Annotated in this window: 423 protein-coding genes, 7 tRNA genes, 19 pseudogenes and 2 riboswitches (2 of these 451 cut by a window edge); of the genes and pseudogenes, 172 read left to right on the top strand and 277 right to left on the bottom strand. The window is 68.8% G+C overall.

The features are described 5' to 3' along the window. The 6 genes from AX769_RS09865 to AX769_RS09840 all read right to left on the bottom strand — a co-directional run. On the bottom strand, nt 1-602 hold the 5' portion of the coding sequence (locus AX769_RS09865) for an acyltransferase (RefSeq protein ID WP_066278697.1). It extends 670 nt beyond the left edge of the window; only the first 602 of its 1,272 coding nucleotides appear in the window; it begins with the start codon at nt 600-602; the stop codon falls past the left edge of the window. A 91-nt stretch (nt 603-693) separates the two neighbouring features. After that, entirely contained in the window at nt 694-2,205 is a 1,512-nt protein-coding gene (locus tag AX769_RS09860; protein ID WP_066278694.1) for an amidohydrolase, read from the bottom strand. Beyond that, a complete protein-coding gene (locus AX769_RS09855; protein WP_066278691.1) occupies nt 2,202-2,819 on the bottom strand; it encodes an FMN-binding negative transcriptional regulator in 618 nt (205 codons plus the stop codon). The genes AX769_RS09860 and AX769_RS09855 overlap by 4 nt, the downstream gene beginning before the upstream one ends. 4 nt (nt 2,820-2,823) lie before the next feature. Then, nucleotides 2,824-3,864 carry an Fpg/Nei family DNA glycosylase gene (locus AX769_RS09850; RefSeq protein WP_066278689.1) on the bottom strand — a complete coding sequence of 347 codons (1,041 nt, stop codon included), beginning with the start codon at nt 3,862-3,864 and terminating at the stop codon, nt 2,824-2,826. A 35-nt stretch (nt 3,865-3,899) separates the two neighbouring features. Continuing rightward, nucleotides 3,900-4,385, bottom strand: a complete 486-nt coding sequence (locus AX769_RS09845; protein WP_066278686.1) for a ribose-5-phosphate isomerase — start codon at nt 4,383-4,385, stop codon at nt 3,900-3,902. Between the two features lie 36 nt (nt 4,386-4,421). Then, nucleotides 4,422-5,066: a DsbA family protein gene (locus AX769_RS09840; RefSeq protein ID WP_066278684.1), complete on the bottom strand. Its 645-nt coding sequence runs from the start codon at nt 5,064-5,066 to the stop codon at nt 4,422-4,424. A 54-nt stretch (nt 5,067-5,120) separates the two neighbouring features. Between AX769_RS09840 and AX769_RS09835 the strand changes: the two genes are divergently transcribed. Both AX769_RS09835 and AX769_RS09830 read left to right on the top strand, forming a co-directional pair. Continuing rightward, on the top strand, nt 5,121-6,602 hold the full coding sequence (locus tag AX769_RS09835) for a cytosine permease (RefSeq protein ID WP_066278680.1): 1,482 nt from the start codon (nt 5,121-5,123) through the stop codon (nt 6,600-6,602). Beyond that, nucleotides 6,599-7,228, top strand: coding sequence for a cysteine hydrolase family protein (locus AX769_RS09830; protein WP_239452000.1), 630 nt, complete (start codon nt 6,599-6,601; stop codon nt 7,226-7,228). Before AX769_RS09835 ends, AX769_RS09830 begins: the two co-directional genes overlap by 4 nt. Nucleotides 7,229-7,302: 74 nt before the next feature. On the opposite strand, the gene AX769_RS09825 is transcribed toward AX769_RS09830, so the two are convergent. After that, complete coding sequence (locus AX769_RS09825; RefSeq protein ID WP_066278676.1) at nt 7,303-7,728, bottom strand: hypothetical protein; 426 nt, start codon at nt 7,726-7,728, stop codon at nt 7,303-7,305. A 129-nt stretch (nt 7,729-7,857) separates the two neighbouring features. Between AX769_RS09825 and pepN the strand changes: the two genes are divergently transcribed. The 3 genes from pepN (at nt 7,858) to AX769_RS09810 (ending at nt 12,398) form a co-directional block, all read left to right on the top strand. Beyond that, entirely contained in the window at nt 7,858-10,410 is a 2,553-nt protein-coding gene (pepN, locus tag AX769_RS09820) for an aminopeptidase N (protein ID WP_066278674.1), read from the top strand. Nucleotides 10,411-10,590: 180 nt separating this feature from the next. Further along, a complete protein-coding gene (locus tag AX769_RS09815) occupies nt 10,591-11,907 on the top strand; it encodes a mechanosensitive ion channel family protein (RefSeq protein ID WP_066278671.1) in 1,317 nt (438 codons plus the stop codon). Continuing rightward, on the top strand, nt 11,904-12,398 hold the full coding sequence (locus AX769_RS09810) for a globin (protein WP_082763662.1): 495 nt from the start codon (nt 11,904-11,906) through the stop codon (nt 12,396-12,398). The genes AX769_RS09815 and AX769_RS09810 overlap by 4 nt, the downstream gene beginning before the upstream one ends. Before the next feature lie 18 nt (nt 12,399-12,416). Here the strand turns inward: AX769_RS09810 and AX769_RS09805 are convergent, their stop codons facing one another. Beyond that, the gene (locus AX769_RS09805; protein ID WP_066278669.1) at nt 12,417-13,274 is read right to left on the bottom strand and encodes an NAD-dependent epimerase/dehydratase family protein; all 858 of its coding nucleotides are present in this window, start codon (nt 13,272-13,274) and stop codon (nt 12,417-12,419) included. A gap of 39 nt (nt 13,275-13,313) precedes the next feature. Beyond that, entirely contained in the window at nt 13,314-13,958 is a 645-nt protein-coding gene (locus AX769_RS09800; protein ID WP_369824084.1) for a hypothetical protein, read from the bottom strand. A 110-nt stretch (nt 13,959-14,068) separates the two neighbouring features. Here AX769_RS09800 and AX769_RS09795 point away from each other — a divergent pair, with 110 nt between their 5' ends. Beyond that, the gene (locus AX769_RS09795) at nt 14,069-14,962 is read left to right on the top strand and encodes an acyl-CoA thioesterase II (protein ID WP_066278666.1); all 894 of its coding nucleotides are present in this window, start codon (nt 14,069-14,071) and stop codon (nt 14,960-14,962) included. Nucleotides 14,963-15,035: 73 nt separating this feature from the next. On the opposite strand, the gene AX769_RS09790 is transcribed toward AX769_RS09795, so the two are convergent. The 7 genes and pseudogenes from AX769_RS09790 to AX769_RS09765 form a co-directional block, all read right to left on the bottom strand. Further along, nucleotides 15,036-15,512, bottom strand: coding sequence for a thioesterase family protein (locus tag AX769_RS09790; protein ID WP_082763661.1), 477 nt, complete (start codon nt 15,510-15,512; stop codon nt 15,036-15,038). A gap of 2 nt (nt 15,513-15,514) precedes the next feature. Then, a complete protein-coding gene (gene ettA / locus AX769_RS09785; protein WP_066278663.1) occupies nt 15,515-17,197 on the bottom strand; it encodes an energy-dependent translational throttle protein EttA in 1,683 nt (560 codons plus the stop codon). Nucleotides 17,198-17,373: 176 nt separating this feature from the next. Further along, a complete protein-coding gene (locus AX769_RS25170; protein ID WP_239451999.1) occupies nt 17,374-17,868 on the bottom strand; it encodes a hypothetical protein in 495 nt (164 codons plus the stop codon). 509 nt (nt 17,869-18,377) lie between these two features. Continuing rightward, nucleotides 18,378-18,575 (bottom strand): annotated as a pseudogene (locus AX769_RS25985) (single-stranded DNA-binding protein); the annotation flags it as partial. Between the two features lie 207 nt (nt 18,576-18,782). Further along, a complete protein-coding gene (locus tag AX769_RS09775) occupies nt 18,783-19,046 on the bottom strand; it encodes a methyltransferase (protein ID WP_239451998.1) in 264 nt (87 codons plus the stop codon). A gap of 53 nt (nt 19,047-19,099) precedes the next feature. Next, on the bottom strand, nt 19,100-19,627 hold the full coding sequence (msrA, locus tag AX769_RS09770; RefSeq protein ID WP_066278661.1) for a peptide-methionine (S)-S-oxide reductase MsrA: 528 nt from the start codon (nt 19,625-19,627) through the stop codon (nt 19,100-19,102). Nucleotides 19,628-19,733: 106 nt separating this feature from the next. After that, nucleotides 19,734-21,446, bottom strand: coding sequence for an alpha-keto acid decarboxylase family protein (locus tag AX769_RS09765; RefSeq protein WP_066278657.1), 1,713 nt, complete (start codon nt 21,444-21,446; stop codon nt 19,734-19,736). Nucleotides 21,447-21,552: 106 nt separating this feature from the next. Between AX769_RS09765 and AX769_RS09760 the strand changes: the two genes are divergently transcribed. From AX769_RS09760 to AX769_RS09745, 4 genes are all read left to right on the top strand, one after another. Further along, nucleotides 21,553-21,999 (top strand): Lrp/AsnC family transcriptional regulator, encoded by a 447-nt coding sequence (locus AX769_RS09760; RefSeq protein ID WP_066278654.1) that lies wholly within the window; start codon nt 21,553-21,555, stop codon nt 21,997-21,999. 78 nt (nt 22,000-22,077) lie between these two features. Then, nucleotides 22,078-22,446, top strand: coding sequence for a hypothetical protein (locus tag AX769_RS25165; RefSeq protein ID WP_239451997.1), 369 nt, complete (start codon nt 22,078-22,080; stop codon nt 22,444-22,446). A 46-nt stretch (nt 22,447-22,492) separates the two neighbouring features. Next, entirely contained in the window at nt 22,493-23,647 is a 1,155-nt protein-coding gene (locus tag AX769_RS09750; protein ID WP_066278650.1) for a hypothetical protein, read from the top strand. A gap of 61 nt (nt 23,648-23,708) precedes the next feature. After that, nucleotides 23,709-23,780: transfer RNA gene (locus AX769_RS09745), tRNA-Arg, on the top strand. 184 nt (nt 23,781-23,964) lie between these two features. Here the strand turns inward: AX769_RS09745 and AX769_RS25160 are convergent. From AX769_RS25160 to AX769_RS09725, 4 genes are all read right to left on the bottom strand, one after another. Further along, nucleotides 23,965-26,538 carry a glycosyltransferase family 39 protein gene (locus AX769_RS25160; RefSeq protein WP_066278644.1) on the bottom strand — a complete coding sequence of 858 codons (2,574 nt, stop codon included), beginning with the start codon at nt 26,536-26,538 and terminating at the stop codon, nt 23,965-23,967. Then, on the bottom strand, nt 26,535-27,866 hold the full coding sequence (locus tag AX769_RS09735) for a bifunctional glycosyltransferase family 2/GtrA family protein (protein ID WP_082763658.1): 1,332 nt from the start codon (nt 27,864-27,866) through the stop codon (nt 26,535-26,537). The genes AX769_RS25160 and AX769_RS09735 overlap by 4 nt, the downstream gene beginning before the upstream one ends. Nucleotides 27,867-27,942: 76 nt before the next feature. Continuing rightward, nucleotides 27,943-28,212, bottom strand: a complete 270-nt coding sequence (locus AX769_RS09730) for a co-chaperone YbbN (protein WP_066278641.1) — start codon at nt 28,210-28,212, stop codon at nt 27,943-27,945. Nucleotides 28,213-28,297: 85 nt separating this feature from the next. Beyond that, nucleotides 28,298-28,579 carry an oligoribonuclease gene (locus AX769_RS09725; RefSeq protein ID WP_157887547.1) on the bottom strand — a complete coding sequence of 94 codons (282 nt, stop codon included), beginning with the start codon at nt 28,577-28,579 and terminating at the stop codon, nt 28,298-28,300. A 113-nt stretch (nt 28,580-28,692) separates the two neighbouring features. Here AX769_RS09725 and AX769_RS09720 point away from each other — a divergent pair, with 113 nt between their 5' ends. The 4 genes from AX769_RS09720 to AX769_RS09705 all read left to right on the top strand — a co-directional run bounded on the left by AX769_RS09720 (nt 28,693) and on the right by AX769_RS09705 (nt 30,444). Then, nucleotides 28,693-29,130: a MarR family winged helix-turn-helix transcriptional regulator gene (locus AX769_RS09720; RefSeq protein ID WP_066278633.1), complete on the top strand. Its 438-nt coding sequence runs from the start codon at nt 28,693-28,695 to the stop codon at nt 29,128-29,130. A 35-nt stretch (nt 29,131-29,165) separates the two neighbouring features. Next, on the top strand, nt 29,166-29,789 hold the full coding sequence (gene orn, locus AX769_RS09715; protein ID WP_066278630.1) for an oligoribonuclease: 624 nt from the start codon (nt 29,166-29,168) through the stop codon (nt 29,787-29,789). A 58-nt stretch (nt 29,790-29,847) separates the two neighbouring features. After that, a tRNA-His gene (locus tag AX769_RS09710) sits at nt 29,848-29,920 on the top strand. Nucleotides 29,921-30,096: 176 nt separating this feature from the next. Beyond that, nucleotides 30,097-30,444, top strand: coding sequence for a metallopeptidase family protein (locus AX769_RS09705; protein ID WP_066278628.1), 348 nt, complete (start codon nt 30,097-30,099; stop codon nt 30,442-30,444). A 79-nt stretch (nt 30,445-30,523) separates the two neighbouring features. Here AX769_RS09705 and AX769_RS09700 read toward each other — a convergent pair whose 3' ends face one another. The 4 genes from AX769_RS09700 to AX769_RS09685 form a co-directional block, all read right to left on the bottom strand. Continuing rightward, nucleotides 30,524-31,060: an ATP-binding protein gene (locus tag AX769_RS09700; protein WP_239451996.1), complete on the bottom strand. Its 537-nt coding sequence runs from the start codon at nt 31,058-31,060 to the stop codon at nt 30,524-30,526. Next, nucleotides 31,053-31,847 carry an energy-coupling factor transporter transmembrane protein EcfT gene (locus AX769_RS09695; protein ID WP_066278625.1) on the bottom strand — a complete coding sequence of 265 codons (795 nt, stop codon included), beginning with the start codon at nt 31,845-31,847 and terminating at the stop codon, nt 31,053-31,055. Before AX769_RS09695 ends, AX769_RS09700 begins: the two co-directional genes overlap by 8 nt. Next, nucleotides 31,844-33,328, bottom strand: coding sequence for an ABC transporter ATP-binding protein (locus AX769_RS09690; RefSeq protein ID WP_369824095.1), 1,485 nt, complete (start codon nt 33,326-33,328; stop codon nt 31,844-31,846). The genes AX769_RS09695 and AX769_RS09690 overlap by 4 nt, the downstream gene beginning before the upstream one ends. A gap of 25 nt (nt 33,329-33,353) precedes the next feature. Continuing rightward, nucleotides 33,354-33,977: an ECF transporter S component gene (locus AX769_RS09685; RefSeq protein WP_066283449.1), complete on the bottom strand. Its 624-nt coding sequence runs from the start codon at nt 33,975-33,977 to the stop codon at nt 33,354-33,356. Beyond that, a riboswitch (TPP riboswitch) is annotated at nt 33,971-34,079 on the bottom strand. (Overlaps the previous gene by 7 nt.) Before the next feature lie 113 nt (nt 34,080-34,192). Between AX769_RS09685 and AX769_RS09680 the strand changes: the two genes are divergently transcribed. Next, nucleotides 34,193-35,302: a hypothetical protein gene (locus AX769_RS09680; protein WP_204249357.1), complete on the top strand. Its 1,110-nt coding sequence runs from the start codon at nt 34,193-34,195 to the stop codon at nt 35,300-35,302. A gap of 127 nt (nt 35,303-35,429) precedes the next feature. Then, nucleotides 35,430-36,677: a hypothetical protein gene (locus AX769_RS09675; protein ID WP_066278619.1), complete on the top strand. Its 1,248-nt coding sequence runs from the start codon at nt 35,430-35,432 to the stop codon at nt 36,675-36,677. 6 nt (nt 36,678-36,683) lie between these two features. On the opposite strand, the gene AX769_RS09670 is transcribed toward AX769_RS09675, so the two are convergent. Together AX769_RS09670 and AX769_RS09665 are read right to left on the bottom strand one after the other, a co-directional pair. Then, nucleotides 36,684-37,643 (bottom strand): NAD(P)-dependent oxidoreductase, encoded by a 960-nt coding sequence (locus tag AX769_RS09670; RefSeq protein ID WP_066278616.1) that lies wholly within the window; start codon nt 37,641-37,643, stop codon nt 36,684-36,686. Between the two features lie 7 nt (nt 37,644-37,650). Continuing rightward, on the bottom strand, nt 37,651-37,989 hold the full coding sequence (locus AX769_RS09665) for a hypothetical protein (RefSeq protein WP_066278614.1): 339 nt from the start codon (nt 37,987-37,989) through the stop codon (nt 37,651-37,653). A gap of 126 nt (nt 37,990-38,115) precedes the next feature. Between AX769_RS09665 and glgX the strand changes: the two genes are divergently transcribed. Genes glgX through treZ form a run of 3 tightly spaced genes read left to right on the top strand, consistent with a single transcriptional unit; the run spans nt 38,116 to nt 44,418 of the window. Next, nucleotides 38,116-40,230, top strand: coding sequence for a glycogen debranching protein GlgX (glgX, locus tag AX769_RS09660; RefSeq protein ID WP_066278612.1), 2,115 nt, complete (start codon nt 38,116-38,118; stop codon nt 40,228-40,230). Nucleotides 40,231-40,246: 16 nt separating this feature from the next. Beyond that, nucleotides 40,247-42,601: a malto-oligosyltrehalose synthase gene (treY, locus tag AX769_RS09655; protein ID WP_066278610.1), complete on the top strand. Its 2,355-nt coding sequence runs from the start codon at nt 40,247-40,249 to the stop codon at nt 42,599-42,601. Further along, a complete protein-coding gene (gene treZ, locus AX769_RS09650; protein ID WP_066278609.1) occupies nt 42,601-44,418 on the top strand; it encodes a malto-oligosyltrehalose trehalohydrolase in 1,818 nt (605 codons plus the stop codon). Before treY ends, treZ begins: the two co-directional genes overlap by 1 nt. A 14-nt stretch (nt 44,419-44,432) precedes the next feature. Here the strand turns inward: treZ and AX769_RS09645 are convergent, their stop codons facing one another. The 7 genes and pseudogenes from AX769_RS09645 to AX769_RS09615 form a co-directional block, all read right to left on the bottom strand. After that, complete coding sequence (locus AX769_RS09645; RefSeq protein ID WP_157887546.1) at nt 44,433-45,095, bottom strand: 1-acyl-sn-glycerol-3-phosphate acyltransferase; 663 nt, start codon at nt 45,093-45,095, stop codon at nt 44,433-44,435. Nucleotides 45,096-45,239: 144 nt separating this feature from the next. Continuing rightward, nucleotides 45,240-46,042: pseudogene (locus AX769_RS09640) on the bottom strand (polyprenol monophosphomannose synthase). A gap of 15 nt (nt 46,043-46,057) precedes the next feature. Beyond that, nucleotides 46,058-46,741 carry a class F sortase gene (locus AX769_RS09635; protein ID WP_066278602.1) on the bottom strand — a complete coding sequence of 228 codons (684 nt, stop codon included), beginning with the start codon at nt 46,739-46,741 and terminating at the stop codon, nt 46,058-46,060. Continuing rightward, the gene (locus AX769_RS09630; RefSeq protein ID WP_082763657.1) at nt 46,741-47,931 is read right to left on the bottom strand and encodes a glycosyl hydrolase family 8; all 1,191 of its coding nucleotides are present in this window, start codon (nt 47,929-47,931) and stop codon (nt 46,741-46,743) included. The genes AX769_RS09635 and AX769_RS09630 overlap by 1 nt, the downstream gene beginning before the upstream one ends. 12 nt (nt 47,932-47,943) lie before the next feature. After that, on the bottom strand, nt 47,944-48,813 hold the full coding sequence (locus AX769_RS09625; protein WP_066278597.1) for a DUF4397 domain-containing protein: 870 nt from the start codon (nt 48,811-48,813) through the stop codon (nt 47,944-47,946). Nucleotides 48,814-48,887: 74 nt separating this feature from the next. Continuing rightward, nucleotides 48,888-50,885: a glycosyltransferase family 39 protein gene (locus AX769_RS09620; protein ID WP_066278593.1), complete on the bottom strand. Its 1,998-nt coding sequence runs from the start codon at nt 50,883-50,885 to the stop codon at nt 48,888-48,890. Beyond that, nucleotides 50,882-52,384, bottom strand: coding sequence for a glycosyltransferase (locus tag AX769_RS09615; protein WP_239451994.1), 1,503 nt, complete (start codon nt 52,382-52,384; stop codon nt 50,882-50,884). The genes AX769_RS09620 and AX769_RS09615 overlap by 4 nt, the downstream gene beginning before the upstream one ends. A 269-nt stretch (nt 52,385-52,653) precedes the next feature. Between AX769_RS09615 and AX769_RS09610 the strand changes: the two genes are divergently transcribed. Next, nucleotides 52,654-53,658, top strand: a complete 1,005-nt coding sequence (locus AX769_RS09610) for an aldo/keto reductase family protein (protein WP_066278589.1) — start codon at nt 52,654-52,656, stop codon at nt 53,656-53,658. 163 nt (nt 53,659-53,821) lie between these two features. Next, nucleotides 53,822-54,379, top strand: coding sequence for a YceI family protein (locus AX769_RS09605; protein ID WP_066278586.1), 558 nt, complete (start codon nt 53,822-53,824; stop codon nt 54,377-54,379). 134 nt (nt 54,380-54,513) lie between these two features. Here the strand turns inward: AX769_RS09605 and AX769_RS09600 are convergent, their stop codons facing one another. Beyond that, nucleotides 54,514-55,137 (bottom strand): hypothetical protein, encoded by a 624-nt coding sequence (locus AX769_RS09600; protein WP_157887545.1) that lies wholly within the window; start codon nt 55,135-55,137, stop codon nt 54,514-54,516. A gap of 98 nt (nt 55,138-55,235) precedes the next feature. On the opposite strand from AX769_RS09600, the gene AX769_RS09595 reads away from it, so the two are divergent. Then, nucleotides 55,236-55,790, top strand: coding sequence for a TIGR03086 family metal-binding protein (locus AX769_RS09595; RefSeq protein ID WP_066278582.1), 555 nt, complete (start codon nt 55,236-55,238; stop codon nt 55,788-55,790). 22 nt (nt 55,791-55,812) lie between these two features. Here AX769_RS09595 and AX769_RS09590 read toward each other — a convergent pair whose 3' ends face one another. Further along, the gene (locus AX769_RS09590; protein ID WP_066278580.1) at nt 55,813-56,856 is read right to left on the bottom strand and encodes a zinc-dependent alcohol dehydrogenase family protein; all 1,044 of its coding nucleotides are present in this window, start codon (nt 56,854-56,856) and stop codon (nt 55,813-55,815) included. On the opposite strand from AX769_RS09590, the gene AX769_RS25980 reads away from it, so the two are divergent. After that, nucleotides 56,856-57,431, top strand: coding sequence for a hypothetical protein (locus AX769_RS25980; RefSeq protein ID WP_066278579.1), 576 nt, complete (start codon nt 56,856-56,858; stop codon nt 57,429-57,431). The two genes, AX769_RS09590 and AX769_RS25980, sit on opposite strands and share 1 nt — an antisense overlap. Before the next feature lie 186 nt (nt 57,432-57,617). Here AX769_RS25980 and AX769_RS09580 read toward each other — a convergent pair whose 3' ends face one another. Together AX769_RS09580 and AX769_RS09575 are read right to left on the bottom strand one after the other, a co-directional pair. Next, nucleotides 57,618-58,535 carry an oxygenase MpaB family protein gene (locus AX769_RS09580; RefSeq protein WP_066278576.1) on the bottom strand — a complete coding sequence of 306 codons (918 nt, stop codon included), beginning with the start codon at nt 58,533-58,535 and terminating at the stop codon, nt 57,618-57,620. 49 nt (nt 58,536-58,584) lie between these two features. Beyond that, the gene (locus tag AX769_RS09575) at nt 58,585-59,400 is read right to left on the bottom strand and encodes an SDR family oxidoreductase (RefSeq protein WP_204249356.1); all 816 of its coding nucleotides are present in this window, start codon (nt 59,398-59,400) and stop codon (nt 58,585-58,587) included. 100 nt (nt 59,401-59,500) lie between these two features. Between AX769_RS09575 and AX769_RS09570 the strand changes: the two are divergent. Beyond that, nucleotides 59,501-61,182 (top strand): annotated as a pseudogene (locus AX769_RS09570) (long-chain-fatty-acid--CoA ligase). 17 nt (nt 61,183-61,199) lie between these two features. On the opposite strand, the gene uxaC reads toward AX769_RS09570, so the two are convergent. Together uxaC and AX769_RS09560 are read right to left on the bottom strand one after the other, a co-directional pair. Then, on the bottom strand, nt 61,200-62,618 hold the full coding sequence (gene uxaC, locus AX769_RS09565) for a glucuronate isomerase (RefSeq protein WP_066278575.1): 1,419 nt from the start codon (nt 62,616-62,618) through the stop codon (nt 61,200-61,202). After that, nucleotides 62,615-63,640 carry a LacI family DNA-binding transcriptional regulator gene (locus tag AX769_RS09560; protein ID WP_066278573.1) on the bottom strand — a complete coding sequence of 342 codons (1,026 nt, stop codon included), beginning with the start codon at nt 63,638-63,640 and terminating at the stop codon, nt 62,615-62,617. The genes uxaC and AX769_RS09560 overlap by 4 nt, the downstream gene beginning before the upstream one ends. 97 nt (nt 63,641-63,737) lie before the next feature. Here AX769_RS09560 and AX769_RS25145 point away from each other — a divergent pair, with 97 nt between their 5' ends. The 8 genes from AX769_RS25145 to AX769_RS09525 are packed head-to-tail and all read left to right on the top strand — an operon-like array spanning nt 63,738 to nt 71,227. After that, nucleotides 63,738-63,968, top strand: a complete 231-nt coding sequence (locus tag AX769_RS25145) for a hypothetical protein (RefSeq protein ID WP_239451993.1) — start codon at nt 63,738-63,740, stop codon at nt 63,966-63,968. Continuing rightward, the gene (locus tag AX769_RS09555; RefSeq protein WP_239451992.1) at nt 63,929-65,092 is read left to right on the top strand and encodes an ABC transporter substrate-binding protein; all 1,164 of its coding nucleotides are present in this window, start codon (nt 63,929-63,931) and stop codon (nt 65,090-65,092) included. Before AX769_RS25145 ends, AX769_RS09555 begins: the two co-directional genes overlap by 40 nt. A 9-nt stretch (nt 65,093-65,101) precedes the next feature. Beyond that, nucleotides 65,102-66,064, top strand: a complete 963-nt coding sequence (locus AX769_RS09550) for a carbohydrate ABC transporter permease (protein WP_082763656.1) — start codon at nt 65,102-65,104, stop codon at nt 66,062-66,064. After that, a complete protein-coding gene (locus tag AX769_RS09545) occupies nt 66,061-66,942 on the top strand; it encodes a carbohydrate ABC transporter permease (RefSeq protein WP_066278570.1) in 882 nt (293 codons plus the stop codon). Before AX769_RS09550 ends, AX769_RS09545 begins: the two co-directional genes overlap by 4 nt. Beyond that, the gene (locus tag AX769_RS09540; RefSeq protein ID WP_066278567.1) at nt 66,939-67,790 is read left to right on the top strand and encodes a sugar phosphate isomerase/epimerase; all 852 of its coding nucleotides are present in this window, start codon (nt 66,939-66,941) and stop codon (nt 67,788-67,790) included. Before AX769_RS09545 ends, AX769_RS09540 begins: the two co-directional genes overlap by 4 nt. After that, nucleotides 67,787-68,941 carry a Gfo/Idh/MocA family protein gene (locus AX769_RS09535; RefSeq protein WP_066278564.1) on the top strand — a complete coding sequence of 385 codons (1,155 nt, stop codon included), beginning with the start codon at nt 67,787-67,789 and terminating at the stop codon, nt 68,939-68,941. Before AX769_RS09540 ends, AX769_RS09535 begins: the two co-directional genes overlap by 4 nt. Further along, nucleotides 68,938-69,798, top strand: coding sequence for a sugar phosphate isomerase/epimerase (locus AX769_RS09530; RefSeq protein WP_066278560.1), 861 nt, complete (start codon nt 68,938-68,940; stop codon nt 69,796-69,798). The genes AX769_RS09535 and AX769_RS09530 overlap by 4 nt, the downstream gene beginning before the upstream one ends. Then, nucleotides 69,791-71,227, top strand: a complete 1,437-nt coding sequence (locus AX769_RS09525) for a mannitol dehydrogenase family protein (RefSeq protein WP_082763655.1) — start codon at nt 69,791-69,793, stop codon at nt 71,225-71,227. The genes AX769_RS09530 and AX769_RS09525 overlap by 8 nt, the downstream gene beginning before the upstream one ends. Before the next feature lie 17 nt (nt 71,228-71,244). Here AX769_RS09525 and AX769_RS09520 read toward each other — a convergent pair whose 3' ends face one another. Next, nucleotides 71,245-71,808: an alpha/beta hydrolase gene (locus AX769_RS09520; RefSeq protein WP_066278557.1), complete on the bottom strand. Its 564-nt coding sequence runs from the start codon at nt 71,806-71,808 to the stop codon at nt 71,245-71,247. A gap of 367 nt (nt 71,809-72,175) precedes the next feature. On the opposite strand from AX769_RS09520, the gene AX769_RS09515 reads away from it, so the two are divergent. Further along, nucleotides 72,176-73,024 (top strand): NAD(P)-dependent oxidoreductase, encoded by an 849-nt coding sequence (locus AX769_RS09515; RefSeq protein ID WP_066278554.1) that lies wholly within the window; start codon nt 72,176-72,178, stop codon nt 73,022-73,024. A 68-nt stretch (nt 73,025-73,092) separates the two neighbouring features. Here the strand turns inward: AX769_RS09515 and AX769_RS09510 are convergent, their stop codons facing one another. Next, a complete protein-coding gene (locus AX769_RS09510; RefSeq protein ID WP_066278552.1) occupies nt 73,093-74,562 on the bottom strand; it encodes an NAD(P)/FAD-dependent oxidoreductase in 1,470 nt (489 codons plus the stop codon). A 163-nt stretch (nt 74,563-74,725) separates the two neighbouring features. On the opposite strand from AX769_RS09510, the gene AX769_RS09505 reads away from it, so the two are divergent. After that, the gene (locus AX769_RS09505; protein WP_066278550.1) at nt 74,726-75,046 is read left to right on the top strand and encodes an ATP-dependent DNA ligase; all 321 of its coding nucleotides are present in this window, start codon (nt 74,726-74,728) and stop codon (nt 75,044-75,046) included. Nucleotides 75,047-75,063: 17 nt separating this feature from the next. Here AX769_RS09505 and AX769_RS09500 read toward each other — a convergent pair whose 3' ends face one another. The 3 genes from AX769_RS09500 to AX769_RS09490 form a co-directional block, all read right to left on the bottom strand. Continuing rightward, nucleotides 75,064-75,456 (bottom strand): DUF3054 domain-containing protein, encoded by a 393-nt coding sequence (locus AX769_RS09500; RefSeq protein ID WP_066278547.1) that lies wholly within the window; start codon nt 75,454-75,456, stop codon nt 75,064-75,066. Then, on the bottom strand, nt 75,453-76,118 hold the full coding sequence (locus AX769_RS09495) for a spermidine/putrescine ABC transporter substrate-binding protein (RefSeq protein ID WP_066278538.1): 666 nt from the start codon (nt 76,116-76,118) through the stop codon (nt 75,453-75,455). The genes AX769_RS09500 and AX769_RS09495 overlap by 4 nt, the downstream gene beginning before the upstream one ends. A 115-nt stretch (nt 76,119-76,233) precedes the next feature. Continuing rightward, nucleotides 76,234-76,746 carry a nucleoside deaminase gene (locus AX769_RS09490; RefSeq protein WP_082763653.1) on the bottom strand — a complete coding sequence of 171 codons (513 nt, stop codon included), beginning with the start codon at nt 76,744-76,746 and terminating at the stop codon, nt 76,234-76,236. 77 nt (nt 76,747-76,823) lie between these two features. Between AX769_RS09490 and AX769_RS09485 the strand changes: the two genes are divergently transcribed. Beyond that, nucleotides 76,824-78,014 carry an SGNH/GDSL hydrolase family protein gene (locus AX769_RS09485; RefSeq protein WP_066278535.1) on the top strand — a complete coding sequence of 397 codons (1,191 nt, stop codon included), beginning with the start codon at nt 76,824-76,826 and terminating at the stop codon, nt 78,012-78,014. Between the two features lie 126 nt (nt 78,015-78,140). Here AX769_RS09485 and AX769_RS09480 read toward each other — a convergent pair whose 3' ends face one another. Continuing rightward, complete coding sequence (locus AX769_RS09480) at nt 78,141-78,410, bottom strand: hypothetical protein (protein WP_157887544.1); 270 nt, start codon at nt 78,408-78,410, stop codon at nt 78,141-78,143. A 427-nt stretch (nt 78,411-78,837) separates the two neighbouring features. On the opposite strand from AX769_RS09480, the gene AX769_RS09475 reads away from it, so the two are divergent. The 5 genes from AX769_RS09475 (at nt 78,838) to AX769_RS09455 (ending at nt 82,696) form a co-directional block, all read left to right on the top strand. Beyond that, complete coding sequence (locus AX769_RS09475) at nt 78,838-79,551, top strand: DedA family protein (protein WP_082763650.1); 714 nt, start codon at nt 78,838-78,840, stop codon at nt 79,549-79,551. Continuing rightward, nucleotides 79,548-80,870: a sensor histidine kinase gene (locus tag AX769_RS09470; protein ID WP_066278531.1), complete on the top strand. Its 1,323-nt coding sequence runs from the start codon at nt 79,548-79,550 to the stop codon at nt 80,868-80,870. The genes AX769_RS09475 and AX769_RS09470 overlap by 4 nt, the downstream gene beginning before the upstream one ends. 4 nt (nt 80,871-80,874) lie before the next feature. After that, nucleotides 80,875-81,558, top strand: coding sequence for a response regulator transcription factor (locus AX769_RS09465; RefSeq protein ID WP_066278528.1), 684 nt, complete (start codon nt 80,875-80,877; stop codon nt 81,556-81,558). A 34-nt stretch (nt 81,559-81,592) separates the two neighbouring features. Continuing rightward, nucleotides 81,593-82,330, top strand: coding sequence for a cysteine hydrolase family protein (locus AX769_RS09460; protein WP_066278527.1), 738 nt, complete (start codon nt 81,593-81,595; stop codon nt 82,328-82,330). 96 nt (nt 82,331-82,426) lie between these two features. Continuing rightward, nucleotides 82,427-82,696 (top strand): sigma factor-like helix-turn-helix DNA-binding protein, encoded by a 270-nt coding sequence (locus AX769_RS09455; protein WP_066278526.1) that lies wholly within the window; start codon nt 82,427-82,429, stop codon nt 82,694-82,696. Nucleotides 82,697-82,710: 14 nt separating this feature from the next. Here the strand turns inward: AX769_RS09455 and AX769_RS09450 are convergent, their stop codons facing one another. The 8 genes and pseudogenes from AX769_RS09450 to mnmA all read right to left on the bottom strand — a co-directional run bounded on the left by AX769_RS09450 (nt 82,711) and on the right by mnmA (nt 92,804). Next, a complete protein-coding gene (locus AX769_RS09450) occupies nt 82,711-83,577 on the bottom strand; it encodes a DUF3097 domain-containing protein (protein WP_066283435.1) in 867 nt (288 codons plus the stop codon). After that, nucleotides 83,570-84,061 (bottom strand): hypothetical protein, encoded by a 492-nt coding sequence (locus AX769_RS09445; RefSeq protein ID WP_066278523.1) that lies wholly within the window; start codon nt 84,059-84,061, stop codon nt 83,570-83,572. Before AX769_RS09445 ends, AX769_RS09450 begins: the two co-directional genes overlap by 8 nt. Before the next feature lie 79 nt (nt 84,062-84,140). After that, nucleotides 84,141-85,648: pseudogene (gene gatB, locus AX769_RS09440) on the bottom strand (Asp-tRNA(Asn)/Glu-tRNA(Gln) amidotransferase subunit GatB). After that, a complete protein-coding gene (gene gatA, locus AX769_RS09435; protein ID WP_239451991.1) occupies nt 85,648-87,207 on the bottom strand; it encodes an Asp-tRNA(Asn)/Glu-tRNA(Gln) amidotransferase subunit GatA in 1,560 nt (519 codons plus the stop codon). Before gatA ends, gatB begins: the two are co-directional and overlap by 1 nt. Before the next feature lie 61 nt (nt 87,208-87,268). Continuing rightward, complete coding sequence (gene gatC, locus AX769_RS09430; RefSeq protein ID WP_066278520.1) at nt 87,269-87,568, bottom strand: Asp-tRNA(Asn)/Glu-tRNA(Gln) amidotransferase subunit GatC; 300 nt, start codon at nt 87,566-87,568, stop codon at nt 87,269-87,271. 104 nt (nt 87,569-87,672) lie between these two features. Further along, nucleotides 87,673-89,130 (bottom strand): alpha/beta hydrolase, encoded by a 1,458-nt coding sequence (locus AX769_RS09425; RefSeq protein ID WP_157887543.1) that lies wholly within the window; start codon nt 89,128-89,130, stop codon nt 87,673-87,675. A 222-nt stretch (nt 89,131-89,352) separates the two neighbouring features. Continuing rightward, nucleotides 89,353-91,652 (bottom strand): annotated as a pseudogene (gene ligA / locus AX769_RS09420) (NAD-dependent DNA ligase LigA). A gap of 9 nt (nt 91,653-91,661) precedes the next feature. Next, nucleotides 91,662-92,804, bottom strand: a complete 1,143-nt coding sequence (gene mnmA / locus AX769_RS09415) for a tRNA 2-thiouridine(34) synthase MnmA (RefSeq protein WP_157887542.1) — start codon at nt 92,802-92,804, stop codon at nt 91,662-91,664. A 46-nt stretch (nt 92,805-92,850) separates the two neighbouring features. Here mnmA and AX769_RS09410 point away from each other — a divergent pair. Together AX769_RS09410 and AX769_RS09405 are read left to right on the top strand one after the other, a co-directional pair. After that, nucleotides 92,851-92,932 (top strand) — tRNA-Leu (locus tag AX769_RS09410). Between the two features lie 317 nt (nt 92,933-93,249). Beyond that, on the top strand, nt 93,250-94,053 hold the full coding sequence (locus AX769_RS09405; RefSeq protein ID WP_082763649.1) for a DedA family protein: 804 nt from the start codon (nt 93,250-93,252) through the stop codon (nt 94,051-94,053). Nucleotides 94,054-94,288: 235 nt separating this feature from the next. Here the strand turns inward: AX769_RS09405 and AX769_RS09400 are convergent, their stop codons facing one another. Genes AX769_RS09400 through murI form a run of 3 tightly spaced genes read right to left on the bottom strand, consistent with a single transcriptional unit; the run spans nt 94,289 to nt 96,539 of the window. Continuing rightward, a complete protein-coding gene (locus tag AX769_RS09400; protein WP_066278515.1) occupies nt 94,289-94,912 on the bottom strand; it encodes a non-canonical purine NTP pyrophosphatase in 624 nt (207 codons plus the stop codon). Beyond that, the gene (gene rph / locus AX769_RS09395; protein ID WP_066283428.1) at nt 94,912-95,640 is read right to left on the bottom strand and encodes a ribonuclease PH; all 729 of its coding nucleotides are present in this window, start codon (nt 95,638-95,640) and stop codon (nt 94,912-94,914) included. Before rph ends, AX769_RS09400 begins: the two co-directional genes overlap by 1 nt. Nucleotides 95,641-95,663: 23 nt before the next feature. Further along, on the bottom strand, nt 95,664-96,539 hold the full coding sequence (murI, locus tag AX769_RS09390) for a glutamate racemase (protein WP_066283426.1): 876 nt from the start codon (nt 96,537-96,539) through the stop codon (nt 95,664-95,666). 96 nt (nt 96,540-96,635) lie between these two features. Between murI and AX769_RS09385 the strand changes: the two genes are divergently transcribed. Next, a complete protein-coding gene (locus AX769_RS09385; RefSeq protein WP_066283425.1) occupies nt 96,636-97,886 on the top strand; it encodes a nicotinate phosphoribosyltransferase in 1,251 nt (416 codons plus the stop codon). Nucleotides 97,887-97,905: 19 nt separating this feature from the next. On the opposite strand, the gene AX769_RS09380 is transcribed toward AX769_RS09385, so the two are convergent. From AX769_RS09380 to AX769_RS25975, 3 genes are all read right to left on the bottom strand, one after another. After that, nucleotides 97,906-98,193, bottom strand: a complete 288-nt coding sequence (locus AX769_RS09380; protein WP_066278513.1) for a DUF3039 domain-containing protein — start codon at nt 98,191-98,193, stop codon at nt 97,906-97,908. A 128-nt stretch (nt 98,194-98,321) separates the two neighbouring features. Further along, nucleotides 98,322-99,857, bottom strand: coding sequence for a hypothetical protein (locus AX769_RS09375; protein ID WP_066278510.1), 1,536 nt, complete (start codon nt 99,855-99,857; stop codon nt 98,322-98,324). Nucleotides 99,858-99,862: 5 nt separating this feature from the next. After that, nucleotides 99,863-102,274 carry an ATP-binding cassette domain-containing protein gene (locus AX769_RS25975; RefSeq protein WP_369824083.1) on the bottom strand — a complete coding sequence of 804 codons (2,412 nt, stop codon included), beginning with the start codon at nt 102,272-102,274 and terminating at the stop codon, nt 99,863-99,865. Nucleotides 102,275-102,638: 364 nt separating this feature from the next. On the opposite strand from AX769_RS25975, the gene AX769_RS09365 reads away from it, so the two are divergent. The 5 genes from AX769_RS09365 (at nt 102,639) to AX769_RS09345 (ending at nt 106,338) form a co-directional block, all read left to right on the top strand. After that, nucleotides 102,639-103,331, top strand: coding sequence for an NTP transferase domain-containing protein (locus AX769_RS09365; RefSeq protein ID WP_066278507.1), 693 nt, complete (start codon nt 102,639-102,641; stop codon nt 103,329-103,331). Nucleotides 103,332-103,390: 59 nt separating this feature from the next. Next, entirely contained in the window at nt 103,391-104,203 is an 813-nt protein-coding gene (locus AX769_RS09360; protein WP_369824082.1) for an ABC transporter permease, read from the top strand. Continuing rightward, a complete protein-coding gene (locus AX769_RS09355) occupies nt 104,203-105,057 on the top strand; it encodes an ABC transporter ATP-binding protein (protein WP_082763647.1) in 855 nt (284 codons plus the stop codon). Before AX769_RS09360 ends, AX769_RS09355 begins: the two co-directional genes overlap by 1 nt. A 10-nt stretch (nt 105,058-105,067) precedes the next feature. Continuing rightward, nucleotides 105,068-105,949: a hypothetical protein gene (locus AX769_RS09350; protein ID WP_066278505.1), complete on the top strand. Its 882-nt coding sequence runs from the start codon at nt 105,068-105,070 to the stop codon at nt 105,947-105,949. 107 nt (nt 105,950-106,056) lie between these two features. Continuing rightward, entirely contained in the window at nt 106,057-106,338 is a 282-nt protein-coding gene (locus AX769_RS09345; protein WP_157887541.1) for a hypothetical protein, read from the top strand. Here AX769_RS09345 and AX769_RS09340 read toward each other — a convergent pair. From AX769_RS09340 to AX769_RS09315, 6 genes are all read right to left on the bottom strand, one after another. Next, nucleotides 106,335-106,643 carry a helix-turn-helix domain-containing protein gene (locus AX769_RS09340; RefSeq protein WP_082763646.1) on the bottom strand — a complete coding sequence of 103 codons (309 nt, stop codon included), beginning with the start codon at nt 106,641-106,643 and terminating at the stop codon, nt 106,335-106,337. The genes AX769_RS09345 and AX769_RS09340 overlap by 4 nt on opposite strands. Before the next feature lie 85 nt (nt 106,644-106,728). Beyond that, complete coding sequence (locus AX769_RS09335; RefSeq protein ID WP_066278502.1) at nt 106,729-107,985, bottom strand: CDP-glycerol glycerophosphotransferase family protein; 1,257 nt, start codon at nt 107,983-107,985, stop codon at nt 106,729-106,731. 17 nt (nt 107,986-108,002) lie between these two features. Continuing rightward, nucleotides 108,003-108,917 (bottom strand): glycosyltransferase family 2 protein, encoded by a 915-nt coding sequence (locus AX769_RS09330; RefSeq protein WP_066283415.1) that lies wholly within the window; start codon nt 108,915-108,917, stop codon nt 108,003-108,005. Beyond that, nucleotides 108,914-109,723 (bottom strand): CDP-alcohol phosphatidyltransferase family protein, encoded by an 810-nt coding sequence (locus tag AX769_RS09325; RefSeq protein ID WP_066278499.1) that lies wholly within the window; start codon nt 109,721-109,723, stop codon nt 108,914-108,916. The genes AX769_RS09330 and AX769_RS09325 overlap by 4 nt, the downstream gene beginning before the upstream one ends. Nucleotides 109,724-109,725: 2 nt before the next feature. Continuing rightward, nucleotides 109,726-110,793 (bottom strand): glycosyltransferase family 2 protein, encoded by a 1,068-nt coding sequence (locus AX769_RS09320; RefSeq protein ID WP_066278497.1) that lies wholly within the window; start codon nt 110,791-110,793, stop codon nt 109,726-109,728. A gap of 73 nt (nt 110,794-110,866) precedes the next feature. Further along, nucleotides 110,867-112,486, bottom strand: a complete 1,620-nt coding sequence (locus AX769_RS09315; RefSeq protein ID WP_157887540.1) for a S1C family serine protease — start codon at nt 112,484-112,486, stop codon at nt 110,867-110,869. Nucleotides 112,487-112,589: 103 nt separating this feature from the next. On the opposite strand from AX769_RS09315, the gene AX769_RS09310 reads away from it, so the two are divergent. Then, the gene (locus tag AX769_RS09310; RefSeq protein WP_066283413.1) at nt 112,590-113,750 is read left to right on the top strand and encodes an aminotransferase class I/II-fold pyridoxal phosphate-dependent enzyme; all 1,161 of its coding nucleotides are present in this window, start codon (nt 112,590-112,592) and stop codon (nt 113,748-113,750) included. Here AX769_RS09310 and AX769_RS25970 read toward each other — a convergent pair. The 3 genes from AX769_RS25970 to AX769_RS09300 form a co-directional block, all read right to left on the bottom strand. Then, the gene (locus AX769_RS25970) at nt 113,747-113,875 is read right to left on the bottom strand and encodes a hypothetical protein (protein ID WP_369824081.1); all 129 of its coding nucleotides are present in this window, start codon (nt 113,873-113,875) and stop codon (nt 113,747-113,749) included. The genes AX769_RS09310 and AX769_RS25970 overlap by 4 nt on opposite strands. Continuing rightward, nucleotides 113,872-114,549, bottom strand: coding sequence for a carbon-nitrogen hydrolase family protein (locus AX769_RS09305; protein ID WP_369824080.1), 678 nt, complete (start codon nt 114,547-114,549; stop codon nt 113,872-113,874). The genes AX769_RS25970 and AX769_RS09305 overlap by 4 nt, the downstream gene beginning before the upstream one ends. A gap of 291 nt (nt 114,550-114,840) precedes the next feature. Further along, nucleotides 114,841-115,752: an AraC family transcriptional regulator gene (locus AX769_RS09300; RefSeq protein ID WP_162269015.1), complete on the bottom strand. Its 912-nt coding sequence runs from the start codon at nt 115,750-115,752 to the stop codon at nt 114,841-114,843. Between the two features lie 23 nt (nt 115,753-115,775). Between AX769_RS09300 and AX769_RS09295 the strand changes: the two genes are divergently transcribed. Together AX769_RS09295 and AX769_RS09290 are read left to right on the top strand one after the other, a co-directional pair. Then, on the top strand, nt 115,776-116,594 hold the full coding sequence (locus AX769_RS09295) for a phytanoyl-CoA dioxygenase family protein (RefSeq protein ID WP_066278493.1): 819 nt from the start codon (nt 115,776-115,778) through the stop codon (nt 116,592-116,594). An 81-nt stretch (nt 116,595-116,675) separates the two neighbouring features. Further along, complete coding sequence (locus tag AX769_RS09290) at nt 116,676-117,626, top strand: hypothetical protein (RefSeq protein ID WP_066278490.1); 951 nt, start codon at nt 116,676-116,678, stop codon at nt 117,624-117,626. 63 nt (nt 117,627-117,689) lie between these two features. Here the strand turns inward: AX769_RS09290 and AX769_RS09285 are convergent, their stop codons facing one another. From AX769_RS09285 to AX769_RS09240, 10 genes and pseudogenes are all read right to left on the bottom strand, one after another. After that, entirely contained in the window at nt 117,690-118,514 is an 825-nt protein-coding gene (locus AX769_RS09285; RefSeq protein WP_066278488.1) for a carbohydrate ABC transporter permease, read from the bottom strand. Then, on the bottom strand, nt 118,511-119,308 hold the full coding sequence (locus tag AX769_RS09280; protein WP_157887539.1) for a carbohydrate ABC transporter permease: 798 nt from the start codon (nt 119,306-119,308) through the stop codon (nt 118,511-118,513). Before AX769_RS09280 ends, AX769_RS09285 begins: the two co-directional genes overlap by 4 nt. A gap of 144 nt (nt 119,309-119,452) precedes the next feature. After that, nucleotides 119,453-120,712 (bottom strand): ABC transporter substrate-binding protein, encoded by a 1,260-nt coding sequence (locus AX769_RS09275; protein WP_066278484.1) that lies wholly within the window; start codon nt 120,710-120,712, stop codon nt 119,453-119,455. Nucleotides 120,713-120,819: 107 nt separating this feature from the next. Next, nucleotides 120,820-122,174, bottom strand: a pseudogene (locus AX769_RS09270) (FAD-dependent oxidoreductase). After that, complete coding sequence (locus tag AX769_RS09265; protein WP_066278482.1) at nt 122,171-123,130, bottom strand: phosphotriesterase; 960 nt, start codon at nt 123,128-123,130, stop codon at nt 122,171-122,173. The pseudogene AX769_RS09270 and the gene AX769_RS09265 overlap by 4 nt, the downstream one beginning before the upstream one ends. Further along, nucleotides 123,127-123,822: an SDR family NAD(P)-dependent oxidoreductase gene (locus AX769_RS09260; RefSeq protein WP_066278479.1), complete on the bottom strand. Its 696-nt coding sequence runs from the start codon at nt 123,820-123,822 to the stop codon at nt 123,127-123,129. The genes AX769_RS09265 and AX769_RS09260 overlap by 4 nt, the downstream gene beginning before the upstream one ends. Further along, the gene (locus tag AX769_RS09255; RefSeq protein WP_204249353.1) at nt 123,819-124,586 is read right to left on the bottom strand and encodes a sugar isomerase domain-containing protein; all 768 of its coding nucleotides are present in this window, start codon (nt 124,584-124,586) and stop codon (nt 123,819-123,821) included. Before AX769_RS09255 ends, AX769_RS09260 begins: the two co-directional genes overlap by 4 nt. Nucleotides 124,587-124,591: 5 nt before the next feature. Further along, nucleotides 124,592-125,563: an ROK family protein gene (locus AX769_RS09250; RefSeq protein ID WP_066278474.1), complete on the bottom strand. Its 972-nt coding sequence runs from the start codon at nt 125,561-125,563 to the stop codon at nt 124,592-124,594. After that, the gene (locus AX769_RS09245; protein ID WP_066278472.1) at nt 125,560-126,639 is read right to left on the bottom strand and encodes a Gfo/Idh/MocA family protein; all 1,080 of its coding nucleotides are present in this window, start codon (nt 126,637-126,639) and stop codon (nt 125,560-125,562) included. Before AX769_RS09245 ends, AX769_RS09250 begins: the two co-directional genes overlap by 4 nt. 3 nt (nt 126,640-126,642) lie before the next feature. Next, nucleotides 126,643-127,743 (bottom strand): Gfo/Idh/MocA family protein, encoded by a 1,101-nt coding sequence (locus tag AX769_RS09240; RefSeq protein ID WP_204249352.1) that lies wholly within the window; start codon nt 127,741-127,743, stop codon nt 126,643-126,645. Between the two features lie 279 nt (nt 127,744-128,022). On the opposite strand from AX769_RS09240, the gene AX769_RS09235 reads away from it, so the two are divergent. From AX769_RS09235 to AX769_RS23860, 3 genes are all read left to right on the top strand, one after another. After that, nucleotides 128,023-129,027: a sugar-binding transcriptional regulator gene (locus AX769_RS09235; protein ID WP_066278468.1), complete on the top strand. Its 1,005-nt coding sequence runs from the start codon at nt 128,023-128,025 to the stop codon at nt 129,025-129,027. Continuing rightward, the gene (gene eda / locus AX769_RS09230; RefSeq protein ID WP_066278462.1) at nt 129,024-129,650 is read left to right on the top strand and encodes a bifunctional 4-hydroxy-2-oxoglutarate aldolase/2-dehydro-3-deoxy-phosphogluconate aldolase; all 627 of its coding nucleotides are present in this window, start codon (nt 129,024-129,026) and stop codon (nt 129,648-129,650) included. Before AX769_RS09235 ends, eda begins: the two co-directional genes overlap by 4 nt. Nucleotides 129,651-129,820: 170 nt before the next feature. After that, complete coding sequence (locus AX769_RS23860; protein WP_157887538.1) at nt 129,821-130,105, top strand: hypothetical protein; 285 nt, start codon at nt 129,821-129,823, stop codon at nt 130,103-130,105. Nucleotides 130,106-130,329: 224 nt separating this feature from the next. Here AX769_RS23860 and AX769_RS09225 read toward each other — a convergent pair. The 3 genes from AX769_RS09225 to AX769_RS09215 form a co-directional block, all read right to left on the bottom strand. Beyond that, nucleotides 130,330-130,403 (bottom strand) — tRNA-Met (locus AX769_RS09225). Between the two features lie 75 nt (nt 130,404-130,478). After that, nucleotides 130,479-133,475 (bottom strand): UPF0182 family protein, encoded by a 2,997-nt coding sequence (locus AX769_RS09220; protein ID WP_369824079.1) that lies wholly within the window; start codon nt 133,473-133,475, stop codon nt 130,479-130,481. 67 nt (nt 133,476-133,542) lie between these two features. Further along, nucleotides 133,543-134,655, bottom strand: a complete 1,113-nt coding sequence (locus tag AX769_RS09215; RefSeq protein ID WP_066278459.1) for a PDZ domain-containing protein — start codon at nt 134,653-134,655, stop codon at nt 133,543-133,545. 128 nt (nt 134,656-134,783) lie between these two features. Between AX769_RS09215 and AX769_RS09210 the strand changes: the two genes are divergently transcribed. Further along, a complete protein-coding gene (locus AX769_RS09210; protein WP_066278457.1) occupies nt 134,784-136,148 on the top strand; it encodes a zinc-dependent metalloprotease in 1,365 nt (454 codons plus the stop codon). A gap of 905 nt (nt 136,149-137,053) precedes the next feature. Here the strand turns inward: AX769_RS09210 and AX769_RS09205 are convergent. After that, nucleotides 137,054-138,766, bottom strand: a complete 1,713-nt coding sequence (locus AX769_RS09205; RefSeq protein ID WP_066278455.1) for an ATP-dependent helicase — start codon at nt 138,764-138,766, stop codon at nt 137,054-137,056. 20 nt (nt 138,767-138,786) lie between these two features. Continuing rightward, entirely contained in the window at nt 138,787-139,758 is a 972-nt protein-coding gene (gene nudC / locus AX769_RS09200; RefSeq protein ID WP_082763642.1) for an NAD(+) diphosphatase, read from the bottom strand. A gap of 88 nt (nt 139,759-139,846) precedes the next feature. Between nudC and AX769_RS09195 the strand changes: the two genes are divergently transcribed. Further along, nucleotides 139,847-140,848: a phosphotransferase gene (locus AX769_RS09195; RefSeq protein ID WP_066278453.1), complete on the top strand. Its 1,002-nt coding sequence runs from the start codon at nt 139,847-139,849 to the stop codon at nt 140,846-140,848. Nucleotides 140,849-140,873: 25 nt separating this feature from the next. On the opposite strand, the gene AX769_RS09190 is transcribed toward AX769_RS09195, so the two are convergent. Both AX769_RS09190 and AX769_RS09185 read right to left on the bottom strand, forming a co-directional pair. Beyond that, a complete protein-coding gene (locus AX769_RS09190; protein WP_082763641.1) occupies nt 140,874-144,083 on the bottom strand; it encodes an ATP-dependent DNA helicase in 3,210 nt (1,069 codons plus the stop codon). After that, a complete protein-coding gene (locus AX769_RS09185) occupies nt 144,080-147,235 on the bottom strand; it encodes an ATP-dependent DNA helicase (RefSeq protein ID WP_066278448.1) in 3,156 nt (1,051 codons plus the stop codon). The genes AX769_RS09190 and AX769_RS09185 overlap by 4 nt, the downstream gene beginning before the upstream one ends. Before the next feature lie 189 nt (nt 147,236-147,424). Between AX769_RS09185 and AX769_RS09180 the strand changes: the two genes are divergently transcribed. Both AX769_RS09180 and AX769_RS09175 read left to right on the top strand, forming a co-directional pair. After that, nucleotides 147,425-147,649: a DUF3107 domain-containing protein gene (locus AX769_RS09180; RefSeq protein ID WP_066278446.1), complete on the top strand. Its 225-nt coding sequence runs from the start codon at nt 147,425-147,427 to the stop codon at nt 147,647-147,649. An 8-nt stretch (nt 147,650-147,657) separates the two neighbouring features. Then, complete coding sequence (locus AX769_RS09175) at nt 147,658-147,957, top strand: hypothetical protein (protein WP_066278444.1); 300 nt, start codon at nt 147,658-147,660, stop codon at nt 147,955-147,957. Nucleotides 147,958-148,034: 77 nt separating this feature from the next. Here the strand turns inward: AX769_RS09175 and AX769_RS09170 are convergent, their stop codons facing one another. Continuing rightward, nucleotides 148,035-148,760 (bottom strand): ferritin-like fold-containing protein, encoded by a 726-nt coding sequence (locus AX769_RS09170; protein WP_066278441.1) that lies wholly within the window; start codon nt 148,758-148,760, stop codon nt 148,035-148,037. A 98-nt stretch (nt 148,761-148,858) separates the two neighbouring features. Here AX769_RS09170 and AX769_RS09165 point away from each other — a divergent pair, with 98 nt between their 5' ends. Further along, nucleotides 148,859-150,334 (top strand): DEAD/DEAH box helicase, encoded by a 1,476-nt coding sequence (locus AX769_RS09165; RefSeq protein ID WP_066278439.1) that lies wholly within the window; start codon nt 148,859-148,861, stop codon nt 150,332-150,334. Between the two features lie 56 nt (nt 150,335-150,390). Here the strand turns inward: AX769_RS09165 and AX769_RS09160 are convergent, their stop codons facing one another. Beyond that, complete coding sequence (locus AX769_RS09160; protein ID WP_066278436.1) at nt 150,391-151,245, bottom strand: PHP domain-containing protein; 855 nt, start codon at nt 151,243-151,245, stop codon at nt 150,391-150,393. A 91-nt stretch (nt 151,246-151,336) separates the two neighbouring features. Between AX769_RS09160 and AX769_RS09155 the strand changes: the two genes are divergently transcribed. From AX769_RS09155 to AX769_RS09135, 5 genes are read left to right on the top strand one after another with little or no spacing between them, the layout of a single operon-like run. Beyond that, complete coding sequence (locus tag AX769_RS09155) at nt 151,337-152,362, top strand: endonuclease/exonuclease/phosphatase family protein (protein ID WP_066278434.1); 1,026 nt, start codon at nt 151,337-151,339, stop codon at nt 152,360-152,362. Between the two features lie 43 nt (nt 152,363-152,405). After that, on the top strand, nt 152,406-153,899 hold the full coding sequence (locus AX769_RS09150; RefSeq protein ID WP_066278427.1) for an aminopeptidase P family protein: 1,494 nt from the start codon (nt 152,406-152,408) through the stop codon (nt 153,897-153,899). A 9-nt stretch (nt 153,900-153,908) separates the two neighbouring features. After that, nucleotides 153,909-155,228, top strand: a complete 1,320-nt coding sequence (locus AX769_RS09145) for a magnesium transporter MgtE N-terminal domain-containing protein (protein ID WP_066278424.1) — start codon at nt 153,909-153,911, stop codon at nt 155,226-155,228. Further along, the gene (locus AX769_RS09140) at nt 155,215-155,760 is read left to right on the top strand and encodes a DUF1003 domain-containing protein (RefSeq protein WP_066278422.1); all 546 of its coding nucleotides are present in this window, start codon (nt 155,215-155,217) and stop codon (nt 155,758-155,760) included. The genes AX769_RS09145 and AX769_RS09140 overlap by 14 nt, the downstream gene beginning before the upstream one ends. Before the next feature lie 23 nt (nt 155,761-155,783). Continuing rightward, on the top strand, nt 155,784-156,908 hold the full coding sequence (locus AX769_RS09135) for an Mrp/NBP35 family ATP-binding protein (RefSeq protein WP_066283403.1): 1,125 nt from the start codon (nt 155,784-155,786) through the stop codon (nt 156,906-156,908). A gap of 113 nt (nt 156,909-157,021) precedes the next feature. On the opposite strand, the gene AX769_RS09130 is transcribed toward AX769_RS09135, so the two are convergent. Then, nucleotides 157,022-157,411: a translocase gene (locus AX769_RS09130; protein WP_066278420.1), complete on the bottom strand. Its 390-nt coding sequence runs from the start codon at nt 157,409-157,411 to the stop codon at nt 157,022-157,024. A gap of 62 nt (nt 157,412-157,473) precedes the next feature. On the opposite strand from AX769_RS09130, the gene AX769_RS09125 reads away from it, so the two are divergent. Beyond that, on the top strand, nt 157,474-158,100 hold the full coding sequence (locus tag AX769_RS09125) for an O-methyltransferase (protein ID WP_066278418.1): 627 nt from the start codon (nt 157,474-157,476) through the stop codon (nt 158,098-158,100). Nucleotides 158,101-158,186: 86 nt separating this feature from the next. On the opposite strand, the gene AX769_RS23000 is transcribed toward AX769_RS09125, so the two are convergent. From AX769_RS23000 to dapE, 3 genes and pseudogenes are all read right to left on the bottom strand, one after another. Beyond that, nucleotides 158,187-158,363, bottom strand: coding sequence for a DUF3117 domain-containing protein (locus AX769_RS23000; protein ID WP_082763640.1), 177 nt, complete (start codon nt 158,361-158,363; stop codon nt 158,187-158,189). Between the two features lie 81 nt (nt 158,364-158,444). Beyond that, a complete protein-coding gene (locus tag AX769_RS09115) occupies nt 158,445-159,692 on the bottom strand; it encodes a hypothetical protein (protein ID WP_239451990.1) in 1,248 nt (415 codons plus the stop codon). Next, nucleotides 159,677-160,746 (bottom strand): annotated as a pseudogene (gene dapE, locus AX769_RS09110) (succinyl-diaminopimelate desuccinylase). The gene AX769_RS09115 and the pseudogene dapE overlap by 16 nt, the downstream one beginning before the upstream one ends. 44 nt (nt 160,747-160,790) lie before the next feature. Here dapE and dapD point away from each other — a divergent pair. Beyond that, nucleotides 160,791-161,767, top strand: a pseudogene (dapD, locus tag AX769_RS09105) (2,3,4,5-tetrahydropyridine-2,6-dicarboxylate N-succinyltransferase). Between the two features lie 156 nt (nt 161,768-161,923). Here the strand turns inward: dapD and AX769_RS09100 are convergent. The 10 genes from AX769_RS09100 to AX769_RS09055 form a co-directional block, all read right to left on the bottom strand. Then, the gene (locus AX769_RS09100; protein ID WP_082763639.1) at nt 161,924-163,219 is read right to left on the bottom strand and encodes a citrate synthase; all 1,296 of its coding nucleotides are present in this window, start codon (nt 163,217-163,219) and stop codon (nt 161,924-161,926) included. A 62-nt stretch (nt 163,220-163,281) separates the two neighbouring features. Continuing rightward, on the bottom strand, nt 163,282-164,391 hold the full coding sequence (dapC, locus tag AX769_RS09095; protein WP_066278413.1) for a succinyldiaminopimelate transaminase: 1,110 nt from the start codon (nt 164,389-164,391) through the stop codon (nt 163,282-163,284). 18 nt (nt 164,392-164,409) lie between these two features. Next, nucleotides 164,410-164,736, bottom strand: a complete 327-nt coding sequence (fdxA, locus tag AX769_RS09090) for a ferredoxin (RefSeq protein WP_066278411.1) — start codon at nt 164,734-164,736, stop codon at nt 164,410-164,412. Beyond that, the gene (locus AX769_RS09085; RefSeq protein ID WP_066278409.1) at nt 164,736-166,079 is read right to left on the bottom strand and encodes a PIG-L family deacetylase; all 1,344 of its coding nucleotides are present in this window, start codon (nt 166,077-166,079) and stop codon (nt 164,736-164,738) included. The genes fdxA and AX769_RS09085 overlap by 1 nt, the downstream gene beginning before the upstream one ends. Before the next feature lie 115 nt (nt 166,080-166,194). Next, nucleotides 166,195-168,102 carry a translational GTPase TypA gene (gene typA, locus AX769_RS09080; protein ID WP_066278404.1) on the bottom strand — a complete coding sequence of 636 codons (1,908 nt, stop codon included), beginning with the start codon at nt 168,100-168,102 and terminating at the stop codon, nt 166,195-166,197. Nucleotides 168,103-168,278: 176 nt separating this feature from the next. Further along, entirely contained in the window at nt 168,279-169,286 is a 1,008-nt protein-coding gene (locus AX769_RS09075; protein WP_066278400.1) for an ABC transporter permease, read from the bottom strand. Further along, the gene (locus tag AX769_RS09070) at nt 169,286-170,407 is read right to left on the bottom strand and encodes an ABC transporter ATP-binding protein (protein ID WP_082763637.1); all 1,122 of its coding nucleotides are present in this window, start codon (nt 170,405-170,407) and stop codon (nt 169,286-169,288) included. Before AX769_RS09070 ends, AX769_RS09075 begins: the two co-directional genes overlap by 1 nt. Before the next feature lie 31 nt (nt 170,408-170,438). Further along, nucleotides 170,439-171,506, bottom strand: a complete 1,068-nt coding sequence (locus tag AX769_RS09065; protein ID WP_066278397.1) for an ABC transporter ATP-binding protein — start codon at nt 171,504-171,506, stop codon at nt 170,439-170,441. A gap of 15 nt (nt 171,507-171,521) precedes the next feature. Continuing rightward, on the bottom strand, nt 171,522-172,532 hold the full coding sequence (locus AX769_RS09060) for an ABC transporter permease (RefSeq protein WP_066278395.1): 1,011 nt from the start codon (nt 172,530-172,532) through the stop codon (nt 171,522-171,524). Nucleotides 172,533-172,639: 107 nt separating this feature from the next. Next, nucleotides 172,640-174,391, bottom strand: a complete 1,752-nt coding sequence (locus tag AX769_RS09055; protein WP_066278391.1) for an ABC transporter substrate-binding protein — start codon at nt 174,389-174,391, stop codon at nt 172,640-172,642. Between the two features lie 347 nt (nt 174,392-174,738). Between AX769_RS09055 and AX769_RS09050 the strand changes: the two genes are divergently transcribed. After that, nucleotides 174,739-175,536, top strand: coding sequence for a CPBP family intramembrane glutamic endopeptidase (locus AX769_RS09050; RefSeq protein ID WP_066278389.1), 798 nt, complete (start codon nt 174,739-174,741; stop codon nt 175,534-175,536). 94 nt (nt 175,537-175,630) lie between these two features. Next, entirely contained in the window at nt 175,631-176,110 is a 480-nt protein-coding gene (locus AX769_RS09045) for a redoxin domain-containing protein (RefSeq protein ID WP_066278388.1), read from the top strand. A 215-nt stretch (nt 176,111-176,325) separates the two neighbouring features. On the opposite strand, the gene AX769_RS25965 is transcribed toward AX769_RS09045, so the two are convergent. The 4 genes from AX769_RS25965 to gcvT are packed head-to-tail and all read right to left on the bottom strand — an operon-like array spanning nt 176,326 to nt 180,754. Beyond that, nucleotides 176,326-177,144 carry a hypothetical protein gene (locus tag AX769_RS25965; protein ID WP_369824078.1) on the bottom strand — a complete coding sequence of 273 codons (819 nt, stop codon included), beginning with the start codon at nt 177,142-177,144 and terminating at the stop codon, nt 176,326-176,328. Next, nucleotides 177,132-179,240: an aminomethyl-transferring glycine dehydrogenase gene (gcvP, locus tag AX769_RS09040; protein ID WP_369824077.1), complete on the bottom strand. Its 2,109-nt coding sequence runs from the start codon at nt 179,238-179,240 to the stop codon at nt 177,132-177,134. The genes AX769_RS25965 and gcvP overlap by 13 nt, the downstream gene beginning before the upstream one ends. Continuing rightward, a complete protein-coding gene (gene gcvH / locus AX769_RS09035; RefSeq protein ID WP_066278385.1) occupies nt 179,237-179,611 on the bottom strand; it encodes a glycine cleavage system protein GcvH in 375 nt (124 codons plus the stop codon). The genes gcvP and gcvH overlap by 4 nt, the downstream gene beginning before the upstream one ends. Before the next feature lie 21 nt (nt 179,612-179,632). Beyond that, nucleotides 179,633-180,754: a glycine cleavage system aminomethyltransferase GcvT gene (gene gcvT, locus AX769_RS09030; protein ID WP_066278383.1), complete on the bottom strand. Its 1,122-nt coding sequence runs from the start codon at nt 180,752-180,754 to the stop codon at nt 179,633-179,635. Between the two features lie 155 nt (nt 180,755-180,909). Further along, nucleotides 180,910-181,004, bottom strand: a riboswitch (glycine riboswitch). Between the two features lie 131 nt (nt 181,005-181,135). Here gcvT and AX769_RS09025 point away from each other — a divergent pair. Continuing rightward, the gene (locus tag AX769_RS09025) at nt 181,136-182,035 is read left to right on the top strand and encodes a beta-1,6-N-acetylglucosaminyltransferase (RefSeq protein ID WP_157887537.1); all 900 of its coding nucleotides are present in this window, start codon (nt 181,136-181,138) and stop codon (nt 182,033-182,035) included. A 31-nt stretch (nt 182,036-182,066) separates the two neighbouring features. Here the strand turns inward: AX769_RS09025 and AX769_RS09020 are convergent, their stop codons facing one another. Both AX769_RS09020 and AX769_RS09015 read right to left on the bottom strand, forming a co-directional pair. Beyond that, entirely contained in the window at nt 182,067-182,573 is a 507-nt protein-coding gene (locus AX769_RS09020; RefSeq protein ID WP_082763634.1) for an SseB family protein, read from the bottom strand. Nucleotides 182,574-182,721: 148 nt separating this feature from the next. After that, the gene (locus AX769_RS09015) at nt 182,722-183,900 is read right to left on the bottom strand and encodes a Gfo/Idh/MocA family protein (protein WP_066278378.1); all 1,179 of its coding nucleotides are present in this window, start codon (nt 183,898-183,900) and stop codon (nt 182,722-182,724) included. A 211-nt stretch (nt 183,901-184,111) separates the two neighbouring features. Between AX769_RS09015 and AX769_RS09010 the strand changes: the two genes are divergently transcribed. Together AX769_RS09010 and AX769_RS09005 are read left to right on the top strand one after the other, a co-directional pair. Beyond that, nucleotides 184,112-185,185, top strand: a complete 1,074-nt coding sequence (locus tag AX769_RS09010; protein WP_066278375.1) for an alkene reductase — start codon at nt 184,112-184,114, stop codon at nt 185,183-185,185. 33 nt (nt 185,186-185,218) lie between these two features. Beyond that, the gene (locus tag AX769_RS09005; RefSeq protein WP_066278372.1) at nt 185,219-185,701 is read left to right on the top strand and encodes an FBP domain-containing protein; all 483 of its coding nucleotides are present in this window, start codon (nt 185,219-185,221) and stop codon (nt 185,699-185,701) included. A gap of 7 nt (nt 185,702-185,708) precedes the next feature. Here the strand turns inward: AX769_RS09005 and AX769_RS09000 are convergent, their stop codons facing one another. Beyond that, the gene (locus AX769_RS09000; RefSeq protein WP_082763631.1) at nt 185,709-186,389 is read right to left on the bottom strand and encodes an SDR family oxidoreductase; all 681 of its coding nucleotides are present in this window, start codon (nt 186,387-186,389) and stop codon (nt 185,709-185,711) included. A gap of 165 nt (nt 186,390-186,554) precedes the next feature. Here AX769_RS09000 and AX769_RS08995 point away from each other — a divergent pair, with 165 nt between their 5' ends. Genes AX769_RS08995 through AX769_RS08985 form a run of 3 tightly spaced genes read left to right on the top strand, consistent with a single transcriptional unit; the run spans nt 186,555 to nt 189,563 of the window. Then, nucleotides 186,555-187,739, top strand: coding sequence for a DUF2092 domain-containing protein (locus AX769_RS08995; protein ID WP_066278371.1), 1,185 nt, complete (start codon nt 186,555-186,557; stop codon nt 187,737-187,739). Further along, on the top strand, nt 187,736-188,725 hold the full coding sequence (locus tag AX769_RS08990) for an ABC transporter ATP-binding protein (RefSeq protein ID WP_066278369.1): 990 nt from the start codon (nt 187,736-187,738) through the stop codon (nt 188,723-188,725). The genes AX769_RS08995 and AX769_RS08990 overlap by 4 nt, the downstream gene beginning before the upstream one ends. Beyond that, nucleotides 188,712-189,563 carry an ABC transporter permease gene (locus AX769_RS08985; RefSeq protein ID WP_066278366.1) on the top strand — a complete coding sequence of 284 codons (852 nt, stop codon included), beginning with the start codon at nt 188,712-188,714 and terminating at the stop codon, nt 189,561-189,563. The genes AX769_RS08990 and AX769_RS08985 overlap by 14 nt, the downstream gene beginning before the upstream one ends. A gap of 24 nt (nt 189,564-189,587) precedes the next feature. Here the strand turns inward: AX769_RS08985 and deoC are convergent, their stop codons facing one another. Together deoC and AX769_RS08975 are read right to left on the bottom strand one after the other, a co-directional pair. After that, the gene (gene deoC / locus AX769_RS08980; protein WP_066278365.1) at nt 189,588-190,307 is read right to left on the bottom strand and encodes a deoxyribose-phosphate aldolase; all 720 of its coding nucleotides are present in this window, start codon (nt 190,305-190,307) and stop codon (nt 189,588-189,590) included. Beyond that, nucleotides 190,304-190,552: a glutaredoxin domain-containing protein gene (locus tag AX769_RS08975; protein ID WP_066278362.1), complete on the bottom strand. Its 249-nt coding sequence runs from the start codon at nt 190,550-190,552 to the stop codon at nt 190,304-190,306. The genes deoC and AX769_RS08975 overlap by 4 nt, the downstream gene beginning before the upstream one ends. A 135-nt stretch (nt 190,553-190,687) precedes the next feature. Here AX769_RS08975 and AX769_RS08970 point away from each other — a divergent pair, with 135 nt between their 5' ends. Both AX769_RS08970 and AX769_RS08965 read left to right on the top strand, forming a co-directional pair. Next, nucleotides 190,688-191,473, top strand: coding sequence for a hypothetical protein (locus AX769_RS08970; protein WP_157887535.1), 786 nt, complete (start codon nt 190,688-190,690; stop codon nt 191,471-191,473). 161 nt (nt 191,474-191,634) lie between these two features. After that, nucleotides 191,635-192,480 carry an NAD(P)-dependent oxidoreductase gene (locus AX769_RS08965; protein WP_066278357.1) on the top strand — a complete coding sequence of 282 codons (846 nt, stop codon included), beginning with the start codon at nt 191,635-191,637 and terminating at the stop codon, nt 192,478-192,480. Here the strand turns inward: AX769_RS08965 and AX769_RS25140 are convergent. The 7 genes and pseudogenes from AX769_RS25140 to AX769_RS08935 form a co-directional block, all read right to left on the bottom strand. Further along, a complete protein-coding gene (locus AX769_RS25140) occupies nt 192,477-192,659 on the bottom strand; it encodes a hypothetical protein (RefSeq protein WP_369824113.1) in 183 nt (60 codons plus the stop codon). The genes AX769_RS08965 and AX769_RS25140 overlap by 4 nt on opposite strands. A 33-nt stretch (nt 192,660-192,692) precedes the next feature. Next, nucleotides 192,693-194,059, bottom strand: a pseudogene (locus tag AX769_RS08960) (ABC-F family ATP-binding cassette domain-containing protein); the annotation flags it as partial. 12 nt (nt 194,060-194,071) lie between these two features. Continuing rightward, nucleotides 194,072-194,944, bottom strand: a complete 873-nt coding sequence (locus tag AX769_RS08955; RefSeq protein ID WP_066278355.1) for an NAD(P)-dependent oxidoreductase — start codon at nt 194,942-194,944, stop codon at nt 194,072-194,074. 89 nt (nt 194,945-195,033) lie between these two features. After that, on the bottom strand, nt 195,034-195,465 hold the full coding sequence (locus tag AX769_RS08950; RefSeq protein ID WP_157887534.1) for a hypothetical protein: 432 nt from the start codon (nt 195,463-195,465) through the stop codon (nt 195,034-195,036). A gap of 37 nt (nt 195,466-195,502) precedes the next feature. Beyond that, nucleotides 195,503-197,083: a hypothetical protein gene (locus AX769_RS08945; RefSeq protein ID WP_066278350.1), complete on the bottom strand. Its 1,581-nt coding sequence runs from the start codon at nt 197,081-197,083 to the stop codon at nt 195,503-195,505. 2 nt (nt 197,084-197,085) lie between these two features. Continuing rightward, nucleotides 197,086-197,373, bottom strand: coding sequence for a WXG100 family type VII secretion target (locus tag AX769_RS08940; protein ID WP_066278348.1), 288 nt, complete (start codon nt 197,371-197,373; stop codon nt 197,086-197,088). Continuing rightward, entirely contained in the window at nt 197,370-197,699 is a 330-nt protein-coding gene (locus AX769_RS08935; RefSeq protein ID WP_082763628.1) for a WXG100 family type VII secretion target, read from the bottom strand. Before AX769_RS08935 ends, AX769_RS08940 begins: the two co-directional genes overlap by 4 nt. Before the next feature lie 124 nt (nt 197,700-197,823). Between AX769_RS08935 and msrB the strand changes: the two genes are divergently transcribed. Continuing rightward, a complete protein-coding gene (gene msrB / locus AX769_RS08930) occupies nt 197,824-198,273 on the top strand; it encodes a peptide-methionine (R)-S-oxide reductase MsrB (RefSeq protein WP_066278345.1) in 450 nt (149 codons plus the stop codon). 40 nt (nt 198,274-198,313) lie between these two features. On the opposite strand, the gene AX769_RS08925 is transcribed toward msrB, so the two are convergent. The 4 genes from AX769_RS08925 to AX769_RS08910 all read right to left on the bottom strand — a co-directional run bounded on the left by AX769_RS08925 (nt 198,314) and on the right by AX769_RS08910 (nt 203,320). Then, complete coding sequence (locus AX769_RS08925) at nt 198,314-200,839, bottom strand: MMPL family transporter (RefSeq protein WP_066278343.1); 2,526 nt, start codon at nt 200,837-200,839, stop codon at nt 198,314-198,316. A 92-nt stretch (nt 200,840-200,931) separates the two neighbouring features. After that, nucleotides 200,932-201,585, bottom strand: a complete 654-nt coding sequence (locus AX769_RS08920) for a TetR/AcrR family transcriptional regulator (RefSeq protein ID WP_082763626.1) — start codon at nt 201,583-201,585, stop codon at nt 200,932-200,934. Between the two features lie 93 nt (nt 201,586-201,678). Beyond that, complete coding sequence (locus tag AX769_RS08915) at nt 201,679-201,966, bottom strand: hypothetical protein (RefSeq protein WP_066278341.1); 288 nt, start codon at nt 201,964-201,966, stop codon at nt 201,679-201,681. Between the two features lie 46 nt (nt 201,967-202,012). After that, nucleotides 202,013-203,320, bottom strand: coding sequence for an NtaA/DmoA family FMN-dependent monooxygenase (locus tag AX769_RS08910; RefSeq protein WP_066278338.1), 1,308 nt, complete (start codon nt 203,318-203,320; stop codon nt 202,013-202,015). A 214-nt stretch (nt 203,321-203,534) separates the two neighbouring features. Between AX769_RS08910 and AX769_RS08905 the strand changes: the two genes are divergently transcribed. Further along, nucleotides 203,535-204,041 (top strand): DUF1877 family protein, encoded by a 507-nt coding sequence (locus tag AX769_RS08905; RefSeq protein ID WP_157887533.1) that lies wholly within the window; start codon nt 203,535-203,537, stop codon nt 204,039-204,041. Between the two features lie 378 nt (nt 204,042-204,419). Here AX769_RS08905 and AX769_RS08900 read toward each other — a convergent pair whose 3' ends face one another. Then, complete coding sequence (locus AX769_RS08900) at nt 204,420-204,884, bottom strand: phage tail protein (RefSeq protein WP_066278336.1); 465 nt, start codon at nt 204,882-204,884, stop codon at nt 204,420-204,422. A 108-nt stretch (nt 204,885-204,992) separates the two neighbouring features. Here AX769_RS08900 and AX769_RS08895 point away from each other — a divergent pair, with 108 nt between their 5' ends. After that, on the top strand, nt 204,993-205,466 hold the full coding sequence (locus AX769_RS08895) for a VOC family protein (RefSeq protein WP_066283387.1): 474 nt from the start codon (nt 204,993-204,995) through the stop codon (nt 205,464-205,466). A gap of 25 nt (nt 205,467-205,491) precedes the next feature. Here AX769_RS08895 and AX769_RS08890 read toward each other — a convergent pair whose 3' ends face one another. From AX769_RS08890 to AX769_RS08875, 4 genes are all read right to left on the bottom strand, one after another. Further along, nucleotides 205,492-206,010, bottom strand: coding sequence for a GNAT family N-acetyltransferase (locus AX769_RS08890; RefSeq protein ID WP_239451987.1), 519 nt, complete (start codon nt 206,008-206,010; stop codon nt 205,492-205,494). Continuing rightward, complete coding sequence (locus AX769_RS08885) at nt 206,007-206,282, bottom strand: DUF1778 domain-containing protein (protein ID WP_239451986.1); 276 nt, start codon at nt 206,280-206,282, stop codon at nt 206,007-206,009. Before AX769_RS08885 ends, AX769_RS08890 begins: the two co-directional genes overlap by 4 nt. 56 nt (nt 206,283-206,338) lie before the next feature. Then, a complete protein-coding gene (locus AX769_RS08880; protein ID WP_066278328.1) occupies nt 206,339-206,557 on the bottom strand; it encodes a hypothetical protein in 219 nt (72 codons plus the stop codon). Between the two features lie 284 nt (nt 206,558-206,841). Continuing rightward, complete coding sequence (locus AX769_RS08875; RefSeq protein WP_066278325.1) at nt 206,842-207,444, bottom strand: LON peptidase substrate-binding domain-containing protein; 603 nt, start codon at nt 207,442-207,444, stop codon at nt 206,842-206,844. 460 nt (nt 207,445-207,904) lie between these two features. Between AX769_RS08875 and AX769_RS08870 the strand changes: the two genes are divergently transcribed. Further along, nucleotides 207,905-208,723 carry an Abi family protein gene (locus AX769_RS08870; RefSeq protein ID WP_082763623.1) on the top strand — a complete coding sequence of 273 codons (819 nt, stop codon included), beginning with the start codon at nt 207,905-207,907 and terminating at the stop codon, nt 208,721-208,723. A 16-nt stretch (nt 208,724-208,739) separates the two neighbouring features. On the opposite strand, the gene AX769_RS08865 is transcribed toward AX769_RS08870, so the two are convergent. Continuing rightward, the gene (locus AX769_RS08865) at nt 208,740-209,573 is read right to left on the bottom strand and encodes an IS5 family transposase (RefSeq protein WP_066278321.1); all 834 of its coding nucleotides are present in this window, start codon (nt 209,571-209,573) and stop codon (nt 208,740-208,742) included. A 118-nt stretch (nt 209,574-209,691) separates the two neighbouring features. Here AX769_RS08865 and AX769_RS23855 point away from each other — a divergent pair, with 118 nt between their 5' ends. Next, on the top strand, nt 209,692-209,847 hold the full coding sequence (locus tag AX769_RS23855) for a hypothetical protein (RefSeq protein WP_157887532.1): 156 nt from the start codon (nt 209,692-209,694) through the stop codon (nt 209,845-209,847). Between the two features lie 155 nt (nt 209,848-210,002). Here the strand turns inward: AX769_RS23855 and ychF are convergent. Further along, nucleotides 210,003-211,075: pseudogene (gene ychF / locus AX769_RS08860) on the bottom strand (redox-regulated ATPase YchF). A 100-nt stretch (nt 211,076-211,175) separates the two neighbouring features. On the opposite strand from ychF, the gene AX769_RS08855 reads away from it, so the two are divergent. From AX769_RS08855 to AX769_RS08845, 3 genes are all read left to right on the top strand, one after another. Next, entirely contained in the window at nt 211,176-211,760 is a 585-nt protein-coding gene (locus AX769_RS08855) for an exonuclease domain-containing protein (RefSeq protein ID WP_066278316.1), read from the top strand. Nucleotides 211,761-211,896: 136 nt separating this feature from the next. Beyond that, nucleotides 211,897-212,103, top strand: coding sequence for a hypothetical protein (locus AX769_RS08850; RefSeq protein ID WP_066278315.1), 207 nt, complete (start codon nt 211,897-211,899; stop codon nt 212,101-212,103). Nucleotides 212,104-212,144: 41 nt separating this feature from the next. Then, complete coding sequence (locus AX769_RS08845) at nt 212,145-213,368, top strand: DNA recombination protein RmuC (RefSeq protein WP_066278314.1); 1,224 nt, start codon at nt 212,145-212,147, stop codon at nt 213,366-213,368. A 39-nt stretch (nt 213,369-213,407) separates the two neighbouring features. Here the strand turns inward: AX769_RS08845 and glpX are convergent, their stop codons facing one another. Further along, nucleotides 213,408-214,403, bottom strand: coding sequence for a class II fructose-bisphosphatase (gene glpX, locus AX769_RS08840; protein ID WP_066278313.1), 996 nt, complete (start codon nt 214,401-214,403; stop codon nt 213,408-213,410). 128 nt (nt 214,404-214,531) lie between these two features. Here glpX and AX769_RS08835 point away from each other — a divergent pair, with 128 nt between their 5' ends. The 3 genes from AX769_RS08835 (at nt 214,532) to fbaA (ending at nt 219,018) form a co-directional block, all read left to right on the top strand. Beyond that, nucleotides 214,532-214,978, top strand: coding sequence for a hypothetical protein (locus AX769_RS08835; protein WP_157887531.1), 447 nt, complete (start codon nt 214,532-214,534; stop codon nt 214,976-214,978). Between the two features lie 68 nt (nt 214,979-215,046). Beyond that, nucleotides 215,047-217,857, top strand: a complete 2,811-nt coding sequence (locus AX769_RS08830; protein WP_066278309.1) for an SdrD B-like domain-containing protein — start codon at nt 215,047-215,049, stop codon at nt 217,855-217,857. Nucleotides 217,858-217,989: 132 nt separating this feature from the next. After that, nucleotides 217,990-219,018: a class II fructose-bisphosphate aldolase gene (gene fbaA, locus AX769_RS08825; RefSeq protein ID WP_066278306.1), complete on the top strand. Its 1,029-nt coding sequence runs from the start codon at nt 217,990-217,992 to the stop codon at nt 219,016-219,018. 60 nt (nt 219,019-219,078) lie between these two features. Here the strand turns inward: fbaA and AX769_RS08820 are convergent, their stop codons facing one another. Both AX769_RS08820 and AX769_RS08815 read right to left on the bottom strand, forming a co-directional pair. Continuing rightward, on the bottom strand, nt 219,079-219,753 hold the full coding sequence (locus tag AX769_RS08820) for a DUF6264 family protein (RefSeq protein WP_066278303.1): 675 nt from the start codon (nt 219,751-219,753) through the stop codon (nt 219,079-219,081). Continuing rightward, on the bottom strand, nt 219,750-220,823 hold the full coding sequence (locus AX769_RS08815) for a 4-hydroxy-3-methylbut-2-enyl diphosphate reductase (protein ID WP_082763622.1): 1,074 nt from the start codon (nt 220,821-220,823) through the stop codon (nt 219,750-219,752). Before AX769_RS08815 ends, AX769_RS08820 begins: the two co-directional genes overlap by 4 nt. 73 nt (nt 220,824-220,896) lie before the next feature. Here AX769_RS08815 and xseA point away from each other — a divergent pair, with 73 nt between their 5' ends. From xseA to AX769_RS08790, 5 genes and pseudogenes are all read left to right on the top strand, one after another. Next, on the top strand, nt 220,897-222,165 hold the full coding sequence (gene xseA / locus AX769_RS08810) for an exodeoxyribonuclease VII large subunit (RefSeq protein WP_066278299.1): 1,269 nt from the start codon (nt 220,897-220,899) through the stop codon (nt 222,163-222,165). Nucleotides 222,166-222,175: 10 nt separating this feature from the next. Continuing rightward, nucleotides 222,176-222,400, top strand: a complete 225-nt coding sequence (locus tag AX769_RS08805) for an exodeoxyribonuclease VII small subunit (RefSeq protein WP_157887530.1) — start codon at nt 222,176-222,178, stop codon at nt 222,398-222,400. Next, nucleotides 222,397-223,056, top strand: coding sequence for a DUF4245 domain-containing protein (locus tag AX769_RS08800; protein ID WP_066278294.1), 660 nt, complete (start codon nt 222,397-222,399; stop codon nt 223,054-223,056). The genes AX769_RS08805 and AX769_RS08800 overlap by 4 nt, the downstream gene beginning before the upstream one ends. 53 nt (nt 223,057-223,109) lie before the next feature. Next, nucleotides 223,110-223,775, top strand: coding sequence for a carbonic anhydrase (locus tag AX769_RS08795; protein ID WP_369824076.1), 666 nt, complete (start codon nt 223,110-223,112; stop codon nt 223,773-223,775). A 124-nt stretch (nt 223,776-223,899) separates the two neighbouring features. Continuing rightward, nucleotides 223,900-225,257: pseudogene (locus AX769_RS08790) on the top strand (class II fumarate hydratase). Nucleotides 225,258-225,364: 107 nt separating this feature from the next. On the opposite strand, the gene AX769_RS08785 reads toward AX769_RS08790, so the two are convergent. From AX769_RS08785 to AX769_RS08770, 4 genes are all read right to left on the bottom strand, one after another. Beyond that, nucleotides 225,365-225,895 (bottom strand): prepilin peptidase, encoded by a 531-nt coding sequence (locus tag AX769_RS08785; RefSeq protein WP_066278289.1) that lies wholly within the window; start codon nt 225,893-225,895, stop codon nt 225,365-225,367. Nucleotides 225,896-225,984: 89 nt separating this feature from the next. Next, complete coding sequence (locus AX769_RS08780) at nt 225,985-227,355, bottom strand: PhoH family protein (RefSeq protein WP_066278286.1); 1,371 nt, start codon at nt 227,353-227,355, stop codon at nt 225,985-225,987. Nucleotides 227,356-227,561: 206 nt separating this feature from the next. Continuing rightward, nucleotides 227,562-228,689: an aminotransferase class V-fold PLP-dependent enzyme gene (locus AX769_RS08775; protein ID WP_066278285.1), complete on the bottom strand. Its 1,128-nt coding sequence runs from the start codon at nt 228,687-228,689 to the stop codon at nt 227,562-227,564. 104 nt (nt 228,690-228,793) lie between these two features. Then, on the bottom strand, nt 228,794-229,570 hold the full coding sequence (locus AX769_RS08770; protein ID WP_066283369.1) for an isoprenyl transferase: 777 nt from the start codon (nt 229,568-229,570) through the stop codon (nt 228,794-228,796). Nucleotides 229,571-229,722: 152 nt separating this feature from the next. On the opposite strand from AX769_RS08770, the gene AX769_RS08765 reads away from it, so the two are divergent. Further along, the gene (locus AX769_RS08765) at nt 229,723-230,370 is read left to right on the top strand and encodes a hemolysin III family protein (RefSeq protein WP_066278284.1); all 648 of its coding nucleotides are present in this window, start codon (nt 229,723-229,725) and stop codon (nt 230,368-230,370) included. A 27-nt stretch (nt 230,371-230,397) separates the two neighbouring features. Here the strand turns inward: AX769_RS08765 and AX769_RS08760 are convergent, their stop codons facing one another. Together AX769_RS08760 and mca are read right to left on the bottom strand one after the other, a co-directional pair. After that, nucleotides 230,398-230,721 (bottom strand): hypothetical protein, encoded by a 324-nt coding sequence (locus AX769_RS08760; protein WP_157887529.1) that lies wholly within the window; start codon nt 230,719-230,721, stop codon nt 230,398-230,400. Further along, nucleotides 230,718-231,593, bottom strand: a complete 876-nt coding sequence (gene mca, locus AX769_RS08755; RefSeq protein ID WP_204249351.1) for a mycothiol conjugate amidase Mca — start codon at nt 231,591-231,593, stop codon at nt 230,718-230,720. Before mca ends, AX769_RS08760 begins: the two co-directional genes overlap by 4 nt. A 73-nt stretch (nt 231,594-231,666) precedes the next feature. Here mca and AX769_RS08750 point away from each other — a divergent pair, with 73 nt between their 5' ends. Both AX769_RS08750 and greA read left to right on the top strand, forming a co-directional pair. Further along, entirely contained in the window at nt 231,667-232,128 is a 462-nt protein-coding gene (locus AX769_RS08750) for a DUF4307 domain-containing protein (RefSeq protein ID WP_066278281.1), read from the top strand. Between the two features lie 67 nt (nt 232,129-232,195). Next, complete coding sequence (gene greA / locus AX769_RS08745) at nt 232,196-232,687, top strand: transcription elongation factor GreA (RefSeq protein ID WP_066278277.1); 492 nt, start codon at nt 232,196-232,198, stop codon at nt 232,685-232,687. Between the two features lie 15 nt (nt 232,688-232,702). Here the strand turns inward: greA and ilvA are convergent, their stop codons facing one another. Further along, nucleotides 232,703-233,944, bottom strand: coding sequence for a threonine ammonia-lyase (gene ilvA / locus AX769_RS08740; RefSeq protein ID WP_066278274.1), 1,242 nt, complete (start codon nt 233,942-233,944; stop codon nt 232,703-232,705). Continuing rightward, nucleotides 233,937-235,064 (bottom strand): AI-2E family transporter, encoded by a 1,128-nt coding sequence (locus tag AX769_RS08735; RefSeq protein WP_239451985.1) that lies wholly within the window; start codon nt 235,062-235,064, stop codon nt 233,937-233,939. Before AX769_RS08735 ends, ilvA begins: the two co-directional genes overlap by 8 nt. 60 nt (nt 235,065-235,124) lie before the next feature. Between AX769_RS08735 and AX769_RS08730 the strand changes: the two genes are divergently transcribed. After that, complete coding sequence (locus tag AX769_RS08730; protein WP_239451984.1) at nt 235,125-236,342, top strand: winged helix-turn-helix domain-containing protein; 1,218 nt, start codon at nt 235,125-235,127, stop codon at nt 236,340-236,342. Between the two features lie 302 nt (nt 236,343-236,644). Here the strand turns inward: AX769_RS08730 and AX769_RS25960 are convergent, their stop codons facing one another. The 3 genes and pseudogenes from AX769_RS25960 to AX769_RS08720 form a co-directional block, all read right to left on the bottom strand. Then, complete coding sequence (locus AX769_RS25960) at nt 236,645-237,004, bottom strand: sensor histidine kinase (protein ID WP_369824094.1); 360 nt, start codon at nt 237,002-237,004, stop codon at nt 236,645-236,647. 203 nt (nt 237,005-237,207) lie between these two features. Beyond that, a pseudogene (locus AX769_RS25955) lies at nt 237,208-237,405 on the bottom strand (histidine kinase dimerization/phospho-acceptor domain-containing protein); the annotation flags it as partial. 640 nt (nt 237,406-238,045) lie between these two features. Beyond that, entirely contained in the window at nt 238,046-238,738 is a 693-nt protein-coding gene (locus AX769_RS08720) for a response regulator transcription factor (RefSeq protein ID WP_066278265.1), read from the bottom strand. Here AX769_RS08720 and AX769_RS08715 point away from each other — a divergent pair. Further along, nucleotides 238,737-239,477: a hypothetical protein gene (locus AX769_RS08715; RefSeq protein ID WP_157887528.1), complete on the top strand. Its 741-nt coding sequence runs from the start codon at nt 238,737-238,739 to the stop codon at nt 239,475-239,477. The genes AX769_RS08720 and AX769_RS08715 overlap by 2 nt on opposite strands. Before the next feature lie 86 nt (nt 239,478-239,563). Here the strand turns inward: AX769_RS08715 and AX769_RS08710 are convergent, their stop codons facing one another. Then, a complete protein-coding gene (locus tag AX769_RS08710; protein WP_066278262.1) occupies nt 239,564-241,843 on the bottom strand; it encodes a hypothetical protein in 2,280 nt (759 codons plus the stop codon). A 201-nt stretch (nt 241,844-242,044) separates the two neighbouring features. Here AX769_RS08710 and AX769_RS08705 point away from each other — a divergent pair, with 201 nt between their 5' ends. Both AX769_RS08705 and AX769_RS08700 read left to right on the top strand, forming a co-directional pair. Beyond that, nucleotides 242,045-242,626, top strand: a complete 582-nt coding sequence (locus AX769_RS08705; protein ID WP_066278260.1) for a LemA family protein — start codon at nt 242,045-242,047, stop codon at nt 242,624-242,626. A 30-nt stretch (nt 242,627-242,656) separates the two neighbouring features. Next, on the top strand, nt 242,657-243,565 hold the full coding sequence (locus tag AX769_RS08700) for a M48 family metalloprotease (RefSeq protein WP_066278257.1): 909 nt from the start codon (nt 242,657-242,659) through the stop codon (nt 243,563-243,565). A gap of 36 nt (nt 243,566-243,601) precedes the next feature. On the opposite strand, the gene AX769_RS08695 is transcribed toward AX769_RS08700, so the two are convergent. From AX769_RS08695 to AX769_RS08660, 8 genes and pseudogenes are all read right to left on the bottom strand, one after another. Continuing rightward, a tRNA-Leu gene (locus tag AX769_RS08695) sits at nt 243,602-243,675 on the bottom strand. A gap of 328 nt (nt 243,676-244,003) precedes the next feature. Beyond that, entirely contained in the window at nt 244,004-245,587 is a 1,584-nt protein-coding gene (locus AX769_RS08690) for an NAD(P)/FAD-dependent oxidoreductase (protein WP_066278254.1), read from the bottom strand. A gap of 38 nt (nt 245,588-245,625) precedes the next feature. After that, a complete protein-coding gene (locus tag AX769_RS08685; protein ID WP_157887527.1) occupies nt 245,626-246,885 on the bottom strand; it encodes a S8 family serine peptidase in 1,260 nt (419 codons plus the stop codon). Between the two features lie 5 nt (nt 246,886-246,890). Further along, entirely contained in the window at nt 246,891-247,451 is a 561-nt protein-coding gene (locus tag AX769_RS08680) for a DUF501 domain-containing protein (protein ID WP_066278253.1), read from the bottom strand. 35 nt (nt 247,452-247,486) lie between these two features. Beyond that, complete coding sequence (locus tag AX769_RS08675) at nt 247,487-248,089, bottom strand: septum formation initiator family protein (protein ID WP_066278252.1); 603 nt, start codon at nt 248,087-248,089, stop codon at nt 247,487-247,489. 254 nt (nt 248,090-248,343) lie between these two features. Further along, complete coding sequence (eno, locus tag AX769_RS08670; protein WP_066278249.1) at nt 248,344-249,624, bottom strand: phosphopyruvate hydratase; 1,281 nt, start codon at nt 249,622-249,624, stop codon at nt 248,344-248,346. Between the two features lie 116 nt (nt 249,625-249,740). Further along, nucleotides 249,741-250,993 (bottom strand): annotated as a pseudogene (gene hisS / locus AX769_RS08665) (histidine--tRNA ligase). Nucleotides 250,994-251,650: 657 nt separating this feature from the next. Beyond that, the gene (locus AX769_RS08660) at nt 251,651-252,403 is read right to left on the bottom strand and encodes a MazG nucleotide pyrophosphohydrolase domain-containing protein (protein ID WP_066278245.1); all 753 of its coding nucleotides are present in this window, start codon (nt 252,401-252,403) and stop codon (nt 251,651-251,653) included. Nucleotides 252,404-252,507: 104 nt separating this feature from the next. Between AX769_RS08660 and AX769_RS08655 the strand changes: the two genes are divergently transcribed. Then, nucleotides 252,508-253,716, top strand: a complete 1,209-nt coding sequence (locus AX769_RS08655; protein WP_066278244.1) for a Na+/H+ antiporter NhaA — start codon at nt 252,508-252,510, stop codon at nt 253,714-253,716. 40 nt (nt 253,717-253,756) lie between these two features. Here AX769_RS08655 and mfd read toward each other — a convergent pair whose 3' ends face one another. The 3 genes from mfd to AX769_RS08640 form a co-directional block, all read right to left on the bottom strand. Next, nucleotides 253,757-257,410, bottom strand: a complete 3,654-nt coding sequence (gene mfd, locus AX769_RS08650; protein WP_066278241.1) for a transcription-repair coupling factor — start codon at nt 257,408-257,410, stop codon at nt 253,757-253,759. 66 nt (nt 257,411-257,476) lie between these two features. Further along, the gene (pth, locus tag AX769_RS08645; RefSeq protein WP_082763618.1) at nt 257,477-258,061 is read right to left on the bottom strand and encodes an aminoacyl-tRNA hydrolase; all 585 of its coding nucleotides are present in this window, start codon (nt 258,059-258,061) and stop codon (nt 257,477-257,479) included. Between the two features lie 54 nt (nt 258,062-258,115). Continuing rightward, nucleotides 258,116-258,736 carry a 50S ribosomal protein L25/general stress protein Ctc gene (locus AX769_RS08640; RefSeq protein WP_066278235.1) on the bottom strand — a complete coding sequence of 207 codons (621 nt, stop codon included), beginning with the start codon at nt 258,734-258,736 and terminating at the stop codon, nt 258,116-258,118. Nucleotides 258,737-259,037: 301 nt separating this feature from the next. Here AX769_RS08640 and gndA point away from each other — a divergent pair, with 301 nt between their 5' ends. Next, on the top strand, nt 259,038-260,441 hold the full coding sequence (gene gndA, locus AX769_RS08635; protein WP_066283356.1) for an NADP-dependent phosphogluconate dehydrogenase: 1,404 nt from the start codon (nt 259,038-259,040) through the stop codon (nt 260,439-260,441). A 161-nt stretch (nt 260,442-260,602) separates the two neighbouring features. On the opposite strand, the gene AX769_RS08630 is transcribed toward gndA, so the two are convergent. The 6 genes from AX769_RS08630 to AX769_RS08605 are packed head-to-tail and all read right to left on the bottom strand — an operon-like array spanning nt 260,603 to nt 266,782. Beyond that, entirely contained in the window at nt 260,603-262,006 is a 1,404-nt protein-coding gene (locus tag AX769_RS08630; RefSeq protein ID WP_066278233.1) for an 8-oxoguanine deaminase, read from the bottom strand. Beyond that, nucleotides 262,006-263,019 (bottom strand): adenosine deaminase, encoded by a 1,014-nt coding sequence (add, locus tag AX769_RS08625; RefSeq protein ID WP_204249349.1) that lies wholly within the window; start codon nt 263,017-263,019, stop codon nt 262,006-262,008. The genes AX769_RS08630 and add overlap by 1 nt, the downstream gene beginning before the upstream one ends. Then, the gene (locus tag AX769_RS08620; protein WP_066278230.1) at nt 263,016-263,897 is read right to left on the bottom strand and encodes an ABC transporter permease; all 882 of its coding nucleotides are present in this window, start codon (nt 263,895-263,897) and stop codon (nt 263,016-263,018) included. Before AX769_RS08620 ends, add begins: the two co-directional genes overlap by 4 nt. Continuing rightward, a complete protein-coding gene (locus tag AX769_RS08615; protein ID WP_082763615.1) occupies nt 263,897-264,808 on the bottom strand; it encodes an ABC transporter permease in 912 nt (303 codons plus the stop codon). Before AX769_RS08615 ends, AX769_RS08620 begins: the two co-directional genes overlap by 1 nt. Further along, a complete protein-coding gene (locus AX769_RS08610) occupies nt 264,801-265,643 on the bottom strand; it encodes an ABC transporter ATP-binding protein (RefSeq protein WP_066278224.1) in 843 nt (280 codons plus the stop codon). The genes AX769_RS08615 and AX769_RS08610 overlap by 8 nt, the downstream gene beginning before the upstream one ends. 8 nt (nt 265,644-265,651) lie before the next feature. Further along, nucleotides 265,652-266,782, bottom strand: coding sequence for an ABC transporter substrate-binding protein (locus tag AX769_RS08605; protein ID WP_066278222.1), 1,131 nt, complete (start codon nt 266,780-266,782; stop codon nt 265,652-265,654). Nucleotides 266,783-266,986: 204 nt separating this feature from the next. Here AX769_RS08605 and AX769_RS08600 point away from each other — a divergent pair, with 204 nt between their 5' ends. Continuing rightward, nucleotides 266,987-267,595: a TetR/AcrR family transcriptional regulator gene (locus tag AX769_RS08600; RefSeq protein WP_066278215.1), complete on the top strand. Its 609-nt coding sequence runs from the start codon at nt 266,987-266,989 to the stop codon at nt 267,593-267,595. A gap of 90 nt (nt 267,596-267,685) precedes the next feature. Beyond that, on the top strand, nt 267,686-269,104 hold the full coding sequence (locus AX769_RS08595; RefSeq protein WP_066278212.1) for an NtaA/DmoA family FMN-dependent monooxygenase: 1,419 nt from the start codon (nt 267,686-267,688) through the stop codon (nt 269,102-269,104). 110 nt (nt 269,105-269,214) lie between these two features. Here the strand turns inward: AX769_RS08595 and AX769_RS08590 are convergent, their stop codons facing one another. The 4 genes from AX769_RS08590 to AX769_RS08575 form a co-directional block, all read right to left on the bottom strand. Further along, on the bottom strand, nt 269,215-269,961 hold the full coding sequence (locus tag AX769_RS08590) for an HAD family hydrolase (protein ID WP_066278210.1): 747 nt from the start codon (nt 269,959-269,961) through the stop codon (nt 269,215-269,217). Continuing rightward, nucleotides 269,958-270,935, bottom strand: coding sequence for a ribose-phosphate diphosphokinase (locus tag AX769_RS08585; RefSeq protein WP_066278206.1), 978 nt, complete (start codon nt 270,933-270,935; stop codon nt 269,958-269,960). The genes AX769_RS08590 and AX769_RS08585 overlap by 4 nt, the downstream gene beginning before the upstream one ends. 1 nt (nt 270,936) lies before the next feature. Continuing rightward, nucleotides 270,937-272,373, bottom strand: coding sequence for a bifunctional UDP-N-acetylglucosamine diphosphorylase/glucosamine-1-phosphate N-acetyltransferase GlmU (gene glmU, locus AX769_RS08580; RefSeq protein WP_066278203.1), 1,437 nt, complete (start codon nt 272,371-272,373; stop codon nt 270,937-270,939). Nucleotides 272,374-272,458: 85 nt separating this feature from the next. After that, nucleotides 272,459-272,899, bottom strand: coding sequence for a MarR family winged helix-turn-helix transcriptional regulator (locus AX769_RS08575; protein ID WP_066278200.1), 441 nt, complete (start codon nt 272,897-272,899; stop codon nt 272,459-272,461). A 31-nt stretch (nt 272,900-272,930) separates the two neighbouring features. On the opposite strand from AX769_RS08575, the gene AX769_RS08570 reads away from it, so the two are divergent. From AX769_RS08570 to AX769_RS08555, 4 genes are read left to right on the top strand one after another with little or no spacing between them, the layout of a single operon-like run. After that, on the top strand, nt 272,931-273,164 hold the full coding sequence (locus AX769_RS08570; protein WP_239451983.1) for a hypothetical protein: 234 nt from the start codon (nt 272,931-272,933) through the stop codon (nt 273,162-273,164). A gap of 29 nt (nt 273,165-273,193) precedes the next feature. Next, nucleotides 273,194-274,048, top strand: a complete 855-nt coding sequence (locus AX769_RS08565; protein WP_066278195.1) for an MFS transporter — start codon at nt 273,194-273,196, stop codon at nt 274,046-274,048. An 11-nt stretch (nt 274,049-274,059) separates the two neighbouring features. Next, nucleotides 274,060-274,383 (top strand): hypothetical protein, encoded by a 324-nt coding sequence (locus tag AX769_RS08560; protein WP_162269014.1) that lies wholly within the window; start codon nt 274,060-274,062, stop codon nt 274,381-274,383. A 26-nt stretch (nt 274,384-274,409) separates the two neighbouring features. Further along, entirely contained in the window at nt 274,410-275,087 is a 678-nt protein-coding gene (locus tag AX769_RS08555) for a hypothetical protein (RefSeq protein ID WP_066278191.1), read from the top strand. A 15-nt stretch (nt 275,088-275,102) separates the two neighbouring features. Here the strand turns inward: AX769_RS08555 and AX769_RS08550 are convergent, their stop codons facing one another. After that, a complete protein-coding gene (locus tag AX769_RS08550) occupies nt 275,103-276,431 on the bottom strand; it encodes a M20/M25/M40 family metallo-hydrolase (protein WP_066278188.1) in 1,329 nt (442 codons plus the stop codon). Nucleotides 276,432-276,617: 186 nt separating this feature from the next. On the opposite strand from AX769_RS08550, the gene AX769_RS08545 reads away from it, so the two are divergent. Next, nucleotides 276,618-277,553, top strand: a complete 936-nt coding sequence (locus tag AX769_RS08545; RefSeq protein ID WP_082764038.1) for a GNAT family N-acetyltransferase — start codon at nt 276,618-276,620, stop codon at nt 277,551-277,553. 35 nt (nt 277,554-277,588) lie between these two features. Here AX769_RS08545 and AX769_RS08540 read toward each other — a convergent pair whose 3' ends face one another. The 3 genes from AX769_RS08540 to AX769_RS08530 all read right to left on the bottom strand — a co-directional run bounded on the left by AX769_RS08540 (nt 277,589) and on the right by AX769_RS08530 (nt 280,139). Next, a complete protein-coding gene (locus AX769_RS08540) occupies nt 277,589-278,797 on the bottom strand; it encodes a HipA domain-containing protein (protein ID WP_066278185.1) in 1,209 nt (402 codons plus the stop codon). Next, nucleotides 278,794-279,435 (bottom strand): helix-turn-helix transcriptional regulator, encoded by a 642-nt coding sequence (locus AX769_RS08535; protein WP_066278182.1) that lies wholly within the window; start codon nt 279,433-279,435, stop codon nt 278,794-278,796. The genes AX769_RS08540 and AX769_RS08535 overlap by 4 nt, the downstream gene beginning before the upstream one ends. An 89-nt stretch (nt 279,436-279,524) precedes the next feature. Beyond that, nucleotides 279,525-280,139, bottom strand: a complete 615-nt coding sequence (locus AX769_RS08530) for a TetR family transcriptional regulator (RefSeq protein ID WP_066278180.1) — start codon at nt 280,137-280,139, stop codon at nt 279,525-279,527. A gap of 124 nt (nt 280,140-280,263) precedes the next feature. Between AX769_RS08530 and AX769_RS08525 the strand changes: the two genes are divergently transcribed. Both AX769_RS08525 and AX769_RS23850 read left to right on the top strand, forming a co-directional pair. Beyond that, on the top strand, nt 280,264-282,000 hold the full coding sequence (locus tag AX769_RS08525) for a CocE/NonD family hydrolase (protein ID WP_066278179.1): 1,737 nt from the start codon (nt 280,264-280,266) through the stop codon (nt 281,998-282,000). Between the two features lie 18 nt (nt 282,001-282,018). Then, entirely contained in the window at nt 282,019-282,192 is a 174-nt protein-coding gene (locus AX769_RS23850; protein WP_157887526.1) for a hypothetical protein, read from the top strand. Here AX769_RS23850 and AX769_RS08520 read toward each other — a convergent pair. After that, nucleotides 282,164-283,387 (bottom strand): MFS transporter, encoded by a 1,224-nt coding sequence (locus AX769_RS08520; protein ID WP_066278176.1) that lies wholly within the window; start codon nt 283,385-283,387, stop codon nt 282,164-282,166. The two genes, AX769_RS23850 and AX769_RS08520, sit on opposite strands and share 29 nt — an antisense overlap. Before the next feature lie 89 nt (nt 283,388-283,476). On the opposite strand from AX769_RS08520, the gene AX769_RS08515 reads away from it, so the two are divergent. Continuing rightward, nucleotides 283,477-284,040 carry a TetR/AcrR family transcriptional regulator gene (locus AX769_RS08515; RefSeq protein WP_066278174.1) on the top strand — a complete coding sequence of 188 codons (564 nt, stop codon included), beginning with the start codon at nt 283,477-283,479 and terminating at the stop codon, nt 284,038-284,040. Between the two features lie 3 nt (nt 284,041-284,043). On the opposite strand, the gene AX769_RS08510 is transcribed toward AX769_RS08515, so the two are convergent. The 7 genes from AX769_RS08510 to AX769_RS08485 all read right to left on the bottom strand — a co-directional run bounded on the left by AX769_RS08510 (nt 284,044) and on the right by AX769_RS08485 (nt 293,225). Further along, a complete protein-coding gene (locus AX769_RS08510) occupies nt 284,044-285,066 on the bottom strand; it encodes a hypothetical protein (RefSeq protein WP_066278173.1) in 1,023 nt (340 codons plus the stop codon). Then, nucleotides 285,063-286,148, bottom strand: a complete 1,086-nt coding sequence (locus tag AX769_RS08505) for a zinc-binding dehydrogenase (protein WP_066278167.1) — start codon at nt 286,146-286,148, stop codon at nt 285,063-285,065. Before AX769_RS08505 ends, AX769_RS08510 begins: the two co-directional genes overlap by 4 nt. A 97-nt stretch (nt 286,149-286,245) precedes the next feature. Beyond that, nucleotides 286,246-289,551, bottom strand: coding sequence for a DUF5107 domain-containing protein (locus AX769_RS08500; RefSeq protein WP_066278165.1), 3,306 nt, complete (start codon nt 289,549-289,551; stop codon nt 286,246-286,248). 81 nt (nt 289,552-289,632) lie between these two features. After that, nucleotides 289,633-290,649: an ABC transporter permease gene (locus AX769_RS08495; protein WP_066278160.1), complete on the bottom strand. Its 1,017-nt coding sequence runs from the start codon at nt 290,647-290,649 to the stop codon at nt 289,633-289,635. A gap of 28 nt (nt 290,650-290,677) precedes the next feature. Continuing rightward, nucleotides 290,678-292,219: a sugar ABC transporter ATP-binding protein gene (locus tag AX769_RS08490; RefSeq protein WP_204249348.1), complete on the bottom strand. Its 1,542-nt coding sequence runs from the start codon at nt 292,217-292,219 to the stop codon at nt 290,678-290,680. After that, entirely contained in the window at nt 292,216-292,488 is a 273-nt protein-coding gene (locus AX769_RS24685) for a hypothetical protein (protein ID WP_204249347.1), read from the bottom strand. Before AX769_RS24685 ends, AX769_RS08490 begins: the two co-directional genes overlap by 4 nt. Then, nucleotides 292,437-293,225, bottom strand: a complete 789-nt coding sequence (locus AX769_RS08485; protein ID WP_204249346.1) for a substrate-binding domain-containing protein — start codon at nt 293,223-293,225, stop codon at nt 292,437-292,439. The genes AX769_RS24685 and AX769_RS08485 overlap by 52 nt, the downstream gene beginning before the upstream one ends. 153 nt (nt 293,226-293,378) lie before the next feature. On the opposite strand from AX769_RS08485, the gene AX769_RS08480 reads away from it, so the two are divergent. Then, nucleotides 293,379-294,257, top strand: a complete 879-nt coding sequence (locus AX769_RS08480) for an AraC family transcriptional regulator (protein WP_157887525.1) — start codon at nt 293,379-293,381, stop codon at nt 294,255-294,257. Here AX769_RS08480 and AX769_RS08475 read toward each other — a convergent pair. From AX769_RS08475 to AX769_RS08465, 3 genes are all read right to left on the bottom strand, one after another. Further along, the gene (locus AX769_RS08475) at nt 294,247-295,605 is read right to left on the bottom strand and encodes an MFS transporter (protein ID WP_066278155.1); all 1,359 of its coding nucleotides are present in this window, start codon (nt 295,603-295,605) and stop codon (nt 294,247-294,249) included. The genes AX769_RS08480 and AX769_RS08475 overlap by 11 nt on opposite strands. A 100-nt stretch (nt 295,606-295,705) precedes the next feature. Continuing rightward, nucleotides 295,706-297,193: a mannitol dehydrogenase family protein gene (locus AX769_RS08470; RefSeq protein ID WP_066278153.1), complete on the bottom strand. Its 1,488-nt coding sequence runs from the start codon at nt 297,191-297,193 to the stop codon at nt 295,706-295,708. Nucleotides 297,194-297,420: 227 nt separating this feature from the next. Beyond that, nucleotides 297,421-298,209: a DeoR/GlpR family DNA-binding transcription regulator gene (locus tag AX769_RS08465; RefSeq protein ID WP_066278148.1), complete on the bottom strand. Its 789-nt coding sequence runs from the start codon at nt 298,207-298,209 to the stop codon at nt 297,421-297,423. 153 nt (nt 298,210-298,362) lie between these two features. Here AX769_RS08465 and AX769_RS08460 point away from each other — a divergent pair, with 153 nt between their 5' ends. Beyond that, nucleotides 298,363-299,709: an LLM class flavin-dependent oxidoreductase gene (locus AX769_RS08460; RefSeq protein WP_066283347.1), complete on the top strand. Its 1,347-nt coding sequence runs from the start codon at nt 298,363-298,365 to the stop codon at nt 299,707-299,709. Between the two features lie 78 nt (nt 299,710-299,787). On the opposite strand, the gene AX769_RS08455 is transcribed toward AX769_RS08460, so the two are convergent. The 8 genes from AX769_RS08455 to AX769_RS08425 form a co-directional block, all read right to left on the bottom strand. Then, nucleotides 299,788-300,342, bottom strand: a complete 555-nt coding sequence (locus tag AX769_RS08455) for a hypothetical protein (RefSeq protein WP_066278146.1) — start codon at nt 300,340-300,342, stop codon at nt 299,788-299,790. Beyond that, a complete protein-coding gene (locus tag AX769_RS08450; RefSeq protein WP_066278144.1) occupies nt 300,339-300,671 on the bottom strand; it encodes a PadR family transcriptional regulator in 333 nt (110 codons plus the stop codon). The genes AX769_RS08455 and AX769_RS08450 overlap by 4 nt, the downstream gene beginning before the upstream one ends. Nucleotides 300,672-301,117: 446 nt before the next feature. Continuing rightward, nucleotides 301,118-303,088, bottom strand: coding sequence for an exo-alpha-sialidase (locus tag AX769_RS08445; protein ID WP_082763610.1), 1,971 nt, complete (start codon nt 303,086-303,088; stop codon nt 301,118-301,120). 39 nt (nt 303,089-303,127) lie between these two features. Continuing rightward, on the bottom strand, nt 303,128-304,111 hold the full coding sequence (locus AX769_RS08440) for an ABC transporter ATP-binding protein (RefSeq protein WP_066278142.1): 984 nt from the start codon (nt 304,109-304,111) through the stop codon (nt 303,128-303,130). Beyond that, complete coding sequence (locus AX769_RS08435; protein ID WP_066278137.1) at nt 304,108-306,078, bottom strand: dipeptide/oligopeptide/nickel ABC transporter permease/ATP-binding protein; 1,971 nt, start codon at nt 306,076-306,078, stop codon at nt 304,108-304,110. Before AX769_RS08435 ends, AX769_RS08440 begins: the two co-directional genes overlap by 4 nt. Beyond that, entirely contained in the window at nt 306,078-306,512 is a 435-nt protein-coding gene (locus AX769_RS25135; protein WP_239451982.1) for an ABC transporter permease, read from the bottom strand. Before AX769_RS25135 ends, AX769_RS08435 begins: the two co-directional genes overlap by 1 nt. Before the next feature lie 8 nt (nt 306,513-306,520). Next, complete coding sequence (locus tag AX769_RS25130; protein WP_239451981.1) at nt 306,521-307,036, bottom strand: ABC transporter permease; 516 nt, start codon at nt 307,034-307,036, stop codon at nt 306,521-306,523. A 4-nt stretch (nt 307,037-307,040) separates the two neighbouring features. Continuing rightward, on the bottom strand, nt 307,041-308,678 hold the full coding sequence (locus AX769_RS08425; protein WP_066278131.1) for an ABC transporter substrate-binding protein: 1,638 nt from the start codon (nt 308,676-308,678) through the stop codon (nt 307,041-307,043). A gap of 280 nt (nt 308,679-308,958) precedes the next feature. On the opposite strand from AX769_RS08425, the gene AX769_RS08420 reads away from it, so the two are divergent. After that, nucleotides 308,959-309,774: a FadR/GntR family transcriptional regulator gene (locus AX769_RS08420; protein ID WP_066278125.1), complete on the top strand. Its 816-nt coding sequence runs from the start codon at nt 308,959-308,961 to the stop codon at nt 309,772-309,774. 24 nt (nt 309,775-309,798) lie between these two features. Here AX769_RS08420 and AX769_RS08415 read toward each other — a convergent pair whose 3' ends face one another. From AX769_RS08415 to AX769_RS08375, 9 genes are all read right to left on the bottom strand, one after another. After that, nucleotides 309,799-310,365: an alpha/beta hydrolase fold domain-containing protein gene (locus tag AX769_RS08415; RefSeq protein ID WP_066278124.1), complete on the bottom strand. Its 567-nt coding sequence runs from the start codon at nt 310,363-310,365 to the stop codon at nt 309,799-309,801. After that, the gene (locus AX769_RS24680; RefSeq protein WP_066278121.1) at nt 310,323-310,730 is read right to left on the bottom strand and encodes an alpha/beta hydrolase fold domain-containing protein; all 408 of its coding nucleotides are present in this window, start codon (nt 310,728-310,730) and stop codon (nt 310,323-310,325) included. The genes AX769_RS08415 and AX769_RS24680 overlap by 43 nt, the downstream gene beginning before the upstream one ends. A 13-nt stretch (nt 310,731-310,743) precedes the next feature. Next, nucleotides 310,744-311,691 (bottom strand): dihydrodipicolinate synthase family protein, encoded by a 948-nt coding sequence (locus AX769_RS08405; RefSeq protein WP_066278115.1) that lies wholly within the window; start codon nt 311,689-311,691, stop codon nt 310,744-310,746. Between the two features lie 67 nt (nt 311,692-311,758). Beyond that, entirely contained in the window at nt 311,759-312,541 is a 783-nt protein-coding gene (gene nagB, locus AX769_RS08400; protein WP_204249345.1) for a glucosamine-6-phosphate deaminase, read from the bottom strand. Continuing rightward, a complete protein-coding gene (locus AX769_RS08395) occupies nt 312,541-313,227 on the bottom strand; it encodes an N-acetylmannosamine-6-phosphate 2-epimerase (protein WP_066278112.1) in 687 nt (228 codons plus the stop codon). The genes nagB and AX769_RS08395 overlap by 1 nt, the downstream gene beginning before the upstream one ends. After that, on the bottom strand, nt 313,224-314,159 hold the full coding sequence (locus tag AX769_RS08390) for an ROK family protein (RefSeq protein ID WP_066278110.1): 936 nt from the start codon (nt 314,157-314,159) through the stop codon (nt 313,224-313,226). The genes AX769_RS08395 and AX769_RS08390 overlap by 4 nt, the downstream gene beginning before the upstream one ends. After that, nucleotides 314,156-314,854, bottom strand: coding sequence for a fumarylacetoacetate hydrolase family protein (locus AX769_RS08385; protein WP_239451980.1), 699 nt, complete (start codon nt 314,852-314,854; stop codon nt 314,156-314,158). The genes AX769_RS08390 and AX769_RS08385 overlap by 4 nt, the downstream gene beginning before the upstream one ends. Before the next feature lie 29 nt (nt 314,855-314,883). Then, nucleotides 314,884-315,822: a dihydrodipicolinate synthase family protein gene (locus tag AX769_RS08380; RefSeq protein ID WP_066278104.1), complete on the bottom strand. Its 939-nt coding sequence runs from the start codon at nt 315,820-315,822 to the stop codon at nt 314,884-314,886. 36 nt (nt 315,823-315,858) lie between these two features. After that, nucleotides 315,859-317,337, bottom strand: a complete 1,479-nt coding sequence (locus AX769_RS08375; RefSeq protein WP_304440148.1) for an MFS transporter — start codon at nt 317,335-317,337, stop codon at nt 315,859-315,861. Between the two features lie 278 nt (nt 317,338-317,615). On the opposite strand from AX769_RS08375, the gene AX769_RS08370 reads away from it, so the two are divergent. The 3 genes from AX769_RS08370 (at nt 317,616) to AX769_RS23845 (ending at nt 319,748) form a co-directional block, all read left to right on the top strand. Then, complete coding sequence (locus AX769_RS08370) at nt 317,616-318,323, top strand: GAF and ANTAR domain-containing protein (RefSeq protein WP_066283341.1); 708 nt, start codon at nt 317,616-317,618, stop codon at nt 318,321-318,323. Between the two features lie 16 nt (nt 318,324-318,339). Beyond that, complete coding sequence (locus tag AX769_RS08365; RefSeq protein WP_066278103.1) at nt 318,340-319,071, top strand: GAF and ANTAR domain-containing protein; 732 nt, start codon at nt 318,340-318,342, stop codon at nt 319,069-319,071. Nucleotides 319,072-319,541: 470 nt separating this feature from the next. Next, nucleotides 319,542-319,748 (top strand): hypothetical protein, encoded by a 207-nt coding sequence (locus AX769_RS23845; RefSeq protein ID WP_157887524.1) that lies wholly within the window; start codon nt 319,542-319,544, stop codon nt 319,746-319,748. On the opposite strand, the gene AX769_RS08360 is transcribed toward AX769_RS23845, so the two are convergent. From AX769_RS08360 to AX769_RS08350, 3 genes are read right to left on the bottom strand one after another with little or no spacing between them, the layout of a single operon-like run. Continuing rightward, the gene (locus tag AX769_RS08360; protein WP_204249344.1) at nt 319,745-321,007 is read right to left on the bottom strand and encodes an ammonium transporter; all 1,263 of its coding nucleotides are present in this window, start codon (nt 321,005-321,007) and stop codon (nt 319,745-319,747) included. The two genes, AX769_RS23845 and AX769_RS08360, sit on opposite strands and share 4 nt — an antisense overlap. Next, nucleotides 321,007-321,879: a nitrilase-related carbon-nitrogen hydrolase gene (locus AX769_RS08355; RefSeq protein WP_082763608.1), complete on the bottom strand. Its 873-nt coding sequence runs from the start codon at nt 321,877-321,879 to the stop codon at nt 321,007-321,009. The genes AX769_RS08360 and AX769_RS08355 overlap by 1 nt, the downstream gene beginning before the upstream one ends. After that, nucleotides 321,876-323,492, bottom strand: a complete 1,617-nt coding sequence (locus AX769_RS08350) for an APC family permease (protein ID WP_082763606.1) — start codon at nt 323,490-323,492, stop codon at nt 321,876-321,878. The genes AX769_RS08355 and AX769_RS08350 overlap by 4 nt, the downstream gene beginning before the upstream one ends. A gap of 99 nt (nt 323,493-323,591) precedes the next feature. Between AX769_RS08350 and AX769_RS08345 the strand changes: the two genes are divergently transcribed. Both AX769_RS08345 and AX769_RS08340 read left to right on the top strand, forming a co-directional pair. Further along, nucleotides 323,592-324,113 carry a universal stress protein gene (locus AX769_RS08345; RefSeq protein WP_082764035.1) on the top strand — a complete coding sequence of 174 codons (522 nt, stop codon included), beginning with the start codon at nt 323,592-323,594 and terminating at the stop codon, nt 324,111-324,113. Nucleotides 324,114-324,346: 233 nt separating this feature from the next. Then, a complete protein-coding gene (locus AX769_RS08340) occupies nt 324,347-324,655 on the top strand; it encodes a BON domain-containing protein (RefSeq protein ID WP_082763605.1) in 309 nt (102 codons plus the stop codon). A gap of 4 nt (nt 324,656-324,659) precedes the next feature. Here AX769_RS08340 and AX769_RS25950 read toward each other — a convergent pair whose 3' ends face one another. Genes AX769_RS25950 through AX769_RS08330 form a run of 3 tightly spaced genes read right to left on the bottom strand, consistent with a single transcriptional unit; the run spans nt 324,660 to nt 326,913 of the window. Further along, the gene (locus AX769_RS25950) at nt 324,660-324,842 is read right to left on the bottom strand and encodes a response regulator transcription factor (RefSeq protein WP_369824075.1); all 183 of its coding nucleotides are present in this window, start codon (nt 324,840-324,842) and stop codon (nt 324,660-324,662) included. Nucleotides 324,843-324,844: 2 nt separating this feature from the next. Then, nucleotides 324,845-325,288 (bottom strand): response regulator transcription factor, encoded by a 444-nt coding sequence (locus AX769_RS08335; RefSeq protein WP_369824074.1) that lies wholly within the window; start codon nt 325,286-325,288, stop codon nt 324,845-324,847. After that, complete coding sequence (locus tag AX769_RS08330) at nt 325,285-326,913, bottom strand: GAF domain-containing protein (protein WP_066278095.1); 1,629 nt, start codon at nt 326,911-326,913, stop codon at nt 325,285-325,287. The genes AX769_RS08335 and AX769_RS08330 overlap by 4 nt, the downstream gene beginning before the upstream one ends. Before the next feature lie 455 nt (nt 326,914-327,368). Between AX769_RS08330 and AX769_RS08325 the strand changes: the two genes are divergently transcribed. Further along, on the top strand, nt 327,369-332,609 hold the full coding sequence (locus tag AX769_RS08325) for a choice-of-anchor G family protein (protein ID WP_066278093.1): 5,241 nt from the start codon (nt 327,369-327,371) through the stop codon (nt 332,607-332,609). Nucleotides 332,610-332,775: 166 nt separating this feature from the next. On the opposite strand, the gene AX769_RS25125 is transcribed toward AX769_RS08325, so the two are convergent. The 3 genes and pseudogenes from AX769_RS25125 to AX769_RS08315 all read right to left on the bottom strand — a co-directional run bounded on the left by AX769_RS25125 (nt 332,776) and on the right by AX769_RS08315 (nt 335,116). Continuing rightward, nucleotides 332,776-333,825, bottom strand: a complete 1,050-nt coding sequence (locus tag AX769_RS25125; RefSeq protein ID WP_239451979.1) for a hypothetical protein — start codon at nt 333,823-333,825, stop codon at nt 332,776-332,778. A gap of 267 nt (nt 333,826-334,092) precedes the next feature. Beyond that, a pseudogene (locus AX769_RS25945) lies at nt 334,093-334,347 on the bottom strand (signal peptidase I); the annotation flags it as partial. Between the two features lie 166 nt (nt 334,348-334,513). Next, nucleotides 334,514-335,116, bottom strand: a complete 603-nt coding sequence (locus tag AX769_RS08315; protein WP_066278088.1) for a hypothetical protein — start codon at nt 335,114-335,116, stop codon at nt 334,514-334,516. A 303-nt stretch (nt 335,117-335,419) separates the two neighbouring features. On the opposite strand from AX769_RS08315, the gene AX769_RS22995 reads away from it, so the two are divergent. Genes AX769_RS22995 through AX769_RS08290 form a run of 5 tightly spaced genes read left to right on the top strand, consistent with a single transcriptional unit; the run spans nt 335,420 to nt 337,921 of the window. Next, nucleotides 335,420-336,070 (top strand): Asp23/Gls24 family envelope stress response protein, encoded by a 651-nt coding sequence (locus AX769_RS22995; protein ID WP_082763599.1) that lies wholly within the window; start codon nt 335,420-335,422, stop codon nt 336,068-336,070. 6 nt (nt 336,071-336,076) lie between these two features. After that, nucleotides 336,077-336,316, top strand: coding sequence for a hypothetical protein (locus tag AX769_RS08305; RefSeq protein ID WP_066278086.1), 240 nt, complete (start codon nt 336,077-336,079; stop codon nt 336,314-336,316). Next, nucleotides 336,313-336,702, top strand: a complete 390-nt coding sequence (locus AX769_RS08300) for a hypothetical protein (RefSeq protein WP_066278085.1) — start codon at nt 336,313-336,315, stop codon at nt 336,700-336,702. Before AX769_RS08305 ends, AX769_RS08300 begins: the two co-directional genes overlap by 4 nt. After that, complete coding sequence (locus AX769_RS08295) at nt 336,699-337,286, top strand: hypothetical protein (RefSeq protein WP_066278082.1); 588 nt, start codon at nt 336,699-336,701, stop codon at nt 337,284-337,286. Before AX769_RS08300 ends, AX769_RS08295 begins: the two co-directional genes overlap by 4 nt. Further along, nucleotides 337,283-337,921 carry a hypothetical protein gene (locus AX769_RS08290; protein WP_066278081.1) on the top strand — a complete coding sequence of 213 codons (639 nt, stop codon included), beginning with the start codon at nt 337,283-337,285 and terminating at the stop codon, nt 337,919-337,921. The genes AX769_RS08295 and AX769_RS08290 overlap by 4 nt, the downstream gene beginning before the upstream one ends. Before the next feature lie 81 nt (nt 337,922-338,002). Here the strand turns inward: AX769_RS08290 and AX769_RS08285 are convergent, their stop codons facing one another. From AX769_RS08285 to AX769_RS08275, 3 genes are read right to left on the bottom strand one after another with little or no spacing between them, the layout of a single operon-like run. Further along, nucleotides 338,003-338,392 (bottom strand): hypothetical protein, encoded by a 390-nt coding sequence (locus AX769_RS08285; RefSeq protein WP_066278075.1) that lies wholly within the window; start codon nt 338,390-338,392, stop codon nt 338,003-338,005. Continuing rightward, a complete protein-coding gene (locus AX769_RS08280) occupies nt 338,389-339,093 on the bottom strand; it encodes an Asp23/Gls24 family envelope stress response protein (RefSeq protein ID WP_157887522.1) in 705 nt (234 codons plus the stop codon). The genes AX769_RS08285 and AX769_RS08280 overlap by 4 nt, the downstream gene beginning before the upstream one ends. Beyond that, nucleotides 339,090-339,656, bottom strand: a complete 567-nt coding sequence (locus tag AX769_RS08275; RefSeq protein WP_066278070.1) for an RNA polymerase sigma factor — start codon at nt 339,654-339,656, stop codon at nt 339,090-339,092. The genes AX769_RS08280 and AX769_RS08275 overlap by 4 nt, the downstream gene beginning before the upstream one ends. A gap of 143 nt (nt 339,657-339,799) precedes the next feature. On the opposite strand from AX769_RS08275, the gene AX769_RS08270 reads away from it, so the two are divergent. From AX769_RS08270 to AX769_RS25695, 3 genes are all read left to right on the top strand, one after another. After that, nucleotides 339,800-340,228, top strand: a complete 429-nt coding sequence (locus AX769_RS08270; RefSeq protein WP_066278067.1) for an Asp23/Gls24 family envelope stress response protein — start codon at nt 339,800-339,802, stop codon at nt 340,226-340,228. 300 nt (nt 340,229-340,528) lie between these two features. Beyond that, nucleotides 340,529-340,960 carry an Asp23/Gls24 family envelope stress response protein gene (locus AX769_RS08265; protein ID WP_066278066.1) on the top strand — a complete coding sequence of 144 codons (432 nt, stop codon included), beginning with the start codon at nt 340,529-340,531 and terminating at the stop codon, nt 340,958-340,960. A 195-nt stretch (nt 340,961-341,155) separates the two neighbouring features. Beyond that, nucleotides 341,156-341,278, top strand: coding sequence for a hypothetical protein (locus AX769_RS25695; protein WP_255359430.1), 123 nt, complete (start codon nt 341,156-341,158; stop codon nt 341,276-341,278). A gap of 236 nt (nt 341,279-341,514) precedes the next feature. Here AX769_RS25695 and AX769_RS08260 read toward each other — a convergent pair whose 3' ends face one another. Further along, the gene (locus AX769_RS08260) at nt 341,515-342,774 is read right to left on the bottom strand and encodes a hypothetical protein (protein ID WP_066278064.1); all 1,260 of its coding nucleotides are present in this window, start codon (nt 342,772-342,774) and stop codon (nt 341,515-341,517) included. A gap of 108 nt (nt 342,775-342,882) precedes the next feature. Here AX769_RS08260 and AX769_RS08255 point away from each other — a divergent pair, with 108 nt between their 5' ends. Genes AX769_RS08255 through AX769_RS08245 form a run of 3 tightly spaced genes read left to right on the top strand, consistent with a single transcriptional unit; the run spans nt 342,883 to nt 345,365 of the window. Further along, the gene (locus AX769_RS08255) at nt 342,883-343,470 is read left to right on the top strand and encodes a TetR/AcrR family transcriptional regulator (protein WP_066278063.1); all 588 of its coding nucleotides are present in this window, start codon (nt 342,883-342,885) and stop codon (nt 343,468-343,470) included. After that, nucleotides 343,467-344,618, top strand: coding sequence for a GDSL-type esterase/lipase family protein (locus AX769_RS08250; RefSeq protein ID WP_066278058.1), 1,152 nt, complete (start codon nt 343,467-343,469; stop codon nt 344,616-344,618). The genes AX769_RS08255 and AX769_RS08250 overlap by 4 nt, the downstream gene beginning before the upstream one ends. Before the next feature lie 39 nt (nt 344,619-344,657). Continuing rightward, nucleotides 344,658-345,365: a CPBP family intramembrane glutamic endopeptidase gene (locus AX769_RS08245; RefSeq protein WP_066278057.1), complete on the top strand. Its 708-nt coding sequence runs from the start codon at nt 344,658-344,660 to the stop codon at nt 345,363-345,365. Nucleotides 345,366-345,379: 14 nt separating this feature from the next. Here AX769_RS08245 and AX769_RS08240 read toward each other — a convergent pair whose 3' ends face one another. From AX769_RS08240 to AX769_RS08225, 4 genes are all read right to left on the bottom strand, one after another. Further along, nucleotides 345,380-346,285 (bottom strand): L,D-transpeptidase, encoded by a 906-nt coding sequence (locus AX769_RS08240; protein ID WP_066278056.1) that lies wholly within the window; start codon nt 346,283-346,285, stop codon nt 345,380-345,382. An 87-nt stretch (nt 346,286-346,372) separates the two neighbouring features. Beyond that, a complete protein-coding gene (locus tag AX769_RS08235) occupies nt 346,373-347,464 on the bottom strand; it encodes a hypothetical protein (protein WP_066278055.1) in 1,092 nt (363 codons plus the stop codon). A 697-nt stretch (nt 347,465-348,161) separates the two neighbouring features. Further along, on the bottom strand, nt 348,162-348,530 hold the full coding sequence (locus AX769_RS08230; protein WP_066278052.1) for a cupin domain-containing protein: 369 nt from the start codon (nt 348,528-348,530) through the stop codon (nt 348,162-348,164). Continuing rightward, nucleotides 348,527-349,450: a helix-turn-helix domain-containing protein gene (locus AX769_RS08225; RefSeq protein ID WP_066278050.1), complete on the bottom strand. Its 924-nt coding sequence runs from the start codon at nt 349,448-349,450 to the stop codon at nt 348,527-348,529. Before AX769_RS08225 ends, AX769_RS08230 begins: the two co-directional genes overlap by 4 nt. A 100-nt stretch (nt 349,451-349,550) precedes the next feature. On the opposite strand from AX769_RS08225, the gene AX769_RS25120 reads away from it, so the two are divergent. Next, nucleotides 349,551-350,090, top strand: a complete 540-nt coding sequence (locus AX769_RS25120; RefSeq protein ID WP_239452022.1) for an MFS transporter — start codon at nt 349,551-349,553, stop codon at nt 350,088-350,090. Next, complete coding sequence (locus tag AX769_RS08220) at nt 349,976-350,932, top strand: MFS transporter (protein ID WP_239452021.1); 957 nt, start codon at nt 349,976-349,978, stop codon at nt 350,930-350,932. The genes AX769_RS25120 and AX769_RS08220 overlap by 115 nt, the downstream gene beginning before the upstream one ends. Before the next feature lie 122 nt (nt 350,933-351,054). On the opposite strand, the gene AX769_RS08215 is transcribed toward AX769_RS08220, so the two are convergent. Further along, nucleotides 351,055-351,954: a ketopantoate reductase family protein gene (locus AX769_RS08215; RefSeq protein WP_157887521.1), complete on the bottom strand. Its 900-nt coding sequence runs from the start codon at nt 351,952-351,954 to the stop codon at nt 351,055-351,057. Nucleotides 351,955-352,074: 120 nt separating this feature from the next. Here AX769_RS08215 and AX769_RS08210 point away from each other — a divergent pair, with 120 nt between their 5' ends. Beyond that, nucleotides 352,075-352,650, top strand: a complete 576-nt coding sequence (locus tag AX769_RS08210) for a TetR/AcrR family transcriptional regulator (protein ID WP_066278045.1) — start codon at nt 352,075-352,077, stop codon at nt 352,648-352,650. 198 nt (nt 352,651-352,848) lie between these two features. Here the strand turns inward: AX769_RS08210 and AX769_RS22990 are convergent. The 3 genes and pseudogenes from AX769_RS22990 to AX769_RS08200 all read right to left on the bottom strand — a co-directional run. After that, nucleotides 352,849-353,503, bottom strand: a pseudogene (locus tag AX769_RS22990) (transposase); the annotation flags it as partial. Nucleotides 353,504-353,661: 158 nt separating this feature from the next. After that, a tRNA-Gln gene (locus tag AX769_RS08205) sits at nt 353,662-353,733 on the bottom strand. Between the two features lie 68 nt (nt 353,734-353,801). Continuing rightward, nucleotides 353,802-354,092, bottom strand: a complete 291-nt coding sequence (locus AX769_RS08200; RefSeq protein WP_066278043.1) for a putative quinol monooxygenase — start codon at nt 354,090-354,092, stop codon at nt 353,802-353,804. Nucleotides 354,093-354,174: 82 nt separating this feature from the next. Between AX769_RS08200 and AX769_RS08195 the strand changes: the two are divergent. Then, nucleotides 354,175-354,677: pseudogene (locus AX769_RS08195) on the top strand (MarR family winged helix-turn-helix transcriptional regulator). Between the two features lie 145 nt (nt 354,678-354,822). On the opposite strand, the gene AX769_RS08190 reads toward AX769_RS08195, so the two are convergent. The 7 genes and pseudogenes from AX769_RS08190 to glp all read right to left on the bottom strand — a co-directional run. Next, complete coding sequence (locus tag AX769_RS08190) at nt 354,823-355,335, bottom strand: hypothetical protein (RefSeq protein WP_066278041.1); 513 nt, start codon at nt 355,333-355,335, stop codon at nt 354,823-354,825. A 43-nt stretch (nt 355,336-355,378) separates the two neighbouring features. Beyond that, a pseudogene (locus AX769_RS08185) lies at nt 355,379-357,195 on the bottom strand (ABC-F family ATP-binding cassette domain-containing protein). 39 nt (nt 357,196-357,234) lie between these two features. After that, nucleotides 357,235-357,669 (bottom strand): molybdenum cofactor biosynthesis protein MoaE, encoded by a 435-nt coding sequence (locus tag AX769_RS08180; protein ID WP_066278040.1) that lies wholly within the window; start codon nt 357,667-357,669, stop codon nt 357,235-357,237. Continuing rightward, complete coding sequence (locus AX769_RS08175; RefSeq protein ID WP_066278039.1) at nt 357,662-358,138, bottom strand: molybdenum cofactor biosynthesis protein B; 477 nt, start codon at nt 358,136-358,138, stop codon at nt 357,662-357,664. The genes AX769_RS08180 and AX769_RS08175 overlap by 8 nt, the downstream gene beginning before the upstream one ends. Further along, complete coding sequence (gene moaC, locus AX769_RS08170) at nt 358,135-358,689, bottom strand: cyclic pyranopterin monophosphate synthase MoaC (protein WP_066278033.1); 555 nt, start codon at nt 358,687-358,689, stop codon at nt 358,135-358,137. Before moaC ends, AX769_RS08175 begins: the two co-directional genes overlap by 4 nt. Beyond that, nucleotides 358,682-358,849, bottom strand: a complete 168-nt coding sequence (locus tag AX769_RS25115; RefSeq protein WP_239451978.1) for a hypothetical protein — start codon at nt 358,847-358,849, stop codon at nt 358,682-358,684. The genes moaC and AX769_RS25115 overlap by 8 nt, the downstream gene beginning before the upstream one ends. Before the next feature lie 89 nt (nt 358,850-358,938). Further along, nucleotides 358,939-359,931 (bottom strand): annotated as a pseudogene (glp, locus tag AX769_RS08165) (gephyrin-like molybdotransferase Glp); the annotation flags it as partial. A gap of 118 nt (nt 359,932-360,049) precedes the next feature. On the opposite strand from glp, the gene AX769_RS08160 reads away from it, so the two are divergent. The 4 genes from AX769_RS08160 (at nt 360,050) to AX769_RS08145 (ending at nt 363,531) form a co-directional block, all read left to right on the top strand. Continuing rightward, nucleotides 360,050-360,934 (top strand): MTAP family purine nucleoside phosphorylase, encoded by an 885-nt coding sequence (locus AX769_RS08160; protein ID WP_066278031.1) that lies wholly within the window; start codon nt 360,050-360,052, stop codon nt 360,932-360,934. Next, entirely contained in the window at nt 360,931-362,028 is a 1,098-nt protein-coding gene (locus tag AX769_RS08155; protein ID WP_239451977.1) for an NAD(P)-dependent oxidoreductase, read from the top strand. Before AX769_RS08160 ends, AX769_RS08155 begins: the two co-directional genes overlap by 4 nt. A gap of 130 nt (nt 362,029-362,158) precedes the next feature. Next, a complete protein-coding gene (locus AX769_RS08150; protein ID WP_066278026.1) occupies nt 362,159-362,881 on the top strand; it encodes a glycosyltransferase family 2 protein in 723 nt (240 codons plus the stop codon). Continuing rightward, entirely contained in the window at nt 362,878-363,531 is a 654-nt protein-coding gene (locus AX769_RS08145; RefSeq protein ID WP_066278025.1) for a DUF2064 domain-containing protein, read from the top strand. Before AX769_RS08150 ends, AX769_RS08145 begins: the two co-directional genes overlap by 4 nt. A gap of 84 nt (nt 363,532-363,615) precedes the next feature. On the opposite strand, the gene AX769_RS08140 is transcribed toward AX769_RS08145, so the two are convergent. Together AX769_RS08140 and AX769_RS08135 are read right to left on the bottom strand one after the other, a co-directional pair. Continuing rightward, a complete protein-coding gene (locus tag AX769_RS08140) occupies nt 363,616-364,893 on the bottom strand; it encodes a cell wall metabolism sensor histidine kinase WalK (RefSeq protein WP_066278023.1) in 1,278 nt (425 codons plus the stop codon). Next, nucleotides 364,890-365,618 carry a response regulator transcription factor gene (locus AX769_RS08135; RefSeq protein ID WP_066278020.1) on the bottom strand — a complete coding sequence of 243 codons (729 nt, stop codon included), beginning with the start codon at nt 365,616-365,618 and terminating at the stop codon, nt 364,890-364,892. The genes AX769_RS08140 and AX769_RS08135 overlap by 4 nt, the downstream gene beginning before the upstream one ends. A 278-nt stretch (nt 365,619-365,896) precedes the next feature. Here AX769_RS08135 and AX769_RS08130 point away from each other — a divergent pair, with 278 nt between their 5' ends. Then, entirely contained in the window at nt 365,897-366,580 is a 684-nt protein-coding gene (locus AX769_RS08130; protein WP_066278018.1) for a methyltransferase domain-containing protein, read from the top strand. Nucleotides 366,581-366,666: 86 nt separating this feature from the next. On the opposite strand, the gene AX769_RS08125 is transcribed toward AX769_RS08130, so the two are convergent. Then, nucleotides 366,667-367,164, bottom strand: coding sequence for a hypothetical protein (locus AX769_RS08125; RefSeq protein WP_082763591.1), 498 nt, complete (start codon nt 367,162-367,164; stop codon nt 366,667-366,669). Continuing rightward, nucleotides 367,161-368,507: a molybdopterin-dependent oxidoreductase gene (locus AX769_RS08120; RefSeq protein WP_066278015.1), complete on the bottom strand. Its 1,347-nt coding sequence runs from the start codon at nt 368,505-368,507 to the stop codon at nt 367,161-367,163. The genes AX769_RS08125 and AX769_RS08120 overlap by 4 nt, the downstream gene beginning before the upstream one ends. Before the next feature lie 118 nt (nt 368,508-368,625). Between AX769_RS08120 and AX769_RS08115 the strand changes: the two genes are divergently transcribed. The 4 genes from AX769_RS08115 (at nt 368,626) to AX769_RS08100 (ending at nt 372,161) form a co-directional block, all read left to right on the top strand. Continuing rightward, entirely contained in the window at nt 368,626-370,095 is a 1,470-nt protein-coding gene (locus AX769_RS08115; RefSeq protein ID WP_066278013.1) for a glycosyltransferase 87 family protein, read from the top strand. Nucleotides 370,096-370,104: 9 nt separating this feature from the next. After that, a complete protein-coding gene (locus tag AX769_RS08110; RefSeq protein ID WP_066278011.1) occupies nt 370,105-370,509 on the top strand; it encodes a molybdopterin-binding protein in 405 nt (134 codons plus the stop codon). A gap of 244 nt (nt 370,510-370,753) precedes the next feature. Then, complete coding sequence (locus AX769_RS08105; protein WP_082763589.1) at nt 370,754-371,893, top strand: GTP 3',8-cyclase MoaA; 1,140 nt, start codon at nt 370,754-370,756, stop codon at nt 371,891-371,893. Nucleotide 371,894: 1 nt separating this feature from the next. Continuing rightward, complete coding sequence (locus AX769_RS08100; protein ID WP_066283333.1) at nt 371,895-372,161, top strand: MoaD/ThiS family protein; 267 nt, start codon at nt 371,895-371,897, stop codon at nt 372,159-372,161. 144 nt (nt 372,162-372,305) lie between these two features. On the opposite strand, the gene AX769_RS22980 is transcribed toward AX769_RS08100, so the two are convergent. Next, a complete protein-coding gene (locus tag AX769_RS22980) occupies nt 372,306-373,601 on the bottom strand; it encodes a ThiF family adenylyltransferase (protein ID WP_239451976.1) in 1,296 nt (431 codons plus the stop codon). Between AX769_RS22980 and AX769_RS08090 the strand changes: the two genes are divergently transcribed. Next, nucleotides 373,600-375,186, top strand: a complete 1,587-nt coding sequence (locus tag AX769_RS08090) for a glycosyltransferase family 39 protein (protein ID WP_066278003.1) — start codon at nt 373,600-373,602, stop codon at nt 375,184-375,186. The two genes, AX769_RS22980 and AX769_RS08090, sit on opposite strands and share 2 nt — an antisense overlap. Nucleotides 375,187-375,193: 7 nt before the next feature. On the opposite strand, the gene AX769_RS08085 is transcribed toward AX769_RS08090, so the two are convergent. Beyond that, complete coding sequence (locus tag AX769_RS08085; RefSeq protein ID WP_066278001.1) at nt 375,194-376,135, bottom strand: 4-(cytidine 5'-diphospho)-2-C-methyl-D-erythritol kinase; 942 nt, start codon at nt 376,133-376,135, stop codon at nt 375,194-375,196. A 9-nt stretch (nt 376,136-376,144) separates the two neighbouring features. Then, nucleotides 376,145-377,140, bottom strand: a complete 996-nt coding sequence (locus tag AX769_RS08080; protein WP_239452020.1) for an LLM class flavin-dependent oxidoreductase — start codon at nt 377,138-377,140, stop codon at nt 376,145-376,147. Nucleotides 377,141-377,388: 248 nt separating this feature from the next. Between AX769_RS08080 and AX769_RS24665 the strand changes: the two genes are divergently transcribed. The 4 genes from AX769_RS24665 to AX769_RS08055 all read left to right on the top strand — a co-directional run bounded on the left by AX769_RS24665 (nt 377,389) and on the right by AX769_RS08055 (nt 381,835). Next, the gene (locus tag AX769_RS24665; RefSeq protein WP_204249339.1) at nt 377,389-377,589 is read left to right on the top strand and encodes a hypothetical protein; all 201 of its coding nucleotides are present in this window, start codon (nt 377,389-377,391) and stop codon (nt 377,587-377,589) included. Between the two features lie 231 nt (nt 377,590-377,820). Beyond that, nucleotides 377,821-378,033: a hypothetical protein gene (locus AX769_RS24660; protein ID WP_204249338.1), complete on the top strand. Its 213-nt coding sequence runs from the start codon at nt 377,821-377,823 to the stop codon at nt 378,031-378,033. Between the two features lie 425 nt (nt 378,034-378,458). Further along, entirely contained in the window at nt 378,459-379,784 is a 1,326-nt protein-coding gene (locus tag AX769_RS08060) for an LLM class flavin-dependent oxidoreductase (protein WP_066277992.1), read from the top strand. A 203-nt stretch (nt 379,785-379,987) separates the two neighbouring features. After that, a complete protein-coding gene (locus AX769_RS08055) occupies nt 379,988-381,835 on the top strand; it encodes a hypothetical protein (RefSeq protein WP_066277989.1) in 1,848 nt (615 codons plus the stop codon). Here the strand turns inward: AX769_RS08055 and AX769_RS08050 are convergent. The 5 genes and pseudogenes from AX769_RS08050 to rsmI all read right to left on the bottom strand — a co-directional run bounded on the left by AX769_RS08050 (nt 381,832) and on the right by rsmI (nt 386,644). Continuing rightward, nucleotides 381,832-382,398 carry a hypothetical protein gene (locus AX769_RS08050; RefSeq protein ID WP_157887517.1) on the bottom strand — a complete coding sequence of 189 codons (567 nt, stop codon included), beginning with the start codon at nt 382,396-382,398 and terminating at the stop codon, nt 381,832-381,834. The genes AX769_RS08055 and AX769_RS08050 overlap by 4 nt on opposite strands. Nucleotides 382,399-382,403: 5 nt before the next feature. Then, on the bottom strand, nt 382,404-383,255 hold the full coding sequence (gene rsmA, locus AX769_RS08045) for a 16S rRNA (adenine(1518)-N(6)/adenine(1519)-N(6))-dimethyltransferase RsmA (RefSeq protein WP_066277984.1): 852 nt from the start codon (nt 383,253-383,255) through the stop codon (nt 382,404-382,406). Beyond that, nucleotides 383,255-384,165, bottom strand: a pseudogene (locus AX769_RS08040) (TatD family hydrolase). Before AX769_RS08040 ends, rsmA begins: the two are co-directional and overlap by 1 nt. A 50-nt stretch (nt 384,166-384,215) precedes the next feature. Continuing rightward, nucleotides 384,216-385,787, bottom strand: coding sequence for a methionine--tRNA ligase (metG, locus tag AX769_RS08035; RefSeq protein ID WP_066277981.1), 1,572 nt, complete (start codon nt 385,785-385,787; stop codon nt 384,216-384,218). A 41-nt stretch (nt 385,788-385,828) separates the two neighbouring features. Then, nucleotides 385,829-386,644 (bottom strand): 16S rRNA (cytidine(1402)-2'-O)-methyltransferase, encoded by an 816-nt coding sequence (gene rsmI, locus AX769_RS08030; RefSeq protein ID WP_066277978.1) that lies wholly within the window; start codon nt 386,642-386,644, stop codon nt 385,829-385,831. Between the two features lie 61 nt (nt 386,645-386,705). On the opposite strand from rsmI, the gene AX769_RS08025 reads away from it, so the two are divergent. Next, the gene (locus AX769_RS08025) at nt 386,706-388,409 is read left to right on the top strand and encodes a dolichyl-phosphate-mannose--protein mannosyltransferase (RefSeq protein WP_157887516.1); all 1,704 of its coding nucleotides are present in this window, start codon (nt 386,706-386,708) and stop codon (nt 388,407-388,409) included. 184 nt (nt 388,410-388,593) lie between these two features. On the opposite strand, the gene AX769_RS08020 is transcribed toward AX769_RS08025, so the two are convergent. The 5 genes from AX769_RS08020 to AX769_RS08000 all read right to left on the bottom strand — a co-directional run bounded on the left by AX769_RS08020 (nt 388,594) and on the right by AX769_RS08000 (nt 395,269). Then, nucleotides 388,594-390,519, bottom strand: a complete 1,926-nt coding sequence (locus AX769_RS08020) for a thioredoxin domain-containing protein (RefSeq protein WP_066277974.1) — start codon at nt 390,517-390,519, stop codon at nt 388,594-388,596. A gap of 539 nt (nt 390,520-391,058) precedes the next feature. Then, nucleotides 391,059-392,636: a long-chain fatty acid--CoA ligase gene (locus tag AX769_RS08015; protein WP_066277972.1), complete on the bottom strand. Its 1,578-nt coding sequence runs from the start codon at nt 392,634-392,636 to the stop codon at nt 391,059-391,061. A gap of 314 nt (nt 392,637-392,950) precedes the next feature. Next, complete coding sequence (locus AX769_RS08010) at nt 392,951-393,637, bottom strand: hypothetical protein (RefSeq protein WP_157887515.1); 687 nt, start codon at nt 393,635-393,637, stop codon at nt 392,951-392,953. A gap of 39 nt (nt 393,638-393,676) precedes the next feature. Beyond that, complete coding sequence (locus tag AX769_RS08005; protein ID WP_066277965.1) at nt 393,677-394,183, bottom strand: hypothetical protein; 507 nt, start codon at nt 394,181-394,183, stop codon at nt 393,677-393,679. A 159-nt stretch (nt 394,184-394,342) separates the two neighbouring features. Then, nucleotides 394,343-395,269 (bottom strand): alpha-L-rhamnosidase C-terminal domain-containing protein, encoded by a 927-nt coding sequence (locus AX769_RS08000; RefSeq protein WP_066277963.1) that lies wholly within the window; start codon nt 395,267-395,269, stop codon nt 394,343-394,345. 168 nt (nt 395,270-395,437) lie between these two features. On the opposite strand from AX769_RS08000, the gene hrpA reads away from it, so the two are divergent. The 8 genes from hrpA (at nt 395,438) to AX769_RS07965 (ending at nt 406,009) form a co-directional block, all read left to right on the top strand. Beyond that, nucleotides 395,438-399,226 carry an ATP-dependent RNA helicase HrpA gene (gene hrpA / locus AX769_RS07995; protein WP_066277961.1) on the top strand — a complete coding sequence of 1,263 codons (3,789 nt, stop codon included), beginning with the start codon at nt 395,438-395,440 and terminating at the stop codon, nt 399,224-399,226. Nucleotides 399,227-399,272: 46 nt separating this feature from the next. Beyond that, the gene (locus tag AX769_RS07990) at nt 399,273-400,283 is read left to right on the top strand and encodes a LacI family DNA-binding transcriptional regulator (protein ID WP_066277959.1); all 1,011 of its coding nucleotides are present in this window, start codon (nt 399,273-399,275) and stop codon (nt 400,281-400,283) included. Between the two features lie 169 nt (nt 400,284-400,452). After that, entirely contained in the window at nt 400,453-401,988 is a 1,536-nt protein-coding gene (locus tag AX769_RS07985) for an alpha-N-arabinofuranosidase (protein ID WP_066277957.1), read from the top strand. 124 nt (nt 401,989-402,112) lie between these two features. After that, a complete protein-coding gene (locus AX769_RS07980; protein WP_066277955.1) occupies nt 402,113-403,150 on the top strand; it encodes a hypothetical protein in 1,038 nt (345 codons plus the stop codon). After that, nucleotides 403,147-404,406 (top strand): kynureninase, encoded by a 1,260-nt coding sequence (locus AX769_RS07975; protein WP_066277953.1) that lies wholly within the window; start codon nt 403,147-403,149, stop codon nt 404,404-404,406. Before AX769_RS07980 ends, AX769_RS07975 begins: the two co-directional genes overlap by 4 nt. Continuing rightward, entirely contained in the window at nt 404,403-405,176 is a 774-nt protein-coding gene (locus tag AX769_RS07970) for a class I SAM-dependent methyltransferase (RefSeq protein WP_066277950.1), read from the top strand. Before AX769_RS07975 ends, AX769_RS07970 begins: the two co-directional genes overlap by 4 nt. 100 nt (nt 405,177-405,276) lie before the next feature. Then, nucleotides 405,277-405,450: a hypothetical protein gene (locus tag AX769_RS23840; RefSeq protein WP_157887514.1), complete on the top strand. Its 174-nt coding sequence runs from the start codon at nt 405,277-405,279 to the stop codon at nt 405,448-405,450. Nucleotides 405,451-405,544: 94 nt separating this feature from the next. Beyond that, nucleotides 405,545-406,009 carry an N-acetyltransferase gene (locus AX769_RS07965; RefSeq protein ID WP_066277948.1) on the top strand — a complete coding sequence of 155 codons (465 nt, stop codon included), beginning with the start codon at nt 405,545-405,547 and terminating at the stop codon, nt 406,007-406,009. A 115-nt stretch (nt 406,010-406,124) separates the two neighbouring features. Here AX769_RS07965 and AX769_RS07960 read toward each other — a convergent pair whose 3' ends face one another. The 12 genes from AX769_RS07960 to AX769_RS23830 form a co-directional block, all read right to left on the bottom strand. Beyond that, entirely contained in the window at nt 406,125-407,027 is a 903-nt protein-coding gene (locus AX769_RS07960) for a carbohydrate ABC transporter permease (RefSeq protein ID WP_066277945.1), read from the bottom strand. Between the two features lie 2 nt (nt 407,028-407,029). Continuing rightward, on the bottom strand, nt 407,030-407,992 hold the full coding sequence (locus tag AX769_RS07955; protein ID WP_082763584.1) for a carbohydrate ABC transporter permease: 963 nt from the start codon (nt 407,990-407,992) through the stop codon (nt 407,030-407,032). 52 nt (nt 407,993-408,044) lie between these two features. Further along, on the bottom strand, nt 408,045-409,385 hold the full coding sequence (locus AX769_RS07950) for an extracellular solute-binding protein (RefSeq protein ID WP_066277943.1): 1,341 nt from the start codon (nt 409,383-409,385) through the stop codon (nt 408,045-408,047). A gap of 207 nt (nt 409,386-409,592) precedes the next feature. Further along, complete coding sequence (locus tag AX769_RS07945; RefSeq protein ID WP_066277940.1) at nt 409,593-410,840, bottom strand: IS256 family transposase; 1,248 nt, start codon at nt 410,838-410,840, stop codon at nt 409,593-409,595. A gap of 166 nt (nt 410,841-411,006) precedes the next feature. Continuing rightward, nucleotides 411,007-411,801, bottom strand: coding sequence for an amino acid ABC transporter ATP-binding protein (locus tag AX769_RS07940; RefSeq protein ID WP_082763583.1), 795 nt, complete (start codon nt 411,799-411,801; stop codon nt 411,007-411,009). Beyond that, entirely contained in the window at nt 411,798-412,679 is an 882-nt protein-coding gene (locus AX769_RS07935; protein WP_066277937.1) for an amino acid ABC transporter permease, read from the bottom strand. The genes AX769_RS07940 and AX769_RS07935 overlap by 4 nt, the downstream gene beginning before the upstream one ends. Next, complete coding sequence (locus tag AX769_RS07930) at nt 412,676-413,503, bottom strand: ABC transporter substrate-binding protein (RefSeq protein ID WP_066277935.1); 828 nt, start codon at nt 413,501-413,503, stop codon at nt 412,676-412,678. Before AX769_RS07930 ends, AX769_RS07935 begins: the two co-directional genes overlap by 4 nt. A gap of 170 nt (nt 413,504-413,673) precedes the next feature. Beyond that, nucleotides 413,674-414,522 carry a hypothetical protein gene (locus AX769_RS23835; RefSeq protein WP_157887513.1) on the bottom strand — a complete coding sequence of 283 codons (849 nt, stop codon included), beginning with the start codon at nt 414,520-414,522 and terminating at the stop codon, nt 413,674-413,676. 114 nt (nt 414,523-414,636) lie between these two features. Beyond that, entirely contained in the window at nt 414,637-414,984 is a 348-nt protein-coding gene (locus AX769_RS22970) for a GntR family transcriptional regulator (RefSeq protein ID WP_082763579.1), read from the bottom strand. A gap of 36 nt (nt 414,985-415,020) precedes the next feature. After that, on the bottom strand, nt 415,021-415,971 hold the full coding sequence (locus AX769_RS07920) for a sporulation-delaying protein SdpB family protein (protein ID WP_082763578.1): 951 nt from the start codon (nt 415,969-415,971) through the stop codon (nt 415,021-415,023). Beyond that, on the bottom strand, nt 415,965-416,465 hold the full coding sequence (locus AX769_RS22965; RefSeq protein ID WP_157887512.1) for an SdpA family antimicrobial peptide system protein: 501 nt from the start codon (nt 416,463-416,465) through the stop codon (nt 415,965-415,967). The genes AX769_RS07920 and AX769_RS22965 overlap by 7 nt, the downstream gene beginning before the upstream one ends. Nucleotides 416,466-416,605: 140 nt before the next feature. Further along, nucleotides 416,606-417,226, bottom strand: coding sequence for a hypothetical protein (locus AX769_RS23830; RefSeq protein WP_157887511.1), 621 nt, complete (start codon nt 417,224-417,226; stop codon nt 416,606-416,608). 224 nt (nt 417,227-417,450) lie between these two features. On the opposite strand from AX769_RS23830, the gene AX769_RS07910 reads away from it, so the two are divergent. The 5 genes from AX769_RS07910 (at nt 417,451) to AX769_RS25690 (ending at nt 422,040) form a co-directional block, all read left to right on the top strand. Continuing rightward, a complete protein-coding gene (locus AX769_RS07910; RefSeq protein ID WP_066277922.1) occupies nt 417,451-419,211 on the top strand; it encodes an adenosylhomocysteinase in 1,761 nt (586 codons plus the stop codon). Then, nucleotides 419,096-420,616: an amidohydrolase family protein gene (locus tag AX769_RS07905; RefSeq protein WP_369824073.1), complete on the top strand. Its 1,521-nt coding sequence runs from the start codon at nt 419,096-419,098 to the stop codon at nt 420,614-420,616. Before AX769_RS07910 ends, AX769_RS07905 begins: the two co-directional genes overlap by 116 nt. Nucleotides 420,617-420,630: 14 nt before the next feature. Next, nucleotides 420,631-421,194 (top strand): cupin domain-containing protein, encoded by a 564-nt coding sequence (locus AX769_RS07900; protein ID WP_082763574.1) that lies wholly within the window; start codon nt 420,631-420,633, stop codon nt 421,192-421,194. 87 nt (nt 421,195-421,281) lie between these two features. Further along, a complete protein-coding gene (locus AX769_RS07895) occupies nt 421,282-421,905 on the top strand; it encodes a hypothetical protein (RefSeq protein WP_066277919.1) in 624 nt (207 codons plus the stop codon). Further along, nucleotides 421,906-422,040 carry a hypothetical protein gene (locus tag AX769_RS25690; protein ID WP_255359428.1) on the top strand — a complete coding sequence of 45 codons (135 nt, stop codon included), beginning with the start codon at nt 421,906-421,908 and terminating at the stop codon, nt 422,038-422,040. A 145-nt stretch (nt 422,041-422,185) separates the two neighbouring features. Here the strand turns inward: AX769_RS25690 and nrdF are convergent, their stop codons facing one another. The 9 genes from nrdF to AX769_RS07855 all read right to left on the bottom strand — a co-directional run bounded on the left by nrdF (nt 422,186) and on the right by AX769_RS07855 (nt 430,584). Beyond that, nucleotides 422,186-423,187, bottom strand: coding sequence for a class 1b ribonucleoside-diphosphate reductase subunit beta (nrdF, locus tag AX769_RS07890; RefSeq protein ID WP_066277916.1), 1,002 nt, complete (start codon nt 423,185-423,187; stop codon nt 422,186-422,188). A 94-nt stretch (nt 423,188-423,281) separates the two neighbouring features. Further along, entirely contained in the window at nt 423,282-425,387 is a 2,106-nt protein-coding gene (gene nrdE, locus AX769_RS07885; RefSeq protein ID WP_066277913.1) for a class 1b ribonucleoside-diphosphate reductase subunit alpha, read from the bottom strand. A 20-nt stretch (nt 425,388-425,407) separates the two neighbouring features. Then, nucleotides 425,408-425,824 (bottom strand): class Ib ribonucleoside-diphosphate reductase assembly flavoprotein NrdI, encoded by a 417-nt coding sequence (gene nrdI / locus AX769_RS07880; RefSeq protein WP_066277910.1) that lies wholly within the window; start codon nt 425,822-425,824, stop codon nt 425,408-425,410. A gap of 81 nt (nt 425,825-425,905) precedes the next feature. After that, nucleotides 425,906-426,139 (bottom strand): glutaredoxin-like protein NrdH, encoded by a 234-nt coding sequence (gene nrdH / locus AX769_RS07875; RefSeq protein WP_066277907.1) that lies wholly within the window; start codon nt 426,137-426,139, stop codon nt 425,906-425,908. Between the two features lie 266 nt (nt 426,140-426,405). After that, a complete protein-coding gene (locus AX769_RS07870) occupies nt 426,406-427,227 on the bottom strand; it encodes a carbohydrate ABC transporter permease (protein WP_066277902.1) in 822 nt (273 codons plus the stop codon). Then, a complete protein-coding gene (locus AX769_RS25110) occupies nt 427,227-427,520 on the bottom strand; it encodes a carbohydrate ABC transporter permease (RefSeq protein ID WP_239451975.1) in 294 nt (97 codons plus the stop codon). Before AX769_RS25110 ends, AX769_RS07870 begins: the two co-directional genes overlap by 1 nt. Further along, nucleotides 427,454-428,179 (bottom strand): carbohydrate ABC transporter permease, encoded by a 726-nt coding sequence (locus AX769_RS07865; protein WP_239451974.1) that lies wholly within the window; start codon nt 428,177-428,179, stop codon nt 427,454-427,456. The genes AX769_RS25110 and AX769_RS07865 overlap by 67 nt, the downstream gene beginning before the upstream one ends. 3 nt (nt 428,180-428,182) lie before the next feature. After that, nucleotides 428,183-429,439, bottom strand: a complete 1,257-nt coding sequence (locus AX769_RS07860) for an ABC transporter substrate-binding protein (RefSeq protein ID WP_082763573.1) — start codon at nt 429,437-429,439, stop codon at nt 428,183-428,185. Nucleotides 429,440-429,579: 140 nt separating this feature from the next. After that, a complete protein-coding gene (locus AX769_RS07855; RefSeq protein ID WP_066277895.1) occupies nt 429,580-430,584 on the bottom strand; it encodes a Gfo/Idh/MocA family protein in 1,005 nt (334 codons plus the stop codon). 103 nt (nt 430,585-430,687) lie between these two features. On the opposite strand from AX769_RS07855, the gene AX769_RS07850 reads away from it, so the two are divergent. Then, on the top strand, nt 430,688-431,596 hold the full coding sequence (locus tag AX769_RS07850) for an ROK family protein (protein WP_066277892.1): 909 nt from the start codon (nt 430,688-430,690) through the stop codon (nt 431,594-431,596). Here AX769_RS07850 and AX769_RS07845 read toward each other — a convergent pair. The 3 genes from AX769_RS07845 to AX769_RS07835 all read right to left on the bottom strand — a co-directional run bounded on the left by AX769_RS07845 (nt 431,593) and on the right by AX769_RS07835 (nt 434,961). After that, nucleotides 431,593-433,362, bottom strand: a complete 1,770-nt coding sequence (locus AX769_RS07845; RefSeq protein WP_066283321.1) for a class I mannose-6-phosphate isomerase — start codon at nt 433,360-433,362, stop codon at nt 431,593-431,595. The two genes, AX769_RS07850 and AX769_RS07845, sit on opposite strands and share 4 nt — an antisense overlap. A gap of 144 nt (nt 433,363-433,506) precedes the next feature. Continuing rightward, nucleotides 433,507-434,508, bottom strand: coding sequence for a LacI family DNA-binding transcriptional regulator (locus AX769_RS07840; RefSeq protein ID WP_239451973.1), 1,002 nt, complete (start codon nt 434,506-434,508; stop codon nt 433,507-433,509). A gap of 156 nt (nt 434,509-434,664) precedes the next feature. After that, nucleotides 434,665-434,961 carry a hypothetical protein gene (locus AX769_RS07835; RefSeq protein WP_157887510.1) on the bottom strand — a complete coding sequence of 99 codons (297 nt, stop codon included), beginning with the start codon at nt 434,959-434,961 and terminating at the stop codon, nt 434,665-434,667. 155 nt (nt 434,962-435,116) lie between these two features. On the opposite strand from AX769_RS07835, the gene AX769_RS07830 reads away from it, so the two are divergent. The 5 genes from AX769_RS07830 (at nt 435,117) to AX769_RS07810 (ending at nt 442,891) form a co-directional block, all read left to right on the top strand. Beyond that, nucleotides 435,117-437,843, top strand: coding sequence for a glycoside hydrolase family 38 C-terminal domain-containing protein (locus AX769_RS07830; RefSeq protein WP_066277882.1), 2,727 nt, complete (start codon nt 435,117-435,119; stop codon nt 437,841-437,843). After that, nucleotides 437,840-439,834: a DUF5054 domain-containing protein gene (locus AX769_RS07825; protein WP_066277880.1), complete on the top strand. Its 1,995-nt coding sequence runs from the start codon at nt 437,840-437,842 to the stop codon at nt 439,832-439,834. Before AX769_RS07830 ends, AX769_RS07825 begins: the two co-directional genes overlap by 4 nt. 82 nt (nt 439,835-439,916) lie before the next feature. Then, nucleotides 439,917-441,128 carry an MFS transporter gene (locus tag AX769_RS07820; RefSeq protein ID WP_066277876.1) on the top strand — a complete coding sequence of 404 codons (1,212 nt, stop codon included), beginning with the start codon at nt 439,917-439,919 and terminating at the stop codon, nt 441,126-441,128. Between the two features lie 262 nt (nt 441,129-441,390). Then, nucleotides 441,391-442,221, top strand: coding sequence for an aldo/keto reductase (locus tag AX769_RS07815; RefSeq protein ID WP_066277870.1), 831 nt, complete (start codon nt 441,391-441,393; stop codon nt 442,219-442,221). 142 nt (nt 442,222-442,363) lie between these two features. Beyond that, entirely contained in the window at nt 442,364-442,891 is a 528-nt protein-coding gene (locus tag AX769_RS07810; RefSeq protein WP_066277867.1) for a ribonuclease H, read from the top strand. A gap of 156 nt (nt 442,892-443,047) precedes the next feature. On the opposite strand, the gene AX769_RS07805 is transcribed toward AX769_RS07810, so the two are convergent. From AX769_RS07805 to galU, 8 genes are all read right to left on the bottom strand, one after another. Beyond that, nucleotides 443,048-445,618 (bottom strand): RNA helicase, encoded by a 2,571-nt coding sequence (locus AX769_RS07805; protein WP_082763569.1) that lies wholly within the window; start codon nt 445,616-445,618, stop codon nt 443,048-443,050. A gap of 369 nt (nt 445,619-445,987) precedes the next feature. Further along, entirely contained in the window at nt 445,988-447,583 is a 1,596-nt protein-coding gene (locus AX769_RS07800) for a methyltransferase (RefSeq protein WP_066277864.1), read from the bottom strand. 350 nt (nt 447,584-447,933) lie between these two features. Then, entirely contained in the window at nt 447,934-448,215 is a 282-nt protein-coding gene (locus tag AX769_RS07795) for a hypothetical protein (protein WP_066277861.1), read from the bottom strand. Nucleotides 448,216-448,237: 22 nt separating this feature from the next. Further along, nucleotides 448,238-448,780, bottom strand: a complete 543-nt coding sequence (locus AX769_RS07790) for a hypothetical protein (protein WP_157887509.1) — start codon at nt 448,778-448,780, stop codon at nt 448,238-448,240. 237 nt (nt 448,781-449,017) lie between these two features. Further along, nucleotides 449,018-449,090 (bottom strand) — tRNA-Ala (locus tag AX769_RS07785). A 54-nt stretch (nt 449,091-449,144) separates the two neighbouring features. Further along, nucleotides 449,145-450,296: a DUF3040 domain-containing protein gene (locus tag AX769_RS07780; protein ID WP_066277857.1), complete on the bottom strand. Its 1,152-nt coding sequence runs from the start codon at nt 450,294-450,296 to the stop codon at nt 449,145-449,147. Nucleotides 450,297-450,387: 91 nt separating this feature from the next. Further along, nucleotides 450,388-451,026 carry a GNAT family N-acetyltransferase gene (locus AX769_RS07775; RefSeq protein WP_066277855.1) on the bottom strand — a complete coding sequence of 213 codons (639 nt, stop codon included), beginning with the start codon at nt 451,024-451,026 and terminating at the stop codon, nt 450,388-450,390. Between the two features lie 30 nt (nt 451,027-451,056). Continuing rightward, nucleotides 451,057-451,950 (bottom strand): UTP--glucose-1-phosphate uridylyltransferase GalU, encoded by an 894-nt coding sequence (gene galU, locus AX769_RS07770; protein ID WP_066277851.1) that lies wholly within the window; start codon nt 451,948-451,950, stop codon nt 451,057-451,059. A gap of 51 nt (nt 451,951-452,001) precedes the next feature. Here galU and AX769_RS07765 point away from each other — a divergent pair, with 51 nt between their 5' ends. From AX769_RS07765 to mscL, 3 genes are read left to right on the top strand one after another with little or no spacing between them, the layout of a single operon-like run. Then, a complete protein-coding gene (locus AX769_RS07765; RefSeq protein WP_066277847.1) occupies nt 452,002-452,583 on the top strand; it encodes a 5-formyltetrahydrofolate cyclo-ligase in 582 nt (193 codons plus the stop codon). A gap of 14 nt (nt 452,584-452,597) precedes the next feature. Then, nucleotides 452,598-452,960 carry an FmdB family zinc ribbon protein gene (locus AX769_RS07760; protein WP_066277844.1) on the top strand — a complete coding sequence of 121 codons (363 nt, stop codon included), beginning with the start codon at nt 452,598-452,600 and terminating at the stop codon, nt 452,958-452,960. A 46-nt stretch (nt 452,961-453,006) separates the two neighbouring features. Beyond that, nucleotides 453,007-453,510, top strand: a complete 504-nt coding sequence (gene mscL / locus AX769_RS07755) for a large conductance mechanosensitive channel protein MscL (RefSeq protein ID WP_066277843.1) — start codon at nt 453,007-453,009, stop codon at nt 453,508-453,510. A gap of 88 nt (nt 453,511-453,598) precedes the next feature. On the opposite strand, the gene AX769_RS25105 is transcribed toward mscL, so the two are convergent. The 4 genes in view from AX769_RS25105 to AX769_RS22960 are tightly spaced (each overlapping or abutting the next) and all read right to left on the bottom strand, a layout consistent with a single transcriptional unit that may run on beyond the window. Further along, a complete protein-coding gene (locus AX769_RS25105; protein ID WP_369824093.1) occupies nt 453,599-453,787 on the bottom strand; it encodes an ABC transporter permease in 189 nt (62 codons plus the stop codon). Beyond that, complete coding sequence (locus AX769_RS07750; RefSeq protein WP_239451971.1) at nt 453,775-454,791, bottom strand: ABC transporter permease; 1,017 nt, start codon at nt 454,789-454,791, stop codon at nt 453,775-453,777. Before AX769_RS07750 ends, AX769_RS25105 begins: the two co-directional genes overlap by 13 nt. Next, a complete protein-coding gene (locus AX769_RS07745; RefSeq protein WP_066277841.1) occupies nt 454,788-455,504 on the bottom strand; it encodes an ABC transporter ATP-binding protein in 717 nt (238 codons plus the stop codon). Before AX769_RS07745 ends, AX769_RS07750 begins: the two co-directional genes overlap by 4 nt. Continuing rightward, nucleotides 455,501-456,015, bottom strand: partial view of a peptidoglycan-binding protein gene (locus tag AX769_RS22960; protein ID WP_157887508.1) — the 3' end only. 541 nt of this gene lie beyond the right edge of the window; the window shows 515 of its 1,056 coding nt (coding positions 542-1,056); its start codon lies beyond the right edge, outside the window; its stop codon occupies nt 455,501-455,503. Before AX769_RS22960 ends, AX769_RS07745 begins: the two co-directional genes overlap by 4 nt.

Genomic DNA, 456,015 nt, shown 5'->3' with positions numbered 1-456,015 from the left:
CCGGCCGCCCCGATCCCGGCCATCGCGACGACCGGCACGAGAACGCGCAGCCCTCCGCGAGCGCGGAGCCATTCGGGAGCACTGGCGTTCCGCGTCGGCACGACCCGGCCTGCGAGCCAGGCCAGCACCGGCAGAAGGGCATAGAACGTGAGCTCGACCGTCAGAGTCCACGACACCTCGAGCCCTGTGCGCAGCGTCGACGGCTGGTACGAGTGCAGCAGCGTCGCGTCCATCACCAGCTCGCCGACCGAGAGCCGCCCCACTCCCCTCGGCCGCACGAACGACAGGCCGAACACGACGTCGGTGACGAGCAGGATCACGAGATAGGCCGGCCAGATTCGCAGGATCCGCGAGAACGCATACTGTCGCAGACCCGGCAGAGGCCGCCCGTCGATGAGCCGTTCGGCGAACCCGAGGAAGAGCAGGAAGCCGGAGAGCACGAAGAAGAGCGTGAGGCCCTGGTGAAGCAGATCGACGAGGAGCGGTGCCCGGCGATGAATGTCGGGCGACAGCACGTTCGACACGTGGTAGCAGAGCACCGACGCCGCTGCGAGGCCGCGGAGACCGTCGAGGCCGACGAGATGGACACGGGAAGAAACCATGTCTGATATTTTTCATAACGAGCAGGTCGTTGTCTTCAGCCAGAGGTGCCCACTCGCACCCCCAGGAGGACGAGGTCTCTCAGTCGCAAGGCTAGAGCGCGCTGTGCGTGAACCGGCCGCCGAGCAGGGTGGCATCGACCGCCATGTCGCGGAGGGCCTCGGTCGACTCGGCCGCCAACGGGTCGGCGACGAGCACAGCCAGGTCGGCGACACTGCCCACGGCGACGGACGAGCGGCCGTCGGTGGAGGCGGCGAGCGCCACCGCGGCCGAGACCCGCTGCGCAGGATGCCACGGCTCCCGCCCGTCACGAGACCGCGTCACCGCCGCTGAGATCGCCACCCACGGGTCGAGGGGCGCGACGGGGGCGTCCGAGCCGAGCCTCAGCGCCACCCCGGCAGCTTCGAGGGTCTCGAGCGCGAAGGCACGATCCGTCCGGCCGGGCCAGTAGACCTCGGCGATGTCGCGGTCGTCCATGGCGTGCTCAGGCTGGACGCTGGCCGTCACGCCGAGGCGAGCGAACCGGGCGACGTCGGCCCAGCGCAGCAGCTGCGCGTGCTCGATCGTGCCCCTGCAGCCGACCCGCTCGTAGGCGTCGAGAGCGAGGGTGTTCGCGTGGTCTCCGATGGCGTGCACGGCGGGCACGAGACCGGCACCGCTCGCGCGCGACATCAGGGCGACGAGTTCGTCGAGCGTGAAAGTCGGCAGCCCGACGCCCCCGGCGCGGCCGTCGACCATCGGATACGGATCGTGACAGTACGCAGTCCGTGTGTTGAGCGACCCGTCGGTGATCACCTTGAACGGGCCCATCTCGACGAGCCCATCCGTGCCCGGCAGGATGTCGCCGGTGCGGAGGCCTCTGGCGATCACGATGTCGAGGTCGCTCGGGTAGACCCCGCAGCGCACCCGCAGCTGGTCGATGCCGTCTCCGACGCGGGTCGTCCAGGCGCCGAGCGAGAGCGTCATCTCGAGGTCGACGACGCCGACGACTCCCCTCGTGGCGGCGGCCTTCGCGGCATCCGCGACCCAGTCGTCCATGCGTGTGCTGTCGACGGCCGTGATCGCAGTGCTCGCGTCGAACGCCGCCTGTTCGCGCAGGAGCCCCGTCGGGGAGGCCTCGGGCGGCAGGCCGATCAGCGCCAGCCCCGCCGAGTTCAGCCAGACGGCGTGCAGATCGGCGCTGACGAGGGCGACGGGCACGGCCTCGCCCAGGGCAGCACCGGCCGCGTCCAGGAGGACGAGGTCGGGGGCATCGGGCCACAGGGCGTCGCGGAAGCCGTAGCCGACCAACAGGTCGCGGTCTGCGGGGCGGCCCTCGCGGATCCTGCGCGCCACCAGATCGGCAGCCTCGCGGGCCGAGCCGGCCGACGAGACGTCGAGGCGCTGGCGGACGAGTGCCCACTGCTCCATGTGCACGTGGTTGTCCCAGAGGCCCGGGGCGACGAAACGGCCGTCGAGGTCGACCACCTGGGCCGGGCCCGGAGCGATGCCCTGCGCGAGGGCCGAGACGAGGCCGTCTTCGAGCAGGATGTCGGTCGGCTGGCCGTCGCGACCCACGAGCCGGGCGTTGCGCAGCAGCAGCGACGGCTGCGGGGCCCCGCTCATCGCGGGTGGACCCGCTTCATCTCCTCGGCGAGGGCCGGGTTGCTGTAGACGTCGCCGCTCTCGAGGGCGTCGATGATGCGGTCGACCACCTCGGGGCCTTTGTTCTGGCTGAGCTTCAGGCGGGCGTCGAAGCGGGCGACCCGCATCCTGATGCCGACGGTGCCTCGTGCCACGCCCCGAGCTCCTGCGTCGTCGAGCTGGAGCGAGACCGGTTCGGGCATGCGCTGCTCGAAGTGGTCGACGAGCTCGCCGAGCACCCGGAAGTTCTCGTCGTCGGAGAGGATCTCGGGGGTGCCGTAGAGGTGCGCGGTGACGTGGTTCCAAGTCGGGATGATCTGACCCTCGGGGTACCAGTTGGGCGAGATGTAGCCGTGCGGGCCCTGGACGATCACGAGCGTCTCGTGCTGGCCCAGCTCGTGCAGCTGCTCGTCGGGGCGGCCGACGTGGCTGACGATCGAGATGACGTCGTCTGCGGTGTCTTCGAGGATCACCGGGTAGTGCGACGCGACGAGGCCGGCTGCGGTGTTCGAGACGATCGTGGCCCACGGATTCTCGCGGATGAGGCGTTTGACCTCGGCTGCGTCTTCGAGGAGGAAGTGCGGTGTGTAGCGCATAAAGCTAAGCCTGACAGACGGGGCACCAATACAGCTTTCGGCCGGCGGCTTCTTCCATCAGGATGTTGGTGCCGCAGACCCGGCAGGGCAGGCCCTCGCGGTGGTAGACCCAGTGGCGGTCGTCGCGGCTCGTGAGCGCCGCGGCGTAGGCCTTCTTCGAGAGGCCCTCCATCGTCATCATCTGGCCGAGCTTGACGCCGCTCCTCAGCAGCTTCGACCAGTCTTTGTAGATCGCGCGAACCGTCTCTTCGGGCACCTCGTTGCCGGGGGTGTACGGGTTGAGCTTGGCGCGGAAGAGAAGCTCGGCGCGATACACGTTGCCGATGCCGCTGACGACCGACTGGTCCATCAACAGCAGGCCGATCACGGTCTTGGTCTTGTGCACGCGCTCGAAGAACCGGTCGGCGCCCTTCTTGGGCGAGTCGACCAGGGGGTCGGGGCCCAGCCTCGCGATCGTGGCATCGACCTCGTCGGCGGTCTGCACCTCGCACTTGGTCGGGCCGCGCAGGTCGGCGACGACGGTCTCGGCCAGGATGCGCACGCGAACGGCGCCCACAGGATCGGGCGGGAACGCCTCCAGGTCGACGTCGTCTTCGCGTTTCTCCTGCTCGGCCATGCGCATGCGCGCGGCGCTCACGGGTTTGCCGATGCGGACCATGGCGGGCTGGGTCTTCCGGGCTTTGCGGGGAGCGCCGATGCTCTTCCAGGAGTCTTCGCCAGCGTCGTCTTCGACGTGCTCGTCGGTGCCGCGCATGTTCGTCTGGCCCATCCGGCCGTTGGCGCTCTTCGTGGTGGGGTCGAGCGAGAAGTCGCCGGCGAAATCCCACGAGCCGTAGAGGCCGAGGTGCACGGTCAGGTAGAGGCCGTTGTCGAACTGCAGGAACATCTGCTTGCCGACGGCCTTGGCGTCGATCATGGTGGCGCCGTCGAGCTTCTTAGCGCCGGGCGCGAAGCGACCCTGCGGGGAGGAGACGGCGACGCGCTTGCCGACGAAGCTCGCCTCGAACTGGTTGGCGATGCGGTGGACGGAATGACCTTCAGGCACGCGATCACGCTACCCCGGGTCACCGACATGCGAACTCAGGTGAAGGGATGGCCCTTGATCTCGCCGGTCTGCTCGTACTCGGCCAGCTGCGCGATCCTGCGCTCGTGGCGCTCTTCGAACGAGAACGGCGTCTTGATGAATTCGTCGATGAGGGCGATCGCCTCGTCTTCGGTGTGCTGGCGGGCGCCGATCGCGACGACGTTGGCGTCGTTGTGCTGTCGGGCGAGCTGGGCTGTGGCGGTGCTCCAGGCGAGGGCGGCGCGGATGCCCTCGACCTCGTTGGCGGCGATCTGCTCGCCGTTGCCCGATCCGCCGAAGACCACGCCGAGGGACTCGAGGCCAGCCTTCTGGTCGGCGATGACCGCGCGGGCGGCCGAGATGCAGAACGACGGGTAGTCGTCGAGCGGCTCGTACGTCTGGGGTCCGTGGTCGGTGACCTCGTGCCCCTGGGCCTCGAGGTGCTTGATCAGGGTCTGGGCAAACTCGAGGCCGGCATGGTCGGTGGCAACGTGGATCCGCATGCCTCAAATCCTATTGCTGTCGCCTCTCTCAGACGCTCAATCGAAGATCGGGCCTCTTGTGCGAGAGCGCTTCAGCTCGAAGAAGCCGTCGTACGACGCCGCGGCGACAACGCCGTCCCAGAGGGTCGCAGCCGTCTCGCCCTTCGGCGCCGGGCTGATGACGGGGCCGAAGAACGCCGTGCCGTTGACCGCGATGACGGGGGTGCCGACATCCTGCCCCACGCGGTTGATGCCGTCTTCGTGGCTGGCGCGCATCTGGGCGTCGAACTCGTCACTGTCGGCGTACTTGGCGAAGTCGGCGGGGAGGCCCACCTCCGCGAGGGACGCGGCGATGACGCCGTCCTGGTCGTCCTTCTGGCCCTCGACGTGGATGCGGGTGCCGAGCGCGTCGTAGAGCGGCTTGACGATCTCCTGGCCGTGCAGCTCGCTGGCGGCCGTGACGAGGCGGGTGTAGCGGATGAGCATGGTCAGGACAGCAGGATCGAAGCCTTCGCGGCCTTCGTTCAGCAGCCCGAGGCTCATCACATGGAAGGTCACGTCGAGGTTGCGCAGCTTCGCCACCTCGTCCATCCAGCGGCTCGTCATCCACGCCCACGGGCACGACGGGTCGAACCAGAATTCGACGGCTGTCGCGGTGCTCGACGAACCTGCAACGTCGTCGGAAGTTAGTGTGTCGGTCATGGGTTGAGCCTAGAACCCGCAGGCTTCCCCGCGCCCCTCCCGAGAGAAGATCACATGTCGACCCAAGCTCCGTACGAGCCCACCGCCGTCGCGGAGGGCTCCGTCCCCCGCGGCATCGAGGCCAACGGTGTCAACGCCATCGATGAGAGCGAGCGCAAGGGCTCGCCCCGGCAGCTGTTCTGGCCGTGGTTCGCAGCGAACGTGTCGGTGCTGGGCATCGGGTACGGGGCCTACCTGCTCTTCTTCGGGGTCTCGTTCTGGCAGGCCGTGATCGTCGGCGCACTCGGAATCGTCATCTCGTTCTTGTTCTGCGGCTTCATCGCGCTGGCCGGCAAGCGGGGCAACGCACCGACGATGACTCTCGGCCGGGCGGCGTTCGGGGTGAACGGCAACAAGGTGCCGTCGATCATCTCGTGGGTGCTCACCGTCGGGTGGGAGACCGCGCTGACCTCGCTCGCCGTCCTGGCGACCGCGACGGTGTTCGAGAAGCTCGGCGCGGGCGGCGGCGACGTGACGAAGGTCATCGCCCTGATCGTCGTGGCTGCGCTCGTCGTCTTCGGCGGCATCCTCGGCTTCGACTTCCTGATGCGGCTGCAGAAATGGATCACTGTCGCCACCGGCGTGCTGACCGTCGTCTATATCGTCCTGACCTTCCACCGCATCGACTTCCACGCCGTCATGGCTCTGCCGAGCGGCGCTCTGCCCGCGGTGATCGGCGGCTTCGTCTTCATGATGACGGGCTTCGGCCTCGGCTGGGTCAATGCGGCTGCCGACTACTCGCGGTACCTTCCGCGCAAGTCGTCGAGTGGTGGCGTGATCTGGTGGACCACCTTCGGGTCGTCGATCGCCCCCGTGATCCTGCTGGTCTTCGGCCTGCTGCTGGCCGGCTCGTCGAAGTCGCTCTTCGCGGCCATCAACGACGACCCCATCGGTGCGCTGGCGACCCTCGTGCCGACGTGGTTCCTGATCCCGTTCGCCCTCGTCGCGATCCTGGGCCTCGTCGGTGGGTCGGTGATGAACATCTACTCGTCGGGCTTCTCGCTGCTGAACGCCGGCCTCAAGATCCCCCGCTACGCGGCCGCATCGGTCGACGGCGTCGTCATGATCGCGGGAACGATCTACGTCGCCTTCTTCGCGACCTCGTTCGTCGTGCCGTTCCAGGGCTTCCTGATCACGCTCGGCGTGCCGATCGCGGCGTGGGCGGGGATCTTCCTGGCCGACGTTCAATTGCGTCGCAAAGATTATGCAACCGCCGACCTGTTCGACAAGAGCGGGCGGTACGGCAGCGTCCAGTGGGTGACGATCGGCCTCATCGTGCTCGGCACCATCATCGGCTGGGGTCTGGTCGAGAACGGCTACGCGTCGTGGCTCGGCTGGCAGGGCTACTTCCTCTTCGGCCTGAAGGCGCAGTGGGGCGGCGCGAACCTCGGTGTGCTGGCGGCACTGCTGATCGGCTACCTGGGCACGATCCTGTTCATGCGGCCCGTCATCCGGCAGCAGGAGGGCGTGCTGCAGCTCGACCGGGACATCGTGTGACGGAACCTGGCGAGCCTGCACCCGCGCCTGCGCCCGCGCCCGCACGTGCGCCCGCGCCGCTGTCGTTCGCGACGCCGCCGTGGCTCGTGGTCGTCGACATGCAGCGCATCTTCGGCGAGCCCTGCAGCGAGTGGTTCACCCCCGACTACGAGACGGCGAGCGCAGGATCCACGCGCTTGCGTCCTGCGTTCGGCTCACGCGTCGCCCTGACTCGCTTCGTGGCCCCGGCCGAGCCCTCGGGCGCGTGGATCCCCTACTACCAGGACTGGCCGTTCGCGCTGGTGCCCGAGTCGGATCCGCTGTACGAGCTGATGCCGGAGTTTTCCGTCGCGTCGCCGGCCGGCGACGCGACCGTCATCACGCGCGAGACGTTCGGCAAGTGGGACGCCGCCACGTCTTCCGCCCTCGGCGCGCCGACGGACATCGTGCTGACCGGCGTCTCGACCGACTGCTGCGTGCTCTCGACGGCGCTGGCCGCCGCCGACGCCGGCGTCCGAGTGCGGGTCGTCGCCGACGCCTGCGCCGGGCTGAGCGACCTCGACCACCAGCGCGCCCTCGACATGATGGCGCTCTACGCGCCGCTCGTCGAGGTCACCACCGTCGACGAGGTGCTCGCCGCCCTGTAGTGGCGCCTGAGGCTATGAGCCCGTTCTTCCGCAAAGCGCCGTGACTAGTTCGGGCATTTTGCTCGCGTTCGGACTCATGCCTCACTTGACGTTGCAACTATCGATAAGGATTCAACGTCTGCATCCGTGAGGTCTTCACGGAACGCCGCGATCGCCTTCGGTCTCGACGCGGGCCGGATCTTCGGCAGGAGACGCTTCAGATACGCGATCGCCCACCGGCGCCTCCAGGCGACCGGATCGGCATCGTGTATCTCGCACTCGCGACTCCATGCGGCGTACCAGACCGCGGCGCGCTCCTTGCCCTCCGCGGACGCGTGGTCGCCCGCGTTCACGGCGTCGTTGAGCAGCTGGAGCCCGTCGTGGACCAGTTCCTCCGGGCCGTAGAAGGCGAGGCGCTCGTCGATGTAATCCCGAGCTGCGGCCCGAGACAGCCGACCTCCGAGGTACGCCTCCCATGTGGTGATGAGCTCGAGCCGGAGCTCGTGCGGCTGGTACGTCACGACATCAGCCTACGAGTGAGCCGCGGGCCTGGGGATAACCCGAGCGAGGGCTACACGCGCCGGTAGTGTTGATGAGGGCCAGAAGCCCGGGCCGACGACGGCCGAACCGTTACCTCAGGAGGAGCACCAGTGCCAGGAGAGAACCTCACCCGGATCGAGGCGCAAGAGCGCAAGAGCATCCTCGACGTCGAGTCGTACGTGGTCGATCTCGACCTGACGCGGGGCGACGAGGTCTTCGGCAGCACGACCACGGTCACGTTCGACGCGACCGAGGGGGCCTCCACCTTCATCGACGCCTTCACGCGCACCGTCCACTCGATCACGCTGAACGGGGCGGCCCTCGACGCTGCGACGGTCAGCGACGGCATCCGCATCCAGCTCGACGGGCTCGCCGCGCACAACGTGCTCACCGTCGTCGCCGACGCCGAGTACACGAACACCGGCGAGGGCCTGCACCGCTTCGTCGACCCGGTCGACGGCGAGGTCTACCTCTACTCGCAGTTCGAGGTGCCCGACAGCCGCCGAGTGTTCGCGGTCTTCGAGCAGCCCGACCTCAAGGCGACGTTCCAGTTCACGATCACGGCGCCTTCGCGCTGGGAGGTCGTGTCGAACTCGATCACGCCCGAGCCGACCGTCGACGGAGACAAGGCGACCTACGAGTTCGCACCGACCCCGATCCTGTCGAGCTACATCACCGCGATCGTCGCCGGCCCGTACGACGTCGTGCGCTCCGCTCTGACGTCGTCGGACGGCCGCGAGATCCCCCTCGGCATCTTCACGCGCAAGTCGCTGTCGGAGTTCATGGACGCCGACTACATCTTCGACAAGACCCGCCAGGGCTTCGCCTACTACGAAGAGAAGTTCGACTACCCCTACCCGTTCGACAAGTACGACCAGCTCTTCGTGCCCGAGTTCAATGCCGGGGCGATGGAGAACGCGGGCGCGGTCACGTTCACCGAGACCTACGTCTTCCGCAGCAAGGTGACCGACGCGATCAAGGAGCGCCGGGTCGTCACGATCCTGCACGAGCTCGCGCACATGTGGTTCGGCGACCTCGTCACCATGAAGTGGTGGAACGACCTCTGGCTGAACGAGTCGTTCGCCGAGTGGGCGTCGACCATCTCGACGGCAGAGGCCACCGAGTGGACCGAGGCGTGGACGACCTTCCAGGCCATGGAGAAGAGTTGGGCCTACCGCCAGGACCAGCTGCCCTCGACGCACCCGGTCGTCGCCACGATCAACGACCTCGAAGACGTGCAGGTCAACTTCGACGGCATCACCTACGCCAAGGGCGGGTCGGTGCTGAAGCAGCTGGTCGCCTGGGTCGGCATCGACGCCTTCTACGCCGGCGTCGCCGCGTACTTCAAAAAGCATCACCACTCGAACACCGAGCTGTCGGATCTGCTCGCCGAACTCGAGGTCACCAGTGGCCGCGAGCTGACGAGCTGGTCGAAGCTGTGGCTCGAGACGGCCGGAGTCAACACTCTGCGCCCCGAGATCGAGACCGACGGCGACCTCATCACGAAGTTCACGATCGTGCAGACAGCCCCGGCCGACTACCCGACGATCCGCCCGCACCGCCTCGCCATCGGCCTCTACGACCTCACCGGCGCAGGCCCCATCGCCGAGGACGCGCTCGAGCGCACCCACCGCGTCGAGATCGACGTCGACGGCGAGCGCACCGAGGTGCCCGACCTCGTCGGCCTGGCCAAGTCGGCCCTCGTGCTCGTGAACGACGACGACCTCGCCTACGCGAAGGTCCGTCTCGACGAGGGCTCGCTAGCGACCGCGATCCAACACCTGTCGAAGATCAAGAGCCCGCTGGCCCGGGCGCTCGTCTGGGGGTCGGTCTGGGATGCCACGCGCGACGCCGAGACGCCCGCCTCGGCCTACGTCGACCTCGTGCTCTCGAACATCGCGACCGAGACCGAGTCGACCACCATCCGCACGACGCTGTCGCAGCTGCTGCAGGCCGCGCGCTCGTACGTCGCCCCCGCCAAACGCGCCGAGACGATCACTCGCGTCGGAGACGCGCTCTGGTCGCTCGCGCAGGCGGCCGAGGCCGGCACCGACGCGCAGTTCCAGTTCGTGAAGTTCTTCGCCGCGATCCCCTCCACCGAGGCTCACGGCGACGCCCTCCAGGGTCTGATCGATGGCAGCATCACGCTCGACGGCCTCGTGATCGACACCGACCTTCGCTGGGAGCTGCTCGAGGGCCTCGTGCTCGTCGCCCGCGCCGGTGCTGCTGAGATCGACGCCGCCCTCGAGGCGGACAACACGGCCAACGGTGCCCAGTCGGCGGCTCGCGCTCGCGCGACCATCCCGACGAGCGAGGCGAAGCTCGCGGCGTTCGCGTCGATCGTCGACGCGGCCGACAAGCCGAACGCCATCGTGCGCTCGACCGCCATGGGCTTCCAGCACACGAACGACCCGGCGATCCTCGAGCCCGTCGTGGCGCGATACTTCGAGTCGCTGACCGGCATCTGGGAGTCGCGCAGCTACCACATCGCCGACACGCTCGTGTCGGGGCTCTACCCGGCAGGCCTCGCGAACGAGGCGCTCGTCGCGGCTGCCACCGACTGGCTCGGCACAAACCCCGACACCCCCGCGCTGCGACGCATCGTGGCCGAGAGTGTCGCCGGCACCGAGCGGGCGCTGCGCGTGCAGGCCGCCGACAGCTGATCCTGCGGTCTGATCGGAGTCCGGTCGATTTCGCGCAAAACGGCGGGTTCACACCGACCGTTCTGACGGAAATCGACCGGACTTCTCTCGTCACGTGGTCGGGGAGCGTGCCGGGCGCATTCGGCCCACGCCGAGCGCGCGGTCAGGGTTCGGATCGTCTCCGCACCTAGCATGGTTCGGATGATCCTCCACCTCCAGGCCGCTGCCACCCCGACCTCCACCGGCGTCCCAGCCGCGGTCGCCGCGGGGGCCAAAGACTTCTGGACGGTCTGGCACGTCCCGATCACTGTCGCGGCGATCGTCCTCGGCGCGATCATCCTCCGCGTCATCGCCCTGATCGTGATCCGCCGCGTCGTCGACCAGATCGTCAGCGGCGTGAAGAAGAAGCAGCACGTCGACGACACCCAAGCCCTCGTCGCATCCCCTCTGCAGGCCGTCCGGGTCGTGCAGCGCACGCGCACCCTCGGCAGCGTGCTGCAGAACGTCGTCACCGTCGTGCTCGTCGTGATCGCACTGACCAGCATCCTGAGCGAGCTCGACGTCAGCGTCGTCGGCCTCGTCAGCGCCGCAGGCGTCATCGCCGCCGGCCTCGCGTTCGGCGCGCAGAGCGTCGTCAAAGACATGCTGTCGGGGCTGTTCATGGTGGCCGAGGATCAGCTCGGGGTCGGCGACATCGTCGACGTCGGGTTGGCGACGGGCATGGTCGAGTCGGTCGGCATCCGTGTCACGCAGGTGCGCGACGTGAACGGGACGCTGTGGTTCGTGCCGAACGGGCAGATCCTGCGCGTGGGCAACATGTCGCAGGGCTGGTCACGCGTCGTGCTCGACACGGCTGTGCCGTACGACGTCGACATCGACGAGGTCGAGGCGGCGATGCTGAAGACCGCGACGGCGCTCGCGACCGAGCCGCGCTGGAAGACGCGCATCGTCGAGAAGCCCGAGCTGTGGGGCCTCGAGTCGATCTCGGAGTCGGCTCTGGTCATCCGCCTGGTCGTCCGGACCCGCTCGGCCGAGAAGGACAACGTGGCGCGCGAGCTGCGCATGCGCATCAAGAGAGCCATGGACGAGATGGACATCACGCTGCCCTCTCTGACGAGCGTCGTGCTGACAGGATTCGACGAGGCCACCTCCGTGCGCGGCGCACGCCCCGTCGAGACGGCCCCGGTGCCCGTGACGAAGGGGCGCGGGCGGAGGCCCGCGGCCGGTCCGGCTGCGACTCCGACGTCTAGAGCCGCTGCGGCCACGAAGCCGATTCCGAGCGGGCGGCAGGATCCGAGGTCCGTCCCGCAGCCTCCCGCACCCGGCTCCGCTCAGGCACCCGGCTCCGCTCAGGCACCCGGCTCAGAGCAGGCACCCGGGTCCGAGCAGGCACCCGGGTCCGCGCAGGGGCCGGGCCCGCGGATCAACGTGCCGCCGCCGGGGGCGCCGGGGCCGGTGCCTCCGAAGCAGTCTCGTGCGCCGCGCGCGCCTCGCCCGTCGGGAGAGGATGGGGCATGACCGACGCGAGCACTCCCGATCCTGCCGCCTCGCCCGAGCGCCCGTCGCTCGGCCTGGGGCCGGCCTCCGCGCAACCGGTCACCGTGCGGGGCGGGCTCGGCGACGACGCCGCCCAGGGCAACTTCTGGCGGCAGATCGGCGGGCGGCCGACGTTCGAACGACTCGTGCGGACGTTCTACGCGGGCGTGCAGACCGACCCGCTGATCTGGCCGATGTACCCGCAGGATGACCTCGAAGGGGCGATTCAGAGGCTCACCGGGTTTCTCGAGCAGTACTGGGGCGGGCCGACGACGTACAGCGACGAGCGCGGGCACCCGCGCCTGCGCATGCGGCACCAGCCCTTCACGATCACCCCGGCCGCCCGCGACCGGTGGCTCGTGCACATGCGCGAGGCCGTCGACTCGCTCGGCTTGAGCCCGCTCGACGACGCGACCCTGTGGGGCTACCTCGAGCGGGCCGCCCACGCGATGGTCAACAGCTTCGGCGAGTAGCCCTGCGGGCGCCCCAGCTCAGGCCAGGTAGCTGCCGCGCTCGAGCTCGTCGGCGAGCGACGGGCGGTGCGGTGCCCAGCCGAGGGTCTCGCGAGCGTGCGCGCCGGTGGCCTGTTGGTCGAGCAGCAGCGCATCGGCGAAGGCCTCGCCGAAGCGGCCTCGGGCGGAGTCGTCGGTCTCGGGCACGACGGGCCACCTGCGACCGCGCGCCGCGGCCTCGCCGAGCTCGAGCACGGTCGGGTTCTGCCCGGAGGCCGCGAGGGAGTACTCGTCGGAAGCAGCGGCTTCAAGAGCAAGCACGTACAGGTCGGCCAGGTCGTCGACGTCGACTGTCGTCCAGTGCTGCGAGCCGTCGCCGACGAGGAGGATCTCGCCCTCGCCGATGAGCATCGACGGGATGCCCGTACCGTGGCCGTAGACGATTGCCGGCGCGATGACAGTCGAGTTCACGTCGGAGTCTCGGAGGCGCTTCTCGATGTCGACCCGCCAGCCCGTGATCGGCAGCGGCTGCAGAGTGCTTGTCTCGACGAGGTCGGAGCCCGAGCCGAAGATCCAGATGCCGCTGGTGTGGACGTATGGGGTGTCACGGCCGGCGGTCGCCCGGATCACGACGTCCACGAGGTCGGAATCGACGGTCGCGCTCGTCGCGTCGCCCGGCGATGCCGTGTGGATGACGCCGTCGGCCCCCACGACGAGGCTCTCGAGCAGGGCGGTATCGGTGATGTCGCCGACAACGGGCCGGGCGCCGAGGGCCTCGACGGCCCTCGCCTTCTCGTCGGTGCGCACGAGGGCGACGACGTCGTGGCCCTTCGCCACGAGAGCACGAAGGACAGCGGAGCCGATGAAACCGGTAGCACCGGTGAGCAGAATCGTCATGCTCTCGACGGTAGTCGGGGGCGCCTGGAGGCCTCCCGGCTACAGCAGGCCGCGACGCTTGACGAGGACGTGCCCCCGACTGGTGCTGAGGCGCGTCCACGAGCCGACCGAGAACACCCGCACAGCCTCTTCGGGTGCGAGGAAGCCCAGGGTGAGCGCCGCGAACGCGGCACCGGCCGGCACACCCGGTGCGCCATCGATCTCGCGCGACCAGACCCCGGAGCGCACCCGCTGCACGATCTGCTCGCCAGTGCCCGTGGGGATCACCTCGGCCACCTCGTCGATCCCGGCCTTCGCCACCCTCTCGAACACACTCGTCTCCACGGAGCCCTGCACAGCCCATCCGCCGCGCGGCGGCGAGATCGCGGCCCAGGATGCGGCGGTGACGGCGGGCGGGATCGGCACGCTCACCGGGGCGGTCGGGTCGACCACCTCGTTGCGGAGTCTCGTCGTGCGCTCGATCACGGCCCGCAGCGGCACGACGGCGTCGAAGGTGCCCTGACGCTCGCGGGCGGAGTCGGGCTGGTGGGCGGCGTCGGGCTCGGCCGGCGCCAGCGCGTAGGTGCGGAGGCCCAGCACGGTAGGGCTCGAGTCGAGAATGCCCGCGGGCGACAGGATGCCGACGTACGCGGCCAGCACTCCCCCGTCGCCTGCTGCAGCGGGGCGTGTGCCGATGAGGCGCACCGCACCGTCGTCGACCGCGGCCGCCCTCCGAGGAAGGTGTGGAGGTCGTCGAGCGACAGGGAGTCGGGGAGGCGGAAGGCAGTGTTCATCGGCCCTCTAAACTACCGCTGATGAACGATGCGACGGCGCACTCCGCTGCCCCTGACGAACCCCTCGCCGACCTGCTCGGCGCTCTGACCCTGACCCCGGGCGCCCTCGCCGACGAGTTCGCCGCTCCCAGCCAGTGGATGCCGAACGGCCGCGTCTTCGGCGGCCAGGTGCTGGCCCAGTCGCTGCTCGCCGCGGCGACGACCGTGCCGAGCGAGAAGGCCGTGCACTCCATGCACGCGTACTTCCTCCGCGCCGGCAAGATCGAGCAGCCCATCGAGTTCCACGTCGACCGCAGCCACGACGGTCGCTCGTTCGCGTCGCGCCGCACCGAAGCCCTCCAGGGCGGGGTGCCGATCATGACGACGATGTCGTCCTTCCAGACCATCGACGAGGGGATCGACCACGAGACGGAGATGCCGGACGGGCTCGCCGACCCGGAGTCGCTGCCGACGATGGCCGACACGCTGGCCGGGATCTCGCATCCTGCCGCCCAGTTCTGGGCTCACGGGCGCCCCTTCGACATCCGGCACATCCCGTCGTCGCTCTTCCTCCGCGTCGAGGGCGAGCACGTCGCGCATCAGGCCCTCTGGATGAAGACGGTGGGGCGGCTGCCCGACGACCCGCTGATCCACCAGGCGGCGCTGCTTTACGCCAGCGACCTCGGTATCCTCGAGCCCATTCTGCGGCGGCACGGCGTCGAGCTGTCGCGGCCTGGCATGAAGATCGCGAGCCTCGACCACGCCATGTGGTGGCACCGCGCCGGGCGGGCCGACGAGTGGCTGCTGTACGCGATGGAGTCGCCGACGGCGCAGGGCGGCCGGGGGCTTGCCACGGGGCGCTTCTTCGACAGGTCAGGGCGGCTGCTGGCGTCGGTCGCGCAGGAGGGGATGGTGCGCCTCCCCCGCTCGGAGTAGCGGCGAGACCTCAGAATCGACGACCGTCAGGCCGAAGCTGCTGCACTTTCTGAGGTCTCGACCGCAGCGAGTGCTACTGGCGGCGGCGGAAGACGAGAGGTTCGTCGACGTAGGGCTCCCAGGCCGCGCGCTCGGCCTCGGCGATGCGGCGCGGGCGCTGCGTAGTGGCGTCGACCAGCACCAGCGTCGAGGCAGCCCGCGTGTGCAGCACCTGCGGCTCGACACCCACCGGCGAGAACACCTCGTAGTAGATCTCGAGGCTGGCGCCGCCCATGTGACCGATCCAGAGCTGGATGTCGAGCGGCAGTCGCGTGTACGCGATCGGCGCCAGATACTCGACCTCCTGGCGCGCGATCAGTGTCCAGGTCTGCGTGCCGGGGCTCGAGTCGAGGATCTGCGTCACCGAGTCGTCGCCCGACTCTTCGCCGGCCGACCAGAACGCCTGGATTCGCGCCTCTTCGAGCAGGTGCAGCATCTCGGCGTTGTTCACGTGCCTGTACGCGTCGAGGTCGCCCCACCGCAGCACGGTGGGGACGTGGAGCCGTGCCACGCTCAGTCTCTCGTGAGCTTGCGGTACGTGACCCGGCTGGGCTTGGCCGCGTCGGCGCCGAGCCTCTCGATCTTGTTCTCTTCGTAGGCTTCGAAGTTGCCCTCGAACCAGTACCAGTTGGCCGGGTTGTCGGGCGTGCCCTCGTACGCCAGGATGTGGGTCGCGATGCGGTCGAGGAACCACCGGTCGTGTGTGATCACCACGGCGCAGCCCGGGAACTCGAGCAGGGCGTTCTCGAGCGAGCCGAGCGTCTCGACGTCGAGGTCGTTGGTGGGCTCGTCGAGCAGCAGCAGGTTGCCGCCCTGTTTGAGCGTCAGCGCGAGATTGAGGCGGTTGCGCTCACCACCGGAGAGCACGCCGGCCTTCTTCTGCTGGTCGGGGCCCTTGAAGCCGAACTGCGACACGTAGGCGCGCGACGGGATCTCGGTCTTGCCGACCTGGATGTAGTCGAGGCCCTCGGAGACGACCTCCCACAGGTTCTTGTTGGGGTCGATGCCGCCGCGGTTCTGGTCGACGTACGAGATGTCGACCGTCTCGCCGACCTTGAGGTCGCCGCCGTCGAGCGGCTCGAGACCCGTGATCGTCTTGAACAGCGTGGTCTTGCCGACGCCGTTCGGGCCGATGACGCCGACGATGCCGTTGCGCGGCAGCGTGAACGACAGGTTGTCGATCAGCATCCGGCCGTCGAAGCCCTTCTCGAGTTTCTTGGCGTCGATGACCTGCTGGCCGAGGCGGGGGCCGACGGGGATGATGATCTCTTCGAAGTCGAGCTTCTTGGTGCGCTCGGCCTCGGTCGCCATCTCTTCGTAGCGGGCGAGGCGCGCCTTCGACTTGGCCTGGCGGCCCTTCGAGTTGCTGCGCACCCAGTCGAGCTCGCTCGAGAGGCGCTTGGCGAGCTTCGCGTCTTTCTTGCCCTGGATGTTGAGGCGCTCGCCCTTCTTCTCGAGATAGGTCGAGTAGTTGCCCTCGTAGGGGTAGAGGCGACCACGGTCGACCTCGGCGATCCACTCGGCGACGTGGTCGAGGAAGTACCGGTCGTGGGTCACGGCGAGCACGGCACCGTGATATTGCTGCAGGTGCTGCTCGAGCCAGAGCACGCTCTCGGCGTCGAGGTGGTTGGTGGGCTCGTCGAGCAGCAACAGGTCGGGCTTCTGCAGCAGAAGCTTGCAGAGCGCGACGCGGCGCTTCTCACCACCGGAGAGGTTGGTGACGAGGGCATCACCCGGAGGGGTGCGCAGAGCGTCCATGGCCTGCTCGAGCTGGGAGTCGAGATCCCAGGCGTCGGCGGCGTCGATCGCCTCTTGGAGCACGCCCATCTCTTCGAGCAGAGCGTCGAAGTCGGCGTCGGGCTCGGCCATGGCCGCCGAGATCTCGTTGAAGCGGTCGATCTTGCCCTTGATCTCGCCGACGCCCTCCTGGACGTTCTCGAGCACCGTCTTGGTCTCGTCGAGCTCGGGCTCCTGCATCAGGATGCCGACGGTGTAGCCGGGGCTCAGCTTGGCCTCGCCGTTCGACGGGGTGTCGAGCCCCGCCATGATCTTGAGGATCGTGGACTTGCCGGCACCGTTCGGGCCGACCACGCCGATCTTGGCGCCGGGAATGAACGACATGGTCACGTCGTCGAGGATCAGCTTGTCGCCGACCGTCTTTCGGGCACGGACCATGGAATAGATGAATTCGGCCATGCCTTCCAGTCTATTCGGCGGACGCAAGCGGGCTGACCGCCGGCTGGGTGTTCGGCGACGCCGCTGGCGAACGGCTGGCGAGCCAGCCGGTGATGTCGCGCCACGCGACCCCCGGTCGCGCCAGCGAATCCGGTGGTGCCAACCGGATCGCGTGGTTCGACCACGGCATCCGTGCGTCAGTTGATGGCGCGAGTGGTGCCGACGAGGCAGGCGCCCGTGCTGAGCACCGGTGCCGACGACGACGAGTAGCCCGAGGCGCCGACCTGCCCGAGCAGGCAGGTCTTGCCCTGCCACAGCACCGAGAACTCGATCGAGTCGACGGTGCGCCCGATCGTGGTCTGGTCGGGCGTGATCTGCATCGACTTCTTGTCGAAGCCGGCCTTCGTGAGCGTCGCGATGACCGTGTCGCCGTTGGGCGACCCGTTGATCTTCAGGAGAGCTTGGAGAGCCGAGTCGAAGTGTGTGAGGGCCACGCTCGCCGGAGCCGTGGCGCCGAACGGGATCGTCGGCGCCGGCGTAGGCGTCGGGGCGGCGACGGGCGTCGACACCGAGGGTGACGGCGTGGGAGTCGAGTGGCTGGTGCAGCCGCTGAGCACGGCGACCGAGACGGCTGCCAGGAGGCCCACTGCCGCGAGAGCTCGACGTCGGTGGGGCGTTGGACTGACTGGCACGTGTCGAGTCTACGGGCCGACCGGCGCAGCACCCGGGCAGCCTCAGAACGGTGTCTCGACTTCGTCGGGCCAGGAGGCCTGCCCGCCTGGGGCAGTGTCGCCTTCGTGCCCGCCCTCGTCGCTGGGTGAGGCGCCGGGCTCTGCGCCCGGCGACGTCGCAGGCCACCCGCTCGGCACGAGCGAGCGCGTATCGGGCTGAAGGGCCCCTTCTGCGACTGCGGTCGGCAGGGCCCCCGGGCCGGAGTTCGGCGCAACGGCAGGCGCCGGCGCAAGCCCGAACCGAGGCCGGAGCCCGCGCCCAGCCCGGCGCCTGCGCCGAGGCCAGAGCCGGGGCTCCCCGCGGGCGGCACCCCCGCCTGCCCCGTGCTGCCCTGCCCCTCGGGCGACGGCGCGGCACGAGCCGACACCACGCGGGTGAACGCCGTGGTGCCCCACAGCAGGTCGTGGCCGATCGCATCCGCGTCGACCTCGACGGTGGTACCCGAACGCTCGGAGTTCTCCCACGCCCGCACTCGGAGCCGCCCGAGGACGACGATGTGCTCGCCCTTGGCCAGCGACTTGGCGACATTGTCGGCGAGATGCCGGAAGGCTGTGACGGTGTACCAGTTCGTCTCGCCGTCGACCCACTCGTTGCGCCCCCGGTCGTAGCGGCGCTGCGACGATGCGAGACGGAAGCTGCAGATCGACAGGCCCGAATTGGTGCGCATGTCTTTCGGCGGGGTCGCCACGATTCCAGTGAGTGTGATGGTGTCTGTCATGCCACGAGTGTCGCCTCGGACGGCACCGGCCCGAGGGGGAGTTCGCCGATCTGTGGAGAACTCGTCGCTCGGGCCCGGCTGTGGAGGAGAGGACGACGCGAGAGGCGTGGCGTCCTGCGCCGTCGTCGATCCTGCGGCCTCGATACCGCCGAACGTCTAGTGCTCGATGAACTCGGGCCGGTCGGCCCCCGCCCCGAGCCGGGCGTGCAGGGCGCTCTTCGCCACGTCGAGGGTCGGGTAGGCGCCGTGGTAGTCGGCATCGTCGCGCACACGGATCGCGAAACCGTCATGGGTGCGATGGATCGACCCGACGGTGCCGGCCGGGCCGACGGCGACCCAGGTGCCGGCCGCCGTGGCCATGCGGCTGCCCGCGGTGCTGGTGGTGGTGCCGGCGGTGGGTGCAGTGCTGTCGTTGCTCATCATTGAGCTCCTTCTCATGCGGTGGTGCGGGCGAGCCCGGCGAGTGCCGGGCCCTAGGACGCGAGCACGTACTTTCCGTACGACTTGCGGATCTTGTTGACCTTCGGCAGGGCGACCGCCAGGCAGTAGCCCTGGCCGGGGTTCTTGGCGAAGAAGTCCTGGTGGTACTCCTCGGCGCGGAACCACTCGGCCAGCGGCTGGATCGTCGTGACGATGCCGCCGTCCCACGCCTCGGCCGCGCGGTCGCGGGCGGCCTCGAACTCGGTCTTCTGCGCGTCGTCGGTGAAGAACATCGCCGAGCGGTACTGGGTGCCGACATCGGCGCCCTGGCGGTTGAGCTGACGCGGATCGTGCAGAGTGAAGAACACGTCGAGGATGACGTCGGCCGGGATCACCTCGGGGTCGAACGTGACTTTCACGGCCTCCGCATGCCCGGTGACGCCCGTGCAGACGGCCTCGTAGCTCGGGTTCGACGTGATGCCGCCCGTATAGCCCGATTCGACGTCGCTGACGCCCTCGAGCGTGCGATACACGGCGTCGAGACACCAGAAGCAGCCGCCGGCCAGCGTGAAAGTCGTCATGCCGACACGGTACTCCGGCCCGCTGCCGCCACCCTTACCTTTTCGGCAGACGCTCACCCGACGGGCGGGGCGGCTGCGCCGAAAAGGTAAGGGCCGGGGCGCAGGATCAGCGGGCCCTCGGCGCCTCTCTCCCACCGCCGGCGATGGCACCGAGGGCGGCGAGCAGCGGCGGCGCGTCGTTCGGGTCGAGGTGCGCCTGGATCAGCACCGCACGGTCGGTCGCGCCCGCCGCCGCCGCGAGCGCGTCGCGCAGCTCGGAAGCGGTGCCGACCGACGCCGTGAGCACCGGCACCCCGGGCGCCAGCGCCGCCGGCAGAGCAGCCCAGTCCCACGCCGCGACGCCCTGGTAGACGGCCGCAGGGCTCTGGATGACACGCTCGATCGTGTAGCCGTCGTTGTTGATCAGCACGATGATCGGGGTCAGCCCGCGGTTCAGGATCGTACTGAGCTCGGTCGCGGTCAGTTGCGCGGCGCCGTCGCCGATGAACAGGATGCTGCGGCGCGACGAGGCGAGCGAGGTGCCGAGCGTCGCGGGCAGGGTGTAGCCGATCGACGACCAGATCGGTTGGGCGAGCAGGTCGGTGCCGGTCGGCATCTGCAACTCGAGCGCGCCGTACATCGCCGTGCCCGCGTCGGCGATCGCGATGCTGTCGGTGGGCAGCCAGCTCTGCACGATGGTCCAGAGCTCGTGCTGGCTGAGCGGAGAGCCCGGGGCGGCTGCGGGCAGCGCCGCACGATACGGCCACGAGGTGTCGGCTGCCGGCCCAGGTGACAACGTCAGCCCCGCCACGACCTCGTCGACGACCGCGAGACTGTCTTCGAGCCGCACGTCGTGGAACGTCACGGCCCCGACCCGCGCCGTCGAGACCCCCAGCTCGACGGCCGCGTCGAAGTCGAAGTGCTGACTGTAGAAGCCGGTGAGGACGTCGCTCAGCACGGTCCCCGCCAAGACCACCAGCGGCGCCTCGTCCACGGCGGCACGCGTGGCCGCCGAGGGGGTCATCTGCCCCATGTAGATGCCGAGGCTCGCCGGGTGCGTCTCGGGCAGCATCGACTTCGCGCTGGCCTGCGTGGCCACGCGCACACCCGGGTGGTCGGCGATCCGCTCGAGCAGGTGCTCGGCCCGGCGCCGGTGGATGCGGGGCCCGGCCAGGAGGGTGACGGGATCCTGCGGCCCCAATCGGCTCGCGAAGGCCTCGGTCAGCGCGGTGCGGAAGTCGTCGAGCGCCACCGAGTCGCTGGGCGTCGCACGCAGCGGATGCCGCAGGGGTGCGGACGAGACCGGCGCGGCCGCGATGTCCATCGGGATTCCGAGGTAGACCGGCTTCGACTCGTCGAGAGCGGCGCGCAGCACGCGGTCGATGTCGCGCGACGCGTCGGCCGCCCGGAGGATCGCACCGGCGACGGTGACCTCTTTGTAGGCGCGGAAGAAGTGGTCGTAGTCGCCGTCGACGAGCGTGTGGTGGCTGAGCGCGCCGGTCGTGCGGGCGGCAGTCGTCGGCATCCCGGTGATCTGAAGCACCGGCACGTCTTCGGCGAAGCTGCCGGCGATGCCGTTGATCGCCGAGAGCTCGCCGACGCCGTAGGTGGTGACGAGCGAGGCGATGCCACGGCTCGTGCGCGCGTAGGCGTCGGCGGCGTACGCGGCGTTGAGTTCGTTGGTGTTGCCGACCCACTCGACCCCGTCGACCGTCAACATCTCGTCGAGCAGAGTGAGGTTGAAGTCGCCCGGCAAGCCGAACACGTGTGGCCCGCCCACCTCGATCAGGCGGTGCGCGAGGTACTGGCCGACACTGACGACATCCGGGAGGTCACTCATGCGTCGAGCCCACCACGCTTTGCCTCTGTGATCAATTTGCTAGCGTTTTAGTGATCACTATGATCAATTCACGACCGCAGGATGCCACGGAAATGGACAGATAGACATGCTCGACGCCACAGACCGTCGCCTTCTCTCGGCGCTCGACGCGAACCCTCGAACGCCCGTCGCCGTGCTGGCCGACCTGCTGGGCCTCGCGCGAGGCACCGTGCAGCATCGCCTCGAGCGCTTCGCGGCAGGACGCGACCTGCGCGCGTCGTCCACGCGGGTGCGGCCGGGCGCGCTCGGGCTGCCCATGCGGGCGATCGTCACGGCGACGATCCGGCAGTCCGACAGGAAGCGGACGATGGCGGGGCTGTCGGCGATCCCGCAGGTGGTCGAGTGCCTCAGCGTCACGGGCGCCGACGACCTGCTCTGCCACGTCGTCGCCCGCGACACCGAGCACCTGCTCGAGGTGACGCAGGCGATCCTCTCGGTGCCGGGGATCGAACGGACGTCGACGGCCGTCGTGCTGGAGGAGCCCCTCGAGTACCGGGTGGCGCAGTTGTTCTGACGCGCTTCGAATGTCGGTGGTCGCACATATCTTCGAATCGTTCACAACAACCCGGCCGGACGACGACAAGGAGACACCATGACCACCACGCACGAACCTCGCCTCACTTCCGACCCGCGCCTCACTTCCGACCCGCGCCTCACTTTCGATCCGCGCCTCACTTCCGACCCGCGCCTCACTTTCGATCCGCGCCCGGCCGAGGGCCTGTACGCCTCCGCTGCGCCGCTGCGCGAGACGCACGGCGGCCTCACCCTCGTGCAGCTGCACGACGACCTGGCCCGCGTCATCCGACCCAACGGCGAAGTGGTCGGCTACGTCGAGCGCTTCATGCACGAGAACGGCGAGCGCTACCGCGCCAAGCGCTTCCTCCCCCGCCAACGCCGTTTCGTCGAGATCGGCGAGTTCTGGAGCCGCGCCGACGCCACCGACAGCTTCCGCTTCAACTGAGTGTCGCAGCGCGGCGCGGCGCGGTGGCGCGGTTAGTCTGCGCCGCATGACCGTCTGGACCGATTTCGTGAAATGGCTCTCATCGAGCGAGGGGTCTCGCATCCTGACGGACGCGATCCTGCCTTTCATAGCCATCGTCGTGGCCGGCGCCGTGGCCGCCCTCATCGCCCGCAGCATGGGCAAGCGTCTGCTCGACTCGCACGAGCGTGAGGCGACGAGCGCAGCCGTCACATCGCTCATCGCGTCAGCCCGGAAGGCGACGACGTGGTCGACGCTCGGCCACGACGAGAAGCAGTTCGCCCAGCACCTCGGCGACGAGGCCGCCGTGCGCCTGCGGCTTCTGGCCATCCCGGGCGCCGGCCTCGCCGCCACCTGGGCCGAGCACGAGATCGTCGCCATCAAAGTGAACTCGGCCACGTTCACCTTCCAGGCCGAGCAGACCTTCATCGACGTGCGCGACAGGCTCATCGAGTGGCAGGCCAAGCCGTCACGTGCCAAGAAGCTCTTCCGCTACGACCTCGAGCGGTGGAGGGTCGAAGACGACGCCGTCGCGGGAGCGTCCGGCGCGGGCGCGCCGGCCCCCGTCGGGCCGAGTGCTGCTGCTCCTGCTGTCGTCGAGGCTGGGGTTGCGGCTTCGGCCCCGTTTGCGGACGCAGCGACTGCGACTCCTGTCGCGGGCGTGACTCCGTCGGCGGAGGCTCCCGTCGTTGCGGCACCTTCGGAGGCCCTCGTCCCGGCTGGCGTCGTCCCGGCTGGCGTCGTCCCTGCTGGGGTCGTCCCCGCTGGGGTCGTCCCGGCAGATCTCGCCCGGGCGAACGTCATAGCGGCGGACCGCCCGATGGGTTCCGCACCCGAGTCAGCCTCGTCTCCTCCAGCGTCCAAGCCTCCGGTCGCCTCCGCGCCTGCGACAACCGCCGCGGTCGCCGACTCCAGCACGACCGGCGTCGACGGTGCTGGCGCCGAGCCGATTGCGGGTGCATCGACAGCGGCGGGCGCAGCCCCCGTACGAACGTCAGTGGTGTCGGCTCCTGTCGTCCAGCCGCCGCGGGCCCTGGTTCCGTCGAGCCCTTCCGACCTCGAGGCCGGCCCGACCGGGACCGCGACTCAGGCCGACGCTGACGGGGGCGAGCGCGAGCCCGCGTTCAGTGCCCCGGTCAGCGCAGGCCAGGTGCGCCGACGCACGAGCCCCGACCGCGACTGACCATCCCCCGACGCCGCCAGCGTTGCCCGCAGGGGCCACGTAGTACTCTGGCAGGCGTCTTCCCCCCGTAGCTCAGCGGAAGAGCACGTGGTTTCTACCCACATGGCCGGGGGTTCGAATCCCTCCGGGGGACACTTGAGCCGGTCGCCGCGTTGTTCCCGCCACTCAGCCGCGCGCCGCCAGGCAGTGGCGGGCATGAGTCCGTTTCCACGCAAAAAGCCCGAACTAGTTCGGGCTTTTTGCGTGGAAACGGACTCAAGGGGTCGGTCGTACCGCCGCCACGCCTTCCGGCCAGCGAGAAGAGCCGGCCGACCCGCCTACTTCGTGAGGTTGTAGAGGGTGACGCCACCGACGGTCTGCGACGGGAAGGTCGCCTCGACCCAGGCCGCGATCGACGACGACGCACTGCTGCCGCCGTTCGAACGACCTACGGTGCCGCCGATGAAGTAGTGGATCTTGCCCGCTTTCACGTCGGCCTTGAACTGCGCCAGCGTCGGCGAGGGGTCGCTGCCGTTGAAGCCGCCGATCGGCATGACCGCCTTCTGCGTGGCGAGCTGGTAGCTCGCCGCCGTCTCGGATCCGACCGCGGCTGCAGCCCAGGTGTACTTGCCCGAGTCGGCGAGCAGCAGCTTCGTCAGCGACGAGCTGACCGTGCCGTTGCCGCCGAGCAGACCACTTGTCCCACCGCCGCGGGCTCCGAAGCCGCCGCCGCCGAAGCCGCCACGCGTGCCGGTGCCCGTGCCGCCGGTCGCGGTCCCGCCGCCGGTGCCGGTTCCCGTGCCGCCGAAGCCGCCGCGCGTCCCCGCTCCGGTTCCGGCTCCGGCTCCGGTTCCGGTTCCGGTTCCGGTTCCGCCCGTGCCAGCTCCCCCACCGCCGAAGCCGCCAGCACCGGTACCGATCCCGCCGGGCCGCGTGCCCGTGCCCGTGCCGCCCTGGCCACCGAAGCCGCCTCGGCCGCCTGCACCGCCGCCGCCGAACCCGCCGCGCCCGCCGCCGCCGCCGAACCCACCGCCGCCGCCGAAGCCACCCCCGGAGACCGTCGGCCCCGCCGACGGGATCGACCCGGTGTGGGCCGTCGCCGCGGTCTCGATCGAGTACGCGGCCGGTGCGAGCAGCCCGCCGACCAGCATCACGGCGACGGACGCCACGGCGAGAGCGCGCCCGCGCCACGGCAGCAGCACGAGCACCGCCGCCGCGATCGACACGACCAGTACCACGACTTTGAGCCACGGCAGCCAGTCGCTCGAGCGTTCGAGCAGCACCCAGGCCCAGATCGCCGTCACGACGATCGCTGCGGCGAGAACGATCCGCGGCCACCAGCGGACGTCCGCCATCAGCGACGAGCGCGGAGCCGACAGGGGCGCGGGCACCGGCGCCGCCAGGGTGGCCGCGCTCGGGGGCGCCCACGCACCCGCCGACGACACGGCACCAGGATGCGACGCGGCAGGAGACGAGACACCCTGCCCCGGGTAGGCGACGGGCCGCGCGATCGCCCCGGGTGCTGTGATCGCCCCGGGTGCCGCGAACGGAGCGGGCGCCGACACCGGCGACGGCGGTGCGAACTCCAGCGAGTTCGGCGCCGCGAGACGCGGATCAGCTGCGAAAGCGGCCGCGCGGGCGCCAGAACGGCCGCCCCCGGCGAACGCCAACGGGGCAACCCCGCGATACCGCGCCTTCCACAGCACGGACGCGCCGATCGCGAGCGTGCCGGCGAGCGGCGCCGCCAGGGCGACCGTGTAGTAGGGGTGGAAGATGCCGCCGGCGAAGCTGAAGACGAGCGCGGTGCCGACGAGCCAGGTCGAGAAGAGCAGCAGCGTGGCGCGGCGGAGGTCGACACGGTGGTGCCGACCCATCACCACGAAGGCGGCGACCATCACGATCAGGGCGGCGGGCAGCAGCCAGGCGATCTGGCCGCCGATCTGCGAGCCGAACAGGCGCGTCAGGCCGACCGAGCCCCACTGGCCGAAGCCGCCGCCTGCGGCAGCCGTCGTGCCGCCGGTGACGCTGCCGGTCTCGTTGCCGGTGAGGCGCCCGAAGCCGTTGTAGCCGAAAGTCAGCTGCAAGAACGAGTTGTTCTGGGACCCGCCGATGTACGGCCGCATCGAGGCCGGCACCAGGGTCACGATCGCGACCCACCAGCCGGCGCCGACGACGACGCCTGCAGCTGCGGCGACCAGGTGGAGGAGTCGCACTCCCCAGCGCTTCGGCGCGCAGAAGAAGTAGACCACCGCCAGTTCGGGCAGGATCACGAACGCCTGCAGCTGCTTCGTCAGGAAGCCGAAACCGATCACGACGCCCGCCCAGGCGACCCATCGCATCCTGCCGCTCTCGATGCCCCGCAGGGTGAGGTAGACGGCCAGCGTCATGAGCAGCAGCAGCATGGCGTCGGGGTTGTTGAAGCGGAACATCTCGACGGCGACCGGGGTCAGGGCGAGGACGCCGCCCGCGACGAGGGCCGTGCCGCCCGAGAAGTGCCGGCGCACGATCAGGTAGGTCAGGAAGATCGTCGCGACGCCCATGAGGGCCTCGGGCAGCAGGATGCTCCAGGACGACAGGCCGAAGAGGCGCACCGAGAGCTCCATCACCCAGAGCGAGGCCGGCGGCTTGTCGACCGTGATCGAGTTGCCGGCGTCGGACGAGCCGAAGAAGAACGCCTCCCAGTTGGTCGACCCCGCCTGAACCGCCGCCGAATAGAACGAATTCGCGTAACCCGAGATCGCGAGGTTCCAGATGTAGAGGAAGCCCGAGAGCACGAGGAGGCCCCAGAGGGCAGGGCGCTCCCAGCGCGGGGCGGTGGCGGGCCCGAGGGCGAGCCAGCGAACGGCCCGGCGGAGGCGCGAGGGCGAGACGTCGGGGGCGACTGCGGGTCGGGGCAGGGTCGCGGTGGTCATCGGAGGTTCGCTTTCGATCGATCGGAGATGTCGGCGGGCGGGGCGCCCGGTGTCGACCCGGGAGGAGCGGCGGGCGCAGGATGCGACGGGGCCGCCCCGCGCTCGGCTGCGGCCGGTGGCGCCGTGGGCTCGGCTGCCGCGGTGCGCGCCTGCCGCCGGAAGACCCAGATCCGCAACAGCACGAAGCGCACCACGGTTGCGACGAGGTTGGCGATCGTCAGCACGACGAGCTCGGTGTGAGCCCCGGCGTGCGGTGCGCTCTGGTGCAGGCCGAAGAGCGACCCGGCCGTGATCAGCCAGGCGATGCCGAACACGATGAGCCCTTGGGCCTGGTGCTTGACCGCGCCCGAGCCGCCGCGCACCCCGAAGGTGAAGCGCCGGTTGGCCGCGGTGTTGGCGATCGTCGTGATCAGCAGGGCGAGGAAGTTGGCCAGCTGGGCCGGCATCACGTGCTGGAAGAGGAGGTAGAGGAGGGCGTAGACCGCGGTCGACAGCACGCCGACAATGCCGAAGCGGACGACCTGGCCGAAGAAGGTGGGGCGTTGCGGTGGAGCGTAGGGCCGTCGCCCGATCTCGTCGTAGACGGCGCCCACAGGGATGCGGCCTCGGGCGAGACCCGTGGCGACGCGGTAGAGGCCCTTCAGGTCGGCCTTCGCGGTCGCTGCGATGTCGACCGACGACTGCTCATCGTCGATCCAGTCGACAGGCACCTCGTGGATGCGGAGGCCGCTCCGCTCGGCGAGGATCAGCAGTTCGGTGTCGAAGAACCACCCCGTGTCCTCGACGAGCGGCAGCAGCCGCTGCGCCACGGAGCCGCGGATGGCCTTGAACCCGCACTGCGCATCGCTGAACGTCACGCCCATGGTCTGCCGGAGGATCAGGTTGTAGGTGCGCGAGATGAACTCGCGCTTGCTTCCGCGCGCCACCCGCGAGGAGTTGCTGAGACGGGTGCCGATCGCGAGATCGGAGTGGCCCGACAGCAGCGGGGCGACCAGCGGGCCGAGCGCGGTCAGGTCGGTCGAGAGGTCTTCGTCGAGGTAGACGAGCACGCGCGCGGGCGACGTCGACCAGACCTGCTTGAGGGCGCGGCCGCGACCCTTCTCAGCAAGGTGCACGGCCAGGACGCCGTCGAGGTGACGGGCCAGATGGTCGGCGATGGCGGCCGTCTCGTCGGTCGAGGCGTTGTCGGCGATCGTGATGCGCCAGGTCTCGCGCATCGATGTGCGGAGGAATTCGTGAAGGGCGAGGACGCTCTGCTCGAGGGTCGACTGCTCGTTGTAGACGGGCATGACGACGTCGAGGTCGAGGGGCGAAGTCGGGTCGGGCATGCATCGATGGTGCGGTCGCGCCCAGTGAGCCGACCGGGCCGTTCCGATGAAGCACCTATGAAGAAAGCGAAGATCTTCAGACCGTCTGAAGGTGGGCGGCGACAGCGGTCAGAAGCTGCGGCAGGCTGGGTGCCCCGGCGGCCCGGAAGAGCTCGTCGCCGGCGTCGTTCGTCAGCACGATCGTCGGCGTCGACCGAATGTCGCGTGCCTCGGCCTCGTCGGAGTGCGCGGCGACGTCCAGGTCGACGGCGCGGAGGTCCGGCACCAGGCGCGACGCCTCGTCGACGGCGGCTCGTGCGGCGTGGCAGGGGCCGCAGAACGCCGACGTGTACAGCTCGAGCTTCATGTGAGAAGACAACGCAGGATGCCACGTGGCGATTCCCGAAGCGGGTCTCGGCCCCGTGGCATCCTGTGGCCTTTCGAGGGTTCTGCTAGTTCGTGCTCTCGCGCCGATCTTCCGGGTCCTCCACGGGGTCGCTGTCTCTCGCGTCGAGGGTGTAGTGCACCTGGAGCTGCTCACCGACCATGTGGGCGGTCGTCGCGGTGTAGACGAAGCCCGCCTCCGTGCCGTCGATCAGCACGAAGTCGGTGATCTCGTCGTCATACGAGCCATTGGTCGACACTCGCGTGTCGGTGCGGCCGTCGCTGGGGCCGCCTTGGAAGAACACGACGTATTCGGCGCCTTCGGCCACAGTGGGCTTTTCGTCAGTCATGGAGACATGTCTACCAGCCGAAGCCCAGCAGGTGTTCAGGGCGCGTGGCGGCATCGCGCGGCAGGCGCCGATGGTTCCATAACGAAGTTATGCATCTGCTAGACTGAGCGGTCGTGAACACCGAACCGCACGCGATCCTGGAGACCCTCATCTCAGCCAGCAACCGCCTCATCCGCACGGCCGCCCAGCACACCGCGCACAGCATGACCTCCGCCACGGCCCGCACCCTGTCGATCCTCTCGAGCGATGGCCCCCTCCGCACCGACGAACTCGCGGCCGCCAGCCGCACCGGTCAGCCCGGCATGACCAAGCTGCTCCGCAACATGGTCGCCGACGAACTCGTCTATCGCATCGCCGAAGTCGACGACGCCCGCGCCTGGCTCATCGCCATCACCCCCAAGGGCACCGATGCGATGCTCGCCTGGCGCCGTGACCTCGCCGACGCCATGGCGCCCCTCTTCGACGACCTCGCCGACGACGACTGGAAGGCCATAGAAACCACCGCCGCCCTCCTCGACGAGAAGAGCCGCCGGGAGGTCGTCTTCGCTTGACCGAGGGCACCTCGCCGCGTCGCTAGACTCCACATATGGCTTCAAGCGCAGACAGACTGGTCTGGATCGACTGTGAGATGACCGGCCTCGACCTCGGAATCGACGAGCTCGTCGAAGTCGCCGTCGTGATCACCGACTTCGACCTCGAGCCCGTCCACCCCGGGTTCGACATCGTCATCAAGCCCGACCAGACGGCGCTCGACAACATGGGCGAGTTCGTCACCCAGATGCACACCTCTTCCGGGCTCATCACCGAGATTCCGAATGGCGTCAGCCTCGCCGAAGCCGAATTCGAAGTGCTCAACTACATCATCGAATACGTGCCCGACGCAGGCGTCGCCCCCATCGCCGGCAACACCATCGGCACCGACCGCACCTTCCTCGCGAAATACATGCCGCGAGTGGACGGCCACCTGCACTACCGGTCGGTCGACGTGTCGAGCATCAAAGAGCTCGCCCGCCGCTGGTTCCCCCGCGTCTACTTCAACGCCCCCGCCAAGAACGGCGGCCACCGCGCCCTCGCCGACATCCTCGAGTCCATCCGCGAACTCGAGTACTACCGCAAAGCCGGCTTCGTCGCCGAGCCCGGCCCCGCCACCGAAGACGTCCAAGCGATCTCCGCCGACGTCGTGTCCAAATGGGCCTCGCGCTTAGGATAGACTTCTACGGTTGCTTCGTTCGTCACGCTCTCGCCAGCGCGACGGGCGAAGTCGCATGGTGGGTATAGCTCAGCTGGTAGAGCGCCTGGTTGTGGTCTAGGAGGCCGCGGGTTCAAGCCCCGTTACTCACCCGAAAAGAACGGCTCTGCCCCACGGGGTGGGGCCGTTTTCGGGTTCAGTGCGTGTTTCGGGCGATCCTCGGCCCCGGCGAGAGTGCGCGAATCGCGGCTCACTTTCGGTGGAGGCCGCGATTTGCGCACTCTCGATCGTGGATCGGTGGGTCAGGGAGGTGTGAGAGGGTCGGACGATGGAGATGGGCGCCGACGAGTTCGAAGAGGTGGTGGTGAGCGAGCTCGATCTGCTGCCGGACGACATGGTCGACGGGCTCGAGAACGTGGCGTTCGTGACTGAGGATCGCCCCGAAGACGGCTCCCTCGACCTGCTCGGGCTGTACGACGGCGTGGCCCTGACGCACCGCGGCGACTACGGCTTCGGCGAGCTGCCCGACCGCATCATCCTCTATCGCGAACCCCACCTGGCATCCTGCGACACCCTCGACGGGCTCCGCGACGAGATCCACGTCACCCTCGTGCACGAGATCGGGCACTACTACGGCTTCGACGACGACAAGCTGCACGAGCTCGGCTGGGCCTGAGCCCTCGACCCGATCCGACGGCCTCGGCCTACGACCTCAGCGGGCGGCATCAGCGGGCGACCTCAGGGTTGCCACGACCTCAGAGCACGACGTCGGCCAGCGCCCGGGGCGCATGACGACGGATGTGCGCCTCCTCTTGCGCGGCCCACACATCCCACAATTCGGTCGCCGCGTACGTGTCGCCGTCGACCCGCCCGAGCACCCGAGAGCGACGCTCAGGGGCGTCGAGCTCGATCCACAGGCGAAGGGTGGCCAGGCGCGCGGAGGCCGGCGTGAGAGCACCCGCACCCTCGACGACCAGCAAGTCATCGGCATCCAGCGCACGCCATCCGGCCGGCTCCGAGCGATCCCAGTCCCAGCGGTGATACCCCGGTGAATCAGGGCGCAGGATCTCCCGGCTCACCGTGAGAGACGCGGCATTCAGCCCGTCCCACCCCGGGTACACGTCGTCGAGGCCGACGAGCTGGGCGTCGAGGGCTCTGGCCAGGGCGGCGCCGAGGGTGGTCTTGCCCGACCCCGAGCGACCGTCGAGCAGGACGACCGGCCGATCCCCCGATGCCAGCGCGGCGCGGGCCAGGCGCGACACGAGGAGTGGGTCGGCGACGACGTCAGGCAAGGACGAAGCTCCAGGTGCCGGCCAGGACCGCGACGGCGATGGAGATGCCCGCGATCACGACCCCGATCGCCACCAGCGCCCACTCGCCACCGCCGAACGTCGACGGGCGCGCCCACGTCCGCTTCGTCTCGCCGCCGAACCCCTTCGCCTCCATGGCCGTGGCGAGCTTGCTCCCCCGCCGCACCGAGAGCACGAGCAGCGCGAACGCCATGCCCCCGAAGCGCTTCAGGGCGCCGAGCGGCCCTCCGACGTCGGCGACGCCGCGCGCACGACGAGCGAGGCCGAGCTGGCGCCAGTCGTCGACGAAGAGGCCGACCAGACGGAGGCCGGCGAGCCCTCCGAGCACGAAGCGCGAGGGCAGGTGCAGCACCTGCCCCAGCCCGTCGGCGAGGTCGGTCGGATCGGTCGTCGCGAACAGGACGATCCCGGGGATCCCGACCGCCAGGATCCTGAGGCCGATGGCGAAGCCCAGCGACACGGAGCCGTCGGTGATCGTGATGAAACCGAACTGCGCGAGGAGGCCGCCCGAGTCCTGGCCGTAGAGCGAGGTGGCCACGACCGACAGGGGTGCGGCGATCCAGAGCGGGAGCGTCCGCCGCCAGAGCTGGCCGAACGTCAGGCCGGCCCCGGCAACGAGGCCCGCCTCGAGGACGAGCGCCGTCCCGGCGGAGACCCAGTCGATCGAGAGGAGCAGCGACAGGCTCAGCACGACGGCGGCGAGAAGCTTGGCGACCGGGTTGATGCGGCCCGCCCGGGTGCCGCGCCCGACCGCCGTGAGGAGGGTCACGAGAGCACCCCGGTCTCGGTCGCTCGAGAGGCCGACAGGCGCGGTCGGCTGGTCGACGTCGCGCCGCCGAGAGTCAGGACGTCGTCGGCGAGCACATCGACGAACTCGGCGTCGTGGGTCACCGCCACCACGGCGCTGCCGGTGTCGAGGAGCTCGCCCAGGAGAGCGACGAGTTCGCGCCAGGTGCGCGCGTCCTGCCCGAAGGTCGGCTCGTCGAGCACGAGGATGCTCGGCCGCGTCGCGAGCACTGTGGCGACGGACAGTCGGCGCTTCTCGCCCCCGGAGAGCGTGAAGGGGTTCGCACCCGCCAGGCGATCCAGCCGCAGTCGCGCCAGGAGCTCGTCGACTCGCTGGTCGATCTCGGCCTGCGGCAGTCTGAGCGCCCGAGGGCCGACCGCGAGCTCGGCTCGGACGGTGGCGGCCAAGAACTGGTGCTCCGGCTCTTGGAAGACCGTGCCGATCCGCGTCAGGAGGTCGCGGGACCGCCACTTCACAGGAGACGGGCCGGCCCCGGCAGCCAGACCCTCGCCGGCGACGACCCTGCCGTCGACGGGCGGGAGGAGGCCTGCGATGGTGAGAGCCAGAGTGGACTTGCCGGCGCCGTTCGGGCCGGTGATGGCCACGGCCCTCCCGGCATCGATCCGCGCTCGGATCCCGGCGGCGACCGCGACACCGCGACGCCGCCCGACAGCGACCCCGTCGAGATCGAGGAGGCCCGTGCCGGTTGACGAGGACCGCTGCGGCAACGGCACCCCGGCTCCCGGCACCCAGACCCCCGACTCGGCGAGGCCCACGCCCTCGGCCGCCAGCACCGTGCGGGGGTCGCCGTCGGCGAGGACACCGCCGCCCGCGGCCAGGACGATCACGCGATCGACCACCGGTAGCCAGACCGACACCCGGTGTTCGACCACGACGAGCGTGGCGCCGGTCTCGGCCTGGACACGCGCCACGGCGTCCCTCACCTCGATCACCCCGGCCGGGTCGAGATTCGCGGTCGGCTCGTCGAGCAGCAGCAGACCCGGCTCCATGGCGAGGGCTCCGGCGAGGGCGAGTCGCTGCTTCTGGCCGCCGCTCAGCTCCGAAGTCGAGTGGTCGAGAGGCAGGTCGAGCCCGGTCGCCTCGAGAGCGGATGCGACTCGACGCCAGATCTCGCCCCTCGGCACCCCGAGGTTCTCGCAGGCGAAAGCGACGTCGTCGCCGACTCGCGCCAGGACGACCTGCGAGTCGGGGTCTTGGAGGACGAGCCCGACCCGCCCCCGGGTGTCGGCCGGATGGACGCTGTCGACCAGCAGCTCGCCCGTCGAGTCGCCTTCCTCGTCGCCGCCGAGGACACCGGCGAGGCCGGCGAGCAGCGTGGATTTTCCGGCACCCGACGCACCGAGCAGCAGGACGCGCTCGCCCGGGTGGATGTCGAGGTCGAGGTCGCTGACCGCGGGTCGCAATCGTCCCGCATGACGCCAGGACCAACCGCGGGCGGTGATGCGGGCGCCGCGAAGGGCGCCCACGTCAGACGCGATTCTGGGTCGTTCGGCCCGCCGCGAATCGGCTCAGTGCCCCGGTCGCCGCGAGACCGCGGACGGCGAGCCAGGAGAGCACACCGGCGATGACCGCACCCGACACCACGGAGGCGACGAAGTAGACGACCTTGAACTCGAAGGCGTAGGCCGCGACGCTGGAGAAGTTGGTGTCGAGGAAGCCCGTGACGGCACCGGCACCGGCACCGGCGAGGATCGCGGTGACGAGTCGCCACGACTTGTAGAGGAAGAGGGCGAGCACGATCTCGGCTCCGAGCCCCTCGAAGATGCCCCAGATCAACGTGGAGAAACCCCATTGGGTGCCCACGAGCATCGACACGACCGCAGCGATGATCTCGGTGTACAGCGCCGCCCCGGGCTTGCGGACGACGAGGCCGCCCAGCACTCCGGCGAAGAGCCAGCCGCCCGACAGGATGCCCTCGAGGCCGGGCGAGAACGTCAGCAGGCCGCTCAGCGGAGTCCAGGCCAGCCCCCAGGCCCAGAAGATGACCCCGGAGGCGACGCCGAGGACGCTGGCGGTGACGATGTCGACGACACGCCATCGGGTGTTCGGTCGAGACGAAGCAGTCGTGCGGGTTCGCGTCGAAACGCTCATTTTGCTCTCCTCCCTGCGCCGGCATGATCCGGATCAGGTTCGACGGTCGAAGCGTGGTTCGCTTCCTCTCAGCCCGGCTCACCGGACTCCCGTGTGTTGTGACGCCCAGCATACCCTCGGATCGGCGGAGCGACGCGGCAGAGCCTCCCCCGAGCATGACGAACGGTGACGCGCTCCCGTGGGTCTGTCAGACGCTCATGACAGGCTCGTCGACCATGAGCACCTCCCCCACCGCCCCGGCCAGCCCGACGACGCCGCAGAGCGCCACCGAGTCGATCGTGCAGGGCGCGCACCTGGTCGGAAGCGTCAACCTGCCCGACGCCGAAGCCGTCTTCCGCGCCGCAGCCGAGCACCTCGGCGACCACCTCGCCAGGATCCCGGACGGCGAGGTCGGCGAGCGCTTCTACTGGATCCAGTTCCAGACCTTCCGCTTCGACGAGACTCCCGGCCTCGTGCGAGTCGGCGAGCCCGGCTTCGCGATCCGCGACCTCTTCGACGTCCGCCCGTTCGCCCTCGACGGCACGGTCGAAGCCGACGAACTGGTCTTCCCCGACCTCGGCTACGCCGAGGCCGCCCTCGAGTCGTACGCGACGTTCGCCCGTCTCCGCGACGAGGGCGTCATCCCGTCCGGCGTGCGATTCCAGGTGTCGCTGCCGACGCCGGTCGCCGTGGTCGGCGCGTTCGTGCAGCAGGCCGACAAGGCCGCCGTCGAGCCCGCCTACGAGCGCGCCCTGTTCGGCGAGCTGCGGCACATCCTCGACGGCATCCCCCACCAGGATCTCGCGATCCAGTGGGATACCGCCCTCGAGTTCGCGCTGCTCGAACTGCCCCGCGACACCGGCTTCGGCCTCGAGGCCTGGTTCGAGCCGGTGCTCGACGGGGTCGTCGAGCGCGCGCTGCGCCAGCTCGCGTCGGTGCCGCCGCCCGTGCAGGTCGGCTTTCACCTCTGCTACGGCGACGTCGAGGAGGCGCACTTCGTGCAGCCGATCGACGCCGGGCACCTCGCCGACGTGATCCGCGGCATCGTCGCCGGTGCGACGCGCCACATCGACTTCTTCCACCTGCCGGTGCCGATCGAGCGCGACGACGTCGAGTACTTCGCGCCGCTGGCCGCCGTCCTGCCCGACCTGCCCGCGGCGACCGACCTCTACCTCGGCCTCGTGCACCACCAGGACGGCGCCGAGGGCGCCCAGCGGCGCATCGCTGCGGCGTCCACCGTGCTGCCGCACTTCGGCGTGGCCACCGAGTGCGGCTTCGGCCGCGGGCCGGCCGAGCGCACGGGCGATCTGCTCGACCTGCACGCGGCGGTGGCGCGGGGCTGGTAGCCGGCTTCCGTCGCCTCCTGCGCCCCGTCATCCTGTCGGGCGGTCTTCCTCCGTCTGCGGCATGAGCTTGCCCCCAGTCAGGGAGCATCGACCTCAGCTGTTGATTTTGCTGTGCTAAGCACGTCGGATGAAGTTCAGGAGGTGGCCGCACGGCATCGTGACGCTCGTGCTGCTGTGCGTCGCCGTCCTGGGGCTCGTCTCGGTCGAGACCGGTTCGACGGGGCGGCCGCCCGTGTCGACGACGTCCGGCTCGCTGCCGATGCTCGGCCATCGGTCGGCCGGCCCGGGCTTCGGCCTCCACTCGGGTGGAGGCTCCGGCACAGGTGCGGGTGCCGGCACGGGCGCGGGCACAGGTGCGGGCGCCGGCACGCGGCAGCACCGCACGCCGCCGGCGCCGTCGAAGACGGCTCCTCCCGACGCATCGGCGCCCGACCGCGGCGACGCTTCGACGTCGCAGGCGGCCACCGGATCGGACGGCACGGTGATCGCGGGCGCGGCCGGCCCCTTCGACCACGGCGTCACCTCCAACCCGTTCAACTTCCGGCTCGGCCTCATCGACGGCACGGTCGTCGAGCCCGATGCCCGCGACTGGGCGGCACGCAGCGGCACGACCGGTCCACTGCTGCTGTTCCTTCCCGCGACGGGCCACGTGCCCGACGACTACCAGCGCTTCCTCACCACCGCCGTGCAGTCGGGCTACCACGTGCTGGGCCTCGACTTCTGGAACCGGGGCCACGCTGTGGCGAACATCTGCGGCGAAGACCCGAGCTGCTACACCGAGGTGCAGCGCAACCGCTTCAGTGGGCAGGGGCCGTCGAAGTTCAGCAAGGTCGACGAGGCGAACTCGGTGCTCGCGCGGCTCCACGCCGCGCTCGACTACCTCGTCGTGCACGATCCTGACGGCGGCTGGAGCCAGTACACACAGCATGAACAGCTCGACTGGGACAACATCGTCGTCGCCGGCCACTCGCAGGGGGGCGGCGAGTCGGCGTACATCGCGCACCGCTACCGCGTGATGGGGCAGCTGACGTTCTCGTCGCCGATCATCACCGACGAGGACGCCGCCGCGTCATGGCTGCGGCAGAAGAGCGCCACCCCGGCTGCGAAGATGTACGCATTCGACGACGAGCACGACGAGTTCTACCCGCGCATCGTGAACTCGTGGAACCGCTTGCACCTGACGGGCACACTGACGGCCCCGGTGCCGGTGCCGGCCACCTCGACGACGCATCGCCTCGTCTCGACGATCGATCTCGGTGATCCTGGTCGCGCCCACATCCGCTCGGTCTCCGACGGCACGCCCCTCACGAAGAAGGGCACCCCGGTGTTCGCCCCCGTGTGGAAGTGGATGCTGAAGCAGGTCTACGAGAAGTAGCAGGAGTCAGGGGGCGGGGACCCGGCCGGCGGCGGCGAGCCAGGTCAGGCCGTCCTCGACGGCCTCGAGCGAGCTGTAGCGGGGCGCATACCCGAGCACCGTGCGCGCCCGCTCGATCGAGAGCGAGTGGCTGCGCGAGATGTGCGCGAGGGTCGACTCCGCGAACTCCGGAGACGTGAGGCCGCGGAACTCCTCGAACGGCACGAACCGCAGTCGCGGCGACGCCCCGTACCAGGAGGCGATCCCCTCCGCGAAACCGCGCAACGTCAGCGCCCGCTCGGAGACGAGATGGAAGCTCTGCCCGACGGCGAGCGCCTGCCGTTCGAGGGCCTTCTCGAAGCCCTGCGCGACGTCGTCGGCGTGCACGTGATGCAGCGTCTCGAGCCCGAAGTTCGGCAAGACGACCTCCGTGCCTGCGGCGAGCGCGGCCCACACGGCGAGGTCGAGGTTGCCCTGCGGGTTGATCATCGGCCAGCCGGGGCCGGTGATGTGCCCGGGGTGCAGGATCACCGAGCGCACCCCGTCCGGTCGCCGCGCCTCCGCCAGCAGCAGCTCTTCGATTTCGGCCTTGCCGGTGCCGTACTCGCCGAACGGCGTGCGCGGGGCGTCTTCGGTGATGGGCACCACAGTGGCGGGCCCGTGCACCCAGACGGTGCCGCAGTGCAGCAGCAGTGCGCCGCTCCCCCGCAGCGCGTCGACGAGCTGCTCGGCCGACGAGCGCGTGAAGCAGACCATGTCGACGACGACGTCGGGCTCGAGGGCGGCGATCGCCGGGGCGAACGTGCGCTCGGCATCGCCCTGCTCGCGGTCGAGGGCGACGCGCGTGACCTGGTGCCACGCCGCATCCTGGTGATATGGCTCGCTCGAGCCCCGCGAGACCGCGGTGACGGAGTGGCCTGCGCGCACGAGACGCGGCACGAGGTAGCTGCCGACGTGGCCGGTGGCGCCGATGACGACGATCTTCATCGGGGGCCTACTTCTTCAGTGCGCGGATCACGCGCGAGAGGGCGACGCCGGTGGCCCAGACGACCGGGGTGGAGGCGGCGAGCAGCGCGATGACGTTGGGTTCGAAGGCTGCAGGATGCGACGCATCGCCCAGATAGGCCCCGATCGGCACCGACGCCCCGCCACCGCCTCCTCCGCCGGCGAAGTCGCCGTTCTCGTCGGGCCGATCGCCTCCGCCCCCGAAGCCGTACCAGCCGATCGCGACGGGCAGCACGGTCGACGTGCCGACCGTGACGGGCTCGCCGTAGGCGGTGCGGACGCCGATCCGGCGAGCGAATTTCGAGAGTGTCACTGCGATGTGCGCCATGGGCGAGACCCTACGCCCGCGCGAGCGACGACACTGCTCCGGACCCTCCCCGGCGTTCGCCCCTAGGCTGGGCGGAGTCTTCGGCGGGGCACACCTCGCACCGGAGAACGCGATTCGGAGGTTCGATTGATCACCTGGCCTGGCAACCCGTACCCGCTCGGGGCCACCTATGACGGCAGCGGGACGAACTTCGCGATCTACAGCGAAGCCGCCGAGCTCGTTCAGCTGTGCCTGTTCGACGACGACGGCACCGAGACGCGCGTCGACCTGCTCGAGGTCGACGCGTACGTCTGGCACGCCTACCTGCCCACGATCCAGCCGGGGCAGCGCTACGGCTATCGCGTGCACGGCCCGTACGACCCCGCCGAGGGCCTGCGCGCCAACCCCACCAAACTGCTGCTCGACCCGTACGCCAAGGCCACGGCCGGCGAGATCGACTGGGACGAGGCGCTGTTCGCCTACAACTTCGGCGACCCCGAATCGCGCAACGACAAAGACTCCGCGCCGCACATGATGATGGGCGTCGTCATCAACCCGTACTTCGACTGGCAGGGCGACCGGCCGCCGAAGTACAGCTACGACGAGTCGATCATCTACGAGGCCCACGTGAAGGGCCTCACCCAGACGCACCCCGACATCCCCGAGGCCGAGCGGGGCACCTACGCGGGCGTCGCGCATCCTGCGGTCATCGAGCATCTGAAGGGGCTCGGCGTCACCGCGATCGAGCTGATGCCCGTGCACCAGTTCGTGCAGGACAACACGCTGCTCGAGAAGGGCCTCCGCAACTACTGGGGCTACAACTCGATCGGGTTCTTCGCGCCGCACCAGCAGTACGCCTCGGTCGAAGACCACGGCCAGCAGGTGCAGGAGTTCAAGACCATGGTGCGCGTGCTGCACGACGCCGGCATCGAGGTCATCATCGACGTGGTCTACAACCACACCGCCGAGGGCAATCATCTCGGGCCGACGCTGTCGTTCAAGGGCATCGACAACGCGTCCTACTACCGCCTCGTCGAAGACGACAAGCAGTACTACATGGACTACACCGGCACCGGCAACAGCCTGAACGTGCGCCACCCGCACTCGCTGCAGCTGATCATGGACTCGTTGCGCTACTGGGTCACCGAGATGCACGTCGACGGCTTCCGCTTCGACCTCGCGGCGTCCCTCGCCCGCGAGTTCTACGAGGTCGACCGCCTGTCGACCTTCTTCGAGCTCGTGCAGCAGGACCCGATCGTGTCGCAGGTCAAGCTGATCGCCGAGCCGTGGGACGTCGGCCCCGGCGGCTACCAGGTCGGCAACTTCCCTCCGCAGTGGACGGAGTGGAACGGCAAGTACCGCGACACCGTTCGCGACTTCTGGCGCGGCGAGCCCGCGACCCTCGGCGAGTTCGCCTCCCGGATCACCGGGTCGGCCGACCTGTACCAGCGCGACGGTCGCCGCCCGATCGCCTCGATCAACTTCGTCACGGCACATGACGGCTTCACCATGCGCGACCTGGTGTCGTACAACGACAAGCACAACGAGGCCAACGGCGAGAACAACCAGGACGGCGAGAGCCACAACCGGTCGTGGAACTCCGGCATCGAGGGCCCCACGAGAGACCGCACGATCGTGCCCCTCAGGCGCCAGCGGGTCAGGAACTTCTTGGCGACGCTGCTGCTCAGCCAGGGGGTGCCGATGATCGTGCACGGCGACGAGCTGGGCCGCACCCAGCAGGGCAACAACAACACCTACGCGCAGGACGACCAGCTGAGCTGGATCGACTGGGAGAACGCCGACGCCGACCTGATCGAGTTCACGACGTCGCTGATCGACCTGCGCCGCAAGCACCCGACGTTCCGCCGCCAGCGCTACTTCGACGGCCGCAACGTGCGCCGGGGCGAAGGCGATCCGCTGCCCGACATCGTCTGGCTGACGCCCGAGGGCGACGCGATGACCGCCGACGAGTGGGACTCCGGGTTCGGCCGCTCGATCGGCATGTTCTTGAACGGCAACGGCATCGGCGGGCGCGACGCCCGCGGCGGCCGGATCACCGACGTCAACTTCGTGCTCTACTTCAACGCGCACGACGACACCGTGACCTTCACCCTGCCGCCCGACGAGTACTCCGCCTCGTGGGAGGTCGTGGTCGACACGACCTCGGCCCGCCGGGCGGCGAGGCCCCTGCTGGCTGGCGCGCGCCTGCCGGTCGCCGGTCGCTCGATGCTCGTGCTGCGCGCCGTCGACGACACCAAGTGACGAAAGAACCCTGAGGATGCCCAGAACCCGCGCCCCCCGCTCCACCTACCGCCTGCAGATCCGCAAGGCGTTCGACCTGAACGCCGCGGCCGACGTCGTGTCGTACCTCCGCGACCTCGGCGTCGACTGGGTCTACCTCTCGCCGGTGCTCGAGGCCGAGGCGGGCAGCGACCACGGCTACGACGTGATCGACCACTCTCGCGTCGATCCCGCCCGCGGCGGCGACGAGGGCCTGAAGGCTCTCGCCGACCGGGCCCATGGCGAGGGACTCGGCGTGTTGATCGACATCGTGCCGAACCACATGGGCGTCGCCACCCCGCGCTCGAACTCGTGGTGGTGGGACCTCTTGACGCACGGCCGCGAATCCCGCTACGCCGACGCCTTCGACGTCGACTGGGCCTACGGCCACGGCAAGATCAGGATCCCGGTGCTCGGCGACGGGGGCGACGACCGTTTCGACGCCCTCGAGATCGTCGGCGACGAGCTCCACTACTACGACAACGCGTACCCGATCGCACCGGGCACGCACAGCCCCGGTGATTCGGCGATCGACGTCCACGCCCGCCAGAACTACGAGCTCGTCCACTGGCAGCGTGCCGACCACGAGCTGAACTACCGCCGCTTCTTCGCGGTGAACACCCTCGCCGGCATCCGGGTCGAGGAGCCCTGGGTCTTCGACGAGTCGCACGTCGAGATCGGCCGCTGGTTCCGAGACGGGATCGCCGACGGCCTCCGCGTCGACCACCCCGACGGGCTCGCGCAGCCCGGCGACTACCTCGACCGGCTGCGCGAATTGACCGGCGGCGCCCACGTCGTCGTCGAGAAGATCCTCGAGGGCGAAGAGCAGCTGCCCACCGACTGGGCGACGAACGGCACCAGCGGCTACGAGGCGCTCGGCGAATACGACCGGGTGCTCGTCGACCCCGACGGCGGCGAGGCACTCGGCGCGCTCGACTCCGCGCTGCGCGGCGAGCCCGCGGGCGAGTTCGACTGGCAGCAGATGGTGCACGACTCCAAGCGCCAGGTCGCCGACGGCATCCTGAACAGCGAGATCCGGCGACTGGCGCGACTGCTCACGCCCGGCTCCGAGAACGGCGGCGGCCCCGAGCCGGACGAGGCAGTCGTGGATGCCCTGGCCGAGATCGCGACGACATTCGCGGTGTATCGCAGCTACCTGCCGCAGGGCGGCGAGGCGCTCGCGCAGGCCGCGAGCGCGGCCGAGACCGCACGACCCGAGCTGACGGACGCGATCGCGACGGTGGTGGCGGCTCTCGGCGACCCATCGCATCCTGCAGCCGTGCGATTCCAGCAGACGAGCGGCATGGTGATGGCGAAGGGCGTCGAAGACTCGGCCTTCTATCGGTACAGCCGGCTCGTGGCACTCAACGAGGTCGGGGCCGAGCCGTCGCTCTTCTCGATCACGCCCGCGCAGTTCCATGCGCGACAGCAGCACCGCCTGGCGCTGACGCCCTTCACGATGACGACGATCTCGACGCACGACACGAAGCGCTCGGCCGACGTGCGAGCGCGAATCATCGCGATCTCCGAGGTCGCCGACGAGTGGTCGGCCACCCTGGCGCGCCTGGGCGAGCTGGCGCCACTCGGCGACGGCCCCTTCGAGAACCTGCTCTGGCAGAGCATCGTCGGCGCCTGGCCCGCCTCGCGCGAAAGGCTGCACGCCTACGCCGAGAAGGCCTCTCGCGAGGCGGGGCAGTCGACGACCTGGACGTCGCCGAACGAGGTGTTCGAGACGAAGATGCACGCCCTGGTCGACGCCTGCTTCGACGACGAGGCCGTGTCGAGTGAGCTCGAGCGCATCGTCGAGGTGCTGCGAGCGCCCGGCTGGTCGAACTCGCTCGCTCAGACCATCCTGCAGCTGACGGGGCCCGGCGCCCCCGACGTTTATCAGGGCGGCGACCTGTGGGACTTCTCCCTCGTCGACCCGGACAACCGGCGCGAGGTCGACTTCGACCTGCGTCGGCGGCACCTCGCGGCGATCCAGGCCGGCGAGCTGCCCGCGATCGACGCGAGCGGCGCGGCAAAGCTGCTGGTGGTGCATCGCACCCTGGCGTTGCGGCGCGACCGGCCCGAGCTCTTCTCGCGCTACGCCCCGCTGCCCGTCTTCGGCGAGGCGGCCAGCAACGCGATCGCCATCGACCGGGGCGGCGCCGTCGTCGTCGCCTCACGCCTGCCCACCGGGCTCGCCGAGGCGGGCGGCTGGCGCGACACGACCATCCACCTCTCGGGCGGCCCGCGCATCGACCTGCTCACCGGGCAACGGCACGACGGCCCGCGGGTGCGGCTGGCCGACCTGCTCTCGACCTACCCGGTGGCCCTGCTGATCCCTGCCGACGACGAGACGGAACGCTGATGGCCCTGCGCAGTTCGGAAGACACGTATGACGTCTGGGCTCCTGCCCCTTCCCGCGTCCGCCTCGTCCTCGACGGCCAGATTCACGAGATGGCACGGTCCCTCGAGACGACGCAGGATGCGACCGGCTGGTGGCGCGCGCCCGCCGGCCTCGACACCTCCTCCGGGCACCGCTACGGCTACCTGCTCGACGACGCCTCGACCCCGGTGCCCGACCCGCGCTCCCTGCGCCAGCCCGACGGGGTGCACGGTCTCAGTGAGACGTACGATCCGTCGACCTACGTCTGGGGCGACGCCGCGTGGCGCGGCCGGCCTCTCGGCGGCGCCGTGATCTACGAGCTCCACATCGGCACGTTCACGCCCGGCTCGTCGGGTTCCGCCGGCGCCGAAGGGCCCTCCGGTGGCACCCTCGACTCGGCCATCGACCGTCTCGACCACCTGGTCGAGCTCGGGGTCGACTTCGTCGAGATCCTGCCGGTCAACTCGTTCAACGGGCGCTGGAACTGGGGCTACGACGGCGTCGACTGGTTCGCCGTCACCGAGACCTACGGCGGCCCCGAGGCCTACCAGCGTTTCGTCGACGCCTGCCACGCGCTGGGGCTCGGCGTCGTCCAGGACGTCGTCTACAACCACCTCGGGCCCTCCGGCAACTACCTGCCGCAGTTCGGGCCGTACCTCACCGACAAGCACGCCTCGACCTGGGGCACCGGCGTCAACCTCGACGACGACGGCTCCGACGAGGTGCGCGAGTTCATCATCGACAACACCCAGCTCTGGCTCGACACCTTCCACGTCGACGCGCTCCGGCTCGACGCGGTCCACGCGCTGGTCGACGACTCCCCCACGCACCTGCTCGAGCAGGTCGCGATCCGCACGGCCGCCCTGTCGGCCGCCACAGGCATCCCCAAGACCCTGATCGCCGAGAGCGACAAGAACGACACCTCGCTCGTCACGCCGCGCGAGGCCGCTGGGCGCTTTGGCGAGGCCTACGGCCTCGACGCGCAATGGTCGGACGACTTCCACCACTCGGTGCACGTCGCCCTCACCGGCGAGACCAGCGGCTACTACGCCGACTTCGCGCACCTCGGGGCGCTCGCGAAGGTGCTCACCCGCGGGTTCTTCCACGACGGCACCTGGTCGTCCTTCCGCGAGAAATACCACGGCCGGCCCGTCGACACCGAGCGCATGCCCGGGTGGCGCCTCGTCGTGGCCGACCAGAACCACGACCAGATCGGCAACCGCGCCATCGGCGACCGGCTGGCGGCCACCCTCGACGACGGCCAGCTGATCATCGCCGCCGCCCTCACACTCACGTCGCCGTTCACGCCGATGCTCTTCATGGGCGAAGAGTGGGCTGCCTCGACCCCGTGGCAGTTCTTCACGTCCCACCCCGAGCACGACTTGGGGCTCGCGACGGCCAGGGGGCGCATCGCCGAGTTCGCCAAGATGGGTTGGGACGAGAGCGCGGTGCCCGACCCGCAGGATCCTGCGACCTTCGAGCGCTCGAAGCTCGACTGGGGTGAGGTCGACGGCGGTCGGCACGCCCGGGTGCTCGACGCCTACCGGCGGCTGATCGCGCTGCGGCGTTCGCAGCGGGAACTCACGGATCCTGCTCTCACGAATGTCTCGGTCGACCTCTCGGAGGAGGAGCGCTGGCTCGTGCTGACTCGCGGCGCGCTGCGCGTCGCGGTCAACTTCGCCGACGCCCCGGCCACGCTCGACCTGCCGTCGACGTCCGTGCTCTTCGCGAGCGACGCCTCGATCGCGGCAGGCCCGCAGCTGGCTCTGCCGCCGCACTCCGTCGCGATCCTCCGCTAGGGCGGCGGCAGAGGTCAGGCGCCGCGCGCGGTCGTGTAGGTGTCGTCGTACTCCTGCGGGGTGAGCGTGGCGATGGCCCGCATGATCTCGTCGGTGACCTCCCGCAACTGCGTGGCGTCGTAGTCGCCGTCGACCCGAGCGAAGGTCAGCGGCTCGCCGAACGTGATCGTGATTCGAGCCCGGCGCGGAAATCGGGCACCGCGAGGCAGCACCTGGTCGCTGCCCTGGATCGACATGGGCACCACGGGCACCCCTGACGCCAGCACCAACCGGGCCACGCCGGTGCGCCCGCGGTGCAGCTTGCCGTCGCGGGAGCGTGACCCCTCGGGGTAGATGCCGACCACCCGCCCGTGGTCGAGCACCGCCAGCCCCGTCTCGAGCGACGCCCTCGACGCCGAGCCGCCCGTGCGGTCGATGGCGAGCTGGCCGACGTTGCGCAAGAACCAGCCGAGGAGCCGGCCCTTCGCCGATTTCGAGTTCATGTAGCTCGCACCGACCAGGTAGGCCATCTTGCGCGGCACGACCCCCGGGATCAGCACGGAGTCGATGAAGTGGATGTGATTGCCGGCGAGGATCACGCCGCCGCGCGTCGGGATGTTCGACATCCCGGTGATCGTGAACCGGAACCAGAGGAACATGACGGGGCGCAGCACGATGTTGCGCAAGAAGCTGTACACCGTCACAGGATACGGGCCGGGCGCACCCCCCGAAGACGGGCACGCGCGATGGCCCCGCACGGCGGCACAATGAAGCAATCGCGGTCGCCCGACCTCTGACCTGTCGGGCGACCGCGACTGCCGTTCGGGGGCCGCGGGCGGCGGCTAGGGGGCGCTGACCCGGTGCGAGGTCGCGCGGACGCTCGGCAGGCGGTGGTGACGCACGACGACCGAGGCGAGGGCCTGCATCCTGCGCCGAAGGCCCCAGCGGGTCACCTTGACGAGGCTCTCGCGCACGATCGATCCGCTCATCTTCGAGACGCCATGGGTGCGCTCGGTGAAGGTGATCGGCGTCTCGACGACGCGCAGCCCCTTCTGCAGGGCCCGCCAGAGCAGATCGACCTGGAAGCAGTAGCCGTGCGACTCGACCGCGTCGAGGTCGAGCGAGCGCAGAGCGGACGCGCGGAAGGCCCGGTAGCCACCGGTGGTGTCGGCCACACGGATGCCGAGAGCGCCGCGGGTGTACCAGCTGCCGCCCGGCTCAGGATCTCGCGGCGCAGCGGCCAGTTCTCGACCTTGCCGCCGGGCACCCAGCGCGAGCCGAGCACGAGGTCGTTGTCGGCGAGCAGCTCGAGCATGCCCGGCAGGTATTCGGGGTGGTGCGACCCGTCGGCGTCCATCTCGACCACGGAGTCGTAGTCGCGGGCGAGCGCCCAGGCGAAGCCGGCGAGGTAGGCGGCGCCGAGGCCGGCCTTCTCGGTGCGGTGCATCACCTGGATGCGAGCCCGGCCGTCCGACCCGTCGTGCTGGCGGGCCAAGGTGTCGGCGATGTCGCCGGTGCCGTCGGGCGAGCCGTCGTCGACGACGAGCATGTCGGCCGGTGCCCCCGAGGCGAGCACACGCCGCACGAGCGGGACGATGTTGTCGCGCTCGTTGTAGGTGGGGATGATGACGATTGCCTTGTTCATGAGGGTCCCTTCCTATCAGGACTTCGCGGGCGTGCTCGAGAGCAGCGAGGCGAACACGATCGTGTTCTCGTTGTAGTGGCCGATGGCGGCGTTGAAGACGCCGCCGCAGGTGATGAGGCGCAGCTGGGGCGTGGGGCTCGTGCCGTAGACGTCGCTCGTGGGGAAGGCCGTCTTGAGCGCGGCCCGCGACCCGGTGACCTGCCAGGTCTCGACCGAGCCCGACGACATCGTGACGGTGAACTCGTCGCCCGTCACCAGCTTCGCCAGGTGCAGGAAGACGCCGGGCGCGGTGGTCGAGTCGATGTGCCCGGCGATCACGGCCGGCCCGACTGCGCCCGGCACGATGCCGGCCGAATACCAGCCGGCCTGCACGACGCCGTTCGGCGGGTTCAGGCTGCCGTCGGCGCTGATCGCCAGGTCTTGCAGGGTGGCGTTCACGCCGATCGCGGGGATGGCGATACTCGTCGGCACCACGCCGGTTGCCGGCGCATTCGAGAGCGACTGGGTGTCAGGATCCTGCACGCTCCCGGCCGCCCCGCGATCCTGCGTGGCCGTCGGGGTCGGCTTCGGCGTCGTGGCCGAGGTGGCCCCTGCGCCCGCCGCCGTCGAGCAGCCCGCCAGGCCGACGCACGCGACCGTCGCGACCGCGGCGACGACGAGCGCCGTCCGCAGCCGGTTCGCGCGGTGTCGGAGTGCCATCAGTGTCCTTTCAGCGGAGAGCAGTCCCCGAGTGAGTTCGTCTCGAGCTGGAGGGCGCCGAGGGCGTCCCAGGCCGAGCCGTAGTAGGTGGGTGTCGACTGCGCGAGCTTGTCGGCCGACGCGAGGTCGCGGGTGGCTCCCGTCGAATCGCCGTCGCTCGCACGGGCGGCGGCCCGGGCGACGTAGCCGAGGGGGCTCTGATCCTGGTTCAGCGGGGTGCCGCCAAGATCGAGCTCCATGGGCAGCGGATTCTTGCCGGCGAGCGCCGGGGCGATCTTGGCGGCCAGCGCGACGTCGGGCGCCGCGCACGACTCCGAATAGCGCAGCGCCACGCGCCCGGCGTCATAGCCGTACATGACCGTCCCGGCCGTGCCCGTCGCGTTCGGCAGGGGCACCACCGAGCCGTCCGCCTTGATCTGCGCCCAGTCGCTCGGCAGGGCCGTCGACTGCAGGATCTTGGCGGTCACCGCCCGAGACCCGGTCAGCAGCTGCTGCCAGCGGGGGTCTTTCGTCGCCTTCGCCAGCTGCTCGAACGTGGCCGGCGACGCGTACGACGGGTCGTACGACCAGGGCCCTGCCGTGCCGCCGGAGGCCTTCGCCCAGAGGCCGGGCAGGAGCACGCGGCCGTCGGGCGTCTGAACGGTCAGGTCGTCGGCGATGTGTCCGGCCAGCGTGGTGCCCGCCGTCGTGTAGGCCGCATCGTCGAACTTCTGACCGCCGAGCACGAGAGCGCGCGCGATGTCGAGGTCGGCGTCGCTGGCCGGCTGATCGTCGATCACCTTGCCGCCCTTCCAGTCCCAGGCCATCAGGCCGTCGGGCCGCTGGAGGTGCTTCTTCGTCCACGACCAGATCGACTGGAAGGTCTTCTGGTCGCCTGTGCCGGCCGCGATGAGGAGGCCGTAGCCCTGCCCCTCGCTGACCGTGTCGGAACCCTGGTCGCGCCGGATCACGCGACCCTTCTCCGACCCCGTCTGCTGCACGTAGTCGGCGAGGAACGCCGTGCCGATCTGCGTCGCGGTGCGAGCGGCGGGTGCCGACGAGTTCGTCGTCGGGGTGCTGCCCGCGCCGGGCGCGGCCGGGCTCGCGCTGTGCGAGCTCGGCAGCCCGCCGACGGCGACGACAGCGATGCCGGCGGTGACCACGACGGCCGCGGCGACACCCCCGGCGATCATCGCTCTCGTCTTAGCCATGCGGTTCGCGGCTCAGCCCACCGGCGCGAACGGCGTGTAGCCGCCCGTGATCGCCAGGTCGGGGTGCGTCGCCTCGTAGCCGCCGCCGGTCTGCACGCCGCCCACCGGGGTGGTGGTCGTCGCGGCCGAGTCGACGACGGGGACGACGGTGATGCCGCCCTTCGAGTTGTCGAGCACGAACAGCGTGTTGATGCTGCCGGAGGCGAGCTTGACGCTGGTCGTGGCGGCCTCCGTCTTGTCTTTGCCGGCGAGCTTCAGCGACCAGGCTCCGGACTTCACCGAGGCGTAGCCGGAGGCGCTGCCGAACGGGGCGTCCTGAGCGATCCAGGTGCCGGTCGAGGTCTTCACGCTGACCGACTTCGAGACGGTCGCCGCCTGGACGAGCCGGATGCGCGCGTCGCCCGCGGCGGGCTTCGTGAGATCGTCCTCGAAGACGGTGGTCTTGAGGTCGTTGTTCTTGCCGTAGGCGACCACCGTGATCGGCTTGCCGGTGGCCACCGTGATGGAGGCGCTCACGATCGGCTTCGCGGTCTTCGACGCGTTGGCCGCGGTCATCGAGACGGCGTACGTGCCGTCGGGCAGCTGCTTGTAGGGGCTGACCTGGCCATAGGTGACGTCGTCGAGCTCGTAGACGACCTGGCCGCCCGAGAAGGAGGTCAGTTTCACGTCGACGGATTTCGTGTCGGGCGAGAGGTGGCCGACACGGACCCAGCCGGTGCCGGATCCTGCCGCCTGCGCCGACGAGGTGCCTCCGAAGAGGGCGCCCCCCGCGGCGAGGAGGCCGACGGCCGTGACGGCGAGGGCGATGACGACGCGCTTCCGTGCGCGACGGGGTGCGGTGCTTCCGGCGGGAGTCGGGCCCGCAGTGATGGCGTGAGCCATGGGGATCCTTCTTTCGGGTGGTGGAGTGATGCCGGTGGTGATTCTGTCGGGTGGGGGTACAGGATGCGACGGCGTCAGCCGACGAGCCCTGCCCCCTCGATCGCCGGGAAGACGACCACGGTGCCGGCGCCGGTCCGGGTGACGGTGGAGGGAGCGTAGGTGCTGCCGACGCCCTTCAGCCAGGTCGTGAGCTGCGCCCCGGGCTCTCCTTGCGCTTTCAGGACGAGACGGCGGTAGGTGTCGCTCGACTCGCCGGGAAGCGCCGAGAGGTTCGAGAGGGTCACCTTGCCGGTGCCGAGCAGCTGGCCGAGGACGACCAGACTGCGGGCGTCGAGGCGGCCCTGCTTCAGAGCCGTCGTCACCTGCGTGGAGGCGATGAGGTTCGGGTTCGCGGCGAGCTGGGTGCCGGCCGCCGACCGGGCGATGGCCTCCGCCTTCTGCTGGGCGGTGTAGGCGGCGAGACCCTGAGGGTGGATCTGCCGGACGGTCACCTCCTGGGTGCCCGCGCCGAAGTCGGCGACGACCGTGGAGTTCTTCAGCGCCTTCTGGATGTTCGGCTCGGCCGAGGCCGAGGTGCGCACCGAGTCGGTCTCGATGATGTAGTCCGAGTCCTTCCAGCCGTTCGGGTTCTGCGCCTCGACCATGCCGTCGGTGTCGAGCTTGTAGAACCAGATGACGTTGTCGCGGTTGAAGCCGTCCTTGACCAGGTCGACCCACATCGAGTCGTCGACGAGCAGGCGCGACTGGTGCGACACGTTGTTGTCGACCCAGCTCTCGGCACTGACCATGGGCTGGTCGAGATCCGACTGCAGGAAGCCGCGCAACTGGATCGTCCAGAGCGGCACGATCGCGGCGATCGCAAGAGCGGAGACCACGAGCCACGCAGTGGCGCCCGTCCGGTTGAGGGCGGTCGTCACGCGGCCGGCCTTCCGCTCGCGGTAGGCCTTCACGGCGCTGTCGCCGACCCCTGCGATCAGCAGCGCGCCGAACGGCAGCAGCATGATCACGTAGGGCACGGGAACGTAGCTGTTCGGGCGGAACATCACGGCGACCGCGAACACCATCAGGGCGGCGAACGGGCGCGTGCGGCGGAAGAACAGCCCGACGATCGCGCTGACGAGGGCGAGCACGATGAAGACCTGGTCGAGGTTCCACCACTGGTCGACCACCTTGAAGAACAGGCTCGACGAGTCGAAGATCGATCCGCTCGAGTTGCGGGTGCCGAGCTGGAAGGTGAGGCCCGTGATGAGGCTGGTGTGCCCCTTGCCGGGCAGCAGCTCGCCCTTGACCGCGGCGAACACGACATACGCCCCGCCGACCAGGGCCAGCACCGCGCCGGAGGTGGCGAGCGTGTAGCGCCTCGTCGACTTCTCCGAGTTGCGGATCATCACCCAGGCCAGGAAGGGCAGCGCCAGCAGGAAGGTCTCCTTCGAGAGCACCGAGATGCCCATGGCGAAGGCCGCACCGATGAACCCGGCGAGCTGGTTCTTGCGGCTGAGGGCCAGGAGGAACGCCAGCAGCAGCCACGGCACCGCAACGTTGTCGAGGTACACCGTGCGGTGGAACTGGATCGCGAGCGGCGAGACGCCGAACACGAAGGCCGCGACCGCGGATGCCGGCCGGCTGAGCCCGATCCTGCGCGCTAAGAACCACAGCAGCAGAACGGAGACGAGGGCGAAGAAGAGCATTGCCTCGCGCCCGGCGTAGACGGCCTGCGAGTAGCGACCGAACGCGTCGGTCAGACCGGCGTAGCCGGCGATCTGGATCCAGCCGAGCGGTGGGTGGTCGTACCAGTAGGTGTAGTGGGTGAGGGCGCCGAGATGGCCGATGGCCCAGGCCTGCGCCGTGTAGGTGCCCTCGTCGTCGATCCGCTGCGGCGAACCGGTCATGTTGATGCGCTGGATCACGCCGGTGATGGCGAGAACGGGCACGATCCACGAGATCGAGGCGCCGTGGCGACCGAGCCACCCGCCGAACCGCGAGGGGTGCTTCGGGATGACGGTGGTCGGCGTGTCGGCGGTGGCCGTCGAGCGCGGCGGGGTTTTGACAGGGCGTTCGGTGGTCGTCGTCATCGCTCGTCTCCAGACACCATCAGGTAGGCGGATTCGGGCTGGTTCGACCGGCCGGCGCCGATGGGGATGACGTTGGTCTCGGTCTGCTCGGCGTCACGGTGGGCACCGGAGTGCTCCGTCTTCTCCCACCCGTTCTGGTTGCGCAACTGGCGGTACACGGCGCGAACCGCGGCCAGGGCGAGGAACACCTGGTACGGGATCAGGCCCCAGATCAGGCGGAAGTAGTCGCGGGCGCGCACTTTCTTCTCGTAGGTGCGCCCGAACTCGGCAAGACCGGTGATCTCGACGGCCAGCAGCACCAGGGTCGGAGCCACCGGCACGAATGTGATGAGCGCGACGATCGTCGGCACCTTGATCGTGAAGATCAGCACGATCGACACGGGGATCAGGAGGCCGGTGACGGCCTGGATGAACGGCATCGTCAGCAGATAGCGGGCGTAGAAGCGCTGCTTGACGGTCGGCAGCTTCTTCCACTCCCCCTTGCTGAGCACCTGCATGAAGCCCTGATTCCAGCGGGTGCGCTGCTTGAGGAGCGACGTGAACGAGCCAGGAGTCTCCTCGCGGGTGACGACTTCCGGGCTGTAGGCCACGACGACGTTGGCGCCGTCGCTCGAGAGCCGCACACCGAGCTCGCAGTCTTCAGCGAGGCAGTTCGCGTCCCAGCCGTCCGACCACTCGAGCTTCTCCTTCGTCACGAAGACGGTGTTGCCGCCGAGGGGGATGAACTTGTTCTTGGCATGGAAGTGCAGACGCGAGCGGAACCAGAAGTAGTACTCGAGCACATTGCGGAGGCTCCACCACGACGTCTCGAAGTTCATCAGCTGCACGCCGCCCTGAACCACGTCCGCATCGGTCTCGCTGAAGCGCGAGTCGACCAGAGTGAGTAGGCGCGGGTGCACCTCGTCCTCCGCATCGAACACGCCGACGATGTCGCCGGTCGAGGTCTGCAGCGCGAGGTTGAGGGCCTTCGGCTTGTTCTTCGGTTCGGTGTCGTCGACGACCACCCGGATCAGGTCGGGGTGGCGCGCAGCCGCCTCGCGAGCGACCCGGTCGGTGCCGGGGTCGTCGTGGCCGACGATCGCGATGATCTCGAAGTCGGGGTGATCCTGCTCGGCCAGACGGTCGAGGGTCTCGCCCATGACGTCCTCTTCGTGGCGCCCCGGCACGAGCAGCGTGAAGCGGTGCCGCGCGGGCAGGGGGTTCTCGCTGAAGGTCGTGCCCTGGAGGTTGTCTTTCGAGCGCCAGGCGTGGAGCATCCACCACAGCGTCGACACGGCGACCACGGTGAGCAGCACGGACACGATGATCAGGGCCGAGTAGCCGATCCACTCGACGGGGGTCCAGGCGGGCAGCTGGAAGCCTGAGGAGGCGACGTGGCCGAGGCCGGAGCTGCCGCGGTTGGGCACGACTCCCCCGGTGTCGGGAGCCTGCGGGTTCAGGAGGGGAGCCGGGGATCCGGCGGCGAGGAAGTGCAGGGATTGCGTCGGGTCAGACGACACAGGTCACTCTCCAAATCGGTTGTCGTTGGGGCGGTCACCGAAGGGATCTAGTTCGGGTGTGGTGTTGACGTCGGGTCCGGAGGCGACGGGTCGGCTCCGAGGGCACCCCCCGAGAGGGGCACGCTTTTGTCACTTGCACGAGGGTTCGGGCCCCCGTTCGAGGGGGATTGGTCGGGGTACGCCAAATTGCAGCAACTGCCAGGAATTGGACACACCGCGTTCACATGGGCCGCCGATCGGGGTACGAGGGGGGCGGGTAGCCTGGGCCCATGGAATTCCGCTACCTCGGCCGCTCCGGCCTCAAGATCTCCGAGATCACCTACGGCAACTGGCTCACCCACGCGTCCCAGGTCGAGAACGACCAGGCGACCGCGTGCGTCCGCGCCGCCCTCGACTCCGGCATCACGACGTTCGACACCGCCGACGCGTACGCGAACACCGCTGCCGAGAAGGTGCTGGGTGACGCCCTCGCCGGCGAGCGCCGCGAGTCGCTCGAGATCTTCACCAAGGTGTACTGGCCGACCGGCCCCCGCGGCCACAACGATGTGGGGCTCAGCCGCAAGCACATCCTCGAGTCGATCGACGGGTCGCTGAAGCGCCTCGGCACCGACTACGTCGACCTCTACCAGGCGCACCGCTTCGACGTCGAGACGCCGCTCGAAGAGACGATGCAGGCGTTCGCCGACGTCGTCCGTCAGGGCAAGGCGCTCTACATCGGCGTCTCCGAGTGGAACTCACAGCAGATCCAGCAGGGACACGAGCTCGCGCAGAAGCTGGGCATCCAGCTCATCTCGAACCAGCCGCAGTACTCGATGCTCTGGCGCGTCATCGAGCAGGAGGTCGTGCCCGCCTCGGCGCAGTACGGCCTGTCGCAGATCGTGTGGTCGCCCATCGCGCAGGGCGTGCTCACCGGCAAATACAAGAAGGGGCAGGAGCTGCCCGCCGGCAGTCGCGCCACCGACGAGAAGGGCGGCGCGAACACCATCAAGCGCTTCCTCACCGACGAGGTGCTCGACGGCGTCGCCCAGCTCGAGCCGATCGCCGCCGACCTCGGGCTCTCGATGGCACAGCTCGCCGTCGCGTGGGTGCTGCAGAACCCGAACGTCGCCTCGGCGATCATCGGCGCTTCGCGACCCGAGCAGGTCGTCGACAACGTCAAGGCCGCCGGGATCGTGCTTCCGTCCGAAGCGATGTCGGCGATCGACGCGGCCGTGGGCCACCTGGCCGAGACCGACCCGTCGAAGACCGTGTCGCCGGAGTCGCGGCCGGCCTGACCCCGGCATCCTGAGCTCGACTTATTGGTTAACAGAGAAACTTCTTCTGGTGCTCGGGAATAGCCCGTAATTAGATACGCTTGCATCCACTGCTGGTCGATGACACGTCATCGTCTTGCATCGCAGACCAATCGCGAGACCCCAACCGATCAGGAGATCACCAATGGCCATCACCACCGAAACCATTCCCGGCTACGTCGCAGGCACCTGGACCATCGACCCCGTGCACTCCGAACTCACCTTCTCGGTGCGCCACCTCGCCATCTCGAAGGTCAAGGGCTCGTTCGGCACGTTCGACGTCACCCTGACCACCGGCGAGTCGATCGTCGACTCGACCGTCGAGGCCTCCATCGACATCGCCTCGATCTCGACCGGCAACGCCGACCGCGACGGCCACCTGCACTCCGACGACTTCTTCAACACCGAGGCCCACCCCAAGGCCGTCTTCAAGTCCTCGTCGATCACCGAGAAGGGTGACGACCTCATCATCGACGGCGAGCTCACTCTCAAGGGCACGACCGAGCCCGTCCAGCTCAAAGCCGAGTTCGGCGGCATCGTCACCGACGGCTACGGTCAGACCAAAGCCGGATTCTCGGCCAAGGGCAAGATCGACCGCACCAAGTTCGGCGTGTCGTTCAACGCTCCCCTCGACAACGGCGGCCTGACCCTCGGCAACGAGATCTCGCTCGACTTCGAGATCCAGCTCGTCCTGCAGAAGTAAGACCCTCTGCTGCCCGAAGGGGCCCGCGCCGTCTGGTGCGGGCCCCTTCTGCGTGCCCGCGCGCCCACCCTCTCTTCTGCCCCTTCCCCCAACCTCCTCTCAATTGCGAGGAATTCCGCCCGCGACGAGGCGTTTCACTGGCATCCGGGCGCCGTCGGCGCAGAATCTCCTCGATTTTCGACGCTAGGCCGACGCAGCGCTACCGGCGAGCGGCGGCCGACGGCGACAGCGGCGAGCACGAGCCCGAGCATGACGAGCGCAAAGCCGACGCCTCTCGGCCCGAACAGCTGGTTCTGCAGCAGAGAGAACTGCTGCTCGGTGAGCACGACATAGCCCGCCGACCGGCGCGGAATCACCTGGCCCCAGCCGAGGAAGACGTGCGACACCGCCCAGTGGTGCAGGCCGACCCCGACGACGACCGCGGCGAGCGCCGCGACACCGAGGGCGACGTCGACCCCGGCCCGCGCCGCGGGGTGACGACGGCGCCAGGCGCGCCCGAGCAGCACCGCGAGCACGACGAGCCCGGCCCCGAGCAGACCGAGGCCCCACTCCAGCCCGACCTGCGGCGCATTCGAGGGGGTGAACGTCGTGTCGGAGAGCGGGGCGTAAGCGAACCAGCCGAACGACACTCGCGACGCGAGGTAGTCGGCACGCCAGATCGACGCGATGCCGGCGACGACCAACAGGATCGCGACACCGAGCACGACACGGCCGCCCCACCGGGCTCGCGGTCGAGGGGCGCTCGCATCCTGCGTCATGGTGACAGGATGCCACGCCGATCCGCCGCCAGCGAACACGACCGGGGAACACCACCAGCAGTGCCACCGTTGTCACAAGCCCGGCCGAAAGGATCACCATGACCGACTGGATCGCGCTGCTGCGCACCGCCCACTCCGAGTTCGCCGCGCGCATCGCCGCCGTCACCGACTGGGACGCCCCGACGCCCGACACCGACTGGAGCGTACGCGACCTCGTGGCGCACGTCGTCGACGACCAGCAGTGGGTTCCGCTGCTGCTCGAGGGCCGCACCAACGCCGAGGCCCGGCTCGAGATCGAGCCGCTCGGCGACGACCTCGCGCTCGAATGGCACCGGCACTCGAAAGTCGCCCTCGCCGCGTTCGAGCGCGCCGACCTGACGCGCAGCGTGCACCTCGAGCGCGACGAGGTGGTCGCCTCCGACTACCTCGAAGAGCTCACCGGCGACGTCACGATCCACAGTTGGGATCTCGCTCGCGCGACGGGCGCCGCCGAAGATCTCGACGACGACCTGGTCGACGCCGTCTGGGGCGTCTTCGAGCCGCAGGCCGACCACCTCGCCCAGACGGGCCTCTACGCGCCGGTCGTGGCCGTGGCCGACGACGCGCCGCTGCGGGTGCGCCTGCTGGCGCTGACGGGGCGCGACGCCGGCTGACGCGCAGCGCCGGCCGGCGGGCCTACGGCTCGAGCAGCACCTTGATCGCGCGGCGCTCGTCCATCGCCGCATAGCCCTCGGCGACCGACGCCAGCGGCAGCCGGTCCGTGAAGACGGAGCCCGGCGCCAGCTTTCCGGCCAGGATCTCGTCGAGCAGCTCAGGGATGTACTTCCGCACCGGCGCCACACCGCCCGAGTAGGTCAAGTTGCCGTCGAACAGCTTCCGGGTCGGGAACTGCCCGCTGGGCGCGCCGACGTAGCCGACGACTCCGCCGGCCCGGGCCACCCCCACGGCCTGGTCCATCGAGGCCTGGGATCCGACGCATTCGAGCACGGAGTCCGCGCCGACGCCGTCGAACAGATCGCGAACGGAGGCGATCCCCTCCTCGCCGCGGGTCGCCACGATGTCCGTCGCACCGAACGACGTCGCCATCGCCTGGCGGTCGGGGTACTTCGACATCATCACGATGCGGGCGGCGCCCAGGCGGCGTGCTGCAAGCACACCGCTGAGACCGACGGCGCCGTCGCCGATCACGGCGACGGTCGAGCCCTGGCCGACCCGGGCCGAGACGGCCGCGTGGTGCCCGGTGCCCATCACATCCGAGAGCGCGAGCAGGTGCGGCACGAGGGTGTCGTCGACTTCGCGGTCGACCTTGACGAGAGTCCCGTCGGCGTAGGGAACGCGCGCCGCCTCGCCCTGTCCGCCGTCGACCGGCTGGCCGTTGTCGTCGTCTCCGCCCCACCAGGCGCCATGCGTGCACGAGGTGTAGACGCCGTTCCGGCAGTTGACGCAGGTGCCGTCGCTGATCTTGAAGGGCGCGATCACATAGTCGCCCTTCGTCAGCGTGACGACGTCGGCACCGACCTCCTCGACGATGCCGATGAACTCGTGGCCGGCGCGCTTCTGCTCGAGTTTGCCGAGGCCGCGGTGGTAGGGGTGCAGGTCGGACCCGCAGATGCACGAGGCGGTGATCCGCACGATCGCGTCGGTGGGGCGGTCGATCACAGGATCCGGGACGGTCTCGCTGGTGACGGAGCCGTCGTTGTGCATGATGGTCGCGCGCAATGCTCTTCTCTCTGCGGGCCGCGGTCGAGGCCCCACGCGACTGGTCTATCAGCCCGGGGCGCGGCGATCCTGACAGTGTCGCTGCCCCGACCACGGAGGCTCTGTCGGTCTGCTGGGTCGACGCAGCCGGAGAGACGGCGGCCCTGGTGCGGCTCGGGGCCGTCGTCATCGAGCACAACCCGCTCTACACCGGGGCTGAGCTGAAGCACCTCTTCGCCGACCACCGGGCGACGGTCGCGGTCGCCTGGGACAAGCTCGGCGAGCGCCTCGGCGACCTACCGGCCGAACTTCGCTTCGACCGCGTCGTCAGCGTCGACGGCACTCGCGAGATGCCGCTGCGCACACGCGCGAGCCTGCGACTCGTGCCGATCGCGGAAGGCGGCGAAGACGTGACCGCGGCCATCGTCCTGGCACCCGGCGCGACCTTCGACGAGGAGGCGCTGCGGTCGCACTGCCGCGAGACACTCGCCGCCTACAAGGTGCCGCGCCGCATCGTCGTCGTCGACGAGCTGCCGAAGAACCTCATCGGCAGGACGCTGCGCCGCACGGTGCGCGAGAGCCTCCTCCCGAAGTAGCCCCCTCCCTCCGTTCTACCTATAGGCAGGCGTTTCGCGACAGGAAACTTCTGTGCGGAAAACGCTCGCCAATAGGTAAAACGGAGGGGACAGGCGCTGCCGTTCTACCTATAGGTGCGGCGCTCCCGACAGGAAACTTCTGTGCGGAAAACGCTCGCCTATAGGTAAAACGGAAGCAGAGACGGGTCAAGTGATGCCGAGGCGGGCGCGACGGATGCGCGCGGCCGTGGCCGCGGCGGGCTCGGCCCCGAGCAGCTGGCCGATGCCCTTGAGCATGAGGCCGGCGGCGGGCTGCGTCGGCAGAGCGACGGGCCCGAGGTGCGGGGCGCGGAGGCCCAGCAGGTCGCGGAAGCGCGGCGAGAGCGTGCCGACGGCGCCGTCGAAGAGCACCGGGTAGCCGGCGCGCAGCACGGGGAAGAGCGGTGGGCGCCGGATGAACCGCACCACGTCGTCGGTGCGCGCAGTGCGCTCGAGGATGCCAGCCTCGTCGAATGCGTGAAGCTTCCGCTGCATGGAAGCGACCGAGCGGGGCGGATCCTGCACCCCCATCAGCTCGCCGGCGGTCGCCCATTCGCGCACGTAGGCGTCGGGGCCGCCGGGGATCGGCGCACCCCAGGCCATGGCGGCAGCGAGGAACGAGTCGGCGAAGGCCATGTGCACCCACGACAAGAGGTCGGGATCGTTGGCCGCATAGTCGCGCGAGACGCCATTGCGGTCGAGGTACGAGCCCGTGACCTTCTCGTGCAGCCGCAGCACCCAGTTCGAGGCCTGCGTCGCGGCCTCCTGCGAGCCGTACGAGACGGTGAAGATCCAGCGGATGGTGCCGGCGAGTCGCCCCAGCGGGTCTTCGCGGTAGCGCGAGTGGTCGTGGACCCCCGCGAGGGCACCAGGATGCAACGCCTGGACCAGCAGGGCACGGACGCCCGCGGGGATGGTCGACATGCCGCCGTGCACTGCCCAGACGGCGCTTCCGGGGCCGAAGAACCCGGGGTCGTCGCCCTGCTCGAGATCGGTGACCCACTGCGGGGTGCCGGTGCGCTGCCCGTTGAAGGTGAACTGGAGCCGCGAGCGGATGGGCTCCGTCAACGACGAAATGGCTGGCATCCACTCAGTGAATGCCAGCCACCTGAGAACCTGTCGCGGTGAGCGGAGGCTAGCCCTGCGCTTCGACAGCCACGGGCTGCCACTCGTTCCAGAGCGCCAGCCGCGACTCGTAGTCCTTGGTCGCTGTGCCGAGGGGCGATTCGCCGAAGAAGACACGCAGCGGCGGCTTCTCGGCGTCGACGATCTTCAGCACTGCGGCGCCCGTTGCGGTGGGGTCACCGCGCTTGACGCCGGTCTGCGACTTCTGGCGGGCGTCGCGGAGGGGCTGGTACGCGTCGAGCTCGTCGCTGTGCTTGGCCGACGGGCCGGCCCAGTCGGTCGAGAACCCGCCGGGCTCGATGGTGGTCACGTGGATGCCGAGGTGCGCGACCTCCTGCGACAGCGACTGGCCGAGCGCCTCGAGCGCCCACTTTGACATGTGGTAGGCGCCGATGCCCGGGAACGCGGTGATGCCGCCGATGCTGGAGACGTTGATGATGTGGCCCGAGCCCTGCTCGCGCAGGATCGGGAGGGCGGCCTGCGTCACCCAGAGCGCTCCGAAGAGGTTGGTCTCGAGCTGAGCGCGCACCTCTTTCTCGGTGAGCTCTTCGATGGCGCCGAAGTGGCCGTACCCGGCGTTGTTGATGACGATGTCGAGGCGACCGAATTTGTCGTGCGCGCTCTTGATGGCGGCGAAGTCGTCGTCGCGGATGTCGACGTCGAGCTTCAGCGGCAGGAGGCGGTCGGGATACTTGGCGACCAGGTCGTCGAGGGTCGAGGTGTCGCGGGCGGTCGCAGCGACGCTGTCGCCGCGGTCGAGGGCGGCTTCCGTCCACTCGCGGCCGAATCCCTTTGATGCTCCGGTGATGAACCAGACTTTGCTCAAGATGAATGTCCTTCTCGTGATGGATGTTCCACAACGATTCAACTCTCACGCTGGAGGCCCGCGTTCAGCCCCCGCGCCCCGTTCCTTCTAGAGTGGCCTGGTGACCATCGACAGCGCTCGTCCCTGGCTTGACTCCTACGCCGAGGGCATCCCCCACGACATCGAGCCCGCCACGGGTTCGCTCATCGACCTCGTCCGCAACACGGCCGAGAAGTACCCGAAGGCCACGGCCCTCGAATACTTCGGGGCCGAGACGAGCTACGAGCAGATGGTCGAGCAGATCCAGCGGGCGGCCGAGGGCCTCCGCAAGCTCGGGGTGAAGAAGGGCGACACGGTCGCGCTGATCCTGCCGAACTCCCCTCAGCACGTCGTCGCGTTCTACGCGGTGCTGCGGCTCGGCGCCATCGTCGTCGAGCACAACCCGCTCTACACGCCGCGCGAGCTGCAGCACCAGTTCGAGGATCACAACGCCCGCTGGGCCATCGCGTGGGACAAGGTCGTCGCGACCATCCAGAAGTTCCCCGCCAGCGTGCCGATCGACGGCATCGTGTCGATGGACGTTACCAAGGCTATGCCCTTCGTCATGCAGCTGCAGCTCAAGCTGCCGATCAAGAAGGCGCGCGAATCCCGCAACCGCCTCACCACGAAGGTAACCGGCACGACGACATGGGAGGAGATCGTCTCGAGCCCCCGCATCGACCCCGCTCACCCGCGCCCCGAGACGAGCGATCTCGCGCTCATCCAGTACACCTCGGGCACGACCGGCAGCCCCAAGGGCGCCATGCTGACGCACGGCAACCTGCTCTCGAACGCCGAGCAGGCCCGCGCGTGGATCCCGCAGATCAAAGAGGGCCAGACGGTCGTCTACGCGATCCTGCCGATGTTCCACGCCTACGGCCTCACGCTCTGCCTCACCTTCGCCATGCGGATGGGCGCGCGCCTCGTGCTCTTCCCGGCCTTCGAGCCGTCGCTGGTGCTCAAGGCGATGAAGGCGCACCCGCCGACCTTCCTGCCGGCCGTGCCGCCGATCTACCAGCGGCTCCAGCGCGCCGCGGACGACGCCGGAGTGTCGCTCAAGGGCATCGACATCGCGATCTCGGGGCCATGCCGCTTTCGGCGAGCGTCGTCGAGCCGTGGGAGGCGCGTTCGGGCGGATGGCTGATCGAGGGCTACGGGCTCAGCGAGACGTCCCCGATCCTGATGGCCAACCCGGTCTCCGACAACCGGCGGGCAGGATCAGTGGGCCTCCCGATGTCGAGCACCGAGGCTCGCGCCGTCGACCCCGACAACCCCACCGTCGACGTCCCCCGCGGCGAGCGCGGCGAGCTGATCGTGCGCGGCCCCCAGGTGTTCAGCGGCTACTACCACCGCCCCGAAGAGACGGCCGAGGTGTTCGTCGACGGCTGGTTCCGCACCGGCGACATCGTCACCATCGCCGACGACGGCTTCGTCACCATCGTCGATCGCATCAAAGACCTCATCATCTCGGGCGGCTTCAACGTGAGCCCCTCCGAGGTCGAAGACACCCTGCGCCAGTTCGCCGGGGTCGAGGACGTCGCCGTGGTCGGGCTCGGCACGAGCGCCGCCGAGCAGGTCACCGCGGCGGTCGTCGTCACGAAGGGCATGGAGCTCGACGAGGACGCCCTCCGCCAGTTCGCCCGCGACAACCTCGCCGCCTACAAGGTGCCGCGTCGCATCGTCGTGGTGAACGACCTGCCGCGCTCGCTGGTCGGCAAGGTCATCCGCCGCAAGGTGAAAGAGCAGCTGCAGGCGAAGAAGTAGCAGGCAGCTGCCGGCCCTCAGAGGCGGAAGGTCGCCCGCGGAATGGTGTCGACGAGGTCGTGCGCCACACGATGGGCATCGTCCTCGCTGATCTGGTGCGTCACGACGAGCGAGGCGAGATAGCCCGCGTCGACTCGGCGCGACATGTCGTGTCGTGCCGGGATGGAACAGAAGGCGCGCGTGTCGTCGATGAACCCGGAGGTCTTCGTGAATCCGACCGAGTCGGTGATGGCCTCGCGGTACCGACGGATCGCGGCGGGCGTGTCGATGAACCACCACGGCGCCCCGGCGTAGACCGACAGGTAGAACCCTGCCAGCGGGCCGATCTCCCGGGTGAACACGGTCTCGTCCACGGTGAAGAGGACCATCCTGAACCGCGGGTGCGTGCCGAACGCCTCTAAGATCGGCCGCAGAGGCTCGGTGTACGACGAGCTGATCAGGGGCAGGTCGTCGCCGACGTCGGGCCCGAAGCGCTCGAGGGTCGGGCGGTGGTGATTGCGCAGGATCCCGGGGTGCAGCTGCATCACCAGGCCGTCGTCGGCCGCCATCTTTGCGCTCTCGAACAGCATCGTGCGCCGGTACGCGGCAGCGTCGGCTGTCGACACGGTTCCGCGCAGTGCGGCGTCGTGGATACGCGCGGCGTCGGAGGCGTCGAGGGGCTCCGACCCGGCATCCGGCACCCCCGTGTCCGACGCGGTGGCCCCGTGCCGGATGAAGTGCTCACGCCGCGACCGCAGGGCCTCGAGCAGGCCGGCGTGCGTCGTGGTGTCGACCCCTGCCACGGAAGCCAGGTGCTCCACCGACGAGCGCCACTCGGGCCGGGCCGGGTCGTAGTAGCTGTCGGCCCGGAAGGTCGGCAGGACCCGACCGGAGAACGTCGGGTCGTCGCGGAGGGCCGCATGCGCGGCCAGATCCGAGGCAGGATCATCGGTGGTCGCCAGCACCTCGATCCGGAAGGCGTCGAAGAGGGCCCGTGGCCGCATCGACGGTGCCTGCAGGGCGGCTGCGAGCTGGTCGTACTGTGTGTCGGCGTTCGCTGCCGACGGGTGCTCGGTGAGGCCGAAGACGTCGTGCAGCTCGGTCTCGAACCAGTACCGCACCGGTGTGCCGAGGAAGACGTCCCAGTGGCTTGCCAGGGCTCGCCAGATCTCCCGGCCGTCGGCCGTGGTCGCCGACCCGTCGCGGGCCTCCACTCCGAGCTGCTCGAGCGGCACCCCGACGGCGTGCAGCAGTCGCAGAACGTAGTGGTCGGGCGTGATCAAGAGCGCGGCGGGGTCGTCGAAGGGGGCGTTCTCGACGAGGATCGAGGCGTCCACGTGCCCGTGGGGCGACAGGATCGGCGCCTCCCGAACGGACGAGTAGATGTCGCGCGCGAGGGCACGAGTTGCCGGATCGGCCGGAAGGAGCCGATCCGGGTGGGGTGCGAGGGACGTCATCGTCGGGCCTTTCGGGTAGGAGCCGGCCCGGTCGTCGACCGGACGGTGAGAGTCGTCGGCAGGAGGACCGACTGCCGCTCGGAGGTGTCGCCGGTGCCGGCGTCGATCCGGGCGAGGAGCATCGAGACCGCGACCCGGCCGGCGCGCTCGATCGGCGCGTGCAGCGTCGTGAGCGGAGGGTTGCAGAAGTCGGCGCCGAAGATGTCGTCGCAGCCCACGATGCTGATGTCGCCCGGCACGCCGATGCCGCGTTCGCGAAGCCGGGAGAGCATGCCGATCGCGATCAGGTCGTTGAACACGATGCACGCGGTGGCACCGGTCGTCAGCGCGACGTCGGCGGCGATCGCCCCCGCGGCCGTCGTGGGGGTGAACGGGCCGACTCGCTGGGGCGTGATGCCCAGGTGCTCGGCGCTGCGCTCGAGAGCCTTCCAGCGGCGTTCGTTCGACCACGAGCTGACCGGGCCCGAGACGTAGACGATCTCGCGATGACCCAGCGAGTAGAGGTGCTCGAGAGCCTGTGCGACACCGCCCGGGGTGTCGATCAGAATGTTCGGCACGCCGTCCGGGCGCCTGTTGATGGCGACGAGCGGCAGTGTGTCGGCGAACGCGGCGAGGTCGGCATCGGGGAGTCGGGACGCGGTGACGACGGCGCCGACGGCGCTCGTTCCGAGCGCGGTCAGGGTCGCCGCCTCGAGCTCGCCTGACTCCTCCGTGTCGACGAGGATCTGCCGGTAGCCGGCTGCCTTGAGCTGCATCTGTGTGCCTCGGATGATGCCGAAGAAGAACGGATTCGTGATGTCGGAGACGAGGACGGCCACCGCTCGTGTCCTGCTCGCCGTCGAGGCTGCCGCTCGAGGCGAGACGTAGCCGATGTCGGCGGCCGCCCTTTCGATCCGCTCGCGGGTCGCGCTGTTCACCCGGTCGGGCGTCGTGAGAGCTCGGGAGATCGTGGAAGGGGCGAGGCCGAGCATGTCGGCGACGTCGCTCAGGGTCGCGGCTTTGCGACGAACGGAATCCGTCATGCGGCCGAATTTAGCAATGTTGGCAAATTAGTGGCAAACAATTGCCGCTAATTTGCCACGCTTCTAGGGTCGGGGCATCGTTTCAAGGAGGAGACAGATGAGACCTCGAACTCTCGCGGCGGTCACTGCGACTGCCGCCGTGGTGACCATGGCCCTCTCGGGCTGTGCCGCGACCAGGGGCGCCACGGTGGGCGCCGACGGCAGGATCGACGGCGCGGGCCAGACGCTCAACGTCCTCACCGGGGTCGACACGGTCTACCCCAGCAGCAGAAGGAGTGGCAGGCGCAGATGGCTGCCGAATTCACGAAGACGACCGGAGCGACGCTGAAATTCGACACGTACGCGTCCCCGGCCGACGAGCTGACCCGGATCCAGACGTCCGTCATCTCCGGCCAGGGGCCCGATGTCTACAGCATCGGCACCACGTTCACGCCGACCGCCTATTCACTCGGGGCCTTCGTGAAGCTCAGCGCCGCCGACTGGAAGTCCATCGGCGGTCGCAGCAAGTTCAAGCAGGCCGACCTCGGTATCTCGGGCCCCAGCGAGAAAGACCAGATCGGTATCCCCGTCGCGAGCCGCCCCTACGTGATGGCCTACAACAAGGACCTCCTGAAGAAGGCCGGCATCACACACCCGGCCACCACCTGGGACGAGTTCACGAAGCAGGCGAAGAAGCTGACGGGCAAGGGCGTCTACGGCATCAGCACCGACTACGCCGACCCGGCCTCGCCCTACAAGTACACCTGGGCCATGGCCGCGGAGGCCGGCAACCCGACTGTGAAGAACGGCAAGGCCACCATCGACTCGGCGGCCATGAAGGAGGCGTACCAGACGTACTTCGGCTGGATGACGAAAGACCACGTCGTCGACCCGAAGGCCGTCGGCTGGAACAATGCGCAGGCACTCGCGGCCTTCGCCTCCGGCAAGGCGGCATACCTGCCGATGACGACGGCGGCGACGAAGCCCTCGCTCGACAAGTCGGCCGTCGCGGGCAAGTACGCCTACGCGGTCATGCCGACGATCCCGCCGGGCAAGACCGCTCGCCCCGCCGGCGGCGTCGCGGCCGCGAGCATCCTGTCGGGTGACAACCTCGTCGTGGCGAACTACTCGAAGAATCAGGCGCTGGCGTTCGCCTACGTCAAGCAGGTGACCGCCAAGCAGGAGCAGCTCGACTTCTACAAGACCTTCGGCCAGCTCCCGACCAACCAGGCGGCGGCCGACGAGCTGCAGAAGCAGGAGCCCGACCTCACCCCGATCGTGCGGGCCGCCGACGAATCGGTCCCCACCCCGTTCACCGGCGCCTGGAGCGACATCCAGCTCGCCCTGGTGAACATCAATACGCAGAGCATTCCTGCGCTCAAAGCCGGGTCGATCTCGAAGGCGCAGATCGGCCAGCAGCTGGCGATCGCCCAGCAGTCGGCCGCCCAAGCGCTCGCCCAGCAGCCCGAGTAAGGGACGATCATGACGAGAATTCTCGAGACCACGAAGCGGCGAGCGCCGAATCCGGCCGCACCGACGCCTCCGGTCGGCAGACGGAGACGACTGAGCACCCGGGGTCGTCCGCTCTGGATGCTCCTCCCGGGCGGCGTCCTGATGGCGCTAGTGATCCTGATCCCGCTGCTGATCGGCATCGTGCTGTCACTGCTGAACCTGAACGCCTACACGCTGCGATCCTGGTTCTCGGCTCCGTTCGTGGGGGTCCAGAACTACGCAGAGGCGCTGACCGGCTCGGGTCTGCTGTCGTCGATCGGCATCAGCGTGAGCTTCGCTCTGATCGTCACGGCGGTCACTCTGCCGATCGGCGTGGTGGCGGCGCTCGCGACGCAGAACGTCTTCCGGGGCCGAGCCGTCGTGCGATCGGTGTTCCTGATCCCCTACGTGCTGCCGGCCTTCGTCGTGGCGTCGGTCTGGCGGACCATCCTGCAGCCGGACGGGATCGCGAACCACGCTCTGGGCGTGTTCGGGCTCGACGGCGGCCTCTGGCTGAACGGGCCGCACAGCTTCGGAGTGCTGGTCTTCGTGGCGATCTGGTCGTCGTGGCCGTTCGTCTACCTCTTGTCGCTCGCAGGCCTGCAGGCGGTCGAGAACGAGGTGCACGAGGCGGCGGCGATCGACGGGGCTCTGTGGTGGGCGAAGCTGCGCTACGTGATCCTGCCGTATCTGAAAGGCCCGGTGTCGCTCGCGGTCATCATCTCGATCCTGCACAGCATCAACAACTTCACCCTTCCGTTCGTGCTCTTCGGGGTGCCGACGCCGAACAGCGTGCAGGTTCTCCCGGTGCTCACGTACATCGAGAGCTTCCAGAGCTTCCGCTTCGGGCTCTCGGCGGCGATGGCGATCGTGTCTCTCGTGATCGTCGCCATTCCGCTGTTCATCTATCTGCGGGCCGTTCGGCTCGACACGGGCGAGGAGGCCGGACGATGAGCACTCTGACTGCCCGAGGGCGCCGGACGGACGTCACACGCCTGCTCCCTCGCGGCCTTCTGATCGGAATCATCGCCGTGCTGCTCGTCTTCGTGCTGGTGCCGGTGGTCTACATCCTCCTGGCGTCGGTGAACTCCGACATCGGCGTGGCGAGCGGCGACTTCTGGCCGAGCGCCTTCACGCTCACGAACTACTCGAAGATCTGGACGACCGTCGCCCTCGGCCGGGGGCTGGCGAACAGCATCGTCGTGGCGGGATCCGTCGCCGTCGTCTGCGCGTTCGTCGCCGTCGCGACGGCGTACGTGCTCGTCCGCTTCGACTTCCGGGGCCGGTTGACGTTCCTCCGCGGTCTGCTGGCGCTTCAGTCGATCCCGGGCACGCTGCTGCTCCTTCCGGTGTTCGTGCTCTTCTCGAGCTTCGCGACCGCGACGGGCGTGCAGGTCGTCGGAACCCGCTGGGGCCTGTTCATCACGTACCTCACCTTCGCCCTGCCGTTCTCGACCTGGGTGATGGTGACCTACCTCCGGGGGCTCCCCCGCGAGCTCGAAGAGGCCGCCAGGATCGACGGGGCGTCGTCGTGGCGGATCCTCACCCGCATCGTCGTGCCGCTGTCGTGGCCCGGGATCGTCGTCTCGGGCATCTTCGCGTTCCTGCTCGGCTGGAACGACGTTCTGTTCGCGTCGATCATGACCACCCCGAACACGCGGACGGCGGCCGTCGCCCTCGAGGTCTTCGGGGCCACCCAGGAGGGTGGTGCGCTCCCGGTCTACGGGCAGATGATGGCGGCAGCGCTCGTCTGCGCCGTGCCCGTCGTCGTCCTCTATCTCATCTTCCAGCGCTACCTCGTCGGTGGCCTCACAGCAGGAGGCGTCAAATGACCACATCCACCCAGACACTCACCTGGACCCTGTCCGGGTTCGGTGACGAGATCGACGACGATCCGGTCGTCCAGACCGCGGTGCTCAACTCGCTCGGCGCGCGACACATCGAAGTCCGCGGCGCGTGGGGTACCAACGTCGTGGACTTCAGCCCGTCGCAGCTGACCGAGCTGAAGACCGTTCTCGACCGCCGAGAGACCGGGGTGTCGGCGATCGCGTCGCCGATCGGCAAGGTGCCCGTCGCCCTCCCGGTCGACCACGAGCTCGGCCGCCTGGCGAAGGCCATCGACGCAGCCCACGCGCTGGAGTGCCGTTATGTGCGGATCTTTTCGTTCTATCCGGGCGAGGGGCAGGATCCCGACCTCATCCGCGACGACGTCCTGGTGCGGATGCGCGCGCTCGCCGATCTCGCCGAACGAGAGGGCGTGATCCTGCTCCACGAGAACGAGAAGGAGATCTTCGGCGACATCCCGTCGCGCGTGCTCGACATCGTCGAGTCCGTCGGGTCGAGCGCCCTCCGCCTCGCGTGGGACAACGCCAACTTCGTGCAGTGCGGGGTGAAGCCGTTCACCGAGGCCTGGCCGCTCCTGCACGAGTACGTCGACTACCTGCAGGTCAAGGATGCTGTGGCCGCCACCGGGCAGGTGGTGCCCGCCGGGTCTGGAGACGGAGAGCTCCTCGAGACCGTCACCGCGCTCCGCGACCGCGGCTACGACGGCTTCGCGTCACTCGAGCCGCACCTGGCAGACACCAATGCTCTCGGCGGCTTCTCGGGGCCTGCCGAATTCGGGCGTGCCGCCCGAGCCTTCGCGACACTCACCGATCGGATCGGAGTCCAGACCAGATGACCACCGCACCCCTCAGAGCAGCCGTCGTCGGCTGCGGCATCATCGGGCGCCACCACGCGCGCGTCCTCGTCGGCCACCCCGACTTCGTCGTCACCGCCGCGGTGGACGCCGTCCTGCCCGCGGCCGTCGGCCTCGCCGACGAGGTCGCCGCGTCGGGCGCTCCCCGCCCGCTGGTGACGGACTCGCTCGAAGCCGCCCTCGAGGGCGCCGAGATCGACGTCGTCGTCGTCTGCTCCCCCAGCGGGCTCCACGTGTCGCTCGCCGAGACCGCCCTCGCGGCCGGCCGCCACGTCGTCATCGAGAAGCCGCTCGACGTCAGCGTGAAAAGCGCGCGCCGCATCTCCGAGCTCGCCTCGGCCGCCGCACCGCAGGGCCTGATGGTGTCCGTGATCAGCCAGCACCGCTTCGATCCTGCGAACCGGGTCGTCGCCGAGGCCGCGCACGCCGGGCGCTTCGGCAGGATCTCGTCGGGGCTGGCCTCGGTGGCATGGTGGCGGAGCCAGGGCTATTACGACTCCGGCGACTGGCGTGGCACCTGGGCCCTCGACGGCGGCGGCGCCGTCATGAATCAGGGCGTGCACAACGTCGACCTGCTCGTCTGGATGCTCGGACGCCCGGTCGAGATCAGCGCGCAGACCGGCCTCCTCGCCCACGAGCGGATCGAGGTCGAAGACGTCGCGGTGGCGACCGTGCGGTTCGAGTCGGGAGCCCTCGCCGTCATCCACGCCACGACCGCGGCGTACCCGGGCCTCTCGACCCGCCTCCAGGTGCACGGCGACACCGGCTCCGGGGTCGTGACCGACGATCGCCTCGAGTACTTCCACGTCGCCTCGCCCGACGCCGAGACCGGGCCGCAGGCGGCCCTCGACACAGCCAACCAGGCGACGGATCTCCTGCCCGACGATCAGCTCGTCGGCGGGCCGGCCGAGCAGGATCACTTCCTCCGCGGGCACGCGCGCCAGTACGACGACATCTCCCGCGCGATCCGCGCGGGCACTCCGCCCGGCGTCACGGTCGACGACGCCCTGTTGTCGTTGGCGACGGTCAAGGCGATCTACGTCTCGGCCACGCTCGGGCGGCCGGTGCTCGTCGACGACGTCCTCACCGGGGCCCTGGACGACCAGGACGTCACCGTGGGGGTGCGCCCATGAGGTTCTCCGTGTTCACGGCGTCGACGCCGTCGTGGTCACCGGCGGTCGCCGTCGAGAAGCTGGCGGCCCAGGGGTGGGACGGCATCGAGTGGCGCGTCCTCGACCAGCAGCCGTCGGCCACGGGCGAGCCCGGCTTCTGGGCCGGCAACCTGGCGACGCTGCCTCTGTCGACCGTCGAGGACGACGCTCCGGGCATCGGATCGATGGTCCGCGACGCGGGTCTGTCGATCTCGGGCGTGGCGGGATACGCCAAGGCCTTCGAACACGACGATGTCGACCGGGTGCTGCGAGGCGCCGCCGCGATGGGCGCGACCCAGGTGCGCGTGGCCATGCCGCGAAGCGACTCCGGCGAGCCGTATCCGGTGGCGCTCGAGCGCACGCGCGGCGACCTCGAGCGCGCGATCGGCGTCGCCGCCCCGCTGGGAGTGAAGGTGCTCGTCGAGCTCCACCACGAGACCATCACCCCGTCGGCGTCGGCCGCCCGTCGGCTGCTGGAGGGGCTGGACCCGGTTCACGTCGGCGTCATCCACGACCTCGGCAACCTCGTCATCGAGGGGTTCGAGCGTCACACCAGTGCGTTCGAGATCCTCGGCGACCATCTCGCCCATGTCCACGTGAAGAACGCCCGCTGGGTCACCGACGGCTCGCGCACTGCAGCGGGATCTCTGGTCTGGCACCACGAGTGGGCGACGCTTCGAGACGGGCAGGCCGACGTCGGGCAGTACCTGACCGATCTCCGCGCACACGGGTACGACGGATGGGTGACCCTCGAAGACTTCTCGACCGATCTGCCCCTGGAAGAGCGGACCCGCGACAACCTGGCGTTCGTGAAGGCGTTGGTGGGAGTCGATGTCTGACGCCGACGCGCCGCTCGTCGGGATCGGGGATGCACCACTGGTCGGGATCGGGGCGCTGACCGACGCCCAGGATCAGGTGCGGGACGAACGCGTCCCGGGTGTCGTCCACCTCGGCCTCGGCGCCTTCCACCGCTCGCACCAGGCGTGGTTCACGCAGCACGCCGAGTCTGACGGAGAGCCGTGGGGCATCACCGCCTTCACCGGCCGCCGACCCGATCAGGCCGCGCTTCTCGCCCGGCAGAACGCCGTCTACACGCTGATCACCCGCGCTGCCGAAGGCGACAGCGCCGAGTTCGTCGACGCTCTCGTCGCCGTCCACGACGGAGCCGACGGCGCGCGCTGGCGAGAGGCCATCGCCGACCCCCGAACAGCAGTCGTCACTCTGACGGTGACCGAGGCCGCCTACCATCGCGCGGCCGACGGCGGCATCGACTTTCGAGCTGCGGACGTCGCAGGCGACCTGGCTCTCCTTCGCGGCGAGACCTCGTCGACGGCCTGCATCACGGCGCCGGGCCGACTCGTCGACGGGCTGCGGGCCCGACACGAGGCCGCGGGCGGCCCGCTGGCCGTGGTGTGCTGCGACAACCTCACGGACAACGGGCAGGTGGTGCGCGACGTCGTGCTCTCGCTGGCTGCGACCGCAGACCCTCCGCTCGCCACCTGGATCCAGGAGACCGTGTCGTTCGTCTCCTCGATGGTCGACCGGATCACGCCCGCGACCACCGAGACCGACCGGGCGGATGCGACGGCGCTGACCGGGTTCGACGATGCCGCCGTGGTCGTCGCCGAGCCGTTCGCCGAGTGGGTGCTGTCGGGCGACTTCCCGGCGGGGCGCCCCGCGTGGGAGACCGCAGGCGCCCGCTTCGTCGACGACCTCGTGCCGTACGAGCAGCGGAAGCTGTGGCTCCTCAACGCCGGGCACTCGCTGCTGGCCTACCTCGGCCTCGCCCTCGGGCACGAGACGATCGACGATGCCATGGGCGACCCGCGCTGCACCGGCCCCCTCGAGCGGCTCTGGGACGAAGCCGCGGCCGAACTGCCTCTGCCCGCCGTCGAGATCGCCGACGCCCGAGCGTCGCTGCGCGAGCGCTTCACGAACCCCCGGATCCGCCACCGCCTGCGCCAGATCGCCTCCGACGGCTCGGTCAAGCTGCCCGTCCGCATCGTCGACCCGCTGCGGCGTCGACTCGCTCGAGGCGACACGATCGGCGACGGAGCCGCAACGGCACTGGCTGCCTGGTGGCTTCACCTCACTCGTCAGCCGTCACTCGTGTCGGACGCGGGGGCCGCGGCTCTCCCGCCGTCGGCGACGGTCGCCGACGCGCTGGCTCTCGTCGCGCCGGGCCTCGAGCACGACGACGCGATTCGAGCCGCCGTGACGGTCGCAGCCGAGCAGATCCTGGCTGCGACCTCGTCAGCCTCGAGCTGACGAGACGAGGCGGTGGGTCAGAGGTCGTCGAGGTGCGCCTCGACCTCGTCGAAGACCGCCGACTGCACGCTCAGTGACGCACGCCAGCCGCCGGCGACCTCCAGCGAGTGGTCGGCGCCGGGCACCGTGATGGTTCGCGCGCGCGTCCCGGCGAGACGCTCGGGCAGCCCGAGAGGGTCGGCGTCGCCGCCGATGGCGAGGTCGCCCGGCGTCGCCGAGCGCAGCGCCTGCTGCACGACGGGCGATGTCACGACAGGGGTGAGCCAGACGCCTGGCACCCCCTCGCGGCGTGCCCACGGCAGCGCGAACGAGCCGAACGACTTCGCGACGATCAGCCGGCGCCCGCCCTCGGGCGCTGCCGCGAATGCGACGCTCGCGGCCTGCTCGACGAAGGCCTCGGGATCCTGCTGCGCCGCCTCGTCGATCTCCCACCCCACCCCGCGCACCTGCCAGCCGCGCTGGGCGAGCATCCGCGCGGGCCACGAGAGCAGCGGCGCCTGCACCGTGTAGCCCGAGCCGGGCAGGATCACCGCCACGTCGGCGGAGGAAGGGTTGGCCTGGGTCGTCACCTGCACGCTCATGCCCTCACGCTAGGCCGTGCGACCCGAGGTGCCCCAGTCGAAACCGGGGCCAGCGACCGGGCGCGTCGACCGCGCGGCCAGCGCCAGAGTGCGCGAGATCACGATTCGGCCCGCCCCGCTGGCCTCAGCGGGGCCCAAGTGCGATCTCACGCTCGTCTCGGGTGCCCGCACGTGCCGCGGCAGGCCCGGCCGGCGAGGTGGCGCGCCCCGTCTGCCCGGCACCGTGCTCGCGTCACGCCAGGCCGTTCTCGCGTCACGACAGGCCGTCTTGCGTCACGCCAGGCCGTCTCGCGTCACGACAGGCGGTCTCTCCGCGAGTGCCGATCGCCCACGGCGGCGGGCCGCACCGCGTGGGAGGATCGGAGGCGTGCCTGAAGACGTGCTGCCAGACCCCGATGTGCCGAGAATCGTGATCACGGGTGGGTCGAGTCGCATCGCCACCTCCGTCCGCCCCTTCTTGCGTCGGGCCGGCCGTGAGGTGGTGCTGCTCGACATCGTTCGGCCGTCGAGGCCGCTCGAGGCCGGCGAGTCGTTCGCCGAGGTGTCGGTCTTCGACGTGGCCGCCCTGCGCGACGTCTTCCAGGGCGCGGACCTGGTGGTGCACCTGGCCGGGCATCCCGGGGGCGTCTCGTGGCCCGAGATCCTGAGCCTCAATATCGACGGCACCCAGAAGACCCTCGAGGCGGCCCACGACGCCGGGGTGACACGAGTGCTGCTGGCGTCGTCGAACCACGCGGTGGGTTATTCGACGGTCGACGAGCTGGCGGGCGTCAGGGTGCCGCAGCCGCGACCCGACAGCTACTACGGCGTCGGCAAGGTCACGCTCGAGGCGCTCGGCAGCCTCTTCGCCGACCGCTACGGCATGACGATCGTCTCGGCGCGCATCGGCTCGTTCCTCGACGAGCCCGACCTCCGCGACGAAGGTCGCCCGCTCGCGACCTGGCTGTCCCCGGCCGACTTCGGTCGCCTCATCGAGGCCACAGCCGCCCTCGACGAGCCCGGCCACCGCATCGTCTGGGGTATGAGCGACAACTTCCCCTCATGGTTCGACCTCTCGGAGGGCCGAGCGATCGGCTTCGAACCGCGCGACGACACCCGTCAGTGGGCGCAGGATCACGACGCCGTCGCAGCCGTCCCCCCGACCACCGCTCTCGAGGGAGGCGCGATGATCACCGACTCCGCTCCCCCCGCCGCCGGGCCCGACCGCGCCGTCTGACCCGAGCCCCGTCCTCTTCGACAGGATCCCTCCGTCGAGAAGGAGGGATCGCGCCGAAAAGGCGGGGCTCAGGGCGCGAGGTCGGGCAGCGACGTGATGCCGAACTCGTGCCGCAGGGCACTGCGCGCCGCGTAGGCCCCGCCGAGCCCGTGCACGCTCGGCCCGGGCGGCGTCGACGACGAGCCGAGGTAGACCCCGGCGATCGGCGTCCGCCACGGGTCCGTCGAGACGACGGGCCGCGCGATGAGCTGCGTCAGGCTCGGCGCCCCGGAGGCGATGTCGCCCCCGATGTAGTTGGGGTCGTAGTTCTCGAGGTCGGCAGCGGTGCGAGAGGCCGACGCGAGGATCGTGTCGCGGAAGCCGGGCGCGTACTTCTCGATCTCGCGCGTGATGATCTCGGTGTGGTCGATGGTGGAGTCGTGCGGCACGTGCGCGTACGCCCAGAGCGCCGCCTTGCCTTCGGGAGCCCGGGTCGGGTCGACGACACCGGGCTGCACGACGAGCACGAACGGCTCGTCGGCGTGGCGTCCGGCGGCGACCTGAGCCTCGGCGAGAGCGACGGACGCCCGCGTGCCGCCGAGGTGCACCGTCGGCGACTGAGCGACCGCCGGGTTCGCCCACGGCACCGGCTGGGACAGCGCGAAGTCGACCTTGGCCGCGGCATTGCCGTAGCGGAAGCGGCGGAGGGCCCGGGAGTAGCGGGCCGGCAGCTCGTCTCCTGCGATGTCGGCCATGGCCCTGGCGCTCACGTCGAAGATCGACGCGCGAGCGTGGCGCACCTCGTGGAGCGAGGTGATCTCGACCCCGGTCTCGATCTCGCCGCCGTGCTCGACGAGGTCGGCGGCGAGAGCGTCGACGATGCTCTGGCTGCCGCCCTGGGGCAACGGCCAGCCGCGGGCGTGCCCGTGCACGGCCAGCGCGAGCCCCGCGGCCGCTGCCGCGAGCGACGGCATGGGTTGGATCGCGTGCGCCATCACTCCGGCCAGCAGCGCGGGCGCCTCGTCGCCGTGCCAGCGCTCGTTCCACCAGGGTGCGCCCTGATCGAGGGCGGCGAGCCCGAACAGGGCGATGGTCGTCGGGTGGCGAGGCAGTTGCAGGATCGACGAGAGCGTGAACTGCGCGACCTCGGCGTCGCGCGAGACGAGCGGCCCCAGAAGCGCGCGCCACGACGGCCCGTCGCGCCCGAGCGACTCGACGGTGCGCTCCAGGTCGAGGGCTGCGATGCCTGCGCGGCCGTCGGGCAGGGGATGAGCGTACGAGACGTCGGGCGTCAGCATGGTCAGCCGCTCGTCGAGCCCGAAGCGGCGGAAGAAGCCCGAGACGGCGCCCATGGGGTGTACCGCCGAGCAGATGTCGTGCAGGAAGCCCGGGAGGGTCGACTCGGCCGTGCGGGCGCCGCCGCCGATCGTGTCGCCCCGCTCGAGCACCCGAACCGAGAGCCCGGCCCGGGCGAGCACGACGGCCGCCGCCAGTCCGTTCGGGCCCGCACCCACGACGATGGCGTCGTCTCGTCCTCGTGGTCGGGCTCGTGTCGGCATGTCTCGAGGCTAGACGGCGGCCGATGTCCGTCGCCCAGGCGCGCATAGCGGACAGCCAGACGTGTCCCGACGAGACGGTGCGGTGCCGCACCCGGTACGCTCTAGTTCGCTGTAAACGTCCCGACCGGCCCGTCTCGCCGGAAGGCAGCCCTGAAGGAGTCACATGGGATCCCTGATCTACGGTTCCGCGACCATCGAGATCGAATTCGAAGACCGCACACTCGAGCACCTTCAGATCGTGATCGCCACGAAGCTGCGTCGACGCGAGTCGTTCTTCTTCTCGTGGCGCGACCCGCAGAAGGTCGGCGACGGGCGCTCCAGCCTCTGGATGGACCCGGGCATTCCGCTCTACTTCAAGTACTCGGGCGGCCGCGTGCCGTCGATCAGTCGCGCCTGGCTCGCCGAACTCACCGCGAGCGCGAACTCGTCGAGCGGCCTCGTGCTGACCGACGAGCCGTCGCTCGACAACTCAGTGAAGGCCTAGCAGCAGCCGCATCGCGCTCAGGCGCGGCGGCGAGCCCGCCTCTGCGCCAGCTGCAGCGCCAGCACGCGCCACCCGATCAGGAACACCCCGAGCACGATCGACGCCACGATCACGAAGCTCACGGCAATGCCCTGGTGGGTCTGCACCCGCAGCAGCATGCCGATGAACACCGTGGCGATCCACACGAGCACGCCGCTGATGACGGTCACGATCGGCCAGCGGAAGCCGACGAGCCCGAGCCAGCCGACCACGGTGCCGACGAAGAACGGCCACAGGGTCGTGCCGATCCCGGCGACACCGTCGCCCTCGCCGTGGCTCGAGCGCCCGATCAGCACGAAGACGAGCACCAGCACGAGGTCGGCGACGAAGCCCCACCACGCCCAGGTCTTATAGGGGGATGCGAGCTTCACGAGCGCGACCTCGGGTTCTCGAGGGCCTTCGACAGCTCGGCGAGCAGCTCGTCGACCTGCGGCTCGACGAGCCGGTCGATGGCGTCGGCGATGCGCTGGCGGTGCTCCATCAGCGCGAAGCAGACGGCGGTGCCGACCTGCCTCGCCTGGTCGTCGGCGAGCTCTAGTTCGGTTCGCAAGGCGTTCTTGGCCTCCTCGGTGAAGACGGTGGGTGGTTCGGGATCACGAGGCGCGTCCGTTTCGGCGGCCCGCTTCTCGTCTTCGTCGGCGAGCTCTTTGAGCGTGAAGAGGAAGGGCTGGCCCGGCTCGGGCTCGGGGTCGGTCTGAAGGCCCTGGAACTCGAGGGCGAGACCCTCGTCGGGGCGGTACCCCGTGGCATCCTGCGCCTGGCTCTTGGCCAGCTCGCGACTGACCATCGGGAGGTTGCGGGCGGTGTACTCGTCGACGGCGTCGTCGACGATCACGCGCATCCGGCTGAGGAGGGCGTGCTGCACCGCGTGCGGCACGTCATGGTCGAAGCCGGCGGCGGTGGCGACCGGAGAGCCGAGGCAGAGGCGACAGACGCGGGTGCGGCCGCGCGACGTGCCGATCTCCCAGCGAGGCAGCCAGCGCAGGAAGGCGTCGACGCCGACGCGCACGCGCCCTTCGATCGAATCGGCCATGCTGCCGATTTTAGGCGGAGAACCCGCGGAATCACTGGGCCCCGCGCCGCGCAGCACGCGGCACTGCGCCTCACTGTGCCCGGCACTGCGCCGCGCAGCACGGGGCACGGCCCCGTCAGCGTGCCCAGAAGTCGCCGTGCGCAGCCCGCGCCTCGTCTGCGACGGAACCGTGCACCGGCCCGACGACCTCGATGGCGCGCTGCCCGCCGTTCAGCACCGTGCGGCAGTCGAGCGACATCGTCGGGTTCTCGTCGTGGTCGCCGGTCAGCGCCAGCAGGTCGGTTTCGGCGAGCGCGAACACGACGCGCGAGATGCCCGACCAGTAGATCGCGCCCGAGCACATCGCGCACGGCTCGCAGCTCGTGTAGAGCGTGTGGGTGGCGAGCGCCTCGGCCCCGATCGTCTTCCACGCGGCCCGGACGAGGTTCGTCTCGGCGTGCCCGGTGCAGTCGTCGCCCGTCACGACGGTGTTCTCGGCCTCGAGCACCACCTGGCCGTCGGCATCCACGAGAACGGCGCCGAACGGGTGGTTGCCGTGGTCGACCGAGCGTCGTGAGACGGCGATCGTGTCACCCAGGCGCGCCAGGTCGAGGTCGGTGGGCCGAGGTGTCTCGAGTGCATCGGGCATGCTCCGATCCTGGCAGACGGGCGCAGGATGCAGGCACGCTCGGCTTGCCTGCAGGGCCGCCCTCGTACGATGGTCGGATGTCTCGGCGACCCCTCCTGCGCACCGTCGCCGCGGGGATCCTGATGTCTCTGGTCCTGACGTCTCTCGCTCTCGTCGGCGTCGCCGCGGGTGCGGCGGCACCCGCGCAGGCCGCTGCTGCGCCCTCGGGCTCTGCCGCGCTGCGCGGGCAGGAGTACGTGGCCCTCGGCGATTCCTACGCGGCGGGCTACGGGCTCGGCAGCCTGACCGGCGACCCCGTGTCGGCCTGCGGGCAGTCGTCGCGCGACTATCCGCACCGCGTCGCCTCGGCGCTGGGTGCACGCCTCACCGACGTCTCCTGCGCGGGAGCCACCACCGCGAACGTGCTCGACACGAAGCAGGACGGCGCCGCCCCTCAGGTCGACGCCCTCTCGAAGCGGACGAAGCTCGTGACCCTCTCGATCGGCGGCAACGACGCCGGCCTCTTCGCCACGGCGCAGAAGTGCATCGCCCTGTCGGCCACGGGCCCGATCTTCGGCGCGTCGGCCGGCGCGACCAGCTGCCGCAGCGAGTTCGTGAAGAACGGGCAGGACACCCTCGCACACGCCATCGAGACGACGACGGCCGGGGACCTCGCGACGACGTTCCGGGCGATCGAGAAGCGCGCGCCGCACGCCACGGTCGTCGTCGTCGGCTACCCGGCGATCTTCCCCGACAAGGCGCACACGCCCGTCGCGGGCTGCTACCGGCCCGTCGTCGACGCCAAGAGCCTCGTCGACGGATTCCCCAAAGACGGCTTCCCGTTCACGTCGACCGACGTCGCCTACCTGAGCGGGGTCCAGGCGACCCTCGACGCCGTCACAGCGAAGGCAGCGTCGGCCGCGGGCGTCACCTACGTCTCGACGCTGGCCGCCAGCGAGGCGCACTCCGGCTGCACCACCACCGGCTCGTACATCGCCGGCATCACGCTCGACGCCTCGGAGTACTTCACGTCGATCTCGCTGCAGACCGGGGCGCTGCACCCCAACGCTCGCGGTGCGGCCTTCCTCGCCAGCCAGACGACGGCGGGCATCTCCCGTGCTCTGGCCCCGACGGCCACACCGACGCCGACGTCGTCGGCCACCGCGTCGCACCGCCCGCCCGAGCTGGTCTGGATCGCGCTGGTCGCCGCCCTCGTCGCTGCGTTCCTGACGCTGCTCGCCGCGAACGCCGGCCGGCGCCGCCGGGCGCGCGACCGCCGCCGCCCCTAGCCGAGGCTTCGCTGCCACTCGCGGTGACGCGTGCTCGCGGGCTTCGACCGCGGGCCTCCCCGAGATGGCCCGTCCTACCGCTCACTCTCAGAGATTCGGCACGACAGGCCATCTCGCTAGCGCTGGCTACTGCTGCCAGAGCACTTTCGCGTGATGGTCGTCATCCGCGAAGACGTAAGCCGCGCCGCCGCCGAAGTCGAACCCGAACGGGTGCTCTTCGAGCATGGCGACGAATCGATACCCGTCCGGGGTCTCGTCGCCTTGGATCCAGTCCGGCTCGCCGTGCCACCTGCCTGCGACCGTCACGCCCTCCTCTCGCGCTGCCTCCACCGCGTCGAGCAACTCCGACTGCTCGGTGAGGCGGACGTCGAGCAGCCACTGGCCGCCGTCGAACACGGCGGTGTTTGTCTCCGACTGCGGTGCCTCCGCAACGCGCAGGCCGCGAGAAGCCACGACGATGCCGGCATTGCACCCGTGTCCGGGTCCCACGAGTCGCACATGCCAGGGTCGGCCTGGCAGAAGAACACGAGCACGAGGTCGTCGCCGTCCTTCAGCTGGGCGGTGAACTGCATCGGCTCATCGTGTTCGGCGCACAGAGGCCAGGTGAAGTCGTCAGGCGCCCCAGGGCCAGGGCCAGGGCCGGGACCGGGACCGGGACCGGGACCGGGACCGGGGTAGGGCTACCCCCACCCCGATCGGTCGGCTCGCCCGGTCGTGACAGATGGCGCGGCTCCGTAGCGTCGATGTCATCGCGATCGCATCGACAGCCGCCACTCCACCGGAGTCGCTTCGGATGCGGTCCGCCCCATCGAAAGGACACCGAGTGGACGCCGTCAACGCATCGATCGTGTCACTGGCGGGCTCCCCCTGGGTGCTCGTCATCGTCCTCCTGCTCGTCGTCGTCGACGGCTTCTTCCCGCCCGTGCCCAGCGAGTCGGTCGTGGTCGCGCTTGCGGCCGTCGGCTTCGCGACCGGCCTGCCGAACCCGTGGCTCGTCCTCGTGGTCGCGGCCCTCGGGTCCTTCCTCGGCGACAACATCGCGTTCCTGATCGGGCGGAGCGTCGGGCTCGACCGCTTCCGCTGGCTGCGCGGAAGGCGGATCTCGGCGCTGCGGGAGAAGGCTCGCTCGAACCTCGAGCGGAAGCCCGCCGCCGTGATCCTGACGGCTCGGTTCATCCCCGTCGGGCGGGTCGTCGTGAACGTCCTCGCCGGCGCCAACGGGTTCTCGCGGCGCCGCTTCGTCGCGCTGACCGCCGTCTCGGGGGTCGCGTGGGCGGCGTACTCGATCCTCATCGGCATCGTCGCGGGCTCGTGGATCCACGACAACCCGCTGCTCGGGATCGGCATCGCGGTCGGCATGGCGCTGGTCGTCGGAGTGCTCGTGGATACGGTCGGACGGTGGCTCTCGCGCCGCCGAGCAGCACCGGCCACGTCAGCGGCCGAGCGGCCGGCCGCGCCGCCCGCCGACCAGCTCGCGAGCGACACCAACGGTGAAACGCCCCACCCGGTGCTCGAAGACGCCAGGATTGCCTCGTGACGGCTTCGCGCGAATCGGGATACGCCCGCCTCTGGCGCGCTCTGCCGCGAGAGCTCGGCTTCACGCTCGCCTCGCTGCCCATCGTGATCACCAGCTGCGTCGTCCTCTGGACGGGGCTGTCGCTCGGCGTGGGTCTCGCGATCGTCTGGGTGGGGCTGCCACTGCTGGCCGTGTCGCTCATCATCGGCCGCTGGTTCGGCTCGCTCGAGATGACCCGCCTCGAGGCTGCCGGGCGACCGGCCATCCCTCGCCCCGACTGGAACGCCCGTGCGACACGCCCCGGCCTCTTCGGCCGCTTCCTCCACGTCGCCGCCGACGGCCGGTACTGGCTCCAGGCTCTCCACGGCGCGGTCGTGAACCTCGTCGTCGGCACCGTGACCTGGAGCATCGCGATCACGTGGATCTCACTCGTGTTCGGCGGCCTGACGTATTGGTTCTGGGGCAGCTTCGCCTCGACCGACCTCGACCCGCTGAAAGTCGGCAGCACGACGGTGCCCTGGTGGTCGCTCTATGCGGCCGTCGGCCTCATCGCCCTCCTCACCCTGCCGATCGTGCTGCACGCGCTCGTCCTGCTGCACGACGTGATCGCCCGCGCCATGCTCGGCGAGTGGCGCGTCACGGCCCTCCGCCGGGCAGCCGCCGCCGCCGAGGCCTCTCGCGAGTCGGCGGTCCTCGCCGAAGACCGGAGCCTCCGCCGTCTCGAGCGCGACATCCACGACGGGCCGCAGCAGGGGCTGCTGCGCATCCAGTTCGACCTGGCGTCGGCGAGCCGTGCCATGAAGCCCGGTGATCCGGCCGCCGCCCTGGTCGAGGGCGCGCTCGCACTGACCAAAGAGACCCTCCACGAGCTGCGCGAGCTGTCACGCGGGCTGGCGCCGCCGCTGCTGCAGGATCGAGGGCTCGTCTCGGCCGTCACCGCACTGGCGGCCCGCAGCGAGGTGCCTGTCACGGCCACCATCGAGCTCGCTGGGCGGGAGGCGTCCCTCGTCGACGTCGAGCGCAGCATCTACTTCGTGGTGGCCGAACTGCTCTCCAACACGGCGAAGCACGCCCGTGCGTCGGCGGTCACGCTTCGGCTCGCCGTGGCCGACCAAGCGCCTGACGCCGAGTTGAAGGGCCCGGTGTTGCCCGGCACGGTGCTGCCCGGCACGGTGCTGCGCGTCGAGATCGGCGACGACGGTGTCGGCGGGGCGTCCGAGATCGCGGGGCACGGCCTCGACGGCATCCGGCAGCGGATCGCGGGTCTCCGCGGCGAGTTCCGCATCGACAGCCCGGCCGGCGGCCCCTCCCGGTTCGTCGTCGTGATCCCCCTACGCTGAGGTCATGCTCGTCGAGACCCACGACCCTGCCGTCCGCATCGTCATGGCCGACGACTCGACGCTGCTGCGTGAGGGGCTGGCGCGTCTCTTCGACGAGGCCGGGTTCACCGTCGTGGCCACCTACGACAGCGCCGAGCCGCTGATCGCCGAGATCGAGGTCACGCGGCCCGGCCTCGTCGTGCTCGACGTGCGGATGCCGCCGACCTTCCGCGACGAGGGCGTCCGCGCGGCGGTCGCCCTCAAGAAGAGCCACCCGGGCATCGGTGTCCTGCTGCTCAGCCAGTACGCGGAGGTCGACTACGCCAACGAGCTCACCGAGGCAGGAGGCGACGGGGTCGGCTACCTGCTGAAGGACCGCGTCTCGTCGCTCACCGAGCTGCGCGACGCCGTCACCCGCATCGTGGCCGGCGGCACCGTCATCGACGAGCAGATCGTGCGCGAGCTGATCAGCCGCCGCCGCGACCCCCTCAGCACCCTGACACCGCGCGAGGTCGAGGTGCTCTCGCTGATGGCCGAGGGTGGCACCAACCAGGCGATCGCCGAAGCCCTCCACCTCGGCGTCGGCACGGTCGAGAAGCACAGCACGGCCATCTTCTCGAAGCTCGGTCTCGACGCCGACGACGGCACCTCGCACCGGCGCGTGCTCGCCGTGCTCGCGTGGCTGCAGCGGCGGCCCGGTCTAGGCTGACGCCATCAGCCCTCGACCACCCCTTGGAGCCCCAGTGAAGCGCGCCCTCATCGTCATCGACGTCCAGAACGAGTACGTCACCGGGCAGCTGAAGATCTGCTCGCCCGACCTGTCGGTCTCGATGCCGAACATCCTCGTGGCGCTCGACGCGGCGCAGGATGCAGGGCTCCCGACCGTCGCGGTCGCTCACGTCGAAGACGCCTCCTCGCCGCTGTTCGCGCGCGGGTCGACCGGGGCCGAGCTGCACCCCGACCTCGCCGGCCGACCCTTCGCCCACTCGATCGAGAAGTCGGACGTCTCGGCTTTCGTCGGCACCGACCTCGAGGAGTGGCTGCGTTCGCAGGACGTCGACACCGTGGTGATCACCGGCTACATGACGCAGCACTGCTGCGCGGGCACGGCGCGCGACGCGGCGGCCCTCGGCTTCACCGTCGAGTTCCTGTCGGATGCCACCGGCACCATCGACCTCGTCAACGAGGCCGGCACGATCTCGGCCGCGGCGCTGCACCTCAGCGTGCTCGTCACGATGCAGTCCGACTTCGCCGCCGTGGCGACGACGGCCGAGTGGTCGCTCGCGGTGCAGACCGGCGAGACGCTGCCGGTCTCGAGCATCTGGGCGAGCTCGGGCCACGGCCGCCTCACCGACAAGCACTCCGAGCTGCACAAGCTCATGCACGAGGCTCGCGCCGACATCGACAGCGAGGTCGCCGCAGGCGAGGCGCACCAGTTCGCGCACACGCTCTACACCGGTCAGGGCATCACCTCGCTCTAGCCCGTCGGCGCCCGGCCGCGTGTGGCCCGAACGTGAATGGAACCTTTTCGCCGCAGCGGACACTACGAGGCAAGAGGGAATTCGCAGGGGGGAAGCATGATGGCAGCGGAAGCGGCTGTGCTGGATCGCGCCGGGGTGGGGCGCACCGGGGTGATCGCAGCGTTCGCGCGACTGGGGGTGCAGGATCGTGACGTGGTCGGCCTGTGCCTGGTGTCGGGCTTCACGCCCGCCCAGGCCGCGGTCGGGCTGGGTCTGACACCGGAGGCCGTCGAGTCGCGTCTCGCAGCGGCACTGCGGCGCCTTCGGTCGACTGCGCCGGGCATCCCGCCCGAGGCGCTGCTCGCCGCGCTCCGCAGCCTCGCCTGAACCCCGGCGGAGGCTCAGGCCCCGGGCACCGTCACGAAGTCGATGAGCTCCTCCACCCGGCCGAGGAAGGCGGGCTCGAGGTCGGCGAAGGTGCGCACCTGGCCCAGGATCCGCTGCCAGGCCCGGGCGATGTCGGCCTGCTCGTCGTGCGGCCAGCCGAGGTGCGCGCAGATGCCCTTCTTCCACTCGATGCTGCGTGGGATCGACGGCCACGAGGCCAGGCCGACGCGAGCGGGCTTCACGGCCTGCCAGACGTCGACGTAGGGGTGCCCCACCACGAGGACGTGACGCGACAGGGGGGATGCGGCGATCGCGTCGGCGATCCTGCTCTCTTTCGAGCCCGTCACGAGGTGGTCGACGAGCACGCCGACCTTGCGCGCGGGCCCGGGCTTGAAGACCTTCAGCACCTCGGCGAGGTTGTCGACGCCCTCGATGTACTCGACGGCGACACCCTCGACGCGGAGGTCGTCGCCCCAGACCTTTTCGACGAGGTCGGCGTCGTGGCGGCCCTCGACGAAGATGCGGCTGGGGAGGGCGACGCGAGCCGTGGCGTCCTGCACCGCGAACGAGCCGGAGGCCGAGCGGAGGCGGCCGGTCGGCGCAGCCTTCGGGTAGCGCAGCCGCACGGGCTCGCCGTCGATCGTGAACGAGCCGTTCAGCGGGAAGGCCCGCACCCGGTCTTTCCAGTCGACGACCTCGATCGACGTGGCCTCGACGCGCACGATGGCGCCGGTGAAACCCGAGCGGACGTCTTCAACGACGAGGTCGCGGACGGCGTCGACGACGCGCGGGGGATTCCGGCCCGCGTCCTTCCAGCCCTTGGCGAGGACGTCATCACCGTATCGATCCGGCCCGAGGCCGTGGCCACCCGAGCTAGGCACGCCCGTGCCCTCCAGGCGCCCGCTGTTGAGTCGCACTGCGCGCCGGCACGCTGAACCCGTCGGCGAAGACCCAGACCGCGTAGACGAGCAGCAGCACGATGAAGCCGATCGAGACGGCCTGCGGCAGCCAGGGCTCTTCGAGAGCCCGATTGTGCTGCGACACGATCGCCACGACCATCTCGATCGCGATGAAGAAGTAGACGAAGCAGAACGCCCGCCCGAGGTAGACGGCGTAGCGGCGGCGCATCTCGCGACGATGATCGGTCGTCTTCCAGTAGGCGGCGTGCGGCACGAGCACGTGGCGTGTGGGCACGATGGCCATCAGAACGGCCGCGATCAGATAGACCACGAGCACGAGCGCGGCCGCGACCAGAACGCCGACCTCGAAGTCGCTGCGCGACGCGGCCAGGGCCTTCTGCCCGGGGCCCTGCCAGACGACGATCGTGTGCAGCGGCAGGGTCTTCGAGGCGAGGAGCAGCGCCACCAGAAAGGCGACGATGCCGATCAGGAGGGGTCGGAGGGGGGTCAGCCAGAAGGCCGCCCCGGTGCGCTGGGGAGCCAGGTCAGGCCTGCGCTCTCTCGAGGACGAGCTCGCGCACGCGAGCGGCGTCGGCCTGGCCCCTCATGGCCTTCATCACCGCGCCGATGACTGCGCCGGCGGCCTGGACCTTGCCGTCGCGGATCTTCTCGAGCACGTCGGGCTGCGAGGCCAGAGCCTCGTCGATGGCGGCGACGAGCGCCCCGTCGTCGGAGACGACCTTGAGGCCGCGGGACTCGACCACCGAGGCGGGCGAGCCCTCCCCGCGATGACTCCCTCGAGCACCTGGCGGGCCAGGCGATCGGTGAGGGAGCCTTCGTCGACGAGAGCGATGAGCTCGGCCACGTGCTGCGGCGACACCAGCGACGACGCTTCGACGTCGGGGCCGGCGGCGTTCGCCAGACGAGCGATCTCGCCCGTCCACCACTTGCGGGCCGACTGGGGCGCCGCACCCGCCGCGACGGTGTCGACGATCTCCCGCAGGAGGCCGGCGTTCTTGACGTCCTGGAACTCGAGGTCGGCGAAGCCCCACTCCGTCTTCAGGCGGCGGCGCATCACGGCCGGCGACTCGGGCAGGGCGGCACGCAGCTCGTCGATCAGCTCGAGCGACGGCTCGACCGGCACGAGATCGGGCTCGGGGAAGTAGCGGTAGTCGTCGGCGTCGCTCTTGGGGCGGCCGGCCGAGGTGCGCCCGGTGTCTTCGTGCCAGTGCCGGGTCTCCTGCGTGATCGAGCCGCCGGCGGCCAGGATCGCGGCTTGCCGCTGGATCTCGTAGCGGATGGCGCGCTCGACGGCGCGGAACGAGTTGACGTTCTTGGTCTCGGTGCGCGTGCCGAGCTTCTCCTGGCCGCGCGGGCGCAGCGAGATGTTCGCGTCGCAGCGGAGGTTGCCGCGCTCCATGCGCGCCTCCGAGATGCCGAGGCCGCGCGCGATGTCTCGGATGGTCTCGACGTAGGCCGCACCGAGCTCGGGCGCGAGGGCCTCGGCGCCGATGATCGGGTGCGTGACGATCTCGACCAGCGGGACACCTGCGCGGTTGTAGTCGACGAGCGAGTACTCGGCGCCCTGGATCCGACCGGTGGCGCCGCCGACGTGGGTCAGCTTGCCGGCGTCCTCCTCCATGTGCGCGCGCTCGACGGGCACGGTGAAGATGCTGCCGTCGGGCATCTCGACCTCGACCGAGCCCTCGAAGGCGATCGGCTGGTCGGACTGGCTGATCTGGTAGTTCTTCGCCAGGTCGGGGTAGAAGTAGTTCTTGCGGGCGAACCGCGACGACGGCGCGATCGAGCAGCCGAGCGCGAGACCGAGGCTGATCGCGTACTTCACGGCCTGGCCGTTGACGACCGGCAGCGACCCGGGCAGGCCGAGGTCGACGGGCGTGATGTTGGTGTTGGGCTCGCCGCCGAAGGCGTTGGGGGCGTCGGAGAACATCTTGGTCTTCGTCGACAGCTCGACGTGCACCTCGAAGCCGACGACTGGCTCGAACAGCTCGAGCGCCTTGTCGTAGTCCATGAGTTCGGGGCGGGCGGCCATCAGACCACTCCTTCTGTCGCGGCGGACTGTTCGGTGAAGCTGAGGCTCGGCGCCTGCGAGATCAGGGTGCGACCCCAGGATGCCTCGAACAGCTGCTCGAGCGCGGCACCGTACGTGTAGAGGCGAGCGTCTGCGCGGGCCGGCGCCATTAGCTGAAGGCCCGTGGGCAGGTCGTCCTCCTCGGCGAGACCCATGGGCAGCGTGAGGCCCGGGATGCCGGCCAGGTTCGCCGGGATCGTCGTGAGGTCGTTGAGGTACATGGCCAGCGGGTCGTCGATCTTCTCGCCGATCGGGAAGGCCGTGGTGGGCGCCGACGGCGAGATCAGGATGTCGACCTCGTCGAACAGGCGGGTGAAGTCGCGCTGCACGAGGGTGCGCACCTTCTGTGCGCTGCCGTAGTAGGCGTCGTAGTAGCCGGCGCTCAGCGCGTAGGTGCCGAGGATGATGCGGCGCTTGACTTCGGGGCCGAAGCCGGCCTCGCGCGTGGCGCTCATCACGTCTTCGACCGTGCCGCCGCCCTCGGGGTTGACCCGGAGGCCGAAGCGCACGGAGTCGAACTTCGCGAGGTTGGAGGAGGCCTCGGCGGGGAGGATGAGGTAGTAGGCGCTGATGGCGTACTCGAAGCTGGGGGCGGAGACCTCGACGATCTCGGCTCCTGCCGCCGCCAGTGTGGCCACGGCTTCGGCGAAGCGGGTCGTGACCCCGGCCTGGAAGCCCTCGCCGTTCAGCTCTTTGACGACGCCGACCTTGACGCCCCTGAGGGAGTCGGGGGCGAGACCTGCGCGGGCGGCGTCGGCGAACGACGGCCACTCGTCGGGCAGCGAGGTGGAGTCTCGTCGGTCGTGGCCCTTGATGACGTCGTGCAGAAGGGCGGAGTCGAGCACCGTGCGGCTGACGGGGCCGACCTGGTCGAGCGAGGAGGCGAGCGCGATCGCGCCGTATCGGCTGACCGAGCCGTAGGTGGGCTTCACTCCGACCGTGCCCGTGACGGCGCCCGGCTGGCGGATCGAGCCGCCGGTGTCGCTGCCGAGGGCCAGCGGCGCCTCGAAGGCCGCGACGGCCGCGGCCGAACCGCCGCCCGAGCCGCCGGGGATGCGGTCGAGGTTCCACGGGTTGTGGGTCGGGCCGTAGGCCGAGAACTCGGTCGACGAGCCCATCGCGAACTCGTCCATGTTGGTCTTGCCGAGCGGCACGAGGTCGGCCGCGCGAAGCTTCGCGACGACGGTGGCGTCGTACGGCGGCACCCAGCCCTCGAGGATCTTCGAGCCGGAGGTCGACGGCATGTCGATCGTGCAGAGCACGTCTTTGATGGCGATCGGCACGCCGGCCAGCTCGCCGAGCTGCTCGCCGGACGCGCGGCGCTCGTCGATGGCCGCAGCCGTCGCCAGAGCGTTCTCGCTGACGTGGAGGAACGCGTGCACGTCGCCGTCGACCGCGGCGATGCGGTCGAGGTGCGCCTTCGTGACCTCGACGCTCGAGACCTCGCGGCTCGCGAGCTTGGAGGCGAGGTCGGCAGCGGTCAGGCGGATGAGGCCGTCGGTCGGCACCGTGTCTGTCACTGCTCTTCTCCCAGGATGGCGCTCGGACGGATCTGGCAGTCGTGCGTTGACTCTGCGGCGCTCACTGCTCTTCTCCCAGGATGGCGCTCACCTTGAAGCGGCTGCCGTCGTGTTCGGGGGCGCCCTCGAGCGCCTGCTCCTGCGTCAGCGTCTCGCCGACGACGTCGTCGCGGAACACGTTCGAGAGCGGGATCGGGTGGCTGGTCGCGGGCACGTCTTGCCCTGCGACCTCCTGCACCTTGGCGATGCTGTCGACGATGAGGCCGAGCTCGCTCGTCATCCTGTCGACCTCGTCGGGGGTGAGGGCGATTCGGGCGAGACCGGCGAGGTGCTCGACCTGCTCGCGCGTGATTTCAGACATGCGGCTCCGTCACAGTTGCTGTCGGGGGTACCCGGAGAGTCTATTAGGGCCAGCCTGTGTCTCAGCGGGCCGCCGCACCCGGCCCCGCGGGCAGCAGCAGCAGGTCAGGCCGTCTGCAGCTCTCGCGAGACGTCCTGGGGCCGCACGAAGGCCAGTGACGGGCTCGTCGCCTGCTCGGGCGCATTCGGGTCGGGCACGCGGCCGCCGGCGAGGGCGCCGTGGCCGATGCCGATCAGGGCCAGGTTGTGCACCGACTCGGTGCCCGGCCAGAAGTACGAGTTGTGCACGAACGTCGGCGAGAGCGCCTGCTCGGTGAAGGGATCGGTGCCGCCCGCCACGTCGAGGAGGGTCGCGCCGAACGCCGTCGAGCCCGGGTCGACGCCGAAGAAGCCGCTGCCGGCCACCGGATCGAGCGCCGCCGCCGCCGCGTAGACGCCGCCCTTGGCCACTGCGAGGTCGGAGGCCCGTGGCACGACGCTGCCGGGCGAGCCGAGCACCGTCAGCGAGTCGACGTGGATCGTGTGGTTCGACAGGGCGATGGTCGCCGTGGTCGAGCCGTACGAGTGCGCGATGATGTTGACCCGCGGGGCGTCGCCGCGGCGGTCGGCGTCGAGGCCCTCGACGGCGTCTTCGAGGTGCACTGCGCCGGCGCGGGCGAGGTTCAGGGTCATGAAGTTGGTGAGGCCCGGTGTGCGGTAGCCCATCCACGCGACGGTCGCCGACGTGGTCGGGGCCGTCGTCGAGGTCGCGAGCGCGTTGGAGTAGAAATCCTGCTCGCTGTGGAGGTCGGCTGCGCGATCCGTCCAGAAGGTGATCTGGTTCGAGACCGTGTAGAGCATGCCCGGCACCATCAGGGTGACGTTGTCGGCGGTGTCGAGGTCGCCGACCGAGACCGCGGCGCGGCCGGGGAAGACGGTGTCGAGAGAGATCAGCTGCCGCCGTGCGTCGTCGTTCTCGCGCCCGCGCTGGAGGGCGAGGGAGATCTGCTGCAGCATCGTGAGGCGCCGGGCGTCGCCGCCGAACAAGGCCAGACCCACCTTGGCGAGAGTCTGCACGTGAGTGATCTCGTCGATCGCGCGATGCAGCGTGAGGCGGTTCGCGGTGTCGCGGGTCGTGTACGGGACCCCCTCGAGGTTGCCGACGACACCGGGCATCGCGTGCACGAGGGCGTTCTGACGTTCGGGGCCGAGTGTCGACCACCAGTCGGACACCTGGACGGGCGTGCCCTCCTCCGACACGACGGTCGCGAAGTCGACGTCTTGGGCGGTGTCGTCGTGGAGCGAGGCGCCGAAGCGGTCGAGCTGCGACGTCGACGCCTCGGCGAGCTGCACGAGGCAGTCGTCGGCGTGGATCGACGCGGCGGCCGACGCGCCGGGGTAGCGGCCGTGCGCGGCACCGCAGGCGACGAGTGTCGAGGAGTGCACCGGGGCACCCTCCACGGGTGCCTGGAGGGTGATGTCGGAGGTGACCGGCGTCGCCGAGGCGCCGCCTGCCGCAGGCGCGCTCTCAGGCGTCACGTCGGCGTTCACGGCGACGATCGCGCTGTGGGTGTGCCCTGTCATCGTCGGCTCGTGCGCGGGCGCGGCGACGGTCCCGGCGGCACCCAGTAGGTGGACCGAGGAGTACAGGATGGCTGCGGCGAAGAACAGCAATCGGGTCTATCCCCTTTGCAGCGCACCCGGGTCCCGTACCCCTACAGACAGGATCGATGCGCTAGCACAGAGTTTACGGATGCCGCAGTCGTTGTGACCACCCCAGCGGCGAATCCATCACGAACTGTCCCCCTAAATGGGGTCCGGCGAATCCCCCGCTTTGGGGGCGTCCAACCCCGCTGGTCCTTCGTGCACGAGGATCGCGAATTCGGCCGCGTCGATGATTCGTACCCCGAGCGTCTCGGCCTTGGTGAGCTTGGAACCGGCCCCCGGGCCCGCCGCCACGAAGTCGGTCTTCTTGCTGACACTGTTGCCGGCCTTGCCACCGGCCTGCAGGATCGCCTCCTGCGCCCTTTCTCGGCTGAACCCGTCGAGCGACCCGGTGGCCACGACGGTCAGCCCCGACAGGACACCGCCCGCGGCGACGGCAGCGCCGGGGCCCGGGTGATCGGGGTGGTGAACTGTACCCCGGCAGCCGTCCAGCGATCGATGATCTCGAGGTGCCAATCGACCTCGAACCACGCCATGAGGGCGTCGGCGATGATGCCCCCCACCCCGTCGACGGCCGCGAGCTCGTCGCGGGTGGCCACCCGCATGGCGTCGAGCGAGCCGAAGTAGTCGGCCAGGGCGCGCGCGGCGACCGGCCCGACGTGACGGATGCTGAGGCCGACGAGGATGCGCCAGAGCGGGCTCGTCTTGGCCTTCTCGAGGTTGGCGAGCATCTCGATGGCGGTCTTCGACGGGACGGCCACCGCGTCTCCGTCGAATTCGGCGGCCGTCGGGTCGTACTCGCCGTCTTTCTTGGCCCGTCGGCGCCGGAAGGGCGTGACGAGTTTCGGCTTGTCGTCGTCTTCGAGCTTGACCATGCCGGTCTCGGAGTCGCGCACGACGACCCGGACGGGGAAGATGTCACGCATCGTCAGGTCGAACAGGCCGGCCTCGGTGCGGAGCGGCGGGATCTTCGGCTCTTCCGGCTGAGTGAGCGCGGCAGCAGCGACTTCGCCGAGGCCCTCGACGTCGAGCGACCCGCGCGACGCGATGTGCTCGACGCGGCCGCGCACCTGCGCCGGGCAGCTCTCGGCGTTGGGGCAGCGCAGGTCGATGTCGCCCTCTTTGGCGGGTGCGAGTGGCGTGCCGCACTCGGGACAGTTCTCGGGCATCACGAACTCGCGCTCGGTGCCGTCGCGCAGCTCGACCACCGGCCCGAGCACCTCGGGGATCACGTCGCCGGCTTTTCGCAGCACGACGGTATCGCCGATCAGCACTCCCTTGGCCTTCACGACCTGCTGGTTGTGCAGCGTCGCCTGTCGCACCTCGGAGCCTGCAACCTCGACCTTCTCCATCACCGCGAACGGAGTCGCACGACCGGTGCGGCCGACGCTGACGACGATGTCGAGTAGCTTCGTGTTGACCTCTTCGGGCGGGTATTTGAAGGCCGTCGCCCAGCGCGGCGCCCGCGACGTCGAGCCGAGCTCTTCGTGCAGGCCGAGGTCGTCGACCTTGATCACGATGCCGTCGATCTGGTGCTCGACGCTCGAGCGCTGCTCGCCGTACTTCGTGATGAAGCCGTCGACCTCTTCGATCGTGTCGAACACGCGGAAGTGCGTCGAGATCGGCAGCCCCCAGGAGCCCAGGAGGCCGTAGATCTCGGATTGGCTGGTCACATCCGCGGCCGCTTCCAACTCGCGCACCGGCCAGGCGCCGATGCCGTGCACCAGCATCCGCAGGCTGCGCAACCGGCGCTCCATCAGCGCGAGCTTTTCAGGGCTCTTGCCCTCGCGCTTCTGCCGGAGGGAGCCCGCCGCCGCGTTGCGGGGATTCGCGAAGAGACGTTCGCCCGCGTCGCGCTGCGCGGCGTTCAACGCGTCGAACTCGGCGACGGGGAAGAAGATCTCGCCGCGCACCTCGACCAGCGGCGGGTGGCCCCTTCCCGAGAGCGTGGCGGGGATGGTGCCCATCGCCAGCACGTTGCCGGTGACGTCTTCGCCGACGACGCCGTCGCCGCGCGTAGCGGCCGTCACGAGCACACCGTTTTCGTAGCGCAGGTTGATGGCCAGGCCGTCGATCTTCAACTCGGACAGGAAGCGGACGCGCTCGGCCCCGGCGTCGCGCTCGACCTTCGACGCCCACTCGGCGAGCTCGTCGAAGCTGAAGACGTTGTCGAGGCTGAGCATGCGCTCGGCGTGCTCGACGGGGGCGAACTGCGTCGTCTCGGCGCGGCCACCGACCGTCTGCGTCGGGCTGTCGGGCTTCTGCAGCTCGGGGTGCTCGGCCTCGAGCGCCTCCAGGCGGTGCATGAGCGCGTCGTAGTCGGCGTCGCTGATGGTCGACGCGTTGCCCTCGTAGTACTGATCGCGCAACTCGAGGATGCGTGTCGTCAGCGACTGCGCCTCATCCCTCGCAGCTTCAAGGTCGGTGAGCTGCGAGGCCATGGGGTTCTCCTAAAGCGCAGGGACGGGGATGGGAAGTGCCGAGGTCGTCGTGTCGATCGTGCACTGCCCGAGCACTCGCGTGCCCACGTAGACGACCGCCGTCTGACCGGGAGCCACTCCGTTGAGCGGCTCGTGTGGGGTGATGACCAGCTGTTGGACTGACACACCCTTCTTACCGTCGACCACCGTCACTCGGGCCACTGCCGGCACCGGGTCGGAGTGCGCGCGGATCTGGACGTCGCAGTCGAACGGCACCGTGGCATCCTGCGGAGCCTTGCCTGCCCACGAGAACTTGCTGCCTGCGATCTCGGCGATGTCGAGCGCCTCTTTCGGGCCGACCACGACGGTGTTGTCTTTCGGGCGCACCTCGAGCACGAAGCGCGGCTTGCCGTCGTCTGACGGGAAGCCGATGTTGAGGCCCTTGCGCTGTCCGACGGTGAACGCGTGGGCGCCCTCATGGCTGCCGATCACCGCGCCGGTGCGGTCGACGATCTCGCCCTGCTCTGCGCCGACCCGGTCGGCGAGCCAGCCGCGGGTGTCGCCGTCGGGGATGAAGCAGATGTCGTGGCTGTCGGGCTTCTGCGCGACGGTGAAGCCGCGAGCGGCCGCCTCGGCGCGCACCTCGGCCTTCGATGGGGTCGCCCCCAACGGGAACATCGAGTGGTCGATCTGCTCCTTCGTCAGGACGCCGAGGACGTACGACTGGTCTTTCGCCCAGGCACTCGCTCGGTGGAGCTCTTTGTTGCCGTCGACATCGGTCACGATCGAGGCGTAATGGCCGGTGGCGACCGCGTCGAACCCGAGGGCCACGGCCTTCTCGAGCAGGGCGGCGAACTTGATCTTCTCGTTGCAGCGCATGCACGGGTTGGGGGTGCGGCCGGCGGTGTACTCGGCGACGAAGTCGTCGACGACGTCGAGCTTGAAGCGCTCCGAGAAGTCCCACACGTAATACGGGATGCCGATCATGTTGGCCGCGCGCTGGGCGTCCATCGAGTCTTCGATGGTGCAGCACCCGCGGCTGCCCGTGCGGAGCGTGCCGGGCATCCGGCTCAACGCCAGGTGCACCCCGACCACGTCGTGACCCGCATCGACCGCGCGCGCGGCCGCCACGGCGGAGTCGACGCCGCCGCTCATCGCTGCCAGAACCTTCATCCGTCCAGTGTAAGCGCGGGCCCCTCTCGGCTAAACTGAGCCGGCCGCGGGAGTGGTGGAATTGGCAGACACGCAGGATTTAGGTTCCTGTGCTTTCGAGCGTGAGGGTTCAAGTCCCTTCTCCCGCACTGTCTCCGCCCACCGTGCTCCCGCGCCGTGTCGACCTTGGGCGGTCAGTCGTCCGTCATCACCATCGAACCGTCGAGCAGCCACGTGATCGTATGAGCCTTGCCGTCGTCCGTCCAGGTCAGGGCAGCGGGCATCGCGACCCCCTCGTCGACCAGAGTCCTACGTCCCGCGGAGGTCATCCTCTGGGTGCATCCGCGTGGTCCCCTGGTCCCGTCCTCGGTTGCAACCCTCTCCGTTCCTATGCGGCGTCGGTTAAGCTGGTGAGGATCACAGGCTCTCGAACGACAGCTGCACCGCGAACGACGAAAGACACATCATGCTTCCGCAGCTCCTCGCATCGCATCTGGCATCGCTCACCACGGGTCTGCCGGCGTCGACGCTCTCGTTCCTGAGCCCCGAGCACCTCATCCACGCCTTCGGGCCGTGGGCCGTGCTGGGCGTCTGCGCCATCATCTTCGCCGAGACCGGCCTGCTGGTCGGATTCATCTTCCCCGGCGACACGCTGCTCGTGATCCTCGGCGTCCTGTCGGCGACCGGCAGGGACAACCTCGGCGTGCCGATCTGGGTGATCGCCCTGGCAATCGCGCTGGCTGCCTTCCTCGGCGGCGAGCTCGGCTACCTGATCGGGCACAAGATCGGCCCGCGCGTCTTCGAGCGAAAAGAGAGCGGCCTCTTCTCGTCCGAGAACGTGCAGCGCGCCAACGCGTTCTTCGACCGTTTCGGCCCGTTCGCGGTGATCCTCGCCCGGTTCGTGCCGGTCGTGCGCACGTTCACGCCGATCCTCGCCGGCGTCTCGCACATGCGCTACCGGCGCTACTCGCTCTTCAACGCGATCGGCGCCCTCGCGTGGGGCTTCGGCATCACCATGCTGGGCTTCGGATTCGGGCACATCCCGCCGGTGGCACACTTCGTCGAGAAGTACATCGACTTCGTGCTGCTGGCCGCCGTCGTCGTCTCGATCGTGCCGATCGGCCTGTCGGTGTGGCGCACGAGCCGCAAGGCGAAGGCTGCCGCCGCCGATTCGTCGGACGCTTCCGACGCGCCCTCGCGCGCCGCCGACGAGCCGCCGCAGCACGGCGAGCCGCAGCCCGAGCCTGCACCCGTCCGCCCCGCCGAGTAGCCCCGGCCGGACGGCCGCACCACACGCCGGGCCGTCGCACCCGCCCTAGGCGCGGCGCGAAGGCCGCACGCGGGTGTCGCCCGCACTCGCCGCGGGGACTGCACCCACGCAGGTCACCACACCTCCTGCCGGCGACCGCACCTCCCACGGGGCAGCCGCAGCGCCCACCACGCAGCCGCACCCGCCCTAGGCGCGGCGCGAAGGCCGCACGCGGGTGCCGGCCAGCGACGCGCCGCTACGCGAGCGCGGCGATGCGCGGCGCGAGCGCCGTGAACGCCTGCGCGCGGTGGCTCGCAGCGTCCTTCTCGGCCTGCGTCAACTCGGCGGCCGAGCGGGTCTCGCCCTCGGGGCGGAAGATCGGGTCGTAACCGAAGCCGCCGGATCCTGTCGCCTCGGTCAAGACCGAGCCGGGCCAGGTGGCCAGCTCGACGTCCTCGTCGCTCGCAGCGGCCGAGTCGGGGCCGTCGGGCCCCACGGCGCCGACGGGCGGCGGCACGACGAGGGCCGCAGCGCAGACGAACTGCGCGGCGCGATCGGTGCGGTCGCCGAGGTTCGTCAGCAGCAGCCGCAGGTTGTCGCCGTCGTCGCGGGTGCCGGCGTAGCGCGCCGAGTGGATGCCGGGCGCCCCGTCGAGCGCGTCGACCGCGATGCCGGAGTCGTCGGCGATCGCCGGCAGGCCGGTGAAGGCGGAGGCCGCTCGCGCCTTGATGAGCGCGTTGGCCTCGAACGTGTCGCCGTCTTCGACCGGCTCGGGGCCGTCGTAGGTGAGCAGCTCGACACCGTCGAGAGCGGGCCCCAGGATGCGACGCAGCTCGTCGACCTTGTGGCTGTTGTGGGTGGCGAGCACGACCTGCACCATCAGAGACCCAGGGCCTTCCGCTGGTAGCGGGCCAGGTCGACCGTGCCGCCGATCGCCAGGTCGAGCAGCGAGTCGAGCTCGTCGCGGTCGAAGGGGGCTCCCTCGGCGGTGCCCTGCACCTCGACGAATTTGCCTCCGCCTGTGACGACGACGTTCATGTCGGTCTCGGCGCGCACGTCTTCGACGTAGGCGAGGTCGAGCATCGGCTCGCCGTCGATGATGCCGACCGAGATCGCCGAGACGCTGTCGCTGAGCGGGGTGGCCTTCTGGCCGATGAACTTCTTGTCGCGGCCCCACTCGATGGCCTGCGCCAACGCGACGTAGGCGCCGGTGATCGCGGCGGTGCGGGTGCCGCCGTCCGCCTGCAGCACGTCGCAGTCGAGCACGATCGTGTTCTCGCCCAGCGCCTTCGTGTCGACGACGGCACGGAGGCTCCGGCCGATCAGGCGAGAGATCTCGTGGGTGCGGCCGCCGATCTTGCCCTTGACGCTCTCGCGGTCGTTGCGCGAGTTGGTGGCGCGGGGCAGCATCGCGTACTCGGCGGTGACCCAGCCCTTGCCCTTGCCCGCGAGCCAGCGCGGCACGCCGTTCGTGAACGACGCGGTGCAGAGCACCTTCGTCGCGCCGAAGCTGATGAGGGCGCTGCCTTCGGCCTGGGCGCTCCAGCCGGTCTCGATGGTGATCTCGCGGAGCTGGTCGGCCTGGCGGCCGTCGGCGCGGGTTGTCATTCGGATTGTCTCCTTGGTCGGGGTCACTGGCGGGCGCGGGCGAACCCGGCCGGAAGATCGATGGTGCCGGTCTCGAGATGGCTCACGGTCGAGACCTCGGGGCCGAGGAATCGCTTGGCCAGGCGGATGAACCCCTGCTGGTCGGGGCCGGTGGCCTGGAAGTCGTAGTGAGGCGCCTCGGCATCCTGCCGCCGCTCGATCCCGTGCGCGACGAGCGTCGAGTAGACGTCGTGGGCTGTCTCTTCAGCGCTCGAGACGAGTCGGACGTCGGGGCCCACGACGTACTGGATCGCCGCACTCATCAGCGGGTAGTGCGTGCAGCCGAGCACGAGGGTGTCGATGCGGGCGTCTCGGAGTGGCGCGAGGTACTCCTCGGCGACGGCTCGCAGCTCAGGGCTCGAGGTGTCGCCGCGCTCGACGAACTCGACGAAGCGCGGGCAGGCCTGGGTGAAGAGCTCGAGGTCGGGGGCGGCGGCGAAGGCGTCCTCGTAGGCGCGCGAGTTGACGGTGCCCGCCGTACCGATCACGCCGACGCGCTTCGATCGCGTGGCCTTCATCGCGGCGCGGACGGCCGGCTGGATCACCTCGACGACCGGGATGCCGTGCGGCCCGGTGTACCGCTCGCGCGCGTCACGGAGGACGGCGGCGGAGGCGGTGTTGCAGGCGATCACGAGCAGCTTGACGCCCTGGGCGACGAGATCGTCCATCACGGCGAGCGCGTACTCGCGAACTTCGGCGATCGGCTTCGGGCCGTAGGGCATGTGGTCGGTGTCGCCGACGTAGAGGATCGACTCGCGGGGCAGCTGGTCGATGATGGCCCGAGACACCGTGAGCCCGCCGACGCCCGAGTCGAAGACGCCGATGGGGGCGTCGTCCGAAGCCGCGCTGCGCTCGTCGATCACGCGGCCAACCCTACCGGGAGCACCCCGCAGGTCGCTCAGGCCTAGGCTGGCGGGGTGACCAGTGCGCTGCTGACCGACCGGTACGAACTCACCATGCTCGAGGCCGGGCTCCGAGACGGGACAGCCCTCCGCGAGAGCGTCTTCGAGGTGTTCACGCGGCGTCTCCCGCCCGGGCGCCGCTACGGCGTCGTCGCCGGCACCGGCCGCTTCCTCGACGAGCTGCAACGCTTCCGCTTCGGTGATCCCGAGCTGCAGTGGCTCGCCGACGAGAAGGTGGTCGACCAACCGACCATCGACTGGCTCGCCGACTACCGGTTCTCGGGCAGCATCTGGGGCTACCGCGAAGGCGAGGCGTACTTTCCGAACTCGCCGATCCTGATCCTGGAGTCGACCTTCGCCGAGGCCGTGCTGCTCGAGACCCTCGCGCTCAGCGTCTTCAACTACGACTCGGCCGTCGCCAGCGCCGCCGCGCGCATGGTGTCGGCGGCCAGCGGTCGGCCCCTTGCCGAGATGGGCTCGCGTCGCACGGGCGAATGGAGCGCCGTCGCCGCCGCCCGCGCCGCATTCATCGCCGGATTCGGTGCCACGAGCAACCTCGAGGCCGGGCGCCGCTACGGCATCCCCACGATGGGCACCGCTGCCCACGCGTTCACGCTGCTCTACGACACCGAAGAGGAGGCGTTCCGCGCTCAGGTCGACTCGCTCGGGGCCGGCACGACCCTCCTGGTCGACACCTACGACATCGAGGAGGCGGTCGAGACCGCCGTCGCCATCGCCGGCCCGGAGCTCGGCTCGGTGCGCATCGACTCGGGCGACCTGCCCCAGCTCGTCGCCGCCGTCCGCAGTCAGCTCGACTCGTTGGGTGCGTCGAACACCACGATCACGGTGACCAACGACCTCGACGAATTCACGATCGCGGCTCTCCGCGCAGCCCCGGTCGACAGCTACGGCGTGGGCACGAGTGTCGTGACCGGCTCCGGCCATCCCGCGGCGTCCATGGTCTTCAAGCTCGTGGCGCACCAGGATGCGACGGGGCGGTGGGTCTCGGTCGGCAAGAAATCCGCCGAGAAGGCCACGGTCGGCGGCCGCAAGTTCGCCGTGCGCTCACGTCGCGCGGGTGTCGCCGCGGAGGAGATCGTCCGCGTCGGCGACACGACGGTCAAGCCCTCCGAGCGCACGCTGCTCGTGCCGCTCGTGACCGACGGCGTCGTCGACGAGCGTTACACGGGGCCGGAGGGTGTTGCGCTCGCGCGCGAGCACCGCGAAGCGGCGCTCGGAGAATTGCCTGCGGCGGCCTTCAGCCTGGGCCGCGGCGAAGCCATCATCCCGACGCGCTACGAGTGAACGGGACGGGTGCTGAAGGCTACTCGTCGCCCGGCTTCATCTTCTCGTAGATCGCCTTGCACTCGGGGCAGACCGGAAACTTCTCCGGGTCGCGACCCGGGGTCCACTTCTTGCCGCACAGCGCCTTGACGGGTTTGCCCGTGAGAGCCGACTCCATGATCTTGTTCTTCGGCACGTAGTGCGAGAACCGCTCGTGGTCGCCCGGCTCGATGGCCTCCTCTTCGAGGAGCTTCTCGAGCTCGCGGTCGAGCACGTCCGTGCCGCCGCCCATGCCGCCGCTGTCGATGTCGCTGCCGCTGTCACTCATGCCGACAATGCTACGCCGCGCTCCGTCGTGGACCCAGCCCCCGCTGCCCTAGTGCGCTCACGGCGGACGCGCCGCATGCGGATCGCGCCGAACCAGCACTAGTGCCTCGAGAACACGGAGCGGGCGGCTCAGGTGCGGAGCGCGAAAGCCAAGAGCTCGGGGGCCCGCCGCGAGAAGATGCGCGCGCCGATCAGGGTGCCGAGAACGAGCACGACCACGCCGATGCCGAGACCGACCCAGAAAGCCGACGCCCCGAGATCCTGACGCCCGAAGACCGTGGCGCGCACGGCGAACCAGCCCGCGGGCACGCTCAGCAGGACGGCCCCGCCGAACATGATGGTCTGCGACCAGCCGGCCGTGCTGGAGGTCGCCTGCGGCTGCTTGAAGGGGTCGTCGCCCGGGCGCACGGCCGCGTAGGGCAGCGCCGCGGAGACGATGCCGGCGAGCCCGAGGCCCGTCAGCAACAGCGAGAGGCACACGCCGAACTCGGGCAGGAAGGCGCCGACGTCGCCATGCAGCAGCACCGCGACGAACGAGCCGACGGCGGCGATGGGCAGCCCGATCAGCAGGGGCGGTGCGAGCCGGCCGAGCCGGTCGGCGATGCCGGGGGTGTTCGCCGAGATGTGCATCCAGATCGCCGTGTTGTCGTAGGCGACGTCGTTGTGCGGGATGAAGCCGACGAGCAGGCACATCACCGGCACCGGGATGAGCGCGAGCGTGGCCCAGTTGACGCCGGCGATGCCGAGCGGCACGACGAGCAGCGGCAGGAACGGCAGGATCACGAGAGACCACCGATACCGCGCGTCGCGCCACCAGTAGGTGAGGCTTCGAGCGGCGATCGCACCGGCAGGCGACGACGCCGTGAAGTCGAACCACCCGAGACCCGTGCGCTGCAGTGCGACGCCGGGGGCCTCGGTCTGGTGCAGCGCGCGGTCGACGAGGGTGCGCCAGATGAACCACAGCACGCCGATGGTCACGAGCGAGATGACGAGGTCGCCGACGACGCGACCGGTCTGGCCCGTGACGGCGTGGCCGGGAAGCGCGATGGCGGCGCCGAACGGGGTCCACGCGAGGGCGTCGGCGGCGGCACCCTGGCCGTGGTAACCGCCGGGCAGGAGCACGCGCACCAGGTCGATCACGAGCGGGATCAGCAGCAGGGCCACGACGATGCCGCCCACGACCATCAGGTCGCGCGAACGCCTCGTCGTCAGCATCGAGTTGAGGGTCGAGGCGACGAGGGCGAGCAGCAGAGCGGTGACCCCTGCGATCACGGCCGTGAGCACCGCGAGCCAGGCGATGCCGGAGCCCTCGCCCCACGACCGCACGTAGCCGATGGCCAGGATCACGAGCGCGAGAGCGGGCAGGCCCACCGCACCGGCCAGCGCGAGCCCGCCGGCTGCCTGATCGGTGGTGTATCCGTAGCCGTAGAGGCGCCGCGGGTCGCTCCACGGCGGCTTCGAGGCGGCGAACGGGCCCACGAAGAACGCGACGAGCAGCAGCGCGCCCCCGCCGACGACGAGCGCCTGGACCTCGCCGGTGGGGTCGCCCCGCAGCTCGCTGGCGAGCGACGAGACGACGATCGACAGGACGATGACGACGAGGAGGGCGACCACCGTGCCGACGGCCGGGCGGAAGCCGAAGCGAACCAGGTTCGCGATCGACATCAGCCTCAGTCGGAGAAGCTGTGCAGCCATTCCATCCCCTCCGTCGCGGCTCCCCCGCCGGCCAGCTCGATGAAGCGCTCTTGCAGCGATCGCCCGCCGCGCACTTCGTCCACCGTGCCGGACGCCAGCACGTGCCCGTCGACGATCACCGCGACGTTGTCGCAGATCCGCTCGACGAGGTCCATGCTGTGGCTCGACAAGAGCACGGTGCCGCCACCGCGCACGTAGCGCTGCAGGATCTCGGTCACGGTCGCCGCCGACACCGGGTCGACCGATTCGAACGGCTCGTCGAGGATCAGCACGCGAGGCGAGTGGATGATCGCCGCGGCCAGCGCGACCTTCTTGGTCATGCCGACGGAGTAGTCGCCCACGAGGCGCCCGAGCGCGTCGTGCAGCCCGAACGCGTCGGCGAGGTCGGCCGAGCGTTTGCGTGCGGTTGCCCCGTCAAGGCCGCGCAGGGTTCCGGCGTAGTAGAGGAACTGCGCGCCCGTCAGGCGGTCGAACAGCCGCAGGCGGTCGGGCAGGACGCCGAGAGAGCGCTTGGCCTTCGCCGCCTCGGTCGGGCTCCACACGTCGGTGCCCAGGATCGTGACGGTGCCGGCATCCGGGCGCAGCAGCCCGGTCGCGATCGAGAGGGTGGTGGTCTTGCCCGCGCCGTTCGGGCCGACGATGCCGTAGAACGACCCGGCGCGCACCTCGAGGTCGACGTCTTCGACGGCGACCTTCGTGCCGTACCGCTTGACGAGTCCCGAGAGCGAGAGCACCACCGGTGCGTTCGCGTCGGGCGCGGTGCGGGCGGTCACACGGGCCGGTGTGCGCACGGGTTCCCGGTCAACCTCTGCCGCCGGCTCGTGTGCTGCCTCCGGCCCTGGTGCTGCCTCGGTTTCGACGACGGCCTCGGCCTCCGCCGCGGGCTCGACGACTTCGGGCACGAGGATCGGGTCGGGGTCGGCCCCCGGTAGGACCGTGTCGGCCGATACGGCAGGGGCCACCGAGGCGGGAGGCGCGGCGGGCGACGGTGCGTCAGGTTTCTGTGTGGCACGAGCGTCGTCCAGGCGTTCTTTCACGCGGGTGCGCGCCGAGCGCAGCATCGACGACAGCCGGCCGGCCGTGGAGGCGACCGCTGCACCCGCGGCCGAGGGCCCGACCGGTTCGTCGGGTTCGTCGGCTGCGGTGCCGGTCGAGGCTTCGATGCCGCTCCGCTCCGAGACGTCGGCCGCGGCAGGTGACGCTGCCCGGGGCTCGGAGCCCCCGCCGAGCTGGTCGCCGGGCGCCTCCGGGCCGTCCGGCCCGGCAGGCCCGGCCGGCGCACCGGTGTCACGGGTTCTGCCCGGCGCGGACTCGGTGGTCGCGGCGGCTTCGTCGGTCGACGTCGCGTCGCGCGTCGATGAGACGTCGGAGGCGATCGCCTCTGCGGGTGCATCCGCAACCGCACCGGTCGGCGAGCTTCCGTCGGGCTTCGTGGCTTCGGGCGCGGTGCTCACGGGCGATGTCTTTTCGGGCGCGGTTTTTTCGACAGCGGCCTCGTCCGGCTGGGTCGTCGTCGCATGCGAAGCGGCTTCGTCTGGCCGCTCAACGGCGGCAGCAGGGCCGGAGGGAGGCGACGACGCGGCGTTCCGCAACGCAGAGGTGCGGCCCGCAGCCCCCGGCGAAGTGCGCCGGCGAGTCGTCGGCGCGGTACGCGGCGTGCGCGCCGGCAGCTTCGCTGCCGTGACCGGCGCGGACTCGACGGGCTTCTCGGCCGCGGCCGAGGCGGCGGTTTCCCCGGCGGCGACGGCCTCCCCGGCGGCACCCGTCTCGCCCGCGGCGGTCTTCGCGGCGGCGGCCTTGGCAGCAGTCGTCTTCGGAGCGCCGGCCGTCTTCGCAGCGTTGGCCCGCCCGACCCCTGTCGTCTTGGCAGCGCCGGTCGCCTTGGCAGCGCCGGTCGCCTTCGCAGCACTGGTCGCCTTCGCAGCGCCGGTCGCCTTCGCGGAGGCGCCCGTCGTCGCGGCACCCCCCGATGTACCCCGATTGGCAGCGGGACGTCTGGCCGACGCCCGGTTCGCCCGTGGCGCAGGAGCGGCGCTGTCGGCGACTGCGGGGTCGACGGCGCCGGCGTCGTCGGTCGCTTCGATCTCGTCGGCCGCGGCCTTCGCGGCTTCTGCCGATCGCGCCGCGGACGTCGCCCGCGCGGCACTGCCCGCGGCTGGCTTGCGGCGCGCTGACGGCGTTCGAGCAGGGGCGCCAGCAGCTGCTCGGGGCGCCCGGGTCGAGGTCGCTCGCGGCGCCTGCGCCGGGGCCGCGTCGGCGCCATCCGGCTCGCCCGACGCGGTGTTCTCGCCGGTGTCGATGTCGCTCACTCGGTCCCCCTGTGTCCCCTCGTGCGCGCTCTCGCCCAGCACTTCGTCTTTCGTCGCGTCGTCCTCGCCGCCGGCCATCGACCAACCGTAGCAACCGCCCGCTCCGAACCGTTGGTGACTTCGCGACGGACGTCATTTCGGCGGTCGTGCCAGCGCAGCTGCGGTGACGCCTTGGCCCGAATCAGGTCGCACGGGCTCCCAGAAACGGCTAAGACGAGGTCACGAAAAGACAACGACTAGCTGAGGATCCGTCCCCCGGTTCGGGGGCAACGGGTAGGCTGTGGGAGCACAGTGACGTGTCCGAAACTCGAAACGCCCGGTGAACACCTGGTGGCCTCCGATTGACGAAGACGGTGGGCGCCGCAGTGACCATCTGACATCAGTGAACAATTGACACCAGTGAACGACTGACATCACCGAGGCACCACCTGAGGAGAAATCTGTGAGCACCCAAATCGTGATCCTGGCCGCCGGCATGGGCACTCGCCTGGGGCGTTCGCTGCCCAAGTGCCTGACCGAGCTGGCCGACGGCCGCAGCATCATGCAGCAGCAGATGGAGAACATCCGTGCCGCGTTCGGTGCCGACGTCAAGATCACGGTGGTCGTGGGCTACAAGTACGAGCACATCGTCGAGGCCTTCCCGACGGCGAGCTTCGTCTACAACGAGAAGTACGACCAGACCAACACCTCGAAGAGCCTTATGCGCGCGCTCAAGGCGACGGGCTCGAGCGGCGTGCTGTGGATGAACGGCGACGTCGTCTTCGATCCTGCCGCCCTCAAACGCGCCGCCCCCTTCATCGCTTCCGAGCAGTCGTTCGTGTCGGTCAACACCTCCAGCGTCTCCGACGAAGAGGTCAAGTACACCGTCGACGCCGAGGGCTTCATCGACGAGCTCTCCAAGCAGGTCAAGAACGGCCTCGGCGAGGCCGTGGGAATCAACTTCGTCTCGAAGGCCGACAAGGCGCAGCTCGTGCGCCAGCTCGGTCGCGTCGACAACCAGGACTACTTCGAGCGCGGCATCGAGCTGGGCATCGAGCAGAATGGTCTACGCTTCGTGCCGGTGGACATCTCCGACCTCTACGCCGTCGAGGTCGACTTCGCCGAAGATCTCGAGCGCGCCAACCTCTTCGTCTGAGGCCTGCCGCTCCGTCTGACGCGACGAGGCCGGTGTCCTCCGCAACCGACGAGGACCCCGTGACTGCAACATTCGAGAGAGCGCCGCTCATCGTTCCCGAGAGGGCGACGGGCTTTGCGCGCTACCGCCAGGTGCTGTGGCTTCTGACCAAGCGCGATCTGAAGGTCCGCTATTCGACGAGCGTGCTGGGCTACCTGTGGTCCGTTCTCGATCCGCTGCTGATGTCGGGCATCTACTACTTCGTCTTCACGAAGGTCTTCCATCGCGACGTCGGCGAAGAGCCGTACATCGTCTTCCTCCTCAGCGGCTTGCTGGCCTGGCAGTGGTTCAACGGCTCCGTCTCCGACAGCACCAAGGCGTTCCTCAGCGACGCGAAGCTGGTCCGGTCGACGAAGATCCCCCGCTCCGTGTGGATCAACCGCGTGGTCGCCTCGAAGGGGATCGAGTTCCTCTTCAGCATCCCCGTGCTGGCGTTCTTCGCCATCGCGACTCACGCGCAGCTGCACTGGCAGGTGGTGCTGTTCCCGATCGCCGTCGTCCTCCAGACGGTCCTGATCACGGGCATCAGCCTGATCATCGCGCCTCTCGTCGTGTTCTTCCGCGATCTCGAACGCGCCACGCGGTTGATCCTGCGCTTCCTGTTCTACGCGTCGCCCATCGTCTACAGCACCAAGAGCCTGCCGAAAGACGTGGGGCACATCTTCGCGTTCAACCCGCTGAGCGGCATCTTCGGCATCTACCGCGCGGCGTTCTTCCCCAACCAGCTGATCAAGTACGAGGCCGTGGTCGGTGCGATCATGTGTTTCGTGATCCTCGGCATCGGCATGCTCGTGTTCCGGCTGTGCGAACGAGCCGTGTTGAAAGAGATCTGATGGCCGCCGAACCCCCCGTCATCCGCGTCGAGCACGCCGGCATCAAGTTCCGGCGCAACAAGAGCGCCCGCCGATCCTTTAAAGACCTGTTCTCCGACTCGTCCCGGCGATCGAGGCCCGGCGATTTCTGGGCCCTCCGCGATGTCACCTTCGACGTCCACAGGGGTGAGTCCATCGGCGTCGTCGGCCGCAACGGCCAAGGCAAGTCGACCCTCCTCAAGCTCGTCGCCGAGGTGATCCTGCCCGACGAGGGCAAGGTCGAGGTGCACGAGGGCGTCGCCCCGCTGATCGAGATCACCGGCGGCTTCGTCAGCGACCTCAGTGTCCGCGACAACGTCTACCTGACCGCGGGCCTCCACGGCATGCAGAAAGACGAGATCGACGAGGCGTTCGACGAGATCATCGAGTTCGCCGAGATTGGCAAATTCGTCGACACCCCGTACAAGCACCTCTCGAGCGGCATGAAGGTCCGTATCGCCTTCGCCGTCATCGCTCGCCTCGACGAGCCGATCATCCTGGTCGACGAGGTGCTCGCCGTCGGCGACCGCGCCTTCAAAGAGAAGTGCTACGAGCGCATCGAAGAGATGCTCGCCTCGGGGCGCACGCTGTTCTTCGTGTCTCACAACGAGAAAGACCTGCGTCGCTTCTGCACGCGAGGCCTCTATCTCGAGCAGGGCGGCCTGCAGTTCGACGGCCCCATCGACGAGGCCCTCGACCGGTACAACGCCGACGCCGACGAGCGCGCCGCCGCCAAGGCCCGGGCGAAGGCCGAGAAAGAGGCAGCGGCGGCCGAGGCCGCTTCACCGACTCGTGCAGCGGCGGCACCCCAGAAGGCTCCCACCGCCCGAGCGTAGAGTCCGCAGGATGCGACGCGACAAGCAAAGGGGCGAAGTCACCCCCGACTCCCGGCCCACCTCCTCCACCGATCTCGAGACCTCGGCCGGCGCCGACTGGCAGGCCCCCAACCCGCTCGAGCGAGCTGTGCCCATCCAGGGCGAGGCGCTCCGCGAGGTCGGCATGTCGCTCGAGACGGACATCGACAGCCCTCGCTGGCAGCGCAGCCTCAACCGGGTGCTCGCCGTGCAGCACCCCGTCGTCGTGGCGCACGTGCGCCAACTGCGTCGGCGGCACCCCGACTACTCGCCCGCGCAGATCCTCCGCACCCTCGAGAAGGAGTACCTGGCCGCCGTGACGACGGGCGGGGCCGCAGTCGGCGCCAGCGCTGTGATCCCGGGCGTGGGTATCGCGGTCTCCCTGGCGCTGTCGGGGGCTGAGACCGCCTACTTCCTCGAGACGAGCGCCCTCTACGCTCAGGCGGTCACCGAGGTGCACGGCATCGCCGTCACCGACCCCGAGCGCGCCCGCACGCTGGTCATGGCGATGATGCTGGGCGGCCCGGGTGCCGCCCTCGTCAAGCAGCTCGCCGGCGAGGCGATCGGCAGCGGCCCCGTGCGCTCGGCCTTCTGGGGCGACCTCGTGGCGAAGCAGATGCCGAAGGCGGCCATGTCGGGCATGTCCGATCTGGTGCGCAAGCAGTTCGTGAAGCGCTTCGTCCGGTCGCAGGCGACGAGTGTCGTCGGTCGGGCCATCCCGTTCGGCATCGGCGCAGTCATCGGCGGCGTCGGCAATCACACACTGGGGCGCAAAGTCGTGACCAGCTCTCGGTCGGCGTTCGGGCCGCCGCCGGCCACCTTCCTGCCCGAGCTCGACGAGGGCCCGGTGAAGGGCGGCCGACGCAAGAACTGACGCCGGTTCTGCACAATCGGGGCATCTCGCGAAGTTATGCACCGGGCTCCGTCGTCGAGGCCTTCGACGGAGCTGCCGCGTCGGACGGTGCTCCTAGAGTGACGGCCATGAGCAGCCGACCTCCCGCCTACCCCGTCCCCCTCTGGATCGATCGCGACGACGCCCCGCACCTCTACCGCGTGTGCAACGTGGGCGACGAGACCCTCCGCGGCCTTCGTGCCACCCTCGTCGGCGACGGCCATCTTGAGCCGATGCACATTCCCTTGCTGGGCGCCGGAGAATCGGTCACACTCACACTCGTCGGCCCTGACCTCGAGCGTGAGTCGGTCGTCGTGCTGCGGTGGTTCCGGCCCGACGGTGACGAATTCTTGTGGCGCGTCAGCTTCTAGTGCTGGCGCTGCCGTTTGGCCCGCTCGCTCACGAACTCGGCCACGGTGAACGGGCGCTGGTCGGCCGGCAGGTGCTCGGCGCCCAGGCCGGCCACGAGCACGGCCGGGTCGATGCCGAGCACGACGGCCAGTCGCACGATGGTGACGAGCACGGGGTTGCCGATGCCGCGCTCGATCTTGCCGTAGTTCGACACGTTCATGCCGGCGAGGTTGGCCACCTCGTCCTGGCTGCTGCCCAGCCTGAGACGCTCGTCGCGAAGCCGAGAGCCCAGCAGGCGAGCGGCTTCGGTCGACGATTCGGGCATACCCCATGATCATGCCGCTGGGTGTTTCACGTCCAGACGTTATGATACAGGTGTTTTATACCTCAGTGTTACGGCGTGCTGATCGTCAGTGGTCGATCGACGACTCTCCCGCCTTCAGCGGGTGCACGGCCTCGAACTGGTGCCACCGGTCGACGAGCGTCTGCACGGCGGCCTCGAAGCGCTCGGTGGCCGAGCCGGGCGTCGTGTCACCGAAGTGGTGGCGTGTCCAGAACGCCAGCCGCGCCTGCGACTCGTCGTCGTGAAGGACGCGGTCGACCTGCGCGACGATGCCGCTCGCATCCTGCGCCGTCACCCACTCGGCGTGGCCGAGATACCCGTTGTCGTCGACGTCGGCCTCCGGCGAGGCCGGGCGCGCCACGAGCAGAGGGCGGCCGGTGGCGAGCCGGTCGTAGACCATGGCCGAGATGTCGGTGATCGCCACATCGGCGGCCGCGAGCTGCCAGCCGAGTTGCGGGCCGTCGTCGTAGACGTGGTGCGCCGACGGGTCGGCTGCGTTCGCCGCGGCGATCGCCGCGACGATCGACTCGTGAGCCGCTTTGTAGGTCGGGTCGACCACGCCGCTGCGCGGGTGCGGGCGATAGATCACGCGGTGCCGCCCCGTGGCCACGAGCGCGCCCACCAGAGGGACGCCGTGGCTGACGATCGACCCGTAGGCGGCCGACGGGCGGTCGCCCTCCCAGGTCGGCGCGTAGAGCACCACGGTGCGTTCGTCGGGCGTGTACGGCAGGGCGCCTCTGAAATGGTCGGCCTGGGGGCGCCCGATCGGGATGGCGCGTTTGGCGAGGTCGTAGTCCCAGAGCTTCGAGCTCAACCGCTCCACTGCGGCGTCGCCGGCGACGAACGCGTAGTCGTAGGTCTTGAACTGGTTCGTGGTCATGTACATCTTGTCGCTCTCGCCGTGGTTGACGAAGACGTGCCACATGCGCCCGTAGCGCATCATCTGGAAGTTGCGCGAGTTCTGGTTGACGTACAGGGTCATGGCGATCGGCTGCGACGCGACGAACGCCTCGAGGTCGACGACCTGCCGCGCGTAGACGACGGGCACCGGCGACTCCGCGAGCAGAGCGAGCATCGTCGCAGGGGTCCGTACGACGATGGCCACGGGGTGCGTCTTGTTCAACTCCGCCAGGGGTGAGTACCACTGGCGGATCTGGTAGAGGTTGACGGGGCCGTCTGCGAAGTAGACGGCGACGCGCACGGTGCCGGGCGCCGGCGCGAGGCGCGACGGATCGGCCTCGACGAGATTGCGACGGTTGCGGCGCGACACCCACATGCGGTGGACGACGCCGTAGGCGAGCTTCAGGTCACGGGTGAGTGGCACGATCGGTTCTCCGTTCGTCAGACGATGGGTGGGCGGCCGGCGCGGGCCATGCGGGCGACCGTGCGCCAGCCCATGGGGCGTCGACCCCCGGGGTCCTGCGCCCAGCCCTGACGCAAGCCCTCGAACCACGGCCGCAGCCGATCGGGGCGTCGACCCCAGCGCAGCACCGTGATGGCTGCCCACGAGCCGACGTAGAGGGGCATCAGGATCACGGGCAGGTTGCGTTTCGCCAGCCACACCCGATTGCGTGCGTTGAGGCGGTAGTACTGGCTGTGCCGCGTCTGGTCGGCATTGGGGTGGTTGGCCGTGAGCTCACCGGCGTACCAGACGCGGAGGCCTTGGGCCCACACCCGCCAAGCGAGCTCGATGCCCTCGTGCGCGTAGAAGTAGACGTCGCCCCAGCCGCCACAGGCGTCGAAGACCTGGCGCGGCATGAGGGTGGCGCCCTCCCAGACCGAGAAGACGTCGCCCGACTGCCCAGGGTCGCCCTTGCGGATGCGGGGCACCCAGCGGCGGGGATCGCCCTTGCCGGTCGGGTCGGTCACGCGCGGCTGCAACAGGCCGATCGACGGGTCCTCACGGATCAGGGCCACGGCGTCCTGCAGGAAGGTCGGCGACGGCAGCGACGCGTCGTCGTCGAGGAAGAAGATGTAGTCGCCGGCGACCTCGGCAGCACCGAGATTGCGCCCCGCGGGGATGCCGACGTTCTCGGCCAGCGCGAGCGGCCGGACCCCGTCGGGCAGGTCGCCGGGGCCCGCGCCGTTGCCGACGCAGACGACGTCGAGGGTGACGCCCTGCTGGGCCAGCAACGACTCGAGGCCGCGGCGCAGGTCGTCGGGCCGGCGCGCCTGCGTCAGGCTGACGACGCCGATGCTCGGGCCGCCGGTGCGAAGGCCGTCGCCGCCCGCCGCGGCTTCGGTCGAGCCGCTCAGGAGCGCACCCGCTTCGACGCCATGATCGCCACGAAGTGCCCGACGAGGGCGAGCAGCGACAGCGGCACGAGCACGGTCAACAGGATGCGGTCGACGTGCACCTGGCCGAACGCGATGCCGGCGAGCGACACCGCGAAGACGATGATCGTGAGCTCGACGGAGTGGTAGAGCCGGTGGAACGGCACGTAGCGTGCGGCGCTGCGAGCACGCGCGAGCAGCCGGCCGCTCGGCACTGTGACGCCGCCGCGCTTGTCTTCGAGCTTCGTCAAACCGGCGTTCGCGCGCGCGACGTGCACCATGTCGTTGAGTGCCTTGTTGAGCACGATGACGAGGGCGAGGCCGAGCCCGAGGGTCGTCCAGCGGTAGTCGGCCGGCACCTCGAATGGAAAGCCCGCGGCGCGGATGCCGAGCATGATCGGGATCAGCGCCTCGGTCGTGTAATGCCCGACCTTGTCGAGGAAGACGCCGGCGGGCGACGACGTGCCGCGCCAACGGGCGACCTCGCCGTCGCAGCAGTCGATCAGCATCTGCAACTGGCCGAGCACCAGCGCCAGGGCAGGGCCGGCGACGCCGGGGATCAGCAGCGAGAAGGCGGTGGCCCAGCCCGCCAGGATCATGAAGCCGGTCACCCCGTTCGCCGTGATGCTCGTCTTCAAGAAGACCCAGGTGAGGTACGGCGAGATGTCGCGCAGGTACAGCGACGCCGTCCAGTGCTCGGCGTTGGCGCGGCTCCGCACCTCGGGAGGCTGCGCCACGCGCTTGAGCTCAGCGATCGACGTGGGTCGCGTGGGCGTCGAGGGCGACATTCTTACCTTCCGACGTGTGCGGTGATGTTCTTCGTGAGCGTGAGGAATCCGGCGACGAAGCCGATCCCCCAGCCGAAGTGGATGCACGGCAAGACTACGAGAAACCAGGCTCGCGTCTTGCCGTCCTCGGCCCGCGCGGATGCCAGCGTCGCCACGACGACGAACACGACGTAGATCGCCGGGACGATGAAGCCGAGGGTCGCCCAGGCCAGCCCCGTACCGACGCCCAACCCGATGAGGCCGAGGATCCCGGCGACGAAACCGAGCAGCACGCCCAGCACCATCACTGGCGGCACGAGGTAGCGCAACGAGTTGGCGAACGCGAACCGGCGTACCAGCTCGCCCCGCCAGATCCCCGTGGCCACGAACTGCCGGACGAGCGTGCGAAGGCTCGGGCGCGGCCGGTAGGTGACCGTCAGGGCCGGCGTGAACCAGACGACGCCGCCGGTTGCGCGCAGCCGCCGGTTGAGCTCCCAGTCCTGGCCGCGCTTGATGTTCTCGTCGAAGAGGCCGACCTCGACGAGGCGGTGGCGGAGGAAGACGCCCAGGTAGGCGGTCTCGGCAGGGCCCTCTTTGCCGCCGACGTGGTGCGGGGTGCCGCCCAGACCGACGCGGCTTCCGTAGGCGCGGGCGACCGCCTTCTCGAACGGGCTGCGGCCCTCGGCGTGCATGATGCCGCCCACGTTGTCGGCGCCGGATCGCTCGAGCGTCGCGACGGCGATCCTGGTGTACTCGGGCGGCAGGATCGAGTGCGCGTCGACGCGCACGGTCACCGGGTAGCGCGACGCCAGGATCGCGACGTTGAGACCCGCCGGGGTCGAGCCTTCGGGGTTCGGGATGCTGCGGATGCGGGCGTCGTCCGCGGCCATCTGCGCGACGACCTCGTTCGTTCCGTCGACGCTCGGCCCGAGCGCCAGGATCACTTCGAACGGGCCCTCGTAGTCTTGGGCGACGAGGCTCTCGACGGCCGCGCGGATCTCGGCGACCTCGTTGAGCACCGGCATCACGTAGGAGACGCCGCTGACGCCGCTGGGCGAATCGGCCTCGGGGCGGCGGTCTTCTGCGCTCATCTGATCCTGTGACGTCGGGTCGCACGGGGCCTTCTGCCTCGCGCTGAGATCCGCACGAGCTTACCAGGCGGCCTCAGCCCTTCTGGCTGCCCAGGGTGACCGCGACCGTCTTGGTACGGCCGTCTCGGATGTAGGTGACCGAGGCCGTCGCCCCGCCGGCGAGCGTGCGGATCTGCGCCTGCAGGTCGGTCGCGCCGGTGATCGGCACGCCGTCGACGGCTGTCACGACGTCGCCCGCGCGCAGCCCCGCCTTGGCCGCTGCGCCGCCCGCGGTGAGCGAGTTGATGACGGACCCGGTGTGGGTGGCCGACGTGTCGCTCGTGGCGTCGTCGATCGCGGCCCCGAGCACGCCGTGCGTGGCCGAGCCGGTCTTGATGATCGACTGCGACACCCGCTGGACGAGGTCGGACGGGATCGAGAAGCCCACGCCGATGCTGCCTGACGACTCACCCGAGCTCGCGATCGCGACGTTGACGCCGATGAGATCGCCCTTCGAGTCGAGCAGCGCTCCACCCGAGTTGCCAGGGTTGATCGACGCGTCAGTCTGGATGACCGGCAGCGCGATCGACGTCGTCGGCGTCGAGCTCGAGCCGGAGCCGGAGCCGGAGCCGCCGTCGAAGTTGAATTGCTGGCCGCCCGACGACCCCGAGCTGTCGCCGCCCTTGGGCGCCGCCGACGAGGCGACGGTGATGCTGCGGTTGAGCGTCGACACGATGCCGTCGGTGACGGTGTTGGACAGGCCGAGGGGTGCGCCGATGGCGACGGCGGTGTCGCCGACGTTGAGCTTGGACGAGTTCGCGAACGTCATCGGCTTGAGGCCCGAGGCGTCGATCTTGATCACGGCGAGGTCGACGACCGGGTCGGTGCCGATGATCTTCGCCGGGTAGATGCGCCCGCCGGACGTCGTGACGCTGACTTTCGCCGAGCCGCTGGCGCCGTCGAGGGTGACCACGTGGGTGTTCGTGACGATGTAGCCGTCGGTGGTCAGCACCACGCCCGAACCGGTGCCTGCCGAAGTGCCGGCCGAAGCGTTGATGGTCACGACCGACGGCGTCGCCTTGGCAGCGACCGCGGTGATGATCGTGGCGTCTTTGTAGTGGCCGATCTCGAGCGAGTTCGAGGCGCCGGTCGCCGTGTTCGACTGCCGCGAGGAGACGATCGCGTAGCCGCCGGTGGCGACCAGGGCACCGATCACCGCGGCGACGACGGCGACGCCGACGAACGCGCCGAGACCCACGCGGCGACGACGCGGCGCAGGAGTCGACCAGCCGGCGCCCTCGGGGTAGCCGTGCGCGTCGGCCTCGACCTGCTGCGCCGCGTCGGGCAGCTCGCCGCGGGCCGCGGCGGCCGACAGGTCGCCGTACGCGGCAGAGTTCTGGCCGGCGTAGGCCGCGTGGTCGAGCGATGCGGGCGCGCGGTGGCCGGCACCAGGATCGGGCAGCGGATCGCCTTGCGAGGCCGCTTCAGATCGCTCGTCGGCGAGACTCTGCGGCGGGGTGCCGGGCAGAGGCGGCACGCCGACTGGCGCCTGCCACTCCTCGGGCCGGGCGTCGCCAGCGGGCTGCTGCGCGTCGCTCGCGGGCTGCTGCGCGTCGCTCGCGGGCTGCTGCGCCTCGCTGCCAGGCTGTACGGGGCCCCCCTCGTGGTTCGAACCGGCGCCGGGAGGAGTGTCGCGTCCAGGGGTGTCAGTCATGGCCGTCATCCTAGGCGTCGGCCATCGGGAGAGGCCGAGAACGCGCAGTACGGTAGGTCGCGTGACTGCACTCGCCCCCTGGGAACGCGCCGCCCGCGGCGCCATGCTGCTCGGCTCCGACGGCCACCTCGCCCCGACGATCTTCGCCGAGATGTCGGCTCTCGCCCAGCGCAGCGGCTCGATCAACCTCGGGCAGGGCTTCCCCGACGAGGACGGACCTCGCGAGGTGCTCGACGCGGCGGTGAAGGCCATCCGCGACGGGGTCAACCAGTATCCGCCCGGGCGAGGCATGCCGATCCTGCTCGAGGCCGTGGCTCGCCACCAGAAGCGCTTCTACGGCATCGACCTCGACCCGGCGACCGAGGTGCTCGTCACCGCGGGCGCCACCGAGGCCCTCGCTGCGACGCTGCTGGCCCTCGTCGAGCCCGGCGACGAGGTGGTCACCCTCGAGCCGTTCTACGACTCGTACGGCGCCGTCATCGGCCTCGCCGACGGCGTCCACCGCACCGTTCCGCTGCGCGGCCCCGACTTCACCGTCGACCCCGACGAGCTGCGCCGAGCCGTCACCGACCGCACCCGCGTGATCCTGCTCAACGACCCGCACAACCCGACAGGCACCGTGCTCGACGCGGCGACGCGCGAGCTCGTCGTCGAGCTCGCCCACCGCCACGACGCGATCATCGTGTCGGACGAGGTCTACGAGCACCTGCTCTTCGATGGTCTGACGCACAGCCCGATCAGCACGCTGCCCGGCGCCCGCGAGCGCAGTGTCACGATCTCGTCGGGAGGTAAGACCTTCTCGACCACAGGATGGAAGATCGGCTGGCTCTCCGCCCCCGCGGCACTCGTGGACCAGATCCTGGCCGTGAAGCAGTTCCTCACCTACGTCAACGGAGCGCCGTTCCAGCCCGCGATCGCCGCCGGGCTCGACCTGCCCGACGGCTATTTCGCCGAGGCCGCCGCCGCCCTCGAGCACAAGCGCGACGTGCTGAGCGCAGGGCTCGTCGCCGCGGGGTTCTCCGTCTCGCGGCCGCACGGCTCGTACTTCGTGGTCGCCGACGCCGCCGGCCTCGGCTACTCCGACGCGGTCGACCTCTGCCGTCGCCTGCCCGAGCTCGCCGGCGTCGTCGGCGTGCCGATCAGCGCGTTCTGCCACGCCGACCTCGCCGCCGAGTACTCGTCGCTCGTCCGCTTCGCCTTCTGCAAGCGCATCGACGTGCTCGAGCGGGCGTCCACCCAGCTCACCGGTCTCCGCTCCCGCTAGAGGGCGTGCGTGCCGAAGCGGCGCAGGGCGAGCGCAGGATTCTGACGGCGAACGGCGTCGAGCCGGTCGCGTCGCACCTCGGCCACCGCGATGCCCTGCTCGTCACCGATCGCGGCGATCGTCACCCCCGACGGGTCGACGATGAGGCTGGTGCCGACGCCGACAGGCGGGTGTGGTCGGCGGCGGCCACGTAGATGGTGTTCTCGATGGCGCGGGCGGTGAGGAGGGTGCGCCAGTGGTGCTCTTTGAGCGGGCCGCGCACCCACTCGGCCGGCAGGAGGACGATCTCGGCGCCGGAGTCGACGAGGATCCTGGTGACCTCGGGGAAGCGCACGTCATAACAGGTCTGCATCCCGACCGTGAAGCCGTCGACGTCGAAGAGCTCGGGTTCGCCGATCGGCCCTTTCACGACCCAGTCCGACTCCGTCTGCCCGAACGCGTCGTACAGGTGCAGCTTGCGGTAGGTCGCGACGACGTCTCCGCTCGGCGCCACGGCGACCAGTGTGTTCGAGAAGCGATCGGTGCCCGTACTCTCGACCAGCCCCGCGACCACGAAGATGCCCAGCCGGGCGGCGAGCGAAGCGATGCCGCGAACGAATGCCCCGTCGAGCGGTTGTGCGGCGGCGACGAACGCCGCCCCCATCTCCGCTTCGAAGAACGACGAGTACTCCGGGAACACGACGACTCGCGCCCCGCGACCCACCGCGCTCTCCGCCATCTCCCCCATCGTGCCGAGGTTCGCCGCAGAGTCGGCCCCCGGCGCGAACTGCGCCACCGCGATGCTCAGGCCTTCGCTCATCCCCTCACCCTATCGACGCCCCGACGAGCGGAGCGGCGCCTCAACGCGCACCACGCGACAACCCGAATGACGAGCTGCCGCAGATCGTCAGGGCAGCCAGCCGGGTAGCGCGTTCTGGTGGGCCGGCGTGACGCGTGCCGAAGTCGGAAACGCGCCGAACGCTCAAGCCGTTGTCATCGCGGGCACAACCAGTCGATGGTGACGACAGCACGGAATCGCTCTTCAGAAAGGAGTGCCCCGAGGGTCTGCGAGCCTGTATTGCCCAGTGGTAGGTGGATCACGCCGACCGCCTCATTCATGGACCTCGATCCGCGACCTCGTCCGGAATTCTCGCGGAGTGACGTTCTTGACGTCTCGAAACCGACGATTGAAGTTGGAGAGGTTGGTGAAGCCGCACTCCACGGAGATGTCAGCGACGCTTCGGTCCGAATCGCGTAAGAGGCGGCAGGCGACGTTGACGCGGACCACGTTCAGATATGTGGTGATCGTGCTGCCGGTGCACTGCGAGAAGAGCCTGCTCGCAGAGCTCGGCGCGAGGTGGGCGGCGGCGGCGATCCTGTCGAGCGTCAGTTTCGATGCGTACTCTTCGTGCATCACGCTCACCATCGCCTCGATGCGACCAGCGGTAGCCCTGTTGAGCGCCGGTGTGCGCTGGTCCGTCGCGAGGTACGTCGGCTCTCGACGCGAGAGGTCGAGCAGCAGGCTCAGGAGCTCGAGGGTCTTCTCAGCCGGGGGAAGGCTCTCCAATCGACTCATCCGTGCGTCAGCGCAGGTGAATGAGAGCCCTCGGGAAGACGCGGTCAGGAGCCGCGACACGCTTTCGAACACGGGCGCATCGAAAAACGCCTCTCCGACGAAATCGCTGCGAAACTGCGCAACCACGGCGATGTGGAGATCCGAACCCGGCGTCGACACGTAGGTGTGTGGTACCTCCGGGCCGATGAGGGTGAGTTGCCCGGGGACGTAGTCGCCCACCGAGTCGCCAACGAGCCTCGTCCCGTGACCCGCGCGAATGTAGGTCAGTTCGAACTCCGGATGGAAGTGCCACACGGAGTGGAAGCCGGGTTCGGCGAGTGTGGCGATGTTCCAGGTGAGGGGAAACTTGGGCACGATGTGTTCGAAGGATGCAAGCACCTGACCGATCCCTTTCTGCGTTGGATAAATAGTATCGGAATACGGATTCACAGGCGTTGTCGGCACCACGTCGGCTAGGCGATTCTTGAGCCATGACCACAACACTCGACACGATGAAGGCCCGTTACACGGTGCCTTTCGAGACCATCAAGAAGTTCAACGAGGAGGGCTTCGTGAAGCTCTCCGAGGTCCTCGACCCCGAGGTCCTCCACGTCTACGAGCGGGAGATCACTTCGCAGGTGAAGGCGCTCAACACTCAGGACATCCCGCTCGAAGATCGCGACACGTACGGCAAGGCGTTCCTGCAGGTCTCGAACCTGTGGCAGCACAGCGACCTCGTGAAGGAGTTCGTCTTCTCGGAGCGTCTCGCGGCGATCGCCGCCGATCTGCTCGGAGTGCGTTCGGTGCGCCTCTACCACGACCAGGCTCTGTACAAGGAGCCCAACGGCGGCATCACCCCCTGGCACGCAGACCAGTACTACTGGCCGCTTTCCAGCGACCGCACCGTCACAGTGTGGGTTCCGCTGCAGGAGACGCCTATCGAGATGGGCCCACTCTCGTTCGCCAAGGGCAGCCAGAAGCACGAGTTCGGCCGCGACCTGCCGATCAGCGACGAGTCCGAGGCGAAGCTGAAGGTCGACTTGGCCGAGTCGAACTTCCCCCTCGTCCAGGAGCCCTTCACGCTCGGCGACGTCAGCTTCCACACCGGCTGGACGTTCCACCGCGCAGGCGCGAACGAATCCGACAAGCCTCGCGCCGTCATGACCATCATCTACATGGACGCCGACATCGAGGTCATCGAGCCGACCAACGAGTTCCACTCGCGAGAGGTCGACGCCTGGATGCCCGGCACCAAGGTCGGCGAAGTCCCCGCGTCGCCGCTCAATCCCGTGCTGTACTCCGCCAACTGATCCCATCCCCTGCGGCTCGGGGCGCCTCGGCGCCCCGAGCCGCTTTCTGTGCGCCGGCGCGCACTCGCAAAGGAGCGATACATGTCGATCGTCTGGAACGATCTCTGGCCAGCAGGATCCCGAAGTGCCGAGTGGTCGCACTCGGGGATCGCGGTCACCGACTCGGGAACCGTCGTCACCGCCGAACCCGGCGGCGGCGGGCTGGTACTTCTCGGCCCTGACGGCACCGAACCCGAGCACATCCCGCTGCCCCTTCTCGAAATCCACGGCATCCATTACTTCCGCGGCGTGTCGACCGAGTGGCTGTGGTTGGCGGATCCCGGCTTCAAGGCGCGTCCAGCGCTCGGCTACGACGTCGAAACCCGCCCTGGGGCCGTGGGCCGACTCGACCTCCGCAGTCGGCGGTTCGAGCCGGTCGAGCAACCCGCCATCGCCGACTATGCCGAGTCGCCGTGGCAGCCCACGTCCGTCGTCACCGAAGTCGATCCCGAACCAGGATCTCGCTCTCTCTACGTCGCCGACGGATACGGAGCGAGCCTGGTGCACCTCTGGCTCGGGGGACGCTACGCGACATCGCTCGACGGCACGGAGTCCGGTACTCGTTTTGCTTGTCCTCACGGCATAGTCATCGACTCCCGGGGCCACGTGCCGACTCTCGTCGTCGCCGATCGGGGCAATGCCCGGCTGGTTGTCTACTCGCTTCGAGGAGCCTTCATCCGGGAGATCCGCGATCCCCTCATGACGACGCCGAGCTCTCTCGCGCTCCGCGGGAACGACCTCCTCGTCACCGAGTTGGACGGCGCACTGCTTGCCGTCGACCGGGATGACACGGTTCGACCTCTCGTCGTGACCCGCAGCGGCACGGATCGCCCCGGCTGGCCGAACGCACAGCGAGCAGGTCGACTGGTCAGGCCGGACCTTGCGGCTCGCGGCTTGAACAGTCCCCACGGGATCGCCGTATCTCAAGACGGCCGCATCTTCCTGACCGAATGGGTCATCGGTGGGCGATTGCTGGAATTGACGCTCCCCTGAGCCTTCCGGTTGCGGACGAGTCGTGATCCTGCTCACGTGTCGGGCAGGATCACGAGTATCCGCTCAGCCCTTGAGGCCGCCCGTGACCGTCTGGACGAACTGTTTCTGGAAGATGGCGAAGACGATGATGACCGGAATGGCGGTGACCACCGAGCCGGCCATGATCGCGCCGTAGTTCGTCGTATATTGACCGACGAGATTCTGCAGACCGAGCGTCGCAGTGAACGATCCCGGGCTGTTCAACAGCGACGATGCGATGACATACTCCTGCCAGGTGATCACCAGGACGTAGATCGCCGCCGAGGTGATGGCCGGGGCGAGCAGCGGGAGCACGACGCGGCGGAAGGCACCGAAAGAGCTGCAGCCGTCGATCGCGGCGGCCTCGTCGAGTTCACGGGGGATCTCGTCGACGAAGCCCTTGAGCAGCAGCATGCAGACTGCCGTGTTGAGGCCGGCATAGGCGATGCCCAGCCCGACGACGCTGTTGAACAGGTGCAGCCCCGCCCACAGTTTGTAGAGCGGGACGACCATCGACACGGCCGGGATCACCTGGACAACCAGGATGAGCCTGAAGAGCAGCTTGCTGCCGGCGAACTCAAACCTCGAGAACGCGTAGGCGGCCACTGCGCTGACGCCGACGCTGAGGACGGCTGCTGTGACGCACGCGATCGCGCTGTTGATGAGGTCCTGCGGAAGACTCCCCTTCAGCACGGTGAGGTAGTTGGCGATGCCGAGGTGGCTCAGGTCGAACATCGATCCCGTCAGCACGTCGGTCTGCCGGAACGACGCCATGATGACCCACAGGAAAGGGACGGCTACGGCGGCGAAGATCACCAGGAGGACCAGGTTCGGTCCGGTGTTCGAGAGGGTGCGTCTGACGGCTTTCACTTGATGGCTCGATTTCTTTGCGCGATGAGCTGCACGATGACAGGCACGAGGACGAGAAGCAGGATGATGACCGACAGGGCCGACGCCTTCGCGAAGTCGAAGTCCGCGAACGCCGTGTTGTAGAGCCAGATCGGAAGGGTCTGGGTCGACCCGGATGGGCCTCCCCCGGTCATGAGGTAGATCCCGTCGAAGTAGTTGGACGTCGCGATGACCCCCAGGACGAGGCTCGTGACGATGATTGCTCGCATCTGCGGCAGGACGACGCGTGTCAGGGTCTGGAACGAGCCGGCGCCGTCGACTTTGGCAGCTTCCCGTGTCTCCGCGGGCACCGATTGCAGCCCCGCCAGCAGGAGGAGGAAGTAGAACGGAAATCCTTTCCAGGCGGCCGCGACGATCACGGCGATCATCGCGGTGTTGCTGTCGGCCAGCCACGCCTGTTGGGTGGGAAGCCCGATGCTCGTCAGGATCTTGTTGATGAGGCCGTTGTCGTTGTAGAAGACCACCCAGATATTGGCCGCAACGACGCCGGGAAGGACCCAGGGGATGATCAGGACAGGTCGGACGCGTCGCACGAACCAACTGCTGCGGTCGGCGGCGAGAGCCGACACGGCCCCGAAGAAGAACTGCAGAGCGGTGACACCCACCGTCCAGACGATCGTGAGCAGAACCGACGAGTAGAACGTCGGATCCCGGAGCAGCTGAACGTACTGGGCAAACCCTACGAAGGCGGTTCCGCCATTGTGGACCGTGGTGAAGCTCGCGATGATGTTCTGCAGGATGGGGTACCCCACCACGAAGATCAGCAAAGCGAACGCCGGAATGAGCCAGAAGTAGGGGGTGACCCGGATTTTGGAGGCGGACCGCCGGGGGATGGTCGTCCCGGACGTCCGCTTAATCGAGGTCGTTGTTTTTATGGATGTCATCACTCTGCCGCGCTGTTATTTGAGGGTTGCTTGGAAGGCAGTGTTGGCCTTTTGCAATCCATCTTTGACGGAGACGTTGCCCTGCAGAATCGACTGCATGGAGCTTGTCAGGAGGTTGCCCTGCGCGACGAGTTGGTCGCTGAGCGGGATGGGGTTGGAGGCGTTCTCGTTCAGGATGTTCCAGTAGATGTCGTACTGGGGAGCCTTGAGAGCCGTGGCCGCCGGGCGTCCGTTCTTCGTCGCCGGCATGAGGCCCGTGAACTTGACGATGTTCGCCGGCTTGTACATGTCGGTGACGAACGCCTTGATGACGGGGAATTTGCTGGACTTCACGTAGTTCGGGACGCCGAGTACCCACCCTCCGGTGCTGGAGTAGACCGTCTTCGCCTTGGGCAGGGTCTGGCCTAACTCGAACGTCGAGGTCGTCTTGCCGCCACCGGGGATGTCCCAGAAGCCGTCGAACTGCATGCCGACCGTTCCCGCGCCGAATCCTTCGACGCACGACGTCGATGCAGTCGAGACGATGTTGGCCTTGTCCCCCGTCGCGGCGAGGTCCTTGAAGAAGGTGATTCCGGCAACCGCCTCAGGGCTGTCCAGAGTCGCCTTCGTCTTGCTGGCGTTCATGAACGTGCCACCCGACTGGATGACGAACGGCCCCATGTTGGAGTTGATCGTGTAGGCCTCCTGGCCACCGACGTAGCAGAACCCTTGCGTGTTGTTGCCGAGGTCCTGGATCTTCTTGGCCGCTGCGAGGATCTCCGAGTAGCTGGCGGTCGCGCCGAAGTCGGCGACTCCGGCTTTCGCGAAGAGCTTCTTGTTGTACTGCAGCACCCGGGTGCCGGTGTCGATGGGCAACGACACCTGCTTGCCGTCGTAGGCCGCGGCCTCGGTCAGGCTCGGGTAGAAGTTGCTCTTGGCCAGGTTGCCTGAACTGCCGACGATCGGCGTGATGGGCTGGAGGTACCCCTTGCCGGCGAAGGTCGGCATGCTGGTTCCGTTGATCTGAGCCAGGTCGGGCCCTTGTCCGGCGCTGAACGCCTGGCCTTCGGCAGTGTCATAGCTGGCGAAGGGGATCTGGCGGACGGTCACTTTGTATTGCGGGTGGCTCTTGTTGAAGCTCGCGACGTAGGGTGCGATGCTCGCGGTTCCGGCCGGTACCCACAGGCTGAGGGTGTTGTCGGAGCTGGAACCGGACCCGCTCGATGAGCATGCTGCCAGTGGGATCACGAGCGCCAGCGCCGTGCCGACGGCCGCGAGGGTTCTGATTTTTCGCATAGTTCTCTTCCTTGAGTGCTTGTGACGAACAAATTGTGAGGTGATGGTGCAGATGGAGTGGTGCAGATGCGGGTGGAACGTTCTGGGACGCGCTGCGGAGTGTCAGCTCACGCGGTCACGAGTGTGGGGTTCTCGACGATGGCTCCATCTCGGAGCAACTGCTGCTGGAGGGCGGATACGTCGATGTCGCGGAGCGCCGAGCCGTTGCCGAGGGCCTGGGCTGCTGCGGTTCCGGCCGCCTGGCCCATCGCGAGGCACTGGGCGATCGAGCGGCAACTGGCGTGAGCTTCATGCGTGGCCGAGAGGCATCGGCCGGCCACGATGACGTTCTGAAGGCCGACGGGCAGCAGGACCCGGTAGGGGATGTCGTACGTGCCGGAGTCGGGATGTACTTCCAGACCGTGTCGGTTCCGCCCGAGTGGTCTTCGATGGGGGCTCCGCAACTCGCAATGGCGTCGTCGAAGCGCCGGGCCGACAGGACGTCATCGGCGGTGAGGCGGTAGTCGCCTTGAATCCGGCGACTCTCACGGATCCCGATCTGAAGCCCCAGGCCGACGAGTTCAGCGTGCTCATAGCCGGGGATCTCTGAGCGCAGGAACCGGACGTACTCCCTGACCTGGCGCCGCCCCTCGACCTCGGCGCGCGACAGCTCCCAGACATCGGTCGGATCGATTCCCTCGACGCGGGTCATGTTGGCCAGGGAGACGCCTGCGACCGGCGTGCGGTGGATGCTGCCCTCCTGGCGCGGCAGGTCGAATCGGCCAGCCGCGGCCGCCTCCGACATCCTGGCGAACAATTCCTCCTTGGGAAACGACCTGGACCGTTCCTCGTCGACATTGGCCAAGCGGAAAGTGGTCGTCAGAGCCTGGACCTGCTCTCCGGTCTCGGCGCCGTCGAATCCTGCACCGGCGAGAGATGAGACATCGGCGTCACCGGAGGCGTCCACGACGTAGCGGGCGGACACACGGGTGAGGCCGTTCTTTCCCGCCACCAGGACACCGGAGAGTGATCCTGCTTCGCTTCCGGGGATCACGTCGATGACGAGGGCGTGGAACAGGACGGACACACCCGCGTCGGTGACCAGCTGGTCCCAGACCCCGACGAGGACTTCGGGGCTGTAGGTGACCCCGCCGCCGGCACCGTACGTGTTGGGGCGGATGAAGGCGGCATCCCGCGCAGTCAGGCCAGCCACGACTTCGTCACCGATCCCACCGACGACCTTGCGGTTCTCACCGGGCGTGTAAAAGCCGTAGAAGGTGTCGAGGACGGCGGTCCCGGTGCCGCCGAGGCGCCCCGAGCGCTCGACGAGGAGAACTCGGGCGCCGGCGCGGCTCGCAGCGATCGCAGCCGTGCAGCCGGCGGAACCGCCTCCGACGACGAGAACGTCGACGGAGGCTGCCTCGGGCACGGAGGCGACCGACTCACCGAGGGTTGCGGCGATGGAGAAGGGTTTCGTTCTCATGAGGGCTGTCTTTCGAGAGTGAGGAATCGGGCCGGGGTATCGACGAGGAGGGCGTGGACGGCATCCGTGCCGACTCGTTTGGCAAGACGCGGGACGAATTGTCGGCCGAGGACGTCCATTCCGGGGCCGCCACCGTAGGCCTTGAGCATGCCGCGGCGCCCGACGTCGGTGCCGAGCATCAGGTTGCTGGCGTGACCGCGTTCGATCATCTCGGCGCAGAGGTCGAGGAGGACGGTCTCGGGGCGGTACTTGATGCGGCCGACCGTGTCGTAGACGAGAGTCGCCCCGCGATGGATCAGTTCCTCGTGCGCGTCGGGGTCGGGATTCCGGTCGAGGTGAGCGAGGACGACCCGATGAAGGGGAAGCCCCCCTTTTTCGATCGTGTCGAGAATCTCGTGTCCGGCGGTGCCGACCTCGGTGTGGACGGCCAACGGGACACCGCCTGCCTCCGCCGCCTCCACACAGACCTCGAGTCGGAGGCGTTCGGACGGGCTGATCCGCTGATAGGAGGCTCCTGCCTTGATGATGCCGGCTCGGGCCGTGCTCGCCTCACGGAAGGGAAGAGCCCAATCGGTCGCGTCGATGCCGGCCTCCAGGTCGGAGATGACCGCCTGAAGCAGCTGTGTTCGGCTCGCGCGCTGGACCCAGTGGTCCGAGCGATAGTGCGCGTCTCGGTGGTAGCCGGTCGCTGCTACGACGAGCACGCCCGATTCGGCGGAGATCCGAGCGAGGTCGGCGGGACGACGTCCCAGGCCGATCGTGGTCAGGTCGACGAGGGTGTCGATGCCGGCTGCCTTCACGAAGCCGAGTTCGGACTGGGCCTTGTCGGCGTCTTGGAAGTCTTCGCCGGCTAGTGCAGGAGAGGCGAGGAACACATGCTCGTGCGCATCGACGCGGCCGAGCGAGCTGGCATCGACGTCGCCGGTGATGGTGCGGACGAGGTTCGGTGCGCTCATCGGAGGGTCCACCCTCCGTCGGCCGGGATGACGGCGCCGCTGAGGTCAAGGGCTTCGTCAGAGAGCGTCCAGCAGACGACCTTGGCCACGGAATCCGCTGCCTGCGCGCCGCCGCTGACGGGCTGGAGGTGGCGAAGCTGTTCGCTGACCTCGGGCGATTCGACGGCGCGGCGTGCCATGGGGGTGTCCACCACGCCCGGAGAGACGAGGTTGACGCGAACGCCGAATCGACGACCGACGAATGCCGACGAGCGGACGAGTGGCACGAGCGCACCCTTGGCGCTGGCGTAGGCGACGGTCAGGAAGTCGTCGTCGAGCGTGTGCGCGAGTGCAGAACCGACCACGGTGACGGCGCCGCCTCCGGTGGAGCCGAGAACAGGAATCGCCGCGCGCAGGAGACGGAACACCGATTCGTGATTCACGCGATGGACCTCGGCCCAGGCCTCGTCGGTGCACTCCGTCACTGGCCCGTCACCGAGTCGGCGCCCACTCATTCCGATGGCGTGGACGACCCCCGTCACGCCACCTAGTATTTCGGTGGCATGAGCGACTGCTGCCTCGGCGCCGCCCGGCAGGGTGACGTCGAAAGTGTCGCGATCCACACCGAGCGTCGGGATGCCTCGCCGTGCGAGTTCGTCGATGACGGCTCCGCCGATACCACCGGACGAACCCGCCACGAGCACGCCGGTCATGGGACCAGCCTCCGGGTGCGCAAGACGGCTGCGGAGCGCTCGGCCTGGTCGAGATACGCGTCCTCGAAAAGCTCTCGAGAGCGGTCCTGACCCACCACGGCTGCGCTCGTGAGAACGGACGGCAATTCACCGCGAGCACTCAGAAGCTTCGCCGTCTCAACCTTCAGAGTGTTCACGATCGCCGTGCCGGCGAGGGTCGTGCTGGGCCCGACCGGGGTGTCGTGCCCCTCGAGAGCGCAGACGGAGTCACCGACCGGCGTGCAGAGATCGATGACGAGGTCGACGACATCCGCCAGCTTCTTCCCAGAGCTGTGCCGAGGAGCGCTGGCGGCGTACTCCGCGAGCGAGGTGACCCCGACGACGGGCAGCCCTGCGGCTCGTGCGATCATCGCCAGTTCGATGGCGACCGCGTTCTGGCCGCTTGCGCTGAAAAGGATCATGCTCTGTGGAGGCGCGATTTCGAAGTTCGCGAGAATTTCAGCAGCGAGGCCCTCGACGCGTTCGAGGAACATGGCCTGGCGTTGGCCATTGTTCCCGACGACCTGGGTGTGGAACGTCGTCGACAGCTCGACCAGCGGGTAGAACCCCGGGAACGATCCGTAGCGCGGAAAAAGCTCTTCGACGGCCATCCGCGAGTGGCCCGTTCCTGACGCGAACATCACGGATCCAGACCCGATCGACTCCGCGGCGATCGCCGCTGCGGTCTCGATCGCCGGCATCTGCGTGTTCTCGATGGCGTCGAGGATCTCGTGGGCATTCGTCATCCAGCTCATACCAGGTGCTCCAATGTCGTGTGTGCCGCCGGTTCCGAAGACAGCGGTCGATGTCGTGCGGTGATTCGAGCCGCGACCGCGGCTCCGAGGGCTCCTGCGCGGGGGCCGAGCTGCGCCAGGCGCACCTCGACCGGCCCGAGAAGGCCGAGTCTCTCGGCCAGCCGTTCGCGGCTGCGGTTCAGATAGCCGGGGAGTTCGTGCGCGACGGCGCCTCCGACAACGACCAACCGCGCGCCAGTGAGGGCACACGAGGTGGCGATCCCGATGGCGAACGCGTCATAGGCCTCGTCCAGGACGTCGGCGGCGACGGAATCCGATTCGGCCAGTCGACCCAGCGCGGCAAGCGTAACGACGCCGAGTTCCAGCGCGACACCTCGAGCTTTCGCGCGGGAGAGCACGGCGGCGCCCCCGGCATAGGCCTCGACGCAGCCGAGGCTTCCGCACCCGCACAGGTCGCCATCGATGACGACGGTGGTGTGGCCGACCTCACCGAACCCGTCCCGACGCGTGGTGACGACCGTGCCCCGAGCCGCCAGGGCCCCTCCGACGCCTGTTCCGATCGTGGCGAAGACGACGTCGTCGCTGCCGTGAGCCGACCCGAATTCGATCTCCGCCAGCGCAAACGCTCGAGCGTCGTTGAGCAGGACAGGGTCGAACCCGGTCCGCGCCACGATCGTGTCGGCCAGCGGGAAGCCCGGCCACTCGCCCGGAACGTTGGGCAGCAGTGTGATGGAATCCCGGTCCTCACTCAGATGACCGGGGACCGCGATCCCGACACCCGCGAGGTGAACGCCCGCGGACAGTCTCGCGAGAACGACGTCCGCGAGAGCCTCGGTGACGTCGGCCTGCCCGGTCATCGGCGTTGGTCGGCGGCCTGACGCGAGTGTGTCCCCGTCCGCGCCCAGCTGTACCCATTTGATGTAGGTGCCGCCGAGGTCGATGCCCAGCCAGCATTCGGATCCGGTCATCGGTCGACGGACGCGACGGTACGAGGATCTACGGTCGAGTGGTCTCGGGCAGACTGAAGAGCCGCGTAGCAGAGCTGCAGGCCCGGAAGAGCCGTGGCGGCGGCGTTGGAGGGTGCGCGGCCCTCCTCGAGTGCGCGGAGGAGTTCGGCCATGCTGCCGTGCATGCCGTTGCCGAACCACGAACCCTCGAGCGTGACGGTCTCCGATCCTGCATCGGTCGTCACCGTCACCGCGTCGCCACCGAGATACCCACCGGAGTGCGTGATCACACCGCGGGTTCCTTCGACGCGGTAGCCGGCCTCTTCGGCGTAGTGGCTGCTGCCCCGGAAGCGCAGGGACGCCTGCGCCTCGTCGAACTGGATGAGTGCTTCGGCATTCGTCGGCACCGGGATCTTCGCGTTCGACGACGTCGTCACGCGGGCGATGACCTCGGTCGCCTGTTCGTCGACGAAGATCCGCGACACCAGGTCGAACCAGTGGATCCCGAAGTCGAACAGGATGAGGTCGTGCATGTTCGAGAAGATCTCGTTGCCGCCGACGACCTCGTCGTGGGGCCAGTGCACCCAGAAGTCAGCCGTCAGGACATCACCGATGAGGCCCGATCGAATCGCAGCAAGCAGGTAGGAGAAGTGAGGCGCCCAGCGTCCGTTCTGGTTCGCGGCCAGGACCAGGTCGTGCGTCGCGGCGTAGGCGATCAGATCGCGGCCTTCGTCGATGTCGCGGACGAACGGTTTCTGGCTGAGAACGCTCTTGCCGGCGTCGAGTGCGTCGCGGACCAGGCGCGGCCGGACGTCGACGTGGGTGGCGATGTCGACCACGTCGATGTCGTCGCGAGCGAGCATCCGGCGGTGGTCGGTGTAGATGTCCGCGTCTGCAAAGAACTGCTGCTGGCGTTCGACGGCCCGTGCCTCGACAAGGTCGCACAGGGCAACGACGTGGTAGCCGGCCGCTTGGTAGGCGGCGAGGTGCCATTCGCTGATGCCTCCGCAGCCGATCACGGCGATGCGTGCGGACTTCGATGCCGGGTCGACGGGGAGGTAGTCGACGGTGGACGGGGTGGTCGTAGTCGTGGTCATGGTTCAGTGTCCGATCGTGACAGAGCTGGCGAGTTCGGTGAGGCGGCCCGTTGCTGCGGCGGTCGCCGCGGCGTCGACGATCAGCTGCCCCCGGCGAGAGGTCTCGTCGCTGGTCGGGCCGGTAGGCACGTCGCCGGTGCTCAGGGCGTGGATGACGTGGCTGACCGCACTGGTCTGCTCGGGACGAGGCACGTCGACCGGAATCAGGACGGCCCCCGGATGTTTGGTTGTCTGGACGGCGACAGACGGCGCGAAGTCACGACTCGTGATCGTGCCTCCGGTGCCGACGACGACAAACCCGCAGGCCGGCGCCGGCTGGTGCTGCCACGGGTTGCTGAAGGTGCCCCACTTCGTCTGGAAGGTGGAGAGACCGCTCGCATAAGAAGCGGTGACGACCGATTGCTCGTCGACGTCCAGCCCGTCGGAACCCCACGTGTGGGCGGTCACCATCGTCGGCAACTCACCGTCGCGGAACCAGGTGGCGATGGTGGCCCCGTAGCCGAGATAGTCGAGAAGCGAACCTCCCCCGAACTCTGGCGAGTACCACCACGAAGCCTGCTTGGCTTCGAGGTCGGGGTCGACCCGGTCCTCCTTGTCGTGAACATGGGTCAGCGGTCCGCGGTTGCCGTCGTAGTAGTGGACCTCGGTGACCGCACCGATCGTTCCCTCCGCGATGAGCCGCTTCGTCGTCAGGTGAGCCGGGTACCAGGCCAGAGGCCAGTTGACGGCGAGAATCGTTCCCGCGGCCCGTGCCGCCTCGATCATGCGGTCCGCCTCGGCGATATTCAGGGCGAAAGGCTTTTCGAGGATGATGTGGAGGCCCATCGGCGCTAGTCGCTCGACGAGCGCCACGTGATCGCCCGTCGTCGAGCACACGACGACGATCTCGGGCTTGGCTGTGGCGACGAGGTCGTCCAGAGAGTCGTAGCGGACGGAGGCGGGTACGCCGAGGTCGTCGGAGATGCTGTCTCGGCGCTCGGAGTCGGAATCCCAGACCCCCACCAGATCGGCGGCGTCGTGGCCGAGGATGAGCCGGATCTGGTCTCCGGAGTGCATGTGGGCGAACCCCACGACAGCGATCCGGGCTGCGGCGCGTTCTGGCAAGGTGACTCCTTCGTCAAGAAACTTTCAGTCTGCTCACATGAGCCTCGGAATAACGCTCATCTGATTTCGGAGACTATGGCACGGTCATTTTTGGACCGTCAAGCGAGGTCGAGCCCGATGTCGGGATTCGTTCGAATCAGGGCAAAAAACCATTGATCCGCCGCAATTTCGTACCAGTTGTGAGGCGGGCGGCAAGATGTCGGTACCCCCGGTCAGTTTTTGTTGCAGCTTGATCAGATGAGCGTTACTTTGATGCTCATTCGATGGGTGGAGTGAACAATGCAACTTTCTGATTCGACTCCCGAGCTGCCGAGCGACTTCGACGAAGAACTCGCAGCGACGGTCAGTCGACTTTTCTGGCTCGACGATCAGTCCAAGATCGAGATCGCGGACCAGTTGAAGCTCTCGCGTTTCAAGGTCGCGCGAATACTCGAGGACGCTCGGCGCTACGGAATCGCGCGGATCGAGATCGTCGAACCAACCCAAAGGATCGAGCGACTAGCCGAGCAGGTTCGCACGACCTACGGCCTCAGAGACGTTCGGATCTCGACGCTCCCGATGGGATCGCCTGGCGGGCTCGCAGGCCTCGGCGCTACCGCCGCCGCCTACCTCGACGAGCACGTCGCCCCTGGCATGACGGTCGGCGTCGGATGGGGATCCACCCTCGCAGAAGTCGTCGGGCACCTCTCACCGAGCGGCCCAGCCGACGTCCTCCAACTCGCCGGGGGATTCGCGAGCTCCGACAGCGACTTCAACGGTGCGCACCTCGTCCTGCAGGCAGCCTCAGCCCTGCAGGGCGAGCCGTACCTTCTGCACGCCCCCGCACTGGTGTCGAACGCATCGGCACGCAACGTCCTGCGCGGTGATGAGACGATCGCGCGAACGGCGGCGCGCTACGCGGATCTCGACATCATCGTCACCGGCGTCGGAGTCCGCCGCGCCGACATGAAGTCGGCCCTGTACCGCGGCAACGTCTTGAGCACCTCCGTGCATGCTGAGCTGAAACGGCGACATGTCGTCGGCGACGCATGCTGCCATTTCATTGACAGCGACGGCCGAATCATCGAGGCGCTGGCCGAGAGAGTCACGGGGGTGTCGATCGACGAGATCCGAGCGACGCCGATTCGGATGGCCGTCGCCGGCGGAGGGGAAAAGGAAGGGCCCATCAGAGCCGCGCTTCGAAGTGGTCTTCCCAATGTCCTGGTGACCGACATCGCCACCGCGAGGGCTCTCTCCGAGTCGAGCACGCGTCCTGACAGTCACGACAGAGAGAAGAGCGCATGAAATTCGGTCGTTCCACGCAGAGAATCCTCGACATCTCGGGCGTCGTTCCGGTGGTCGTCATCGATGACGTCGGCTTGGCGCGCGACCTGGCCTTCGCCCTCCGAGAAGGCGGTATCCCTCGAGCCGAGGTCACACTCCGCACCCCCGAAGGCCTGGGGGCGATCGCTGCGATGTCGGACGTGCCCGATTTCTCCGTCGGCGCCGGGACCGTGCTGTCGGAGGGTGATGTGGCACGATGCGTCGATGCCGGTGCCCGGTTCATCGTCAGTCCCGGATTGGATCACGATGTCGTTCGCCGTGCGCAGGATCTCGACGTCACAGTTCTGCCCGGAATCGCGACGGCGACCGAAATTCAGGCCGCAGTCGCTCTAGGGCTGACGGCTGTCAAGTTCTTTCCGGCCGAACGACTCGGGGGCTTGGCGATGATCGAAGCCTTGAGTGGTCCGTTTCCGTCGCTGCGTTTCATGCCGAGTGGCGGCATCACAGCCGCCAACGCCGCCACGTACTTGGCGCACCCCGCCGTGTTCGCCGTGGGCGGTAGCTGGATGGTCCCTCGCAACGCCCTCCGGAAACGGGATTTCGAGACCGTCTCTCGCCTCAGCGGCTTCAGACAGACGTCGTAGGGATGACGCCACCGCCGGCAGGAAGGCAGGATCCAGTTGGCGACTCCAAGATCAGCCGCCGAAAGGAGCTTCGTTGATCACACCATCGTCCCGCCGTCAGGAATAGGCGAAACGTCGATTGCCGCCCGCCGTGAAGCCGGCGGACGAGAGCCCTGACACAGTTCCGTTCGGTGCATCTCGTGCATGCGGAGGCGGGGATGACCGGCAGTTGCGAGTCGGCGCATCCGGCGACGTGTAGGTCGCGCGTTGCAGGATCGCGATCGAACGAGATCGGGATTCGCACCGTCGGAACCGTGGTGATGAGCTTCGGTGCGCCGTCGTCGGTGACCCACAGCTCAGCGATCTTGCTCGTGTTCGACAGCCGGGAGCGCGGCGACGATCTTCAGGGTGGACGCGTCGTAGGCGAAGAGAGGGTTTACGGCGACGTCGTGTCGCCCACCTCGACGGCCTCATGAGGTTGTGTACTGGCCGATTCGGATTCGACGACATCGAGCGACGGCAGCGCCAAGACCGTGTGCACCCCGCCGAGGCGCGCCAGCGCCAATGGCCCCCGCGCGACAGATGCGCCGGGAGCAACCGAGGCCTCACGGCTGTCGCCGGACGCCGCTGGCAGGCGGCCAAAAGGCATGCGACAAATGCAAAAGGCCTGTCCGTTGAAGGACAGGCCTGATGCATTTTGTTGCGGGGGCAGGATTTGAACCTACGACCTCTGGGTTATGAGCCCAGCGAGCTACCGAACTGCTCCACCCCGCGGCACAAGAAATGACTCTATCACGGGGATTGGCGCCGGTCTAATCGAGGCGACTCGACCGGCGCCGCAGGGTGTTTCTAGCCCTGGCCCTCGGCCTTCAGAGCGGCGTTGATCGCGTTCTGCAGGTCGGTGTCGGCTTGGGCTGCGGCGACGAGGTCGTTCTTCGCGTAGGCCGCCTGGCGGGCTGCGAGGGCCGTCTTGGCGTCGGCGAGGGCCGTCTTGAGGGCGGCGTTGTCGACGGTCGAACCCGTGCCGGTCGACGAACCCGTGCCGGTGCTGCTGCCGGTGCCCGTCGATCCTGCGCCCGTCGACGAGCCCGTGCCCGTCGACGAGCCGGTGCCGGTCGACGAGCCCGTGCCGAGGTTGGAGTCGCCGGTCTGCGCCCCCGAGTCGCCGCCGAAGAGGTCGTCGAGCGCACCCTTCAGCGTGTCTTCGAAGGCGATCTTGTCGCCGAACGACACGAGCACCTTCTGCAGGATCGGGTACGACGTGTTCGACGTCGACTGGATGTAGACGGGCTGCACGTAGAGGAACCCGCCGCCGACGGGCAGCGTCAGCAGGTTGCCGCGCTTCACCTGCGTGTCGCCCTTGCCCAGGATGTTGAGCAGGTTGGCGACCGCCGAGTCGGAGTTGAAGTTCGCCTGCACCTGGCCGGGGCCGGGCACGTTGTCCGTCTTGGGCAGGGTGAGCAGAGTGAGCTTGCCGTAGCTGCTCGAGATCTTGCCCTTGGTGTCGCCGGCGTCGGAGTCGGCCGAGAGATAGCCGGTGAGCACGCTCCGCTGGTTCGACTCGGTCTGCTGCTCGGGTATGTAGGTCGAGTACAGCTGGAACGCCGCGTTCTGGCCGGGCAATTTCATCGTGAGGTAGTACGGCGCCTGCAGGGTGTTGTCGCCGGTCGACTTCGTGGGGTCGTTCGGCGGGGTCCACGCGTCATCGCCGTTGTAGAACGAACCCGGGTCGGTGACGTGATAGGTGCCCAGGATCTCGCGCTGGATCTTGAACAGGTCTTCGGGGTACCGCACGTGGCTGAGCAGCGTACCGCTCATGTCGGCCATCGGTTTGACCGTCGACGGGAAGATCTTCTCCCACGTCTTCAGCAGCGGATCCTTCGAGTCCCAGGCGTAGAGAGTCACCTTGCCCGAATAGGCGTCGACGGTGGCCTTCACCGAGTTGCGGATGTAGTTGACCTCGTCGGTGGGGAAGGTCGGCGTCGTGTCGGACGAGTCGCTCGTCGCGTCGGAGAGGCTGCGCTGGGCCGAGTACGGGTAGTCGTCGGTGGTGGTGTAGCCGTCGACGATCCAGACCACGTGCCCGTTGACGATCGCGGGGTAGGGGTCTTTGTCGAGCGTGAGGTAGGGCGCGACCTTCTGCACGCGGGTGCGCGGGTCGCGGTCGTAGAGGATCTGCGACTTCTTGTTGACCGCGTCGGAGAGGAAGATCTGCTCGGACTGGAACTTGATCGCGTAGATCAGCTTCGTGAACGCGTTGTCGAGCTTCGGCCCGCCGTTGCCGCTGTACGTGGTGGTGGCGTTGTTGCCGTTGTCGTCGTTGCCGGACGGGTAGTCGAGCTCGACGTGGTTGAGGCCACTGCCGCCGACGATGGAGTATTGCGGGCTGTCCTCGCCGAAGTAGATGCGCGGCTGGATCGTCTTGGCCGTGCCCAGCAGGCCCTTCTGCGGGATGCCCGACTCGAGGAAGACCGGCTGGCCGTCGGCCGATCGCTGGTTGCCGTAGGCCGCGACGACGCCGTAGCCGTGCGTGTAGACGAACGTGGAGTTGTACGGCGTGTTGGAGGTGCCGAGGCTCGACTGGTCGAGCTCGCGCACCGCGATCACGACGTCCTGCACCTTGCCGTCGATCTTGTAGCGGTCGACGTCGAGGGTGGAGGGGAACTGGTAGTACTGCTTGTACTGCTGCAGCTGGGCGAACGCGTCGGTGACGAGGGCCGGGTCGATGATGCGGATGTTCTCGGTGGTCGTCGCGTCGTTCGCGAGCGCACCCTTGGTCGCGGTCGACTTGGCGTCGTAGTTCGTCTCTTTGACGCTCGCGACCCCGTACGCCTGTCTGGTCGCGTTGATGTTCCGTTGGATGTAACTCGACTCGACGCTCTTGACCGACGGGTCGACGGTGAAGCGCTGCACGATCCACGGGTACACCGCACCGATCAGCAGGCTGATGATGAGCAGCAGCGCCGTGCCGATGAGCGGCAGGCGCCAGCGGCCGACGACGGCCGTGACGATGAACAGGATGGCGACGACGGCGGCCGCGTAGGCGAGGATCTGCTTGGCGGGGATCCCGGCCACGACGTCGGTGTAGGTGGCGCCGACGAGCAGCTTGTTGTTGCCGTCGACCAGGGTCGCGTACTGGTCGAACCAGAGGCTCACCGCCTGCAGCGCGAGGTAGAGGGCGGCGGTGGAGGCGATCTGGATGCGCGCCACGCGGCTGATCCTGATCTCGCGGCCCGAGAAGCGCAGAGCGCCGTAGAGGTAGCTCGTGGCGAGCGCAGCGATCGCCGAGAGCAGGACGACGGCCGACGCGAAGGCGAGGAGGCCCTGGTAGAAGGGCAGCGAGTAGACGTAGAACCCGATGTCGAGGTGGAACTGCGGGTCTTTCGTGCCGAACGGCGTGCGATTGAAGTACTGCAGGATGACCGACCAGCGGCTCGACGCGGCGATGCCGCCGAAGAGACCCAGGATCGCCGGCAGGCCGACCATCACGGTGCGCCGCAGGGGCTCGATCACCTGCTGGTAGCGGTCGAGCTGCGAGTTGAGCTTGGCGTAGACGGGCCGGAAGCGGAAGGCCACGTCGATGCTGATGTAGACCGGCACGGCCATGGCCAGGAACCCGATGAAGAACAGCGAGACACCGGTGATCCACTGCGTCATGATCACGCGCGTGAAGCCGAGCTGCTGATACCAGAGGTAGTCGGTGGCGAGGCTCGCGAAGATGAAGAACAGGATCACGAGCACCGCGAGGATGCCGATGGTGACCAGGATCGGGACGCGAGGGGAACGCCGGCCCGAGCGGATCGGCCCGGAGGCCCCGCCGGTCGACGCGGATGCGGAGGAAGTCAAGAGGCTGCTCCTGGCTGGTGGAGAGGTGGAACCGCCATCCTATGTGCCCAACCTGCGGCGAAAGTCGTCAGTCGACGGGGCAGGTGGGAAGCTGTGAAACGCCTTTGCCGCTGGTGACAGTGTCGAGGATCTTCACCGACTGGTCGAGCGAGGTCGTCGCGTACACCCGCAGCCCGGACGGGATGTGCCCGGTGACCTCGTTGCAGTTGCTCTTCGGGGCGAGGAAGACGGTGGCCCCGGCCTCGCGAGCGCCGTACATCTTCTGGCGGATGCCGCCGATCGCGCCGACAACGCCGCTCGCGGTGATCGTGCCGGTGCCGGCGACCTTCTTGCCGCCGTTCAGGGCGCCCGGCGTGGTCTTGTCGATGACCCCGAGGGCGAACATCATGCCGGCGCTCGGGCCGCCGACGTCGGCGAGCTTCAGCGTGACGGTGAACGGGAAGTCGTATTTGACGCTGGCCGCGATGCCGAGCAGGTACGTGCCCTGCACCTCTTGAGGCGTGATCGTGACCGTCTTGGTGGCACTGCCACCGTCGCTGACCGTGAGTCGTGCGGGGGCGGCGCCATTCTTGGCGATGACCGCCCGCAGGGTGTCGACGTCGCTGTTGGTCGACAGCGTCGTGCCGTCGATCGCAGTGATGACGTCGCCCTTTTCGAGCTTGCCGTCGGCCGGGCTGCCCTTCTCGACCGTGCTGACGGTGACGGCCGTGCCGACCTTGTAGCCCTCGTGCGCGAGAGCCGCAGTGACAGCCGACTTCTGGCTCTGCTCCATGTCGACGGTGTTCTGCTCGTCGACCTGCTTGTTCGAGATGCCGGTCGGGTAGATCTCGTCGATCGGGATCACCGCGCGGCTGGGGTCGAACCACGCGCGGACGAGCTCGGCCCAGTTCGGGCGCTGCGTCTGGTCGCCGACGACGCTCACGGTGAGCAGGTCGAGGCTGCCGGACGTGGCGTAAGTCTGGTGGCCGTCGACGGTGATGAGCGGGGTCGCCTTGCCGTCGTACGGGTTCGTGCCGAGGGTGTTGAAGACCGGTCCGGGCTGCTCGATCAGGTAGGGAGCTGGCAGGAGCGACAGGACGATGCCGATGATCACGGCCGCGCCGAGGAAGGCGAGTCCGATCCAGCCCCGGCGGCGGCGGGGTGCGGGGCGGGGGGTGTCAGGGGCGGCGAAGTAGGCCACAGAGGTCGGTCCTTTCGGCTGGGCGCTGGGGGGCCCTGCGGGAGTGTTCGCCGTAGGCGCAGTGTCGGCCCTGCGAGAAGCGGTCGAAACCCAGACTGTTCGAGTGGCCACCGGCTAGCGTAGTTGCCATGTCTGAAGATGCGCAGCCGGGGTCCGAAGACGAGTTCCGCGACATGCTGCGGCAATTCTTGTCCGGCGATTCCGAGATCGATCCGTCCAAGCTGGTCGGCGCCGCCGGCCTGCCCAACGACCCCGCGTTCGTCGCGCGGCTCATGAGCCAGCTGCAGTCGGCCGTCAACCGCTCAGGCGACGGCATCGACTGGTCGCTCGCCAGCGACCAGGCCACCGCCATCGGCAACTCGTCCGCCGTCGTGACGCCTCCCGCCGAGGTGAGCGCCCTCGAGCAGGCCTTCCACGTCGCCGCCCTCTGGCTCGACGAGGTCACCTACGTCGCCGAGCTCACGGTCGAGCCCCGGCTGATGACCCGCGCCGAGTGGGCGCGCGCGTCGATGCCGGTCTGGAGCCAGCTGGCCGAGCCGGTCGCCGACTCCATCGCCGACTCGCTCACCCGCGTTCTCAGCGAGCAGGCGCCCGAAGAGATGCGAGACATGCTCGCCTCGGCCAGCCAGGTCATGCGCAACGTCGGCGGCGCCCTGTTCGCCATGCAGCTCGGCCAGGTCGTCGGGCAGCTCTCGACCGAGGTCGTCTCCGGCGGCGACGTCGGCATCCCCCTGCTCGACGACCAGCAGGCGGCCCTCCTCCCCCAGAACGTCGCAGCCTTCGGAGAGGGCCTCGACGTCGACGTCGACCAGGTGCGCCTCTATCTCGCCGTCCGCGAGCTGGCTCACGCCCGCCTCTTCCGCCACGCACGCTGGCTGCGCCTCCACCTCATCTCGTCCATCCGCGAGTTCGCGCAAGGCATCACCATCGACACGAGCCGCCTCGAAGAGCTCGCCGCCGACTTCGACCCCGCCAACCCCGAGCAGCTCCAGGAGGCGATGGCGTCCGGCGCCCTCATCCCACCGAAGACCGACGAGCAGCTCGCCGCCCTGGCCCGCCTCGAGACCACGCTCGCCCTCATCGAGGGCTGGGTCGACGTCGTGACCGCCAAGGCCACCGAGCGACTGCCCAAATCCGCGTCGATCGCCGAGATGGTGCGTCGCCGCCGGGCCGCCGGCGGCCCCGCCGAGTCGGCGTTCGCCACCCTAGTCGGGCTCGAGCTTCGCCCCCGCCGCCTTCGCGAAGCCGCCGCCATGTGGCAGGCCGTGTCGGAGGCCACCGGGGCCGAGACGCGCGACTCCCTCTGGGCGCACCCCGACATCGTGCCGACGAGCGACGACATCGACGACCCGCAGGGCCTCATCGCCCGCCTGACGTCGACCGAACCCGCCCTCGACGACGTCGACCGCGCCATCGAAGACCTCCTCAACGACACCGGCGAAGACCGGCCGCGCGAGGGTGACGACGGGTCGGCCTCCGAGCCCGAGAAGTAGAGAGGCGGTCGGGCACCCACCGCCTGTGGAGAGCACAGTGCCGGTGAAGAGCACGGTGCCAGTGGAGAGCACGGTGCCTGTGAGCACGGTGCCTGTGGAGAACGCAGCGCACCGCTGACCGTTTTCGGCCATCCTCGTGGCCATGGACATCCGCTTCGACCCCGCCCTGCCCATCGTCTGGCGCGACCCGCACACCCTCCAGATCGGCATCGACCGCCCTGCGGTGGTGTTGAGCGGGCTCACCGCCCGGCACGAGCGGGTCGTCGCCGCGATCGCCGCCGGCGAGGGCTCGTCGGGGCTCGGCCACCTCGTGCAGCGCACCGGCGGCCAGGATCGCGACGTGGGGGCGCTGGTCGAGCGCCTCGCCCCGGCTCTCGCCCGCGACGCCACCGAGGCCGACGCCCGTCGTGACGTGCCCGTCGTGGAGGTCGCCGGATCCTGCGGCCTCGCCTCGGAGATCGCCGAACTGCTCGCGTCCGAGGGCGTCGCCGTGCTGCGTGTCGACTCCGAAACCGCAGGCCTGCGTGACGACGTCGCCCTGGGGGTCGCCGTGTCGCGTTTCGTGCACGACCCCGGCGTCTCGGCCGCGTGGATGCGCCGCGACCTACCGCACCTGGCGGTGGTCGCCGGCGACCGCGGCACCCGCATCGGCCCGTTCGTCGTGCCCGGCGAGACCGCGTGCGCGCACTGCCTCGACCTGCACCGGTCGGACGTCGACCCGGCGTGGGGCGTGATCGCGGGCCAGCTGTGGCGGCGGGCGCCGGCCGCCATGCCTCGCGTGGGGCTTCGGGAGGGGGCGGTGCGTGCCGTCCGCAGGATCCTGAGGCGTCAGGATCCTGCGCTCGTCGCCGCCGACACCGGGGCCGACGCCCTCATGGAGACCCTGGACTACGCGACCGGGGCGGTTACGACGACGACGAGCCGACTGCATCCGGCGTGCGGATGCGCAGCTCTTCCACGAAGCGACTCGGGCGACGATCGGTCTGGCCTCGGCCCTGGCCCTGGTGGCTCCACGACAGGCGGAGGCGCGAGCGGGCTCGGGTGATCCCGACGTAGAGCAGGCGGCGCTCTTCGTCGATCCCCTCCGCCGTGGTGGCGTAGCTGATCGGCAGCGTGCCCTCGCTGAGGCCGACGATGTAGACGCTCGGCCACTCGAGACCCTTCGCCGAGTGCAGCGTGGCGAGCGTCACCGCCGACATGGTGGGCTCGTGCTGGCCCGCCTGACGGGCGAAGAGCTCGTCGACGAATTGGCGGAGGGTCGTGCCCTCACCCGCCTGCTCGGCGAGGCCCATCAGGGCGTTCAGCGACTCCCACCGGTCGCGCACGGCGCCGCGCTGCTCGGGGGGCTCCTGCGTCCAGCCGAGGGAGCGCAGCACGTCGCTGACCGTCTTGAACAGCGGCTCGTTCACAATGCTGACGGCGGCGCCCTTCAGCATCATCAGCGCCTGCTTGACCTCGCGGAGGTCGAAGAACCGGCTCGAGCCGTGCACGCGCGTGCTGACGCCGACGTCGGCGAGCGCCCGCTCGAGAGCGGCCGCCTGGATGTTGACCCGGTAGAGCACGGCGACGCTCTCGGGCGCCGCGCCCTGACGGATCTCGTCGGCGATGCTCTCGGCGACGGCTCGCGCCTCGGCGCTGTCCGAGACGAAGTCGGCGACGCGCGGCCGCGGCCCCGGCTCGTCGGCGACCGGGTGCAGGTGGAGGGCGCCGGGCCGACCGCGCATCAGCTGGTTGGCGGTCTCGACGATGGGCCTCGACGACCGGTAGTTCTGCTCGAGCCGCAGCACCGTGGCGTCGTCGTAGCGCGAGCCGAACCCCAGAAGGTACTCCGCCGAGGCGCCGGCGAACGAGTAGATCGTCTGGCTCGCGTCGCCGACCACGCAGAGGTCGTTGCGGTCGCCGAGCCAGAGGTCGAGCAGGTCTTGCTGCAGAGGCGAGACGTCCTGGTATTCGTCGACGACGAAGAACCGGTACTGCTCGTGCACCTGCTGCGCGACCCTCGGTTCGAGCTCGAGCATGCCCGCGGTCGCGAGCAGCACATCTTCGAAGTCGAGCTGACGGCGCTCGTCCTTCACGTCTTCGTAGGCCTGGTGCAGGGCGACGGCGGCGTCCGGGCTGACGCTCTGCGGCAGGCTTCGGGTGGGAAGGGCCGCCGCGTACTCCTCCATCGTGAGGCGCGACACCTTGCGCCACTCGATCTCGCCGGACAGGTCGCGGAGACTCGCGGTATCGAGCCGGAGGCGCAGTGTCTCGGCCGCGTGCGCGACGAGCTTCGCCTTGCTGTCGAGCAGCTGCGGCATCGTGCCGCCCATGGTCTGCGGCCAGAAGTAGCGCAGCTGCGAGAGCGCGGCGGAGTGGAAGGTGCGCGCGGCGACGCTGCCGGCACCCAGGGGCCGGAGGCGCCCGCGAAGCTCGGCGGCCGAACGCGACGTGAAGGTCAGGGCCATGACGCGACCGGGCGCGTACACACCCGTGGCGACCCCGTAGGCGATCCTGTGCGTGATTGCGCGGGTCTTGCCCGTGCCGGCGCCCGCCAGCAGGCAGACCGGGCCGAGCAGCGTCTCGGCGGCGAGGCGCTGCTGATCGTCGAGGCCGGCGATCAGATCGGCGGCCTCCATGTCAGCGGCCCCTCAGCGGGTCATTCTTGGTCATCGATCTCCGAGCCGTACCAGTCTTCGATGATGGCGCGGGCGATCGACGACCGACCCGGCAGGATCACCTCGTCGCCGGCCGCGATCAGCTCGTCGCGGGTGAACCAGCGCAGGTCGACGATCTCGGCGCCGTCGGGCTCGAGGGTGCCCGGGTTGTCGGAGTCGACGGTGGCCCGATAGCCGAGCATCAGCGACGCCGGGAAGGGCCAGGGCTGCGACCCGAGATAGATCGGGTCGACGACGCGCACGCCGCTCTCTTCGAAGATCTCGCGCGCGACAGCCTGTTCGAGGCTCTCGCCGGGCTCGACGAAGCCGGCGAGCAGCGAGTAGCGGTTCTTCTCCCACATGGCGTTCGAGCCGAGGAGGAGACGGTCGTTCTGGTCGGTGACACCGACGATGATCGCCGGGTCGGTGCGCGGGAAGATCTCGTGGCCGTCGTCGGGGTCGACGAGCACCCAGCCGCCCTTCGTCGAGACGAGCGGCTGGCCGGTCCGCGGCGAGAAGCGGTGCGAAGCGTGCCAGTTGGTGATGGCGAGCGCCTCGGTGGCGAGGCCCGCGTCGCGTGCGCTGAGGCCGGTCGCGAACATCCTCAGGTTGCCCCAGTCTTCTTCGGAGGCGACGCTCGCCGCCTGCTCGTCGGTGAGCAGAGCCGCGACGAACGCGGTACCCACCGGCAGGTCGTCAGCCACGGTCGAGCGGCCGAGGTAGACGAGCCGCGCGTCGGCCGGAACCTCGGACGGCGGCACCAGGGCGAGCGTCGTGGCGGTCGCGAACAGCGCACGACCCTTCCACACCGGCAGAACGCGCGTAGCGGGGTCGGCCATCAGCCGGGCGAAGACGTCTTCGCGATCGCGCGTCAGATAGTCGCGGTCGACGGTGTGCCGCGAGAGAGGCAGCTTGTCGGTGAAGGAGGTGGGGTGGTCGGAGGTGTTGTCGCTTCGGGCAGAGCGTTCAGGCATCCGACCACCAATCTTCTTCGCGTGTCGTCTTGTCGGGGAGGGCGTGGCGGACAGGGTTGCTCTCCATACAGAGGCCTACCCTGATGCCATGGCCAGATCCCATCTCACTCTAGCCGCGTTGGCGACGGCCGCTGTCGCCGACCTCGACGTCCGGCAGACCGGCCCGCACGGGTCGATCGGTGCGGGCGATTTCGACTCTGCACGCCTCGTCGGCGCGACCGGTGACGAGTGGGTGATCCGGGTGCCCCGCACGCAGCGGGCCGAAGCCCAGCAGTCGGCCGACCTCGTCGCGATCCGTGCTCTGAGCACCGGTGTGCGCAGCCGCCTCTCGTTCGCCGTGCCCTCCTACCGCGGGCAGGCCCCGATCGCCGAGACCCGCGCGATCGTCTACGACTACGTCGACGGCACCCCGCTCTCGGTCGGAGACGTGCTGGCCGGCACGGGCCTCCCCTCGTCGGTCGGTGCCGCCATCGCAGCCGTCCACATGCTGCCCACGAGTTTCGTGACCGACGCAGGCCTCACCAGCCACACCCCGTTCGAGGCGATGCGATCGTCGGCTTCGGTCGTCGACCGGGCCGCGGGTACCGGCCTCCTGCCCGCTGCTCTGCTGGAGCGCTGGGAAGCGGCGATCCAGGACAGCCAGCTCTGGCAGTTCCAGCCGACGGTGATCAACGGTTCTCTCGAGGCGGGGTCGTTCCTGGTCGGAGACGACCGTATCTCGGCGCTGCTCGGCTGGCACGACCTCCAGGTCGGCGACCCGGCCCGCGACCTCGCCTGGGTGCTCGGCGCACCGACGGCCGACAGCGTCGACGCCGTCTTCGACGCCTACAACGCCGCCCGGTCGACCAGCGAGCGGTCGCTGCGGCACCGCGCGACGCTCTATCACGAGCTCGATCTGGCCCGCTATCTGCTGCACGGCACCCACACCAAGGACACCGAGGTCGTCGACGACGCCATCGGCATGATGTCCAGGCTCGTCGACACGATCCAGCTGCACGACGAGCGCCCGATCGCGTCGGGCGCCACCGAGGCTCTCGACCTCGACGGCGTCGAGGACCTGCTCTCGGCCACCGAGCGGCGGCACGGCTAGGCCGTTGCACTGACCGACGACGTGGTCACAACCGGTCTTCGACCGTCCCCCACAACCGCTCGAGCTCGGCCCGGTCGCTGACTGATTCGGGCCGCAGCAGAGCGTCGTCGGCCACGAAATAGAACACCGCGTCGATGAGCGCCGGATCGAGACCCCGATACTGCGCGTACGCCTCGCGATAGAGCGCCAGCTGCAGCTGCTTGAGGGCCAGATCGTCGGCACCGCTCGGCGCCTTGCCCGTCTTCCAGTCGACCACCTGGTAGCGCCCGTCGCGCTCGAACACCGCGTCGATCTTGCAGATGACGGTGCGAGCACCCAGCGGCAGGTGGATCTCGAGCTCGACATCGACCGCTTCGAGGGCCGCCCACTCCGAGCGCTCGAAGGTCGCCTGCAGCTCGGCCAATCGGCGCGCGTCGTCGGGGTCGACCGGGGCGCCGGGCACCACGCCGAAAGGGTCGCGCTCGTCGTCGCCTTCGAGGTCGAAGCTCTCGGCGTCGAGCACCTCGCCGCGGCCCGTGGGGCGGAAGCGCTCTTCGACCCAGGCGTGGAAGAGCGTGCCGAGGCGGGTCGCGCGGTAGGGCCGCTCGGGCAGCGGCCGCCGGAGAGACGCCGCGACCGCGGCAGGGTCGTCGACATAGTCTTTGAAGCGCGACGCGGGGATCCGCTGCGGCAGCGTGGTCGTCTCGGGCTCACGGGACGCCGCCCGCTCGCGCACCAGCAGCTCGATGTCGCGCGCCCACCGGCCCCCTGACGCGTCGCCTCGCTCGATCGCGAGGCGCACCTGCGCGGCCGCGCCCTCGACGGCCTCCCGTCGCGCCCCGAGCGGGTCGAACGGCCAGAGCGGTGACTCGTGCGACGCCGTCAGGGGGTTGTCGTCGTTCTCGGGTGCTTCGGGCAGGGCCTCCGGGGGCAGGATGCCGGCGCTCACCAGCTCGGTCAGGTACCGACTCGCCCCTCGCGGCCTCGTCTGCGTCGCCCAGAACGATCCCGTCAGCAGCAGCTCCCTTTTCGCCCGCGTCAGCGCGACGTAGGCGAGCCGACGCTCTTCGGCCAGGTGCCGCTCGCGCAGCTCGTCTTCGAAGACGGCGAGGGCGTCGTGGAACTCCTTCTGGTCGTCGAAGTCGCGCCAGCCGAACACCGGCAGCTCGTTCGCGTCGCCGCGGAACTCGAAGGGCAGCTTGCCGAAGGTCAGCCAGCCCTTGCCCTCGCGCGAGGTGCCGGGCAGCTCGCCCTCGACGAGCCGCGGCACCGCCACGAGATCCCACTCGAGGCCCTTCGAGCCGTGCACCGTCAGCAGCTGCACGGTGCCCTTCTCGCTCTCGTCCGAGCGGGGGCCCATGTCGTCGCGCCGCTCGGCGGCCGACAGCCACGACAGAAAACCGGCGAGGCTCGCGGTGTCGTCGGTGGCGACGTAGCCCGCGAGCTCGTCGTCGAACGCCTGGAGGTACGCGTTGCCGCGCAGACTGCCCGCGGCCGCGGCCACCTCGATGTCGAGCAGCATCTCCTGCTGCACGAGCGCGACCAGGTCGACCAAGTCGAGACCGGTGCGATTGCGGAGGAACGCGAGCTGACGGGCGAGCGCGCGGAGGCGATCGAGACCCTCGGCGCTGAATCCTGCCAGCTGGTGGTGGGCGGGCGGCGCCGTGCCGACGAAATCGAGGGCGTCGACGATCGAGCCGTGCTCGCCCGGGGCGACCGATGCGCGGAGGCGATCGGCGACATCCTGCTCGAGGCGCTGCTGCGCGTGGTCGTGGGTGAAGAGCCACGACGAGACCTGCCGAAGCACCGCGATGTCGTGGATTCCGATGCGCCAGCGGGCCCCCGCCATCAGACGGATCAGCTCGGAGCCGGCTGCGGGGTCGTGCAGCACCCGCAGGCAGCTGACGAGGTCGACGATCTCGGGCCGCTGCAGGAGCCCGCTGACGCCGAGCACGTGGTGCTTCACGCCATGGCGCTTCAGGGCCTCGACGAAGACCGGCATCGTCGCTTTCGAGCGGAAGAGGAGCGCCGCCGTGGGGAGTTCGTCGTCGCCCTGCCCCGGGCGAAGCCTCTGGCGGAACCACCGGGCGACACCGTCGGCCTCGTCGTCGACCGTCTCGGCGTACAGCGCCTCGACCGACCCGGCACCTGCGTCGGGCCGCGCAGTCAGCCGCCCCACCGGCACGGCCGAGGCTCGCGACAGCTCGTCGACGACCACGTTGGCCGCGTCGAGCACGCTCGTCGGGTTGCGCCAGCTCGTCGACAGGGTGAAGGTGGCGGCGGCGCCGTCGCCGAAGTCGAGCGGGAATCGGCCGAGGTTCGCCGCGCTCGCCCCGCGGAATCCGTAGATCGACTGGTGCGGGTCGCCGACGGCCATCACGCCCGTGCCACGGAAGAGCCGCGCGAGCAGGCGCGTCTGAACCACCGAGGTGTCCTGGTATTCGTCCAACAGGATCACCCGGAATCTCTCGCGGTGCTCGTCGACGACACCGGGCGACGTCTCGCACACCTGCAGCGCGAGGGCGACCTGGTCGGAGAACTCGACGAACCCGCGCCGCGCCTTCTCGGCAGCGAAGAGCTCGGCGAGGTCGAGCATCGGGGGCAGCCCGGCCAGCGCCTCGGTCGCGTCGGTGAGCGTCTTGTACGACGAGCCCTTCGATGACGGCAGTGAAGCGAGGTCGACGAATCTGTCGGCCATGCGCGAGACTGCGGGCGCCTCGGCGACGTTCTCGCCCAGCGCGTGACTGAGCGCGACGACCGTCTCGGTGAGCGAGTCGACCGAGCGGCCGAGAGTCGCCAGCCGCGAGTCGTCGCTCGACACGACCAGCGAGCGGGCCAGCTGCCAGGCGGACGCCTCGCTGAGCACCTGCGACTCGCTCTCGCGCCCGACCAGGAGGGCGTTGTCACGGAAGATCGTGTTCGCGAAGGCGTTGTAGGTCGACACGGTGGGCGCGTCGAACGGGTCGACACCGCCCTCGAGCAGCTCGGCCTCGGCGAGCCGTTCGATGCGACCCCGGATGCGCTCGGCGAGCTCGCCGGCGGCCTTGCGGGTGAAAGTGAGGCCGAGCACCTGCGGCACCGTCACGAGCCCGTTGGCCAAGAGCCACACGACTCGGCTCGCCATCGTCTCGGTCTTTCCGCTGCCGGCGCCGGCGACGACGAGCGCGGGCTCGAGCGGCGCCTCGATGACGCGCTGCTGTTCGTCGGTGGGGCGCGGCAGCCCGAGCCGGTCGGCGATCTCCAGGGCGGTCCTCACTGCGTCACCTCCCCCACGACGTGGATGCGGCAGGATCCGCCGAAGCGCCCCGAGCAGTGCTCATCGACGCGGGCCTCGAACACCTGCGTGGCCATCCCCTCGGCGTCCGTCAGCACCCGCTGCCGGAAGGCCTCGAGCCCCTCGTCGTCGAAGGCGCCCTGGCTGCGCTCGGAGTACGCCTTGCCGCGCACGCCCTTCGAGACGAAGAGCAGCTTCGCCCCGCCGCGCCGCGACGAAGCGTCCGCCGCCTCGAGCGCACCCTCCGCGAGGGCGAGCTGATAGCTGCCCAGCTGCGGGTTGGTCTCGGCCTCGGCGACCGTCGGGATGCTGCGGCCGGTCTTGAGGTCGACGATCACCACCGAGCCGTCCGTCTGCTGCTCGACGCGGTCGACCGTGCCGCGCAGCACGGCCTGCCCCACGTCGAGGGCGAAGGCCGACTCCGCGCCGAGCAGCTCACCGTGGCCCGTGACGAAGTCGCGCAGGTAGCCCGCGAGCCCCTCGGTCATGACCCGCGCCCGGCGCTTCTCGGCCTCCGACTGCCACGCCGACTCGAACTCGAGCTCGCCCCACCGCGCCTCGACGGCCTGCCAGAGCGAATCGACGTCGATGTCGACCGCGTGCTCCATCACGTCGTGCACGACGGTGCCGAGGCCCATGGCGCTCGACGGCGTCGACCCGCCGAAGCGGTCGATGAACCAGTGCAGCGGGCACTCCTCGAACGAGCCGATCTGCGACGGCGACACGGGCACGCGGGCCTCGGGGTCGGTGAGGTCGACGAGCGGCTCGGTCGTCGTCTGGTCGCGCAGGCCGTACCACTCGTCGGGCGACGCCCCGGCGACCCCTTCGGCCGCGAGCCGGGCGAGCGCGTGCCCGGCGTCGCCGGCGTCGCCGCTGCGCCCGGTGAGCTGGACGTGCCGCAGGTGCCCGACGAGCCCGCGCAGCGAGAGGGGCGGGCGCACGTCGGCGGTCGGCACGCTCGACGGCACGAGCCGGAGGAACATCGAGGGCGTCTCGTCGTCGCTCGACGTCGACGACAGGATCACCTGGCGCGACGCCCTCGAGGTCGCCAGCGCGAACATGCGCAGCTCGTCCGACAGCACGGCTCGCCTGCGGTCGACGGCGCTGACGGCCTGCCGGGCCTCGCCCGTCGCGGCCTCGACCAGAGCGTCAGGCGATAGCAGTCCGCCGCGGATGCGGAGGTTCGGCCAGATGCCGTCCTGCAGCCGGGCCACGACCACCACGTCGACCTCGAGCCCGATAGCGGCCGAGGGCGTGCAGACCAGCACTGACTCGGCGAGCGCCTGCGGCGACAGGGTGTCTTCGGGCACGTCGGCGTCGAGCATGGCGTCGAGGAAGACGATCGGCGGAGCCTCGGGGCTGCGCTCGACGAACCGCTTGGCCGACGTGAACAGGGCGACCACGCCGTCGAGATGACGGTCGGCTTCGGCCGCCAGGATGCCGTGGCCCCGCGACCGCGCGCTCCACTCGTCGGCGAGACCGCTGCGCTGCCACAGCCCCCAGAGCAGCTCTTCGATGCTCTCGCCGTTCGCGGCCGCCTGGCGCGCCCGATCGAGACTCGTGGCGAAACGCCCTGCCCGCGCGGCGAACCGCGAGTCGATGGTGGCGAACCGGCCTGGCCCCGAGAGGGCTTCGACCAGAAGCTCGTCGGCCGAGCGGGCCGTCTCGGCGCCGTCCTCCCGAGCCCCCAGCTCTTCGGCACGAAGCGCCAGCCGCAGGCGCCGCAGCGACAGCGAGTCGAAGCCGGCGAGGGGCCCGGCCAAGAGCTCGGAGGCGACCTCGGGCGTCAAAGCCTCACGGCCGGTGGCCACCGACGCCGCGAGCAGGAGGTGCCGGGCGCCGAACTCCTCGCGGAGGGCGCGCCCGGCGACCGGCGTGCGCGTCGGCACTTCGGCCAGCTGCAGCGAGCGGGCGACGGTCGGCACGAGGGCGCCGTTGCGCACTACCACGAGCATCTGCGACCAGGGCACGTCACCGAAGAGGTGATGCTCGCGCAGAGCGCGCGCGACGGCTGAGATCTCGTGCGCCGGCGAGTCGGACTCGATGCGCCAGAGCGGCGGGATGCGCCGACCCGGGGCCTCGTCGTCGTCTCGGGTCACCGCCTGGGCCGCGTGCTGCCGACCGGCGCCCGCCGCGCCGATGCGATCGGTCGAGCTCGAGACGAACGAGCGGATGCCCGCGGCATGGCGGTAGACGCTCGGCAGGGTGATCGTCTCGACCGCGTCGAGGTCGAGCCGCAGGGCCAGCCGGCCGAGAACGTCCGGCATACCGCCGCGGAAGGCGTTCGTCGCCAGGTCGGGGTCGCCCAGCGCGACGACGGCGACGCCGCGCCGACCGAGGGCGCGCAGCAGCGAGAGGGTCGACTCCGTCGCCTCCTGCGCGTCGTCGACCAGCACGACCCGCAGACCCTCCAGCAGCGTCGGCGTCTCGCCGCGGTCGAGGGCGGCCACGGCGTAGTCGACGAGCTCGGCCGAGTCGAGGGCGTTCGCCTGCAGGCCGTCGACGACGCGGTGGTACTCGTCGGCGAAGTCGGCGGCGGCGACCCACTCGGGGTGATCGGTCGAAGCGCCGAGCGCCCGCAGCCCGTGCGAGTCGACTCCGTGCTCGGTCGCGCGCATCAGAAGCTCGCGCAGCTCGGTGCGGAAGCCCCGCAGCGATCGCACCGCCGGGGACAGCTCTTCGGGCCAGGCGGGGCCCGTCCCGTCGGCCAGGTGCCCCTCGAGCAGCTCGCGGATCACGGTGTCCTGCTCGCCGCCGGTCAAAAGGGTGGGCGGAGGCGACGAGGCGAGCCGGGCGGCATGGCCCACGATGTCGAAGGCGAGCGATGCCACCGAGCGGGCGAGCGGGCCCGGCGTCGGCACGTCGACCGCCCTCGCCAGGAGGTCGCGAAGACGCGTGGCCGTCCCTCGCGTCGGCGCCAGCGCCATCACCGACTCCGGGCCCCAGCCCTCTCGCCCCAGCCGATCGACGAGGAACGCGACGAGCGCGGTCGTCTTGCCCGAGCCCGGCGCACCGATCACGGCGGCCGACTCGCCGTCGGGGAGGGCGAGCAGAGCACGCTGGCCCGCGTCGAGCGCGGGTGCGGTGACGGAACCGACCATGCCCACGACCGTATCGGCTCGCACCGACATCATCGTGGCATCCTGCGCCTGCGCCTGTCTCCGTCTTCGTCCCCGCTCGTCGGCGATTCAGGCTGAGCGCCAGTCAGACACCCGTTTCGGGCGCGAACCCGGCGCCACGCCTGAATTGCCGACAGGACGCCTGGGTAAGCCCACAGTGAACGCGTCGGGCGACCCGGCCCCGAGTCCGTTATCGTACGAGTCGTGGACATTCGCATCGGTATCGCCAACAGCCCCCGTGAGATCTCGTTCGAGTCGGCCGAGACGCCGTCCGACGTCGAGAAGGTAGTCGCCGACGCCCTCGACGGCAAGAAGTCCTACTTCACGCTGAAAGACAGCAAGGGCAAGGTCTTCCTCGTTCCGACCGCGGGCCTCGCGTACGTCGAGGTCGGCAGCGAAGAGCGCGGCCGCGTCGGCTTCGTCAGCTAGACGGCGCCATGGAACTCCTCTTCGCGGCCCTCGGCGGCACGCTCCTCGGCTTCATCTTCCACTTCGCTCTGCCCGGTCAAGAGACCCGCGGGGTGCTGTGGGCGGCGGGTTTCGCGACCTGCGCGGCCATCGTCATGTGGGAGGTGCTGATCTGGGTCGGCATGACCCCGGCCGACGGCTGGATCTGGGTGATCGACCTCGTCGTCGCCGCCCTGACCGCGATCGGCATCACCAGGATCACCACGGTCCGTCGGCGCGAGGCCGATCGGGTGCTGCTCGAGAGCCTGATGGGCGGCAGCGCGGCCTGAGCCGCCTCCGCCCGAGGCTCGTCGAGCTGTCAGCCTGTCAGGCCGTCAGGCTGTCAGTCTGTCAGGCCGTCAGCCTCTCAGGCCGTCAGCCCGAGGGAGTCCATCCGCCGGGTGTGAGCGGCGATCAGCTCGGTGAAGACGGGCTCGAGGCGCTCGTCGTCGGCCGACTGGTGCGACGCCGAGATGGCGGCGCGAGCGACCAGCAGCGTGTCGCCCACGAGGCGACGACCCCAGAGCGCGAGGCGCGACGCGAGCCTCGGGTCGGCCGAGATCGCGAGCGACAGCTCGCTCACGATGGCCTTCTCGTCGTCGGAGGCGCCCGTCTCGAGGGCGGTGACCACGCGGTCGTGCGAATCCGACGGCAATCCTGCGGCCAGGCGTGAGAACACGTCGTTGAGGAGGCCCGCGGCCACGTACGACGCCAGGATGCTCTCGTACCAATCGCCCCCACCCGTCCGGCTCTGGAAGTCGTCGATCACGGCCCGGTGCGGCTGCATGGTCTCGGGCACATCGGCGCCGGTGCGCTCGATCTCGGTCAGAAGCCCCTTGTGGCGCTCGAGCGTCGACGTGGCGACCGCGCCGGTCAGTGTCTTGGTGCGCGTCGAGGGTGCGATGTGGGCCGCCCGGCCGAGCGACTCGAAAAGCGCCAGCTGAAGGTAGGCGGCCTGGCCGAGGTAGACGTCGAGGTCGGGAGTGAAGTCGCCGAGCTCGACCCGGCTGACGACGCGGGGCCGCGACGCGGCGCGCGGCCTCGTGTTCGCAGGCCTGGCCCGTCTCGCCCGAAGGCTCTTCCATGACACCACGGCACCACCTTAGAGGGTCACCGCCGGGCACCGGGCGGCCCCGAGAGCCCGTCAGGCTAAACTGTGGGCTTACCCCTATATACGAGACAGGGCCACACTTGACATTCAAAGACCTCTCGATCGACGACGACATCGTCGACGCTCTGGCGGCGAAGGGGATCATCGAACCCTTCCCCATCCAGACCCAGACCATCCCGCTCGCTCTCGCCGGCCAGGACATCATCGGCCAGGCCAAGACGGGCACCGGCAAGACCTTCGGCTTCGGCCTCCCGATCATCCAGCGCATCGGCCTCGACCCGGCTCCCGGCGTCAAGGTGCTCGTGGTCGTCCCCACCCGCGAGCTGTGCGTCCAGGTGACGCAGGACCTCGAGATCGCCCTGACGAACCGCCCCGGCACGACGGTCGTGTCGATCTACGGCGGCAAGGCCTACGAGGGCCAGGTCGAGCAGCTCAAGGCGGGCGCGCAGATCGTCGTCGGCACGCCCGGTCGCCTTCTCGACCTCGCCGGCCAGCGCCTCCTCGACCTCAAGAGCGTCAGCGAGGTCGTGCTCGACGAGGCCGACAAGATGCTCGACCTCGGCTTCCTCGCCGACATCGAGAAGATCTTCGCCCAGACCCCGGCCACGCGCCACACGATGCTCTTCTCGGCGACGATGCCCGGGCCGATCGTGGCCCTCGCCCGCCGCTTCATGTCGAAGCCCATCCACATCCGCGCCACCGACCCCGACGAGGGGCTGACGCAGGCCAACATCAAGCACGTCGTGTACCGCGCGCACTCGCTCGACAAAGACGAGGTCATCGCCCGCATCCTCCAGGCCGAGGGCCGCGGCAAGACCGTGATCTTCACGCGCACCAAGCGTGCCGCCGCCAAGCTCGTCGAAGAGCTGAACGACCGCGGCTTCAACGCCGCCGCCGTTCACGGCGACCTCAACCAGGAGCAGCGCGAGCGCGCCATGGCCGCCTTCAAGGCCGGCAAGAAGGACATCCTGATCGCCACCGACGTCGCCGCCCGAGGCATCGACGTCAACGACGTCACCCACGTGATCAACCACACGGTGCCCGACGACCCCGACACCTACCTGCACCGCGCCGGCCGCACCGGTCGCGCGGGCAAGACCGGCATCGCCGTCACGTTCGTCGACTGGGACGACCTGCACAAGTGGGCGCTCATCAACCGCGGCCTCGAGATGAACATCCCCGAGCCCGTCGAGACCTACTCGTCGAGCCCGCACCTGTTCACCGACCTCGACATCCAGCAGGGCACCCGCGGCCGCCTCAAACCGACGTCGCGCGAGCCCGTCTCCCGGTCGAGCGACTCATCGAGCCGAGGCGACTCGGGTCGTGGAGACTCCGGTCGCGGCGGCTCGGGCCGTGGCTCGTCGGCCGACTCCGGTCGCGGTCGCACCCGCGGTGGCTCGTCGTCGTCGCGCCCGGCCGCCAGCGCCCCCGCTGCCGACAAGACGGCCACGACCGAAGCGGCCCCCGTGGCCGAGGGCGCCCCGCGCAAGCGCAGCCGCAACCGCCGTCGCCGCCCCGCCGGCGAGGGAACGTCGCAGCCCGCGCAGTCCGAATAGCAGCACCGGTCAGACCGAGCGCCTCGCCCCTTCGGGGTCGGGGCGCTTCGTTGTCATCAGCCCTGGATCGGCGCCGAGCCGGTCGCCTGCTCGACGATGCGCGCGAACTGCGCCGGGTCGGTCGAGTTCTCGGCCAGCCGGTTGGGTTTTCCGTCGCCGTGGTAGTCGCTCGACCCGGTCACGACGAGGTCGTACTTCTTCGCCAGCTCGAGCAGCCGCTCGCGACCGGCCGCCGTGTTCTCGCGGTGGCCGACCTCGACGCCGCCGAGGCCCGCCTCGACGAGCTCGATGAGGTGGTCGCGCGGCACATTGGTGTCCCGCCCGTGCGTCGCCGGGTGCGCCAGCACGGGCACTCCTCCGGCCTCTCGGATCAACCGCACGCCGACGAGCGGGCTCGGCGCCTCGTGCGGCTCGTAGTAGCCGCTCCGCCAGTGCAGGATCCCGGCGAACGCCGCGCTGCGGTCTCGGGCATACCCCTTGGCGACGAGGGCGTCCGCGATGTGGGGTCGCCCGAGCGTCGCGCCCTCCGACGCCTGGTCCAAGACGTCCTGCCAGCTGAGGTCGTAGTCCGCGCCGATCTTCGCGACCATGCGCTCGGCCCGATGCATCCGGTCGTCGCGCAGGCGCGTGGTCTCGCGCACGAGCGACGGCGATGCAGGATCGAAGAGATACCCCAGCATGTGCACGCTGCTCCAGCCGATCCGCGTGGAGAGCTCCATGCCCGGCACGAGCATCATCCCGGTGCCCTGGACGGCGGCGGCGGCCGCGGCCCAGCCCGCGGTGCTGTCGTGGTCGGTGAGTGCGACGGCGCCGAGGCCCTGCTCGGCGGCCGCGGCGACGAGCTCGGCGGGGGTCTCGGTGCCGTCCGAGACGCTGCTGTGCGTGTGCAGGTCGATCGGGCCGGTCCTCATCGCTCCATCGTAGGTCCCGGGCCGACACGCATCGGTCAGGTCGGCCCCGGCCGCGCGCGGACGGAGCCGAGTCCCCTATGCTCGTCCCACCGTGCTCCGTCGATTCATCACCTTCGTCCTCCTGCTCGCGGTCGCCGCGGCGCTGCTCGTGCTTGCCTTCCCCCAGGCTCTGGGGCTGCAGCAGCACTACTACATCGCCCAGCTCATCGCGTTCCGCGGCGTGCTCGTCGGAATCTCCCTCGTGGCCTTCGTCGTCTTCCTGCTGGTGGCGATCATCGCGCGGCCGGTGCGCGGCTTCTTCGGTGGCGCGGCGACTCTGCTCATCGTCTTCGCCCTCATCTCGTCGGGGGTGCTGTTCGAGCGGGGCCCCGGCGACGACAAGTTCAAGGCCGTCGAGACCGGCGACGTCACGGTGCTCTCGTGGAACACCCGAGGCGGCGCTCCGGGTGCATCGCGGATCGCAGCGCTCGCGCTCTCCGAGCACGCCACTGTCGTGAGTCTGCCCGAGACGCCCAAGCCCGTCGCCGAGGCGATCGCGGCCGACATGAAGAAGTACGGGTCGGCGATGAGCGTGCTCAACCTCACGTACTCACCCACCGACAAGTCGAAGTCGACGTCGCTGCTGATCAGCAGCAAGCTGGGCGCATACACGATGTCGACCGACCAGACGACCACCGAGATCCTGCCCACCGTCATCGCGACCCCCGTCGACCACACCGGCCCGACCATCGTCGCGGTCCACTCCGTGGCCCCGGTCGCCGCGTACATGCCGCAGTGGCGACACGACCTGAAGTACCTCTCGACGCTGTGCGGCGCGAAGGACACGATCCTGGCCGGCGACTTCAACTCGACCCTCGACCATCTCTCGGGCCTCGGCACCGGCAGCGCGACCCTCGGCACCTGCCGCGACGCCGCCCTGGCGACCTCGAACGCCGGCGTCGGCACCTGGCCGACCAACGTGCCGAAGCTGCTTGCGACGCCCATCGACCACGTCATGACGACCTCCGACTGGTCGGTGAGCGGGTTCGAGGTGATCGGAAGCGAAGACCAGGCCGGCAGCGACCACCGCCCGATCCTCGCCCAGCTGACGCCGAAGGACGACGCCGTCGCCGACTGAACGCCCACCCCATCCCAGGGTGGCTCGCGCCATACTTAGGGGCATGGCTGATCAGAAGGCTCCGCGCGCAACGTCCAACCGCTCGACGACACCCGTCTCCGACTCGTTCAAGGAGTACATCTCGTCGCAGTGGGCCGATCGGCCCGACAGCGAGGTCGCGCCGCTCGAGCAGGCGCCCTTCACCTCGGTCCGTCGCGCGAAGCTCTCGGCCCTCCACGCCGGCAAGCGTCTCGTCCTGCCCGCCGGCCAGGCCAAGGTGCGCTCCAACGACACCGACTACCCCTTCCGCGCTCACGCGGCGTTCTCGCACCTGACCGGCTGGGGCGCCGACACTGTGCCCGGCTCGGTATTGGTCCTCGAGCCCGCGGTCGACGGCCACGACGCCACCCTGTACTTCCGCGCGAGCGCCGGCCACGACAGCGACGAGTTCTATGCCAACTCCGACATCGGCGAGTTCTGGGTCGGCCCCCGCCCGTCGCTGGCACAGGTCGGCTCGGCCCTCGGCATCGCCACGCGCGACCTCGCCGACTTCGAGGACGTCGTCGCGACGTCGGGCCCCGACACGCTGCTGATCCGCGCGGCCGACCCGGATCTCACGCGACGCGTCGACGCGCTCGTCGGCGAGGCCCCGGCCCTCGAGGTCGTCGACACCGTGGCCGACCGGGCCGCCGGCCTCGAGATCCTGACCCGCGACGTCAGCGAGCTGCGCCTCGTCAAAGACGCCTACGAGATCGCCGAGATGCGTGCCGCGGTCGCCGCAACGAAACGCGGCTTCGACGACGTCATCGACGACTTCCCCGAGATCGTCGCGCACACCCGCGGGGAGCGCCTCGTCGAGGGCACGTTCAACCGCCGAGCGCGGGCCGACGGCAACACCGTCGGGTACGACACGATCGCAGCCTCGGGCGACCACGCCTGCATCCTGCACTGGACCCGCAACGACGGCGTCGTCGCCCCCGGCGACCTGATCCTGATCGACGCCGGCATCGAGCTCGAAAGCCTCTACACCGCCGACATCACGCGCACGCTGCCCGTGTCGGGCACGTTCAGCGACGTGCAGCGGCTCGTCTACGAGGCCGTGCTCGAGGCCGCCGACGCGGCGTTCGCCATCGTCAAGCCCGGCATCAGATTCCGCGAGGTGCACGCCACCGCGATGGCCGTGATCGCCGAGAAGACCGCCGAGTGGGGCTTCCTGCCGGTCAGCGCCGCCGAGTCGATCGAGCCCGACAAGCAGTACCACCGCCGCTACATGGTGCACGGCACCAGCCACCACTTAGGGCTCGACGTGCACGACTGCGCGGCCGCTCGTCGCGACCTCTACATCGACGGCACCGTCGAAGAGGGAATGGTGTTCACCATCGAGCCGGGGCTCTACTTCCAGCCCGACGACCTCACCGTGCCCGAGGCGTTCCGCGGCATCGGCGTGCGCATCGAGGACGACATCCTGGTCACCGCGGACGGCGCCGAGAACCTCTCGATCGGCATTCCGCGCACCGCTGCCGACGTCGAGGCGTGGATCTCCGGCGCAGCAGGCTAAATTGGTCTCGTGAGCGCCACGAGAGTCTTCGTCGCCCGATTGGCCGGGTGCTCCGTTTTCGACCCCGCGGGCGACAAGGTCGGCAAGGTGCGCGACGTCCTGGTGGTCTACCGCGCCTCCGAGTCTCCGCGCGTCGTCGGCTTCGTGGTCGAGGTGCCGGGCAAGCGACGGGTGTTCGTCAGCATCGGCCGCGTCACGAGCATCGGGTCGGGCCAGATCATCACGACGGGCACTGTCACCCTGCGCCGCTTCGAGCAGCGCGGTGGAGAGGTGCGCGTGATCGCCGAGCTGCTCGGCCGACGCGTGCGTCTGCGTCACGACGACTCCGCCGCCACCATCGAAGACGTCGCGATCGACGAGACGGCATCGGGCGACTGGGAGATCGGTCAGGTCTTCCTGCGCAAGCCGAAGGCGACGCCGTCGCCGTTCGGCAAGGGCGCGACCGTGTTCGCCAACTGGGGCGACGTGCGCGAAGAGAACGCCCCCGGCACGGCTCAGAGCGCCGAGCACGTGATCGCCGCCTATTCCGACCTCCTGCCGGCCGACCTCGCCAACACGCTGCTCGACCTCGGCGAAGAGCGACGCTACGAGGTCGCCGAAGAGCTCTCCGACGACCGCCTGGCCGACGTGCTCGAAGAGATGCCGGAAGACGAGCAGGTCGCGATCCTGAGCCGCCTCGAAGACGACCGCGCAGCCGACGTGCTCGACCAGATGCAGCCCGACGACGCCGCCGACCTCATCGGGCAGCTCTCCGACGAGCGCCGAGAGGCCCTCCTGCTCTTGATGGAGCCCGAAGAGGCCGACGACGTCCGCATGCTGCTGAGCTACGACTCCGACACGGCCGGCGGTCTGATGACCACCGAGCCCGTCATCGTCTCGGGCGACGCGACCGTCGCCGAGGGCCTCGCGATGATCCGCCGGCACGAGATCGCTCCGGCGCTCGGTGCGGCCGTCTGCGTCGTGCTGCCGCCCTACGAGCCGCCCACCGGGCGCTTCCTCGGCATGGTGCACTTCCAGCGGATGCTCCGCTACCCGCCCAACGAACGCCTCGGCACGCTGCTCGATCAGCAGCTCGAGCCGGTCAACGTGGGCGCGTCCGCTCTCGAGGTCACCCGGGTGATGGCCCGTTACAACCTCGTCTCCGTTCCGGTTGTCGACGACAACCACCGACTTGTCGGGGTGGTGACAATCGACGACGTCCTCGACCACGTGCTGCCTGACGACTGGCGCAGCCAGGATCCCGAGCAACCTTTGGGCCGCACGCGGCCCCGCCTCAGAAGAGCACCCGTGACCAGCACCGGAAGGAGGACGCCCAATGGCACGCGATAGCCGCAGTGACGTTCGTCTCGATTCGCCCAAGGGCCTGCGCGTCCGCGTCCTTCCGGGGCGCAACCGACCCAATCGCGACTCCTTCGGCCGAGCGACCGAGTCGATCGCCCGCGGGATGGGCACGCCCTACTTCCTGATCGCTCTGACGGTCTTCTGCGCTGTCTGGATCGCCTACAACACCTTCGCCCCCGTCGCCATCCGCTTCGACTCTCAGGCGAACGGCTACACGGTCCTGACACTGGTCCTGTCGCTCCAGGCCTCGTATGCCGCGCCCCTCATCCTGCTGGCCCAGAATCGCCAGGACGACCGCGACCGGGTCCAGGTCGAGCAGGATCGACAGCGCTCCGAGCGCAACCTCGCCGACACCGAATACCTCGCGCGAGAGGTCGTCGCTCTGCGCCTCGCCATCAAGGACATGGCGTCGAAAGACTTCATCCGCGACGAGCTGCGCTCCCTCCTCGAAGAGCTCGAGGGGCACGACGGGCCCGACGGCGCGGCGCGCGACGAGTCGATCGCCCGGGGCACCGTGTGACCTCCCCCGGCGACGTCGAGGGCATGGTCCGCACGGCCCTCACCCGCGTCCTCGACCCCGAGATCCGCAAGCCGATCACGGAGCTCGACATGGTGGGGGCCGTGAGCGTCGCGGCCGACGGTGCAGCCACCGTCGCCGTCAAGCTCACCATCGTCGGGTGCCCGGCCGCCGACACGATCGAGCGCGACGTACGGGCTGCCACCGCGGCCGTCGCGGGCGTCTCGGCGGTCGACGTCGACGTCACGGTCATGACGCCCGCCGAGCGCAAGGCCCTGACATCGAAGCTCCGCGACGGGCGCGCCAAGCGCGGCATGCAGTTCGGCCCCGACTCGCTCACCCGCGTCTACGCGGTCACGAGCGGCAAGGGCGGGGTCGGCAAGTCGACCGTCACCGCCAACCTCGCCGTCGCTCTGGCGGCCCGTGGGCTCGCCGTGGGCATCGTCGACGCCGACGTCTACGGCTTCTCGATCCCGGGGCTCCTCGGCCTCGTCGACGGCAACGGGGCGTCCGTGAAGCCGACGCAGGTCGACGACATGATCCTGCCGCCCGTCGCCCACGGTGTGAAGGTGATCTCGATCGGCATGTTCGTCGACGACACCTCGACCGCTGTCGCCTGGCGCGGCCCCATGCTGCACCGCACCATCGAGCAGTTCTTGACCGATGTCTATTTCGGCGACCTCGACGTCCTGCTGCTCGACCTGCCGCCCGGCACCGGCGACGTCGCGATCTCGGTCGGGCAACTGCTGCCCCACGCCGAAGTCATCGTCGTGACGACCCCTCAGCCGGCTGCTGCCGACGTCGCCGAGCGCTCGGGCCTCGTCGCGCGCCAGACCGGCCAGAAGCTGCTGGGCGTCGTCGAGAACATGGCCGGGCTCGTGCAGCCCGACGGCAGCGTGCTCGAGCTCTTCGGCACGGGTGGCGGCGCCGAGACCGCCAGGCGCCTCTCGACGGGGCAGGAGGCCACGGTCGAGCTGCTCGCCAGCATCCCTCTGAGCATCGGGCTCCGTGAGGGCGGCGATTCGGGCGTGCCGGTCGTGGTCGCTGCCCCGCTCGACCCCGCGGCCGCAGCTCTCGACGCGCTGGCCGCACGCCTCGCCGTCCGCGAGCGCGGCCTCGCCGGCCGCCGCCTCGGCCTCAGCGTCGGCTAGCGCCGCCCGGCCCGGCGTCACCCCGGATTTCGGGTGACATCCCGACGCCGCGGCGCTGGGACCACGGCCGAAGCACGGGGTCTCAGGCCGAATCGGGATCGGCTAGGCACGGCCTAGGTGGCCTCGTTGTCGTACGGCGGCGCCTCGCCGGCGGCGAGCGGCACGGTCGCCATGCGATACGGCGCGGACGGCAGGCCCGCCTCCACGGCCGCAGCGGCCGACGCGGGGGTGGAGATCGCTTCGACTTCGGTGGGGTCTTCGAGCAGGGCGTCGCGGATGATGCGTCGCGGGTCGTACTGGCGCGGGTCGAGCTTCTGCCAGTCCATGTCGACGAACTCGTCGCCCATCTCGTCGCGCATGCGGTCGCGCGCCTGGTCGGCCATGCCGCGGACGGTTCGGACCAGGCTCGCCAGCTTGGACGCGTAGACGGGAAGACGTGTCGGACCCAACAGCAAAACAGCGATCAGGGCGATCACGAAGAGCTTGTCGAAGGATTGCAACACGAGAAGAGACTAACTGCTTCCGCGCCAAACCAACCCATAGAGTTGACCGACGAGGAGTGAGAGTGCCGCACAGAGAGTCCAGTTGGAAGTTCGCCGAAGAGCTGGTCACCGAGGGTGACGCGATCGGTCTGGCGCGCCAGCACTCCCTCGAAGCCGGAGTCGACACCGTCTCGCCGGGCGTCGGGGCCCAGCTCGCGGTCACCGCGGCCCTCGTCGGAGCCTCCAACATCATCGAGATCGGCACCGGTCTCGGCGTGTCGGGGCTCTGCCTCCTGCAGGGCGCGCCCGACGCGACGCTCACGTCGATCGACGTCGAGCTCGACCACCAGCAGGCCGCCCGCGAGGCCTTCGCCCTCGCCGGGGTACCCGCCAATCGGGTGCGTCTGATCACGGGGCGCGCCACCGAGGTCCTGCCTCGCATGAACGAGAACTCGTACGACGTCGTGCTGGTCGACGCCGACCCCGAGGGCGTCATCGAGTACGTCGAGCACGGGCTTCGGCTGGCGCGCACGGGTGGTGTGGTGCTCGTGGCGCACGCTCTCGTGAACGGGCGGGTCGTGAACCCCGCCGCCCGCGACGGCGTGACCGCCGACTACCGCACGCTGCTGACCGAGGTGTCGACTTCGCCCGCGGTGATCTCGGCCCTCGCGACGTCTGGCGACGGCCTCCTGCAGCTCGTCAAGCGCTGAGCCGGCTCGGTACGACGACGCCCCGCCGCGCACGCTGGGTGGCGTGCAGGGCGGGGCGTCGAGGCCCAGACAGGGCGTGGGCTAGATCAGGAGGCTGTAGCGACGACCCCGGCAAGGGCGTCGTGCAGTTCGCGCGCTTCGTCATCGTTGACCGAAACCACGAGGCGACCACCACCTTCGAGCGGAACCCGCACGATGATGAGACGCCCCTCCTTAACAGCCTCCATTGGTCCGTCGCCGGTTCTCGGCTTCATGGCTGCCATCAGATAGTCCCCTTTCGCGGAATGCTCCCCCCTATTATCCGTGATTTCGGCTGGATGCCCTAAACCACTCGGAAAACGCTGTCACGGCGGAGTCCAGTCGTACCCGTTGACCCACCAGCAGATCGAGAGCCAGCCCCACTGCCCGGCGACCCCCGCGACCACGAGCACGACCCGGAAGAGCTTCGACCGCGGTACGGCCAATGCCCCGAGCAGCGGGAACATCGGCATGAGCACCCGGAAGGTCGACGACTGCGGGAAGAACACGGCCAGCAGGTACACGGCGTAGGCGGCCACCCACAGCCGCAGCTCGATCGGCAGGCGTCGCACCCACGGCGAGACGAACGCGAGGGCGAACAGCAGCACGACCACCGCGAGCAGGATCACGCCGGAGCCGTGCGGCAGCCACCAGTTCGCCCCCTGCACCCACGACGTGAACGGCAGCAGCTTGCCGAAGCCGATGTAGACGGCCCGCCACGACAGCTCGGTGTCGGTGTAGGCGGTGAGGTCGCCGGTGACGAACGCCGCCACCAGTGGCCAGGCGAGGCCCAGGATGCCGGATGCCACGGCCACGATTCCGAGCCGGCAACGCTCGCCTATCGTGAAGGGGTCTTTCGCACGGCGCACGTGACGCACCGCCCAGAGCGCCGCGAGCGCCGGTGCGAACGCGACGACGCCGGGCCTCGTGAAAGCGGCGACCGCGATCACGAGTAGCATCAGCCAGTAGCGCCGCTGCATCAGGAAGAGCAGGGCTGCCGCGAGCAGCAGCAGGAAGAGGGCCTCGGCGTAGTCGACCTGCAGCAGGGGCGACAGCGGCGCCACGCAGAACAGCACGACGGCGAACAGCGCCGAGCCGGCGGGGAGGAACCGCAGCACGAGGCGGTAGACGACGACGGCGCAGCCCGCGGCCGAGGCCACCGAGACGAACACCGCCACCGGCGAGAAGGGCGCCCCCGTCACGATCATCAGCCCACGCACGATGTACGGGTAGACGGGCAGGAAGGCCCACTGGTTCTGCCCGACGTGGCCGAGGGCGTCGAGCGGCAGCGAATGCGGGTAGCCGCTCATCGCGACTATGTAGTACCACTGGCCGTCCCAGATCTGCGCGTAGGCCGCGTAGCCGGGGCGGGCCAGAGTCCACGGGTTCGTGGCCTGGACGTGGGCGAAGCCGAGCAGCAGGGCGGTGCTGACGACGCGCGAGAGCGCGAAGACCACCAGCACCCGAGCCCACCACGGGGTCGCGTCGTACGCGCGTCGAATCCTGCCGCCACCGCCCGGGTCGACCTGCGGGGGTGCCGCGTGGGCGGCCCGGGTGATCAGGCCGTCAGCCACGCCCGCAGCCCGCGCTCGCACTCGGTGATCTGGTCGACGGCGACGCGCTCGTCGTCGGCGTGGGCCTTCATGGGGTCGCCGGGGCCGTAGTTGACGGCGGGGATGCCGAGGCCGGCGAAGCGCGCGACGTCCGTCCAGCCGTACTTGGGTGTGGCCTCGCCGCCGACAGCGGCCAGGAACTCCTGCGCCAGGGCGGCGTCGAGACCGGGGCGGGCGCCCTGGGCGAGGTCGACGATCTCGACCTCGAAGTCGCCGAACAGCTCGCGGATGTGGGCGACGGCCTCGTCGGCCGAGCGCGACGGCGCGAAGCGGTAGTTGATGTGCACCATGCACGCGTCGGGGATGACGTTGCCCGCCACTCCCCGGAGATGCCGACGGCGTTGAGCCCCTCGCGATAGACCAGCCCGTCAACCTCGACCTGGCGCGGCTCGTACGCGGCGAGGCGGTCGAGGATCGGGGCGGCCCTGTGGATGGCGTTGTCGCCGATCCACGAGCGGGCCGAATGCGAACGCAGACCCCGGGTGCGGATCTCGGCGCGGAGGTTGCCGTTGCAGCCGCCCTCGACGCTCGAATTCGAGGGCTCCATCAGGATCGCGAAATCAGCCGTGAGCAGGTCGGGATACAGCCGCGTGAGGCGGCCCAGACCGTTGAGGGCGTCCGAGACCTCTTCGTGGTCGTACCAGACCCAGGTCACGTCGACGTTGGGCTCGGTGAGCTCGACGGCGAGCTTCAGCGCGACGGCGCAGCCGGCCTTCATGTCGACGGTGCCGCGGCCCCAGAGATACTCCACGCCGTCGATGTGCTCGGTCTTCGTCGGCACGTTGTCGTTGATCGGCACCGTGTCGACGTGACCGGCGATGACCACCCGCTTGTCGCGGCCCAGGTTCGTCTTCGCGACCAGGGCGTCGCCGTCACGGAAGAGCTCGAGGTGCGGCGCCCCCTCGAGCACTGCCCAGATGTCGTCGGCGACGGCCTTCTCGTCGCCCGAGACGCTCGCGATGTCGCAGAGCTGCCGTGTGAGGTCGATAGAGGAGACGGTGAGGTCGAGAGCCATGACGTTCAGCCTATCCGCCGCTGCCGTACCGATACCCTCGAAGCATGAGCAGCGAGCCCGCGACCCCCGCCGTCCCGACAGCCGCCTGGGGCTACGGCCTCGCCACCGTCGCCGACTCGGGCACGGTGCTCGACACCTGGTTCCCGAGCCGCACCTCGGCGACTTCCCCGCCGACCGCGATCCTGCCCTCGTCCCTGCCGACATCGAGACTCTGGCCGGCCCCGACGAGCGCCGCGCCGTGCGGCTCGAGCCCGTCACCGTCCGCATCGACCTCACCGTGCCGCCGGAAGGCGTCAGTGACGCCTACCTGCGCTTGCACCTGCTCAGCCACCTTCTCGTGAAGCCGAACACGATCAACCTCGACGGACTCTTCGGCGTGCTGCCGATCGTGACGTGGACGAACGCCGGGCCGCTGGATCCTGCCGACTTCGCCCGCCTGCGCATGCCCCTGCAGCGCGCCGGCATCCACACCACCGGCATCGACAAGTTCCCTCGGCTGCTCGACTACGTCTCGCCCGACAGGGTCAGGATCGCCGACGCTTCGCGCGTCCGTCTCGGCGCCCACCTCTCCCCCGGCACCACGGTGATGCACGAGGGTTTCGTCAACTACAACGCAGGCACCCTCGGCTCGTCGATGATCGAGGGGCGCGTCTCGCAGGGCGTCGTGGTCGGCGACGGCTCGGACGTCGGCGGCGGCGCATCGATCATGGGCACGCTCTCGGGCGGAGGCACCCAGCGCGTCTCCATCGGTTCGCGGGCTCTTCTCGGGGCGAACTCGGGCGTCGGCATCTCGATCGGCGACGACACCGTCGTCGAGGCGGGGCTCTACGTCACCGCCGGCACCAAGGTGGTGCTCGTCGGCACCGCCGCCGACTCGAACGGCAAGTCGCAGACCGTCAAGGCCGTCGAGCTCTCGGGGCGCCCCGGCTTGCTCTTCCGCCGCAACTCGCTCACCGGCACCGTCGAGGTGCTGGCCCGCCGCGGCTCCGGCGTCACGCTGAACGCGACGCTCCACGCCTAGCGGGCGCCGCCACCCTCGCTGCCGCGGTCGGGGCCAGCGGCGCAAGCACGAGCCCGAATTCACGCAGTAAGCCCGAACTAGTTCGGGCATCTTGCCTGAAATCGGACTCATGCCGATGGCGGTGCCGGTGGCACCGGGCAGGGCCCGCGGCGGCCGCTAGCGGTCGGTCGGCCAGTCGCGGGCGGTCTCGCCGATGTAGAGCTGCTGGGGGCGGCCGATCTTGGTGGCCTTGTCGGTGTTCATCTCGCGCCAGTGCGCGATCCACCCGGGCAGGCGCCCGATGGCGAACAGCACGGTGAACATGCGCGGCGGGAAGCCCATCGCCTTGTAGATGATGCCGGTGTAGAAGTCGACGTTCGGGTAGAGCTTCCGCGAGATGAAGTACTCGTCGCTGAGCGCCACCTGCTCGAGTTCGAGCGCGATGTCGAGCAACTCGTCTTTGACGCCGAGGGCGGCGAGCACCTCGTCTGCGCTCTCTTTGACGAGCTTGGCGCGCGGGTCGTAGTTCTTGTAGACGCGGTGCCCGAAGCCCATCAGCTTGACGCCGTCTTCTTTGTTCTTGACACGCTCGACGAACCGGGCGACGCCTTGGCCGGAGTCGCGGATCTCGGCGAGCATCTTGAGCACCGCCTCGTTCGCGCCGCCGTGCAGCGGACCGTAGAGCGCCGAGATGCCTGCCGAGATCGACGAGTACATGTTGGCCTCGGTCGAGCCGACCAGGCGCACGGTCGAGGTCGACGCGTTCTGCTCGTGGTCTTCGTGCAGGATCAGCAGGCGCTCGAGCGCCTTGGACAGCACCGGGTTCACGACGTAGGGCTCTGCCATCGTGCCGAAGTTCAACTTCAAGAAGTTGTCGACGAAGCTGAGCGAGTTGTCGGGGTAGAGGAACGCCTGCCCGAGGCTCTTCTTGTGCGCGTAGGCCGCGATGACGGGCAGCTTCGCGAGGAGGCGGATGGTCTGCAGCTCGACCTGCTCGGGATCCTTCACATCCATGGTGTCTTCGTAGAACGTCGACAGCGCGCCGACGGCGCTGGAGAGCACCGACATCGGGTGCGCGGTGGCGGGCAGCGCGTCGAAGAACCGGCGCAGGTCTTCGTGCAGGAGGGTGTGGCGGCGGATGCGGGCGTCGAACGAGGCCAGCTCGTCGGCCGTGGGCAGCTCGCCGTAGATCAGCAGCCAGGCGGTCTCGAGGAAGGTCGAGTTGGCCGCGACCTGCTCGATCGGGTAGCCGCGATAGCGCAGGATGCCCTCGTCGCCGTCGATGTAGGTGATCGCGCTCTTCGTCGCAGCCGTGTTGACGAACCCCGAGTCGAGCGTCGAATAGCCCGTCTGTTTCATGAACGTCGAGATGTCGACGCTCGAAGCGCCGTCGGTCGACGGCACGATGGGGAACTCTGCACTCCCTCCAGGGAACTGCAGCGTGGCCTTCTGGGCTTCGTTGGCATCAGTCACCCCTTCAGCCTAATCGGCTCGGAGCATGTCAGGACACATGTCGCGCAAGTGGCGAGCGAGGGCTACGCCTTCACGGCGGTCAGGCGATGCACGGCGGCGTCGATCCGCTCGTCGGTCGTCGTCAGCGCGATGCGCACGTGCTGGGACCCGTCGGTGCCGTAGAACGTGCCAGGGGCCACCAGGATGCCACGCTCGGCGAGCCACGAAACGGTCGCCCAGGCATCCTCGCCCCGCGTCGCCCACAGGTAGAGACCGGCAGAGCTTCGGTCGATGCGGAACCCGGCCTGCTCGAGCGCCGCCTTCAGGCGGTCACGCCGCCCGCGGTAGAGCGCCTTCTGCGCGCGGACGTGCGTGTCGTCGCCGAGGGCTGTGACCATGGCGCGCTGCACGGGGGCCGGCGGCATGAGCCCGGCGTGCTTGCGCACGGCGAGCAGCTGCTGAACCACGTCGCCGCAGCCGGCGATGAAGCCCGCACGGTAGCCGGCGAGGTTCGACTGCTTGGACAGCGAGTAGACCGAGACCACGTTGCGGCGCGTGTCGCCGATCACGCGCGGGTCGAGGATGCAGGGCGTCGCGACGGTGTCGTACTCCGGCGACCAGCCGAGCTCGGCATAGCACTCGTCGCCGGCGATGACGGCACCGAGGTCGCGGCCGCGCTCGACGGCGCGCCGCATCGCCTCGAACGACAGCACGCTGCCGTCGGGGTTGCCCGGGCTGTTGAGCCAGATCAGCTTGGTCGACGCCGGCCACTCGTCGGGGTCGTCGCTGGCGAGAGCCTTGGCGCCGACGAGGGCCGCACCCAGCTCGTAGGTCGGGTAGGCGTTCTTCGGGTAGACGACGGTGTCGCCCGGGCCGATGCCGAGCCACAGCGCCATCCCGGCGATCAGCTCTTTCGAGCCGATGGTCGGGAGCACGTTGGCGTCGGTCAGGCCGGTGACGCCGCGGCGGCGCTCGTACCAATCGATGATTGCGGCGCGGAGGGCCGGGGTGCCGGCGACCTGCGGGTAGGAGTGGGCGTCGGTCGCCTCGCGCAGCGACTCGCGGATGAGCTCGGGCGTGGGGTCGACCGGCGAGCCCACCGACAGGTCGACGATGCCGCCTTTGTGGCCGCGCGCCACGGCGGTCGCGTCAGCGAGACTGTCCCACGGGAAGTCAGGAAGGTCGAGAGCCACGGTGGTGCGCCCTCCGCTCTAGTGCTCGGCGGACTGCGGAGGCAGCGCGGAGATGACGGGGTGGTCTTTGGCGATCACGCCGACCTTGGCGGCACCGCCGGGCGAGCCGATCTCGTCGAAGAACTCGACGTTGGCCTTGTAGTAGTCGGCCCACTTGTCGGGCAGGTCGTCTTCGTAGTAGATCGCCTCGACGGGGCACACCGGCTCGCAGGCGCCGCAGTCGACGCACTCGTCGGGGTGGATGTACAGCGAGCGTTCGCCCTCGTAGATGCAGTCGACCGGGCACTCGTCGATGCAGGCTCGGTCTTTCACGTCGACACAGGGAAGAGCGATCACGTACGTCACTAGTGGCTTTGTCCATTCGCGTCGGGCAGGCCCGGGGCGGCCTGCGGCGATCCTGCAATCCTATCTCGACCGGTGCCCGTGCCTCGCCGATCGCGGGGCGGCAGCTTGGGCCAGACGAGCACCACGGCGGCGACGAGGATCGACCCGCCGATCCAGGTGTAGCCGATGATGTTTCCCGGGATCAGCACCGATCCGCCGGCACTCGTCTGCGAGAGCACGGAATTGACGACGGTCAGCCCGATTGCGACGATCAGCCCGACGAGGCGCGAGTCGAACAGCAGCCGGAAGCCGACCATCAGGGCGACGACGAAGGCCAGCGCCAAGACGACGCCCAGAGGGAACCTGCCCGCAAGATCCTGGTGCGCCACTGTGCCGATGGCCCCGAAGAGGGCCCCGACGACGAGCGCGAGGACGTAGGCGACGACCTTGCCGGGCAGCCCGAAGTCGTCGAGGTCGGTCGCCCCGAGTGCCGGGGCAGGGGCGATCGGCTCGGCCACGTGGCGGAAGGTCTCGACGACGGTGACGGGCACCACGGCGCCGTGCGGGAACTCGAGCGCGGGGCCCCCGGGCGTCGACACCACGGTGACCTGCGTGCGGTACTGCCGGAGGGCCTCGACCTTGCGGTCGAGCACCGGGCGACCGTCGATGGCGACGTCGGCCGTACCCACGGCGTGGGCCGAGCCGACCGAGACGGGGCCGTCGCCCGGGGCTTCAGGATCCGCTTCGGTCGCGAAGGCGGTGTCGCCTTCGACCACGACGGTTCCGGCGGTGATCGCGAAGAAGGGCACACCGGCCAGGCGCGCGACCCGCAGAGCCGCCCGGTTGACGCGCACGTGGTCGGGGTGGCCGTAGCCGCCGTCGGTGTCGTAGCTCACGATCGCGCCCGGCCGCACGTCGGCCACGACTGCGGCGAGGTCGGAGACGATCTCGCCGAACTCGGCGGCGCAGAAGGCGGCAGGATGCAGGTCGGGCACCGGGACGGCGCGGCCGTCGGCCCCCCACGCCATGCCCGAGTCGCGGTAGACACGGGTCTCGCGCCCCGCCGTGCGCGCCCCGACCTCGCCGAGGAAACGGTGGTCGGTGACGCCGAGCGCGGCCATCGCACCCGCGATCTCGCCCTCGCGGTGGACGGCGAGAGCGGCCGGATCGTCGCGAAACGACGCGAGGTCGTCGGGGATGACCTCGCCCAGCTCGCCGCGCGTGCAGGTGACGACGGTCACCTGCGCGCCCGCGTCGACGAGCGTCGCGATCGTGGCACCGGTGACGATCGTCTCGTCGTCGGGGTGGGCGTGGACGAGCAGGACGCGCTCGAAAGCGCCGGGCTCGGAAAGCGTGGTGGACATCACTGGCAAGGATAGGCGATGGAGGCCTGGCAACTCGTGCCCGAGCGGGTCTCTTGCCGAACGCCCCGCCTCCCAGAAGGGACGCGGGGCGTTCGAGCGGAGACCGGACCGTGACCTACGCGTTGGCCTTCTTCAGGCGAGCGGTGGTGCGAGCACGCTCGGACGCGGCCAGCGCGACCTTGCGGATGCGGATCGCCTCGGGGGTGACCTCGACGCACTCGTCGTCGCCGGCGAACTCGAGGGCCTCCTCGAGCGAGAGGACGCGCGAGGGCGTCATCGACTCGAAGTTGTCGGCCGTCGACTGACGCATGTTGGTCAGCTTCTTCTCTTTGGTGATGTTGACGTCCATGTCGTCGGAGCGAGAGTTCTCGCCCACGACCATGCCCTCGTAGACCTCTTCGGTGGGCTGCACGAAGAAGGTCATGCGCTCCTGGAGGTTGATGATGGCGAAGGGCGTGACGACACCCGAGCGGTCGGCGATGATGGAGCCGTTGGTGCGGGTCGAGATCTCGCCCGCCCACGAGTCGTAGCCGTGAGAGATTCCGTTGGCGATGCCGGTGCCGCGCGTGTCGGTGAGGAACTGCGTGCGGAAGCCGATGAGGCCGCGGGACGGGACGATGAACTCCATGCGCACCCAGCCCGAGCCGTGGTTCGCCATGTTCTCCATGCGGCCCTTGCGGGCGGCCATCAGCTGCGTGATGGCGCCCAGGTACTCGTCGGGCACGTCGATGGTCATGTGCTCGTACGGCTCTTGGAGCTTGCCGTCGACGCGACGCGTCACGACCTGCGGCTTGCCGACGGTGAGCTCGAAGCCCTCGCGGCGCATCTGCTCGACCAGGATGGCAAGGGCGAGCTCGCCTCGGCCCTGGACCTCCCACGCGTCCGGGCGCCCGATGTCGACGACCTTGAGCGAGACGTTGCCGACCAGCTCGCGGTCGAGGCGGTCCTTGACCATACGGGCGGTGAGCTTGTGGCCCTTGATCTTTCCGATCACGGGCGACGTGTTGGTGCCGATCGTCATCGAGATGGCCGGGTCGTCGACCGTGATGGTCGGCAGCGGGCGCACGTCGTCGGGGTCGGAGAGCGTCTCGCCGATCGTGATGGTGTCGAAGCCTGCGACGGCGACGATGTCGCCGGGGCCGGCGCTCTCGGCGGGGTAGCGGCTGAGCGCCTTGGTGATCAGGAGCTCGGTGATACGGGCGTTCTGGACGGAGCCGTCGTGCTTAACCCAGGCGACCGTCTGACCCTTCTTCAGCGTGCCGTGGAAGACGCGCAGCAGAGCGAGGCGGCCGAGGAACGGCGAGGCGTCGAGGTTGGTGACGTGCGCCTGGAGGGGGTGCTCGTCGTCGTAGGTCGGCGCCGGAACGTGCTTGAGGATCGCGTCGAAGAGCGGCTCGAGGTCGTCGTTGTCGGGCAGGGTGCCGTTCTCGGGCTTGTTCGTCGACGCGGCGCCGTTGCGGCCGGACGCGTAGACGACGGGCACGTCGAGGATGGCGTCGAGGTCGAGGTCGTCGACCTCTTCGGCGAGATCGGAGGCGAGGCCCAACAGCAGGTCCTGCGACTCGGCGACGACCTCGTCGATCCTGGCGTCGGGGCGGTCGGTCTTGTTGACCAGCAGGATCACGGGCAGCTTGGCGGCCAGCGCCTTGCGCAGCACGAAGCGGGTCTGCGGCAGCGGGCCCTCCGACGCGTCGACGAGCAGCACGACGCCGTCGACCATGGACAGGCCGCGCTCGACCTCGCCGCCGAAGTCGGCGTGGCCGGGGGTGTCGATCACGTTGATGGTGATGGGGCCGTCGGTCGCGTGCACGCCGTTGTAGAGCACCGAGGTGTTCTTGGCGAGGATCGTGATGCCCTTTTCGCGCTCGAGCTCGTTGCCGTCCATCATGCGATCGTCGGTCTCGAAGTGAGCGTCGAAGCTGTTGGTCTGCTTGAGCATGGCGTCGACGAGGGTCGTCTTGCCGTGGTCGACGTGGGCAACGATTGCCACGTTGCGCAGGTCACTGCGGATGGCAGTCGCCATAGTTGTACGTCCTTTTGAGAGGGGTGCGGGGGAGAAAGTCGATGGGGGCAGCCGTGGCCCCGACTGAAAGAGTCTACCTTCCCTCGGGTGAACAGCCGGTTGCGTGCGCTCAGGGCGTACGAAAAGGCCCCGCGAGCTGCGCTCGCGGGGCCTTCACGGGGTCGGGCGGGGCCCGCTCAGTTCATCCGGCGCGGGTCGAGCGCGTCGCGCAGACCGTCGCCGAACAGGTTGAACGCCATGACCGAGATGAAGATCGCCACACCCGGCAGGATCAGGTACATCGGGTCAATCTGGTAGTAGTTTCCGGCATCCGACAGCATCTGGCCCCACGAGGTCGTGGGCGGCTGCACGCCGACGCCGAGGAACGACAGACCTGCCTCGCCGAGCATGTTGTTCGGGATGGTCAGGGTCGTGTAGACGAGGATCGGGCCGATCAGGTTCGGGGCGATCTCTCGCGCCATGATCCAGCCGTTCGAGGCGCCGAGGCTCTTGGCCGCGTCGACGAACTCCTTCTCGCGCAGCGACAGCACCTGCCCGCGGACGATGCGGCCGATGTACGGCCAGCCGAAGAAGCCCAGCACGAAGATGATGACGCCGGCGCGAAGCACCTCGGAGCTCGAGATGAGCGCGATGACCGTGATCAGCGAGATCGAGAGCAGCAGCGTCGGGAAGGACAGCAGGACGTCCATGATGCGCGAGATGACGACGTCGGCGAAGCCGCGGTAGTAGCCGGCGATGAGACCGAGCGAGACTCCGAAGACGAGCGAGACGACGGTCGCCAGCGAGCCGATCAGCAGCGAGGTGCGCGCACCCTGCATCAGCAGCGTCAGGATGTCCTGCCCGAGGACGGGAGTCACACCGAACCAGTGCTTGGCCGAGACGCCGCCGAGCGAGCCGAGCGGCATCGACGTCAGCGGGTCGAGCAGGCTGCCCGAGCCGGTGTTGTGCTGCGTGAGGTAGCTGGTGCCGTAGAGCGAGCCGAGCTGGTCGGCGAAGATCGCGATCAGGACGATCAGGACGATGATGATGCCGGCGACCATCGCCACTTTGTCTTTGCGGAGGCGACGCCACGCGATCGCGTACAGCGAACGACCGACGATCGACGGCTCTTTGCCGCTCTGCGTGTCGAGCTGGTTCTGGTCGCTCTCGGCGACGACCTGCAGCTCTCCCGGTGTGAGTGACATCAGCGGATCTCCCCGACGGTCGGTGCGGACGGGCCCGTGACGACGGAGCCGGTCTTGATGAACTCCTTGGAACCGCGCGACGAGGGGTAGTGGCAGTAGACCTCGTGGCCCGGCGCCTTCTCTTCGAGCACGGGCTGGACGGTCGAGCAGTGCGTGCGCTGCTCGTCGGTCAGCTCTTCGCGGAACTTCTGGCAGCGGGTGTGGAAGACGCAGCCGGTGGGCGGGTTGGCCGGGCTGGGGAGGTCGCCCTTCAGCAGGATCCGCTCGCGACGCGACTCGGCACGCGGGTCGGGCACCGGCACGGCCGACATGAGAGCGTGCGTGTAGGGGTGCAGCGGGTCGGAGTAGAGCGTGTCGCGATCGGTGATCTCCATGACCTTGCCGAGGTACATGACCGCGACGCGGTCGGCGATGTGGCGCACGACCGAGAGGTCGTGGGCGATGAAGATGTAAGCGACCCCGAACTCGTTCTGGAGGTCTTCGAGCAGGTTGACCACCTGGGCCTGCACCGACACGTCGAGGGCCGAGACCGGTTCGTCGCAGACGATCAGCTTCGGGTCGAGGGCCAGTGCGCGGGCGATACCGATTCGCTGACGCTGGCCGCCCGAGAACTCGTGCGGGTAGCGGTTGAAGTGCTCGGGGTTGAGCCCGACGCGCTCCATGATGCTCTGCACCTCGGCCTTGATGCCGTGGTCGGTCTTCGTGTGCTGGATCTTGAACGGGGCGCCGATGATCGTGCCGACCGTGTGCCGCGGGTTCAGCGACGAGAACGGGTCTTGGAAGATCATCTGGATCTCGCTGCGCAGCGGACGCATCTGGCGCGGGCTCAGCCCGGCGATCTCTCGACCGTCGAACTCGATCCGGCCGGCGGTGGGCTCGATCAGCTTCGACACCAGCCGCCCCGTGGTCGACTTGCCGCAGCCGGACTCGCCCACGATTCCGAGGGTCTCGCCCTTCGACACGGTGAAGCTGACGCCGTCGACCGCCTTGATGGGGTTGCCTCGTCGCCCGAGGAGGCCCGCGGCCCCGCCCTGGAAGTGCTTCGTGATGCCGTCGACGACGAGCAGCGGGTCACCCGTGGGTGCCGGCTTGGCCGTCGGGGCTTCGGTCACTGAACTCATAGGAAGCTGGTTCTCTTTCGGTGTGGCCTGATCAGAGGGTGGGGAAGATCTCGTTCGCGAAGATCTCCACGCGCTGTTCGTGGGGGATGTGGCACCTGACCTCGTGCTGGTTCGACGACTCCAGCAGGTTCGGGTGCTCGGTGAAGCACTTGTTCTCGCCCACGCGATCCGAGAACGGGCAGCGCGCGTTGAAGACGCAGCCCTTCGGCACGTTGATGAGCGACGGCGGCTGGCCGGGGATCGGCGTGAGCCGACCCTCGCGGACGCGGTCCACGCGCGGCATCGACCGCAGGAGGCCCCAGGTGTAGGGCATCTCGGGGTTGTAGAAGAGCTCTTCGACGGGTGCCTTCTCGACGCACTGGCCGCCGTACATCACGAGCACCTTGTCGCAGGTCTCGGCGACGACGCCGAGGTCGTGCGTGATGATGATGACGGCGGAGTCGAGCTCGTCGTGCAGCTCTTTGATGAGCTCGAGGACCTGCGCCTGCACCGTCACGTCGAGCGCCGTGGTCGGCTCGTCGGCGATCAGCAGTTTCGGCTTGCAGATGAGCGCCATGGCGATCATCGCGCGCTGTCGCATACCACCCGAGAACTGGTGCGGGTAGTCGTCGTAGCGGTTCTCCGGGTTCGGGATGCCCACCTTCGCCAGCATCCGCACCGTCTCGGCACGGGCCTCCTTCTTGGAGACCTTGTTGTGCACGAGGTACGCCTCGCCGATCTGCGAGCCCACCGAGTAGAACGGGTGGAGAGCCGAGAGGGGATCCTGGAAGATCATCGCCATCTCGCTGCCGCGGAGCTCGCGGACCTCGTCTTCGGTCGCCCCGATGAGTTCTTTGCCGTCGAGGTAGATCTTGCCCGACAGGCGCGCGTTGCTGTTCTTGTGAAGGCCGAGGATCGCCTGGCTGGTCACCGACTTGCCCGAGCCCGATTCGCCGACGATGCCGAGGATCTCGCCGCGGCGCAATTCGAACGAGAGGCCGTCGACGCTCTTGACGACGCCGTCGTCGGTGGGGAAGTGCACCTTGAGGTCTTCGACCCGGAGGAAGGCGTCGGAGGTGGCCGGGGTCTGCGCCTCGGTGGTGGGGAGTGTTGTAGACATGCTTCCTTCCGGCGCTTAGACGGTGACTCGCGGGTCGATCACGGCATACAGGATGTCGACCAGGAAGTTCGCGATGACGAGAGCCAGTGCGGCAACGATCGTAACGCCCTCGATCACGGGAAGGTCGAGAGTCTGGATGGCGCTGATCGAGAGGTAACCGAGCCCTCGTAGGTTGAAGACGGTCTCGGTGATGACCGTCGTGCCGACCAGGGTGCCCACGTCGATGCCGAAGATCGTGACGATGGGAGTCAGGGCAGCACGGAGACCGTGCTTGATGACGACCGTGCGCCGTGGCAGGCCCTTCGCCCGCGCCGTGCGGATGTAGTCCTCGCCCATCGTCTCCATCATGTTCGACCGGGTGAGCCGGGCGTAGAGGGCGGCGAAGAGGAAGGCGAGGGCGACCCAGGGCAGGATCATGCTCTTGAACCACTGGAGGGGATCTTGCGTGATCGGCGCGTACGCGACGTTCGGCAACCAGCCGAGCGTGTACTCGAAGACCAACAACAGCAGTGGGCCCGTGAAGAAGATCGGCAGCGAGACGGCGGCCAGCGAGCCGGTCATGCCGACGCGGTCGACGATCGAACCGGGCTTGAGGGCCGAGAAGGTGCCGACCGTCACGCCGCCGACGAGCCACAGGACGGCCGCGCCGACGAGGAGGCTGATGCTGACCGGAGCGGCCTGCAGCAGCATCGACCCCACGAGGTCGTTCTGCTTGAACGAGTAGCCGAAGCAGGGGGCCGGGCAGTGGATCGGGGTCGACACACCGTCGGTGATGGTCTGGCCGAACATGATGCCGGAGATGTAGTGCCAGTACTGCTCGGGGACCGGGAGGTCGAACCCGAAGCGGTGCTCGAGAGCGAGCAACTGGGGGGAGCCGGGTTTGAACGGCACCTTGCCGATGTAGTAATACACCGGGTTCGTGTGCGAGAGGGTCGGCGCGATCTGGAAGATCAGGAACGTGACGAGGCTCACGACGAAGAGGACGACGATGGCGCCGATGAGGCGGTACAGGATGAAGCGAATCATGGTGTGTGGTCGCAGCGTGGGCCGCCTGGACTGTTATGCCCAGGCGGCCCCCGCCGCAGAACCCTTCCTATCGAGTGATCCGAAGGATACTAAGAACGATCTTCAGATCAGCCGCCGACACCCACGTTGACGAAGTCGTAGATGCCGAACGCCAGGGCGTTGTCGGACGTCACGTTCGTCATGCGCGTGCTGCGCCAGTAGAGGTTCTTGCCCCACAGGAGCGGGAGGTTCTGAGCCGAGGCCATGATGGCCTTGTTCAGCTTCTCACCCGTGGCCTGGGTCGACGCAGCCGCCGTGTTGTCCAGGATCGAGTTGACCGTCGAGTCGTTCAGGCTGCCGTAGTTGCTGTTACCGGTCGGCAGGATGGACGCACCGTTGGCGATGTTGTTGTAGAAGCCGTAGTAGGTCGGGAAGTCCGCACCCCATCCGGCGTTGATGATGCCGAGGCCGGCCGACTTCACGTGGGCCGGCGAGCCGACGAACGTGGCGTAGTAGCTGGAAGCGGCATCGGTCGCGGCGGTGATCTTGATGCCGACGCGCGCGAGAGCGGTCTGCTCGGCCTGGAAGATCTTCGGGCCGGTCTCGGACGGAGTCGCGTAGGTGAACTTCGTCGAGAAACCGTTCGGCTGACCGCACTTGGTCAGCGCCTCTTTGGCCTTGGTCAGGTCACCCGTGTTGCCCGAACCCGAGGGATAAGGGTTGTAGCTGGGGTTGTAACCGGGAACGCCGGGGGGCGTGAACGAACCGGCGATCGTGCCGGCAGCTGCTCCGCCGTAAGCCTGCTGGATCGCAGCCTTGTTCGTGGCGTAGAAGATGGCCTGGCGGCAGTACTGATTCGGCACGACCGAAGCGGGAATGACGAAGTAGTCGGTGTTGTCACCGGCAGGGTCGTCCGTCTGTACCTTGAGCTTCGGGTTGGAGAGAGCCTGAGCCTGGAGGGTCGTACCGATGCGCGTGTCGGCCTTGGCGTCGAACGCCCCGGACTTCAGCTTCGAGTCGATGTCGTTCGGGTCACTGTCGATGGTGAGTGTCACCTCGTTGACCAGCGGCTTACGGATCTTGTCCGTCGACTGCTTCCAGTACTTGTTGCGCGTGAACGTGACCGACTTGTTCTGCGTGTAGTCGGAGAAGACGTACGGGCCGGACGAGACCGGGTCCTTGCCGTAGGTGGCGCCGGTGTAGCTGGCGCCGTTCTCGGTCTTGTAGGGCACGGGGGCCGTGGTGGGCAGCGCCATCAGGTAGTCGAAGTCGGCGAACGACTTGTTCAGGTGGAACGTGATGGTGTTGCTCGTGGTCGAGATGACCGAGTCGGGCAGGTCGCCCGACTTGTACGGGCCGGCGTAGGAAGCCGGAGCGTTGATCAGACCGGTGAAGTAGAACGTCGGGCCGCCGTTGATGACGTCGCTCGCGAAGAGGCGCTCGGTGGCGTACTTGATGTCCTGCGTGGTGATGGTCTTGCCGTTGGAGTACTTCAGGCCCGACTGCAGCGTGTACGTCCAGGTCTTGAAGTCGTCGGACGACTTGCCGAGGCCCGTGGCCATGTCAGGAGCGAGCTCGAACTTGGTGCCGTTGACCTTCTTGTAGCCGACCAGGGTGCGGCTGAACAGGCGCTGCATGTTCCAGCACCAGCCGTAGTAGGTACGGGCCGGGTCCCACGAGTCGCAGTCGCTGGCGGCGCCGAGCTTCAGCGTGCCCCCGGCCTTGGTCGAGGGGTTGTAGACGGCGTTGACGGCTGCGTTGAACGACGGGTTGGACGACGAGGTGTTGCTCGTGCCACCTCCGCTCGAACAACCCGCGAGCGCAAGCGCCGCGGAGGCTGCGACAGCGATGAGCGCAAACCTTTTAGTTCTGAGTCGCATCGAGAGATGCCCCTTCTGTGCTGTGTATGGGACGTCGACCACCTCAGGCGGTGCAATGCGACCTGATCGGTGTGGCCAACCGATCTGCGTCACCGCACCAGTCGGCGCGGCTGCTCGCAGTCGATATGAAGACACTAAGTAAACCGTCGCCAAACGCCAAACCCCGGGAGAAAGCGTTACGTCTCGGAAACACGGAATGCGGATTCATTGCGGCCCAATCACGAATTTACCGCGAAATCGGTCGTGCGCGCACGATTCGTGCGTGTGAGGGCGAAAGTGACCCTCGCTCGTGGGCTCCGCGCGGCCGAGCACGGTCTCCTATCATTGCCTCGACACTGGAGGATCATTTGCTCGCTCACCCCGTCGCCGAACCGTTGCCGTCGGGTGTCTCGACCGGTCGCATCCGCGCCGAGATCCTGATCGTCCTCGGTCTCTCCCTCGGTGCGAGCGCGGTCTACTCGCTGGTGCAGATCCTCGATCTGCTCACACGGTCGACGCCCCTGTCGAACCAGACGGCTCAGCTCAACACGTCACTCGACAGCCGCGAGCTGTTCGACTTCGTCTACCAGGTGCTCGAGAACGGCTTCGACATCGTGCCCGTGGCCCTCGTCGCCTACCTGCTCTGGAAGACGGCCAGACCGCACCTGGGTCGGCTCGGCGTCGACTTCTCGAACGTCGGTCGCGACGCGCTCTGGGGCGCGGGGCTCGCTCTCGCGATCGGGATCCCGGGCCTCGCCCTGTACTTCGCCGGCCGGGCCATCGGGATCACCGTCGACGTCGTGCCCACGAACCTCGCAGCCCACTGGTGGACGGTGCCCGTGCTGCTGTTCTCGGCGCTCCGCTCGGGCGTCACCGAGGAGGTCATCGTGGTCGCGTATCTCTTCGCGCGCCTGAAAGACCTGAAGTGGGGCGTGTGGCCGATCCTGCTGTCCGCCGCCCTGCTGCGGGGCACGTACCACCTCTACCAGGGCTTCGGGGCCTTCATCGGCAACGCCGTGATGGGCATCGTCTTCGGCTGGCTCTACATGCGCTTCGGCCGCATCCTGCCCCTCGTGATCGCGCACTTCTTCATGGACGCCGCCGTGTTCGTCGGTTACCCCTGGGCTGCCGCCGCCTTCCCGCAGTTCTTCGGCGCGACGCACTGACGCCGGGAAGCGGGTACCCCCAGTTCGGGCCACATCAGCAGAATCCGAGCCCACGCCCGGCGCCAGTCGAGACTTCCGCACGTACGGTTGGACGATGAGCATCCCGGACATCGGCGACACCGCGCCCGACTTCACGCTGCCGGGCGTGCGCCTCGTCGACGGCGAGACGCGGCGACAGGAGTTCACGCTCTCGAGGCGCCCGGGCAACGCGGTCGTTCTCGTGTTCTATCCGGCCGACGAGTCGACCGTCTGCACGGCGCAGCTCTGCAGCTACCAGGAGGAGCTCTCCGGCTTCGCCGACCTCGGCGCTGAAGTCTGGGGCATCAGCCGCCAGAGTCTCGACAGCCACGAGAACTTCGCGCGCCACCACGGCCTCAGCTTCGCGCTGCTCAGCGACGTCGACAGCCGCGTCATCCGCGACTACGGCATCGCCCTGCCGGGTGTGGGCCTCCGTCGCAGCGTCTTCGTGATCGACGCCGGTGGCGTGGTGCGCTGGAAGCACGTCGCCCTCCTCGGCGCGCGCTTTCAGAAGGCCTCGGTCATCCAGGACGCCCTGACGGACGTCTTGGCGTAAGGGGACGATCGTCTCGGAGACGTGAGATCCAAGGCGGAGGAGCCCGGCTATGGCGGAGCCATGCCGGGCGACGACAACGCCGGAGATCGCGTCCCCGAGGCGATCGTCAGGGGACGATCGTCTCGGAGGCGTGAGATCCAAGGCGGAGGAGCCCGGCTATGGCGGAGCCATGCCGGGCGACGACAACGCCGGAGATCGCGTCCCCGAGGCGATCGTCAGGCGAATGCTTCGACGGGGGGGCAGGCGCAGAACAGGTTGCGGTCGCCGTAGGCCTGGTCGATGCGACGCACCGGCGGCCAGTACTTCGACCGCACGAGCGAGCGCAGCGGATAGACGGCCTCCTCGCGCGTGTACGCGGCCTGCCACTCCCCCGCTATGACCGACTCGGCCGTGTGCGGAGCCCCACGCAGCGGCGACTCGTCGGCGCTCCACTCGCCGGCTCCGACGCGGTCGGCCTCGGCCTTGATCGCGATCATGGCGTCGACGAAGCGGTCGATCTCGGCGAGGTCTTCGCTCTCGGTCGGCTCGACCATGAGGGTGCCGGCGACGGGGAACGACATCGTCGGGGCGTGGAAGCCGTAGTCGATGAGGCGCTTGGCCACGTCGTCGACGGTGACACCCGTCGCGTCGCGCAGGGGCCGAAGGTCGAGGATGCACTCGTGCGCCACGAGACCGTCTTCGCCGGAGTAGAGCACCGGGTAGTGCTCGCGGAGCCGCGCCGCGACGTAGTTGGCCGCCAGGACGGCCGCACCGGTGGCATCCGTCAGCCCCGTGGTGCCCATCATGCGGACGTAGGCCCACGAGATCGGCAGGATGCTGGGCGACCCGTAGGGCGCGGCGCTCACAGGCACTCCGGCATGAGCCAGGCGCGAGCCCCCATCTTGCACGGCCCCCGTGCGCCGGTCGGCCTGCTGAGCCAGCGGGTGCCCGGGCAGGAAGGGCGCCAGGTGCGCCTTCGCCGCGACGGGGCCCACGCCGGGGCCACCGCCGCCGTGCGGGATGCAGAACGTCTTGTGGAGGTTCAGGTGCGACACGTCGCCCCGAACTCGCCGAAGCGCGCGAACCCGAGAAGAGCGTTGAGGTTGGCGCCGTCGACGTAGACCTGGCCTCCGGCCTCGTGCACCGCCTCGGTGATCGAGCGGATGTCGTGCTCGTAGACGCCGTGCGTCGACGGGTAGGTGACCATGAGCGCGGCGAGGTCGTCGACGTGCTCGGACACCTTGACACGCAGGTCGTCGAGATCGACGTTGCCCTGCTCGTCGCAGGCGACCACGACGACGCGGAGGCCCGCCAGGACGGCGCTCGCCGCGTTCGTGCCGTGGGCCGACTGCGGGATGAGGCAGACGGTGCGGCCCTCGTCACCGTTCGAGAGATGATATCCGCGGATCGCGAGGAGCCCCGCGAGCTCGCCCTGGCTGCCGGCGTTCGGTTGCAGCGAGACCGTGTCGTAGCCGGTGACCTCGGCCAGCCAGCCCTCGAGCTGGCCGATCAGCTCGAGGTAGCCCCGGGCGTCGGCGGCCGGTGCGAACGGGTGGATGTTCGCGAACTCCGGCCACGTCACGGCCGCCATCTCGGTCGCGGCATTCAGCTTCATCGTGCACGATCCGAGCGGGATCATGCCGCGATCGAGTGCGTAGTCCTTGTCGGCCAGGTGCTTGAGGTAGCGCATCATGCTCGTCTCCGAGCGGTGTGTGCGGAAGACCGGGTGGGTGAGGAAGTCGCTGGTGCGCTCGAGCGCCGACGGGATGGGAGACGACGAGCCGGTGGGCACGGCGAAGCCGAGCAGTTCGCCCAGCACGTCGAGGTCGTCTCGGGTCGTGGTCTCGTCGGTCGAGATCGACACGGTGCCGGCGTCGACCTCGAGCAGGAGGTAGCCGCGCTCGTGAGCCGCAGCGACGATCTCCGAGGCTCGCCCCGGCACCGTCAGCGTCACGGTGTCGAAGAAGGCGTCGGCGCCCGTGGCGAGACCGGCCGCAGCCGCACCGGCGGCGAGGTCGACGGCGTGCTGGTGCGTCCGCCTCGCGATGTGGGTGAGGCCCCACGGCCCGTGATAGACCGCGTACATCGACGCCATGACGGCGAGCAGCACCTGGGCCGTGCAGATGTTCGAGGTGGCCTTCTCGCGGCGGATGTGCTGCTCGCGCGTCTGCAGGCTGAGGCGGTAGGCGGGGTTTCCCGTGGCATCCTGCGACACCCCGACCAGGCGGCCCGGCAATTGGCGCTCGAGGCCGGTGCGCACGGCCATGTAGCCCGCGTGCGGGCCGCCGAAGCCCATGGGTACGCCGAAGCGCTGGCTCGTGCCGACGGCGACGTCGGCCCCGAACTCGCCGGGCGCCGCCAGCAGCGTGAGAGCGAGGAGGTCGGCGGCGACGACCGCCAGGCCGCCCTGGAGGTGGCTCTGGTCGACGAGGGGCGCAGGATCCCAGACCGCCCCCGACGCTCCCGGGTACTGCACGAACACGCCGAAGCTGTCGGGCAGCGACTGTGCATCGGTCTCGCGCAGCGGCACCTCGACGAGCTCGATGCCGACGGCCCGAGCCCGACCGGCGAGCAGAGCCTTGGTCTGCGGCAGGGCATCGGAGTCGACCACGAAGCGATTGCTCTTCGACTTCGAGGCACGGCGGGCGAGCAGCATGCCCTCGACCACCGCCGTCGACTCGTCGAGCATCGACGCGTTCGCCGTCGTCAGCCCGGTCAGCTCGGCGACCATCGTCTGGAAGTTGATGAGGGCCTCGAGGCGGCCCTGCGAGATCTCGGGCTGGTACGGCGTGTAGGCGGTGTACCAGCTGGGGTTCTCGAGCACGTTGCGCTGGATCACGCTAGGGGTGACCGTGCCGTAGTAGCCGAGGCCGATGAACGAGCGGTTGACCGTGTTGCGGTTCGCCAGCTGTCGCAGCTCGGCGAGGGTCTCCTGCTCGCCGATCGGCTCGGGCAGGGCGCTCGACTCGAGAGCTCTGGCGTGGATGCTGTCGGGCACGGCCTTCTCGACGAGGGCCGCGACGCTTTCGAGGCCCAGCACGTCGAGCATGGCGCGCTGGTCGTCGGGAGTCGTTCCGATGTGACGATCGGCGAAGCCGGTGGCGGCCTGGCCCTGGATCAGCCCCGAGCCGGTGGTGACGTCGGCGCTCATTCGGCGGTCAGCGCGACGTACTCGTCACGGGAGAGAAGGGCCGGCAGGTCGCCCGACAGCGTGATCTTGACGAGCCAGCCGTCGCCGAACGGCGAGGAGTTGACGAGGTCGGGGCTGTCGACCACCTGGTCGTTGATCTCGAGCACGGTGCCGAGCACCGGGGCGAACAGCTCGCCGACCGACTTGGTCGACTCGATCTCGCCGACCACCTTGCCCTGCTCGACGTCCGTCCCGACAGCGGGCAGGTCGACGTAGACGACGTCGCCGAGCTTGTCGGCGGCGTAGTCGGTGATGCCGACGGTGGCGGTGTCGCCGTCGATCAGGAGCCACTCGTGCTCGGCGGTGTACTTCAGGCTGGTGAGATCAGTCACGGGATGTGCCTTTCGAGAGGGCTAGGAGCGCTTGTAGAAGGGGAGGGCGACGACGGTCGCGGGGATGGCGGTGCCGCGGACGTCGACGGTGAGAGTCGTGCCGACGGCTGCGAGGGCAGGATCGACGTACGCCATCGCGACCGGGTGGCCGAGCGTCGGTGAGAGCGCACCGCTCGTCACCGTGCCGACGACGCCGCCGGCCTCGTCGAGCACGGGGTAGTCGGCGCGGGCGGCGCGGCGGCCCTCGAGGGCGAGGCCGACGAGGACGCGGGCGCCCTCGGCGGGCTCGACGGCGTCGCGCCCGACGAACTCGGTCTTGCTCGCATCGACCACGCGCCCGAGACCGGCCTGAGCCGGCTTGGTGTCGAGCCCGAGCTCGTGACCGTAGAGGGGCATGCCGGCCTCGAGGCGCAGGGTATCGCGGCTCGCGAGACCCGCGGGCACGACGCCGCGCGGGGCTCCGGCCTCGGCGAGGGCCTGCCACAGTGCCGGCGCCGTGTCGGTGTCGAGATAGAGCTCGAAACCGTCCTCGCCGGTGTAGCCGGTGCGCGCGATGAGCACGGGGGCGTCGTCGAAGGTGCCCTGCAGCACGCGGTAGTAGCGCAGCTCGGCGAGCGGCGCGTCAGGCTGGAGACGGTCGCTCGTGATCAGCTCGTCGAGCACGCCCGCGGCCTCCGGGCCCTGGATCGCAATGAGCGCCGTGTCGTCGCTCTCGTCGTCGACTGTGACGTCGAAGCCGTGCGCGCGCTGCGCCAGCGCAGCGAATGCCGCGTCCCGGTTGCCGGCGTTCGCGACCACGAGGAAGTCGTGGTCGTCGAGCCGGTAGACCACGAGATCGTCGATGATGCCGCCCGCGGGCGACAGGAGGAGGGAGTACTTGGCACGCCCGACGGCGATGGTCGAGAGGGTGCCGGCCAGCGCGTTGTCGAGGAAGCGCCCCGCATCCTGCCCGACGACCGCGATCTCGGCCATGTGCGACAGGTCGAAGAGGCCGGCGGCGGTGCGAACCGCGTGGTGCTCTTGCAGGTCGGACGAATAGCGGACGGGCATCTGCCAGCCGGCGAAGTCGGTGAAGCTGGCACCGGCCTGCACATGGACATCGTGCAGGGGGCTGAAGCGGGGTTCGACGGTGTCGTCAGACAATCGTGGCTCCGAAGGGATCGAGGGCAGTCGACCGCTGACTGCGGTCGGTCTCCCCCTCTGTCATAGGCCTGAGAGCTTCACCGGCGCCCGAACGGGCAGCCGACTTTCACCGTGGGCGAGAGGCGCACAGTGCTGCCTCTGCTTTTCAGAGTGGCCGACACGACGCGGTACGTCTACCTGAGAGATTGGCGGGGAAGCTTGCTCCTTCGGTGGCCGACCCGGGGGTCGTGCGCTCTCCCGCGTTGTGTTCGTGGCCCGATATGCAGTTGTAGTGGTGCAGCCGATTGTGCGACGCCAGCCTAGCAAGCCGACGTTTCGAGCGCGTGTCGGCCCTCGTTCTGGTGAGGAGTGCCGGCCGTGTTCGGCCTGTACATTTGCGGCATGGCTCCCGATGCGGCATCTCCCGAACTCGCCTGCGTCGTCCTGGCCCACAACGATCCGCAGCAGGTCCATCGCCTGATCGAGGCGCTCGACCCCTTCCCGATCCTCCTTCATGTCGACGCCCGGGCGAGCGACGAGATGTTCGCGGCGATCACGGCTGGTCTGCCGCCCCGCGTCGGCGTTCTCGAACGTCGACGGACGGCCTGGGCGACCTGGGGCGCGGTGGAGGCCGAGATCGAGGGGTACCGCGCAGCTCTGGCGCGGCCCGGCATCACGCACATCGCCCTGATCTCGGGCGCCGACTACCCGATCACGTCGATCGCCGAGATCCGAAGCCTCCTGCAGGATCACCGCGACGACTCGTTCGTCGTCTCGGCGAAGCTGCCGTACTCGCAGTGGGGGCGCACCGGCGGCTTCGACCGGCTTCGGTACCGGCACTGGGCCTTGGGCAAGCGGATGCTGCGCATCCCGATCCCCCGTCGCCTGCCGCGCGACGTCGTCTTCGCGGGCGGGTCGTCGTCGAAGATCCTCTCTGTCGAACACGCTCGGGCCGTCGTCGACGCGCATGACGAGCACCCCGAGCTGGTGCGCTTCTGGCGCCGCACCTGGTCGTCCGACGAGACCTTCGTCGATTCGATCCTCAACACCCCGCGCTTCACGCCGGGGTGGGAGGGTCACCACATCAACGCGCACCTGTGGTGGATCGACTGGGCAGGGCCGCGGAAGAAAAGCCCGCCGTGGATCGAGACCGACGTGCTCGACAGGATCCTGCGCCGCCGGTTCGACGACGACCAGGAGTTCGCCCACATCTTCGCCCGCAAGTTCTCGACGGCGGCGAGCACGCCCGTGCTGGATCGCCTCGACGCCGAGTACGGGCTGCGGGCGGCTGCGCGGGCCTGATGCCGATGGCCACCCCGCCCGCTGATACCGCTTAGAAGTGCGGGATGGCCGACGGGTCGACCTTGGTCGATGCCGGCGGTGCGTCGTCCGAGTCGGGCTGGTCGCCGGCGATCTGCGCCGCCTCCATGGCCGCGAGCATGCCGCGGACGTCGTTGGCGAGCTGCTGAACTCCCTCCGGCAGCATCTCGAACCCCTCGCTGTTGCCCGGGTTGACCACGACGCCGGTCTCGGTCGGGATCGCTTGCACGAACTCGGCGGCGGGCAGTTGCACGGCGAACTTCGCGACGTCGGCGACCTGCTCGGGGATGCGGTCGATGTGCGTGAAGATCGCCAACATGGGCGTGCCCTCGCGGTCGAACAGCACCGGCTGCAGCTCGTTCATGTCGTCGCCGACCTCGGTGGCGGTCGGCACGACGACCAGCGAGTTCACGAACTGGGCGATGACCTCGTTCATGTCGGCCTCGCCGGACTGCCCCTTGAGGATGGCGGCCTCGAGCGGAGTCGGCTCGCGGGCCTCGGTCTCTTCAGCAGAAGTCATCCCGCCAGCCTGCCCGTCGAACCTCCGTAAGCGCTCAATCCCCTCGGCGTTTCGGGGTACCTCCCTCGCCGCCCATCCACCGGAAACCGTGCGTGCACGGTGTCCGGCGCCGAACGCGGTGTCCCACGGGAGGGGACGGCGGCGGGCGTCAAGCGCGCGCCGCGGCACCCACCTCGTGCCACGCGCCGTCGCCGGCCGACGCCTCGGCGGCCTCGACGACCCGCGCGGCGGCGAGGGCGTCGGCGACCGACGGCGCGACCTGCTCGCCCGTCACGACGGAGGTGAGGAACTGGTACGCCTCGATCGTCTTGAGGTCGTCGAAGCTCATCGAGATGCCGGGGCCCGGCTGGAAGTGCGCGTAGTCGCCGTCGCCGGGGCCCGCCAGAACGGTGGTGTAGCCGTGCACGTCGCCGTCGATGCCGAGCGCCACCTGCAGCTCGTTCATCGCCGCGAAGCTCCACTTGAGCGAACCCGTCGTACCGAACACCTCGATCGAGTAGTCGGAGCGCGGGCCGACGGCGACGCGGCTGGCCTCGAAGAAGCCGACCGCCTTCGATCCTCGGAACCGCGCGAGGAGGGAGGCGTAGTCCTCGTTCTCGACGATGCGCTTCGGGTCGTCGGCCGAGGCCTTCTGGTGGCCGACGGTCGCGTGCTGCGGCACCGGGCGCTCGTCGATGACGGTCTGCGTGAGGGCGGTCACCGACGAGATGTGCGCGACGAGCTGCGACGCGAGATCGATGCCGTGGCTGAGCAGGTCGCCGAGCACGCCGGATCCTGCCCGCCCCCGCTCGTAGCGCCAGGTGAAGGCACCCAGCGGGTCGGCGGAGTAGTCGGCGAGCAGCGACACCTTGACGTTGGTGACCTCGCCCAGAGCACCGTCGGCGATGAGGCGCTTGGCCTTCTGTATCGCGGGCGCCTGGCGGTACGAGAAGCCGACGCCGGTCACGAGTCCTGCCGCCGCAGCAGCATCGACGATGTCCTGAGTCTCCGCGGCGTTGCGCCCGGTCGGCTTCTCGATCCAAAACGGCTTGCCCGCTTCGGCTGCGGCGAGAGCGAACTCGCGGTGCAAGAAGTTGGGCGCGCAGATCGACACGACGTCGACCTCTGGGTGGCTGAGCACCTCGTGGAAGTCGAGGGTCGAGCGCTCGTAGCCGAGCACGTCGACCGCGTAGTCGGCGTTCGCCTCGAGGGCGTCGGCGGCGATCACGAGCCGGGGCCGGAAGCCGGCCTCGGGATAGGCGTAGCGGATCGACTGGTACGCCTTCGAGTGCAGGCGGCCCATCCAGCCGACGCTGATCAGACCGATGCCGATGGTCTTCTTGGTCACGGGGTGTTCTCCTTCGAACGCTTCTGGCACAGCCCGATGAGTGCGGCTCGACCAACACGATAATCGTTTGTCCTGACATATGTCGAATCAGTCAGCAGAGAAGCCCTCTGCCGAAGCCTCTGCCGAGAGGCGCCTGCAAGCGGGAATGCGCTCGGACAGGCACGGTTGAACAAGTGGCGTCGCGTTCGGCGGCGGCCTCGAAAGGACTCCCGTGGATCTCTTCTCCTCGTTCACCCTCGGCGACATCGAACTCGCCAACCGCATCGTGATGGCTCCGCTCACCCGCACTCGCTCGGGCGAGTCGGGCGTGCCGAACGACCTGAACGTCGAGCATTACGCGCAGCGTGCGTCATCCGGCCTGATCATCACCGAGGGCACCTACCCGAGCGCCGAGTCGCGATCGTACATGGGCCAGCCCGGCATCGTCACGGACGAGCAGGAAGCCGGCTGGAAGCGCGTCGCCGACGCCGTCCACGCTCGCGGCGGCAAGCTCGTCATGCAGGTCATGAACGGCGGCCGCGTGTCGCACACCGACATCACCGGCACCGACCGCATCGTCGGACCGAGCGCCATCGCCGTCAGCGGCGAGGTGCACGTCCCCACGGGCAAGAAGCCCTTCCCCGTGCCGCACGAGTTGACCGTCGCCGACCTCGAAACCGTGCGCCGAGAATTCGTCGACGCCTCGGTCCGCGCCGTCCGCGCCGGCCTCGACGGGGTCGAGCTGCACTCCGCCAACGGCTACCTGCTGCACCAGTTCCTCGCCCCCGCGTCGAACCAGCGCACCGACGAGTTCGGCGGCAGCCCGGAGAACCGCATCCGCTTCGTCGTCTCCGTCGTCGAGGCCGTGGCCGAAGCCATCGGCGCAGGACGCGTCGGCATCAGGATCTCACCGTCACACAACATTCAGGACGCCCTCGAAACCGACCCCGACGAGACGCGCGCGACCTACCAGGGCCTCGTCAGGGCGATCTCGCCGCTCGGCCTGTCGTTCGTCAGCATCCTGCACTCCGACCCGGAGGGCGAGTTCGTGCAGAGCCTCCGCACGGCCTTCGACGGCGGCTTCATCGTCAACAGCGGATTCAGCCGCATGACGACGCGCGACGAGGCGATCGAGCTGATCGACGGCGACTTCGCCGATGCCGTCGCTGTCGGCCGGGCCATCATCGCCAACCCCGACCTCGTCGAGCGCTGGGAGGCCGACGCCCCCGAGAACGAGCTCGACCCGGCGTCGCTGTACGGCACGACGGCCGCCGGCTACAACGACTACCCCCGGCTGCGCGCCTGAACGCGTGAGGTGCGGCCTGGCTAGGCTTGTCGCGTGAAGCCGCTGACCGAAGAGGACATCCGCTCGTCCTTCGTGAACGCCCAGCCGGGCGACCTCGAGCGCCTGCCGATCCCGGGGCTCCACGAGATGCTGTGGGACGAGCGCGAGTTCCTCGGCTGGCGCGACAGCCAGGCTCACCTGCGCGGCTACATCGTGCACTGGATGGACGGCAAGCCGACGGGCCTCATCGTCCGCACCTCGTCGACGGCCCTCCGGCCCGGCATCGCGGCGATGTGCTCGCTGTGCCATTCGCCTCAGCCCGCCACCCAGGTGCGCCTGTTCACGGCGCCGAAGGCGGGCGAAGCAGGCCTCAACGGCAATACGATCGGCACCTACATCTGCGAAGACCTGGCGTGCTCGATCCTGATCCGCGTCGCACCGCCGCACCTCAACCCGCCGGAGCGCATCGCCGAGCGGGCCGCGGGGCTGCTGGCGCGGGTGCAGAACTTCACCGCCGACGTGCTGAAGACGGCGTAGCTTCCGCTCAGAAGGCCCTGCTGGGCAGGTCTTTCTCGTCGTGCTCGATCGCCTCGACTATCCGTGCTGCCACGACGTCCGGGTCGAGCGCCGGGCCGAACTTCGGCGCCGTCCCGGCCAGGGGGTGCGTCGAGAGCTCGGTGCCGGTATGTCCGGGCCGGGCGTCGAGAAGGCGAATGCCGCTGCGCCGGTACTCCCGCGAAGCCGCGGCGACGAACGCGGCCAGTGCGGCCTTCGACGCCGAATAAGCGGCGAGACCGACGGTGGGCGATTCGGCCACGACTCCGCTGATCGTCACCACGAACGGCGAACGCCCCTGGGTCGCCGACGCGGCCAGCGCCGGGAAGGCAGACCGCAGGATCCGGATGGGCCCCGTCGCATTCGCCTCGAACAGCTCGTCGAGCACGTCGTCGCCCAGCGAGGCGGCGTCGCCGAACGCCACGACACCGGCCGCCACGACCACGCCGTCGAGTCGTCCGTGGGCGGCGAGCGCTGCGGCGACGAGCGACGGGCCGCCGTCTCGAGTGCGGATGTCGGCCAGGTAGGCACCGGGCCCTGTGAGGTGCTCGGCGCTGCGGCCGCCCCGCACCACCGTCGCACCCGCCGCCGCGAGCGCCGCTGCGATCCGCGAGCCGAGCCCGCCCGACGCGCCCACCACCAGCACCACGGCACCCTCGAGCTCGCTCATGCCCGGAGCCTACGCACGCCCCGTTCGGAATGGCGCCCATGGCGCGGGGGCGAAAGAGCGCAGGATTCGGGGCGGCTCGCAGATTGCGGAGGTAGCGTTCCGGCCTGGACCACTGCCCTGCCCCGGGTGTGCATTGTCGAAGAGCAATTGAGAGAGCCGTTACCCATGAACAAGTCTCGCCTCCGCTGGATCCCCGCGATCGCGGTCCCCGCCATCGTCATCGCGGGCGCTGTCGCCGTGCCGCAGATGGCCAACGCCGACGCCAAGCTGCCCGCGAAGTCGGCCCTCGGCATCGTGTCGCTCGCGCAGAAGAGCGCAGGCACGTCGTTCTCCGGCACGGTCACCGAGACCGCGAACCTCGGCCTGCCCGACATCTCGTCGTCGGCCTTCGGCGGCGGCGGCAGCGGCTCGTCGGCATCGGACACCCTGTCGCAGTTGACCGGCAGCCACACCGCCAAGGTCTTCGTCAGCGGCGAGTCGCAGTCGAGGGTGCAGCTGATCTCGAACCTTCAAGAGACTGATGTCATCCGCAACGGCCAGACCCTGTGGACGTACGACTCGAAGACGAACGCCGTCACGCACGTGACTCTGCCGTCGGAGTCATCGCTCCCCCGCCACGCGACGCCGCAGTCGGGCGCCACGACGAGCCCCACAGCCGGCGCCATGCCGACCCCGGCCGACATCGCCTCGCAGGTGCTCTCCAACGTGAAGAAATACACGACGGTGTCGACGACGGACAACGCCAAGGTCGCCGGTCGCACCGCCTACGGCATCACCCTCACCCCGAAAGACTCGTCGACCCTGGTGGGCCACGTGACCCTCGACGTGGACTCCGCCACCGGCGTGCCGCTGCGGGCCGTCATCACCGCGAAGGGCCAGAAGGCCGCGGCCCTCTCGGTGGCCTTCTCGAAGATCGACTTCTCGACACCCTCCGCCTCGACGTTCGCCTTCACCCCGCCCAAGGGCGCCAAGGTCAAAAACGTCACCGTCCCCACGCACGACTCGTCGCGCGCAGTCCACCCCGGCGTCGAGACTCAGAGCGGCGCAGCTTCTTCGGCCGAAAAGAAGGCGAAAGCCGAGGCCCTCGAGGCGAAATACGAGCCGAGCGTCATCGGCTCCGGCTGGTCGACGATCGTCGGCCTGACCCTCTCGCCCGCCACCGCGAAGCAGACCGAGGGCACCGGCGACGGCAGCTCGTCGAAGCTGCTCGACGAGGTGCTGACCCCGGTCAGCGGTGGTCGCGTGCTGCAGACCTCGCTCGTGTCGGTGTTCATCACCGACAGCGGTCGCGCGTACGTCGGCGCGGTCAGCGCGAAGACGCTCGAAGCGGCAGTCGCCTCGCAGAAGTGAGCCTCGACTCATCGGTCGGCGTCGGTCTCGCGACCGGCGCCGACCTCGCCATCGAGACGACGGCGCTGACGAAACGCTTCTCGCGCCAGCTCGCCGTCGACTCGCTCGACCTGAAGGTTCCGCGCGGCAGCGTGTTCGGCTTCCTCGGCCCCAACGGCTCGGGCAAGACCACCACGATCCGCATGCTGCTGGGCCTCATCCAGGCGACGAGCGGTGAGGTCAGGATGCTGGACGGGAGGATGCCGAGTGCCCTCCGCTCCGAACTCCCGCGAGTCGGCGCTCTCGTCGAAGGCCCGGCGTTCTACCCGTTCCTCTCCGGCCGGGCGAACCTGCACCGTCTCGACACGGCCGATCGAGGCGCCCCGGGGGCGACCCGCTCCCAGCGCGTCGACGCCGCGCTCGACCGCGTCGGGCTGTCGCACGCCGCCGACAAGAAGGCGCACGCCTACTCGCTCGGCATGAAGCAGCGCCTCGGCATCGCCAACGCACTCTTGATGCCGCGCGACCTCCTCATCCTCGACGAGCCGAGCAACGGCCTCGACCCGCAGGGCACCCGCGAGGTCCGGATGCTGATCGGGTCGCTGGCAGAGGAGGGCACGACGATCTTCGTCTCCAGCCACCTCCTCAGCGAGATCGAGCAGATGTGCTCGCACGTGGCCGTCATGAGCGCCGGGCGACTCGTCACCCAGGGGCCGCTGGCCGAGCTGCGAGCCCAGGGCGTGCAGCGCGTCACCGTCACGACCCCGGATGTGAGCTCGGCGCGACAGGTGCTGGCGCGGCTGGCCCTCGATCCTGTGCTCTGGGGCCCGGCCGACGAGCCGAGCGGGGTCACGGCCGAAGTGCCCGCCGACGGCCCGCTGGCCGAAAGCATCAACGCGGCCCTCGTCGACGCGGACGTGCGCGTGCGCGGCTTCCAGGTGGCCGGCGCGAGCCTGGAAGACCGTTTTGTCGACCTGACCGGGGAGGGCTTCGATGTCGCAGGCTGATGTGTCCACCCGCCGGGGGTTCGGCCTCGGTATCGCGCTGCTCGGCTCCGAGATCCGCGTCCTCTTCCGTCGCACCCGCACCATCGCGATGCTGGGCGCACTGGCGGCCATCCCGATCCTCTTGGCCATCGCCGTCAAGGTGACGACCGGCGGCGACTCGGGCCGCGGCCCCGCCTTCCTCGGCGACATCACGCAGAACGGCCTGTTCGTCTCGCTGACGGCGCTGACCGTCGCGATCCCGCTCTTCCTGCCTCTGACCGTCGGCGTCGTCGCGGGCGACACGATCGCCGGCGAAGCCGGGCTCGGCACGCTGCGGTATCTGCTCGTCGCGCCGGCCGGCCGCATCCGTCTCCTGCTCGTCAAGTACCTCGGCGCAGCGCTGTTCTGCCTCGCCGGCACTCTCACGATCGTCGTCTTCGGCGCGATCATCGGCGCCCTGCTCTTCCCCGTCGGCCCCGTCACCCTGCTGTCGGGGCAGACCGTCGGCTTCGCCGACTACGCGGGGCGGATGCTGATGATGGCGCTGTACGTCACCATGTCGCTGCTCGGCCTGAGCGCGATCGGGCTGTTCATCTCGACGCTCACGAGCGTGCCCGTCGGCGCGATGGCCGCGACGATCGTGCTGTCGACGGTGGCGCAGATCCTCGGCGCGCTGCCGCAACTGGCCTTCCTCGAGCCGTTCCTGTTCACGAACTACTGGCTCGGCTTCGGCGACTTCTTGCGCGACCCGATCTCGTGGGACAACTTCCAGGCCAACGCGGTGCTGCAGGCGGGCTACGTGGTCGTCTTCGGCTTCTTGGCCTACGGCCGGTTCGCGACGAAGGACATCCTCAGCTGACGCCTGGCCTCGCATGGCCCGCGATCAGTAGCCGGCTGAAGCCGTAGGCGCCACGGCGGTATCGGCGCCGAGGAGAGCGCGCGAGCCGGAGACTCCGAGCCGAGTCGCACCGGCCGCCATCATGCGACGCGCGTCGTCGAGCGTGCGCACGCCACCGGAGGCCTTGACCCCGAGGGCGTCGCCGACGGTCTCGCGCATCAGACGCACCGCGTGCTCGGTGGCGCCGCCCGCGGGGTGGAAGCCTGTGGACGTCTTCACGAAGTCGGCACCGGCTGCGACTGCGGCGCGGCAGGCTCCGACGATCTCGTCGTCGTCGAGCACCGCCGACTCGATGATCACCTTGAGCAGTGTGGGGTGCGGGATCGCGGCGCGGACGGCCGCGATGTCGGCCTCGACACGATCGAACTCCTTGGCCTTGGCCGCGCCCACGTCGATCACCATGTCGACCTCGTCGGCCCCGAGAGCGACCGACTCCGCGGCCTCGGCGGCCTTGACGAGCGAGGTGTGCTTGCCGCTCGGGAACCCGCACACGACGGCGATCGTGAGGCCCGAACCCGCGGGGATCTCGAGCGGGAGCATCGACGGCGAGACGCACACCGAGTACGTGCCGAGGTCGACGGCCTCCGCGACGAGGGCCTCGACGTCGGCGTCGGTCGCCTCGGGCTTGAGCAGCGTGTGGTCGATGATGGCGGCGATCTCGGTCGGCGACGCGGGCGACGCGGAAGCGGAGGGCGACACGCTCACAGCTTCGCGGCCAGCTCGGCGTCGGTCGGCTCGACCAGGTGGCTGCCGTCGGGGAAGACGATGACGGGGATCTGCGTGCGTCCGCTGACCGCGTAGGCGCGATCGGCGCCGTCCTCGGTGGCCTCGAGGTCGACGTAGTCGTAGGCGACGCCCTGCTTGTCGAGCAGCGCCTTCGACCGGCGGCAGTCGCCGCACCAGGCGGCGCCGAACATGAGGATGCGGTCGGGTGCGGTGTCTGCGCTCATGCGTCAATCGTACGCGTCGGGCCCGCGCGAGCAGCCTGGGCTATGGTCGACCCGGGGGATTCTTCTGAGCTGTATCGGGTGATCCTCTGTTGCGTCGATGAGGACATCGACATCGTTCGAGCGAAAGAAGAAATCGTGAAGTTCCGCGTCGCCACCGTCGTGATCGCCTCCGCCGGCATCCTGCTGGCCGCCACCGCCTGCTCGTCGGGCGGCTCGTCGAACGGGGGCGCGTCCGCTCCCGCCAAGACGACCGCAGCCGCAGCCAAGACGTATACGGCGAGCGATCTCCCGACGATCCTCACGACCGCTGAGAAGAAGGTCGGCCTCTCGGGCAAGATCCTCGACAACGCCCAGGTGCAGGCGAGCGAGAAGCAGGCGCAGACGAGCGGCGGGGTCCAGGCGCTGCTCAGCCAGAAGGGCGTCACGATCACGCCGGCCAGCTGCGCCACGATCCTCAAGAACAACCTCAGCCAGACGCCGCCCGCCGACAGCGTCAACGCCGGCCTCACCTACGGCTCGAACCTGGTCCTGCTCTCGACCATCTCGGGCAAGAAGCTGCCGACCACCTACACGACGGGTGCCGCGGCCCAGTCCGACAAGGCTCTCTCCGAGTGCGGCTCGATGAAGATCAGTCTCACCGAGAGCGGCCAGACGGTCAGCATCCCTCTCACGCTCAAGAAGATCAGTGTCTCGACCGATGCCGACCAGACGCGCGCAATCGAAGAGACCATCACCGTGCCCTCCGCCACCGGCGGCGCCGGCAAGCCGGTCTCCGTCGAGATCATCAGCGCCATCGCCGGCAACCTCGCGATCACCGCAGAAGGCTCGTCGACCGCGACGACCGCCGCGTCGACCCCCTCCGCGTCGCCCACCGTGCCGCTGACCGACGTCATCAACGCTGTGGTCGCCGCCGCCAAGTAGCGACTCCCAGCACACAGAACGGCCGAGCCCCGCGGGGCCCGGTCGTTCTGCCGTCTCAGGCGATCAGATCCACCGACCGCGACGCAGGATCACAAGAGCGAGACCGGTCCTTGCACACCTGGTTGACTGGAGGCATCCCCCTGATCGTTCGAAGGAGAACCATGAAGATCGCACTCACCGGTGGCAGCGGAAAGCTCGGCCGGAGCGTCGTGAAGCGGCTGGTCGACGACGGCCACGACGTCACCAACTTCGACCAGTTCGGCACGCGCGGCCCGGGCTATCTCAAGGTGGACCTGACCGACTACGGGCAGGTGGTCGACGCGATCCTGGGCCTCGACGAGCGCGTCGGCACGTTCGACGCGATCGTGCACCTCGGCGCCATCCCGGCACCCGGGATCCTGCCCGACGTGGCCACCTTCCACAACAACATCCTGTCGACCTACAACGTCTTCCAGGCCGCGCGCCGGGCCGGCATCAAGAAGATCGTCTACGCGTCGAGCGAGACCGTCCTCGGCCTGCCGTTCGACATCGACCCGCCGTACATCCCCGTCGACGAGGAGTATCCGGCGCGGCCGGAGAGCACTTACTCGCTGGTGAAGCACCTCGAAGAGACGATGGCGAAAGAGCTCGTGCGCTGGGACCCGACGCTGTCGATCACCGGCTTCCGCTTCTCCAACGTGATGAACCCGGACGACTACACCGAGTTCCCCTCGTTCGACTCGGATGCGACGAAGCGCAAGTGGAACCTCTGGGGCTACATCGACGGCCGTGACGGCGCCCAGGCCGTAGCGCTCGCGCTCGAGAAGGCGCAGCCGGGCTTCGAGGCCATGATCATCGCAGCGGCCGACACCGTCATGAGCCGGCCGAGCGCCGAACTGGCCGCCGAGGTCTTCCCGAACGTCGAGCTCAAGCGCGAGGTGTCGGGCACCGAGACGCTGCTCTCGATCGACAAGGCGCGCCGTCTGCTCGGCTACGACCCGCAGCACTCCTGGCGCCACGAGGCCTAGGCGGCAGAGAGGTCCAGACCGGTCGCGGCGAACGACAGCTTCTTCGTCGCGACCTTGTCGGCGAAGAAGCGGTCGTGGCTGACCACGACGACGGCGCCGGGGAAGTGCGCGAGCGCCCGCTCCATCACCTGCGTGCTCGGCAGGTCGAGGTGGTTCGTCGGCTCGTCGAGCAGCAGCACCGATGCGCCCGACAGGAGGCACTGCGCCATCGCGACGCGAGCGCGCTGGCCCCCGAGAGCGTGCCGATGCGCTTCTGCAGGTCGGCCTCCGAGAATTGGAACATCGCCAGAAACCGAGCCACCGACTTCTTCGTCGCCGTCAGCGCGAGGCTGTCGGGCATCGCGTTCACCGCGTGGGTGACCGTGTCGGTGTCGTCGAGCTCGTCGAGGGTGCGGTTGTACGAGACCACCTTCACTCCACCCGCCCACGCGGCCTCGCCCTGATCAGGCTTCTCCGAGCCGTCCAGGATCCGCAGCAGCGTCGATTTTCCCGAGCCGTTCGAGCCCAGCACGACGATGCGGTCGCCTCGGCGGATCTCGAGGGTCAGGTCGTCGAACAGCGTGCGCGAGCCGTACGACTTGCCGAGCCCCGAGATCCTGGCCAGCACGTCTTTGACGTGGAGCCCCGAGTAGATCTCGGTGATGATCTGGTCGACGGGCCGCGGTGAGCGCTCTTTCTTGATCTTGGCGAGCTTCTTGTCGAGGGGGTTGCCCTGCTTCGCGGCCTTCGCGGCCTCGCGCCGGTCGGCGATGCCCTCGGCCTCGAAGGCCAGCAGCTCGTTCTCGTGCACGAACTGCGCCTCGAGGGTCTTCAGCCGGAACTGCTTCTGCACGATGTACTCCGAGAAATTGCCCGGGTATTCGTGCAGGTGGAAGTTCTCGACCTCGACGATGCGGGTGGCCGTCGCGTCGACGAACGCCCTGTCGTGCGACACCACGATCGCCGCGCCCTTGAAGTCGCGGAACCAGCTCTCGAGCCACTCGACACCCGCCACGTCGAGGAAGTTGGTGGGCTCGTCGAGCAGCAGCACGTCGGGGTCCTGCAGCAGGATCTTCGCCAGGGCCGCGCGGTTTCGCCAGCCGCCCGAGAGGTCGTCGATGGCTGCGCTGCGGTGCTCGTCGGAGAAGCCCAGGATCGTGAGAGCCGTGTCGATGCGCCGCGGGTACTCCCAGCCGTCACGGTGGTCCATCGTCTCGAAGAGGTCGGACTGCCGCTCGAGCAGGCGCATCATCTCGTCGTCGGAAGGGCCGTCGGCGATCTGCAGACCCAGGTCTTCCAGCTCCTTCTCGATGGCGCGGATGTCGTCGAAGAGCCCCTCGAGCACCTCGACCACGGTCTGCGTGCCGTCGAGCTCGGAGAACTGCGAGAAATAGCCGATCGTGAGGCCGTCGTCGACCGTGACGGTGCCCTCGTCGGGCTGCACCTGCCCGAGGATCAGCCTCAGCAGGGTGGTCTTGCCGGTGCCGTTGCGCCCGATCAGCCCGACGCGATCCTGCGCCTCCAGCCGGAAGAACGTCTCGCGGAGGATCTGGGTGTTGTCGTGGCGGACGGTGACGTCGTTCAGGCGGATGAGGCTCATGCGCTCAGTCTCTCAGGGATGCCGGACGCCCTCGCCCCGCAGCACGGCCGCGTAGCCCTCGCGGAAGGTCGGGTGGTCGAACGCGAAGCCGGTGCTGCGCAGCAGCGCGTTGCTCAGCCGACGGTCACCGCCCTGTGGCCGGTCGCGACCCCGGGAGGGCGCGGGCGCGGGCAACCCGAGTTGCTCCGCCAGGAACGTCAGCACGTCGCCCAGCTGCGCGGGCTCGTCGTCGACGCCGACCACCAGCGGCGGCGGGGCGCCATGGAGCGCGAGATGCACGATCGACCTGGCCGCGTCGTCGCGGTGGATGCGGTTCGTGAAGAGCGACCCGCGCGGCGTCCTCGAGTCGCCTGCCCGCACCTGGTCGATGAGTCGCTCGCGGCCCGGGCCGTAGAGCCCGCCGAGGCGCAGGATCACCGAGTTCGGCACGCGCAGGGCCAGCTCGCGCTCGGTCTCGCGCAGCACCGTCGCGGTGGGCGACGTCGCTCGGGCCTCCGTCGCCTCGTCGACCCACGACCCGTCGTCGACGTCGTACACGGCGGTCGACGAGACCAGCAGGAGGCGAGGAGTCGCCCCGGCGCGCTCCACGCCGTCGAGCACGTGCCGCAGCCCGTCGAGGTAAGTGGCCCGGTAGGCCGAGGCGGTCCGCTCCCCCGCGGTCAGCGCCACCACGACCACGTCGGTCTCAGGCGGCACGACCGGGCAGCTCGTGCGGAGGTCGACCGACTGGCGCTCGAAGCTCGGCGGCAGCACGTCGGCCGAGCGGCGGATGCCGACGACGCGGTGTCCTGCGGCCTCGAAGCGGAGGCCGGTCTCGGTGCCCAGGTCGCCGCATCCTGCGATCACGATCGTCTTCGGACGGCCGGGCTGCGGCGCTGCGGGCATGCCCCGAGCCTAGGCCGCTGCGGCTGCGGTCCGCCGCCCGGCCAGGGGAAACCCGAGGAGACGAGGCCGGCTGGACAGGCATCGACAGGTCAGAGACCGAGTTCGAGCGGACGCAGTGTCAAGCCATCGGGGACGGCTCCGGTCTCGAAATAGTGCCGATAGATCGGCGCTGCCTCGTCGGCGGTGAAGACCTCGTCGGAGAAGACGGACACAGTGTGGCGTCCGAACACGATGTGTGTGTCCGGCGTCTCTCCGCGCGAATGCGATCCTCGACCGACACCGTACTGCCCACCCGCGCTGCCCGTCGATGCTCGCAATTCGATGGTCATGGCCGTCGCGGATCCCGCCGATTGCAGGTAGTTCTCGTCAGACGCGCGGTTGGCCTCCGGCGTGCCGAGACTGTGTCCTTCCGGGAGTTTCCAGAGCGCGACGGCGAACAGGTCGTCTCCGTCGAGCCGTGACAGATAGCCGACGATCTCATTCGAGGGAGGGCCGTCGGCGTCCAGTACGGGGATGTTCATTTCGCCGTTCAGCGTGACGACATGCGTAGGAATCACTTCAGGGCACCTCGACTACTCGAACAGCGGTGATGTGGATGGGTTCGCCGTTCAAGGTTGCGTGCGCGACAGTGCCGCGATTCACGGCCTCATCGAACAGTCTCTGGACGTTGTTCTTGGAATTGTACTTGGCCAAGGCGCTCCCGCTCTTGACCTCGACTCCTGTGTACGTGCCGTCAGCATTCTTCACGAGGCCGTCGTAGCGACGCCCATGATCGAAGCCATCAGCGTGAGACAAAACCTGGTCGGCGATCGGCTTCTTGCCAGTGAGCCGCTCGTACCGAGCTAAGCCGGCCGCTTCTTTGTCGGCGCTCACGATGTCGGCACCCGTGTATTTGCCGAAAATATCTCGGCCGTCACCACGGTCGATGCCTCGGAGCGACTCCCGGTCGGCCACAGGCACGGCCGAGCCAGCCGACTTCTCGGCGGCCGCCTCCGCTGCCTCTCGCGAGCCCGCCTCCGCGACCTTGGCACCCGTGGCCTCCGCGTCGTGCAGTGCGCTGCCGCCGGGAAGGGCGCCAAAGAGCACGTCGGCCCCGATGTTCGCACTCGAACCGTTGACGACGCCGTCGATCGCCGCGCTCGAACCGCCCTGCACCACGGCGTTGACTCCACCGACGAGCACCATCGGCGCAACGCGCACGCCGAGTGACGCGATCGCGGGACCGAGCCCGGTGATTCCGCTGACGGCCTCGGCGATCTCCCCCGCGGTCGAGATCGTCGTCTCGACGGCCTCGGTCAGCCAGGCGACGATGCGGGCGACGCTGATGCCGGTCTCGGTCGCTACCGCACCAGCGCCGGCGGCATCGGAGAGACCGAGCGTGAACGGGGTGAGCAGAGCGCTGGCGGCGACGGTGGCCGCGATGGTCGCGGCGAGCTGGGCGAGTTCGCGCTCCGTGTCGCCGTGGACCTTCTCGATGGTGTCGGCCCGCTTGCGGCAGCCCGCGGCGAGCGCCCTCGCCTGCGAGGCGAGACTCGAGACGATGCCGCGGGCGGCCGTGAATTTGGCCTCGATGCCGGGAATCTCAGGCGACGTGAAACCGCCGAAGGCCGAGAGGGGGCCGCCGGTGTCGATGCCGTCGACCGATGCCGCGAAGGCGTCCCATCGGGACGCTGCCCCCCTCAGCTCGTCGGTGTCCCCGTCGGGCCAGGCCATGCCGATGAGGTCGGCCACGTACTGGAACCCCCAGGGGAACTGGCGGTTGCCGCCGTGCGACGAGGGTGGTGTCGGGAGGGTCTCGACAGCGACCGTGGAGGGCAGGGAGACTCCGCCGGGCGTGCCGGCGCCGCCCGCCGCGCGATGCTCGGCGACGGCGTGGTTGTAGCCGGTCACACCGAGCGCGACTGCGATCGAGTCGAACGCCGTGAGGAGGCTCGACGTGTCGCGGAGGATGCTCTTCGCGCCCGCGTCGTAGCTGGTGGCCCACGCCTGACCACCCTGGTCGGAGCCGGCCATGCCGTGGCTGGAGTGCAGACCGGAGACGACGGTGTGACCCGCCTCGCGGAGCTCGGAGAGCAAGCCCTTGGTCGCAGCGGCGGCGTCGGTGTAGCCGACCGGATCCACGTCGATCGTGTAGCTCATCGTCAGGCCCAGCCCGCCCTGTTGTGCTCGGCCGCCGTGTCGTACGCGGTGCCCGCCGCCGCCGCGACGCGCGTGATGTCGGCCATCGCCTCGGCCATCCGGGCGGCGCCGGCAGCCCACTCCTGATGCAGAGCGGCGAACTGCCGCTGCGCGTCGCCCGACCATTCGGTCGAGACGGTCGCGGCAGCCGAGTCGACGCCGGTCAGCAGAGCGTTCGAGTATTCGGCCATCCGCCCCAGCTCGACGACGAGAGCGTCGAGCGACGAGCCGACGGCCCGGTGCCGGGTCATGACGCGTCTCCCGGCGCCGTCACCGAGATGCTCGAATCGGAGGACGCCTTCGTGACCCCGGCCTCGGTCGTCGCGTACTGCTCGGCGGACTCGGCGAGGAGCCTCGACATCCCGCCGAGGGCATCCTGAATCGTCGCCGCGCCGGCGAGCCATTCGAGCCAGGATGCCGCGAACGCGTCAGCCGCTGTGCCAGCCCAATCGGCCCCGATGGTCGACTCGACGAGCGAGCGACACGCGGCCACGCGCGCCTCGAAGGCGGCGACCTCGTCAGCCACACGACTGCTGGCCGCCTCGACCGCCTCGGTCGACACTCTCGTCTCTGACATGACCCCCCTGAACCGTGACGGGCCGGCTGGTTGGGCCTTCCCTGCATTCGACGGTAAACGCTCGCGCGCTCGGATTCAACCACTCGCCGGGAACGTCCCCCGCGCCCCGCGTGTTGACTCAGGCATGACCGACTACCAGAAGACCCCGGAGGCGCTCGCGAAGCTGACCCGAGAGCAGTTCCACGTGACGCAGCGCGGCGGCACCGAGCCGGCGTTCCGCAATGCGTACCACGCGACGAAAGACGCCGGCATCTACGTCGACGTCGTCACCGGCGAGCCGCTCTTCTCGTCGCTCGACAAATACGACTCGGGCACGGGCTGGCCGAGCTTCACCCGGCCTATCGACACCTCGCGCATCGTCGAGAAGCGCCAGGGCTTCATGATCTTCGCCCGCACCGAGGTGCGCTCGGCCTCGGGCGACAGCCACCTCGGCCACGTGTTCGACGACGGCCCGTGGCGGGAGGGCGGTCTGCGCTACTGCATGAACTCGGCCGCGCTCCGCTTCGTGCCGCTGGCCGACCTCGAGGCCGAGGGCTACGGCGAGTACGCGGCGCTCTTCACGAGCGCCGCGTAGCTCTAGACGGTCAGGCCCAGCTGATTCGAGCCGAGCGTGCTCAGGCGCGGTGCGAGGGTGCGCCCTCGTGGTGCACGCTCGGCTCCGCGTCGTCCGGCGCGGGCGCTGCGTGATGAGTGTGCTCCGGCTTCGATTCGCCTGAGGTGTGCCCGCGCTCGAGCTTCGCCCCCTCGACGTCGACGTCGGGCAGGATGCGATCGAGCCACTTCGGGAACCACCAGGCCGCGTTGCCGAGAAGGTGCATCGCGGCCGGGATCAGCAGCAGGCGCACGAGGAAGGCGTCGGCCAGCACCCCGAACCCGAGGCCGAAGCCGATCGGGCGGATGGTGGACGAGTCGCTGAAGATGAAGCCCGAGAACACCGAGATCATGATCAGCGCCGCGGCGACGACGACGTTGCGCCCGGCGTGGAAGCCGCGCTGCACGGCGATCTTCGCCGGGGTGCCGTGCGCGAACGCCTCGCGCATGCCCGACACCAGGAACAGCTGGTAGTCCATCGCCAGACCGAACAGCACACCGACCTCGATGATGGGCAGGAAGCTCAGGATCGGCGCAGGATCGTGCACTCCGAAGATCCCCCCCAGCCAGCCCCACTGGAAGATCGCGGTCAGCGCGCCGAACGTGGCCAGCAGCGACAGCACGAACCCTGCCGTGGCCGTGAGCGGCACGAGGAGGGACCGGAACACGATGATCAGGATGATCAGCGAGAGGCCGACGACCACCACGAGGTAGAGCGGCAGCGCAGCCGAGAGCTTGTCGGAGACGTCGATGTTCGCGCTGGCGTTGCCGGCGACGCCGAGTGTCGCGTTGCCTGCCGTCGTCTTGACGGGTGACAGGTTGCGGAGATCGTGCACGAGCGTCTCGGTCGACGCCGCGGACGGCCCGCCCTTCGGCACGACCTGGTAGGCGATGACGCTGCCGTCCTTCGAGGCGCCGATGGGTGCGACCGCGGCGACGTCGGAGTTGGCGGCGATCTTCGTGCCGAGTGCGACCTCCTGACGCAGCAGGGTGTCGCCCGTCGCCGCCTTCGGCAGATCGGCGACGACCACGAGCGGAGCGTTCTGACCTGCGCCGAACTCTCGTTCGAGCGTCTTGAACGCCTTGTACTGGCTCGAGTTCGTGGCCTCCGACGACCCGTCGGGCAGGCCGAGCCGCAGCTGCAGGGCCGGCAGCGCGAGGACGCCGAGGACGGCCACACCGGCCACGATGGTGACGATCGCCCGCCACGTCGCCATCGGCTTGTTCGGCACCCGGGTGGCCGCCGTCGAGCCGATCGCCTGACGCTCTTTCTTCTTGAGGATGCGCATGCCGACGAGCGACAGGATGGCCGGCGTGAAGGTGAGCGCCACGAGGATCGCGACGGCTACCGAGACGGCGCCGACGGTGCCCATGAGGCCGAGGAACGGGATGCCCGTGATGTTGAGGGCGAGAAGCGCGATGATCACCGTGGATCCTGCGAACAGGACCGCGTTGCCCGACGTGCCGTTGGCCAGCCCGATCGACTCGTGCAGGCTCATGCCCTGTTTCAGCTGATTTCGATGCCGGTTCAGGATGAAGAGGGAGTAGTCGATTCCGACCGCCAACCCCAGCATGATGCCGAGCACGGTCGTGACCGACGTGAACTGCACCAGCCCCGAGAACGCCATCGACCCGAGCACCGACGCGCCGAGGCCCACGACGGCGCTCAGCAGCGGGAGCCCGGCCCCGATGACCGTGCCCAGCATCACGAAGAGCACGATCAGGGCGACGACGAGGCCGACGACCTCGCCGGGGCCGACGATGCTCGGCACGCCCTCGGCGATGTCCTCGGTGACGTCGACGTGAACACCGGTGATCCCGGCCGCGGACTTGTCGACGATGTCCGTCTTGACGCTCGCCGGCACCTCGTAGGTCGACTTCGTGAACTGCACCGTGCCGACGGCGCTCGTGCCGTCCTTCGAGACGAATCGGATGTTCTTCGACAGGTCGAGCAGCTGGGCCCCGAGCTCGAGCTTGGTGGACTGCTCGTCGAGCGTCTTGGTCGACGCGGCGAGCTTCGTCTTCTGCGCGTCCAGCGTCGTCTGCGCCGTCGCCAGGGCTGCCGCGGGCTGACCGGCGGCCTTCGCCTGATCGAGCTGCGTCTGAGCCGCGTCGATCTGCTTCTGGGCCGTCGCCAGCTGAGCCTTGCCCGCCGTGATCTTCGCGCGCCCGGTCGTGACCTGATTCGCCTGCGAGGTCAGGTCGGCCTGTGTGACGAAAGGGTCGACAGTGGCCTTGACGTCGTCCATCTTCGCGATGTCGGCGAGAAACGACTTGACTCCGGTCTTCTCGCTGGCGGTGAACGCCTTCCCGTCTTTCGTCTCGAAGACGAGGCTGCCCGAGCCGCCCGACGCCGACGGGAACTTCTTCGCCAGCTCGTCGGTGACCTTGCTCGTGGCGGTGCCCGGAATCGTGATCGACTCCGACGTCGGGCCCTTGAAGATGCTGTACGCGACGGCTGCGAGCGCGATGATCACGACCCAGCTGATGATCACCGTCCAGTGGCGGCGCGCGGCGAATCGTCCGAGGCGGTAGAGAAGGCCGGCCATGGAAGCCTCGTTCTTTCTGTTCTGTCTGCGCGGTCTGTGCAATGCGCGCTGTGGTGGCGGTGACGGGGTGCGCCGGTGGACCCCGGGTTTCGTCAGAGCGCGGGTTGGTACCCGGCCCGGACGGAGTCGATGAGGCGTGCGACGAGCTCGTCCCACGCGAGGCGCCCCGCTTTGTCGAGTCGCACGCCCGTGTGCAGGACCCAGCGGGTCGCGATCACGATCACGCCGCTCATCAGCGACGACACGAGCAGCTCGGCCTCGAGAGGGTCGGCTGTCGGGTGTCGGCGACTGACCTCGGTGACCAGCCGTGCGGCCGCTCGCGCGAAGGCCTCGTCGCTGAGGGCTCGGCCGCGGGGGTCGTCGGGGTCGGGTGTGCCGATGATGCGCCCGATGCTCACGATGGCCGACGGCAGGTCGGTCTTGGCGATCGTCTGGGCGAGCTCGTCGAACATCGAGGCGCGTGTGTCGGCGCCGACGGGGGCGGCGGCCACCGCCCCGATGAAGTCGTCGATGACGATCTCGAGCACGTCGGCGCAGAGGGTGAGCAGCACTTCGTCGAGCGAGGCGAAGTGGTTGAAGACGGTGCGGCGCGCGATGTCGGCGCGCTCGGCCAGCTCGTCGACGCTGAAGTGGGCGCCGTCTCGCTCGTCGACCAGTTCGCGGGCAGCGCGCAGGATCGCGGCGCGGTGCCGAGCCTTGAGGGCTGCGCGCCGGTCGGGCGTGGCGAGGGTGGTGATCGGGGTCACCCGTTCACACTAGGTGCATCGATGCACTCAGTGCACGCCTCTCACCGAATTCGGAGGCGGGAGGACGAATCGCGTGCTTGCTTCTCGGTCGCGTCAGAAGCCGACGCGGCGCGGCGGCGTCGGCGGCTCCGGGAAGCCGGGCAGGCCGAGCGCCGAGAAGTCGGGCATCGGGAACTCGGGAAGCGGCGGCACATCGGCATCGTTGATGACGATGGGCGCCCCCGGGGTCCACAGCAGCCAGACGGCGTCGCCGTCGGGGCCGACGAGGCTCAGCTCGGCGGGCACCGCGCGCTGCGCTGCATCCTGAAGCCTGTCTTTCAACTCGACTATCTGCTGTGCGGTGATCGGGATGCGTTGACCTGCGAAGACGATGTGCGGCATGCCCGGAGCCTAGGCCCGGTGCCTGGCCGGGTGCCTGGTCGGCGTCTCAGAAGGCGAGCAGGTTCTCTCTCAGCGTGCGCCCTTCGTAGCGGTCGCGCATCACGCCGCGCTTCTGCAGCTCGGGCACGAGACCGTCGACGATCTCGCTGACGTACCGCCGGGTCGGCGAGAGCGACGAGATCAGGAAGCCGTCGCCGCCGATCTCCTCCACCGCGTCCTGCATCGCCGCTGCGACCGACTGCGGCGTGCCGACGAAGGTCTCGCGATACCCGTTGGCGAGCGGTGCCGTCGCGAGCTCGCGGAGGGTCTTGCCCGATCGGATCATGTCGTTCAGCTGACCCTGGTGGCCGTTGGTGGTCAGGTCGGCCGGCAGCGGCTGGTCGGGATCGTACTTCGAGAAGTCGGTCGTCGTCACGCTCGCCAGGCCGCTGAGGTTGTGGTCGTAGGTGCGCATCGCGTCCTCTTCGATGCGCACGAGCTTGGCCTCGGCCTCGTCGATCGTGTCGCCGAGGACTGGCTCTGTGATGAACATGACCTTGATGGCGTCAGGATCGCGCCCCACGGCTGCGGCCTCGGCGCGGACGCGCTCGCGCAAAGCCTTCATCGCAGGGATGCTGTCGCCCGTCGCGATGATCGAGTCGGCCGTCTGGGCCGAGAAGCGGATGCCCCGGGGCGAGACGCCGGCCTGCAAGAACACCGGCTCTCGCTGCGGGCCCGGGATCGTGTTGAGCGGCCCCCGGGTCGAGAAGTGCTCGCCCTGGTAGTCGACGACGTGCACCTTGCTCGCGTCGACGTAGACATTCGACTTGTCGTCCAGGACGACAGCGCCGTCCTCCCACGAGTTCCAGAGCGCCTTCGCCGCGGCGACGAACTCGTCGGCAAGGTCGTAGCGCACGTCGTGCGCCGGCTGGGCGGCGAAGCCGAAGTTCTGCGCGGCCTGGTCGTTGCTGCCGGTGACGATGTTCCAGCCGATCCGGCCGTCCGAGAAGTGATCGAGCGTCGACATCAGCCGGGCGAGGCGATAGGGCGAGATCTCGGTCGTGGCGACGGTGGCGACGATTCCGATGTGCTCGGTGGCCTGACTGATGATCGTGGCGAGCGCCGTCGGGTCGTGCTTCGGGGCGCGCTGGCCGTACTTCAGGTAGGCGTCCATGGTGCCGCCGAACGAGTCGGGCACGTAGTTGTTGTCTTCGAGCATGAAGTAGTCGAAGCAGCCCCGCTCGAGGTCTCGCGCCATGTCGACATAGAACCGGCCCGACGTCCAGTCGCGCGACGACGTGCCCGACCACGGCTTGTTCCAGGCGGGCACGCGGAAACCGTCGAGGAACCAGCCCAGGTGAATGCGGTCGCTCATCGGGCGCCTGGCCCTGCTCGTCGGGGTGCCCTGCTCGTTGTTGTCATGACGCCAGTAGACCGGAGCGCTGTTTCGGGTTCGGTGCCGGGCCGTGAAGCCTGCATTACGCGACCTGGCGGCGTCCTCCCGCAAATCCCTTGTGGACAACCGCCCCCTTGGTTCGCGGCCTGTGGAGAAGCCTCTCCTGAGTTCGGCCGGGCGGAAGGATCTCGGCATGGGAATCCGCTACTACGCCTATCCGGTCCTCGCCGACGACATCGAGCTCGCCCGCCAGAATCCACTCGACTACATGAACAACAATCCGATCGTCGACGACGACGATCCGGACGACGATCGGCTGGTGCTCTGCCTCGACAAGTCGTGGCGCTATCTGCAAGAGCTGTTCGTCTGGCCCAATCAGTACCCCGCCGAGCCCTGCCTCGACCTCGTGCGCGGCGACGTCGTCTATCCGAACGGCTGGCAAGAGGGCTACCGATGCCACTACGAGGTGCTCGAGCCCGAGGCCGTGCAGAGGATCGCCGACCACATCGGCGAGATCGACAAGGTCGACGTCCTCGCGATGTTCCTGGCGCACTATGGTTGCCCGTCGACGGGCGGAGATCACCGCGACAGCCACCTCCGCGAAGACGTGGCGTACGTCGGGTACCACCTTGAGCAGGCGAAGCGCTTCGTCGCCATGGTCGCCGCAGCCGGCCACGGGCTCGTCTACCGCATCGGATGAGGTAGGGCCTCGTGGCGCCTGGAGCGACCGACAACTGGGCGTTCGGCTCGACGTAGTTGATCGCGCTTGTGGTGGCGGGGCTGGCGACGTCCGGTGTGATTCTGAGTGCTGCCCTGCGGCGGAGGGCCGATCGGCGGGCCGAGCTGTGGAGCTGGCTCAACTGGTCGCTCGAGCAGTGCTTTCGTCCTGATGGCGAATCTCGCCTCCTTGGCGAGCAGGCGCTTCAGATCCTGGCGAAAAGCGCTGAAAACCCAGCGGCTCCCCAGCCTCCGTCGCCCCTCACCCCAAACGATCTAAGTGTTATAAGCCTTGTCATATAACACCTCCGCCACCGACACGGGTGGTAGCCGCGCGGTGACAAGCCGACGAAGCCCGGCCCTAGTACTCGCCCTTGACGACGAAGTACGAGCCGCGGATCTCGCCGGCGAGCTTCGACTTCTGGCGGGCGAACTTGAAGCGGTCGGCCAACTCGGCGGGCACCTCCATGCCCTGCGACAGCTTGAAGCCGACGGCGCGCTTGCCGCCGTCCTCGATCGCGTACATGACGTTGATCGCGAGGCCCGACTCGTAGAACACGTACGTCATCCGAAGGCCGTCGACCTCGAACTGCGTCGCCTCGAGCGGCTCCGAGGCGATGACGATGTCGCGCTCGTCCTTCAGCACCTTCGTCAGGTAGGCGACCTCGTCGGGCACCTCATCGGCGGGGCTGACCGTGAAGACGTGGTCGTACTTGTTCTTGTAGTAGCGAGCCTCGTTGGCCCGGAGACCGGCGAGCGCGTCGACGACAGGCGACGATTCGAGACCGGTCGTTTCGACGTTCACGAAGTCGACGGCGTACGGCATGAGAGCTCCTCGGTGGTCTGGTGGCACAACGGTAGCGCGAACTTGCTCGAAGGTGGCTACCCTGATCGCCACCGGGCAATGGCGCTCGGCCATCGAGAGGAGCCCCTCATGCAGCGCATCGTCCCGTTCCTGTGGTTCGACGACCAGGCCGAGGAGGCCGTGATCACCTACGTCGGACTGTTCCCCGACGCGCGCATCGACCACGTGCAGCGCTGGCCCGACGGCACCCCCGACGCGGGCAGGGCGCTCGTCGTCGAGTTCACGCTCTTCGGGCAGTCGTGGCGCGCTATGAACGGCGGCCCCGACCACCCGTACACCGACGCCGTCTCGTTCCAGGTCGACTGCGACACGCAAGAGGAGATCGATCGGCTCTGGGGCGCGTTCACCTCCGACGGGGGACGCGAGATCGCCTGCGGCTGGTGCGCCGACCGCTGGGGCGTCGTCTGGCAGGTGACGCCCGTCCGCCTCCCCGAGCTGCTGGCCGACCCCGACCAGGGTCGCGCGAGCCGCACGATGATCGCGATGCAGCAGATGATCAAGCTCGACATCGCCGCGCTCGAGGCTGCGGCGGACGGCCGCTGACTCAACTCCCCGACGGGCCGGGCCTCTAACCGCCGGCCAGCTCCCGCACGGTCGCCTCGGCGTCGGCGGTGAGTAAGTAGAGACACCTGGCGGACTTCGGCATGATGGCGAATCCGAAGCGCCGGTAGAACGCGACGGCTGAGTCGTCGACCGCGTAGACGACGACGGCGCGCGCACCGATGAGTCGGCTGGCCTCGACTGCTTTGAGAACCGCATCCTGAAGCAGCGATGCACCGAGGCCGACGCCGTGGAATCGGGAATCGACCGCCAGCCTTCCGATCAGGATGACGGGAATCGGGTCCGGCATGTTCCGCCGCACTCCCCCGACCGCCTCGTCGGATCGGAGCGAACTGGCCGCCAGGCAGTAATACCCGGCGACGACGCCGGAGTCTGCGTCGCAACTGATGAACGTTCGCGACGCGCCACCAGCCTCATTCCGGATCGCGCGGATCTGCAACCAGTTGGTCAGGCTCGGGACGCCGCAGTCGAATCCGCTCGTATCGTCGCCCAGCGTGATCGCGCGCGGACGGCGGAAGCCGGTCAATCGACGAATACCGCGGGTCGGGCGAGGAGCTCGGCAAGGCCGGCCACCGAGGCTGCCGGTCGATCGAGGAGCGCGGAGAAGGTCTCGAAAGCCTGGGCGGACATGGATACCTCGCGCTCGCGCCGAATGAGGTCTTCGGCCTTCTCGACGAGCGTCGACACCGAGAAATCCGTGAGGGATCGGCCCGTGAGCGCGGCGGCCTGCTCGATCTCACGCTTCTGCGCAGAGGTGAGCCGAAGGTCGAGTCGATCGTTTTTCGTCGGAGAGGGCACGCGTGAATTGTACGGCATAAGTCCGTACACAGAGCGTCTGAAGCTCTCGAAGACGACTAGTCGGCCGCGAGGTCGAATCCCTCGAAGACCATCGTCGCTTGTATGCGATCACCTCCGGCCAGACCTTTGCTGCCTGACGCCGCGGTGGTGATCGTGTGAAGCCGATACCCGAGTGCGGATTGAGCGTTGATCGCGTTCTCGAGTTCGGTCAAGTTGCCCGAGCCTGTCCCGATGAACTTCTCCCGCAGCACGATCTGGAGCACGATCTGGAGCACAACGTAGCTCTTCCCGACCGGCCTGAAACGTGCCCTGGAGCCCTCGTTCACCCCACCCATAAACGCGCGTGCGGGAGCAGCAGGTGCTTCAGCCGCGCCAGCGGCCGGACCAGGCACGGTCGGCTGTACGGCCTCCCGGCGCCGCGGCTAGTTGTTGAAGCGGAACTCGACCACGTGGAGCTGTGACATCGAATTCGCGTCCGATCCCTCCGAACCTCCTTAGCGGGGGGTTCGGTCTCTTTGCGGACGGAAGGACGAGGGGTGGTGAACGGTGGTCAGACGCCTCACTCGGCGGACCACAGCTCCTCGGCCTCGAGGGCCAGATCGATCAGCTGACGCAGGAGACCCCCCAGCGTTGTCGACCTCAAGAGGGTGTACCTGTCGTACTCGCCCAGCGGGGCGATCGCCGCCAGTTGCCACACGGCTGCGACGGGATCGTCCGACAGCTCGATGCCGGCATCCGACTGCGGCCCCGCGGCGCGGGCGATCAAGCGCCGGACAGCTGCTTCGGCCTGGTCCCGCAGGGGTGCGAGCTTCTCGGACCACTCCAGATCCGGCAGGATCGAGAGGTCGGCCCGCGGGTAGGGGTCCTCGTCGACCCAGCGCTCGACCGTGAACCGCCGGGTCCCCATGCCGACGATGTACAGGTCGTCGGCGCCCGCGGCGGCGCTCACAAGACGCGCCATCGTCCCGACCGAGGCGCGCTGGTCGCCACCGCCGGCTTCTGATCCGCGCTCGATGAGCACGACGCCGAACTCGAACCCCGGTTCGTCTTCGTCGAGCAAGCGGCCGACCAACGTGAGGTACCGCGGCTCGAATACCCGCAGCGGGATGGGCACGCCGGGGAACAGCACTGATCCGAGCGGGAACATCGGTGAGACGGCCATGCACCAGTGAAGCACCGCTGACGCAGAATCTTCGTCGAACCCGAGACGTCGCCCGGGTGCTCGAGACCTCCCCTCCGCGGGTCTTCTACATCTCGATAGCGGACTCCGCCACCGGCGCGCGGGCCGACGCCGACCCGAACTCCGCCACGTCGCGCAAGCCGCGGCTAGTTGTTGAAGCGGAACTCCACGGCGTTTCGAATCACAGTCACCTTTGACGGCTCCGCCTATTTCGCTTGAGGTAAGCAGAACGGGAGCGGCACTGGCATACCCGATTCTGGACTAGAAATGCGCGAGCGGAAATGCGAGCTTGCCGGCCGAGACGTGTATGTGGCGGACCATTGACCCCGTAGGTTGGCATCTCGCACCGCGCGGAGCTCTGTCGGTCCACCGTGCTAGAGTTCGGTCATCACGATCAGCCCGTCGCCGCAAGGCGCGGGCTGATTTTCTTTTTGGGAGGCTGATGGTCGAGTACAGCAAGCCGTGGCTGACCGTGGACAAGCAGGTTGATCGGCTGGTGGAACATGGGCTCGATGTAGGCGACAGAGGACATGCGAGCGCGATCCTGCAGGCGATCGGCTACTACCGTCTCACCGGATATCTCTACCCATTCCGCGAGTCCGCGGAGTACGTCGACGACGAGAACCGAAAGCGCATTCGAGTCCTCAGCGACTTTCGGCCGGGTACCAGCCTGGACCAAGCTGAAAAGATCATCGACTTCGATCGGCGACTTCGCATGCTCGTCCTTGACGGCCTCGAGCGCATCGAAGTCGCCGTTCGCATGCGCATCGGATACGTGCTCGGGCGCAGCTCCGCGTTTGCCCACGAGGATCCTTCCTCCTTCATGCCAGCGTTCACGGCTGAGATCACCGACACTCGAAAACCCGCACCAAGCAAGCATTTCCATTGGCTCGAACGGGTTAGCTCCCGCAAAGCCAGCTCCGACGAGCAGTTTGTCGAGCACTTCCGGGAGAAGTATGACGACAGGATGCCCGTTTGGGCGCTCACCGAGATCCTTGAGCTCGGGCACCTGTCCGTCCTCTACCGCGGCATGAATCAGAAGGACGCCGAGGAGATCGCAGCCGCTTTCGGGGTTCCGACGAAGAAGCTCATGTCCAGCTGGCTTGCCAGTCTGAACTACATGCGCAACGTCGCTGCTCATCACGCACGGCTGTTCAACAGGAAGCTCCAGAACGCGCCGTCAAGGCCCAGGGTCGGGCAGGTCCCTATTCTCGATCACCTGCGCGGCAACGAGAGCGCCAAGAGCATCTTCGGCACTTAGAGATCGCGCCGATAGGTCATGGTTTTCGGGTGGGTCTGGTGTCCCAGCGGTAGCGGGTCCAGGCTTCTCGGATGAGTCTGCGGGTGGTGATGATCGCGGCGGCGAGGGCGATGAACGCGTCGATGACCCGGGTGCGGACCTCGGTGCAGATGTGGAGTTTGCGGAAGCCGCGGGTGTGCCACGAATTTGTTCTCTCCACGACCCAGCGGGCGCCGGTCTGCAGCGGTGTTCCCTTTTTGCTGATCACCCAATCGCAGCCGAGAGTGTCGAGCAGCTCACGGGTCTTGCCGGAGTCGTAGCCGGCATCCAGGTGCACGGTGATCCGCTCCGGGAGGTCGAACCCGAACCGGCCCAGCTTCTCCAGGGTCGCGGCCAGCAGGGGCGAATCATGGCAGTTCGCGCCCGCTATTACGCATCCCAGCGGGATCCCCTTCCCATCGACCAGGAGAGAACGTTTCGTTCCCTGTTTCCCGCGATCCACCGGGGAACGCCCTGAGGCCTCACCGCCGCAGGGCGCTTTCACGATGCACCCGTCCACAGACAGATCCCCCAGTTCCAGTCCGATCATCTTGTCGTAGGATTCGAGGCAGACCTGCTCCAGCTCGGTGAAGATCCCGTGCCGGATCCACTCGTCACGGCGGCGGCGGATCGTGGTCGCCGAGCAGGTGCTGTCGGCGATCTTCACATACGCGGCGCCGAGTACGAGTACTTGCACGAGCTTGTCGAAGACGACCCGATCCGCGATCCGCGGGCGGTGCCCACCGAAGGGGTGATCATCGATGACTGGCGGAATGAGTGCTTCGAACTGGGCCCAGATGGGCTCGATGAGGAAAGATGGGACGGCAGGCACGAGCTACTCCTGAAAAGCCACGGGATCTTGGTCGAAACCGTGTTTAACAGGGCTCGTGCCTGCCCCACGTCACCGCCACACCCCACCTATCGGCGCGACCTCTTATAACGGCCTAGCAGTGATCGCCTACATGCTCCCGTCAATCGACGTCGACACCGACTGGTCCAGTCGGCTTGTCACGCTGTTGTCTGCCTTCCCGACCACCGACGCGCTCACAATTGAGTCAATGGGTGCGCCGAAGGATTGGGAGAAGCTCGATCTTTGGCATCCCTGAGCCATCAGCTCTATCACCCCCACCGCACGTGGTAGCTTCTCGGCTTGGCTCAGTTTCCGCTCTTCAAGCGGGTCCACTCCACACAACATCACATGGCACGCGGCCCGCTGCCGCAGCGCGATTGTCGTGTGGAACAATTCCGCGAATCAGCGGCGCTAGTTGTTGAAGCGGAACTCCACCACGTCGCCATCCTGCATCACGTATTCCTTGCCCTCGATGCGGGCCTTGCCGTGGGCTCGGGCCTCGGCGATGGAGCCCGTGTCGACGAGGTCGTCGAACGAGATGACCTCGGCCTTGATGAAGCCCTTCTCGAAGTCGGTGTGGATGACACCGGCGGCCTGCGGGGCCTTCCAGCCCTTGCCGATCGTCCAGGCGCGGGTCTCTTTCGGGCCGGCCGTGAGGTAGGTCTGGAGGCCCAGCGTGTCGAAGCCGATGCGAGCGAGCTGGTCGAGGCCCGACTCCTCCTGGCCCGTCGAGGCGAGCAGTTCGGCCGCGTCCTCCGGGTCGAGGTCGATCAGCTCGGACTCGATCTTCGCGTCGAGGAAGATCGCCTCGGCCGGGGCGACGAGGGCTGCGAGCGCGTCCTTCTTGGCGGAGTCGGCGATGATCGACTCATCGACGTTGAAGACGTAGATGAACGGCTTCGCGGTCAGCAGCCCGAGCTCGCGGATGGGCTCGAGGTCGATCGAGGTGGCCGAGAGCGCCTCGCCGCGCTGCAGCGCGTCGCGCGCAGCCACCGCGGTGTCGTAGGTCGCTGGCTCGACCCGCTTCAGCCGCAGCTCCTTCTCGTAGCGGACGAGCGCTTTCTCGACCGTCTCGAGGTCGGCGAGGATCAGCTCGGTGTTGATCGTCGACAGATCGGCGGCGGGGTCGACGACGCCGTCGACGTGCACGACGTCGGGGTCGACGAAGCCGCGCACGACCTCGGCGATGGCGTCGGCCTCGCGGATGTTCGCGAGGAACTTGTTGCCGAGCCCCTCCCCTCGCTCGCACCCTTCACGATGCCGGCGATGTCGACGAACGAGACCGGGGCGGGCAGGATCTTCTCGCTCGAGAACAGCGAGGCGAGGACGCCGAGGCGCGGGTCGGGCAGGTTGACCACACCCACGTTCGGCTCGATGGTGGCGAACGGGTAGTTCGCCGCCAGTACCTGGTTCTTGGTCAGGGCGTTGAACAGGGTGGACTTGCCCACATTGGGCAGCCCGACGATCGCGATAGTGAGAGCCACGGTCATAGAGCCTAACTTCTCGCAGGCAGGCGACCGACGGGCGTCGCATCCTGAGGGTGTCGCATCCTGCTCTGTCGGACCCGTGTGTCACGATGAGGCAATGTCACTCGACTACGTAGCGATCGACTTCGAGACCGCGAACTCCTCCAGCGCCTCGGCGTGCAGCGTCGGCCTCGTCAAGGTGGTCGGCGGCCGCGTCGTCGACAAGACGGGCTGGCTGATCAAGCCGCCGTTCGGGCACGACGAGTTCTCGGAGTGGAACACGCGCATCCACGGCATCGTCCGTGACGACGTCGTCGATGCTCTCGAGTGGCACGAACAGATGGCCGACCTCCTCGACTTCGTCGGCGACGAGATCCTGGTCGCTCACAACGCAGGATTCGACATGGGCGTGATCCGGGGCGCATGCGCTGCGACCGGCATCGAGACGCCCGAGAGCCGCTACTTCTGCAGCCTCCAGGTGGCGCGCAAAACTTACACCCTCGACTCGTACCGCCTGCCCATGGCGGCCATGGCTGCCGGATTCGACGAGTTCAACCATCATGAGGCGCTGGCCGACGCCGAAGCCTGCGCGGCGATCATCGCGCACTCGGCGAAGCGCCACGGCGCGGACACCGTCGACGAGCTGGCTGCGGCCACCGGGGTGCGTGTCAATCGTCTCGCGCCGGCCGTGCGCTTCGTCTAGCCCTCGACCCTGAGCGCCGCCTCTCGGAGCACCGTCGGCCGAGGTGAGAATTCACTTGCCTCGTCGCTGCCCGACGCCCTAGTTTGCGAGTGGAGGCGATGCCGCCCGGCACGCCCCGTCCCGAAGGAGGAAAGCCATGACCGGAATCGCCGACAAGCTCGACAAGGCGTACGAAGAGACCCCCGTCGACGAACTCGCAGCGCTGCCCGTCGCCGCTCTGCAAGGCGTGAGCGACGGTGACGCCGAGCACCTCAAGGCCGCGTTCGGCATCACGACGATCGCCGATCTGGGCACCAACAAGTACTTCCTCTGGGCGCACGCGATCGCGACACTCGCCGACTGACGAGCGACGAACATGTCGGTGGCCGCTGGCAGACTGCCGACATGTCTCCCGTCGCAGCACTCGTCATCGGTCTCGTGCTCGGCCTCGCCGTGGGCACTCTGCTCGGCCGGTCGGCTCTCCGCGCACGCGTCGCCGCCGCCACCTCGACGGCCGAGGCGCTCCGCGATCGGCTCACCGCCGAGCAGCGGCAGCACGAGCACCAGATCGAGCTGCAAGAGCAGCGGATCGACGAGCTCCGCGATCGGATGATGGCCGATGCCGCAGCCGAGACGAGGCGGGCGGGGTCGGACGGCCGGATCCTGACAGCCCTCAGCCCCGTCGCCGAAAGCCTCCGTGCCGTGCAGGCCAAGGTCGCCGAGATGGAGCAGCAGCGGCACCGCCAGCACGGCGAGCTGAGCGAGCAGCTGCGCGCCGCCACCGAGTCGGAAGAGCGCCTGCGCTCGACGGCCGACGCCCTGGCATCCGCTCTCAAGTCCAACAGCACCCGGGGTGTCTGGGGCGAGACGCAGCTGCGCAACGTCGTGCAGGCGGCCGGTCTCATCGAGCGGGTCGACTTCGACGTGCAGACGTCGATCACTGCGGACGGCGTCGCCCGCCGGCCCGACATGATCGTGCACCTGCCCGGCGGCAAGAACATCGCCGTCGACGCGAAGGTGCCCTTCGGCGCCTACCTCGAGGCGTCGAGCATCTCGCCCGACGCGATCGGCGCCGAGGGCGCCCGACGCACTGACCTGCTCCGCGAGCACGTCAAGGCCGTCCGTGCCCACGTCGACGCCCTTGCCGGCAAGGCCTACTGGGCCGGGCTCGAGTCGTCACCCGAGCTGACGATCGCTTTCATCCCCAGCGAGTCGCTCGTCTCGTCGGCCCTCGAGGCCGACCCCGGCATCATGGACTACGCCTTCCAGAAGCGGATCGCTCTGGCTTCCCCCGTGACTCTCTGGTCGGTGCTCAAGACCGTGGCCTTCAGCTGGCAGCAGGACGTCGTCACCCAAGAGGCCAAACAGCTCTTCGACCTGAGCCGCGAGCTCTACGGCAGGATCTCGACGATGGCCGGCCACGTCGACAAGATGGGTCGGTCGCTGCGTTCATCCGTCTCCGACTACAACCGCTTCGTCGGCTCGCTCGAACGCCAGGTGCTGCCCTCAGCACGGCGATTGAGCATGCTCGACGAGTCGACGGTCATCGCTCCGTCGCCGGTGATCGACGACGTGCCGCGAGACCTCACCGCCGTCGAGTTGACGTCGCAGCTGCCGATCGACGACTGAACGGAGGCAGAGTGGCCGGTCAGGGTCACCCCCTGCAGCTCAGTTCTCGCCGAGCCATTTCGATTCGAGGTGGTCGGCGACGACACGGCGCTGCGTGCCAGAGTGCGACCGCAGCACCAGGCTCTCGGTCCGGATCATCCCGTTCTTGCGCGAGACGCCGGCGACGAGGCCGCCGTCGGTCACACCCGTGGCCACGAAGTAGGTGTTGTCGCCGGTGACGAGGTCGTTCTGGTCGAGCACCCGGTTCAGGTCGTGCCCGGCGTCGATCGCCTTCTGCCGCTCGACGCTGTCCTTCGGCGCGAGGCGCGCCTGGATCAGACCCCCCAGCGCCTTGATCGCGCACGCCGTGATGATGCCCTCCGGGGTGCCGCCCGTGCCGACGCACATGTCGATCCGCGAATCCGGCATCGCCGCGTTGATCCCACCCGCGACGTCGCCGTCGAGCAGCAGCCGCGTCCCCGCGCCCGCGGCCCGGATGTCGCTGATCAGCTGCTTGTGACGCGGGCGGTCCAACACGGCCACGACCATCTGCTCGACCGGGATGCCCTTCGCCTTCGCCAGCGCCTTGATATTCTCGCCGATCGGCTTGTCGAGGTCGATCACGCCGAGCCCCTCCGGGCCGGTCACGATCTTGTCCATGTAGAACACCGCGCTCGGGTCGTACATCGTGCCCCGATCCGACACCGCGATGACCGACACGGCGTTCTGACGCCCCGTGGCCGTCAAGCTCGTGCCGTCGATCGGGTCGACCGCGATGTCGAAGGCCCCACCGTTGCCGGTGCCGACGTGCTCGCCGTTGAACAGCATCGGCGCCTCGTCCTTCTCGCCCTCGCCGATCACCACGACGCCGTCGAAGTCGACCGTGCCCAAGAACTTCCGCATCGCGTCGACAGCGGCCCCGTCGGCGAGGTTCTTCTCTCCCCGCCCGATCCACGGAGCAGCTCGAATCGCCGCCGCTTCCGTCGCCCGCACCAACTCCATCCCCAAGTTGCGATCGGGATGAGTGAAAAGGGATCCGGTGGCCGAAGTCGTCATGGACCGAGCCTATCCAGTCCCCAGGTTCGGAGTTTTCCACAGGTGCTCGAATGCATCCGTCATTCGGATGTGAAATGTTGTAGAGTGCCTCAAGCACCGGGTATATATACCCTTCTCGAAAGGACTCCATGCATCCGCCCTCCCTCTCCCGATCCCTGATGGCCGGCGCCACGGCGACGCTCGTGGCCCTCGGCATCGTGCTGCCCGCTCTCCCCGCGTCGGCTGCCTCCGTGGCCATGACGATAGCCGTCGCGGCCGATGGCCACGGCCCCTTCACCGACTCCGACGAGCCCGGCGGCGACGCGAACGATCACAACGGCGTCGTCCGCACCAACGACTCCGTCGTCTACGAGGTGACCGTCAACTCCACTGGCGGCACGGCCACGAACGAGACCTTCACTCTGACCGCCCGGACGACACGGCGTGGTCGAGGCTCCCCTCCGACTGTCGAGCGGATGGCTCCAGCATCGAGGGGCCCCTCCTCACGTGCCGACTGGGCGAGCTCACTAACGCGACCAGGCAGGTCTCCGTCGTTCTCCAGGTCGCCAACACGGCCGCGAACGGGCAGTCGCTGACGCCGACCGGCAACGTCGGCGCCGATGGCATCGCATCCGAACCCTCCGCCCCGCCGACTACGGTGCGGGTGTCGGCCGCACCTCGATTCGACCTCGCCATCAACACCGTCACCCCGTCGTTCGCAGCAGCCGTCGGCCCCGACGGCTCGACGCCCGGCCACCGCATCGTGTACCCGGTCCTCGTCGACTACAAGGGGCTCGCTGCGGGCGCCAACCTCTTGGGCTACGAGCGACTGGCCGGCGACGTGAGCTTCACCGACGACGTCTCCCGGATGTTCGGGCGAGGCGAGAGCCCCGCTGCTCTTCTGCCCGTCGGCTCCGAACCAGCCTGTGGCATCAACACCGGCCAGGTGCCCGGGGCCCCCGGGGGCCGAGGTGGCGGTGACGACAGTGTCGTCGACTCCGGCACGTTCTCATGCTCTCAAGAGGGGCCGGGCGAGCCCATCTCCGTCCACATTTCAGGTGTCGACAGCTCGCTCTCGAGCGTCCCGACCAAAAGCGTGAGCGGTGGCGCCATCGCCGGCGGCACGAAGGCGTACGTCGTGTCGGGCTACATCAGCCTCTGGATTCCCGAGCCCGCAAGTCTCCAGACCTTGACGGCCGTCAACACCTACCGTGACCTCTCGGCGCCGTCCGTCACGCAGCAGGCCGACTTCGGCGGCGTCGGCGAGCCGCTCGGCAACAACTCCGTCTCACGAAACGTGGGTACCTTTCTCGGCGTCAAAGGTAGTTTGCGCTATTGGGGAGTCGACCTTAAGCCGGAAGGCCGGTTCGAGCTCTCCGGCAAGTACAACAAGCCCTACACGACCCCGGGCCAGCTCATCCGCCCGGTCACGAGCGTCGGCAACGAGGGCACGGATTCGTGGCGCGGCTCGATCGTCTGCACCGCTTTCGACAACTCGTATCAGACCCTCGACGACTCGACGGGCGTCTGGGCCGGCTCGTCGGCTTCCGGCATCACCGGGCGCCCGCAGTTCGCGGCATTCCGCTCCTCGACCGCCGACGGCCTGCGCGACGCCACCTGCGGTGACGACGACGCGACCTGGTACGACGACCCGAACGATGTCCCAGGCGGCGCCGCGGCGGTCGGGCTCGTCCGCTGGAAATTCGACTTCCCTGCAGCAGCGACCGAGAGCTTCTACGCGTCTCTGAAAGTCGCCGACAGAGTCCCCGACTACACACGGCTGCGAACATTCGCCAGCATCCTTCCCGGAGGCGAGCGCGACTGGGTGCACGACACCGTGAGCGGAGCGCAGGCCAACGGCTCCTGGGCCGACTTCCTGACAGTCACCGCCGACCTCGCCCGCATCACGAGCAAGGTCGTCGACGACGGGTTCACGGCAACCACGACACCGGACAAGACCCAGTACGTCGAGCAGGGTGGCTCAGTGAGCTTCGCCCTCTATCCGACTCTCACCAATGCGACCGTCGGCGGTGATCCCGACACGGTGACCGTCCGCGACGTGCTTCCTCGCGGAACCCGCCTCGTCGAAGGGAGCGCAACTCCGCGGCCCGCGTCGGTGACAGAAGAGACCGACGGCAACGGCGACGTCCGTCAAGTCGTCACGTGGAGGTTCCCCGAACACGCCGTGAACGCCGCCCTCCCCACGATCACATTCACTGTGCGCGCCGACCACACGGCCGCAGTGGGCCCGACGACGAACAACGCCAGTATCACGTCGACGCGCGACATCTCCGACTCGACGTTCCAGACGAGTGATCGCGCGTTGCACGTGCTCGCGGTCGGTGCCGTCAGCGTCGTGGAAGAAGCGGTGCGGCCGGGCGTCGTGGTCGGAGACGACCTCGAGTGGCGGCTGCGGTACTCGAACAACGCTGCAAGCGCGTTCGATTCGACAGATCTCATCACCGTGCTGCCGCACGTCGGCGACGGCCGAGGCACGACGACCGCGACGTCTCTCGAGCACACCGTCACGCCCCTGGCATCGGAGGTCGTCCGGTACACCTCGGCCGACCCGAAATCGATCGACGTCGACGCGGCCGCCGCATCCAACGGTGCGTCCGGCTCGACGAAGTGGTGCACCGAGGCCAAGTTCGGTACGAAAGGGTGCCCCTCGAGTCTCGCTACGTCCTCCGGTGTTCGCATTGTCCACTCGGCCTCGGTGGGTGTCGGTGCCACCGTCGAGCACAAGATCGGCCTGTCGGCCCACGATGCCCATGACCGCGACCTGACGGGCAGCTCATTCGGGCTGCGCGTCCAGAACCTCTCTCTTCCCGTCGTGTCGAACACCGCGACGATTCGTGAGCACGCCGGGGCGATCGGGCACCGCGTGTGGTTCGACAAGAACAGCGACGGGCTGCAGGATGACGGCGAGCCGGGCGTTACCGATCAGACGATCCAACTGACAGGCACCGACGATCGGGGCGACGGCGTCGACCGCCGGACGACGACGGGCGACGACGGGCGCTACTCATTCGACGATCTGCGGCCGGGTGATTACCGCGTGCAGTTCGGCACAGCCGACGGTGGCTGGACGAAGGCGCACATCGGAGACGATGCCGCGCTCGACTCGAACGTGGACGCCGACGGCAACGCGACGACCTCGCTCGAGGCCGAGCACGACGGCGACTCGGTCACGGCCGTGTCGAGCGATCTCAATGTCGACGCCGGCGCCCTGCCCAAGCTCGACCCCGGTGTGCCGCCGGTTGTTCGGCCACCGGGCCACGGCAACGTGGTCGACCGTCCCTCCCACGGCGGTGACCCGACCGACGCTTCGGCCTCGCACGGCCCGAAGATGCTGGCCCTCACCGGATCGACCATCGGCCTCTGGGCCGTAGCGGCCGGTCTGCTCGCGCTGCTGATCGGCACGATCATCGTCATCGTGTCGCGACGGCGAGAACGGGGCGAGTCCGGTCTTTAAGAAATCGCGGGCGGCGCCTTCCCGATGACATCGGGAAGGCGCCGCCGACGCGTTTTGTGCCCCGCGCACCCTCATCCGGCGCGTCTAGAGTGATGTCGGAGTCACAGCGCGCCCGCCTACGAAGGAGAAGTCATGCCCGTCGCCACCCCCGAGCAGTACGCCGAGATGCTCGACCGAGCCAAGAAGCAGGGGTTCGCCTACCCCGCCGTCAACGTCTCGTCGTCGCAGACCATCAACGCGGTGCTGCAGGGCCTGACCGAGGCCGGGTCCGACGGCATCATCCAGGTCACCACGGGCGGCGCCGACTACTTCGCCGGTCAGACCGTCAAGAACCGCGCCGCCGGCGCCCTCGCGTTCGCGAAGTTCGCCACCGAGGTCGCCAAGAACTACCCCGTCACCGTCGCGCTCCACACCGACCACTGCCCGAAGGACGCCCTCGACGGGTTCGTGCTACCCCTGCTCGCGGCCTCCGAGGAAGAGGTCAAAGCCGGCCGCAACCCCGTCTTCCAGTCGCACATGTGGGACGGCTCGGCCGTGCCGCTCGACGAGAACATCTCGATCGCACAGGACATGCTGAAGCGCACCCGCGCCATCAACGCCATCCTCGAGGTCGAGATCGGCGTCGTCGGCGGAGAAGAAGACGGTGTGAAGCACGAGGGCACCAACGACGCGCTCTACACGACGGTCGGCGACGTCACTCGCGTCGTCGAGGCCCTAGGCCTCGGCGACAACGGCCGCTACATCGCAGCCCTCACCTTCGGCAACGTGCACGGCGTCTACAAGCCCGGCAACGTGAAGCTCCGCCCCGAGCTGCTCGGTGAGATCCAGGCCGGGATCCAAGAGAAGTTCGGCACCGCCGAAAAGCCCCTCGAGCTCGTCTTCCACGGTGGCTCCGGCTCGAGCCAGGCCGAGATCGCCGAGGCCGTCTCGAACGGCGTCGTCAAGATGAACCTGGACACCGACACGCAGTACGCGTTCTCCCGCTCGATCGCCGACACCGTGCTCAAGAACTACGACGGCTTCATCAAGGTCGACGGCGAAGTCGGCAACAAGAAGGTCTACGACCCGCGCTCGTGGGGCAAGATCGCCGAGACCGCCATGGCCGCCCGCGTGATCGAGGCCGCCAAAGAGCTCGGCTCCCACGGGCAGTCGCAGAGCTAGTCGCCCCAGCGGCCGAGCGGGCCCATCACCCGCCGGCCGCGAGGCCGCGAGGCCGCGAGGCTAGCCAACCATCGGCGCGGCGAACGACGGGTCGTTCATGACGACCACAACGACGGCGATCCCGGTGGTCACGTTCACGACGAGACCGGCGACGAGCAGCACGAGCCACGAGTTCTTGCCGGCCCGAAGGCGTCTGAGAGCGACGACGCAGACGATCAAGAACAGCGGCACCGAGACGAACGCGCTCACGAGCGCAACCGTGTGCAGGTCGGACATGTTCTGGAACGTGCCGTGCAGGTAGCCCATCCGCTTGAACTGCGCGACGTACGTGTCGGCGAAACCACCAGTGCTGAGCGCATCGCTGACCACGCGATACACCCCGTAGACGATCAGGAAGAACGTCGCGAAGCCGTTGAACGGCTTCGGGCGAGCGGCGGTCGGGGGTGGGCCGGGCACGGGCTCGCCGGTCGGTGGTGGTGCATCGAAGCGGGTGGTGGCGCGGTAGCCGCCGTCGTTGTAGCCCCGTGGTGCCTCAGGCGGACGCGTGCTCGTGCCGATCTGCCCGGGGGCCGTGGCATCCGGCGCCTCGGGCTCGTCGACAGGAGCGACGGGATTCACCCAGCCGGCCGGTGCGTACTCGCCGTACTCCGGCGCCTGCACCCCGGTGACGCGGCCGTCCGAGCCGGGGCCGGGCTCGGGCAGTCGCTCGCCGTAGCGGGGCTGATCGGACGTCATCGGCCGCGGCCCCCGAGGGCGCGCGCATCGACCTCACCGGTCGCGTCTTTACGCAACTCTTTCGGCAGCGAGAACATCAGGTCTTCTTCGGCCGTCACGACCTCGCCGACATCGGTGTAGCCCGCGTCGGAGAGCTCGGCGAGCACCTCGTCGACCAGCACCTCGGGCACGGATGCGCCGGACGTGACGCCGACCGTCTCGACGCCTTCGAGCCACTCCTGCTGGATCTCGGACGAGTAGTCGACCCGGTAGGCGGCCTTGGCGCCGTACTCGAGGGCGACCTCGACCAGCCGCACGCTGTTCGAGCTGTTGGCGCTGCCGACGACGATCACGAGATCGGCGTCCGCCGCGACCTTCTTGATCGCGACCTGGCGATTCTGCGTGGCATAGCAGATGTCGTCCGACGGGGGGTTCAGGATGTTCGGGAAGCGCTCGCGCAGCCGTGCGACCGTCTCCATCGTCTCGTCGACGCTGAGGGTCGTCTGCGACAGCCAGACCAGATTGTCAGGATCCGACACTTCGAGCGTGTCGACCTCGGCCGGGCTCTGCACGAGGGTGGTGCGGTCGGGGGCGTGCCCCATGGTTCCCTCGACCTCTTCGTGGCCGGCGTGGCCGATGAGGATGATGTGCTGATCCTGCTTCGCGAAGCGCACGGCCTCGCGGTGCACCTTCGTGACCAGCGGGCAGGTGGCGTCGATCGACAGGAGGCCTCGGTCGGCCGCGCCCTGCACGACGGACGGCGCGACGCCGTGCGCGCTGAAGACGATGTGGCTGCCTTCGGGCACCTCGTCGACCTCGTCGACGAAGATCGCGCCCTGCTGTTCGAGGGTCGACACGACGTGCACGTTGTGGACGATCTGCTTGCGCACGTACACCGGCGAGCCGTAGTGCTCGAGGGCCTTCTCGACGGCGATGACTGCCCGGTCGACGCCGGCGCAGTAGCCACGAGGGGCGGCCAGGAGCACGCGTTTGCGCCCGATGACGGGGGTATCCTTTAGCCTGTTGCGCACCGCGGGAACACGCGGCGTCGGAAGGTCGATGGCGAGAGCGCCATTGGTTATACGGCTCACGGAGTGATTCTAGGCGGGCTGAGCAGGTCAGGCCTGAGAGTCTCTCGATCCGCGCCGCAGAAGGAGAGCACGCTTGACGATCGTCACCCCGCCTCCGACCCCCGAGAACCCCTGGCCCGTCGGCCTGCTCGCCGGCAAGGTGCGAGATTGGATCGACCGCCTCGGCACCGCCTGGGTCGAGGGCGAGATCACGCAGTGGAACGTGGCCGGCGGCAACGTCTACGGCAAGCTCAAAGACCTCGAGATGGACGCCACGGTGTCGTTCTCGATCTGGTCGAGCGTCAAATCGAGAGTGCCCGCCGACCTCAAGCAGGGTGACCGCGTCATCGCCGCAATCAAGCCGAACTTCTGGGTCAAGGGCGGTTCGCTCACGATGCAGGTGTTCGAGATGCGGCACGTCGGCCTCGGCGACCTGCTCGAGCGGCTCGAGCGGCTGCGTCGTCAGCTCGCCTCCGAGGGTCTGTTCGGCGCCGACCGCAAGCGGCCCCTGCCGTTCCTGCCGCAGTGCATCGGCCTCGTGACCGGCAAAGACAGTGACGCCGAGAAAGACGTGCTGCGCAACGCGCAGCTGCGTTGGCCCTCGGTCCGGTTCCGCGTCGTGCACGCGGCGGTGCAGGGCGACCGCATGGTCGGCGAGGTCACCGCCGCGATTCAGACCCTCGACGCCGATCCCGAGGTCGACGTCATCATCGTCGCCCGCGGCGGCGGCGACTTCCAGAACCTCCTGGGCTTCAGCGACGAGGTCCTCGTGCGGGCGGCGGCCGCGGCACACACCCCGATCGTGAGCGCCATCGGCCACGAGGCCGACCGGCCTCTGCTCGACGACGTCGCCGACCTTCGCGCGTCCACTCCGACCGACGCGGCCAAGCGCGTCGTCCCCGATGTCGGCGAAGAGCTGCAGGCCGTGCGCCAGGCCCGCGCCCGGCTCGGACAGCGCCTCACGCACCTGATCAACACCGAGATCGACCGGCTCGGCCAGATCCGCAGCCGCCCGGTGCTGGCGAACCCGCAGACGCTCATCGAGGTCCGTGCCGACGAGCTCGTGCGCTACGTCGCCCGCAGCGAAGAGCTGTTGCACCGCACCATCGAGCGGGCGTCGACGCGACTCTCCGAGCTCACTGCGGGGCTGCGGGCTCTCTCCCCCGAGTCGACTCTCCGGCGCGGCTACGCGATCGCGCAGCTGCCCTCGGGTGCCGTGCTGCGCGACGTCGCCGACGCCCCCGCCGAGACGCCCCTCGTTCTCACTCTCGCCGCCGGCACGTTGGGCGTCACCAGCTCCGGCCCGCTGACCATCCCCTCCGAGTCGGCCACCGGCTCTCGAGGGCCCGACACCGCTCGTTAGGATTGACACCGTGGCCCAGACTTCCGCTCCTGACGTCGCCGACCTGTCCTACGAACAGGCGCGCGACGAGCTCATCGGCGTCGTGACCGAGCTCGAACAGGGCGCCTCGACTCTCGAGCGCTCGCTGGCACTGTGGGAGCGCGGCGAGGCCCTCGCCGGCCGGTGTGAAGAATGGCTGTTGGGTGCGAAAGAGCGCCTCGAGAAGGCCCGCCGCGGCAGCGAGGCCGACGCGTGAGCACTCCCACTCCTCCCCCGCTCGGCCAGCCCAAGGCCCCGCGCGTCGTCGCCGAGCTCGGCCGCCCCGAGACGCCGTCCGAGACCGCCGCTCGCAAGGCCCAGAGCTCGCGCAACCACCGTCAGAACCAGACCACCAAGAACCTCGTGCTGTCCCTGATCGCGTCGGTCGGCATCGTCCTGTTGATCGTGCTCGGCGTCGTCCGCACGAGCGGCTCGCAGTTGAAAGACGTCGACTACCTGAAGATCGCCTCGCAGGCGCAGCAGCAGGTCTCCCAGCCCCTGGTGGCGCCGAAGCTCCCCTCCGGCTGGAAATCGAACAGCGCCGCGATCAGGCCCGCCGGCGCCGACGGCGTCCAGACCTGGTACGTCGGGCTGATCACGCCCGACACCCAGTTCATCGGCATGACGCAGGGCCTCGACGCGAATCCGACGTGGGTCAGCAACCAGCTGCAGCAGACGGCTCAGACGACAGTCACCCGGGTCGGCGGCGTCTCGTGGGACGTCTACGACCAGCGAAGCGCCTCCGGCAGCACGAACTTCTCGTACGCGATGGTTGCGACCATCGGCAAGAGCACCATCGTGCTCGCCGGCACCGCATCGACGAAGCAGTTCGATCTGGTTGCCGACCACGCCGCCCAGCAGCTCGAGCGATAGGGCATTCCGGCCCCATCGTTCAAAGCGCCCCCACTCCACCCCGAGGAGAGCCTGTGCCCGACAGCACGACCACCAGCACCACGATCGCCCCCACCCCCGGTGAGGCCTGGGCGCAGATGACCGCCGGCAACGAGCGCTTCGTCGGCGGCACCCCCGAGCATCCGCGTCAGGATGCCGAGCGCCGAGCCCAGCTGACGAACGGGCAACAGCCGATCGCGGCCCTCTTCGGTTGCTCCGACTCGCGTCTGGGCGCCGAGATCATCTTCGACGCGGGCCTCGGCGACCTCTTCGTCGTCCGCAATGCGGGCCAGGTCGTGGGCGACGAGGTGCTCGGCACCCTCGAATTCGCCGTCGGAGCGCTGGGCATCCCCCTGATCGTGGTGCTCGGTCACGACAGCTGCGGGGCCGTCAAAGCGGCGATCGACACCATCGACGCCGACGCCGAGCCGCAGACGTTCTATCTGCAGCGCCTCATCGACATGATCGTGCCGTCGGTCAAGCGGGCGCACCGCGAGCTCGAACTGGCCCCTGGCGACGACCACGCCCTCGATGCGCACGAGGTGGGCCGCCTGCACATCGAGGCCTCCGTCGGGGCGCTGCTCGAGCGGTCGATTCTCATCTCGGAGGCAGTCGCCAGCGGTAGATTGGCAGTCGTCGGGGCGAACTACGACCTCGCGAACGGCCGGGTCGACCCGCACACGGTGGTCGGCAGCCTCTGACATCTCGCCCGCACCAGCGGGCCCGCAGAAACCGCCCGCCACAGCGGGCCGACGGAAGGACCACAGCGACGTGACCACGATCGACACCGAGGCCGGCAGCGAGTACCGCATCGAGCACGACACGATGGGCGACGTGCGGGTGCCCGCATCGGCCCTCTACGGCGCTCAGACTCAGCGGGCGGTCGAGAACTTCCCGATCTCGGGCAAGGGGCTGGAGCCGGCGCAGATCGTCGCGCTCGCCCGCATCAAACGTGCGGCCGCCGTCGTGAACGGCGAGATGGGCATCATCGACGCGACGCGCGCCGGGGCCATCGCCGAGGCCGCCGACGAGATCATCGGCGGGCAGCACCACGACCAGTTCCCGATCGACGTCTACCAGACGGGCAGCGGCACCTCGTCGAACATGAACATGAACGAGGTGCTCGCCACGCTCGCGTCGGCCGTCTCGGGCGAGAAGGTGCACCCCAACGACCACGTCAACGCGTCGCAGTCGTCGAACGACGTCTTCCCGACCTCCGTCCACGTGGCGGTCACCGGTGCACTCCTCCACGACCTGATCCCCGCCCTCGACCACCTCGCCGTGGCTTTCGAGAAGAAGGCCGAAGAGTGGAAGCTCGTCGTCAAGTCGGGCCGCACCCACCTGATGGACGCCACCCCCGTCACCCTCGGCCAGGAGTTCGGCGGCTACGCCCGCCAGATCCGCCTCGGCATCGACCGAGTCACCGCGACGCTCCCCGCGTCTCCGAGGTGCCGCTCGGCGGCACCGCGACCGGCACCGGCATCAACACCCCGCTGGGCTTCCCGCAGCGCGTCATCGCCGCTCTCGCCGCGGACAGCGGCCTGCCCGTCACCGAGGCCCTCGACCACTTCGAGGCGCAGGGCGCGCGCGATGGTCTCGTCGAGGCGTCCGGCGCCCTCCGCGTCCTGGCTGTCAGCCTCACCAAGATCAACAACGACCTCCGTTGGATGGGCTCCGGCCCGAACGCCGGCCTCGGCGAGATCCACATCCCCGACCTCCAGCCCGGCTCGTCGATCATGCCGGGCAAGGTCAACCCGGTGATCCCCGAGGCCGTGCTGCAGGTCTGCGCGCGCGTCATCGGTAACGACGCGACCATCGCCTGGGCCGGTGCGTCGGGCGCCTTCGAGCTCAACGTCGCCATCCCCGTGATGGGCACCGCTCTGCTCGAGTCGATCCGCCTGCTCACCAACAGCACGCGCGCACTGGCCGACAAGGCCGTCGACGGGCTCGAGGCCAACGTCGAGCACGCTCGCGAGCTGGCCGAATCGTCGCCGTCCATCGTCACGCCGCTCAACCGGATCATCGGCTACGAGGCCGCCGCCAAGATCGCGAAGCACTCTGTCGCCGCGAAGATGACAGTGCGCGAGTCCGTGATCGACCTCGGGTTCGTCGAGCGGGGCGAGATCACCGAAGAGCAGCTCGACAAGGCGCTCGACGTGCTCAGCATGACGCACCCCGGTTGACGCATCCCGCATCGCGTCACTGAACCCTCGCGTTCGGTCACCGCACCGGACCTAGGTCCACCGCGGTGACCGGATGCGAAGGTCTCGCGTGTTGCTCCCCGAGGCCGTCACGTCAGCGCCTCCACCGCGAGCGACGCCCAGTAGCCGAGCAAGAGGCACGGGCCGTAGGCGACCCCGCGCGCTGGCACCGCTCGAGAGCGGCCGCGAACGGTCGTGAGTAGGATCGCGCCCACCCCGGCAGCCGAGGTCACCGCAGCGAACAGCACGAGGGCCGTCCCATCGACGAGCACCAGTGACCCGACGAGCGACCCGGCCAGCTTGACGTCGCCGAGGCCGACGGCCCCCGCGCGAGTGGCTGCCCACCCGCCGACCAGCACGGCTGCAACTGCGACGAGAGCGACCTCAGGATCCTGCGCCCCCGTCTCGACGCACAGGCCGACGACTGCGGTGACGACGACGATGCCCAGGGCCGGAAGGGTCAGAGCGTTCGGCAGGCGTCGCACGGCCACGTCATGACGGACGAGCGCGGGCGTCGTGAACGCCAGCCACACCATCGGTGCCAGGGCTGCGGGCGGCACGGCCATGACGCCAAGGCCGCAGAGCAGGAGGATGAGGAGCGAGTCGACGAGCACAGTCATCCTGCGACGGTAGAGGGGCCCGGCGGCCCGGAGTCGGCCGAAACCGAATCTGTGGACAACCGGGCCCCTGTGGAGAAAACCGGAGGGGGCTACGCCAACTCGTTCGACTCCAGCAGCTCGGTGACGAGAGCCGCGATGGCCGAGCGCTCGGACCGCGTCAAGGTGACGTGCGCGAACAGCGGGTGGCCCTTCAGGGTCTCGATGACGCTGGCGACGCCGTCGTGACGGCCGACGCGCAGGTTGTCGCGCTGGGCGACGTCGTGCGTCAGCACCACACGCGAGTTCTGGCCGATGCGCGACAGCACCGTGAGCAGCACGTTGCGTTCGAGCGACTGCGCCTCGTCGACGATCACGAAGGCGTCGTGAAGCGAGCGGCCGCGGATGTGTGTGAGCGGCAGCACCTCGAGGATGCCGCGTTCGATCACCTCGTCGAGGACGTTTTGCGAGACGATCGCGCCGAGGGTGTCGAAGACCGCCTGGGCCCAGGGGTTCATCTTCTCGCCCGCGTCGCCCGGCAGGAAGCCGAGGTCTTGGCCGCCGACCGCGTACAGCGGGCGGAAGACCATGATCTTCTTGTGCTGCTGCTTTTCGAGCACTGCCTCGAGACCGGCGCAGAGGGCGAGGGCCGACTTGCCGGTGCCGGCGCTGCCGCCGAGCGAGACGATGCCGACCTCGGGGTCGAGCAGCAGGTCGATGGCGAGGCGCTGCTCGGCCGAGCGCCCGTGCAGACCGAAGACGTCGCGGTCGCCGCGCACGAGGCGCACGTGGCCGCGAGACACGACCCGGCCGAGGGCCGAGCCGCGATCGGAGTGCATGACGAGCCCGGTGTTGACGGGCTGCTCGGCAGCGCGCGTCGAGATGTGCTCGTCATCGTAGAGCTTGGCCATCTGCTCGCTCGAGATCTCGACGTCGGCGATGCCGGTGTAGCCCGAGTCGACGACCTGCTCGGCCCGGTATTCTTCGGCGGCGAGGCCGATCGAGGCGGCCTTGACGCGCAGCGGCAGGTCTTTCGAGACGACAACGACGTCGAGGCCGTCGTTGGCGAGATTCGTGGCGACGGCGAGGATGCGTGAGTCGTTGTCGTCGAGGCGGAGGCCCGAGGGCAGCACCGACTGGTTGGAGTGGTTCAACTCGACGCGGAGCGACCCGCCCTTGCCCGCGGGCACCGGGAAGTCGAGGCGCTCGTGCGTGACGCGCAGCTCGTCGAGGAGTCGCAGCGCCTGCCGCGCGAAATAGCCCAGCTCGGGGTCGTGCCGCTTCTTTTCGAGCTCGGAGATCACGACGACCGGAAGCACGACGGCTTTCTCGGCGAAACGGAAGATGGCCTGAGGATCGGAGAGCAGAACCGAGGTGTCGAGAACGTAGGTGCGCTGCTTGATCGCCGTTTCGCCGTCACCCCCGGCGTGCTGTTCGTGCTGCGTTGCAGAGGTGATGTCGAAAGCGGTCACGACCGACTCCATCTCCGGGTGTGTGACACCCGGTACCTTCCCGCAAGACGGCCGTGGAGCAAGAGCTAGACGAACTTACGTGGCCGTCTCGACCGGGTGCTCTACCCGATGGCTCGAAGCTACGTGACGCCACCGACAAAGCCCAAATCCGACACACCGAGGTGAGGTTACGGGCAGATTAACCGCTGTCACATCCGTCACAGATCGGGTGACGTGCCTCAGTAGGACAGGCTCGACCCGAACGACGTGAGCGCGCCGCGCAACGCCTCGAAGGTCGCCTCACCGGTCGACACGTGCGCGCTCAGGCGAACCGCGCCGCCGCGCACCGTGGCGGTGACCCCGTGGTTGATCAACTCGGCGGTGAGAGCCGTCAATTGCTCGGGATCGGGCTCGAGCACCAGGATCCCGGCGCGTTCGCGTTCGTCTCTCGACGAGACGACCGGGATTCCGAACTCGTCGGCGATGTCGATCAGGGCCGTCACCTTCTCGGCGATCGCCTGCTGGATGGCGGGCAGCCCGACCTCGGCCACGGCCTCGAGTGCCGTCGAAAAACGCGCCTGCGCCACCGGGTCGTTGCGGGTGATCTGGAAGGCGGCGGCGCCCTGCAGGGGCGGCGGCACCTCTTCGTACGACGCACCCATCGGCACGATCGTGCCCGTCACGCCGCTGATGAGCGGCACGAGGTCGGTGGCGGCGCGCTCGCTGAGTGCCATGAACCCGGTGCCCCAGCCGGCGCGCACCCACTTCTGACCGCCGGCGACTACGACGTCGGCGACCTCGTAGGGCGCGTCGACGACGCTGAAACCCTGAATGGCGTCGACGATCAGGATGCGATCGCCGATCACGTCGCGGATCCCCTCGAGGTCGGCGAGATAACCCGTCCGGTAGTCGACGAGGCTCACCGCGACGGCCGTCGTGGCGGGCGTCAGATTGTCGCGCACGGCGCTCGGGGTGACGATGCCGCCGGCGGGCTGCATGGTGATCTGATCGAGCGTGTGCAGCGCCTGCGCCGCCCGCTGAGCCGCCATCGGAATGCTGGGGTACTCCCGCGCCGAGTAGAGCACCTGCCCGGAGAGCCCGAACATCGCGTGCATGAGGCCCATCGACGCGTTGGGCTGGAAGACGACGCGATCCGTCGGGAAGCCGGTGACGCGGCGGATCGCCTCTCGCACTCGGATCTCCTGCTCGTCGAAGACGGCGGCGGCGCCGTAGCGGGCTCGCGCGTGGATCTCGCCGAGGGCGTTCTGCTCGTCGAGAACGGGCCGGCCCATGGGGCCGAACGAGGCGAAGTCCAGGTAGCCCGGATCGTCGTCGAAGGTCTGAGCGAACTCGTCGATGGTGGTCAAGCAGGGCTCCCTGTACGGTGGGCGAACCTCACTACCGTACCCGCGCGCGGGCCGGGCGACGAACCGGGGCCGCACGCGCGGCCCGCCGATGGGCTCCTGCCGCGTCAGCCGCCGAAGCGCCGATGCCGGTTCGCGAAGTCGCGCACCGCCCTCAAGAAGTCGACTTCGCGGAGGTCGGGGTAGAAGGCTTCGACGAAGTAGAACTCGCTGTGGGCGCTCTGCCACAGCATGAAGTCGCTGAGCCTCTGCTCGCCGGACGTGCGGATGACGAGGTCGGGATCGGGCTGGCCGCCGGTGTAGAGGTGGTCGGCGATCATCTCGGGCGTCAGCACTTCGGCGAGGTCGTCGATGGTGCCGCCGCCCTCGCCGTGCTGACGCACGATGCTGCGCAGCGCATCGACGATCTCGCGCCGACCGCCATAGCCGACGGCGAGGTTCACGTGGAGCCCGGTGTGCGAAGCGGTGCGCCGCTCGGCCGTCGAGAGCGAAGTGACGAGCGGGGCGGGGAGGCCGTCGGTCAGGCCGACGTGCTGCACACGCCAGTCGCGCTCGTGCGACAGGTCGTCGGCGAGCTCGGCGATGATCTCGACGAGGGCGTCGAGCTCGGCGTCGTCGCGGTTGGTGAGGTTGTCGGCCGACAGCAGGTAGAGCGTGACGACCTTGATGCCGAGCTCGTCGCACCAGACCAGGAACTCGCGGATCTTCGCGGCGCCGGCCCGGTGCCCGTGCGCGGCCGTCTCGAGCATGCGCTGCTTGGCCCACCGGCGGTTGCCGTCGACGATCATGGCGACGTGGTGGGGCAGCTCGAGGCCCGTGAGACCGCGGCGCAGTCGTCGCTGGTAGAGGCGGTAGACGAACGAACGGCCGCCGGGGGTCTCGATCGACCCGGGGTCGGCACCGGGCTCGGCGCCCGCGTCAGGGGTGCCTCGCCGGTTCGTCACGGATCAACGGTAACCCACGCGCCTGAGCCGTCGCGTCGTCCCCCGTGACGACCTCACAGCGTCTCGGGGCAGACGCCCCGTAGGCTCAGCGGATGACGGTTCTCCCCGAGATCAAGCCCACCTGGCGCGGCTGGATCCACGCGGGCACCTTCCCGCTGGCCGTGGCACTTGGCGTGGTGCTGGTCACGCTGGCCGCCGGGGCTCCGGCCAAGGCCGCCACCGCGATCTACTTCGGCTCGTCGCTGCTGCTCTTCGGCGTCTCGGCGACCTACCACCGGGGCAACTGGCGGCCGAAAGCCAAGCTGCTGCTCAAGCGCATGGACCACTCGAACATCTTCTTGCTGATCGCGGGCACGTACACGCCGATCGCCGTGCTGGCTCTGCCGCGGGGCGAGGCGACGACCCTCCTGATCCTGGTGTGGTCGGGGGCTCTGGCGGGGATCGCGTTCCGCGTCTTCTGGACGGGCGCGCCCCGGTGGCTCTACACGCCGCTGTACGTGCTTCTGGGCGTCGGCGCCCTGATCTACGTGGGCGACATCTTCGAGGCGAACGCGGCCACCATGATCCTGGTGCTCGCCGGTGGCGTCTTCTACATCGCCGGCGCCGTCGTCTACGGCACGAAGCGGCCGAACATCGTGCCGGGCGTCTTCGGCTTCCACGAGCTCTTCCACGCCTTCACCGTGGTGGCGTTCTGCTGTCAGTGGACGGCCGTGCTGCTACTGGCCGTCCAGACCCGCTGACAGGCCGCAGGATCGCGCGAGACCGGGCTAGCGGGGCTCTGCCGGCGACGCGGGCTGCTCGTGCCCGCCGCCGCGCAGCTCGTCGTCGAGAGTGGCGGCGGCCTCGGCCGCCTGCTGCCGCTCGAGCTCGATCTGCTCGCGGATCTCGCCGCGATACCGGGTGCGGCGCACCCGGCGGGTCATGTCGATGATCAAGAAGAGTGTGGCCACGCCGACGAAGAAGATCGCGAGGAAGCCGATCCAGCCGGGTGTGACCTGGTTGTCGGAGACCTTCTGCACGGGCAGCTGCGTTGGCCCGGACTCGGCGAGGACAGTGACGAGGGCGGTCTGGGCCGTCAGGAGGATGCTCACGCGGTCACCTCCACGGGGATGCCGGCGAAGAGGTCTGTCTCGGGCAGGGTGGTCTCGACTTTCGAATCGATGAGCTGGAAGTCTTCGGTCGGCCAGACCCGCGTCTGCAGTTCGAGCGGATAGCGGAAGAAGAATCCGGTCGGGTCGACCTGGCTCGCGTGCGCCTTGAGGGCCTCGTCTCGGACGGGGAAGGCGGCGGCGACGTCGATGCGCGTGGTCGAGAGGTCGGGCCGGTTGTCGCCCCAGCGCTCGAACATCTCGTCCATCTCCTTCAGGATCGGCGAGTCGGGCGTCTCCTCTTTGATGGCCGCGTAGATCGCGTGCATCTTGGCGGTGTTCATGATGCGGTCGTAGTAGAGCTTGGAGATCTGCCAGGCGGGGCCGGCGTCGGGGTAGCGCGCGGGGTCGGCGGCAGCCTCGTAGGCGAAGACCGAGATCTCGTGAGTGCGGATGTGATCGGGGTGGGGGTAGCCGCCGTTCTCGTCGTAGGTGACGAGCACCTGGGGCTTGAAGCGGCGGATGATGCGCACGAGCGGCTCGGCCGAGATCTCGAGCGGGATCGTCGCGAACGAGTTGACGGCGACCGGCTCGCCCTCCTCGGGCAGCCCGGAGTCGCTGTAGCCGAGCCAGACGTGGTCGACGCCCATGACCCGCTGCGCCTTCGCCATCTCGAGGACGCGGAGGCCCGCGATGTCGCGCTCGGCGTGGGCCTTCGGCCCGAGGTGCTCGTTGAGGATCGAGCCCTGCTCGCCGCCGGTCGCGCTGACGACCAGAACCTCGGCGCCCTGCTTCACGTAGTGGGCGTAGGTGGCCGAGCCCTTGCTGGACTCGTCATCGGGATGGGCGTGCACCGCCAGGAGACGCAGGGGCAAGGGGGATCCTCGGATTTCTGTCACGGCCAGCGTTGCTAACCTGTGCTCAAGGATAATCGGACGGAGTTCGTCGGTGGCGCCCACCCCTTCACGCACACACGAGTCGCACAGCTCTCAGGAGCCGGGCGAATCGCGCGAATTCGCGACTGCTCTCGACCGTCGCTACGGTCGGTCTCGCACGTTCCGCCTGCGGCGACGCTGGATCGGCGCCATCGTCGGCGTCGCCTTCGCGGCGATCTTCTTCGTCTGGGTGGTCTGGGCCGGTTTCGACGGCACCAGCGCCTCGGTCGACACGAACGACGCCGGCTACGTGATTCACAACAACCACTCAGCATCGGTCACCAGCGAGGTGAGCACCGACCCGGGCACGAGGGTCGACTGTGCCGTCGAAGTGTTGAACTCCGGCTTCGACATCGTGGGTTGGAAGGTCGTGCACCTCCCGGCCTCGACCCAGTCGTCCAACACCTACGTCACCCAGATCAAGACCATGAACCGCGGGGTCACGGGCTTGATCGACAAGTGCTGGCTGCCCTAAACTCGCCTGATTCACCTTCGAGACCGGCCACAGGGCCGGTCTCCTTTTTTCGGTGCTAGGAGAAGCAATGAGCAACACAGAATCGACCACGTGGCTCTCGCAGGAGGCCCACGACCGACTCGAAGCCGAGCTCGAGACCCTCAGCACGTCGGGTCGCGACGAGATCGTGGGGCGCATCGCCGCCGCCCGAGAAGAGGGCGACCTGAAAGAGAACGGCGGATATCACGCCGCCAAAGACGAGCAGGCCAAGATCGAGGCCCGCATCCGCACCCTGACGAACCTCCTCAAGACGGCGACCATCTCGGAGGGCGCGGCCGACACCGGCATCGTCGGCCCCGGAATGCTCATCACGGCGACGATCGCCGGCGACGAGTCGACGTTCGTGCTCGGCAGCCGCGAGATCATCGCGCCCGGCAGCGACCTCACGGTCTACAGCCCGACGAGCCCCCTCGGCGAGGCGATCGACGGCAAGACGGCCGGCACGACCACCTCGTACACGGCGCCCAACGGCAAAGAGATCTCGGTCTCCATCACCGCTGTCGCGCCCTACCTGCCCTGACGAGCCACCACAGGCTCAGGACTGCGCGGGGACGGGCTCGAACCCGTTCTCGCGCAGTCGCTCCATCACCTGGTCGGCGTGCTCCGGCCCACGGGTCTCGACGCTCAGCTCGAGTTCGACCTCACTGATCTGCAGGCCCCGGCCGTGTCGGGTGTGCAACACCTCGACCACGTTGGCGTTCACCTCCGAGATGATCTCCGACACGCGAGCGAGCTGCCCCGGGCGATCCGGCAGCATCACCCTGAAGTGCAGGTAGCGCTCAGAGGCGGCGAGGCCGCGGCTGATGACTCGCTCCATCATCAGCGGGTCGATGTTGCCGCCCGACAGCACGACGACCGTCTTGCCGAGGGCCTGCACCTGCTCGGTCAGAATGGCCGCGACGCCGACGGCGCCGGCCGGCTCGACGACCTGCTTGGCGCGCTCGAGCAGCACCAGGATCGCCCGGGCGGTGTCGTCGTCGCCGACCGTCACGACCTCGTCGACCACCTGGCGAACGATCTCGAAGTTCAGGATGCCGGGCTTCGCGACGGCGATCCCGTCGGCGATCGTCGGCGTGGGCTCGACGGCCGTGAGCGCGCCGAGTTTCATCGACAGCGCGTAGGGGGCCGAGTTCGCAGCCTGCACCCCGATGATCCTGATGCCGCCCCCCGTCCGGGCGCGCGTCTGCGTGACGGCGCTGGCGACGCCCGAGATCAGGCCGCCGCCGCCGATCGCCATGACGATCGTCTCGACGTCGGGCACCTGGTCGAGGATCTCGAGGCCGAGGGTGCCCTGGCCGGCGATCACGTCGGGGTGGTCGTAGGGTGGGATGAAGACCGCAGCCGTCGAGTCGCTGAACTCTTTCGCGGCCCGCAGGGCGTCTTCGACCGAATGGCCGCTCAGCACGACCTGGGCACCGTAGTCGCGGGTGGCCTGCAGCTTGGGCAGAGCGACGCCCACCGGCATGAAGATCGTCGCCGTGATGCCCAGCTCGCGGGCAGCGAGAGCGACACCCTGCGCGTGGTTGCCGGCCGAGGCCGCGACGACCCCGTGCGCCCGCTCGTCGTCGGTCAGCAGCGACAGCCGGTTGTAGGCCCCGCGGATCTTGTACGACCCGGTGCGCTGCAGGTTCTCGCACTTGAGGTAGACCGGCGAACCGAGCACCTCCGACAAGAACTTCGAGCTCTCCATCGGCGTGACGTGGGCGACCCGCGACACCCGCTCGCGGGCTTCGTGGAACTGCGCGAGCGTCGGCCCGGCAAGGGTGAGATCAGACATCGGCGGTGCCTTTCGGAGGGGTTGCGTCGAGGGGGTCATGGTCGTCGTCGACGCTGGGAGGCGGCCTCCAACCACCCTTCGCGATGTGGTTGACCATCGTGTTCAGGGTCGCCACCACGGGCACGGCGAACAGGGCGCCGGCGATCCCGGCGACGAGGGCCCCACCGGCGACGGCGAACACGACGGCGAGGGGATGCACCCGGACGGCGTTGCCCATGACGAGCGGCTGCAGCACCTGGCTCTCGAGCAGGTGGATGAACAGCACGCCGGCGAGCATGATCAGCGCGACGACCCAGCCGTTGTAGACCAGCGCGACGAAGACGGCGATGATGCCGGTCACGATCGATCCGATGATCGGGATGAACGAGCCCAGGAAGACGACGACGGCGATCGGGAAGGCGAGCGGGATGTGCAGGATCCCGGCGATCACGCCGATGCCGACCGAGTTGACCAGGGCGACGAAGATCTGCACCTTGACGAAGTTCGTCAGCGTCACCCAGCCTGCCTGCCCGGCCCCGTCGATCGCGGATCGGGCGCGCTTCGGGAAGAGCCGCACCGTCCAGCGCCAGACCGACCTGCCGTCGATGAGCAGGATGATTGTGCCGAAGACGGTGAGCAGCAGCCCCGTGAAGAAGTGGCCGAACGACGAGCCGAGCGAGAGCGCGCCGGCGAGCAGCCCGTTCGTGTCGGTCTGCAGGGCCTTGACCCCGTCGTGGAAGTAGCCGTTCAGCTGCGTGTTGGAGAAGTGGAACGGCTCGACCGTGAGGAAGCCGCGGACGTCGGTGTAGGCGTGGAACGTGCGGTGCCGCAGCTCTGGCAGCTCGTCGACGATCTGCGTCACCACCAGGAAGCCGAGCCCCGCGAGGATGCCGAGCACCACCAGGATCACGACGACGATCGCGACCCATTTCGGCCATCCGTGTCGCTGGAGGAAGGCGGCCCCGGGCACGAGAAGCGCCGAGATCAGGATCGCGACCATCAGCGGGATCACGATCATCTGCAGCTCGGAGACGATCAGCAGGAAGAGCGCGATGACCCCGGCGATGGCGAGGATGCGCCACGCCCAGGCGCCCGCGATCTGCATGCCCACGGGCAGGGCACGGTCGGTGGGGCGCTCCATCCCGCCAGTCTAGGGCGACGCCGACGCGTGATGACGGTGGGGGTCGTTAGGGTCGGAGTCGTGGTCAAGCCTCTCGTCTCCCCCGCCCAGGCTCGTCGCATCGCGTTGGCCGCGCAGGGGTTCGGCACGGGCGGCCTCGGCTCCGACGGCGCGGGCGGGCCCGTCCCTGCCACGCGGCAGCTCAACCTCATGATCGACCGCCTCGGGCTCGTCCAGATCGACTCGGTCAACGTCTTCGAGCGGAGCCACTACCTGCCGCTCTTCGCGCGGCTGGGGGCGTACGACCGCACCCTGCTCGACCGGCTCACGTTCGCGGCTAGCGGCCGCTACACCGAGTACTGGGCGCACGAGGCCGCATTCCTGCCCGTGGCATCCTGGCCCCTCTGGCGGTGGAAGATGGCGGAGTACCGCGACTACTACACCTCCGACGCCGACACGTGGGCCTCGGCGAACGGCCCGATGCTGGAGTGGCTGCTGGCCGAGTTGCGCGCCTCGGGGCCTCTGCAGGCCAGCGCCATCGAACACGAGTCGAACGTGCGACAGGGGCCCTGGTGGGGTTGGAGCGACGTCAAGCGCGGGCTGGAGGTGCTGTTCCGCACCGGCCGAGTGGTCAGCGCCGGGCGCACGCGGTTCGAGCGCACCTACGGGCTGCCCGAGCAGATCCTGCCCGCCTCCGTGCTCGACACGACGATCTCGCGGGCCGACGCGCACAGAGAGCTCATGCTGCACGCGGCCAAGGCGCACGGCATCGGCACGGTCTCCGACCTCGCCGACTACTTCCGTCTCAAGACCGTCGATGCGACCGCCGCCCTCCGCGACCTCGACGAAGCGGGCGAGATCGAACGCGTCGAGGTGCCCGGCTGGAAGCGGCCGACATTCGTGCACCGCGATGCCAAGCTGCCGCGCCGCATCCAGGCCGACGCGCTGCTGTCGCCATTCGACCCCATCGTGTGGGAGCGGTCGCGGGCCGAGCGGATGTTCGGGTTCCACTACCGCATCGAGATCTACACGCCGCAGCCGAAGCGCGTCTTCGGCTACTACGTGCTGCCCGTGCTGCAGGACGACGCCCTCGTCGGGCGGGTAGACCTCAAGAGCGATCGGCAGGCCGGCATCCTGCGCGTCCAGGCCGCCTGGCACGAGGAGGGGCAGCGCGTCGACGTCGAGCGCCTCGCGGCGCTTCTGGGTCGAACGGCTGCGTGGCAGGGCCTCGGCGCGGTCGAGGTCGTCGACCGCGGCGACCTCGCGCCGGCTCTCGCGGCGGGCGTGCGGGCGCTGTAGCGCCGCCCGGCCGCACGTTATGCGGCCGCCGAGGCCGTTCCAGCCCAGGATCGGGACGCCGCACCGCGATCTGGACGGATTCACCCACGATCGCGACGCCGAACCACGCAATATCGTGGTTCTGTGTCGCGATCGTGTGCGTGGCAGCACCATCGTCAGTATCCGAAAGGGAGGGCGCTCATCACGACGACGTTCATGGCCGGTCTGCCGAGCGCCTCGGCGGCAGACGATGACGAGGAGCTCAGCGCGGCACTGCGATCCCACCTCGAGAGCCATTTTCCCGAGGCCGGCGACGAGCCGAGCTAGCCACCGGCGGGCGAGACCGGAAGCTCTACGGTGAACGCCGCGCCGCCGCCGGGCGCCTGGCCGGCTGCGATCGTGCCGCCGAGGCGCCGCACGAGCCGCGCGGCGATCGAGAGGCCGAGGCCGGTGCCGACGGGCCGGTCGCCGCTGTAGCGGTCGCGGAGGGCGCCGCGCTCGAACGCATCGGCCGTGTCGCCGGGGGTGAGGCCGGGGCCCTGGTCGCTGACGGTGATCTGCGCGCGCTGCGCCGTGGCATCCTGCGCCTGCGCGACGCCGACGGAGACAGAGACGACGGTGCCGGCCGGCGAGGCGCGCAGAGCGTTCTCGAGCAGGCCGTCGACGAGTTGCCGGACCCGCATCGGGTCGGTCGTGACGGGGGTGGGCGCGGGCGCGTGCACGTCGATGCGCACCGAGAGGGCATCGGCGCGAGCCCCCAGGCGGTCGCCGACGACACGACGACTGTCACGAGATCGAGGGGTTCGGGCCGGATCGCGAAGTCGTCGGCTTCGAGACGCGCCAGCTCGAGCAGGTCGCGCGTGAAGGCCTCGAGCCGCCCGGTCTCGGCCACGAGCGTGCGGCCGATCGTGGGCAGTGCCGCCTCGGGCACCAGGCCGTCGGCCAGAGCGTCGGCGTAACCCCGGATCGCGGTCAGCGGCGTGCGGATCTCGTGCGAGATGGAGAGCAGGAACTCGTGCTGGCGCCCCTCCGAGGAGGCCAGCGCGGCGTCGAGCGAAGCGAGGGCCTGCTCGATGTCGGCCACCTCGGCGATCCTGGTCTCGTCATCTCCGGATGCTCGGCGGGCCGCGACCACACCGCGGCGGCCGCCGGCGAGCTCTCGTGCCGACGCGGCCGCGCGACGGAGGGGCCGCGAGACGAGACGAGCCACCAGGATGCCGACGCCCACGGCGACGACGACACCGAGCGCCACGGCGATCGCGAGACGTGCGACGAGGCGCCGGTTCGCCGACTGCACGAGGGAGAAGTCTTGTGTTGCGACCACCGCCTGCGAGCCCGAGATCGTCACACCCTCGACGAGCAGGGAGCGGCCGTTCGCGGTGTCGCGCTCGGAGACCGCGCCGTTGCGGGCGAGTCGGGTGAAGGCCGAGGCGGGGACGCCGGCTCCTGATGCGGGGGTGAGTCGCCCTGCCGCCCCGACGAGCACGACCCGGATGCCGCGGACGTGGCTTCGGTCGAGGTTCCGCACGAGAGCGGCGCGATCGTCGATCGGCGCCGCCGCCACGACCTGGATCGTCGACCGCAGCACGTCGCGCGTCTGCGCCACCGCGACCTGGCGCACGAGCTGGAAGGCCACGACACCGGTCGCGACCGCGGCGAGGAGGGCGACGCTGACGGTGGCGAGCACGATGCGGGACGCGAGCGACGAGCGACGACGGGCCACGTCAGCGTCCTGCCGCCGGAGCGTCGAGCGCGTAGCCCACGCCCCGGATCGTCCGCAGCCCGAACGCCTCGCCGAGCTTCGACCGCAGCTGAGCGACGTGCACGTCGACGGTGCGGCTGCCCCGGTAGTCTGCCACGCCCCAGACCGCCGACAGCAGCTGGCTGCGGGCGAACACCTGGCCGGGGCTCGCCATGAGATGGGCCAGCAGATCGAATTCGGTCGCCGTCAGCTCGACGGGGGCGCCGCCGACCGTCACACGACGCTCGCGCTGATCGAGGCGCAGCTCACCGAGCTCGAGCATCGCCGACCGGCCGCCGAGAGCGCTGCGACGAACGAGTCCTTTGACACGGGATGCGAGCTCACGGGCCGAGAAGGGCTTGGTCACGTAGTCGTCGGCACCGAGCTCGAGCCCCAGGATGCGATCGACCTCGGAGTCGCGGGCGGTGACGAATACGATCGGCGTCCAGTCGTCGGCGTCGCGCAGAGTGCGGCACAGCTCGATGCCGTCCATCGCCGGGAGGCCGATGTCGATGATCGCGGCGACCGGTCGCAGGCGGCGGATCGCGTCGAGCCCGCTCTCGCCGTCGCGGGAGACGTGCACGGTGAAGCCCGCGTCGACCAGGTAGATGCGTTCGATGTCGGCGATGGCCGGCTCGTCCTCGACCACCACGACGAGGCCGCGGCTGTCGCTCATGACCCCATTCAAGCGGATGTGCCTCGCAACCCCCGCGGCTTTACACGATCCGAACATCCGCCTGACGCTGTACCGACAGAGCTCTCGCACGATGGTCTCGGCGCCGATGGACGGCGCACCCGAAATGCAGGAGACCCCCATGATGTCGTTCCGCCCCCTCTCGACCACCGCCCGCTTCGTCACGGTCGCCGCCACGAGCTGCGCACTCGTCGCCGGCGCCTCGGTCGTCGGCGTCACCGCGGCCAACGCCGCGACGCCCACCACCACCCCCACCGCCTCGTCGACCGCCACGCCGGCGACGCCCAAGGCGAAGGTCGCGCTCGACGTGCCCTTCCGGGCGCTGAACCCCGCAGGTCTCCGCCAGCTCGTCGGCAAGCTGCCCACAGCGCTGAAGACCGACCTCAAGGCCCTCAAGGGCAAGAAGGGCGCCGATCGCCGCCAGGCTGTCGAGGCGATCGAGACCAAGGCCCTGTCCGGCGGCTACGGCACCGAGATCCAAGGCATCGCGACCAAGGCCGAGGCAGCCTGGAAGTCGGCGCCTACCGCACTGAAGACCGACCTCAAGTCGCTGAAGGGCATGGACCGCACGCAGCGGGTCGCCGAGCTGAAGAAGATCGAAGCGAAGGCTCTGGCGGGCGGCTACGGCTCGTCGGTCGAGTCGTACGCCAAGGGGCTCCAGGCCGCGGCTGCGAAGCGCGCGGCTGCGGCAGCAGCGCCCTCGCTCGGCGCCATGGTCTGAGGACGCCGTGCCGCAGGGCCGAAGTCCGCAGTGCCGAAGGCCGCAGTGCCGAACGCCGAGGGCCGAGCCCAGGCGCGTGCCGACGGTCAGACCAGGTCGTCGACACCCGGCTCGACGTAGCGCACCCAGACCCACGCGGTGACGCTGGCCACGGCGAAGACCACGCCGACGACGACGAGCGGCAGCACCGGGAACGCCTCGCCGGGCGACGCCGCGTAGACGACGGTCGCGAGAGCCGCCCCGACGATGCCGACGCCGATCAGGGTCGACTTCGACCACGACCACAGGGCCCTGCCGGGCAGCCGACCGAGCGGCAGCAGCAGCACGATCAGCGAGCCGAGCCCGGCGAGGGCGCCGGTGGCCAGCGACTCGCGCACGACCTCGACACCGAAGCTGCCGCTGCTGGCCGGAAGCAGGCCGTGCCCGACCCAGGCGGCGAACGACACCAGTGCGAGCGACCCGAGCTGGACGGTCGCGAGGATGCCACCCCGCCTCACGTCGCCGATCTCGTCAAGAGCGCGGCCGGCGTTGTCGACCAGGCCCGCCACGACGAGCACACCGAGTACGAGCGGCGGGTCGAGGTCGAAGACCCGCGTGATCACACAGGCGACCGCGGCCACGACGAGCAAGCGGCCCGAGACGCCGAACCGCAGCCGCAGGCCGAGACGGCGGCCGAGCACGAGCGTGGGCAGCACGATGCCGAGGCCGTTCACCGCGACGAGCCCGAGGGCGATCGCGAAGACGAGACGCACGTAGCGAAGTTGGTCGTCGACGCCGAACCCGAGCGCCACGAGCACGGCTCCACCCACGACGGTCGCGGCGAAGGCGACGGGTTTCGGCAGCAGCGGGCTGTCGTCGCGGTCGGCGCCCACGCGGTTGCGGCCCGTCAGGCGGCGTGCCCGCAGGGCGAGGCGACCGCTCAGTGCTGTGGCTGCCAGGCGAATGGGTGCGATGACGAGCAGGGCGAAGGCCAGGCCGATGATCAGGGCCCACAGCCAGGCGGTGCCCGAGACACCCTGACTCAGAGTCGGGAGGTCGTGGCCGAAGCCGGTGGGGGCCGTCCACGACGCCGCAGCCGCCGACTCGAGGCTGCTCACGCCGCCTGGCGAGCCGCCACCCGCTTGGCCGGCCGAGCCGCCGGATCCTGAGCCGCTGGAGCCGCCCGCGCCGCCACTGCCCGCCGAGCCGCCACCGGAGCCACCGCTCGCCGAGCCGTCCGAGCCACCGGACCCGCCCGTGCCGCCCGAACTCGGGGGCGCGGCCGACCCGGAGGAGTGCGACGGCTGAGGCGTGCTCGGCTGCGAGGGGTTCGGTTGGCCGGACGTCGGCGGGGGGCTCGGTGTCGAGGTTGCGGCCGAGGCGAACGTGACCTTCGCGACGGGGCTCGCCGGCCCGTAGTCGCCGGCGACGTCGCGCTGGCCCGCCTGAACCGTGAACGTGCCGGCGGGGATCAGGAGGCCGGCGGTCGAGCAGCTCCAGCGCCCCGACCTCACGACGGCGGTGCACACCGGGTTGCTGTCGATGTAGGTCGTCACGGTGGCGCCGGTCTCGCCGGTGCCGCGGAAGGTGAAGGGCTGGGCGCGCACGGTGCTGCCAGCGGTCGGAGACAGGACGACAGGGGCTGAGGGCGCGGTGCGATCGACGACGATCGAGACCGATTTCGAGGCGCCCGACACCGGGACGGCGGGCACAGCCGTCGACCGCTGCACGGCCGAGACGCTGTAGGCGCCCGACGGCACGGACGAGGCCGGCAGGATCGCGCGCCAGGCTCCGCCCGACGACACGGTGGCGGGCACCGTCGCCGTCGTGCCCGACGTGCTGCCCGTGCCGCTCACCGAGAGTGTGACCGTCGCCCCGGCGAAACCCGTGCCGGAGACGCCGGCGCCGACGGCGATACCGGAGGGCGACGTGATGACGGGCTCGGTCAGCACCGAGAACGGCGCCGACGGCACGTCGGCCAACGACGTGTCGGTCGTGTCGCGCACGGTCAGCTTCTGGTTCGCACCGCTGGTGAGGGCCACCGGGCACGACCACGAACCGTCGCTCGCGACGACGGTGGTGCAGAGCGACGACGCAGGATGCAGGGGGTCGAGCACGCGAAGCGAGTCGCCTGCTGCACCCGTGCCGGAAGCCCTGCCCGCCGCCGACGCGGAGTCGTCCACCGCGATCGTCAGCTTCGCTGCCGGGGCCTGAGCCGCGGGCGGCGCGCTCGGCCCGGCCGACGCCGGGGTGGCCGACGCGGGGGCGGCCGACGCCGGGGCGGCCGACGCCGGGGCTCCGCCGAGGAACACTCCGAGCGCGATCACGAGCGCTCCGAGGCCGGCGGCCGCGGAGCGTCGAAAGCTGGGGGTCGTGTTGGTGAGCACTATCACCCAGTAAGCCAAGACTCGGGGTACAAGTCAATCCGCCTGGCGGATGATCGCGCGAACAGTGCGTAAATCGTCAGCCGCCCGGAGCCGCGTCTCCTGCACGGCGTGGCGTGAGTTACCTCAGAGAATGCCCAGCCCTCGCAGAGGTTCAGGGAGGTCCCTTTATAGTGATTCCGGATCAACAAGGAGCATTCGTCAATGGATTCCGCCCTCGTAGGCATTCTCATCGCGGTAGGCATCGTCGTCCTGCTGCTCATCGTCATCGCCATCTGGTTCTGGGCCACCTACAACTCGCTGGTGACCCGCAAGGTGCGAGTCGATGAAGCATGGAGCGACATCACGGTGCAATTGAAGCGCCGTGGCGACTTGATCCCCAACATCATCAACACCGTCAAGGGCTACGCGACGCACGAGTCCGGGGTCTTCGAGAGCGTCACGAAGGCGCGAGCCGAGACCCTGAGCGCCTCGACGCCGGCCGAGGCCGCCACCGCCGAGACGCACATGCAGCAGTCGCTCAAGAGCATCTTCGCCGTGGCCGAGGCCTACCCACAACTGCAGGCGAGCCAGAACTTTCTGCAGTTGCAGTCGGAGCTCGTCGACAGCGAAGACAAGATCCAGGGCGCCAGGCGCTTCTACAACGGCGGCGTGCGCGAGTTCAACACCAAGACCCAGGTCTTCCCCAACACGATGTTCGCCAAGCGCCTTGGCTTCACCAACCGCGACTTCTTCGAGGTGTCCGAGCCGTCGGCCATCGCCGAACCGCCTCGCGTGCAGTTCTAGCGCCGCGAACCACCTCGGAAGGACGCTCTCATGTACAGCGCCATCTCCCGGAACAAGGTCAACACCGTCCTGATCGTCCTGGTCTTCCTCATCATCATCGGCGCCCTCGGGTTCGCCGCCAGCGCGATCTGGGGCAACCCGTCGATCGGTTTCACCGTGCTCGTGATCGCCGCCCTCTACGCACTCGTGCAGTATTTCTTCGCGTCGCGCCAGGCGATCGCGATGAGCCACGGCGTCCGCATCGACGCGTCGACCGAGCCGCGGCTCTGGCGCACAGTCGAGAACCTCTCGATCACGATGGGCGTGCCCATGCCCGAGGTCTACGTGGTGCAGGATCCGGCGCCCAACGCGTTCGCGACCGGTCGCGACCCGAACCACGCCGTGGTGGCCGCGACGACGGGCCTTCTGGCGATCATGGATGACACCGAGCTGCAGGGCGTCATGGCGCACGAGATGGGCCACGTCAAGAACTACGACATCCGCGTCTCGACGATCGTCTTCGGGCTCGTCGTCGCCGTGGGCTTCCTCGCCGACATCATGCTGCGGATGTCGTTCTTCGGCGCGATGTTCGGCGGCAACCGGCGCGACAACGACAACAACGGCGGCGGCTCGGGCAACCCGATCATGCTGGTCGTCGGCATCGCCGCCATGGTCGTCGCGCCGCTCGCCGCGGCAGGCGTCCAGGCGGCCGTCTCGCGCCAGCGCGAGTACCTCGCCGATGCCACCGGCGCGCTCACCACGCGCTACCCCGAGGGACTCGCCCGCGCGCTCGAGAAGCTCGGCGCCTACGGTCGCCCCGTGCAGCAGCAGAACTCGTCGATGGCGCACCTGTGGATCAGCGACCCGATGCGCCCCGGCTTCCTGTCGCGCATCTTCTCGACGCACCCGCCGCTGCCCGACCGGATCGCGCGCCTGCGGGCCAACGCCGGCACCTTCTAGCGTGCTCGGGCGGCCCGTGCGGCCCGTCGCGGCGAGTACCCCCGCAGGGGTTCGAACCCTGACTGTGGCGATTTTAAGTCGCCTGCCTCTGCCAATTGGGCTACGGGGGCATGCCGTCCAGCGTACTGAACAGGCGCGCGCCAGCCGCTGAGAGCCTGCGATCCTGACGACGAACCACAGGATGCCGTGGTTCGGTGTCCCGATCGCGGGCGAAAGGATCCGGATCGTGGCGCGGCGTCCCGATCCTGGCGCAGCGTCCCGATCCTGGTCAGGCGCTCATGGGCATGCCCGCAGGCTGGACATCGCGCCGCGGCACGCTGCGGTGCCGAGTCCGAATCGCGGGCGAGAGCCGAGCATCGCGCCCGAATGCGACAAAGCACCACGTGAAAACGCGGTGCCTTGTCGCATTCGGGCGCCATGGCCCGGCCTGGGTGCGAGCTACTCGGCAGCAGGAGCCTTCTCGGCGTCGACAGACGCAGCAGCCGGGGCCTTCTTCGCCGCAGGCTTCCGCGCCGGCGCCTTCTTCGCGGCGGGAGCGGCGGGAGCCGCGGCCGCAGCCGGCTCGGCCTTCGTCTCGCCGTCGGCCGGGTTGCCGTACGCCGGCCCGGGCTCGCCAGCAGGCTGGCCGATCGACGGTGCGGTGGCAGGAGCAGCCGCGGGCGTCGCGGCAGCGGGCGCGGCCGGAGTGGCCTCGGCGACAGCGGGCTTCGGGCGCGATGCGAACTCTTCGAACGCGGCACGCGGGCGCGTGATGTTGTCGAGCGACGCGATGTCGCGGCCGAGAAGCATGTTGTTCGCCCAGCCGGTCACGACGCGGATCTTGCGCTCGTACGACGGCATCGCCATGCCGTGGTAACCGCGGTGCGCGGCCCAGGCCGGGAAGCCCTTGAGCGCGAACTTGCCGCTCTGGAAGACGCCGATGCCGAGGCCGAGGCCCGCAACGGCGCCGAGGTTGTCGTGGCGGTAGTCCTTCGTGTTCTCGCCGCGGAGGGTCGCCGTGATGTTCTTGGCGAGCTGCTTGCCCATGCGGACGGCGTGCTGCGCGTTGGGCACGCAGAAGCCACCGACGCCGGCGCCGGTGAGGTCGGGCGTGGCCGCGACGTCGCCGCAGGCCCACGCGTCGGGCACGACAGTGCCGTCTTCGTCGACGATGCGGAGGTCGGGCTGCACGGAGATCCGCCCGCGAGCCTCGATGGGGAAGTCGGTGTTGCGAACGACGGGGTTGGCCATGACGCCGGCCGTCCAGATGATGAGGTCGGACTCGTACGACTCGCCGCTCGACAGCTCGACCTTGCCGCCGACGGCGGACTGCAGCTGGGTGTCGAGGTGCACGATGGCCTGGCGCTCAGCGAGGTTCTTGAGCACCCAGTGGCTGGTCTCGAGGGTGACCTCGGGCATGATCCTGCCCATCGCCTCGACGAGGTGGAAGTGGGTGTCGTCGATGGTGAGGCCGGGGTAGTTCTTCAGCAGGTCGGTGGCGAAGCTACGCAACTCGGCGAAGATCTCGATGCCGGCGAAGCCACCGCCGACGACGATGGTCGTCAGCAGGCGGTCGCGCTCGGGGCCGGCCTCGAGATTGGCTGCCTTCTGGAAGTTGGTGAGGAGGATGTCGCGGATGGCAACGGCCTCTTCGATGGTCTTGAGGCCGATGGCCTCGTCGGCGACACCCGGGATCGGGAAGGTGCGCGAGACGGCACCGGCCGTCATGACGATCTGGTCGTACTCCATCGTCCACTCGGGGCCGACCTCGGGCGTGATCGTCGCCGTCTTGGTGGCGTGGTCGACCTGGGTGACCTTGGCGGTGACGACGTTCGTGCGCTTGAGGTGGCGACGCAGCGAGACGACCGCGTGGCGGGGCTCGATCGAGCCGGCGGCGACCTCGGGCAAGAAGGGCTGGTAGGTCATGTAGGGCAGCGGGTCGACGACGGTGACGTCGGCCTCGCCCTTGCGGAGCCATTTCTCGAGCTTCCAGGCGGTGTAGAAGCCGGCGTAGCCGCCGCCGACGATCAGGATTTTGGGCACGAGGGATGACTCCTTGGTAGGTGTGGACGGTGAACAGGCTAGCGTCTGCTTCGCAGCCTTCTGAACTGTCGTGCGGCCCCGATGACGACGACGATGAGACTGACTCCGAATACAGAATAAACCGCTATGGGTATGCCGGTGGAACGCAGGGACTCGACTGTCGGAAGGCCTCCGGCGTTTCCGTTCCTATTCGCGACAGCTGTCGTCGGCGTCGCCGTCACCGGCACGGAGGGCACGGGCGACGCCGTCGGCTGAACGGGCGCGGCGGCGCGACGGTGCAGCCGGATCCAGTCGGAGAGGCTGCCCAGCGGGTCGGTCGTCACGTGCGCGACCTTCGCCGTGACCGCGGCCTGCGCATTGACCAGGCCGTGCCCGTAGATCGGCCCGGGCACGGGCGATCCTTTGGGCGTCGCCGTCGAGATGATCCGCTGGATGACATCGTCGGCCGAGATGCCGGGATGCGCGGCGATGACGAGCGCGGCGATGCCGGACACGATCGGGGCCGCACCGCTCGTGCCCTGCCACAGCAGGTACTGCCCGCCGGGGCCCGCCCCGACGAGGCCCTCGCTCGGCGCCGCAACGCCGATCGTGATGCCCTGGCTCGACGCGTCGTAGCTCGCGTTGCCGTTCTGGTCGACGCCGGCGACCGCCAGCACCCCCGGCATCGTGGCAGGTGCGCCCACCTCGTCGGTGCCAGACCCGCGGTTGCCGGCGGCCGCGACGACCACGACGTCGTGCTGGGCGGCATAGAGGAACGCCTTGTCCCAGCTGGGCGGCCAGTCGAGCGTGTTGCGCGTGAGCGACATGTTGATTACCCTCGCGCCGTGATCGACGGCCCAAACGACAGCCTTGGCGATCTGGTCGTCGGGGTCGACGGCAGTCGCGCCGAAGCCGACCGAGATCGAGAGCAGGTTCGCCTCGGGGGCGACGCCGATCACACCGCTGTCGGGCCCGGTGCCGCGCCCGGCGAGCATCGAGCCGACGAGGGTACCGTGCGACGAGTCCTCGTCGATCGGCGTCTCGCCGTTGGCCGACCCGTGACCCGAGAAGTCCGTGCCGCCGGTGACCACGCCCTGCAGCTCGGGCACGCTGCCGTCGACGCCCGTGTCGATCACGGCCACCGTGACGCCCTTGCCCTCGGTCGTCGACCAGGCCTGCTGGATTCCGTAGCTCTGCAGCCAGTACTCGCGGCTGCGGATGTCGTCGGCCGAGGCCCGCTCGGCGCCGAGCACCCCGCCCTGCAGCAGCACGATCGCGAGCACGGCCGCGAAGGCAAGCAGGGCGACGGGGCGACGCACGGGCGTCAGCCCTCGGACCGTGCGATTGCGGTCGTGCTGGCGTCGGGTGCGGTGTCGAGACCGTAGTCGACGCACGAGCAGACCGCAGGATCCCACGCGGCACGAGCCAGCGCCAGGTCGCCGAACGGGTTGACGCCAGGGCCTGCGGCGAGCGCGTGGCCCGCCAGCGCGTGCAGGCACTTCACCCGCTCGGGCATCCCGCCCGCCGTGACGTGGGCGATCTCGGCCACGTGCTCGATGCTCTCGCGGTCGGCGAGGTAGGCGTCGTGAGCGGCGTGGTACTGCAGCCGGAGAGCGTCGTCGGATGCCAGAATCTCGGTGAACTCGGCCATGACGCCGTTCGCCTCGAGGGTGGAGATCGCAGCGGTCGCCGCCGGGTGGCACAGATAGTAGAGCGTCGGGAAGGGCGTGCCGTCGGCGAGCCGCGGTTTGGTCGACACGACCGTCGGGTTGCCACAGATGCAGCGCGCCGCGATGCCGATCACGTCGCGCGCAGGCCGCCCGAGCTGAGCGGTCACGACGCGGACGTCGTGCTCGGTGACGGGGGCGAAGGGTGGCGTGCTCATGAGCCCTCTACGATACCGGCCCCACAGGCCTCGGCCTACTTGCCCGTGCCCGAGGTGCCGACGGCCGGAGTGCTGGTGCCCGACGGCTTGGTCGCGCCCGAGATGTCGGGTGCGACGAGCTTCGACGCCGGCTGGTTCGTGAGGCCGGCGTCGAGCACGGACGAGGTCATCGCCTGCACCCAGTCGACCTTCGGCGTCTGAATGGTCTTGCTGATCTGCGAGCCCTGCGGCGTCGTGGTCGCGGTGGTGCCCGACGAGGCGGTCGGGTCCATCACGAGGTAGCTGTATTCGCCCGGGTAGACGTAGAGGAGCCGGTCGCGGGCCTGCGCTTCGATGTAGGCGGGGTCGTTCCAGCGGGCGACGTCGCTCTTGAGGTCGCCGACGTCGCTCTTCTGCTTCTGTACCTGCGATTGCAGCGACGAGATCTGCTGCTGCTGCTGGATGAGCGTGCGAAGGCTCGGGGCGAGCACGATCACGAACAGCACGATGATGATGAGCATCAGCAGGCTGAAGCCGGAGAACCGCGACGCCCGCAACCAGCCGCCGGCGGCGCTTTCCATGGTGGGGAGACTGACCGGCACGCGGCGGGTGCGCCCCTGGCTCTCGCCCTTGTCGCTCGTGTCGTCGCTGCTCGCCATGTTCTGACGATAGGCGACCGGTGCGCGCGAGGGCGGCGCGACGTGCCCTCCTCTCAATTTCGAGGAGTTTTTTCACCTGGCGCCTGAGAGCGTGCAGAGGGCCCGCCGTGAAACCACGCGGGTCTCGCCGGGGATCGCCGAGTGACGCACGCAGAATCATCTCGCAAGGGGGAGGAGCAGACGCGCGCGCGAACGCCGAAGGCCCGCCCCGCGGTGCGGAACGGGCCTTCGGGTGCAGCGAGTGCGACGAGCGGCTAGCTCTGGAAACGCGGGAAGGCGGAGCGGCCGGCATAAACGGCCGCCTCGCCGAGCTCTTCCTCGATGCGGAGCAACTGGTTGTACTTCGCGACGCGCTCGGAGCGGGCCGGGGCACCAGTCTTGATCTGCCCGCCGTCGGTCGCGACCGCGAGGTCGGAGATGGTGGTGTCTTCGGTCTCGCCCGAACGGTGCGACATGACGGTCTTGTAGCCGGAGCGCTGGGCGAGGGCCACGGCGTCGAGGGTCTCGGTCAGCGTGCCGATCTGGTTGACCTTGACGAGCAGCGCGTTGGCGGCGCCGTTCTCGATGCCCTTGGCGAGACGGGTCGGGTTGGTGACGAACAGGTCGTCGCCGACGATCTGGGTCTTCGAGCCGATGACGCTCGTGAGGTGCGCCCAGCCCTCCCAGTCGTCTTCGTCGAGCGGGTCTTCGATGGTGACGAGCGGGTAGGCCGCGACGAGCTCTTCGTAGTAGGCAGACATCTGCTCGGCCGACTTCGTGCCGCCCTCGAAGGTGTACGAGCCGTTCTCGAAGAACTCGCTCGACGCGACGTCGAGGCCGAGCGCGATGTCCTTGCCCGGCGTGAAGCCGGCCTTGGTGATGGCTTCGACGAGCAGGTCGAGAGCCGCGCGGTTGCTGTCCAGGTTCGGCGCGAAGCCGCCCTCGTCACCGAGACCCGTCGACAGCCCCTTCGACTTCAGCTCGCTCTTCAGCACGTGGTAGGTCTCGGTGCCCCAGCGCAGCGCCTCGGAGAACGAGGAGGCGCCGATCGGCAGGATCATGAACTCCTGGATGTCGACGTTGCTGTCGGCGTGCGAGCCGCCGTTGATGACGTTCATCATCGGCACGGGCAGCGTGTGCGCGTTGGGGCCGCCGATGTAGCGGAACAGCGGCAGGTCGGCCGAGTCGGCCGCGGCGCGGGCGACGGCGAGCGAGACGCCGAGGATGGCGTTGGCGCCGAGGCGCTTCTTGTTCTCGGTGCCGTCGAGGTCGATCATCGCCTTGTCGATGACGCGCTGATCGGTGGCGTCGAGGCCCTCGATCTCGGGGCCGATCTCGTCGATCACGGCAGCGACGGCCTTCAGCACGCCCTTGCCCTGGTAGCGCGCCTTGTCGCCGTCGCGCAGCTCGTACGCCTCGAATGCGCCGGTCGATGCGCCCGAGGGCACAGCAGCCCGCGCGACGACGCCGTCGTCGAGAAGGACTTCGACCTCGACCGTCGGGTTGCCCCGCGAGTCGAGGATTTCGCGAGCGCCTACGGCGTCGATTGCTGCCACGGATTACTCCTCAGATCGTCTGTCAGTGTGGGCCGGAGCCCGCGTCAATCCTAGTCACCGAGGTGAACGGGAAATGAGTTGTCCACAGGGCTCGTCACGATCTTGAGGCGGACCCGCTAGGAGAGCTCGCGGATCTCGAGGGCGCCGGCTGCGACGCCGGAGTCGCGGACGGCCGCGAAGTGCGTGTAGCCCGCCCCCGCCAGGGTCGAGAGCTGGTTCGAGAAGTTCTTCGCGCGACGCTCGAGGCGCACCCGGCGGCCGTCGGCGACGAGTTCGCCCTGCAGCCGGACGAGATCGACCGGGTCGAGACCGCGGTCGTAGATCACGGCGAGGCCCCCGTGATCCTGCGCCTCGAGGGTCACGAGGTCGACGAGCCGCTCGAAGCCGAGCGAGAAGCCGGCCGCGGGCACGTCCTGGCCCAGGAATCGGCCGATCATGCCGTCGTAGCGCCCGCCGCCCCCGAGCGAGTAGCCGAAGTCGGGGTGCGCGACCTCGAAGATCGTGCCCGTGTAGTAGCCCATGCCGCGCACCAGGGTCGGCGAGAACTCGAGCCGCGCGTCGGGCAGGGCGTCGCGCAGCGCGACGAGATCGGCGAAGGCCTCGGCGTCGAGCCACGCGGGTACCTCGCCGGCGTCGCCAGCCTCGCCGACCGACCAGTCGGCCGCCTCGAGCTGCCGCAGCTGCTCGGCGATGCCCTCCGTCGGCACGTCGATCTCGGCCAGCTCGCCCACGACGCCGTCGACCCGATCTTGTCGAGCTTGTCGATGACCACGAGGGCGTGGTCGAAGCGCTCGAGCGGCACCCGCCAGTGCGAGAGCAGAGACAGCAGGATGCGACGGTCGTTGATGCGGATCGTGGTGCCTTCCAGCCCCAACCGGTCGAGCACAGCCGACGTCGCGTTCAGGAGCTCGATCTCGGCCATCGCCCCGGGCTCGCCGATGATGTCGATGTCGCACTGCACGAACTGGCGGTAGCGGCCCTTCTGCGGCTTCTCGGCCCGCCAGACGGGAGCGATCTGGATGGAACGGAACACCGTCGGCAGCTCGGCCCGGTGGCTCGCGTAGAAGCGGGCCAGCGGCACGGTCAGATCGAAGCGGAGGCCGAGGTCGGCCAGGTCGAGCGGAGCCTCGGCTTCTTTCAGGTCGTCGATGCTCAGTGCGCGCTTCATGATGGCGAACGCCAGCTTCTCGTTGTCGCCGCCGAGGCCCGCGTGAAGGCGCGAGCTGTCTTCGACCACGGGGGTCTCGATCTCGTCGAAGCCGAACGAGCGGTAGGTCGACCGGATCACGTCGAGCACGAGGTCGCGGCGACGCTTGTCGGCCGGCAGGAAGTCGCGCATGCCGCGGGAGGGATTGACGGAGGTGGGCATGGGCACCAGTCTTTCAGACCCGCGGGCCCTTCCTGTCGATTCGGGCTTGTGGGAATGTGACATTTCATGTACGCTGGATTCATCCCGACCGGCACGCATCATCGCCGGCCCGACACACCGGACTCGATGGGGGCGGGCACCCCTCCCGCCCCATCGCTTCAACCGGCAGAGCGCGAATCGGGTTGCGTGCTCTGCTAGCCAGGCCGTTCGCCCCTTCCCTGCGGGCGCGAGCGGGCCTGGCACGCGGTGCCCTGCGCTTCGGCGCAGGGCACCGCTCTTCGTCGTGCGCCGCGCCGCCTCAGGAGGGCGCCCCGTGATGTCCGGGCGAACTGCGATCTCGCGGGCCGCTTGCCCGTCGGCCTGCCCGCGGGAGTGCGGCGCTGCGTCATCTCACTGCGAGATGGCCCGTCTTGCGCCCGCCGGTCGCGAGACTCGTCGGACAGGCCATTTCGGTGGCGATCGCCACCGCCGGCACCGCACCTCATGAAATGCTGGGAACGGTATTCTGACATTTCACCGGGGTGTATGATGGTATTATCGCGCTGAACAAGCGCGGTCGAGGCGGGTTGATCCCCCGACTCGGGCGGGGTCCCCTCTATTCGGGTTGTGGGGTGCCCCGCCGTCTCCCGAGACGCGACCCTCGACGCCCGGCGGTCGTCACACCGACGACCGCGCTACCGCCTCGGCCGCGCGCAGGGCGGCCTCCCGCTCCCGCACCGCGGTGCGCAGCGCACGCTCCGCATCGAAGCCATCCGGGCCGCCACCATCACCTCCGAGCCCGGCGGCCGAGGCGCGCTCGACCTCGGCGAGCAGGGCCCTCCCCCACTCGGCCTCGGTGCGGGCGCCGGAGAGCGAGGGACCCGCCTCGGCGACTGATCCCGATCCTGCGCCCGGCTCCATACCCGAGGCCGCAGCGCCGGCCCGCGACAGGATCTTCTGCGCCCGCGCCAAGGCGGGCAGCGCGGGCGGCACACCGTCGAACGCACTCGTGCGGGCGGCTTTCTCGCGCGCCTTGGCGGCCGACCAGAGCCGCACGATGTCGTCGACTCCGTCGGCGTGGTCGGCGCCCCCCTCGGCACGGTCGGCGCCGAAGACGTGCGGGTGGCGGCGACGGATCTTCTCGTCGACCTTCTCCATCACGTCGGCCAGATCGAACTCCTCGCCATTGGATCGGGCGGCGATGCCCGCGTGCAGCACGACCTGGTACAGCACATCGCCGAGCTCCTCTCGCACGTCGGCCACGCTGCCGTCTTCGATGGCCTCCACGAGCTCGAACGTCTCCTCGACCAGGTAGGTGACGAGCGATCGGTGGGTCTGGGCCCGGTTCCACTCGCAGCCGGGCGGGTCGAGCAAGGCGTCGACGGTGGCCTGGAGTGCGTCGAGGGCGGCGGCGGCCGAAGGTGTGGGCACGGTGCTCCATCTCTGGGGATGTCGGACCCCTCACGATAGAATGGGTTCCGGTGAGTCGGGAAGCCTGGTCGACATCTCATCAACGACCCGTCGATTGGACGCCCATGAGCTCATCACCCTCCTTCCTCCGCTCCGAGAGGGTCGGCGCCGCCGTCCTGCTCGGTGCCGCGATCCTCGGCCTCGTGTTGGCCAACCTCTCCACGGGCCCTGGCCTGCTGGCGATCAAGAGCCACCACCTCGACATCCCCGGCATCGGCCTCAACCTCTCGGTCGGCCACTGGGTGTCCGACGGGTTGCTCGCGCTCTTCTTCTTCGTCGTGGCAGTCGACCTCAAGCACGAGCTGCTGCGCGGGCAGCTCAACTCGGTCAAGAAGGCGATCGTGCCCGGCATCGCGGCCATCGGCGGGGTGATCATGCCCGCAGTGGTGTTCGCCATCGTGACGATCGGGTCGGGCTACGGGTCAGGATGGCCGATTCCGACAGCCACCGACATCGCTTTCGCTCTCGGGGTGCTCGCGGTGTTCGGGTCGCACCTGCCGGGGCGCATCAGGGTGTTCCTCCTGGCACTGGCGGTGCTCGACGACCTCGTCGCGATCCTGATCATCGCGGTGTTCTTCACCCACGGCAGCAACCTCGCCTTCCTCGGCTTCGGCGTCGTGGCCGTCGCCGCCACGTTCGGTGCCGGGCGTCTGCTCGGGCGCCGGAAGGGCGCGGCAGGAGCGCTTCTCGTCGTGCTCGTCATCGTGCTCGCGGTCGTCAGCTGGTACTTCGTCTACCGCTCGGGGGTGCACGCCACGATCGCCGCCGTCGCGGTCGGGCTCGTCCTGCCGCTCGATCCGGCCCGCAAGGCCGTGCACGCGCTCGAGCCCTTCGTCAACGGGCTCGTGCTGCCGATCTTCGCGTTCGCCGCGGCGGCCGTCGCCGTGCCGAGCGTCGGGCTCGGCCAGCTGAGCCCCGTGTTCTGGGCGATCGTGATCGCGCTGCCCGTGGGCAAGCTCATCGGCATCACGCTGGCGGGCGGGATCGCGTCGCGGGTGTTCCGTGACCCTGACCCGACTCGCCGCAGCCAGACGCTCAGCATGTTCGAGCTGGTGACGGTGGCGATGCTCGGCGGGATCGGATTCACCGTGTCGCTGCTGATGAACGAGCTCGCGTTCAAGCGCCAGCCCGAGATCGTCGACGAGGGCACGCTCGCCGTGCTGATCGGCTCGGGTATCTCGATCGTGATCGCCGCGGTGCTCGTCACTCTGCTGAAGCGCGCCGAGACCCGCGCGAACGCCGCCAAGCGCGCGGCGGTCGGCCAGCCGCGCTGAGCCCTGGCCACGGCGGCCCGGGCTCGACCCGCGCGGGAGTCTAGCTCGGCGAGCCGGCCGGCTCGGCCGACGCAGGAGCCGCGCCGTAGACGGCGACGAGCAGCTGCTCGACCCACGAGATCAGCTCGGCGTCGGCCAGCGGCTCGCCGTCAGGGCGCGGCATCGGCACGGTCACCGACTTCGTCTGCGCGAAGTACCGCGCGCCCGGGAAGAGCCGCTGCAGCCGCATCTGCACGCTGTCTGCCAGCTCGAACGACGCGACGCGCAGGTTCGCGCCCATGGCGACGACCTCGCTGAGCCCGATCTTCTGAGCCATCCGGCGAAGGCGTGACACCTCGATCAAGGCGAGCACCTGCGCGGGCGGTTCGCCATAGCGGTCGGTCATCTCCTCCAAGACGGACGTGATCTGCTCGTCGCTCGACGTCGGAGACGAGGCCGTCGACAGCTTCTGGTAAGCCTCGAGCCGGAGGCGCTCCGACTCGACGTACTCTTCGGGGATGTGCGCGTCGACGGGCAGCTCGAGCCGCAGCTCGGTCTGGCCCTCGGCCACGTCACCACGGAAGGCGTTGACCGCCTCGCCGATCATGCGCAGGTAGAGGTCGAAGCCGACGCCCGCGATGTGGCCCGACTGCTCGCCTCCGAGCAGGTTGCCGGCGCCGCGGATCTCGAGGTCTTTGAGCGCGACCTGCATTCCGGCGCCGAGCTCGTTGTTGGCGGCGATCGTCTCGAGGCGGTCCTGCGCCGTCTCGGAGAGCGGCTTGTCGGCGTCGTAGAGGAAGTACGCGTAGCCGCGCTCACGCCCTCGGCCGACTCGCCCGCGCAGCTGGTGCAGCTGCGACAGGCCGTAGCGGTCGGCGCGATCGATGATCAGCGTGTTCGCGTTGGCGATGTCGAGGCCGGTCTCGATGATCGTGGTCGAGACGAGCACGTCGAACTTGCGCTCCCAGAAGTCGACCATCACCTGCTCGAGCTGCGACTCCGCCATCTGGCCGTGGGCGACGGCGATCCTGGCTTCGGGTACCAGCTCGGCGAGTTGGGCGGCAACGCGGTTGATCGACGAGACGCGGTTGTGCACGAAGAAGATCTGGCCCTCGCGCAGCAGCTCGCGGCGGATCGCCGCGCCGATCTGCCGGTCGCTGTTCGGCCCGACGAAGGTGAGGATGGGGTGACGATCCTCCGGCGGGGTGGCCAGCGTCGACATCTCACGGATGCCGGTCACCGCCATCTCGAGCGTGCGCGGGATGGGCGTGGCACTCATCGCGAGGATGTCGACGTTCGTCTTGAGCTTCTTCAGCTGGTCTTTGTGCTCGACGCCGAACCGCTGCTCTTCGTCGATGATCACGAGGCCGAGGTCTTTGAAGGCCAGCCCCTCGGTCAGGATCCGATGGGTGCCGATCACGAGATCGACCGTGCCGTCGGCGAGCCCCGCGATCGTCTCCTTGCTCTCCTTGACGCTCTGGAAGCGGCTGAGCGCACGGACGTGCACCGGGAACCCGGCGAAGCGCTCGGCGAAGGTCTCTATGTGCTGCCTGACCAGGAGGGTGGTGGGCACGAGCATCGCGACCTGCTTGCCATCCTGGATCGCTTTGAACGCGGCACGGATCGCGACCTCGGTCTTGCCGTAGCCGACGTCGCCCGAGATGAGGCGGTCCATGGGGATCGGGCGCTCCATGTCGGCCTTGATCTCGTCGATCGTGGTCAGCTGGTCGGGGGTCTCCGCGAAGGGGAAGGCCTCTTCGAGCTCACGCTGCCACGGGGTGTCGGGGCTGAAGGCGTAGCCTTTCGAGGCCATGCGCGCCGAGTAGAGCTTGACGAGCTCGACGGCGATGTCGCGGACGGCCTTCCGGGCCTTGCCCTTGGCCTGCGACCAGTCGCTGCCGCCCATCTTCGAGAGCTTGGGCGCCTCGCCGCCGACGTACCGGCTGAGCAGGTCGAGCTGGTCGGTGGGCACGTAGAGGCGGTCTCCCTGCTGGCCGCGCTTCGACGGGGCGTACTCGAGCACGAGGTATTCGCGGCTGTGCTTGACCGGGTTGCGGCCGCCCGTCGACACCTCGCGGCTGGTGAGCTCGAGGAATCGGCCGATGCCGTGCGTCGAGTGCACCACGATGTCGCCGGTCTTGAGTTGCAGGGGGTCGACGACGTTCTTGCGCCGCGACGCGAGCTTCTTGACCTGGCGGCTCTCGTACCCGGCGGCGCGGCCGAAGAAGTCGGTCTCGCCGAGCACGGCGAACTTCGCTTCGGGCACCTCGAAGCCGGCCTCGATGCCACCGGCGACGAGGTGGACGACGCCGGGCTCGAGCTCGGCAGGCAGGGTGTCTTCGAGGCGGGCTGCGACACCCGCCTCGCTCAGCACGTCGCGGGCACGCTCGACGAGCCCGGCACCGCGCGCCGTGACGACGATGCTCCAGCCGTCGCGGGCCAGGTCGGCGACGTGCGCGACGGCGCCCTCGGCGTTGCCCGAGAAGCTCGGCACGGTCTCGGCGTCGATCCGCACGTAGTCGCCGGCGGCGTCGACCTTCTCGGCGTCCGTCATCGACGCGGCTTCGACCGCGGCCAGGCCTGAGTCGAACCCGCTGAACGTCCACCAGGTGCGGTCGCCGGCGAAGTCGCGCAGGTCGCGCGGGGTCAGGAAGTCGCCCGAGTCGAGGTCGATCGGCGCCTCGGCACCGGCGGTCGCCGCGCTCCACGCCGCCTCGAGGAATTCGCGGTTGGTCTCGGCGAGGCTCTGCGCGCGCGACACCACTCGCTCGGGCGAGAGCACCGCAATGGCGCAGGATGCTGGCAGGTAGTGGGTCAGCGGCACCAGCCGGTGCACGAGGGCCGGTGCGAGCGACTCCATGCCTTCGACGGGAATGCCCTGCCCGATCTTCTCGAGCATCTGCGCCAGGCTCGGGAACTCGTGCTGCATCTCGCGGGCCCGCTGCCGCACCGGCTCGGTCAGCAGCATCTCGCGGCTCGGCGGCAGCTCGACAGTCGTGATCTCCGTGTCGAGGCTGCGCTGGTCGGCCACGGCGAAGCAGCGCATCTGGTCGACCTCGTCGCCGAAGAAGTCGACGCGCACCGGGTGCTCGGCCGTAGGCGGGAAGACGTCGAGGATGCCGCCGCGCACCGCGAACTCGCCGCGTCGCGTCACCATGTCGACCCGCGCGTACGCGAGGTCGACCAGCTGAAGGGCGATGACGCCGAGGTCGTAGCCACGCCCGCCGGTCGTCAAGACGACGGGGTCGATGTCGGCGAGGTTGTCGGAGATCGGCTGGAGGGCCGCACGGACGCCGGCGACCACGACGATGGGCTTCAGCGGCTCAGCGCGGGCAACAGGATCGAGGTCTGCCGCGGCAGACCACGCGGCAAGCCTCCGCAGCGCGTGGATCCGCTTGCCGACCGTCTCGGCGCTCGGGCTGAGGCGCTCGTGCGGCAGCGTCTCCCACGCGGGGAATTCGATGATCTCGGCATCCGGCACATAGCTCGCGAGAGAAATGCGCACGGCCTCTGACTCGCGACCGGTGGCGGTGATGACGAGGAGGGCCTGGGGCGCGCCGTCGGCCGCCTCGGTGCGGCGCTCGAGAAGGCCCGCCAGCAGCGGAACCCGCAACCCGTCGACGAGCGAGAAGTCGGTCGACCGACGCGCCTGCGCCAGGGCAGCATCGAACGTCGAGGCGCGCGAAAGCGCAGGAATTACACCCTGGAGGATCACTCGGACAAGTGTACGTGGGCCCTCCGACGGCCGCCCTCAGAGAGCGCGCGGCAGCCCGCGGCGGCCCTAGCTCGCCGTATGGAACCGGAGCTGCGCCGCGGTCAGGCCGTCGGCGGCAATCATCTCGACGGCGTCGGTCGCCTCGTCGAGGAGGTTCGGAAGCGTCTTGCGCTCGGAGCTCGTGAAGTCGTTCAAGACGAAGTCGGCAGCGCTCTGTCGGCCGGGAGGGCGACCGATGCCGACGCGCACCCGGGTGAAGTCGTTCGATCCTGTGGCCGCGATGATGTCGCGCAGGCCGTTGTGGCCGCCGTGGCCGCCGCCCTGCTTGAGCTTGAGGGTGTCGAACGGGATGTCGAGCTCGTCGTGAACGACGATGAGTCGCGACACGTCGAGGTCGTAGTAGCGCAGCAGGGCTGCGACCGGCGGTCCGGAGACGTTCATGAACGTCGTCGGCTTCGCCAGGACGAACCGAGGACCGCCCGGAAAGCTGCGCCCCTCGGCGACCGTGGCCTGCGTCTTCGAGGTCTTGAACCCCGACTGCAGTCGGTCGGCGAGCAGCGCGAGCACCATCTGGCCGACGTTGTGGCGCGTCGAGGCGTAGCCGGGCCCGGGGTTGCCGAGCCCGACCACGAGCCATCTGCTGTCGTCCAGTGGAGTGCCTTCGGGCGGTCCTGTGTGCTGCTGTGCGTCGGAAGAGGAGCCGAGTTATTCGGAGCGCTCTTCGTCTTCGATCGAGGGCACGTCGCCCTCGGCGGTCTCTTCGTTTTCGGCGGCGACCTCGGCACGGGGCAGGCTGACGTTGGTGACCATCATCTCGGGGTCGTTCACGAGCTTGGCGCCGCGAGGCAACTCGACCGCGCCGGCCAGCACCTGGGCGCCGTCTTCGAGACCTTCGATGGAGACCACGACGCGCTCGGGGATGTGGGTGGCCTCGACGTCGAGCAGGAGGGTGTTGGCCTCGACGACGTGGATCGTGCCGGGAGCCGACTCGCCTTCGATGTGCACGGGGATCTCGACCTCGACGCGCTCACCGGCACGGACGACGATGAGGTCGATGTGCTCGATGATCTGGCGCACCGGGTCGCGCTGGATGTCCTTCACGAGGGCCAGCTGCTGCGTGCCCTCGATGTCGAGCTCGAGCACGGAGTTGGCGCGACGCGTGATGAGCATCGTCTCGTGGCCCGGCATGGTGAGGTGCACGGGGTCGGTGCCGTGGCCGTAGAGCACGGCGGGGATCTTGTCGACGGCGCGGATCTTGCGGGCCGCGCCCTTGCCGAATGACGTGCGTCGTTCGACGCTGAGCTTGTTGTCGGTGGCGTCAGCCATGGGTGTCTCCTAGAAGTGAGTGTGAGGGGGTCGCCCTCGGGATTCAACTCGAACGCATTGTCAGCGTGAGGAAAGACAGGACCTGTCCGCCCACCGCGTCGATAACGGGTGCAACCGCACCCCTCGCCGAAGTTCAAGGGGAGAGTCTACACGGGGTGGCGCCTGCCGGGTATCGGCAATGCCTGGTAACACGTGTCGGCCCGCGGATAGATTGACAGTACTTACTTTCGAAGGAGGCACCGTGGCCGAACACGGAGACACACAGGGCAAGGCGAACATCGGCGTGGTCGGGCTGGCCGTCATGGGTTCGAACCTGGCGCGCAACCTCGCCTCGCGTGAGGGCAACACCGTTGCCGTCTACAACCGCTCCCCCGAGCGCACCGATGTCCTCATGAAAGAGCACGGCGACGCCGGCTTCATCGCGTCGAAGACGATCGAGGACTTCGCCGCGTCGCTGTCGAAGCCGCGCACCGCGATCATCATGGTGCAGGCCGGCAAGGGTACCGACGCGGTCATCTCGCAGCTCGCCGACCTGTTCGAAGAGGGCGACATCATCGTCGACGGCGGCAACGCCAACTTCCAGGACACCATCCGGCGCGAGCACGACCTCCGCGAGAAGAAGCTGAACTTCGTCGGCACCGGCATCTCGGGCGGTGAAGAGGGCGCCCTCAAGGGCCCGTCGATCATGCCCGGCGGCAGCGACGAGGCCTGGGAGACTCTCGGCCCGATCCTGAAGTCCATCGCCGCGGTCGCCGAGGGCGAGCCGTGCGTGACGCACATCGGCCATGACGGCGCCGGGCACTTCGTGAAGATGATCCACAACGGCATCGAGTACGCCGACATGCAGCTCATCGCCGAATCATACGACCTGCTGCGTCACATCGGCGGCCACGACCCCGACGCCATCGCCGAGGTCTTCGGCGAGTGGAACAAGGGCGAACTCGAGTCGTACCTGATCGAGATCACCGCCGAGGTGCTCAAGCAGAAGGACGCCAAGACCGGCAAGCCGCTGGTCGACGTCATCGTCGACGAGGCGGGCTCGAAGGGCACCGGCGTCTGGACGGTGCAGAACTCGGTCGGCCTCGGCGTCCCCGTCGGCGGCATCGCCGAAGCCGTCTTCGCCCGCGCCGTCTCGTCGAAGCCCGACCAGCGCGAAGCCGTCCGTAAGACGCTGAAGAACCGCCCCACCGTGCAAGACAAGGGTGAAAACTTCGAAGACGACGTGCAGAAGGCGCTCTACGCCTCGAAGATCGTCGCCTACGCGCAGGGCTTCGACGCCATCATCGCCGGCGCGAAAGAGTACGACTGGGACATCGACAAGGGTGCCGTGGCGAAGATCTGGCGCGGCGGCTGCATCATCCGCGCGCAGTTCCTGAACCGCATCGTCGACGCCTACCAGAACGACTCGACCATCGCGACGCTGCTGGAAGACGAGTACTTCGCCAAGGCCATCGCCGACGGTGAAGACGCCTGGCGCCGCATCGTCGCGAAGGCCGCACTGTCGGGCATCCCCGTGCCCGGGTTCTCGTCGGCGCTGGCGTACTACGACTCGCTCGCCGCCGAGCGCCTGCCTGCGTCGCTCATCCAGGGTCAGCGCGACTTCTTCGGTGCGCACACCTACAAGCGCATCGACAGCGACAAGGTGTTCCACACCCTCTGGAGCGACGACCGCTCGGAGATCGAGACGGAGCCCAGCACCCACTAGCCGATCCCTCTCCCGTTCTACCTATAGGTGCGCCCTTCGCGACAGGAAACTTCCTGTCGGGAGGGCGCTACCTACTCCCGTTCTACCTATAGGTGCGCCCTTCGCGACAGGAAACTTCCTGTCGGGAGGGCGCTACCTATAGGTAGAACGGAGGAGGGGAGCTAGGCGCGGGCGCGGAGGGTGGCCGAGGCACGAGCGGCATCGGCGGCGAGCGTGCGCTCGTCGGCGCGGGTGAGCGAGCCCTCGTCGACGACGGGATCTCCCCCGACGTAGAGCGCGGTGAGCGGCGGCATCGCGGCGAGACCGAGAGCGGCGACAGGATCCGCGAGGCCGGCGAACTCCACGCCGTCGATGCGCCAGAGCGCCAGGTCGGCGAGCTTGCCCACCTCGATCGACCCCAGGTCGGCATCGCGACCGAGCACACGCGCGCCGCCGAGTGTGGCGATCCTGAGGCCGTCCCGCACCGAGAAGCCGTCGGCCCCGGCCCGCAGCCGGTTCATCAGCACGGCCTGGCGGATCTCCGTGCCGAGCTGGCCCGACTCGTTCGAGGCCGAGCCGTCGACGCCGAGCCCTACGGGTGCGCCCGCGGCGAGCAGCTGCGGGATGGGCGCGATGCCGGCGGCCAACCGAGCGTTCGACGACGGGCAATGCGCCGTTCCGGTGCCGGTCGCGCCGAAGCGGGCGATCGCGTGTTCGTCGAGGTGCACGCTGTGCGCCATCCAGACGTCGTCGCCGAGCCAGCCGAGGTCGTCGAGATACTGCGTCGGGGTCTTGCCGAAGCGTTCGTGGCAGAAGGCGTCCTCTTCGATCGTCTCGGAGCCGTGCGTGTGCAGCCGCACACCCAGAGACCGGCCCAGGATCGCGGCCTCCCGCAGCAGGTCGGCCGTCACCGAGAACGGCGAGCACGGCGCAATCGCGATCTGCACCCGAGCGTCGGCCGAAGGGTCGTGGTACTTCTCAACCGCCGCCGCCGATGCCTCGAGGGCGGCCGCCGTGGTCTCGACGGCGAAGTCGGGCGGCAGGCCGCCCTGCGAGCGGCCGAGGTCCATCGAGCCTCGCGTGCCGTGCAGGCGCACCCCGACGGTGTCTGCCGAGCGCACGATGCCACCGAGGATGTCGCCCGAGCCCTGCGGGAAGACGTAGTGGTGATCGGCGACGGTGGTGCAGCCCGAGCGGGCGAGCACTGCCATGGCTGCCGCCGCCCCGGCCTCGACGAGGTCCTCGTCGATGCGCGCCCAGGTCGGGTAGAGCGCGACGAGCCAGTCGAACAGGATGCTGTCTTGCGCGATGCCGCGGGTGAGCCACTGGTAGAGGTGGTGGTGCGTGTTGACGAGCCCCGGGGTCAGCAGGTGGCCGCGGGCGTCGATGCGCGTCGTCACCGAGGGGGCGAAGGCCGCCCCGGGGGCTGCGAGCCCGTCGACCGCCCAGACCGGCGCCGGCCCCGCGCCGACCGCGACGATGCGCGAGCCGTCGACGACGACGTGTCCGCCGTCGAACTCGTGACCCGCGGTGTCGACGGTCGCGACGTAAGCGCCCTCGAAGACCCGCCGCACCGCTGTGGTCATCAGGAGGCGAGCCAGGCGTCGATCCCGGCCAGCGCCCGGGCCTTCAGCGCGTCGGACGCCCCGCTGCACTCGATCGACGAGCGGGCGCACGCGGCGAGCTGCTCGTCGGAGAGGCCGAGCACCGTGCGCGACGTCTCGTACTCGTCGAGGATGCCGGGGCCGAAGAGCACCGGGTCGTCGGCGTTGATCGAGCAGCGCACACCGGCGTCGAGCAGCAATTTCAGCGGGTGCTGGTCGAGCGTGCCGACGACGCCGAGGAGATCGTTGGAGGTGGGGCAGACGTCGAGACAGATGCCCCGCGCGGCGAGCAAGGCGAGGAGCTCAGGATCCTGCACGCTCGTCACGCCGTGCAGCACGCGATCCGCGCCCAGCACCTCGACGGCCGCCAGCACTTCGGACGGCCCGGCGAGCTCGCCCGCATGCGGCGTCGACAAGAGCCCTGCGGCCTTGCCGATGCGGAACGCCTCGGCGAAGTCCGCGGCGGGATGGCCCCGCTCGTCGTTGGCGAGGCCCAGCGAGACGACGCCGCGGCCCGCGGAGGCCGCCGCGATCTCGGCGTACGCGATGGCGGTCTCGACGCTCTCGGTGCGGTCGAGGGTGATCATGAGGCCGACCTCGACGCCCCACTTCTCGCCGCTGATCCGCGCCTGCTCGATGAGCGCGTCGAGCGCGAGCTCGGTCGAGCCGAACGTCGACGCGTAGAAGTGCGGGCTGGCACCGAACTCGGCGTAGACGACTCCCTCGCGGGCGCAGTCCTCGACGGTCTCGTCGATCTGCCGGAAGAGGTTCTCTTCGACGCTGAGCACCTGCAGCATGCTGCGGTAGGTCGCGCTGAAGTCGGAGAAGTCGTCGAACACGGTCGGCACGTCGATGACGAGGCCCGCGGCGGTGCCCATCTCGTCGAGGGTGGCGCGGCGGATGGCGGCCTCCCAGTGGATGTGCAGGTGGCCTTTGGGCAGGGCTCTGAGATCGCGCACCGAGGTGGTCTCGGCCGCGAGGGTGGTGTCGGTCACTTGTTGATGCTCTTTCCCGCGTTGGGGCCCCACTTCGCGAGCACGGCGGTCTCGATGAAGGTGGTGATCGTGTAGAAGACGATGGCGACGACCGTGATGACGACCACGATCGCCCAGATCTGCCCGTAGTTGGAGTTGGTCTTGGCCTGGTTGATGACGCCGCCGAGGCCTTGGAAGGTGAAGAGCCACTCGTAGAGCATCGCGCCGGTCAGAGCGCCGGGCACCGCGATGCGCATCGACGCGAAGAAGTGCGGCAGCGCGGTCGGAAAGGCGACCTTGGTCATGATCGTCCAGCGGTTGCCGCCGTAGACGCGGATCAAGTCGACCGACTGCTGGCTGACCGAGCGGAAGCCGAGCGTCAGGTTGACCAGCAGCGGGAAGAACACCACCACTCCCCCGATGAAGCCCGCCGTCAGCGCGCCGTTGCCGAGCACGAGGTAGATGACCGGCGCCATGGCGAGCAGCGGCACCGTGCGCAGCAGCATGGCCAGCGGCATGAACATGAACTCGAGCGGCCGGATCATGGTGAACAGGATCGCGACGATCACCGAGCCGACGATGCCTCCGACGAAGCCGATGGCGGCATGGTAGAGCGTCACCTCCAGCAGCTGCCAGAGGATGTGGCGGATGTCGCTCGGCGCAGTCGTCAGCAGCGGGTTCTTGACGAACAGGTACTTGACGACGTCGAGAGGCGTCTTGGCGATGAACGCGTTCGCATTCAGCGCCTTGAGCGCGACCCACCAGCCGGCCGTCAGGATCACGAGCGAGATCAGGATCGTGACGACGGTGCGTCCGATCCGGCCCAGCACCCAGCGGGTGGTCTCGACGGCGTTCGAGGTCGAGACGGACCCGCTCGAAGTCGGTGCGATCGTGGCCATCAGAACCCTCCTCCGGCGTTCGAGTCGCCCGCCGACCAGGGGGCCAGCAGGCGGCCGATGCGGCCGATGACGAAATAGGCGAGCCCGGCGACGCCGGCGCTGATCAAGGCGAGTGCCCAGAGGCGGACCGAGGCGCCGGTCGCCTGGGCGGCGAGCAGCAGGATGCCGATGCCCGAGTCGACCCCGTTGGTGAAGTACTCGCCGAGCACCGAGCCGAGGAAGGCGGCGGGGGCGGCGAGCTTGAGAGCGGCGAGGATGCTCGGCAGGGCGGCGATGAGACGCACCTTGAACAGCTGCGTCATGCGGCCGCCGCCGTAGGCCCGGATCACGTCGATCTGGGTCTCGCTCGCGGCTCGAAGGCCCAGCAGCGTGCCGACCACGGTCGTGAAGATCACGCTCAGGGCGGCGAGGAAGATGGAGGTGCTGCGGCTGCCGGCCGGGGCCAGCAGCGTCACGATCGGGCCGATGGCCGTCAGCGGGATGCACGAGGTGATGACGGCGAGCTGCAGCGAGATGTTCTCGAACCAGGGCTGGATCAGCACCAGGAAGGCGAGGAAGAAGGCGACGAGGTTACCCCAGAGGTAGCCCCAGGCCGCGGCGCCGCCGGTCTTGGCGATGGCGTTCCAGTACACGCCGGTCTGGAAGAGGTCGTAGATCAGCTGCTTGCCGACGAGGCCCGGCTGCGGGATCGACTGCGTCTTCGGGTAGAACGTGACGGACACGATCTGCCAGACGATGATGACGACGACGATGCCGATGATCGCGCCCACCCACGGGGGCATGCCGTGCAGCCGCCCGAGCAGCGTGGGGCGCTCGCCCCGGCCCGGCGTCTCGAGGCTGAGCGAGACGCTCTCGGCGGCCGAGACGTCGGCCGTGCCCTGGTCGGTGCGGGCGGCCCGAGTGTCAGTCATCGACGGCCGCCCCGTGGGCGCCGAACAGGATCTCGGAGATCCGGTCGACGTACGCGTGGAACTCCGGGGTGCGCTGCAGCTCGGGCAGGCGGGGGCGCGGGAGGTCGATCTCGACCACCTCGGCGATCCTGCCGGGCCGTGCGCTCATGACGGCGACGACGTCGGAGAGGAAGACCGCCTCGGAGATGCCGTGGGTCACCATCAGCGTGGTGGCGGGCTTCTCGCCCCAGATGCGCAGGAGCTCGACGTTCATGCGCTGGCGCGTCATGTCGTCCAGCGCGCCGAACGGCTCGTCGAGCAGCATGATCGTGGGCTGGACGGCCAGGCAGCGCGCGATCGAGACGCGCTGGCGCATGCCGCCGGACAGCTGGGCGGGCTTCGCGTTCTCGAAGCCCGTGAGGCCGACGAGCTCGATGAGGTCGTCGACGAGGTGCGGCGGCGGCGTGATGCCCGAGACCTCGAGCGGCAGCTGGATGTTCTTCTTGACCGTCCGCCAGGGCAGCAGGGCGCTGTCCTGGAAGGCGATGCCGGTCTCGTGGCTCTTCTGCACCTGAGCGCTCGACTTGCCGTTCACCACGACGGTGCCCGTGGTGGGCGTCTCGAGGCCGGCCAGGATGCGGAGAATCGTGGATTTTCCGCATCCTGACGGCCCCAGAAGGCTCAAGAAGGAGTCCTTCTTGGTGCCCAGGTTGACCTCCGACAGGGCCTGGACGGACTTCCGACCCATGTCGAACGTCTTCGTCAGGCCTTGGATGTTGATGCCGGTCGAGAGCTCCGGCCGGCCGGCCGGGTCGCTCGTGGCGATCAGGAGTTCAGTGCTGGGCGAGGTGGTCATGGTGCTCTTTACGCGCTCGGGATCGTGAAGGTGGTGACGAGGTCGGGGTTCTCTTTGTAGACCTCTTTGATCAGGCTCATGTCGTAGAGCTTGTCGGCGGTGATCTTCGAGCCCATGAGGCCGAGCGACTTGATGCTCTCGTCGATCAGCGCGGTGGTCATCGTGAACAGGCCGTTCTTGTTGACGTCGTCGGTCAGCATGAGCGCGTTCTGGGCGGTCATCTCGTTGGTCTGCTCGGGCACGGCGAGGTTCTGGTCTTTGCCGTACTTGTCGACAGCGTACTTCGCGGCCTGGGTCGGGTCCTTCACGGCGTCGGTCCAGCCCTGGATCTCGGCCTTGAGGAACGCCTTGAGCAGGTCGCGCTTGTTGTCGATCGAGTCCTGCGTCACCGTGAAGGTCTCGGCCGTGAACGGCAGGCCGTTGTCGGCGAGGGTCAGCACGACAGGGGTGAAGCCGTCGGCCTTCGCCTCGAGCGGCTCGTTCGTCGTGTACGACGTGTGGGCGTCGTACTTGCCGGCCTCGAGAGGCGCGATGCTGTACTGCGTGGTGACGAGCTTCACGTCGTTCGTGAGGTTGTTCGCCGCGAGGAAGCCCTTGATGATGGTCTCGTTGCCGCCCGACTGCACACCGATCGTCTTGCCCTTGAGGTCGGCGAGGGTCTTGATCGGGGTCTTCTCTTCGAGCGACAGGAGGCAGAACGGGTTCTTCTGGTACGTCGAGCCGATGATCTTGAGAGCCGCTCCCTGGATCACCGAGGGGGCCGTGATCGACGGCGACGACAGGCCGACGAGGGCCTGCCCGGCGAGCAGCGCTGCCTCGGCGCCGGTCTGTCCGCCACCGGCGAGGAGCGTGACGCCCTTGAAGCCGGCCTTGGTGTAGTACCCCTTCTCGGTGGCGAAGTACTCGCCCGCGAACTCGATGTTCTTGATCCACGAGAGCTGCAGCGCGATGGTGCCGTAGGCGCCGGCGGCGACGGGGCCGCTCGACTTCGTGGTCGAGGACGACGAATTGCTCGACGTGGAGCAGGCGGCGAGCAGCGCGGTCGTGCCGGCGACGAGGCCGACGGTGCCGCCGAGGCGGAAGAATGCGCGCCGGTCGAGGGTCGACTCGGTTGCGGGCGGGGCGGAGAAAGCACTCATGGACACTCCAGATTTTCGTCGGCGAAGGGATCGCGCGTTTCGGGTTGCTGTGGATTCGTCGAGCCCCGGAGACGCGGCGGCGGCGCTTCGGAGGCACGGCGCAGCGTTCGGTGACTTTGGGCGAACCTAACCCGGGTTTGTTACGGCCGCATTTCGCTGGTGTTGCCGTCAGGGGACCGCCCGCGTGCCGGTAATCTCGCCTGCATGGATCAACCGCAGACGGCCGTCGCCACCGATCGCCGGCAGGAGCTGCTCGAGCGCATCGTCGACCACGTGCTCGAACACGGCATCGCGCGCGTCACACTGCGAGGGCTCGCCGCCGCCGTCGGCTCGAACAACCGCATGCTGCTCTACTACTTCGACAGCCTCGAGGCGCTGATCGTCACAGCGCTGCAGGCGTCCGAGCATCGCTTCACCGGGATGACATCGCTGTTCGGCGGCTTCGCCGACGCGAGCGTGCCGATCGGCCGGCGCATCCGCGTCGCGTGGGCGACCATCGCCGACCCCGACAATCGGCCCTTCCACCGGCTGTTCTTCGAGATCTTCGGCCTCGCCGGGTTCGAGCGCGAACGGTTCGCCGAGCTGCTCGGCGTCATCGGCACGGAGTGGGTCGACAACGTCGCGGGCGCGTACCGGGCCGCCGGCATCGGGGCGCAGGATGCCGAGGTGCTGGCTCACGAGACCGTGGCGCTCTGGCGGGGGTTCCAGGCGACCCTGCTGAGCCTGGAGGACGACGCGGTCGTCGCCCGCGCGGCCGACCCGGCGATGGATGCTCTCGTGGCGAGGGTGGAAGCCGCGGCGACCCGATCCTGAGATCGGCGCCGGCCTGAGCCGGTCGGGGTCGTTTGTTAAGTCTTCGTTTCGTGGCTGGACTCGGCGTGAACCGCTTGGTTCACTAGGGGCATGAAGCAGATCCACCTCGGAGTGTTCGAAGTCGCCGGCACGCAGGTCGGGGGCACCCGCAGCTGGTTCCACGAGCGCAGCGACTCGGTGCTCTACCACGAGCTCGACCTCTGGATCGGCATGGCCAAGATCCTCGACGAGGCGGGCTTCGACTTCCTGTTCTTCGCCGACGGCTTCGGCTACCCGTCGATCGACGGCGATCTGCCCGAGATGGCGGCGCGCGGCGGCATCAATTTCGGCGGCATCGACCCGTCGCTCTTGATCCCGACCCTGGCGCGCGAGACGAAGCGCCTCGGCTTCGTGGTGACCGCGGCGACCGGCCTCGACCACCCGCTGCAGACCGCCCGCCGCTACGCGACGCTCGACCACCTGACCGGCGGTCGCATCGGCTGGAACATCGTCACCGGCGGCTCGGCCAACACCGTCGCCGACCTCTTCGGCCACACCGAGATGGTCAAGCACGACGACCGCTACGACCAGGCCGACGAGTACGTCGACCTCGCCATGACCTTCTGGGAAGGGTCGTGGGAGGACGACGCCCGCGTCGCCGACAAGGAGACGCAGGTCTTCGCCGACCGCTCGAAGATCCACCGGATCACGTTCGAGGGTTCGCATTTCCGCTCGGACGGCTACTTCACGACGTCGCCGTCGCCGCAGCGCACCCCCGTGCTCTTCCAGGCCGGCACCTCCGCCCGAGGCCGGGCCTACGCCGCCCGCAACGCCGAGGCCGTGTTCGTGCAATACACGACCGGGCCGCAGACGAAGGCGAACGTCGCCGACATCCGCGCCCGCGCCGCCTCCAACGGGCGCGACCCGCAATCGATCGTGACGATGGTCGGCCTCTCGGTGACCGTCGCCCCGACCAGTGCTGAGGCGCACGCGCTGCGCGCCGAGTTCGACGCCATGCAGAGCGACGAGGTCGTGGCCGTGCTGTACGCCGGCAACACGGGCATCAATCTGCTCGCGCTCGATCCTGCCCGCGACCTCACCCAGTTGCGAGACGACGGCGGCCACATCGGGCAGATCGCCCAGAGCAACATCGACCGCTTCCTGCCCACCGACGGCTCGACTCCCCCGACGGTCCGCGAGATCCTCGACGACCTCAAGGGCAAGGGCACCCGTGGGCTGCAGCTCGTCGGCGACCCGATCGAGGTGGCCGATGCGCTCGAGCGGATCATGGACGAGACCGACCTCGACGGCTTCTTGATCGAGCCGCTGTTCGGCACGGCCGACTGCGAGGACTTCGCGTCGCTCGTGGTGCCCGAGCTGCGGCGCCGCGGGCGGATGACGCTCTCGCCTGCGAGGGGAACGCTGCGCGAGCAGATCTCGGGTGGCGGGCCGCACCTGCCGGCGGATCACCCCGGGCAGCAGTTCACGATCGCCGCGAAGCTCGCCGCTGCCGCCCCCTCGGCCGGCTAAGACACCTTCGGTGCCGGCGATCGGCGGTGGCACCCGCGCGCGCCACGCCGCACTGCGCCTCGGCGAGGTGGGAAAGCCCGGCCAGAGGTGCGGCCGGCCAAGGGGCGGCGCTAGCGGTCGGCGGCGGCCCAGCGCTCGAGGGGAGCGTAGAGCTCTTCGAACGCGTGGGCGCGGAAGGTCGGCTCGGCCTCGGGCGTCGAGAAGCGCTCGATCAGGGCGGTCGCGCTGCCCTGCTCGGCAGCGGGAGCGAGATCATTGCGCCAGATGTCGCCGACGCTCAGCAGGCGCTCGGGTGCATCGGCGAGGCCGTGCTCCGCACGAAGGCGCGTCAGGATCGCCGACATCCCGGCCGGCTTGCCCGCGCTCGTCACGATCTCGTCGAAAGCCTCGGCCAGGCCGAGGTGGTCGAGCTGCTGTGCGACGCCGGTCTCGGTCGCGTTCGTGACGAGCACGACAGGCGAGGTCTCTCGCATCCTGCCCAGGAAGTCGGTGAGGCCGGGCGGCGCCCAGGTCTCGAGCACACCGTCGGCGAGTTCGCGGCGGCTGGCCTCGTAGGCGCGGTCGAGATCGGCTTGCTCTGCGCCGCGGCTGCGCGCAAGCGAGGCCGTGGCCGCGTAGCCGTCGGCGCTGTCGACGACGCCCTCGAGCGCGGCGGCGACTTCAGCGGCGTCGTCGCCGCCCAGGGCGACGACGTCAGGGCCGGCGAGGAAGACGGACACGACCCGCTCGATGAACCCGTCAAAGTGCGCGGGGTCGCGCTCGGCCAGAGCGAGGTCGGCGTGCCGGGCGTAGCTCAGTGTGGGGGCGTCGCCGAGGCAGATCGTGCCGTCGAAGTCGAGGACGACGAGACGGGTCACGCCGCGCCGTCGAACATCGACGTGACGGACCCGTTGTCGAAGACCTCGTGGATGGCCCGCGCAATGAGAGGTGCGATCGGCAGTACGGTGAGCGACGGGAAACGCTGGTGCTCGGTGAGAGGAAGCGTGTCGGTGACGACGACCGAGTCGATGAACTCGTTCGACAGGATCTCGGGCGCCGGGTCGGAGAACACGGCGTGCGTCGCGGCGACCACGACCCCGATCGCCCCGGCCTTCTTGAGCGCCTCGGCGGCCTTGACGATGGTGCGGCCCGTGTCGATCAGGTCGTCGACCAGCAGGCACACGCGACCGCGCACCTCGCCGACGATCTCGTGCACCGAGACCTCGTTCATCACACGGGGGTCACGGCGCTTGTGGATGATGGCCAGCGGGGCGCCGAGCTTCTCGCTCCAGTTGTCGGCGACCTTGACGCGGCCCATGTCCGGCGAGACGACGGTCAGCGTCGATGAATCGAGCTTCTCTTGGAAGTGCTTGAGCAGCACCGGCATGGCGAAGAGGTGGTCGACGGGGCCGTCGAAGAAGCCCTGGATCTGCGGGGCGTGCAGGTCGACGCTCATGATGCGATGCGCACCGGCCGCTTTGAAGAGGTCGGCGACCAGGCGGGCCGAGATCGGCTCGCGGCCGCGGCCCTTCTTGTCTTGGCGCGCGTACGGGTAGTAGGGGGCGACGACGGTGATGCGCTTCGCGGAGGCCCGCTTGAGGGCGTCGACCATGATGAGCTGCTCCATCAGCCACTCGTTGATCGGCCGCGTGTGCGACTGGATGACGAAGGCGTCGGAGCCGCGGACGCTGTCGTCGTAGCGGGCGTAGATCTCGCTCGACGCGAAGGTGCGGGCATCGGTGTGCGTGAGTTCGGTGCCGAGTTCGTAGGCGATCTGATCGGCGAGAGCCGGGTGGGCTCGCCCCGTCACCAGGACGAGGCGGTTTTCTCCGGTGATCTTGATTCCGGACACGTCACTCGCCTTCTGATTCGCGCTCGCGCGCAGCTTTGGCAGCCTCCGCCCCGGGCGAGCCCGGGCGCTTCGCCTCGGTCCACCCGGTGATGGTTCGCTGCGGAGCCACGCTCAGCGCCAGCGAACCCGCCGGCACGTCTTTGCGAATCACGGCACCGGCGCCGGAGGCAGCTCCGTCGCCAATCCTAACGGGCGCGACGTAGACGTTGTGCGACCCCATCTTCACGTACGACCCGACCTCGGTGCGGTGCTTCTCGACGCCGTCGTAGTTCGCCGTGATCGTGCCGGCGCCGAGGTTCGAGCCGACACCGATCTCGGCGTCGCCGATGTAGCTGAGGTGCGGCACCTTGCTGCCCTCGCCGATGGTGGCGTTCTTCGTCTCGACGAACGCGCCGATCTTGCCGTCGGCGCCGAGGATCGTGCCCGGGCGCAGGAACGAGAACGGCCCGACGTTCGCGTGCGCACCGATCACGGCGAGGGTGGCGTCGGTGCGCTTGACGATCGCGCCCTCCCCCACCTCGGTGTCGACGAGCGTGGTGTCGGGCCCGACGACGGCGCCGGTCTCGATGACGGTCGCGCCCTTCAGCTGGGTGCCGGGCAGGATCTCGACGTCGGCGGCGAGGCTCACGTCGCGATCGATCCACGTGGTCTGCGGATCGAGGATCGTGACGCCCTCCAGCTGCCAGTGCCGCACGATCCGGTCGTTGAGGCGACGGGCCGCGGCGGCGAGCTGCGCGCGGTCGTTGACGCCCTCGATCCGCCACGGCTCGTCGACGGTCTTCGCGGTGGCGGTGCCGCCGTTGATCGTGACGAGGCCGACGACGTCGGTGAGGTACTTCTCGTTCTGCGAGTTGGCGGACGTGATGAACGAGAGGTGCGTACGGAGGGCTGCGACCGTGAAGGCGTAGGTGCCGGAGTTGATCTCGGCGACCTCGAGCTCGTCGGCCGAGGCGTCTTTCTGCTCGACGATCTTCGAGACGGTGTCGTCGGCCTTGCGGATCACGCGGCCGTACCCCGTCGGATCCTGCACCACAGCGCTCAGCAGGGTCACCTCGACCTGGTCGGAGCGGTGCTGGTCGAGGAGGGCGTTCAGTGTGCCGTGGTCGACGAAGGGCACGTCGGCGCTGACGACGACGACGTCGCCTTCGAACTCGTCGGGCAGGGCCGCGACGGCCTGCTGCACGGCACGGCCCGTGCCGGGCTCGTCGTCCTGGTCGACGAGCTGCGCGTGCGGGGCGACCTCGAGCACGCTGGCCGCCACGGTGTCGCGGTCATGGCGCACCACGACGAGCAGGTGCTGCGGGTCGAGGGCGCGAGCCGACTCGAGCACGTGATGGATGAGCGGCAGGCCGCCGAGGCGGTGCAGCACCTTCGGCGTCGAGGACTTCATGCGGGTGCCCTGCCCCGCGGCGAGGACGATGACGGCGAGGTCTGGCATGGGGGTCTCCTGGTGCTCGTAGCGGATTGCCCTCCACGCTAGCGAACACCGCCTCCACATTGGGTGCGGCGACCGGACGCGCAGCTCAGACCGGCGCGGCGGCCTTGCTCGCCTCGAGCAGGGCGGTCAGCTCGTCGCGCACCCGCTCGAGCTGCTGCAGCGGCACGCCGAGGCGCTCGACGATGCGGCCCGGCACGGCGAGCGCCTTCTCGCGGAGGGCGGCCCCCTCGGGCGTCAGGGCGATGTCGAGGGAGCGCTCGTCGACGACGTTGCGCGACCGCGTGAGGAGACCCTGCGTCTCGAGGCGCTTGAGCAGCGGGCTGAGCGTGGCCGGCTCGAGCAGCAGCTGGTCGCCGAGGTCGCGCACGCGCAGCGGGCTCTGCTGCCAGAGCGCCAGCATCACGAGGTACTGCGGGTGGGTGAGGCCGAGCGGCTCGAGCACCGGGCGGTAGAGAGAGATGACCGAGCGGCTGGTCGCGGCGAGCGCGAAGCACACCTGGCGGTCGAGGGCCAGCGGATCTTCCATGCCTTCAATTTAACACGTACACTAACTATTCGTGCACAAACAAAAGCAGCCGACACCGTTCGACGGTGCCCCCGGGCTCGTGGGTCGCCTCAACCGCTTCCTCTACCCCATCGCCGGGCCGGCGTCGCTCGGCGCGGGCCACCCCGAGGAGCCGTACCGCGCCCCGGTCGATCCCGCCTGCCCGGTCTGCGGCAAGCCCCTCGCGATTCATGACATCTCGCGTGGCTTCGGTGCGGGTCGCTCGTCGCTGAACTGCCCGCGCTGACCCGCGACCCGCGCGTGTCAAGATAAAGCGTGGGCGTCAGCGGCGAGACCAGAGCATGGCTCCGCGTCGCACCCGCCATGACGGTGCTCGCCTGGGGAGGCAACCACTTCATCCCGCTGATGCTGATGTACCGCCGCATCGACGGCTACGACCAGGTGCAGGTCGACCTCTCGCTCGCCGTCTACGTCGTCGGCATCGTGCCCGGCTTCCTGCTCGCGGGCACGTGGTCGGATCGCTGGGGCCGGAAGCCCATCATGTTCGTCGGCGTGACGATCGGGATCGTCGCGAGCGTGATCCTGGCGCTGTTCAGCGATCACCTCGTCGGCATGTGCATCGGGCGGTTCTTGAGCGGGCTCAGTGTCGCGGTGGCGATGGTCGTCGGCAGCAGCTGGGTCAAAGAGCTGTCGGTGGCCGAGGGCCGTGGGCCGAGCGGCGCGCGCCGAGCGTCCGTCGCGCTCTCGATCGGCTTCGGCGGCGGCGCCGGGGTCTCGGGCGTGCTGGCGCAGTGGGCTCCTCTGCCGACGCTGCTGCCCTTCGCCGTGCAGATCGCCGCCAGCCTCGTCGCCCTGGCCGTGCTGGCCCGGTCCATCGAGACGCGACTGCCCGACCGATCCGTGACGTCGCTGATCGGCGACCTGAAGGTGCCGGCAGGATCCGGTCGCCGCTTCGTGCGCGTCATCCTCCCGATGGCCCCGTGGATCTTCGGCGCCTCGGCTCTCTCGTACGCTGTGGGCCCGAGCCTCGTCGCGACCCGTGTCGGTGGACTCGTCGTCGCGTTCGCCACGCTCGTGACCGTCCTGACCCTGGGCGTCGGCACGGCCGTGCAGCTGAGCTCGGCCGCCATCGACCGGCTGCTGCGCGGCCGCTCGGGGCCGTCGGCGTGATCTTCTGCGCCGTGGCCGCCGCCGTGCTGATCATCGCCGCCGACCGGTCGGCGGTGACGGCCGTGCTGATCGCGGCCCCCCTCTTCGGCGTCGGCTATGGCCTGTGCATGGTCGCCGGGCTCTCCACCGTGCAGTCGATGGCCTCGGGCGACGACCTGGCGGGGGTGACGGCCGTGTTCTACTCGGTGAGCTACGCCGGGTTCTTCCTGCCGATGATCCTGGCGGCCCTCGCCCCGCTGACCGGCTATGGGCTCGTGCTGGGCGTCGTTGCCGCGCTCTGCCTCGTCTGCGCGCTGATCAGCGGCAGCGGCCTGCGCCGGGCCGCATCGGCCTGAGCCGCGGCACCCCCTACGATCGACGCATGGCCCTCCTTCACAAGTCTGTGCTGACCCCGTCGAAGACCGCTGTGATCGACACGTGGGCGAAGGCACGGCCGTGGTTCCGCGGCGACGCCGACGCCGCATTCGTCAAGGTCGCGGCCTTCCGTTTCGACGACCCGGACGGGCGCGTCGGCCTCGAGACGCTCTTCGTCACAGCCGGCGCCGGCCCCGTGCTGCAGGTGCCGCTGACCTACCGCGACACCGCTCTCGACGGCGGCGAGGCGTGGCTGCTCGGCACCCTGGAGCACTCCGTGCTCGGCACCCGGTACGTTTACGACGGCCTCGGCGACCCCGCCTATCTCGCGGCACTCGCCACCGCGGCGCTCGCCGGCGGCCCGCAGGCCGAGGAGTTCTACGAGGTCGACGGCGACCGCGAGGTGCGCGAGCCCTCCGCGGTCGTCGCCGGCAGCGGGTCGCCGTCCGCACTGCCTGTCGACGTGCCCGCCGTGTCGTCGATGAAGACGCGTGACGACGGCGACGTCAGCGTCACGAGTGCCGGTCCATTGACAGTCGCTCTCGCCCGGGTGCCCGGCGCCGCCGCGTCGGCACTCGCGCAGGCCGTCGACGCCGCCGCGGCGGAGCGCGAGGTGCTCACCGGAACCTGGGCCGGCCACGACGCCCCTGCCACGCTCGCGCTCGTCGCCCGCGCCTCGCGCTGACCAGCAGTCGCAGAGTCAGGCACGCTCCGCGATCCGGGCGGTGACCCGCGCCGCGAAGAACAGCGCGTCGAGCGGGATGCGCTCGTCGACGGCGTGGAAGAGGCCGAACGCGTCGAAGTCGGGTGTCGCGGTGCGGAAGGGCACGAACCCGTAGCCGTGGATGCCGAGGCGGGCGAGGTTCTTGTGGTCGGTGCTTGCCGGCAGAAGGTACGGGATGACGACTGCGTCCGGATCCTCGGATCGCGTCGCCTCGGCGAGCACGTCGAGCAGGGGCGAGTCGGGTCGCGCTTCGACCGGCCCGGGCGACGGGAGCCACTCGACGTCGACGTCCGCGCCACCGAGCGCCGCGATCTCGGCGCGAGCCGACTCGTCGTACCCGGGCAGCGTGCGAACGTCGATGTAGGCCCGCGCCCGGGCCGGGATCACGTTCGACTTGTAGCCGGCCTCGAGCCGGGTCGGCGAGGCCGTGGTGCGCAGCGACGGCTCGATGAGGGGTCGCGCGCCACCGAGGCGGTCGAGCACCTCCGGCAGCGACGACGCCGTGACAGCGGTCTCGAGGAGGAGCGACACCGAGGCGGCGAAGCTCTCGGTGGCCGACGTCGGAGTGACCGCGAACTCGTGGCTCGCGATCCGGTGGACGGCGGAGGCGACCCGCGCGACCGTGTTGCCCGGCGTCGGGCGGGACGCGTGGCTCGCCTCACCGCGCGCCGTGATCCAGGCGCCGTTGCTGCCCTTCTCGGCGGTCGCGACGAGGTACGCGTTCGCACCGCCGATACGGAACGAGAAGCCTCCCACCTCGCCCAGCGCCTCGGTCGCGCCGGCGAAGAGCTCGGGGCGCCGGGCGACGAGCCACTGGGCCCCGTCGACACCGCCGGCCTCCTCGTCGGCGAAGAAGGCGAAGACGAGGTCGCGTGCGGGCACGATCGCTTCGCGCACCAGGTGGCGCGCGGTCGCGAGCAGCACCGCCGCATAGGTCTTGAGGTCGAGAGCGCCGCGCCCGTAGAGCAGGCCGTCGTGGATCTCGGCGGCGAACGGCGGGTGGCTCCAGTCGACAGCCTCGGCCGGGACGACGTCGAGGTGCGCGTGCAGCACGAGGGCCCCGCGCGTCGGGTCGGCGCCCGCCAGCCGCGCGACGACGCTGCCGCGGCCGGGCACAGGCTCGACGTAGTGCGTCTCGAGGCCGACCTCGTCGAGATACTGCTGCACGAGTCGGGCCGCCCGGGCCTCTCCGTCGCCGATCGTCGCCCGGTCGCCGGTGTTCTCGGTCGGGATGCGGATGAGCTCTTGCGAGAACCGCAGCGTCTCGTCCTCGAGGGTGGATGTGCCTGGTCCGCTCGCGGTCATGCCGTCTCCTCACCTGCGCCCGGGGTGCCCCGGTCGACCCTCACGAGCCTAGGCACCGGCGGCCTCGGCTCGGCGCAGTCGCAGCAACACGGCGTCGCCGGCGGTCACGCGAGGTCACGAGGCCGGGCACGCGTCTTCGAAGGCAACATTCACCAGCGGCGCCGACGGATCGCCGACACTGAGGTCATGAGCACCGCAACTCTGACGACACCCGGCGACGTCGAAATCACGGCTCCCGACATCACCGCTCTCGGGCCGGACGCCACCCGCGCTCTGATCGAGACCACTGTCGACCGGGCGCGTGCCCGCTATGCCGCGGGTGTCGTCGTCGAGACGGCAGGATCACCGGACGGCCTGCGCCGTCTGCTCACCGAGCTCGGCTTCCGGCGAGACGCATCCCGGGGCGACGCCGTCTACCTCCGCGATCTCACCCTCGCGGCCGACGGCACGTCGACTCGCGTGCTCGACAACCCGGCGCTGGCGTCGCTGGGCGGCCACCACGCCCGCTTCGCCGAACGGCGCGGCGAGGTCGTGCGGTACCAGGCCGACGTCTCGCCCTGGGCGGGCTTCCCCGACGAGCCGACCGCCGCCGACTGGCACGACGCGGCAGCGCTGCTGGGCTCGGGTGCTCACCTCGGGGTGAGCGCGGCGGCAGAGCTTCCCGAGGGCTGGGTGGAGCTGGAGGGGTTCTCGGGCGTGCAGCTCACGGGCGAGGCGGTCGAAGGGCGGCAGGATCCGGAGGCCGTCGCGCTCACGCCCGACGACGTCCCCGAGATCCTCGACCTGGTCGAGCGCGCGAAGCCGGGTCCCTACCTCGCCCGCACGATCGAACTCGGGCGGTACGTCGGCTTCCGCGACGGCGGCCGGCTGATCGCTCTCGCCGGCGAGCGCCTGCATCCGCCGGGCTGGACCGAGATCAGCGCCGTCTGCACCGATGACGAGCACCGCGGTCGAGGGCTCGCCACACGCCTCGTCCTCGACGTCGTCCACGGCATCCGCCAGCGGGGCGACCTGCCGATGCTCCACGCCGCCGGAGGTAACACCCCGGCGATCCGGCTCTACGAGCACCTCGGCTTCACGCACCGGGCGCGCCCCGCCACCCGCTTCGTCCGCGTGCCCTGACCCGGGCGGCAGCGGGGCAGCGGGCGGCACCGGCCTCAGCTACCGACGACCTTCTCGGTCTGCTGCCGGATGAGCCGACGCATGAGCTCGGCCTGATCAGCGGCAAGCCCCTCCCACGCGGAGTCGGCCCGCTCGGCCACGCCGGAGTAGATCTTTTTCACGTCGTCAGCGACCCGGTCGCGGTCCAGACCGGACTTCTTGGCGAGTTTCACCCAGTGATCGAGCGTCACCGCCTGCGGATAGGCCGCTCCGCTGACGCGCATGGCCAGCTTCTCGTCGTAGCCGGGCCACAGGCGCGTCGGCAGGGAGTCGTAGAGAGGTGCGAGAGTGAGCCCGTCGGGGCGCAGAAGAACGGAGTAGTTCTTGGCGTGCGCGTCAGAGTTGCCGATAGCGGTGTTGAAGGCCAGCTGTCGCACGGACTCGTATCCGGAGGCCAGACCGGCGTCGTGTCGAAGCAGCAGCTCGATGACCTGCTTGGCCGTGACGCCGTACTTGGTGTCGCTGTCGCGGCCGAGCGCCTGCGCAAGATCCTCGACATGGATTCGACGAGCAATCGCGTCCGCCTCGACGACTCGGTCGAACCGCTCGACGATGTACGCCTGTTGACCCAGGACATCGAGGACGTCGGCCCGGGGCGCGGCGATTCCGATGGCAGCGGCCAGCCGCATGGCTGCGACTTCGGCGACCTCGGCCCCACGGTTGACCGGGGCCGCCGGTTTGACGATGTGCGTCGACGGCACGGCCGCATTGGACCAATACCAGTCGCCAGCGACGCCGGCCAGGGCGAATTTCGGTTGCGACCCGGCCAGCGAGAAGCGTGCTGGCTCCGATCTCTCGTACCAGTGGTCGGGATCGCGATGCAGCGAACGGATGCGGAACGCGATCGCATCGTCGTCGGCGGGGTCGAGGCGGCCCTCGACATCGCTGGCCGACTGACCCGAAGGCAGCAGCACCAACCCTCCGGCGACATCGCCACCGACCGCGGCGAGGAGGTCGAACGTGTCGGTGGATCGAGCGTCGGTCACGCTTCGCATCCACTCGCGCGCAGCCTCACGGTCGGGCAGAAGATTGCCGAGGAAGCGACCGGCCGCGCTTGTGGCAGCCCCGCCGACACGGGGCAGCGACAGCGAGATGGGCGTCGGCGGGGCGGCCGAGTCGTACTCGAACGAGACGACTCGACTCGCGGGATCGTCGACGAACTCCCCCACGTAGGCACCTTCGAGCCAGGCCGACAGAGTCGTCATGAGCCGTGGCCCACCGTGACCGGCGGCAACGCGAGGGGCGTCACGTCGAGAGCGCGAAGGATACGCCGCGTCTCGCCGACGCGAACCCCGGGCCGGGCGCGCTCGAGCGCCGAGATGACGTCGACGCTCACCTCGGCGCGACGGGCGAGCTCGGCGACACTCAGCCCCTGGATCGCACGCTCGTCCGACACCACACGAGCGAGCCGCCCGGAGCTCGACGTGAACTTGCGTCGACTCTTGTTGACGAGCGCCGAGACCCGGTCGTCGAGACCTTCCTGCGCCTGCCGCACGATGAGCTCGCCCGGTGACCAGCCACTGGGCACCTCGCCGCGGAACCAGGCGCGCAGAAGATCGGCCGGGTTGTCGGAGTCTCTCAGCTGCCGGAGATGACGCGCCACGCGCAGGCGGTCGGGCCCGGTCAGGCCGACGAGGCTCTGGTTGCGCAACGCCTCGATGAGCTGACGCCGCATGGGTGCTCCCATCGGCCGGGGCGCAGCGGTGCGCGCGGGGCGGTCGGTCGAGTCGATCACCCAGACTCTGCCGGACCGATGCGCAGGGACGGCGCCACTCTCGGCGAGTGCCCGCGCACGGCGCGCGGAGATGCCGTGCGCGGTCGCGTACTGCTGGGTCGTCGTCACGCGCCCAGTCTAGATCCGCGGAACAGGAAGTGCACTAGTTGCGGAACAAGATGTGCACTCGTGGCGGAACGGGAAGTGCACCCGTCCGGCTAGAGCCCGGCGGGGGCGAGAACCGCCTGGATCGCGGGCGCCAAGACCCCCACGAGCTGATCGGGGTCGGCCCGGACGATGGCGGGGACACCGATGATCCTGCGGCTGGTGATGACGCCGACGAGCATCGCGCTCGCAAGTCCCGCTCGGAGGGCGGCGCTCTCGTCGCCCTGCACCCGCGACTCGGCCAACAGCCGCGACTGGATGAACTCGCTCAGCGCCTCGCTGGCACGCTCGTTGACGACCGCGCCGCGGAGGGTCGCCATGAGCGGCTCGGACTCGTCGGGGAGGCCCTCCCACGCATCGAGGAAGGCCCGGACGACGCGCTCGCCGATCTGCTCGTCGGGGCCGTCGAAGGCCCGATCGAAGCGTTCGAGGGCGGAGGCCGGCACGGCCATGACCGCCGCGAACAGCCGCTCTTTCGACCCGAAGAACTGGATGACCTGCGACCCGTCGACCCCGGCGTCGGCGGCCACCGCGCGGATGGTCGTGCCCGCGAACCCGTCTGCGGCGAAGCGCGCGCGGGCGGCCGAGAGCACGACGTCGCGGGTGCTGCCGTTGCCGGGGCGGCGGCCGCGCCTCCGTGCTGATCCTGCCGTCTTGTCGTCACCCACGTCTTGAGGATACCCCTGCGAGAGTATTTTCTCAACGACTGTTGAGTTCTTGGCGGATCGGACGTAGTGTCGCCCCCGGGCCGCTCACGAGACCCGAGAACCACCGAACCGAAAGGGGATCACCATGGGTGACGACCAGAAGATCTACATGCCGTCCGCACCGCTGCCGACGGACCGGACAGGGCTGCTGACCGCGTTCGAGCCAGGCACCCGCACGCTCGAGAAGGGCTCCAGGATCGCCCCGCAGTTCGCCTCCCTGCCCGTCGACATCGTCTTCGAGAAAGACGTCGCCGTGCAGCTGCGCGACGGCGTGACAGTGCACGTCGATGTGTTCCGCCCGGTCGGCACCGAGCCCGTCCCCGTGATCATGGCCTACAGCCCGTACGGCAAGGGCCAGGGCACCTCGGCGAGCGTGATGGGCATCTTCGGGATGGTGGGGCTCGACAACGCACGGGTCTCGGGCCTCGAGAAGTTCGAGGGCCCCGACCCCGCGTACTGGTGCGCCCGCGGCTATGCGATCTGCAACCCCGACATCCGCGGCGTCGTCGACTCCGACGGCGACAGCGTGCTCTGGGACCGCCAGGACGGCCGCGACGCCTACGACATCGTCGAGTGGCTCGCCGAGCAGAGCTGGTGCACGGGCAAGGTCGCGATGAGCGGCACCTCGTACCTCGCCGCGACCCAGTGGTTCGCCGCGGCCGAGCGCCCGCCGCACCTCGCTGCGATCAACCCGTGGGAGGGCATCAGCGACACCTACCGCGACCTCGTGATGCGCGGCGGGATGCCCGACACCGGGTTCGCCCGGCAGTTGCGCGACAACAGCTTCTTCGGCAGGAACCGTAAAGAGGACATCCTGGCCGAGGCCGACGTGCACCCGCTCGTCGACGAGCTGTGGGCCGACAAGATCCCGGCGCTCGAGAACATCACCGTGCCGGCCTACGTCGTCGCCAGCTATTCGAACACGCTGCACACCGCAGGCACCTTCCGCGGCTGGCGCCGCATCGCCTCGGCCGACAAGTGGCTACGCGTCCACAACAGCCAGGAGTGGCCCGACTACTACGACGAGGCCAACCGCGACGATCTCCGCCGCTTCTTCGACCGCTTTCTGCTCGGTGTCGACAACGGCTGGGAGACGACGCCGCGCGTCCGCTACTCGCTGCTCGACCTCGAGGGCGGCGACGAGACGGGCATCCCCGCCGATGCGTTCCCGCCCGCCGGCGTCGTGTCGACGAAGTTCTACCTCGACGCCCGCACGCGCACCCTCGCCCTCGACGCGCCGACCGACGACGCCACGGCCGGTTACACCGTCGACGCCAACCCCGATGCCGTCTCGTTCCTCGCCCGCTTCGACGACGAGACCGTGCTCGTCGGCTACCCGAAGGCGCACCTGTTCGTCGAGGCCGACGGCGCCGACGACCTCGACCTCTTCGTGCTGGTGCAGAAGCTCGACGCCCACGGCACCCCGCTGCAGGCGTTCACCACCCCCAACCAGAGCGCGGTCGCCCACGACATCACCGACCACGGCGCCTCGATTCTGCGGTACAAGGGCTCGGACGGCAGGATCCGGGTCTCCCTGAGGCATCTCGACCAGACCCTGTCGACCGACGACGTCCCCGCCCACACCTTCGACCGCTCGGAGAAGCTCGTGCCCGGCCAGGTCGCCGAGGTCGAGATCGACCTCCTGCCCCTCGGGCTGCGTTTTCACGCCGGCGAGCAGCTGCGCTTCGTCGTCTCGTCGCGCAACCTGCTCGGCACGATGATGCCCGGCATCCGCGAGTACACCGGCGCCAACGCCGGCCGCCACATCGTCCACACCGGCGGGGCGCGCGCCTCGTACCTGCAGCTACCCGTCCGTCACTGATCTCGAAAGAAGAGGCTCATGACCACCACGACAACCGCCACCGTCCGCCTCCGCGGCGCGGCCGACGACCAGGGCATCCTCACCCACGAGCTGTTCGCCGCCGCGGGCATCAGCGCCGCGCAGTTCGGCGGCTGGCTCGCGTCCGCCTTCGACCGCGAAGACGTCATGCCAGGCGAGGCGCGGACGGCCTGAGTTCGACGAGGCGAGCCCCGGTGGCGACCAGCACCAGGGCGACTTCGAAGGCGCCGTAGACGACGGCGGTCGGCTCGAGCCCGAATCGCTCGACGGCGAGACCGGCTGCGAGAGCCGGCACGCTGAACGCGACGTAGCTGACGATGTACATGGTCGCGAAGACCTGCCCGCGCTGCTCGGTCGGCGCAGCCCCACCCAGGGCGTTCACCGCGAACCGGAACGCGGCGCCGAAGCCCAGGCCCGCGATCGCCGACCCGATCACGTAGATCGGCAGAGCGCTCGTCAGCGTCGCGGCGATGGTGACGACGACGCCCACGAAGAGGGTCACGTACCCGAACCACTCGCGCAGCCGCTCGGGCAGGGCCGCCGAGACGACTGTGCCGGCCGTGCCCGCGGCGAAGAACGCCCCGAGGACGAGACCCACGACGAAGTGGCTGTGCACGCCGAGCACGCTGCCGACCACCGATGACCCGAGCGACAGGTACAGCCCGGCGAGCGCCCAGGTCGCGGCGATCGAGGGCACGAGGGCGAAGAAGACGGGGCGCACCGCCGGGGGCAGCCCGGCGCTCGGCAGCAGCGAGCGCGCGATCGACTGGCGCGGGGCGACGGGGCAGGCGCCGTCGGGGTCTCTGTCGTCGGGGCCTCTGCTGTCAGGAACGAGCCACACGAGGCCGGCGATCACCAGATAGACGACCCCCAGCACCCAGAAGACCAGCTGGCGGGGCAGCGGCGCGTACTCGACGAGGGCTCCGGCGAGCACCGCACCGACCGCGATGCCGAGCGACGGCACCGCGCTGCTGACGATCGACGCGAGTCTCGGGCTCGGCCCCGCCTCGAGGATCATCGCGGTGATCGTGCCCGTGGCGGCACCGACAGCGAAGCCCTGCACGATGCGGGCCGCGATCAGGCCGCCGGCGCCGTCGGCGACCACGAAGAGCAGCATTCCCACGGCGAGGAGGATCAGGGCGCCGGAGGCGACGGGGCGGCGGCCCACGCGATCGGAGAGCGAGCCGGCGGTCAGCAGGGCGACGAGCAGCGCGGCCACGTAGACGGCGAAGACGACCGTCAGGGTGAAGGCGGAGAAGCCCCACAGGCGCTGATAGACGGGGTAGAGAGGCGACGGCGCCGATGCGGCCGTCAGCGTCGCGGCGCCGGCGGCCCCGGCGACGACGAATGAGACTGGGCGAGACAACACGAGGACCTCCGTTATAAAGCAATTAATTTTGCTTTAATGACAGTAGTGAGATCGCGGCATAAAGCAAATCAATTTGCGATAATGGGGTCATGTCCCTTCATCCCGTCGTCAGCCGCCCCGGTGGGCGAAGCAGTCGCGTGCTCACCGCCGTCTACACGTCGGTCGGCGAGCTCGTGGGCGAGGGGGCCGACAAGATCACCTTCCCCGTCATCGCCGAGCGCGCCGGCGTCAACCCCACGACGCTCTACCGACGCTGGGGCGACGTCACCGACCTCCTCGAAGAGGTCGCCGTCGCCGCCCTCACGCGCGAAAGCGAGGCGGTGCCCGACACCGGGTCGCTCGAGGGCGACCTGACCGACTGGGCGATCGCCATCGCCCGCGACATCGCTCGCCCGCAGCGAGCCCGGTTTCTGCGGGCGATGGTGGCGGCGCGCATCGACATCGTCACGAGCTGCGCGGTGACGGACACCAGGCGAGAGCAAGCCTCTTTGATGGCGAGCCGCGCCGACGAACGCGGCGAGAAGTCGCCGACGGCGCAGCAGATACTCGATCACATCATCGCGCCGCTCTACTACCGCGTGATCTTCGCGCTCGAGCTCGACCCGGAGTACGCCCGCCAGCTCGTCGGCGACGTCCTGTCGATGGCGGGCTGACCGTCAGAGCTCGTCGAGAGCGTCGCCTTCAGAGGCCGAGGCGGCCGAGACCGTCCAGCCGATGGCGACGGCTGTCGACTCCCCCGGCATGAGCGTGACGAGGGGCCCGAGCAGTTCGAGCTCAACGAGATCGGCGGCAGGATGCAGGTCGCCCAGCTCGGCGATCGGCCCCGGCGTCGGGGTCTGCAGCCACACCTCGACCTGAGCCCCGCCGTCGGGGTAGGTCGCACCGGCGACCGGCGCCTGATGCAGCGAGATTCCCGCCCCGTCCGGGCCCGTGTACGACACGGTGCCCGGGACGTCGGCGAAGCCGCGCTTGGCGACGGCCGTCCCGACGGGCAGCCGCACGGCGCCGCCGTCGGCGCGGGTGTCGGCGGCACTGTCGGTCGTAGCGTCGACACTGCCGTACCAGGTGCCGAGGTCCAGGAGGCGACCACCACCTGCGACGGGGACGACGACGGCCGCTTCGGTGACGGGGCGACCGGATCCTGCGCTCGTGTCGACCTGGCAGACCTCCCAGATCGACCAGCGGACCGGGCGGGCGACGACGTTCGTGAACGCCGTCTCCTGCCGGAAGGACAGGCCGCCCGACGGGATCGTGAATCGTCGCGAGATGCGCAGGCCGCTGCGCGGGTCGTCGGGGCTCGTCATGGTGACGACAGCCGAGTCGCCCTCGGCCGAGGCCGTAAGGCTCCACGCGCCGGAGTCGAGCACCTGATCGGGCGGGCCGGCCCACTCGCCCTCGCCGCCCCAGCCCTGCGGGGCGGGCCACGTCTTCGAGCCGCCGACATTCGCCCACGTCGACATGGCGCCGTCGCCCCGGGGCCAGGTGTCGACGGCGATCGCCGGCTCGAGCGACGGTGTGACGAGCGCGGGGTTCTGCCAGAGGAGCTCGAGGCCGTCGACCTGCAAAGAGAGAAGGCGCGCGCCACGCGTCGGGGCGAAGACGAGCCGCAGCCGATCGGTCGTGACGACCGTCAGCGGCAGCTCGTCCGCCCCGCGCGTGTCGACGACGGGAGCCGTCACTCCTCGTCTCGCACGGGGGCCCCGGCGGGGATCAGCACGACCTTGCCGGTCGCCCCGGCAGCGGCGATCTTGTAGGCCTCGTCGGCGTCGAGCAGCGACAGGCGATGCGACACGACGATCTCGGGGCTGAGGTGGGCGTCCGCGATCAGCTTCGAAACGTCCTCCATGCCCTGCAGCGAGGTGACCCACGACGCGGTCAGCGTGACCTGCTTGTGCAGCAGCGAGTCGGAGACCTCGGTCTCGAGCTGGCCGCCCTCGCCGATGAACCCGACGCGGCCCCACTCGGCGACCGCGTCGACCGCGGTCGAGCGGCCGGGTGTCGACCCGGAGCAGTCGACCGTCACCTGGCAGCCGACGCCGTCGGTCAGCGCCAGGATGTTGTCGACCGCCGAATCGTCCGCCAACACGACGTCGTCGACCAGGCCGGTGGACTTCACGAACTCGATGCGCTCGGGGCTGCGCTCGACGCCGATGACGCGGCGGGCGCCGAGGAGGCGGCCGAGCATCGCAGCGGCCAGCCCGACCGGGCCGAGCCCGACGACCAGCAGGTCTTCGCCGCCGTGCAGGTTGGTGCGCTTGAGGCCCTCGTAGGCCGTGCCGAAGCCGCACGCGATGAGCGCGCCGTCGACGAAGCTGAGGCCGCCCGGCAGGGGGATGCAGGTCGACTCGTCGACGAGCACGTACTCGGCGTGGCCGCCGTCGCGCTGCCAGCCGTAGGAGGCCTTGTGGGTCTGGTCGGTGCAGCTGATGAAGTAGCCGGACCGGCAGTTGCGGCAGCGCCCGCAGCCCTGGATGTGATACACGATCACGTCGTCGCCGACACCGAACCGGACGAGCCCGGGGCCCGCCTTGACGATTCGCCCGCTGGGCTCGTGGCCGGCCACGACACCCTTGTAGGCGGGGGCGCCGTTGAGGCCGCGGTGGGTCTTGTAACCGTGGTAGATCAGGCCGAGGTCGCTTCCGCAGATGCCGGATGCGCCCACCTGGACGAGCACCTGGCCCGGGCCCGGCTCGGGGAGCGGGTACTCCTTGATCACTGCGGTGTCGTCACCGGGAAGGAACACTCCGTGCATGGTGGTCATAACGTCTCTTTCTTGTCTGTCGATCGGGTCCGTCGATCGGGTCCGTCGATCGGGTCCGTCGATCGGGTCCGTCGATCGGGTCTGTCGATCGGGTCTGTCAGTCGGCGAGGGCGTCGGGCCGCCGCGAGGTCAGGTGCTCGGCCAGGCTCGTGCGGAGTCCTCGAAGGCGCGCCACGCGGGCGTTGCGTTCGACCTCCGGGTCGTCGTGGAAGAGCAGCATGGTCGGCAGCGAGGTCGCGAAGTAGTCGATCTCGGCCGGTCGGACAGCCTCCTCGTCGATGAACCGCTCGAACGCGTCGAGCTCGGCCGCGGCTTCGCCCGCCCGCCCGAGCCTCTGCAGGGCCACGATCGACCAGGCGCTGCGCTCGGTGAACGCGGCGGTGGCCATGTCGGTGAAGTCTCCTCGGGCCCTGGCCGCAGTCTCCCATGCCTGGCGGGCATCGCCGTCGCGTCCTGCGGCTGCGTAGGCGTCACCCAGCGCAACGTGGAGGTCGGCGGTGGTCGCCAGCGGGTGGCGCGCCTCGCCCAGGCTCTCAGGCAGCACCATCGTGCGTTCGAGCGCGTCGACGGCCGTCGCCGAGTCGCCGGCCGCCAGTGCGTCGCGGGCGATGCCGAGAGCCGCGGCGTCCCAGGCGCCGAGCACGATGCCCTCGCCGCCCTCCCAGGGCTGGAACCGACGAGCGTGCAGCACGTCGCGAGCCTCGATCGGGCGGCCCACCTCGGTGAGGAGGCGCGCGCGTTCGACCGAGAGGTCGTCTCGGGCGCGCACGAGCTCGGGGTCGGCTTCGAGGCGCGCAAGTCGATCCGCGGCCTTTTCTTCCGTCCGTGCCGCGAGCTGGTCCGACTCGTAGAGCAGCCGGGCGTCGTCTGGCCGCGCGGATCGCGCCGCGGCGAAGTGCTCGAGGGCCGCGGAGGAGTCGTGCGTGTCGTTGTACGCGGCGACGCCGAGGTTGCGGTGCAAGAGGGCCTGGAGGGCCGGTACCGGTGCAGTCGCAAGGCCACGAGCCCAGGAGTCGATCGCCGCCGCCACCCGGCCCCGGTCGTAGTACCAGCTGCCGAGCATGGCGTGCGCGACGGCGATCGTCGGGTCGAATTCGGCGACGGCGACGAGCGCATCGACGTCGTCGAGGCGACTCGGCAGGGCGTGCACGGTATCCAGGGACGCCGCCTCGGCGACGGCCTTCCCAGCGGCATCGAGGTCTCCGCGGCCGAGCGCCGCCGCCGCCCGATGGAAGGCGGCGAGCGGGCCCACATTGACCTGTCCGAGAGGGCGTCGACTCGCCGCCGCCTGCGCGAGACCGAAGAGCTCGTCGGCCGTCGTGTCGTCGCCGACGGAGGCGTACTCGAGCGCGACGTCGATCAGGATCGTCGCGTCGTCGGTCACCGCAAGACCCGCGAGATGCCGGGCCCACTGGTCGAGAGGGTCGATGCGGAGAGTCTCCTCGAGCACGTCGCTCGCCTGGTCCGCGCGTTCGAGCCGACGCAAGAGCACGGTCAGGACGTCGCGCACCTGAAGGTTCTCGACATCCTGCCGGAGGGCCTGACGAGCATGGTCGAGGGCGACGAGAGGCTCGGCCCCAGCGAGGTCGCGGGCCAGAGCGAGGTGCGCGGGCACGGCGGTCGCCGCGTTCCAGGTGGCCTTCTCGAAGGCGCGGCGTGCCTCGCGAACGCGGCCGACCCGGCGGAGTGCGAGGCCGAGGCGATAGTGGGCTCGGCCCGACTCGGGGTTGGGAGCCCAGGCGGTTTCGCGCTCGATCGCAGTCTCGAAGAACGCAATCGCCTTCTCGTAGCGTGCCTCACCGTAGAGCAGGATGCCGAGCGCGACGTTCGAGCGCACGTCGCCCGGATCCCGTCGCAGGGCTTCCTGCCAATAGGGCCTCGGCGACCGGGTCGCGTGCCGGTACTGCTGCAGATACGTGGCGACGAAATGCAGCTCTTCGACGGTCGCGACCGCGGCCGGGCTCGGAGGCGCGACGGCGCTGGCAGGTGCGGCGTCGTCGCCCCGCTCGTGCCAGGCGTGCTCGACGAGCACGCTCGGGCCGTGCTCGACGCGCACCACGAGATCGCGGGCGCTGACGCCCTCCGGCACGACGACGTCGACGATCGCGGGCGAACCCGGGGCGATGTCGTGGGCCGACGAGTGCAGGATCCTGCCGCCCCCTTCGGTCAGGACGACACGGGCGCCGTCGGCGACGATCGAGGTGGAGACGCCGATGCGCACCGTGTTTATGTCGATGGCCTCGATGCGGACGGCCGCCTCGCGCGTGGCCTGGAGGGCCGGCCCGATCTCGGAGATCGGATACCAGAACTGGCTGAAGGTCTTCGTCTCGCCCGGCTCGAGGAAGGAGAAGTCGGGCTGGTTGTCGGTGAAGACGCCGGCCATGAGCTCGACGTAAGGGCCGTCCGTGTCGGTGAGGTTGGCGTCCCAGGCGTGGCCGAACGGGGCGTTGCCCCACGTCCACTGCTTCTTGCCGGGCGCGATCCCCCGATCGGCCCAGTGCACGAAGCCGGCTCGACGCGAGTGGTCGTAGCCGCCGAAGAACGCGTCGTCGGTGTCGGTCACCATGTACGAGGTCGGAACGGGGATGTTGCCGTACCAGTCGATCCGGTCGGCATCCGGGTGCTGCTCATCGACCCGCGCCGGGTAGTCGACGCCGTAGTAGTCGCCTGACACGGCCGGGAACGTCACGACGGCCCTCTTGGCGTGGTCGGCCACGTGGTGCACGTCGGTCGGGAAGAACGACTGATAGTGGTCGCCCACGGCTGCCGCGACGTTGGCCCACCACAGGAAGGTCTGACGCTCTTCAGAGCGATTGAACAGACGCACGCGAGCCTCGATCGCCGACGAGCCCGGCCGGAGGCGGATGCCGTGCATGCCCTTCATCCGGGCGAACGGGTCGTGGTCAGAGCACCAGACCGTGACGCTGCCGTCGGCCTCGCGCTCGATCGTCACGTCGGTCGGCAGGTAGGTCGCCGGGCGGTGGTGCTGCGGCCAGTTGAACTCGACCCCTCCGGCGATCCACGGCCCCGTGAGGCCGACGAGGGCCGGCTTGATCACGTTGTTGCGATAGAAGATGTCGTAGCCGACGGTCTTGTCGTACGCGACATGGATCCGGCCGCCGAGCTCGGGCAGGATGACGACGCGCATCCAGCGGTTCTCGAGGTGCACGGCCTCCCACGCGTGCGGGGCCTTCTCAGGCTCGATGCGCTCGTGGAACGGGAGGGGGAATACCTTGCCCGACGAGCCCTGGTAGACGCGGGTGTCGAGGAACTGCGGGTATTCGTCCGGCGCGCCGGGCTCGTAGGTGTCGATCACGAGGGGCTCGGACCAGCACGCGACAGGCAGCTCGGCCTGGTCGGCAGGGACGGGAGGGAGGTCGATCTTCGACTCTTCAGTGAGCATTGTCTAACCGTAGATAGGGGCGGAGCCGGGCGGAATCGCTGTTCCGCCGACAAACCTGGACGAAAGTGTGAATGGCGCGTGTCACGTCGCGTCTCTCGCCCCGCGCCTCGACAGCACGAGGTTGATCAGAACGGCGCCGACGATCACGATGCCGCTGACGACGTTCTGGAAGAACGGGTTCACGCCGAGCAGGATCAGGCCGTTGCCGATGATCGCGATGAAGAAGACGCCGAGGAGGGTGCCCAGCATCGAGCCGCGACCACCCGCCAGCGACGTCCCACCGACCACGACGGCCGCGATGACGTCGAACTCGAGACCGTCCGCGGCAGTCGCGTTGCCACCGGTCAGACGCCCGGCCGTGATGATGCCGACGACGGCCGACAGGAGGCCGGTGCCCACGAAGACGAGCACGCGCACCCGGGCGACCTTGATGCCGCTGAGCATCGCGGCCTTGGCGTTGCCACCGACGGCGAAGACCGACCGGCCGAAGCTGGTGCGGCGCGAGATGAAGAGGTAGAGCGCGAACAGGACGAACATGATCACGGCGCTGACGGGGAAGCCGCCGGGCAGCGCGCCGCCGATGAAGTCCATGAACCTGTTGTCGGCGATCGGCACGGGCAGGGCGTTCGTCAAGAACTCCGCCTGGCCCCGTAGCGCCAGCCAGAGGCCGAGGGTCACGACGAAGGACGGAACACCGAAGTGGGCACGGAGCCAACCGGCGAACGCGCCGACCAGGCCGCCGCCGACGAGCGTCACGACGAGCGCGACACCGAGACCGAGGTGCCAGGGGCCAGCCATCTCGGCCAGCATGACCGACCAGAAGGCCACAGCGGGGCCGACGCTGATGTCGATCTCGCCCGCGACGATGACGAGGGTGCCTGCCCAGGCGATGATGCCGACGTCGGCCGCCGACTGCAGGATGCTGTAGAAGTTGCGGACGCTGCCGAAGTGCGGCGCCGTGATCGACAGGACGATGCACAGGATGACGATCGCGACGACGAGGCCGACGATGTTGAGGACCTGGGGGCTGAGCGAGAGCGAGCGGGAGCGCCCGCCACCGGGCGGCCGCGACTGGGTGGTGCTGAGTGAGGTGTCCATGGTGTGTTCCTTCCGACCGAGCCGGGGCTCAGTGTTCCGCCATTGCGGCTGCTAGCAGGGAGTCGGACGAGATGCCGGGGGCGGTGACCTCCTGGACGATCTCGCCTCCTCGGAGGATGACGACGCGGTCGCAGACCGCCGGCAGCTCTTCGATCTCGCTCGAGACGAAGACGATGCTGCGGCCGGCCGCGGCGAGCTCTCGTACGAGGGCGTAGATCTGCGCCTTGGCTTCGACGTCGACGCCTCGCGTGGGCTCGTCGAGCAGCAGGATGCGGCTGTCGGCGTGGAGCCATCGGCCGATGACGGCCTTCTGCTGGTTGCCGCCGCTCAGCGTCGAGATGTCGGAGTGCACCGAGGCGGTCTTGATCGACATCCGGGCGATCTGCTTCTCGGCCGATCGGCCGATGCCGGCCATCGAGAGGATCCCGGCGCGGCTCACCGACCGCCAGTCGGAGACGACGATGTTCTCGTCGATCCCGAGCTGAGGGAAGATGCCGTCCTCCTTGCGGTTCTCGGGCGTCAGGCCGACCCCCGCCTTCAGAGCGCGGGCGATCCCGGCACCGGCGATGTCGGTTCCATCGATCGTGATCGTGCCGGCCTGAGGGGCCGTGATGCCGGCGATGGCCTGCAGGATCTCGGTGCGCCCGGATCCGAGGACGCCAGCGATGCCCACGACCTCCCCGGCCCGCAGATCGAGGTCGATGCCCTTGACCTTCGGCTCGATCCGGAGACCTCGGATCGACGCGAGCACCGCGCCGTCCCCGGGCGGAGCCGTGTCGACGGGCGGCGACTCGGAGACCGCGTCGCCCAGCATCATCTCGACCACGTCGGCCGTCGTGAGATCCGTCAGCGGCCGGGTGTCGACGATGGCGCCGTCGCGCATCACCGAGGCGCTGGACGCGATGCGGCGGATCTCGTTCAGGCGGTGGCTGACGTAGATGACCGCCACGCCCTCGCCGGAGAGCTGCTTGACGACGTCGAGCACCCGATCGACCTCGCCCGAGGCCAGCGAGCTGGTCGGCTCGTCCAGGATCAGCAGTTTCAGGTCTTCGCGCAGGGCGCGGGCGATCTCGACGAGCTGCTGGTCGGCGATGCCGAGGTCGTCGACGACCGTCGACGGGTCGAGGTCGAGCCCCAGACGTGCGAGGGCCTTCGACGTCTCGCGGTCCATCAGGGCGAAGTCGACACCGAACCGCGTTCGGGGCCAACGGCCCATGAACATGTTCTCGGCGATCGACATCGAGCCGATCAGCGACAGCTCCTGGTAGACCGTGCGAACGCCGAGACGACGGGCCTGCTCGACGCCGCCGGAGCCGAGCACGGCCCCGTCGATCCTGACCTCGCCGGTGTCGGGCACCTCTGCGCCCGACAGGAGGCGGATCATCGTGGACTTGCCGGCGCCGTTCTTGCCGAGGAGGGCGCGCACCTCACCGGGGCGGACAGAGAAGTCCGTCGGGGTGAGGGCCCGCACCGCGAGATAGCTCTTCGAGGCGCCGACCACTTCGGCGACGAGCGCCGTCGTCGAGACGTCGCTGCCCGTGGTCAGTGAGCCCGCCTGCGCGTTGGTCACGGAGTGCCGTCAGGGTGAGCCGCGAGCCACTTCTTGCCGGCGGCCGAGCCGTCGTAGAGCACGATCGGAGCCTGCACGTCGGGGTTGCTCGGCTTCTTGACGCCGTCGACGGCCTTGATCGCCTGCGCGATCGCCAGCTTGCCGACCGACAGGCCCGAGATGTCGACCTCGGCCTTCAGCACCTTGCCGTCGACGAGGGCGTTGGCGATGTCGGTCGTCATGTCGCCGCCGAAGACGACGGTCTTGCCGACGTGCCCGGTGTTCTGCACCGCCTTGACGCCACCGATCGTGGCCCGCCCGACTCGCCGAAGAAGGCGGTCAGGTTCGGGTGGGCCGTGAGGATGTTGGTGGCCGTGTCGATCGACTTGGTCGGGTCGGTCGCCTGCTGGTTCGCGACGATCGAGTAGCCGGGCACCTTGGCCTTGAGCGCGGCCTCGAAGCCCTGGCGGCGCTGGATGCACACCTGCACGAACTCGCAGTTGAGCACGCCGATGGTCGGCTTGGTGATCTTGTTCGCGACGAAGTAATCGGCCGCGGCGTTGCCGAGGAGCTGGCCGAACTTCACCGGGTTGCCGACGATGTACGAGTAGACGTACTTCTTCGTGGCCGCCGAGGTGACGCAGGTGTTGTAGCAGATGACGGGGATCCCGGCCTGCGACGCCTGCCGGACGGCCGGGACCGAGCCGGTCTCGGACGACGCCGACAGCAGAAGCGCGTCGACCTGCGCCGACACGAACGTGTTGACGTAGGTGCTCTCTTTGGACGCATCGTCCTGAGCGTTCGACTCGAGCACCTTGACGCTCTTGCCGGCCGTCTTCGCGCCCTCCTGGGCGCCCTTCTGCACGCCGCCGTAGAACCCCTGCGTGTCGAGGTAGATGGCGCCGACCGTGATGTTCTTCTTGCTCGAGCCTCCGGAGGAGGAACCCGAGGCGCACCCGGTGGCGAGGAGCACGACGGCTCCGATGAGTGCGACGGCAGACAGCAGCCGCTTTTTCGTGAGATCCACTTTGACCTCTTCCTGACCGAGCCGAGGCCACAGTCGTTGTGTCACGACGATTCCGGACGGGATCGTGGGCCTAAACCTAGAAGCCGCCCCACGCGCCAAGAATGGCGAAACGGACGACAAACATGGACGATTCTCCGGCGGTAGTCTGGGGCGGTGAGTATTGCAGAGGGTTTCGAGCACCAACGGATGGTGGTCGTCCCGCCGCCCACGATCGACGCCGCCCTGCGGTTACCCATCACCCGTCGTCTGGTGGTCACCGCCTCCGGCTACTACCCCGAGGCCGAGAACCACGCCCGTACGCGCGAACGCGGGATCGACGAGAACATCGTGATCGTCTGCGTCTCGGGGTCGGGTTGGGCGCAGATCGGCGACGAGCACCTGCGTGTCGGCGCCTCGTCGGCCCTCGTCATCCCCGCGGGCGTGCCGCATCGATACGGCTCGTCGAAGGAGTCCGCATGGACGATCTGGTGGTGCCACGTGCGCGGCACGGATGCCCCCGAGCTCATCGAGGCCGTCGTCTCGTCGCGCGGCAACGGCTTCGCGATCCGCGACGCCGAGCGCGTGGTGCCCTTCGCGCAGAGCATCCTCGCCGAGCTCGAGCGCGACACGTCGCCGGCCCGGCTCGTGAGCGCAGCGGGGGCCGCCTGGAACCTGCTCACCCATGTCGCCACGGATGCGATCCTGCGCGAGAGGGGCGAGCCGGTCGAACGGGCGATCGCCTACCTTCGCGACACGCTCGAGACCGCCGTGCGCGTGCCCGAGCTCGCCTCGCTCGTCGGCGTCTCGCCATCGCACCTGAGCGCGCTCTTCAAGCGGGCCACAGGAGGCGGCGTGCTGGCCTACCAGACCGGCCTCCGCATTGCGCGGGCCCGACACCTGCTCGACACGACGTCGCTCTCGGTCACCGAGGTCGCGGCCGAGCTCGGGTACTCCGACCCGCTCTACTTCTCGCGGCTGTTCCGGCGGACGCAGGGGCAGAGCCCGCGCGACTACCGGCAGCGACCGCGGGGCGAGGCCAGCACTACCGGCTGAGGGCCGTTTCGGGCTCGAGGGCGGCACGGGCGGCGACACGGCGCTTCTCGCCCGGATCCTGCGGCACGCGCAGCAGAGTCAGGGTCAGCACCGTCGCCAGGAGGAAGAGGGCGGCATACACGAGCACGACGCCCGTGGTGCCCACCAGCGGGTCGAGCACGGTGAAGAGTGCCGGGCCGATGAAGGTGCACAGTCCCGCGGCGAGGCTGTAGATCGCAAAACCATTGCCCTTCTCCTTCTCGCCGGCCATCGACGTCATGACGGCCGTCAGCGGGATGAACCCCGCCTGGAAGGCTCCGAACAGGCCGCCGAAGAGGAAGCCCACCCAGATGGCCGACGGGAAGAGCGGCGGCACGAAGTAGATGCCCATGCCCATCACAGCGCAGCCGACCCCGCCGATCCAGGCGATGGTACGGCGCCAGCCGAACGTGTCGGCGAACCTGCCCATGAAAGGGTCGACGATGAGCCCGACGAGACCCATGATCGTGACGAGCAGGAGGTACTGCGACTGCGTCCAGCCGACCCGGTCGGTGAAGAACGCCGGCAGGAAGACGAAGAAGCCGAACATGGGCGCGTTGTTGATGATGCGGACCACGGCCGCGGCGGCGAGCCGAGGGCGTCGGCGAAGGATCGTGATGCCCGCGAGCAGCTGCTCGCCGATGGCCGTGGCCGAGCCGTCCTCCTCGATCCTGGCGATGGGGCGTCTGCCGTGCAGCTCGCGCACGACGAACGACCCGATCACCCCGCCGATGGCCACGATCACGAGCGACAGCCAGAGGGTTCCGAAGGCGCCGATCAGCGGGATCGTCACGGCGGCGATCGCCGACCCGAGCGTCGGGATGCCCGCCGTGTAGGCGAACCAGAACCAGCCGGAGGCGACACCCTGCTTCTCGGGCTTGGCCGCCAGCTGGATCCAGAGCAGGAACGAGTAGGCGAAGAACGGGTAGCCGAGACCACGCAGCCCGTAGAAGACGAAGATCAGCGGGGTCAGGTGCGACGGGATGGCGACCGCGAGGAAGAGCACCTCGAAGACGACCCAGATCACGGCGCCCACCCGCATGATGCGCCGTGGCCCGTAGCGCGTCGACAGGACCCCGGAGAGCCACGATCCGATGGTCACGAAGATGCCGTAGACCGAGATGATCGCCCCGGTCGTCGTCACTGTGAGGCCGCGGCCGGTCAGAAAGGGGGCGAGGTAGTTGGATTCGACGCCGTCGCCCACCAGGAAGAGCAGCACGGCGATGTAGCCGAAGATGAGAGGTCGGGGCAGGCCGATGAAGTACTTGGCCACCAGGGGGATCGGGGCGGCTGTGCGTGTCGATTCGAGAGTCGACTCTTCGTTGAGCATGTATCGATCGTAGGAAGCGGACCTGCGCGCCGGAATCGTCGAACCGACGGAATGCCTGGACGATTCGACGATCGGCGTGCTGCGCTGAGGGGCTCGGACCCTATTCGACGGCGAGCGCCTCGGCGAGCGCAGCCTGCGCACTGTCGCCGTGGAGCGTCGCGAGCGCCCGCCGATATGCCTCGACGAAGCGCGGCTCGTCGACCAGGTCGCCGAAGACCTCGCGGTTGCGGAGGAAGGCGAGGTCGTCGTCGCGATTCTTCGAGGCGGCCTCCATCAGCTCGACGCGCAGCTGGTCGACCACCTCGATCGGCGCGCCCTTCTCGTCGACGGCCTCGTCGTAGCGGGCCCAGGAGGCGACGACCGCGGCCGAGAGGGTGAGCGGGCCGCCGGTCTCGAGGTTCTTGCGGACGACGGGAAGCAGCCACTTCGGGATCCTGTCGGAGGACTCCGCAGCCAAGCGCGCAAGGGTGTCGCGGATCGCGGGGTTGCCGAAGCGCTCCATCAGGGTCGCCTTGTAGTCGTCGAGGTCGATGCCGGGCACCGGGTCGAGGGTCGGCGTCGCCTCCTCGTCCATGTATCGGCGCAGCAGCTCCGCGATCAGGGGGTCGGTGGACGCCTCGTGCGCGTAGGTGAACCCGGACAGGATGCCGAAGTACGCCATCCCCTGGTGCGATGCATTCAGCAGGCGCAGCTTCATGAGCTCGTACGGCACGACGTCGTCGACGACCTGCACACCGGCGTCCTGATACGGCGGGCGGCCCAGGGTGAAGTGGTCTTCGAGCACCCACTGCTCGAACGGCTCGGCCACGACGGGCCACGCGTCGTCGATGCCGAACTCGTCGTGCACCATCTGGCGGTCCGCGTCGAACGTCACCGGCGTGATCCTGTCGACCATCGAGTTGGGGAAGGCGACGTTGGCCTCGATCCAGGCGCCCAGCTCGGCGTCCTTGGCCGTGGCGAACGCGGTGATCGTCTGATTCGCAGTGTCGCCGTTGCCCTGGATGTTGTCGCACGACATCACGGTGAACGGGGCGACACCGGCGGTCCGGCGGCGGCGGAGGGCCTCGGTGACGAAGCCGAACATCGTCGTGGGCGCGGCGCCGACAGCCAGGTCGGCGACGATCGCAGGAGCGCTCAGCACGAACCTGCCCGTGACGTGGTCGATGTTGTAGCCACCCTCGGTGACGGTCAACGACACGATCCTGGTCGACGGCGAAGCCATCAGGGCGAGGACCTTCTCGGGGTCGTCGGGCGCGTAGAGGAAATCGTGGATCGACCCGATCACGTGCGGCTCGAGGGTGCCGTCGGGGTGCTTGAGCACGAGCGTGTAGAGGTGATCCTGCGCCGCCAGGACGTCGCGCATCTGGGCGTCGCGCGGCATGACGCCGATGCCGGTGATGCCCCAGTCGAGCGCCTTGCCCTCGTTCATCAAGTGGTCGACGTACATCGCCTGGTGCGCGCGATGGAAGTTGCCGAGGCCGAAGTGCACGATACCGGTCGTGACGGCGCTCCGGTCGTACGACGGAGTGGGCACTCGGATCTCGCCCAGGTCGGCCTCGTTGAGTGCGATGGCGGCGGTGTCGGTCATGTCGATTCGGGTCCTCACCGGTCGACGACCTGCCGTTGTGGCTGGATCGACGTCGACCTCGATTCATGGTGGCACGCGCCGAGCAAGGCCGAGGCATGCGGGGCACGACGAATTCTGACCGCCCGCGGTCACCGTGATCCTGATGCCCGTGGCCCCGACGCCTCTCGGTCAGGACCGGATTGACCGACCGGGTGCCTCGAAATGACCGCCGTGTGACCGCGAGGCGATCAGACGCGCACGAGGTGGGCGCCCGCCGAGGTGACCGCGTTCGCGGCGGACGAGGTCAGTTCGCGGCCCGTGATCAGCAGGTCGAAGTCGTCGACCTCGGCGAACCGCACGAAGGTGCGCGACGAGAACTTGTGGTGCGCGCCGACGAAGATGCGGCGCCGGGAGGCCTTCACTGCGGCGGCCTTGACGACGGCGACGGCAGGATCGGGGGTGCTCAGGCCGTAGTCCACCGAGACTCCGTTGGCGCCCACGAAGGCCAGGTCGATGTTGAAGGTGCGCAGCATGTCGGCGGCCCAGTGGTCGACGACGCCGAGGGTGTTGGCGCGCACCCGGCCGCCCAGCAGGATGACCTGGACGTCGGTGCGCGGCACGAGGATGTCGACCACGGGAAGGGACGACGTGACGACCGTCAGCGGCTCGCCCTCGGGCAGGCGCGCAGCGACGAGCTGCGTCTGGAAGCCCTCGTCGAGGAAGACCGTGCGGGCGTCGCCGAGGTGCTCAACGGCGTGCGTCGCGATCCGGGCCTTCTCGTCGGCGTTGTTCGTCGACCGGAATGCCAGTGCGGTCTCGTACGAACCGCTCTCGATCGGATGCGCGACGCCGTGGCCGCGGCGGATCAGCCCCTGCTCTTCGAGGGAGCGCATGTCGCGGCGGATCGTCTCGAGCGACGCACCGGTGTGCTTTGCGGCCTCCGTCGCCTCGAGCCCGCCGCGTTCACGGATCAGTCGGAGGAGCACCAGCTGCCGCTCGCGTTTCGACGCACTGAAACCCTCGATGGTGAAAGTCATGAGCGCGATCGTACGGGGTGGGCCCGGCCCACCGGCCGTTCGCTCGAGGCGGCGACGACGCCTCTTTATGACGCGATGAGACGAATCCGCACCGTTTCGTTTGACCGAAGTCTCGACCTCGGCGATTCTCGGAAGCGAGCAAGAGGGATGCCCATGACGAAACAGCTCCACATCGGTGCCGCCTACCACGGGGTCGGCGGCCCCGGCCAGTACACGCTGTGGGCCGACCCCGAGCTCGAACCCGACTCCGGGCTGCGCGTCGAGAAGTACGTCGAGTGGGCGCACATCGCCGAAGACGCGAAGCTCGACTTCTTCTTCATCGCCGACAGCACCTACATCACCCCCGATTCGCCGCCGCACTATCTGGCCCGGCTCGAACCGCTCACGCTGCTGAGCGCGGTGGCGATGGTGACGACGCACATCGGCCTGGTCGGCACGGTGTCGTCGTCGTACAACTCGCCGTTCAACGTCGCGAGGCGCTTCGCCTCCCTGGATCTCATCAGCCACGGCCGAGCGGGTTGGAACGTCGTCACGACGCAGGACGAGGGGACGGCCGGCAACTACGGGCGCAGACAGCACTACGACTACACCGAGCGCTACGGCCGCGCCCACGAGATCGTCGGAGTCGTGCAGGATCTCTGGGACTCCTACGAGGACGACGCCTTCCCCTACGACCGCGAGACCGGGCAGTTCGTCGACGTCTCGAAGCTGCACGAGGTCGACCACCACGGGCAGTACTTCGACGTCGAGGGCGCACTGAACATCACGCGCTCGCGCCAGGGCCAACCGGTGATCTTCCAGGCCGGCAACTCGGAGGAGGGCCGTGACCTCGGGGCGGAGACGGCCGAGGCGATCTTCACCTTCGCGCCCTCGCTCGAGGCGGCGAAAGCGTTCTACTCCGACATCAAGACACGGGCGGTCGCGGCCGGTCGACGTGCCGACGACATCCTGATCCTGCCCGGCATCAACCCGATCATCGGCGACACCGTCGAGGAGGCTCGGGAGCGCGAGCGCGCCATCGATGCGGCAAAGCCGTTCGACCGCCAGGTCGCCGCGTTCAGCCGCTCGTTCGGCTGGCACGACTTCACCCGGTACGACTACGACGCGCCCTTCCCCGACCTCGGCGACCTGGGCGAGCTCAGCGGCCGCACCCGCTCGCGCACCATCAAGGACTACGCGGCGTCCAGCGGCCTGACCCTGCGGCAGACCGTGATCCACTTCACGGCGTCGCCGCCGTCGCCGTTCGTCGGCACCGCCGAGACCGTGGCCGACACCCTCGAAAAGTGGCTCGTCGAGGGCGGCCTCGACGGCATCATCCTTCTGCAGAACCTGCCGAGCGACTTCCACCGCTTCGCCGACGAGGTCATCCCCCTCCTGCAGGATCGCGGGCTCTTCCGTCGCGAATACGAGTCCAGCACCCTGCGTGGCAACCTCGGGCTCGACGTGCCCGAGAACCGGCACGCGCAGGCCGCTCAGGCACGCGTTCACGCGCTCGGCTGATCGACCGAGGCGATCCGTCGCGCCCGTCACCTCCGCTACGTGACCTTCACAACCAGCGGTCGAGGCTTGCTCCGCTCCCTATGCGGCCGGATACCAGTTGCGACGGGCGCCGCGGACGGCGAACACGATTCCTTCGACGGGGAAGACGAGATACGCGATCAGGAGAGCGACGTGGGAGCCGCTCACGTGCACGGATGCCAGGATCAGCGAAAGCACCACGGCCAGGATCGCCACGACGATCGGGACGAGCCACGCGGTCAGCTTCTCTCGACGCGTCCACGCACGGGAGGCGCTGATCCAAGCGAGTCCGACGACGGCGCCGACGAACGGCACAACGATGGATCCTGCGATCAGGATGACCACTGCCGCGATCGAGGAGGCACGGCCAGGCGCGGCGGGTGTCGCTGCTCCACGGCCCGACTGCTCCGGGGTCGCCGCTCGGGCCTCCGCAGCGATGAAGGCGGGGTCGCCGAGGTCGTCGATACGGGCGCTCGCTCCGGCGGGATCCAGGCCGAGGAGCTCCTCTCGGATCCCGGCGACGATGTCGTCCCGGACGTCGGGGGCGACGTCGCTCAGTTCTCTCTCGAGCCTGGTCAGGTAGTCGGTGACGTTGTTCGGGGTGGTGTCGTTCATGAGTCGTCCTCTCCGACGAGTCGTTCCACGGTAGAGCTGAATGGCGCCCACTGCTGGCGGAAGGCGTGGAGCTGGTCGGTCCCGGCTCCGGTCAAGCGGTAGTACTTCCGGACGGGGCCGGCGGCGGAAGCCTCGTCGTACGCGGTGGCGAGGCCTTGACTTCGGAGTCGCGACAGGATCGGGTAGAGCGTGCCGATGCTCGCGATCATCCCCGATGAGACGAGTTGCTCCGACAGCTGCCAGCCGTACATGGGCTGGCGCGCGAGCAACCCGAGCACGCAGTACTCGACCACTCCCTTTCGCAGTTGCGAGCCCACATCAGCAGTCATGCATTACAAGATAGCTTGCGATGCAAGCTACCGCAACAGTCGCCCCGCACCACTTTGTGGACAGAGTGTTCTAGGGTTGTGGTGCCGCACTGAGCGGTGAGTCGTCGCGTGTGGATTGGGGTTCCCGCGACGGATTCGGGTAAAGGGTCCCGGCCGAATTTTGGGTAATCCGCGCCGGGGCCCGTCCCGGCGACCTTGGATCATAACCGTCGAGGTCGACTCCCGACCAGGCGACGTGGTCGGAACGGAATTGCGGGTTCTCGTCAGTACAGGTCCGCATGCGGGCACCCCCTTGGCGGCTGACTTCCACCACGACAGGGAGACGACCACGACTGTCCCACCGATCCGTCACGACATTCTCACGCCAGTCGGCGCTCGGCGGGATGGACGTTTTCACCAGAGGCAAGCCTCGGGTGATCGATCGGACGATCAGACCCTGTCGGTTCTCACCTGTAGACCGCGGCGCTTTGGATGGTGCCGGAGAATTGCCATCGGGTTCCGACGGCGGCGACGTTCGCACCGAGGGTGAGGTTCGTCAGTTCGGGTACCGCGGAGAAGAATGCCCCTGATGTCGCAGTACCGATGATGGTGCCGTCCAGCCCGATCGTGGTGCTGCTCGCGCTGCTGGTGACTGTCAGCGTGTGGAGTCGACCATCGTTGACGGGCGTTGTGGTGGAGATCCGCACCGGGTAGGTGCTTGTTGCCGTCCGCACCTCGACGTAGGGGGCACCGCTGTTGAGGGACACGACGAGATCCTGGTCGTTACTGGTCGTGTTCGCCGCCGAGAGCAGGGTCGCGGCCGCCGCACTCTGCGTCGTGCTGAACGTGATTGCAATGGTGCCGCCGCTCAACCCGCTGACGGAGGCGAGGCCCGAAGATTCATCCGACGCGTGCACGCCGTCAGCCGTGAGGGGTCCTGTCGTCGACCACACCGGAGATGCGACGAGTGCGGTGACCGGCACCACACCTTGCGATTGGCCGGAGCGCGATCTGTATGTGACGGGGAGCGCCAGGATCCCGGTGCTCGCGCTACTGCTCAGCGTGACCGGCACCGGGATGGTGAGGCTCCAGCCGGGCTGAAGAGCTGGGACGGAGACGGGCCGGGTGGTCCAGCCGGTCGGGGGCGTGATGGCCACTGTGCCGGCCGCGAGCGCTGCCGCTCCGGTGTCGGTCAGCGTGACCGGGACACTTGTGCTCGACTGGGAGACCGTCGCCGCGGCCGCGCCTCCGGAGAGCTCTCCGCACGCGCCATTCACCCACGTGGCGCTGAAGGACGCGTAAGTCATCTCCGTGTAGTTGTTGCGTTCGTAGAGCAGGCCGAACCGGCCGTCTGGCAGATTCGTGAGTGTGGAGTACCCGGCGGATCCTGGTTCGACCACCCGTGTCACGGGCCAGGTCTTGCCGTTGTCGCAGGAGAGCTTGACGACGAGGTTGCTTCGGGTCGAGGTGCTGTCGTTGTTACTCTCGAGCAGCCACTGCGACTGGGGGTTCTGAGCCGAGGCCGTGGGCGCGTAGCGGATGATGGAGCCGTTGTCGCTCGGATCCGGCAGGTCGGAGTTCGCGACCGGGGTGCTGTATGTTTCACCACCGTCGGTCGACGTTGCCAGGAGGCGGTTCGGTGCGTCCCTGACGTCGAGCAGTACGTTGCCGTTCGCGAGCTGCACCGTCTTGTTCTCGTTCATCCCGGGGCCGACCAGTGCGCCCATCTTCCAGGACGCACCGTTGTCGTCGCTGTACGCGCTGGCCGCGTATTCGCCTCCGTCGTATCCGACGACGTACTGCTGCACGAGCCGGCCGGCGTGCTCACCGGTGGTCAGCTGGATGCCCTCACCGGACGCGGCGAAGATGCCGTTCCAGGCGGGATCCTTGATCTGGCTGGTGATGACTTCGTTCTTCCAGGTGGCGCCGTTGTCATCGGAGTAGCTGACGTCGGCCTGCAGGATGTTCGGATCGGTATCGCTGTTTCCCGTGGCCGAGCCGCTGTAACCCTCGTTCACGCTGGCCGCGTAGAAGAGGAAGATCCGTCCGGTCGTGTGATCGACGAGCAGGCTGGGGTCGCTGAAGCCGTCCGGCGCCGGGCTGCTGCGCACCACCTGGGTCGGACCCCAGGTCTTACCGTCGTCGTGGCTGCGGCGGACGACGAGCGACATGTTGCTCGGAAGGTCGTCTCCGGTCGGGCGGGGGTCGTAGGCGGCAATGGTGGTGCCGCGGTTTGTGACGGCGAGCGCGGGGGTGCGCACGTAGGGATCCTGCGTCGTCCCTGCGGCGAGGTCCTGCTTCTTCACTGCAGTGCTCGAGACGCTCTGCGGAGCCTTCTGCGAAGTCGCCTGCGATGTGGTCGCCGCGTTAGCCGTTGTCGGCAGGGCGAGAGCCAGCGTTGCCGCCAGCCCGAGGCCCAGCCATCCGATCCTGCGCATGAATTCTCCTTCGAAAGACGTGCTTGTAGGGATGTGTGGTCAGTTGACGGACGGGACCCGTTGGGTCTCGACCGGGTGGAAGCATCGGAAGACGTGGTCGGGGTGGGCGCTGTCGTGCGTCGGCTCCGGCATGGTCTCGGCGCACTCGGCGGTCGCTTTCCAGCACCGCGTCCGGAATGGACAGCCGCTGGGCGGGTTCACGGCCGAGGGGACCGGCCCCTCGAGTGAGATCGGTGTCTTCGCGTGCAGCAGGCTCGGCGTGGCCGAGAGCAGCGCGCGTGTATAGGGGTGCCGCGTGTTGTCGTCGACATCGAGGGCCGGGGTGTCCTCGACGAGACGGCCGAGGTACATCGTGGCGATCCGGTCGGAGATTCGCCGGACGGTTTGGATGTCGTGCGAGATGTAGACCATCGAGAGGTTGAGTTCGGTTTTGAGGTCCATCAGAAGATTGAGGATCTGCGCTCGCACGGACACGTCGAGTGCCGACGTGGGTTCGTCCGCGATGATGATCCTGGGGTTCAGGGCGAGTGCGCGGCCGATCGAGATTCTCTGGCGCTGGCCGCCGGAGAGCTGGCTCGGTAGGGCGTCGGCGACGGATTTGGGGAGGCCGACGAGGTCGAGGAGCTCGTCGACGCGCCTGTCGCGGCTGGCCCGGGTTCCGAGCCGGTGCACATCCAGGGGGTCACGCAGGATCTGAGCAACCGGCATCCGTCTGTTCAGCGAGGTCGAAGGATCCTGAAAGATCATGCCCACGTGGCGTCCGATGAACTTGCGTCGTTGCGAGGCGCTCAGGCGCCACGCCTCCTGTCCGTCGTACGAGACGTGGCCCGAGGTGGGAGCCTGGAGCCCGACGAGTACCTTCGCCAGGGTCGACTTGCCGCAGCCGGACTCGCCGACGATGCCGACCGTCTCGCCGGCTCGAAGACTGAGGCTGACGCCGGTCAGGGCGTGGACCGTTCCCCGGGGAACTGAGAAGTCGACGTTGACGTCGGAGACGGTGAGGATGTCGCTGTCGGTCGTCATGAGCGCACCAGGTTTCGAGCGGTCGAGGAAGCGGGGTGGTGGCAGGCGGTCGCGTGCTGGTCGGCGTCCTGGGCGAGAACGGGCTGCTCGACGTGGCAGATCTGTGTGGCCATCGGGCAGCGATCGGCGAAGCGGCAACCAGCGGGGAAGTCTGCGGGTGACGGGACGACGCCGCGGATCTGGCTGAGCCGTGCGTCGTTCGTCTCCAGGGACAGCACGGATGCCAGCAGCCCTCGCGTGTAGTGGTGTTCAGGGCTTGCCAGGAGGCTCGTGACCGTTCCGGTCTCGGCGACCTGCCCGCCGTACATGACGACGATCCGGTCGCAGAGATCTGCCACGAGGGCGAGGTCGTGCGAGACGAAGATGAGGGCGAAATCGAGCTCCTCGCGGAGCTTCAGCAGCAGGTTGATGACCTGCGCCTGGACGGTGACGTCGAGGGCGGTGGTGGGCTCGTCGGCAATGATGAGCTTCGGGTCACGGGAGAGAGCCATGGCGATCACGACGCGCTGACGCTGTCCGCCCGAGAGCTCGTGCGGGTAAGCCCGCAGAGTGCGCTGGGCGTCGAGCCCGACGAGCGTGAGCAGCTCGGTGGCGGAGCGCTTGCCTCCGCGCTTCAGGAGCTGTTTGAGCTGCGCCTCAACTGTCATGGCCGGGTTCAGCGCTGACAGGGAGTCTTGGTAGATCATGGCGATCTCTCGCCCCATCAGAGCACGCCGCCGCTGTGCACTGAGCGTCGTGAGGTCGACACCTTCGAACCGGATCGAGCCGCCGACCCGTGCGTTCTTCGGCTGCAGCCCCATGAGAGTGACAGCCGTGAGCGACTTGCCGCATCCGGATTCGCCGACCAGACCGAGCACCTCGCCCGCCTTCAAGTCGAAGCTGACCTTGTCGACGATATCGACACCACGATGCCGGCCCGGGAACCCGATGCGGAGGTCTGTGACCTGCAGAATCGGCGGCCCGGCCGGAATGGTTCGTGCGCCGGTGGCGAAGCGCGCTGCAGCCTCCGCAAGCCCAGGAAGAGCGGTGAGGGTCCCGGCACCCTCGGGCATTCCGTCGGCCTCATCGATCGCCGCTGCCGTGGACTGCGCCAACCCGCGACGGGCAGCCGGGGCTGCGAAGACGTCCGAGATTCCCTCCGCAAGCAGGTTCAGAGAAAGCACGGTCACGAGAATGAGCAGGCCAGGGAAGAACGTCGCCCACCAGCCGTGCACGCTCAGCAGTTGCTGCCCATAGGAGATGACGCTTCCCCAGGATGACGGGCCATCCTGCCCTTGAAGCCCCGCCCCGATGAACGACAGCGACGCCTCGAACACGATGGCGTTCGCCACCATGATCGTCACGAACACGAGGATGGGGGCGGCACAGTTGCGGGCAACGTGGCGAATCAGGATGTGACCTCGACGCGCGCCGATGACCTTCTCTGCGGCGACGTAGTCCTCTCCGTACTGACTGATCACATTCGCTCGCACGATACGAGCCATCTGCGGCATGAAGACGAACGCGATCGCCATCACCAGGACGACCAGATTGCCAGTGCCGAATGCGACCACGAGGAGGGCAGCGAGGACGATCGTCGGGAATGCCATGACGACGTCGAGGAGGCGCATGATGATCTCGTCGACGACGCGGCCACTCGTGCCCGCGACGGCACCGAGGGCAGCACCGACCACCAGCGCGAGTCCGGCCGAGCCGAAGCCGACGATGAGCGATCGGGGTGTGCCAGCGACCAGTCGCGAGAAGACGTCGCGGCCGAGCCGGTCGATGCCGAACGGGTAGGTGCCGCTCGGCCCCTGCGTCGGGGCTGCCAGGCCCACGGCCGTCGGGTTGTGAATCAGCAGGAGCGGAGACAGGATGCCGGCGAGCACGATCAGGGCCACGACGGTGAGACCGATCTTGGCGGCCAGCGGGAGCCGTGAGATCCCGCTGACGATCGATCGTCCGACGCCGGATGCGATGGTGGACATCAGTGGGCTCCTCGCAGCCGTGGGTTGAGAATGACGTAGATGATGTCGACGATCAGGTTCACGATGATGAACCCGAGCGCGACGACGATGACGAGCCCCCGAATGAGGCCGATGTCGTTCTGCCCGACGGCTGACATGATCTGCGTCCCCATGCCGGGCAGGGTGAAGATCGCCTCGATGATGATCGCGCCACCGATCAGGTAGCCGATCTGCAGGCCGAGCGCAGTGAGTGGAGTGACGAGGGCGTTTCGCATGACGTTCCGTCCGATCACGACGGCTGGGTGGATACCTCCGCCGATGGCCGTCCGGACGTAGTCGCGGTCCAGCTCTTCGACGAGCGATGTCCGCACCACGCGGGCCAGAGAACACCCCACCGGGACAGCAAGCGCGATAGACGGCAGCACCATCGACATGGCCCACTGGGAGACGGACACGGAGGGACTCACATAGTGACCGCTCGGAAGAGCCCCTCCCCGATGACAGAGAACCGCTGGATCAGCAGGATCGCCAGCCAGAAGGACGGCATCGCGATGCCGGTGATGGACACGACGCGGGCAACCTGATCGGGCCACCGATCCCGGAACAGGGCGCCCACGATCCCGAGGGCGAGGGCGACGATGACGGCCCCGACGACTCCGAACGCCGTGAGCTGCAGCGTCACCGGGAGCGCCTGCGCGATGATCGTGCCGATCGGCTGATTCAGCGTGTAGGTCGTGCCGAGGTTCCCGCGCACGAGCTCCCCGAGGAACACGACATAGCGCACCAGGAGCGGCTGGTCGAGACCGTGTGCGTGGTTGAACGCCGCTATCTGACTCGCCGTGGCCGAGTCCCCGAGCGATGCGACGGCTGCACTGCTGGGAGAGAGGGCCAGGACGACGAAGATGAAGAGGATGACGCCGAGCATCAGCGGGATGAGCGTGATGACGCGCCTGATGACCAGCCGACCTATGGTGTGCATTCCGCTACGCGCTTCTACCGACGCCGAGGAAGTACATGCCGGTGGTGGCGGCACCCTTGAAGTCGGTCAGCTTCGTGGGGTCGTCCCCGGTGATCATCTTCGTGTGGAAGAGCGGGTAGAGGGGCACCTCCTCGGCGATGAGGTCGAGGGCCTTCTTCCATGTCGCCTTCTGCGCGGAGCCTGTCTGGGTCGACGCCTGGTCGATGAGGTTGCCGAGCGTGGTGCGCTCGGGGTCGGTCCATCGGCAGCGTGAGGTCATCCACGTGTCACCGGAGTAGAACCAGCGCAGGAGGAGATCCGTGTCGGTTCCGAACACTGTCGGGTCACCCGATGCGGCCAGGACCCGGAACTTGCTCGAGGGGGCCAGCTGCGTGTAAACAGTCGCGCTGGGTTGCGTGTTCAGCGTCGCGGTGACCCCGATGGCCTTCCACGCATCGATGATGACCGGAGCGCTGTCGGAGATGAAAGCGGTGTTAGTCGTCACGAGTTCGAAGGACAGGTCACTGACGCCGGCCTCCTTGAGGAGCGCTTTCGCCTTTTTGGGGTTGTACGCGTAGACCGTGTCGGCGCGCTGGTACTGCGCGTTAGCGGAGTCCAAGTAGCTGGTGGCTGCGGTTCCGTACCCGCTGAGGGCGGTGGTGATGATCTTCTTGGGGTCGATCGCGTAGAAGAGGGCCTGGCGCACGCGTTTGTCGTTGAAGGGAGCGGCGGAGCAGTTGAACAGCAGGAACATCAAGTTGAACGCCTGCTTGACGTCGGTCGTGTCGGGCGACGTGAGCGACGTGGCGTTGAGATAGGGCACCGCCTCGATCGCCTGCGATGTGCCGCCCTGCAGGTCGTTGAGCCGGGCCGCGTTGTCGGTGTTCGTGCGCAGAACGATCTTGGTGACGAGTGCGGAGCGCGTGCCGTTGTAATTCGAGTTGTTCGCCATGACGGCGCCGCTCGTCGCGCTGGCACTCGTCAGTGAGAACGGGCCGGAGCCGACGGGATTGCTGTCGAAGGCCGTGCTCGCCGCAGCCGTGAGAGTCTTCGATTTGGGGACGATCTTGACGACCGCGATTCGCTCGGCGAACTGGGCGAAGGCAGTCTTCAGGGTGAATTCGACGGTGTCGGCAGCGGTCGCCTTCACGCTCGTCAGGAACAACAGGAACGGCGCGAGGAGGGCGTTGTTGGCCGGATCCATGACGCGGGTGAACGACCAGGCCACATCGTCGGCCGTGACGGGCGTCCCATCGGAGAACTTGGCGCCGCTGCGGATCGTGGCTGTCCAGGTCAGGCCGTTGTTGCTCGAGGCCGGCATGCCCTTCGCGAGTGCCGCGTACGGCTTACGGGTGATCGGATCGAGGTCGACGAGCGCCTCGAAGATGTGCTGGTTCACGCAGGTCGCAACAGCGCTGGATGCGTTCATCGGGTCGAAGCCGCTGCTGAGCAGGAAGGCCGACGTCGCAGTGATGACACCGGACGGCTTCGTCGCCGTGCCGATCGCCTTCGAAGTGGACGAGTTCGAGGCCTTGGTCGCGGGGCTCGAGCATGCGGCGAGAGCGGCAGTCAGGGCGGCAGCTCCGGCGAGGGCGCCAGTGTATTTCAGCAGGGTGCGTCGATCGATGCCGTTGGCGGCAACGTCTTTGAATGAGTCGGACACCGAAGTTCCTCCAGAAGATGAAAACAGCACGAGATGCTGCACGTTGCAGGATGTAGGACATCCAAGAGCGGATGATTTATTGACCCTAGGGGTCTCGATTTGGCTGGTCAAGGCTCCGGCCGGAAGTTCTTTTTATTTTTTGCCTGGAAGGATTCCGATTCGGTGACGACGGAAAAACGACTTGCCTCTGTCGGTGCAGGTGCGATCGCAGGCGCGAACTGGATCATCTGGACACGGGCTTGCATGGTGAAAGTCGCGCTGTAGGATATCCGACCAGCGCATGATTGCTGGCTGGCCGATGTTCCGACGACGTGAGGATGAACCCATCAAATCTCAATCTCTGGCACGGTCGAGCCTGGTTACTGAAGTCCAAGACGCCATCAAGGACCTGATCCTCCGAGAGGGCCTCCAGCCGGGCGATGCGCTGCCGACTGAGAACGAACTGACGTCGAGTCTCGGGATCAGCCGCGGTTCACTGCGGGAGGCCCTGAAAGTCCTCGAGGCGACCGGGATCGTTGTGATCCGACGCGGCTATGGAATGTATGTAGGCGAGATGAGCCTCAAGGCGCTGGTCGCCGAGCTGACGTTCCATGCACAGTTGTCCGCAGCCAATGGCACGAAACAGCTGCAGAACCTCGTCGAGTTACGCGAGACGCTCGAGAATCTCCTCGTCCGTCGTGTCGCGAGACAACGCGAGACAAAGCATCTGGAAGCGATCGACTTGGCGCTTCAGGAAATGATCCGGGCGGCCGAGCGCGGCGAATTCTCTCCTGACGCCGATCGGCTGTTCCACGAGAGCCTCTACCTCGCCCTCGACAATCCCTTCGTTTCCCAGTTGCTGTCTGCCTTCTGGGCAGTCCTGGCCCTCCTCGAGGACTATCTGCCGTCCTCCGCATCGACCCCGATGGAGGTAGCGACCGACCATCAGAACATTTACAACGCCATCGCCGATCGAGACGCAGGCCGAGCCGAAGCGGCCATGGCCGATCACTTCAGGGGAATCTCCGACCGGCTGCAGCACGTCGACGCCGCGAAGATCGCCTCGGCATCCATCCGACGCCCCGACGCCTCTCAGGCCGAGAACGAGCCCGCTTAGCGGAGCCGGTTGTCGCGCGACGGGTCAGAGACTCCGGATGACCCGGACCCTGTCTTCGAGGGCGCGTCTGGCCAGCGCCGACTCGGGGGCGATGACTTCGAAGGCATGGGGCGCTCCCCGATGCACGTGCAACTCCACGTTGACGCCGGCCCGGCCGAGGCGGGCTGCGTAGTCGATGTCTTCGTCGCGGAAAATGTCCAACTCCCCCACGTCGACATATGCATCGCAGAGACCTTGGAACTCGGTGAGGCGCGCCGGGGCGGTTATCCAGTCGATGTCGTCCGCGCCGAACAGTTCTCCGAGAACGGCACGCCAGGCCGTGGCATTGTCGTGCCAATTCCACGTCGTGAATGGCTCCGTGTCCTGGTCCGTGATCGTGGTGCGGTCATCGAGCATCGGATAGATCAAGATCTGCCGCGCCAACGTCATGCCTGCGTCGCGCGCGAGGATTGCGACGCCCGCGGCGATCCCGCCACCGGCGCTCTCGCCCATGATTGCGATTCGATCCGGGTCTACGCCCTTGCGGTCGGAGTTCGTCAGCAGCCACTTCACCGCTGCGAAGGCGTCGCGCCAGGCGGTGTCCCCGGCCACTCGGGCGCCAGTCGGTAGTCGACCGACAGGAACGGCACCCCCGAGCGTGCCACGTAGCCGACGACGGTGGTGTGGCACTGGTCGATCGAGCCCATGACGCGACCGCCGCCGTGGAGAAAGACGACGGCCGCGCCGGTCGCGACGCCCGCGGGGACGTACCACCGGGCTCGGACCATCACCCCCTCATACCGGATCTCCTGCTCGGTCCACTGGACACCACGACCGGGCTCCGCGGGGCGTTGCTCGGCCCGCTGGGCTTCGAACGCCCTGAGCAGATGGACGTCGCCTCGGGACGCCGCCGAGAGGATGCCGCCGCCGGCATCCCGGAGGATCGCGGCGATTTCCGTGTCGAGGCGGGGTCGCATCGGCGGTGCGTCGTCAGTTGGTGCGCTCGACCGTGGCGACGGGCACGCCTGAGTCCCGCACGATCTGGTCGATGCGGTCGACCGTCTCACCTGAGAGATTCGGTACCGGAGCAGACATCACGTTCGAGTCGATGAGCCCTAGCGACACCATTGCCGTCTTGAACGCTCCGAGGCCGGCGGCTTCACCTCCCACGCCCTGGGCTTGGAAGACGATCTCGAAGAGATCGTTGAGCTCCTCCTGCAGCCGGTGAGCTGTGTTCCAGTCTCCCTCGCGAGCGGCGGCCACCAGTTGTACGTACCGACGAGGATCGACATTTCCGAGGCCGGGGACGACCCCGTCCGCCCCGGCGAGCAGAGCGCCGTCGACGACGACCTCGTGGCCCGTGAAGAGGACGAGGGGGCTTCCCGCCGCGCGGTTCTGGGCCACCAGCCGCCGGAAGGAGACGTCGTCGCCGCTGGAGTCCTTGACCCCTGTGATGACACCGTCGACACCGAGACGGACCAGCATTTCCGGCGACAGCTTCCTGTGCACGCGCACCGGCACGTCGTAGGCGTAGATCGGCAACGACGTCGACGCGGCGAGTAGCCGGAAGTGGCTCTCGATCTCGGCTTCGCTCGGTAGAACGTAGAACGGTGCCGTCGCGACGACGGCGTCGACGCCGGAGCGCTCCGCCAGTCGGATCTGATCGATTACCCTGGCCGTCGACATATCGTTGACCCCGGCGAGGACCGGTACCCGCCCGGCGGACACCCGAACCGTCTCGCGCAGGATGACCTCACGGTCCGCATCCGAGAGGAATGCGACTTCACCCGACGAACCGAGTACGAACAGACCCGACACGCCCCCGGCGACGAGGTACTCGACGACGTTCTCGAGCCCTGAGAGGTCGAGCTCTCCCTCGGGTGTGCGCGGCGTGACGACGGGCGGGATGACCCCACCAACGGGAAGTGCGACAGACATGATGCTCCTTGCATTGAGATGACGTGATGACACAGGTGGAGGCTCGACGGATGCCGAGCCGGGGTTCTCAGTCGACGACCTGCCAGACGGGGCGGTTGTCAGCGGTGTACCGGTAGTAGTCGGTGAGAGTCAGGAGCGACGCAGCGGCCTCGTCGACGATCACGGTCGCCCTGGCGTGCAACTGCAGCGCGGATCCCGGCACCATGCTCGTGAGCGGCCCCTCGACTGCGGCTGCGATCGCGGGCGCCTTGGACTGACCCGTCGCTACGAGGACCAGCTGCCGAGCCTCGAGGATCGTTCCGAGGCCCTGCGTCAGGCAATGCGTCGGTACGTCTTCCGGCCGGGCGAAGAAGCGGGCGTTGGCGGCCCGCGTCGAGGGCGCGAGGGTCTTCACCCGGGTGCGTGAGGCAAACGAGGAGGTCGGCTCGTTGAATCCGATGTGGCCGTTCTCGCCGATTCCGAGGATTTGCAGGTCGATTCCGCCCGCCGCTCGGATTTCGCGATCGTACGCGGCAGTGGCCGCTTCGAGGTCCGCGGTTCGGCCGTCGGGAACATGAACGCGCCGAGGGTCGAGGCCGAGAGGCCGCGTCACATCGCGATCGATGACCTGGGCGTAGGACTCGGGATGCTCCCGCGGGATTCCGACGTACTCGTCCAGGGCGAATCCGGCGACCTTCGAGAGGTCGAGGCCTGCGTCCACTCGATCGGCCAGGGCGGCGTAGAGGCCCTGCGGCGACGCTCCCGTTGCGAGCCCGAGGACGGCTTCGGGATTGCGCTCGACGAGTTTCGCGACGATTGCTGCCGCCTGACGGCCGACCGCTTGGGCGTCAGTGAGAATCAGGATCTCCATCAGCGCTCTTCCCCATTCTCGACAGCCGCGGCGAACCAACCGGTGATCGTCGTCGGGTGGGTGATGGCCGTACCGACGACCACGGCGAATGCGCCCGCTTCGCGGCAGGCATGAGCCTGCGCAGGTGTGTGCACTCGCCCCTCGGCGAAGACCGGGATCGACAGCCGCCCGACGACGTCGGCGAGCGCCTCGAGGTCTGGTCCGTCCGTCTTGGGTCTCTCGCCCGTGTAGCCACAGAGAGTAGTGCTGACACAATCGACTCCCGCGTCGACTGCAGCGAGCGCGTCGTCGAGGGATCCGATGTCTGCCATGATCAGCGTGCCGGTCGCCTCGCGGAGCCGCTGGACGGTCTCGGCGAGGGTCAGCCCGTCGGGGCGAGGGCGCCGCGTACCGTCGATTGCGACGATTTCCGCGCCGGCGCGGGCCACAGCGATAGCGTGCTCGAGGGTGGGTGTGATGAACACGTCGTCGTCGCCGTCCTTCCACAGGCCAATCTGTGGAAGGCGGACTCGGTCGTGGATCGAGCGGATGTCGGTAATGCCTTGGGCTCTGATCCCGGCGGCGCCTCCGATGGCCGCCGCCTCGGCGATCTGAGTGAGGGTCTCCGGGTTCCGCATGGGCTCCCCCGGGTAGGCCTGGCACGAGACTACGAGGCCCCCGCGCAGCGTCTCGAAGACGAAGTTCATAGTCGTGTCTCTCTTGTCAGGGGGTGTTCTTGTTCGAAGGCCACGGTCGCTCCGACGATGGCGGAGTCGAGAGCGAGGCGTGCGGGAACGATGGCGCACGATCGGAGAAATGGCAGCATTTCGCTTCGAGCAGCAGCATCGGCGGCGGACCACCATGTCTCGCCGCTGCCGGCGAGACCGCCACCGAGGACGACGAGGTCGGGATCGATCTCGTTGACGAGGCCGCCGATCATGCTGCCGAGGGCGGAGGCGGCACGGTCGACAGCGCTCACCGCGCGGGCGTCGCCGTCTGCCGCGAGGGCGAAGACCTCGAGGGCATCGGCGGCTGAGCCGCCGGACTCGGCGTAGAGCGCGTGCAGCGCGGGGCCGGAGGCCACAGCTTCGACGTGTCCGGTGCCTCCGCACGGGCAAGGGCGGCCGATCGCTGCCGGTGAAGCGATGTGACCGTAATGCCCGGCAGCACCGTGGCGTCCCGCGAGCAGCCGCCCGTCGACAACGAGGGCGCCGCCGATACCGGTGCCGGCTGCGATGGTGAGCACTGTGCCGTGCCCTGCACCGGCTCCGCGGACCGCCTCGCCGAGAGCGTGCGCCTGCACGTCGTTGATGGCGGTGACCGGGAGTCCGAGGCGACGTTCCAGTTCGCTGCGCAGCGGCGTGCCGCTCCAACCGGGCAGGGAGTCGGTGGCCGAGACCACTGAGCCGGTCTTCGGGTCGATGACGCCGGCTGCTCCGATGCCGCAGCCGGCCGGGGTTTCTGCGCCTTCGGTGTCGAGCACCTCGCGAGCCAGCCCGACGATCGCGTCGAGGACCGCACCTGCGCCCGAGTTCGCGGGTGTCGCCGCAGTGTGGCGGAGGTGGACTCGACCGTCGCCGTGGACGAAGGCGGCGGCGATCTTCGTGCCGCCGAGGTCGATGCCGAGGAGCGTCGTCATGCGACCGGGTTCTCGAGGGTTCCGATGCCCTCGACTGTGATGGACACCGTGTCGCCGGGTGCGATCTCTGCCGCTGTGTTCGGCGAGCCGGTGAGCACGACGTCTCCTGGCTTGAGGGTCATCCACTGGGTGATGTGCACGAGGGTCGAGACGATCGACGAGGGCAGCCCCGCCGTGCTCGACCTGCGCTGCTCTCGCCCGTTGACCGAGACGGTGATCGAGATGTCGGAGAGGTCGGCGAGGTCGGTCTCGATCCACGGGCCGAGCGGGGTGTGGTTGACGCCGGCCTTGCTCTGGAAGTTCTTGTCGTCGACGGCGGCCTGAGCCACGTTCGTCACGTCGTTGCCGATCGTGAAGCCGAGGACGTGCTCGAGCGCGTCTTCGGGCTTCAGCGCGGTGGCGGTGCGACCCATGACCACGGCCACCTCCCCCTCCGCGACCACGTTGCCGATTCCCGGAGCGATGAGGATCGAGTCGCCGGCTCCTGCGACGCCTCGCGACGATTTGAGCCACGCCTGGATGGGAAGGGCGTGGGATCCCGGGGCGTTGTGGGCAACGCCCACGACCTCGCCCGGCTCGACCGGCGCGAGAAGGGTTGTCCCGCCGACGGGGTGGCTCTCGCCGGTGGGTTCGAGGGAGTCGAACGGGTCGACGACCACGTGCCAGGCGCCGTCGCGCAGAATTGCGCTCTTCACGCCCTGTTCCGTCGAGATGCGGGCGATCCTCACAGGAGATCCGCCTTCTCGAGGTGTGCAGCGACGATCGCGGTCTCAGCGGCGTCGAGGGGAATGTACGGATCGGATACGCGAGGGCAGTCGATGACTCCCAGAAGGTGCAGAGCGGCTTTGAAGGCTCCGAGGGCCGACGACGCTGCCCCCATCCGCGATGTGTCTCCTGCTTTGGCGAGTCCGAACAGAGCGAACAGACGCTCCTGCTCGGCGCGCGCTCCATCCCAGTCGTCTGCGCGGGCGGCCTCGAACAGGCGCACGTAGCCGGCGGGGTCGACGTTGCCGAGACCGGGAACGGCGCCATCCGCACCGAAAGACAGGGCTGCGTCGACGGTGAGCTCTGAGCCCGTGAGGATCGCGAAGTCTTCCGTCTCGGCCTCGCTTGTGCTGAGGATCAGCTGGCGGAGTCCGGTGTCGTCGCCGCTGCTGTCTTTGACCGCGCGGATGACACGATCCTGAGCCAGGCGTGTCACGAGGCCGGCGTCGAGCTTCGTGCCGACTGAGACGGGGATGTCGTAGGCGACGATCGGCAGCTCGGTCGCGCTGGCGAGCAGGCGGAAGTGCTTCTCGATCTCTGCCGGATGTGTCCGCGTGTAGAAGGGCGCCGTCGCGACGGCCGCGGTGGCGCCGAGGGCGGCTGCCTGCTCCAGGTGGGGGATGACGCGAGGCGTCGTCGTGTCGATGACGCCTGCCACTACCGGCACGCGCCCTCGGACGGCGTGCACGACGGTCTCGATGACGATGCCGCGCTGCTCATCGGTCAGGAAGGCGACCTCGCCGGTCGAACCGAGCACGAAGAGCCCGTCGACGCCGCCGGTGAGAAGATGCTCGGCCAGGCGGACGAGCGACGTCGTGTCGATCTCGCCGCTTGGCGTCAGCGGCGTGCAGAGCGGCGGGACGATTCCGGAAAGTATCTGATCGTGGGAGCTGGTCATGATGCTGACATCTGCTTTCTTCTGGACGAGTGCGGATCAGGCGGCGGCGTCGACCGGGACCGGCCGCGTTGCGCTGTCGAAGTCGTGGCGGCGGAAGTCGCTCGGCCATGACGAGTCCCGGTGGATCAGACGCTGCACCCGTGCCGGAGCGTTGAACCCGATCAGCAGGATCACGACGAATGTCAGAATGAACGACAGAACAGCCAGCGCGGTTCCGAGCGGCATCGTGCCGGCGACGCTGGCGCCGAGCACCGGGGCGACGGCGCCGCCAAGGGCGCCGACGTTGTAGGTGAATCCCAGTCCGGCCGCGCGCTGCTCGGCGGGGAAGAATCCGCCGATCCATTTCGGCAGCAGCCCTGCGATCCCCTGCCCGAAGACCTGCTGCACGAAGAGAAGCACTCCGAGGAGAAGAAGGCTGCTGCCGCCGACCGCGAAGACGGGGAAGATGACGATCTGCGAAATCAGCAGGCTCGCCACGTACGCGCGCCTCGTTCCGAACCGATCGCCGGTGAACCCGGCGACGATGCAACCGACGGCCGCCCCCAGGCCGGCGAAGAAGAGAGTGTTGCTGACAGCGGCGGGGTCGTAGCCAAGATCCGTCTTGAGGTACGTCGGCAGGAGTGACTGGATGGGCCAGGAATAGAGGAAGGCGGCGAAGACCGTCACCGTCAGCGCGAGCCCTGCCGGCCACCGACGCCCGGAGAACTGGACGATGTACGACACGAAGATCCCTCCCACCACGACGGCCGCGACCACAACAGGGATACCCCCGGGCAGGACCTGCATGAAGATCAGGGCGAGCGCCACTATGGCCACAACGGCACTGAGGGCATTGAGCAGACGGCGGGAGCCCGTGAACAGCACCGCGAAAACATTGGGCGCCGCCGTGGCTCCGCCCTCGCGCGGCACCGAAACGGCCGGCGATTCGGGCAGGCTCTTGCGCAGCCAGATCGTGATCCCGATCGGGACGATCCCCAGCGCGAAAAGGGCTCGCCACCCGAACTCCGGCACGACGAACCGGTAGGCCTCCGCAGCGATGACCGTGCCGATCGAGTAGCCGGAGATAAGGAAGCCGCTGGCTCGGTTCTTGAGGCGGGGCGGCCAGGATTCGATGACATAGGTCGAACTCGCGCCGTACTCCCCCGCCATACCGAGCCCGACGACCAGGCGCGCAGCGAACAGCACCCAGTAGGCGGGCGCCAACGCGCACGCGATGGAGCCGACCGAAAAGAGCACGATGCTGACGATCATCGCGGTCTTACGGCCGAACCGGTCGCCCAGGGCGCCGATGCTCAGGCCGCCGAACCACCGGCTGATGAACGCGGCCGAGATCAGGCTCGCACCCTGAACCGTTGTGAGGTGGAACTCGGAAGACACCTCGGTGAGGACGAGGGTGATGATGACGAAGTCGAATCCGTCGAGGAGATAGCCCAGCCAGGAGGCCCAGAAGAGCTGCCACTGCTTTCGGTCGATCTGTGTGTACCAGGGCTGAGTCACGGCGCTGTGCGGCATCATCCCACTCCTTTCAGGACATCAGACATCCTATGTCGAGGAGTCACGGTACCAGTCGATCGAGCGACGGGCAAGGATCCGTGTCCAGAGGATCACAGTTATGACGTGAGACGGCGCAGGGGCTCCAGTCTTGCCTCCAGGGCTTCGCAGGGTAGGGCGGTAGGCTCCCCGGGCGGCTGGCACCTGGACCGAGCGCTCCGTGACTCTTCATGTCGAGAACGCGAGGACCACCATGCACACACCAGAATTTCCGTGCGTCGACCGCCAGAGTCCGGGCTGTGATGGCTGAGGGGTCAGGCTTCCCGGCCGCCGCCGCGGCGCTGACCCGTGCCACCACGGCGGGCGCGGACTGGTGCGGGCCGTTCGTCTCTTCGCTGCCGGTGTCCGCGGCCGCGGTGTCAACCCTGGGGAGCCCACTGGGCACCCAGACAGTGTGTGCCAGCGACGATGACGCAGCCCGGTGGGATGAAATCCAGATCGACCTCGGCGAGGGGCCCTGCTGGGAAGCGCTGCGCTCGGCACACCCGGTCCTCGAACCGGATGTGCAGCACTCCGGCGCATCCGTGTGGCCCGTCGCGTTGAGCGCACTCCAAAAGACAGGGCTCGGGGCGGTCTACGCGTTCCCGATGATCGTCGGGAGCATCAGGCTGGGCGCCGTCGGCCTGTACTCGATGACGCCCGGGCCTCTGTCCGAGCAGCAAATCGGTGACGCCCGAGCCCTCACCGACATCGTCGCCCGGCACGTCTTCCGGCAAGCCCTGTCGACACTGGAAAAACCCGAGGATAATGCGCCGTACGAAGGCTCCTATTCTCGCCGGGAGGTCCACCAGGCAACCGGCATGGTCATCGCACAGCTGCACGTCGCGGCGGACGACGCCCTCCTGGTATTGCGGGGTCACGCGTTTTCCACCGGCCGTTCCGTCAGGGACATCGCCGGCGATGTCGTTGCCCGCCGCCTCGACTTCACCACTGGCCCAGGTACCGAATGAAGGGATACCCCACATCATGACCGAGACTCGAGAAGCGGAACTCGTCCACACGTTCGTCACGCTGGCCGACTCCCTCGTGGCCGGATACGACACCATCGACCTCCTGCAAACCCTGGTCGACCGGTCCACGAACCTGTTCGACGCCGCCGCCGCCGGCATCGTCCTCGGCCCCGACATGACCCACTTGGAAGTACTCGTCTCCACCAGCGAAAACAGTCGCCTCGTCGGCCTCATGCAGCTGCGCGCCGGCGAAGGCCCCTGCGTCGAGGCGATCAGCTCTGGGAGGGTCGTGTCGGTGGAAAACCCCGACGAGATGATGGACCGGTGGCCGACATTCGCCGCCGCGGCCGATGGGTCCGGCTACGTGGCAGTGCACGCCATCCCGATGCGGCTCAGGGACGACACCATCGGGTCGCTCAACCTGTTCCGTCTGCACGAGGGCGCGCTCAATGAGGCCGACGCGATCGCCGCGCAAGCCCTCGCCGACGTCGCCACCATCAGCATCCTGCACGAACGGGTTCTGACCGACAGCGGCGTCATTCAGGAACAACTCCAACACGCCCTCGACAGCCGTGTCCTGATCGAACAAGCCAAGGGCGTCATCGCACACACCCACCAGCTCGACATGGATGCCGCCTACCGGATGATCAGACACCATGCCCGCTCCGCCCAGGCGTCATTGCCCGTCATCGCCCAGGGGATCATAGACGGATCCGTCACCCTCGATCGCACCGCCCCCTCCCGCTGAGAAAGCCTCCCGAGAATTGGCTCTAGAAGCGGACCCTGTAACGCGACTAAGTTGAGGGGTGGTCGCCCCAGCCCTAGGTCGCCAGCGTGGGATTCCGCCACGCGTGGACGACGAGGGGTTTCTTATGGCGATGTCCGTGTTCTCATTCGATGACACACCGGGTTCGGGCCAGCCGGCTCCTCTCGTGAGCGGCTATCTGCGTGAGCCGACAGTGCCACCGGCTCGAATCCAGCACCTTCCCCACCAGCGTCACGGAGGGGATCGGTATCGAGAGATCCCCGCCGCACCGGTGTCCCCGTGGCCGCTCGTCAGGTATGAGGACTTCCTCGGCCGAGACACGACAAGCCCAGTCGAGATCATCAGCGAGAGCGCCGCCGCCACGCGCGGCATTCACGGCGCCCGATGACGGCCGAGCGCATGCCACCGAAAACGTGCACAGCGATCCCAGAAGCGACCGCTACGCTCCCCCGGTGAAGAACACGCGCAGGAAATTGCCGCCCGGAGCCCTCGCAGCCATTCTGGTTGCGCATTCGCTCGCCGCTGCCCTGACCTGGCGTGATATTTCTGCGCGACCGGAACGCTTGATTCGCGGCAGCAAAGATATCTGGCGGTTCGCCAGTGTGATCAATAGGCTCGGCGTGATCGGCTACTGGACGCTGGGGCGCCGCCTCGACTAGAGGCGCGGATCACCTAGCGTCGCCTGGCACGGCCTCCACGGGATCGGGCCGGTCGGCCCGTCGCTGACCGGGTCGAGCAGCTGAGACAGGTCGAGGCCCTTTTCTTCATCGCCGGGGGCGACCCGCAGTCCCACGGCGTGGTCGGTGATCCACAGCAGCAGCATCGTCATGACGAAGGGATAGGCGAGGGCGACAACGGCGAGCACGCTCTGTCGGCCGAGCTGAGCCCAACCGCCGGCAGCGCCTGCCGCGTTGACTGCGAGGGAGGCGAAGACCCCGGTGAGCAGCACGCCGATGAAGCCCCCGACCATGTGCACACCCACGACGTCGAGCACGTCGTCGTAGCGGAGGCGCTTTTTGAGGCGAACCGCCAGGTGGCACACCAGCCCGGCCGAGGCACCGATCACGAGAGCCGCCCAGGGGGCGACGTAGCCGGCGGCCGGCGTGATGGCGGCGAGCCCCGCGATCGCTCCGGTGGCGATGCCGACCCCGGACGGCTTGCCACCTCGAGCCCAGTCGACGATCATCCAGACGATCAGCCCCGCGGAGGCACCGAGTTGGGTGTTGACGACGGCGCTGACCGCGACGTGCCCGGCACTGAGGGCGCTGCCGCCGTTGAAGCCGAACCAGCCGAACCAGAGGATCCCCGCTCCGAGGAGCACCATCGGCACGTTGTACGGTCGGGTGACGGGCTTCTTGCGGCGGCCGAAGTAGATGGCCGCGGCGAGGGCTGCGGCTCCGGCGGATTCGTGGATGACGGCCCCACCGGCGAAGTCGAGGGCGCCGAGGCCGTGCGATCCGAGGAACCCGCCGCCCCACTCCCAGTGCGCCAGCGGAACGTAGACGACGAGCGACCAGAGCCCGGTGAACATGACGTAGCCGCGGAAGGTCATCCGCTCGGCGAACGCACCCGCAATGAGAGCGGGAGTGATGACGGCGAACATCATCTGGAACGCCATGAAGGCCAGCGCCGGAACTGCAGGTGCAGCGGACGTGGGTGTCGCGCCCACGTCGGTCAGCATCGTGTGGGCGAGACTGCCGATGACGCCCCCGCGGTCGGCACCGAAGACGAGGGTATAGCCGATCACGACCCAGACGACACCGACGACCGCGACCGAGACGAAGCACTGCACCATGGTCGTGACGACGTTCTTCGAGCGGACGAGCCCTCCGTAGAAGAGGGCCAGACCGGGGACCATGAAGAAAATCAGGGCGGTGCAAAGCAGGATCCACGCCGTGTCGCCGGTGTCGATGTGCATCAGGCGTGCTCGAGTGCGTCGAGGCTCGGGAACACGTACCGTCCGTCGGTGGGCTTGGGGCGCGTGATCTCGCCATAGAGCTCGGGGCGGCGGTCGCCGAACGAGTCGCACAGCGGCGTCACGGTCTTGTCTCGAGCGAGTGTCAGATCGAGGTCAGCGGTCGTGACGCCGGCAGCGTCGACGGAGGCGACGACCCAGCCCATCTCGTCGACGATAGTGCCCATCTCGTTCCACTCCTGGCCGCGCTCCAGCCCGGCGCGATCGCAGAGCGCAAAGGCGACGTGGTTCGTGTTCGCGGCCGCCATCGCCTTGGTGATCTCCTCGACACGCTCTCCGGCCGGGACGACCTCGCGCGGCCAGTTCGTCGGCACGACGATCAGCTCGGCACCGCGGAGCGCAAGGCTGCGGGTCATCTCCGGGAACTCGAGGTCATAGCAGATCAGGATCCCGAGGCGGCCGACGGGCGTGTCGACAACCGGTGCGGTCACTGCACCGGGTGTGAAGATGAGCTTCTCCTTATCCCACAGGTGCGTCTTCCGGTAGACCGCGAGGACACCGGTGGAGTCGACGACCGCCGCGCTGTTGTAGACGAGGCCGTCGTCACCCTGCTCGGTGAAGCCGCCGACGACGACGCCGTCGACCGGGGCGACGAGGCGGCTCCACTCGGCGAAGACCGGGTGGTCTGCGGTGATGGCGACGGTGCGTGCTTCGGCGGTGTCGTTCAGCATGTAGCCCGAGAGCGCGAGCTCGGGCATCACGATGATGCGCGCACCGGCGGCGACGGAGTCGCGGACGGTGGCGATCGAGAGCGCGACGTTGCTGTCGAGGTCGGCGATCTTGGGGGCGAGCTGGTTGCAGGCGATGACGGTCATGAGTGGTCCTTCGGGTTCGAGATCGAGCTGGAGGTGCTGAGAGCAGGGGTCGTGGCGGGCGCCGGCGCCGGTGTGACCGGTTCGTCGTCAACGGCGAGCTCGGTGCGAACGCGGTCGGCGACGCCGGGGACGAAGGTCACGAGGGCGAACCCGATGGCGAGCCAGGCGAGGATGACGTACGGGAACCAGATGTAGGGGCCAGAGACGCCGACGACGTTGGTGTAGATCGTGTAGAGGATGAACGCCAGCCCGAGCACGGGGACGGCGACCTGCCAGCGGGGGGCCTTGATTCTGCCGCTGAAGAACAGGTATTTCAGGGCACCGGCCGTGGCGAGCGCATAGGCGACCAGTAAGGCGATGGTGCCGATCGTGAGCCAGTAGAACGTCGCATCCTTCTCGGCAGCCCCAGTGAGGCGCTGCCCGATCATGGCGACCAGCACCATTCCGACGACGATGGCCATCGTGACGATCGGGACGCCCTGCTTGTTGACCTTCGCGAGGCGGCTCGTCGGGCTCGCGTCACGGGCCAGGGCGTAGGCGACGCGAGCTGCCCCGGCGAGAGTCCCGACGGTGATCGCCAGGAGGCTGATGCTCGCCATCAGGTTCAACAGGGCGGCGTAGACGCTGCCGATGTACGCCGTGCCGAGGTCGCCGTACGGGGTCGAGGTGTTCTGGAACGCCTTCACTCCGCTGGCTGAGACTCCGTAGCCGAGCGACTGGGTGGCCACGACCAGGAGGAAGAACGCGCCGACGAGGACGACGGCGATGACGATCGCTCGGGGGATGTCCTTCTTCGGATTGACCGATTCGCCGCCGAGCGCGGCGGCGCCCTCGAATCCTGCGAAAGCCAGGAACCCGAAGACCGCCGCACCGGCGATACCGGCGATACCGGTGCCCGAGGGGAGGGAGAAGATCTGCAAAGACAGCGTCTGCCCGGCCGGAGCCGCACCGATGCCGAGCCTCACGATGATCACGACGCTGAGCGCTGCGACCAGGACGGCGCCGGCGATCTCGACGTAGAGCAGGATGCGGGTCACCATCTTGATCTGCCGGATCGACAAGGCGCCGATGATGGCGAGGGCGATGATCGCCTCCCAGATCCACTCGTGGAACGTCGCGATGTGCAAGAGCGACAGGAACGAGTTGAAGAAGAGCCCGATCTCGATCGTCGAGCCGACGGCGATGGTGACGTACGCGGCGACGAGCGCCCAACCGGCGACGAACCCGGCGTGCGGCCCGATCGTCTTGCCGACCAGCGCGTACACCGACCCCGTGTTCGAGATGTGAGCGGACAGTTTGACGAACCCGTAGGCGACGAAGGCGACGCCGACGATCGCGAAGACGAACGCCATCACGGCGCCCTTGCCGAGCAGGGCCGCTGCCCCGGCACCGAGGAGAGCCATGCCACCCACGGGGCCGATCAGGCCGATGGAGAACGCGGCGGCGTCGGTGACCTTCAATTCCTTGCGAAGAACTGGTGCGGCAGCGGGGCCCGATGGGACGGGGGCGTCCGTTGCCGGGGCGCATTGGTCGTCGTGGTCATGGGTGATGTCCTTCGTCGAAAGTGTGGGGAGGGCGGGCCGGTGCGGCCCCTCGTTCCGCTTCATCAGCATCCAGGCAGCAGGACAGCGGCAGTAGGGCCGAAGGTCCCGCCGACGCTCAAGGGACCTTCGGCCCTGTCCCGCACAGTGACCGCCTGCGACTCTTCACACATGACTTCCACCGCCCCCCTCTCCCCCACCACCCCTGTCACCCCGGCTGAGCGTCCGTTCCTCGTCGTCGGATTCGACGGGTCCGCGTCTTCTTTCGCTGCCTTGAGACGGGGCGCCCACTTGGCGCCCCTTCTCGGCGCGGACCTCCGGGTGGCGACGTCGTGGATGATCCCGGCCGGCTACCCGGGTGCGAACTACGGCAGTTGGTCTCCCCGCGACGACGCCGAGAACCTTGCGACGACCGCCAGAACATATTTGTTTCCTGGCCAGGTGCCGGGCTGGTTCTCCACGGTCACAGCCGAGGGCATGCCCGCGCGCGTCCTGCTCGAGCAAAGCACCGGAGCGGACATGCTGATCGTCGGGAGCCGCGGCCACGGCGGGTTCGCCGGCCTGCTCCTGGGATCCGTCAGTACGGCTGTTGCCGAGCACGCGTCCTGCCCGGTGCTCATCATGCGCACCGCGCCGACCTCGTCACCGAGCAACATCGACGCCGACTCTGGCGCTGTCGGTGCTCACTCATGACGAGCTGGGATCCGGTCGCCGCGGAAGGAATGTCACCCAGTGCCGATGAAGCCGCCGCCCGCTGTCGGTCCGTCACCCGATCCTCCAGCGCCCACCCGGCGGATTGGGGTCGCGCCATCGCGCTCGCCCTGGAATACCTCGCTGTATAGGTCGCCTTCACCGTCAGGAAGCCCGAACCGGGGATCCTCGTCGGTCGCGACGTTCGACTGAGTTTCGAACCCAACGGTGACGGCATGGTCATCGAGGCATCTCTTGATCGTCCTGCGGTTTCTCTCGCCGGAAGCACACCATCCGGCCGCGGAGCGAATCCGGTGGTCGATGCCGAGCTCGAGTCACGGATCGCTGCCGCACTTGAAGCCTGCGTGGGAATCGACACGTCGAAGATCATTGTCACCATCGTTCCCGGCGGCGTCATTCTCCGCGGCTCGTTAGTGTCGATGGACGACCGTAACAGTGTGGTGGACGCCGCGCTTCGGGTGACCGGCGTGACGAGCGTCGGCGACGAAATCGATGTGCCTCATCACCGATCCGCGCAGCGCTGACTCCTCATTCCGGGTGGCGGAGCGACGCCCCGTAGACGGCCGCCTGAGTCCGCCGCTCCATCCCGAGTGCCCGCAGAAGACCAGAAACGTAGTTCTTGACCGTCTTTTCGGCCAGATCGAGGATTTCACCGATCTGTCGATTCGTGAGCCCCTCGGCGATGAGTTCCAGGACTTCCTTCTCTCTCACGGTCAAGACGACGCTGGGCCAGAGCGTGCCACGGTGATCGTCTCCACCAGTTTTCGTGACGCCGCTGGGCTGACGAGCTGTCGACCGGAGGCGACCTGGCGGATCGATTCCAGAAGATTCTGCCCGCGGATGTCCTTGATCACGAAGCCGGCAGCGCCGGCGAGGACCGCGGCGAGGGTGGCGTCGTCGTCGTTGAAAGCCGTGAGCATCAGGCAGTTGATCGTGGGGTGCGCCGAACGGATGTCCCGGCAGAGGTCGATGCCGCTGCCATCGGGTAGGTGCACGTCGAGGACGGCGACATCGGGTTGGGTCGCGCCGATACGAGCAAGGCCCTGGGCGACGGTGCTCGCTTCGCCGACGACTTCGAGGTCGGTCTGCGAGTCGATCAGGTCGGCTACTCCGCGTCGGACGATCTCATGATCGTCGACCAGGAACACGCGGGTCATGCTGTCACCTCGGGTTGTTGCGATTCTGTCAGGTTCCCGGTCCAGCGGAGGAGGGTTCCGCCCTCGGGACGGACAGTGGCGTCCATGGTCCCTTGCCAGCGTTCGGCCCTTGCGGTCATGTTCGACAACCCGCTGGAGCGCCCGGTGGGGGTGATGCCCACCCCGTCGTCGCTTACTTCCACGTCGATTGCACCGTCGTGGACGGAGATGCTGACGGTGACGAGAGTCGCCGCAGCGTGGCGGGCCACATTGCTCAAGGCCTCGCGCACGACGGCCAGGACGTCGTCGGCCAGCTCGTCGACGACCAGGAGATCCACTGTCCCGAGGAATGTCAGGCGGGGTGTTCTGGTGAACATGCTCTGTGTCTCGGCCAGCAGGTCGATGACCCGGTGGCGGAGCGACGCACGCGCACCGTGGCGCGGCGGTGTCAGGGCGTAGATCGCCGTGCGGATTTCGGCGATCGCGGTATCGAGGGTGTCGATCTGATGCTCGATGAGGGCTTGTGCCGCGTCGTCGGTCGTCTCGCGGGCGGCAGCCTGGAGCTCCAACCCGGAAGCGAAGAGCCGTTGGATGACGTGATCGTGAAGGTCGCGGGCGATGCGGCTTCGGTCTTCCAGCCGTTCCAGGCGGTGCCTGTCAGCGCGAGCATGCGCGACGTCGATGGCGAGGGTGCCTTGCCGAGCGAAGTCGGTGGCCATGACGACATCCTCATTCGTCAGCCGTCGGCGTCCGACGTGACGAGCGACGACGAGGACACCGATGGCGCCCTCGTTGTTGAGCAGCGGGATGAGCATCGACGGGCCGAGGGAAGCCAGCTGATTGCTGAGCTCAGGGCAGGTGCGCATGGAGGAGACAAGCCGTGCTTCCTGACTCTCCAGGACGTGGCTGGAGAGGGTGCCGGACGCGGCGAGGACGAGCCCCTGCATGTCTCCGGCGAGGCTCCCGCGGGCGGTGTCGATGATCAGCGACCCCGATCCGAGAGGCAGCACCACACAGACGAGGTCTGCGTCGGCCAGCTCCGCCACACCATCGGCCAGGAGGCGCAGGGGCTCATCTGTATCGGTCGAAAGCAACGCTGTGGCGATGGCGGTCGACAGGGTCGACCAGCGCTGCCGGCGCTGCGTCTCTTCGTACAGACGTGCGTTCTCGATCGCGATCCCGGCGGTCGATGCGAGGGATGTGAGAAGTTCTTCGTCCTCGCGAGAAAATTCGCCTTCGATTTTCTCGGCGAAGTACAGGCTGCCGAACAGCTGATCACGGACCCGGATCGGGACGGCGAGGAATCCGTGCATGGCCGGGTGCGCCGCCGGGTATCCGCTGGACCGGGGGTCGTCTTGCAGGTTTTCGAGCCGAATCGGATGGGCTTGCTTCAGGACGGCTCCGAGGAGGCCGTGTCCTTCAGGGAGATGCCCGATCAGGGCCACGGTCTCGTCGTCGATGCCGACCTGGATGAACTCCTCCAGGCCGCCTTCGGGTGAGACGACCCCGAGGGCCCCGTATCGTGCCCCGACGAGGTCGATGGCTGCCTCGATGATGGCGCGGAGCATGGTGTGGAGATCCAGGTGCTCGACGATGGCCTTGTTCGCGCGGAGCAGGCTACGAAGGCGCCCTTGAGTGGCGGCCACCCTGGCCGCTGCCGGGATCAATGCCGCCAGGGCAAGGTCCAATTCGGATTTGGGTTCGTCCGGGAAATGCAGGCTGGTTGGTGCGTTCATCAGTACGCCCTCTCGGCTTCGTGGTCTCCCGAAGCCGTGGTGACCGAGTGTAGGGCCCCGACCTCTCGAAGCCCCGAGACCCGAAATCGGGTCTGGGTCGTCGCTCCAGGCCCCGGTCGATCGCAGTCGGGACAGCGCGTCACGAGAAGGAGAGAAGAGCTCCTGCACGCCCGGCCCTTCGGGCGAGTCATGCCGCAGATCCAGCGGTGTCGTTGCAAGGCATGTCACCGTTTACCCCGAGCCTGCATAACCCCATCCGTGGGTAGACAGACTCTTATGCTCGACTCGAAATCTGTGTATGGTCGAAGAGATTTAGTCCTGTCACTACGTCCATGAGCCCTTACCAAGCTCTCTCGGGGAGAAATATGCGCGCGCCGATCGCCCACTCTGGAATTCTTCGGGGAGGCATCGCAGCGACAGCAGTCTTCGCGCTCGGCCTCGGCCTCGGGCTGATGCCCGTGATGTCGGCCTCGGCCACACCGACCGACCAATCCGAAGGCCAGGCACGCGTCCTCGGTTCGACTCTGCTGGACACGCAGCTCGCCGAGGAAGGCGAAGCGGTGAGCGGCAACCCCAGCGCGCCCGGGCCGAGCAATGCGTCGATCGACGTGCAGGCGCTCGACGGCCTCGCGAACGTGAACCTCACTGGCACCTCGATCCCGCTGATCGACAACGGGACGAACGGGGGGCTCCTCGACCTGGGCACAGGAGCCGGTGCCGGGCTCCTCAAATCGTATTCGAGCAGCGACACGGCCACCCACGCCGTGTCGGCCAGCGGCGCCATCGACGGCAACGGCGGCCTCGACACGGGCGCGACCGGTGACCCGAGCAACATCGGCGCCACCAAAGCGAACCTGACCCCGCTGCTCGGGCAGCTCGGGCTCGGCAACATCACCAACGGCGTCGTCGACCAGGTCTCCCTCGAACTCGGTGCCATCGCATCCCGCGCAGAACAGACGGCCGCGGGAGCCGCAGTCCGCACGTACTCCGTGGGCGACGGCGACATCGTCATCCACAGCCCGGCCGTGGCCACACTCGGCGCACACCTGACATCCACGATCACCGGAGTGCAGACCTCGCTGAACGCGGCGGTCACACCCACCGGGTCGATCGGCAAGGTCGTCGCCGCGAGCAACATCTCCGCCAACGTGGGCGTCGGGCAGTTCACGGCCGGCCCCGGAACCGCGGCGCTGAACCTCGACCTCAGCGGTGTCGCCTCCAGCATCCTCGCTAAGCCTCTGACCAGCACGGACGGCATCGCGACCGTCGATCTGAGCACGGGAACGATCTCGATCGACATCGCCAAGTTGATGAAGGGCCCGGCGGGCGCCGACCTGAACGGCCTGGATCCGAACACGCAGGTCCTCACGGCCGCGACGATCAACAAGGTGGTCGCCGCAGTCGGCAACGCTCTCGGCGGTGTGAGCGCCAGCGCCACTACGGCTCTCTCCGCAGCCGTGAACGCGGCCACTCTGACGGTGACGCTGCCCGGCACTCTCACAGTGGGAGTCGCACCGGCCGTCACGACCTCGCACCCGATCGTGACGGTGACCGGCACGCTCGCCGGATTCGCAGGAGCCACGGGGAGCACAGCGCCCGCCGTCGCGGTGACCGGCAACGTCCAGGGCATCCCCCTCGCCACGTTCGCGACGGCCCTGGCCACGCCCATCCAGAACGCGGTGACCGCTCCGCTGAAGCCCGTCACCAGCGCGCTTCTGACCAGCACCGCAAGCGGTTTCTCCACCGCCATCACCAACCTCGTCACGCCCGTCGTGAACAGCCTCAACCCCGCTTTGACCGGCGTACTGGGCAATATCGTCCAGATCGTCATCAACGCGCAGAGCGAAGGCGATCTCGGCTCCACCTCGGCTACGGTGCGCGCCCTCGCCATCACCGTTCTGCCCAATGTTCCCGCCTCCGTCGCGACGGTCGACCTGGCGTCGTCCACCGTCCGGGTTGCGGCCGCGGTCACGCCGCCGCCGGTGTGCGGGACAAACGCCCCGATCGTCGTCAACGGCGCCGGGCAACAGCTTCAGCAGTACACGGCCTCGGGCACACTCGTCAGCTCGGGCACGACGACCGACGTCCTGGGTGACATCGGATACGCCGGCGGCAACCTCTATGGAGTCCCCTTCAACAGCGCAGGAACCCTGCAGGAGCTCAATGCGGCCACCGGCGCCACCGAAGCGACGATTCCGATCACCGGGCCCTTGGCCACGAAGGGCGGCCGGAACGCCCTGTCCGGGATGCCCAACGGCGACCTCCTCGTCGGCGTGGCCGGCAGCGCCGTCCTCTACGAACTGAACCCCACCACGGGTGTCAGCACCGTCTTCTCGCTGTCGCTGCCGAGCGGCACGACCTCGGGCGGCGACTTCTTCCAGCTCAGCGACGGCGACCTCCTCGCTGCCGTCTTGGCTCCGACCACCTACGAGCTGGTGCGGATTCACCCCGACAACAGCTCGACCGTCATCGGCACCACTCCGGCGGTCTACGGCGGCACGATCTCCGGCGGAAAGCTCTACCTCGCCGGCGGTGCAGGAGCGGGTCCGATCTACCAGCTCGACACCATCCCATCGGCGCCGTCGACCGACGCACTCCCGCTGACCACTCTGGCCTCGACTGGATACTCCATCTATGGCGCGGCCTCGACACAGGATGCGGCATCGTGCCCGACTCCGAGCGTGACCACAGGCCCGGATCCGGTGGCTCCTGGCGAAACCCTGACGACGAACAGCCAGGGCTGGCCAGCCGACACCGACGTGACCGTGGTCTACAAAGACGCCAACGGTAACCCGATCGGTGCCCCGAAGACGGTCCACACCGATGCCAACGGCACGTTCACCGACACGTTGGTCGTGCCGAAGGGAACCCCCGCCGGCGACCTCACCATCACCGGGACCGACGCAGCAGGCGACACCGCCTCGACGACGGGGACGGTTGCGGCGGTCACGGATCCGACTCTCACGACCGGACCTGCGAAGGTCAAGCCCGGAGCCACGGTCACGACGACGAGCGACGGGTGGCCGCCGAACTCCGACGTCACCCTCACCTACACCGACGCCAACGGCAAGGCGATCGGCGACCCCAAGACGGTTCACACCGACGCCGATGGATCGTTCACCGACACGCTGACCGTGCCGAACGGAACACCGTTGGGCACCCTGACGGCGACGGGCTCGAACGCGAACTCGACCGCCTCCGACTCGGTGACGGTCGTTCCGGATCCGGCGATCACGACGACCCCGACACCGGTGGCGCCCGGCGGCACGCTGACCTCGACGAGCACGGGCTGGCCACCGAACACCGACGTGACGATCGTCTACAAAGATGCAGACGGCAATCCGATCGGGGATCCGAAGACAGTCCACACGGACGCGAACGGTGGTTTCACCGACACGCTGGTGGTCCCCGCGGGGACACCCGCCGGGGATCTGACGATCACGGGCACCGATGCCGCGGGTGACACCGCGACCGCGACGGCCACCGTCGTGATTCCGGCTTCGCCGACGCTGACCGCAGGCCCGGCAGATGTGAAGCCGGGAGGCACCGTCACCATCGACAGTGCCGGGTGGCCGCCGAATTCGGATGTCACCGTGGTCTACAAAGACGCCAACGGTGCGCCGATCGGGGATCCGAAGACGGTCCACACAGACGCCGACGGAAAGTTCACCGACACACTGACGGTTCCGGCCGGGACGGTGCCAGGTGCGTTGTCGGCCACCGGCACGAACTCGGCCGGTGCGACGGCGACCGACTCGGTGACCGTTGTTCCGGATCCCGCGATCACGGCGACACCGACCCCGGTGAAGCCGGGTGGCACTCTGACAGCCACCAGCACGGGTTGGCCTGCAGACACCGACGTGACCGTCGTCTACAAAGACGCCGCCGGCAACCCTGTCGGTGACCCGCACACGGTGCACACGGACGCCGACGGCGCTTTCACCGATACGCTCGCTGTGCCACAGGGCACACCAGCGGGTGACCTGACGATCACGGGAATGGACGCTGCGGGTGATACTGCGACGACCACCGCCACCGTTGCCGCACCGGACGTTCCGACGCTCGCCGCCGGACCCGCCTCGGTGAAGCCAGGTGACACGGTCACGGTGAACAGTGGCGGCTGGCCGCCGAACTCGGACGTCACCGTCGTCTACAAAGACGCCAACGGTGCGCCGATCGGGGATCCGAAGACCGTCCGCACGGACGGCGACGGGAAGTTCACCGACACGCTCACGGTGCCCGACGGCACGGTGCCAGGTGCGCTGACCGCGACCGGCACCGACGACGCCGGCGCAACCGCATCGGATTCGGTGACGGTGTCGCCGACGCCGGCGATCACGTCGGGGCCGACTCCGGTCGCCCCGGGCGGGACGCTGACGACGGACGGCACGGGGTTCCCCCCGGACACCGACATCACGGTCATCTACAAAGATGTCAATGGTGACCCGATCGGAGACCCGCACGTGATCCACACCGACAGCAACGGTGACTTCACCGACACGCTGGTCGTGCCGAAGGGAACCCCCGCCGGTGATGCGGGGATCACCGCCACAGATCCGGCCGGCGACTCCGCCACCGGGACGGCGCCCGTCGCAGCCCCCGATGCCCCGACCCTGACCATCGGGCCGGACAGCGTCAAACCCGGCGGAACCGCGACGGTCGACAGCGCCGGGTGGCCGCCGAACACGGACGTCACCGTGGTCTACAAAGACGCAGCCGGCAAGCCGATCGGCACGTCACACGTCGTCCATACGGATGCTGACGGAAAATTCACCGACACCCTGAAGGTGCCCGCCGGCACCGTGCCCGGTGCCCTGACCGCGACCGGAACGGACACTGCTGGTGCGACCGCGTCGGACGCCACGACGGTCACGCCGACCCCGTCGATCACGCCGGCCTCGAAGGATGTGCCGCCGGGCGGGAAACTTCCGATCAGTAGTGACGGGTGGCCGCCGAATACGGACATCACGGTGGTCTACCGGGATGCGGACGGCAAGGCGATCGGCGACCCGCACGTGATCCACACGGACGCCGACGGCAAGTTCACCGATACCCTCGACGTGCCCAAAGGCACTCCTGCCGGGGATCTGACGATCACCGGCACGGACCCCGCCGGCGACACGACGTCCGCAGTGGCTGCTGTCGAAAAGCCGACCATCACGGTTGACCCTGACCCGATCGCCCCCGGAGGCACGGGCACCATCCATGGTGACGGGTTCCCGCCGGACACCGATATCACGATCGTCGTGATCGACGACTCGGGAGATCCGATCGGCAAGCCCACCATCATCAAGACCGACGGGGATGGAAGCTTCACCGAGACCATCACCATTCCCAAGGGCACCCCGGCCGGACCGATCACCATCACTGGTGACGACGGTGCCGGCGACTCGACGAGCACCCCCGCCGGGATCGCGATTCCGGTTGCCCCGGGCGGCGGGACGGGGACGGGTGGCACCGGTTCGACGAGCGCCAACGTCGCTGGAGGGGTTCTGGCATTCACGGGCAGCAACCCCGGTGCCGCCGGCGGCATCGCGGCCCTCCTGCTCGGCCTCGGAACGGCGCTCACGATGGTGGCACGCCGCCGCAAACGCCGCCACGAATAACCCCTCGAGGACGCCACCGAAAACGAGCAACCTGATCAGATCCGCCCTTGAAGACTGATCGCGGCCCCTGGCAACTCAGTCCCCCGACTGTTGCCAGGGGCCGCACTCTTGCCTCGAAGGCTCCACCGCAGCGCGCTGCACCGGGAGTGCGGAAAGAGCGGGGCGGTCATCCGCACAGGTAGGTGCGGAATCCGGACGCTCCGAGGATCACGGTCCCGTCTCCGATGACGACTTCGGTGCCGTTCGCGAGCACTTTGCGCACTTCGAGTGTCGCGGTTCCCGCAGGAAACTGTGACGCCGGCACGTTCAGGGCACTGAGTTGAACGGTGGAGTTGAACCCGTCGGCGCCGGTTGCCGGCACCTGTATCCCGTTGACGTAAAGCGTGTACTGCGTGGCGGTAAACGGTGTGGGCGTCCAGCTGAACGTCGCGACGAACACCGCGGACAGGCAGGTCAGGGGCGCGACGGCGGGCCCTCCGATGACGAAGCTGCTGCTGACTGCCGTTCCCAGGCCCGGGGATTTCACGGTGAGGGAGAAGGTACCCGGAATGTTGATGCGGCATCCGGCGAAACTCGCTTGCCCGGCTACCGCGTTTTGAGGGTTCGATGCGCAAATGAGAGTCGCACCCTGGACGGTTGTCAAGGTCAGGGTCACCGTCGACGTACTGGAGACGATGTTGCCTCCCGCATCCACGATGGCAACAGCCGGGGTACCCACGAAGGTGGTGCTGGCTCTCGTCGCCGTCGGCGATGTGACGAATTGAAGGTTCTTGGCTGTTCCTCTGGAGATGACGAACGAACTGCTCACCCCGTGGGTGAGGGCACCTGATGCCGCGGTGAGCGTGTACGTCCCGGCCTTGTCGACGGTGCAGCCGGAGAAAGAGTTCACCCCGGACGTGGACGTGACCGGGTTTGCTGCGCACGCGAGCGTCGCTCCGCCGGGGGCTGTCAGGCTGAGAGTGACAGCGCCGCCGTTGGTCGTGACATGCCCCGCGGCGTCTTCGAACGACACCACCGGTTGTGTGGCCAAAGCGATCCCGCCGGTCGAGCTGGACGGGTTCGTGGTGAAAGCGAGGCTGACGGCCGCGGTGGCGGCTTTGGCCGACCACGAACTCCCGATCGAGGACGTCTGCGCGGTGAAGCTGGCGTCGACCTGGCCAAACGATGCGGATGCCACGACACCGACGCTCACCAGCAGCGCGACGACGAGTCCCACCTTGTATCGGAGAAGCGAACGGCCGAGGAGGCCGACAGGAATTCTCCTTCGGGCCTCGTGAGACTGAGGCGCTGAGACTGCACGAGTCCCGCGACCGGAGCGCTTGTCGCGATGGTCGGAAGCGGATGATGCGATTTCGATGAGGACGGCGAGAATCGAGCCGGCGAGCCAGATCCCGAATTGCACGAACGCACCGGTGCTGAGCCAGAGGAACGGGAGGCCGACCCACGGAATGAGGATGCCGGCCTGTCCGATGATGCCGTCTCGAGCCAGCGGGGTGCTGTCTGGTGCGGCATTGGCGTCGCCTTTGGTGATCAGCGTCCCGTCGCGGTTGGCGCCGACGAGCCGGTGCAGGACGACCCCGTGAAGTGCGGAGCCGGGAGGGGCGTCGAACGTGATCACTCGACCGAGAGGCGGTGCCGCGGCGGCCGAGAAGGGCCGACTCAGCACAACGTCACCGACATGAATGTGCGGCATCATCGAGCCGCTGGACACGATTGATCCGGTCAGCCCCGTCGCCATGGGCGCCAGTGCGCACGCGGCTAGGGCAAGCACGAAAATGAGATAGCCGCGCGCAGCTGTGGCGACGACGAGCCACCGCCAGGTAGCTGTCCACGGTACGTGGCGTGGCAGCGTCTTCGACGGGTTCGTCATGATCGTGCTCCAGTCGGGCGGGGGTGGGCGCCGATCAGTTGCTCTGCAACTCCCAGACCACGTCAGCGCTCACCGATTTCCCCTGGAGGGCGTCGATGGCGGTCTGGGAGAGGCCGGTGGTGTCGAAGGTCCACGTGACTTCGTACGTCTTGGACTCACCCGACACCCCGGTCGTCGCCCACGGCAGGACCCCGGTGGAGTAGTTCGTGATCGTCGCCGCGGCCGTCGCCAACGGCATCGCGGGCAGGCTGCTGGTGGCGACGAAGCCGCTGCAGCTCGCGAACGAGCCACCGCTGCCTTCCTGGGTGGCGATCGTGATGTTGTTCTCCAGGCCCTGCGCGCCGAGGCGGGCGATGTAGGTCTTGACGATGCCGGGAACGGTGGAGGTGGAGGTCACTTTGATGCACCTCGACCCCGTCTGACCCGGGGTCACATTGAGCACTGTGAACGCGGCGGCGCCCGCGTCGTCATCAGAAAGGGTGACCGAGCCTGTGGACCAGTTGTTGCCCACGTTGGAGGTTTGGGCGCTGAACGCTTCGACGGATCCGTGCCAGACCAGCAGGCCGGCCACCAGGATGGCGGCCGGGCCGACGGTGAAGATGGCGAGCTTTCTCGTGCGAAGGCTTGGTGAGTGCATGATGATTACCCCTTGATTGGTGACCGGGAGCGGCGACGGTGACGCCGAGACGGGTGAGGAATCGACGCTCACGGTCTACCGAGAACGCGCGGAGTGGATCGGTTCCGCAGTGATACCGAGTCTCCGATGGCAGGCGCGAGACCAGTAGAGGCGAAGGTCCCTGAACCGGCGACTCCGGCCTTGTCACGCACCGCTGGCGTGGGCAGAAAATATCGCCGAGGAATGTGACGAAACGGTAGGACGTCTCGTCCTAGGTGTGAAGGGTGAACACAGCGTTCGGCCTCTTACACGAAAGAGCACACCATGGCAGACATCACGCCCAACACCGTCCCTCACACCGAGCACCGGGGCGCCGCCGCCACACCAGTCGTGGCGGTCTCGACTACGCCCGTCTCAGCCGCACCCGTGGACCTCGATGACGGCAAGACCGTCATCCAGGAGAACGTCGTCGCGAAGATCGCCGGCATCGCAGCTCGTGGCGTCCCCGGTGTCTACGCTCTCGGCGGCGGTGTCGCCCGCGCCTTCGGTGTCCTTCGTGACGCCACCAACAACACAGACCTCACCCAGGGCGTCAGCGTCCAGGTCGGCGAGAACGACGTCACCGCCGACCTGAGCCTCGTGGTCCTGTATCCGGCGAAGATCCACGAAGTCGCCGCCGAGGCCCGCAAGGCCGTCATCGAAGCGATCACCGACCTCGCTGGCATGGACGTGGTCGAGGTCAACGTCACGATCACCGACGTGCACATCCCCGACGACGATGACGAAGCGCCCACAGCGACCACTGCCGTCACCGACACGGTCGGCAGCGCCAAGGCCGCCGTGGCGTCCAGCGTCAACGACGTCATGGACACCGCCACCCAGAAGCTCGACGAGACCAAGGCCGTCGTCTCCGACAAGGTCGACGACGCCAAGGACAGCGTCGCCGACGCCACCGACCAGATCAAAGGAAACTGACCCATCATGACCGACACCACCGACAGGACCTCCGTCGACACCGGGCGCAGCATCTCTCCGCTGAGCACCGTCGCCATGGCGATCGGCACAGTCCTCGCGCTCACCTGGATCGTTCTCGGCTTCTGGGCTTTCGTCCTCGTCGCCGTCGCCATGATCGTCGGATCCCTCGTCGCCCGCGTCATCACGGGCCGTCTCGACCTGCGCGCCATCGTCGACGTCATCCAGGGGAAGCGCTCCTCCAAGTGACCTTGACGGCACCGGCCGCACCATCGATCAGCCCCGCCGCACCGGGTGCCGTGCACGGCCGCAACAGGATCACGAGCAAAGCGCTCCGCCGGGTCGTCTCCGCCGTCGCCGCCGAAGCGCTGGGCGTCAAAGCCCACCAGATCGGCGTCGACCTCGGCGACCACGACGGCGATCTCACCGTCACCGCAACAGCAGCGGTCGGCGTGCCTTCGCTCGTCCCCGGCCAGCACGGGCATCAGGATCCCCTCCCCACGATCCTCGCCCGTGCGGCTTCTGCACAGAAATCGATCCAGAATCGGGTGAAGACCATTACCGGGTCCAGCATCAGCGAAGTGAACCTTCGTCTGACCAGCGCCTACATCAAGGAAGAAGGAAGAGTTCGATGAGCACTTCCACCCCCAGCATCTACCGGCGGATCATCCGCCGCGAGACCCACTCGTCACGGTCGGGAATCGCAATCACCATCGCGGTCATCCTGATCCTCGTCGCCGCATGGATCGGCACGGAGAGCGTTCTCGCGCTCCTGACTCAGCCGGCCCTGCTCGTCACCCCGGCAGCGATGCTGAACAGCGCGCTGACCCTCGCGACAGCCGTTCCCGTGGTGCTGCTGATCATCGGCGGCATCGTCCTGGCGATCATCGGCATCATCATCATCGTGGTGTCTCTGAAGGCCGGCCGGAAGTCCCGCCACGCGGCCCCAACCGACCGCACCGCGGCCGTCGTCGAGGACCGGGCAATCGCCTCGTCCCTCGCACGAGCCGTCAGCTACGCGTCGGACCTCGACCCCGACCAGGTGGTCGTCACCATCGGCAAGCACACCGCCCAGGTGCGGGTCCGTCCCACCTCCGGCCGCCCCGTCGACAGGGCCGCCGTCCAGGATGCCGTCGATGACGAGCTGTCCGACTACCAACTGTCCCCGGGCCTTCGCACCCGGATCGACATCGACAAGAAAGGAGTGGTCGGCAAATGAACAGCACGAACCGCGGCCTGAACCGCGCCCTGCTCTGTGTTCTCGGCCTGATCCTTCTGGTCGTCGGCGCATCAGTCGCCGCGGCCGCAGCGATTCCGGGCTACTTCACGGGCTGGAAGACCGGCCAGAAGACCGTGCAGCAGAACGCTGCCGACGCCATCAAGAACACCGCCCTCGGCAGCACCGGGCACTCCTGGCTGCTGATCATCGCCGTGGCTCTGGCCGTCGTCGTGATCATTCTGCTTCTGATGTTCATCCTCCGACAGGGCCACGGGCACACGAACCGCCTAGTCCGTGTCGGTGGAGAAACCAAGCACCGCGACACCCCCACCGGTGGAGCTGTCTTCGTCGATGCTCAGGTGGCCGAGCAGGCCATCGGCGCCGCGCTGAAGGACTACGACAACCTTGCCTCCTCCAACGTCACCGCCTACCGCGTCAAGGGGACCCCGACACTCAAGATCACGGCGAACACCCGCCGAGGGGTGTCTCCCGCCGACGTCCGCCGTCACATCGACCAGATCGTGACCGCCTGGGACAGCATCCTCGGCCAGGACGTTCCGGTGATGATCCAGATCAACACCGGGCTCCTCGCCCGCACGACGAAGACGAGCCGAGTCGCCGGCGACGTCGCCTGAGGAGACGACCCCACCCGATGCGCTGTCGTTGGGTCAGGCCCGGGGTGTTCCGTCGAGAAAGTGCGTCTCGCGCGCCGGCGGTCAGCCGACTTCCGCGAGCGGGCCTTCGGGTTCACCTTCCGCTGGGGTGTCGTCCTCGCCACGGGGAGGGTCGTCGCCGAAGCGGACGACTTTCACCTCGATGAGCGGCTGAAGGCCCAGGTCGACCATGTGGGTGCGAATCGCGGACGTCAGGGTGCGCAGGGTGTCGGGCCCGGGAAGCGCCTCGTGAACGGCGACATGCACGGCGACGGTGGTGATGGGCCCGTCGTGGGCCACTTTGACCAGGGCGTCGTCCTTGTTCGTGAGGGCTGACACGACGCCGTGAACGGCTTTCTGGAGCAGCGGCACGGTCGAGTACACCTCCACGACACCGGGAGTGTTGCGGATCAGGGCGGTCAGTTGGCGCGAGAGATCGCGGTCGTCCGTCATGAGCGGTCCTTGCTGTTGCGTGTTCTTCGGGTGTGGATGTCTTGGATCGTGACGTTGACGGCCTTGACGTTCAGCTCAGTGTGACGAGCGAGCGCCGTCCTGATCAGGGACCGCAACTCGCGTGCAAGCTGGTGGAGGTTCTCACCCCATCCGACGCTGGCGGTGACGTCGACGTCGATCGGTTCGCCGGGAATGGTGACATCTCCTGTGAGGACGCAGCGGCCGATGAGGACACCATCGACCTGGTCGCACGCAGCACGGACGAGACCGCGGACACTGCCCTCGCTGAGCATCATTCGCACCGTCGGATCGGGGCTCGTCAACGGGATGTCGCGTCCGGAGCGGATCTCCTGGCGGATGTTGTCGAGGAGCCCGGCGATCCAGATGTTGTCTCGCTCGGGCGACTCCTTCGCTTCCGCCTCGAGCATGGACCAAGTGACGTGCTGGAGTCGGTCCAAGGCGCTCAGGGCCATCTGGCACCCTGGGGAGCTTTCGATTGCCGGGTTGACCGGGATCCGACCGGAGTCGAGGTAGTCGGCGAGATCGTCGAGGGTGAATCCGTCGAGGTCGTCCGGTTCTTCGATCTGTTCGACAAGCACCCCGTCGACGATCAGGTGGTCGCCGGGCCCCTGCGCCGCATCGGTTCCTTCGGCAGGGGTGGGGGTGGGGGTGGAGTCGTCGGAGCTGTGGTTGTCACTCATCGCCATTCCTCCATCTCATGCATCAATGTCTTTCTGGCCCTGACCAGAATTCCGCGGACCGTTGAGGCGGGCAGACCGAGCGTGTCGGCGATCTCGCCGTAGCTGCAACCCGCCAATTCTTTCAGAACCCAGGCCTGACGTTGATTCTCGGGGAGGTTCGTCAGCGCTCGAGACAGTGCTTGCATCTGCATCTTCGCCTCCACCAACCGCTCCGGGTCGTCGGAGGACCTGGTCGGGGGTTCGTAGTCGTCGATGTCGTCGTGGTTTTTGCGGACCCGCATCCGGTCGATGGCCCGGTTGGTGACCATGCGCATCAGCCACGACTTCACCGCCTGCGGCTCCGTCAGATGGTCCAGCTGACGCCAGGCGGTGAGGAACGCCTCCTGGACGACATCGTCGGATTCCACATCGGAGCCGAGTAGCTTCGCCGCATACACGCGCATCAGGGGGCCGTACCGGCGGGCGAGAACCTCGAACGCATCGATGTCTCCATCGGCGGCGCGTTCGGCGAGAAGACCGTCAGGCGCCTCGAGAAGGAGCTGATTCTGCTGCGCCTCACGCACAGGGAGCTCCTTTATTTCGCACCTCGTTGCAGGTGGTGTGTGACGAAGCTTGGTCTCGGCTCGTCCAAGGAGTGACTATTGCACATCATTCGTGCCGGAGGCCAGTTGGGGGCCTCCCGAACGAAACGAACGGGGAGCAAGACGTGGCTGACTTCACGGAATTCGGATACCCGACAAGACTGCTCGTGGGAGGCCGCACCGTTGTCCTCGACGATGTGATCGCGCAGATCGCTGTGCTCGCGGCGGAAGAAACAGCAGGGGTGCACTCGGTCGGCCGTCCTGCGTCTCGGATCGTGCCTCGAGGCTTCCCGTCGGCGCCGTCCGTGAAGGACTCGATGGCCGGAACGACCGTGACTCTGTGCCCGGCCGGGGCGGCCCTCGGCATGGTGATGACTCTCGAAGCCGGCAAGCCGATCCCGTCCATCCTGCACCGGGTGAGAGACAACATCGCCCGCGCCGTCAGCGGCTTCATCGGTGTGCCCGTCACCGAGATCAGCGTCACCGTCATCGACGTACACCTGAGCGCGGGCGTCGAGCAGCAAGACGTCGCGTCACTCTCGGGCTGGCTGTAAATCGCCGGTTCCCTGTCCGAGACATCGCCCCAGACCTGATCGGGCAGCTCGTCGGCGGAGCCCTCGAGGGGTTGACCTTCCGGCCCCTCTTCGACCTGAGAGTCCCTGCCCGGCCGCTCATGTCCCGACTCATGACAGTGGGGGGGGGGAGCGGCGTGGCCGTCAGGACGCCCGCTCACGACCGTCAGAAAAAAGTTCGTGATCGATGTGACGAAACCAATCGGGGTCTCGTCCTAGGAGTGACTGGAACGCAGTCGACACCGAAGGTCCACACGATGGGCCCGACAGGAGGAACACATCATGAGCACCACCACCCCCAACGCTGTGGCCCGTCACACCGACAGCAGCACCGGCAAGGGCAAGACCACCATCGACGACACCGTCGTTGCGAAGATCGCCGGAATCGCAGCCCGCGAGGTCACCGGAGTTCACGGCCTCGGGGGCGGTGCCGCCCGCGCCATCGGCGCGATCCGCAGCGTCGTCAACAACAAGGACCTCACCCAGGGTGTGTCCGTCGAGGTCGGCGAGACCCAGGTCGCCGCCGACATCACGATCGTCGCCGAGTACCCGGCGCCCCTGCAAGACGTCGCAGACGGCGTTCGCTCCTCGGTCGCGCAGGCCATCGAGAGCATCGTCGGCATGGAGGTCGCCGAGATCAACGTCTCGATCAACGACGTGTACATCGCGTATGACGATGACGACGACGACAGGGGCGAGTCCCGCGTCCAGTAATTCCCCGTAGCTGTCCAACTCCTCCCTGATTCGGGAGTCGGACAACGCGGCGTCGGGAACACCTCCCCGAGGCCCCTTCCCGGCGCCGCACCCCCCAACACAGTTCGGCCCCGCGTCGACTCCGTCGACCGGGGCCGCACCCCTGACCAGAAATCCCATTCGCACCTTCACGTGCGGAACCCGTTTGGAGATCACATGTTCGCCCGCCTCCTCCCCTTCGCCCTGACCTTCGTCGCCGGCCGGCTCCGCAAGCGCCAAGCCGCCGAGAAGAGCGCCGCGAAGACCGCAAAGACCCGCGCCCGGACTCGGACCCGCTGACCACCGGCTCGCCGACGGGCAGCGGAGTGCTGCTCGTTGATCCGTCAGGGATCCGCCGTCTTCGGGCGCTCATCCCCCGATGACGAACATCACCAGCGACATCGACAGCCCGGACGACGACTGCACAGGGCCACCTGCCCATCCAGCCAGGAGCCTTTAACCCTCCGCGCCAGGCCGGCCCGCGTCGCCAGACTCGTGGACCACACTCTGGAGGTTCTCGCGCCAGAAGGTGGAGATCAGTCTTCGCTGACGGCGGATGCCAGCGCGCGGGAGATGTGGGTGGTGAGCCCCTCGATGGGAGCCCGGGTCGTGTTCACCATCCGGAGAGCATCCCCATGGGTGACGACTCCGAGGATCTGCTCGTTCTCGACTTGAGTGGTCATCGTGGGGCCCCAGACCGCGGTCGCCTGGTCCATTTCGACGACTCCGAGGTTCGTGATCTCGATGTCGGCGGTCGTCGCCGCGAGCATGGCTGCTTCCGCCTCCGCTGGTGTGGTCGGGGCGACCTGGGCCAGCCCGAGAGCCGCGGCCCGGAGAGCCTGTGGTCGGCGTGCGGACTGCAGCTGGCCTGCGGCAGCGCGAGCTGCCTCCCAGAACGAGATGCCGAGTCCACGGTCAAGGGTCACGGTCGCTCCGATGAAGCGGATCCCGACGTCCCGATGACCGTCGATCACGGATCGCAGGTCGATGGGAACGTTGATCCGGACGCGGGATAGTTCGGTCTGTGCGAAGAGAGCCGCGGCCGCTGCGGCGCACAGTGCCGCCTGAACGGTGCAGGACTCCTCGCGCGCCCGGCGGACGAGCAGCCGCGTCTGTTCGGTCGTGAGTTCGGCGGCCTGGAGGGTCGGCAGGTCACCGTCGAATGGACGAAGCCGGCCGGCCGGTGTCTGGCTCTGCTCGCTGGTGTTCTCGACGGCGAGATCTGCCCCGTGGGTATCGGAGGCGGTGTCGTCGATCGGCGGCCCGACGGCCACTAGCTGCTCCTGAGGTTCAGGAACAGGCCCTCTCGACAGCCTCGTGCCGCCGAGACTCGCTGCGAGATCGGCCACGGCGATCAGCGCGCCTCGCCCGTCAGCGATCTGGTGGGCGAACGTGAGCAGGATCCCCGTCGATGACCCGGCGCCTGCCGCAGGAATGAGCACGCTGCGGACCAGTGGCCCGGGAGTCGTGCGGATCGGGATCGTCTGCTCGACGGCTGCTTCGTGCTGCCAGGTCGAACCTCGGGCGAGTCGGATCGGGATCGGCCGATCCGACCTGCGAAAGACCTGCGTGCTCTGTTCTTCGCCTTCGGCGACGGACTGCCCGATCTCCGCCGCGACAAGCGGATGCGCCTCCTGCAGACGCTCCAATGCGGCAGCAAGGTCGCTCTCGGTGACGTCACGCGCCAGCTGAACAGCCACAGAGAACTGGACCGGATTGCGTTGCGCGTACAGGTCGATGGTCCGCTCGAAAGCTCCGAGGGGGCGAAGGTCTCGATCGGTCGTGGGGGTGGTCATGCGTACTCCTTGGTCACTGTCGTCGAGGCGTGGATGCCGCCGCGTCGACGAGCCGGTCAGGTGAACTAAAGACAATACCCTTTTTCCTAAAGGTGTTAGGTTGACGGAATGGCTCGCATTCCCCTCACTCCGAAGTCGATCTTCGCTGCGGCCGCCGATCTGGCTGACCGCGACGGGTTCGACGCAATCGTCGTCTCCGCCGTGGCACGGACACTCGGCGTGCAGACGGCCAGTCTCTACGGCCATGTCCGCGACCGGGCGGCGATCCTCGCGGGGGTGCAGGAGTTGGCGATGGGCGAGCTGGCGGACGTCATCAGCGACGAGATCGCCGGCCGCTCCGGTCTCGATGCATTGGCTGCCCTCGGTGCCGCGCAGCGCACCTACGCCAGGACCTCGCCAGGTCGGTGGGAGTCGTTGCAGCGGCGAGTCGAACCGGGTGTGGAACGAAGCGAGTCCACGATCCGAGTCGCGACGCTGACTCGAGCCGTTCTGCGCGGCTATCGCCTGTCCGATGACGACGTCGTGCACGCGGCTCGGATGGGCGGTGCGATGGTCGCAGGATTCATCGCCCTCGAGCGAACCGGCGCATTCGACCACCGCGACCAGAGCACGGAGGAGTCGTGGAGACGCTCCGTCGAAGCCCTCGACATCGTCTTCACCTCCTGGGCTGCCAGAAGCGCGGGGAGCGAACGATGATCCCCGTCGACCTCACCCCGTCGATGCTGCGGGGCGGCGCTGAACTCGAACGGACCGCGAGAGGTCTTCGTGTACACCGGCTACCCGAGTGGGTGCGCACCCAGTATCCGGACGGCCAGCTGCTCATGATGGAGTCGCAGCCATCGGGGGTTCGTCTGGCCCTCCGCACTTCGGCCAACGCCATCGAACTGGTCACTCACCCGACGCGAGTCGCCTATCGGGGCGCCGACCGCGCCCGGGGCAACGTGGACGTCTTCGTCAACGGCTCCCTGTTCGCCCGTGACCTGCTCACGGGCGGCGACGTGTTCGAGATCGATCTCACGTCGGGTGCATCGACGCTGGCAACGGGCCCCTCTCGCACCAGCAGAATCACGGGGCTGCCGGCGGGCGACTCACGGATCGAGATCTGGCTGCCGCACAACGAGACCGTCGAACTCGTCTCCCTTCATGCCGATGCCCCAGTCCTCGAAGACGACGAGCATCTCCCGATCTGGCTCCACCACGGCAGCTCGATCAGCCACGGCTCCAACGCCACCGCACCGAGCGAGACCTGGCCCGCGATCGCCTCCCGCCTGGCCCATGTCGACCTCCATAATCTCGGCTTCGGCGGGAGCGCTCTGGTCGACCCCTTCATGGCCCGAGTCATCCGAGACCGCCCCGCCGATGCCATCAGCGTCAAGCTCGGCATCAACACGGTCAACACCGACGCCATGCGCCTCCGAGCGTTCGTCCCCGCCGTCCACGGATTCCTCGACACCATCCGCGACGGGCATCCGACGACCCCCATTCTGTTGATCTCGCCGATCTTCGCGGGAATCCACGAGAGGACTCCCGGCCCCGGCGCCGTCGACACCGCCACGCTCGGCACCGACCACGTCCAGTTCATCGCCACCGGCGACCCTGACGACATCGCGCACGGAAAGCTCACCCTCGAAGTCATCCGCCGCGAACTGGCCTCCCTCGTCGAACGCCGCGCGGCCGACCAGAACCTGCACTACCTCGACGGGCTCGACCTCTTCGGTGCAGACGACGCCCGAGCATTCCCGCTGCCGGACGGTCTGCATCCCGGCCCGGACGCCCACCGGCTCATCGGAGAACGATTCGCCGACATCGCCTTCGGCACCGGAGGCATGTTCTCTGAGGACTGACACGACCGAACTCGACCGACTCACCGTCAGGAGCAACCCATGACCCGAATCTCGACGACTCGACAGCCCGACAGGAGCCGCCCAGGCATCCGGGAAGCAGCGATCGGCCTCGCCGTCTTCACCCTCGTCGCCTACGGCGTGCCACCGCTCCTTCGCGACGCCGGACTCAAGACGGGCGATCCAGTCGGCTACGGCCTCGCCCTCGGGGCCCTCTCCGGCGTCGCCGGAATCGTCGCGTTCCTCGCCGCGATGAGCATCCGCGTTCGCGGCCTTACACCGTTCGGAGTCCGGTGGCCAGGGTGGAGGTGGATGTTCATCGGCGTCGGTGGCGGCGCGGTCGTCTGGGTCCTCGCCCGGATCCTCGTCACGCTCTTCACTCTGATCTTCGGCGCTCAAGAGAACGTCCAAGCGACCTACGACACCGCAGCCCAAGGCGGCACGATCGCCCTCATCCTGTCCACCCTCTTCCTCGGCGTCCTCACACCGATCGGCGAAGAGATCCTCTTTCGAGGTGTCGTCGCAAACGTCCTCCTCCGGTGGGGATGGATCGCCGGCGTTCTCGGAAGCACGATCATCTTCGCCGTCTTCCACGGCCTCACCGGTTTCAACATCGCCATGATCACCGCATTCGTCGAAGGCTTCATCGCAGCCGAACTCTTCCGCCGCACCGGATCGATCTGGCCCGGCGTCATCGTCCACATCGTCAACAACGCCATCGGCAACATCCTCATCGGCGCCCTCACCTGATTTCGATCCTCGAGTCAGGGGTTCATCTCGACGAGGGTGCCGACGGGCAGAGCATTCACGGCGGACACCGCGGCGGCATCCAAGCGGACGCAACCGTGGGAGACGTCCCCCGTTGCCACGGCCTCGTAGTGGACGCCGATCAGCCCACCGTCCTCACCGCCGTAGGGCTCGTCAGCGGCGGACGAGTGCAGTGAGGTGAGGTTGATCGGGTAGACGGTTTCGTCCTGTTTCGGGTCGAGGTAACGGGCTTGGATGTAGCCGATGACACCGGTGGGGGTCGGGGTGCCGGTCGCTCCGACGCCGGCCGCGAAGGAGTGGACCACAGTGCCTGCGGCGTTGACGATGGCGACGGTCTGTTTCGACACGGACACGTCGAGGTGGTCGGTCAGATCGCCGGTCTTGGTCAGGAGGTCGCGGCGCATCCATGCGGTGGTCTGTGCGGCGGCACCGCCCTTAGCGGCGGAGGGCAGCTGCTGGCGACTCGGGGTGAGAACGAGCGCCCAGGCGCCACTGAACTGGACCGGAACGATGACGGTCGGTGTCTTGAGGAAGTTCATTGCGGCGACGTGCGCCACGGGCGTCTCGTGGTCGGCTCCGTACAGGGCCGCGTCGGCCTTGATGGAATACGACGCCGTGGCCGCCTTCGGGATGGTCGGTTCGTAGTACGGGAGGAGCCCGGGGATGACGGCGTTGTACTGAGCGGCAGGCAGCGCATCGATCGCAGCAGCCGATAGCGGCTTGTACGGGACAGCCGACGGCGAAGCAGGCGTCGCTGGTGCCGCGGATGCGGTGACAGTGGGGCTCGAGGACGCGTTCGACACGGTGCTGTGGGGCGAGGCGACGTACACGATGCCGAGAACGATCGCGATGAGGACGACGAGGATGCCCGCAGCAAGAAGAACCTGACGACGTGGCGACATGGAAGACAGTGGGGAGGGGTTCATAGGGGGCAACCGCAAGCGGGGCCGACCCGGAAGATTCCAGGTCGGCCCCGCTCGAAGGTCTGACTAACCGCTGACGACCGGGAGGCTCGGCGTGGCCGGGTCGGTGACCGTGGACCCTGTCGAGGCGCCACCGGTGGCCGGGGTGCCCGTGCCGCTACCAGTGCCGGTGCCCGTGGTGGGCGGGGTCGGCGTCGTGGGCGGCGTCACCGGGGTGACGGCGGCCGCGGGCAGGATGATCGTGAAGTCCACGTTTCCCTGACCCTGCGCTCCACCGAACTGGTTGACCGACAGGTTCTGCGTCGTGGCGGCGGTCGAGGAGAACGTTCCGACGACCGACCAGGTACCGTCCGCGGCGACCTGGGTCTGCGGGGCGGCACGGGTGCCATCGGCCGCGAGGACGTTCACGAGGTCACCGGGGGTGCCGGTTCCCGTGAAGGTGACCGTGCGCGACGCGACGGTGCTCCCCGAGACGGGGCTGGTGAGAGTGAACTGCGACGCCGGGGTCGCGGCGGGCAGGGTGATCGTCAACGCGACGGGGTCAGCGCCGACGTTCAGTTCGTTGACCGTGAGGTTCTGGGTCGTGGCGGCGTCGGCGGCGAAGGTGCCGGTGGTGGTCCAGTTGCCGTCGGCGTCCGGGATGGCCTGCGGGGCGGCACGCGTGCCATCGGCGGCCAGCACGTTGACGGGCTGACCGGGGGTGCCGGTTCCCGTGAACGTGACGGTGCGGGAGTCGACGGTGCTTCCGTTTTCCGGGGTGGTGACACCGAACGTGTAGGCGGGGGCGACGGTGGCGGTCACCGGCACGGAGCCATCGAGCCCAAGGCCACCGGTGACCTGTTCGACGGTGTAGTTCGTCGTCCCGGTCGCGGTCCCGGGGATCGTGTAGGTGATGCTGTAGTGACCGGTGTCGTCGATGCCACCGCTGTCGTTGCGGTTGACCGCGAAGTCACCGGTGCTCGTCAGCAGCTCGATGGAATCTCCGACGGTGCCCGTTCCCGTGACGGTCAGGACGCGACCGGCGACGGTCGCGCTCGTGACGGTGAGGTCGGCAGGGGCAGCGTTCGCCGCAGCGCCTGACAGCGAGAAGCCGCCGATGGTGAGTGCGGCGACTGCGGGCACTACCAGCAGTTTTTTGGTCCAGAGGGCCTTGTTCATTATCGTCCTTGATGGAGGCCACCATCGTGTTCCAGGCGCGTCGAAATCTGCGCGTTCCGGAGCACTCGAAGGTGACGAGCGGTGTGATGGAACGCAAGGAAATGACCCCAGCGGAAACCGCCTCGCATACCGAACCATACGCTACGGAAACCCGCCAAACGGCCAGTCGCCGAATCGCCCCGAACTGGGGGTGACCCCGGCACGCAGAGCCGGTTGGCACGCCGGGGGTGGGAGATCGAGCGGATACCCGCGTCACCCGAAGACACCGGTATCCGCTCGCTTCACCACCACTGACACACCCGAATGCGCCGTGGGTGACCTCACACTCATCACCATCAGACCCGAACGGATAGTCAGCCGAAAAGCTGACAGCCGGCCAGTCCTGCAGCTCCCGCCCCGATCTCCCCCACGTCGCCCGGGCCCTCCCCGGCTTCTTCTTCTCGTCCCAATCGGCGTCAGCCGCCGAACCGCCGCCGGCCGCGACGGCCCCGGCCACTCAGCCGACCGCTGTCACGGGCACATCCCCGGTCTCCAGCGTTCCGGGTCGGTCTCGGTGAGGGTCTGCAGGGAGGTGTTCCTTTCTTGGGGGCGCGACGAAGAAGCGGGCGCAGGATGCACGTCGCATCCTCGCCCGCTTCGTCGCGTGACAGAGATGGTGAGGTGGTTACGGCCGGCGATACTGTTCGTCGGTGACGGGCTAGAGCCACGTCGTCGCAGTCGACGGGTCGTCGGGGATGTCCATCATGACGAGGTGCTCCATGAACGCGTCCGGGCTGGCGCCGTGCCAGTGCTCTTCTCCGGGGGCGGTGTAGACGGTCTGACCGGGGTGGACCTCGAGGACTTCGCCGCCGCCTGCCTGGATCCAGGCGACACCCTCGGTGACGTGGATCGTCTGACCGAGACCGTGGGAGTGCCAGTTGCTGCGGGCGCCGGGCGAGAACTGCACGCGAGCGGTACTGGCGCGCTGACCTTCGTCTTGAGGAACGCCGATCATGTCGACCCAGACGTCGCCGGTGAACTGGGTGGCGGGGTTCTTGACGGTGGGCTTCTTCGATTGGAGCTTCATGAGTCGTTCTCCTTCGTTCGTATCGAGTGGACCGAGAGGTCGGCCGAGTCGAGAGGGGGTGCGGCGGTCCACAAAGCGAGCAGACGGAGCGCGTCCGCGGTCGCCGACCTGGGCTCGGCAGCGTAAATCAGCAGGTGCAGGCCGGGGTCGGCCACCAGCTCGGTGCCCTCGAACACCATGTCGAGAGGCCCCACCAGCGGGTGAATGAAATGCTTCATCCCCGTCGCGTGACGCCGCACGTCGTGAGCACCCCACCGGATGCGGAACTCGACGCTGCGGGTGGAGAGCTCGCCGATGAGATCCTGGAGGTCTTTGTCGTACGGGTCGCGACCCGCTTCGGTGCGCAGGATGGCCACGGTCTGGTCGGCTGCAGTGGCCCAGTCGGGGTAGAAGCGATCAGAGCGGTCGGGGTCGAGGAAGCAGTAGCGGGCGAGGTTCATCGGCCTGCCCGGTAGGGTCGCCTCCGCGCTCTCGTAGAGATCGGCGTAGACGGCCTTGCCGAGACCGTTGGAGGCGAGGATGTCGAGCCGGCCGTTCCGCACGAACGCCGGGCCGCCGGTGATGGCGTCGAGGATGAACTGGAGACTCGGGCGAACGTTCTGCGCCCGCGTGCTGCGCCGTTTGGACGGCACCGGCGAATCGTTCGCGGCCTTGGCGAGGTCGAAAAGGTGCGCCCGTTCGTCGTCGTTCAGCAGCAGCGCCTGCGCCACGGCATGCAGGACTCCGTCGGACGCCCCGGCGAGACTGCCACGCTCGAGACGCGAGTAGTACTCGACGCTGACACCGGCGAGCATGGCCACCTCGGTGCGCCGCAGGCCCGGCACGCGCCGGTTGGGCCCGGACGGCAGCTCGACCTGCGCCGGGGTGACGTTCGCCCTGCGGGTCGTGAGGAACGTAGCGACCTCGTCGGAATTGTCCATGTCTCGACATTACGAGCGGTCAGTGCCCCGTGGGATGCCCTGCCAGTACACCTCTCCCCAGGGCATCCCTCGCGGCACCGGCCTGGCTCATGCTGAAGGCATGACATCGACGGCTACGGCGACGACGACGCGCGCGGGCCGCACCCTGGCACTGGCGTCGCTGGGCTTCTTCTTGATCACCCTCGACATCCTGATCGTCAATGTCGCGCTCACCAGGATCGGCCGGGAGTTCGGCGGCAGCACCTCGGGCTTGCAGTGGGTCATCGACGGCTACACGCTGATGTTCGCCTCGCTCCTGCTCTTCGCCGGCAACCTCTCCGACCGCATCGGCGCCAAGAAAGCGTTCGGCTGGGGCATCGCCGGGTTCCTCGTCGCCTCCATCGCCTGCGCTGTCGCCCCTTCGCTCGGCGTCCTCATCGCCGCCCGGGTCGTGCAGGGTTCAGCCGCCGCCATCATGCTGCCCGCGTCGATGGCGTTGATCCGCGAGGCCTTCCCGAACCCCGCGAACGCGCACACGCCCTCGGGATCTGGGCAGTCGGCGGCGCCGTCGCCGGGGCGGTCGGGCCCGTGCTCGGCGGTGCCCTCACCACGCTCGACTGGCGCCTCGTGTTCGCCATCAACCTCCCGGTCGGGGTCGTGATGCTGGCGCTCCTCGCGTCCGTTGCGAAATCGCCCGTGCGCCCGTCGCACTTCGACTGGGCCGGTCAAGCCGCCGCCATCGTCACCCTCGTCGGGCTGGTCTTCGGCCTCATCGAGGGAGGTTCCCTCGGCTTCGACTCCCCCGCCGTGATCGCCTCGTTCGTCGTCGGTGCGGCCGGCCTGGTGGCGTTCCTCGTGGTGCAGGCGCGGGTGCGTCACCCGATGATGCCGCTGCCACTCTTCCGATCGAGTGGCATGCGGGTCTCCCTCGCGGTGGGATTCGCGTTCATGGTCGGCAACTTCGGCACCGTCTTTGTGCTCAGCCTGTTCCTGCAACAGCACCTCGGCCTGTCACCGCTGCTGGCAGGGCTCGTGTTCCTCCCCTCGGCCGCCGTCAGCGTCGTCGGCAACATCATCAGCGGCACCCTCGCCAACCGGTTCGGCCCCCGGATCCCCGTCGTCTTCGGCCTTCTCACCATGGTGCTCGGCCTCATCTCGCAGATCGTCACCGCACCTCTCGGCGACCCGTGGCTGGTCATCATCGGATCGATCCTGACCGGCGCCGGCGGGTCGGTGGCCATGCCCCCGGTCACCTCCGTTGTGCTCGCCAGCGTCCCCGCCGACCGCGCCGGGACCGCCAGCGCCGTCTTCAACACCTTCCGTCAGGTCGGCGGAGCCGTCGCCATCGCCGTCTTCGGCGTCCTCATCGCCGACCGCACCCACTTCGTAACCGGCCTTCAAATCAGCTTCGTGCTGGCCGGAGCCGTCGTCCTCGCTGCCGCGATCGCGAGCATCCTCCTGCGGACGACGCCCTCGACGGCCCCGTCCAGGGAAAGCACATGACGGCTGACCGCGGTCCTCTTTCTCGAGAAGGTGCCGGCGCAACTGCGAGCTCACTTCGACTCCCGGTAGCTCCACTCGAACACGCCGGAGGTCTCCCCCGAAGGAGCTGATGGAACGCCGTTCTATACGGCGATGTCTTCCGCGGGGCGGAGCACTCGAATGGCGTTCACCGACGCTGAAGAGGCCGGGCCGCCTTGGGCGATGAGGAGGTCGGCGAGTCCGCGGCATTCTTCGGCGGAGTTGCCGACGGTCTCGCGGTAGCGGCCGCGGGACACGCTCCAGAGCACGAAGGTGAGCATCGGCAGGGGTGCACCGCTCAGCCTGTTCTTCGAGACAGGGTAGGGGGTCTCCCCATTCTCCCGGTAGATCGCGTAGCCGGCTCTCAGGCCTCGGGCCCCGGCGGCGGCCTCTGACCAGGTCGCTCCGCGGGGGTGAGTCATGCCGGTCACGGCGACGCTTTCCATCGCGACAGTCAGCGGCGCCTGGTAGCGCAGCCACCGACCCATGTGCTCCTCGAGGCGGGCAGGCATCCCCGCCTCCTGGAAGAGGTCGACCCAGCGCTGGTCGCCCTGGGCGGCCTTGGTCTTGGGGATGTTCAGGCCGAGCTTGCCGTCGTCGTCCAGGGTGGCGAGAACGGCGGCCAGCCCGAAGCTCACACGGCCCGCACCGATCTCCGCAGTCAGCCGCTCTGCTTCCGGGGTGACGAACATGAGATGGACGGAGCGAGCCTGGCTGCGCGCGAGGACGGGAATCAGCGGCTCGATCTGATGGGCAAGCAAAGTCACGATCACCAGATCGAAGGGGGTGTCCTCGTCAAGGCGGTCGTTGACAGTGACTGCGGCACGCTCCCCGTCGGTCGAGACGATGCCCCCGTCGCGGCGGAGTTGCTGAAGACGGACGGAACCGGGGCGGGCCATGACGGTGACGGTGTGGCCGGCTCGTGCCAGCTGGAACGCGAGGGCGCTTCCAATACGGCCGACGCCGATGATGGCGATGCGGTGGGGGGTTTTCGTTGTGCTCATGATGAGGCTCCTGCCTTCGGTGTCGCCGATGACAGGAGTCACCGACCGACTGATTGAACTCGGTACAATCGGAAAGTAGCACATGATTGATCTCGGTTCAATCAGGGCTACGATGAAGTCATGGTCAGATGGGAACCCAACGCGCGAGGCCGGCTTCAGCAGGCGGCCATGGAGCTGTTCTTCGAGCGCGGCTACGACGCGGTGACCGTGACGGATATCGCTGAGCGGGCGGGAATGACAAAGGGGTCGTTCTTCAACCACTTCGGAGACAAACCCGAGGTGGTCTTCGCCACACTGGACACGTTCGCCCGTGACGTCGTCGCGAACCTCACCGTGACCGGGGCGCAGAACGCTCTCGAGGCGACGGTGTCTGCGTTCGCAAAGGCCGCCACGGAACTGGACCAGCCCGATCAGGCGCGGGCCGTTCGAGCCCTGATCGGCAGTTCTCCCATGCTTCAGGAGCGCGAGCGCACGAAAATGGCCGTGGCCGCCCGGACGATCGGCGACGCACTTACCGCGCAAGGCCTCCGCATGGGCGACGCTCTGTTCGTGGCGCACACGGCGACCCTCGTCTTCACGACCGCCTACGAGAACTGGTCGACCGAACCAACGACCGACTTATCGAGCACAGTTCGGGCCACTCTCGATGATTTCCTCCAAGCGGTTGAAGCGAGCGGCGAGCTCCGCAACACGTGATCCCGCTGACCTCCAGCGCGTGCGCTCCCTCGCGGGCAACCGAGAATCTTCGATCTGAGGCCGCGAGGCTGGATCCAGACAGGGCTTGGACGAAGGTGAGGATGTTCCTCGCGTGACTGCAGCGGCGGCCCGGCGCACGAACTAGGCCGTCATTGTGTCGAGTGCCAGTTCCACCGGAAAGCTGACAGTCCGGGGAGTGGCGACCTGCCCGTCGCGGATCTTCACCACGATCGCTGGGCCCATGGTTGGTATTCCCGGCCAGGGACGATGAAGATCGCCGCGTACACGCCGTCGAGCGGCCGGTTGGACCAGGTCGCCATCTCCTCGGACACCTTGTCAGTGATCCTCGAGATCGTCTCCTTGGAGACCTGCGCCCCATAAATCTGCGCGAAGTGCGCGCGCGGGCGCCCCCGCCAGAGGCTCCTGGCGGAGGAATCTCACCCGTGGTCAGCCCGTGGGCATAGAGCGACAGGACCATCTCGTCGACGCCGGTGAGGCGGCGCTGGTGTTTCTTCACGATCACGGGCTCGAACGTCCCGTCCCGATCCCGAGGCACCTGGATCTCGACATGCCCGGTCGCTTCGGTCAGGACCGTCTTCGGCCGCGTCCCCGTCCGCACGTTCGAGGACCCCCGGTCGGGTTCGGCGTGGTGTTTCTCATGCCCGAGGCGCTCGGTCATCTCTTCGTTCAGCGCAGTCTCCAGGACCGTTTTCGTGAACTGCTTCAACAGCCCATCCGGGCCCGTCAAAGACAGGCCCTGCTCGGCCGCCAGGCGCACCAGCTCCTTCGCCGCTATCTCCTCCGCAGAGGGCTCAGGCTTGTTTCTCTTCACGGCATCCAGTGTCGTCATCACGGCACCTTCCCCGCCAGGCATCCGCCTCGCGTGTCAGGCCGGAAACACCGAATTCGAGACAGACCCAATCCAGGCATCCAAGTCCCGCAAACGGCGCGTCCGCGCCCGTTTTTCGGATAGACCAAACGGATTTTCAACAAAGGCCGAACGGCCCTCGGCTCCGCCTCCAGGACTCGAACCTAGACCTAACAGCTCCAAAGGCTGTCGTGCTGCCATTACACCAAGGCGGACCGCGCTTGCGCGCCCATCAAGTCTGCCAGATCGCGGCTGGCTGGTCGGCGAGCCCGGCGCCGGGCACTCAGCCGACGGGCGACAGGGGGTGGATGTCGGCCGAAGCCAGTGCCGATCCTGCGCTCGTCATCGCCTCCTGCAGGTGCGCCGACTTGGTGTGCTGGTCGAGGGCCTCGTGCGAGCGCCACAGCTCGACCGTGACGAAGACGCCGGTCTTCGCCTCGGACTCGAACAGTTCGTAGCTGATGCAGCCCGCCTCGCGGCGGGTGGGCTCGACGAGGGCGTGGAGGGCGTCTCGGACGGCTTCTTCGCCGCCCGGGTTCGCGGTGATGACGGCGACGACATTGAGGTCAGGCATGGGGTGCTCCGTTCCGGTCGACGCGGCGTCGGCCGAGGTGCACGGTAGGCCCCTACCCGTCAGGCCGGGAGATAATGATCGAATGGCGGATCAGGATGCCCAGGACGAAGTCGACCGCATCGTCGACGCCTGGAATCGCGAGCGCCCCGATCTCGACTTCGCCCCGTTGCACGTGCTCTCGCGCGTGGGCCGGCTCTCGAAGCACCTCGACCGCGCACGTCGGGCCGCGTTCACTGCGAGCTCGCTGGAGTCGTGGGAGTTCGACGTCCTGTCCGCGCTGCGGCGGGCAGGCGCGCCTTACCAGCTCTCACCCAAGACGCTGCTGACGCAGACGCTGGTGTCGAGTGGCACCATGACGAACCGCATCGACCGGCTCGTGCAGCGGGGTCTCGTCGAGCGGCGCACCGACCCGAGCGACGGCCGCGGCATCCTGGTCACCATGACGCCGGACGGGCGCACCGCGGTCGACCGCGCCATCGCCAACCTGCTCGGGCCGAGTCCGACCTGCTCGGGCACCTGAGCCCGGCCGACCGCGAGACGCTCACGGCGCTGCTGCGGTCGCTGTCGCTGACGCTCGGCGACTGACCCGCCCGGGCGGCCGCCGGCCCTTACCTTTCGGCTCGACCTGATCGTCGAGACGGGCAGATCGTGCCGGAAAGGTAAGGGCGGGGCCGGGCCGTTAAGGGCCGGGCGGGGCGGGGCCGGGCCGATAAGGGAGGGGCGGGGCGGGCTACGGGCGGTCGAGCGAACCCGACCCGCCGCGCGCATCGGCCGCGGTCTCGAGCGCCGCGAGCGCCCACTCCGGGTCGGGCAGCGTCAGCGTGAACTCCTTGCCCGAGACGAGATCGACCACCAGCCCGCGATCACCGTGCAGGATCAGCGCGGTGCCGCCGAGCGACGCCCGGTAGCCCCACCCGAACCAGCTGCCGATCGACACGTCTGCGACTCGCGCGTCGGCGATGTCGTCGAGCGAGAGGTTCGTCCAGGCGAAGCCGAGGAGGGCGGACGTCGCCTGCAGACCGTGGCTTCCGATCGTGACGACGACCCGCGCCGTCCCGGCCACGAAAGCGAACACGAACATCAGCACGAGCACCACGACGAGCAGGTCGAGGTTCGAGCCGACCGCGATCCAGTAGACGAGCGTCGCCGCCGCGGCCACGCCGATCACGATGGAGGCGCCCGTCAGCACCGGCGACGTGACGACCGCGCGCCACTCGCCGAGGTCGGGCCCCTGCGAGCTCATCGCACGAGCCCGGGCCGCAGCCCGCGCGCCCTGGGCCGAGAGGTCATCCCTCGAGCTTCTCGCTGACCACGAGCCATGCCGACTCGAGCTCGGCGCTCTTCGACTCGAGGGCGTTGACCTGCTTCTGCAGCGTGCCGAGCCCCTCGAAGTCGTTGGGGTCGTGCGTGGCGAAGGTGTCCAAGAGCGCCAGACGCTCGGCGGCCGCCTTCTGGATGCGGCGGTCGAGCGAAGCGAGCTCCTTCTCGGCGTTGCGCTTCTCGGCGCCGCTCAGCCCGGACTTCTTGGCGGCCGCGACGACGGTGGCCGAGGCGCCCTGGGTGGCGGTGGGCCGGTCGGTGGCCTCACCCGCACCGTCGACGGCCTCCCGCCGGAGCGCGAGGTATTGGTCGACGCCGCCGGGGAGGTGTCGCATCCTGCCTTCGAGCACCGCGTACTGGGTGTCGGTGACACGCTCGAGCAGGTACCGGTCGTGGCTCACCACGAGCAGGGTGCCGGGCCAGGTGTCGAGCAGGTCTTCCATCGCCGCGAGCATGTCGGTGTCGAGGTCGTTGGTGGGCTCGTCGAGGATCAGCACGTTGGGCTCGTCGAGCAGGATCAACAGCAGCTGCAGCCGGCGCTTCTGCCCACCCGACAGGTCTTTGACCGGGGTCTGCAGCTGCGGGGTCGTGAAGCCGAGGCGCTCGAGCAGCTGGCCCGGCGTCAACTCTTTGCCGCCCGAGACGTACGACGATCGGTAGCGCGAGACGACGGTGTTGACGCGCTCGTTGGCGAACTCGTGGAGGTCGGCCAGCTGCTGGTCGAGCACCGCGAACTTCACCGTCTTGCCGCGGGTGACCCGACCGGTGGTCGGCTGCACGTCGCCGGTGACCAGCTTCAGCAGCGTCGACTTGCCGGCCCCGTTGACGCCCAGGATGCCGGTGCGCTCGCCCGGTGCGATCCGCCACTCGATGTCTTTCAGCACCTCGCGCGACCCGTAGTCGACCGAGGCCTCGATGATGTCGACGACCTGCTTGCCGAGGCGGCTCGTCGCCATCTGCGAGAGGGCCACCTTGTCGCGGACGGGCGGCTCGTCGGCGATGAGCGTCTCGGCCGCCTCGATGCGGAACTTCGGTTTGGCCGTGCGGGCCGGGGCGCCGCGGCGCAGCCAGGCCAGCTCTTTCTTCATGAGGTTCTGGCGCTTGGCCTCGGTGACCGAGGCCGAGCGGTCGCGCTCGACTCGCTGCAGCACGTAGGCCGCATAGCCGCCTTCGAAGGCCTCGACGATGCCGTCGTGCACCTCCCAGGTGTCGGTCGAGACCTCGTCCAAGAACCACCGGTCGTGCGTCACGACGACGAGCGCGCCCTGGCCGGGCGACCAGCGACGCTTCAAGTGCTGCGCGAGCCAGGCCACGCCCTCGACGTCGAGGTGGTTGGTGGGCTCGTCGAGAAAGAGCACGTCCCAGTCGCCGACGAGCAACGCGGCGAGCGCCACCCGCCGGCGCTGGCCCCCGAGAGGTCGCCGATCGTCGAGCCCCAGGGAATGTCGGTGGCGAGGCCGGAGATGACGTCTCGGATCCTGGAGTCACCCGCCCACTCGTGCTCTTCGCGGTCGCCGACGATGACCTCGCTGACGATCGAGTCGAGGGGCAGGATGTCGCGCTGGTCGAGCACGCCCATCGTGATGCCGCGGCGGCGCGTGACGCGGCCGGAGTCGGGCTCGATCGTGTCCGCGAGCAGCGACATGAGCGTCGACTTGCCGTCGCCGTTGCGGCCGACGACGCCGATGCGCGAGCCCTCGTCGATGCCGAGGGTCACGCCTTCGAAGATGACGCGCGTCGGGTATTCGAGGTGAAGCGCTTCCGCGCCGAGAAGATGGGCCACTCCCCAAGGGTAGGCGGCGCGCTCGCTCTCGCCTAAACGTCAGCCGAGCGAGGCGACCCACTCCGACGAGCCGTCGGCGAAGTCCTGCTTCTTCCAGATCGGCACGCGCGCCTTGATCACGTCGATCAGCTCGGCGCAGGCGGCGAACGCCTCGGCCCGGTGCGCGCTCGAGACGGCCGCGGCGAGCGCCACGTCGCCGATGTCGAGCGTGCCGGTGCGATGCTCGACCGCGATCACGACGGCAGGATGCGACGCGGCGACTTCGCGCGCAACCTCGCCGATCACGTCGGTCGCGCTCGGGTGCGCCTCGTACTCGAGCTGCGTCACGCCTCGCCCGCCGTCGTGGTCGCGCACGACGCCCTCGAAGGTGACGACGGCCCCGGCGCTGGCCATGCCGACCAGCTCGGCGCACTCGGCGACGGACACCGCCGTGTCGACGACGCGGGCGCGAAGGACGCGCGCGCCCTCACTCATGGTCTCCCCCACCGATCTGATCGAGCAGGTGGTCGAGGATCTCAGCCAGCAGCGACAGCCCGTCGCGCACTCCCCCGGACGACCCCGGCAGGTTCACCACGAGCGTCCGCCCGGCCACTCCCACGATGCCCCGGCTCAGAAGCGCCGTGATGACGTGCTCCGCCCCGCGCCGCCGCAGCTCCTCCTCGATCCCGAGCAGGCGCTTGTCGATCAGCGGCAGGGTCATCTCGGGCGTCGCGTCGGTGGGCGAGACGCCCGTGCCGCCCGTGGTGATCACGATCGAGACTCCCTGCGCGATGCCCGCGATCAGCGCCTGGCCTACAGGCTCACCGTCGGCGACCACCACGGGGTCGTCGACCGTGAAGCCGCGCTCGTCGAGCCACGCCCGCAGGAGGGGGCCGGTGCGATCCACGGCCTCGCCGCGCGACGCCCTGGTCGACGCCACGATCACGAGTGCTGTGCGAGTCATGCGATTCCCTCCGTGTCGGCGCCGTCGCGCACCCAGTCGCCGCTCTTCCCACCCTGCTTCGCGAGCACTTGGATGCCCTCGATCACGGCGAGCTTGTCGACGGCCTTGATCATGTCGTAGAGGGTGAGGGCGGCGACGGACGCGGCGGTGAGGGCCTCCATCTCGACGCCGGTGACTCCGCGGGTCGAGACGGCCGTCAGGATCCTGACGCTGCCCGCTTCGACCCCGGGCCCCTCGGTCTCGAAGTCGACCGTGACCGAGCCGATGGGCAGCGGGTGGCAGAGGGGGATGAGGTTCGACGTCTGTTTCGCGGCCATGATCCCGGCGATGCGGGCGGTGCCGAGCGCCTCACCCTTGGGCAGGCTGCCGTCGGCTATCTGCGCGACGACGTCGGGGCGGGTGCGCAGGATCGCCTGAGCCCTGGCGACCCGCCTCGTCGAGGTCTTGCCGGTCACGTCGACCATGTGCGCGCTGCCGTCGTCGCGCACGTGCGAGAGGCCCGGGCCGGAGGAGCCGGGGCCGGGGGGCGCGGAAGACGCGGTGTCAGTCATCGAGCGCCCACACTACGACCTCGTCTCCGGCCTCGACCCGCGAGACGCCGAGCGGGATGTGCGCCAGGGCGTTCGAGATGGCGTACGAGTGCAGCAGGTGCGAGCTCGGCCCGCCGATGAGGTGCACGCGGCCGTCGGCGTCGATGCGAGCGCGACGCATCTGGTGCTTGCCGGCGGGAGAGTCCGCCCCTCGGCGAGCGCGGCGGTAGCGTCGCGCCGGGGCACCGGACGGCCCAGCGCCCGGGCGAGCGGCACCCGGAGGAACGCCTCCCACGAGACGAGCACGCTCACCGGGTTCCCGGGGAAGCAGATCACCGGCACGTCGAAGTCGTCGAGAGCCAGCACACCCCAGCCCTGTGGACCGCCCGGCTGCATCGCGACCGACTCGAAGCGCACACCGCGGCTCTCGAAGGCGTCGCGCACGACCTCGTAGGCGCCGGCGCTGACGCCACCCGTCGTGACGACGAGGTCGGCATCGGCAGCCGCCTCGACGAGCGCCGAGAGCAGGGCACCCGCGTCGTCGCTCACGCGCAGCAGGCTGACGTCAGCACCCGCCTCGCCGAGCGCGGCGACGAGCGACGCCCCGTTGGCATCGTGGATCGTGCCCGCGACGAGGTCGCCCTGCGCGTCGGCCAACTCGGAGCCGGTCGAGACGACCAGGATGCGAGGTTTCGCGTGCACCTCGACCGTGTCGACCCCTGAGGCGGCGAGCACGCCCCAGTGCGCGGCCCGCAACAGGGTGCCGCGCTCGAGGAGGACGTCGCCGGCACGGATGTCGGAGCCGGTGCGTCGCACGAACTGCTCGGGCGGCACGGGGCCCGAGAGAGTGACCTCCTGCCCGTCGGTCTCCGGCAGGAAGCGATCGGGAGTCGCCGCTTCGATGGGGATCACGGCGTCGGCCCCGCCGGGCAGGGGCGCCCCCGTCATGATCGGCGCGGCGGTGCCGGGGGCGAGGTGCCCCGGCGGGTGACCCGCGGCGATCCTGGGGCCCACCGGGAGGGTGACGGAGCCGCTGGCGAGGTCGGCCGAGGCGACCGCGTAGCCGTCCATCTGCGAGTTGTCGAAGGGCGGGAGGTCGATCGAGGCGAGCACGCCGTCGACGAGGACGCGCAGTCGGTACGTGTCCGGGCTCGTCGTGTGCTGCTCGGCGTCGACCGCGAGATGCTCGCCGCCGCGGTGCTCGAGAGCGCTCGTCACCAGCCGCGCGATCGCCTCCGCGTGCTCCTCGACCGTGCGCACCATCCGGGCCTTCTCCGTTTCGTCATACTTGCGCGGAACCGAGCCCGCGTCCTTTCAGTAGTGTCGCACCCATGGCCTTCTCCCCTCCTGCGACCCCGCCCCAGGCGCTCCCCGCGTCGACGTGGCCGTCATCGGCGGCTCCGGCCTCTACTCGCTCTTCCCCGCCTCGTCGAGCGAATCGTTCACGGTCGACACACCGTACGGGCCGACCTCGAGCCCCGTCACGGTGGGCGAGCTCGGCGGCAAACGCGTCGCCTTCCTCACCCGCCACGGCAGCGACCACTCGGTGCCGCCTCACCTCATCGGCTACCGCGCCAACGTCTGGGCGCTCGCGTCGCTCGGCGCCACGGCCATCGTGTCGTCGTCGGCCGTCGGCGGCGTGCACCCCGACTACGCGCCGGGCACCTTCGTAGTCACCGACCAGTTCATCGACCGCACCTGGGGGCGGCCCGACACCTTCTTCGAAGGGGCTACGGCCGACGGCGCAGGATCCGTGCAGCACCTGGCCGCGGCCGACCCGTTCGACCCCGCCCTCCGTCGTGCCGCGATCGAGGCGCTGACCGCCGAGGGGCTCCCCCTGCGCTCGTCCGGCACCTGCGTCGTGATCCAGGGCCCGCGTTTCTCCACCCGCGCCGAGTCGCTGTGGTACCGCCAGGCCGGAGCGCACACGGTCAACATGACGATGGCGCCCGAGGTGCCGCTGGCGCTCGAGCTGAACCTCGGCACGGTCAATCTGTCGTTCGTGACGGACGGGGATGCGGGGTCGGCGCCTGCTGCTTCGGCCCCGGGTGACCTCGACGGCGATGGCTCGGGCGCTGACGAAGTCGTCAGCGCCGAGCTCGTCATGCGCCGCCTCGCCGACGCGCAGCCGCGCATCGTCGCCGCGATCGAGCGGATCGTGCGAGCTCTGCCCGCCGACTACTCGCCGCGCGAGCTGATCCCTGCCGCCGCGGTGGCCGACGTGCTCGCCCACCCGGTCTCCGGAGCCCCGAGGCCTCCCGCATGACGATCGCCAGCAGCATGAGCGCTTCCGGCGGCGCGACCCTGCCTCTCCTGCTCGTCACGGGCGGCGCCGGCTTCATCGGCGGCGCCGTCGTCGAGGCCGCCCTCGCCGACGGGTGGGCCGTGCGGGTGCTCGACAGCCTGCGCTCCGACGTGCACGGCGGGCCCCCCACCCTGCCGGCGGGAGTCGATCTCGTGGTCGGAGACGTCCGTGATCCTGAGGCTCTCGATGCCGTTCTCGACGGCGTCGACGCCGTCTGCCACCAGGCTGCCAAGGTCGGCCTCGGGGTCGACTTCCAAGACGCGCCCGACTACGTCTCGTCCAACGAGCTCGGCACGGCGACGCTGCTGGCCGCGATGGATCGCGCGGGCGTCGACCGTCTCGTCCAGGCGTCGTCGATGGTGGTCTACGGCGAGGGCGCCTACCGCAGCCCCTCGGGCGCCCTGGTCAGACCGGCGCCGCGGCGCATCGCCGACCTCGACGCCGGCGTCTTCGACCCGCGCGACGACGCCGGCGACCTGCTCGTGCCCGAGCTGATCTCTGAAGACGCACCGCTCGACCCCCGCAACGTCTACGCCATCACGAAGCTCACGCAAGAGCACCTGGCGACCTCGTGGGCGCGGTCGACCGGCGGCCGTGCGGTGTCGCTGCGCTACCACAATGTCTACGGGCCGGGCATGCCACAGAACACCCCCTACGCCGGCGTCGCGTCGCTCTTCCGCTCGGCCCTCCAGCGCGGCGAGGCGCCGCGAGTGTTCGAAGACGGCGCCCAGCGCCGCGACTTCGTGCACGTGCGCGACATCGCGTCGGCCAACATCGCAGCCCTGGGCTGGACGGCGGCGCAGCCCGCCGACAACGTCCGGACTTTCAACGTCGGCTCGGGGCACGTGCACACGATCGGCGAGATGGCAGCCTCTCTCGCCCGGGCCGCCGGTGGTGCGGACCCCGTCGTCACGGGTGAGTACCGCGCCGGCGACGTGCGCCACATCACGGCGTCGTCGGCTCGCCTCCGCGACGAGCTCGGTTGGGCGCCGTCCGTCAGCTTCGACCAGGGCATGCTCGAGTTCGCGAGGGCCCCGCTGCGCGCCGGGATCTGACGCCGGGCGACCCTCCCCCCTTCCCGCCGATCCGCCCCCAGTTCGGGCCGGCACCCCACCCTGTGGGCCGCCGCTCCGAACACCTGATGCAACCGCCGCTGGGGTGGTTGCGACACCAAGGAGCTCCACCATGAACACCGCCGAAGTCGACGTCATCCTCCCCACCCTCGACGAAGAAGGGGCCCTGCCCTGGGTGCTCTCGCGTCTGCCCGAGGGCTACCGGGCGATCGTCGTCGACAACGGCTCCACCGACGACAGCGCCGCCGTCGCGCGCGAGCACGGCGCCACGGTCGTCACCGAGTCGCGCCGCGGGTTCGGTGCCGCCGCTCACGCAGGCCTCCTCGCCGCCACCGCGCCGATCGTCGCCTTCTGCGACGCCGACGCCTCGATGGACCCCCTCGACCTCCCTGACCTCGTCTCTCCCGTCGTCCGCGGCGACGCCGAACTCACCCTCGGCCGCCGCCGCCCCACCGCTCGCGGCGCGTGGCCGCTCCACGCACGGCTCGCCAATGTCGCGCTCGCCCGCCTCATGCGTCGCGCGAGCGGGGTCGCCCTGCACGACCTCGGCCCCATGCGGGTCGCGTGGCGCCGCGACCTGCTGGCCCTCGACCTGCAGGATCGCCGCAGCGGCTACCCGCTCGAGATGGTGCTGCGGGCCTCGCAGGCCGACTTCAGGATCCTGGAACTCGACGTCCCCTACGCCCCTCGCGTCGGCCGCAGCAAGGTGACCGGCACCCTCCGCGGCACCGTCCGCGCCGTGCAGGACATGTCACGGCTGTTACGCGAGGCGAAGGCCGACGCCGCGCGCCTCGCCCGGACGGGTGCCCAGCGCACCGCGGTGAACGCACGATGAGCGCCGCCGAGACGACGCTGGTCGTCATCGCCAAGGAGTGCCTGCCCGGTCGCGTCAAGACGCGGCTGAACCCGCCGCTCACGCTCGAGCAGGCGGCTCGAGTCGCTGCGGCGGCACTCGACGACACCCTCGAGGCGGTGTCGGCCCTGCCGGCGCGCCGTCGCATCCTGCTGTTCGACGGCACGGTCGCCCCGGCCGCTGCCCGCGGCTACGAGATCATGCCGCAGGTCTCCGGCGGCCTCGACGAACGCCTCGCCGCGATGTTCGACGCCGTCGACGGGCCGACCCTGATGGTCGGCATGGACACCCCGCAGATCACGTCGGCGCTGATCGCGCCGGTGTTCGACGAATGGCCGAGTGGCACCGACGCCTGGTACGGGCCCGCGAACGACGGTGGCTTCTGGGCTCTCGGGCTGCGCGAACCGACCGGCGATCTGCTGCGCGGCGTTCCCATGTCGCAGAACGACACCGGCAACCACCAGCTGAACAGGCTCGCACGGGCCGGCCTCGACGTCGAATTTCTGCCCGAACTCACCGACGTCGACACGATTCACGACGCGGTGGCCGTCGCCCGGCAGGCACCGCACGGGCGATTCGCGCACACGCTGCGCGAGTGCCTCGAGCTGCGCTCTGAGCTCGTCGCGCTCTAGCCCGTCGAGGTGGCCCGCGGACCACCCCGGCCGCCGATCGGGCCCTTCTGACAGAGTGACAGGCCGCGCCGCTCGGCCGAGAGCTCAGCGCACCGACGAGACCGGCACGAACACGTCGAACCGGCAGCCGGCATCGACGTTCTGCACCGTCACGCGCCCGTCGTGGGCTGCCGCGATGCCCTGCACGATGGCCAGCCCGAGACCGGCGCCACCCTGCGCTCCGGCCGCACGGCGCCCGCCGGCCGCTCTCGCGCGGTTCGCGGCCTCACCGGCACTGCCCCCACCGGCACCGCTGTCGGTCGCACCGCCCCCGCTCGCGGCACCGAAGCCACTGCTGGCTACGACCATCCGCGGCCCATCACCGGCGGCCCGGGCGGCCGAGCCACGCCACCCCGCCTCGAACACGCGCCCGAGGTCGGTCTCGCGGATACCGCCGGCCGAATCGGCCACGGAGAGCACCACGAAGTCATCGTCGCCGGCCGCAGCCGAGATCACGATCTCGGCGCCCGACGGCGAGAGCCGGATGCTGTTCATCGCGAGATTGGCCATCGCGCGGGCGAGCTCGCGCGGGTCGGCCTCGAGAGTGAGATCGGCCACGTCGCGGCCAACGACGGCGACACCGTGGCTCGCGGCGACCGGCCCGAGCTGCGCCACGAGATCGTCGACCAGCTCGACCACGCTCATGGTCTGCTTGTCGAGACGCAACGCGCCCGCGTGGATGGTCGAGAGCTGGAAGAGGTCGTCGACCATGCCTCCGAGACGGTCCACCTGGTCGAGCATCAGCCGGTGGTAACGCGCGGGGTCGTCGGCGACTCCGTCTTCGAGTGCCTCGCCCATGGCGCGCAGCCCGGCCAGGGGCGTGCGGAGGTCGTGCGAGATCCAGGCGACGAGCTCGCGCCGCGCCGCCTCGGTGCGAGCCTCGCGCTCGCGCGAGCGCGACAGGCGCTCGTCTGAGGCCGCCAACTCGCGAGCGAGAACAGCGAACTCGTTCGACAGGGGCCGCCCCGCCACGGCACCCGAGACAGCAGGATCACCGAGACGGCGGGCACGGTCGATCACCACGTGGCTGTTGCGCACGAGCGACACCCCGAGCACCACGGCGAGCGCGACCGACACCAGCCCGGCGACAGCGGCCAGCCAGAGGAAGACGCCGAAGTCGGCCTGCGACACGTACATGCGATCGGCGGCGATGACCATGCCGCCCACCAGCGAGCCGACAGCTGCGACGGCGACCACGACGATCTGCAGCACGAGCGACGCCCGGCGCATCAGCCGCAGCACCACGGCGGCGACGATGCCCACGCCGAGGGCGGCACCGAGCGCCCAGAGCGAGACATGCAGCCAGTCGGCGGCGCCGTTCACGACACGGCCGAAGCGCCGGGAACGAACCGATAGCCCACACCCCAGACGGTGACGAGGCAGACCGGCGCCCCCGCATCCTGCTCGACCTTCTCGCGCAGCCGCCGCACGTGCACGGTCACGGTCGAGAGGTCGCCGACCTCCCACCCCCACACGGCCCGCAGCAGCTCTTCGCGCCGAAAGACTCGGTCGGGATGCCGGATCAGAAAGGCCAACAGGTCGAACTCGCGCACCGTGAGCGTCAGCGGCTCGCCTTCGAGCGTGATCTCGCGCGCCGAGGCGTCGAGACGGAAGCCGCCCTGCATGACGACGGCCTGCAGCTCGAATGGCGTGGTGGTGCGTCGCAGCACGGCATCGACGCGCAGCATCAGCTCGCGCGGCGAAAACGGCTTGACGAGGTAGTCGTCGGCCCCGGCCTCGAGCCCGGTGATGCGATCGTGCTCCTCGCCCAAGGCGGTCAGCATGATGATCGGCACGTCGGTGACGGCCCGGATGCGACGGCAGACCTCGAGCCCGTCGATGCCGGGCAGCATGCGGTCGAGGAGGATCAGGTCGGGTCGCTCGTCGAGGACGCGCACGACCGCGGTGAGCCCGTCGGTCGCGATGCCGGCGAGATGCCCGCCGCGACGCAGGTAGGAGACGACCACTTCGGCCACGATGGGGTCGTCTTCGACGACCAGCACGCTTCGAGGGGGCGCGGCCACAGCGGCATCAGAGGCGAGAGACACATATCCATGATGCCGCCCGTGCCGGGGAGAGTCATCCGAATCACGGGACCGTTCGCGCTTCGTAAGGTCTCGGCGATCCTCGGGCATCGGTGCGGCCGTACGCTCGAATCAATGAAAAGCCTGAAAGTGCATCACGCTTCGGTCACAACCGTACTGAACGGCAACCGTCGTCTGCTCCGCTCCGAACTACTTCACGTGATAGCTCCCCTCCCCACCGATCCAATGGATCGCATGCCCGTGTCGGCATCGACGACCGGTCATGCCGAAGGAGGCATCCAGTGAGCATCGTCATCGACGACACCCTGCTCGCCGGCCGCGAGGCGACCTTCGGAGCAGGTGGCTCCGAGCCCTATGCCCACGCGCTGGGCCGGGAAGGTCGCCTGACCCTCGTCGGCAGCAGCCGCACGGGCGTCGACTACGACCTCGGCCGCTGGATGGCCGAGGCCGACGACGTCGACCGCGCCCTCCTCGCCTCCGAGACGGGCCCCGTGCTCGACATCGGCTGCGGCCCCGGCCGCATGGTGCAGGCCGCGACCGACCTCGGGCTGGTCGCCCTCGGCGTCGACGTCTCGAAGGCCGCCGTCCGCGTCGCAGGTCGAGCCGGCCTGCCGGTGCTCAACCGCAGCGTGTTCGACCGGTTGCCCCGCGAGGGCCACTGGGGCACGATGCTGCTGATCGACGGCAACATCGGCATCGGCGGCGACCCGCGAGCCATGCTCGAGCGCTGCCGCGAACTGCTCGGCCGGCGCGGCGCTGCGATCGTCGAGGTGCAGAGCGACGACGACGTCGACGAGACCTTCATGGCGCACGTCGTCGACGACGACGGCCGCTCCAGCTCGAGCTTCCCCTGGGCCGAACTCGGCACTCGTGCCCTCGAGCGGCACGCGGCTGCTGCGGGCTTCGACCTCGAGCAGACCTGGCGCGTCGACGGCCGTACCTTCTGCCGCCTCGTCTGCCGCTGAGGCCGCTCGGCGAGACCCCGGCTTTCGGCCGATGTCTCCGCGCCGCGGCGCCGGGACGTCGGCCGAAAGCCAGGGTCTCGCGTGGCTCAGCGGCGGCGAGCGCGGGTGACCCGCAGGTAGACGACGACCACGATCGCGGTCACCACGGCCACCGCCGCCCACAGCAGCGCGAGATGCAGCCCGTAGTCCAACGGCGTGACCGTGTAGTTCTTCGGCCCCTTCGCCTTGCGGACGATCTCGGGCACGACGATCAGCGTGAACACCGCGCCGACGACGACACCGCCCTGCAGGATCGCGAGGACGGCCGGCGGGATCCTGTGCCCGGCCCGCCGCATCGCGATGCTGATCGCGGCGACGACGGGCGACAGGATGCCGTCGTGGATGATCACCGCGAGGATCAGCCACGAGACGAGACCCCAGATCTGCTTCGTGCTGACGGTGTCTTGCAGCACCCAGGCGCCGAGAACGATCGCGAGAACACCGAGAGAGATCAGCGCGGTGCGCACGATCGTGGTCGCCGGGCCGCCGCCGGCGGGCACGCTCGGCGCGGGCCGCGCGGTGCGAGCAGAACCAGGAGCACTCACGTCAGCACCTCGATCGTCGACAGCCACTTCGTCTGCAGCACCCCGGGCCGCCCGGGCGCGATCATCCGCGCCGGGTAGCCGTGCTCGATGTCGAGCCGCTCGCCGTTGAGGTGCAGGGCGACGAGGGTCGACGGGTCGTGGACGTACTCCGACCCCATCAGCATGATGCGGTAGCCGCCCTTCTTCTCGAGGCTGGTCACCTTGAGCGACTCCGGCTCGGTGGCGCCGACGAGCGACACGAGGTCGTGCAGCCGCACGCCCTTCCAGTGCGCCATCTGGCTCCAGCCTTCGACGCAGGCGATCGGCAGCGCCGCCTCGTACTGCGGCATCGCCTCCAGCTGCTCGAGGGTGAACGAGTTGCTGGCGTCGCCGCGCGTCACCGTCAGCGTCCAGTCCGGGCTCATCGCGGTCTCGAGCACCTGAGCGGCGGCGGCGCTGCGATTGATCGGCAGCGAGTTCGGCCCGTAGCCGTTCTTGCGCGGCGCGAAGAAGTTGATGCCGGTGAACGGCGTCGCCGACTGCCCCACGGTGAAGGCCACGACCGCGGCCGTCGTGACGCCGATGCTGGCGAAGAACCCGCGCCGCGACGACATCTTGTCGACCTGGGGCGTGCGGTCGATCCAGTCGAAGACACGGCCGACGACGCCGCGGGGCGGGCGGGACGCCACGACGTCGTCGGTCAGCCCTTTCGAGTAGACGAGGGCAGGATCACGAAGACCCGCCTCGTCGAGATCCTGCGCCGCCAGTCGCGCCCGGGCCGTCTGCTGGGCCGACGGCGGCACGACGTCTTCCTCCGGCGTGATGAAGTCGCCGTTCGCGTCGTAGCTGTTCTTCTTCAGCCAGTAGCGCTGGATGAGGGGCAGCTTGACACCGATGTGGACCGCCAGCGACCCGCCGATGACGATGGCCATCGCGAAGTGCGTCTGCCTGAAGTCGAACGGCTCGGGGTAGTACTGGAAGGTGTCGAGAAGTCCCGTGAAGATCTCGACCAGCGAGGCCGCGACGAAGATCGCGATCGATCCGCGCTCGAGGCCCTCGACGACCGACTTGATCGGCGGGAACTTGAACAGCTGCGGCATGACCGCGTAGAGCTTCGCGAAGAGCAGCGGGAAGCACGCGATGCCCGAGGTGATGTGGATGCCCTGCGTGAAGCGGTAGAGCGAGACGGGGCTCGTGGGGAAGCGCATCCACGACGCGGGGTCTTGGAGGAAGTGGCTGTAGAGGCCGGTGAAGAGGCAGATCGTGAAGGCGGCGCCGAGGAGGCGCCCGATCACCACGGCCGTGCGAGCATTGCGATTCGGGCTCGACACAGCACGACGTAAGCCGTACAGCATTTCGCGCATGGTGCATCTCATCACGGTTCAGGGAACGACATGCCCGATCCGGCGACATCGGCGACGATGTTCGTGTTCCGTAAGGAGTTCGGACCAGAAGCCTCGAGGGTTCGGGCAGAGTGGACGCGTGCGCACCCTCCTCGGCCTTCTCGCCTCCGCCGTCCTCGCGGCGACCATCGGCTGGGGTGTCACCTCACTCGGCTTCTATACGGCCGGCATCGGCCACTCCTTCCAGATCTGGACTCTGGTGTGCTGGGCCCTCTTCGTCGGCGCGTTCGTCCTTCTGCGACGCGTGCCTCGCGAGCGCGTCACGGTCGTGGTGCTGATCGGCGCCGCTCTGATCGGCGGGGCGGCCATCTCCGGGCCTCCGAACACGAGCACCGACTCGGCGCGCTACGCCTGGGACGGCATCGTGCAGGATGCCGGTCAGTCCCCCTACGACCACGCCCCCAACTCGCACGCGACCGCGAGTCTTCGCCCCGACTGGCTGTTCCCCGCCCCGACGACCACTGCCAGCGGCAAGCAGGAGTGCACCGGCACCCGAGTCATGACGACGCACGAGACGGGCACGGGCGACCTCCTCTGCACGACGATCAACCGCGCGAAGGTCTTCACCATCTACCCGGCCGCCGCCGAGCTCTACTACGCCGGCGTCCGTGCGATCGTGCCCGTCACGGCCGAGTACTGGCCGCTGCAGGCGGCGGGGCTGATCATCGACCTCGCCATCACGGTCGGCCTGCTGGCCCTCCTGCGCCGACGCGGGCTCGACCAGCGCTGGGCCGCCCTCTGGGCCTGGTGCCCGCTCGTCGCGAGCGAGGCCGTGACGAATTCGCACGTCGACCTGGTGGCGGCAGGCCTGGCGCTGCTGGCCACGGCGCTGGTCGCGACGTCCGTCGAGAAGTCGCCCCGTCGCCTCCTGGGGCGCACCGTGCTCGGCGGGGTCGCGCTCGGCGCCTCGATCGCGACCAAGCTCTTCCCCGTCATCACGGCGTTCGCGCTGCTGCGTCGACGCCCGTTCACCGTGATCGTCGCGGCCGTCGTGACCTTCGTCGTCCTCTACTTGCCGTTCGTCGTGTCGACGGGCCCGAAGGTGCTGGGCTACCTGCCCGGCTACCTGTCGGAAGAGGGGGTCGACGACGGCTCGGGCTTCGCACTGCTCTTCCTCGTCGTGCACGGCAAGGCGACGACGGTCGTGGCCGTCGTGATCCTGCTGCTCGTCGCGCTCGTCGTGTGGCGCACCGCCGACCCGGCCGACCCGTGGCTCGGCCAACTCGCGATGGTCGGCGCGTTCCTGCTCGTGCTGAGCCCGCGCTACCCGTGGTATGCATTGCTGCTGATCCCGTTCGTCGCGATGACGGGCCGGTGGGAGTGGCTCTCGATCGCCCTCGCGATCTCGATCCGGCAGTTCTGGCCGTTCGCCTACGTACGGGCCGAGACACTCGGGGCGGCACTCGTGCTGATCGTGCTGATGAGCATCTGGCGGTCGGGGCCGGGCTGGTGGGGCCGGATGCGAGAGCGCACCGTCGAGGAGTGGCGCCTCGTCACCCGCCCGCTCGCCGCCCGTCGCCCGGGATCGAGCGCCACACCCGGCGCGTAAACTCCGAGCATGCCGCAGATCAGTGTTCCCGACGCCGCCCGCTACCTCGGGGTCAGCGACGACACCGTCCGCCGGTGGATCGACAACGGCGTCATCGGCAGCGAGAAGAACACTTCGGGCCGCACCGTCGTCGACGGGCTCGAGCTGGCGCAGCTGGCCAAGAAGAACGCCGTGGTGCCCGACGACCCCACCGGCATCGGCTCGTCGGCGCGCAACCGCTTCGTCGGGCTCGTCACCGGCATCACCGCCGACACGGTCATGGCGCAGGTCGAGATCCAGTGCGGCCCCTTCCGCGTCGTGTCGTTGATGTCGTCGGAGGCGGTGCGCGATCTCGGGCTCGAGCTCGGCTCGGTCGCGATCGCCGTGGTGAAGGCGACGATGGTGATCGTCGAGACGCCGACCGCGCGCGACTGAACTCTTTTTTTCACAACCGACCAAACCCCTTCGTCGGGCTCACCGAACTCTTACGCGGCGCCGCCCTACCGGCGCCGACACTCTCAGTCCGACGAGAGACCCGAGGTCGGACACGCATCACCCACCGGATCGGTGTGACACCCGGCGACCCGCAGCGGACAACTCGCGCTGCGGCCCGCCGGGTGTCTGCCGTGAAGGGGCTCTCAGAAGAGAAGACGGATCCACGATCGCTTAGGCTCGACGGATGACGGTCTCGCTTGGAATCCCCCTGATGCCGGGCCGCGTCGATCCGTCGATTCCCCCGCGACCCGCTGGCGTGAAAGGCCTCGTCGACCGCTACGACCGTGTCGCCACCGACCTGAGGGTGTCGCTGACCGACCGTTGCAACCTGCGCTGCACGTACTGCATGCCAGCCGACGGGCTGCCGTGGCTCGACCGCGAGCAGGCGCTGAGCGCCGACGAGATCGTCAGGCTCGTCAGGATCGCCGTGACCGATCTCGGGGTGCGCCAGGTGCGCTTCACGGGCGGCGAACCCCTGCTGCGGGGCGACCTCGTCGAGATCATCGAGCGCTGCGCCGCCCTCGAGCCCCGCCCCGAGCTCTCGCTGACGACGAACGCCATCGGCCTGGCCGAGCGGGCGTCCGCTCTGGCCGCGGCAGGCCTCGACCGCGTCAACGTCTCGCTCGACTCGCTGCACGCCGAGACCTTCGCGAACCTCACCCGACGTCCCTTCCTCCAGCGCGTGCTCGACGGCGTCGATGCGGCAGCCCGGGTCGGCCTCGGGCCGATCAAGATCAACGCGGTGCTACTGCGCGGAGTCAACGACCACGAGGCACCAGCGCTCGTCGCCTGGGCCCTCGCGAACGGGCACGAGCTGCGCTTCATCGAGCAGATGCCCCTCGACGCCGACCACACCTGGAGCCGCGACACCATGGTCACGGCCGCCGACGTCCGCGGCCTGCTCGCTTCGCGGTTCGAGCTGACGCCCGCCGACGAGCCGCGAGACGGCGCACCGGCCGAGCGGTTCGCGGTGCGCGAGCGCCCTCGTCAGGCCGGGCCGCATGGTCCTGACGCGCTCGGCCCTGAGCCTGTCACGTCGGCCGTCGCCCCACCCCTCACCGGCACGATCGGCATCATCGCGAGCGTCACCGAGCCCTTCTGCGCCGACTGCCGCCGCACGCGACTGACGGCCGAGGGCAGCGTGCGCAGCTGCCTGTTCTCGCACACCGAGACCGACCTGCGCGGTGCTCTGCGCGGCGGCGACCCCGACGAGGTCGTGGCCGACCTCTGGCGCGGTGCCATGTGGGCGAAGCCCGCGGGCCACGGCCTCGACGACCCCGCGTTCGTGCAGCCGGCCCGCTCGATGAGTGCGATCGGCGGCTGAGGTGGCCGTGACCGTCACGCTGCGCTTCTTCGCGGGTGCCCGGGCCGCCACCGGCATCGACGAGGTCGCGTCGGTGTCCGATCAGGAGCCGACGATCGGCGCGCTGCTCGACGCCCTCACCCCTGCGCCGGGCGTCGAGCCCGCCGAGCTGGCGTCCGTGCTCGGCCGGTGCTCCTTCCTCGTCGACGGGGTCACGACTCGCGATCGCGCCGCCGTCGTCCCGGCCGGCGCCGTCGTCGATGTGATGCCGCCCTTCGCCGGAGGCTGACACCCCCCTTCCTCACAATTTCGAGGAGAAACGCCCCCGCGCGCCCGCTTTCCGGGCCAGCAAGCGGCATGCGCCGAGAATGTCCTCGCAATTGGGAGGGGACACGGGAGCGGGGCGGGGCGGGGCGGGGCGGGGCGGGGCGCGCTACGAGCGCAGGTTCGGACGGAAGGCGTGCGGGTCGATGTCGGCGAGCGGCAGGGGCACACGGCCCGTCGCGCCCACGCCAGCACCGGCCCCGGCACCAGCCGCCGCAAGCGCGCTCGGCCGCAGGTTCCAGCCGAGCATGCCGCGCGTGAGCTGCGTCACATCGAACCCGTCGGCCTGCAGCAGTCGCGCGGCCGCCGCCGACCGCGGCCCCCGCGCGCAGAAGACAACCACCGGCACCGCCGGGTCCAGCGCGGGCCGTTCGGCGCTCGTCGACCCGTAGCCGGCTGCCAGCACCGAACCGGCGATCGCGTCGACGTCGTGCTCAGGGCGCTCGCGCACGTCGAGCAGGGTGAAGTCGTCGACACCCCGTGAGCGCGCGTCGAGCCGGGCCTCGAGGGCCTCGGCCGTGACGGTGGGCACGTCGGCGGCCGCGGGAGGGGTGGCCGGGCGGGCCGTCGCATCCTGCGCCCCCATGCGGGCCGATGCTCGAGAAGCCCGACGGGAATCCGACCGGACGAGCCGGCTCTCGCGCCAGCTGCCGGACGCCGCGTCGATCGTGACCACTCGCCCGAGCAGCGGCTCGCCAGTGCCGGTGATGAGCTTGATCGCCTCCGACGCCATCACCGAGCCGACCGTGCCGCACAGGGGGCCGAGCACGCCGACGTCGGCGCACGATTCGTCCCACCCGTCGGCAGGAGGCGACGGGTGCAGGTCGCGGTAGTCGACGTCGCGCCCGCCGGGCGCGGCGTCCCAGAAGACGCTGATCTGGCCGTCGAAGCGCGAGACGCTGCCCCAGACGACCGGCAGGCCGCGAGCGGCGGCCTCGTCGGCCACGGTGTAGCAGGTGTCGAACGAGTCGCTGCCGTCGAGCACGAGGTCGTAGTCGTCGAAGAGCGACGCGGTCGAGGCGTCGAAGTGGACGGGGTGCACCCGCACGGTCACATCGGCGTTCGCGGCTCGGGCCCACTCCGCGGCCGCCCGCGCCTTGGGGGTGCCGATCTGATCGGGTCGGTACAGGGTCTGGCGCTGGAGGTTGGAGAGCTCCACGGCATCATCATCGACGATTCCCAGCGTCCCGATACCGGCTTGTACGAGATACTGGATTCCGGGGGATCCGAGACCGCCGGCGCCGATGACGACGATTCGGGCGTTTCTCAGACGGGATTGACCGTCGAGACCGATCCCAGGCAAGCGTGACGTGCGTGAGTAGCGTGCAACGCCTGGCTGCCCATCACCCTTTTCCGCTGTACCGACTGCAATGCTGGCCTTGACCAGAGGAGGAAGCCCACCCATGACCGACCTCCTCGACTCGACTTCGGTAGCCCCCACTACTGTACGTCGCCCCCCCAGCCGGGGCTGGCGGGCCCTCCAGCAGTTCCGTGCGCGCCCGGCAGGCGACCCCGCCCTCGCCGGCGTCTTCGGGCTCCTGGTGTCGGTCGCCTTCTCGTGGGTGCCCTCGATCTGGTACGACGAGTCGGCCACCATCGTGTCGGCGCAGCGCTCGTACGCGCAGTTGTGGGCAGAGATCCACCACGTCGACGCCGTGCACGCCGTCTATTACGGCTTCATGCACTTCTGGTTCGACCTCGTCGGCTACACGCCCGTCTCGCTGCGCTTTCCGAGCGCGGTGGCGGTCGGCGTCGGGGCTGCTCTCCTCGTGCTGCTGACACGCGAGCTGACGGACCGGCGCACCGGCCTCGTCGCCGGTCTTCTCTTCACGCTGCTCCCACGCATCACCTGGGCCGGCGGCGAAGGCCGCTCGTACGCGATCACGGCAGCCCTGGCGATCGCGCTGAGCCTCGTCTTCATCCACGCCAGCAAGCGCACGCGCAGCGATCCTCACCGCTACTTGCGCTGGTGGGTGCTCTACGGGGTGCTCGCACTCGTCTCGACATCGGTCTTCCTCTACTCGGCCCTGCTGGTGGCCGCCCACGGCCTCACCCTGGTGATGTGGGCCCGGCGCAGCCGGAGCGCCCAGCGCACCACCTCGTGGCGTCCCGCCCTGCTCGGCTGGTTCGTGTCGGCGGCGATCGCAGGCGCTTTGCTGATCCCTCTCGCCAGGCTCTCGAGCGACGAGTCGAAGCAGGTCGGCTGGATCGCCAAGCCCAGCCTCGCCACGGTCGCCGAGTTCTTGCAGACCCAGTGGTTCACCGGCAACCCCGTCTTCGCCGTCTTCGGCTGGGCGCTCGTGATCGCCGGCATCGTCGCCGTTCTTCGCAAGGGGGCCCGCTACAACGAGCCGAACGTGCTGCAAATCGCCCTGCCGTGGCTGCTGGTGCCGGCTCTCGGGCTCATCGCCGTGTCAGTGGTCAGCAACCCGCTCTATTCGCCGCGGTACGTCACCTTCGCGGCCCCCGCGGTCGCGATCCTGATGGCCGTCGGCCTGTGCTCGGTGCGCCTGCGCTCGCTCGTCGCCGCCGGGCTGGTCGTCGCGGTCGGGCTGACGGCACCGAGCTACATCGCGCAGCGCCTGCCGGAGGCCAAAGACGACTCGTCGTGGGCCGAGGTCGCCGCGCTCGTCAAGCACGAGCGCACACTCGAGGGCCCGAACGCCACCGACGCCATCATCTACGGCCACATCCGCCGCCACCCCACCGGGTCGGCGCGCAACATCGAGTACTCCTATCCTTCGGCGTTCGCCGGCATGACCGACGTCACCCTCAAGACGCCGGCCGCAGAGACGGGCGAGCTGTGGGAGACCCGCTACCCGCTCAGCGAGACCATCGACCGCGTCGACGGCCACCAGTACGTGTGGCTCGTCACCAGCAACAAGCAGGACCTGCGCCCGAGCGTCACGAAGGCGCTCGCGGGCGAGGGTTTCCACGTCGAGAATCAGTGGAATCTCACGCGCGTCAACGTCCTGCGCTACGAAAAGTAACTGCGCCCTAGTCGGACAGCAGGCGGGCGCCGTGGACCGGCCCCGTGGCACGGACGACGGCGAGACGCGCCGCGCTGAGCGCGATCTGCAGTTCGAGCGCCCCGTCGAGATCGGGCGCGAGGAAGGCCACCGTAGGGCCCGAGCCCGAGACGACGCCGGCGAGCGCGCCGTTCTGCTCGCCGAGCTCGAGCACGTCGCTGAGGCCTGGCTCGAGGTGGAGGGCCGGCGCCTGCAGGTCGTTGTACATCACATCGGCGAGGCGGGCCGGATCGCCCGCACGGAGGGCCTGCAGCACACCGGAGTCGACGCGCGGCTGCCGCACGGGGTTGATGTCGGCCTGGTGTCGCAGCCGGTGCTCGTCGAGCTCGGTGTAGACGGCCGGGGTCGAGAGGCCGAAATCGGCGAGCGCCAGCACCCACTGGAACTGCCCCTGCGCGAGCGCGGGGCTCAATTCGTCGCCGCGCCCCGTGCCGACGGCCGTGCCACCCATGAGCGCGAAGGGCACGTCGGCCCCGAGGGTCGCTCCGAGGCGCAGCAGCTCGTCGCGAGACAGGCCGGTGTTCCAGAGCGTGTCGCAGGCGAGCAGGGTTGCGGCGGCGTCGGCCGACCCCCCGCCCATACCGCCGGCGACGGGCACGTTCTTGTCGATGACGAGGCTGACGCCTCCGTCGTATCCTGTCGTCGTCGCCAGGAGGCGGGCTGCCCGGATCGCGAGGTTGGTGTCGTCGACGGGCACCCCGCTGAGATCGATGCCCGCGTGGGTCGACGTGAACCGCACCGCGAAGTCGTCCGCCGCGGTGGCGCGCACGTCTTCGTAGAGCGAGACGGCCTGATAGGCCGTCGCGAGCTCGTGGTAGCCGTCGTCTTGCAGGTCACCCACGGCGAGGAAGACGTTGATCTTGCCCGGCGCACGCGTGTGGACCACGGTCTGGCTCACCACGGACGTCATGAATCCAACTTACCCGGCCTGAGAGACCTCTCGGTTCGCCCCCGTCGCCTGGTGGACGAGCGGGATGACGTCGCGGGCGAACCGCTCCATCTCGGGCACCTGAGGTGAGAACTGCAGCAGCAGGGTGTCGACTCCGGCCACTTCGAACTCCAGGATGCGATCGGCCACCTGCCGAGGCGTGCCCACGAACCCGGGGCGGAGACCCCGGTTCGACACCGAGTAGTCGCTGAGCGACGGCTGGTGCTCGAGGTGCGACTGCCGGGTGAAGTCCTGGTACGACTCGTAGGCGGCGCCCTGGCTGACGTCGGTGATGCGGGCCAACTCGGCCTGCGCCTCGCCTTCCGTATCCCGCACGATGGCGTAGGCGGCCATGCCGAACGCCTCGAACGGAGCAGCGCCAGCCGCCTCCCGCTGGGCGCGCATGCCCTCGATCTTCGTGCGGAGCTCGTCGACGGTGCCACCGTGGGTGAGGTACGCGTCGGCGAAGTCGACGATCGCCGCTTTGCCGGCCGGGCTCTCGCCTCCTGCGTAGATGCGGGGCTGCACGTGCGGCTTGGGCTCGAGGTGAGAGCCCTCGAGCGAGTAGTACTCGCCGTCGAAGTCGAACGGCGTCTCGTTCCACAGGCCTCGCAGGATCGCGACGAACTCACTGGTGCGGGCATAGCGGTCATCGTGCTCCGAGAAGACGCCGCCGTACTGCCGCGCCTCTTCCTCCCACCACGCGCTCACCACGTTGAGCGTGAAGCGGCCCTTCGAGATCTCGTCGATCGTGGCGGCCTGCTTCGCCGTGACCGCGGGCAGGTGGTACCCGGGGCGGACGGCCGCCATCAGCTCGAGCTTCGTCGTGACGGCCGCGAGGGCGGCGGTGAGCGCCCAGGCTTCGAGCGACGGCGCTGCCGTGCCCTTGATGTCGTTGAGGTTCAACTCGGGGATCAGTGTCAGGTCGAACCCGACACGCTCGGCGGTCTGCACGACTTCGGTGATGTAGTCGAACGTGACCGGCATCTGCTCGTCGTCGACGTTGCGCAGCCAGCCCCCGAAGATCGGGGTCCAGAAGCCGAACCTCACGCCGGAGATCCGATGCGAGCGATCTGTCGATCCTGCGCTGCCTCGGGATATTGCGCCTCGAGAAGGCCGCCCAGGAACTTCGCGATCTCGCACGGCCCGACTTCGGCGCCTCGGCCTCGACGTCGGGGTTGTAGTTCGTGTTGGTGTTCACGTCGTAGACGACGGTGCGGCCGTCGACCGTCTCGATGAACTCGATGCCGGCGATCTCGATGCCGTTCACATCGAGGAAGGACGGGAGGCGCCGGATCAGCGGGTGCGACGCGATCGGCTCGCCGTCGGCTGTCGTCTCGCGCAGCTGGAAGAGCGGCGCCTGGCCGGGCAGCGCGCACGCGTCGGCCGGGCAGAACTCGAACGTGTCGCCGGAGGTGTCGACGCGCACCGCGTAGACGAACTCACCACCGACGAACTCGGCTCGAGTCACGAACGACTCCTTGCCGACCAGGAGTTCTTGGATCAGCGTGATCCCGTCGGGTGACTCCTCGAAGTCGGGGCTGTCGACCCACGAGGCGAATTCCCCGACGGTGTCCCAGCGCCGCACGCCGAGGCCCTTGCCGCCCTGGTTGTGCTTCGAGATGAACGGGGCGCCGAACGCCTCGGCCGTGGACACGAGGTCGCGCTTGCCGAACACGGCCGAGGTGCGCGGCACGTCGAAGCCGAGCTTCTGCAGCGCCACGTGCTGCTGCACCTTGCTGACCTCGAGGTCGATCACGGCGCGGCCGCCGACGGTGCGCCGACCCGCGGCTTCGAGCCACGACAGCGTCGCCCGGGTGTACTCCTTCGAGTGCCCGTTTCCGCGCGTGTGGGCGCTGGCCGACATGCGCGACCAGTAGACACCGGGCGCAGGATCAGCGGTCAGGTCGATTCCGCCCTCGGTCAGAAGCAGTTCTTCGACGGGCACGCCTTCGGCTTCGAAGGCGCGGGCCAGCGGGGGGAACCACTCGGGGTTCTCGTGGATCACAAAGACTCGGGGCTGTTCGGTCACCCGCCCAGCCTAGGCACCGACCCTCCGCTGCGCCTGCCTGTGTCGTTCCGCTACGCCCGTCTCTGCCGGGGCATCCCGCCCCTCCCGCCCCTCCCGTGCCGAAATCGCGACCGGTTGAGCCTCAACACCTCGGCGCGGCAGTAACGGGTGTGACTGGCCGCCCGGATCGGTCGCGTTTTCGGAAAGGAGCGGCACGCCAGGGCGGGGCGAGGCGCACGACGCCGCATTACGCCCTGGCAGCACACCGCGGCTCGGCCCGGCAGACTAGGGCCCATGGCACGGATGCAGCACTTCGGATGGTTCTTCGGCCGCGGGTTCGGCCCGCAGGGGTGGCTGCGCGACGACTACCTGTGGGGCCACCGGTGGGATCGCCCGCAGCTGTACCAGCAGTCGGCGAAAGAGCTCGAGCAGGCCGGCCTCGACCTGCTGATCGTCGAGGACAGCATCTCGCCCGGCCCCGCCGAGCAGCTCGACCTCCGCGTGCGGTCGGCCCTCGGCGCCCCGAAGCTCGACCCCTTGCTGCTGACGCCCTACCTCTTCGCCGCCACGACGCACCTCGGCGTCGCCCCCACCGTCAACGCCGGCGTCTACCCGCCCTACCTCGCCGCCCGGCAGTTCTCGACGCTGCAGCACCTCAGCGACTACCGCGTCGGGCTCAACGTCGTGACCGACGTCAAGAGCAGCCGGCACTTCGGCATCCCCGAGCTCGATCACGACAAGGCCTACGACCGGGCCGAGGAGTGGATGCACGTGGTGCGGCAGCTCTGGCACAGCTGGGCCGACGGGGCGATCGTCGAAGACACCGACACCTGGCGCTACGCCGACGGCTCGAAGCTCGACGCCTTCCAGCACCGCGGCGAGTACTTCGAGCTCGACGGCCCCCTGAACGCGCTTCCCTTCGACAAGCCCGGCAACAGCGGCGACCCGGTCATCGTCTCCCCTGGCGGCTCCGGCCGGGGCCTCGCCTTCGCGGGCCACAACAGCGACGTGCAACTGGCCCTGGCGCCACTCGACGTGGAGAGCATCCGCGCCTACCGGGCGAAGATCCATGCGGCAGCCGAGGCCGAGGGGCGTGACCCGGCGAGCATCAGAATCCTGTTCGTGTTCACCCCCGAGATCGTGTCGAGCGACGACGAGGCCGAGAGGCTCGTGCGGGCCTCCGCGCACCCCTCCGACGCCGACCTCCACGAGGTGATCGAGCGCCAATCGATCATCACCGAGACCGACCTCACCGGCCAGAGCCTCGACGCACCCCTCGACCTCGGCGTCTTCGGCCAGCACGTCTCGAAGGGCTCGATCGGCGGCCTCGTCGGCAAGCACGACCCCGAGACCCCGCTGCGCGAGCTCTTCATCGCCAAGTACCGCAAGGGCAGGATCACCGACGGCTCGGGCTCAGTCGGCACGGTCACCCAGGTCGCGGACTTCGTCGAGCGCCTCGGCGAAGAGGCCGGCAACGACGGGTTCATCTTCAACGGCGACCTCCACCCGGCGACGGTGCACCGCATTCTGGATCGCCTGGTGCCCGAGTTGCGCCGGCGTGGCATCCTGCGCTCCGAATTCGGCGGAGGAGGCCTGCGGGCCAATCTGAACGACTTCTAGGCGCCGTCTGGGGCCCCCAAAAGGCGGACCCCCATTTGGGGGCACATTGCCCCCGAACGAGTCGCATAGTGACATCGATTCATTTAGGGTCGGATGAACGGATCACGGCCTGCACCCGACAGGCCACGGCGTCCGGGGCCCGAAACCCATCGTCACGCGCGACCACCCATCGCGCGCCAGAGTCATCCGAATGAGGCAGCGCCATGGCGCGATCCACCCACTCGAGCAATCCCCTGCGCGCACGACCCCGCCGATCGCGGCTGGCGGCGGTCGTCGCGGGCGCCACCGCTCTGGCGGCGGTCCTCGCCGCAACGCTGGCAGGCCCGGCCTTCGCCGACTCGAAGCCGACGAACCCGTCCGACTCGGCGACACCCCCGACGGTCACGGCCGACGCACTCCCCACTCCGCAGATCAACGGAGTCGTCTGGACACAGACGATCGTCGGCAATACGGTCTTCGCCGGGGGCAGCTTCACGACTGCTAGGCCCTACGGCGTCGCACACCTCGGTAAGGGCACCGTGGAACGCTGGAACATCCTGTCGTACAACCTCACCACGGGCGTGCTCAACACCGCCTTCGCCCCTCAGCTGAACGGGCAGGTCAAGGCGATCGTCGGCACCCCCGACCAGAAGCACGTCTTCGTCGCCGGGACGTTCACCAAGGTGGGCAAGACGACGGCGAACCACGTGGTCGAGCTCGGTGCGACGTCGGGCGCCGTCATCCCGAGCTTCAAGGCCACCACGAACTACACGGTCGACGCTCTGGCCCTCGACTACCGCAAGAACAACGTCTATCTGGGCGGAGACTTCACCACGGTCGACTCGAAGGCCCGGACCCGTCTCGCTGCGGTGTCCGTCACCCAGGGTGCGCTCCGGCCGTGGGCCCCGTCGGCGAACGGCACCGTCCGTGCCCTGGCCGTCGACCCCGACCACTCCAAGGTCGTCGTGGGCGGCGCCTTCTCGACCCTCGACGGGAAATCGAAACCCGGTTACGGCATCGGCGCAGTCAACACGACGTCCGGCTCGCTCCTGCCGTGGGCGATGAACAGCGTCATCCGCGACGCCGGCATCAACTCGGCGATCCTGAGCCTCGCCAGCACGTCGACGGGCGTCTACGGCTCGGGATACGTGTACAACGGCGCGGGCAACCTGGAGGGCACCTTCCGGGCGGACTGGAAGACCGGAGCCCTGACCTGGATGGAAGACTGCCACGGCGACACCTACTCGGTGGCGATCGCAGCGGGCGTCGAATACGAGGCCGGTCACGCGCACAACTGCTCGACGGTCGGCGGCTTCCCCGATGACACGAGCCTCGACCACTACCGCGCCGTGGCATTCAGCACAGCGGCGACCCACACGCTCACGGCCAACACGGTTGCCGGCTACTCGAACTTCGCCGGTCAGCCGGCGCCCTCGCTGCTCGACTGGTTCCCGGCCTTCGACATCGGCACGTTCACCGGCCAGAACCAGGGGCCCTGGAGCGTCGCGGCATCGGCCAAGTACGTCGTCTACGGCGGCGAGTTCACCACCGTCAACGGCATCGCGCAACAGGGTCTCACCCGTTTCGCGGTGCCCTCGCTCGCGCCGAACAAGATGGGGCCCGAGAAATCGGGGGCGACGTTCATGCCCACCGTCACGGCCACGCCGACGTCCGCGACCGTCTCCTGGACGGCGAACGCCGACCCCGACAACGAGAACCTGACGTACACCGTGCTGCGCGACGATGTTCCCGTCTACACGGTCACCGGCCCGTCGTGGCTCTGGAACGAGCCGACGATGTCGTGGACGGACACGGACGCCACGGCCCTCACACCCGGCTCGAGCCCCTGGTATCGCATCCGCGCCACTGATGCGTTCGGCAACACCGTGATCGGCGACAGCACGACGGTCACGATTCCCGCTGCGCCGTCGACGGCGCCCGACCCCGGCGCGGCGGTCGACTCGCCGGTCACTCCCCCAGCAGCGCCGGCAGCGGCGGCACCCGCCGCGGCAACACCCGCCGCCGCCCCCGCGGCACCCGCGGCGGATCCCGCCGCAGCACCCGCAGGCTAGGCGGCGTCAGCGACCACCTGCAGGATCACCTTGTCGAGGGTGCGCCGCACACCCGCGACCAGCTCGGGCAGGCGGATCCCCGACTGCACGAGCGACAGGGCGCAGTTGCCACCGGTCGAGGGCCCGGCCACACGCGCGGTCAACTCGTCTCCGCCGGGCAGCTGCCAGGTCGAAGTGGTGCGATCGGGGGTGCGGTGAACGGCATCGGGATCCTGCTTCACGGCTGCCGACACCCGCGCGATCGCTGCGTCGAGCAACGCGGTCTGCGCGCCCCGCATGCTGCGGCTCACCGACACCTCGAACGTGCCGTCGGGCTGCCGGCCCGGCAGGGCGATGCCGTGATCCTGGTGGTAGCGGACGGCGACCGACCGGGCGCCCCACTCGGGGGCCTCGTAGACGTCGACGAGCAGCGACACGATCTGCTCGAGCGAGAGCCGCGCGCCGTTCTCGGCGTCGAGGATCTCGAACCAGGCCTGCACGCTCCGCCCGGTGCGGGCGGCGAGCTTGGCGTCGCTCAGCCCGCCGGAGCCTTGGCCGCCGCCGGCCTGCCTCTTCGGCGACACGCCCACTACGAGCCGGCCGCGGCCAGGCGCACCCGAGCGATGGCCAGGAAGTCGTCGACGGTCAGCTCTTCGCCGCGGCTGGTCGCTTTGAGACCGGCCGCCTCGATCGTGTCGGAGGCCTCGCCAGACGATCCGAACACGCTCGACAGCGACTGCCGCAGCATCTTGCGCCGCTGCTGGAAGGCCGCGTCGACGAGTTCGAACGTGGCCACGCGCTCGGGCTCGGTGCCCTTCGGCTCGCGCCGGTCGTACGCGACGAGGATGCTGTCGACGTTCGGCACCGGCCAGAAGACCTGACGAGACACGAGCCCGGCCGTCGACCACTCGCCGTACCAGGCGGCCTTGATGCTCGGAGACCCGTAGACCTTCGACCCAGGATCCGCGGCGAGACGCTGCCCGACCTCGGCCTGCACCATCACGAGGCCGCGGGTCAGCGACGGGAAGTGCTCCAAGAAGTGCAGCAGCACCGGCACGGAGATGTTGTACGGCAGGTTGGCGACGAGGTGGGTCGGCTCGGTCGGGAGGGAGACCACCCGCATCGCGTCGTCGACGATCAGCGTCAGCTCCGCGCCGGGCTGCAGCAGCCGGACGGTCTCGGGCAGCTGCTCGGCGAGGCGCTTGTCGATCTCGACGGCGGTGACGACCGCGCCGCGCTCGAGCAGCCCGAGGGTCAGCGACCCGAGGCCGGGCCCGATCTCGACGACGGAGGTGCCCTCCGTGACCCGCGACGCCGTCACGATCCTGCGCACCGTGTTGGCGTCGTGCACGAAGTTCTGCCCGAGCTTCTTGGTGGGCTGGATGCCGAGGAGGTCGGCGAGGTCGCGGATCTCGGCGGGGCCCAGCAGGGTCGACGCCACTAGGCCTCGATCAGGATCGGTTCGGACTCCCACGTGCCGTAGACCAGCTCGGTCGTCGAGGTGATCTGCGCCGCGAGCATCGACACGTCGGTGCCGATCGTCTCGGCCATCGATCGGAGGGTGAGCGGGATCAGGTAGGGGGCGTTCGGTCGGCCGCGGAAGGGCGTCGGGGTGAGGAAGGGCGCGTCGGTCTCGACCATGATCAGGTTGCGCGGCGCCTGCACGAGCGCGTCACGCAAGGGCTGGGCGTTCTTGAACGTGACGGTGCCGGCGAACGACATGTACCAGCCGTTCTCGGCGCAGACGCTCGCCAGCTCGGGGCCGCCCGAGAAACAGTGGAAGACGGTCTTGTCGGGAGCGCCCACGCGCTTCAGCGTCTCGACGACGTCGTCGTGCGCGTTGCGGTCGTGGATCTGGAGGGCGAGGCCGTGCTCCTTGGCGATCGCGATGTGGGCTTCGAACGACTCGATCTGGGCTCGACGCGACTCGGCCTCGTCGCGCCCGTCCTGCCCCAGCCGGAACCAGTCGAGTCCGGTCTCGCCGACCGCCCGGACGCGGGGCGCCCGGCCAGCTCGTCGATCTCGGCCAGGGCTTCGTCGAGCCGACCCTCGGCGGCGTAGCGTGGCGCTTCGTTGGGGTGCAGCGCGACGGCCGCCAGGACGCGAGGCTCGCGGGCGGCGATCTCGGCCGACCATCGCGACGTCTCGAGGTCGTTGCCGACCTGCACCACGCCGCGGATGCCGACGCTGGAGGCGCGATCGAGGTGCTCGCGGTAGTCGAGCCCCTCGCCGTCCTGGATCTCCAGGTGGGTGTGGTTGTCGTACACCGGCACGGTCAGGGCCGAGGGCAGCGGCGGGTATGACAGGTCGCGCTTCTGGCCGTCGGGAGCCTGGTCGGCGCGCTTGCGGATGAACTCGGCGTCGCGCGCTGCCGCGTCGTCGCGGCCGGGCTGGGAGTCGCTCACGCGGTGGCCGGCTCCGGCTGCTCGATGCGCGGGAAGAGCGTCGACTCCAGCGGCTTCACGCTGGGCGCCGACGACCACTCGGCCGCGTGGTCGATGTTCTGGCTGGTCAGCTCGCCCTGCCCGATGCTCTCCCACAGGCGGTGTGCGGCGCCCGGGATGAACGGGCTGAGCAGCACCGTCAGCGTGCCCAAGCCGCGCAGCGCCGTGGCCAGCACCGTGCCGAGGCGCTCGCGAGAGGCCTCGTCTTTGGCGAGCTTCCACGGCTCCTGCTCGGTGATGTAGCCGTTCAGGGCGTCGACGAGCTCCCAGATGGTGCTCACCGCCTCGTTGATCGCGTAGCGGCCGATCGCCTCGTCGGCGCCTTCGGTCACCCGCAGCTCGGTCTGGCGGATCACGAGGTCCTGCTCGGTGAGGTCGCCCGCAACGGGCACGGTGCCGTCGAAGTAGCGCGTGATCATCGCGATGATGCGCGACGCCAGGTTGCCGAAGCCGTTGGCGAGCTCGGCCTGGTAGCGCGCAGAAATGTCCTCCCACGAGAAGTTGCCGTCCTGGCCGAAGGTGATGGCGCGCATGAAGTAATAGCGGAAGGCGTCGACGCCGAACGTGTCGGTGATCTGCTGCGGCGCGATGCCGGTCAGCTTCGACTTCGACATCTTCTCGCCCCCGACGAGCAGCCAGCCGTGACCGAAGACGTTCTTCGGCACGGGCAGGCCGGCAGCCATGAGCATGGCCGGCCAGATGACGGCGTGGAACCGCGCAATGTCTTTACCGACGAGGTGCATGGCCGGCCAGCGGCGGCCGAACTCCTCGTCGTCGACGCCGTAGCCGACGGCCGTGACGTAGTTGAGCAACGCGTCGAACCAGACGTAGACGACGTGCGAGTCGTCCCACGGCACCTTGATGCCCCAGTCGAACGAGGCGCGCGAGATCGAGAGGTCGCGGAGACCCTGCTTGACGAACGACACGATCTCGTTGCGGACGCTCTCGGGCTGGATGAAGGACGCTTGCGACTCGTAGAGGTCGAGCAGCGGCTTTTCGAAGTCGCTCATCCGGAAGAAGTAGTTGCTCTCTTTGAGCAGCTCGACGGGCTTCGAGTGGATCGCGCAGACCAGCTCGCCCTCGTAGGGCCCGGTGCCCTCGACGAGGTCGGACTGCTGCTTGTACTCTTCACAGCCGACGCAGTAGTAGCCCTCGAACTCGCCCTGGTAGATGAAGCCGTCGTCGTACAGCTTCTGGAGGAACAGCTGCACGCCGCGCTCGTGGCGCTCGTCGGTGGTGCGGATGAAGTCGTCGTTGGTGATGTCGATGGCCTCGAGCAGCGGCTTCCAGGCCTCCTCGACGAGCTTGTCGGCCCAGGCCTTCGGCGTGACGTCGTGGCTGACGGCGGTGCGCTGGATCTTCTGGCCGTGCTCGTCGGTGCCGGTCAGCAGCCAGGTGTCGTCGCCGCGCTGGCGGTGCCAGCGGGCGAGCACGTCGGCCGCCACCTCGGTGTAGGCGTGACCGATGTGGGGCACATCGTTGACGTAGAAGATGGGCGTGGTGATGTAGAAGGAGTCGCCGACGGGCATGCCGTCCAGTCTAAAGCGCTCTCGTCAGTGTTACCGGCCCGTCACCGCGCGGCCAGCGCGCCCTGATAGAGGTCTCTCTTCGAGAGCCCGGTCGCCTCGGCCACCTCACCCGCCGCATCCTTGAGCCGGTCGCCGGCGGCCACGGCGGCCAGCACCAGCGCGACACCGCGGTCGAGGTCGACGACGCGGGGCTCGGATCCTGCGATCACGATGCAGATCTCACCCCGCACCCCCTCGAGAGCCCAGTCGGCGAGGGCACGCGCGCTGCCCCGCCTGACCTCTTCGTGCAGTTTGGTCAGCTCGCGGCAGACCACCACGCGGCGGTCGTCGCCGAGCTCGAGAGCCACGTCGGCCAGCGACTCGGCCAGCCGGTGCGGCGACTCGAAGAACACCATGGTGCGACGTTCGTCGGAAAGCGAGCGCAGGATGCCACGCCGGTCGCCCTGCTTTCGTGGCAGAAAGCCCTCGAACGTGAAGCGGTCGGTCGGCAACCCCGACACCGCCAGCGCGGTCAGCACGGCGGAAGGCCCGGGCAGGGCCGTCACCGTCACGCCCGCGGCGGCGGCGGCCTCGACCAGCGGGAACCCGGGGTCGCTGATCGCCGGCATGCCGGCATCGGTCAGCACCAGCACGTCGGCGGCGCGGGCCAGCTCGACCACCTCGGCTGCCTTCTCACGCTCGTTGTGCTCGTGGAGGGCGATGAGCCGCGGCCGGTTCTCGACGCCGAGCGCGCGCATGAGGTGGATCGCCGTGCGGGTGTCTTCGGCTGCGACGACCTCGGCGTTCGTCAGCGCCTCGATGAGGCGCCGCGACGCGTCGCCGAGGTTGCCGATGGGCGTGGCTGCGAGAACGATCACTCGGCCATTGTCCCCGTTCTGGTGGCGGCACCGGGCAAGGTCGTCCGTTTACGATGTCCAGATGACCACCGGGCCCGACGACGACTTCGATTCGATCGTCGGCTCCGGGTCGGGCAGCTACCGCGGCCCTGAGGTCGCCGCCACCGCAGGCACCGTCACGGTCGAGGTCGAACCCCGGCACGCACACCGCAGCCTGCCCGCACAGCTCACGCGGATCGACGCGTGGTGGGGCCGAGTGCTGAGCACCCCGGCGCGGGTGCGGGCGTGGGTGTGGGGCGGCCCGATCCTGGTGACCCTGATCGCCGCGGTGCTGCGGCTCTGGCATCTCGGGCATCCCGACGCGCTGGTGTTCGACGAGACCTACTACGTCAAAGACGCGTGGACGCTGCACAACCTCGGCTACGAGGGCACCTGGCCGAACAACATCGACGCCAAGTTCGCCGCCGGCCATGTCAACCTCTTCACGGCGGCCCCGGAGTTCGTCGCCCACCCGCCCCTCGGCAAGTGGCTGATCAGCCTGGGGATGGCGCTGTTCGGGCCGACGAACCCGGCGGGCTGGCGGTTCAGCGTCGCCGTCGCCGGGATCCTGGCGGTGCTGCTCGTCACGCTCATCGCGCGACACCTCCTGAAGTCGAACCTGCTCGGCGTGCTGGCCGGGTTCTTCCTCGCGATCGACGGCCAGGCGATCACGATGAGCCGGGTGTCGCTGCTCGACAACTTCGTGATGTTCTTCGGGCTGCTGGGCTTCGGGGCGATCCTGCTCGACCGATATCAGAGCAAGCGGAGGCTCGACCGCTGGGTGACCCGGATGGATCACGCGGGCCGCGACCTCACCTGGGGGCCGTCGCTCTGGTGCCGGCCGTGGCTGATCGTCGCCGGCCTGCTGCTCGGCGCCGCCACCGGGGTGAAATGGAACGGCGCGTACTTCCTCGCGATCTTCGCCGTCTACACGGTCGTCGTCGACATGGCCGCGCGGCGCCGCGCCGGGGTCGAGTTCTGGGGCACCGGCACGATCTTCAAGCAGGGCCCCGTCACGTTCTTGTTGATGGTGCCGATCGCCGCCGTCACCTACGTCGCGTGCTGGACGGGCTGGTTCGTCACCAAGGGCGGCTACTACCGCGAATGGATCGCAGCGGGCGGCGTGCCGTGGAAGGGCGGTCTCGCGTGGGTGCCCGACGTCTTCCAGAACTGGTGGCACTACCAGGCCGGCATGTACGCCTTCAACATCGGCCTGTCGACGCCGCACCCCTATCAGGCGAACCCGCTCCTGTGGCTGCTGGTGCAGCGGCCGACGAGCATGTACTACCTCGGGCTCGCCGACGGCAAAGGCGGCTGCACGGCGGCCGAGAGCTGCGGGCAGGCGATCGCCGGGATCCCCAACCCGGCCGTCTGGTACCTCGCGGTGCTGGCCTGCCTGTTCTTGGTCTACCGCCTGGTGCGCTATCGCCAGTGGCAGTACGGCCTGATCCTCACCGGCATCGCGGCGGGCTACCTGCCGTGGATGGCGTACCTGCACCGCACGGTCTTCCAGTTCTACACGATCTCGTTCGAGCCCTACCTCGTCATCGGGCTGGCCGCGGGGCTCGGGCACGTGCTCGGGGGGCGGGGCGACGACGTGTCGCGGCGGCTGGCCGGCATCCGAATAGTCGGCCTGGTCGTGGTCGTCTCGATCCTGCTGACCATCTTCTACTACCCGATGTGGACGGCCATCCAAGAGCCGTTCGCCTACATCAACCTGCACTACTGGATTCCGAGCTGGAAGTAGACAGTAGTTCCTCCCCCTGTCTCGCTCTCCGACTCCAGTCGCGAAATCGCGACCGATTTGCGTCGAACACCTCCCGGCGGCAGTAACGGATGTGACCGGGGCGGCGAATCGGTCGCGTTTTCGCGACATGGGGCCGGGTGCACGCCGACGGTCGACGTCGTCCGGCGACCGCGGCCGCCTGGGCTCAGCCGAGCTGGGCGGCGAGCGCCTCCGGCCGGGTGGCGGGCAGACGGCAGACGAAGTCGTGGCAGAGGTAGGCCGCGGCGGAGGAGGGGCCCGCCACGCGAGACTCGAACAGCTCGAAGCCGGCGGCCGACCACGCGGCCGCCTGCGTCTCTGACACGGCGGTCGAGACGCCGCCGGGGCAGAACCAGCGCTGGGCGATGCGGGCGAGGTCGCCGCGTCCTGCGCCGCCGGCTTCGCCCGCCTCGGCGGTGACCACCACGAGCTGGGTCGCAGGAGCCGACAGGTCGAGCGCCAGCGTCAGCGACGCCCCGAAGGCGAGCGGGTTGTCGCGCGCGAGATCGGCAACCGACGCGACGGCTCGCTCGGCCGCCGCCCGATAGCCGGCACCGGCAGGACCCCCGCCGGAAGCGCCCCCGGCCCCGAGCTGAGCGAGCAGCAGCGCCGCGGTCGCCGCGGCACCGAGCCCGGACGGGTAGGCGCCCTCGGACGGGTCGCTCGCGAGCGCCAACCCCTGCGCCGCGAGCACGGGGTCGCCGCCGCCGGGAGCCGCGAACACACGCGGGTCGTCGGCGGGCAGCAGGCACCCGTCGACCAGACGCCGCGCCTGGACGGCGTAAGACACGTCGCCGGTGGCGAGCGCCAGCCGGATGAGCCCTTCGGCGAGCATCCCGTAGTCCTCGAGGGTCGCGACGGCAGCCGACACCCCGCGCTCGGTGGCCGCGCGCAGCAGGCGCCCGTCGGGCGTGACGTGATGGCTCAGGATGCGACGGGTCGCCACCTCGGCAGCCACCACCCAGTGGCTGCGTGCGTGGCGCACCCCGGCCTCCGCCAGCGCGCCGATCGCGAGCCCGTTCCACCCGGTCAGCACCTTCTCGTCGACTTTCGGCGGGGTCGCGCCCGCCCGGGCCGCCGCGTCGAGGGCGTAGTAGCCGCCCTCGCCGAGGTCGCTCTCGCTGTCCTGCGCCGAGCCGAAGCCGCCGGTTTCGGTGCGGAGTGTGGTGAGGAGGAAGTCGGCGATACCCGCTGCCGTGGCCGCGGCTTCGGCCGCCGTCGGCTCGTCGACGCCAGGGAGGGCCGAGAGGCGCGAGTAGGCGCGCAGCAGCTGCGCGTTGTCGTAGAGCATCCGCTCGTAGTGCGGGTCGTGCCAGTCACGGCGAGTCGAGTAGCGGAAGAAGCCGCCCTCGACGGAATCGCGCAAGGGCGAGCGGGCCATCGAGAGGAGGGTGCGCTTCACCAGCCCGCGGGCCTCGGCAGCGACCTCGCCGGGACCTGCTCCGACATCGAGCAGCAGCAGTTGCACCGCCGCCACGGGGAACTTCGGTGCGCCACCGAAACCGCCGAAGTCGGAGTCCTCGAACCGGGCCAGGTCGCGGACGACGCCGTCGATCTGCTCGCGGGTGACCGCGGATCCTGCGCCCCTGTCGGCTTGCGCCGCCAGAGCCTCGGCGATCTGCGCAGCGTTCTGCTCGACCTCGTCGCGGCGGTTCAGCCAGGCGTCTTCGACCGCGTCGAGCACCTGCGTGAAGGCCGGCACGCCCTGCACGGGCGCCGGCGGGAAGTAGGTGCCGGCGTAGAAGGCGCGGCCGTCGGGCGTCACGAACACGGTCAGCGGCCAGCCGAGGTTGCCGGTGAAGGCGCTGGCGGCGGCCAGATAGCTCGAGTCGACGTCGGGGTGCTCTTCGCGGTCGACCTTGATCGCGACGAAACTGCGGTTGAGCCGCTCGGCGACGACACGGTCCGAGAAGCTCTCGCGCGCCATCACGTGGCACCAGTGGCACGTCGAGTAGCCGATCGACACCATCACGGGCACACCCCGCCGCCGCGCCTCGGCGAACGGCTCGGGGCCCCACGGCTGCCAGTCGACGGGGTTGTCGGCGTGGCTGCGCAGGTACGGGCTGATGGCGTCGGCTAGGCGGTTGGGCACGTCTTCACGCTAGGCCTCCCGCTCTCTGCCCGACTTGAGCCCGGCCTTGATGTTCGCGTCGGCTTCGACCTCGCTCGACTCCGAGGCTCTCGCAAGAGTGAACGCTCGCCTTTCCCGGGGGTTGAAGTGCAGCGAGCGCCTTGATGTGTTCGCGGAAACTTCCTTCATCGATCCCGTCCGAGGAACAGATTGCCTTCGACGGGACGGCTCTGCCGTGTTCGTTCGAGCGTTTGCCCACTCGAAGACGGTGCCGAGATTTCTGCAGGAGTGGAGTCCCACCGTTGGGCAGGCCCGTTGGTTTGTCCGCGGCGCGAATTGGGTGGTGATAGGCCCACGAGACGCCCTCGTGGCGGCCGCGAGACTGGCTGGCGCGACCCCGATCGGCAACGTGGCGCCGACCGGAGTCGCCGTTCAGCCCCGGGGACGCCGAGCGCGACATCTGCAGGAGCGTTGTTACTGATCCCGTGATGGAAGGGCTGCTACGGTCGCCCTCTTCTTTCTCTCAGAAGGCCAAGAGAAGCCATCGAATTCGCGCGACGTCAGGCGTGCGCGGGCGCGAACTTCGTGACGAGCTCGCGCTTCAGCACCTTGCCGCTGGGGCCGAGGGGCAGCGCGTCGACGATGTGGACCACGCGCGGGAACTTGTAGGCCGCGATCTCGTCTTTGACGAAGTCGACGAGCTCGTCGGGAGTCGCCTCTTGGCCGGGGCGCAGCACGACCGCCGCCTCGATCTCCTGCCCGTGCGTCTCGTGCGGCACGCCGAACACGGCGGCCATCGCGACGGCCGGGTGGGCCGCGAGCACCTCTTCGACCTGACGCGGGTACACGTTGTAGCCGTTGCGGATGATCATGTCCTTCGTGCGATCGACGATGGTGAGGTAGCCGTCGTCGCTCTTCGTGCCGAGGTCGCCGGTGCGGAACCAACCGTCGACGATCGCGTGCGCGGTGTCGTCGGGGCGGTTGAGGTAGCCGTTCATGATGTTGTGGCCGCGCACCACCAGCTCGCCGATCGAACCGCGCGGCATGAAGACGATCGAGTCTTCGACCTCCTGGTCGGCGATCTCGACGTCGACGCCCCAGATCGGGGTGCCGATGGTGCCGGGGCGCGGCGTGATGCCGACGTGGTTGAACGTGGCGACCGGGCTCGTCTCGGTGAGGCCGTACCCCTCGTGGATCTCGGCGCCGTAGACCTCGCGGAAGCGGTCCATGACGGCCAGCGGCAGGGCGGCGCCGCCCGAGATCGCGTACTTGAGGTCGGGCCGGGAGTCGCTGCGGGTGGCGGCGTCGAGCAGCGCCATGTACATCGTCGGCACGCCCATGAAGATGTCGCAGCCTTCGTCGGTCATCACCTGCAGGGCGGCGTCGCCCGTGAACTTCGGCACCATCACGACGGTGGCGCCGGCGCGGAAGGCGACGTTCATGGTGCAGGTCTGGCCGAACGTGTGGAAGAGCGGCAGGGCGCCCAGCACCTTGTCGCCGGCCTTCATCTTGAAGGTGCTCAGCAGCAGCACGTTGGCCTGCTCGAGCAGCGAGAAGTGCGAGCCCTCAGCACCCTTCGGCTGGCCGGTCGTGCCGCTGGTGTACAGGATCGTCGCGGTGTCGAACGGGTCGCGGGGCACGTAGGTGTCGATCGGCTCGGCGGCCTCGGCGAGCGCCTCGAGGCGATCGAAGCCGGTGCCGAGATCGGCCGGCGCCAGCACCGTGACGACGTCGACGCCGGCGAGCCCGGCACCCGGGGCGCCCTCGGCCAGAAGCGGGGCCGCGCACACCAGCATCGTCGAGCCGCTGTCGCGCAGCACGTATTCGATCTCGTGCTGCTTGAGCAGGGCGTGGATCGGCACGGCCACGGCGCCGAGCGACAGGATCGCGAAGTACACGCGGGGGAAGTCGGCGACGTTCGGCACCAGCATGGCCACCTTCGACCCCTCGGTCACGCCCTTGGCCCGCAATGCGCCGGCGTAGCCGCGGGTCTCGGCCCAGAGGTCGGCGTAGGTCGTCCGCTCGTGGCCGACGACGACGGCGATCTCGTCGGGGAAGCGCTCGGCCGACTCCTTGAGGATCGATGCCACCGATGCGGTTGCTCGAGTTGCTTTGGTGCTGGTGCCTGATGTGCTCATGCTGGCTCCTGTTTGTCGTCCTTGACGGTGCTCTCGCACACTCGAGGCGCCTGCTGCGGTCGGTAAAGCCGCGCGCAACGCCGTCGTTGCTCGAATCATACGGTCGCCCCGCCCGGCCCGCACCTGCCGTGACCCGTTTTCACCCCTTCCTCATGGCCGCCTCCCCCGTCGAGCCGGCGGTCGCGCTCCCCGTCCCGCCACAGCTCGTCGAGGCGCAGGATCTCACGCCCCGCGACCGCGAGCCCGTCCGGCTCGAGCGCGAAGGGCTGCGCGCCCGGAGCATCGCAGCCCGGCCGAGCGGCGCGGCGCGGCAGCTAAGGGGTGCTGTCGCGGTGGGCCGCAGCGGCGCGGGCGAGGACGCGGCAAGCGGACGTGACGCGCGGGCCGAGCCAGGGCCAGGCGAACCAGAGGCCGATGGCGAGGCGGCCGAGCGCCACGAGGGTGGCCTCCCAGGAGCCGAGGAACGCCACGCTCTGCAAGAGGTCGTTCGAGACGGAGAGCCCGAACCAGACGAAGAGCAGGTAGAAGGCGGCGTCGAACAGGGCGACGACCGCGAGCGCCTGGAGTCCGAGCTGGGCCGCGGGCGTCACGTCCGGTGCGCGCGTCACGAGCACGGCGGCGGCGATCAGCAGCACGAGCGCGGCGAGGTCGAGGCCCTGCCCGGTGACGGCGACAGCCCGCTGAGGAGGCGAGTCGAACTCGCCCGTGTCGACGGCGACGAAAGCTGCCAGTGCAGACAGGAGCGCGGCAACCACGCTGCCCATGACGGCAGCACGAACGGCGCGGCCACGACCGAACGCCCCGCCGCCGCAGAGCACCACAGAGCCCACCGTCGCGAGCGTCAGCGGCAGGAGCGCCGGGTAGCCGATGGGCCCGAGGCCCAGCCCGAGCGCCAGCGAAACCGACGAGACGAGCTGCAGCACGGCGGCGAGAGCGAGCGCGCCTCCGCCGACCAGAGCGGTGGTGTGCGTGATACCGAGCATCGGCGCCGAAACTCTCATGCGGTTAGAATGTCATGTTTCTCACATTCTGGCCAGTGCTCACGAGGCACGAGCCTCGTCCCGCCCCTCCGCCGCCGCGTCGGCCGGGCCGTCGGCGAACGCGAATCCGAGAGTTCGGGCACGCAGCCGGGCCGCGTGCCGCAGGCCGGCCGGCGAGCGCCGGAACCCCGCTGCTCGCCGCCGGCGCCTGTCGTCGAGGCTGCGGGCGCCCCAGGCGGCTTCGATGGCGTCGACGATGTCCTGCGCGTTCTCGTCGTCCCCGACCGAGCGGAGCCAGGCCAGGTGATCGGCCGCCTCCGAGCAGCGATCGCCGAAAGCCTCGAGCCCTTTCGACGCGATCTCGTCGGGGCCGACGCGCTCGACGAAGTCGATGCCGACGAGACCGTCGAGCACTTCGGCAGCCTGCGCGAGTGGGATGTCGAGGCGCGCACTGACGCGCATCGCGATGTCGGCGGCAGACGTGTAGCCGTCGTGGACCAGATCGAGTGTGAAGACGCAGGAGGGATCGGTGAGGACGATGAGGGCTTGGATCGCTGAGGAGTGCATGGGTCGATGATCGCGACGTACCGTCCGTGGCATCCTGAGACCTTCTCGAACTGTGGACAACGCGGCCGCGGGGGCGATTGTGGAGGACTGGCCAAGGGTGCGGGCCACGACGCAGCAGAGCGGCTGCCGAGACGGCAGCCGCTCCCCCGCTCGCCAGAGCTAGCGCGAGAGGCGAGTCGAGACGCTGAACGCCCCCGAACCCACCGGCACGTTCACGTAGCCGCCGGTCAGCGTGGCAGAGGCCTTGCCGTGCTGCGTCGCTGCGTGCCCGTGACTCCACACCGTGCGGCCGTTGACGACCACATCGACGCTCGACCCGAACGTCGACACCGAGATGGTGCCCGAGGTGCCCTTCGGCGCGGTGACCTGCATGGCGAAGCTGCCTGCCTTCGCGTCGTGGCTCCACTTGACGCCGAGCGCCCCGTGAGGCGTCGGCGCCTGCCCCTGCGTGCAGGACAGCGTGCCCGGCTGCGGCTTCACGCTCCACGTCTTGTAGCCGGCCGCGATCGGCTGGATGCCGAGCACGTACTCCGACAGGGCCGACGTCGGCGCGGTCGACCAGCCGTGAGCCATGCTGGTGCTACTCGACCCCTGGGTGCCCGAGGTGCTCTCGTTCTCCCAGAAGGTGCCGGTGTAGAGGTCGCCTGGCGTGATCATCGGGCCCCACTCGTTCTGCAGCAGGGTGACCGCGTTCGCGGTGTCGTCGCTGCCGAATCGCGCGGCGAGCTCGGCGCCGGTCACATACGGGCTCTCGATGTCGGAGTAGGCCGTGCCCGAGTACGGCACCGAGCCCTTCGCGGTCCACAGCGTCGACTTGAGTGCTGCGAGGACGCCAGGCACCTTGCCTGCCGGCGCGACGCCGTACTCGATGGCGTAGGCGTTGGCATCCTGCGCCACGACGTTCGTGACGGTGTTGCTCAGGTTGTACGTGCCGGTCGTCTGGTTGAAGAGCGTCGCAGTGATCTTCGCCTTCAGCTTCGCTGCCTGCGCGGTGTACTGCGCCGCCAAGCCTGCGTGCCCGGTCGCCGTGGCCATCGTCGCCCCGTCGACGAGCGTCTGGTAGTAGAGCGCGTTGTACGCGGTCACCTCGCCGGTCTTGTCGCCGTCGTAGTAGTCCCAGTCGGCTCCGTCCGAGCTGTCGGTGGCGTCGCACGGTGGTGAAACGATTCATGCACGATGTGCAATTTGGAGCTTCGGAGTCCGGCGATCCGAGCGCAAGAGCAGCGCGCCAGGACGGCTTAGACTGGAGGGCTCATGATTCCCGCCATCGCCTTCCCGCCCGAGCTGCCGGTCAGCCAGCGCCGCGACGACATTGCCGCTGCCATCCGCGACAACCAGGTGGTCATCGTCGCCGGCGCGACGGGCTCGGGCAAGACGACGCAGCTGCCGAAGATCTGCCTCGAGCTGGGGCGAGAGATGATCGGCCACACGCAGCCCCGACGTATTGCCGCGCGCAGCGTGGCCGAGCGGATCGCCGACGAGCTCGGCGTCGAGCTGGGCTCTCTCGTCGGCTACCAGGTGCGCTTCACCGACCAGGTCGGGGCCGACACGCGCGTCAAGCTGATGACCGACGGCATCCTGCTCAACGAGATCCACTTCGATCGCGATCTCAAGAAGTACGACACCATCATCATCGACGAGGCGCACGAGCGCAGCCTCACCATCGACTTCCTGATCGGCTACTTCAAGCAGCTGCTGCCGCGCCGCCCCGACCTCAAGCTCATCATCACCAGCGCGACGATCGACCCCGAGTCGTTCTCGAAGCACTTCGACGGGGCGCCGATCATCGAGGTGTCGGGTCGGACGTATCCGGTCGAGATCCGGTATCGGCCATTGGTCGCCGAAGACGACGCGGCGGGTGACGATGAAGACGTCGACGACGACGGCAACGACCGCGGGCGCCGCGAGCGAGCAGACGACAAGGATTACCTCACCGGCATCAACGACGCCCTCGACGAGCTGAGCCGCGAGTCGAACGGCGACGTGCTCGTCTTCTTGAGCGGCGAGAACGAGATCCGCGACGCCGAGGAGTCGATCCGCGGGCGGGGCCTCCCCTTCACCGAGGCGCTCCCCCTCTACGGCCGCCTCAGCGCAGCCGACCAGCACCGGGTCTTCGAGCCGAGCCGCACAGCGGGCACCCGCCGCCGCATCATCCTGGCGACCAACGTCGCCGAGACCAGCCTCACCGTGCCCGGCATCCGCTACGTGATCGACGCCGGCACCGCCCGCATCAGCCGCTACTCCACGAGAGCCAAGGTGCAGCGCCTTCCCATCGAGGCCATCTCGCAGGCCTCCGCGAACCAGCGCTCCGGGCGCTCGGGCCGCACCAGCGACGGAATCGCGATCCGCCTCTACAGCGAGCAGGACTTCGACGCCAGGCCCGAGTTCACCGAACCCGAGATCCTGCGCACGAATCTCGCGGCCGTGATCCTGCAGATGATCTCGCTCGGCCTCGGCGACATCGCCGGCTTCCCCTTCTTGCAGCCGCCCGACTCGCGCGGCATCAAAGACGGTCTCGATCTGCTGCGCGAGCTGACCGCGGTCGACTCGAGGGGCGAGATCACCAGGATCGGCAAGCAGATCACCCGCCTGCCCATCGACCCGCGGCTCGCGCGCATGGTGCTCGAATCGAAGCAGCACGGCACCACCCGCGAGGTCATGGCGATCGTCGCGGCCCTCAGCATCCAGGATCCGCGCGAGCGCCCCCTCGAGAAGCGCCCGCAGGCCGACCAGCAGCACGCGCGGTTCACCGACCCGAGCGGCGACTTCCTCAGCTTCCTGAACCTCTGGAACTACCTGGAGGAGAAGCAGGAGGAGATGGGCTCGAGCGCCTTCCGGCGGCTCTGCAAGGCCGAATACCTGAACTACCTGCGCATCCGCGAGTGGCAGGACGTCTACCGGCAGCTCGTCCGCGCCTCCAAAACGCTCGGCCTCCACGTCGGCCCGCCCGCCGCGAACCCCGACGGCGTCCACAAGTCGCTGCTCGCCGGCCTCCTCAGCCAGATCGGCCTGAAAGACGTGCAGAAGAAGGACTACGTCGGGGCGCGCCAGTCGCGTTTCGTGATCTTCCCCGGGTCGGCCCTCGCCAAAAAGCAGCCGAACGCGATCATGGCGGCCGAGCTCGTCGAGACGTCGCGCCTGTTCGCGAGAGTGGCGGGCGCGATCGATCCTGCCTGGGCCGCCCCGATCGCCGGCGACCTCGTCAAGCGCAGCCACTCCGAGCCGCACTGGGAGAAGAAGCAGGGCGCCGTCGTGGCGTTCGAGCGCGTCACGCTGTACGGGGTGCCGATCATCCCCCGGCAGCGCGTTCAGTTCAACCGGATCGACCCGCCATACGCCCGCGAGCTCTTCATCCGCCACGCCCTCGTCGAGAACGACTGGGAGTCGCATCAGGCCTTCCAGCAGAAGAACGAGCAGCTGATCGACGAGCTGACAGAGCTCGAAGAGCGCACCCGGCGCCGGGACATCCTGGTCGACGGCGACGCGGTGTTCGAGTTCTACCATCGGCGCATCCCGGCCGACGTCAACACGATGCGCAGCTTCGAGGGCTGGTGGAGGAAGGCCCGCCACGAGACCCCCGACCTTTTGACGATGAGGGCCGAAGACCTCCTCGGCGACGACGAGCCCGAGGTCGACGAGAGCGCCTACCCGACCGACTGGCGGCAGGGCGATCAGACGCTGGCCCTCCGTTACCGCTTCGAGCCGGGCTCGCACGACGACGGGGTCACGGTGCTCGTGCCGCTGCCGCTTCTCGCCCGACTCAGCCCGCTCGGCTTCGACTGGCAGGTGCCCGCCTTCCGCGATGAGCTGATCCAGGCGCTCATCAAGTCGCTGCCCAAGCAGATCCGCAAGAACGTCGTGCCCGCCGCCGACTGGGCGGCCAAGATCCGGGCCGAGCTGCCGAGCGAACCCCCGCAGGAGCCCACCGAGCCGTTCACCGCGACGGTCGCCACGGTCATCAAACGGCTCACCTACACGCCGGTGGCCGAGGGCGACTTCGACCTGACCCGCATCCCGGGCCACCTGCGCATCACGTTCGCCGTGGTCGACGAGCGCTCGCGCGTGGTCGGCATCGACAAAGACCTCCCCGCCCTGCAGAAGCAGCTCGCCCAGGACACTCGCCGGAGCGTCGCCCGCGCCACCGAAGTGCCAGCGGCCGCGGGCCCGTCGATCCAGCGCGCTGGGCTCGCGAGGTGGGACTTCGACGACCTCCCCGCCTTCGTCGACACGAGGCACGGCGAGACCACCGTCCGCGCTTACCCGGCCCTCGTCGACGACGGCTCGTCGGTCTCGATCCAGCTGATGGCCACGGCGCAGGATCAAGCGATCGCCACCCCGCGGGGCGTGCGGCGCCTGCTGATGCTCGGCACCCCCTCCCCCGTCGCGTACGTGCAGCAGCACCTCACGGCCCCCGAAAAGCTGATTCTCGCCACGAGCCCCTACCAGAACACCGCGGCGCTCTTCGCCGACTGCCTGACCGCCGTCGTCGACGACGTGCTCTTCCGCGTCAAGGCCGACGGCATGATCCTCACCAGGAAGGAATTCGAGACGGTACGCGACCGGGTGTCGGCTGCCGTCATGGACTCGATGTTCCAGACCGTCTCGCTGGTCGCCCGCACGCTGACAGCGGGGCGCGACGCCGATAAGGCGCTCAAGCAGGCGACGAACATCTCGTTGCTGCCGGCCCTGACCGATGCTCGCGAGCAGCGCGGTCGCCTCGTCTACCCCGGCTTCGTCGCTCAGACGGGCCTGCAGCAGCTGCAGCGCGTGCCGGTCTACCTCGTCGGCATCCAGCGCCGCATCACGAAGCTGCTCGAGAACCCGGCCCGCGACCGAGCGTGGATGGTCGAGGTGCAGCAGGCGACGACGCGCTACGTCGACGCGGGCGGCGCCTTCCCCCCGGCCCCGTCGGATCCTGCGCCCCTCGTGCGAGCCCGCTGGATGCTCGAGGAGTTCCGGCTGTCGCTCTTCGCGCAAGACCTGCGGCCGGCCGAATCTGTGTCCCTGCAGCGCATCCGGAAGGTGCTCGCCGGCGCCTCCTGAGGCCCGGTTCCCGCTGGGAACGCGCTGGGCGCTAGCCTGGGGGGACATGCGCGCAACCGTCAGAGACGTCGCCGCCCGAGCCGGGGTGAGCCCCAAGACCGTCTCGAACGTCATCAACGGCGTCGTCTTCGTGCGCCCCGACACCCGCGAGCGCGTCGAGAAGGCCGTCGCCGATCTGCAGTACGTGCCGAACCTGTCGGCGAGGGGCCTCCGCAACGGCCGCACCGGCGCGATCGCCGTCGCCTTCCCCGATCTGAGCATGGAGTACTCGGCCGAGATGCTCGACGAATTCGTCGAGGTCGCTCACGAGAAGGGCTGGACGATCCAGCTCGAGCAGACCGCCAAGCGACCGGAGCGCGAGCGCGAGCTGCTGTCGAGGGGGCGCGAGCACCTCATCGACGGCCTCGTGCTCAACCCGATCAGCCTCGAGGCCAGCGCCGTCGCCGTCGACTCCGACGACCTGCCGCCCGTCGTTCTGATCGGCGAGGTCGAGGTCGACGTGGTCGACCGGGTGTCGCTCGACAGTGTCGCCGCGGCCCGCGACATGACCACGCACCTCGCCGGCCTCGGTCACACGCGCATCGCCGCGGTCGGGACGAACGGCGCGATCTTCGACTCCGCGACTGCCCGGGTGCGCACCGAGGGATATCGGCAGGGGCTTCAGGCCGCTGGGCTCCCGCTCGATCCTGCCCTCGAGATCGAGGTCGAAGACTGGTCGCCGGGCGACGCGGGCGACGCGATCCTTCGTGCCCTCGATGCCGGTGTCGCCCCCGATGCCATCTTCTGCTTCACCGACACCATGGCGACGGGTGTGCTCTCGGCGCTCTCGGGGCGCAGGATCCGAGTGCCCGACGACGTCTCGGTCGTGGGCTTCGACGACGTGGCGAGCGCCCGATTCGCCTCCCCTCCGCTCACGACAGTGTCGTTCGACAAGCACCGCTTCGCCGAGGTGACCCTGACGATGCTCTCCGATCGCGTCAACGACCGGAGCCTGCCGCCGCGCGCGGTGCGGATCCCGCACGCGATCGTCGAGCGCGAGAGCGTCCGGCGGCGGTAGCCCTCGCGGCTTGCCCGCCACCACGCGGCCCCCTTCCGCTCCCGAAAGCGACAACCGCACACGGGTATCCCCGGGCAGTTGTCGCATTCAGGAGCAGAAGAACTTGACGCCGATTTACAACGATGTAATAGTCGATGGAGCACCCACCCCTACGAAGCAATGGAGCTCCATGTCGACCGCGCACATCACCATCGATCGCGACTTCACCATCGGGCCCGTGCCCCGCCGTCTCTTCGGCTCGTTCGTCGAGCACATGGGCCGCTGCGTGTACACGGGCATCTACGAGCCGGGCCACCCCGAGTCCGACGAGCGCGGATTCCGGCAGGACGTCTTGAAGCTCGTCAAAGAGCTCGGCGCCACCGTGATCCGCTACCCCGGCGGCAACTTCGTCTCGGGTTACAACTGGGAGGACGGCGTCGGCCCCGTGTCAGAACGGCCCAGACGCCTCGACGGCGCCTGGCACACGGTCGAGACCAACGCCTTCGGCCTGCACGAGTTCGCCGAGTGGTCGAAAGAAGCCGGCACCGAGATCATGGAGGCGATCAACCTCGGCACCCGCGGCGTCAACGAGGCCCGCGAGCTCGTCGAGTACGCCAACCATCCGGGCGGCACCGCGCTCAGCGACCGCCGCATCAAGAACGGGGCGAAGGATCCCTTCGACATCAAACTCTGGTGCCTCGGCAACGAGCTCGACGGCCCGTGGCAGATCGGCCACAAGACCGCCGACGAGTACGGCCGTCTGGCGCAGGAGGCCGGCAAGGCGATGCGCTTCGTCGATCCGTCGATCGAACTGGTCGCGGTCGGCTCGTCGAACTCCGGCATGCCCACGTTCGGCTCGTGGGAGCACACCGTGCTCTCGCACGCCTACGACGAGGTCGACTACATGTCGATGCACGCCTACTACCAGGAGCACGACGGCGACGCGCTGAGCTTCCTGGCGTCGAGCGTCGACATGGACTACTTCATCGAGTCCGTCGTGGCCACAGCCGATGCGGTGCGCGCCAAACGCAAGGCCAAGAAGTACATCAACCTCTCGTTCGACGAGTGGAACGTCTGGTACCAGACCGGCCTCGACACCGACGACCAGCCGCACAACGTCTCGAAGGGCTGGGTCGAGCACCCGCGCCTCATCGAAGACAGCTACAGCGTCACCGACGCAGTCGTGGTCGGCACCCTGCTGAACTCGCTGCTGCGCCACGGCGACCGCGTCTCGATCGCCAACCAGGCCCAGCTCGTCAACGTGATCGCGCCCATCCGCTCCGAAGAGAACGGCCCCGCCTGGAAGCAGACGATCTTCTGGCCCTTCGCTCGAATGGCAGCGCTGGCGAAGGGGCAGATCCTGCGCACCGCCGTCGTCTCCGACCGCGTCGAGACGCCTCGCTTCGGCGACGCCGACCTGGTCGACGTCTCGAGCACCTACGACGAAGAGACCGGTCGCGTCGCGCTGTTCCTCGCGAACCGCGGCCTCGACGAGGCAGCCACGGTCGAGGTCGCGCTGCGCGGCTTCACGGCCTCGCGCGTGGTCCGCGCCGAGGTGCTGCACATCCCCGAGGGCGGCGATCGCTTCACCGCCAACACCCTCGAGGCGCAGGATGCCGTCGGTCTCGTCTCGCTCGACGGCGTCACCGTCGACGGGGGCACCGCGTCGCTCTCGCTGCCGTCGCTCTCGTGGGCGGTCGTCGAGCTCGACGTCACGAAAGCCTGACCCGCCTCGCCCGCGTCCGGCCCTCACCCTTACCTTTTCGGCTCGTCCTGACCTCCCGGTCGGGGCGGGTGAGCCGCAAAGGTAAGGGTGAGGCCGACAGAAGCGCGACTGGCAGGATGGGGCGATGCACTTCTCCTCGGACGATGCCTGGTTCGGCGGCTGGCGCGGGCCCAGCATCCTGCGCGCCGAGGCGGGGCGGTTGACCCACGTCGGCCGGTGGGTCGACGACGACACGACGGGGCGGGACATCGCCGGCCACGTCGCCGGCGCGGTCCTCGCCCCGTTCACCGACTCGCACGTGCACCTCGGCCTGGTCGACCCGACGCTGCTGCGAGACGGGGGCATCGGGCGCGTGCTCGACCTGGGCTGGGATCCTGCCGTCTCCTCGTCCTGGCCGGCCCGCGGCGCCGCCTCCGACAGCACATGGCCCGAGATCTCGATCGCGGGTGGCCTCCACAGCGCACCCGGCGGCTACCCCGCCCGCTCGGGCTGGGCCCCGCCGGAGGCCGCGCTGCCGATCGTCGGCGATGACGACGTCGCCCCCGCCGTCAAACGGGCGCAGGATGCCGGTGCGAGCGTCCTCAAGATCACGCTCAACACCGACGCGGGCCCGGTCTGGGACGACGCTCTTCTCGCTCGCGTCGTCGACGAGGCCCACGCGATCGGCCTCCCGGTGGTCGCGCACGCGCAGGGTCTCGGCCAGGTGCGACGTGCCGCTCGTGCTCGCGTCGACGTCCTGGCCCACACGCCCTGGTCGGAGCGGCTCGACGACGACCTGTTGGCCGATCTGAGCGGCACGATGACCTGGATCTCGACACTCGCGATCCACAGCGACAGCGGGGACGGAAGCGGCCGCGGTGCGGCCTTCGAGACCGCCGTCGACAACCTCGCCCGCTTTCACGCCCTCGGCGGCCACGTCCTCTACGGCACGGACCTCGGCAACGGGCCGCTGCCGATCGGTCTGAACGCCGCGGAGCTCGAAGGCCTGTCGATGGCAGGCCTCGACCTCGACGCGATCCTGCACGCCCTGACGCCGGGCAGCAGCGACCCCGGCTTCGACTCCCGCCTCGTGATGCGGCTGCCCTCCCGCCCGGGCCGCATCGCCGACCTCGCCGCCGCACGCGTCCAGTCCACGGCCGAACTCGCCCGGAGCGCCGAATGAACTCGACCCACGATCCTGCTCCACGCAACCCCGACCCGCTCGACGCTGCGCCCCTCGACGCGGCCGACCCGCTCGCGGCGTACGTCGACCGCTTCGTGCCCGCGCCGGGTGTCGCGGCCTACCTCGACGGCAACTCCCTGGGCCGGCCGCTGCGTGCGACTGCCGACCGCTTCGCCGACTTCGTCGCCGGCGACTGGGGCACCGGCCTGATCCGCTCGTGGGACGACCGGTGGATGGATTTCCCGACCGAGACGGGCGACAGGATCGCGACGGTCGTGCTGGGATCGGCCCCCGGCCAGACGGTCGTCGGCGACTCGACGACCGTCCTGCTGTACAAGGCGATCCGGGCCACGCTCGAACTCGGTCAGCGGCAGGGGCGGCACGAGATCCTGCTCGACGACGACCAGTTCCCGACAGACCGCTTCGTGATCGAGGGCATCGCCCGAGAGCGCGGCGCGACGGTGCGGTGGATCCGGGTCGACCCGGCCCTCGGCGTGACGCCGTCGCTCGTGCGAGATGCCGTGAGCCGCGACACAGCGGTAGTGGTGGTCAACCACGTCTCGTACCGCTCCGGCTTCATCGCCGACCTCGCGTCGATCACGCGGATCGCCCACGAGGCCGGCGCCCTCGCGGTCTGGGACCTCTGCCACTCGGTCGGCGTCGTCCCTTTCTCGCTCGACGACGCCGACGTCGACCTGGCGGTGGGCTGCACCTACAAGTTCTTGAACGGCGGCCCGGGTGCGCCGGCATTCCTGTACGCGCGCGCCGACCTGCATCCCGCGCTCGAACAGCCGATCCAGGGTTGGATGGGCGCCGCCGACGTCTTCGAGATGGCTTCCACGTTCGAGCCGGCGTCGGGCATCCGCCGGTTCCTGAGCGGCACCCCGCCCATCGTCGGCATGCTCGCAATGAACGACATGCTCGACCTCCTCGACGAGGTGGGTCTCGAATCCGTCCGCGCGAAGTCGCTTGCCCTCACCGACTACGCCTTCGCTCTCTCCGACGCGCTCCTGGCCCCGCTCGGCGTCGTCGCGGCCACCCCTCGAGAGCACAGGATCCGAGCGAGTCACGTCACACTCCGACACGAGGCGTTCCGCGCGACCCTGCCGGCCCTCTGGGCGGGCGGAGTCGTGCCGGACTTCCGCAACCCGGACGCCCTCCGTCTCGGCCTCTCGCCCCTCAGCACCACGTTCGCCGAGGTCCGCACCGGCGTCGAAGCCATCGTCGAGGCTCTGCGTGGCAGGCTGGAGCCATGAGCACGAACGACGCCTTCGAACCCGATCAGCGCTTCGCCCGGCAGGCCACCTCCTTCGGGCCGGCCGCCGGCCTCTACGAGAAGGGGCGCCCGTCGTACCCGGCCGAAGCCGTCGAGTGGCTGCTGCCCGCGGGCGCGACGCGCGTGGTCGACGTGGGCGCCGGCACCGGCAAGTTCACCCGGCTGCTTGTCTCGCGCGGGCTCCACGTCACCGCGATCGAGCCGAGCGAGGGCATGCGCGACGAGCTCATCCGCTCCGTGCCCGAAGCGCAGGTGCTGCCCGGCTCGGCCGAGCGCCTGCCGATCGACGGCGAGAGCGTCGACGCCGTGATCGCCGCGCAGGCCTGGCACTGGGTGGACCCCGTGCGCGCTGTGCCCGAGGTCGCTCGCGTCCTGAAGCCCGGCGGCACCCTCGGCCTGATCTGGAACATCCGCGACCGGGGCGAGGGCTGGATCGACGCTCTCGAAGACCTCCTGCCCGACGCCCATTCGGAGAGCGGCATGGCGTCGCAGAACCCGCCGGTCGGGGCCCCCTTCGGCCCGATCGAGCGCCGCGATTTCTCCTGGGCGAACCCCGTCTCGCCGGAGGACGTCGTCACCATGGTCGCGTCGCGCAGCTACGTGATCACGCTGGAGGCCTCCGCCCGCGAGAAGCTGCTCGGCGAGGTGCGCGACCTGATCCACGACCACCCGTCGACGGTGGGCCGCACCGTCGTCGAGGTGCCCTACGTCGCCCGGTGCTCGCGTGCGATCCTGCTGCCCGCCGGCTAGACCCTCGGTGGCGGCGCAGCCCCTCGCCTCCGGCACGCGCGCAATGCCTAGGCATTGCGCCGATGCCGCCCGGGAGGGTTTTGCCCGATAGGGTCGCAGGATGCCCGTCCGCCGCACCCTCGCCATCGCGGCGATCGTCGTGATCGTGCTCGCCTTCGTCGCCATCGGCGTCACGGCGGCGCTCGTCGCCGGGCGGCAGATCACCAAGCACGACCCGACGTTCACGCCGTCGCCGAGCCCGACGCCGTCTCCCACCGCCACGCTCACGCGCTGAACACTCGCGGACGACGCAGACCCTCGGTGCCGGCACGGACCACCGCGGTGTCCGACAGCGAGGTGGAGGGCCGGGCCCGTGGCATCCTGAAGCCATGACCACGACGCTCGACCCCATGGACGCTGCGCGCCTGAGCGCCTGGCACGAACGCAGCACCGCCGACTACATCGAGTCGCGCGTCGCCTCGGGTGAGACCCGCGAGCAGGCCACGGCCGCGGCGGCGCTCACCGACGCCGAGCTCTTCCCCGGCGGCGAGCCGGCCGACGGCCAGCACGTCTTCGACGTCGTCTCCGACGGCGAGAACGTCGGCATCCTGTGGATCGGGCTGCGCGACGCCGCGACCAACGCCTGGTGGGTCTACGACGTCGAGATCGACGAGGCCTTCCGTGGGCACGGCCACGGGCGCACGGCGATGCTGCTCGCCGAGCAGAAGGCGAAAGAACTCGGCGCCGCCACCCTCGGACTCAACGTCTTCGGCTTCAACACCGTCGCCCGCGGCCTCTACGAGTCGCTCGGCTACGAGCCGACCGCGATCCAGATGCGCAAGCCCCTCCCCTGACGACATTCGACTCAGGTGCTCGGAGCCGTGATATGCAAGGCGGAGCCCCGTCGACTATGGCAGTGCCATGTCGACGGGGCGACGACGCCGCAGATCGCGGCGCAGAGGGCCTGAGTCAGCCCTTGAGGCCGGACCCCGTGATGCCCTCGACGATCTGCCGCTGGAAGATCATGTACAGGATGATCAGCGGAAGCGCGGCGAGGATCGCGCCGGCCTGGATGTCGGCGTACCTCTGGCCGTACGAGCCCTGGATCGTGGCGAGCCCGACGGGGATCGTCATGAGGTTCGGGTTCGACAGCACGAACAACGGCAGCAGCAGGTTGTTCCACACGCCGACGAACGTCAGGATCACGACGGCTGCGATCACCGGGCGCGAGAGCGGCAGGATCACCGACCAGTAGACCTTCCAGAGCCCGGCGCCGTCGATCCGAGCGGCCTCCTCGAGCTCCTTGGGGATTCCGTCGAAGAACTGCTTGAAGATGAACACCGCGATCACAGCGGGCACCTGCGGGAAGATCACCGACCAGTAGGTGTTGAGCAGACCGACCGCGTTGAGCTCTTGGAAGATCGGCACGATCAGTACCTGGCTGGGAATCATGATGCCCAGGATGATCAGCAGGAACACGACGTTCTGGCCGCGGAACTTCAGCCGCGACAGCGCGAACGCCGCCATGGAGGCGAAGAACACCGTCAGCACGGCCGTGATCACCGACGTGAACGCCGACGCGAAGTACCAGTTCCAGATGTCTCCGGCGCCGAAGAGCGACGAGTACGAGTGAAGCGTCGGGTTCCAGTCCTTCAGGATGGCGGTCGCGCCGAGGGCGGTGGTGCCGTTGTCGGTGAGCGACGTCTTCAACGCGAAGAGGCTCGGGATAAGCCAGACGATCGAGAAGACGATGAGGACGACCACGGAGACGATCGTGAACGTGCGTCCGGTCGTGGCCTTCTTGGGGGCCCGCGCCTGTGGTGCGGCGCCGGAGATGGGCGATTTGCGCCGGGGGGCTGTGGCGGTGGTCATGATCAGGCGTCCTTCCGGGCGAGGCGCGAGTCGACGATCTGCCGGATGACGGCGATGATCACAATGAGGATGAGGAGAAGGGTCGAGGCAGCCGACGCCGCACCGATGCGGTCGTCGGTGAACCCGGTGTTCGTGATGAGGCCGAGGGCCACCTGGGTCGAGATGCCGGGGCCGCCCGACGTCATCAGGTAGACCTGGTCGAAGATCTTCAGGGAAGCGACGATCTGCAACAGGATCACGAGAGTCGTCGTGCGCTGCAGCAGCGGCAGCGTGACGTAGCGGATCTGCTCCCAGGTGGAGGCACCGTCGACCGCGGCCGCTTCGTACAGCTCGCGCGGGATCTCCTGGAGACCGGCGAGGTAGAGCACGAAGTTGAAGCCGAGGGTCCACCAGACCGTCGCGATGGCGATGCCGATCATGGCCGTGTTCGGCCCCGCCAGCATGCCCGCGCCCGGCGTGATGCCGACGGCCTGCTGCGCCGAGGCCCAGAGGCCGGTGCCCGGCGTGAAGATGAACACCCAGATCAGCGAGATCGTCGCCGAGGGAAGGATGTAGGGCAGGAAGAAGGCGAGACGGAAGAACCACTGGCCACGACGGATCCTGTTGGTCAGGATCGCGAAGACGAACGCCAGGATCACGAGGGGCGGCGTCGTGTAGATCGTGAACTGGAGGGTGTGCCACATGGCGCTCCAGAAGTCGGAGCGCGTCAGCATCTCGCCGTAGTTGGCGAAGCCGGCGAACGAGCCGAGCCCCTTGTGCACGGTCGAGGTGTTGAAGAAGCTCGAGACGAGCATCCAGATCGTCGGGCCGAGAAGGAAAGCGATGTAGAAGATCGCGAACGGGGCCAGGAACAGCCAGGCCCCGCGCCCGTCGCCGCGGGAGAGCGGCGACCGGCGCTTCGTGGTCAGGGTTTCGGTGCGGGTCCGCGTCGCGGCGGCCCTGCCCAGAGCAGGTGTGGCGGTCACTTCGTTGTACCTCCGGTGGTCAGTGATTCGTCGTTGTCGAGAGAGCGGGGGTTCACAGCGGGCTGGGGGTGTTGAGGTACACCTTCAGCTGACTCTTGATGGCGTCCATGGCGCCGGCGGGGGTGACCGCCATCTGCTGGATGAGGCCGAGCTGGGCGCCGACGGTGTTCTCGAACGTCGAGCCGGAGCCGCTGTACCAGGCCGCGTCGTCGTAGAAGGCGCTCTTGGCTGCCGACGCATAATCGGCCTGCGGTTCGAGCGCCTTGTAGGCAGCGCTGTTGAAGGTGGGCAGGTAGGCCGGGATGTGGCCGCCCATCGCCCAGGTCTGGCTCTGCTGCAGCATCTGCTTGATGAAGGTCATGTGCTGCAGGCGCTCAGCGGCCGTGCGGTCTTTTCGCGGCAGGACGAAGGTGTGCGAGTCGGCCTGCGCGGCCGGCGTGTCGTAGATGGTCGGAATGGGCACCATCCCGAACTTCAGACCCTTGACGGCCTCGGCGGTGGTGATCTCCCACTCGCCCTCGAGGTAGAAGCCGGTCTTGCCGACGAAGACGTCGGTCTCGGCGCCGGCGTAGTCGAGGCCGTTGTTGAGCCAGCCCTTCTTGACCCACGACTGGATCCGGCTCGTGACCGTGTTGAAGGCGTCCTCGTCGACCGACAGCGTCGAGCCGTTGTTCGAGATGAACGGCGTGACACCCTTGATCTGGTTGTAGAAGGTCCAGAACACGCGCCACGGGGTTGCGGTCTCGCTGACGTTGGCGATGGTGATCGCCGGGCCGCCGGTGACCTTGTGCACCGCGGCGAGGGCCGCCTCGAAGGTGTCCATGCCGTCGAGGTTCTTCAGTTTGCCGTCCGAGTCGAGCAGGCCGGCCTTCGTCATCACTGCGGTGTTGAAGAACATGACGATCGGGTGCGTATCGAGCGGCACGGCGATGTTGTGGCCGTCGGTGAGCTGAGCCGCCCAGGTCTTCGGGTTGAAGTCGTTCTTCGAGAGACCGACCGAGGCGAGGTCGGCGTCGGTGATCGGCTCGATGATATTGCCGTCGAACAGGGGCTTGGCACGGGTGAGGTGTGAGATCGCGACGTCCGGCGGCTTGTTGCCGACGGTGGCCAGAGTCAGCTTGGAGTAGTACGGGTTGCCCCACGCGAACGTGGTCGACTGCAGCGAGGAGCCGCCGCCGTGCAGCTTCTCGTAGCCGGCCTCCATGGCCTGCATGCGGGTGCCGTCACCGCCGCCGAAGAGGTTCCAGTAGATCAGCTGCTTCGGGTTCAGCGGGCTGCCCAGAACTCCCGCTCCGACGGTGCTCGAGCATCCCGCCAGCGCCAAAGCGCCGGCTCCTGCGAGTCCGGCCCCGAACAGGCTGCGGCGGGTGAATGTGGCTGCGTTTCGCGCCATGATCGACCTCCTTGTCGTGTGGCAATGCTGGTGTCGTGATCGCGTTCACCACCCAGATGGCGAGTGAGCGCTCACATGATCACCCAAACGTCGAAAGCGGGGGTGCCCGCGTCTGGGTGCCATGATCGTAATCCCATTCCAACGTTGGAAGGTCACGTCCCGCTGTGTGGTGGAGTTTCTCGACACCGTGCGGTCGGTTCGGTTTGATTATGCAGCGTTGAGTTCGGGGAGAGCAACCACCTCCTCGATGACGCTGCTGTCGGCCGGTTCGACGGCGTAGAGGGCGGCCATGGAGGTCTCGGAGAGGTAGCGGCGGTCGCCGGCTTCCCACTCGTCGTGCTGCTCGACGAGGACCGCGCCAGCGAGCCGCAAAAGGGCTGCCGGGTTCGGGAACACGCCGACGACATCGGTGCGCCGTTTGATCTCTTTGTTCACTCGTTCCATCGGGTTCGTGGACCAGATCTGCCGCCAATGCTTCACCGGGAACCCCGCGAAGGCGAGGATGTCGACTCGGGCGTCGTCGAGCATGACGGCGACTTTCGGATGGGACTGCTGCAGCGTTCGGGTGACCTCGTCGAACTGGGTGTTCACATGCTCCCGGTCGGGCTGGGCAAAGATCGTGCGGATGATCGACGCGACGACTTCACCGGAGGCCTTCGGGACAATCGCGAGGACATTGCGCATGAAATGGACCCGGCAGCGCTGCCACGACGCACCCTGGAACACGGTCCCGATCGCTTTCTTCAACCCCGAGTGGGCGTCGGAGATGACGAGCTTCACCCCGGCAAGGCCCCGCGCCTTCAGGCCACGGAGGAACCCGGTCCAGAAGACCTCGTTCTCGCTGTCTCCGACGTCGAACCCGAGCACTTCCCGGCGCCCGTCGGCCGCGACGCCAAACGCGACGACGACAGCCTGGGACACCACTCGGTGCCCGACCCGGGCTTTGCAGTAGGTCGCGTCAAGGAAGACGTAGGGGTATTCGAGATCGGCCAAGGATCGGTCCCGGAACGCACCGACTTCCTGGTCGAGGTCCGCGCAGATCCGGGACACCTCCGATTTCGAGATGCCGCTGTCGGCGCCGAGGCTCTTCACGAGATCGTCGACCTTCCTCGTTGATACCCCATGGAGGTAGGCCTCCATCACGACCGCATACAGGGCCTGATCGACGCGGCGGCGGCGCTCGAGCAGGGCGGGGAAGAACGATCCCTGCCGCAGCTTCGGGATCTCCAACTGCAGATCCCCAGCCGTTGTCGTGAGCACTCTCGGGCGGGTCCCGTTGCGGTGGGTGGTGCGGGTGTCGACGCGTTCGAACGGGGCGGCGCCGATGAACGCGGCCGCCTCCGCATCGATGAGCTGCTGATACAGCTGTTCCGTCGCGGATCGGATCCTGTCGGACACGTCGGTGAGTTTCAATTGGGCGAGGAGTTCGAGCAGGGCAGACTGGTCAAGAGCCATCGTGTGATGTCCTTCTGTGTGAATTTTGAACGGTTCTCACCGACCATCACACGGTGGCTTCCCACGTCGCGGCAGCAACGCTCACCACGCCTCAAAATCCCACCACCCCACGGGACGTGACCCGTTGGAATCAACCACTGGCGCAGGAAAGTTATGGCGTGTTGCGTCAGCGCGAGACCCGTGCCAAGAACTCGCGGAGCGCAGGATGCGACGGATCGTCGAGAACCGCTGCCGGCTCCCCCTCCTCGACGACCTCGCCCCGATGCAAGAACACGATCCGGTCGGCCACGTGCCTCGCGAACGACATCTCGTGCGTCGTCATGAGGATCGTGGAGCCCTGCTCCTTGAGCTCGGTGACGAGGTCGAGCACCTCGCCGACCAGCTGCGGGTCGAGCGCGCTCGTCACCTCGTCGAGCAGGATCAACTCGGGGTTCGTTGCGACGGCCCTCGCGATCGCGACGCGCTGCTGCTGGCCGCCCGACAGCCGATCCGGGTAGGCGCCCGCGAACTCGCCGAGCCCGATGCGCTCGAGCAGGCGGCGGCCGGTCGCCTCCGCCTCGGACCGGGACGTGCCGTGCACCTTCCGCAGCGCCAGCGTCACGTTGTCGAGCACACTGAGGTGCGGGAACAGGTTGAACTGCTGGAAGACCACGCCGATCTGCGAGCGCACCCGGTCGACGTCGACCCGCGGGTCGCTGATGTCGTCGCCCTTCAGCAGGATCTGGCCGTCGTCGATCCCCTCGAGCAGGTTGACCGTCTTCAAGAGCGTCGACTTGCCCGAACCGGAGGCGCCGATCACGGCGATGACCTCGTGCCGGTGCAGGGCGAGGTCGATGCCGCGGAGGACGGGCGTCTCGCCGAACGACTTGCGGACACCGCGGAGTTCGAGCACCGGGGTGCCGGCGCCCGGCGTGACACGGCGCACCGTCGGATCCTGCCGGGCTGTCTCGTCGAGGCTCATACGGCGCCGCCGATCTGCTCGCGACGCTGCTGGCGCCTCGCGAGACCGTCGGTGACGCGGATCAGCGGGAGGCTGATGACGACGAAGAGCAAGCCGGCCACGAAGTACGGCGTGAAGTTGAACGTCTCGGCCTGGGCGATGTTGGCGGCGCGGACGGCATCGACGGCGCCCAGGATCGAGACGAGCCCGACGTCTTTCTGCATCGAGACGAAGTCGTTCATGAGCGCCGGCGTTACCTTCCGGATGCCCTGCGGCAACACGACGAGTCGGAGGGTCTGCGCGTGCGAGAGACCCAGCGACCGGGCGGCGAGCCGCTGCGACGGGTGCACGGCCTCCATGCCGGCGCGGAGGACCTCGGCGACGTACGACGAGTAGGTCAGGACGATCGCGACGGTGCCCCACACTTCGGCCGGATAGCGGGGGAAGATGCCGAGACCGGGGATGCCGAAGCCGATGAGGTAAAGGACGATGATCAGCGGCAGCCCGCGGAAGAGGTCGGTATAGCCCGTGGCGAGCAGGCGCAGCGGGAAGAAGACGGGGCTGCGCAGGCCGCGGATGACGGCCAGCAGCGTGGCGAAGATCGCCACCCCGATCGCGGCGAAGAAGAGGATGCGGACGTTCAGCCACAAGCCCAGCAGGATGGCCGGGAAGGTCTGCACGGCGACCTTCGGGTCGAAGAACGACTGCTGCACCGCCGCCCAGCCCGGAGTGTTGACCACACCGAACCAGACCAGCGCGATCACGACCAGCGACGAGACGATGCTGACCAGGATCGAGCGACGCCCGCGCTGTGACCGGTACAGCCGCCGCTCGAGCTCGAGCTCGCTCGGCGCCACGGCCGCCGTCGCCCCTGCGCTCGCCCCGGCTGGTGCGCTCACTTCAGGACGGGCGCGTCGACCGCGGTCGACAGCCACTTCTTCGTGATCGCGGCGAGCTCGCCGTCGCTCGTCAGCTCGTCGATCGCCTTGGTCACCTTCGGCGTGAGCTTCGAGCCTTTCGGCAGCACGATGCCGAACTTGTCGCCGGTGCCGTCGTCGGCGAATTGGCCGACGACCTTGCCACCGGTCAACTCGGCCGACGAGATGTAGAACGCAGTCGGCAGGTCGGTCACGACGGCGTCGATCTGGCCCGACTTCAACGCGAGGACGGCGTCGTCGTTGGAGTTGAAGACCTGCGGCGTGCTGCCGAGCTCTTTCTGCACGACGGTGAGGCTGGTCGTGCCGGTCGCGACGCCGATCTTCAGCCCTTTCAGGCCCGCGGGCGTGGTGACGCCGGCGGCCTTCGACTTCGCCGTCGTCACGACAGCCTGCGTGGTCGTGTAATACGGCGCCGAGAAGTCGACGGCCTTCTTGCGCTGGGCCGTGATCGAGAACTGCTGGATGTTGAGATCCCAGTCCTTCGCGCCCGGCGCGATGGCGCTGTCGAAGGTCGAGCGGGTCCAGACCACGTCGCTCTTCTTGTAGCCCATCTTCGACGCGACGGCGTAGGCCACGGCCGACTCGAAGCCCTTGCCCGACTGCGGCTTGTTGTCGTCGACCCAGGGCGAGGACGCCGGCTGGCCGGTCGCGATGGTGAGCTTGCCGCTCGTGACCGTGCCGGCAGAGTTGTCGCTGCTCGAGGCGCAGCCGGTGAGGGCGGCGACCACGGCGAGGGCGGTGACGGCGGCGCCGAGGAGGGCGGTGCGGGGGCGGAGTCGGGACACGTCGTGGGCCTTCGTTCGGGGGCGTGCGGAGGAAGGGATCGTACCGTGTCGGCACGCCTCGCTGCCTCCCCGCTCGTAACGCGCGTTCTTCTGCGGCAAGCCTTCGGCGGCGGCGCGCGTTCTGCGCCTCTTTCAAGACCTTCCCCCTTTGGACACGAACACCGTTGCCCTCAGGTCCGAGACGACTCGACTAGGCCAGCAAGCAAGGCAACACCTTCTGCGCAATTCGGCGCCGTGACCGCGAACTCTTTTCCATTGACACGACTTACGACGATTCCCTCCCCTGTTCGGAGAACAATTGCCGAGCCAGAAGGCAGAATTCGGTATCCCCAGCCGCCCCAGTTCGAAGGGCTAATACTTTCGACGCGGACTTCGGAGATCTCAGCAACGGAAATGAACTTCAGTGTCATCCGCGAAACCCTGGACCGCACCCGAATGCCCCTGCGATCGATGACGAGCTGCAGCCTGCTGAGGGAGAAGGTCAGGAGAGCAAGGACAACCATTACGCCACCAACGACGAGGTTCGCGGCGTCCGGCGCCACGAGAGCGTCCGAGAGCCACATGAACAGCGCCGTGGTGGCGACCAATCCTCCGGCGACGCAGGCAAGAACCCCCGAGTCCACATTGCGGATCCACGCCGGTACCTGCCTGGGTTCAAGACGCAGCGAAGGTCTCGCTTCTTTGTCGGGTGAGGTCGAGGCCCTGAGAGTCGCCAGCATGGGGACAAACCCAAAAAGAACGCCAAAAAATGCGAGAGGCCACGCACCTACCTCCGGAGCCCTTTCACCGGATGTGCTGACTGCGACTCCGGTCACGAAGATCCAAGTTGCCGCTGCCCCTCCGGAGAGGATTCCGCCAATGAACATTCCTGCCCTAGCGGATCTGGGATTCCGCTCATCCAGCCCGAAGGCGCCGCTCAAGACAGCAATCACAGTGGCAATGCCAAGCGTTATGCCGAAAAGGAGCCAGGTTGGCGACGACTCGTCAACGCGATTCTCCAAAGACCAGTGAGTCGCCATTTGCGCCGGCAGGATTCGCCGTTCTAGGACCCCAGTCCCGAGAATTGCAACGGCAGGAACGGAAGCCAGCGCCGTCGCCCACAACCGACGCGACGAAAATCGGAAGTTCATGGATCACACCCGTTCTAGAAGGATGGCCACATCGGTCCGAGAGAGTCCGAACTCCGCTGCACTCTCCAGCAGTTCTTTCGCCAGGAGAATGACCGTTTCAGGGACTGGCCTCACGTCTGGACACACCCGCGCGCCTCGTCCTTGCCGCATTTCGATGACACCTTGATCTCGAAGGGCCGCGTACGCGCCCAGGACAGTATGCATATTGACGTCGACGCTTTCTCCCAGCCTCCGGGCGGACGGAAGCCGCTCCCCGGGGCGCAATTCGCCTGCCGCTATAGCGCGGCGAACCTGGTTCGCGATCTGCTTCCCAAGAGGAATCTCCGACCGATAGTCCAACACCACCAACATATCTATACCTTATGGATTTTGCCAAATTTTGGCCGCCTAGCCCCGCGCGACGGAACAGCGACGAGCCTCTCGCGAGCGCGAGCGCGATCGGCGGAAAGCGGACAGCCACTCGGCCGGGAAATCGCCTTCCGCTCTCAGATAGAGGGCTAGGGCGGCCCACATGACGAAGACAAAGCTCCACAAGCCCATAGTCAGTGCTATGCCGAGATGGAAAAGCAATCCAATGGGGAAGAGGATCGCGCGGTGGCGCGCCGACAACAGAAGAGCTACACCGAGACTAAATTCGATGACGAGCGTTCCCCAAGTCATCGCCGTCACCAGGAGGGGGTTCAGCATCAAGGTATTCGAGATAGTGCGCAGAACACCGGCCGGCCCAAACATCGGATCTTGAAGCCAGTAATAACCAGCGGTCCCGTCGACCCATTCCGGCACGGAAAGCTTGGACAGACAAGCGTCTAGATAGATGAAGGCGACCTGCACGCAAATGACTCCCCGAGAGACGCGCGCAACGGTCACGGCGAGCTTCCGGGGCCTACCAAATTGCTGCGACGATCGCATCCAGTGCCATTTGCGCGAATCCGTCAGGGATATTGGGATTAGAAGCAGCGCCAGAACGGCGGCGATTTGATCCCCGCCATCGACCAAAGTGAACGAGGCCTGATCACTGAAAAGAATCCACCAGAGCGGGAGAGCCGTGAATCGCGGTCTCCAACCTGATGCAGCGACGAAGAGGACAGCGAGCACAGCGACGCGAGCCCATTCGGTACCTGCTGCAGGTGCCAGACACCAGAGGCTGAGTCCGGACGCGCCCTGGCAATATGGTGCCTCCGTACCTGTACCCGGTTGCATCAAGGTGCTGAGCGACGAAAGCAGAAGAGTTCCGAATCCGCTGAGCGCGATGAGAGTTCGCGCAACACCTACATTCACCGTCCAAGGTTGCGGGCCTTCCCCGACGGCCGCCGCCCATTTAAGAATTCTCGTCAGCATTGAACCTCCAGGAACGCAACGGACTTCTCTTCCCCGCGGAGTCCTTGAACTCGCCAGGCCCACGGGTCGGGCTTGATCTTGGCGATGGCGGTCGGACCACACAAGGTCGGGCGCAGAGAGGCATTTTCAACTTTTTCCCTAGAGGCGTCGGCCGACGATGCGAAGCGGCCGACGCATTCAAGGGATCCATCCGAGGCTGGACACTTCCTCCAATCCGTTTTCTTCAGGCCTGCAGAAATGAGTCCGATCTCGACACCTTGCGCCCTTGAAACCCGGTTCCAACCGAAGGCGTGATCTGCCCGGCTATGAGGAAACAGAGAGCTGCTTTGCCACCCGTGCGATGCCGTCTCGCTGAAAGACGTCAGCACTTCTTCCCGAGGTGACTTGGTGAAGAATGCCCACTGCTCGGGAAGAAAGGTCTGAACCACAGGTCGGGCTGCGATTTGCCAGGGAGAAGTCAGCGCGTTCTCGGGTTGATTGACCTGGTAGACCACGGCGCCAGCTGCGATCCAGCCAACAGTGAGACCGACGGTTAGGAAGGCTCGCCCTCGAGGCGAACCGCTAGTTCGCGGAGGACCATTTGCCGTAGTCGACACTCCCCTCTCGGCTGGATCGCCGTGCCCTTTCAAGATGCTCAACGGGCCAGTGCTTTGGTTACCTGCGCCAACCATTTGTCATACGTGAGACCCGATCCCGGGCCAGCAACTGACTTGACTTTCGTCTTGTTCGCATAGACCTGAAGAGTGGCCACGGCGCCGATTTGGAGAACTGCGACGGCCGCATAGACGAGAGCTGCCGCGGCAAACAAGACAACGGTGATGCACTGCGGCGACAAGGACCCCGAGTCCGCAGCATCGTTGTACCCGAGGCGTGTCAATGACATGTTGAGAACGTCGCCCACGCCGTCGAAAGCCTTCTTGACTTCGAGAACTTCGCCGCTCTGGACAAGTTTGGCGAAGCGACCGAGGTAACCGGGCTCGTGACTCTCGATGTCAGTCACGATTTTCGTGATCTCAGCGTCGATCTCAGCCGAAGAATCGATTTCCGGAACGAGACCCCTTAATTTCTTCCCGACTTCGCCTTCTCCGAAAAGGGCTCCTCGAAAAACTTGTTCGTTTGAATAGTGACTGCTTGCTGAGCGTGAAATTGACTTACTGACGCCCTCTGGCATTGCTTGTGCCGCTGAAATGGTGCCTCCGAGAACGAGCGAGGCAGTTACACCCATTCCGATAATTCCCAATGCGGTCTTGTTCATCGCCATCTTCTTCGATTGCACTGCGCGCCGTGTTGGCACAGAAGAATGCAATCAGATAAAACTCTTCATTTCAGCTGGGTGCGTTCTAGAACATTTCGAAGAGGTAGACAAACGAATCAGGCGGTGTAGTCGAATCGGTGCGGCAAGCATGCCGTCTTAAAGATCGTGGGTGTTCCGGGCCTGCCACGCCCTGCGCCCATGGCGGTGATTGCCATACTGGGGACATGAGCGCCCCGGATGCCTTCACCACGGCACTGGAGGCGGTGCAGCAGTTCGCGCGGGCGACGAACCTCGTCGTGGCCGGGCGGCGGTTCGGCATCGTGGGCGAGGGCGCAGGTGCTGATGAGCTCGACGGCATCCTGACGATTCTGGGGGCTCGGCCGGCCCGGGGCGATGAGCGCGTCGACCACCTCTGGGTGCTCAACGGCACAGCGGCCGAGCAGATCGTCCGCGAGACGGCGGCCCGCCAGCCCGACACGGCCCTGATCGTCGTCGACGCAGGATCCGAGGCTCCCGCGCTCGATCTCGCACGCTTCGGCGCGCAGGTGCCCGCCCGGCCTGGCGTGGTGGGGCTGCCCGAGGTGGGCTCCGCCGTGTTCGCCGTGCCCCGCGGCGGCGGTGCCGGAGAAAACGACGGAACGAGCACGCGTCCGGCCGATCCTGCCGCCGATGCCGCCGCCCGAATCGCGTGGGCCCGCCGCTTTATGCCGGTGTCGGCCGGGCTCGCCGACGAGCTGGCCGAGAACGGCGACGGCACGGGTCTCTACGGCCTCCGCATCGCGGTCGCGATGGTGCTCGAGCCGAAGACCGCCGTGCTCGCCCTGCTGCTGCGCGACGCCGGCGCCGTGGTCGACGTCTACGCCCACGCCGACGAGACCGACGACGCGGTGGCCGAGGCGCTCCGCCGCGAGGGCGTCGACGTCTTCGCTTCGAGCACGGCCACGCTCGACGAGCAGCGCGATCTCGCCCTGCAGGTGCTCGACCTCCGCCCCGACCTGCTGCTCGACGACGGCTCGCACGTGATCCGGCTCGCTCACGAGCTGCGCCCCGACCTGCCGCCGACGATGATCGGCGCCGCCGAAGAGACGACGAGCGGCGTGCGCCCGCTGCGCGTGATGGCCGATCGCGGCGAGCTGCGCCTGCCCGTGATCGACGTAAACGGTGCCAGCGCCAAGACCTTCTTCGACAACCGCTACGGCACGGGGCAGTCGTGCGTGTTCGCCGTCCTCGACGTGCTCGAGACTGCTCCGAAGCGGGTGCGCAAGCGTGGTAGCGCCGGCCGCACCGCCGTCGTGGCGGGGTTCGGGCACGTCGGCGAGGGCGTCGGGCGAGCACTGACCGCCGCCGGGCTGCGCGTCGTCGTCAGCGAAGTCGACGCCGTGAGGGCGCTGCAGGCCGCTTTCGCCGGCTACGCCGTGGCCCCTCTCGCCGAGGCGGTGGCCACTGCCGACCTCGTGATCTCGGCGACGGGTGTCCGTGACACGATCTCGCTCGCGGCCTTGCGACGCTGCAAGTCGGGCGCCGTCGTCGCCGTGGCCGGCGGTGTCGATCAGGAGGTCGCCGTCGACGACGCCCTGGCCGCAGGGGCAACCCGCGAGGCGATCGAGCCGCAGATCGAGCGGCTGCAGCTCGCCGACGGCGACGACGACCGCCATGTCTTCCTCCTCGGCGAGGGAGGCTGCATCAACATCGTCGCGGGCGAGGGCAACCCGGTCGAGATCATGGACCTCTCGTTCGCCGTGCAGCTCGAGGCCGTCCGCACCCTGCTCGACGGTGCGGGTCGCCTCGCGCCCGGCCTGCACCCCGTGCACCGCGACGCGGATCGCAGGATCGCCGAGGCGGCTCTGTCGGCGCTCGGCCTCGCCTCCGATGTCGGGGCCGACGCCCGCGACAGTGGCACCGATCCCGACCGTGAGCCCCTCGACACCCGCACCACGCGCTTCGGACAGCTGCTTCCTCCGGCGCCGGGCGACACGAGCCGATGAGCCCCGACTCGATCACCGTGCACTCGGCCCGCATCGTGGTGCCGATGACTGCGCCTCCGATCCTCGACGGGGCCGTGGCCGTGCAGCACGGGCGCATCCTGCACGTCGGCGAGCGCTCGTGGGTGCTCGACCAGCTCGCCTCCGCGGGCGTGAAGCACATCGAGCGCAACTGGCGCGGCGCGATCCTGCCCGGTCTCGTCAATGCGCACACGCACCTGCAGTACACGGGCATGGCGTCGGTCGGGCCGCACAGTATGCCGGCTTCGACGACTGGGCGCAGGCGTTCGGGCCCGTCTACGAGCGGCCGCACGACTGGGCGGCCGAGGCGACGACCGGTGCCGAGCTGTCGATCCAGGCCGGGGTGACGAGCATCGCCGACGTCGTGACCGACCTGCCGGCGGCGAGCGCCCTGGCCGACGCGGGCCTCGGCGGCATCGCCTACTGGGAGGTCATGGACTGGGAGAACGCGGCGTGGGCCTCGCATGGCCGCACCCAGGTCATCGACGAGCTCACCCGCATTCCCCCGGCGCCGGGGGTCGGCCTGTCACCGCACGCGCCGTACTCGCTCGACGTCGAGCCGCTGCTCGAGCTGCCCGACATCGTGCGGCAGCGCGGGCTCCGGCTGCATTTGCACCTCGGTGAGTCCGCGTTCGAGGGCGAGCGGGCGGGCTCGGTCGGCGGTGACGGGCGCGGCGGCGAGCTCGGCAGCGGGCGCGACCGAGCGCTCGGCGGCGGGCCCGACCGAGCGTTCGGCGGCGAGCCCGGCAGCAGCGAGCACCACGACGACTGGCGCTTCGTCGGCGTGCCCAGCTTCCGCGCCCTCCGCGAGCTCGGCTTCGGGGCGAGCGCGACCTCGTTCGTCGACCGCCTCGGAGTCCTCGGCCCCGACTGCCACGTCGCCCACGGTGTCTATATGACCGCCGACGACCGCGCGCTCCTCCGGGCCCGCGGCACCCCCGTGGCGCTGTGCCCGCGCTCGAACGCCGTCATCGGCCTCGACCCGCCGCCCGTCGCCGACTACCTGCGCGAGGGCAGCGCGATCGCGGTCGGCACCGACTCGCTCTCGTCGTCGCCGTCGCTCGACCCGATGGCCGACGTCACCGCGCTGCACCTCATCGCACGCTCGCAGGGCTACGGCTCGCCCGACCTGCACTCTCGCCTGCTCTCGGCGGCGACCCTCGGCGGCGCGCACGCCCTCGGTCTCGACACCGGCCCCGACCGCACCGGCCACCTCGCCGTCGGGGCTCGAGCCGACCTGGCGATCTTCGACGTCGACGCCCGCACCGTGCCCGACGCCTACGCCGAGCTCGTCGAAGACGGCGCCGGCCGGGCCGTCGGCACCGTCATCCGCGGCGTCGTCCGCGCCCTCGACGGCGCGCTCAGCCCCTACCCCGCACTGGCCTGACGACAGGAGAACGCATGACGCACGGTCCGACACCGCCTGGCGCCGACGAGCCACCGGCCCCCGGCCTGGTCGCCCGCCGCGCCGTCGACGGCACCCTGCTCGAGTGGCTCGCCGCCCCGCCACGGGCCGAGGCGCTCGGCCTCGAGCCGCACCCCGAGGGCGGCTGGTACCGCCGCACCTGGACCTCGCCCGCAGTCGTCCCAACGCCCGGCGGCGACCGCCCGGGGGCCACCCTGATCCACTTCCTCCTGCCGCCCGGCGAGGCATCTGCCTGGCACCGCGTCGAGTCCGACGAGATCTGGCTGTGGCACGGGCCCGACCCGCTGGTGCTCGAGCTCGGCGGCACGGGGCCATCGCCCGTCGAGCCGGTTCAGGCGGAGGTCGACGGTGAGGCGCCCCAGGATCCTGCCGTCTTCAGGATCCTGCTCGGGCCCGGCGCCGGCATCACCGGAGAGTCGGCCCAGGGTTTCATCCCCGGCGGCACGTGGCAGCGCACCCTCCCCTCGTCGGGCGAATGCCTCGTCTCGTGCGTGGTCTCGCCCGGCTTCAGCTTCGACGACTTCACCCTCGCCACCTAGCCCCCTCCCCTTACCTTTTCGGCTCGTCCTCCCGTCTGGACGGCCGGGATCAGCCGAAAAGGTAAGGGTCGGGCCCAGGATGGGGCGATGCGGCAACGATTGTTCAGCGTGCGGATCCAACGGTGGCCGCTCAAACTCGCCTACATCGTCGTGGTCTACTTCGGCGTCGGCGACGGGGTGGGGTTCGGCCTCCGCTGGCTGCGAACTCCCGAGCTCGTGGTCCAGATCATCACGGGCCTCCTCCACCTGGCACTGCTGCTCTATGCCGCGCGCATCTTCCGCGGGCGATACGAAGAGGTCGAGCCTCCGCGGCTCTGGTGGCAGATGACGGCGAGGGCGAAGCTGAGCCGGCGCCTGGGCATCCTGGCCTCTTTCGGGGTGCTCTTCGCGATCGTCGCGTTCGTCGTCTCGTTCTTCGTTCCTCCTCGCGACAGCGTGTCGGACGGCATCGCTCTCGTCGACGATGCGATCAGGGCGTACCTCTACCTCGGCTCCGCCGTCCGCCTCGGGCGCCGCGAGCGCCTGCTCGAGCCGGAGGTCTGGGCAGCCTCCTACGGCAGCACGATCGTCGACGTGCCGGGCTCGACCCTGCGAGTCCAGGTGATCGAGACGAAGGCGACCGCGGCGGAATCAGGATCGCAGGACGCCTTCCTGCGGCTCGCCCGAGATCGACGGGGCGTCGACGTGATGCTCGGAGGGCAGCGGATATGAGTGCTGTCGGCGCCGACCATCGAACTCGTCCGCGGTGTCGCTGCGACCGGAGGCCTCGTCCGCGTGCGGCTCGCCCGCGCGGGTTACCTCCTCTGGGCCGAGGTGCCCGAGCAGCTCCTCGCCGCCAGCATGTAGCGTGCAAGAAGGGCGCCGACCGCCGTGCGAACACAGCGGGCCGACGCCCTTCCCTGCTAGGTGATCCCCTGATCCTGGTCGAACGAATTCGCGCGGTCTCTCTCAGGGGTCAGTGGGCGACTATGTAATCGCCGCAGACAGTAGATCAGAAGTCCCAGTCTTCGTCCTGAGTGTTCTCTGCCTTGCCGATGACGTACGACGAGCCGGAGCCCGAGAAGAAGTCGTGGTTCTCGTCGGCGTTCGGCGAGAGAGCCGACAGGATCGCCGGGTTCACGTCGGTCACGTCTTTCGGGAACATGGGTTCGTAGCCGAGGTTCATCAGCGCCTTGTTGGCGTTGTAGTGCAGGAACTTCTTGACGTCTTCGGTCAGACCGACGCCGTCATACAGATCCTGCGTGTACTGGACCTCGTTGTCGTAGAGCTCGAACAGCAGGTTGAACGTGTAGTCCTTGATCTCTTGCTTGCGCTCGTCGGAGGCACCTTCGAGCCCCTTCTGGAACTTGTAGCCGATGTAGTAGCCGTGCACGGCCTCGTCGCGGATGATGAGGCGGATCAGGTCGGCCGTGTTCGTCAGCTTGGCGCGCGACGACCAGTACATCGGCAGGTAGAAGCCCGAGTAGAACAGGAACGACTCGAGCAGCGTCGAGGCGACCTTGCGCTTCAGCGGGTCGTCGCCGGTGTAGTAGTCGAGGACGATCTGCGCCTTCTTCTGCAGGTTGACGTTCTCGGTCGACCAGCGGAAGGCGTCGTCGATCTCGGGGGTCGACGCGAGGGTCGAGAAGATCGACGAGTAGCTCTTCGCGTGCACCGACTCCATGAACGCGATGTTCGTGTAGACGGCCTCTTCGTGCGGGGTGATCGCGTCAGGGATGAGGCTGATGGCGCCGACCGTGCCCTGGATCGTGTCGAGCAGGGTCAAACCGGTGAAGACGCGCATCGTCAGCTGCTGCTCTTCGGGCGTCAGCGTGTTCCACGACTGCACGTCGTTCGACAGCGGGATCTTCTCGGGCAGCCAGAAGTTGTTGACGAGGCGATTCCAGACCTCCGCGTCTTTGTCGTCCTGGATGCGGTTCCAGTTGATCGCCTGAACGGCCTGGATGAGCGGGATGCTCTTGCCGGTCGCGTGGACCGGATCTGTAAGTGTCATTTTCAGGATCCTGAATTCTCGGGTTTCGGGCCCGAAGAAGTCGGGCTGGGGAGAGCATGGCCTGCGCCGCGGGGGCGGCGGCGCAGCGATGAACTCAGAGCATGCAGCTGACGCAGCCGTCGACCTCGGTGCCCTCGAGCGCCAGCTGACGGAGACGGATGTAGTAGATCGTCTTGATGCCCTTGCGCCATGCGTAGATCTGGGCCTTGTTGATGTCGCGCGTGGTGGCCGTGTCCTTGAAGAACAGCGTGAGCGACAGACCCTGGTCGACGTGCTGCGTGGCAGCGGCGTAGGTGTCGATGATCTTCTCGGGGCCGATCTCGTACGCGTCGGTGTAGTACTCGAGGTTGTCGTTCGTCATGAACGGCGCCGGGTAGTACACGCGGCCGAGCTTGCCCTCTTTGCGGATCTCGATCTTCGACGCGATCGGGTGGATCGACGACGTCGAGTGGTTGATGTACGAGATCGAGCCAGTCGGCGGCACGGCCTGGAGGTTCTGGTTGTAGATGCCGTGCTCCATGACGCTGGCCTTCAGCGCACGCCAGTCGTCCTGGGTCGGGATCTCGACGCCGGCGTCGGCGAAGAGCGAAGCGCCGCGAGCGGTCGTGGGCACCCACTCCTGCTCGGTGTACTTGTCGAAGAACTCGCCCGTGGCGTACTTCGAGTCTTCGAAGCCGCCGAACTTCACCTTGCGTTCGATCGCGATCTTGTTCGAGGCGCGCAGGGCGTGGAACAGCACCGTGTAGAAGTAGATGTTCGTGAAGTCGATGGCTTCTTCCGAGCCGTAGTGCACCAGCTCGCGCGCCAGATAGCCGTGCAGGTTCATCTGGCCGAGGCCGATGGCGTGCGACGAGTCGTTGCCGACCTCGATCGAGCGCACCGAGGTGATGTGGCTCATGTCGCTGACCGCGCTGAGGCCGCGGATCGCGGTCTCGACGGTGCGGCCGAAGTTGTCGCTGTCCATCGAGAGGGCGATGTTCATCGAGCCGAGGTTGCACGAGATGTCTTTGCCGATCTCGTTGTACGAGAGGTCTTCGTTGAACGTGGTCGGGGTGTTCACCTGCAGGATCTCGGAGCACAGGTTGGACATGTTGATCCGGCCCTTGATGGGGTTGGCCTTGTTGACCGTGTCTTCGAACACGATGTAGGGGTAGCCCGACTCGAACTGGATCTCGGCGAGGGTCTGGAAGAACTCGCGCGCCTTGATCTTGGTCTTCTTGATGCGGGAGTCGTCGACCATCTCGCGGTACTTGTCGCTGACCGAGATGTCGCCGAAGGGCACGCCATAGACGCGCTCGACGTCGTACGGAGAGAAGAGGTACATGTCTTCGTCTTTTTTGGCGAGCTCGAACGTGATGTCGGGCACGACGACGCCGAGCGACAGTGTCTTGATGCGGATCTTCTCGTCGGCGTTCTCACGCTTGGTGTCGAGGAATCGCAGGATGTCGGGGTGGTGCGCCGACAGGTAGACGGCACCCGCGCCCTGGCGTGCGCCGAGCTGGTTGGCGTAGCTGAAGCTGTCTTCAAGCAGCTTCATGACGGGGATGATGCCCGACGACTGGTTCTCGATCTGCTTGATCGGGGCGCCGGCCTCGCGGATGTTCGACAGTGACAGGGCGACGCCGCCACCGCGCTTCGAGAGCTGCAGCGACGAGTTGATGCCGCGCGAGATCGACTCCATGTTGTCTTCGATGCGCAGCAGGAAGCACGAGACGAGCTCGCCCCGCTGGGCCTTCGCCGTGTTGAGGAAGGTCGGGGTGGCCGGCTGGAAGCGGCCCGCGATGATCTCCTCGACGAGGGCGATGGCGAGCTGCTCGTCACCCTGGGCGAGGCCGAGTGCGGTCATGACGACGCGGTCCTCGAAGCGCTCGAGGTAGCGCTTGCCGTCGAAGGTCTTGAGCGTGTAGCTGGTGTAGTACTTGAAGGCGCCGAGGAAGGTCTGGAACCGGAACTTCTTCGAGTAGGCGAGGTCGTTGAGCTTCTCGATGAAGGCGAAGTCGTAGAGGTCGATCGTCGCCTGCTCGTAGTAGTCGTTCTCGACCAGGTAGTCGAGGCGCTCCTTGAGGTTGTGGAAGAACACGGTGTTCTGGTTCACGTGCTGCAGGAAGTACTGCTTGGCGGCTTCGCGATCCTTGTCGAACTGGATCTTGCCGTCGGCGTCGTACAGGTTGAGCATCGCGTTCAGGGCGTGGTAGTCCATGCCTGCGTTAGGACCTGCGATTACCTCGAGGTCATCGACTGCTGTGTCCAAAATCGATCCAATCCGTCTCGTACTGCTGTTACGTCGTCTGGCGTGCCGAAGACCTCGACACGGTAAAGGAGGGGGACCCGGCACTTCGCGGCGACGATGTCGCCAGCCAAGCAGTAGCCGATCCCGAAATTCGTGTTGCCCGCGGCGATCACGCCGCGGATGAGAGAGCGGTTGCCCTCGTCGTTGAGGAACCGGATCACCTGTTTCGGCACGGCGCCCCGGCCCTCGCCGCCGCCGTAGGTCGGCAGGACGAGGACGAAGGGACCTTCGGCGTGAAGGGGTTCGTCGCTCGAGAAGAGAGGAATGCGTTCGGCCGGCACCCCGAGCTTTTCGACAAAACGTGCGGTGTTGCCCGACACGCTCGAGAAGTAGATGACCTTGGTCACGGTGTGGTCGCCTCCAACCCCTGGTTGTCTCTCTGAAGCTGGCTTGCGTCTAGTGCCGCTCGGCGGCAATCACTGTGTTTGTTATGCGACCACGGCGCTGAGCGCCGCGATCTTGTCCGGGCGGAATCCCGACCAGGAGTCTTCGTCGGTGACGACGACGGGAGCCTGCAGGTAGCCGAGCGCCTTGACCGTCTCGAGAGCCTTCTCGTCGACCGAGACGTCGAACACTTCGTACTCGATGCCCTTGTTGTCGAGGGCGCGGTAGGTGGCCGTGCACTGGACGCAGGACGGCTTGGTGTAGACGGTGATAGCCATGTTTCTCCCCTAGAAGAATGAGTGGTTGTTGCCGGGATCGATACTACATCTAGGGGCCGACATCGGAAGGCACAACTAGATGATGTGTTACACCGCTGTAATTACGAGCCTGGATTATCCACAGGGTTTCTCCCCGGGCAGGGAGGGTTATCCCCGAGAAATCGGCTTTCTGCACAGAGTCCTCCACACCACCGACACTCGACCTGTGGATAAAAACGCCGTGCCCCCATTTCGGGGCACGGCGTGTCGTGCATCAAGGGCAGAAATCAGTACTGACCCAGCGACAACCCTCGCTGGAAGAACCGCTGCGTTAACCCGAAGAGCAGAGCGGTGGGAATGGAGACGACCAGCGCCGCGGTCAGGATGACGGTGTATCCGGGGCCGCCGCCCTCGACCGACTGCAGAGCGTTCAGAAGCGGCATGACCGGACGCGTCGAGGGGCTCTGCGTCAGGATCAGCGAGATCAGGAAGTCGTTCCAGACCCAGGTCGCCTGCAGGATGAACACGACGACGAGGGCACTCGTCGACATGGGCAGGAAGATGCGGCTGAAGATCCTCCACGTCCCTGCTCCGTCGACGACCGCCGCTTCGAAGACGCTCGGCGCGATGCCGGCGAAGAAGTTGCGCATCACAAACGCCGAGAACGGGAGTGCGACGACCGAGTAGATGATGATCATGCCCGGCACGGTGTCGAACAGCCCGACCTTGGCATAGACGGAGAACCAGGGGATCAGCATCATCTGCAGGGGGAAGACGGTGCCGCAGAAGATCACGAAGAACCAGAAGAAGCCGTGCTTCACCTTCAGCACGATGACGGCGAACGCGACCCCGGACCCGAGGGCCACGGCGATGATCGGGGCCACGATCGCATAGATGAAGGTCACCCCGAGCCCGGACGGGACGTCGGTGGTCTGGAACACGGCCACGACGTTCTTCACGAGGCCGGTGATCGACCCTGGGGTCCACAACGCGTCCCCGGAGTAGTCGGCAGCCGACTTCCCGGCGTTCGCGAGCAGCAGGTAGATCGGGAGCAGCCAGAGCAGCCCCATGATCCCGAGGATCGCGTAGCGGATCGATTTGGAGGCCATCAGACTGCCCTCCCCGCCGCGTCGTCCGAAGAGTCGCCGATCGCCAGCTGCCGCCTGAGGTAGAGCACGCTGGCGGCGACGGTGATGACGCTGAGGAAGATCGCGACGGCCGAGCCCAGACCGTAGTCGCTGTTCGAGAACGTGTCACGGTACATCGAAACTCCCAGGGTCTCGGAGACCCGGTTCGGGCCGCCCTGCGTCATCGCCTGCACGATGTCGAACGTCTTCAGACTGTTGACGATGGACAAGCCGACGACGATCGTCGTCGAGGGCCGCAGCAGAGGCCACACCATGAAGCGGAACAGCTTCCAGCCCGAGGCTCCGTCGACGCGCGCCGCCTCGAGGGTTCTTTCGGGATCGACTGCAGGCCGACCGTGAACAAGAGCGCGTTGACTCCGATCCCCTGCCACGAGGCGGCCAGGATCATGACGATGGTGTTGAGCGGGGCCTCCTCCAGCCAACGCGTCCCGGCTCCCGGCAGATGAAGGAACGCCAGAGCCTGCGAGAGCGCTCCTCCGTTCTGGAGCACGAAGCTGAAGACGATGCCGACCGCGACACCCGAGAGGGCGTATGGGATCAGGAACGGCACTCTCAGCCAGGCGGCTCCCTTGAGCCCGAACGACAGGTAGGCGACGACGAGCCCGATGCCGACCGGGATCAGCAGCGAACCGGCGACCCAGATGAGCGTGTTGACCAGCGAGGTGAGGAACACCGGATCCTGGAACAGGGCCACGTAGTTGGCTACGCCCGCGAGCACGGGGCTTCCGAGCCCGGAGTAGGTCGTGAAGCTGAGGTAGACGGTGTAGAGGACGGGGAGGTACAGGACCAGGACCACCACTGCGGCGCCCGGGCCGAGGAAGGCCCAGGCGGAGCGCTGGTAGCTGGTCGCCCTGTGATGGACGGGAGGGCCGTCGTGGCCTAGCGCGGCTTGACGCGTCGTCGTGGCTGTCATCGGCTACTTCTGGCTCTTCCAGTACGTCGAGGCCACCTTCTGAATACCCTCGAGGTACTTCATGGGATCGCCCGGGTTCGTCATGAAGCCGGTGAACTCGTCGAGTGCCTCGGTCAGGATCACCTGCGGCGTCGCCTCGTAGTAGCGGAGGTAGGTCTCGTATTTGCCGGGCGTCGCGAGCTCCTTGCCGGCATCGGCGAAGGTCTGCGTGGCGGCGGTGGCCTTGGGGTTGTAGGGCAGGTTGTCCTGCTGCTTCGACCACGCCGTCTGCGCGGCCGAGGTCATCCACCACGCCGAGTACTTGAGGCCGAGCGCCTTCTGCGACGAGTTCTGGGCGACACAGGCGGGTGCTGTCTCGATGGCGACCGGGGTCTTGCCCTGGCTCGGGTTGACCGCGGGGATGGTGAACACACCCCAGTCGGTGCCGGGCTTGAGGCCGACCTGATCGATCGTCGAGGCGTACCAGGTGCCGAACGGGATCATCGCGAGCTTGCCGTCCTTCATCTGCGTCTCAGGTGCCGTCTTCGAGCCCGGGTCGGAGAAGTACCCCTTCTTCTCCATGTCGAGCCAGACGTTCATGATCTTCACGACCCGCGGGTCGGTGTAAGACGCCTTGCCGGTCGACAGATCCTTGTACAGCTGCAGATCGGTCCCCGCGACCAGGATCTGGAACCAGACGAAAGCCCACGGGTCGCCGCCCGAACTCCAGAACGGGGCGATGCCGTTCTTCTTCAGCACGGCTGCGTCCGACATCATCTCGGTCCAGGTCGTCGGCGCGCTGAGCCCGTATTTCGCGAAGGTCTTCTTGTCGTAGTACATGACCCAGTCGTCGACGCTGATCGGGGTGCAGTACTGCTTGCCGCCGATCGTGTACAGGTCTTCGACGCTCTTGTTGATCTCGCCGCTGGCGATCGCTTTCTTCCAGATGCTCGACGTGTCGGCGACGAGGTTCTGCTTCACGAGCTGGTCGAGCTGATCCCCGGTGTGCCAGGTGAAGAGGCCGGGGCTCTTGTTGGTGCGGAACGACTGCTTGACGAAGGCCTGGAATGCCGGCTGATCGGCATACGTCGACGAATTGAGGCTGACCTTGATGTCTTTCTGCGACACCTTCGAGAACGACTTGAAGTCCCACGACTTGTCGTTGACGAAATTCAAGGTTCCGGTCGTTGCACTCGACGTGGTCGAGGACGAGCAGCTGACCAGGACAGCCGCGGCCGCGACGGTCATGGCGACAACAGGCAACAGTCTGCGAAATTTCACGCTGAACTCCTTTGTTCTCGACTTGGGCGAGTCGATCTGACCAGCGAACGGCTAGTCGGTGCGAGGTATTGGTATCGTTACCAACTGGGGAACAATAACACGGCGCCAGATCTCTGACAAGGAACCGCGAGATACTTCTGTCAGCGCGACTCGTCCTGATCCCGCCCATAGGCTGCGTCGAGGACGGCGGCTTGCGCCTCCAGATCCTGCCGATCGATCCGAGCCGTGGTCGAGTCGCCGCGGGCCGCGACGAACTCGTCGAGCTGGTAGTCGTAGCTGGCGCGACCGGCGAGGGTGTACTGCCGCAACGGCTGACCCGCGAGGTGCAGCCGGACGGAATGCCCGTGATGCGGCACGATCAAGCCCTGGATCTCGATCCTGCTCATGGCCGACTCCACGACGAGCTCGGGCGGATCGCCGCCGGTGCGGTCGCGCTCGAAAGAGCTCACGACGCGGCCTCGGGCGCCGCCCGGAAACTCGAGACCGAGGGTCGACGATGCGTCGGCTCCGAGGGGGCCCCGCACCTGTTCGAATTCGGCGACGCGAGGCTCTCGCCGAGCGAGCAGTCGCATCCAGTGGACTGCATAGCTTCCCGAGTGCCGAAGCGCGCCTCCGCCGAGAGCAGGATCGTGGAGGACCGAATCAGCCAGGAAGGGGCGACTGCCGATGACACTGCTCGACATCCTCTCGATCGGCCCGAAGTCGTTCCGAGCGACGAGCTCACGAAGGTGGGCGAAGAGCGGGTGCCAGCGGTAGTGGAATGCCTCGACGAGAAGGCGCCCCGCCCGCTCGGCTGCCGCGGTCATTGCCCGCGCCTCGGCGAGGGTCGGCGACGCAGGCTTCTCGCAGAGCACGTCTTTGCCGGCTTCGAGCGCAGCGATGCTCCATCTCGCGTGATCGCCAGCGGCCAGCGAGACGTAGACGACGTCGATCGCAGGGTCATCGATCACGGCCTCGTAGGACGATTCCGCACGCGGAATCCCCCAGCGACGGGCGAAGGATGCGGCGGCTCCCGGCCTCCGCGCCCCCACAGCGACGACTTCGATGTCGTCGCGTCGCCGGGCGGGCTCGATGATCGCCGATGGCGCGATCGACGAGGCGCCGATCAGCCCGATCCTGACGACGGTGTCTGACGAATCCGGCACGGCGGCACTCCTCGGGTCGGCGCATGCAGCGATGCATTCACTTGGTAACGATATCATCAGGCGGAATACCCTCATCACCGAGTCCACGACGACGGAGCCGAGCATGATCCCCGACCACTTCTCAGCCGCGCAGCTCGTCATGGACGTGGGCGGCAGCCACGTCACGGCAGCCACGGTCGATTTCTCCCCCGGGCGCGTCGGCATCCTGCGCCGCGTCGATGGTGAGCTCGATTCGCTCGGCACCCGCGACGAGATCCTGGGAGCACTGGAGGCGGCGGGGCGCCCCCTGGTGACACAGGACATCCCGTGGTCGATCGCGATGCCGGGTCCGTTCGACTACGAGCTCGGCACCGGATCGTTCAAGGGGATCGGCAAGTTCGCCGCCATCGCCGGTCTCGACCTCCGCGCAGCTCTCGCCGAACGTCTCGACACACGGCCGAGCCTGGTCTCCTTCCTCAACGATGCCGACGCCTACGGGATCGGTGAGTGGGCATTCGGGCAGGAGGAGCCGCGCCCGGCCCGGCTCGTCTGCCTCACCCTGGGAACCGGCGTCGGGTCGGCGTTCATCCGCGACGGTGTTGCCATCACCTCAGGCGACGACGTCCCCGCGGAGGGGGCGGCCTACACGATCGAGTACGACGGCAAGCCGCTCGAAGAGACCGTGTCGACCCGTGCCATTCGAGCGAGTTACGCCGGACGATCGGGTGACGACCTCGACGTGGCAGACATCGCGCGCCGTGCTTCGGCGGGTGATCCAACTGCGGCGGCGGCTTTCACCGATGCCATGACGGCCCTCGGCCGCGCCATCGGGCCCTGGCTCGATCGATTCGACGCGACCGCCCTCGTCGTGGGCGGGGCCATGTCGCGATCGTGGCCGCTTCTCGACCGAGCATTGCGTGGGGGGCTCGCCGAGGCATCGAAGGCTCGTGCGCTCGAGGTGCGGCCCAGCCAGCTGCTCGACGAAGCGCCGCTGCTCGGCACGGCCGAGTGGGCACGGCGCTCGAATGCCTAGCGCTCGGTCCCTCGCACGGAGGCTTTGACCGTGCCGAGCCTCTGCCCGAGCCCGTCACCGTACGGACGGATCCGGTAGCGCCCCACCGCGGCCGGCACGATGAACGTCTCGGCGTAGTGCACCACGAAGGGATCAAAGGCACCCTCGGGGCTCTCGACGACGGCCTCCGCCCCTTCGACGAGGTTCAGCACGTTGACGGTGCCTGCCGTGTCGTGCTCGACAATTCCGTCGAACCAGTGCCTGCGCACTTCGATGAATTCGAACTCGTGAAGACCGGTGTGCTCCTCGACCCAGTCGTCACCGCGAGCGACCTCGACGACCTGGCCCACGAGGTTCGCACGCGTCCATTCGGCGTCGCGCCCCCACTGGATGTTGGCGATGGCATGGTCGAGGTGGATCGGACGAGGAACCCCGTCGAGGCCCACCCGACCCCAGTCCCACATCTTGAACGTGAAGAGGTACGGCGTCGCGGAGATCTCGAGCACCATCGAATCGGCGCCCGAACAATGGACGGTGCCGGCCGGGATGAGGAAGTGGTCGTGCTTTTTCGCAGGGTACGCATTCACGAAGTCGTCGGCTTCGAACGGCGCCGCCCCGGTCGTCGCGGTGCGGAGCGCGCTCTCCATCGCCTGCGCGTCGACACCGTCGCGCAGGCCGAGGTAGACGACGGCGTCGTCGCCGGCGTCGAGGAGGTAGTAGCTTTCGTCCTGCGTGTAGGTCATTCCGAACGCGTTCTGGATGTAATCGGTCAGCGGGTGCACCTGCAGCGACAGGTTGCCGCCTGCCATCGTGTCGAGGAAGTCGAACCGGATCGGGAACTCGGCGCCGAATCGGGCGAACGTCTTCTCGCCGAGGAGCTCGCGCGGGTGCCGGAAGACGAGGTCGAGAGACGGTAGTTCGACGGTCGTGCCCGAGACGTCGAGCAGCAGACTGTTCTCTTCCGGGACGCAGTCGAAGCACCAGGCGTAGTTCTCCTCGTCACCGAGCTCGAAGACGTCTTTCATCCACTGGCCGCCCCAGACGCCGGGGTCGAAGAACGGGACCACGCGGAACGGCCTGGTCGCTGCGATCTCGAGACCGCGCCGGAAGGTGTCACCGGTGATCAGCTTCGCCCCGGACATGGACTCGTTGGCGTCGAGAAGATAGTCGAGCGAGTCGAAGAGGGGTCGCTTGTGCCGGTCGGCGATGCGCCACTCGACGAAGAAGCCGCGCTTGACCTTCCGCAGCTGGTCGTCGTCGCCGTTGTCGGCGCGCCAGTTCGGGGCTCCCGCACGCTGCCGCTTCTGGATCTCCCAGCGCGCCAGGTCGGCCAGGACGACCACGTCGGGTTTCACGGGGACGAGCGTCGCGCCCCAGCCGATCAGGATCACGGGCGCGTCGATCGAGCGCACTCGTGCGGCGAGGTCGAGCAGCCGACTGGGATCGTAGAAGTCGCTCAGAACGCGGTGATCGAGCACCCCGAAGACGCGGTCGGCGGTGAGGTTGTCGGCAATGAGCGCCTCGATCGATTCGATCGGGAGTGCGGCTGAGACTTCGACGTCGATGATGAGAGCGTCGGGCACGGCTCGTCGCAGTTCGCGCTCGAGGCCGGGAAGGTCTGAGCCCGGGTAGGTGTCGATCGCCACGACCCGCCCCGGTGTCGCCTCCCGGGCCAGGCGGGCCCAGGCGCCTTCTCCACTCCAGGCCTCATGCCCGGTGCCGACCGCGATGGAAGGGGCCTTGTCGTACGCGCCTCGGACGATCCCCTTCGGCAGGTACTTCGACATGTCGTTCCTTTCACGCGGCGAGATGCTCCGCACCATCGCTGACGAGCACCTCGGTGGCGAGCTGACCCACCCACCGGTTGGTAACGTTATCAGATAGATCGGACCCGGACTACTTCTCTAGGAAAGGGCGAGAAGAGCGCTCGATCAGGAGAAGTCGACGAGGCGAACGGGAAGTTCGACGAGTCGTGCCGGGGCGCCCTGCGACTCGCCTTCGAGGCGATCGAAGAGGAGCTTCGCTGCGATTCTGCCCAGCTCGGACGGATCGTGGTCGACGATCGAAAGCGGGATGGGCGACATGTCGGCGAACTCGAACGAGTCGAAGCCGAACAGACGGAGGGTGGGCAACTCTACGCCCGCGCGGCGAGCCTCGGCCCGGTGCCGGTTCATCGAACGGATCACACCGACACTGTTCCGGTTGTTCGCGGCGAACACGGCCGTCGGCGGATCCGCGAGGTCCAGCAGGTCGTCCATCGCTCGCTCCGCCGAGTCGGCGTCCTGCTGTCCGAGCCTGACGAGATCGGGCGCCGGCTCGAAACCGAGCTCGCGATGGGCCGACTCGAAGCCCTCGAGACGACGCCGGCCGGTGGCGACCGAGACCCTGTTGCCGAGGTAGGCGATTCGTCGATGCCCTTCCTCCAGCATTCGACGAGTGGCCTCGAAGGCGCCGCGCACGTCGTCGAGCAGCACGGCGTCGGCCAGACTTCCATCGAAGGATCGTGACGCGAGCACGAGCGGGACGCCGCCGAGTCTTTCAGGAGCGAACCGGACAGGATCCTGCCCCACCGGGACCACGATCAGGCCCTCCACCTGTCGACCGAGGAAGTCGAGCACCAGCTGCTTCTCGAGGTCGGCGTCCTCGTTCGTCAGGCCGACCATGACGCGTCGGCCGGTAGCCGCGACGACCTGCTCGACGCCTTGCAGCATGCCCGCGTAGTAGGGGTTGCCGATGTTGGTGATCAGCACACCGATCAGACCCGACCGCTCGCCCTGGCGCAGGCGTCGGGCGTTCTCGTTCCGGTGGTAGCCGACTTCGGCGATGACGCGCTCGACATGCTCTCGCACCTGCGGACGAACATTCTTGCCACCGGAGAGCACCCGGGATACGGTCATCGGGCTGACGTCGGCCGCCTTGGCGATGTCTTTCACCGTCGGAGCGGACCTCGGTCGCCGATCCGGAGCCCGTGCACCCTCCGCACCTGTCATGACCTCAGGTATACAGGACACCGGAGGCCGGACCAGGTCGCCGGAACCCGTGGCGGTCGTCGCGGGTCGGTGCTAACGTCTCTTGGTAACGTTATCAAATCAACGACGATAGGAACTGTCCGCGTGCCAGAATCCCGGATCGAACGCCACTCCTCTGCCCGCCCTGCTCTGATCTCGAACGAGCCGTGGAGTCGCGCCGAAGCCCGCGCCGGCCTGATCGAGCGAGCAGTGGCCTCGACGGGAGTGATCGGCGGTCACCGCGTTCGAGTCCTGCCCGAACCGCTGCTGAAGACACACGATGGCGTCGACGTCCAGGCGGTTCGGCTGGTGTTCGACGATCCCGAAAGCGCGACGGCCGCAGGGGCTCCGCAGGTGCTCATCGATGGCTCCGACCACGTGGCTGGCCTGGCCGACGCCCCGGACGCCCAATCACTCCGCCTCCTGATCCCGGTCGTCGACACCGACACTCCCGTCGCCGTCGCCGTTCCGTCACTGGGCGACGAATCGATCGCCTTCACGCTCACTCCCAGCGCGCCTGGTCCGTCCACATCGTGCACCACTCCCACTTCGACTTCGGGTACACCGACCCGCAGGCCTCCGTCATCGCCCAGCAGCGCTCGTACCTCGATACGGCGATGGACCTCGCGAAGACGACGGCGGCCTGGCCCGAGGAGTCGCGCTTCCGCTGGAACGCCGAGGCGCTCTGGGCGTTCAGCGACTGGGAGAAGCACCGACCGGCGTCGAGGATAGAGGAGTTCGTCCGGCTGGTCAAGGACGGCTCGATCGGCCTGAGCGCCATGCCCTACAACCTTCACACCGACACCTGCTCGACCGACGAGTTGCACGAACTGCTCCGTGAAGCGCGCAGGATCCGAGACGAGTACGGCATCGACTTCACGACGGCCATGCAGACCGACGTTCCGGGTCAGGTCGCCGGACTTCCCGACGCCCTGAGCGAGATCGGGGTGAAATACCTCGCGGTCGCGCACAACTGGGCCGGTCGCTCGCAGCCGCACACCACCGGTGCGCTGAACCTGCCCCGCATGTTCCGATGGAAGACGCCGGCCGGGAACTCGGTCATCGTCTGGATGACGGACTCCCCGCACGGGCTCGCGTACATGGAGGGGCCGAACGTCGGCTTCACCGAGGGTTACAACGAGGTCGACGTCCTGTTCCCGGCGTACCTGGCTGCCCTCGCGACGCGCGGCTACCCCTACCCTCCCGGCATCTTCGGCGCCCACGGCGAGACCGCCGAAGGCCGCGACGGCTATCCCTGGGACGTCCTGCACCTGCGGACGCAGGGATTCATGGGCGACAACGGCCCCGCGCGACTCCACCTCTCTGAACTCGTTCGCGAGTGGAACGAGAACTGGACGTCGCCGACGCTGCGCGTCTCTCGTAACGAGGACTTCTTCGCCGAGGCGGAGGCGCGCTACGGCGACGAACTGATCACCGTCGAAGGCGACTGGGGCGACTGGTGGGTCGAGGGCGTCGGCTCGGCAGCTGTGCCTCTTGCCCTCAGCCGCCAAGGGCAGGCGGCCGTCACCGACGCGACGTCGATCTCCGAGATGGCAGCGTGGCTCGGCGGCTCCGGAATCCCCACCGCCAAACGCGAGAGCAGCGAGGTCTACGACGCGATCTCGATGTTCAACGAGCACACCTGGGGCGCCGGCGACTCTTGGACTCACGGCGACGAGGGTTTCCAGTCGGGCGAGCTGCAGTGGCAGTGGAAGGTGGGCCAGGGCATAGCCGCGCACCAACGCGCCCTCGAGTTCCGTGAGCACGCGATGGCATACCTCGCCGACGACATCTCGCCGGATCCAGCCTCCGTGACGAGCTATGTCGCTGCCAACGCAACGGGGCGGCGCCGCGACGCCGTCGTCAGGCTGCTCGTCAAAGAGGCGCACATCGCGCTCGACGCCGGCTTCGTGGTGCGGGACGGCCGAACCGGCGAGATCCTGCCCCACTCCGTGAAAGGCCAGGGCAACCCGGCCCATCGAGAATCGGGTCGCTGGGCGAGCGTGATCGTGCGGGATCTTCCCGCTCTGGGTTTCGTGCGCCTCGACGTGTCGCGCGCCGACACCGACGCCGTGGCCGAGTCGCTCTCGCTGCACTCGACACCACGGGAGGATCTCCTCGCACTCGAGAACGCGCACCTGCGCGTGACGGTCGATGAACAGACGTCGTCGATCTCCTCGATCATCGAGAAACGGACAGGGCGCGAACTGGTGAACCACGACTCGGTCGCCGGGTTCAACGCCTACCTGTACGACCAGTACGGGTCGTCCGGCGCCGGCTTCAACCACCTCGCCAACAAGCTCTCGGTGTCGGACCGCCTCGAACTGCTCGCCACGCGGACCCTCGCCAACCCCTCCGTGCTCGTCGAACGCACCAACGACGCGATCGAGCAGCGACTGGTCTTCGAGTACACCGCTCTCGGCGTCGACAAAGTGGAGGTCACGTTGCGCCTCCGCCATGGCTCCCCACGGCTCGTGATCGAGAACCGAGTGACGAAGAAGACCACCCTGATCAAGGAGAGCGGGTACTTCGCCTTCCCATTCGCGGCCGACGATCCCGTCGTGCACTTCGAGGTCTCCGGCGGAGTCACCGGCGACGGGATCGCGCACATCCCCGGGGCGCCGCAGCACATGCGGGCGGTCCGCAACTGGGTGAGCATCGACGACGGCGGCGACACGGTCGTCTGGGTCACGAAAGACGCGCCGCTCGTCCAGGCCGGAAGCATCGCGCTGCCCTACGCGCCCTTCCCGGCCAGTACCAGCCCCGTCGAGCCCGCCACCGTCTTCTCGTGGTTCCACAACAACGTGTGGGACACCAACTTCCCCATCGAGCAGGCGTTCACGGCCACGTTCACCTACGCCGTCGGCGTGCGGGCTCATCAGGACGAGTCGACGCAGGCGGTCGCGATCGCCACGGCCGCCGATGTGATCCACCCCGTCGCCGTCGCGGAAGCCAAGGGTCGTGACGAAGCCGAGACTGCGGAGGTGTCGCTGATCGACATCGACGACGACCGGGTGCAGCTCGTGGCCGTCGTCGCCGGCGACGAGCCCGGCGTCTCGCTCGTCCGCCTGCAGTCTTTCATCGGCGACGAGATCGATGCGACGCTGACCTTCGGCATCGACATCGACTCGGCGCACCGGAGCACGTACCTCGGAGACGAGAGGGAGCCCCTGGCCGTCGACGGTCGCCGCGTCGGGATCCGCCTCGCGGCATACGAGACGGCGGCCATCGCGCTCCGACGGGCGGTCGCTGCGTCATGATCGAAACGGTCCACGTCGTCTTCAAGACGCACCTCGACCTGGGCTTCACGGGAACGGCCTCCGCTGTGCTCGACGAGTACCTCCAGCGGTGGATCCCCGGCGCCCTGGACCTCGCCGACCAACTCGCCGAGTCGGAGGACGCCTCGTTCGTGTGGACGACGGGATCCTGGCTCGTGAAGGCTTTCCTCGACCAGGCGGGGCCCGCTCAAGTGGACCGGATGGAGAGAGCCATCGCGGCCGGCCGGATCGCCTGGCACGCGCTGCCCTGCTCGACGCACACCGAACTCATGGATGCGGCGCTGGTCGAGTACGGGCTGTCGATCTCTCGCGGTCTCGACGAGCGCTTCGGCACGACGAGGATCGCGGCGAAGATGACCGACGTTCCCGGCCATACGATCGGCCTCGTTCCGTTGCTGGCGCGAGCAGGGGTGCGATACCTGCATCTGGGCGTGAACCCCGTCTCCGCCCTTCCGGACGTCCCCGATCTCTTCGTCTGGCGAGCGCCCGACGGCTCCGAGGTCGTGGTGCACTACCAGGGCAGCTACGGCTCGACGTCCGAGGGTGAGGCGTTCACAGCGCCCGGGCTCTCCGAAGGCCTCTGCCTCGCCCACACCAACGACAACCTGGGCCCTCCGTCACGCGAGGAGGTCGTGGCCCTCTTCACTCGATTGCGAGAGCAGTATCCGCGAGCTCGGGTCGTGGCCTCGACGCTCGACGCATTCGCCGAAGCCGTCGACGCCATCCGGTCGAGCCTCCCGGTGGTCGAGGACGAGATAGGCGACACCTGGATCCACGGGCCGGCAGCCGACCCGTGGCTCCTGTCGCGATTCCGGTCGCTCTTGCGAACTCGATCCGCCCTCGTCGAGAACGGCGATCTCGCGATCGGCAGCGCCGAGTACAACGACTTCAGCGACCCTCTCCTTCTGATCGCAGAACACACCTGGGGCAAAGACCAGAAAGTGTTCCTGCCGGATTTCGTCAGCTACGACCGCCCCGATTTCGAACGGGCCAGGGCGCAGGATCTCCTCCCCGCATCGTCCCTCTCGTTCTCCGCCTTCGAAGACTCCTGGCGCGAGCAGCGCGAACGGATCCACCAAGCCCTGAGTGCGCTGTCACCGGCGAACCGGGCCGTTGCCGAGGCGGCACTTTCGTCGACGCCTTTCTCGGCGGACACGGGCTCGACCGCCCTCCCCCAGCGGCTCGGGCGCTTCCTGGCCGGCTTCGACGACACGGGCTCGCTTGCGTCGCTCGTGGACGACAGCGGCGACGTCTGGTTCGACGTCGAACACGTGGCGGCTCGCTTCTCGTACAGGACTTTCGATGCGGACGACTACGACAGGTGGGTGGCCGACTACTGTCGCGATCTGGATGCGAACGCCGAGTGGGCGCTTCCCGACCAGACACGGCTGGGGCTCCGCGAGGCATCGTCGACAGCGAGGCACACCGAGTTCGTGCCTGTCGTCGTCGCCCGACGGTTCGTCGCCGAGCCGGATGCCGATGTCGTTCGGATCGAAGCGGCTCTGCCCGAGGAGGCGAACTCGACGTTCGGGGCTCCCGAGCGGCTCACGCTGGAGTACCGGTTCGCGCGCGCCGGCCGTCGGATCGAACTTTCGGTGACGACGCACGGCAAACACGCCAGCCGCCTGCCCGAGGCCAGCCTCCTCTCGATCGTGCCTGCGGCCGTCGGGTTCTGGAGTCTCGACAAGCTCGGCACGGCGGTCGACCCCGGGAGGGTCGTCTCGGGCGGGAACCGGAATCTCCACGCGGTCCACGGGCTCCGATTCGAGGGCGAGGCGGGGGTGCTCACCGTGACGTCGTTCGACGCTCCCGTCGTCGCCGTCGGTCGACCGGGGCTGCTCCGGTTCGATCGCGAGCTGCCCGACCCCGCCGCCGGAGTCCACGTGATCCTGCACGACAATCTCTGGCCGACGAACTTCCCCCAGTGGTTCGAGGACGATCTCACCTACCGGTTTCGCCTCGATTTCACCTGACCTCGACCCCCGTCGAAGGGCGCTTCTCGGTGCTCGGCCGACCATGTCGGCCGCGCAGGTCGGCCCGTAGACTGGACGTCGCATGGGTGCCTTTTCGAATCTGCTGAAGACGCCGGGGGTCGCCCGCATCATCGCGGCACAGCTGACCGCCCGGTTCCCCTTCGGCATGCTCTCGCTTGCGTTCCTCCTCCACGTCGAGCACAACACGCACTCGTACGGCGCCGCCGGCATCGTGCTGGCGGCCACGAGCGTCGGCCAGGCCATCTCCGGCCCGCTGACGAGCCGCTGGATGGGCGTCTGGGGAATGCGCCCGGTGCTGATGCTGACACTCGCGGTGTGCCTCGTCAGCCTGGTCGTCTTCGCCCTGGCGCCGCTCACACTCCCCCTCTACATGGTCGTCGGTTTCGTCGCCGGCCTCAGCGTGCCGCCGGTTCAGCCCGCGGTGCGCACCATCTACCCCAAGATGGTCACCTCGTCGCAGCTCACGCCCCTCTTCTCGCTCGACGCCTCGGCGCAGGAGATCATCTGGGTCGCCGGCCCCGTCATCACGACGTTCGTCGGGACGCAGATCGGCACCACCTACGCGATCCTGCTGGCCGCCCTGTTTCTCATCGGGGGCGGCGCCTGGTTCATCGCCTCGCCCGAGCTCGGTCGGGTGCGAATCCCCCAGAGCAAGCGCGCCTTCGGCAAGGTGCTGCAGCGGCCGACCGTGCTGCTGTCGACCATCGCCGGGTTCCTCCTGATCGGCACGTGCTCGGCCGTCGAGGCGGGTGTCATCAGCGCGTTCGGCGACGGCAGCCCGAACTCCGGCTTCGTGCTGGCCGTCTTCGCGATCGGATCGCTCGCCGGCGGGCTGATCCTGGGCCACCTGCCGGTGGGCCCGTGGGCTCTGCCGATCCGCATGGTGATCGTCTTCGTCGGCATCACTCTGACGGTCTTCATGCCCACCTCGTTCGTCTGGCTGTGCGTGACCCTCGTGATCGCGGGGGTCGGCATCGCGCCGGCCCTCGCCGTGATGTTCGCCATCATCTCGTCGAGCGTGCGCTTCAGCGACACGGCCGAGGCCTACGGCTGGGCGGGCACCGGGCAGTTGATCGGCGCAGCCATCGGCTCCGCCATCGCCGGGGCCCTCATCGACAAGACCGGCACGGTCGGCGGGCTCTTCGTAGCCAGCGCATTCGCCGTGTTCGGCGTGCTCGTGCCGCTCGTCTTCAAGCGGGTGCTGCCCGATCTGCGCGGTACGGACGCCAGCCCTCTGGCCGACACCGAGCCGGTGCCGGTCCAGGCCAGCTAACGAAACACTCGCGAACGACGCGTTCTTTGGCAGCCTTGCAGGCGTAGCCGTGCGCCCGGTTCCGGAATGTCGGCGGTCGGCACGCCGACGATCCACGCCGCTTCAGCGTGAGAGTCGAGCGGCGTGGAGACGACTTCCTGCTCCAGAACCAGCACCCGACAACGGGACCAACGGTGCTCGGCTCGTCGATGTTCGCCACCCCCGGCTGTGGAGAACCTCCGCAGCGACGAACTGAGTGCAGTCCACCGTCGATAATCGAGTCATGACTCTCGACGCAGTCCCCCGGGTTCGACTCAACGACGGCAACACGATCCCGCAGCTTGGGCTCGGCGTGTACAAGGTGCCCGACGACGAGGCCGAGCGCACCGTCATCACCGCCCTCGAACTCGGCTACCGCCACCTCGACACGGCAGCTCTCTACGGCAACGAGGAGGGCGTCGGCCGCGGCTTGCGCGCCTCGGGGCTCGACCGCGACGACGTCTTCATCACGACGAAGGTGTGGAACGACCAGCACGGCTTCGAGTCGACCCTCAAGGCGTTCGACCTCAGCATGCAAAAGCTCGGCCTCGATATCGTCGACCTGTACCTCATCCACTGGCCGGCCCCGCGTCAAGACCTCTACGTCGAGACCTATCGGGCGCTTGAGAAGATCCGCGAAGAGGGCCGTGCGCGGTCGATCGGCGTGTCGAACTTCCAGGTGCACCACCTCGAGCGACTGCTCGGCGAGACCGACGTGGTGCCCGTGATCAACCAGATCGAGGTGCAGCCGTGGCTGCAGCAGCGCGAGCTGCGGGCGTTCGGCGAGACCAACCACATCGTGACCGAGGCCTGGTCGCCTCTCGCGAGGGGCAAGATCCTGGGCGAGCGCGTTCTCGAAGAGCTGGCCGTCGCCCACGGGGTCTCGCCGGCGCAGGTCGTGCTGCGGTGGCACCTGCAGTCGGGGCTCGTCGTGATCCCGAAATCGGTGACGCCCTCGCGCATCCAAGAGAACCTCGACGTGTTCTCGTTCGAGCTGACCGACGACGAGATGTCGCGCATCGCGGCGCTCGACTCGGGCGAGCGCGTCGGCTCGCACCCCGACGAGGTCGGCTAGGGCTGTATCCATTCGCTTTTCTCGGCGACCCACTCCGCGCAAAGATCGCGTCCTGGGCCGCCGAGCAAAGCACCGGGACTCTGCCGGTAGCGTTGTGGGGCAGCCCGTCGACCGCCCGCACGCACCAGCACCGAGGAGCACCATGACCATCACCGCAGCAGCCGACGGATCCGCTCTCGGCAACCCCGGCCCCGCCGGCTGGGCCTGGTACGTCGACGACTCCCGCTGGGCCGCGGGCGGCTGGCCCCGCAACACGAACAACGTCGGCGAGCTGACGGCCGTCTTGGAGCTGCTGCGCGCGACGGTCGACGAAGACGACGACCTCCTGATCCTGTGCGACAGCCAGTACGCGATCAAGGCCTGCACCGAGTGGATGGCCGGCTGGAAGCGCAAAGGCTGGCGAAAGGCCGACGGCAAGCCGGTGATGAACGTCGAGATCATCAAAGAGCTCGACCAGGCGCTGCAGGGCCGCCCCGTGAAGTTCCAGTGGGTGAAGGGGCACGTCGGGCACGAGATGAACGAGGCCGCCGACATCCGCGCCCGCACCGCTGCCGAGGCTTATCAGGCCCGGCGTCCTGCCCCCGGCGGCCCGGGCTGGCCCGGCAAGCCCGTCACCACGGTCGCCGACGTGGCCGCTGCCGAGCCCGAGCCGCCGGCCACGCTCTTCTAGCGTCGCCCTCGCGCGTCTCCTGCCGAATGCGAGGAGCCTCTGCACGCCTCGTCGACGATCGAGGAGATTTTCCGCGCGCCACCAAAGTGAGGCCGATCGGAGCGCTCCCCGCGGGATTCATCCTCGCAATTGGGAGGAGGGGCGCAGAGCGTCGACTCAGACGGCAGCGACCGGCCCGACGGCAGTCACGCGCAGCACGGCCACACCCTGCTCGTTCGACTCCGCGAGGTCGACCGTGCCGGTGATGCCCCAGTCGTGATCACCGGAAGGGTCGTCGAAGATCTGCCGGACGTCCCACGAGGTGGCGCCCTCCGAGATCACGAGCAGTGCGGCCGATCGCGCAGCCGGCCCCGTCCCGATCGACGCGTATTCGTCGTAGAAGCGGTCGAGCGCGGCACCCCACGCGTCGGCGTCGAATCCTGCCGCCGCGTCGAGTTCGCCAAGAGCCGAAGCGTCATCGAGCGCCGCCAGCTGCACCCGCCGGAACAGCTCGTTGCGCACCAGCACGGTGAACGCCCGGTGGTTGCCGGTGACCGTGCGAAGCGTCGGCGGCACGATCGCGTCGTGCGTTGCGACCTCGGTCGGGTTGACCATCTCCTCCCACTCGTCGAGCAGCGACGAGTCGACCTGCCGCACGAGCTCGCCGAGCCACTCGATGATGTCGAGCAGCTCGTCGGTCTTCGCCTCGTCGGGGATGGTCTGTCGGAGGGCCCGGTAGGCATCCGAGAGATAGCGCAGCACGAGCCCCTCCGACCTCGCCAGCCCGTAGAAGTTCACGTAGTCGGTGAAGGTCATCGCCCGCTCGTACAGGTCGCGCACCACCGACTTCGGCGACAGCTCGAAGTCGCCGATCCACGGCTGCGACGCCTTGTAGGTCTCGAAGAGCGCGGTCAGCAGCTCGTCGAGAGGTTTCGGCCAGGTGACCTCTTCGAGCAGCTCCATGCGCTGGTCGTACTCGATGCCCTCCTGCTTCATCGCGGCGACGGCCTCGCCGCGCGCCTTGAACTGCTGCTGCGACAGGATCGGTCGCGGGTCGTCGAGCGTCGACTCGACCACCGACACCATGTCGAGAGCGTACGAATCGGACTCCGGGTCGAGCACCTCGAACGTCGCCAGCGCGAACGGCGACAGCGGCTGGTTGAGCGCGAAGTTCGGCTGCAGGTCGACCGTCAGCTGGATATGGGGCGCAGGATCCGGGTCTGCTGCGGTCGCGACCCCCGGCAGCTGCTCGACGACGCCCGACTCTCGCAACGCCCGGTAGATCGAGATCGCCTGGCGGGCGAGCGCGAACTGCTGCGCCTTCGTCGAGTGGTTCTCGAACACCAGCTCTCGGACGTGCGCGAACGCGTCGCCACCCCGGGCGATGACGTTGAGCATCATGGCGTGGGTGATCTGCATGCTCGAGACGAGCGGCTCGGGCTCGGCGTCGATCAGCTTGAAGAACGACGGCTCGCCCCACGACACGAAGCCGTCGGGTGCCTTCTTGCGGATGATCTTGCGCTTCTTCTTCGGGTCGTCGCCGGCCCTCTTGATCTGCGCAAGGTTCTCGATCTCGTGCTCGGGCGCCTCGAGGGTGACCGTGCCGGCCGTGTCGAAGCCGGCGCGACCCGCGCGACCGGCGACCTGATGGAACTCGCGGGCGGTGAGCTGTCGCATCCTGACGCCGTCGTATTTGGTGAGGGCGGTGAGCAGGACGGTGCGGATCGGCACGTTGATGCCGACGCCGAGGGTGTCGGTGCCGCAGATGACGCGCAGCAGACCGCGCTGGGCGAGCTGCTCGACGAGGCGGCGGTACTTCGGCAGCATGCCCGCGTGGTGGACGCCGATGCCAGCGCGGACGAGGCGGTTGAGCGTCTTACCGAAGCCGGTCGAGAACCGGAATCCGGCGATCAGGTCGGCGATCTCGTCACGCTGCTCGCGGCTGGCGATCTTGATGCTCGACAGGGCCTGAGCACGTTCGAGCGCGGCGGCCTGCGAGAAGTGCACGACGTAGATCGGGGCCTCACCGGTCGACAGCAGCTCTTCGACGGTCTCGTGCACGGGCGTCGTCGCATAGAAGTAGTGCAGCGGCACCGGCCGCTCGACGCCGGTGACCAGCGCGACGGGTTCGCCGGTGCGGCGGCCGATATCGTCGCTGATCTTCTCGACGTCGCCGAGGGTGGCGCTCATCAGCAAGAACTGCACATCGGGCAGGAGCAGCAGGGGCACCTGCCACGCCCAGCCGCGCGACGGGTCGGCGTAGAAGTGGAACTCGTCCATGACGACCTGGCCCACCTCGGCGGCCGGCCCATGGCGCAGAGCGAGGTTGGCCAGGATCTCGGCGGTGCAGCAGATGATCGGGGCGTCGGCGTTCACCGACGAGTCGCCGGTGACCATGCCGACGTTCTCGGGCCCGAAGAGGTCGACGAGCGCGAAGAATTTCTCGCTCACCAGAGCCTTGATCGGCGCGGTGTAGTAGGTGCGGCGCCCGGTCGCGAGAGCGACGAAGTGGGCGGCCGCGGCGACGAGCGACTTGCCCGTGCCGGTCGGGGTCGACAGGATCACGGACGCGCCCGACACGAGCTCGATCAGGGCTTCGTCTTGGGCCGGGTAGAGCGGCAGCCCGCGCGACTCCGACCATTCCGCGAAGTCGGTGTAGACCTGGTCGGCGTCGAACTCGCCGTCGCCCTTCGTGTCGTTCGGGCCGAAGTACTGGCCGAGCAGGGCTGCGAGGGGGGCGTCAGGCATGATGCTTCGATCCTGCCGTACTTCGGCTGGGCGAACGCGCCAGTCGCGGGTGAATGAGGATGCGCCCCGTCGACGAGCGTGGGGCTCGGACAGGGCGCATCGAGCGCTCGTGACGGATCCTCCCGTGCGGAATCGGATCAGGTGATTGCCGCACGGTCGGCGCCAGAGGGGCGCAGTGCCTCGGTAACCAGCCGAGAGCGATGCCCACGCTATATGACTTCGTATCGAATTGGTGGGTGAAATCGGGGTGATAGACGAGTCGGTCGAGGGGCCCCTCCGCAGCGTCGGGGCACGGATGTCACTGCTCGGGGCACACGCCCAGGCCGAGGCTCCGAAATTCACGTCGTTGCCATCGGGGCGACACGGCCCTCAAAAAAGCAGGATGCCGCAGCTCACCAGCTCGCGCAGCTGCGGCAGCAGCTCCGCCCGCAGCTCGGCTTCGGGCGCGTCGAGCAAGTGCGCCAGCGCTCCCACGATCGCCGCCGAGCTGAGGTCTCCGTCGCTGGCACCGACGAGCGCCGACAGCGCCGTGCCCGACTCGATCGTGCGCGCGAACCCGCCGCCCTGCGTCAGCTGGATGACGGTCGGGTCGTCGTTGCCCGGCCAGTAGTGCCGCGTCTCGGTCACGTCACCGGCCACGCGCAGCCTGGTGGCGAGCAACTCGCCGTCGCTCATGTCGCGCAGGCGATCCATCGCCTCGAGGCACAGCAGCAGGTGCGGGCCGAGCCCCACGTCGGGCGAGCCGATGCCGCCCGTGCCGAGAGCGCCTGCGAGACGCTCGATGCGTTCGACGGGGCGAGCCGCCGGATCCTGCGCTCCTGTCACGACCGCGCGGCTCGCCGGTCGCCGCAGAGTGATGTAGCCGAATCCGATCTCGCTGACGCCGCGCTCGTCGAAATCGTCGAGCCAGGCCTCGTAGAGCCGTTCGAAGTCGGGCGAGCCCGGGCGCGTGCCGCCGTCGCGGATCCACGTCTCGGAGTAGCTCGTCGCGTCTTGCACCTCGCGTTCGACCGCCCAGACGTCGAGCGGCACTACGCCGCGCGACACCCAGTCGACCACCGAGTAGGCGCCGCGCTTGCCGGGGCCGCCGGTCTCCCAGTTGCCGAGCAGCTGGGCTACACCGCCCGGGGCGAGGTGGTCGCCCGCTCCGGCCACGACCGTGGCGACCAGCTCGTCGCCGACCATGCCGCCGTCGCGATACTCGTACGCCGGCACGCCCTCGGTGCGGGGCGTGATCACGAACGGCGGATTCGAGACGATGTGGTCGAACATCTCACCCTCGACCGGCTCGTAGAGGCTGCCGAGCCTGAACTCGACACCGCCGATGAGGTTGAGCTCGACGTTGAACCGTGCGAAGCCCAGGGCGCGCTCGGAGATGTCGGTCGCGACGACGTGCCGCGCATGCCGGGCGGCGTGCATCGCCTGGATGCCGCAACCGGTGCCGAGGTCGAGGGCGCGCTCGACGCGCCGCGGGATCATGAGGCCGCTCAACGTGTTCGACGCACCCCCGATGCCGAGCACGTGGTCTTCGCGCAGCGGCCCCTGCAACGCCATCTCGCCGAGGTCGGAGGCCACCCACCAGTTCGCCTCCCCGGCCGAGTCGACGAACGAGTACGGGCGGAGGTCGACCAGGGGCGCCGTCACGTCGCCTTCGACATGCAGCAGGTGCAGGGCCGCGGCACCGTCCAGCCCGAGGGTCGGCAACGCGGCGGCAACATCGGCCGCGGGCTGCGGATAGCCCAGGATCCAGAGCTTCGCGAGCGTGTCCGAGGCCCGCTCGCGCCCCGATGCCGGGCGGCGGCTCTCGAGGGCGCGGCGTGCGGCGATCCTCTCGCCCCGGAAGAGCGCTGCGCCCCCGGCGGCGCCCCAGGCGCCGGCCCCGCTCAGCCGCCCCACCGTGAACAGCGAGTGGTCGAGGTCACGGCGGAGGGCCGCGATCAGGTCGGGGCGGAAGGCGGGAGGCACCCGTCCATCCTGCCCTGTCCGGCCGCGGGGCCCGTCGCTGGCTCCTCGATCGCGAGGAGGCCCGCGCATGCCCCGGGCCCGCACACGGCTCGCGGCCCCGCCGTACAGTTGCGCTTGAATCCCGACCAGTATTAGAATTCCGGTGGTAACACCGGGGATCGTGTTCATCCCTAGCTCTCCATCGGAGACACTTCGAGGCCCAGGTTCGCTGTTACGGACCTGGGCCTCATGCTTCCCTCGATTGGTTGGGGAACGCAGCGCCAGGAGCCTTCGCCGACAGGTCAGCTCCCGAGACGAGCTTACCCAAGTCTGTATTGACATACCAGTCTGCGCCACGGCGACATCCTGGGTCAGACCAGGCGAAGGCGCCCCTTTCCGACTGGCAAAAGAGGAGCTCGATAGCTGAGAGACGCCGGGAGGGGCTCGGCGAGAGTGAGGTCGGCTGTGCCGAATCGCCAGAGCCGGTTGAAGAGGTAGACGCCGATGGATGTGCCGGGCCGCACCTGCCAGGTGCCGCGACCCCACTGCGCCGGCTGCCCGCGCCCGTCGATCACGACGGTCGGCTTCGGATACCACCCCAGCCCCGGCTTCTCCAGAACGAGCTCGATCCGCACTGCCCCGTCATCGCCCACGCTCTCACCCTATCCGCCCGCGTCAGCGACCGAGAGCAGAGGCGACGGCGACAATCGTCAGCCAGCAGTCAAACAGGAATAATAGAATCGCCTCCGGCGCAGCCAAGAAGTTGACCCAGACCTCAATTGATCCATGCAATCGGCGATATTTTGGAGCGGATCGGGCTCGGCGGTCGAACAAATGGGCGCTCATCAGTTCAACGCCGTATTCACCTGCCCGGATACTTTTTCTTAGGGCTTTGGCGCGACCCCGCCGTCGGAGGCGCAGAAGGTCCGCTGAAAGCCAGGCCGAAAGGATGAAGCCGGCGAAGTCGAGTGCAACCACGAGAAACGTCTTGAGATTCGATCCCATCTCATTGAAGATCGCCCGCGATGTTGACCACCGCGAGGCATCTAGTCCGACGGCACCGCCCAGGTATGACGTGAAGATGATAAGTGCCGTAGCCCAAAGAAAAGCGAGAAACCACCTCAATCGTGCCAGGAGAAGGCTCTGGTCAGTCAGCGGAACCGGGCGGGGGCTGATCGCGAGTATCAGGATCATAGGCAAGAGGATCACGATGGCCATGAGGGTCACGGGAAGGACTGCCAAGGAAGTTCGACTTAGTGCTGCGGTACTGAGAACCACCAGCCCAATACCCGCAGGGCACACGAGCCGAGGTCGAGACCAGCGTAAAAGTTTGTCGTTCATGCGGATGAGTTGGTCGGTAGGGGTGACGCCTGGCGAATGAGATGAGACCCGTCTGAAATCAATGAGCTTCAGACAAGAATGGCCCGCCCCTCAGGGCGAGCCATTTCATGCGGGTGGAGCTAAGGGGATTCGAACCCCTGACCTTCTCATTGCGAACGAGACGCGCTACCAACTGCGCCATAGCCCCAAACTGCGCTCCAACGATATCACCCTGCCGGAGGGCCTCATGACCAGCGCAGGGTCAGACGGCGCGGCGACGCTGCAGGATCTCGTCGAGGCGGAGATCCTGCGTCTCGCCCTCGTCGATGTAGCCCATGCGTGCGAACGGGCTGTCGGCCGCGGCTGGCAGAGTGACGGCGACGGGGCGGGCGACGACGGGCTCGGGTGCCGCGACCTCGGGCTCAGCGCGACCAGCCTCCGCGGCAGCAACAGCCCCGACGGGGGCGCTCGAGAGAACCACCTGCTCGCTCTGCGCCTGCAGAGCCGCTTCTGCCCGAGCGACCTCGCGGAGGGCGTTCTGCTGGGCTTCGAGACGCGAACGCTCCTGCGCCTCGCGGAGGGCTGCGGCCGAGCGCTCGGCCGCCGCGCGGAGGGCGTCGGTGTCGCCCGACGCGGTCGGCGAGCCGGCCACGGCCGACGAGCGGGCGAGGGCCCGAGCCGACCCGCGCCGCATGTACAGGGGGCGCGGCATCGCGACCGGGGTCCACTCGCGGGTGGCGGTCTGCGCGACCGATGCCGTGGCATCCTGCGCCCCGTCGTCGAGGGCGGTCGTGCGGGGTGCGAAGTCCTGGAAGTCCTGCGCGACCTGAGGCGACACCACGGTCGCGGCGACCGGGGCCGCGACGAGGCGTCGGGCGCGGGCACGCGAGACCGCGGCGAGCTGGCCCAGGATCACGATGGAGCCCGCCCCGGCCACGGCAGCAGCGACGACGAGCAGCCAGGTGCTGGCGAAGTGCGTGAGCCCGAACACCAGCAGGGCGATGCTGGCGACGAGCACGAGGGTCGACACCAGGCGGGTGCGACGCAGTCGGCGCGCAGCGAGCGCGGGTTCGCTGTCGGCGGCGCGAAGGGCGGGCGCGGTCGCGGCGAGCTCGCGGGTGATGGCCCGCTGCCGGGCCGCCTCCTGAGCGCGGCGGATCGCCTCGCGCTTGGCCTCTTCGCTGCGGAGGATCTTCTGCGCCGTGGCGACCGACTTCGCGTTGGCCTCGACCCGGATCTCGTCGGGCAGCTCGGCCGTCTGGGCGAGGATCCGCAGGGTCTGCTGCAGCCGGACGGCGTTGCGCTCGGTGGCGAGGTACTGCTGGCGCTTGGCCCACGACGGGATCAGGTAGACGAGCCAGAGCGCGGCGACCAGACCGAGGACAATGCCTCCACCCCACGAGCTGATTCCCATGGTGGCAAGGGTATGAGTGCCCTCGTGCGGATCCTGGTTGATCCCGGGGTGTGTCCGGCAGCGGACTGCAGGCTCGAGGCCGCGCGGCCGGTCAGGAGTGCGACGCGTCGATCTGCGCGTCGGGCGGCACGCTGCCCTGCCCGAGCGGCACTCGGCCCTCCAGCCAGCGGCGGAGGACGCCCTCGCGCACCTCTTCGGCCACGAGCGCGAAGCAGAAGTGGTCGCGCCAGTCGCCGTTGATGTGGATGTAGCGGCGGCGCAGGCCCTCGTAGCGGAAGCCGAGCTTCTCGACGACGCGCAAGCTGGGGCCGTTCTCGGGCCGGATGCAGATCTCCATCCGGTGGAGCCCCAGGCGCTGGAAGCAGTAGTCGGTCGCGAGCGCCACGGCGGTCGGCGTCGCGTTGTAGCCTGCGGCGGCCTCGGTCACCCAATAGCCGATCGTCGCCGAGGCGAGCGAGCCGTAGGTGATGCCCGAGACATTGAGCTGGCCGATGAACCGGCCGTCGAGCTCGATGGCGAAGGGCAGGCCGAGCCCCGCTCGCGCATTGTTCTGCAGCGAGCGGATGCTCGACCTGACGTCGATCGATGTGAACCCGTGCGGGTTCGTGGCCTCCCACTGCCGCAGCCAGGAGCGGTTTTCGGCCAGGGCGCGATCGAGGTCGCGAGAATCACGCAGGCGAAGGGGCCGGATACCGATCCGCCCCTGCGCCAGCGTGGGGATGGTGGTCACTTCGTCGTCTCTGCCTCACTGGTGCCGGTGCTACTCGAGACCGGTGGTGAACTCCTTCAGCCAGGTCTTGAGATCTGCGCCGAGATCTTCTCGGTCGCTGGCGAGCTGGATGATCGCCTTGATGTAGTCGAGTTTGTCACCCGTGTCGTACCGGCGTCCACGGAACACGACGCCGTAGACGCCGCCGGTCCACTCTTCGGCTCCGGCCATCTTCTCGAGGGCGTCGGTCAGCTGGATCTCGCCGCCCTTGCCGGGCGCCTGCTTCTCGAGCACGTCGAAGACCTCGGGGCGCAGCACGTAACGGCCGATGATCGCGAGATTCGACGGCGCCTCGCCCTGGGCGGGCTTCTCGACCATGCCGGTGATCTTCACGACGTCGTCCTCGTCGGTGGCCTCGACCGTGGCGACACCGTAGAGGTGCGTCATCGACTCGGGCACTTCGAGCAGCGCGACGACCGACGCGTTCTTCCTGCCCTGCACCTCGAGCATGCGAGAGAGCAGCGGGTCGCGGGCGTCGATGATGTCGTCGCCGAGCAGCACGGCGAACGGCTCACGGCCGACGTGCATCCTGGCGCGCAGCACGGCGTGGCCGAGGCCCAGCGGGTCGCCCTGGCGCACGTAGTGCATGTCGGCGAGGTCGGTGGACTGGTTGACCTTCGCGAGCTTCTCGTGGTCGCCCTTCTTGCGAAGGGTCTCCTCGAGCTCCGACACGTGGTCGAAGTGGTTCTCGAGCGCGTTCTTGTTGCGGCCCGTGATCATGAGCACATCGGTGAGGCCGGCCGCGACGGCCTCCTCGACAACGTACTGGATGGCCGGCTTGTCGACGACCGCGAGCATCTCCTTCGGGATGGCCTTGGTGGCGGGCAGGAAGCGAGTCCCCAGCCCTGCTGCGGGAATGACGGCTTTAGTAATGGTGAATCCCATGCCGGTCAGCGTATCTATTTACAACGTTACCGTGCAGTTAAGATTGCGGGCATGACTGACGAGGTCGGCGACGCGAAGCGTGCCCTGCGAAGAGAACTCCGCACCAGACGGCGGAACATGGGTGACGCTGCGCTCGCCGAGTCCACCGAAAGGCTGACGGCGCATCTGACGACGGTGGCCCTCGAACTGGGGGTGAAGTCGATCTCGGCCTACCTCTCGGCCGAGCACGAGCCGAACACGCGCCCCTTCCTCAACTGGGCCAACGGGCAGGGCATCCGCGTGCTCTTCCCCATCACGCGTGCCGACGGCCTGCTCGACTGGACGCTCTCGACCGACTTCGAGACCGAGACCGAGGGCCTCTTCGGCCTGCCCGAGCCGGTGGGCGAGATCCTGAGCCCCATGGCCATCAACGACGTCGACCTGATCGTCGTGCCCGCGGCCCAGATCGACCACACCGGCATGCGCATGGGCTGGGGCAAGGGCTACTTCGACAAGACACTCGGCTCGATGGCGAGGCGCCCGCCGGTTTATGCTGTGGTGTTCGACTCGGAGTACGTCGAGTCCGTTCCGAGCGAGCGGCACGACCAGCCCGTCGACGGCGTCGTCACCCCGTCGGGCGTCCACACCTTCTAAGCCTCAGGATCCCTGTGCCCACCTACAGCTACCGCTGCACCGAATGCGACAACGCGTTCGACATCCACCAGTCGTTCTCGGACGACACCCTCACGGTCTGCCCGGTCTGCGGCGGCAAGCTGCGCAAGGTCTTCAGCCCGGTCGGCGTGACCTTCAACGGGTCGGGCTTCTATCGCACCGACTCGCGGGCGAAGACGTCGTCGTCGTCCGACGGCGGGTCGTCGTCCGGCGCGGGTTCCGATTCCGGCTCGGGCTCGGGCTCGGCGGCGAAGGTCGAGGGCGCAGGTTCAGGCGGGTCGGCTCCGAAAGAGAGCAAGCCGTCGACTCCCGCTCCCTCCAAACCCGCGACGTCGGGTGGCTCGACACCTTCTTCGTAAGCCCGATACGCTCCAAGGGACCAGTCATCGACCTGAAGGAGCACCCGTGAAGGGCTTCAAAGAGTTCATCCTGCGCGGCAACGTCATCGATCTGGCCGTCGCGGTCGTCATCGGTGCTGCCTTCACCGCGATCGTCACCTCGCTCGTGACGAACATCTTCAACCCGCTGATCGGTGCGATCTTCAACGCGTCGATGCTCGACAAGGCCCTCGTCGTCTCGATCCCGACCGCCTCGGGCGGCCACGCGCAGCTCATGTTCGGAGCCGTGATCGGTGCGGCCATCAACTTCGTCATCATCGCGGCCGTCGTCTACTTCTGCCTCGTGCTGCCGATCAACCACCTGCTCAAGACCGCCTTCGCGAAGCAGAAAGAGACCGAGGGCACCCCGCAGGACGTGCCGCCGACCGACGTCGAGATCCTGAGCGAGATCCGCGACCTCCTTCGCGCTCAGAACACCTCGCTGAACGCGACCGGAGGCTCGCACGCCGCTGAGGTGCCTCCGCCCGCCCCGACGGGCACCACCGGCGTCCCCGGCATCCCCTCTGCCTGATCTCCGCCCGTTTTACCTATAGGTGCGGCCCTCCCGACAGGAAGTTTCCTGTCGGGAGGGCCGCACCTATAGGTAGAACGGAGGGGGGTCAGCTCTGCAGCGCCTCGGTGGGCGGGATGCGCGCAGCGCGCATAGCCGGGTAGAGGCCGGCGAGGGCGCCGATGACGAGGGTCGCGCCGAGGCCGCCGACCAGCACCACGGGCGGGATGGCGATGGGCCAGCCGTTGCCGAGGGCGAATGCGGCCGTCACCCCGCAGCCGATCACTACGCCGGCCAGACCGCCGAGCAGCGACAGGAACAGCGCCTCGGCGAGGAACTGCCGCCGGATGTGCGGCCGCGCCGCCCGAGTGAGCGCCGCAGCCCGATCTCCTTGCGCCGCTCGAGCACCGAGATCACCATCGTGTTCGCGACTCCGATGCCGCCGACGAGCAGTGCGACCGACCCCAGCCCGACCAGCAGCCCGGTGAAGGCCTGATCCGAGGCCTGTTTGGCGGCGAGGGCATCGGACGGCCGCCCGATCTTCACGTCGCTCGGCGACTGGGGCGACACCGTCGCCGCGATGAGCGGCCGCACCTGCTCGATCCGGCTCTCGTCGGCGCGCATGTAGACGCTCGTCGGGTGCACTCGCTTGCCGAGCGCCGAGTCGCCCTGCGGCTCTCCCATCAGCACCGAGATGTCGAGCTCGGGCGCGAGCTCGATGGGGTCGAGGATTCCGCCCACGGTGTAGACGTCGTCGCCGATCAGGACGTGCTCGCCTGCAGTCGAGACGCCGAGCTTCTCGGCCGCCTTCGCGCCGAGCACGACGACCGGATATCGGCTCGTGCCGTCGGTGAACCAGGATCCTCGGGCGAGGTGACCGCCCACCACACCGAGCAGCTGCATCGAAGCCGTCATGACCGTGAGGCCGTTCGTGTCGCTCTTCAGCGTGGCCGCGCTGCGGTAGGCGCTGACGTCTTTCAGCAGGCCGACCGTCCCCGCGTTCTCAACGCCGTCGACCCTCTCGACCAGCCCCTGCACCTCGTAGGGCAGCGGCCGCTCGTCGCCGAAGACGGTCTCGCCGGGCGCCGCAGTGAGCAGGTTCGTGCCGAGCCGGTCGAGGGCCGCGGCGAGCTGTGCCTGGCTCGACGACGAGATGCCCACGACGGCGATCATCGCCGCGATTCCGATGGCGATGCCGAGCGCCGACAGGATCGCGCGCGTCGGCCGCGCGACGAGCCCGGCGAAACCCAGGCGCGCGACGTCGGAGGGCAGCAGCTTCGAGGGGGAGACGACGACGCTCACGACAGACCTCCCGCCGTGACGACCACTCGCTCGGACGCCGTGCGGCTGTCAGCGGTCAGTTGCCCATCGCGGATCATGATGCGACGCGGCAGCTTCTCGGCGAGGGCGTTGTCGTGCGTGATGACGATGATCGACGTCCCCTCGCCGTGCAGCTCGTGCAGCAGGTCGACGATGCCGGCGCCCGACTTCGAGTCGAGGTTGCCAGTCGGCTCGTCGGCGAGCAGCATGGGCGGACGGTGCACCACGGCCCGGGCGATGGCGACCCTCTGGCGTTCGCCGCCCGACAGTTGGTTCGGCTGGTGCCCCAGCCGGTGGCCGAGGCCGACGCGCTCGAGGGCCTCGACCGCTCGCATCCTGCGTTCCCTCAGCGGGACGCCGGAATACAGGAGCCCGTTGGCAACGTTGTCGGTCGCGGTCACGCCTTCGCTCAGGTGGAACTGCTGGAAGACGAAGCCGATGCGGCGGGCTCGGAGGCCCGACAGCTCGGCGTCGGTCTGCCCGGCGACGTCGATGCCGTCGATCAGCACGCTGCCGCCAGTCGGCCGGTCGAGGGTGCCGAGCACGTTGAGCAGTGTCGACTTGCCCGAGCCGGAGGGGCCGACGATCGCCAGCATCTCGCCGCGATCGACGGTGAGCGAGACTCCGTCGAGGGCCCTGGTCGGCGGGCGACCGTACTCGCGGCTCACGTCGCGGAGCTCGACGACGTGCGTCATGCCGGCACCACGACCTTCTGACCGGCCCGGAGGGCGCCCTTCGTGACCTCGACCCGGTCGCCGGCGAAGAGGCCGACCTCGACAGAGACGTTCTTGATGACGCCGCCGTCGCCGACGGTCTGCACGACGAACCCGCCACCGTTCTTCGCACCGAGCGCGGTGACCGGCACCGAGAGCACGTGCTTGCGGGTCGCCGAGACGAAGTCGACGCTCACGTCGAGCCGGCTCAGGCCGCCGACCTTGGTCGGGTCGTCGAACGAGACTGTGACCGGCACTGTGACCTTGCCGTCGTCGTCGGTCGCAGGATCACCGACGCGCGTCACCTTGCCGGGCAACGTCCCGACCGTCGGAACCTGCACCTCGGCGGCCCCGCCCACCTTCGCGAGCGGCGAGCCGACCGGCAGGTCGACGGTGGCGACCTTCGTCGTCCCCGTCGTGGAATAGGCGGGTGCGCCCGGGGCAACCTGCTGGCCGACGTCGACCCTGCGGTCGGAGACGACCTGGTCGCCCC

The organism is Frondihabitans sp. PAMC 28766 (assembly GCF_001577365.1).
Classification (GTDB): domain Bacteria; phylum Actinomycetota; class Actinomycetes; order Actinomycetales; family Microbacteriaceae; genus Frondihabitans.
This window is presented reverse-complemented; position numbering and strand designations above follow the sequence as displayed.

Bases quoted from the DNA above. Each gene is read 5' to 3' on its own strand.
- AX769_RS08715 (WP_157887528.1), top strand. From the start codon at position 238,737: ATGACCCCATTCAAGCGGATGTGCCTCGCAACCCCCGCGGCTTTACAC.
- AX769_RS08850 (WP_066278315.1), top strand. From the start codon at position 211,897: ATGACCGGAATCGCCGACAAGCTCGACAAGGCGTACGAAGAGACCCCC.
- AX769_RS08345 (WP_082764035.1), top strand. From the start codon at position 323,592: ATGACTTCCACCGCCCCCCTCTCCCCCACCACCCCTGTCACCCCGGCT.
- AX769_RS07895 (WP_066277919.1), top strand. From the start codon at position 421,282: ATGCGGCAACGATTGTTCAGCGTGCGGATCCAACGGTGGCCGCTCAAA.
- AX769_RS09520 (WP_066278557.1), bottom strand. From the start codon at position 71,808: ATGAGCGTGCAGGTGACGACCCAGGCCAACCCTTCCTCCGCCGACGTG.
- AX769_RS07825 (WP_066277880.1), top strand. From the start codon at position 437,840: ATGATCGAAACGGTCCACGTCGTCTTCAAGACGCACCTCGACCTGGGC.
- AX769_RS08325 (WP_066278093.1), top strand. From the start codon at position 327,369: ATGCGCGCGCCGATCGCCCACTCTGGAATTCTTCGGGGAGGCATCGCA.
- AX769_RS09065 (WP_066278397.1), bottom strand. From the start codon at position 171,506: ATGTCTACAACACTCCCCACCACCGAGGCGCAGACCCCGGCCACCTCC.
- AX769_RS09765 (WP_066278657.1), bottom strand. From the start codon at position 21,446: ATGAGTGACCTCCCGGATGTCGTCAGTGTCGGCCAGTACCTCGCGCAC.
- AX769_RS08110 (WP_066278011.1), top strand. From the start codon at position 370,105: ATGCCGCAGATCAGTGTTCCCGACGCCGCCCGCTACCTCGGGGTCAGC.
- AX769_RS09855 (WP_066278691.1), bottom strand. From the start codon at position 2,819: ATGCGCTACACACCGCACTTCCTCCTCGAAGACGCAGCCGAGGTCAAA.
- AX769_RS09760 (WP_066278654.1), top strand. From the start codon at position 21,553: ATGCTCGACGCCACAGACCGTCGCCTTCTCTCGGCGCTCGACGCGAAC.
- AX769_RS08010 (WP_157887515.1), bottom strand. From the start codon at position 393,637: ATGAGAGTTTCGGCGCCGATGCTCGGTATCACGCACACCACCGCTCTG.
- AX769_RS08175 (WP_066278039.1), bottom strand. From the start codon at position 358,138: ATGACTCGCACAGCACTCGTGATCGTGGCGTCGACCAGGGCGTCGCGC.
- AX769_RS08390 (WP_066278110.1), bottom strand. From the start codon at position 314,159: ATGACGACGCTCCTCGGCATCGACCTCGGCGGCACGAAGATCGCCGCC.
- AX769_RS09735 (WP_082763658.1), bottom strand. From the start codon at position 27,866: ATGCCCGACCCGACTTCGCCCCTCGACCTCGACGTCGTCATGCCCGTC.
- greA (WP_066278277.1), top strand. From the start codon at position 232,196: ATGAGCAACACAGAATCGACCACGTGGCTCTCGCAGGAGGCCCACGAC.
- AX769_RS08595 (WP_066278212.1), top strand. From the start codon at position 267,686: ATGAAGCAGATCCACCTCGGAGTGTTCGAAGTCGCCGGCACGCAGGTC.
- AX769_RS25980 (WP_066278579.1), top strand. From the start codon at position 56,856: ATGCTCTTCTCTCTGCGGGCCGCGGTCGAGGCCCCACGCGACTGGTCT.
- AX769_RS09250 (WP_066278474.1), bottom strand. From the start codon at position 125,563: ATGACCGGATCCGAATGCTGGCTGGGCATCGACCTCGGCGGCACCTAC.
- AX769_RS09085 (WP_066278409.1), bottom strand. From the start codon at position 166,079: ATGTCCACCACGCTTTCCGAGCCCGGCGCTTTCGAGCGCGTCCTGCTC.
- AX769_RS09205 (WP_066278455.1), bottom strand. From the start codon at position 138,766: ATGGAGGCCGCCGATCTGATCGCCGGCCTCGACGATCAGCAGCGCCTC.
- AX769_RS09635 (WP_066278602.1), bottom strand. From the start codon at position 46,741: ATGGCACTCCGACACCGCGCGAACCGGCTGCGGACGGCGCTCGTCGTC.
- AX769_RS08910 (WP_066278338.1), bottom strand. From the start codon at position 203,320: ATGAGCGACCGCATTCACCTGGGCTGGTTCCTCGACGGTTTCCGCGTG.
- nrdE (WP_066277913.1), bottom strand. From the start codon at position 425,387: ATGGACTACCACGCCCTGAACGCGATGCTCAACCTGTACGACGCCGAC.
- AX769_RS08440 (WP_066278142.1), bottom strand. From the start codon at position 304,111: ATGACGACCGACAGCGACATCCTCACCGTCTCCGACGTCAACGTCGAC.
- ilvA (WP_066278274.1), bottom strand. From the start codon at position 233,944: ATGTCTGATCTCACCCTTGCCGGGCCGACGCTCGCGCAGTTCCACGAA.
- AX769_RS09295 (WP_066278493.1), top strand. From the start codon at position 115,776: ATGACCACAACACTCGACACGATGAAGGCCCGTTACACGGTGCCTTTC.
- AX769_RS09605 (WP_066278586.1), top strand. From the start codon at position 53,822: ATGGCCATCACCACCGAAACCATTCCCGGCTACGTCGCAGGCACCTGG.
- AX769_RS08450 (WP_066278144.1), bottom strand. From the start codon at position 300,671: ATGACTGCTGATGTGGGCTCGCAACTGCGAAAGGGAGTGGTCGAGTAC.
- AX769_RS08900 (WP_066278336.1), bottom strand. From the start codon at position 204,884: ATGCCGTACGCCGTCGACTTCGTGAACGTCGAAACGACCGGTCTCGAA.
- AX769_RS07865 (WP_239451974.1), bottom strand. From the start codon at position 428,179: ATGACAGCCACGACGACGCGTCAAGCCGCGCTAGGCCACGACGGCCCT.
- eda (WP_066278462.1), top strand. From the start codon at position 129,024: ATGAAATTCGGTCGTTCCACGCAGAGAATCCTCGACATCTCGGGCGTC.
- gcvP (WP_369824077.1), bottom strand. From the start codon at position 179,240: ATGAGCGCCGACGTCACCACCGGCTCGGGGCTGATCCAGGGCCAGGCC.
- AX769_RS09175 (WP_066278444.1), top strand. From the start codon at position 147,658: ATGGAACTCCTCTTCGCGGCCCTCGGCGGCACGCTCCTCGGCTTCATC.
- AX769_RS08250 (WP_066278058.1), top strand. From the start codon at position 343,467: ATGATCCCCGTCGACCTCACCCCGTCGATGCTGCGGGGCGGCGCTGAA.
- AX769_RS09560 (WP_066278573.1), bottom strand. From the start codon at position 63,640: ATGACGGATTCCGTTCGTCGCAAAGCCGCGACCCTGAGCGACGTCGCC.
- AX769_RS08120 (WP_066278015.1), bottom strand. From the start codon at position 368,507: ATGCGCGAAATGCTGTACGGCTTACGTCGTGCTGTGTCGAGCCCGAAT.
- AX769_RS08550 (WP_066278188.1), bottom strand. From the start codon at position 276,431: ATGACCGCGAGCGGACCAGGCACATCCACCCTCGAGGACGAGACGCTG.
- AX769_RS07975 (WP_066277953.1), top strand. From the start codon at position 403,147: ATGAACTCGACCCACGATCCTGCTCCACGCAACCCCGACCCGCTCGAC.
- AX769_RS09675 (WP_066278619.1), top strand. From the start codon at position 35,430: ATGAAGTTCAGGAGGTGGCCGCACGGCATCGTGACGCTCGTGCTGCTG.
- AX769_RS09535 (WP_066278564.1), top strand. From the start codon at position 67,787: ATGACCACCGCACCCCTCAGAGCAGCCGTCGTCGGCTGCGGCATCATC.
- AX769_RS09075 (WP_066278400.1), bottom strand. From the start codon at position 169,286: ATGTCACTCACACCGGGAGAGCTGCAGGTCGTCGCCGAGAGCGACCAG.
- AX769_RS09730 (WP_066278641.1), bottom strand. From the start codon at position 28,212: ATGAAGCTCGAGCTGTACACGTCGGCGTTCTGCGGCCCCTGCCACGCC.
- AX769_RS07845 (WP_066283321.1), bottom strand. From the start codon at position 433,362: ATGTCGAAGTACCTGCCGAAGGGGATCGTCCGAGGCGCGTACGACAAG.
- AX769_RS08905 (WP_157887533.1), top strand. From the start codon at position 203,535: ATGGGAATCCGCTACTACGCCTATCCGGTCCTCGCCGACGACATCGAG.
- AX769_RS08145 (WP_066278025.1), top strand. From the start codon at position 362,878: ATGAGCGCCGCCGAGACGACGCTGGTCGTCATCGCCAAGGAGTGCCTG.
- AX769_RS09670 (WP_066278616.1), bottom strand. From the start codon at position 37,643: ATGAAGATCGTCGTCATCGGCGCCACCGGCCACGTCGGCAGCTACCTC.
- AX769_RS09310 (WP_066283413.1), top strand. From the start codon at position 112,590: ATGCTGCTCGGCTCCGACGGCCACCTCGCCCCGACGATCTTCGCCGAG.
- AX769_RS08875 (WP_066278325.1), bottom strand. From the start codon at position 207,444: ATGGCCGTCTCACCGATGTTCCCGCTCGGATCAGTGCTGTTCCCCGGC.
- AX769_RS09610 (WP_066278589.1), top strand. From the start codon at position 52,654: ATGGAATTCCGCTACCTCGGCCGCTCCGGCCTCAAGATCTCCGAGATC.
- AX769_RS08090 (WP_066278003.1), top strand. From the start codon at position 373,600: ATGACCGACCTCCTCGACTCGACTTCGGTAGCCCCCACTACTGTACGT.
- AX769_RS09485 (WP_066278535.1), top strand. From the start codon at position 76,824: ATGTCTCGGCGACCCCTCCTGCGCACCGTCGCCGCGGGGATCCTGATG.
- AX769_RS08505 (WP_066278167.1), bottom strand. From the start codon at position 286,148: ATGACCACCATGCACGGAGTGTTCCTTCCCGGTGACGACACCGCAGTG.
- AX769_RS09070 (WP_082763637.1), bottom strand. From the start codon at position 170,407: ATGAGTTCAGTGACCGAAGCCCCGACGGCCAAGCCGGCACCCACGGGT.
- AX769_RS08845 (WP_066278314.1), top strand. From the start codon at position 212,145: ATGTCTCCCGTCGCAGCACTCGTCATCGGTCTCGTGCTCGGCCTCGCC.
- AX769_RS08230 (WP_066278052.1), bottom strand. From the start codon at position 348,530: ATGAAGCTCCAATCGAAGAAGCCCACCGTCAAGAACCCCGCCACCCAG.
- AX769_RS08925 (WP_066278343.1), bottom strand. From the start codon at position 200,839: ATGGCCGGCCTTCTCTACCGCCTCGGACGATTCGCCGCGCGCCGCCAC.
- AX769_RS09600 (WP_157887545.1), bottom strand. From the start codon at position 55,137: ATGACGCAGGATGCGAGCGCCCCTCGACCGCGAGCCCGGTGGGGCGGC.
- AX769_RS09595 (WP_066278582.1), top strand. From the start codon at position 55,236: ATGACCGACTGGATCGCGCTGCTGCGCACCGCCCACTCCGAGTTCGCC.
- AX769_RS09540 (WP_066278567.1), top strand. From the start codon at position 66,939: ATGACCACATCCACCCAGACACTCACCTGGACCCTGTCCGGGTTCGGT.
- AX769_RS07940 (WP_082763583.1), bottom strand. From the start codon at position 411,801: ATGAGCCTCGACGAGACAGCCCGGCAGGATCCGACGGTGCGCCGTGTC.
- fbaA (WP_066278306.1), top strand. From the start codon at position 217,990: ATGCCCGTCGCCACCCCCGAGCAGTACGCCGAGATGCTCGACCGAGCC.
- AX769_RS09245 (WP_066278472.1), bottom strand. From the start codon at position 126,639: ATGACCACGACTACGACCACCCCGTCCACCGTCGACTACCTCCCCGTC.
- AX769_RS25960 (WP_369824094.1), bottom strand. From the start codon at position 237,004: ATGCGGGTCCGGCAACTCGTCGACGGCCTGCTCGAGAACGCTCTGCGC.
- AX769_RS08150 (WP_066278026.1), top strand. From the start codon at position 362,159: ATGAACACCGCCGAAGTCGACGTCATCCTCCCCACCCTCGACGAAGAA.
- AX769_RS09835 (WP_066278680.1), top strand. From the start codon at position 5,121: ATGTCGACCCAAGCTCCGTACGAGCCCACCGCCGTCGCGGAGGGCTCC.
- nrdH (WP_066277907.1), bottom strand. From the start codon at position 426,139: ATGGCTATCACCGTCTACACCAAGCCGTCCTGCGTCCAGTGCACGGCC.
- AX769_RS08375 (WP_304440148.1), bottom strand. From the start codon at position 317,337: ATGATGCCGCACAGCGCCGTGACTCAGCCCTGGTACACACAGATCGAC.
- AX769_RS09255 (WP_204249353.1), bottom strand. From the start codon at position 124,586: ATGACGAATGCCCACGAGATCCTCGACGCCATCGAGAACACGCAGATG.
- AX769_RS09685 (WP_066283449.1), bottom strand. From the start codon at position 33,977: ATGAGCGTTTCGACGCGAACCCGCACGACTGCTTCGTCTCGACCGAAC.
- AX769_RS09455 (WP_066278526.1), top strand. From the start codon at position 82,427: ATGATGGCAGCGGAAGCGGCTGTGCTGGATCGCGCCGGGGTGGGGCGC.
- AX769_RS09705 (WP_066278628.1), top strand. From the start codon at position 30,097: ATGGAGATGGGCGCCGACGAGTTCGAAGAGGTGGTGGTGAGCGAGCTC.
- AX769_RS08460 (WP_066283347.1), top strand. From the start codon at position 298,363: ATGACGAAACAGCTCCACATCGGTGCCGCCTACCACGGGGTCGGCGGC.
- AX769_RS09620 (WP_066278593.1), bottom strand. From the start codon at position 50,885: ATGACGACGACCACCGAACGCCCTGTCAAAACCCCGCCGCGCTCGACG.
- treZ (WP_066278609.1), top strand. From the start codon at position 42,601: ATGGCCCTGCGCAGTTCGGAAGACACGTATGACGTCTGGGCTCCTGCC.
- AX769_RS08060 (WP_066277992.1), top strand. From the start codon at position 378,459: ATGGCACGGATGCAGCACTTCGGATGGTTCTTCGGCCGCGGGTTCGGC.
- AX769_RS08055 (WP_066277989.1), top strand. From the start codon at position 379,988: ATGGCGCGATCCACCCACTCGAGCAATCCCCTGCGCGCACGACCCCGC.
- glmU (WP_066278203.1), bottom strand. From the start codon at position 272,373: ATGCCAGACCTCGCCGTCATCGTCCTCGCCGCGGGGCAGGGCACCCGC.
- AX769_RS09510 (WP_066278552.1), bottom strand. From the start codon at position 74,562: ATGCCGACACGAGCCCGACCACGAGGACGAGACGACGCCATCGTCGTG.
- AX769_RS09290 (WP_066278490.1), top strand. From the start codon at position 116,676: ATGTCGATCGTCTGGAACGATCTCTGGCCAGCAGGATCCCGAAGTGCC.
- AX769_RS08445 (WP_082763610.1), bottom strand. From the start codon at position 303,088: ATGCGCAGGATCGGATGGCTGGGCCTCGGGCTGGCGGCAACGCTGGCT.
- AX769_RS08610 (WP_066278224.1), bottom strand. From the start codon at position 265,643: ATGACCACCTCGCCCAGCACTGAACTCCTGATCGCCACGAGCGACCCG.
- AX769_RS09325 (WP_066278499.1), bottom strand. From the start codon at position 109,723: ATGTCGCCCTCGACGCCCACGCGACCCACGTCGATCGCTGAGCTCAAG.
- AX769_RS08555 (WP_066278191.1), top strand. From the start codon at position 274,410: ATGGCCCTCCTTCACAAGTCTGTGCTGACCCCGTCGAAGACCGCTGTG.
- AX769_RS07905 (WP_369824073.1), top strand. From the start codon at position 419,096: ATGTCGGGGCCGACGCCCGCGACAGTGGCACCGATCCCGACCGTGAGC.
- AX769_RS08210 (WP_066278045.1), top strand. From the start codon at position 352,075: ATGGTCAGATGGGAACCCAACGCGCGAGGCCGGCTTCAGCAGGCGGCC.
- AX769_RS09345 (WP_157887541.1), top strand. From the start codon at position 106,057: ATGAGCAGCCGACCTCCCGCCTACCCCGTCCCCCTCTGGATCGATCGC.
- AX769_RS08365 (WP_066278103.1), top strand. From the start codon at position 318,340: ATGACCGAGACTCGAGAAGCGGAACTCGTCCACACGTTCGTCACGCTG.
- AX769_RS08280 (WP_157887522.1), bottom strand. From the start codon at position 339,093: ATGAGTGACAACCACAGCTCCGACGACTCCACCCCCACCCCCACCCCT.
- AX769_RS08155 (WP_239451977.1), top strand. From the start codon at position 360,931: ATGACGATCGCCAGCAGCATGAGCGCTTCCGGCGGCGCGACCCTGCCT.
- AX769_RS25975 (WP_369824083.1), bottom strand. From the start codon at position 102,274: ATGGCCGGCGGCGAGGACGACGCGACGAAAGACGAAGTGCTGGGCGAG.
- AX769_RS08475 (WP_066278155.1), bottom strand. From the start codon at position 295,605: ATGCTCAACGAAGAGTCGACTCTCGAATCGACACGCACAGCCGCCCCG.
- AX769_RS08640 (WP_066278235.1), bottom strand. From the start codon at position 258,736: ATGGCTGACGCCACCGACAACAAGCTCAGCGTCGAACGACGCACGTCA.
- AX769_RS07780 (WP_066277857.1), bottom strand. From the start codon at position 450,296: ATGGGAATCAGCTCGTGGGGTGGAGGCATTGTCCTCGGTCTGGTCGCC.
- AX769_RS09860 (WP_066278694.1), bottom strand. From the start codon at position 2,205: ATGAGCGGGGCCCCGCAGCCGTCGCTGCTGCTGCGCAACGCCCGGCTC.
- AX769_RS08955 (WP_066278355.1), bottom strand. From the start codon at position 194,944: ATGCCCGCAGCGCCGCAGCCCGGCCGTCCGAAGACGATCGTGATCGCA.
- AX769_RS08290 (WP_066278081.1), top strand. From the start codon at position 337,283: ATGAACAGCACGAACCGCGGCCTGAACCGCGCCCTGCTCTGTGTTCTC.
- AX769_RS09315 (WP_157887540.1), bottom strand. From the start codon at position 112,486: ATGACTGACACCCCTGGACGCGACACTCCTCCCGGCGCCGGTTCGAAC.
- AX769_RS07815 (WP_066277870.1), top strand. From the start codon at position 441,391: ATGACTCTCGACGCAGTCCCCCGGGTTCGACTCAACGACGGCAACACG.
- AX769_RS09355 (WP_082763647.1), top strand. From the start codon at position 104,203: ATGGCCGCCGAACCCCCCGTCATCCGCGTCGAGCACGCCGGCATCAAG.
- AX769_RS07985 (WP_066277957.1), top strand. From the start codon at position 400,453: ATGTCGACCGCGCACATCACCATCGATCGCGACTTCACCATCGGGCCC.
- AX769_RS09025 (WP_157887537.1), top strand. From the start codon at position 181,136: ATGGCTCCCGATGCGGCATCTCCCGAACTCGCCTGCGTCGTCCTGGCC.
- AX769_RS08470 (WP_066278153.1), bottom strand. From the start codon at position 297,193: ATGACCGACACCGCCGCCATCGCACTCAACGAGGCCGACCTGGGCGAG.
- AX769_RS08870 (WP_082763623.1), top strand. From the start codon at position 207,905: ATGGTCGAGTACAGCAAGCCGTGGCTGACCGTGGACAAGCAGGTTGAT.
- AX769_RS22995 (WP_082763599.1), top strand. From the start codon at position 335,420: ATGGCAGACATCACGCCCAACACCGTCCCTCACACCGAGCACCGGGGC.
- AX769_RS08630 (WP_066278233.1), bottom strand. From the start codon at position 262,006: ATGACCACAGCGGTGCGGCGGGTCTTCGAGGGCGCTTACGTCGCGACC.
- AX769_RS08025 (WP_157887516.1), top strand. From the start codon at position 386,706: ATGACCACCGGGCCCGACGACGACTTCGATTCGATCGTCGGCTCCGGG.
- AX769_RS09160 (WP_066278436.1), bottom strand. From the start codon at position 151,245: ATGAGGACCGGCCCGATCGACCTGCACACGCACAGCAGCGTCTCGGAC.
- AX769_RS08765 (WP_066278284.1), top strand. From the start codon at position 229,723: ATGACGGTTCTCCCCGAGATCAAGCCCACCTGGCGCGGCTGGATCCAC.
- AX769_RS24665 (WP_204249339.1), top strand. From the start codon at position 377,389: ATGAACTCGATGCCGGCGATCTCGATGCCGTTCACATCGAGGAAGGAC.
- AX769_RS08600 (WP_066278215.1), top strand. From the start codon at position 266,987: ATGGATCAACCGCAGACGGCCGTCGCCACCGATCGCCGGCAGGAGCTG.
- AX769_RS08525 (WP_066278179.1), top strand. From the start codon at position 280,264: ATGGGTGACGACCAGAAGATCTACATGCCGTCCGCACCGCTGCCGACG.
- AX769_RS08240 (WP_066278056.1), bottom strand. From the start codon at position 346,285: ATGTCGCCACGTCGTCAGGTTCTTCTTGCTGCGGGCATCCTCGTCGTC.
- AX769_RS09060 (WP_066278395.1), bottom strand. From the start codon at position 172,532: ATGATTCGCTTCATCCTGTACCGCCTCATCGGCGCCATCGTCGTCCTC.
- AX769_RS08935 (WP_082763628.1), bottom strand. From the start codon at position 197,699: ATGTCAGAGACGAGAGTGTCGACCGAGGCGGTCGAGGCGGCCAGCAGT.
- AX769_RS23830 (WP_157887511.1), bottom strand. From the start codon at position 417,226: ATGAACAAGACCGCATTGGGAATTATCGGAATGGGTGTAACTGCCTCG.
- AX769_RS08620 (WP_066278230.1), bottom strand. From the start codon at position 263,897: ATGGCCACGATCGCACCGACTTCGAGCGGGTCCGTCTCGACCTCGAAC.
- AX769_RS09320 (WP_066278497.1), bottom strand. From the start codon at position 110,793: ATGAGCGCAGAAGACCGCCGCCCCGAGGCCGATTCGCCCAGCGGCGTC.
- AX769_RS22970 (WP_082763579.1), bottom strand. From the start codon at position 414,984: ATGTTGGTGGTGTTGGACTATCGGTCGGAGATTCCTCTTGGGAAGCAG.
- AX769_RS09555 (WP_239451992.1), top strand. From the start codon at position 63,929: ATGGCTGCCGAATTCACGAAGACGACCGGAGCGACGCTGAAATTCGAC.
- AX769_RS09265 (WP_066278482.1), bottom strand. From the start codon at position 123,130: ATGAGCGCACCGAACCTCGTCCGCACCATCACCGGCGACGTCGATGCC.
- AX769_RS08545 (WP_082764038.1), top strand. From the start codon at position 276,618: ATGAGCACCGCAACTCTGACGACACCCGGCGACGTCGAAATCACGGCT.
- AX769_RS09845 (WP_066278686.1), bottom strand. From the start codon at position 4,385: ATGCGGATCCACGTTGCCACCGACCATGCCGGCCTCGAGTTTGCCCAG.
- AX769_RS09625 (WP_066278597.1), bottom strand. From the start codon at position 48,813: ATGGCTCACGCCATCACTGCGGGCCCGACTCCCGCCGGAAGCACCGCA.
- AX769_RS23835 (WP_157887513.1), bottom strand. From the start codon at position 414,522: ATGGCGACTCACTGGTCTTTGGAGAATCGCGTTGACGAGTCGTCGCCA.
- AX769_RS07910 (WP_066277922.1), top strand. From the start codon at position 417,451: ATGAGCGCCCCGGATGCCTTCACCACGGCACTGGAGGCGGTGCAGCAG.
- AX769_RS08435 (WP_066278137.1), bottom strand. From the start codon at position 306,078: ATGTCCACCATCGCATCCGGCGTCGGACGATCGATCGTCAGCGGGATC.
- AX769_RS07950 (WP_066277943.1), bottom strand. From the start codon at position 409,385: ATGGCGCGAAACGCAGCCACATTCACCCGCCGCAGCCTGTTCGGGGCC.
- AX769_RS08305 (WP_066278086.1), top strand. From the start codon at position 336,077: ATGACCGACACCACCGACAGGACCTCCGTCGACACCGGGCGCAGCATC.
- rph (WP_066283428.1), bottom strand. From the start codon at position 95,640: ATGACAACCCGCGCCGACGGCCGCCAGGCCGACCAGCTCCGCGAGATC.
- AX769_RS07850 (WP_066277892.1), top strand. From the start codon at position 430,688: ATGATCCCCGACCACTTCTCAGCCGCGCAGCTCGTCATGGACGTGGGC.
- AX769_RS08340 (WP_082763605.1), top strand. From the start codon at position 324,347: ATGGTCATCGAGGCATCTCTTGATCGTCCTGCGGTTTCTCTCGCCGGA.
- AX769_RS09400 (WP_066278515.1), bottom strand. From the start codon at position 94,912: ATGGTGCAGGTCGTGCTCGCCACCCACAACAGCCACAAGGTCGACGAG.
- AX769_RS08965 (WP_066278357.1), top strand. From the start codon at position 191,635: ATGAAGATCGCACTCACCGGTGGCAGCGGAAAGCTCGGCCGGAGCGTC.
- AX769_RS09135 (WP_066283403.1), top strand. From the start codon at position 155,784: ATGGTCCGCACGGCCCTCACCCGCGTCCTCGACCCCGAGATCCGCAAG.
- AX769_RS08915 (WP_066278341.1), bottom strand. From the start codon at position 201,966: ATGCCGCACATCGTCTTCGCAGGTCAACGCATCCCGATCACCGCACAG.
- AX769_RS08700 (WP_066278257.1), top strand. From the start codon at position 242,657: ATGTACAGCGCCATCTCCCGGAACAAGGTCAACACCGTCCTGATCGTC.
- nudC (WP_082763642.1), bottom strand. From the start codon at position 139,758: ATGCCTGAACGCTCTGCCCGAAGCGACAACACCTCCGACCACCCCACC.
- uxaC (WP_066278575.1), bottom strand. From the start codon at position 62,618: ATGACGTCCCTCGCACCCCACCCGGATCGGCTCCTTCCGGCCGATCCG.
- AX769_RS07970 (WP_066277950.1), top strand. From the start codon at position 404,403: ATGAGCACGAACGACGCCTTCGAACCCGATCAGCGCTTCGCCCGGCAG.
- AX769_RS08255 (WP_066278063.1), top strand. From the start codon at position 342,883: ATGGCTCGCATTCCCCTCACTCCGAAGTCGATCTTCGCTGCGGCCGCC.
- AX769_RS08455 (WP_066278146.1), bottom strand. From the start codon at position 300,342: ATGAACGACACCACCCCGAACAACGTCACCGACTACCTGACCAGGCTC.
- AX769_RS25160 (WP_066278644.1), bottom strand. From the start codon at position 26,538: ATGACCACCGCGACCCTGCCCCGACCCGCAGTCGCCCCCGACGTCTCG.
- treY (WP_066278610.1), top strand. From the start codon at position 40,247: ATGCCCAGAACCCGCGCCCCCCGCTCCACCTACCGCCTGCAGATCCGC.
- AX769_RS09525 (WP_082763655.1), top strand. From the start codon at position 69,791: ATGTCTGACGCCGACGCGCCGCTCGTCGGGATCGGGGATGCACCACTG.
- AX769_RS08540 (WP_066278185.1), bottom strand. From the start codon at position 278,797: ATGACGACTCTGTCGGCCTGGCTCGAAGGTGCCTACGTGGGGGAGTTC.
- gatC (WP_066278520.1), bottom strand. From the start codon at position 87,568: ATGTCTGAAATCACGCGCGAGCAGGTCGAGCACCTCGCCGGTCTCGCC.
- AX769_RS09195 (WP_066278453.1), top strand. From the start codon at position 139,847: ATGGCCAGATCCCATCTCACTCTAGCCGCGTTGGCGACGGCCGCTGTC.
- AX769_RS25120 (WP_239452022.1), top strand. From the start codon at position 349,551: ATGACATCGACGGCTACGGCGACGACGACGCGCGCGGGCCGCACCCTG.
- AX769_RS08245 (WP_066278057.1), top strand. From the start codon at position 344,658: ATGACCCGAATCTCGACGACTCGACAGCCCGACAGGAGCCGCCCAGGC.
- AX769_RS22980 (WP_239451976.1), bottom strand. From the start codon at position 373,601: ATGGGTGGGCTTCCTCCTCTGGTCAAGGCCAGCATTGCAGTCGGTACA.
- AX769_RS09795 (WP_066278666.1), top strand. From the start codon at position 14,069: ATGAACGATGCGACGGCGCACTCCGCTGCCCCTGACGAACCCCTCGCC.
- AX769_RS08855 (WP_066278316.1), top strand. From the start codon at position 211,176: ATGTCACTCGACTACGTAGCGATCGACTTCGAGACCGCGAACTCCTCC.
- AX769_RS08720 (WP_066278265.1), bottom strand. From the start codon at position 238,738: ATGAGCGACAGCCGCGGCCTCGTCGTGGTGGTCGAGGACGAGCCGGCC.
- nrdF (WP_066277916.1), bottom strand. From the start codon at position 423,187: ATGACACTTACAGATCCGGTCCACGCGACCGGCAAGAGCATCCCGCTC.
- AX769_RS09490 (WP_082763653.1), bottom strand. From the start codon at position 76,746: ATGCCCGATGCACTCGAGACACCTCGGCCCACCGACCTCGACCTGGCG.
- AX769_RS08190 (WP_066278041.1), bottom strand. From the start codon at position 355,335: ATGAGCTCGCAGGGGCCCGACCTCGGCGAGTGGCGCGCGGTCGTCACG.
- AX769_RS09725 (WP_157887547.1), bottom strand. From the start codon at position 28,579: ATGACTGACGAAAAGCCCACTGTGGCCGAAGGCGCCGAATACGTCGTG.
- AX769_RS09260 (WP_066278479.1), bottom strand. From the start codon at position 123,822: ATGACCGGCGTGCTCGTGGCGGGTTCGTCCGGTGGTATCGGCGGAGCC.
- AX769_RS07945 (WP_066277940.1), bottom strand. From the start codon at position 410,840: ATGGCTCTTGACCAGTCTGCCCTGCTCGAACTCCTCGCCCAATTGAAA.
- AX769_RS09580 (WP_066278576.1), bottom strand. From the start codon at position 58,535: ATGCCAGCCATTTCGTCGTTGACGGAGCCCATCCGCTCGCGGCTCCAG.
- AX769_RS24680 (WP_066278121.1), bottom strand. From the start codon at position 310,730: ATGCGACCCCGCCTCGACACGGAAATCGCCGCGATCCTCCGGGATGCC.
- glpX (WP_066278313.1), bottom strand. From the start codon at position 214,403: ATGACGACTTCGGCCACCGGATCCCTTTTCACTCATCCCGATCGCAAC.
- AX769_RS09380 (WP_066278513.1), bottom strand. From the start codon at position 98,193: ATGAGTGACAGCGGCAGCGACATCGACAGCGGCGGCATGGGCGGCGGC.
- AX769_RS08895 (WP_066283387.1), top strand. From the start codon at position 204,993: ATGCAGCGCATCGTCCCGTTCCTGTGGTTCGACGACCAGGCCGAGGAG.
- AX769_RS08780 (WP_066278286.1), bottom strand. From the start codon at position 227,355: ATGGAGTCGGTCGTGACCGCTTTCGACATCACCTCTGCAACGCAGCAC.
- AX769_RS09750 (WP_066278650.1), top strand. From the start codon at position 22,493: ATGACCGTCTGGACCGATTTCGTGAAATGGCTCTCATCGAGCGAGGGG.
- AX769_RS09045 (WP_066278388.1), top strand. From the start codon at position 175,631: ATGAGCATCCCGGACATCGGCGACACCGCGCCCGACTTCACGCTGCCG.
- typA (WP_066278404.1), bottom strand. From the start codon at position 168,102: ATGGCGACTGCCATCCGCAGTGACCTGCGCAACGTGGCAATCGTTGCC.
- AX769_RS08360 (WP_204249344.1), bottom strand. From the start codon at position 321,007: ATGCACATCGACACCGGCGACACGGCGTGGATCCTGCTTTGCACCGCC.
- AX769_RS09210 (WP_066278457.1), top strand. From the start codon at position 134,784: ATGTCTGAAGATGCGCAGCCGGGGTCCGAAGACGAGTTCCGCGACATG.
- AX769_RS09425 (WP_157887543.1), bottom strand. From the start codon at position 89,130: ATGACAGGGCACACCCACAGCGCGATCGTCGCCGTGAACGCCGACGTG.
- AX769_RS23000 (WP_082763640.1), bottom strand. From the start codon at position 158,363: ATGGCAGCCATGAAGCCGAGAACCGGCGACGGACCAATGGAGGCTGTT.
- metG (WP_066277981.1), bottom strand. From the start codon at position 385,787: ATGCCCGTCGGCGACTCCTTCTACATCACCACGCCCATCTTCTACGTC.
- AX769_RS09340 (WP_082763646.1), bottom strand. From the start codon at position 106,643: ATGCCCGAATCGTCGACCGAAGCCGCTCGCCTGCTGGGCTCTCGGCTT.
- AX769_RS25695 (WP_255359430.1), top strand. From the start codon at position 341,156: ATGTTCGCCCGCCTCCTCCCCTTCGCCCTGACCTTCGTCGCCGGCCGG.
- AX769_RS07870 (WP_066277902.1), bottom strand. From the start codon at position 427,227: ATGGCCTCCAAATCGATCCGCTACGCGATCCTCGGGATCATGGGGCTG.
- galU (WP_066277851.1), bottom strand. From the start codon at position 451,950: ATGGGATTCACCATTACTAAAGCCGTCATTCCCGCAGCAGGGCTGGGG.
- AX769_RS09305 (WP_369824080.1), bottom strand. From the start codon at position 114,549: ATGAGCGAAGGCCTGAGCATCGCGGTGGCGCAGTTCGCGCCGGGGGCC.
- AX769_RS08200 (WP_066278043.1), bottom strand. From the start codon at position 354,092: ATGCCTGACCTCAATGTCGTCGCCGTCATCACCGCGAACCCGGGCGGC.
- AX769_RS09810 (WP_082763662.1), top strand. From the start codon at position 11,904: ATGACCGACGCGAGCACTCCCGATCCTGCCGCCTCGCCCGAGCGCCCG.
- AX769_RS08465 (WP_066278148.1), bottom strand. From the start codon at position 298,209: ATGACTTTCACCATCGAGGGTTTCAGTGCGTCGAAACGCGAGCGGCAG.
- AX769_RS08180 (WP_066278040.1), bottom strand. From the start codon at position 357,669: ATGAGTGAGGGCGCGCGCGTCCTTCGCGCCCGCGTCGTCGACACGGCG.
- AX769_RS09055 (WP_066278391.1), bottom strand. From the start codon at position 174,391: ATGCGACTCAGAACTAAAAGGTTTGCGCTCATCGCTGTCGCAGCCTCC.
- AX769_RS09385 (WP_066283425.1), top strand. From the start codon at position 96,636: ATGCTCGAGGCCGGGCTCCGAGACGGGACAGCCCTCCGCGAGAGCGTC.
- AX769_RS08315 (WP_066278088.1), bottom strand. From the start codon at position 335,116: ATGCACTCACCAAGCCTTCGCACGAGAAAGCTCGCCATCTTCACCGTC.
- AX769_RS09550 (WP_082763656.1), top strand. From the start codon at position 65,102: ATGACGAGAATTCTCGAGACCACGAAGCGGCGAGCGCCGAATCCGGCC.
- AX769_RS08080 (WP_239452020.1), bottom strand. From the start codon at position 377,140: ATGCCGGTCACGTTCGACTACATCACCGAAGTCGTGCAGACCGCCGAG.
- AX769_RS08225 (WP_066278050.1), bottom strand. From the start codon at position 349,450: ATGGACAATTCCGACGAGGTCGCTACGTTCCTCACGACCCGCAGGGCG.
- AX769_RS09805 (WP_066278669.1), bottom strand. From the start codon at position 13,274: ATGACGATTCTGCTCACCGGTGCTACCGGTTTCATCGGCTCCGCTGTC.
- AX769_RS08235 (WP_066278055.1), bottom strand. From the start codon at position 347,464: ATGAACAAGGCCCTCTGGACCAAAAAACTGCTGGTAGTGCCCGCAGTC.
- AX769_RS08835 (WP_157887531.1), top strand. From the start codon at position 214,532: ATGCATCCGCCCTCCCTCTCCCGATCCCTGATGGCCGGCGCCACGGCG.
- mnmA (WP_157887542.1), bottom strand. From the start codon at position 92,804: ATGAAGGTTCTGGCAGCGATGAGCGGCGGCGTCGACTCCGCCGTGGCG.
- AX769_RS07990 (WP_066277959.1), top strand. From the start codon at position 399,273: ATGCGCGCAACCGTCAGAGACGTCGCCGCCCGAGCCGGGGTGAGCCCC.
- AX769_RS23850 (WP_157887526.1), top strand. From the start codon at position 282,019: ATGACCACCACGACAACCGCCACCGTCCGCCTCCGCGGCGCGGCCGAC.
- AX769_RS09505 (WP_066278550.1), top strand. From the start codon at position 74,726: ATGGGATCCCTGATCTACGGTTCCGCGACCATCGAGATCGAATTCGAA.
- AX769_RS09000 (WP_082763631.1), bottom strand. From the start codon at position 186,389: ATGAGCGAGCTCGAGGGTGCCGTGGTGCTGGTGGTGGGCGCGTCGGGC.
- AX769_RS07965 (WP_066277948.1), top strand. From the start codon at position 405,545: ATGACCACGACGCTCGACCCCATGGACGCTGCGCGCCTGAGCGCCTGG.
- AX769_RS08355 (WP_082763608.1), bottom strand. From the start codon at position 321,879: ATGACCGTCATCGCCTGCAACCAGCTCGCCCCCAAGATCGCCGACCTC.
- AX769_RS25110 (WP_239451975.1), bottom strand. From the start codon at position 427,520: ATGGTGTGGCCTCTGCTGCGGCCCTCGACGACGATCGTCGTCGGCTTG.
- AX769_RS07810 (WP_066277867.1), top strand. From the start codon at position 442,364: ATGACCATCACCGCAGCAGCCGACGGATCCGCTCTCGGCAACCCCGGC.
- AX769_RS25165 (WP_239451997.1), top strand. From the start codon at position 22,078: ATGACCACCACGCACGAACCTCGCCTCACTTCCGACCCGCGCCTCACT.
- AX769_RS07960 (WP_066277945.1), bottom strand. From the start codon at position 407,027: ATGACCACCGCCACAGCCCCCCGGCGCAAATCGCCCATCTCCGGCGCC.
- AX769_RS08820 (WP_066278303.1), bottom strand. From the start codon at position 219,753: ATGACGTCCGATCAGCCCCGCTACGGCGAGCGACTGCCCGAGCCCGGC.
- AX769_RS09680 (WP_204249357.1), top strand. From the start codon at position 34,193: ATGAGCACCTCCCCCACCGCCCCGGCCAGCCCGACGACGCCGCAGAGC.
- AX769_RS07820 (WP_066277876.1), top strand. From the start codon at position 439,917: ATGGGTGCCTTTTCGAATCTGCTGAAGACGCCGGGGGTCGCCCGCATC.
- AX769_RS23840 (WP_157887514.1), top strand. From the start codon at position 405,277: ATGCCCGTCCGCCGCACCCTCGCCATCGCGGCGATCGTCGTGATCGTG.
- AX769_RS07765 (WP_066277847.1), top strand. From the start codon at position 452,002: ATGACTGACGAGGTCGGCGACGCGAAGCGTGCCCTGCGAAGAGAACTC.
- AX769_RS09185 (WP_066278448.1), bottom strand. From the start codon at position 147,235: ATGATGTCGGTGCGAGCCGATACGGTCGTGGGCATGGTCGGTTCCGTC.
- nagB (WP_204249345.1), bottom strand. From the start codon at position 312,541: ATGGAGATCCTGATTCTCACTGACGCCCAAGCGGTCGGCCGTCAGGCG.
- AX769_RS08995 (WP_066278371.1), top strand. From the start codon at position 186,555: ATGAACAAGTCTCGCCTCCGCTGGATCCCCGCGATCGCGGTCCCCGCC.
- AX769_RS09840 (WP_066278684.1), bottom strand. From the start codon at position 5,066: ATGACCGACACACTAACTTCCGACGACGTTGCAGGTTCGTCGAGCACC.
- AX769_RS09665 (WP_066278614.1), bottom strand. From the start codon at position 37,989: ATGGCGCACATCGCAGTGACACTCTCGAAATTCGCTCGCCGGATCGGC.
- AX769_RS09405 (WP_082763649.1), top strand. From the start codon at position 93,250: ATGCTTCCGCAGCTCCTCGCATCGCATCTGGCATCGCTCACCACGGGT.
- AX769_RS09630 (WP_082763657.1), bottom strand. From the start codon at position 47,931: ATGGCTAAGACGAGAGCGATGATCGCCGGGGGTGTCGCCGCGGCCGTC.
- AX769_RS07900 (WP_082763574.1), top strand. From the start codon at position 420,631: ATGACGCACGGTCCGACACCGCCTGGCGCCGACGAGCCACCGGCCCCC.
- AX769_RS08380 (WP_066278104.1), bottom strand. From the start codon at position 315,822: ATGACCAGCTCCCACGATCAGATACTTTCCGGAATCGTCCCGCCGCTC.
- orn (WP_066278630.1), top strand. From the start codon at position 29,166: ATGGCTTCAAGCGCAGACAGACTGGTCTGGATCGACTGTGAGATGACC.
- AX769_RS07920 (WP_082763578.1), bottom strand. From the start codon at position 415,971: ATGCTGACGAGAATTCTTAAATGGGCGGCGGCCGTCGGGGAAGGCCCG.
- AX769_RS08950 (WP_157887534.1), bottom strand. From the start codon at position 195,465: ATGAACATCCCCGTACTGGACGCCGACGGCCCTCCCTCGAATGAGATC.
- AX769_RS08105 (WP_082763589.1), top strand. From the start codon at position 370,754: ATGACGGTCTCGCTTGGAATCCCCCTGATGCCGGGCCGCGTCGATCCG.
- AX769_RS09375 (WP_066278510.1), bottom strand. From the start codon at position 99,857: ATGTCGATCGCGAACCTGGTTCGCTTCGGCTTCCGCCCGGCCGTCGGC.
- AX769_RS09350 (WP_066278505.1), top strand. From the start codon at position 105,068: ATGCGACGCGACAAGCAAAGGGGCGAAGTCACCCCCGACTCCCGGCCC.
- AX769_RS07745 (WP_066277841.1), bottom strand. From the start codon at position 455,504: ATGACGCACGTCGTCGAGCTCCGCGACGTGAGCCGCGAGTACGGTCGC.
- AX769_RS09530 (WP_066278560.1), top strand. From the start codon at position 68,938: ATGAGGTTCTCCGTGTTCACGGCGTCGACGCCGTCGTGGTCACCGGCG.
- AX769_RS09235 (WP_066278468.1), top strand. From the start codon at position 128,023: ATGCAACTTTCTGATTCGACTCCCGAGCTGCCGAGCGACTTCGACGAA.
- msrB (WP_066278345.1), top strand. From the start codon at position 197,824: ATGACCGACTACCAGAAGACCCCGGAGGCGCTCGCGAAGCTGACCCGA.
- AX769_RS08975 (WP_066278362.1), bottom strand. From the start codon at position 190,552: ATGAGCGCAGACACCGCACCCGACCGCATCCTCATGTTCGGCGCCGCC.
- AX769_RS25115 (WP_239451978.1), bottom strand. From the start codon at position 358,849: ATGCGTCGCGCTCGCATCGACGCCGACGGCCGCGTGCACCTCATCGGC.
- AX769_RS25145 (WP_239451993.1), top strand. From the start codon at position 63,738: ATGAGACCTCGAACTCTCGCGGCGGTCACTGCGACTGCCGCCGTGGTG.
- AX769_RS09020 (WP_082763634.1), bottom strand. From the start codon at position 182,573: ATGACTTCTGCTGAAGAGACCGAGGCCCGCGAGCCGACTCCGCTCGAG.
- AX769_RS08335 (WP_369824074.1), bottom strand. From the start codon at position 325,288: ATGACCCGCGTGTTCCTGGTCGACGATCATGAGATCGTCCGACGCGGA.
- AX769_RS08575 (WP_066278200.1), bottom strand. From the start codon at position 272,899: ATGGAAGATCCGCTGGCCCTCGACCGCCAGGTGTGCTTCGCGCTCGCC.
- AX769_RS07790 (WP_157887509.1), bottom strand. From the start codon at position 448,780: ATGGCCATCGTGATCCTCTTGCCTATGATCCTGATACTCGCGATCAGC.
- AX769_RS08015 (WP_066277972.1), bottom strand. From the start codon at position 392,636: ATGAGCACATCAGGCACCAGCACCAAAGCAACTCGAGCAACCGCATCG.
- AX769_RS08215 (WP_157887521.1), bottom strand. From the start codon at position 351,954: ATGAGCACAACGAAAACCCCCCACCGCATCGCCATCATCGGCGTCGGC.
- AX769_RS08350 (WP_082763606.1), bottom strand. From the start codon at position 323,492: ATGCTGATGAAGCGGAACGAGGGGCCGCACCGGCCCGCCCTCCCCACA.
- AX769_RS08420 (WP_066278125.1), top strand. From the start codon at position 308,959: ATGATTGCTGGCTGGCCGATGTTCCGACGACGTGAGGATGAACCCATC.
- AX769_RS09465 (WP_066278528.1), top strand. From the start codon at position 80,875: ATGCTCGTCGAGACCCACGACCCTGCCGTCCGCATCGTCATGGCCGAC.
- AX769_RS08085 (WP_066278001.1), bottom strand. From the start codon at position 376,135: ATGACGTCCGTGGTGAGCCAGACCGTGGTCCACACGCGTGCGCCGGGC.
- AX769_RS08675 (WP_066278252.1), bottom strand. From the start codon at position 248,089: ATGGCGAGCAGCGACGACACGAGCGACAAGGGCGAGAGCCAGGGGCGC.
- AX769_RS08265 (WP_066278066.1), top strand. From the start codon at position 340,529: ATGAGCACCACCACCCCCAACGCTGTGGCCCGTCACACCGACAGCAGC.
- AX769_RS07805 (WP_082763569.1), bottom strand. From the start codon at position 445,618: ATGCCTGACGCCCCCCTCGCAGCCCTGCTCGGCCAGTACTTCGGCCCG.
- ettA (WP_066278663.1), bottom strand. From the start codon at position 17,197: ATGGCCGAATTCATCTATTCCATGGTCCGTGCCCGAAAGACGGTCGGC.
- AX769_RS08680 (WP_066278253.1), bottom strand. From the start codon at position 247,451: ATGAGCACGCCACCCTTCGCCCCCGTCACCGAGCACGACGTCCGCGTC.
- hrpA (WP_066277961.1), top strand. From the start codon at position 395,438: ATGATTCCCGCCATCGCCTTCCCGCCCGAGCTGCCGGTCAGCCAGCGC.
- AX769_RS08605 (WP_066278222.1), bottom strand. From the start codon at position 266,782: ATGAGTGCTTTCTCCGCCCCGCCCGCAACCGAGTCGACCCTCGACCGG.
- AX769_RS09495 (WP_066278538.1), bottom strand. From the start codon at position 76,118: ATGGCCGATTCGATCGAAGGGCGCGTGCGCGTCGGCGTCGACGCCTTC.
- AX769_RS09150 (WP_066278427.1), top strand. From the start codon at position 152,406: ATGGCTGATCAGAAGGCTCCGCGCGCAACGTCCAACCGCTCGACGACA.
- moaC (WP_066278033.1), bottom strand. From the start codon at position 358,689: ATGACTGACACCGCGTCTTCCGCGCCCCCCGGCCCCGGCTCCTCCGGC.
- gndA (WP_066283356.1), top strand. From the start codon at position 259,038: ATGGGTTCGAACCTGGCGCGCAACCTCGCCTCGCGTGAGGGCAACACC.
- AX769_RS08495 (WP_066278160.1), bottom strand. From the start codon at position 290,649: ATGGACACCTCACTCAGCACCACCCAGTCGCGGCCGCCCGGTGGCGGG.
- AX769_RS09545 (WP_066278570.1), top strand. From the start codon at position 66,061: ATGAGCACTCTGACTGCCCGAGGGCGCCGGACGGACGTCACACGCCTG.
- AX769_RS08395 (WP_066278112.1), bottom strand. From the start codon at position 313,227: ATGAACTTCGTCTTCGAGACGCTGCGCGGGGGCCTCGTAGTCTCGTGC.
- AX769_RS08500 (WP_066278165.1), bottom strand. From the start codon at position 289,551: ATGCTCACTGAAGAGTCGAAGATCGACCTCCCTCCCGTCCCTGCCGAC.
- AX769_RS09815 (WP_066278671.1), top strand. From the start codon at position 10,591: ATGATCCTCCACCTCCAGGCCGCTGCCACCCCGACCTCCACCGGCGTC.
- AX769_RS08285 (WP_066278075.1), bottom strand. From the start codon at position 338,392: ATGACGGACGACCGCGATCTCTCGCGCCAACTGACCGCCCTGATCCGC.
- msrA (WP_066278661.1), bottom strand. From the start codon at position 19,627: ATGACGACTTTCACGCTGGCCGGCGGCTGCTTCTGGTGTCTCGACGCC.
- AX769_RS08785 (WP_066278289.1), bottom strand. From the start codon at position 225,895: ATGACTGTGCTCGTCGACTCGCTCCTCATCCTCCTGCTCTGCGGCCTT.
- AX769_RS08945 (WP_066278350.1), bottom strand. From the start codon at position 197,083: ATGAGCTACACGATCGACGTGGATCCGGTCGGCTACACCGACGCCGCC.
- AX769_RS09775 (WP_239451998.1), bottom strand. From the start codon at position 19,046: ATGAGCAACGACAGCACTGCACCCACCGCCGGCACCACCACCAGCACC.
- AX769_RS08405 (WP_066278115.1), bottom strand. From the start codon at position 311,691: ATGTCTGTCGCACTTCCCGTTGGTGGGGTCATCCCGCCCGTCGTCACG.
- AX769_RS08615 (WP_082763615.1), bottom strand. From the start codon at position 264,808: ATGACTGACACTCGGGCCGCCCGCACCGACCAGGGCACGGCCGACGTC.
- AX769_RS09140 (WP_066278422.1), top strand. From the start codon at position 155,215: ATGGCACGCGATAGCCGCAGTGACGTTCGTCTCGATTCGCCCAAGGGC.
- AX769_RS25130 (WP_239451981.1), bottom strand. From the start codon at position 307,036: ATGCACACCATAGGTCGGCTGGTCATCAGGCGCGTCATCACGCTCATC.
- AX769_RS09275 (WP_066278484.1), bottom strand. From the start codon at position 120,712: ATGCGAAAAATCAGAACCCTCGCGGCCGTCGGCACGGCGCTGGCGCTC.
- AX769_RS08295 (WP_066278082.1), top strand. From the start codon at position 336,699: ATGAGCACTTCCACCCCCAGCATCTACCGGCGGATCATCCGCCGCGAG.
- AX769_RS08985 (WP_066278366.1), top strand. From the start codon at position 188,712: ATGTCGCAGGCTGATGTGTCCACCCGCCGGGGGTTCGGCCTCGGTATC.
- AX769_RS08705 (WP_066278260.1), top strand. From the start codon at position 242,045: ATGGATTCCGCCCTCGTAGGCATTCTCATCGCGGTAGGCATCGTCGTC.
- AX769_RS08655 (WP_066278244.1), top strand. From the start codon at position 252,508: ATGAGCTCATCACCCTCCTTCCTCCGCTCCGAGAGGGTCGGCGCCGCC.
- AX769_RS08260 (WP_066278064.1), bottom strand. From the start codon at position 342,774: ATGACCACCCCCACGACCGATCGAGACCTTCGCCCCCTCGGAGCTTTC.
- AX769_RS08735 (WP_239451985.1), bottom strand. From the start codon at position 235,064: ATGGAGCGCCCCACCGACCGTGCCCTGCCCGTGGGCATGCAGATCGCG.
- AX769_RS08370 (WP_066283341.1), top strand. From the start codon at position 317,616: ATGGCTGAGGGGTCAGGCTTCCCGGCCGCCGCCGCGGCGCTGACCCGT.
- AX769_RS08515 (WP_066278174.1), top strand. From the start codon at position 283,477: ATGTCCCTTCATCCCGTCGTCAGCCGCCCCGGTGGGCGAAGCAGTCGC.
- AX769_RS08940 (WP_066278348.1), bottom strand. From the start codon at position 197,373: ATGACCCGGCACCGGGCCGTCGGCTCGTCGCTCGACGCTCTCGTCGTC.
- AX769_RS07980 (WP_066277955.1), top strand. From the start codon at position 402,113: ATGCACTTCTCCTCGGACGATGCCTGGTTCGGCGGCTGGCGCGGGCCC.
- AX769_RS08005 (WP_066277965.1), bottom strand. From the start codon at position 394,183: ATGCACTCCTCAGCGATCCAAGCCCTCATCGTCCTCACCGATCCCTCC.